General features: G+C 45.9%; 430 protein-coding genes, 1 tRNA gene, 1 other RNA gene, 7 pseudogenes, 2 riboswitches and 1 other annotated feature (1 of these 442 only partly in view). Of the genes and pseudogenes, 70 read left to right on the forward strand and 369 right to left on the reverse strand.

What is annotated here, in order from left to right:
* Positions 1–259, reverse strand: a pseudogene (locus TCA2_RS00005) (GTP pyrophosphokinase family protein); the annotation flags it as partial.
* 237 nt (positions 260–496) lie between these two features.
* Here TCA2_RS00005 and TCA2_RS00010 point away from each other — a divergent pair.
* The 3 genes from TCA2_RS00010 (at position 497) to TCA2_RS00015 (ending at position 9,844) form a co-directional block, all read left to right on the forward strand.
* The gene (locus TCA2_RS00010; RefSeq protein ID WP_052511614.1) at positions 497–7,207 is read left to right on the forward strand and encodes a DUF11 domain-containing protein; all 6,711 of its coding nucleotides are present in this window, start codon (positions 497–499) and stop codon (positions 7,205–7,207) included.
* On the forward strand, positions 7,204–8,898 hold the full coding sequence (locus TCA2_RS26010; protein WP_052511617.1) for a DUF11 domain-containing protein: 1,695 nt from the start codon (positions 7,204–7,206) through the stop codon (positions 8,896–8,898). The genes TCA2_RS00010 and TCA2_RS26010 overlap by 4 nt, the downstream gene beginning before the upstream one ends.
* A 340-nt stretch (positions 8,899–9,238) precedes the next feature.
* Positions 9,239–9,376, forward strand: a riboswitch (cyclic di-AMP (ydaO/yuaA leader).
* 6 nt (positions 9,377–9,382) lie between these two features.
* Positions 9,383–9,844, forward strand: coding sequence for a C40 family peptidase (locus tag TCA2_RS00015; protein WP_047909527.1), 462 nt, complete (start codon positions 9,383–9,385; stop codon positions 9,842–9,844).
* Positions 9,845–9,969: 125 nt separating this feature from the next.
* Here TCA2_RS00015 and glgD read toward each other — a convergent pair whose 3' ends face one another.
* Entirely contained in the window at positions 9,970–11,070 is a 1,101-nt protein-coding gene (gene glgD, locus TCA2_RS00020; RefSeq protein WP_047909528.1) for a glucose-1-phosphate adenylyltransferase subunit GlgD, read from the reverse strand.
* Positions 11,071–11,095: 25 nt separating this feature from the next.
* On the reverse strand, positions 11,096–12,244 hold the full coding sequence (locus tag TCA2_RS00025) for a glucose-1-phosphate adenylyltransferase (protein ID WP_047909529.1): 1,149 nt from the start codon (positions 12,242–12,244) through the stop codon (positions 11,096–11,098).
* Positions 12,245–12,727: 483 nt separating this feature from the next.
* On the opposite strand from TCA2_RS00025, the gene TCA2_RS00030 reads away from it, so the two are divergent.
* Complete coding sequence (locus TCA2_RS00030) at positions 12,728–12,946, forward strand: hypothetical protein (protein WP_047910171.1); 219 nt, start codon at positions 12,728–12,730, stop codon at positions 12,944–12,946.
* 110 nt (positions 12,947–13,056) lie between these two features.
* Here TCA2_RS00030 and TCA2_RS00035 read toward each other — a convergent pair whose 3' ends face one another.
* Entirely contained in the window at positions 13,057–13,791 is a 735-nt protein-coding gene (locus TCA2_RS00035) for a DUF1836 domain-containing protein (RefSeq protein WP_047909530.1), read from the reverse strand.
* Positions 13,792–14,036: 245 nt separating this feature from the next.
* Between TCA2_RS00035 and TCA2_RS00040 the strand changes: the two genes are divergently transcribed.
* Entirely contained in the window at positions 14,037–15,365 is a 1,329-nt protein-coding gene (locus TCA2_RS00040; RefSeq protein ID WP_047909531.1) for a hemolysin family protein, read from the forward strand.
* A gap of 62 nt (positions 15,366–15,427) precedes the next feature.
* Here TCA2_RS00040 and TCA2_RS00045 read toward each other — a convergent pair whose 3' ends face one another.
* On the reverse strand, positions 15,428–16,393 hold the full coding sequence (locus TCA2_RS00045) for a formylglycine-generating enzyme family protein (protein WP_047909532.1): 966 nt from the start codon (positions 16,391–16,393) through the stop codon (positions 15,428–15,430).
* 201 nt (positions 16,394–16,594) lie between these two features.
* Between TCA2_RS00045 and TCA2_RS00050 the strand changes: the two genes are divergently transcribed.
* Entirely contained in the window at positions 16,595–17,830 is a 1,236-nt protein-coding gene (locus tag TCA2_RS00050; protein ID WP_238546248.1) for an ROK family transcriptional regulator, read from the forward strand.
* A 92-nt stretch (positions 17,831–17,922) separates the two neighbouring features.
* On the opposite strand, the gene TCA2_RS00055 is transcribed toward TCA2_RS00050, so the two are convergent.
* The 18 genes from TCA2_RS00055 to TCA2_RS00140 all read right to left on the reverse strand — a co-directional run bounded on the left by TCA2_RS00055 (position 17,923) and on the right by TCA2_RS00140 (position 41,926).
* Positions 17,923–18,849 carry a manganese-dependent inorganic pyrophosphatase gene (locus TCA2_RS00055; RefSeq protein ID WP_047909533.1) on the reverse strand — a complete coding sequence of 309 codons (927 nt, stop codon included), beginning with the start codon at positions 18,847–18,849 and terminating at the stop codon, positions 17,923–17,925.
* Positions 18,850–18,981: 132 nt separating this feature from the next.
* Entirely contained in the window at positions 18,982–19,452 is a 471-nt protein-coding gene (gene infC, locus TCA2_RS00060) for a translation initiation factor IF-3 (RefSeq protein ID WP_047909534.1), read from the reverse strand.
* A 1-nt stretch (position 19,453) separates the two neighbouring features.
* Positions 19,454–20,464 (reverse strand): LLM class flavin-dependent oxidoreductase, encoded by a 1,011-nt coding sequence (locus TCA2_RS00065; protein WP_047910173.1) that lies wholly within the window; start codon positions 20,462–20,464, stop codon positions 19,454–19,456.
* 91 nt (positions 20,465–20,555) lie between these two features.
* Positions 20,556–22,445, reverse strand: a complete 1,890-nt coding sequence (locus TCA2_RS00070; protein ID WP_370510299.1) for an LTA synthase family protein — start codon at positions 22,443–22,445, stop codon at positions 20,556–20,558.
* 198 nt (positions 22,446–22,643) lie between these two features.
* Positions 22,644–23,408 (reverse strand): DUF3891 family protein, encoded by a 765-nt coding sequence (locus TCA2_RS00075; protein ID WP_047909536.1) that lies wholly within the window; start codon positions 23,406–23,408, stop codon positions 22,644–22,646.
* A 190-nt stretch (positions 23,409–23,598) separates the two neighbouring features.
* Positions 23,599–24,387 (reverse strand): pyruvate, water dikinase regulatory protein, encoded by a 789-nt coding sequence (locus TCA2_RS00080; protein ID WP_047909537.1) that lies wholly within the window; start codon positions 24,385–24,387, stop codon positions 23,599–23,601.
* A gap of 30 nt (positions 24,388–24,417) precedes the next feature.
* On the reverse strand, positions 24,418–25,053 hold the full coding sequence (locus TCA2_RS00085; protein WP_047909538.1) for a helix-turn-helix transcriptional regulator: 636 nt from the start codon (positions 25,051–25,053) through the stop codon (positions 24,418–24,420).
* A 70-nt stretch (positions 25,054–25,123) separates the two neighbouring features.
* Positions 25,124–27,817 (reverse strand): pyruvate, phosphate dikinase, encoded by a 2,694-nt coding sequence (gene ppdK, locus TCA2_RS00090; RefSeq protein ID WP_047909539.1) that lies wholly within the window; start codon positions 27,815–27,817, stop codon positions 25,124–25,126.
* Between the two features lie 229 nt (positions 27,818–28,046).
* Positions 28,047–28,496 carry a hypothetical protein gene (locus TCA2_RS00095; protein ID WP_047909540.1) on the reverse strand — a complete coding sequence of 150 codons (450 nt, stop codon included), beginning with the start codon at positions 28,494–28,496 and terminating at the stop codon, positions 28,047–28,049.
* A gap of 83 nt (positions 28,497–28,579) precedes the next feature.
* Complete coding sequence (locus tag TCA2_RS00100; RefSeq protein WP_047909541.1) at positions 28,580–29,557, reverse strand: aldo/keto reductase family oxidoreductase; 978 nt, start codon at positions 29,555–29,557, stop codon at positions 28,580–28,582.
* Between the two features lie 145 nt (positions 29,558–29,702).
* Positions 29,703–32,876, reverse strand: a complete 3,174-nt coding sequence (locus tag TCA2_RS00105; RefSeq protein WP_047909542.1) for a bifunctional cytochrome P450/NADPH--P450 reductase — start codon at positions 32,874–32,876, stop codon at positions 29,703–29,705.
* Between the two features lie 381 nt (positions 32,877–33,257).
* The gene (locus TCA2_RS00110; protein WP_047909543.1) at positions 33,258–33,980 is read right to left on the reverse strand and encodes an LUD domain-containing protein; all 723 of its coding nucleotides are present in this window, start codon (positions 33,978–33,980) and stop codon (positions 33,258–33,260) included.
* Entirely contained in the window at positions 33,977–35,497 is a 1,521-nt protein-coding gene (locus TCA2_RS00115; RefSeq protein WP_047909544.1) for a LutB/LldF family L-lactate oxidation iron-sulfur protein, read from the reverse strand. Before TCA2_RS00115 ends, TCA2_RS00110 begins: the two co-directional genes overlap by 4 nt.
* On the reverse strand, positions 35,494–36,222 hold the full coding sequence (locus tag TCA2_RS00120; RefSeq protein WP_047909545.1) for a (Fe-S)-binding protein: 729 nt from the start codon (positions 36,220–36,222) through the stop codon (positions 35,494–35,496). The genes TCA2_RS00115 and TCA2_RS00120 overlap by 4 nt, the downstream gene beginning before the upstream one ends.
* A gap of 28 nt (positions 36,223–36,250) precedes the next feature.
* Positions 36,251–37,015 (reverse strand): DeoR/GlpR family DNA-binding transcription regulator, encoded by a 765-nt coding sequence (locus tag TCA2_RS00125; protein WP_047909546.1) that lies wholly within the window; start codon positions 37,013–37,015, stop codon positions 36,251–36,253.
* A gap of 15 nt (positions 37,016–37,030) precedes the next feature.
* A complete protein-coding gene (locus tag TCA2_RS00130) occupies positions 37,031–38,509 on the reverse strand; it encodes a rhamnulokinase family protein (protein ID WP_047909547.1) in 1,479 nt (492 codons plus the stop codon).
* Positions 38,506–39,726 (reverse strand): L-rhamnose isomerase, encoded by a 1,221-nt coding sequence (gene rhaI, locus TCA2_RS00135; RefSeq protein ID WP_047909548.1) that lies wholly within the window; start codon positions 39,724–39,726, stop codon positions 38,506–38,508. The genes TCA2_RS00130 and rhaI overlap by 4 nt, the downstream gene beginning before the upstream one ends.
* A 130-nt stretch (positions 39,727–39,856) precedes the next feature.
* The gene (locus TCA2_RS00140) at positions 39,857–41,926 is read right to left on the reverse strand and encodes a bifunctional rhamnulose-1-phosphate aldolase/short-chain dehydrogenase (RefSeq protein WP_047909549.1); all 2,070 of its coding nucleotides are present in this window, start codon (positions 41,924–41,926) and stop codon (positions 39,857–39,859) included.
* 313 nt (positions 41,927–42,239) lie between these two features.
* On the opposite strand from TCA2_RS00140, the gene TCA2_RS00145 reads away from it, so the two are divergent.
* Entirely contained in the window at positions 42,240–43,064 is an 825-nt protein-coding gene (locus TCA2_RS00145) for an alpha/beta fold hydrolase (protein ID WP_047909550.1), read from the forward strand.
* Positions 43,065–43,153: 89 nt separating this feature from the next.
* A complete protein-coding gene (locus TCA2_RS00150) occupies positions 43,154–44,014 on the forward strand; it encodes a S9 family peptidase (protein ID WP_047909551.1) in 861 nt (286 codons plus the stop codon).
* Between the two features lie 104 nt (positions 44,015–44,118).
* Here the strand turns inward: TCA2_RS00150 and TCA2_RS00155 are convergent, their stop codons facing one another.
* The 5 genes from TCA2_RS00155 to hxlA all read right to left on the reverse strand — a co-directional run bounded on the left by TCA2_RS00155 (position 44,119) and on the right by hxlA (position 48,263).
* Positions 44,119–44,547, reverse strand: a complete 429-nt coding sequence (locus TCA2_RS00155; protein WP_081872126.1) for a DUF2500 domain-containing protein — start codon at positions 44,545–44,547, stop codon at positions 44,119–44,121.
* Positions 44,548–44,613: 66 nt separating this feature from the next.
* Positions 44,614–46,413, reverse strand: coding sequence for an oligoendopeptidase F (gene pepF / locus TCA2_RS00160; RefSeq protein WP_047909552.1), 1,800 nt, complete (start codon positions 46,411–46,413; stop codon positions 44,614–44,616).
* Between the two features lie 225 nt (positions 46,414–46,638).
* A complete protein-coding gene (locus TCA2_RS00165) occupies positions 46,639–47,007 on the reverse strand; it encodes a helix-turn-helix domain-containing protein (protein ID WP_047909553.1) in 369 nt (122 codons plus the stop codon).
* Between the two features lie 68 nt (positions 47,008–47,075).
* The gene (gene hxlB, locus TCA2_RS00170; protein ID WP_047909554.1) at positions 47,076–47,624 is read right to left on the reverse strand and encodes a 6-phospho-3-hexuloisomerase; all 549 of its coding nucleotides are present in this window, start codon (positions 47,622–47,624) and stop codon (positions 47,076–47,078) included.
* 6 nt (positions 47,625–47,630) lie between these two features.
* Entirely contained in the window at positions 47,631–48,263 is a 633-nt protein-coding gene (gene hxlA / locus TCA2_RS00175; RefSeq protein WP_047909555.1) for a 3-hexulose-6-phosphate synthase, read from the reverse strand.
* A gap of 438 nt (positions 48,264–48,701) precedes the next feature.
* On the opposite strand from hxlA, the gene TCA2_RS00180 reads away from it, so the two are divergent.
* Entirely contained in the window at positions 48,702–50,501 is a 1,800-nt protein-coding gene (locus tag TCA2_RS00180; protein WP_238546274.1) for an LTA synthase family protein, read from the forward strand.
* 123 nt (positions 50,502–50,624) lie between these two features.
* Here TCA2_RS00180 and TCA2_RS00185 read toward each other — a convergent pair whose 3' ends face one another.
* The 4 genes from TCA2_RS00185 to TCA2_RS00200 all read right to left on the reverse strand — a co-directional run bounded on the left by TCA2_RS00185 (position 50,625) and on the right by TCA2_RS00200 (position 54,414).
* A complete protein-coding gene (locus tag TCA2_RS00185) occupies positions 50,625–51,704 on the reverse strand; it encodes a lactonase family protein (RefSeq protein WP_047909556.1) in 1,080 nt (359 codons plus the stop codon).
* Positions 51,705–51,719: 15 nt separating this feature from the next.
* The gene (locus TCA2_RS00190; RefSeq protein ID WP_047909557.1) at positions 51,720–52,169 is read right to left on the reverse strand and encodes an OsmC family protein; all 450 of its coding nucleotides are present in this window, start codon (positions 52,167–52,169) and stop codon (positions 51,720–51,722) included.
* A 147-nt stretch (positions 52,170–52,316) separates the two neighbouring features.
* Positions 52,317–53,444: an NADH-dependent flavin oxidoreductase gene (locus TCA2_RS00195; RefSeq protein ID WP_047909558.1), complete on the reverse strand. Its 1,128-nt coding sequence runs from the start codon at positions 53,442–53,444 to the stop codon at positions 52,317–52,319.
* Between the two features lie 295 nt (positions 53,445–53,739).
* Positions 53,740–54,414: an SOS response-associated peptidase gene (locus TCA2_RS00200; protein ID WP_047909559.1), complete on the reverse strand. Its 675-nt coding sequence runs from the start codon at positions 54,412–54,414 to the stop codon at positions 53,740–53,742.
* A 212-nt stretch (positions 54,415–54,626) separates the two neighbouring features.
* Between TCA2_RS00200 and TCA2_RS00205 the strand changes: the two genes are divergently transcribed.
* Positions 54,627–55,292 carry a hypothetical protein gene (locus TCA2_RS00205; RefSeq protein ID WP_047909560.1) on the forward strand — a complete coding sequence of 222 codons (666 nt, stop codon included), beginning with the start codon at positions 54,627–54,629 and terminating at the stop codon, positions 55,290–55,292.
* Between the two features lie 125 nt (positions 55,293–55,417).
* On the opposite strand, the gene TCA2_RS00210 is transcribed toward TCA2_RS00205, so the two are convergent.
* From TCA2_RS00210 to TCA2_RS00240, 7 genes are all read right to left on the reverse strand, one after another.
* Positions 55,418–55,882 (reverse strand): hypothetical protein, encoded by a 465-nt coding sequence (locus tag TCA2_RS00210; RefSeq protein ID WP_047909561.1) that lies wholly within the window; start codon positions 55,880–55,882, stop codon positions 55,418–55,420.
* 60 nt (positions 55,883–55,942) lie between these two features.
* The gene (locus tag TCA2_RS00215; RefSeq protein WP_047909562.1) at positions 55,943–56,413 is read right to left on the reverse strand and encodes a hypothetical protein; all 471 of its coding nucleotides are present in this window, start codon (positions 56,411–56,413) and stop codon (positions 55,943–55,945) included.
* A 164-nt stretch (positions 56,414–56,577) separates the two neighbouring features.
* Positions 56,578–57,015 (reverse strand): GNAT family N-acetyltransferase, encoded by a 438-nt coding sequence (locus TCA2_RS00220; protein ID WP_047909563.1) that lies wholly within the window; start codon positions 57,013–57,015, stop codon positions 56,578–56,580.
* 30 nt (positions 57,016–57,045) lie between these two features.
* Positions 57,046–57,489 (reverse strand): N-acetyltransferase, encoded by a 444-nt coding sequence (locus TCA2_RS00225; RefSeq protein ID WP_238546249.1) that lies wholly within the window; start codon positions 57,487–57,489, stop codon positions 57,046–57,048.
* Between the two features lie 155 nt (positions 57,490–57,644).
* The gene (locus TCA2_RS00230; RefSeq protein WP_047909564.1) at positions 57,645–58,241 is read right to left on the reverse strand and encodes a GNAT family N-acetyltransferase; all 597 of its coding nucleotides are present in this window, start codon (positions 58,239–58,241) and stop codon (positions 57,645–57,647) included.
* A 162-nt stretch (positions 58,242–58,403) separates the two neighbouring features.
* Complete coding sequence (gene pruA, locus TCA2_RS00235; RefSeq protein WP_047909565.1) at positions 58,404–59,972, reverse strand: L-glutamate gamma-semialdehyde dehydrogenase; 1,569 nt, start codon at positions 59,970–59,972, stop codon at positions 58,404–58,406.
* A gap of 144 nt (positions 59,973–60,116) precedes the next feature.
* On the reverse strand, positions 60,117–61,436 hold the full coding sequence (locus tag TCA2_RS00240; protein WP_081872127.1) for an MFS transporter: 1,320 nt from the start codon (positions 61,434–61,436) through the stop codon (positions 60,117–60,119).
* 153 nt (positions 61,437–61,589) lie between these two features.
* Here TCA2_RS00240 and TCA2_RS00245 point away from each other — a divergent pair, with 153 nt between their 5' ends.
* Positions 61,590–63,332 carry a sigma-54-dependent Fis family transcriptional regulator gene (locus TCA2_RS00245; protein WP_047909566.1) on the forward strand — a complete coding sequence of 581 codons (1,743 nt, stop codon included), beginning with the start codon at positions 61,590–61,592 and terminating at the stop codon, positions 63,330–63,332.
* Between the two features lie 137 nt (positions 63,333–63,469).
* Here TCA2_RS00245 and TCA2_RS00250 read toward each other — a convergent pair whose 3' ends face one another.
* The 34 genes and pseudogenes from TCA2_RS00250 to TCA2_RS00405 all read right to left on the reverse strand — a co-directional run bounded on the left by TCA2_RS00250 (position 63,470) and on the right by TCA2_RS00405 (position 101,707).
* Positions 63,470–64,384: a proline dehydrogenase family protein gene (locus TCA2_RS00250; RefSeq protein WP_047909567.1), complete on the reverse strand. Its 915-nt coding sequence runs from the start codon at positions 64,382–64,384 to the stop codon at positions 63,470–63,472.
* A 212-nt stretch (positions 64,385–64,596) separates the two neighbouring features.
* Positions 64,597–66,522, reverse strand: a complete 1,926-nt coding sequence (locus TCA2_RS00255; protein WP_047909568.1) for a fructose-specific PTS transporter subunit EIIC — start codon at positions 66,520–66,522, stop codon at positions 64,597–64,599.
* A gap of 64 nt (positions 66,523–66,586) precedes the next feature.
* Positions 66,587–67,498, reverse strand: coding sequence for a 1-phosphofructokinase (pfkB, locus tag TCA2_RS00260; protein ID WP_047909569.1), 912 nt, complete (start codon positions 67,496–67,498; stop codon positions 66,587–66,589).
* Positions 67,495–68,247 carry a DeoR/GlpR family DNA-binding transcription regulator gene (locus tag TCA2_RS00265; RefSeq protein ID WP_047909570.1) on the reverse strand — a complete coding sequence of 251 codons (753 nt, stop codon included), beginning with the start codon at positions 68,245–68,247 and terminating at the stop codon, positions 67,495–67,497. The genes pfkB and TCA2_RS00265 overlap by 4 nt, the downstream gene beginning before the upstream one ends.
* A gap of 179 nt (positions 68,248–68,426) precedes the next feature.
* Positions 68,427–68,792 carry an MmcQ/YjbR family DNA-binding protein gene (locus TCA2_RS00270; protein ID WP_047909571.1) on the reverse strand — a complete coding sequence of 122 codons (366 nt, stop codon included), beginning with the start codon at positions 68,790–68,792 and terminating at the stop codon, positions 68,427–68,429.
* Between the two features lie 98 nt (positions 68,793–68,890).
* Positions 68,891–69,481 (reverse strand): histidine phosphatase family protein, encoded by a 591-nt coding sequence (locus TCA2_RS00275; RefSeq protein WP_238546250.1) that lies wholly within the window; start codon positions 69,479–69,481, stop codon positions 68,891–68,893.
* A gap of 46 nt (positions 69,482–69,527) precedes the next feature.
* Positions 69,528–69,683, reverse strand: coding sequence for a hypothetical protein (locus TCA2_RS27050; RefSeq protein WP_193745963.1), 156 nt, complete (start codon positions 69,681–69,683; stop codon positions 69,528–69,530).
* Between the two features lie 38 nt (positions 69,684–69,721).
* Positions 69,722–69,838 (reverse strand): annotated as a pseudogene (locus tag TCA2_RS27405) (GNAT family N-acetyltransferase); the annotation flags it as partial.
* A gap of 235 nt (positions 69,839–70,073) precedes the next feature.
* On the reverse strand, positions 70,074–70,613 hold the full coding sequence (locus tag TCA2_RS00280; protein WP_370510300.1) for a class I SAM-dependent methyltransferase: 540 nt from the start codon (positions 70,611–70,613) through the stop codon (positions 70,074–70,076).
* Positions 70,614–70,723: 110 nt separating this feature from the next.
* Positions 70,724–71,233, reverse strand: coding sequence for a GNAT family N-acetyltransferase (locus TCA2_RS00285; RefSeq protein WP_047909572.1), 510 nt, complete (start codon positions 71,231–71,233; stop codon positions 70,724–70,726).
* 15 nt (positions 71,234–71,248) lie between these two features.
* Positions 71,249–71,965, reverse strand: a complete 717-nt coding sequence (locus TCA2_RS00290) for an AAA family ATPase (RefSeq protein WP_047909573.1) — start codon at positions 71,963–71,965, stop codon at positions 71,249–71,251.
* 128 nt (positions 71,966–72,093) lie between these two features.
* Entirely contained in the window at positions 72,094–72,624 is a 531-nt protein-coding gene (locus tag TCA2_RS00295; protein WP_047909574.1) for a GNAT family N-acetyltransferase, read from the reverse strand.
* A gap of 130 nt (positions 72,625–72,754) precedes the next feature.
* Entirely contained in the window at positions 72,755–73,276 is a 522-nt protein-coding gene (locus TCA2_RS00300) for an AAA family ATPase (RefSeq protein WP_047909575.1), read from the reverse strand.
* A gap of 184 nt (positions 73,277–73,460) precedes the next feature.
* The gene (locus TCA2_RS00305; protein WP_052511623.1) at positions 73,461–74,888 is read right to left on the reverse strand and encodes a glycosyl hydrolase; all 1,428 of its coding nucleotides are present in this window, start codon (positions 74,886–74,888) and stop codon (positions 73,461–73,463) included.
* A 150-nt stretch (positions 74,889–75,038) separates the two neighbouring features.
* Positions 75,039–75,494, reverse strand: coding sequence for a hypothetical protein (locus TCA2_RS00310; protein ID WP_047909576.1), 456 nt, complete (start codon positions 75,492–75,494; stop codon positions 75,039–75,041).
* Between the two features lie 87 nt (positions 75,495–75,581).
* Entirely contained in the window at positions 75,582–77,207 is a 1,626-nt protein-coding gene (locus tag TCA2_RS00315; protein WP_047909577.1) for a glycoside hydrolase family 9 protein, read from the reverse strand.
* A 118-nt stretch (positions 77,208–77,325) separates the two neighbouring features.
* Positions 77,326–79,893, reverse strand: coding sequence for a glycoside hydrolase family 2 protein (locus tag TCA2_RS00320; protein ID WP_047909578.1), 2,568 nt, complete (start codon positions 79,891–79,893; stop codon positions 77,326–77,328).
* Between the two features lie 255 nt (positions 79,894–80,148).
* Positions 80,149–81,150 (reverse strand): carbohydrate ABC transporter permease, encoded by a 1,002-nt coding sequence (locus tag TCA2_RS00325; protein WP_047909579.1) that lies wholly within the window; start codon positions 81,148–81,150, stop codon positions 80,149–80,151.
* A 28-nt stretch (positions 81,151–81,178) separates the two neighbouring features.
* On the reverse strand, positions 81,179–82,078 hold the full coding sequence (locus TCA2_RS00330; RefSeq protein ID WP_047909580.1) for a carbohydrate ABC transporter permease: 900 nt from the start codon (positions 82,076–82,078) through the stop codon (positions 81,179–81,181).
* Positions 82,075–84,648, reverse strand: coding sequence for a DUF5696 domain-containing protein (locus TCA2_RS00335; RefSeq protein ID WP_152557572.1), 2,574 nt, complete (start codon positions 84,646–84,648; stop codon positions 82,075–82,077). Before TCA2_RS00335 ends, TCA2_RS00330 begins: the two co-directional genes overlap by 4 nt.
* Before the next feature lie 15 nt (positions 84,649–84,663).
* Positions 84,664–85,284: a Yip1 family protein gene (locus tag TCA2_RS00340; protein ID WP_047909581.1), complete on the reverse strand. Its 621-nt coding sequence runs from the start codon at positions 85,282–85,284 to the stop codon at positions 84,664–84,666.
* Positions 85,265–86,746, reverse strand: a complete 1,482-nt coding sequence (locus TCA2_RS00345; protein WP_152557574.1) for an NHL repeat-containing protein — start codon at positions 86,744–86,746, stop codon at positions 85,265–85,267. The genes TCA2_RS00340 and TCA2_RS00345 overlap by 20 nt, the downstream gene beginning before the upstream one ends.
* A 13-nt stretch (positions 86,747–86,759) precedes the next feature.
* The gene (locus TCA2_RS00350) at positions 86,760–87,638 is read right to left on the reverse strand and encodes a carbohydrate ABC transporter permease (RefSeq protein ID WP_047910182.1); all 879 of its coding nucleotides are present in this window, start codon (positions 87,636–87,638) and stop codon (positions 86,760–86,762) included.
* Positions 87,639–87,643: 5 nt separating this feature from the next.
* Positions 87,644–88,612: a carbohydrate ABC transporter permease gene (locus tag TCA2_RS00355; RefSeq protein ID WP_047909582.1), complete on the reverse strand. Its 969-nt coding sequence runs from the start codon at positions 88,610–88,612 to the stop codon at positions 87,644–87,646.
* Positions 88,613–88,629: 17 nt separating this feature from the next.
* Positions 88,630–91,572 carry an extracellular solute-binding protein gene (locus TCA2_RS00360; protein ID WP_238546251.1) on the reverse strand — a complete coding sequence of 981 codons (2,943 nt, stop codon included), beginning with the start codon at positions 91,570–91,572 and terminating at the stop codon, positions 88,630–88,632.
* Between the two features lie 137 nt (positions 91,573–91,709).
* Positions 91,710–93,134, reverse strand: coding sequence for an ABC transporter substrate-binding protein (locus TCA2_RS00365; protein ID WP_047909583.1), 1,425 nt, complete (start codon positions 93,132–93,134; stop codon positions 91,710–91,712).
* A 375-nt stretch (positions 93,135–93,509) separates the two neighbouring features.
* Complete coding sequence (locus TCA2_RS00370) at positions 93,510–94,580, reverse strand: LacI family DNA-binding transcriptional regulator (protein WP_047909584.1); 1,071 nt, start codon at positions 94,578–94,580, stop codon at positions 93,510–93,512.
* A gap of 196 nt (positions 94,581–94,776) precedes the next feature.
* A complete protein-coding gene (locus TCA2_RS00375; protein ID WP_047909585.1) occupies positions 94,777–95,817 on the reverse strand; it encodes a LacI family DNA-binding transcriptional regulator in 1,041 nt (346 codons plus the stop codon).
* 67 nt (positions 95,818–95,884) lie between these two features.
* On the reverse strand, positions 95,885–96,610 hold the full coding sequence (locus tag TCA2_RS00380; protein WP_370510301.1) for a GntR family transcriptional regulator: 726 nt from the start codon (positions 96,608–96,610) through the stop codon (positions 95,885–95,887).
* On the reverse strand, positions 96,610–97,632 hold the full coding sequence (locus TCA2_RS00385) for a sugar kinase (protein WP_047909587.1): 1,023 nt from the start codon (positions 97,630–97,632) through the stop codon (positions 96,610–96,612). Before TCA2_RS00385 ends, TCA2_RS00380 begins: the two co-directional genes overlap by 1 nt.
* Positions 97,619–98,380, reverse strand: coding sequence for a KDGP aldolase family protein (locus TCA2_RS00390; RefSeq protein WP_047909588.1), 762 nt, complete (start codon positions 98,378–98,380; stop codon positions 97,619–97,621). The genes TCA2_RS00385 and TCA2_RS00390 overlap by 14 nt, the downstream gene beginning before the upstream one ends.
* Before the next feature lie 6 nt (positions 98,381–98,386).
* Entirely contained in the window at positions 98,387–99,490 is a 1,104-nt protein-coding gene (locus tag TCA2_RS00395; protein WP_047909589.1) for a DgaE family pyridoxal phosphate-dependent ammonia lyase, read from the reverse strand.
* Positions 99,468–100,571, reverse strand: a complete 1,104-nt coding sequence (locus TCA2_RS00400) for an amidohydrolase/deacetylase family metallohydrolase (RefSeq protein WP_047909590.1) — start codon at positions 100,569–100,571, stop codon at positions 99,468–99,470. The genes TCA2_RS00395 and TCA2_RS00400 overlap by 23 nt, the downstream gene beginning before the upstream one ends.
* Before the next feature lie 236 nt (positions 100,572–100,807).
* Positions 100,808–101,707 (reverse strand): DMT family transporter, encoded by a 900-nt coding sequence (locus TCA2_RS00405; RefSeq protein ID WP_047909591.1) that lies wholly within the window; start codon positions 101,705–101,707, stop codon positions 100,808–100,810.
* 153 nt (positions 101,708–101,860) lie between these two features.
* Here TCA2_RS00405 and TCA2_RS00410 point away from each other — a divergent pair, with 153 nt between their 5' ends.
* Positions 101,861–102,772, forward strand: a complete 912-nt coding sequence (locus TCA2_RS00410; RefSeq protein WP_047909592.1) for a LysR family transcriptional regulator — start codon at positions 101,861–101,863, stop codon at positions 102,770–102,772.
* A 262-nt stretch (positions 102,773–103,034) separates the two neighbouring features.
* Here the strand turns inward: TCA2_RS00410 and TCA2_RS00415 are convergent, their stop codons facing one another.
* From TCA2_RS00415 to TCA2_RS00485, 15 genes are all read right to left on the reverse strand, one after another.
* Entirely contained in the window at positions 103,035–103,931 is an 897-nt protein-coding gene (locus TCA2_RS00415) for an NAD(P)/FAD-dependent oxidoreductase (protein ID WP_047909593.1), read from the reverse strand.
* Positions 103,932–104,035: 104 nt separating this feature from the next.
* On the reverse strand, positions 104,036–104,578 hold the full coding sequence (locus TCA2_RS00420) for a hypothetical protein (protein ID WP_052511626.1): 543 nt from the start codon (positions 104,576–104,578) through the stop codon (positions 104,036–104,038).
* 196 nt (positions 104,579–104,774) lie between these two features.
* A complete protein-coding gene (locus tag TCA2_RS00425) occupies positions 104,775–105,113 on the reverse strand; it encodes a DUF3243 domain-containing protein (RefSeq protein WP_047909594.1) in 339 nt (112 codons plus the stop codon).
* 101 nt (positions 105,114–105,214) lie between these two features.
* A complete protein-coding gene (locus TCA2_RS00430; protein WP_047909595.1) occupies positions 105,215–106,126 on the reverse strand; it encodes an NAD(P)/FAD-dependent oxidoreductase in 912 nt (303 codons plus the stop codon).
* 120 nt (positions 106,127–106,246) lie between these two features.
* On the reverse strand, positions 106,247–107,860 hold the full coding sequence (locus TCA2_RS00435; protein WP_052511629.1) for an S-layer homology domain-containing protein: 1,614 nt from the start codon (positions 107,858–107,860) through the stop codon (positions 106,247–106,249).
* Between the two features lie 205 nt (positions 107,861–108,065).
* Positions 108,066–108,668 carry a nitroreductase family protein gene (locus TCA2_RS00440; RefSeq protein WP_047909596.1) on the reverse strand — a complete coding sequence of 201 codons (603 nt, stop codon included), beginning with the start codon at positions 108,666–108,668 and terminating at the stop codon, positions 108,066–108,068.
* A gap of 175 nt (positions 108,669–108,843) precedes the next feature.
* The gene (locus TCA2_RS00445; protein WP_047909597.1) at positions 108,844–109,071 is read right to left on the reverse strand and encodes a hypothetical protein; all 228 of its coding nucleotides are present in this window, start codon (positions 109,069–109,071) and stop codon (positions 108,844–108,846) included.
* Positions 109,072–109,226: 155 nt separating this feature from the next.
* A complete protein-coding gene (locus TCA2_RS00450) occupies positions 109,227–109,973 on the reverse strand; it encodes an acyl-[acyl-carrier-protein] thioesterase (protein ID WP_052511632.1) in 747 nt (248 codons plus the stop codon).
* A gap of 94 nt (positions 109,974–110,067) precedes the next feature.
* A complete protein-coding gene (locus TCA2_RS26015; RefSeq protein ID WP_052511635.1) occupies positions 110,068–110,538 on the reverse strand; it encodes a DUF6376 family protein in 471 nt (156 codons plus the stop codon).
* Positions 110,539–110,607: 69 nt separating this feature from the next.
* Entirely contained in the window at positions 110,608–111,462 is an 855-nt protein-coding gene (locus TCA2_RS00460) for an AraC family transcriptional regulator (RefSeq protein WP_238546252.1), read from the reverse strand.
* Between the two features lie 104 nt (positions 111,463–111,566).
* Positions 111,567–112,658, reverse strand: a complete 1,092-nt coding sequence (locus TCA2_RS00465) for a Gfo/Idh/MocA family protein (RefSeq protein WP_047909598.1) — start codon at positions 112,656–112,658, stop codon at positions 111,567–111,569.
* Between the two features lie 40 nt (positions 112,659–112,698).
* Positions 112,699–113,871, reverse strand: coding sequence for a Gfo/Idh/MocA family protein (locus tag TCA2_RS00470; RefSeq protein WP_047909599.1), 1,173 nt, complete (start codon positions 113,869–113,871; stop codon positions 112,699–112,701).
* Positions 113,868–114,749 carry a sugar phosphate isomerase/epimerase gene (locus TCA2_RS00475; protein WP_047909600.1) on the reverse strand — a complete coding sequence of 294 codons (882 nt, stop codon included), beginning with the start codon at positions 114,747–114,749 and terminating at the stop codon, positions 113,868–113,870. The genes TCA2_RS00470 and TCA2_RS00475 overlap by 4 nt, the downstream gene beginning before the upstream one ends.
* Positions 114,750–115,004: 255 nt before the next feature.
* Positions 115,005–115,502 carry a metallophosphoesterase gene (locus TCA2_RS00480; protein ID WP_370510302.1) on the reverse strand — a complete coding sequence of 166 codons (498 nt, stop codon included), beginning with the start codon at positions 115,500–115,502 and terminating at the stop codon, positions 115,005–115,007.
* A gap of 32 nt (positions 115,503–115,534) precedes the next feature.
* Positions 115,535–115,912: a DivIVA domain-containing protein gene (locus tag TCA2_RS00485; protein WP_047909601.1), complete on the reverse strand. Its 378-nt coding sequence runs from the start codon at positions 115,910–115,912 to the stop codon at positions 115,535–115,537.
* A 226-nt stretch (positions 115,913–116,138) separates the two neighbouring features.
* Here TCA2_RS00485 and TCA2_RS00490 point away from each other — a divergent pair, with 226 nt between their 5' ends.
* A complete protein-coding gene (locus tag TCA2_RS00490) occupies positions 116,139–116,720 on the forward strand; it encodes a TraR/DksA C4-type zinc finger protein (RefSeq protein ID WP_047909602.1) in 582 nt (193 codons plus the stop codon).
* Between the two features lie 77 nt (positions 116,721–116,797).
* On the opposite strand, the gene TCA2_RS00495 is transcribed toward TCA2_RS00490, so the two are convergent.
* The 15 genes from TCA2_RS00495 to TCA2_RS00565 form a co-directional block, all read right to left on the reverse strand.
* Complete coding sequence (locus TCA2_RS00495; RefSeq protein ID WP_047909603.1) at positions 116,798–117,364, reverse strand: transcriptional regulator; 567 nt, start codon at positions 117,362–117,364, stop codon at positions 116,798–116,800.
* Positions 117,365–117,535: 171 nt separating this feature from the next.
* Complete coding sequence (locus TCA2_RS00500; RefSeq protein WP_047909604.1) at positions 117,536–118,540, reverse strand: Gfo/Idh/MocA family protein; 1,005 nt, start codon at positions 118,538–118,540, stop codon at positions 117,536–117,538.
* A 45-nt stretch (positions 118,541–118,585) separates the two neighbouring features.
* Positions 118,586–118,948: a helix-turn-helix transcriptional regulator gene (locus TCA2_RS00505; protein WP_047909605.1), complete on the reverse strand. Its 363-nt coding sequence runs from the start codon at positions 118,946–118,948 to the stop codon at positions 118,586–118,588.
* A gap of 471 nt (positions 118,949–119,419) precedes the next feature.
* Positions 119,420–120,025, reverse strand: coding sequence for a general stress protein (locus TCA2_RS00510; RefSeq protein WP_047909606.1), 606 nt, complete (start codon positions 120,023–120,025; stop codon positions 119,420–119,422).
* 86 nt (positions 120,026–120,111) lie between these two features.
* Positions 120,112–122,619, reverse strand: a complete 2,508-nt coding sequence (gene hrpB, locus TCA2_RS00515; RefSeq protein ID WP_047909607.1) for an ATP-dependent helicase HrpB — start codon at positions 122,617–122,619, stop codon at positions 120,112–120,114.
* Between the two features lie 50 nt (positions 122,620–122,669).
* Positions 122,670–123,047 carry a DnaJ family domain-containing protein gene (locus TCA2_RS00520; protein ID WP_047909608.1) on the reverse strand — a complete coding sequence of 126 codons (378 nt, stop codon included), beginning with the start codon at positions 123,045–123,047 and terminating at the stop codon, positions 122,670–122,672.
* A gap of 160 nt (positions 123,048–123,207) precedes the next feature.
* Positions 123,208–124,011, reverse strand: a complete 804-nt coding sequence (locus TCA2_RS00525; RefSeq protein ID WP_047909609.1) for an SDR family NAD(P)-dependent oxidoreductase — start codon at positions 124,009–124,011, stop codon at positions 123,208–123,210.
* A 145-nt stretch (positions 124,012–124,156) separates the two neighbouring features.
* Positions 124,157–124,996: a hypothetical protein gene (locus tag TCA2_RS00530; RefSeq protein WP_052511637.1), complete on the reverse strand. Its 840-nt coding sequence runs from the start codon at positions 124,994–124,996 to the stop codon at positions 124,157–124,159.
* 14 nt (positions 124,997–125,010) lie between these two features.
* Positions 125,011–125,763: a vWA domain-containing protein gene (locus TCA2_RS00535; RefSeq protein WP_047909610.1), complete on the reverse strand. Its 753-nt coding sequence runs from the start codon at positions 125,761–125,763 to the stop codon at positions 125,011–125,013.
* Positions 125,764–125,784: 21 nt separating this feature from the next.
* Positions 125,785–127,911 (reverse strand): membrane protein, encoded by a 2,127-nt coding sequence (locus TCA2_RS00540; RefSeq protein ID WP_047909611.1) that lies wholly within the window; start codon positions 127,909–127,911, stop codon positions 125,785–125,787.
* A gap of 96 nt (positions 127,912–128,007) precedes the next feature.
* Positions 128,008–128,283, reverse strand: coding sequence for a WXG100 family type VII secretion target (locus TCA2_RS00545; RefSeq protein WP_047909612.1), 276 nt, complete (start codon positions 128,281–128,283; stop codon positions 128,008–128,010).
* A 158-nt stretch (positions 128,284–128,441) separates the two neighbouring features.
* Entirely contained in the window at positions 128,442–128,960 is a 519-nt protein-coding gene (locus tag TCA2_RS00550; RefSeq protein ID WP_047910191.1) for a WXG100 family type VII secretion target, read from the reverse strand.
* Between the two features lie 5 nt (positions 128,961–128,965).
* On the reverse strand, positions 128,966–129,799 hold the full coding sequence (locus TCA2_RS00555; protein ID WP_047909613.1) for a hypothetical protein: 834 nt from the start codon (positions 129,797–129,799) through the stop codon (positions 128,966–128,968).
* Between the two features lie 16 nt (positions 129,800–129,815).
* Complete coding sequence (essC, locus tag TCA2_RS00560; protein ID WP_047909614.1) at positions 129,816–133,811, reverse strand: type VII secretion protein EssC; 3,996 nt, start codon at positions 133,809–133,811, stop codon at positions 129,816–129,818.
* Positions 133,812–133,867: 56 nt separating this feature from the next.
* Complete coding sequence (locus TCA2_RS00565; protein WP_047909615.1) at positions 133,868–134,188, reverse strand: hypothetical protein; 321 nt, start codon at positions 134,186–134,188, stop codon at positions 133,868–133,870.
* A gap of 434 nt (positions 134,189–134,622) precedes the next feature.
* Here TCA2_RS00565 and TCA2_RS00570 point away from each other — a divergent pair, with 434 nt between their 5' ends.
* Entirely contained in the window at positions 134,623–134,862 is a 240-nt protein-coding gene (locus tag TCA2_RS00570; protein WP_047909616.1) for a hypothetical protein, read from the forward strand.
* Between the two features lie 107 nt (positions 134,863–134,969).
* Here the strand turns inward: TCA2_RS00570 and TCA2_RS00575 are convergent, their stop codons facing one another.
* The 10 genes from TCA2_RS00575 to TCA2_RS00615 form a co-directional block, all read right to left on the reverse strand.
* Positions 134,970–136,616: an extracellular solute-binding protein gene (locus tag TCA2_RS00575; RefSeq protein WP_047909617.1), complete on the reverse strand. Its 1,647-nt coding sequence runs from the start codon at positions 136,614–136,616 to the stop codon at positions 134,970–134,972.
* A gap of 107 nt (positions 136,617–136,723) precedes the next feature.
* Positions 136,724–138,391: a response regulator gene (locus TCA2_RS00580; RefSeq protein WP_238546253.1), complete on the reverse strand. Its 1,668-nt coding sequence runs from the start codon at positions 138,389–138,391 to the stop codon at positions 136,724–136,726.
* Positions 138,388–140,124, reverse strand: coding sequence for a sensor histidine kinase (locus tag TCA2_RS00585; protein WP_047909619.1), 1,737 nt, complete (start codon positions 140,122–140,124; stop codon positions 138,388–138,390). The genes TCA2_RS00580 and TCA2_RS00585 overlap by 4 nt, the downstream gene beginning before the upstream one ends.
* Before the next feature lie 100 nt (positions 140,125–140,224).
* Positions 140,225–141,115: a carbohydrate ABC transporter permease gene (locus TCA2_RS00590; RefSeq protein WP_047909620.1), complete on the reverse strand. Its 891-nt coding sequence runs from the start codon at positions 141,113–141,115 to the stop codon at positions 140,225–140,227.
* A gap of 16 nt (positions 141,116–141,131) precedes the next feature.
* Positions 141,132–142,037 carry a sugar ABC transporter permease gene (locus TCA2_RS00595; RefSeq protein WP_047909621.1) on the reverse strand — a complete coding sequence of 302 codons (906 nt, stop codon included), beginning with the start codon at positions 142,035–142,037 and terminating at the stop codon, positions 141,132–141,134.
* 158 nt (positions 142,038–142,195) lie between these two features.
* Positions 142,196–142,354, reverse strand: coding sequence for a hypothetical protein (locus TCA2_RS27055; protein WP_193745964.1), 159 nt, complete (start codon positions 142,352–142,354; stop codon positions 142,196–142,198).
* A 190-nt stretch (positions 142,355–142,544) separates the two neighbouring features.
* Complete coding sequence (locus TCA2_RS00600; protein ID WP_047909622.1) at positions 142,545–143,072, reverse strand: GNAT family N-acetyltransferase; 528 nt, start codon at positions 143,070–143,072, stop codon at positions 142,545–142,547.
* Between the two features lie 72 nt (positions 143,073–143,144).
* Positions 143,145–143,483 carry a L,D-transpeptidase gene (locus TCA2_RS00605; protein ID WP_047909623.1) on the reverse strand — a complete coding sequence of 113 codons (339 nt, stop codon included), beginning with the start codon at positions 143,481–143,483 and terminating at the stop codon, positions 143,145–143,147.
* A gap of 51 nt (positions 143,484–143,534) precedes the next feature.
* Positions 143,535–144,569: a ribosome small subunit-dependent GTPase A gene (gene rsgA, locus TCA2_RS00610; protein ID WP_047910192.1), complete on the reverse strand. Its 1,035-nt coding sequence runs from the start codon at positions 144,567–144,569 to the stop codon at positions 143,535–143,537.
* Between the two features lie 452 nt (positions 144,570–145,021).
* The gene (locus tag TCA2_RS00615) at positions 145,022–145,615 is read right to left on the reverse strand and encodes a metalloregulator ArsR/SmtB family transcription factor (protein ID WP_047909624.1); all 594 of its coding nucleotides are present in this window, start codon (positions 145,613–145,615) and stop codon (positions 145,022–145,024) included.
* 220 nt (positions 145,616–145,835) lie between these two features.
* Between TCA2_RS00615 and TCA2_RS00620 the strand changes: the two genes are divergently transcribed.
* From TCA2_RS00620 to TCA2_RS00630, 3 genes are all read left to right on the forward strand, one after another.
* Complete coding sequence (locus TCA2_RS00620; RefSeq protein WP_047910193.1) at positions 145,836–146,819, forward strand: YpdA family putative bacillithiol disulfide reductase; 984 nt, start codon at positions 145,836–145,838, stop codon at positions 146,817–146,819.
* A 21-nt stretch (positions 146,820–146,840) separates the two neighbouring features.
* Positions 146,841–147,284 (forward strand): DUF441 domain-containing protein, encoded by a 444-nt coding sequence (locus tag TCA2_RS00625; RefSeq protein WP_047909625.1) that lies wholly within the window; start codon positions 146,841–146,843, stop codon positions 147,282–147,284.
* 150 nt (positions 147,285–147,434) lie between these two features.
* On the forward strand, positions 147,435–147,953 hold the full coding sequence (locus TCA2_RS00630; protein ID WP_047909626.1) for a hypothetical protein: 519 nt from the start codon (positions 147,435–147,437) through the stop codon (positions 147,951–147,953).
* Positions 147,954–148,066: 113 nt separating this feature from the next.
* Here TCA2_RS00630 and TCA2_RS00635 read toward each other — a convergent pair whose 3' ends face one another.
* Both TCA2_RS00635 and TCA2_RS00640 read right to left on the reverse strand, forming a co-directional pair.
* Entirely contained in the window at positions 148,067–148,528 is a 462-nt protein-coding gene (locus tag TCA2_RS00635) for an NUDIX domain-containing protein (RefSeq protein ID WP_047909627.1), read from the reverse strand.
* 62 nt (positions 148,529–148,590) lie between these two features.
* Positions 148,591–148,884 (reverse strand): HesB/YadR/YfhF family protein, encoded by a 294-nt coding sequence (locus tag TCA2_RS00640; protein ID WP_047909628.1) that lies wholly within the window; start codon positions 148,882–148,884, stop codon positions 148,591–148,593.
* A gap of 495 nt (positions 148,885–149,379) precedes the next feature.
* Here TCA2_RS00640 and TCA2_RS00645 point away from each other — a divergent pair, with 495 nt between their 5' ends.
* Complete coding sequence (locus TCA2_RS00645) at positions 149,380–151,125, forward strand: ABC transporter ATP-binding protein (protein ID WP_047909629.1); 1,746 nt, start codon at positions 149,380–149,382, stop codon at positions 151,123–151,125.
* A 17-nt stretch (positions 151,126–151,142) separates the two neighbouring features.
* Positions 151,143–153,207, forward strand: a pseudogene (locus TCA2_RS00650) (ABC transporter ATP-binding protein).
* A gap of 77 nt (positions 153,208–153,284) precedes the next feature.
* On the opposite strand, the gene TCA2_RS00655 reads toward TCA2_RS00650, so the two are convergent.
* From TCA2_RS00655 to TCA2_RS00710, 11 genes are all read right to left on the reverse strand, one after another.
* Positions 153,285–153,809 carry a YdcF family protein gene (locus tag TCA2_RS00655; RefSeq protein ID WP_052511644.1) on the reverse strand — a complete coding sequence of 175 codons (525 nt, stop codon included), beginning with the start codon at positions 153,807–153,809 and terminating at the stop codon, positions 153,285–153,287.
* A 70-nt stretch (positions 153,810–153,879) separates the two neighbouring features.
* Positions 153,880–154,380 (reverse strand): hypothetical protein, encoded by a 501-nt coding sequence (locus tag TCA2_RS00660; RefSeq protein ID WP_047909631.1) that lies wholly within the window; start codon positions 154,378–154,380, stop codon positions 153,880–153,882.
* An 82-nt stretch (positions 154,381–154,462) separates the two neighbouring features.
* Positions 154,463–156,220, reverse strand: a complete 1,758-nt coding sequence (locus TCA2_RS00665; RefSeq protein WP_047909632.1) for a sensor histidine kinase — start codon at positions 156,218–156,220, stop codon at positions 154,463–154,465.
* Between the two features lie 20 nt (positions 156,221–156,240).
* Positions 156,241–157,404, reverse strand: a complete 1,164-nt coding sequence (locus TCA2_RS27410; RefSeq protein ID WP_052511646.1) for a helix-turn-helix domain-containing protein — start codon at positions 157,402–157,404, stop codon at positions 156,241–156,243.
* A 119-nt stretch (positions 157,405–157,523) separates the two neighbouring features.
* Positions 157,524–159,197, reverse strand: coding sequence for an extracellular solute-binding protein (locus tag TCA2_RS00680; RefSeq protein WP_047909633.1), 1,674 nt, complete (start codon positions 159,195–159,197; stop codon positions 157,524–157,526).
* Between the two features lie 68 nt (positions 159,198–159,265).
* Entirely contained in the window at positions 159,266–160,162 is an 897-nt protein-coding gene (locus tag TCA2_RS00685) for a carbohydrate ABC transporter permease (protein WP_047909634.1), read from the reverse strand.
* Between the two features lie 37 nt (positions 160,163–160,199).
* Positions 160,200–161,063 carry an ABC transporter permease gene (locus tag TCA2_RS00690; RefSeq protein ID WP_370510309.1) on the reverse strand — a complete coding sequence of 288 codons (864 nt, stop codon included), beginning with the start codon at positions 161,061–161,063 and terminating at the stop codon, positions 160,200–160,202.
* A gap of 443 nt (positions 161,064–161,506) precedes the next feature.
* Positions 161,507–161,716, reverse strand: coding sequence for a hypothetical protein (locus TCA2_RS26850; RefSeq protein ID WP_152557578.1), 210 nt, complete (start codon positions 161,714–161,716; stop codon positions 161,507–161,509).
* Positions 161,717–161,730: 14 nt separating this feature from the next.
* Positions 161,731–163,431, reverse strand: a complete 1,701-nt coding sequence (gene argS, locus TCA2_RS00695; protein WP_047909636.1) for an arginine--tRNA ligase — start codon at positions 163,429–163,431, stop codon at positions 161,731–161,733.
* 52 nt (positions 163,432–163,483) lie between these two features.
* Positions 163,484–163,753, reverse strand: a binding site (T-box leader).
* A 75-nt stretch (positions 163,754–163,828) separates the two neighbouring features.
* Positions 163,829–164,176 (reverse strand): four-helix bundle copper-binding protein, encoded by a 348-nt coding sequence (locus TCA2_RS00705; RefSeq protein ID WP_370510303.1) that lies wholly within the window; start codon positions 164,174–164,176, stop codon positions 163,829–163,831.
* A gap of 95 nt (positions 164,177–164,271) precedes the next feature.
* A complete protein-coding gene (locus tag TCA2_RS00710; protein WP_047909638.1) occupies positions 164,272–165,270 on the reverse strand; it encodes a GTP-binding protein in 999 nt (332 codons plus the stop codon).
* 107 nt (positions 165,271–165,377) lie between these two features.
* Here TCA2_RS00710 and TCA2_RS00715 point away from each other — a divergent pair, with 107 nt between their 5' ends.
* Positions 165,378–165,893, forward strand: coding sequence for a molybdenum cofactor biosynthesis protein B (locus TCA2_RS00715; RefSeq protein ID WP_047909639.1), 516 nt, complete (start codon positions 165,378–165,380; stop codon positions 165,891–165,893).
* A gap of 102 nt (positions 165,894–165,995) precedes the next feature.
* Here the strand turns inward: TCA2_RS00715 and TCA2_RS00720 are convergent, their stop codons facing one another.
* The 103 genes and pseudogenes from TCA2_RS00720 to TCA2_RS01230 all read right to left on the reverse strand — a co-directional run bounded on the left by TCA2_RS00720 (position 165,996) and on the right by TCA2_RS01230 (position 271,682).
* Entirely contained in the window at positions 165,996–167,018 is a 1,023-nt protein-coding gene (locus tag TCA2_RS00720) for an acryloyl-CoA reductase (RefSeq protein WP_338000049.1), read from the reverse strand.
* Positions 167,019–167,163: 145 nt separating this feature from the next.
* The gene (locus TCA2_RS00725; RefSeq protein WP_047909640.1) at positions 167,164–168,609 is read right to left on the reverse strand and encodes a nicotinate phosphoribosyltransferase; all 1,446 of its coding nucleotides are present in this window, start codon (positions 168,607–168,609) and stop codon (positions 167,164–167,166) included.
* Positions 168,610–168,661: 52 nt separating this feature from the next.
* Positions 168,662–169,225: a cysteine hydrolase family protein gene (locus tag TCA2_RS00730; protein WP_047909641.1), complete on the reverse strand. Its 564-nt coding sequence runs from the start codon at positions 169,223–169,225 to the stop codon at positions 168,662–168,664.
* Between the two features lie 20 nt (positions 169,226–169,245).
* Entirely contained in the window at positions 169,246–170,046 is an 801-nt protein-coding gene (locus TCA2_RS00735; protein ID WP_047909642.1) for an NUDIX domain-containing protein, read from the reverse strand.
* Positions 170,047–170,155: 109 nt separating this feature from the next.
* Positions 170,156–170,560, reverse strand: a complete 405-nt coding sequence (locus TCA2_RS00740; RefSeq protein WP_047909643.1) for a PaaI family thioesterase — start codon at positions 170,558–170,560, stop codon at positions 170,156–170,158.
* Positions 170,561–170,700: 140 nt separating this feature from the next.
* The gene (locus TCA2_RS00745) at positions 170,701–171,150 is read right to left on the reverse strand and encodes a RicAFT regulatory complex protein RicA family protein (protein ID WP_047909644.1); all 450 of its coding nucleotides are present in this window, start codon (positions 171,148–171,150) and stop codon (positions 170,701–170,703) included.
* Positions 171,151–171,217: 67 nt separating this feature from the next.
* A complete protein-coding gene (miaB, locus tag TCA2_RS00750; RefSeq protein WP_047909645.1) occupies positions 171,218–172,771 on the reverse strand; it encodes a tRNA (N6-isopentenyl adenosine(37)-C2)-methylthiotransferase MiaB in 1,554 nt (517 codons plus the stop codon).
* A gap of 245 nt (positions 172,772–173,016) precedes the next feature.
* Positions 173,017–173,589, reverse strand: a complete 573-nt coding sequence (gene pduL / locus TCA2_RS00755) for a phosphate propanoyltransferase (RefSeq protein WP_047909646.1) — start codon at positions 173,587–173,589, stop codon at positions 173,017–173,019.
* Between the two features lie 109 nt (positions 173,590–173,698).
* Complete coding sequence (locus TCA2_RS00760) at positions 173,699–174,655, reverse strand: dipeptidase (RefSeq protein ID WP_047909647.1); 957 nt, start codon at positions 174,653–174,655, stop codon at positions 173,699–173,701.
* Between the two features lie 170 nt (positions 174,656–174,825).
* Positions 174,826–175,086, reverse strand: coding sequence for a stage V sporulation protein S (locus TCA2_RS00765; RefSeq protein WP_019005392.1), 261 nt, complete (start codon positions 175,084–175,086; stop codon positions 174,826–174,828).
* 271 nt (positions 175,087–175,357) lie between these two features.
* Positions 175,358–176,155 (reverse strand): TIGR00282 family metallophosphoesterase, encoded by a 798-nt coding sequence (locus tag TCA2_RS00770; RefSeq protein WP_047909648.1) that lies wholly within the window; start codon positions 176,153–176,155, stop codon positions 175,358–175,360.
* Positions 176,156–176,273: 118 nt separating this feature from the next.
* Positions 176,274–177,821: a ribonuclease Y gene (rny, locus tag TCA2_RS00775; protein WP_047909649.1), complete on the reverse strand. Its 1,548-nt coding sequence runs from the start codon at positions 177,819–177,821 to the stop codon at positions 176,274–176,276.
* A gap of 323 nt (positions 177,822–178,144) precedes the next feature.
* On the reverse strand, positions 178,145–178,882 hold the full coding sequence (locus tag TCA2_RS00780; RefSeq protein ID WP_047909650.1) for a regulatory protein RecX: 738 nt from the start codon (positions 178,880–178,882) through the stop codon (positions 178,145–178,147).
* A gap of 110 nt (positions 178,883–178,992) precedes the next feature.
* Positions 178,993–180,054 carry a recombinase RecA gene (gene recA / locus TCA2_RS00785; protein WP_047909651.1) on the reverse strand — a complete coding sequence of 354 codons (1,062 nt, stop codon included), beginning with the start codon at positions 180,052–180,054 and terminating at the stop codon, positions 178,993–178,995.
* 259 nt (positions 180,055–180,313) lie between these two features.
* Complete coding sequence (locus TCA2_RS00790; protein WP_047909652.1) at positions 180,314–181,579, reverse strand: competence/damage-inducible protein A; 1,266 nt, start codon at positions 181,577–181,579, stop codon at positions 180,314–180,316.
* A gap of 128 nt (positions 181,580–181,707) precedes the next feature.
* A pseudogene (gene pgsA / locus TCA2_RS00795) lies at positions 181,708–182,292 on the reverse strand (CDP-diacylglycerol--glycerol-3-phosphate 3-phosphatidyltransferase); the annotation flags it as partial.
* 237 nt (positions 182,293–182,529) lie between these two features.
* A complete protein-coding gene (locus tag TCA2_RS00800) occupies positions 182,530–183,021 on the reverse strand; it encodes a YajQ family cyclic di-GMP-binding protein (RefSeq protein WP_047909654.1) in 492 nt (163 codons plus the stop codon).
* 157 nt (positions 183,022–183,178) lie between these two features.
* Complete coding sequence (locus tag TCA2_RS00805; RefSeq protein WP_047909655.1) at positions 183,179–184,174, reverse strand: RodZ family helix-turn-helix domain-containing protein; 996 nt, start codon at positions 184,172–184,174, stop codon at positions 183,179–183,181.
* Between the two features lie 76 nt (positions 184,175–184,250).
* Positions 184,251–185,018 (reverse strand): DUF3388 domain-containing protein, encoded by a 768-nt coding sequence (locus tag TCA2_RS00810; protein WP_047909656.1) that lies wholly within the window; start codon positions 185,016–185,018, stop codon positions 184,251–184,253.
* A gap of 187 nt (positions 185,019–185,205) precedes the next feature.
* Positions 185,206–185,460, reverse strand: a complete 255-nt coding sequence (locus TCA2_RS00815) for a DUF3243 domain-containing protein (RefSeq protein WP_047909657.1) — start codon at positions 185,458–185,460, stop codon at positions 185,206–185,208.
* 101 nt (positions 185,461–185,561) lie between these two features.
* Entirely contained in the window at positions 185,562–186,332 is a 771-nt protein-coding gene (ymfI, locus tag TCA2_RS00820) for an elongation factor P 5-aminopentanone reductase (RefSeq protein ID WP_047909658.1), read from the reverse strand.
* Positions 186,332–187,612: an EF-P 5-aminopentanol modification-associated protein YfmH gene (gene yfmH / locus TCA2_RS00825; protein WP_047909659.1), complete on the reverse strand. Its 1,281-nt coding sequence runs from the start codon at positions 187,610–187,612 to the stop codon at positions 186,332–186,334. Before yfmH ends, ymfI begins: the two co-directional genes overlap by 1 nt.
* A gap of 3 nt (positions 187,613–187,615) precedes the next feature.
* On the reverse strand, positions 187,616–188,896 hold the full coding sequence (yfmF, locus tag TCA2_RS00830) for an EF-P 5-aminopentanol modification-associated protein YfmF (RefSeq protein WP_047909660.1): 1,281 nt from the start codon (positions 188,894–188,896) through the stop codon (positions 187,616–187,618).
* Between the two features lie 176 nt (positions 188,897–189,072).
* Complete coding sequence (gene sleB / locus TCA2_RS00835; RefSeq protein ID WP_047909661.1) at positions 189,073–189,930, reverse strand: spore cortex-lytic enzyme; 858 nt, start codon at positions 189,928–189,930, stop codon at positions 189,073–189,075.
* A gap of 270 nt (positions 189,931–190,200) precedes the next feature.
* Entirely contained in the window at positions 190,201–192,852 is a 2,652-nt protein-coding gene (locus TCA2_RS00840; RefSeq protein ID WP_047909662.1) for a DNA translocase FtsK, read from the reverse strand.
* 89 nt (positions 192,853–192,941) lie between these two features.
* Positions 192,942–193,166: a YlzJ-like family protein gene (locus TCA2_RS00845; RefSeq protein ID WP_047909663.1), complete on the reverse strand. Its 225-nt coding sequence runs from the start codon at positions 193,164–193,166 to the stop codon at positions 192,942–192,944.
* A complete protein-coding gene (locus tag TCA2_RS00850; RefSeq protein WP_047910198.1) occupies positions 193,163–193,882 on the reverse strand; it encodes a ClpP family protease in 720 nt (239 codons plus the stop codon). The genes TCA2_RS00845 and TCA2_RS00850 overlap by 4 nt, the downstream gene beginning before the upstream one ends.
* Positions 193,883–194,120: 238 nt before the next feature.
* On the reverse strand, positions 194,121–195,800 hold the full coding sequence (locus TCA2_RS00855; RefSeq protein ID WP_047909664.1) for a ribonuclease J: 1,680 nt from the start codon (positions 195,798–195,800) through the stop codon (positions 194,121–194,123).
* A 401-nt stretch (positions 195,801–196,201) separates the two neighbouring features.
* On the reverse strand, positions 196,202–197,089 hold the full coding sequence (dapA, locus tag TCA2_RS00860) for a 4-hydroxy-tetrahydrodipicolinate synthase (RefSeq protein ID WP_274520928.1): 888 nt from the start codon (positions 197,087–197,089) through the stop codon (positions 196,202–196,204).
* Positions 197,090–197,113: 24 nt separating this feature from the next.
* Positions 197,114–198,331, reverse strand: coding sequence for an aspartate kinase (gene dapG, locus TCA2_RS00865; protein ID WP_047909666.1), 1,218 nt, complete (start codon positions 198,329–198,331; stop codon positions 197,114–197,116).
* Positions 198,332–198,405: 74 nt separating this feature from the next.
* Positions 198,406–199,452 (reverse strand): aspartate-semialdehyde dehydrogenase, encoded by a 1,047-nt coding sequence (locus TCA2_RS00870; RefSeq protein WP_047909667.1) that lies wholly within the window; start codon positions 199,450–199,452, stop codon positions 198,406–198,408.
* A 153-nt stretch (positions 199,453–199,605) separates the two neighbouring features.
* On the reverse strand, positions 199,606–200,184 hold the full coding sequence (locus TCA2_RS00875) for a dipicolinate synthase subunit B (RefSeq protein ID WP_047909668.1): 579 nt from the start codon (positions 200,182–200,184) through the stop codon (positions 199,606–199,608).
* A gap of 19 nt (positions 200,185–200,203) precedes the next feature.
* On the reverse strand, positions 200,204–201,088 hold the full coding sequence (gene dpsA, locus TCA2_RS00880) for a dipicolinate synthase subunit DpsA (RefSeq protein WP_047909669.1): 885 nt from the start codon (positions 201,086–201,088) through the stop codon (positions 200,204–200,206).
* Between the two features lie 146 nt (positions 201,089–201,234).
* A complete protein-coding gene (gene dut / locus TCA2_RS00885) occupies positions 201,235–201,654 on the reverse strand; it encodes a dUTP diphosphatase (RefSeq protein WP_047909670.1) in 420 nt (139 codons plus the stop codon).
* 4 nt (positions 201,655–201,658) lie between these two features.
* Positions 201,659–202,924: a M16 family metallopeptidase gene (locus TCA2_RS00890; protein ID WP_370510310.1), complete on the reverse strand. Its 1,266-nt coding sequence runs from the start codon at positions 202,922–202,924 to the stop codon at positions 201,659–201,661.
* Positions 202,925–203,010: 86 nt separating this feature from the next.
* Entirely contained in the window at positions 203,011–204,000 is a 990-nt protein-coding gene (locus tag TCA2_RS00895; protein ID WP_047909672.1) for a polysaccharide deacetylase family protein, read from the reverse strand.
* A gap of 174 nt (positions 204,001–204,174) precedes the next feature.
* Positions 204,175–206,271 (reverse strand): polyribonucleotide nucleotidyltransferase, encoded by a 2,097-nt coding sequence (gene pnp / locus TCA2_RS00900; protein WP_047909673.1) that lies wholly within the window; start codon positions 206,269–206,271, stop codon positions 204,175–204,177.
* Positions 206,272–206,466: 195 nt separating this feature from the next.
* A complete protein-coding gene (rpsO, locus tag TCA2_RS00905) occupies positions 206,467–206,736 on the reverse strand; it encodes a 30S ribosomal protein S15 (protein ID WP_047909674.1) in 270 nt (89 codons plus the stop codon).
* A gap of 153 nt (positions 206,737–206,889) precedes the next feature.
* A complete protein-coding gene (locus TCA2_RS00910; RefSeq protein ID WP_047909675.1) occupies positions 206,890–207,843 on the reverse strand; it encodes a bifunctional riboflavin kinase/FAD synthetase in 954 nt (317 codons plus the stop codon).
* A gap of 56 nt (positions 207,844–207,899) precedes the next feature.
* Positions 207,900–208,823 carry a tRNA pseudouridine(55) synthase TruB gene (truB, locus tag TCA2_RS00915; protein ID WP_047909676.1) on the reverse strand — a complete coding sequence of 308 codons (924 nt, stop codon included), beginning with the start codon at positions 208,821–208,823 and terminating at the stop codon, positions 207,900–207,902.
* Positions 208,820–209,797, reverse strand: coding sequence for a bifunctional oligoribonuclease/PAP phosphatase NrnA (locus TCA2_RS00920; RefSeq protein ID WP_047909677.1), 978 nt, complete (start codon positions 209,795–209,797; stop codon positions 208,820–208,822). The genes truB and TCA2_RS00920 overlap by 4 nt, the downstream gene beginning before the upstream one ends.
* 21 nt (positions 209,798–209,818) lie before the next feature.
* On the reverse strand, positions 209,819–210,172 hold the full coding sequence (gene rbfA / locus TCA2_RS00925) for a 30S ribosome-binding factor RbfA (protein ID WP_047909678.1): 354 nt from the start codon (positions 210,170–210,172) through the stop codon (positions 209,819–209,821).
* A gap of 30 nt (positions 210,173–210,202) precedes the next feature.
* Positions 210,203–212,854: a translation initiation factor IF-2 gene (gene infB, locus TCA2_RS00930; protein ID WP_047909679.1), complete on the reverse strand. Its 2,652-nt coding sequence runs from the start codon at positions 212,852–212,854 to the stop codon at positions 210,203–210,205.
* Entirely contained in the window at positions 212,847–213,170 is a 324-nt protein-coding gene (locus tag TCA2_RS00935) for a ribosomal L7Ae/L30e/S12e/Gadd45 family protein (RefSeq protein WP_152557580.1), read from the reverse strand. Before TCA2_RS00935 ends, infB begins: the two co-directional genes overlap by 8 nt.
* Positions 213,163–213,471, reverse strand: a complete 309-nt coding sequence (gene rnpM, locus TCA2_RS00940; protein ID WP_047909681.1) for an RNase P modulator RnpM — start codon at positions 213,469–213,471, stop codon at positions 213,163–213,165. Before rnpM ends, TCA2_RS00935 begins: the two co-directional genes overlap by 8 nt.
* Positions 213,472–213,501: 30 nt before the next feature.
* Positions 213,502–214,599 carry a transcription termination factor NusA gene (gene nusA / locus TCA2_RS00945; RefSeq protein ID WP_047909682.1) on the reverse strand — a complete coding sequence of 366 codons (1,098 nt, stop codon included), beginning with the start codon at positions 214,597–214,599 and terminating at the stop codon, positions 213,502–213,504.
* Positions 214,600–214,732: 133 nt separating this feature from the next.
* A complete protein-coding gene (gene rimP / locus TCA2_RS00950) occupies positions 214,733–215,191 on the reverse strand; it encodes a ribosome maturation factor RimP (protein ID WP_047909683.1) in 459 nt (152 codons plus the stop codon).
* A gap of 202 nt (positions 215,192–215,393) precedes the next feature.
* A complete protein-coding gene (locus TCA2_RS00955) occupies positions 215,394–219,710 on the reverse strand; it encodes a PolC-type DNA polymerase III (RefSeq protein ID WP_152557582.1) in 4,317 nt (1,438 codons plus the stop codon).
* A 145-nt stretch (positions 219,711–219,855) separates the two neighbouring features.
* Positions 219,856–221,304, reverse strand: coding sequence for a proline--tRNA ligase (gene proS, locus TCA2_RS00960; protein WP_047909684.1), 1,449 nt, complete (start codon positions 221,302–221,304; stop codon positions 219,856–219,858).
* 78 nt (positions 221,305–221,382) lie between these two features.
* Entirely contained in the window at positions 221,383–222,654 is a 1,272-nt protein-coding gene (rseP, locus tag TCA2_RS00965; RefSeq protein ID WP_047909685.1) for an RIP metalloprotease RseP, read from the reverse strand.
* A gap of 141 nt (positions 222,655–222,795) precedes the next feature.
* A complete protein-coding gene (locus TCA2_RS00970; RefSeq protein WP_047909686.1) occupies positions 222,796–223,935 on the reverse strand; it encodes a 1-deoxy-D-xylulose-5-phosphate reductoisomerase in 1,140 nt (379 codons plus the stop codon).
* Positions 223,936–223,991: 56 nt separating this feature from the next.
* Positions 223,992–224,786 carry a phosphatidate cytidylyltransferase gene (locus TCA2_RS00975; protein ID WP_047909687.1) on the reverse strand — a complete coding sequence of 265 codons (795 nt, stop codon included), beginning with the start codon at positions 224,784–224,786 and terminating at the stop codon, positions 223,992–223,994.
* A 16-nt stretch (positions 224,787–224,802) separates the two neighbouring features.
* Positions 224,803–225,570 carry an isoprenyl transferase gene (locus TCA2_RS00980; protein ID WP_047909688.1) on the reverse strand — a complete coding sequence of 256 codons (768 nt, stop codon included), beginning with the start codon at positions 225,568–225,570 and terminating at the stop codon, positions 224,803–224,805.
* Between the two features lie 93 nt (positions 225,571–225,663).
* Positions 225,664–226,218, reverse strand: a complete 555-nt coding sequence (frr, locus tag TCA2_RS00985) for a ribosome recycling factor (RefSeq protein WP_047909689.1) — start codon at positions 226,216–226,218, stop codon at positions 225,664–225,666.
* On the reverse strand, positions 226,218–226,946 hold the full coding sequence (gene pyrH / locus TCA2_RS00990) for a UMP kinase (protein WP_047909690.1): 729 nt from the start codon (positions 226,944–226,946) through the stop codon (positions 226,218–226,220). Before pyrH ends, frr begins: the two co-directional genes overlap by 1 nt.
* A gap of 251 nt (positions 226,947–227,197) precedes the next feature.
* Complete coding sequence (gene tsf, locus TCA2_RS00995) at positions 227,198–227,848, reverse strand: translation elongation factor Ts (protein ID WP_047909691.1); 651 nt, start codon at positions 227,846–227,848, stop codon at positions 227,198–227,200.
* A 122-nt stretch (positions 227,849–227,970) separates the two neighbouring features.
* A complete protein-coding gene (gene rpsB, locus TCA2_RS01000) occupies positions 227,971–228,669 on the reverse strand; it encodes a 30S ribosomal protein S2 (RefSeq protein ID WP_047909692.1) in 699 nt (232 codons plus the stop codon).
* Positions 228,670–228,878: 209 nt separating this feature from the next.
* Positions 228,879–229,475, reverse strand: coding sequence for a hypothetical protein (locus tag TCA2_RS01005; RefSeq protein ID WP_047909693.1), 597 nt, complete (start codon positions 229,473–229,475; stop codon positions 228,879–228,881).
* The gene (locus tag TCA2_RS01010) at positions 229,472–230,005 is read right to left on the reverse strand and encodes a hypothetical protein (protein WP_047909694.1); all 534 of its coding nucleotides are present in this window, start codon (positions 230,003–230,005) and stop codon (positions 229,472–229,474) included. The genes TCA2_RS01005 and TCA2_RS01010 overlap by 4 nt, the downstream gene beginning before the upstream one ends.
* Before the next feature lie 89 nt (positions 230,006–230,094).
* The gene (locus TCA2_RS01015; protein ID WP_047909695.1) at positions 230,095–230,409 is read right to left on the reverse strand and encodes a hypothetical protein; all 315 of its coding nucleotides are present in this window, start codon (positions 230,407–230,409) and stop codon (positions 230,095–230,097) included.
* Positions 230,410–230,445: 36 nt separating this feature from the next.
* Positions 230,446–231,858: a DUF342 domain-containing protein gene (locus TCA2_RS01020; protein WP_152557584.1), complete on the reverse strand. Its 1,413-nt coding sequence runs from the start codon at positions 231,856–231,858 to the stop codon at positions 230,446–230,448.
* Between the two features lie 53 nt (positions 231,859–231,911).
* Complete coding sequence (locus tag TCA2_RS01025) at positions 231,912–232,700, reverse strand: FliA/WhiG family RNA polymerase sigma factor (protein WP_047909696.1); 789 nt, start codon at positions 232,698–232,700, stop codon at positions 231,912–231,914.
* A gap of 15 nt (positions 232,701–232,715) precedes the next feature.
* Complete coding sequence (locus TCA2_RS01030; RefSeq protein WP_047909697.1) at positions 232,716–233,159, reverse strand: hypothetical protein; 444 nt, start codon at positions 233,157–233,159, stop codon at positions 232,716–232,718.
* Positions 233,156–233,656 (reverse strand): chemotaxis protein CheD, encoded by a 501-nt coding sequence (locus tag TCA2_RS01035; protein WP_047909698.1) that lies wholly within the window; start codon positions 233,654–233,656, stop codon positions 233,156–233,158. Before TCA2_RS01035 ends, TCA2_RS01030 begins: the two co-directional genes overlap by 4 nt.
* Positions 233,656–234,276 carry a chemotaxis protein CheC gene (locus TCA2_RS01040; protein ID WP_047909699.1) on the reverse strand — a complete coding sequence of 207 codons (621 nt, stop codon included), beginning with the start codon at positions 234,274–234,276 and terminating at the stop codon, positions 233,656–233,658. The genes TCA2_RS01035 and TCA2_RS01040 overlap by 1 nt, the downstream gene beginning before the upstream one ends.
* Complete coding sequence (locus TCA2_RS01045; protein WP_047909700.1) at positions 234,276–234,737, reverse strand: chemotaxis protein CheW; 462 nt, start codon at positions 234,735–234,737, stop codon at positions 234,276–234,278. The genes TCA2_RS01040 and TCA2_RS01045 overlap by 1 nt, the downstream gene beginning before the upstream one ends.
* A 90-nt stretch (positions 234,738–234,827) precedes the next feature.
* Positions 234,828–236,897 (reverse strand): chemotaxis protein CheA, encoded by a 2,070-nt coding sequence (locus tag TCA2_RS01050; RefSeq protein WP_047909701.1) that lies wholly within the window; start codon positions 236,895–236,897, stop codon positions 234,828–234,830.
* Between the two features lie 23 nt (positions 236,898–236,920).
* A complete protein-coding gene (locus TCA2_RS01055) occupies positions 236,921–238,345 on the reverse strand; it encodes a chemotaxis response regulator protein-glutamate methylesterase (RefSeq protein WP_047909702.1) in 1,425 nt (474 codons plus the stop codon).
* Between the two features lie 31 nt (positions 238,346–238,376).
* Positions 238,377–239,285, reverse strand: coding sequence for a MinD/ParA family protein (locus TCA2_RS01060; protein ID WP_047909703.1), 909 nt, complete (start codon positions 239,283–239,285; stop codon positions 238,377–238,379).
* A complete protein-coding gene (gene flhF, locus TCA2_RS01065) occupies positions 239,278–240,579 on the reverse strand; it encodes a flagellar biosynthesis protein FlhF (protein ID WP_047909704.1) in 1,302 nt (433 codons plus the stop codon). Before flhF ends, TCA2_RS01060 begins: the two co-directional genes overlap by 8 nt.
* Positions 240,576–242,609 (reverse strand): flagellar biosynthesis protein FlhA, encoded by a 2,034-nt coding sequence (gene flhA / locus TCA2_RS01070; RefSeq protein WP_047909705.1) that lies wholly within the window; start codon positions 242,607–242,609, stop codon positions 240,576–240,578. Before flhA ends, flhF begins: the two co-directional genes overlap by 4 nt.
* Complete coding sequence (flhB, locus tag TCA2_RS01075) at positions 242,609–243,718, reverse strand: flagellar biosynthesis protein FlhB (RefSeq protein WP_047909706.1); 1,110 nt, start codon at positions 243,716–243,718, stop codon at positions 242,609–242,611. Before flhB ends, flhA begins: the two co-directional genes overlap by 1 nt.
* 34 nt (positions 243,719–243,752) lie before the next feature.
* Positions 243,753–244,540 (reverse strand): annotated as a pseudogene (fliR, locus tag TCA2_RS01080) (flagellar biosynthetic protein FliR).
* Positions 244,541–244,551: 11 nt separating this feature from the next.
* A complete protein-coding gene (fliQ, locus tag TCA2_RS01085) occupies positions 244,552–244,821 on the reverse strand; it encodes a flagellar biosynthesis protein FliQ (protein WP_047909707.1) in 270 nt (89 codons plus the stop codon).
* A 35-nt stretch (positions 244,822–244,856) separates the two neighbouring features.
* The gene (gene fliP, locus TCA2_RS01090) at positions 244,857–245,615 is read right to left on the reverse strand and encodes a flagellar type III secretion system pore protein FliP (protein WP_047909708.1); all 759 of its coding nucleotides are present in this window, start codon (positions 245,613–245,615) and stop codon (positions 244,857–244,859) included.
* The gene (locus TCA2_RS01095) at positions 245,612–246,103 is read right to left on the reverse strand and encodes a flagellar biosynthetic protein FliO (protein WP_047909709.1); all 492 of its coding nucleotides are present in this window, start codon (positions 246,101–246,103) and stop codon (positions 245,612–245,614) included. Before TCA2_RS01095 ends, fliP begins: the two co-directional genes overlap by 4 nt.
* A gap of 9 nt (positions 246,104–246,112) precedes the next feature.
* Positions 246,113–246,478 carry a response regulator gene (locus TCA2_RS01100; RefSeq protein WP_047909710.1) on the reverse strand — a complete coding sequence of 122 codons (366 nt, stop codon included), beginning with the start codon at positions 246,476–246,478 and terminating at the stop codon, positions 246,113–246,115.
* A 30-nt stretch (positions 246,479–246,508) separates the two neighbouring features.
* Positions 246,509–247,804 (reverse strand): flagellar motor switch phosphatase FliY, encoded by a 1,296-nt coding sequence (gene fliY / locus TCA2_RS01105; RefSeq protein WP_047909711.1) that lies wholly within the window; start codon positions 247,802–247,804, stop codon positions 246,509–246,511.
* Entirely contained in the window at positions 247,794–248,792 is a 999-nt protein-coding gene (gene fliM, locus TCA2_RS01110) for a flagellar motor switch protein FliM (RefSeq protein WP_047909712.1), read from the reverse strand. The genes fliY and fliM overlap by 11 nt, the downstream gene beginning before the upstream one ends.
* A gap of 47 nt (positions 248,793–248,839) precedes the next feature.
* Positions 248,840–249,304 carry a flagellar basal body-associated FliL family protein gene (locus TCA2_RS01115; protein WP_047909713.1) on the reverse strand — a complete coding sequence of 155 codons (465 nt, stop codon included), beginning with the start codon at positions 249,302–249,304 and terminating at the stop codon, positions 248,840–248,842.
* 1 nt (position 249,305) lies between these two features.
* On the reverse strand, positions 249,306–249,530 hold the full coding sequence (locus TCA2_RS01120; RefSeq protein ID WP_047909714.1) for a flagellar FlbD family protein: 225 nt from the start codon (positions 249,528–249,530) through the stop codon (positions 249,306–249,308).
* Between the two features lie 62 nt (positions 249,531–249,592).
* Positions 249,593–250,408: a flagellar basal body rod protein FlgG gene (flgG, locus tag TCA2_RS01125; RefSeq protein WP_047909715.1), complete on the reverse strand. Its 816-nt coding sequence runs from the start codon at positions 250,406–250,408 to the stop codon at positions 249,593–249,595.
* 84 nt (positions 250,409–250,492) lie between these two features.
* Entirely contained in the window at positions 250,493–250,879 is a 387-nt protein-coding gene (locus TCA2_RS01130) for a TIGR02530 family flagellar biosynthesis protein (protein ID WP_047909716.1), read from the reverse strand.
* Positions 250,876–251,397, reverse strand: a complete 522-nt coding sequence (locus TCA2_RS01135) for a flagellar hook capping FlgD N-terminal domain-containing protein (RefSeq protein WP_047909717.1) — start codon at positions 251,395–251,397, stop codon at positions 250,876–250,878. The genes TCA2_RS01130 and TCA2_RS01135 overlap by 4 nt, the downstream gene beginning before the upstream one ends.
* A gap of 21 nt (positions 251,398–251,418) precedes the next feature.
* On the reverse strand, positions 251,419–252,906 hold the full coding sequence (locus TCA2_RS01140) for a flagellar hook-length control protein FliK (protein WP_047909718.1): 1,488 nt from the start codon (positions 252,904–252,906) through the stop codon (positions 251,419–251,421).
* 37 nt (positions 252,907–252,943) lie between these two features.
* Complete coding sequence (locus TCA2_RS01145) at positions 252,944–253,885, reverse strand: MotE family protein (RefSeq protein WP_047909719.1); 942 nt, start codon at positions 253,883–253,885, stop codon at positions 252,944–252,946.
* A 41-nt stretch (positions 253,886–253,926) separates the two neighbouring features.
* Positions 253,927–254,370, reverse strand: coding sequence for a flagellar export protein FliJ (gene fliJ / locus TCA2_RS01150; protein ID WP_047909720.1), 444 nt, complete (start codon positions 254,368–254,370; stop codon positions 253,927–253,929).
* An 11-nt stretch (positions 254,371–254,381) separates the two neighbouring features.
* Positions 254,382–255,701: a flagellar protein export ATPase FliI gene (gene fliI / locus TCA2_RS01155; RefSeq protein WP_047909721.1), complete on the reverse strand. Its 1,320-nt coding sequence runs from the start codon at positions 255,699–255,701 to the stop codon at positions 254,382–254,384.
* Positions 255,688–256,542 carry a FliH/SctL family protein gene (locus TCA2_RS01160; RefSeq protein ID WP_047909722.1) on the reverse strand — a complete coding sequence of 285 codons (855 nt, stop codon included), beginning with the start codon at positions 256,540–256,542 and terminating at the stop codon, positions 255,688–255,690. Before TCA2_RS01160 ends, fliI begins: the two co-directional genes overlap by 14 nt.
* On the reverse strand, positions 256,535–257,548 hold the full coding sequence (fliG, locus tag TCA2_RS01165) for a flagellar motor switch protein FliG (protein ID WP_047909723.1): 1,014 nt from the start codon (positions 257,546–257,548) through the stop codon (positions 256,535–256,537). The genes TCA2_RS01160 and fliG overlap by 8 nt, the downstream gene beginning before the upstream one ends.
* 11 nt (positions 257,549–257,559) lie before the next feature.
* A pseudogene (gene fliF, locus TCA2_RS01170) lies at positions 257,560–259,145 on the reverse strand (flagellar basal-body MS-ring/collar protein FliF).
* Positions 259,146–259,182: 37 nt separating this feature from the next.
* On the reverse strand, positions 259,183–259,488 hold the full coding sequence (fliE, locus tag TCA2_RS01175) for a flagellar hook-basal body complex protein FliE (RefSeq protein ID WP_274520925.1): 306 nt from the start codon (positions 259,486–259,488) through the stop codon (positions 259,183–259,185).
* Positions 259,489–259,548: 60 nt separating this feature from the next.
* Positions 259,549–259,998: a flagellar basal body rod protein FlgC gene (flgC, locus tag TCA2_RS01180; RefSeq protein WP_047909725.1), complete on the reverse strand. Its 450-nt coding sequence runs from the start codon at positions 259,996–259,998 to the stop codon at positions 259,549–259,551.
* A 7-nt stretch (positions 259,999–260,005) separates the two neighbouring features.
* Positions 260,006–260,410, reverse strand: a complete 405-nt coding sequence (gene flgB, locus TCA2_RS01185) for a flagellar basal body rod protein FlgB (protein WP_047910201.1) — start codon at positions 260,408–260,410, stop codon at positions 260,006–260,008.
* A gap of 500 nt (positions 260,411–260,910) precedes the next feature.
* Entirely contained in the window at positions 260,911–262,305 is a 1,395-nt protein-coding gene (hslU, locus tag TCA2_RS01190; protein ID WP_047909726.1) for an ATP-dependent protease ATPase subunit HslU, read from the reverse strand.
* A gap of 40 nt (positions 262,306–262,345) precedes the next feature.
* Positions 262,346–262,888, reverse strand: a complete 543-nt coding sequence (hslV, locus tag TCA2_RS01195) for an ATP-dependent protease subunit HslV (protein ID WP_047909727.1) — start codon at positions 262,886–262,888, stop codon at positions 262,346–262,348.
* An 81-nt stretch (positions 262,889–262,969) separates the two neighbouring features.
* Positions 262,970–264,301 carry an FADH(2)-oxidizing methylenetetrahydrofolate--tRNA-(uracil(54)-C(5))-methyltransferase TrmFO gene (trmFO, locus tag TCA2_RS01200; protein WP_047909728.1) on the reverse strand — a complete coding sequence of 444 codons (1,332 nt, stop codon included), beginning with the start codon at positions 264,299–264,301 and terminating at the stop codon, positions 262,970–262,972.
* Between the two features lie 99 nt (positions 264,302–264,400).
* Positions 264,401–266,500, reverse strand: a complete 2,100-nt coding sequence (gene topA, locus TCA2_RS01205; protein WP_047909729.1) for a type I DNA topoisomerase — start codon at positions 266,498–266,500, stop codon at positions 264,401–264,403.
* Between the two features lie 73 nt (positions 266,501–266,573).
* A complete protein-coding gene (dprA, locus tag TCA2_RS01210) occupies positions 266,574–267,683 on the reverse strand; it encodes a DNA-processing protein DprA (RefSeq protein ID WP_047909730.1) in 1,110 nt (369 codons plus the stop codon).
* 165 nt (positions 267,684–267,848) lie between these two features.
* On the reverse strand, positions 267,849–268,778 hold the full coding sequence (gene sucD / locus TCA2_RS01215) for a succinate--CoA ligase subunit alpha (RefSeq protein WP_047909731.1): 930 nt from the start codon (positions 268,776–268,778) through the stop codon (positions 267,849–267,851).
* 61 nt (positions 268,779–268,839) lie between these two features.
* Positions 268,840–270,000: an ADP-forming succinate--CoA ligase subunit beta gene (sucC, locus tag TCA2_RS01220; protein WP_047909732.1), complete on the reverse strand. Its 1,161-nt coding sequence runs from the start codon at positions 269,998–270,000 to the stop codon at positions 268,840–268,842.
* A 267-nt stretch (positions 270,001–270,267) separates the two neighbouring features.
* Positions 270,268–270,726, reverse strand: coding sequence for a MarR family winged helix-turn-helix transcriptional regulator (locus TCA2_RS01225; RefSeq protein WP_047909733.1), 459 nt, complete (start codon positions 270,724–270,726; stop codon positions 270,268–270,270).
* Positions 270,727–271,283: 557 nt separating this feature from the next.
* Positions 271,284–271,682, reverse strand: coding sequence for a YobA family protein (locus TCA2_RS01230; protein WP_047909734.1), 399 nt, complete (start codon positions 271,680–271,682; stop codon positions 271,284–271,286).
* An 890-nt stretch (positions 271,683–272,572) separates the two neighbouring features.
* Between TCA2_RS01230 and TCA2_RS01240 the strand changes: the two genes are divergently transcribed.
* Positions 272,573–274,153 (forward strand): YifB family Mg chelatase-like AAA ATPase, encoded by a 1,581-nt coding sequence (locus TCA2_RS01240; RefSeq protein ID WP_047909736.1) that lies wholly within the window; start codon positions 272,573–272,575, stop codon positions 274,151–274,153.
* Between the two features lie 226 nt (positions 274,154–274,379).
* On the opposite strand, the gene TCA2_RS01245 is transcribed toward TCA2_RS01240, so the two are convergent.
* From TCA2_RS01245 to wecB, 18 genes are all read right to left on the reverse strand, one after another.
* A complete protein-coding gene (locus TCA2_RS01245) occupies positions 274,380–274,958 on the reverse strand; it encodes a hypothetical protein (protein WP_047909737.1) in 579 nt (192 codons plus the stop codon).
* Between the two features lie 50 nt (positions 274,959–275,008).
* Complete coding sequence (locus TCA2_RS01250; protein WP_047909738.1) at positions 275,009–275,260, reverse strand: hypothetical protein; 252 nt, start codon at positions 275,258–275,260, stop codon at positions 275,009–275,011.
* A gap of 141 nt (positions 275,261–275,401) precedes the next feature.
* Positions 275,402–275,956, reverse strand: a complete 555-nt coding sequence (locus tag TCA2_RS01255) for a nitroreductase (RefSeq protein WP_047909739.1) — start codon at positions 275,954–275,956, stop codon at positions 275,402–275,404.
* 319 nt (positions 275,957–276,275) lie between these two features.
* The gene (locus TCA2_RS01260) at positions 276,276–276,692 is read right to left on the reverse strand and encodes a YraN family protein (protein WP_047909740.1); all 417 of its coding nucleotides are present in this window, start codon (positions 276,690–276,692) and stop codon (positions 276,276–276,278) included.
* Positions 276,693–276,698: 6 nt separating this feature from the next.
* Positions 276,699–277,007: an EscU/YscU/HrcU family type III secretion system export apparatus switch protein gene (locus tag TCA2_RS01265; protein WP_047909741.1), complete on the reverse strand. Its 309-nt coding sequence runs from the start codon at positions 277,005–277,007 to the stop codon at positions 276,699–276,701.
* A complete protein-coding gene (locus TCA2_RS01270; protein ID WP_047909742.1) occupies positions 277,004–279,040 on the reverse strand; it encodes a flagellar hook-length control protein FliK in 2,037 nt (678 codons plus the stop codon). Before TCA2_RS01270 ends, TCA2_RS01265 begins: the two co-directional genes overlap by 4 nt.
* Positions 279,041–279,407: 367 nt before the next feature.
* Positions 279,408–280,085 (reverse strand): ribonuclease HII, encoded by a 678-nt coding sequence (locus TCA2_RS01275; RefSeq protein ID WP_081872140.1) that lies wholly within the window; start codon positions 280,083–280,085, stop codon positions 279,408–279,410.
* A gap of 167 nt (positions 280,086–280,252) precedes the next feature.
* Positions 280,253–281,116 (reverse strand): ribosome biogenesis GTPase YlqF, encoded by an 864-nt coding sequence (ylqF, locus tag TCA2_RS01280; RefSeq protein ID WP_047909743.1) that lies wholly within the window; start codon positions 281,114–281,116, stop codon positions 280,253–280,255.
* A gap of 116 nt (positions 281,117–281,232) precedes the next feature.
* The gene (gene lepB / locus TCA2_RS01285; RefSeq protein ID WP_047909744.1) at positions 281,233–281,853 is read right to left on the reverse strand and encodes a signal peptidase I; all 621 of its coding nucleotides are present in this window, start codon (positions 281,851–281,853) and stop codon (positions 281,233–281,235) included.
* Between the two features lie 335 nt (positions 281,854–282,188).
* On the reverse strand, positions 282,189–282,530 hold the full coding sequence (gene rplS, locus TCA2_RS01290) for a 50S ribosomal protein L19 (RefSeq protein ID WP_047909745.1): 342 nt from the start codon (positions 282,528–282,530) through the stop codon (positions 282,189–282,191).
* A 257-nt stretch (positions 282,531–282,787) separates the two neighbouring features.
* Positions 282,788–283,588 (reverse strand): tRNA (guanosine(37)-N1)-methyltransferase TrmD, encoded by an 801-nt coding sequence (gene trmD / locus TCA2_RS01295; protein WP_047909746.1) that lies wholly within the window; start codon positions 283,586–283,588, stop codon positions 282,788–282,790.
* A complete protein-coding gene (gene rimM, locus TCA2_RS01300) occupies positions 283,588–284,097 on the reverse strand; it encodes a ribosome maturation factor RimM (RefSeq protein WP_047909747.1) in 510 nt (169 codons plus the stop codon). Before rimM ends, trmD begins: the two co-directional genes overlap by 1 nt.
* Before the next feature lie 94 nt (positions 284,098–284,191).
* Positions 284,192–284,422, reverse strand: coding sequence for a KH domain-containing protein (locus TCA2_RS01305; RefSeq protein WP_047909748.1), 231 nt, complete (start codon positions 284,420–284,422; stop codon positions 284,192–284,194).
* A gap of 26 nt (positions 284,423–284,448) precedes the next feature.
* Positions 284,449–284,721: a 30S ribosomal protein S16 gene (gene rpsP, locus TCA2_RS01310; RefSeq protein ID WP_047909749.1), complete on the reverse strand. Its 273-nt coding sequence runs from the start codon at positions 284,719–284,721 to the stop codon at positions 284,449–284,451.
* 43 nt (positions 284,722–284,764) lie between these two features.
* Positions 284,765–286,138, reverse strand: a complete 1,374-nt coding sequence (gene ffh / locus TCA2_RS01315) for a signal recognition particle protein (protein WP_047909750.1) — start codon at positions 286,136–286,138, stop codon at positions 284,765–284,767.
* 39 nt (positions 286,139–286,177) lie between these two features.
* Positions 286,178–286,534, reverse strand: coding sequence for a putative DNA-binding protein (locus tag TCA2_RS01320; protein WP_047909751.1), 357 nt, complete (start codon positions 286,532–286,534; stop codon positions 286,178–286,180).
* A gap of 157 nt (positions 286,535–286,691) precedes the next feature.
* The gene (locus TCA2_RS01325) at positions 286,692–287,342 is read right to left on the reverse strand and encodes a hemolysin III family protein (RefSeq protein ID WP_047909752.1); all 651 of its coding nucleotides are present in this window, start codon (positions 287,340–287,342) and stop codon (positions 286,692–286,694) included.
* Between the two features lie 98 nt (positions 287,343–287,440).
* On the reverse strand, positions 287,441–288,556 hold the full coding sequence (wecB, locus tag TCA2_RS01330) for a non-hydrolyzing UDP-N-acetylglucosamine 2-epimerase (protein WP_047909753.1): 1,116 nt from the start codon (positions 288,554–288,556) through the stop codon (positions 287,441–287,443).
* Positions 288,557–288,771: 215 nt separating this feature from the next.
* Between wecB and TCA2_RS01335 the strand changes: the two genes are divergently transcribed.
* Genes TCA2_RS01335 through TCA2_RS01355 form a run of 5 tightly spaced genes read left to right on the forward strand, consistent with a single transcriptional unit; the run spans position 288,772 to position 292,629 of the window.
* Complete coding sequence (locus TCA2_RS01335; protein ID WP_047909754.1) at positions 288,772–289,797, forward strand: glycosyltransferase; 1,026 nt, start codon at positions 288,772–288,774, stop codon at positions 289,795–289,797.
* On the forward strand, positions 289,790–291,025 hold the full coding sequence (locus tag TCA2_RS26460; protein ID WP_081872142.1) for a glycosyltransferase family A protein: 1,236 nt from the start codon (positions 289,790–289,792) through the stop codon (positions 291,023–291,025). Before TCA2_RS01335 ends, TCA2_RS26460 begins: the two co-directional genes overlap by 8 nt.
* Position 291,026: 1 nt before the next feature.
* Positions 291,027–292,031: a polysaccharide pyruvyl transferase family protein gene (locus TCA2_RS01345; protein ID WP_047909755.1), complete on the forward strand. Its 1,005-nt coding sequence runs from the start codon at positions 291,027–291,029 to the stop codon at positions 292,029–292,031.
* A 25-nt stretch (positions 292,032–292,056) separates the two neighbouring features.
* The gene (locus tag TCA2_RS01350) at positions 292,057–292,374 is read left to right on the forward strand and encodes a hypothetical protein (protein WP_047909756.1); all 318 of its coding nucleotides are present in this window, start codon (positions 292,057–292,059) and stop codon (positions 292,372–292,374) included.
* Between the two features lie 51 nt (positions 292,375–292,425).
* Positions 292,426–292,629 (forward strand): hypothetical protein, encoded by a 204-nt coding sequence (locus TCA2_RS01355; protein ID WP_047909757.1) that lies wholly within the window; start codon positions 292,426–292,428, stop codon positions 292,627–292,629.
* Positions 292,630–292,736: 107 nt separating this feature from the next.
* Here the strand turns inward: TCA2_RS01355 and ftsY are convergent, their stop codons facing one another.
* The 12 genes from ftsY to TCA2_RS01410 form a co-directional block, all read right to left on the reverse strand.
* Complete coding sequence (gene ftsY / locus TCA2_RS01360; protein WP_047909758.1) at positions 292,737–293,744, reverse strand: signal recognition particle-docking protein FtsY; 1,008 nt, start codon at positions 293,742–293,744, stop codon at positions 292,737–292,739.
* A gap of 32 nt (positions 293,745–293,776) precedes the next feature.
* Complete coding sequence (gene smc, locus TCA2_RS01365) at positions 293,777–297,346, reverse strand: chromosome segregation protein SMC (RefSeq protein WP_047909759.1); 3,570 nt, start codon at positions 297,344–297,346, stop codon at positions 293,777–293,779.
* A gap of 361 nt (positions 297,347–297,707) precedes the next feature.
* The gene (gene rnc / locus TCA2_RS01370) at positions 297,708–298,400 is read right to left on the reverse strand and encodes a ribonuclease III (protein ID WP_047909760.1); all 693 of its coding nucleotides are present in this window, start codon (positions 298,398–298,400) and stop codon (positions 297,708–297,710) included.
* A gap of 14 nt (positions 298,401–298,414) precedes the next feature.
* Positions 298,415–299,653, reverse strand: a complete 1,239-nt coding sequence (gene fabF, locus TCA2_RS01375) for a beta-ketoacyl-ACP synthase II (protein ID WP_047910204.1) — start codon at positions 299,651–299,653, stop codon at positions 298,415–298,417.
* A gap of 207 nt (positions 299,654–299,860) precedes the next feature.
* Positions 299,861–300,094, reverse strand: a complete 234-nt coding sequence (acpP, locus tag TCA2_RS01380) for an acyl carrier protein (protein WP_025334828.1) — start codon at positions 300,092–300,094, stop codon at positions 299,861–299,863.
* A gap of 121 nt (positions 300,095–300,215) precedes the next feature.
* The gene (gene fabG, locus TCA2_RS01385) at positions 300,216–300,965 is read right to left on the reverse strand and encodes a 3-oxoacyl-[acyl-carrier-protein] reductase (RefSeq protein ID WP_047909761.1); all 750 of its coding nucleotides are present in this window, start codon (positions 300,963–300,965) and stop codon (positions 300,216–300,218) included.
* 53 nt (positions 300,966–301,018) lie between these two features.
* Positions 301,019–301,960, reverse strand: coding sequence for an ACP S-malonyltransferase (gene fabD, locus TCA2_RS01390; RefSeq protein WP_047909762.1), 942 nt, complete (start codon positions 301,958–301,960; stop codon positions 301,019–301,021).
* A gap of 76 nt (positions 301,961–302,036) precedes the next feature.
* The gene (locus tag TCA2_RS01395) at positions 302,037–303,032 is read right to left on the reverse strand and encodes a beta-ketoacyl-ACP synthase III (protein ID WP_370510304.1); all 996 of its coding nucleotides are present in this window, start codon (positions 303,030–303,032) and stop codon (positions 302,037–302,039) included.
* Position 303,033: 1 nt separating this feature from the next.
* Entirely contained in the window at positions 303,034–304,029 is a 996-nt protein-coding gene (gene plsX, locus TCA2_RS01400) for a phosphate acyltransferase PlsX (protein WP_047909763.1), read from the reverse strand.
* Complete coding sequence (gene fapR, locus TCA2_RS01405; RefSeq protein WP_170862471.1) at positions 304,013–304,609, reverse strand: transcription factor FapR; 597 nt, start codon at positions 304,607–304,609, stop codon at positions 304,013–304,015. The genes plsX and fapR overlap by 17 nt, the downstream gene beginning before the upstream one ends.
* 364 nt (positions 304,610–304,973) lie before the next feature.
* Positions 304,974–305,147, reverse strand: coding sequence for a 50S ribosomal protein L32 (rpmF, locus tag TCA2_RS26465; protein ID WP_036645943.1), 174 nt, complete (start codon positions 305,145–305,147; stop codon positions 304,974–304,976).
* A 54-nt stretch (positions 305,148–305,201) separates the two neighbouring features.
* Positions 305,202–305,702, reverse strand: a complete 501-nt coding sequence (locus TCA2_RS01410; protein ID WP_337999946.1) for a DUF177 domain-containing protein — start codon at positions 305,700–305,702, stop codon at positions 305,202–305,204.
* 300 nt (positions 305,703–306,002) lie between these two features.
* Between TCA2_RS01410 and TCA2_RS01415 the strand changes: the two genes are divergently transcribed.
* Entirely contained in the window at positions 306,003–307,235 is a 1,233-nt protein-coding gene (locus TCA2_RS01415) for a nucleotidyltransferase (RefSeq protein ID WP_047909766.1), read from the forward strand.
* A gap of 134 nt (positions 307,236–307,369) precedes the next feature.
* Here TCA2_RS01415 and TCA2_RS01420 read toward each other — a convergent pair whose 3' ends face one another.
* Positions 307,370–308,416 (reverse strand): SepM family pheromone-processing serine protease, encoded by a 1,047-nt coding sequence (locus TCA2_RS01420; RefSeq protein ID WP_047909767.1) that lies wholly within the window; start codon positions 308,414–308,416, stop codon positions 307,370–307,372.
* Between the two features lie 126 nt (positions 308,417–308,542).
* Here TCA2_RS01420 and TCA2_RS01425 point away from each other — a divergent pair, with 126 nt between their 5' ends.
* Positions 308,543–309,757 (forward strand): nucleoside recognition domain-containing protein, encoded by a 1,215-nt coding sequence (locus tag TCA2_RS01425; RefSeq protein ID WP_052511652.1) that lies wholly within the window; start codon positions 308,543–308,545, stop codon positions 309,755–309,757.
* Here the strand turns inward: TCA2_RS01425 and coaD are convergent.
* The 7 genes from coaD to TCA2_RS01460 all read right to left on the reverse strand — a co-directional run bounded on the left by coaD (position 309,732) and on the right by TCA2_RS01460 (position 314,864).
* Entirely contained in the window at positions 309,732–310,250 is a 519-nt protein-coding gene (coaD, locus tag TCA2_RS01430; protein ID WP_047909768.1) for a pantetheine-phosphate adenylyltransferase, read from the reverse strand. The genes TCA2_RS01425 and coaD overlap by 26 nt on opposite strands.
* Entirely contained in the window at positions 310,243–310,872 is a 630-nt protein-coding gene (gene rsmD, locus TCA2_RS01435; protein ID WP_047909769.1) for a 16S rRNA (guanine(966)-N(2))-methyltransferase RsmD, read from the reverse strand. Before rsmD ends, coaD begins: the two co-directional genes overlap by 8 nt.
* Before the next feature lie 376 nt (positions 310,873–311,248).
* Positions 311,249–311,443 carry a hypothetical protein gene (locus TCA2_RS01440; RefSeq protein ID WP_047909770.1) on the reverse strand — a complete coding sequence of 65 codons (195 nt, stop codon included), beginning with the start codon at positions 311,441–311,443 and terminating at the stop codon, positions 311,249–311,251.
* Positions 311,444–311,509: 66 nt separating this feature from the next.
* A complete protein-coding gene (locus TCA2_RS01445; protein ID WP_047909771.1) occupies positions 311,510–312,391 on the reverse strand; it encodes an SMP-30/gluconolactonase/LRE family protein in 882 nt (293 codons plus the stop codon).
* Between the two features lie 11 nt (positions 312,392–312,402).
* The gene (locus TCA2_RS01450; protein ID WP_047909772.1) at positions 312,403–313,053 is read right to left on the reverse strand and encodes an SGNH/GDSL hydrolase family protein; all 651 of its coding nucleotides are present in this window, start codon (positions 313,051–313,053) and stop codon (positions 312,403–312,405) included.
* 105 nt (positions 313,054–313,158) lie between these two features.
* Positions 313,159–313,947, reverse strand: coding sequence for an alpha/beta hydrolase (locus TCA2_RS01455; protein ID WP_337999933.1), 789 nt, complete (start codon positions 313,945–313,947; stop codon positions 313,159–313,161).
* Between the two features lie 83 nt (positions 313,948–314,030).
* Positions 314,031–314,864, reverse strand: coding sequence for an AraC family transcriptional regulator (locus TCA2_RS01460; protein ID WP_047909773.1), 834 nt, complete (start codon positions 314,862–314,864; stop codon positions 314,031–314,033).
* Positions 314,865–314,977: 113 nt separating this feature from the next.
* On the opposite strand from TCA2_RS01460, the gene TCA2_RS01465 reads away from it, so the two are divergent.
* Complete coding sequence (locus tag TCA2_RS01465) at positions 314,978–317,005, forward strand: beta-galactosidase (protein WP_047909774.1); 2,028 nt, start codon at positions 314,978–314,980, stop codon at positions 317,003–317,005.
* Positions 317,006–317,192: 187 nt separating this feature from the next.
* Positions 317,193–318,101 (forward strand): hypothetical protein, encoded by a 909-nt coding sequence (locus TCA2_RS01470; protein WP_047909775.1) that lies wholly within the window; start codon positions 317,193–317,195, stop codon positions 318,099–318,101.
* A gap of 69 nt (positions 318,102–318,170) precedes the next feature.
* On the opposite strand, the gene TCA2_RS01475 is transcribed toward TCA2_RS01470, so the two are convergent.
* Entirely contained in the window at positions 318,171–319,685 is a 1,515-nt protein-coding gene (locus TCA2_RS01475; RefSeq protein WP_047909776.1) for a UxaA family hydrolase, read from the reverse strand.
* A complete protein-coding gene (locus TCA2_RS01480; RefSeq protein ID WP_047909777.1) occupies positions 319,682–321,187 on the reverse strand; it encodes a tagaturonate reductase in 1,506 nt (501 codons plus the stop codon). Before TCA2_RS01480 ends, TCA2_RS01475 begins: the two co-directional genes overlap by 4 nt.
* Before the next feature lie 136 nt (positions 321,188–321,323).
* Between TCA2_RS01480 and TCA2_RS01485 the strand changes: the two genes are divergently transcribed.
* A complete protein-coding gene (locus TCA2_RS01485; RefSeq protein ID WP_052511654.1) occupies positions 321,324–322,196 on the forward strand; it encodes an AraC family transcriptional regulator in 873 nt (290 codons plus the stop codon).
* A gap of 167 nt (positions 322,197–322,363) precedes the next feature.
* Here the strand turns inward: TCA2_RS01485 and TCA2_RS01490 are convergent, their stop codons facing one another.
* On the reverse strand, positions 322,364–322,957 hold the full coding sequence (locus TCA2_RS01490; protein ID WP_047909778.1) for an HD domain-containing protein: 594 nt from the start codon (positions 322,955–322,957) through the stop codon (positions 322,364–322,366).
* A gap of 207 nt (positions 322,958–323,164) precedes the next feature.
* Between TCA2_RS01490 and TCA2_RS01495 the strand changes: the two genes are divergently transcribed.
* Together TCA2_RS01495 and TCA2_RS01500 are read left to right on the forward strand one after the other, a co-directional pair.
* On the forward strand, positions 323,165–325,141 hold the full coding sequence (locus TCA2_RS01495) for a translation factor GTPase family protein (RefSeq protein ID WP_238546255.1): 1,977 nt from the start codon (positions 323,165–323,167) through the stop codon (positions 325,139–325,141).
* Positions 325,142–325,176: 35 nt separating this feature from the next.
* Complete coding sequence (locus TCA2_RS01500; protein ID WP_047909780.1) at positions 325,177–325,851, forward strand: tetratricopeptide repeat protein; 675 nt, start codon at positions 325,177–325,179, stop codon at positions 325,849–325,851.
* Between the two features lie 83 nt (positions 325,852–325,934).
* Here TCA2_RS01500 and TCA2_RS01505 read toward each other — a convergent pair whose 3' ends face one another.
* From TCA2_RS01505 to TCA2_RS01585, 17 genes are all read right to left on the reverse strand, one after another.
* Entirely contained in the window at positions 325,935–326,975 is a 1,041-nt protein-coding gene (locus TCA2_RS01505; protein WP_047909781.1) for a phosphotransferase, read from the reverse strand.
* Positions 326,976–327,054: 79 nt separating this feature from the next.
* Positions 327,055–327,714: a GDSL-type esterase/lipase family protein gene (locus TCA2_RS01510; protein ID WP_047909782.1), complete on the reverse strand. Its 660-nt coding sequence runs from the start codon at positions 327,712–327,714 to the stop codon at positions 327,055–327,057.
* Between the two features lie 189 nt (positions 327,715–327,903).
* Complete coding sequence (locus TCA2_RS01515; protein ID WP_047909783.1) at positions 327,904–328,104, reverse strand: hypothetical protein; 201 nt, start codon at positions 328,102–328,104, stop codon at positions 327,904–327,906.
* Between the two features lie 65 nt (positions 328,105–328,169).
* On the reverse strand, positions 328,170–328,595 hold the full coding sequence (locus tag TCA2_RS01520) for a GNAT family N-acetyltransferase (RefSeq protein WP_047909784.1): 426 nt from the start codon (positions 328,593–328,595) through the stop codon (positions 328,170–328,172).
* Between the two features lie 57 nt (positions 328,596–328,652).
* A complete protein-coding gene (locus tag TCA2_RS01525) occupies positions 328,653–329,657 on the reverse strand; it encodes a BadF/BadG/BcrA/BcrD ATPase family protein (RefSeq protein ID WP_047909785.1) in 1,005 nt (334 codons plus the stop codon).
* Entirely contained in the window at positions 329,650–330,345 is a 696-nt protein-coding gene (locus TCA2_RS01530; RefSeq protein ID WP_047909786.1) for a hypothetical protein, read from the reverse strand. The genes TCA2_RS01525 and TCA2_RS01530 overlap by 8 nt, the downstream gene beginning before the upstream one ends.
* 91 nt (positions 330,346–330,436) lie before the next feature.
* Positions 330,437–330,991 (reverse strand): nucleotidyltransferase family protein, encoded by a 555-nt coding sequence (locus TCA2_RS01535; protein ID WP_047909787.1) that lies wholly within the window; start codon positions 330,989–330,991, stop codon positions 330,437–330,439.
* Between the two features lie 89 nt (positions 330,992–331,080).
* Entirely contained in the window at positions 331,081–331,797 is a 717-nt protein-coding gene (locus TCA2_RS01540) for a class I SAM-dependent methyltransferase (RefSeq protein WP_047909788.1), read from the reverse strand.
* A 93-nt stretch (positions 331,798–331,890) separates the two neighbouring features.
* Positions 331,891–332,220, reverse strand: coding sequence for a hypothetical protein (locus tag TCA2_RS01545; RefSeq protein ID WP_152557587.1), 330 nt, complete (start codon positions 332,218–332,220; stop codon positions 331,891–331,893).
* Between the two features lie 16 nt (positions 332,221–332,236).
* A complete protein-coding gene (locus tag TCA2_RS01550; RefSeq protein ID WP_047909790.1) occupies positions 332,237–333,184 on the reverse strand; it encodes an alpha/beta hydrolase in 948 nt (315 codons plus the stop codon).
* A gap of 189 nt (positions 333,185–333,373) precedes the next feature.
* Positions 333,374–335,086 carry an ATP-binding protein gene (locus tag TCA2_RS01555; protein WP_047909791.1) on the reverse strand — a complete coding sequence of 571 codons (1,713 nt, stop codon included), beginning with the start codon at positions 335,084–335,086 and terminating at the stop codon, positions 333,374–333,376.
* A 43-nt stretch (positions 335,087–335,129) separates the two neighbouring features.
* A complete protein-coding gene (locus TCA2_RS01560) occupies positions 335,130–336,182 on the reverse strand; it encodes a B12-binding domain-containing protein (RefSeq protein ID WP_047910209.1) in 1,053 nt (350 codons plus the stop codon).
* A 205-nt stretch (positions 336,183–336,387) separates the two neighbouring features.
* Positions 336,388–336,693: an antibiotic biosynthesis monooxygenase gene (locus tag TCA2_RS01565; protein WP_047909792.1), complete on the reverse strand. Its 306-nt coding sequence runs from the start codon at positions 336,691–336,693 to the stop codon at positions 336,388–336,390.
* Positions 336,694–336,824: 131 nt separating this feature from the next.
* Entirely contained in the window at positions 336,825–337,295 is a 471-nt protein-coding gene (locus TCA2_RS01570; RefSeq protein WP_047909793.1) for a MarR family winged helix-turn-helix transcriptional regulator, read from the reverse strand.
* A gap of 122 nt (positions 337,296–337,417) precedes the next feature.
* Complete coding sequence (gene rpiA / locus TCA2_RS01575; RefSeq protein WP_047909794.1) at positions 337,418–338,089, reverse strand: ribose-5-phosphate isomerase RpiA; 672 nt, start codon at positions 338,087–338,089, stop codon at positions 337,418–337,420.
* Positions 338,090–338,257: 168 nt separating this feature from the next.
* Complete coding sequence (locus TCA2_RS01580) at positions 338,258–338,875, reverse strand: TraX family protein (protein ID WP_047909795.1); 618 nt, start codon at positions 338,873–338,875, stop codon at positions 338,258–338,260.
* Positions 338,876–338,943: 68 nt separating this feature from the next.
* A complete protein-coding gene (locus TCA2_RS01585; RefSeq protein ID WP_052511662.1) occupies positions 338,944–339,582 on the reverse strand; it encodes a CBS domain-containing protein in 639 nt (212 codons plus the stop codon).
* Positions 339,583–339,774: 192 nt separating this feature from the next.
* Between TCA2_RS01585 and TCA2_RS01590 the strand changes: the two genes are divergently transcribed.
* Positions 339,775–340,233 (forward strand): MarR family winged helix-turn-helix transcriptional regulator, encoded by a 459-nt coding sequence (locus TCA2_RS01590; RefSeq protein ID WP_052511664.1) that lies wholly within the window; start codon positions 339,775–339,777, stop codon positions 340,231–340,233.
* Between the two features lie 52 nt (positions 340,234–340,285).
* The gene (locus TCA2_RS01595; protein WP_047909797.1) at positions 340,286–341,476 is read left to right on the forward strand and encodes an MFS transporter; all 1,191 of its coding nucleotides are present in this window, start codon (positions 340,286–340,288) and stop codon (positions 341,474–341,476) included.
* Between the two features lie 44 nt (positions 341,477–341,520).
* On the opposite strand, the gene TCA2_RS01600 is transcribed toward TCA2_RS01595, so the two are convergent.
* Positions 341,521–342,807, reverse strand: a complete 1,287-nt coding sequence (locus TCA2_RS01600; RefSeq protein WP_047909798.1) for an MFS transporter — start codon at positions 342,805–342,807, stop codon at positions 341,521–341,523.
* A gap of 226 nt (positions 342,808–343,033) precedes the next feature.
* Positions 343,034–345,352: an alpha-xylosidase gene (gene yicI / locus TCA2_RS01605; protein ID WP_047909799.1), complete on the reverse strand. Its 2,319-nt coding sequence runs from the start codon at positions 345,350–345,352 to the stop codon at positions 343,034–343,036.
* A gap of 213 nt (positions 345,353–345,565) precedes the next feature.
* On the opposite strand from yicI, the gene TCA2_RS01610 reads away from it, so the two are divergent.
* A complete protein-coding gene (locus TCA2_RS01610; RefSeq protein ID WP_370510305.1) occupies positions 345,566–346,420 on the forward strand; it encodes an AraC family transcriptional regulator in 855 nt (284 codons plus the stop codon).
* A 127-nt stretch (positions 346,421–346,547) separates the two neighbouring features.
* Here TCA2_RS01610 and TCA2_RS01615 read toward each other — a convergent pair whose 3' ends face one another.
* The 6 genes from TCA2_RS01615 to TCA2_RS01640 all read right to left on the reverse strand — a co-directional run bounded on the left by TCA2_RS01615 (position 346,548) and on the right by TCA2_RS01640 (position 355,340).
* Positions 346,548–347,441, reverse strand: a complete 894-nt coding sequence (locus TCA2_RS01615; RefSeq protein ID WP_047909800.1) for a hypothetical protein — start codon at positions 347,439–347,441, stop codon at positions 346,548–346,550.
* A gap of 65 nt (positions 347,442–347,506) precedes the next feature.
* Positions 347,507–347,598, reverse strand: a riboswitch (cyclic di-GMP riboswitch).
* A 238-nt stretch (positions 347,599–347,836) separates the two neighbouring features.
* Positions 347,837–349,657, reverse strand: a complete 1,821-nt coding sequence (gene ade / locus TCA2_RS01620) for an adenine deaminase (protein WP_047909801.1) — start codon at positions 349,655–349,657, stop codon at positions 347,837–347,839.
* A gap of 279 nt (positions 349,658–349,936) precedes the next feature.
* The gene (gene helD, locus TCA2_RS01625; protein WP_047909802.1) at positions 349,937–352,300 is read right to left on the reverse strand and encodes an RNA polymerase recycling motor HelD; all 2,364 of its coding nucleotides are present in this window, start codon (positions 352,298–352,300) and stop codon (positions 349,937–349,939) included.
* A gap of 47 nt (positions 352,301–352,347) precedes the next feature.
* The gene (locus TCA2_RS01630) at positions 352,348–352,815 is read right to left on the reverse strand and encodes a hypothetical protein (protein WP_047909803.1); all 468 of its coding nucleotides are present in this window, start codon (positions 352,813–352,815) and stop codon (positions 352,348–352,350) included.
* 201 nt (positions 352,816–353,016) lie between these two features.
* The gene (gene solA, locus TCA2_RS01635; protein ID WP_081872146.1) at positions 353,017–354,141 is read right to left on the reverse strand and encodes an N-methyl-L-tryptophan oxidase; all 1,125 of its coding nucleotides are present in this window, start codon (positions 354,139–354,141) and stop codon (positions 353,017–353,019) included.
* A 134-nt stretch (positions 354,142–354,275) separates the two neighbouring features.
* Positions 354,276–355,340 (reverse strand): aromatic acid exporter family protein, encoded by a 1,065-nt coding sequence (locus TCA2_RS01640; protein WP_047909804.1) that lies wholly within the window; start codon positions 355,338–355,340, stop codon positions 354,276–354,278.
* 348 nt (positions 355,341–355,688) lie between these two features.
* On the opposite strand from TCA2_RS01640, the gene TCA2_RS01645 reads away from it, so the two are divergent.
* The gene (locus TCA2_RS01645) at positions 355,689–356,921 is read left to right on the forward strand and encodes a copper amine oxidase N-terminal domain-containing protein (protein WP_047909805.1); all 1,233 of its coding nucleotides are present in this window, start codon (positions 355,689–355,691) and stop codon (positions 356,919–356,921) included.
* A 143-nt stretch (positions 356,922–357,064) separates the two neighbouring features.
* Here TCA2_RS01645 and TCA2_RS01650 read toward each other — a convergent pair whose 3' ends face one another.
* The 7 genes from TCA2_RS01650 to TCA2_RS01680 all read right to left on the reverse strand — a co-directional run bounded on the left by TCA2_RS01650 (position 357,065) and on the right by TCA2_RS01680 (position 367,978).
* Positions 357,065–358,498, reverse strand: a complete 1,434-nt coding sequence (locus TCA2_RS01650) for an NAD-dependent malic enzyme (protein WP_047909806.1) — start codon at positions 358,496–358,498, stop codon at positions 357,065–357,067.
* Positions 358,499–358,683: 185 nt separating this feature from the next.
* A complete protein-coding gene (locus TCA2_RS01655; protein ID WP_047909807.1) occupies positions 358,684–360,771 on the reverse strand; it encodes a beta-galactosidase in 2,088 nt (695 codons plus the stop codon).
* 135 nt (positions 360,772–360,906) lie between these two features.
* Positions 360,907–361,785: a carbohydrate ABC transporter permease gene (locus TCA2_RS01660; RefSeq protein WP_047909808.1), complete on the reverse strand. Its 879-nt coding sequence runs from the start codon at positions 361,783–361,785 to the stop codon at positions 360,907–360,909.
* A 31-nt stretch (positions 361,786–361,816) separates the two neighbouring features.
* On the reverse strand, positions 361,817–362,707 hold the full coding sequence (locus tag TCA2_RS01665; protein WP_047909809.1) for a sugar ABC transporter permease: 891 nt from the start codon (positions 362,705–362,707) through the stop codon (positions 361,817–361,819).
* Positions 362,708–362,807: 100 nt separating this feature from the next.
* Positions 362,808–364,496 (reverse strand): extracellular solute-binding protein, encoded by a 1,689-nt coding sequence (locus TCA2_RS01670; protein ID WP_047909810.1) that lies wholly within the window; start codon positions 364,494–364,496, stop codon positions 362,808–362,810.
* Between the two features lie 103 nt (positions 364,497–364,599).
* The gene (locus TCA2_RS01675; RefSeq protein WP_052511666.1) at positions 364,600–366,249 is read right to left on the reverse strand and encodes a response regulator; all 1,650 of its coding nucleotides are present in this window, start codon (positions 366,247–366,249) and stop codon (positions 364,600–364,602) included.
* Positions 366,209–367,978 (reverse strand): sensor histidine kinase, encoded by a 1,770-nt coding sequence (locus TCA2_RS01680; protein WP_047909811.1) that lies wholly within the window; start codon positions 367,976–367,978, stop codon positions 366,209–366,211. Before TCA2_RS01680 ends, TCA2_RS01675 begins: the two co-directional genes overlap by 41 nt.
* Positions 367,979–368,163: 185 nt before the next feature.
* Here TCA2_RS01680 and TCA2_RS01685 point away from each other — a divergent pair, with 185 nt between their 5' ends.
* Positions 368,164–369,357, forward strand: coding sequence for a glycosyltransferase family 1 protein (locus tag TCA2_RS01685; RefSeq protein ID WP_047909812.1), 1,194 nt, complete (start codon positions 368,164–368,166; stop codon positions 369,355–369,357).
* A 146-nt stretch (positions 369,358–369,503) separates the two neighbouring features.
* Here TCA2_RS01685 and TCA2_RS01690 read toward each other — a convergent pair whose 3' ends face one another.
* Complete coding sequence (locus tag TCA2_RS01690; RefSeq protein ID WP_047909813.1) at positions 369,504–370,697, reverse strand: ornithine--oxo-acid transaminase; 1,194 nt, start codon at positions 370,695–370,697, stop codon at positions 369,504–369,506.
* Positions 370,698–370,844: 147 nt separating this feature from the next.
* Between TCA2_RS01690 and TCA2_RS01695 the strand changes: the two genes are divergently transcribed.
* Positions 370,845–372,245 carry a hypothetical protein gene (locus TCA2_RS01695; protein WP_047909814.1) on the forward strand — a complete coding sequence of 467 codons (1,401 nt, stop codon included), beginning with the start codon at positions 370,845–370,847 and terminating at the stop codon, positions 372,243–372,245.
* 122 nt (positions 372,246–372,367) lie between these two features.
* On the opposite strand, the gene TCA2_RS01700 is transcribed toward TCA2_RS01695, so the two are convergent.
* The 4 genes from TCA2_RS01700 to TCA2_RS01715 form a co-directional block, all read right to left on the reverse strand.
* On the reverse strand, positions 372,368–373,021 hold the full coding sequence (locus TCA2_RS01700; protein ID WP_052511668.1) for a DUF1796 family putative cysteine peptidase: 654 nt from the start codon (positions 373,019–373,021) through the stop codon (positions 372,368–372,370).
* A 113-nt stretch (positions 373,022–373,134) separates the two neighbouring features.
* Positions 373,135–373,332: a YwbE family protein gene (locus TCA2_RS01705; protein ID WP_047909815.1), complete on the reverse strand. Its 198-nt coding sequence runs from the start codon at positions 373,330–373,332 to the stop codon at positions 373,135–373,137.
* A gap of 44 nt (positions 373,333–373,376) precedes the next feature.
* Positions 373,377–374,135 carry a polysaccharide deacetylase family protein gene (locus TCA2_RS01710; protein WP_052511670.1) on the reverse strand — a complete coding sequence of 253 codons (759 nt, stop codon included), beginning with the start codon at positions 374,133–374,135 and terminating at the stop codon, positions 373,377–373,379.
* Positions 374,136–374,216: 81 nt separating this feature from the next.
* Positions 374,217–376,220, reverse strand: a complete 2,004-nt coding sequence (locus tag TCA2_RS01715) for a Na+/H+ antiporter (RefSeq protein WP_047909816.1) — start codon at positions 376,218–376,220, stop codon at positions 374,217–374,219.
* A 128-nt stretch (positions 376,221–376,348) separates the two neighbouring features.
* Here TCA2_RS01715 and TCA2_RS01720 point away from each other — a divergent pair, with 128 nt between their 5' ends.
* Positions 376,349–376,648, forward strand: coding sequence for a hypothetical protein (locus TCA2_RS01720; protein WP_047909817.1), 300 nt, complete (start codon positions 376,349–376,351; stop codon positions 376,646–376,648).
* Between the two features lie 60 nt (positions 376,649–376,708).
* On the opposite strand, the gene TCA2_RS01725 is transcribed toward TCA2_RS01720, so the two are convergent.
* Positions 376,709–377,167, reverse strand: a complete 459-nt coding sequence (locus tag TCA2_RS01725; protein WP_047909818.1) for a MarR family winged helix-turn-helix transcriptional regulator — start codon at positions 377,165–377,167, stop codon at positions 376,709–376,711.
* A 211-nt stretch (positions 377,168–377,378) separates the two neighbouring features.
* Between TCA2_RS01725 and TCA2_RS01730 the strand changes: the two genes are divergently transcribed.
* On the forward strand, positions 377,379–378,473 hold the full coding sequence (locus tag TCA2_RS01730) for an FAD-dependent monooxygenase (RefSeq protein WP_047909819.1): 1,095 nt from the start codon (positions 377,379–377,381) through the stop codon (positions 378,471–378,473).
* A 92-nt stretch (positions 378,474–378,565) separates the two neighbouring features.
* Here TCA2_RS01730 and murB read toward each other — a convergent pair whose 3' ends face one another.
* Positions 378,566–379,597, reverse strand: a complete 1,032-nt coding sequence (murB, locus tag TCA2_RS01735; protein ID WP_238546256.1) for a UDP-N-acetylmuramate dehydrogenase — start codon at positions 379,595–379,597, stop codon at positions 378,566–378,568.
* A gap of 110 nt (positions 379,598–379,707) precedes the next feature.
* A complete protein-coding gene (locus tag TCA2_RS01740) occupies positions 379,708–380,157 on the reverse strand; it encodes a hypothetical protein (protein ID WP_047909821.1) in 450 nt (149 codons plus the stop codon).
* Positions 380,158–380,418: 261 nt separating this feature from the next.
* Between TCA2_RS01740 and TCA2_RS01745 the strand changes: the two genes are divergently transcribed.
* From TCA2_RS01745 to TCA2_RS01755, 3 genes are all read left to right on the forward strand, one after another.
* Positions 380,419–382,191: a DEAD/DEAH box helicase gene (locus tag TCA2_RS01745; RefSeq protein ID WP_047909822.1), complete on the forward strand. Its 1,773-nt coding sequence runs from the start codon at positions 380,419–380,421 to the stop codon at positions 382,189–382,191.
* Positions 382,188–383,150 carry a YqhG family protein gene (locus TCA2_RS01750; protein WP_047909823.1) on the forward strand — a complete coding sequence of 321 codons (963 nt, stop codon included), beginning with the start codon at positions 382,188–382,190 and terminating at the stop codon, positions 383,148–383,150. Before TCA2_RS01745 ends, TCA2_RS01750 begins: the two co-directional genes overlap by 4 nt.
* Before the next feature lie 227 nt (positions 383,151–383,377).
* Positions 383,378–384,280 carry a hypothetical protein gene (locus TCA2_RS01755; RefSeq protein WP_047909824.1) on the forward strand — a complete coding sequence of 301 codons (903 nt, stop codon included), beginning with the start codon at positions 383,378–383,380 and terminating at the stop codon, positions 384,278–384,280.
* Positions 384,281–384,383: 103 nt separating this feature from the next.
* Here the strand turns inward: TCA2_RS01755 and TCA2_RS01760 are convergent, their stop codons facing one another.
* Positions 384,384–384,596: a YqzE family protein gene (locus TCA2_RS01760; RefSeq protein WP_047909825.1), complete on the reverse strand. Its 213-nt coding sequence runs from the start codon at positions 384,594–384,596 to the stop codon at positions 384,384–384,386.
* A 134-nt stretch (positions 384,597–384,730) separates the two neighbouring features.
* On the opposite strand from TCA2_RS01760, the gene TCA2_RS01765 reads away from it, so the two are divergent.
* Positions 384,731–385,462, forward strand: a complete 732-nt coding sequence (locus TCA2_RS01765; protein ID WP_047909826.1) for an N-acetylmuramoyl-L-alanine amidase — start codon at positions 384,731–384,733, stop codon at positions 385,460–385,462.
* Here TCA2_RS01765 and TCA2_RS01770 read toward each other — a convergent pair.
* The gene (locus TCA2_RS01770; protein ID WP_047909827.1) at positions 385,437–386,231 is read right to left on the reverse strand and encodes a divergent polysaccharide deacetylase family protein; all 795 of its coding nucleotides are present in this window, start codon (positions 386,229–386,231) and stop codon (positions 385,437–385,439) included. The genes TCA2_RS01765 and TCA2_RS01770 overlap by 26 nt on opposite strands.
* 246 nt (positions 386,232–386,477) lie before the next feature.
* On the opposite strand from TCA2_RS01770, the gene TCA2_RS01775 reads away from it, so the two are divergent.
* Positions 386,478–386,849 (forward strand): hypothetical protein, encoded by a 372-nt coding sequence (locus tag TCA2_RS01775; protein WP_047909828.1) that lies wholly within the window; start codon positions 386,478–386,480, stop codon positions 386,847–386,849.
* Positions 386,850–386,897: 48 nt separating this feature from the next.
* Here TCA2_RS01775 and TCA2_RS01780 read toward each other — a convergent pair whose 3' ends face one another.
* From TCA2_RS01780 to TCA2_RS01795, 4 genes are all read right to left on the reverse strand, one after another.
* Positions 386,898–387,230, reverse strand: coding sequence for a carboxymuconolactone decarboxylase family protein (locus tag TCA2_RS01780; RefSeq protein ID WP_047910215.1), 333 nt, complete (start codon positions 387,228–387,230; stop codon positions 386,898–386,900).
* Between the two features lie 113 nt (positions 387,231–387,343).
* On the reverse strand, positions 387,344–387,562 hold the full coding sequence (locus TCA2_RS01785; protein WP_047909829.1) for a hypothetical protein: 219 nt from the start codon (positions 387,560–387,562) through the stop codon (positions 387,344–387,346).
* 101 nt (positions 387,563–387,663) lie between these two features.
* Positions 387,664–387,990 carry a hypothetical protein gene (locus tag TCA2_RS01790; protein WP_047909830.1) on the reverse strand — a complete coding sequence of 109 codons (327 nt, stop codon included), beginning with the start codon at positions 387,988–387,990 and terminating at the stop codon, positions 387,664–387,666.
* 112 nt (positions 387,991–388,102) lie between these two features.
* Positions 388,103–388,672 (reverse strand): xanthine phosphoribosyltransferase, encoded by a 570-nt coding sequence (locus tag TCA2_RS01795; protein ID WP_047909831.1) that lies wholly within the window; start codon positions 388,670–388,672, stop codon positions 388,103–388,105.
* A 185-nt stretch (positions 388,673–388,857) separates the two neighbouring features.
* On the opposite strand from TCA2_RS01795, the gene TCA2_RS01800 reads away from it, so the two are divergent.
* Positions 388,858–389,913: a membrane protein gene (locus tag TCA2_RS01800; RefSeq protein WP_047909832.1), complete on the forward strand. Its 1,056-nt coding sequence runs from the start codon at positions 388,858–388,860 to the stop codon at positions 389,911–389,913.
* 12 nt (positions 389,914–389,925) lie between these two features.
* On the opposite strand, the gene TCA2_RS01805 is transcribed toward TCA2_RS01800, so the two are convergent.
* Entirely contained in the window at positions 389,926–391,056 is a 1,131-nt protein-coding gene (locus TCA2_RS01805; protein ID WP_047909833.1) for a glycosyltransferase family 4 protein, read from the reverse strand.
* A 104-nt stretch (positions 391,057–391,160) separates the two neighbouring features.
* On the opposite strand from TCA2_RS01805, the gene TCA2_RS01810 reads away from it, so the two are divergent.
* The gene (locus TCA2_RS01810) at positions 391,161–392,537 is read left to right on the forward strand and encodes an RsmB/NOP family class I SAM-dependent RNA methyltransferase (protein ID WP_047909834.1); all 1,377 of its coding nucleotides are present in this window, start codon (positions 391,161–391,163) and stop codon (positions 392,535–392,537) included.
* Between the two features lie 159 nt (positions 392,538–392,696).
* Here TCA2_RS01810 and TCA2_RS01815 read toward each other — a convergent pair whose 3' ends face one another.
* From TCA2_RS01815 to TCA2_RS01830, 4 genes are all read right to left on the reverse strand, one after another.
* Positions 392,697–393,767, reverse strand: coding sequence for a hypothetical protein (locus TCA2_RS01815; RefSeq protein ID WP_047909835.1), 1,071 nt, complete (start codon positions 393,765–393,767; stop codon positions 392,697–392,699).
* Positions 393,768–393,864: 97 nt separating this feature from the next.
* Entirely contained in the window at positions 393,865–394,668 is an 804-nt protein-coding gene (locus TCA2_RS01820; RefSeq protein ID WP_047909836.1) for a Cof-type HAD-IIB family hydrolase, read from the reverse strand.
* Between the two features lie 44 nt (positions 394,669–394,712).
* Positions 394,713–395,471: a pseudouridine synthase gene (locus TCA2_RS01825; RefSeq protein ID WP_370510306.1), complete on the reverse strand. Its 759-nt coding sequence runs from the start codon at positions 395,469–395,471 to the stop codon at positions 394,713–394,715.
* The gene (locus tag TCA2_RS01830; protein WP_047909837.1) at positions 395,468–397,051 is read right to left on the reverse strand and encodes an RsmB/NOP family class I SAM-dependent RNA methyltransferase; all 1,584 of its coding nucleotides are present in this window, start codon (positions 397,049–397,051) and stop codon (positions 395,468–395,470) included. Before TCA2_RS01830 ends, TCA2_RS01825 begins: the two co-directional genes overlap by 4 nt.
* 160 nt (positions 397,052–397,211) lie before the next feature.
* Between TCA2_RS01830 and TCA2_RS01835 the strand changes: the two genes are divergently transcribed.
* Together TCA2_RS01835 and TCA2_RS01840 are read left to right on the forward strand one after the other, a co-directional pair.
* Complete coding sequence (locus TCA2_RS01835) at positions 397,212–397,787, forward strand: thioredoxin family protein (RefSeq protein WP_081872152.1); 576 nt, start codon at positions 397,212–397,214, stop codon at positions 397,785–397,787.
* Positions 397,784–398,275 carry a PCYCGC motif-containing (lipo)protein gene (locus tag TCA2_RS01840; protein ID WP_047909838.1) on the forward strand — a complete coding sequence of 164 codons (492 nt, stop codon included), beginning with the start codon at positions 397,784–397,786 and terminating at the stop codon, positions 398,273–398,275. The genes TCA2_RS01835 and TCA2_RS01840 overlap by 4 nt, the downstream gene beginning before the upstream one ends.
* Positions 398,276–398,368: 93 nt before the next feature.
* Here TCA2_RS01840 and TCA2_RS01845 read toward each other — a convergent pair whose 3' ends face one another.
* Genes TCA2_RS01845 through TCA2_RS01855 form a run of 3 tightly spaced genes read right to left on the reverse strand, consistent with a single transcriptional unit; the run spans position 398,369 to position 400,804 of the window.
* On the reverse strand, positions 398,369–398,848 hold the full coding sequence (locus TCA2_RS01845) for a DUF309 domain-containing protein (RefSeq protein WP_047909839.1): 480 nt from the start codon (positions 398,846–398,848) through the stop codon (positions 398,369–398,371).
* Positions 398,841–399,653, reverse strand: a complete 813-nt coding sequence (locus TCA2_RS01850; RefSeq protein ID WP_047909840.1) for a GTP pyrophosphokinase family protein — start codon at positions 399,651–399,653, stop codon at positions 398,841–398,843. The genes TCA2_RS01845 and TCA2_RS01850 overlap by 8 nt, the downstream gene beginning before the upstream one ends.
* Positions 399,654–399,709: 56 nt before the next feature.
* Entirely contained in the window at positions 399,710–400,804 is a 1,095-nt protein-coding gene (locus TCA2_RS01855; RefSeq protein WP_047909841.1) for a quinone-dependent dihydroorotate dehydrogenase, read from the reverse strand.
* 249 nt (positions 400,805–401,053) lie between these two features.
* On the opposite strand from TCA2_RS01855, the gene TCA2_RS27060 reads away from it, so the two are divergent.
* Positions 401,054–401,200, forward strand: a complete 147-nt coding sequence (locus tag TCA2_RS27060; protein WP_193745970.1) for a hypothetical protein — start codon at positions 401,054–401,056, stop codon at positions 401,198–401,200.
* On the opposite strand, the gene TCA2_RS01860 is transcribed toward TCA2_RS27060, so the two are convergent.
* The 3 genes from TCA2_RS01860 to TCA2_RS01870 all read right to left on the reverse strand — a co-directional run bounded on the left by TCA2_RS01860 (position 401,197) and on the right by TCA2_RS01870 (position 404,413).
* Positions 401,197–402,669, reverse strand: coding sequence for a L,D-transpeptidase (locus tag TCA2_RS01860; protein ID WP_047909842.1), 1,473 nt, complete (start codon positions 402,667–402,669; stop codon positions 401,197–401,199). The two genes, TCA2_RS27060 and TCA2_RS01860, sit on opposite strands and share 4 nt — an antisense overlap.
* A 98-nt stretch (positions 402,670–402,767) precedes the next feature.
* Positions 402,768–403,010 carry a ferredoxin gene (locus TCA2_RS01865; protein WP_047909843.1) on the reverse strand — a complete coding sequence of 81 codons (243 nt, stop codon included), beginning with the start codon at positions 403,008–403,010 and terminating at the stop codon, positions 402,768–402,770.
* Positions 403,011–403,132: 122 nt separating this feature from the next.
* Positions 403,133–404,413, reverse strand: coding sequence for a DNA polymerase IV (locus TCA2_RS01870; RefSeq protein WP_047909844.1), 1,281 nt, complete (start codon positions 404,411–404,413; stop codon positions 403,133–403,135).
* 209 nt (positions 404,414–404,622) lie between these two features.
* Here TCA2_RS01870 and cimA point away from each other — a divergent pair, with 209 nt between their 5' ends.
* Positions 404,623–406,239, forward strand: coding sequence for a citramalate synthase (gene cimA, locus TCA2_RS01875; protein WP_047909845.1), 1,617 nt, complete (start codon positions 404,623–404,625; stop codon positions 406,237–406,239).
* Between the two features lie 62 nt (positions 406,240–406,301).
* On the opposite strand, the gene TCA2_RS01880 is transcribed toward cimA, so the two are convergent.
* A complete protein-coding gene (locus tag TCA2_RS01880) occupies positions 406,302–406,862 on the reverse strand; it encodes a TlpA disulfide reductase family protein (protein WP_047909846.1) in 561 nt (186 codons plus the stop codon).
* 231 nt (positions 406,863–407,093) lie between these two features.
* Here TCA2_RS01880 and TCA2_RS01885 point away from each other — a divergent pair, with 231 nt between their 5' ends.
* Positions 407,094–407,519 (forward strand): Mov34/MPN/PAD-1 family protein, encoded by a 426-nt coding sequence (locus tag TCA2_RS01885; RefSeq protein ID WP_052511672.1) that lies wholly within the window; start codon positions 407,094–407,096, stop codon positions 407,517–407,519.
* On the opposite strand, the gene TCA2_RS01890 is transcribed toward TCA2_RS01885, so the two are convergent.
* Both TCA2_RS01890 and TCA2_RS01895 read right to left on the reverse strand, forming a co-directional pair.
* The gene (locus TCA2_RS01890; RefSeq protein WP_047909847.1) at positions 407,505–408,242 is read right to left on the reverse strand and encodes an exonuclease domain-containing protein; all 738 of its coding nucleotides are present in this window, start codon (positions 408,240–408,242) and stop codon (positions 407,505–407,507) included. The two genes, TCA2_RS01885 and TCA2_RS01890, sit on opposite strands and share 15 nt — an antisense overlap.
* On the reverse strand, positions 408,239–409,324 hold the full coding sequence (locus TCA2_RS01895) for a DUF294 nucleotidyltransferase-like domain-containing protein (RefSeq protein WP_047909848.1): 1,086 nt from the start codon (positions 409,322–409,324) through the stop codon (positions 408,239–408,241). Before TCA2_RS01895 ends, TCA2_RS01890 begins: the two co-directional genes overlap by 4 nt.
* A gap of 420 nt (positions 409,325–409,744) precedes the next feature.
* Between TCA2_RS01895 and TCA2_RS01900 the strand changes: the two genes are divergently transcribed.
* A complete protein-coding gene (locus tag TCA2_RS01900) occupies positions 409,745–410,173 on the forward strand; it encodes a MerR family transcriptional regulator (RefSeq protein ID WP_047909849.1) in 429 nt (142 codons plus the stop codon).
* A gap of 35 nt (positions 410,174–410,208) precedes the next feature.
* Complete coding sequence (locus TCA2_RS01905; RefSeq protein WP_370510307.1) at positions 410,209–410,877, forward strand: zinc metallopeptidase; 669 nt, start codon at positions 410,209–410,211, stop codon at positions 410,875–410,877.
* 24 nt (positions 410,878–410,901) lie between these two features.
* Here the strand turns inward: TCA2_RS01905 and TCA2_RS01910 are convergent, their stop codons facing one another.
* Both TCA2_RS01910 and TCA2_RS01915 read right to left on the reverse strand, forming a co-directional pair.
* Positions 410,902–411,813: a LysR family transcriptional regulator gene (locus tag TCA2_RS01910; RefSeq protein ID WP_047909851.1), complete on the reverse strand. Its 912-nt coding sequence runs from the start codon at positions 411,811–411,813 to the stop codon at positions 410,902–410,904.
* Between the two features lie 92 nt (positions 411,814–411,905).
* Positions 411,906–412,520, reverse strand: coding sequence for a rhomboid family intramembrane serine protease (locus TCA2_RS01915; protein ID WP_047910219.1), 615 nt, complete (start codon positions 412,518–412,520; stop codon positions 411,906–411,908).
* 99 nt (positions 412,521–412,619) lie between these two features.
* On the opposite strand from TCA2_RS01915, the gene tpx reads away from it, so the two are divergent.
* Positions 412,620–413,138, forward strand: a complete 519-nt coding sequence (tpx, locus tag TCA2_RS01920; protein WP_047909852.1) for a thiol peroxidase — start codon at positions 412,620–412,622, stop codon at positions 413,136–413,138.
* Positions 413,139–413,221: 83 nt separating this feature from the next.
* On the opposite strand, the gene TCA2_RS01925 is transcribed toward tpx, so the two are convergent.
* The 3 genes from TCA2_RS01925 to TCA2_RS01930 form a co-directional block, all read right to left on the reverse strand.
* Positions 413,222–413,617 carry a DUF1499 domain-containing protein gene (locus TCA2_RS01925; RefSeq protein ID WP_047909853.1) on the reverse strand — a complete coding sequence of 132 codons (396 nt, stop codon included), beginning with the start codon at positions 413,615–413,617 and terminating at the stop codon, positions 413,222–413,224.
* A gap of 191 nt (positions 413,618–413,808) precedes the next feature.
* Positions 413,809–413,998: non-coding RNA, 6S RNA (gene ssrS / locus TCA2_RS26470), on the reverse strand.
* Between the two features lie 126 nt (positions 413,999–414,124).
* A complete protein-coding gene (locus TCA2_RS01930; RefSeq protein ID WP_047909854.1) occupies positions 414,125–414,913 on the reverse strand; it encodes a YesL family protein in 789 nt (262 codons plus the stop codon).
* 300 nt (positions 414,914–415,213) lie between these two features.
* Between TCA2_RS01930 and TCA2_RS27065 the strand changes: the two genes are divergently transcribed.
* Positions 415,214–415,351, forward strand: a complete 138-nt coding sequence (locus tag TCA2_RS27065) for a hypothetical protein (RefSeq protein WP_177178626.1) — start codon at positions 415,214–415,216, stop codon at positions 415,349–415,351.
* Positions 415,352–415,409: 58 nt separating this feature from the next.
* Here the strand turns inward: TCA2_RS27065 and TCA2_RS01935 are convergent, their stop codons facing one another.
* The gene (locus TCA2_RS01935; RefSeq protein WP_047909855.1) at positions 415,410–416,999 is read right to left on the reverse strand and encodes a DEAD/DEAH box helicase; all 1,590 of its coding nucleotides are present in this window, start codon (positions 416,997–416,999) and stop codon (positions 415,410–415,412) included.
* A 319-nt stretch (positions 417,000–417,318) separates the two neighbouring features.
* On the opposite strand from TCA2_RS01935, the gene TCA2_RS01940 reads away from it, so the two are divergent.
* The 3 genes from TCA2_RS01940 (at position 417,319) to TCA2_RS01950 (ending at position 420,045) form a co-directional block, all read left to right on the forward strand.
* Positions 417,319–418,140 carry a YitT family protein gene (locus TCA2_RS01940; RefSeq protein WP_193745971.1) on the forward strand — a complete coding sequence of 274 codons (822 nt, stop codon included), beginning with the start codon at positions 417,319–417,321 and terminating at the stop codon, positions 418,138–418,140.
* A gap of 186 nt (positions 418,141–418,326) precedes the next feature.
* Positions 418,327–418,515: a hypothetical protein gene (locus tag TCA2_RS01945; RefSeq protein ID WP_170862358.1), complete on the forward strand. Its 189-nt coding sequence runs from the start codon at positions 418,327–418,329 to the stop codon at positions 418,513–418,515.
* Positions 418,516–418,686: 171 nt separating this feature from the next.
* A complete protein-coding gene (locus tag TCA2_RS01950) occupies positions 418,687–420,045 on the forward strand; it encodes an MATE family efflux transporter (protein ID WP_047909858.1) in 1,359 nt (452 codons plus the stop codon).
* A gap of 77 nt (positions 420,046–420,122) precedes the next feature.
* Here TCA2_RS01950 and pfkA read toward each other — a convergent pair whose 3' ends face one another.
* Together pfkA and TCA2_RS01960 are read right to left on the reverse strand one after the other, a co-directional pair.
* Positions 420,123–421,094, reverse strand: coding sequence for a 6-phosphofructokinase (gene pfkA, locus TCA2_RS01955; protein WP_047909859.1), 972 nt, complete (start codon positions 421,092–421,094; stop codon positions 420,123–420,125).
* A 23-nt stretch (positions 421,095–421,117) separates the two neighbouring features.
* Complete coding sequence (locus TCA2_RS01960; protein WP_047910220.1) at positions 421,118–422,146, reverse strand: tetraprenyl-beta-curcumene synthase family protein; 1,029 nt, start codon at positions 422,144–422,146, stop codon at positions 421,118–421,120.
* Positions 422,147–422,486: 340 nt separating this feature from the next.
* Here TCA2_RS01960 and TCA2_RS01965 point away from each other — a divergent pair, with 340 nt between their 5' ends.
* Complete coding sequence (locus TCA2_RS01965; RefSeq protein ID WP_047909860.1) at positions 422,487–423,824, forward strand: multi antimicrobial extrusion protein MatE; 1,338 nt, start codon at positions 422,487–422,489, stop codon at positions 423,822–423,824.
* A 137-nt stretch (positions 423,825–423,961) separates the two neighbouring features.
* On the opposite strand, the gene TCA2_RS01970 is transcribed toward TCA2_RS01965, so the two are convergent.
* The gene (locus TCA2_RS01970) at positions 423,962–424,159 is read right to left on the reverse strand and encodes a cold shock domain-containing protein (RefSeq protein ID WP_047909861.1); all 198 of its coding nucleotides are present in this window, start codon (positions 424,157–424,159) and stop codon (positions 423,962–423,964) included.
* Between the two features lie 163 nt (positions 424,160–424,322).
* On the opposite strand from TCA2_RS01970, the gene TCA2_RS01975 reads away from it, so the two are divergent.
* From TCA2_RS01975 to TCA2_RS01990, 4 genes are all read left to right on the forward strand, one after another.
* Positions 424,323–424,556, forward strand: coding sequence for a hypothetical protein (locus tag TCA2_RS01975; RefSeq protein WP_047909862.1), 234 nt, complete (start codon positions 424,323–424,325; stop codon positions 424,554–424,556).
* Between the two features lie 6 nt (positions 424,557–424,562).
* Positions 424,563–424,745, forward strand: coding sequence for a hypothetical protein (locus TCA2_RS01980; RefSeq protein WP_052511674.1), 183 nt, complete (start codon positions 424,563–424,565; stop codon positions 424,743–424,745).
* 247 nt (positions 424,746–424,992) lie between these two features.
* Positions 424,993–426,783: an oligoendopeptidase F gene (pepF, locus tag TCA2_RS01985; protein WP_047909863.1), complete on the forward strand. Its 1,791-nt coding sequence runs from the start codon at positions 424,993–424,995 to the stop codon at positions 426,781–426,783.
* A gap of 77 nt (positions 426,784–426,860) precedes the next feature.
* Entirely contained in the window at positions 426,861–427,898 is a 1,038-nt protein-coding gene (locus tag TCA2_RS01990) for a M42 family metallopeptidase (protein ID WP_047909864.1), read from the forward strand.
* A 127-nt stretch (positions 427,899–428,025) separates the two neighbouring features.
* On the opposite strand, the gene TCA2_RS01995 is transcribed toward TCA2_RS01990, so the two are convergent.
* From TCA2_RS01995 to hemE, 8 genes are all read right to left on the reverse strand, one after another.
* On the reverse strand, positions 428,026–428,964 hold the full coding sequence (locus TCA2_RS01995; RefSeq protein WP_047909865.1) for a hypothetical protein: 939 nt from the start codon (positions 428,962–428,964) through the stop codon (positions 428,026–428,028).
* Positions 428,965–428,991: 27 nt separating this feature from the next.
* Positions 428,992–430,920, reverse strand: a complete 1,929-nt coding sequence (locus tag TCA2_RS02000; RefSeq protein ID WP_047909866.1) for an ABC-F family ATP-binding cassette domain-containing protein — start codon at positions 430,918–430,920, stop codon at positions 428,992–428,994.
* Between the two features lie 95 nt (positions 430,921–431,015).
* Positions 431,016–431,831, reverse strand: a complete 816-nt coding sequence (locus TCA2_RS02005; protein WP_047909867.1) for a DUF92 domain-containing protein — start codon at positions 431,829–431,831, stop codon at positions 431,016–431,018.
* A gap of 162 nt (positions 431,832–431,993) precedes the next feature.
* Positions 431,994–432,620, reverse strand: a complete 627-nt coding sequence (locus tag TCA2_RS02010; RefSeq protein WP_047909868.1) for a fumarylacetoacetate hydrolase family protein — start codon at positions 432,618–432,620, stop codon at positions 431,994–431,996.
* 33 nt (positions 432,621–432,653) lie between these two features.
* Positions 432,654–433,406 (reverse strand): glycerophosphodiester phosphodiesterase family protein, encoded by a 753-nt coding sequence (locus TCA2_RS02015; RefSeq protein ID WP_047909869.1) that lies wholly within the window; start codon positions 433,404–433,406, stop codon positions 432,654–432,656.
* A 23-nt stretch (positions 433,407–433,429) separates the two neighbouring features.
* On the reverse strand, positions 433,430–434,809 hold the full coding sequence (locus TCA2_RS02020) for a CapA family protein (protein WP_047909870.1): 1,380 nt from the start codon (positions 434,807–434,809) through the stop codon (positions 433,430–433,432).
* Between the two features lie 216 nt (positions 434,810–435,025).
* On the reverse strand, positions 435,026–435,970 hold the full coding sequence (hemH, locus tag TCA2_RS02025; protein ID WP_047909871.1) for a ferrochelatase: 945 nt from the start codon (positions 435,968–435,970) through the stop codon (positions 435,026–435,028).
* A 27-nt stretch (positions 435,971–435,997) separates the two neighbouring features.
* Positions 435,998–437,056 carry a uroporphyrinogen decarboxylase gene (gene hemE, locus TCA2_RS02030; protein ID WP_047909872.1) on the reverse strand — a complete coding sequence of 353 codons (1,059 nt, stop codon included), beginning with the start codon at positions 437,054–437,056 and terminating at the stop codon, positions 435,998–436,000.
* A 258-nt stretch (positions 437,057–437,314) separates the two neighbouring features.
* On the opposite strand from hemE, the gene TCA2_RS02035 reads away from it, so the two are divergent.
* Positions 437,315–438,520: an MFS transporter gene (locus TCA2_RS02035; RefSeq protein WP_047909873.1), complete on the forward strand. Its 1,206-nt coding sequence runs from the start codon at positions 437,315–437,317 to the stop codon at positions 438,518–438,520.
* Between the two features lie 347 nt (positions 438,521–438,867).
* On the forward strand, positions 438,868–440,079 hold the full coding sequence (locus TCA2_RS02040) for an asparaginase (protein WP_047909874.1): 1,212 nt from the start codon (positions 438,868–438,870) through the stop codon (positions 440,077–440,079).
* Between the two features lie 76 nt (positions 440,080–440,155).
* On the opposite strand, the gene TCA2_RS02045 is transcribed toward TCA2_RS02040, so the two are convergent.
* Positions 440,156–440,788: an O-methyltransferase gene (locus TCA2_RS02045; RefSeq protein WP_047909875.1), complete on the reverse strand. Its 633-nt coding sequence runs from the start codon at positions 440,786–440,788 to the stop codon at positions 440,156–440,158.
* A gap of 208 nt (positions 440,789–440,996) precedes the next feature.
* On the opposite strand from TCA2_RS02045, the gene TCA2_RS02050 reads away from it, so the two are divergent.
* Together TCA2_RS02050 and TCA2_RS02055 are read left to right on the forward strand one after the other, a co-directional pair.
* Entirely contained in the window at positions 440,997–442,142 is a 1,146-nt protein-coding gene (locus tag TCA2_RS02050) for a class I SAM-dependent RNA methyltransferase (protein ID WP_047909876.1), read from the forward strand.
* Between the two features lie 212 nt (positions 442,143–442,354).
* Positions 442,355–444,253, forward strand: coding sequence for an LTA synthase family protein (locus tag TCA2_RS02055; RefSeq protein WP_238546258.1), 1,899 nt, complete (start codon positions 442,355–442,357; stop codon positions 444,251–444,253).
* A gap of 62 nt (positions 444,254–444,315) precedes the next feature.
* Here TCA2_RS02055 and TCA2_RS02060 read toward each other — a convergent pair whose 3' ends face one another.
* The 12 genes and pseudogenes from TCA2_RS02060 to TCA2_RS27415 form a co-directional block, all read right to left on the reverse strand.
* On the reverse strand, positions 444,316–444,603 hold the full coding sequence (locus TCA2_RS02060) for a hypothetical protein (protein ID WP_047909878.1): 288 nt from the start codon (positions 444,601–444,603) through the stop codon (positions 444,316–444,318).
* Positions 444,604–444,681: 78 nt separating this feature from the next.
* The gene (locus TCA2_RS02065; protein ID WP_047909879.1) at positions 444,682–444,906 is read right to left on the reverse strand and encodes a DUF1450 domain-containing protein; all 225 of its coding nucleotides are present in this window, start codon (positions 444,904–444,906) and stop codon (positions 444,682–444,684) included.
* A 45-nt stretch (positions 444,907–444,951) separates the two neighbouring features.
* Positions 444,952–445,254, reverse strand: a complete 303-nt coding sequence (locus tag TCA2_RS02070; RefSeq protein ID WP_047909880.1) for a heme biosynthesis protein HemY — start codon at positions 445,252–445,254, stop codon at positions 444,952–444,954.
* Positions 445,255–445,396: 142 nt separating this feature from the next.
* Complete coding sequence (locus tag TCA2_RS02075; RefSeq protein WP_047909881.1) at positions 445,397–445,648, reverse strand: hypothetical protein; 252 nt, start codon at positions 445,646–445,648, stop codon at positions 445,397–445,399.
* A 115-nt stretch (positions 445,649–445,763) separates the two neighbouring features.
* The gene (locus TCA2_RS02080; protein ID WP_047909882.1) at positions 445,764–446,648 is read right to left on the reverse strand and encodes a M14 family metallocarboxypeptidase; all 885 of its coding nucleotides are present in this window, start codon (positions 446,646–446,648) and stop codon (positions 445,764–445,766) included.
* A gap of 192 nt (positions 446,649–446,840) precedes the next feature.
* Positions 446,841–447,647, reverse strand: coding sequence for a glutamate racemase (racE, locus tag TCA2_RS02085; RefSeq protein WP_047910222.1), 807 nt, complete (start codon positions 447,645–447,647; stop codon positions 446,841–446,843).
* A 194-nt stretch (positions 447,648–447,841) separates the two neighbouring features.
* On the reverse strand, positions 447,842–448,180 hold the full coding sequence (locus TCA2_RS02090) for a YtxH domain-containing protein (protein ID WP_047909883.1): 339 nt from the start codon (positions 448,178–448,180) through the stop codon (positions 447,842–447,844).
* Positions 448,181–448,186: 6 nt separating this feature from the next.
* Entirely contained in the window at positions 448,187–448,648 is a 462-nt protein-coding gene (locus TCA2_RS02095; RefSeq protein ID WP_047909884.1) for a DUF948 domain-containing protein, read from the reverse strand.
* 111 nt (positions 448,649–448,759) lie between these two features.
* Complete coding sequence (locus tag TCA2_RS02100; protein WP_047909885.1) at positions 448,760–449,659, reverse strand: DUF4261 domain-containing protein; 900 nt, start codon at positions 449,657–449,659, stop codon at positions 448,760–448,762.
* Between the two features lie 80 nt (positions 449,660–449,739).
* On the reverse strand, positions 449,740–450,183 hold the full coding sequence (locus tag TCA2_RS02105) for a DUF86 domain-containing protein (protein WP_047909886.1): 444 nt from the start codon (positions 450,181–450,183) through the stop codon (positions 449,740–449,742).
* A 154-nt stretch (positions 450,184–450,337) separates the two neighbouring features.
* Positions 450,338–450,625 carry a Dabb family protein gene (locus tag TCA2_RS02110; protein ID WP_047909887.1) on the reverse strand — a complete coding sequence of 96 codons (288 nt, stop codon included), beginning with the start codon at positions 450,623–450,625 and terminating at the stop codon, positions 450,338–450,340.
* Positions 450,626–450,941: 316 nt separating this feature from the next.
* Positions 450,942–451,358 (reverse strand): annotated as a pseudogene (locus TCA2_RS27415) (holin family protein); the annotation flags it as partial.
* A 320-nt stretch (positions 451,359–451,678) separates the two neighbouring features.
* Here TCA2_RS27415 and TCA2_RS02120 point away from each other — a divergent pair.
* Positions 451,679–452,269, forward strand: a complete 591-nt coding sequence (locus TCA2_RS02120; RefSeq protein WP_047909888.1) for a helix-turn-helix transcriptional regulator — start codon at positions 451,679–451,681, stop codon at positions 452,267–452,269.
* An 85-nt stretch (positions 452,270–452,354) separates the two neighbouring features.
* Here the strand turns inward: TCA2_RS02120 and TCA2_RS02125 are convergent, their stop codons facing one another.
* From TCA2_RS02125 to TCA2_RS02165, 9 genes are all read right to left on the reverse strand, one after another.
* Positions 452,355–454,043 (reverse strand): ribulokinase, encoded by a 1,689-nt coding sequence (locus TCA2_RS02125; RefSeq protein ID WP_047909889.1) that lies wholly within the window; start codon positions 454,041–454,043, stop codon positions 452,355–452,357.
* A 104-nt stretch (positions 454,044–454,147) separates the two neighbouring features.
* Entirely contained in the window at positions 454,148–455,302 is a 1,155-nt protein-coding gene (locus TCA2_RS02130) for a sn-glycerol-1-phosphate dehydrogenase (RefSeq protein WP_081872199.1), read from the reverse strand.
* 169 nt (positions 455,303–455,471) lie between these two features.
* Positions 455,472–456,548 carry an ABC transporter permease gene (locus TCA2_RS02135; protein WP_238546260.1) on the reverse strand — a complete coding sequence of 359 codons (1,077 nt, stop codon included), beginning with the start codon at positions 456,546–456,548 and terminating at the stop codon, positions 455,472–455,474.
* A gap of 74 nt (positions 456,549–456,622) precedes the next feature.
* On the reverse strand, positions 456,623–457,747 hold the full coding sequence (locus TCA2_RS02140; RefSeq protein ID WP_047909890.1) for an ABC transporter permease: 1,125 nt from the start codon (positions 457,745–457,747) through the stop codon (positions 456,623–456,625).
* 10 nt (positions 457,748–457,757) lie between these two features.
* Positions 457,758–458,693, reverse strand: coding sequence for an ABC transporter ATP-binding protein (locus TCA2_RS02145; protein ID WP_047909891.1), 936 nt, complete (start codon positions 458,691–458,693; stop codon positions 457,758–457,760).
* 110 nt (positions 458,694–458,803) lie between these two features.
* Positions 458,804–459,955, reverse strand: a complete 1,152-nt coding sequence (locus tag TCA2_RS02150; protein WP_052511678.1) for a sensor histidine kinase — start codon at positions 459,953–459,955, stop codon at positions 458,804–458,806.
* Entirely contained in the window at positions 459,942–460,652 is a 711-nt protein-coding gene (locus tag TCA2_RS02155) for a response regulator transcription factor (RefSeq protein WP_047909893.1), read from the reverse strand. The genes TCA2_RS02150 and TCA2_RS02155 overlap by 14 nt, the downstream gene beginning before the upstream one ends.
* A gap of 166 nt (positions 460,653–460,818) precedes the next feature.
* Positions 460,819–460,902: transfer RNA gene (locus TCA2_RS02160), tRNA-Leu, on the reverse strand.
* 206 nt (positions 460,903–461,108) lie between these two features.
* Positions 461,109–461,373 carry the 3' end of a LysR family transcriptional regulator gene (locus TCA2_RS02165; RefSeq protein WP_047909894.1) on the reverse strand. Its footprint extends 638 nt past the window's final position, so only the last 265 of its 903 coding nucleotides appear in the window; the start codon falls outside the window, past its right edge — the gene reads right to left on this strand; its stop codon occupies positions 461,109–461,111.

Raw genomic sequence — 461,373 nt, forward strand, 5'->3', positions numbered from 1 at the left:
TATCCTTGATATGCTCTTTAATGTTGCCAAGTGAAATCGGATAACCCTTGCGGTACAATTTCTTCAGGATGCTCTCCGGAGACTTCAATCTGGACTTGGTATGTTCAATAGGACTGTAATCATGAAAGGCTTCGAACTCTTCTTTTAGAATCTCGATCTTGGTCTCAATTTCGTCCAGGGCAAATTTGTATACCATCACAAAACGGGTAATTTCATGCTTGATTCTCTTCATCTGATCTAGCTGACTCATTTGATTCATGTGTATTTCTTCCTTCCTCACTCTAGGTGATCCTACAGAAATAACTTGATTAATATTCTTTTCCTCACTTCATTGTACACGATCTGGACTCCCCATTTCAAAACAGGCAGAACACGTAAAAAAAAGTACAAATTTACATGAATTCTGGCATAAGCTGATATAAATGGTTAGACATGATGGTAAAATCGCGTTCATCAGGTTCATTGATATACAAATTCAATCTATATTTTCAAGGGGGTGACTCCAATTCCTCTTGTTTTACGTGCAACGTACAATGCAACAGGCGCAATCACCTTTACCGGTAATACACTTGGCTTAAGCCGCTCCAATACGGAGGGTGTGCCAGGTACCTTGGACAGCATCGGCGCCTTTATCACAACGAACTCGGCAGTCAGATTCGGTACATACCCGTTAGGCACAACCAGCTCATACCAGAGCAACAATTCATCAGCGGTGCTGGTACTTCCCTCAGGAAGTACGGTACTCTATGCCGAGCTTATATGGGGCGGCTCTTACATTAACGGCAGTGTCAATTTAAGTTCTGCAATCAACAACCCGGTAACCTTCACGACTCCTGCCGGCACCAGCAGTGTGACACCTGACCCCACTACTTATAATGCCTTTGATCTTGGTAACGGAGCACAGGCCTATGTAAGATCAGCCAATGTCACTTCCCTTGTTCAGCAAGGAGGAGCAGGGACTTACATTACCGGCGGAGTCGTGGGAACGATCGTTGTTAATAACGATACGACAGCTAATCACGCGGGATGGACGCTTGCCGTAATCTACAATAACCCGACACTGCCTTTTCGTAATATGACGCTTCGGGCAGGCGGTCTTCTGGTTAATGCGTCCAATCAATCGACGATTACCGGATTTGCCACCCCTACTTCAGGCGCACTTGGAGGAAGAGCCCTCTTTAGCGCGCAGGAAGGAGATGCGAACCGTACCGGAGACTCGGCACAATTCGGACCGACCGCTGCTACGCTAGTGTCTTTATCCGGGCCGAACAATTTCGCGAACAACTTCTTCGCCTCACAAATTAATAATGATGCGGGACAGTTGAATACAACAGGAAGCTTTGGCACTTCCAATCAGACGAACGGTGCACCAGGGACGAATATCATCGCCGGACGTCAGGGCTGGGATATTACGAACGTTGATATATCGGCCAGACTTGTCAATAATCAGACCTCAGCGGTGCTTAATCTTACAACCTCCGGCGATGTTTATATCGTGAATGCCAATGCACTGCAGATCAACATTAATTCACCGAATATAACGGTATCCAAAAGCGCAAACGTATCTGGCCTGGTTGTTGGCGACACCGTCATTTACTCCGTTGTTGTTGCGAATACAGGAACAGCAAATGCAGCCAATGTCGTCCTTACCGATGTGCTGCCTGCAGGTCTAACCTTTGTTACGGGAAGCGTTACGGTTGCAGGTACTCAACGACCAACGCTGGATATTCGTTCAGGCGTACCGATCGGCACATTGAATCTGTCAAGCAGCGTGACGATTACGTATCGTGCCACAGTAACGTCTATCCCGAGCCCTCAGCAGGTGGTGAACACGGCGAATGCCGCTTTTACGTTCCAAAGCGTTGCGGGTGGAAGCACCATTAGTGGTGTTATTCCGTCCAATGCTGTTACACTGCCGGTGTATGCTCCCATCTTTAATCTGGTCAAATCATCTAACATCGCTAACGCAACCGTTGGGGATACCCTTACTTATTCAGTTGCAGTTACTAATTCAGGCAATATTGGGGCAACCACCACATTTACTGACAATGTTCCGGCCGGCACCAGCTATGTGCCAGGAAGCTTTCAAGTGAATGGCAATACCATCGCAGGGGCAAATCCTGCGACAGGAGTTAATATCGGAGTCGTTGCGGCAGGCAGCACCTCACAGGTCACATTTCAGGTCGTTGTAAATTCCTTGCCTTCTCCGCCGACACTAAACAATCTAGCCTCCGTATCCTACACCTATCAACCACCGGATGGTCGTGTATTTAGTGGATCCGCAGCCTCCAATACCTTGTCAACGCCTGTATCACTACCAAATGTAGCTGTCAGCAAAACAGCAAATCTGACGGATGCCGCAGTAGGTGAGGTGCTTACGTATACAACGGTGATAGCGAATAACGGCACTACAGCCTTGGGAAGCATCGTATTTACGGATGTAATTCCTGCAGGAACCTCCCTTGTACCCGGAAGCGTCACGGTAAATGGAGTAACCCGCAATAATGCGAATCCCGGAAGCGGTATTTCGCTGCCAAGTATCACAGGAGGAAGCTCATCGACCGTAACCTTTCAGGTGCTCATCCAGTCTGTTCCTGCTAGCGGGCAAGTCGTCAATCAGGCCAGTGTCGCATACCGTTCAGGGACTTTTAACGGTCTTGGTACCTCGAACACGGTATCTACTCCTGTATATCAGCCGATTATCAGTGCTGTGAAAGCACTAAACGACAATTATGCTACAATCGGCGATACCATTACAGTAAACATCAGCCTGCAAAATACAGGTAACATCGGTGCACAAGTATCAGTCACAGATCCTATACCTGCTGGTACCCTTTTTGTCCCAGGGAGTGTTACGATTGGAGGCACCAGTGTGCCTGGCGCTGATCCGGTATCAGGCATATTTATAGGGACACTGACAGCGGGCAGCACCAATACGATTACTTTTCAGCTTCAGGTAGCATCACTACCTTCACCGCCTTCCATATCAAATACGGCTTCGGCTAATTACTCCTACGTGCTTCCGAGCGGCCGTACGCTGACAGGCACAAGATTATCCAATAACGTCACTATACCTGTATCGGCTCCCAACGTAACGGTTAATAAAATCGCCAATGCAACCGAAGCGGCAATCGGTGATGTCATCACTTATACCCTTACTGCTTCCAACAATGGTGTAGAGCCCGTCAGCAATGTCATTGTCTCGGATACCATCCCGCAGGGGACTGTCTTTGTACCGGGTTCAGTAAGAATTAACGGAGTAGTGTCTCAAGCTTCCAATCCTTCTGCCGGTGTTGCCATCGGCTCCGTACCTGGTCAGTCCTCCGTCGTAGTCAGCTTCCAGCTCCAGGTTACTGCACTTAACGAATCGGGGCTTGTAGCCAATCAAGCAAATGTCGCCTTTACCAGCGGTACATTTACGGGGGCATCTGTTTCCAATACGGTCATCTTACCGGTATATAATGCGGACATCTCAATAGCCAAGTCTGCCAGCCTATCGAATGTAACAGTGGGTCAGACCTTAACTTATACTTTTGTACTCTCGAATACAGGAAATACGCCGGCGTTTGCAACACTCTTCGATGAGCTTCCGCCAGAGGTCGTATTTGATGCTAACAGTGTTGTCATTGATGGTCAGCCAACTCCAGGTGCAGACCCAGAAACAGGAATCAACATTACCAGCATTCCTGCGGGCGGTACGACGACAGTCACCTTCATTGCGACCGTCAATGACCTGCCGGCATCCCAGCAGGTGATCAATCAGGCTGACGTGAACTACTTCTACCAGACAGGAAGCGGAAGAACATTAACCGGCACAGCCACCTCCAATTCGGTCACGGTTAACGTCTCGGCTCCAAATGTGACACTCAGCAAGACTCCCTCCAGAACAACGGCTATTGTGGGAGATTCTATTATTTATACGCTTGTCGTTACAAACAATGGAGGCGCAGCAATTAATAACATCGTGCTCAGCGATATGCTTCCATCCCAAGTTTCCTTCATTCCTGGGAGCGTGACTGTAAATGGAACTCCTCTTCCATCTGCATCTCCGCAATCAGGCATTCCAATCGGCAGTTTGGCTCCCGCAGCCACCAGGGCCGTAACTTTTGAGGTGAATGTGACCATGGCAGTGCCTTCAGAAATTAATAACCAATCAACCGTAAGCTTTACATCCGGCGTCTTCTCAGGTACTTCGAACTCCAATACATCTACCATTCCTGTCATACAGCCGCAAATTTCTCTGCAAAAAACAGCAAGTACAAGTAACGCAACAGTGGGTGATACCATTGTATATACCGTTGTTATTACCAACGCAGGCAATCTGGCAGCCAATTTGGTTCTGACCGATACCATTCCGGCAGGAACCACATTTTCGCCCAATAGTGTTATTGTTCAGGGCAGCCCGGTTCCGGGTGTTGTCATCAGTGATGGGGTCAGTATTGGTACCATTGCTGCAGGACAGAGCGTAACCGTCTCTTTTGCCGTCGTGGTTACTTCCCTGCCGTCGCCGCAGCTGATCACCAATCAGGCATCCTCTGTCTTTACTTTTACACCTCCGGATAATCGGACGTTGACGGGCACTGCGGTATCGAATACGGTCAGCTTCCCGGTGTCCGCTCCAGATGTAGAAGTGACGAAATCGAGCTCGCTGGCCGATGTTTCAGTGGGAGATATTATTACCTTTACGGTAACTACCCTGAATGAAGGGATTGCTCCGGTCACGAACGTCCTGTTCTCAGATCCTACACCAGGCACAACCTTCATACCGGGCAGTGTGACCATTAACGGGGTGCCTGATCCTTCTGCTTTTCCTTCAGGAGGAATTGATCTGGGTACCATTACTCCTGGAACCTCTACCACAGTAACCTACAACGTAAGTGTAGATACGGTACCAAGTCCTCCTCAAATAACAAATCAGGCAGCAGTTACCTATACTTCAGGAGCCTTTACTGGTACCACTTACTCCAACACGCCGGTTATCCCGGTGTATGAGCCTGTTCTTAATGCTGTCAAGTCAGGGAGCACCCTCAATGCGACTGTCGGTGATACGATCACCTATACCATTAGTGTAGCAAATTCAGGCAATTATGCTGCATCATTCACATTAACAGACCCGATCCCAGCTGGGACGTCCTTTGTTGCCAATAGTGTATTAATTAACGGACTTCCTGCTCCGGGAGCCGATCCGGCAGTAGGTATTCCCGCGGGAGTCGTGTCTCCAGGTACTTCTACAACCATCATGTTCTCGGTCGTTATTGATACCTTGCCGAGCCCGCAAATTCTATCAAATCAATCGTTTATTGCTTATGCTTACACACTTCCTTCCGGCAGAACCCTAAGCGACAACACCGCATCCAATGTCTCTGTCATAACGGTGTCCGCTCCAAACGTCGCGGTAGTAAAAATATCTGCCCTGACGGCGCTATCAGTAGGGGATGTAAATACTTACAGTGTTAACGTCACAAATAACGGCATTGCTGCCGTTAATAATGTAATTCTGAGCGATCCGCTGCCATCATTTACAACCTTTGTTTCCGGAAGTGTAACGGTGGATGCTGTATCTGTTCCCGCCGCCAATCCTTCTACCGGCATCAACATTGGAAGCATTCCGCCGGGTGCCAGTGTCAATGTAACTTTTCAGGTGCAGGTGAACGCTCTGCCTCCGACAACACCTGCAGAGCTTACTAACCGAACGACTGTTACCTTTACTTCCGGTACCTTCTCCGGCAGTGCCTTCTCCAACACCGTGACGACTCCTGTATACCAACCGATCCTAACAGCTGTAAAGTCCGCCAATACGGCTAATGCTACCGTCGGAGATACCGTCGTTTACAGCATCGTCTACTCCAATGCAGGTAACTATGGAGCCAATGTCATCCTAACGGATAACATTCCGGCGGGAACAACACTGGTTCCTAACAGTGTCATTGTGAATGGAGCTCCGATCGCAGGTGCTAATCCGGCAGCAGGCATTGACCTCGGGGTCATCTCGACAACAGCTACTGTTCTCTTCTCAGTAACGGTAGACAGCCTGCCTGTAAGCCAGCAGCTATCCAACCAGGCCAATTCAACCTTTACCTATACATTGCCAGACGGTCGTACGTTAAACGGATCCTTTGCTTCCAATCTGCTGCAGATTCCGGTCTCTTCACCGAACGTTACCTTAGTCAAGAGCGTCTCGGTTCCTACGGCAGTGGTAGGAGACACCATTACTTACAGCATAGTAATTACCAATAACGGGATTACGAACGTCACTAACGCGGTTCTATCTGATGTGCTTCCGTCCCAGAGCAGCTTCGTTCCAGGCAGTGTGACAATCAATGGCGCTACTCAGCCGAATGCGAATCCCGCGGGAGGAATCAGCATCGGTACACTTGCACCCGGGGCATCAGCAACCGTTACTTTTGCTGTCAGTATCAATGCGTTGCCCCCAGCGCCTTATACGATTGAGAACCAATCATCGATCAGCTTTACAACCGGAACCTTTACGGGAGCTTCCTATTCGAATACAGTTTCAACTGCGATCTATCAGCCAATCTTTAATCTTGTCAAAACGGCAAGCTCGTCTAACGCAACCGTTGGCGATACGATTGTATATTTCCTAAGCTTGACGAACAACGGCAACCTGCCGGGAGATATGGTCTTGTTTGATGACCTGCCAACAGGTACCGTGCTCGTTCCGAACAGCGTACTTATTAATGGAGTTCCTCAACCGGGAGCTAATCCGGGCACTGGCATCCCTGTCGGGCTGGTTCAGCCTGGAAGCAGCGTAGCCATTACCGTTACACTTCAAGTTGTCGTTGATACGCTGCCGAATCCTCAGCAGTTAGTCAATCAAGCGACCGGTAATTATACGTACTCACCGCCAGATGGACGTGTAATATACGGTACCGTCAGCTCCAATGTGCTGGTTATTCCCGTATCATCGCCAGATGTATCTGTAGTGAAGAGCTCCCCTGCAATTGATGCTGTCGTCGGAGATGTCATCACGTATACAGTCGTTATTACCAACAACGGAATCACTGAAGTGAACAATGTCATCATGGTTGACCCTGTACCGGTTGGCACGGTTTTTGTCACCGGCAGTGTTACCGTAGACGGAGTACCAAGACCTTCAGCCAATCCGAATTCGGGCATTAATGTTGGAACGATTGAAGAAGGTACCTCTGTCACGGTTACTTTCCAGGTGCAGGTTGTCATGATATGAGCCTTGATTCGAACCAGGGGCGCCGTCTTCAGAACCAAACGTCGGTTACCTTTATATCGGGAGCTTCAGATGGGGTAGCTTATTCCAATCTGGTGAGTATCCCCTTAACAGGCCCGGTAATTACGCTTCAGAAATCAGCTTCCGTTACGCAAGCAGCACTAGGCAGCATCATCACTTACGAGCTGAACATCGCTAACACGGGAAACGCCGATGCAGAGGTAACTGTGAGAGATGCAATTCCGGAAGGGATGCAATTTATTCCTAATAGTGTGATTCGTAATGGGCAGCCTCTTCCGGGTGTCGACGTAACTTCCCCTCTAAATATAGGTATCGTTGCCACTAGCTCAGGGGTAAATATCAGTTTTCAAACCATTGTCACCAGCATTCCTCCTTCTAACGAGCTCTACAACGTGGCAAGCGCAGCATATACTTTTCAAACTTTAGATGGTCGAACCATCACGAGGGAGGTTACTTCTAACGGTGTACGAATCGCACTTGCGAATGCGCAGCTCACCATATCTCAGCGTGCAAGCACATTGCAAACCTTTGTTGGAGATGTGATTACTTTTACAGTAACGATTCAAAATACAGGTTCTGTACCCGTGATCAATGCGAGATTGAGCGTAGTGCTCTCTGCAGGATTGAGCTTTGTACCGGGGAGTGTGATACTTAACGGTATTATCTCTCCGGGTCTTGATCCTGTTCAAGGCTTTATACTTCCCGTCATTAATCCTGGAGAGGTTGTGCAGCTGACATACCAAGTTCGTGTGCTCAGCGTTAGTCGTCCCTTATCCAGTGAAGTATTCGTCACTTACTCCTCTGACGGGGTGCCTGTTCAAACCGGTTCCAATGAGGTCATACTCTCCCCTGTTGAGCCCGTCGTGAACATGGTCGTAACGGTCATGCCGGAGCAAGTCACCTATGGAGGCGCTGTTCAGTTTACCGCTGAAATACGGAATGAGGGAGATCTCCCGATTGAGGCCGTTTACTATATGAATTTTCCACAAGGTTTGATCTTCGAGGATTATTCGGTTCAAATCAACGGGGTCGAGGTTCACAATGCAAATCCAGTGCTAGGCATAAGACTGGGTACTTTGTTTCCTCGATCCAGAACGGTTATTACGTACCGAGCCCTTGTATCCTTCACCCCCTATTCTCGAATTACGCAGATGAATCTGATCAATCAAGCAGCTCTCCAGTTTACGTATCGACTGACCGATAGCAGAACGGTCTCGCTTCGAGAGGAGGCAGAGGTCCAGGTATTATTTCTTGCACCTGTTATTCAGGCAGAGCTCACTTCACAGCCTGTCCGTGTTGAGCGGGGTGACGAGGTCACCCTACGAATCTTGGTTCGCAATACGGGGAATCTTGCCGCAGCTCTATCGCTGCAAGGTTTCATTCCTCCGGGTACAGCGCTTATGAGGGGAATCTTGCACTTACCTGATGGGACCACAAGGCCCTTCTCAATACATGATTTGTTAGACGGGATACTCTTCATAGGGGTTCTTGAGCCAGGACAATATGCAGAGATTGAATATATCGTGCGTGTGAATATCGATGGACTCCTGCCATCCGATTTGTTAAAAGGGTATGTTACTGTATTGTTTACTTATTTGTTTGCGAACGAAGAATATACGCTGGAAGTTCATTCGAACGAATATATCATTGTAATCGAGCAGCATGATGAATAGAAATATCATATTCAATATATAAAAATCCCTCACTTCATTCCTGGAAGTGAGGGATTTTCTATTCTTGGATGATACGCAACTCTTCATTCTACTAAATTCGACAAAAACTAATGACAAGTTTGTTAGAAATTTATGAACGAATGAACACCTTCTAAAGTTCCTATACCTTCGGTTTAACGAGCACTTCACGATTTATTTTACACAACAACGAAAAAACTATGCCAAACTTCGGAAAAGAGAGTTGATAAATATACCAGTGAATGATAAAATCCAAAAGTAGATAAAGTAACAATTTCGTAATCATTAATGTCACTTTCGTTGTCGAAATCATTAGGTGTATGACTGATAACTGCCGAATTCTCGCACCAAGAAGCGGGGGACCCGACCATTTATGGGTGAATTGATCAATATTAAAGTGATCATAGGGAACCTTCAACCGAATCCTTAGCTAACCTCGCAGGCATTGGAAGGAGTATTATTTACTTTGAAAAAGACACTAACAGCAGCGGCACTAGGGTTCGCTCTATTATTCTCCGCAGGAGTTACAGAAGCATCCGCTTCTATTCTATCTAAAACAGTTAACAATACCGTAGGCATACCGTACCAATTTGGCGGTTCTACTCTATCAGGGTTCGATTGCTCTGGGTTTACTCGATATGTATATAAGCAGCTTGGCGTGAATCTGCCACATAGCTCTAAACAGCAATTTCATAAAGGACAAGCTATCAAGAAATCCGAGCTTGTAAAGGGAGATCTTGTCTTCTTTAATACCAGCGGATCCGGTGTTTCTCATGTGGGAATTTACCTGGGCAACAATCAATTTGTGTCCGCTACCTCTTCCAAAGGGATTGCCATTACACCGATCAACAAAGGCTATTGGAGCTCCAAATATTACGGCGCCAAAAGAATGCTGAGCCCGGCCTCTGCTGAGAGAGCTGGATTATAATTACATTACCCGATTTATTATCGTTCAATCAAATAGTGTAATGCTATAGAATGAATAACAGAAGGTCCAGGAATAATTCCTGGACCTTCTATTATATTTGGCACAGCCGGCTTGAAGCATTATGTTTAGATTTGGCTGCTCTTCGCAATGACATAAGGCTTCTTGGCATCACCAATCAGCCGGCGATCTACAGATAAGTGCACATCCTTATCCAATATCACGTTCTCAAGCACTGCGTTCTCCTCAATTACACATTTCTGCATAATAATTGAGTTGCGGATCTGTGCCCCGTTATGTATCTTGACCCCTCTGAAAATGATACTGTTCTCCACCGTCCCCCCAATAACGCATCCATTCGCAATTAAGGAATTATGGACTTCGGCCTGTTCTAAATAACGCGTTGGCGGCTCATACTTAATCTTGGTATGCACCTCATGATATTTAAACAGCTGGTTGTACTGTTCCTGCTGAAGCAGCTCCAGGCTGTTGCGGTAATAGCTGTCTACGGAGTTAATCACGGCATGATATCCAGTATAGGCATAAGCTGCAATTTTGAGATTGGCCAGGTTGTTCTGTATTCCATCTCGGAAGAAATGATTATGGCCGTGAGCAATACAATGATCTATTAATTTCAGAAATAACTGCTTCTCTATAATAAATGCGCCCAAATAAATATTAGGATGTCCACCTTCCCCATGCATCCCGGTGACCCAGCCGTTATCCACATCCATCCGGATGCTTGATTCATATTCGGGGAGGATTTCATCTGCTCTTTTATACAGTAATGTGATGTCAGCTTGTGTTTCCAAATGGTAATTAAACATCTCTCTGTAATCAACTGTGTAGAGATGCTGGCTGCCGGTATGAATAATATGTGTTCCAGACCCTCTCAGGAAAAAATCACGATTGTTATGAAAATGCTGCAAATCCCCTTTGGATCTGTCGGTGGGGTCATTCCAATCCGGCGGCAATATGAACAGTCCTCCATGCTTGCGATCCAAATCCCAAGGCGCACCTTCCCCTAAATGATCCATCAGGGATCGATATTTACGACGGACGAATAAAGCGATGTTATGAACTCCGGAATGCATCATATTGGACAGGACAAAATCAATTAAACGATACCTGCCTGCAAATGGAACGGCTGCGCCGCAGCGAAAATATGTTAATTCGTTCATTAAATCGAGTTCATGATCCAAATTCACTACTCCCATGAGCTGTTGCATATATCGGCCACCGTCCCTGTTCATATTATTTCAAACCATAGGTATGAGGTCTGTAAGCTTCATCAACGAGCAATATTTCATCCTGATCCTCTCCACCTATTGTAGAGCCGTCTCTGATGATCATATTTTCGCTCACGATCGCTTTATGGATCTTGACGTTCTTCCCAATCTTCACCTTAGGCATGATCACCGAATCTGTAATTTCGCTTCCCTCTCCAACTTCAACGCCATAGAATAATACAGACCGGTTCACATTACCGTGCACTACACAGCCTTCATTCACGATACTGCTGCGCACTTTCGCATCCTTCGAGATGTAGCATGCAGGTTCATTAGGATTACGGGAAAATATCCGCCAGTTCGGATCATTCAAATTTAATGGTGGATCGTCAACCAAGAGGTCCATATTCGCCTCCCACAAACTTTGGACGGTACCGACATCCTTCCAATATCCGTCAAATGGGTATGCGAACAGCCTTTTCTCATTGCGGAGCAGAAGAGGAATAATATCTTTACCAAAATCATATGTAGAATTCGGATCCTGCTCGCTCTCGAGCAAATGCTGACGGAGTACCGTCCATTTGAACAAGTACACCCCCATCGAAGCAAGCGTGCTGCGCGGCATAGCCGGTTTTTCTTCAAATTCGAAGATTTCGTAATTATCGTTCGTATTTAGCAGTCCAAATCGACTTGCCTCAGATAATGGAACGTCAATGACGGATATCGTACAATCCGAGTCTCGCTCCTTATGGTACTGCAGCATGGCATCGTAGTTCATCTTGTAGATATGATCACCTGACAATATAAGCACATGCTCAGGATCAAACTGATCAACAAAATGGATATTGCGATAAATCGCATCGGCTGTTCCCCGATACCAGCTGTTACTCCCTTCACGTTCGTGCGGAGGAAGGACAAATACTCCACCTTTACACCGGTTAAGGTCCCAATCACTCCCAATACCGACATAGGAATGAAGGATCAGCGGCTCATACTGAGTCAGTACACCGACAGTATCAATTCCGGAATTTGCACAATTACTAAGCGGAAAATCAATAATACGATAGGTTCCTCCAAAATAAACCGCAGGCTTGGCTAAAGTTTTGGTCAGACCCTTCAAACGTTTACCTTGTCCTCCGGCCAGCAACATGGCCACCACTTCTTTTTTGTTCATGGAAGAGCCTCCTCAGGATGGTATGAGTCATTGTAGCTGCTTCTTATGAAGTGAATATGCAGGTATGAAGTTGTAATGTATGTATGTCTGTTTGTGAAGAAGGTAAGAAATGATGTAAATACTGAAGAAGTGGTACATGGCGGTAAACACTTGGTGCAGGTGCATGAGGTTTAAATTAACGAGAGTGAAGAAGCTTGCTTAAGAATATTTACACATTTGACTCTATTTCATAACACATGAACAGGCCTTACGAAATGAATTTATTTCTATTTTTATTATAAACAATTGCAATAGCTCTTGACAAACAGAGGTTTATGACGTTTTGCCCCTAATCTCCTCAGGATATGTCGACTTTAGACATATTTTTATTTTTACAAAAAATATAATGCGTTGGGCTTGCATTACATGTTCGCAGATAGTAAAATACGGCTTTGAGTGTATGAACTATATTAAGAATTAACGCTAAGAAAGGGGATTATTCCCATGGAACTTCTCAAATCTGAATTGCCCGGTGTAGGGATGAAGTATCAATTGGAGACGAAAGCAGGTTCCAATTTCATCATTGTCCATCATGAGGATGGACGCCGTGAAATCTACTGTTCCGATCCAGAGGATCACGAGAGCCTCATCTTTATTGCCGAGCTGGAGGATGAGGAGTGTATGCTGCTCTCGAGTATTATTGGCGGGTGGAATGAAAGGTAATTAACCCATAGTCAAACAACCAAAAAATCAGACAGTCGTGTACAGAGCTGCGTCTTTTGTACGAGGACTGTCTTTTTTTGTATCCTTCGGGATTAATGAGTAATCCTTTCTTATAAAAATAAGGTGGCATTCAAATAACGTCTGGACAGAGAATACAGATACGTCGTCTGGATCGATAATGTGGCAATGAACAAAATATTTCGAACGATCAAATGCTGTTTCTCAGACAAATGGGTAAATTGTCCCGCCATTCTGCTCGCTGCCGAACGTATTTCTTCCTCCACTGACTTACCCTTATGGAGCGTTTGTTCAAATTGACCATCTAGCTGTTCAAACAGTTCAGCATAGGTGCTGTACAGTTTCAGTGGACTAATCAGATCATCATCTTCGCGCTCCGGCTGGTTAAATACCCCTTCAAACAAATGACGTATAGAATCAAAATCAAGCACGGATTTAAGATCATCAATCATGAATAATAATGAAGCTTGATTGATGGAATACTTTTTACCGATTTTTGGAGATGAGAGATATTCTTTGAAGTCTCGTTTCACCCAGTTTTGCATCGATGTAATAGAGACGTTGGAATATTCAACAAGCTGACCGAGCGAAGCGATTTCCTGCAATGAGAACCCAGGGCCACGATTACCCTTAATAAGCTTCTCTAAGATCGGCGGTACAGAAGTGGATAGAAATGCGGGGAGTGTATTGCCCTTCTCCACATCTGACGGATGATGTTTATTCCATGCTTTTTGGAGCATGGCTAGGGGTGTTTCATGATGTTGTCCCTCGATGGACAGCAGCAATTGTGCCATTTCACAGCGAGTAAGAGAGAACAACTCTGTCATCTAACGGACCTCCCTTGTTTGTTAAATGTTTGTTAAAAATCACATGGATTTATATTACGCTGAACGTATGACCTTGTAAAGAGAGGTCTGATTAAGGAAATTTGGCGTCTAACTTCCTATTAGGGCCAAATTAAGCCTACACGGTCTATTATTAACCCTACAGACCATTGATAATCACAGGATAAGTTCGGTATATTAGTTCATATGAACCTAAAATTTATTATAAAGGATTGTGAAGAACTCTAATGGGTATAGGACCGAATTTATTAGTGTTTGCAATACTCATTGTACTAACCGCATTCTTCGTCGCTACGGAATTTGCGATTATTAAGCTCAGGCCGAGCCGTGTCGACCAGCTGGTGCTCGAAGGACGCAGAGGCGCCCTTGCCGTACAGAAGGTAACCACGAATCTGGATGGTTATTTATCCGCTTGTCAGCTTGGAATTACCATTACCGCATTAGGACTTGGATGGTTAGGTGAGCCAACCGTCGCAATTATGATTGAACCGTTGTTTGCACACCTGGGTGCTCCCGATGAACTGGTCCATCTCTTCTCTTTCATTATTGCGTTTATGATCGTTACATTCTTACATGTTGTTGTCGGTGAGCTTGCACCGAAGACAATGGCGATCCAAAAAGCCGAAGCGATCACGTTCATCGTTGCTGGACCGATTATGCTGTTTTATAAGATGATGTATCCTTTTATTTGGCTGCTTAACGGCTCTGCTAACAAGCTTGTTCAAATGTTTGGTCTAAAACCGGTGAAGGAACACGAGGATGCACACTCGGAGGAAGAAATACAAATTATATTATCCGAGAGCTACCAGAGCGGTAAAATTAACAATACGGAATATGGATATGTAAACCGTATATTTGCTTTTGACGAGAAGCTTGCCAAGGAGATCATGATTCCTCGTACCGATATGGTCTGCTTATATACGAACAATACACTTGAAGAGAACATGAGTATTATCCGCAGAGAACAATATACACGCTTTCCTGTTGCCCACCAAGGGAAGGATCAGATCGTAGGCATGATTAATACGAAGCAAATGTTCCTGAATTATAGAGAGAATGAAGCGTTTGATCTGAAGCAGTTCATGCACCCTGTACTATCTGTTTCAGAAGCAACACCTGTGAATGAGCTCTTAAAGAGAATGCAAAAAGAACAGGTTCACCTGGCCGTCATTGTTGATGAATTCGGCGGTACTGCTGGACTCATCACAATTGAGGATATTCTTGAAGAAATCGTCGGTGAAATTCGGGATGAATTTGACTCCGAGGAGCGTAAGGAGATCGAACAGATCGGAGAGTTGCATTATATTGTGGACGGCAAAATTCAGCTGGATCAAATTGCCGACCTCACAGGCCTGCACTTCGATCTAGAAACCGCCGATACGATTGGCGGCTGGCTGTTCACGATCCTGATGAATCCCAAGGTCGGCCATACCCATTATCACGAAGGAATGATCTTCACTGTCAAAGAAGTAGGCCGCAACCGCGTCAAGAAGGTTGAATTCAAAAAAGCTCCCGAGGAGCTTGAGCTGGAATTGACCCCACAAGCGGTAGGCTAGAGTATATTCCAGAGATTACTCAAATACGGCAGCCCTATGAATACTTAGGGCTGCCGTATTTATTAGAGTTGGACAACGCGAAAACCTAAGTTTCCTGTTGAGCTGTCTGGCGTATTGCTGCTCCGGGCCGCGACCCGGTAACGGTTACAATATGACCGGTGACACAGATAGGAACCGCCGCGCATTGACTTTCTGCCCGTTTCCCTATGGTATAGCGGGTTATCCGCTGATGTTTCCCGATGATATCCCTGGGTGAACCAATCTGCACACCATTCCCATACATTACCTGCAACATTATATAATCCATATCCATTTGGCTCATAGGAGTCCACAGGAGCGGTGCCAATATGGCCGTCACTTGCATTATTCTTGACGGGGAACTTTCCCTGCCAGATGTTACACATATGCCTTCCATCCTGCTTGAGTAAATCGCCCCAAGGATATGTCTTCCGCTTCAAACCGCCCCGTGCCGCATACTCCCATTCCGCTTCTGTTGGTAGTCTCGTTCCAGACCAGGCACAGTAAGCCACGGCATCATTCCAAGAGATATGTACAACCGGATGGTTAAGCCGGTCCACTATGCTTGAATCGGGTCCCTCTGGCCGTTTCCAATCTGCTCCTTCTACGACATACCACCATGGCACTTGTTGAGGTGTGCTTCGGACCTGCTGTCTGGTCTCCTCAGAGACAAAGAGATGGAATACGTAAGACCAGCCATATCTCTCGGACTCGGTTACATAACCCGTGGCTTCGATAAATTGTCGAAATTGTTCATTTGTTACAGTATAGGCTGACATACGAAAGGAATCCACGTATACCTCTCGAACAGGCCCTTCTCCATCACTCGGGAAACCTTCTGACGTATTCGTCCCCATATCAAAAGATCCTGCCGGAATATCCACCCAATTCATATGAATGCTGGCTGAAGAGGACGGATTCGTGTCCTGTTTGAACTGTGCTTGAATATCTGCTGCACTATGCAGCGGGTGTGAAGATCTACTGGCTGAACAGCAGCTGTTATTCTGCATCGTTTTACGTGTCACTTCTTTCTATTTAAAAATTCGTAATACTCTCCATACCGCCTCAATTTAATTATCATATCACTTTTTTCAATTTGGAGTTTAATCAAGCAGCTAAAGGTATTATGAAATTGATTCAATCCATATGAATAATAGGTTAGTCAATGGTCTTTGGCTCAAGGCTGAGTTATAATCGTTATCATATCTGTAGTGAAAAATAACCTTATTCATTGGAGCAGCGACGTTCATGAACAAAAAAGAACCTGTATTACAATCAAACAAAAATTAATTTATTCCTGGATTGCTGAGCATGGTCCTATTTCCAAGGCTGAACTATTAGATGCTTTTTCACTAACGAGTAGTACACTTACCCGCCTGCTTGAAGAGATGACAAGCGAAGGTCTTATTCAGGCGGCAAGCCTAGGCGTCTCCAGTGGAGGACGTCGCCCCATTCTCTATCAGATTGAACCTGATTACCAATACATATTTGGCCTTGAAATTTCCCGGTTCTCTTCCACACTCGGTCTGTTTGACATGGCAATGAATCCGAAATCTGTGATGCGCTGGCGGATGGATGAATCGATGACGCCTGAGCGGTTTGTAGAATTTGCTTCCGGTCACATGAGGAGCTTTCTCAAGGATCATCAGCTGGAGCCTTCACAAATATTAGGTATGGGTATTGGTGCAGTCGGACCTGTCGATCGAAACAGGGGGATCATTCTCGATCCATTATACTTTCCAGCACCAGGCTGGCGTAATATTCCCATATGTCAGCAGTTTGAGAATGCCACAGGCTGGAAGGCTTATCTCGAGAACGGAGTTAACGCTGCACTTATCGGAGAAGCCTGGGCGATGCGTGATCAAGGTATTCAGCATGCACTCTATGTTCATGCCGGAGTCAGCCTCAGATCTGCTATTATGTCTCAGGGCCAAATCGTGCATGGTACGGTGGATACAGAAGGCTCAATCGGTCAAATGATCGTGCAAATCGATGGTCAGCGGCTCGGTCCTATTGGCAATTATGGAGCACTAGAGGCATACGCCTCCATTCAAGCGCTTGAGAGGACGGCACGTTCACAGGCCAAGGCCGGTAGAGCCCTCGGTCCCGTACTCAGCTCATTGCCTCCCGATCGAATCCAGTTTGAGCATCTTCTCAAAGCGTTGGATACAGAAGATCCTTTTGCACGGGAAATATTTGAGCAGTCCGCCGTTTATTTTGGTATAGGGCTAGCCAATTTGATTAATATGTTTCATCCGGAGATCGTTATATTAGGTGGATCCTTAGTCAATTACAATGCACTATACTTTGATACAGCAACACATATCGCCAAGAAGAATACCTTCTATTATCCTAGATATGAGCCCTTATTCTCAAAAGGGAAGCTTAAGGAAGACGCAGTCATTACGGGATGCGCACTTAATGTGTGCCGAGCTTTCCAGCTGTAGAGATTACAGCAGAGCTCTTCATAAGATAAAAAGGGTTGTCCTAATGCAGTATAACTGCAATTAGAACAACCCTTTTGTATTGGAGCATACGATTATGACAATGCTTCTGTCAGTACAGGAACGATCTGAGATTTACGGGAAACAACGCCTTTCAGAAGAGCCTTGTTGTCCACGAGCTGAACATTGTATGCACGCTCAACTGCCTCAGCCTTGTGTCCAAGTGCAATCGCAGCAGAGTCATTGTTAAGAATATCTGTAATTACAAATACGAACAGGTCGAGATTCTTCTCAGCAATGGTTTGATAAATGACAGCCTCAAGCTCCGCTTGTTTGACAAGCAGATCGTTGACATCCACCGTGTTGACTTGTGCAATTTCAACCTTGAACTCACCCATTGAGAATTCCTTCGCATCAAGCGTAAGGAGCTGAGGAACGGATTTTTTGCTAAGATCAGCACCTGCTTTGAGCATATCAAGACCGTACACGCTGGCGTCGACACCTGCAATCTCAGCCAGTTCCTTGGCTGCAGCAATATCCTGCTCTGTGCATGTCGGTGATTTAAACAAGAGAGAATCTGAAATAATAGCAGACAGCATCAGACCCGCAATCGGTTTCGTAATCTCCACATTATTCTCTTTGTACAGCTTGTTAAGAATCGTTGCAGTGCAGCCCACTGGCTCTGCGCGATAGTACAGCGGCTGGCTTGTCTCGAAATTGGCAATTCTGTGGTGATCAATAACTTCTGTAATTTGAACCTGATCAATATCACTTACGCTTTGTTGACGCTCGTTATGGTCAACCAGAATAACGCTGTTTGTTTCATTTGCTACAGTCTCTACAAGACGCGGTGCATCCACGTTGAAGAAATCGAGAGCAAATTGTGTTTCACCATTTACTTCTCCAAGACGAACGGCTTCTGCTTCAAGACCCAGTTTAACCTTAAGATCAGCATAGGCAATTGCAGAACAGATCGTGTCCGTATCCGGATTTTTGTGTCCAAAAATCAATGTTTTCCCCATTTTATTGAGACCTCCGTTAATATGTTGTTGTCATCATGTGTGAGCATCCAGTTAGGATGTATTTCCCTATACGATTATATCGTTAAATGAATTGTATTCCAATGTTTATACCTTGTTTTAAAAAAATATTTTTTATGGCATTAATTCAACGACTGCCTGTTTGCCGCTAAGCTGAATTCCCGTCTTTGGCGTGCCGTATTCCTTCAAATCACGTATAAGGCCCTCAAGAAGTGATTTCGCCAGATCTCCGTCTTTCTTTTGAATCTTCACAACCAGCTTCACTATATCACCAGATTTAAGGATACGTTCCATTTGAGTCTTCTTCGTATCATAATCATGCTCCTCGATATGAGGACTCAGACGGATCTCTTTGATCTTCGGCTCACGGCTCTTACGCTTCTCGGCCGCCGCTTCCTGCTTGGCAGCTCCCGCTCCAACTAGCCTGCATGGCGGAGGACTGCTCATGAGTGATGTGCATACCAGATCTACCTTTAGCTTCTTGGCTAGTGCGAGCGCTTCGGCGGTCTTCATCACACCGAGATCTTCCCCATCTATGCCGGTAACCTCTACTTCAGCTGCTTTAATTTTTTCGTTCTTGATCAATTTATTCTTCCCCTTCCCTCATCACTTCCGCAATCAGCTGAAATGATCTCTTCCTTGCTTCAAAATCGTGGATAGCAGATGCAATCATAATTTCGTCCACATTATAAAACTCGCTGATGCGGAGTATTCCTCTCTTCACCTGCTCTGGATCACCCACAATGCTGAGATGCCTCCTGCTGTTAATCTGCTCCTTCTCTACTGCGGTATAAGGATATTGAAGCGATGTCTCCACCGATGGGAAGCCGGATAGCTGTGCACCTCGCATCAACGCAAGAAAATAGAGCTGATTGCTTGAAGCAAGGCTCTTCGCTTCCTCCTCCGTATCTGCGCAAATCACACTAATGGTAATCATCGTTCGGGGGGTATCCCTCACGATGGAAGGCTGGAACCCGGCTTTATAATGATGAATCGCTTCTTCTCCTCCAGGTACACCAAAGAATTGAGCAAACGAGTAGGAAACGCCATGTCTTGCCGCGATCTTTCCTCCTTCACTGCTTGATCCGAGCACCCACAGCTCCGGGACACTGTCGATCAGCGGAATGGCCTTCAGGTTAGCATATCGGTGATCCTCCGGGAGATCCTCATATAAGTAACCGATCAGATCATCGATTTGGACCGGAAATTGCTGTGAATTCATCCGTTTCCCTTCGTTTAAAGCTGCTGTCGCGAGCGGCATGGCGCCTGTAGCTCTCCCGATTCCCAGATCAATCCGGCCCGGATATAAAGCCTCTAACAGACGGAAATTCTCAGCCACTTTATAGGCACTGTAGTGGGGCAGCATAATACCTCCCGAACCAACACGGATGCGTGAGCTGTGAGAAGCCAAGTGCGAGATCATCACTTCCGGACTGGAAAAAGAGAGTGCTGGCATGCCATGATGCTCTGAAACCCAAAACCGGTGATATCCCAGACTTTCGGTGAATTGAATCAGCTCTGTCGCTTCACTCAAGGCATCGCGAACCGTGAACCCTTCTTTTATGTAGCCATGCTCTAATACACTTAATTTGATCAATTTCATTCACCCTTCCTTACCGTAAAATGCCATTCTATTGCAGCTCCAAAATTAAAGGACACCGTTATGTTAACGGTGTCCTTCTATCATATCAGAATCCTCGCTTCGGAAGCAGCTTCACATATTCATCCGAGAGCTTCATCAGCTTCATAATATAATCGTAATCGGCGCGATACTTCGAAATATCGGCGACGGGTTCCAGCGTTGTCAGCGAAATCGCCCGTCCATCCTCAAAGCCGCTGCCCGGAACGAACATGACTTCATTATTGAAGAACGTACCTGTCGGCATGTAATATCTCATCCCGATGACATTCTGGTCAATATTAAGCAGATCCTGTCCTAGTGCAGTAAAATTCGAATCCTTCAAAGAAATTCCGAGAAGGTTCGAGACCGTAGGCAATATATCCATTTGTCCGCCAACCGTGTCAATCTGACGTCCTTCCATTCCGGGTACATGAATGACGAGCGGTATATTGAAGCGGCTGATCTGTTCATGATAAGGAACGCCTAGAGCAGCCTCAACCTGCTCTGGGGAAGTGCTCTGATTCTGCAAGCCAAAGTGATCACCGTAGACGACGAGAATGGTGTCCTCCCACAGTCCTTCTTCCTTCAACCCTTCAATAAGTGTTCCCAGAGCATAATCAGCATAATTCAGTGATGTCAGGTAATCACCCAAGGCAGTGCCTGCCAGCTGCTGTGGAACTTCCATTTGCATACGATCCTGCGGTACTTTGAAAGGCGCATGACTTGAAGTTGCGATAAAATGTGCGTAGAACGGCTTGTTCTGCGCATCCAGATCCACCAGCTTCTCAAGTCCTACACGATACATTTCTTCATCGGAAGCACCAAAATCGTTAAATTGATCATTTGTAAAATATGGCTTATCAAAATATTGATCAAAATGAAGGGCTGGATACATTTTGTTCCGATCCCAAAAGCTCACATTGTTAACGTGGAAGGTCTGTGCTGTATATCCTTCATTCTGTACAAGGCGCGGCAGACTTGGCAGCACACGGTCGCCAAACCCGGTCGCCATCGCCATCGTCCCAATCGGATAGATTGATGTATTCGTAATAAATTCAGCATCCGAGGTATTGCCTTGTCCTATTTGCTGAAATACATGTGGAAAATACATGCTCTCCTCGATGAGATCATTGAGCACAGGAGTGACCTCTTGTCCCTCTACCTGCTGTCGAACCGGGAAGTTTTGAAATGATTCCAGCTGTACGATAATTAGATTCTTCCCTTTTGCTGCACCGAATCCTTCTGGCGTCGTTTCCTCACCATCTTGTTCGGGTTGCTGCTGATATGGGTAGGTGGCTTGGTGCTCGTTAATCTCCTTAACCGTCTCCTCAATATCACCGGCAGCAATTAATTTATTCTGCTGATTCGCAAGGATCGCCTGTGCCACCTGATAATTCAGGAACCCGAGCTCATCGGCACGAACGGTTTCATTTTCGATCGAACCATCCTTGGCAATCGTCAAACCAGACATGACCAGACCAATGACCGCGACCGATAAAATACCGATTCGGGACAGCTGTCGCGTATAAACGCTTCGTTTACCTTGTACTCTGTATATGAGCCATAAGATCGTCATCACCATGACGTCCGCAAAAAACCAAAAGTGCTTCGGCTCGATCAGTAAACCGATACTTGAGGCAACCTGCGGCACTTGATTCAGACTAAGCAGTGTCGTATATGTCGGTATGGAACCAAACTGAACGTTATAAATCGTTGCCGCAAACAGAATGATCGAGAACAGCGTGTTCAAGCTCCAATAAGCTGTTCCCTTCCATCTCCCTGAGAAGAGAAGCTCCCATAAGCATAGAACGACCAGAACAGCTATCGCATCTACAGCAATGCGGTCCCATGAGATGTCTCTGAATACAAAAAAGCGGAATAATGTCAGCTTTGCCATCATGAGCACAAACACAATAACAAATAAAGACCTACCCAGCCCTGTCTTTTTTTCTTTCAATTGAATTGACCCCATTCTAAATCTAAAATTTTATAATCTTTTTACGAAATATGTGATCCATTATAACATTTATATTGTTTTTGTTCTAATTTAATGAGCTGTGAGTTTGATTCATACAAAAAACAGGAGCTTCCTTTTAATGAAGGCACTCCTGTTCGGTGATATTTTTATTTTAATTGTTCATATCCTTACTTGCACTCATCGAAAAAGCAGTGTCTGCTTCATTTCCGGCGTTTGCTCGTAGGCATCACTCAATCCCTTTTCTTCAATCCATTGCTTGGATACTCTCTTATACGACAGCTCCGTCTGAAACGGCGCGGCAAAAGGGGATGGTGTCACCTGTATCGTCTGGCTGTCCAGCCATTTTGCCTGAAGTGAAGGCGCATCAGAATCTGCTGTGCTGACTTGAGTCAATCCGTTCTTGAACCAGGGATGTTCCTCCTGCTTAGTGACTCCAGGTTCATTCATGCACACATAGAGGGAGAGATCATCACAGAACTCAAGAAGGCGGGAATGCTGGTCAACAACCTCGGCTTCCTGCGGCGCCGCCGCTCTACGTAAACGCTGCTGTCTATGCTCCTCCTCTTCGCAAAAAGCGATGCTGAACTCATCTGTCCCGTTCTGTATATCGGGAAACTGGGTGAAATGATGACTGACCAGATAGGCCGCGTAGGGACTGTGCTCCTCTACTTCTTCAATTCCGGCCTGATACATTCTCAGCTTCACTGGATAAGGATAATTGACAAAATAATAAGGCTCCTTCTCCTTGTCATTCCATATCGGCACCTGATCTACCCGAATCCAAGCCCGGTCATGCTCATATATAGCATACAAAACGTCCTTCTTATATGTATCCCTGATAAACAATTCCGGTAAGAGTCTGGAGGCAATCTCTCCCGACAGTCTGGCATGCTCATGCTGTTCGATCATAATGAAGTGCTGTGCTTGTTCTCTTATAATCATGTTCGATTACATCTCCTTCTACATCCACTTGTGATTAAGTAACCCATCAAGGCACCGTTCTAAACTTTAAAAATGATATCGAACAAAGAACAAAGAAGCCCGGGCAGGCTCCTTTGGCTCCTATAACATCTGCATCTATTCCTCTATTACTAATCATTCGTACGGTCGCGCTATACCTTTTTCGTATCCACTAGAGATAACCCAATATTATGCCTGCTGTCTCTTCAATGGCTTTATCTGTTACGTCTATAACCGGACATCCCAGCCGATCAAACAGTTCATAAGCATATTCCAGCTCTGTAACGATCCTAGCGAGTGAAGCGTATTTTGACCCGTTGGGTAGTCCCATGACTTTAAGCCGTTCTGAGCGAATTTTCAGCAGATGCTCTGCATCCATAGTCAACCCGACAATTTGACCTTTGATTGGCTCGTTTAACGGTTCAGGAGGCTTGATCTCTGGTACGATGGGATAATTGACAACCTTATAGCCTTTATGCGCAAGAAATATACTCAGCGGTGTTTTTGAGGTCCGGGATACGCCAAGCAGAATAATATCTGCTTTGACAATGGCACTTGTGTCTTTGCCATCGTCACACTTTACTGCAAATTCGACTGCTTCCACGCGTCTAAAGTAGTCTTCATCCAATCGGTGCAGCACACCCGGACGCTGTGTTGGCGAATCATGGAACGTATCAATAAAGGCCTGCATCATTGGGCCCATGATGTCCACCGTTCGAATGCCTAGTCGAACCGATTCTTCTTTGATCGCTTCACGCAGCTCAGGCTGAACCAGTGTATAGGCGACAAAACCGGATTTACGGTGAACCTCTTCCATCAGCTCTCTAATCTCATCTTCACTGCGGATTTGGGGATAACGTCTCAGCTGAATGTTTAATGACTCAAATTGTCGCAGTGCGGCTCTTACAACAAGGTCAGCTGTTTCCCCTAGAGAATCTGAACAAACGGCGACGAAATGCATCCTCTTTTCCCCCTGCTGCTTTATTCATACTCACCCTTCGTGGTGTACCGAATCAAACGCCTCAAATAATACTCTTACGATCGTTGTCTTCGATATCCGGCCGACCAGCTCATTGTTCTCCCATTTAATAACAGGCAAGCTGTCGATCTCATGAAACACCATTTTTCCAACAGCATCTATAATTCGATCCTCCGGTGACACTGATATCATATTCGGCTCTCTTGTCATCATCAGGCTGACCGGAATCTCTCGAATGTCCTGATCTCCTAAGGTCACCTTAAGCAAATCCTTCCGAGAGACAATTCCAATCAGTGCGCCCTCTGAGTTAATCACCAGCAGTGTTCCAACATCCTCCAAGAACAAGGTCACTACGGCCTCATGGATGGTGGTATGTCCATATACCACTACGGGTACACTCTGTACATCCTTCACTTTCATTTCTCCTATTTCCGTCAAGTACCTGTCTGATGCAGACATAACACGACCGAGAAAATATCCAACCTTGGGCTTCGCAGACAAGTAACCTGTCATTACAAGTAAGGAAAGATCGGCTCTAATCGTCGGCTTGGATAGTGACAAGCGGTCAGCAATTTGATCCCCCGTAATGGGAGCACTTTCCTGAACAATATCTACAATGCGTTGTTGTCTTCCTGTTAGTTCAATCACAATATGCCCCCATTACCAGTTACCGTACAAATAGATGATGAGCTTACATTATTGCTAGTCGTGTTCATGATTATGCAGTGCTCGTTACCTCTGAGCCAACCTGAGGCACTGACACATTTCGCTCCCGTATTTGTGCTTGCGCAGCAGCAATGCGGGCAAAAGGCACGCGATACGGTGAGCAGCTGACATAATCCAGTCCAATCTGATGACAGAAACGAATAGATTCACGATCGCCACCATGTTCCCCGCACAATCCTGCCACAAGCTGAGGCTTCCAGGAACGTCCTCTAGTCAGAGCCAGCTTCATCAGCTCACCAACGCCTTCCTCATCCAATACTTCGAAAGGGTTGGCTTCAACAATCTTCTGCTCCATATATTGGCTGAGGAATCTGCGTTCTGCATCATCTCTGCTATAGCCGAGCGTCATTTGTGTCAGATCATTTGTGCCAAAAGAGAAAAAATCAGCATGCTTCGCGATCTCTGCGGCGGTCAAGGCTGCACGTGGAACTTCGATCATCGTGCCAACCCGATACGGACAATGTCTCAGATTCTCTCTCAGCACTTGCTCCGCCACTTCATCCACAAGCCTTCTCAGCGTGGACAGCTCATTGGCGTGGCCTACCAGAGGTATCATGATTTCAGGTACAACCGATATCCCCCGATCTATACAGTTCGCGGCTGCGCGGAAGATTGCCTCTATTTGCATATCATAAATTTCGGGGAATACTATTCCAAGCCTTGCACCTCTCCAGCCAAGCATGGGATTCGTCTCTCTTAACTCCTGTACCTTGGATATAACTCGCTCCACTTTGTCCAGCTCATCGGTATCTCCGTCCATCGTTATCATGCGAAGATGCTCTTTTCTGCCTTCAAGTACTTCAAGCTTCGGCAAAAATTCATGCAGCGGCGGGTCCAGCAAACGAATGGTGACTGGCAGCCCATCCATCTCCGTAAAGATCTGCTCAAAATCCGATTGCTGAATCGGCAATAAGCGATATAGTGCCTCTTGACGCTCCTGGGTATTTCCGGCGACAATGACCCGCTGAATCAGCGGCAGTCTGAAGGGTGACAGGAACATATGCTCTGTACGGCATAAGCCTATTCCTTCGGCTCCCCATTTGCGTGCATATTGTACATCACCAGGCTGATCAATATTTGCATATACCTTCATCTGCTTGATCTCATCCGCCCAGCTTAGAACAAGAGACAATTCCTCTGAAATTTCGGGATCCTTCAGCTTGATCTCACCTGCATACACCTGGCCCGTTGCCCCATCCAGCGAGATCAGATCTCCTTCACGGAAGGTATATTCCCCACAGATCAGCTCCTTCGCGTCCTCACGAAGCTCCATTTCTTCGCAGCCGCACACACAGGGCGTTCCCATTCCTCTTGCGACCACCGCTGCATGGCTCGTCATGCCTCCCCGGAGTGTAAGCAGGCCTTCGGCGGCAATAACACCATGAATATCCTGAGGTGTTGTTTCTCTGCGCACCAAAATAACTCTTTTGCCCACAGAAGTCCATGCTTCTGCCGTTTCGGAATCAAACACAAGCGCACCGCTCACGGCACCGGGAGAAGCTGGAAGGCCTGTTGCCACAACTTTGTCCGCATCCTGAGCTTCAATCGATTGATGCAGCAGCTGATTCAGATGCTCAGGCTCAATTCGAAGCAAAGCTTCTTCCTTGGTAATAATGCCTTCTTTCGCATAATCGACTGCTGCTTTCATGGCTGCTTGGGCAGTCCGCCTTGCTCCACGAGTCTGCAGTATGTACAGCTTGCCTTGCTCAATCGTAAATTCAATGTCCTGTATATCTCCATACCAAGCTTCCAGCCTGGATGCTGCTTCGTGAAGCTCTTCATAAACGGCTGGCATCGTTTGGGCGAGATATGATATTCCGAACGGAGTACGGATACCCATGACCACTTCTTCTCCTTGGGCCGAAGGCAGATACTCCCCCAGAATTTCATGAACACCCGTGGATGGGTTTCGAGTAAAAAGCACACCCGTCCCACTGTACTCATCCAGATTGCCGAATACCATTTCCTGAATACTGACAGCTGTTCCCTGATCCTCTGGAATTTTATGAACCTTGCGATATACTTTGGCCCTCGGATTCGACCAGGACCGGAAGACCGCGCGTACAGCATCAATTAACTGCTCTCTTACATTTTGCGGGATTGGCTTCTTGGCACGCTGATGAATGAGTGATTTGTACTTATCGATCAGCTCCGCAAGTTCTGCTTGTTCAAGCTGTCCGATATGTTCCATCCCTTGAGCTGTGTTGAGCTGACGCAGTAATTTCGAGAATGCATTATTCTCGATTCCCATCACCACATGTCCATACATTTGTATAAAACGGGCATAGCATTCCAGCGCATATTTGCGATTGCCGGAAATTTCTGCAAGCCCTTCTAATGTCTCATCATTCATGCCAAGGTTCAGGATGGTATCCATCATACCCGGCATGGAGGTTACTGCACCCGAACGTACGGCAACGAATAACGGATTCGCTGGATCGCCGAATATTTTGCCAGTCTTCTGTTCCAAATTTGCGAGTGCGGCTTCAATCTCTTCAATAAGGGAGAGCGGAATATGTCCAAGATGCGTGTAATAATCCCGGCATGAAGCCGTTGTAATTGTAAAACCATAAGGTACGGGCAAGCCCGCTCTTGTCATTTCCGCCAAGTCCGCCCCTTTTCCACCCAGAAGCTCACGCATCGATGCATTACCTTCACTAAACATGAATACACGTTGGTCCGTCATCCGATCTCTCCTCATCTCATTGTTTTTCAAATGCATATTTTCCATTTTTTTCAAATCTAACTTAGCCAATATATTACGTCACGAATGAGGAATGGTCAATATATAATACGTCATATAAGAATGTTTTATAGGTGTAGATTACATATGATTTCGGATGTAGTGACCATAAATTCAACACAAAGAAGCTGTCACTACGGACAGCTTCTTTGTCTATTTTACAGAAGAGATATCACCGTTGCTGCTCAGAAACACCGTTCATTTCCAGCACCGATTGGATCATACTGCTGCGGTATTCGATTTTGGGCTTGAGATCGATCCCTTTGGATTTACCTTCAATATATAATGTCACATCATTTGATCCGTCATAGGGTCTGTATCCTGTCACCTTATCATAAGGAATAAAATGGATGCCAAACTTAACACCGTTCTCCCCGACATAAAACTGACTAACCAAATAATAGACAACAAACGAGAGTAAGAAAATAACGTATTTTAGCCATCCTTCACTCGTTATCAAGTAAATACCGCCGAGTACATAGATCAGGACCAGCAGCAGTGTATTTTCTTTACCTAGTCCGCTAAATCTCACTTTTCCCGCTCTTCGCCGCTGCTGAATGCTAATAATCAAGGCAGCCAATGAGAGGATTAGAAATAGAACCAGACTTATATTGGATACCAAGTGCACTCCACTCTCCCTTACAGCAACAACATCTGCTTATGCCAATTTAATAGCAGCGTCGCTGACCTGATGAAGCTCATTCTTTACGGCAGTCTAGGTCCTCTCGCTGTAACATACAGCTTGTACCATTCATCCCGTGTCATGAGCTGGCCTTGGCGAACAGCGTCCCCCGTCGCTTTAATCCGCTCAGGATTGATCGTACCAATGACCGGCTGAATCATCGCCGGATGTCTCATCAGCCAGCCGAGTACGATCGCTTCACGAGTGGTGTCCTTCTCTTCTGCCATATCCTGAACGAGCTTCGCTGCCGCCTGAATATGCTCTGGCTGATCCGAAACGTCCTTCCCTGTGAAGATTCCTTGCGACAGTGGACTCCAGGCTTGAAGCTGAATGTCCTGCATCTGACTGAACTCCAGCAGTCCTGCCCCAAAGTTCACCTTCGTTCCAGCCGCTTGATTGACAAAGACCACCTCATCAACAAAATGAAGGTGAGACAAGCTCATCTGCAGTTGGTTTACGATAATCGGATACGGAAGCGAACGCTGCAAGAATTCAATTTGTCCCACATTCATATTGGAAACACCAAAATGACGAACCTTGCCAGCAGATTTGAGCAACGTTAAGGCTTCCGCAATTTCTTCCGGCTCCATAAGTGGATCTGGACGATGTAATAGCAAAATATCAATATATTCTGTACCCAAACGGCTCAATATGCCATCTACCGAATTTAAAATATGTTCTTTGGAGAAGTCATATCTTCCAGGAAGATCACCGTCTTGAAGTCTTATGCCGCATTTGGATTGTATAATGATGTCTTCCCTGAGAGAGGGCTGTGCCTGCAGGAGCTTGCCAAACGTTTCTTCCGCTTTGCCGAAAGTGTAAATGTCCGCATGATCAAACATATTAATCCCTGCTTCACGCGCAGCATCAACGGCTCTCTCTGCTTCAAGCACATGTTCCTGCGTGATCGGATTCGTGTTCCATCCACCGCCCATGGACATGGAACCGAGCACCAGCTGACTAGCATCAATTCCTTTGTGACGCAATGGCATCATTTTCATATATATAACTCCTCCTTCAATCGAATATGTACTTAACACTACCCAATTCTACCAACATCATCTCAAAAATAAAAGGCTTGCCTGCGGCAGCAAGCACTTCTGCTGCGTCACAGACAAGCCTATTAGAGCGGGCATCCTTAACCTTTTACCCTGCCCATACATCCTTTACATATCTGCCGCTGGATTCCAGCCCTCGCAGCCACGATACGGCTTGCTCTACACTGGACTGCGTATGACGCTGATAACTGGAGATAAGTGTCTTCTCCACATCAGGCGCCATCCGCACGCCATCTCCACAAATGAATATTTTGGTACCATTCTCTATCAACTTAAGCAAATGATCGGCATCTTGTTGAATCAGATGTTGAACATAGCATTTGTCCTGGCCTTCCACCCGGGAAAAAGCCGTATGGAGTGTAACAAGACCCTCCTCCTGTGCCGAAATGAATTCTTCCTGATAGAGAAAGTCGTGTTCGGGATTACGGCAGCCAAAATACAAATGGGCCTCTCCCAGCTTCATCCCTTGTTTGTTCCATACATCTCTTGCCTGAATAAAGCCGCGGAAAGGAGCAACCCCGGTTCCTGGTCCGATCATGATGATCGGAGTCTCTGGTGAGTCAGGCAGCTGGAATCCAGATTCAGGAGTTTGTACAAACACAGATATATTCGCGCCAGGCTCAAGCTCTGCCAAGTAATTTGACGCAACTCCCCTGTATTCGGTTCTGCCGTTCCATGCCGGTCCGCGGACCACACTTACAGTGATGCTTGCCGTGTGTGGTCGAAGCTTCGGAGAGCTGGATATGGAATAATATCGCGGCACAAGCGCAGGCAGCAGCTCAAGAAATCTCTCAAAGGGAAGCTCGCATGCCTCGTATTTCTCAAGCAGATCAAGCATGGTTATTCGCTTGGACCTTATTTCATTCTGATACATGTCATCCTCCAGAAGAGCATAGAGCTCCTTGGCATGAGGAGGGCACACCGTGTGCGAAGCAAGCTCTCTAAGCTGTGCTCTCGTGGCAGGTGCCTGAAGCTCGACACTATGTGTGAGCAGATCATCAAGCCTTACCGTTGATCCTACCGGAAGGTGAGCACTGCTGCGTCCTTCGGCATGAAGAACAAGATGACTTGAGCCCGCTAATCCAAAACGTCTAAGTACCCTGCTTACCAGATGCTCTGAGTTTTGAGCCAGCACGCCCAGATGATCACCTTCCTGATAGGTTATCCCTTCCGGCAGCTCGATCTCGATATGCTGGGTTAATCTCCCACTGTCTTGATGCTGCAAGTTCCTGCTTCCTGTGATCATTGCCGGATAAGCCTGATAGGTCTCCGCAAGCGGTACAGCAGCCACACCGTCTACATATGAAATAGATAGACTGCTCCTTCTCTTCTTCATGGATTCTTCGACCGTGATCTGCAGCTTCTGCATTAGATCGGGCCATAGCGATTCCGTAAAGTCATCTACTTCCCGTTCAAAATCACCGCTTGCATCGCTCTCACCCCGATCTAATAAGCGGATGGCCCCTTTTGCATGCAGCGTTTCATCAATGAACCTCGGTACGCGCTGATAAGTGCTAGCCCAGTTATGGTCGCCGCACCCGAACACAATATAGTTGACTCCCTGCAATTCGGAAGCCGGTGCCTGCTCCAGCCAGTCTACAAAATGCTTAGCGTTCGATGGAGGCTGACCATTGTACGATGCCGTCACAATAAACACAATTCCTTCCGTCGGAAGACGGGATGTGTAATCATCAAGAGCCGCTATATTTACATCAAACCCTTGATATTTAGCTGTATCCGCGACCTCTCTTGCAATCCCTTCGGCTGTACCGAGATTTGAACCGTATAGTACTAGCATCGGTGTGTTATGACTCGGTACGTGGCTCGCTTCTGCCGGCTTGTTCACTCTGTCTGCTTGATCTGCAGGAGAAGATCCAGATCCCATCCTGATATTGTTCATGCCACGGCTGCGAAGTTTGACCCTGAAATCCTCTGGTTTCAGCGTCAAGGTTTCTTTCACCTTCAATTGATAATCCCCGTAGTCAAACAGATCAAAGTGCTTCAGCACCATGCCGAGCACCAATGTAGCTTCCTGCATGGCAAACTGCTGTCCTATGCAGGCCCTTTGACCATTTCCAAAAGGCTTATAGGCATCATGAGGCACCTTGCTTGGATCCTCAAAGCGCTCTGGGATGAATGTATCGACATCCACTCCCCATACACGCTCGTCACGATGCAATTTGGGAATGAGCACCGTTACACTGTCCCCTTTTTTCATCGGATATTTTCCGCCAATTTCCGTATCTTCCTTGGCATATAATGAGAAGGCAGGGGCTGTCGGCCATAATCTCAGTGCTTCGTTAAGCACCATACGAATATATTTTAAATCGCGAACCTGATTGTAGGTTGGAAGGGAATCCTTGAATATGCGATCCACTTCTTCCCGTGCCTTCTCCAGCTTATCAGGATGCTTCAGTAAATAATAAACGGCGAAGGACAGCAGTCCGCTTGTTGTTTCATGTCCAGCGATCAAGAACGTGATCATTTGATACCTTATATTCTCCAGATCCAGCGATTCACCAGTCTCGGGGTCGATTCCCTCCAGCATATGAGACAATAGATCCCCTGCATTACCTCCGTGTGCCTTGCGTTCCCTGATCAGATCATCAACCAGCTCAAACATGCCCTGTATATCTTCATTAAATTGCTTCTTCTTCTGTACCATGAACAGATCCTGAATACCCAATCGGTGGAGCTGACTCATTCCTTCATCCAGGGCTCTTACCATACGATCAATGAAGGGATGATGATCCTCACGGTAGAAGCTGTTGAATCGATAGTCAAAACCACATAATCCAATCGTATCCAGAGTCAGCCTGGTCATGTCTGCGGGGATATCAACCGTTTCATCGGGATTGAGTCGTGCCCATTTTTGAATCAGCTGTACGGCAATATCCAGCATTTTGCTATGGTAGCCCTGCATGGCGCGCTGACTGAAGCTCGATAGCAAAATATTGTGAGCCTTCTTCCAGTTCGGCTCATCTGTAGCACTCGTAAATAAGCCATCGCCGGCAAATGGGCGCACATTTCGGAGCGGGGCCCAGATCCGCTTGTCAAACCGCTTCTCATCACAAGCGTCCTTGACATACTCATGACCCGAGATATAAATTTCTTTGCGGCCCGGATATTGTATTTGAAAAATCGGACCTTGCTCATAAGCAATTTTGACGAGAGACTGCACTGGAGCATGCACATCTAGCAGAGGCAGATTCCCCAGCGGACCGTAAGTTTTGGGCTGAGGTATTTTTACAGACACAGACATCCACATTCCCTCCAAGTATATACGTTTTCTTTTTAGCCTTGCTAAGTAGACACTAGTCACATTCGAGCTCCGAAACCGATTGACCATTTTGGTTAAACGGTCAATTCAGTGTAAAAAAAAGCGAAACCCATCCTCCCTTTTTTCAAAATATGTTTGCTCCTGATGATAAGTTTCATGCTTATAGCTACCCTATCACGCTCTTCAACAGGGTTACAACAGGTATAAGGTCATATTTGACTAAGTCTAATTATTCATCTTGTATATACATTAAGAAGCTTAGTTCGAAGATATATCTTGCGCCAGACAGAACTAAAAAACCTGTCAATGACTAGAGCATTGAACAGGCTTTGTCTTATGAGCTTACATGAGCTCCTTCGATTCTTAGCTCATCAGGATCGCATAAACGATTCCCGGTCCATGAACACCGATGGTCAGTTCATTCTCGATATCGGAGGATCGGCTTGGTCCAGAGATAAAATGTACACCTGCCGGCAGCTGCTCCCGTCCCAGCTCATCCAGCGGGGCGAGCAGCTCACCAAGTCTTGTCTTCAGCCGCTCCACAGGGATAATAATGAACAAGACCGTGGGCAGGAGACTCACGGATCGGCCTTTGTCAATGGCAGATTTCACGAGAATGGATCCGGTGTAAGCAGCCGCTCCATCGGCAATGACAACTCCGAAATCCGCTTCTGCCGCTGCGGCCTTCCAGTTCACGTTATCCTCTGAATTCCAGGTCGAGATATCTAAGGCAGGCAGCCGCTCCTCTAAACCCAAGCCGATCAGCTCCGCTTGTCCCTGTCTAATGACACGCTTGGCTCCAAGTTCCTCGGCTTTGTCAGCAACAAATTGTCCGGCTTCCATGTAGCTCGTCACCTGGATAACATGTCCGCCTACACTCTCGAAATGACTAGTGAATTTCTCCATGCGTTCCTGCTCATCCCACTCCATCTCATACCAGAAGTCCGGTGCGCCGCGAAATGGCTGAACAGGCGTCGTCGTTTGTCTCGGTCGCTTCAGACGGGAAGCGATATTGTTCATGAAGCGCTCTTGCTTCTTCATGGACTGCTCTGTAAGCTCTCGCAGCCAGGACTCATCCCTGCTCATCCTTTACGACCTCCCTTTTCCTGTCTGGCATCAAGAATCGCCTGCAGTCTTGCTACAAGAGTCGGCTCCATCTCAGCTGCTTCATGCTCGATCTCGGACTCGATCCGTTCCCAGGATTGCCTGAAACTGTTCTTAGCCAAGGACGGTGTCACACGATAGGAATTCCAGCCTTTTAGCGGTCCTGCTTTTAATGTAATTTCTCCATTCTTGACTACCAGCTTCTGCCCGATTTGTCCCGCCTTGATCGCCGCGCCGAACCGGCTCGATTTGGATACAACGGCTGCATATGCCTTCATCCCTGCGGTTTCGACCTTGTTGCCGTGTCCGCCCTCCACCTTGCGTCGTCGCAGCGATACCAGCATATCATGCAGAGGAATTTTGACCGGACAAGCCTCATAACAGGCACCACATAGACTTGATGCATTGGCGATGTCATCCCATTCAGCCACATTCTTGTTCAGTGCAGGGGTGAGCACCGCACCAATCGGTCCACTGTATGTACTTCCATAAGCATGCCCGCCGATGTGCCGGTATACAGGACATGCATTCAGACATGCACCGCAGCGGATACAGTTGAGGAGCTCCTGAAATTCGGGATCACCAAGCTGAAGCGAACGTCCATTATCCACAATAATGATATGCATTTGCTCTGGACCGTCTGCATCTGCATTCCGCTTCGGTCCTGTAATACCGGACATATACATTGTAATCCGCTGCCCCGTCGCTGATCTGGGAAGTAATGTGGCCATGACCTCCAGATCCGTCCATGACGGGATAATTCGCTCCATTCCCATCAGCGTAATCTGGGTCTTCGGCAGCGTGCTGACCATTCGGGCATTACCTTCATTCTCGAACAGCACCATGGAACCGGTCTCGGCGATTGCAAAATTGCAGCCTGTCATGCCGATATCTGCATCAAGGAAGCGCTCCCGCAATATTTTTCGAACAAAACCGGCAAGCACCGTCGTATCCGGAGGAAGTGTTTCTCCTGCAACTTCGGACAACAGCTCGGCAATCTGATATCTGTTCTTGTGAATCGCGGGGATTACGATGTGCGAAGGCATCTCACCGGCCAGCTGAATAATGTATTCACCGAGATCGGTCTCAATCGCTTCGATTCCTGCCTGTTCCAGGGCATGATTAAGATGCAGCTCCTCCGACACCATGGATTTGGACTTGACGACGGACTTGGCACCACGGTGCTCTGCAATTTGCAGCGCAATACGAACGGCTTCTTCTCCCGTGTCGGCAAAATGAACATGAACCCCGTTCGCACGGGCATTCTCCACAAATAGATTCAAGTAATAATCCAAATGGGCGATCGTATGCAGCCGGATCTGCCTCCCCTGCTCACGCCATTCTTCCCAGCGCCCATGCTCCTCGGAGGCCAGCTTCTTCCCGCCCCGGAGACGCTCTGTCGTAAATTTGACAGCTTTACGCAGGAACTCATCATTGAGCGCAAGACCGGCACGCTCCTTCACCTGAATCTTGGGACCTGCTGAACCCGGACTAATCATGACGATTTCACCCCCTCATACAACAGCTCAGCTAAATGCATGACTCGTACCGGTTTATTTCGATAACGAAGCTGACCCGCAATATTCATTAGACAAGCCATATCCAATCCAACAAGCACCTCAGCCTCTGTATCAACGACATGCTCCGCCTTCTCTGTGACCATTGCGCCGGAAATATCCGGCATCTTCACGGCGAAAGTGCCTCCGAAACCGCAGCAATCCTCTGCAAAAGGCAGGGGCACAAAATCAATGCCTCTCACTTCCTGAAGCAGATCCATTGGTTCACTCTTTACTCCAAGCAGCCGGCTGCCGTGGCAAGAGGGGTGATAGGTCACCTTGTGTGGGAAAACAGCTCCTATATCCTTGATCCCCATCACATGGACGAGAAACTGTGTGAACTCATAGGTCTTCGCTTCCAACCTTTTTGCTTTTTCCAGCATTAGCGGCTCGTCTTGGAACAAATTTGAATAATGATGAACCATATAAGTACAAGAACCGGATGGAGATACAACAAAGTCACTATCCTCAAAAGCATCCAGTATCGTTCTTGCTGCCGCTCTTGCCTCATCGAAATACCCGCTGTTATACGCAGGCTGGCCACAGCAGGTCTGGACTTTGGGAAAATCCAGCTTGATACCGTATCGGGCCAGTATGCGTACCATTGCTTCTCCTACCCTCGGATAGATCGCATCGCTGAGGCACGTAATAAATAAAGAGACCTTCATTTGGAATACACCTCTTATCTACTCAAGACTAAACTAGGGTGACATGTATTGAACGCTCTACAAGTGTTCTAGAAATCTCTTCTGGCAAATCATGACTTGTAATGATCTGCTGTACTCGATCAAGCCCGGAGACATGAGTAAGCGCCTGGACACCGAATTTGCTGGAATCTGCAAGTAAGAATACTTGATCTGACATTCCAATCATTCTCTGCTTCACTCTAGCCTGAAGTTCATTCATTTCACTGATGCCTCTCTCTAGATGAACACCTTGGCAGGATAAAAAAAGCTTATCCACGTGATAGGTTTCCAGAGAGCGCTCTGCCAGCGGTCCTACAAAGGACATCGATTCAGGCAGAAGCTGACCGCCAGCAGCAATAACTTCAATATGCTTTTTGCTGGACAATTCAGTCACCACCCGAATGGAATTCGTGAGGACCGTAAGCGGGATATTCGGTAAGCTCCGGGCTGTGTACCAGGCGGTCGTACTGGCATCAAGGAGAATCCGTTCATGAGGCTCTATAAATTTCAGCGCTTCAAGCGCAATGCGCCGTTTCTCCCCCATACGAGTGACTTCGCGTTCACTGTACGGTGTTTCGATATGTTCATCGATATGCTTTATACGTACAGCGCCGCCATGTGAACGTCTCAGCTTCCCCTCTTTTTCAAGCCGATCCAAATCCCGCCGAATCGTCTCCTCTGTTACTTGGCATAAGCTGCTCAGCTCAGATACTCGAATACTCCCTCGATCATTAACAAGCCGAGTGATCGCCGCATAACGCTCAGCAACTAACATAGGCTTCCTCCCAGATTAAGCATAGGCAGCGAGACCTGTATATTTGGCAAAACTGCTGTACGCCTCTCTCCAGGCTTCCGCATGCTCCGGCTCATAGGTAAGGACAGGAAAAGAATCGCGTATAACGGCCCGCGCCTCCGCCGCACTCTTGAATATGCCCTGGTTCATCCACTGCACAACCAGATTACCAATTGCACTTGCCTCTACAGGACCTGCATAGACGGGTTTACCAATCGCGCTTGCAGTCCAAGCACACAGCAGCTTATTATTGATGCCTCCGCCCACCATATGAAGACCATCAAATTGCTGTCCGGATACCTGCTCTGTCATATCAAGCACATGCCTATATTTCAAGGCGAGGCTCTCAAGAATACATCGAACGATCTCCCCGTCAGATTGCGGTAACCCTTGACCGGTTCTGATCAGGTAGTCTTCCAAGCGGTCCGTCATAGTGCCTGCTGGCAAGAATGACGGATCGTCCGGATCTATAAAATGTTGGAAAGGCTTAGCTTCTTGAGCAAGTGTTAAGATTTCATCATAGCTGTACGCTTTACCCGCACGTTTAAATTCTCGCAGCGTCTCCTGAAAGATCCAGAGTCCCATAATATTTTTGAGTAAACGATAAGTATGATTAGCTCCGCCCTCATTCGTGAAATTCAGCTGCTGAGAGGTTTCATTAATGACAGGGGCTTCCACCTCTGTTCCCATCAGTGACCAGGTTCCGCAGCTAAGATATGCGAATGATCGTGTTGTTGCCGGCACGGCAGCCACTGCAGAACCGGTATCATGCTCAGCTACTGCTACAAAGCGAACACTAGGGATACCCAGCTCCTGCATTATGGAAGGTCTCAGCTCACCTGCATCCGATCCCGGAGTCAGCACCTTACCGAACCATTCTTCCGGTACACCAATCCGGTATAGCAGCTCCGTATCCCAGTCCCCTGTTCGAGGGTTAAACAGCTGGGTTGTTGTGGCATTTGTAAATTCGTTGAATTTCTCTCCCGTCAGGAAAAACCGCAGCAGATCCGGAATCATCAGAAAGTGGGCGGCTTCCTTCAGCATATAGGAGTTCTGCCGCTTAAGAGCGGCAAGCTGATATATCGTATTAAAGGGCAAGAATTGAATTCCTGTCTTTCGAAAAATGTGCTCTGCAGGAATCTTGGCGGTCACTTCCTCCATTACACCATCCGTCCGTTTGTCGCGGTAATGATACGGATTTCCGAGCAGTTCCCCGTTCTGATTGAGGAGTCCGTAATCGACCGCCCAAGAATCAATGCCTATGCTGGTAATCTTCTCCCCCTGCAGCTTCACTTTGAGCATACCCTGCTTAAGCTCATGAAGAAGCCTAAGTATATCCCAGTGCAAGTGCTCTCCTGCCATAACCGGATCATTAGAGAAGCGGTGGATCTCCTTGATATGGATACGAGAGTCACTCAGCAGTCCAAGGACTGCTCGACCGCTTGAAGCTCCTAAATCATAGGCGAGAATGTTCACCAACTCGCCCCTCCCTTACCCCGTGCCTTAATTTCCTCCGGATAGCTGCTTGTCAAATAAGCCTCCATCGGATCAATCGGTAAGCCTTCTTCCTCTCTTACCGCATGCAGCAGCGGGGTCACATCAAATTCAGATGCCTTGCGAATCGCATGTTCAGCTGCCAGTACATCATTCTTCTCTTGTGCTGCCGCCACCTCTCTATGATCGATGAGAAGTGCTTTGGCATAGGCAGACTGAACATTCAGCACCGAACGAATCATCGCCGGTATTTTCTGCTCAATGTTATGGGATTGATCCAGCATGTATGCAATGGAGCCTACTCCTCGTCTGATGCCTTCTTCTGAATCCGCAGCCCCGTTCAGAATTTGATAGAAGATAAGGAACAGCTCATAAGGATTGACAGTTCCCACGATTAAGTCATCGTCCGCATATTTACGGCTGTTGAAATGGAATCCGCCTAATCGCTTCTCATCTATGAGATAGGCGACAATGTGTTCAATATTCGCTCCGGGCAGATGATGACCTGTGTCAACGAGCACCTGTGCCTGATCCCCCAGCTTCAAGGCCATATTGTATGCCATGCCCCAGTCCGCCAGATCCGTATGATAGAATCCAGGCTCGAAGCATTTATATTCGATCAGCATCCGCATATCCTTCGTAAGCGCTTTATACATTTCGGATAAAGCTTCCTGCATCCAGTTTTTTCGCTGCCGGATGTCACCCTGCCCCGGATAGTTGGTCCCATCTGCAAACCAAAGGCTAAGATCACGAGAGCCTGTTTCCTTCGCAATGTCAACGCATTCAAGAAGATGGTCCGTTGCCTTACGGCGCACAGCCGCATCACTGTTCGTTACACTTCCGAGCATATAGTCGTCTTCTTGAAAAAGATTCGGGTTCACTGCTCCGATCTGAAGTCCCAGGCTCTCCGCATGGGAACGAAGCTTGCCGTAATCCCCCACCTTATCCCAAGGAATATGAATGGCTACGGTTGGAGCAAGGCCAGTCAGGCGATGAACAATCGCCGCATCCTCCATTTTCTCGAATGGATCTCTCGGCACACCTTCCTTCTGAAATACTTTGAAGCGTGTTCCCGAATCACCATAACCCCAAGATGGTGTTTCAATCTTGAACTGCTTGATTTTGCGCTTGACTGCCTCTACATCAATTCCCCTTGCCGTTTGCTGCTCCTCAAACAATGCATAAGCTTTATCCGTCATCAGGACCTCTCCTTTGATCATATGTGATAAAAGAAAATGTATCGCGCACTCGGAAGAAGTATGAGTTAGTTCAAACCGTATATTTTGCCTCCTCCGAGGTGCGCGGTGTATCGAACATCAAACTGAAGATTTAACGTGTAAATGCAGCCGGGACTCCACCGTCAATGGTGAGCATGCAGCCTGTTGTTTTCTCGGCCTTCGATGAGGCAAAGAAAGCAACACCTTCGGCTATATCCCTAGGGTAAATGTTGACGAGCAGTGTGGTACGCTTGCGATAATGCTCCTCCAGCTGATCTGGCTCAATACCATAAGCCGCCGCTCGCTCATTGCGCCAGTTGGAATTCCAGATTGCAGACCCCTGCAGAATGGCATCCGGCAAAATCGTATTGACACGAATACCATATTCTCCGCCTTCGGCTGCGATGCAGCGGGCGAGATGAGCTTCAAGTGCTTTGGCTGAGCTGTAGGCCGTGACATTCTTACCGGCATAGATGGAATTTTTGGAGCCGATAAACACCATGCTTCCTCCAATGCCCTGTTCCTTCATTAGCTTAAAGGCTTCGCGTGCGACCAGAAAATATCCTGTTCCGAGCACATTGATATTGAGGTTCCATTCCTTAAGAGATGTTTCATCAAATGGACTGGACGTGGCCAGACCGGCATTATTCACAATAATATCAACTCCGCCGTAGGTCAGTGCAGTTTCAGCATATGCTCTCTGAATCTGCTCTTCACTGGTTACATCCATCTGAACTGGAATTGCCCGCTGTTCGCCGTACTGGCTGTTTAGTTCGTCAGCTACCTTCTGAGCACCTTCCAAATTCAGATCGGCAAGTACAACGTGGGCACCTTCAGATACAAGCAGTCTTGCGGTTTCACTGCCGATGCCTCCAGCTCCACCTGTAATAAGAGCTACTTTCCTAGAGAACTCGGTCTCTGCCGGCGCAAGCGACAATTTGTACAGCTCCAGCGGCCAGTATTCCACATTGTAGGATTCGTTCTCACTAAGCGACACGAACTGGCCTAGCGTAGTAGCTCCTCTCATAACAGCTATCGCACGATGATACAGGGCACCGCTTACTTTGGAATTAGTCCAGCTCTTTCCTGTGTTAATCATTCCGATACCAGGAATAAGAATGACCCGCGGCGCGGCTTCGAACATGATGTCCCCTTCATGCTTATTACGTTCGAAGTACTGTTCATAATACGCTTTATAATCCTTGATGGCTGAGCCTAACAGCTCCTTAAGTCCTTCAACATCCCCTTCATCTGGAGTCCAGTTCACGAAGAGGGGAACAACCTTGGTATGTACTAAATGATCCGGACAGGCGGCACCAATCTGAGACAGCTCGGCAGAATCTCTGCCATTTACGAACTGCAGCACATCTTCTGCATCGTCATAGGTCAAGATCATCTTCTTCTCGTCGCTGACAGCTCCGCGAATGAGCGGCATCATCTGTGCTGCAATATCCTTTCTGACCTGTTGAGGCAGTGCGTCATGTTGGGCTCCTCCGAACAGACTAGTCTCATCTATTTTGGACTCAATATAGCTCTCTGCTTCATTAATGACGCTGATGGTCTTCGCATAAGCTTCCTCTGAAGTGCTTCCCCATGTAACCAGTCCATGCTTCTCCATAAGAACAAGTTCAGCCTGCGGGTTATTAATGACGCCTTCCGCAATCATCTTGGATAACGTAAATCCTGGACGAACATAGGAAACCCATACAAACCGGTCTCCGAAGATTTCCTTCGCTATTTCACGGCCGTTATCCGCACAGCAGATGCTGATGATGGAATCCGGGTGTGTATGATCAACATGAGGATGTGGTATAAAGGCATGCAGCAGCGTTTCAATGGAGGCACGCGGATGCTTCGCATCAATCATACAGTTGGCCAGATAAGCAACCATATCCTCGTCCGTCATTTCCTCTCTCTCCATCAGCGGTCTAATATCGTCGAGCCGAAGACCGGTGAAATGACCCGCCTTCATCGTTGCCAGATCCGATCCGCTGCCCTTAACATACATAACCTCAACATCTCTGCCACGAAAATCTTGGATAACCGTCTTGCTGGAAGTGTTGCCGCCTCCCCAGTTGCACACCCTCCGATCCGAACCAATCAGATTCGAACGATAAACTAACCTTTCGAGCCCTTCCTTTAATTGTCCTGCATTGGATTCATCCCACAGATTCTGAACCATGATCGATCCTCCCAAAATGTTGTTTTTGTACTGTTGTAAACGCTTAATTGGAGTATATCACTTTTATTTTGGTTTGAATATGATTATTTTTAAGAAAATTTATTATACAAACAAATAAAAACAACATATTTTATGTTTGTTTCGAAGAATAAATCTATTTTTTTATCGGAGCACATGTATCGCACGAACATCCGACATACACGATAAAGAAGGTACCAGCTGCAACTCTCCCGCATTGTCCATTTACACTGCGCATAAATTAGGAATAGAGTAAGCTGAGTTTACTATTTTGATTAGAAGGAGTGAGTACAGCATGTTCATTGAAGTGGAATCCGGTGTAAATCTGTATGTTGAAGACCTGCGTCCACAGGATGGCGGAAATGGACATACCCTCATGTTCCTGCACGGGTGGCCGGGCAATCATCGTGTCTTTGACTATGCTTATCAGATCCTCCCTCATCACCGGTTCCGCTGTATCGGCCTCGATTTTAGAGGTTTTGGCAAATCCGATAAGCCTTGGCATGGTTATCATTATGATCGAATGGCAGAAGACCTGTCCGTCGTTATTGATATGCTGGATCTGAAGAATGTAACCCTCGTCGGATACTCACTGGGTGGTTCGATCGCGATTCGATATATGTCCAAATATCATCATGGCTCAAAAATTGATAAGCTTATACTGGTGTCCGCAGCGGCCCCTGCCTTTGCCAAAAGAGAAGAGTCATCAACCTACGGCATTCCGCTTCCAATGCTTGATCAGCTGATTGATCAGCTCCATCAAGATCTGCCGCAAGCGATCACTGATTTCTCAGGAACACTATTTCATCGTTATGTCAGTCCAGAGTATCGGAATTGGTTTTTGCACAATTGTATGGAGAGCGCGTCGTACGCACTTATTCAAACCGCAGTCGCACTCCGAGATGAAGATTTATTAGAGGATATGACATATATCGAGGTGCCTACAGGCATATTCCACGGTATTCATGATCAAATCGTTCCCTTCACAGCGGCCGTAGCCATCCAGCAGGAAATTCCGGGCTCACTGATCTACCGATTTGAGCAAAGCGGACATCATCTTATATATGACGAAAAGGAAAGATTTCTATCTACCCTGCTGTCTTTTTTGAAAAATCGCTGAAGAGATCATCGTTCTTTCGTTTAATCACCATGAGAACAAGGGTATAATATACAAGCTAAACAACTAGACCAAAGGTGATGAGACAAGCGATGATCTATCATGTTACATATCCGTCCCAGGGACTTCAGGTCAAAGGATATCTCAGCCTGCCCTTGGGATATCAGTTATCGGAATCAGCGGCAAGAGATTTGCTGCACGGCAGATTTAGTTCGAATGAGCAGCCTGCCATTCAATTGACGAGTACCTTGCATCAAGAAACCAATACAGAGCTTACATCAAAAAAGTGGCCGGTATTTATCTATTGCCGCGGCGGAATCGGCAACTTCGGCAAGGTGAGAACCCATTGGGTTGAGGAATTCTCGAAGCACGATCACATCGTATTTGCTCCTTCTTATCGTGGGACAGAAGGCGGTGAGGGCCGGGATTTATTTGGCGGAGAGGATAAACATGATGTATACGCTGCAGTGCGGCTATTGTCTGAGCTCCCCTTCGTTGATCCCGAACAGATCAGTATTATGGGCTTCTCTAGAGGGGCGATTAATGCAGCCTATACTGCTGTAGAGATGCCGAGTATACATAAGCTTGTCTTGTGGAGCGGAGTATCTGACATGACGCAGACCTATGAGGATCGAGTTGACCTCAGACGAACATTCAAACGGGTCATTGGAGGTCCTCCCTGGAAGAATCCCGATGCTTACCTGGAGCGCTCTCCTCTCGCAATCGCGGAACAGATCCCTTGTCCGATTCTGATCGTGCATGGAACAGATGACGTACAGGTCTCTTTTAGTCAGGGAGAAAAAATGTTCGAACGATTAAACCATTCACGAGATGATGTGGATTTTCATCGATATGAAGGACTTGGTCATCATTTTCCTCAGGAGCTGCATCAGGCTGCCATAGCACGCATGTTTGACTGGATCGGAGCAGAGCCACACGAGGCTGTACTTTGATCGTCAAATAAGTCTCGCACATGATTTTTGACAGCAATTTAGGCAAAAAAATATAGAAAAAAAGAGGAGCTTCCCTTAACGGGCTGCTTCCTCTTCGACTTCTATTAGATCTGCTCTGAGCTTGTGGGACGGAGTCTCTCAAATCCAAGAAATCTGGTTCCTTGGTAGCTCAATATGCCGCGGTCACCCTCGACAATCAATCCGTAATCCTCAGCCCTCAGCTGCAGCTCAGTACGCTGTCCATCTGCATGCTCAAAGGTTATATAATAACTCGTTCTTGCGCTTGAATCGCCTGATCCTCCGCTCACATACGTTCTTCTCGCCAGCACCCGTGCTTCTTCTGTCATTCGCTCTGCGGCGTTATTCTTACTCCACACACGGATTCCGTTAATGATCGCATATAGTATGGTCCCTCCAATGACTAATACAATCACTGTGAAGAAAATAGAGAACAATGGCGGCGCTCCACCCAGGAAACCACCGGAGAATCCATCACCATGTATATCTGGAAACTCATTAAATAATGTCCTCATATGGACTGGCTCTACATTTATAATCTGTCTAGAACTAAACACCTTCTCGACGACCTCTCTCTATGATTAATACAGGCTCTCTAATTCATCGATCAGTGAGCCGACGTACGCTGCCGCACTTCGAATCGGATCGGGACGCGTCATATCAACTCCTGCCAGCTTCATCAGCTCCAGCGGGCTCATGGAACCACCTGCTTTGAGAACCTCTAACCAGCGATCAACAGCCGGCTGTCCTTCTTCACGGATCAACTGGGCTACAGCCGTTGAAGCCGTTAAGCCTGCAGCATAGGTATAAGGGTACAAGCTCATGTAGTAATGCGGCTGGCGCATCCAAGTCAATTTTGCATGATCATCAATGACAACCCCTTCTCCCCAGAAGCTGGACAGAATATTTCCTTTGAGCTCGCACAGCTTAACAGCCGTCAGCGGTACATTACTCATCGCGAGGTCATAAACCTGGCGCTGGAGCTCTCCTTCGAGCAGATGCGTTACAAAGTTATGGAAATAAGTGCCTAGCAGCTGTGATATAACCCAGCGGCGCATTCTTGGATCTTGAGAACGCTGCAGCAAGTGATCTGCCAGGAGCAGCTCGTTCATAGTCGAAGGCGCTTCGATGAAATAAAGTGAAGGCCTGGAGTTGGTCGGACGCTGATACTTGTTCGCGAGCATCAGGTGTCCCGCATGCCCTACTTCATGAGCAAGCGTAAATGCACCTCGCATATTATCTGCCCAGCTGATCAAGATATAGGAATGCACACCGGGGATCGACATACAGAAGGCACCCGTTCGTTTTCCTGCATTGTCTGCATAATCCACCCATCGGTTTGCGAATGCATCCGCTACGATCTCTCCGTACTCAGGCCCTAGAATAGACAAGGCTTCCTTAATGAGATCCCCGGCTTCCTGAAAAGTAATACCTGGACTGAAATCAGGATCGAGCGGAGCTTTCAGATCAGCAAACGTCATCTCATCTAAATTCAGCACCTTTTTCTTAAGCGCGGCGTATCTTCGCATATGAGGGGCAAGCTCTTCCTGCAAGATATCAAGAATGTTGTGATACATCTCCGTTGTCACTTGCTGGGGCGTTAATAGCATCTCGGTAACTGAATCATACCCGCGCAGACGTGATTCAATTACCTGACGCTTCACTTCTGTACCATATGCCTCAGCGAAGGTGTTACGGTATTTGTGGAGCGTTTCACTGAATGCACGAAATGCATTACGGCGCAAATCCGTGTCTGCGGATTCTACATACTTATTCTCATACAGGGCAAATGATACCGGTACTTCCTCTCCTCGTCCGTCTTCTGCTGTACGGAAAGTCATATCCGCCAATTTGCTTCGTTCATATATGCGATAAGGCGCTCCCAATACTTCTCCAAATGAGGTAAGCACTTTTTCTGTTTCTGCACTGAGTCGATGCGGCTTGGTCTTCAGAAGCAGCCCCAGACTGCGTTCAAAATCTTTCAGTTCAGGTTGTTTCTCTATGTATTCCCCGATGATTCCATCTGGAAGAGACAGAATTTCGGACTTAACAAAGGATAGCGCTGAGCTCATTGACGAAGCAGCATCCCGGGCTCTAGCTGCGCTGATCTGATTATCGGGATTAATGCTGTCTCCTGCCAAATCCAGCTGGGCATAAGCACCAACTCTGCTCATTCTACCCTGGAGTTCCTCTTGTGCGATCAGGCAGGCAAGAAGCACATCCGGGCCTTCTTTCAATCTTCCTTCGTATTGTGTGACAGAGGCAATGTCTTGCTGGACATCGTTTAGTTCCTTCTCCCAAGCTTCCTTCGTCTCAAAGATATCTTTCAAATTCCATGTTGCTTCAAGTTCTACTTCTTGGCGAGTTAAAATTTTGGACATCAATTAAATACACCTCTCCTCAGCCTATTTATTGACCATTGTATGGCACCAATAAATGACATTGTATCATATAATAACCTGTATTTTCTTCAGTTTTTGCTATAAAAAATGGATTCTCTCAATAGCAAAATTGAGAGAATCCATCCTATTAATAAACTATCGTTCAATTAAGTTTACTTAAACAGCTAGATGCTTACCCGTTAGAATACAGTAATTTATAAACCATTATTCCGGTTTGCCGTCCTTCCAGATCACGGTTTCCCCATAATGCTTGCCCCAATCATACATCAATCGCAGGACAGGCATTAGACTCTGACCGTGATCTGTGAGCGTATATTCTACACGTGGGGGAACCTCTGCGTACACCTTACGGTGTATCAGCAGATCCTCTTCCAGCTCACGGAGCTGGTTGGTCAACATCTTCTGCGTGATATGCGGAATCAGCTTCTTCAGCTCACTGAATCGCTTCGTTCCTTCAAGCCCTAGATGCCAGAGGATAATAAGCTTCCACTTGCCCCCTATGACTGCGAGCGTCAGTTCCTTCTCACAATTAATTTCCTTTAGATTAATTCTCTCTTTTACTTCCGATGCCACGTGCATACCCCCTTCCTAAGCATTGTACTACAACCTTACATTACTCAGCAAAAGAGGTGCATAAGGCGCTATTCTAGATTCGCATGCCGATGAAACATTTGCTCGGCGCTCATGTCCAGCCGATTCATCAGTGTAAGAATCATCCCATCCAGACTGATCAGTAAGGATTGCTCAAAGAGTGAGCCCATCGGCTGTAATGATTCGGCATTTCCTTGTTCTTCCTTCGCCTTGGCTTGAATATGAATAACTCCATCTGCAAGCTCACCGCAGGTTGAATTCGGATTCGTTGTAAGCACAAGCAGTGATGAACCGAGCAGCTTCGCCTTCTCGCCCATAGCTGCAAGACTTCTCGTTTCCCCTGAGCCTGTGCATAATACGAGCAGGTCATTCTGATCTATACTTGGAGTCGTAGTTTCTCCAACCACATAAGCTGTAATCCCAAGATGAGCTAACCGCATGGCAAAGGCTCTGCCCATCAGGCCAGAACGTCCTGCTCCTGCAACGAAGACGCGTTTCGACTGCAGAATCAGAGCTACAGCTTGTTCCATTTCTGTAACATCCAGAAGAGAAATGACTTGCTTCAGCTCATTAAGGATTCGCTGTGTACTTGTTGTCATTTGCGCCTATCCTTGCTTGATCAACTGCTGCATTTCAGCTGCAACTGCTTTTTTATCTTCCTGACCTGTAATGCCGCCGCCCACGATTACAAGGTCGGGACCTGCTGCAATGACTTCTGGCAGGCTTTCCAGCTTGATTCCGCCGGCAACCGCTGTTTTAGCACGAGTCACTGCTTTTTTGATCGTTTGAAGATCCTCGAAGGAGTTCTTGCCTACAGCCTGGAGGTCATATCCTGTATGCACGCAGATATAATCTACACCGAGCTCATCGATTTCTTTGGCACGTGTTTCGATATCCTTAACGTTGATCATATCAACTAAGATTTGTTTTCCTTGCTTCTTCGCTTCCTCTACTGCACCTTTAATCGTCATATCATCTGTTGCACCCAAGACAGTTATAATGTCAGCGCCTGCTTCGGATGCCTTCATGATTTCATATCCGCCTGCATCCATAATTTTGAGATCTGCAAGTACATCCAGGTTAGGGTATGCCGCCTTCATTTCTTTAACGGCGCGAAGACCTTCATTGATGACAACAGGTGTGCCGATTTCTACAATATCAATATAAGGCTCCACTTCTCTAACGACTTCAATCGCCTGAGGAATATCTACCAAATCAAGTGCCAGCTGTAATTTCATATCGAACATCTCTCCTTATTATTGATTACAAACCCTATCTTATAATCGTTGATTACGATTTAGGAAGTACGCACTTTGAAGTGGTGTAGTTACCTGGAAGTAACTAATGTGTTATGTCAAGCATTTAATAGCATTCCATCTCTGGAAAAATGTCAGATTTGATAAAAAAGAATCAGCTGTACTATAATTGCATTACTGTCTTATCTTTGTCCGATTTTAATAGATTCATAGAATGTAATGGGGAGGGGAAACACTTGCCATCCGTTTTTGATGCGCCTTGGCAAGGTCATATTCATGAAACCACCTGTCGAAGAAGCACAGGCTCTTAAGGAGCCCTCTGCACATGATCCGCTTGAGGAGAAATCCTCAATTTATCAGCGAACAGCCGCCGTGATCCGATTGGTCTGTTCACGCTCACTTCTGTTCTTCTCTCTTATTATGCTGCTCAAGAGCTATATTGCTTGGTTCGGTGTATTTGAGAATGGGCCTTCCTGGACTACCATGCTGAAGGAGCTTCCCTTTGTACTTATCATCTTCTGTTTAATTGAATGGTTTGCCACCAAGCGAAAATTGATGGTATACACGATTTTCAACCTGCTGCTTACCGCGATCTTTTTTGCCGTCATTATTTATTACAAATACTATGGTGTGATCGCTACGTATAAAGCACTTGAACAGGTCAATCAGGTTACCGCTGTCAGCAATAGCGTATTCTCTCTTATTGATCCACAATACCTGCTGATCTTCACGGATATCATTGTGTTCGGTATTCTGCTCATTCGCAGCAAGGCCGCTGTGGATTGGAAGCAGGCGATCCTTAGACCTGTGAACAAGAAGCTGATTGCTTCGTTATTCTGTATTTCGCTCATCATTTCTTCCCTCAATATTTATGTCAATCGGGGAGGATTTAATGAGGTTGTCAAGGCAGAGAACATGGGCATATTCAATTACGAAGCCTACACTCTCCTTGATCAGGAAGAACCTGAACTGGAGCCTGTCTCCCGTATCACCCAAGAGAGAATTAATGAATTAAAAGGAATTGACGGGGCTGCTGCACCATCTAGTCTAGAAGGCATGGCCAAGGACAAGAACGTCATTATCATTCAGCTGGAATCGTTTCAGGATTTCCTCATTAATCTTCATATCGGCGGCACTGAAATTACACCTAACCTGAATGGATTGGTCAAAAGCAATACGTACTTCCCGAATTTCTATCAGCAAGTCGGTCAAGGCAACACATCGGATGCCGAATTTGTCGTCAATACTTCCTATTACATCCCTCCTGATGGAGCGGCTGTACAACGGTATGTCGATCAAGAATTACCGAGTCTTCCGAGACTGCTCAAAGAGCACGGATATACGACGACGACATTCCATACGAATGTGGTCGAGTTCTGGAACCGCGGTGAGCTGTACAGCTCTCTCGGATTTGACCGCTACTATGATAAATCCTTCTTCGGAGAAGAAGATACGGTATATTTCGGGGCATCCGACGATGTTCTATATCGCAAAACAGCGGAAGAGCTCGAGAAAATGGATCAGGCGGATAACCCGTTTTATGCGCACGTCATCTCGATGACGGCTCATCACCCATTTACTTTGCCTGAGGAGAAAGTCGGCATCACCCTGCCTGAACGTTATGACGATACGCTGGTTGGTGACTATATTCGTTCTCAGAACTATGCGGATCGTGAACTTGGTAAATTTATCGAGGATTTGAAGAATCGTGGAGTCTGGGATAATAGTATCGTCCTGTTATACGGAGATCATTTGGGACTCCCTACCACATCGCTTAAAGAGGAAGATTTGGTATTGCTGGAGGAGCTGCTCGGACATCCATACGACTATCCCGACATGATCAATATTCCGTTCATCATTACTTCTTCAGATGATATGCCAGCTGGAGAACAGAAGCAGGTTGGCGGCCAGGCAGACATTATGCCTACACTGGCTGGTCTTCTCGGCATCTCCTTAGATGAACATCTGCACTTTGGTCAGGATCTATTCGTGAATAAAGATTACAATCTGCTGCCGCAGCGTTATTACCTGCCAACGGGTTCCTTTGTCAACAATAGTGAAGTCTTCATCTCCGGAAGCGGGTTTGAGGACGGCTGGCATCACAAGCTGAAGGGAACGACCGGCAGTAAGTCACAAGCAACCGAGGAAGAATTCTATAATGCACTAGAGCTGATGAACTTATCCAACAGCTACATTCTGCAGCTTCCTTTAAAAGAATAGAATAGGACAAAAAGGCATCTGATCCCCTCCATCTGCAGGAGGAAGGATCAGATGCCTTTTTAATAGAAAGTCTTTCGTTACATCATGGTTTGCTTGTACCGTACGTATTGCCAGCAGAACAGATTATAGATAAACCGGCCATACACAAACCGGCTTCGGAGATGTGATCTGTTTGCCTGTGTAACTCAATTGCCCCTTCTCCGTGTCTACCTGGAAGAGTACAATATTGTTGCTGTCACGATTTGCTGCAAGCAGCTGATCACCCGCAGGTGTCAAGGCAAAGTGACGAGGATGCCCGCCCTCAGTTGAAATATGCTGCACCGTGCTCAGAGTACCGTCCTCAGAGATCGCATATACTACGATACTGTCATGTCCGCGATTGGAGCCGTACAGGAATCGTCCATCCTTGGAAACCGTAATTTCCGCGCAAGTGTTCTCCCCAGCGAAGCCTTCTTCAGGCAGTGTGGACAACGTCTGTTGTTCGGTCAATGCGCCTGCTTCTGCCTCATATGTAAAGAAAGTAACGGTAGAATCCACTTCATTAATTACATAAGCAAACTTTGCATTCGGATGGAAGACGAAATGTCTTGGACCCGCTCCCGCATGTGTGCTTACTTCACGATGCAGTACCAGCTTATGCTGATCACGGTCAATCGTGTAGACATATATTTTATCTAGTCCAAGGTCCTGAACCATAATATACTTACCATCCGGTGAGAAAAATGCGGAATGCACATGCGGCCGATCTTGACGCTCTGGATGAGCTCCCTTACCGGAGTGCTGTTTGGAATCTACCATCTGTCCTACACTGCCATCATCATTCAGCGATACAAGACTTACTGCTCCGCCGTGGTAACTAGATATGAGCAAATACTGATACTCAGGGTCTATTTGCACATGACAGGTTGGAGCAATAGCGGATGGAGTACGGTTAATAAGCGTAAGCTCGCCTTGCTCTGGGTGTATTGCATAGGCCAGCACTTCCCCGGCCTTCGTTCCTTCTGCCGTCGTTATTTCTCCAATCGCATACACACGCTGATGTTCGGTATCGACTTGAAGAAAAGTCGGATTCTTCACTCCGGATGTCTCAGATAACAGAGTAAGCTCGCCTGCTTGTTCATTGAATGCATAAACATGGATACCAGGGTCGCTTGCTTCCGAATAAGAACCCGTAAATACGAGAAGTCGAGATTGTGCTGTCATTTTGTAACTTCCTCCTTAATTGTCTGCTATTTGTACAATAGGCTCTGTCTGTATAAGTACGTTCCCAGCTACAGCTCTTGAGATCATACAGGAGCTTTCTGCCTTGTGTGCAATACGAATCGCTTTATCCATATCGTCCTGCGTCGCTGTTGACGTTAAAGTCACCACAGGAGCATGCTTAATCGCTTCGTAGGTAAAGATGTTATTGGTTACATCCACTGTCGCTTCAGATGTCAAAGTAAGACTCTCTGTTTCCAGGGACGAACGCTCCAGCATAGCTGCGAGTGTAATAAGATAGCAAGTTGCTGCAGCGCCAAGCAGCATTTCATCTGGATTGGTCCCAACTCCAGGTCCGCCCATTTCCTTCGGGATGGAGATCTGTGTCTTTAACTGACCCGCTTCAATGGTACCATCGCTGTTCCTTCCGCCATTCCAGACGGCATTAAGTATAAAGGGATGCTTCATAATCTGTAACCTCCAATCCTTCCTATCATACCATAGCCTGTCTATAGAAGATCAATAACGAGACTGAACACATGAACAGCCGGGAGGACTCGTGCAAGAGTCTTTCCCGGCAGTTCATAAGCAACTTCTTAAGTATTAACTATACGATTACTCTGAGTCCACGACAGGGAACCATCCAGGTACATTCATGATCATATTCCATAGTGGGTCAGGAATAACCAGTCTTTCCTGGTCCAATTTCGTTAAGTTAACCGCTATATGCTCTTCATTGCCTGATTCAATCTTCTCCACCCAATCAGGTTCAATGATCAGCTCACGTCCGAGTGCGAGCAGCGGAACTCCCGTCTCAAGAGCTGCCAAGGCTTCATCTGGAGTGTGAATTTGTCCAACCCCAATTACCGGAGCTTTGCCGCCAACACGTTCCAGAATCCATTCCATTCTAGATTTCGAATCATCTGCTCCTCTTCTCGGCTTCGACCAGAAGTCATTCAAGGATACATGGATATAATCCAAGTTCTTCTCTTTAATTGCATCTAGCAAAATAAAGGTCTCCTCCATCGTCAAACCCGGAGTTTCCGGCTCCTCAGGAGAGAAACGGTATCCAACCATAAACGGAGTTTTGGCATGCTCTCGAACGGCTGCCTGCACGCTGTCTATTACTTCTAGCGGAAAAGTAAGCCGTTGATGTGCATCTCCTCCGAAGCGATCTTCTCTTCGATTGGAATGAGGGGACACAAATTGTTGAATGAGGTATCCGTTAGCCCCGTGAATTTCCACACCGTCAAATCCGGCAGCAATCGCACGGCGTGTCGCTTCACCAAAATCTTGAATGATGCTCTCGATCTCGGATTCAGCAAGTTCTCTAGGCATCGGTGAGCCTGGTCTTTCACTTGCGACCGCACTTGGTGCTACAACATCTCCACCGACAGCATCTGGAGGGCATAAACGACCACCATGGAAAATTTGCAGTACTGCTTTGGCACCTTGTTCCTTAATGGAATTTGCCAGCTTGGTCAGACTCGGTATAAAGGAATCATCTGTTGATGAGAATTGGCCTACGAACCCTTTTCCATTCTCGGTCACGTAAGTAACTGCTGTGACCACCATTCCGGCTCCTCCAGAACGACGTGCATAGTATGCAAGCTCTGCATCGGATACGGTGCCATCTTCATTCGAGGACGAATGCGTCATTGGTGCCAGGACAATTTTATTTTTCAGAATAATGCCATTCGGTAAAGTCACTTTCTCAAAAATCGGACTATATTTGGGATTCATTCTATTCCACTCCTTTAATCTATATATATTTATATTCGTAAGATATAAAGAGCTAATAAACTACAAGTACCTTACTGAAACAATTATAGTAACTTGAATATATTCTTTCAAGCTGCTTCGGTCCTGCACTGAGGTAACTTGAAACCATCTAATGGACTATGCCTTCGACAATTTACTTAATATTTGTTGATCTATGCTTCTCTTACCCTCAATAAGGATATTTAAAAGACGAAAGTCCGACCCACATCACAAATGCAGACCGGACTCTTTAGGTTCAGTGTATCGGCGAAAAGTATTAATTCTTAACCAGCGCTCTCTGCATGTCCACTTCCTTGACACATTCCAGTGAATCATGATTATCATTGAAGGCAAGCGGAGTCACAGGATATACATCCATTAACGTTTCTTGAAATGATCTGATCATCGGCAGCATTCGATGCATTTCGGTCATCTTCGGATCGAGCCATGCATCGATCTGATCTGGCGTAAGTATGGCCGGCATGCGGTGATCAAATTCACGAATGGTCATGTTTGCATCCGACATCAGCATCGTACAAGTTCGGAGCGGCTGCTTCCTAGTATCCTTCCATACCTCGTACAATCCGGCAATGCCGAACATGGAGCGATCTGGCATAACCACCCGTACCGCATACCTGCGCTTGCCATCCTGACGCCAATAATAAAAACCATTGCAAGGTATGACACAGCGTCTTTGTTCCACCATCTTGCGGTAAGTCACATTCTCACTAACGGACATTAAGTCGGCATTAACAGCATCCTTGCCCCAAAAAGGAATAAATCCCCAGCGATACTCATCCATGATACGTTCTCCATCCTCATAGAGAATAATCGGAGCATGCTGTGTCGGACTGATGTTATAACGGTTCTTGTAATAGTACATAACTCGTTGTATCCCAAAGTGATCACGCACCTCATCTAGATCTGCGGCCAGTGAATAACGTTTACACATCTCTGTCTTCCCTCCCTGTATTTTCCTATATCATTTGTGGCGTTAGGGAAATTTATACATGAAATTTACAGATAATGATCATCATTTGAAGTATGCTGTAGAAATGGATATGCAGCCATGGTATTAAAGGGTTTCAGGATGAACAGATCATGGTAAATAGGAAATGTTAAGCAAACCTACCAATACATAATTTTAGTAAGGAGCGAAGCGGATTGGATTTTTGGATATACTCGATCATCAGCATGATTTATATCATCCTCTTCTTATGGATGGCGATCGATCTCTCACGAACGAGGAGGTGGTTTCGCTACCCATTGTTTCTTCTCCTCGTTACATTCAGCCTTGCTTACGATAACGGCATCATAGCTGCAGGAGAGGCAATAGGCGAAGGAGATCTGCTAATGACGCTGAGCAGTCTTCGTTTTTGGCTGCATGCTTTTGTTACGCCTACACTTGTCTTGATTGGGTATTATATTCTGCAGCGCTCAGGTGTAAGATGGGGACGAAGCATGGCTACACAGATCAGTGCCTGGCTGATTACAGCCGGCCTCATTATTTATCAGATCATAGTCTCAACGCTGGCCGAAGTGCAGCATCTTACTCTCACGGAAGAGTATGGTGTTATGAGATATAGCGCAGAGGGCCAGGCAGGTCCGCCTATAATGGTTATCATTGTGGGCATGATTCTGCTCGTCATAGGTATCCTTGTCCTCGTGAAGCAAAAATGGGCTTGGCTCCTTGTTGGGACGGCTCTGCTGTTTATCGGGCAGCTAATTCCTATTCCCATCGAAAGCTCGGCGGCAACCAACATATTTGAATTGATTCTAATTCTGTCCATTTGGCTCACCCTTCGGCATCAGGATCGAAATCCAGCATAGTTCATGTCATGAACTATTCAGCGAGTAAATTATGACATGTTATATTTAGAATTAAATGTGCACAAAAAAACTCTAAATCTGCATTCAGCCGATTTAGAGTTTTTTCGATTGGATATTCGAGAAGATCACAGTGTCCATATTCGCTTCGTAAGTACAGGGACGCTAAACTTATCTCCCCACTCATGAATCGTTTCGAACGCATCCTCTGCATCCGTGCCATCCGATATTCGGTAAACATTCATGACAGGTACAATCCGGCGTCCTTTTGGTTTAATTGCGATAGAAGGACCATAGAATTCTTCAATAATAATGGATTTAATATCCTCCGGTTGATATATACGATCACCGATCTGCAGCTTATGATTAACGAGCTTAAATAGTTTGGGCTTCTTGGACAGCTGTAGAAGAAGGATTATAATTTCAAATGCAAGAACGGCGCTATACAGAATAAACGGGATCGTAAGCAATTCTCCGTCCTCTGACAGATTAACTAGGCCCAATAAGAGCGTAGCGACTCCAAATATCACTAAAGTTCGGAATCTTTTTCGATGGCTGACCATGAACTCGGGTGTGGGTTTGAATAGCTGCATGAACTTTCCCCTCTCATTATCGGTAACCTTATAAGTAATCATAATCGATCTTAGATCAATCTAATATCTGAAATTCCCTCTCTTCACCGGGATTTGATGCCGCTCAGCCATCGCCTTGATCTCTTTCATAATCATATCTTCCTGCTTCTGATCCTGGAATTTAATTCGCATGTACATAGGCGTTCTCTTCTTGTTAAACAACTGTAATCCAACACATGGATTAAAGTAACCTCTAACAATAATGAACTGAATCTCAGTAGCAGTGAATTGATGCGGCCCGACTCGATAAGAGTCTGGAAGCACTTCGAATGCGACTGGCTTCCATGGCTTGTATTTAATGAAATACCAAGCCATCATGATAAGGTAGTATAAACATAACAATATGTAAAAAGAGAATATCCAAAAAATTTCCGATTCTCTACGTAAGCTAGAGACAAATACCTGAGTTTGGAGCGCTATTAAAATAAGAACGAATATAACTCCTGATGTATCCTTAGGACGATGAACCATGTGGACTTTGCCTGATTCCATGAGCTTCAGCCCTCCTTCAGTTAACTATTGATCCGCGGATAAATACAAACTGAACATTCCATAATATGACATTCCTGCTCTATATCGTAACTGAGATACTTTTGTACTGTCAATGCACACAAAAAAAAGAGCACCCTTATAAAGGTGCTCCGCCTTACCTGACTTCATTTCAGAAATTTTCTGAAGCCTTCCACATGCTCTTCACGATAGCCCATTGATTCATACATTCGGTGAGCCTCGACTCTTTGTCCGCCGGATACGAGAATGATATAGCTGCAGTTCTGCTGTCTCGCGATCATTTCAATCTCATTCATCAGCTTTCGGCCGATGCCTTGTCTTCGAATTTTGGAGGATACTACGACATTTTCGATCACCATGAACGGCTCACACTCGCCAATCAGATCTTTACACAGGATTCCCATCAACGACCCTGCAAGCTCATTCTCATAAAAAGCACCCAGCACATAATAGCTCTTATCTTCAAGCAGCGTTTGATAAGTCTCTTCCATCTTCGCCAGGTTTGTACTGACACCGATCAGTTCTTCGTACAGCTCTGCCAGCTGCGGCAGATGCTTCATTTCAATTTGCTCAATATAGACCATGCTACTCCCTCTCTCTTGTTCATGTGCCTTTTATAATTTTTTCTTCAAAAAATATTGCTTGATTTCCCCGGGAAATAAATCGTTAATGCCGTATACCTCATATCCATGCTTCTCATAGAACGAAGGCGCTTGATACGAGAAGGTCGACGTATGTGCAAACAAGCAGCCTAACTCTCTGCCTCTGCGCTCCGCTTCATGCAGCATCTGATGCCCGAATCCCTTGCTCCGATAGGCTTCAGCAATCCAAAATACATCAATGTATAGTCCATATAACCACGTCTCGCAAAATATTCCCCCGACCACTTCTGACGCTTCGTTTTTCAAATAGAGATGAATACTGTCACCAGGCTCTTTCAGCAATCCACCAGTTGCTCGCATATTATATCCATGCAGCTTACGGCAAATGTCTTCATAGTCCGTAACAACCTCTCTATCCGTAGATAAACACATATTGTCAAAATAAATGTCTGCCACAAGCGCTATCCTCTCTCAGCTAAGTTTTATTTCTCGGGTAATCGCAGAATCAGCATAAGTTTGACAAATACTTGTCTGTTTTTTGTCAAAAGCTATAGCTTACTGTAGATTGGTTGATCTATTCGTCTGTTTTCAAGTTTCCGTCTTCCAGCTTATTAATCTCGGCCTTCGAGATCACGTGCATAGGCGGTCGACTTCGTACGCTGTACTAATGTATCATATTCGCTCTTTAGAATACTCATGTGAATGATATCATTGTATTTCCCATTTCGATAAATCTTCTGCCTCGCTCTACCTTCTTCTACAAAGCCGCATTTCTTATAGCAATGAATTGCCGCATGATTGAAATCATACACTTGGAGCTCCAGCCGATTTAAATTCATCTCATTAAATACTAGATTTTGCAGCAATCGTATCGCTTCAGAGCCGAAACCTCTTCCTTGATCTTTCTTCGAACCAATAACAATCGCAAGCGAGGCCGTTCGGTTCTTCCAGGAGATATTTAGCACGTCAATCTGACCTATATAGTCGAGTGTATTCTGATGTGCAATGACAAAGCTCTTGTGTGTATCTGACCTGCCGTCCATCATCATATGTATGAAGTCTTCCGTCTTCTTTATACTTTGCGGATACCTAAATAAATCACTCAGAGTAGACGTAATATCCGGATCGTTAACCCAGCTTCGTATTGCAGATGAATCCTCCATTCGATATTCTCTTAGTACAATTCGTTCGCCAATAATGTGCCCCATCGCTAACACCCCTTTTCGTTTCTCTAACCTGCGTGTCCAGCCCTTCTAACACAGAAATCGTTCATGGGATTAAGGACCTGCACTACATCTATCCTTTATAACGGTCATTGTACTAAAAAAAAGATGACTTCGGAATATCCGAAGCCATCTTCATTCATTTAGCTACAGCTTCCTGGAGGTCAGCTTAGCTTGTGTGAACAAGAGCAGATAATCGTATCCTCCGGCCTTGGAATCCGTACCCGACATATTGAAGCCGCCGAACGGATGAGCTCCAACCAGAGCCCCGGTACACTTTCGGTTTATATACAGGTTTCCACAGTGCATCGTCTCCAGCGCCTCCTCAATGCGATCCTGGTCTGAGGAGAAATAGGAGCCTGTCAATCCAAACTCTGTATCATTATATATTTCAATTGCCTCCTTATAATCTGAAGCCTTGCATATAGCAAGAACGGGACCAAAAATTTCTTCCTTCATAATTCTCGCATCTGGTTTCACATCCGCGAATACAGTAGGCTGGATATAGTAGCCATTCCCTTCGGCCGGACTTCCTCCCGTTAGTAACGTTCCTTCGCCCTTGCCAATTTGGATGTAATTCAAGATTTTATCATAAGAAGCCTTATCAATGACCGGTCCTGCTGGATAATTCAGTTCTGGTAACCCGGCAGCAAGCTTCTCCGTCAGCTCCTTAACCTTCTCCACAACTTCATCATACACAGCTTCTACAATGATCGCTCTCGACCCGGCGGAACACTTCTGTCCCTGGAAACCAAAGGCAGAAGCAACAATGGCCTGCGCCGCTGCATCAAGATTCGCGGTCTCATCTACGACGATCCCATCCTTGCCGCCCATTTCGGCAATAAGCCGCTTGATCCAAATTTGGCCTTCTGACGTATCCGCTGCCTGCTTACTTATATGAAGTCCGACTTCCTTCGAGCCGGTGAAGCTGATAAATCGGGTCTTCGGATGAGAAGTTAAATAATCTCCTACTTCCGCTCCGCTGCCAGGTATAAAATTGATAACACCAGCTGGAAGACCCACCTCTTCCATAAGCGCAACAAATTTATGAGCTATTGCAGGCGTCGTCGAAGCAGGCTTGAGCAATACCGTATTTCCTGACACAACCGCTGCAGTTGTCATACCTACGCATATCGCCAGCGGGAAATTCCATGGAGGTATGATGACGCCAACCCCTAGAGGAATATATGTTAAGCGATTGTCTTCACCTTGCACCTTGGTTAGAGGCTGTATTTCATTAATTTGATCAATACGTAATATTTCACGTGCATAAAATTCAATAAAATCAATAGCTTCGGCTGTGTCTGCATCAGCCTCGGCATAGTTTTTACCAGATTCAAGAATCATAAGTGCCGAGAATTCATGCTTACGTTCCCGCATAAGAGTCGCTGCCTTGAATAGATATTCCGCTCGCTCTCTTGGAGGTACCCTCTTCCACGTTTCGAATGTGCTTACGGCAATCTGCATGGCTTCTTCTGCCAGTGGCTGATTCGCTTTACTCACATATCCGATGACTTCCCCTAAATTCCCCGGGTTGACCGAAGTAATTACCTCTTCAGTGAACACCTTCTTCTCACCGATATGGAGAGGGATATTTTGACCTAATTCAGACTTTACTTTGCTAATCGCTTTTTCCATCGCCTGCTTGTTCTCTTCCAAACTGAAGTTCACGAAAGGCTCATTGACAAAGGGACTGATATTCGCTGTCTTATTCACGTTACATATCTCCTCTCAATTTAAAACAATTATGTTATTTATTAACACTGTATCCATTTGGATTATACACTCAGCCTTACGATTTGTACACATCAAACAACTATATTGTTTAATGTGTACAAATTTAGACAACCCTTAAGCCTTCTAAATATCCAGCTCTGTATTCTTCTTCTCACGAGTTGCACTTACAGCAATTAGAGAAATTACACCTGTGAGAATGATATATAGCGCGACAGGCACCCAAGAATTGTTGAATTCACTTAACAGCCATGTAGCAATAAGTGGTGCGGTTCCTCCCGCAACAGCTGCACCGATCTGATATCCGAGGCTGACACCTGTATAACGCACCTTGGTACTGAATATTTCAGAAAACATTGTTCCCAGCACCGCTGTAACTGGAACCCAAACAATTCCTAGACCCAGAATTGTAGCCAAGATCATGAGAGCTATAGAGCCTTGAGACAACAGATAAAAGTATGGGAATGCATAGAGAATAATTGCAATTGTACCACCGACAAACAGCGGTTTTCTGCCTATTTTGTCAGACAACTTCCCTGCAAGCGGGATTAGGGCAGTTGCCACAAGAGCTGCAAGCAATACGGCATTGAGCACCGGTGAACGTTCATAGCCTAGATATGTTGTGCAATAGGCAACAACGAAGGTTCCAAATATATAGAATGGACCTGTCTCTACTACCTTGGCACCGACAGCAATTAGAACCGATTTCCAGTGGTAACGCAGCGTATCAAGAAGAGGTACACGGGAGGTTTCACCTGATTTTTGTGATTCTTTAAATGCAGGAGTTTCATCCAGACCGTTACGAATCCATAGACCGATGAAGACAAGGACAGCACTCATGATAAAAGGTACTCTCCAGCCCCAGGACATAAAGGCATCATCCGGAAGCAGGCTCATCAGGGACAACGCCAAAGTACCCATCACCATTCCAATCGTTACACCCATTTGAGGAATACTGCCGTAGAAGCCGCGATTGTTTTTACCAGAGTATTCAACAGCCAGCAAAAGGGCTCCGCCCCACTCTCCTCCGATGCCAAGTCCTTGGATACATCGCATCAGAATCAAGAGAATGGGTGCCCATACGCCAATCGCATTATAATCAGGCAAACAGCCAATCAGTACCGTAGATCCTCCCATTAAAGAAAGGGTCATAACTAATGTCTTCTTTCTCCCTACCTTGTCTCCGATATGACTGAATATGATGCCCCCAAGCGGCCGAATAAAGAACGGAAGCGCAAAGGTAAGATATGATAACAGCAGGCTGACTACTGCATCCTCGGCTGGAAAGAATAACTGGTTAAAAACAAGTGAAGCAGCCGTTCCATACAAAAAATAATCGAACCATTCGATAGAGCTGCCAATCAAGCTTGCAATTAATGCTCTGACAGATGTTTTTTTGCCCAATGCCGGATTCGTTCCTACAGGCTGTGTTTGTACATTCGCCATAGAGATATTCCCCCATTTTCATTTAATTGAACAGCAACATGTCTAACTCTAAACATCGTTTTATTTTGAACATACTATATTCTAATATCAAGTTGAAATATAAGTGATTCCCATGTAATATTTATACTAAATTACACAAAGTGAGAGGTTCTTATGTTCAATAATGAACAGATTGAATTAAATACCGATTATGTTGCAATGAATTTTGATCAAAACGTCAGCCAACTAATCCAGAATCTTGAGAATTCCAAAGCAGTTCATATTGAATGGAATGACCGTCATTATTTGTTTACAGCAAGTGATATAAGCCGTTTTTTAGTTAAGGAAGGACATCTCCAGGATTTACTATCTGAATGGTCCCCGTCACCGATCATCGACTTGGACAATCCACATTTCTCCAGAGGAGAATGGATATCTGATCTGCCTGATGATCTTGACCGTCCCATCCTATTTGTGAGTGAGTCAAATCAGATTACTGGATTCCTTTCCCTCTTTAACTTATTAAAGCAAATAGCTGCACAAAAGCACAAAGCAGAAGCTTATTTAAACTCTTTATTAGATACAGTAACCGATGCCGTTACAGCTGTTGATCGGAAAGGGACTGTAATTTGCTGGAATGAGACAGCTGTGAGTATTTATGATATTCCATACGAGCGAATAATGGGCAGAACGATCGGTGAACACTTTGATCCCGACTCTTTGATGCTGCTGCGGAGCATAGACGAAGGACGCATCATACGCAACATGTACCACAAATCTCGTGAAGGAACCCACGTCCTTATCAATGCTTCACCTGTTAAGGATTATAATGGTCAGATTATCGGCGGTCTCGCCTCTGAACAGGACATTACTCATCTAGTTAGGCTGAATGAAGAGCTCACTTCCGCTCAGGCGAGTATATTAGATACGCTTCCTCGCAAAGACGATCCCTTCAGTCATATCGATGGTCAGAGTCATAGCATTAGCAAAGTGGTCCGAATTGGCAAAAAGATGGCTGAATCCGATACACCTGTCATTCTGTATGGGGAGTCGGGTGTCGGGAAGGAACAGCTGGCAAAAGTCATTCATCTGGCAAGCCCGCGTGCTGAGCATCCATTCTTGTCCATTAATTGCGGTGCAGTACCTGTCGGCATGCTGGAGAGTGAACTATTTGGATTTGAAGGCGGTACGTTTTCCGGCAATAACCATTATGATCCTGGCAAGCTGGAGCTAGCTGATAAAGGAACGCTGCTCTTAAATGAGATTGACAAGCTTCCGATGGATGTCCAGGATAAACTGTATCATGCTTTGAAGAACCAGTCTTTCCGGCGTTATGGAGGACATACCGATATTCCGCTGAATACGCGTATTATCGGTGCATCGAAGCATAATCTGGAGGAGCTTGCTGCGAGCCAGAATTTCAGCTCCGAGCTATATTACACGCTCAGTATTGTGTCGATCCCTGTTCCACCTCTGCGTGACAGAATCGAGGACATTTCAATTTTGAGCACCATGTACTTACGCGAATTTTCAGCACAGTATCAAAAACCGATTCCTGTACTTACACCAGAGGTCATATTGGCTTTTTCTAACTATGCGTGGCCTGGAAATATCGCAGAACTTCGGGCTGTTCTTGAGCGGTGTGTTATTCTTGGAGAAGGTGATCAAATCAAGCTGGAGCATCTCCCCGATTCTTTTCTGGAACATTTCGGGGCCATAAGTGATGGGGAGCAAGTTCTGATAGAACATATACATTATGACAACCGGCTGAAAGCAAAAGTGTCTGAGACAGAAGAGAAGGCACTTATTGAAGAAGCTCTACATAAGGCCGCTGGTAACAAGAGTGTTGCTGCGAAATTGCTTGGCATATCACGAGGAACCTTATACAACAAAATGAAGAAACATTATTTAGAGTGAAAAATGATGGATTGGGGCAAACCGATGTTGTTATTCTCCGGGTTGCCCTGAATGATTTCACTTCATCGTATTAAACCTTTTCCGATCTACAACTCTTGATTGAAACATCCTAGGGCCAGGGTGTTATGAACATTAATTTACTTGAATAAATTTTTGAGTACAAACCACACATTTGCTGGCCGCTCTGCCAATCGTCTCATATTGTAGCCAAACCAGTCTCGTCCGTAAGGTACATATACACGAACCTTATACCCTTCCTTGACCAAACTCTTCTGTAAGTCCTCAGCAATCCCGTATAACATCTGAAATTCAAATCGATCAAGGGCATAGCCCTTCTGTGCCGCCTCTTCTTTCACATACTGAATGATGGCCTCATCATGAGTTGCAACAGCAGTATAATTTCCATTCGAAAGATGCTGGGAAATAAGCTTCTTATAGTTGTCGTCAACATCCTTCTTGTTAGGATAAGCCACCTTGGGCGACTCTTTATAGGCCCCCTTCACCAGTCTTAAATTGGCATCATATGGATTGAGGTCCTCCACATCTTGCTCCGTTCGATACAAATAAGCCTGGAGTACAATTCCTACATTATCAAATTTCTTCCGGAGATCTCGGTAGATGTCGATAGATACCTCGCAGTGAGCATAATCCTCCATGTCAATCCGTACAAAATTGTTATAACGCTGTGCGCATTCGAGAATTTGATTCATGTTATCCATGCATAGCTGCTTGTCAATATCAAGTCCAAGTGAGGTCATTTTTAAAGACAAGTTGGACTTAATACCACTGTCTGCAATGGCTTCCAAAGTCTCTATACACATCTTGGCTGATTCAAGCGCTTCTTCCCTCGTCGAGATAAATTCTCCTAAATGATCCAACGTAGCAACACGTCCATCACGATTCAAGCTTCTTACAGACTGAACGGCATCATGAATCGTAATTCCCGCAACAAACCGACTTGCTCCAAATCTTAAACCATACTTCTTCGCCATCTGATTAGCTGTTGGATTCTTGGCTAAGGCCTGAAAAAAATTTTTAAGCACGATTTCCATCCTACACCTCCGTTCTATCCATATAATGGTTATATCTTCTATCATTCTACATAAATGAATAAAATTTGTACATAGAAATGTGTATATTTAAACAAAAAATGTTTTAATTATCATTGAAATGATGATTTTGTTCAAAATTGAACACTCTACTGACATAAAAAACCGCCTCTGCACTTTCGTTCAGAGACGGCAATTCAAACTGATTTAATTTACTAAACTTTTAAAGGTTTCTTCCATAATCCCAAGATGATTCCGGAAATAACAGCACCAATCACAACTGCCAGCAAGAACATCAAGGCATTGCTCGCAAGTGCAGCGACGAAGATTCCTCCATGGGGAGCAGGCAGGTTAATCGCCCACAATTGAGTCAGTCCTCCGGCGACTGCCGATCCAACGATACACGAGGTCAATACCCGGAGCGGATCAGCCGCTGCAAATGGAATGGCCCCTTCTGTAATAAAGGATAAGCCTAGTACATAATTCGTAATCCCGGATTTGCGCTCCTCTTCCGTAAACTTATTCTTAAAGAAGGTTGTTGCTAATGCTATTGCTAATGGAGGAACCATACCTCCCGCCATAACAGCTGCCATCATCAGCCCGTTCTCATTTCCGCTTGACGTAAACACGCCAATTGCAAATGTGTATGCAGCTTTGTTAAACGGTCCGCCCATATCAATTGACATCATACCGCCGAGAATGATTCCGAGCAGAACCATATTCCCTGTACCCAGATTGTTAAGTACATCAATTAACCCCGTATTGATCCAGCTGAAAATGGGTGACAAAATATAGAACATCAGTGAGCCGGTAATCAGCAGTCCGAACACTGGATATAGCAGAATGGCTTTTAATCCGTCAATGGCTTTGGGCAAATGCTTAAACACCCGGCGAAGTCCAATGACAACGTAACCTGCCAGAAATCCGGCTGCAAGTCCGCCGAGAAATCCTGCATTGGCATTAACCGCCATTAAACCACCTACCATACCCGGCATAAGTGCCGGACGATCAGCAATACTCATTGCAATGAATCCCGCCAAAATAGGAATCAGAAAATGAAACGCACCTTCACCGCCGCCTATCGTTTGCAGCAGCTGGAAGATTGGGTTATCCTCACCAGCCACTTGTTCAATGAGGAACGAAATGGCGAGCAGAATCCCGCCGCCGACAACAAACGGAAGCATATGAGATATACCGTTCATTAAGTTCTTATACAAGGTACTGCCGACACTTTTCTTCTCATCCGCAGCTGGTGAAGCGGCTCCACCTTCTGCCTGGTAGATCGGGGCATCTCCTTTTACAGCTTTGGATATCAGCTCTTCCGATTTACGAATACCATCGCTGACAGGACGCTGCAATACCGGTTTACCTGCAAATCGTGCCATCTCGACATTTTTATCTGCCGCCACGATAATTCCCTTCGCCCGGCGGATTTCATCTTCGGTCAAGACATTACTCGCTCCTTCAGATCCGTTGGTTTCCACCCGGATTTGAACGCCCATCTCTTGAGCCTTCTTCTTGAGTGCATCTTCAGCCATAAAGGTGTGGGCAATTCCCGTAGGGCAAGCGGTTACTGCAACAACAAATGGAATTTCTTCAGCTTGGTCTGCTGGTTTCAGAGTCTCATTTGTCGATGAGTCCGCCGAGTTCGTCTTATGCTCCGACTTCTCCGAACCCTCCGCTTCCTCAGCCTGCTTCTCATTGAATAGAGCGGTTACCTCATTCGGTGTCTTTGTTTGCAGCAATCGTTCAATGAAAACGTTGTCAATCAATAGCCGGGAAAGGGCAGCGAGCGTACGAAGATGTGTACTTCCTGCTCCTTCCGGTGCCGCAATCATGAAGAACACATGTGCAGGCTCACCGTCTAATGATTCAAAATCGACACCGGCTTCGCTTTTTGCAAATACAACAGTTGGCTCATTCACAGCTGCAGTCTTCGCATGAGGCATTGCGATCCCGCCGCCGATTCCTGTGCTGGATTCTGCCTCACGTTTATATATCATTTCTTTGAATAGAACAGGATCATTGATACGCCCGCTGCTAGCGAGACTAGCTATCAATTCATCCATTGCGCCATCCTTCGAAGTGGATTTCAAATTCATGATCATCGTTTCTTCAATCATCAAATCCGTAATTCTCATGTCTAACAACTCCCCTGAATGATCAGGCGTGCATTTTCACGCCTATTAGGTCTTACTTTTGTATTTATAATTTGGTGATTTGGACTTCAGGAATCAATTTATCAATTTCTTTTCGCTGAGCAAGATCGTCTGAAAATGCCGTTGCACTGCCTGAAGCTACACCTGCACGAAATGCCTCTAACGGGTCTTTTGTTTGAGTAAGCGTTCCGACAAAGCCAGCAATCATCGAATCTCCGGCACCGACTGAATTTCTTACGGTTCCCGCAGGAACCGTGGCGTGATAAACGGCCTCACTTGTAATCAACAGTGCTCCTTCACCAGCCATAGAAATAATGACGTGCTGTGCGCCTTCATCCAGCAGCTTCCTGCCATAGGTAATGAGATCGTCCTGAGACTCGATCGTAACTCCAAACAACTCAGCTAATTCGTGATGATTCGGTTTCACCAGCAGCGGTTTATAGTACAAAGCTTCGAGCAAGGCCTCACCTGTCGTATCGATGACAAATTCAGCCCCTGCTTTCTGGCAGGCTTTGATTAATCGAAGATAGAAATCACCGCCAAGTGAAGGAGGAATACTGCCTGACAGCACCAGAATATCTCCTTCTGCAAGCTGATTAAGCTTCTGAAGCAGAGCCACCGCCTCTTCCTCTGTGACTACAGGACCAAGACCATTGATCTCGGTCTCCTGGTCATGCTTCAATTTGACGTTAATTCGTGTATCATCCTGAATGAAAACAAAATCCGATCTAATTCCTTCCTTGTTCAGATAGGCGTCTATAAAATTCCCCGTAAATCCGCCAATAAAACCAAGCGCTGCATGTTCTGCATTCAGCTGGTTAAGCACCCTGGATACATTGATTCCTTTTCCACCAGGGAGCTTTAAATCCCGCTTCATTCGGTTCAAGCTGCCAAGCTCCAGCTGTTCAACTTCCACGATGTAATCGATGGATGGATTGAGTGTTACCGTATATATCATTTTAATCCCTCAATTGCTTTAAATTTCGGTCCAAGCCATTTCCTATATTCGCCAGGAACCCTGTCTGTTATTAACGTCGCTTCTTCCAGATTAAACAGCTTGGCAAAAGCGATTTCCCCAAACTTACTGGAATCTGCCAGCACGTAGGTCTGTCCAGATAACTGATGGGCCCTGCGTTTAATTAATGCCTCTTCCGGATCCGGAGTCGTATAGCCCATCGCCATATCCAATCCATTGGTACCCAGGAAGCTCTTGTCGAAGCGGAAGTTATCCATATTTTGAAGTGCTATGCTGCCAATGACCGCCTTCGTATGCGGTTTCATCATGCCACCGAGCAAATAGCTGCGTATCTTTTTACTTACCAGCGCTTCTACGTGGGAGAGTCCGTTGGTAACAACGGTAATATCCTGTGCTTCAATATAAGGAATCATGGCAAGCGTGGTCGTGCCCGCATCCAGATAAATACATTCACCATCATGGAGCTGTTTGGCCGCTAAGATCGCTGCTGCTGTCTTTTCTTGAACGTTTTTGAACGTTTTCTCATCCATGCCAAGCTCGATGCTCTTATGACTTACAAGTGAAGCCCCTCCATGAACTCTTTTGAGCAGGTTCTTCGCCTCTAAATCCACCAAGTCTCTTCGAATCGTGGATTCAGAAGCCTGGAGTAATTCAACCAGCTCCTGAAGTTTAACCACTCCACGCTGCTGTAAGCGTTCTAAAATCATCCGATATCGTTCTTCTGTCAGCATCTTTTCTTCCTCCTGACTGATTCTATAGTACCACATATCTGAATAAAAACAATCATTTTCTATCAAAAACATTCAATTTTCGTCAAATTAAGGCTATTACATTAAAAAAGGCTCCAAGCAGGCTTGCCTTCATGCAAGAACTCCCGCCAGAGCCAGATCGCTTGTCTAATCTATGAAAATTAATTACCCAACCGACATTGGATTGATTCACGCTGCTTCTTCGTCAAGCCCTTGAATACCAAGTCGTAGGAATGATCGATCATCGGCCGAATATCCTCTACTCTAAGGTCTTGCCCCAGATATACCGTGTTCCAGTGCTTTTTGTTAAGATGATAACCCGGCACGACCGCCTGATGCTGTTCACGCAGATTCACGGCTATGAGCGGATCGCATTTGAGTGATATGCTGAGCGGTTCCTTATCCTTATTCAGGGAAATCAAGGCAAACATTTTCCCCTCAATTTTGGCCACAAGGGTATCCGCCCCGAACGGATAGTCCTCCTTGGCAGCCTTTTTGGCCAAACAATAGGAAACGATTGAATTCACTTCAGAACTCTCCTTCGTACGTATTCAGAAATGATATGTATTACATCAAAGGTATTGCAAACACCATAACGATTCTCACTCTGTCCACTTGTCTCGTATCATCCTGTTACTTTCTCCCATAAGCACTCTACCTGAACAAGCCGTTTGCTTTCAAATTCTAACCGATAGATGTCCGGCTTCGAGGTTCCTGCCCAGAAATCATAACCATACTGTGAATCATAATAATTCATGATTGCCACCATGATATTGCCATGTGTACCGAGAATAATACTCTTCTCTGAATATTCCTCTAGTATTCGTTCAATGATCGGGATTGCACGTTGCTGCATTTGCCGAGTAGATTCTCCACCGTCAAGTGCATAATCCAGATCTTCAAACGAAGCTTTTATCGCTCTCTCCAGCACTTCCCAGTCTGATCTATGATCTGGTCCTTCTATCCTTCTTTCCTTAAGCTCCTCATGGAGTACGACCTCTAAACCCTTGGATTTCGCAATAGGATTAACCGTCTCAACGGCACGAGTGTAAGGACTGGATATAACCAGGTGCACCGGTATGGAAGCAAATATATGAGCCAGCTCCTGTGCATGTGCAGCTCCTTTGTCAGACAAGCCTCTTGTACGCTCTTCTCCAAAGATAAACGGGGATTCCGCGTGCCTTACCATATATAACTCCGTTCTACCTGAACTCACTGATATTATTCCCCCTGATCTATAGAATATATCGTATAGCCATGTCTTATTTCTTACTCCATACGACAATAATCAGCGTCGCAAGCGGTCCTAGTAACAATGAGAGCAAGAACCAATTCAAACCACTTCGATTCTTGCCTTGTGCCAGGCCTGCATTAATGAGGGCGAGCGTTCCCCATCCGATGTAATAACCATTGTCCATAAGATTGCCCTCCACACGAAAAGGTGTTTCTACTCAAGTCATTTACTTGTGTATTCAATAAGCCAGCAGTCCCTGTAGGAACCTTCGTGCCATTCGTGATTTGGAAGAAGCTTCACTTGACGAAAGCCGCATTTCTCATAGACTCTCAATATCCGATATCTATATTTGCCCCCCTATACTTCTCCCCAGAAGATTTGTGTCGTATATTCAAAATACACTTGTCCTTCCTGTTGATAGGAATCAAACAGTTTCCGCAGCTCGTTCATCATAGGCTCATAATTAGGGTGGTCTGGCGGTGGGCTGTAGGAAGAAGATTGTAATCTGCCGCTTAACCCTTCATAGTCAAAGATTTGCCGATTAGGGAATTCCGCCTCATGCAGCTCTCCATTCTTAAAAAAAGGAACGCAGCATGTCCGAAGTAATATTAGTATGTTTTACTTCATTGTAATCCGTTCCATAGGTATGAAGCAGCTCATCATATTTGACCAGGAAAGGCGTACCTTCGGTAAGTCTTGAATTCCATATCAGAACTGCCTTCCCTTCCGGCTTCAGAATCCGCTTAAACTCCTCTTTGGCCAAGCGCTGATCAAACCAATGAAATGACTGGGCACAAACGATATAATCAACCGACTGATCTTGCAGGCCCGTCTCTTCCGCAGGGCTTGACTGCACTCTGAATTGAGCGTTGCCCGAGAGCCTCGCTTCAGCTGCCAGCCGCATTTCCATGTTTGGCTCGACCGCAATCACTGTACTCCCTCTAGCCAGCAGCAGCTCTGACATAATCCCTGTCCCTGCACCGATATCGGCAATCGTACTTGCCGGCTTCATTCCTATTGTTCCATACATGTAATCGATGGCTTCTACCGGATAGCTTGGACGATATTTCACATAAGAATCGACCCGATCTGAGAAACGTTCTTTATTATTCATTGGATCAGCCACTTCCCTTCCTATTTAATAAGTAGAACTGCCTCTTTCTTATACCGAGGCTGTACATTCTATTATAGCTTCCATATCTGGAAGATGATAGATTACCAGTATCAGACCATTTTGGCCATATACAATTCATCTACATACTGTCCATCCACGATCAATGAATGACGCTTCTTGCCCTCCATTTCAAATCCCATCTTGTGATACAAGGCGATCGCAGCTTCATTATGAGCCATCACCGTCAGCTCAATCCGGTGAATCCTGCGCAGCCTGCACCATTCCTCCATCGCCCGAAACAGCCTCGCACCGACACCTTGGCCGGTATAGTGCTGTAATATGCCAATGATCATGTACACAACGTGCTTCTTGCGCTGCAGCTCAGAGCCAATGATACCCAGCTGCCCGATCACATTACCTTCTGCATTCACAGCTAATAGCAATGTAGAGTGCCCTGATTCCAGCATCCCCTTAATTCGCTTCGTCTGGGATTCGATCGTTGCATTTCTTTCCCCCGGTTCATACAGCATAAACTTTGTCTCCCGGTCCAGCTCCTGATTCAGCCTGAGCAGCTGCTCGGCATCTTGTACCTGTACCTCTCTGATCTGTATATTCTCCATATGTAGTCCCCCCCTCTAATCATCACTGAACAACTCATTCAATATCTGTTTTTTATTCTCCAAAAATCTTCTTGTCACCTGATAATGCTCCGTATCTTCATATGCAATCGGACGAATCGGCGTTTGATCAAAGCTGAAAATATCAGCATCTGGATATCCCAGCAATATCGGTGAATGCGTTGCAATGATGAACTGAGCATGCTCTCTTAAGTCATAGATCAATCTAAGCAATGACAGCTGTCTAGTTGGAGACAAAGCAGCCTCGGGCTCATCCAGCAAATATACAGCCCTCTGGCTTCCGAATCGATGAACAAATAAGCTGAGGAAGGATTCCCCATGAGACTGATGATGCAGTGATTTACCTCCATAATATGGCAAGTGCTCAGGATCAGAATCGATGTGGGAGGCAAATTGATAGAAGGACTCTGCCCGCAGGAAGAATCCCTTCGTAATTTTGGGCATCCAGGACAGTCTAATGTAGTCACCTAAGGCAGATTCCGAGGCTTCAACATCATACAGATTGTTTCTCCCTCCTCCAGCTGTATGAAATCCGCATTGATAAGCAATGGCTTCAAGCAGCGTTGATTTACCAGAACCATTTTCACCCACAAAAAATGAGACTGGCTTACGAAATTGAATTTCCTCCATACTATGAATGGAAGGTATCGAAAAAGGATACGCTTCTCTGTTCTGGATTTTGTCCTGAAGCAGTAGAACGCTTTTTAAATACATCTTTATCCTCCTCAGAAAGCGAATTCGGTGATATATTTCGCAACGAGTCCTTCGGATTACTGATAAAATAAAAAAGACCGTAACCTAAACTGCTAATACGGTCCTGACAATTATGTAATTCAATTCTATCATTTAGGAGCAGCATTACCCAATTCTTTTACGAAATAGAGCAGTAGATCATCATTGACCTCTACCTGGTCACCTAGAGCCACTTCCCGATTATGATTCATCAGACCATTGCCATCTGGAATATAACCTCTCTTGCAATAGATGCGCTGAGCAGCACCAAAGTCCTTGTAAAGCCCCATACCAATTCCAATACTGTCATAGGAGTTATAGGCAGCAATACTTTCAAATTCTTCGATCAGCTGATTACCGATCCCTCTTCTCCGGAATTCAGGAAAAATGTTCACATCATTAATTTCCGGTATACCTTGTGCTCTAAAATACAAATAGTCTGATTCAAACTTCAAATGTGCACAGCCAGCAAGGATTTGCTCGTCCAGGTACACAAGAAGTGTGACCCTAAGGCCGATTTTGTTCTCATGCAGACATTGTTCATAGAATGAGTCAGCACGTACGATTTTGTGGCGCTCAAAAGCTTTTTTCCATTGCTCGAGTGTTTTCTCTGAATCAAGTCTCTCAAGAATCATTGACATAATCAACCTCACAATCAGAATTTAAAGCTGTACAGAAGCTGTCATTATTATAGATTATATGCCTTTTTTAATAGGGTTGCTATACTAAAAAAACAAACGATAGCGAATCGCTACCGTTTGCTTCTCTTTATTAAGTGTATGCGCGAATTTCTAACGGATAACGTGAGCTCCAGTAATTTCTTACCCACTTGCGAATCAGCTTGCCAGCTTCTTCGGGAGAGTAAGCGGTAATGTCTATTGTTGATATGGGAGGACTGAACGAGAAATTGTCACTGTCGAGCAGCCGATGTGCGAGTCTCGTGTTGCTCCATATTATCTCCGGCGTCGCTCCACGATCCCTAAGTCTATGGTCTCTCACTTCATCACTGCAATGCAGATTCATAAAATAAACCTGGCTGAACAGTTCTCTGTATCCACTCTCAATAACATCTTCCGGGGTCAGGGTGCCAACAAGCACCGTGCCACGATCACTCATTGAAATTTGATGAGCCATTTGCAGCACAGGTCCTAATGAGATAGAAGAATCCAAGCTCTCATCCGGATGCAGGTCAAGAACTACAAACTCAGGAAGTAAACCTCGAAGATAAGGAACAACCGATGATTTCCCCACACAGCTTGCGCCTGTCACGATAAATAAGGGTGTCTTAGGCATATATCGCATCTCCTCTACTTTGAAATGAAACCGTTTGCCAAAAATAATGAGAGGGCTTACAAAAATCCTATACCTAAGGTTACCATAATTACGGCCAGGATAGAAACGGTAAAGTTCATCATTTTGTAACGAAAATACACTTTTTATCCATGGTTTTGTGATTTTTCTCGCTGTTTGAGCCGAACTAGTAATCATTTTTCCAATCTGGCAGTTCATCCAGTGTGATTACATATGGACTGTTATACACCTTTGTCAAATGCTGTGTACTATTCTGAATACCATCTCGTATGAACTCTCCAGACCAAGTCACGAACCAGCTCCAATCCGCATGATAGGCCTGCAGCAGATCCGGATCGGGAATAGGCCCATTCTCAGTCAATGCAATGATCTTCTGATCGTTCACCAGTGTCTTCAGATTCTCATAACGGCTGCTTACCGGTCCATAATTTCCAGCACCTGGATAGCTGTCAACACTGATGATATCTACATATTGATCTCCTGGATACCAGGCCGCATTCTCCGAATTCCATACCCATATCAGATTATCGAGCCCATGGAAATTCGTGAATCGGTCATACATCAGCCGGTACAGCTCTTTGGCAGGCTCCGGACCCTTGGCGCCCCACCAGAACCATCCTCCTTCCGCCTCATGCAGCGGTCTCCACAGTACCGGTATATTTTCCTGCTGCAGTCTTTTGAGCTGTACAGCAATCGCATCCATATCACGAATGAGCAGCTGGTAATCCTGGGAATCTGGGTGTGACATGGCATATTCAATATCAAAAGTAGTTGCTTCCGTATAGAAGCCTCTCCACCACTCCTTTCCAGGTTGATCGATCAGATCTTTTGGCGCATTCCAATGCCACGCAAAGGTTACGATACCGCCACCGGCATCCCACTCGATCGCATGCTCAATATCCGAGGATACCGTTCCCCGCTCTGTTCTGGAAGGTGAATAATCCATCAGATCAAGACCTAGTACAGCCGGCTTCTTGCCAAGTGTGCTATGGATCCAATTCGCGTCGGCCAGCGTTTGCTGTCCTGACAGAATATGCTGTCCATACTCTGATTTCAAATAATTATAGAGCGATTCAGCCTCACTGCTGGCATCTGGATTAACAAGTGCTGCATTGATTTGATGCGGAGGAGGATCCGGAGCTCTCTCCAGCCGCACATAGTCGATATAATACCAGCCCCAATTACTAATGAAGCTGATCTCTGTTGTACCTGCCTGCAACATAATTTTACCTGCATCCACTTCACCGAAATTCGTTGTTTCATGAAGTGTGATCTCGCCTTGTGATATTCCTCCCAAGACAAGACTCGTATTCTTCGTTCCGTGTGGTGCCTGATAACCAATACCTAGATTGTAAAGACCTGTATACGGTACACTCACTTGTATACTCAGCTTATCGTTCTGCGCATCAAATCCCCCTACATACCCGGTACCGGAATAGCCTTGAAATTGCGTCATTACATCAACACCTGTTAATACTCCATTCTCCGCTTCAAATATAATGGGAGCCGCCTCCATTTTCTTCATATTAGAAGGTATCATACTGCTAATCAGCAAAATACAAAGAAATACTGCCCAGCTATTCTTACCACGCATTGCTTGATCCTCCTTCCAAATGGTGATGCTTTCTGTCACATAACAATCAATCCTATCCATTAAGCAACTTAAGCGTTTACATTTTCGTTACGCTGATCACCTCCTTATAGAGATGTGGCCGGTAAGGAGTCCGAGTAATGGACTCCTTGATTAAGTCATGATTTTCTTCAATAAGGCCTGTTCAAGTCGTGGATTAACGGACAGATTCATATAGGATTGAGGAGGATTAAACGCATAGCCGCCCTTAAGCAGCTCGAGCGATATGGGTGCAAATTCGGTGCATGACAGGATGGGAATGGCATATCCATAAGACACGCCGCTGAAATATGCACGAAGCTCCACCCCTGACCCTCGCTCATGTTCTTCTGCAATGGATACGAGTGTCTCGATATCCTCTTGAATCGGCATTCCAAATTCAATAAAAGCTTTGATTTGTTTTATAGGAGAGGACACATATACAAATGCCGCTGCTGGCTCTTTGATAAACCTCCGGCGAAATTCAATGGTTTTCTTACCTTCTTTGATTTGCTGATAAGGCTCAGGCTGTAAACTCAATATAATCTGACGCTTTGGCAGATCCAATAACAGCTGTAATTGTTCATTCATATCGTCAGCACGCTCCTTTGTCTGTTTCCAACTCCATATTTTCGCTGAAAACAGACTAAACCCTGCTTCAATCCATTAGAAATGAACTTAAGCGTAATTCCAATGTGAGAAGACAAATACAGCTGGTGAGTTCCAGTAAATCGTGATTTCGTTCCCCGCATAACTATCCTCATCGTCGATATAGCAAGCAGCAGCAGGCTTGCCTTGAAGATGAGCTCTCATGCATTCATCGTTTAAATGTTTGTTTGGTCCACCAGCCAGCATGCCTGGTACTGGTGCATCTACACCATCACCTACGGATGGCCGATGATGAGGATGCATAACGGAACGCTCTCCAAACCCTGTTACATAAGACAGATCAAGTACGTTAAGTCCTAATATATAATGAACATGACCAAGTGCAGCCTGTTCGTACTCCACATTTCCACATAATTTATGAGACAAGAGAAGTAGCATCGCTCTGTTCATGACAACCATATTACTCCCCCAGATATAATCGTCTTCCATAAGGGAGATACCATAGCCATCTTGCTTCGCGATCTCCAGCAAGCGATCTGCTTCATTCATGAGATGGCCCTTGAGGTCAGTGTATAGGGCAGTATCTTTCTCTTGCTCATCTGCCAGCAAATATCGAACGGTTCCATATCCGCCCATATCCGCCCAGCCCAATTCACATTTAGGGAAATCCCCCTGCACGTACCCTTTGACCGCATCATGGTATACCGATTCACCGGTGGAAAAATACAGCTCGGTCGCAGCCCAATACCGCTCATCGAGATCACACCCATCCCCATATTCACCCGTGTAAATATCCGGGGGGTTTTTAAATCCTGGCTCATCCGGATGTGCCTCAAGCCAAGTCCAGGAACGTTTGGCTGATGTGAGACATCTGCCAGCAAACTCTGGATCATAGGTATCGTATATTCTTGCAGCTGCAGCCATCACTGCACAGCTGGCCGCTGTTGCCGTCGCAGAAATGGGGGCAAATACAAGATCGTCCTCGTCCTCCTCCGGCATGACATCAAGCCCGGGAAATTGCTTGGTTGTGAGCTTGTGATAGGACCCGCCGGTGACCGTATCCTGCATCTTAAGCAAGAAGTCCAGCTCTACCCTGCATTCATGCAGCACATCAGGCAGTATGTCATTCGATTCGGGCAGAGGAATGGAATAATCAAAGGCTTCCGGATACAATTCCCAGCTAAGCATCAGATCGGCCAGCGCTTTTGCTCCTGCTACAACATATTTCCCGTAATCGCCTGCATCGTGCCAGCCTCCATTGCCGTCAAGCCGCTGATCTGGATTCGTATGAACATAGCCCGGAGAAGTATGACATGCCTTATGCTTCCACACTCCCGCATACTCTTCGTCCAAGTCTTCACCACAGCGCAAATAATAGAAGGCCTTCAATAGTCCGGCATGAACCTCATTATAAGGCTGTTCGGATATCATAAATGGAGCAGATTTATTCCCTTCCTCATCTTCAATCCTGTATTGTCCAGGCTCTTCAAATGATGAAAAATCACCTTGAAATAAATGATCACCCGAGCACAGATCCTCCACTCCATCCTGTGCATGAGCAGAGTAAACAATCTCTGAAGTCACTGTATCCCGAATGTGAAATACAGCGCTGCTTCCTCTCAGTATAACGAGCTTGTTCCCCCTCAAGGGGTAGCCGATCTGATTAACAAGAATTTTACGATTCGAATTACGCACTTTTCGCCCTCCTGATCTTTTATTCGATAGAAGAAGCCATCCCTATGCATGATACTTACATGTCTTTAGGAATGGCCTTCATTAATAACAAATGGACTGCAATTAAATTATCTGTACCTTATTTATTCAATAAATGAGTGGCTTTAATGAAATCTGACATGGAGCGAACGACCACTTTACCTGGTGATGCCGCTGCAAACGCTTGATCTCCATAAGTACGGGAAGCAAACGATATTTCTTTGACTTCACCTGGAAGCAAATCGAAGAAATTATCACTGAATACCCCTTCCGCTTCACTATCCACCCATACCTGCTTCGCCAGCATATTGGATTCCAAGACAAAGCGAGTTCCACTCGAGCCTTCGACTTCAGTTATCTTCACTTCGGCAGCGCCCAGCTTCAAATCCTTGAACGGAGCAAAATAGTGACGCTGTACATCAACGACTTGACCGTTAACCAACAGCTCAGCAACGGCCGTTGTACGTTCCGGATCATGACCTTGAAGCAGCTCCGCAAGTGAGAGAGACAGAACAAGATTCGTGGTATTCCCCGGATTACTAACCGCATGTGTCTCGGTATGATGAATCGTACCGTCAAAATCGACAACTCGAATTTGCAGTTCACCTTCTATTGGACGGAGCAGATCAGACAGCAAGTAGAAGTCAACTTGGTTATCCTTGGTTCCGTCAATGGAGATCATTTCGTCGGCAAAGCTGCGTTTAGCGTAATATTGCAGTGCTTTCCAGTTGCCGTAATAGTCCATTCCTGCCCAAGAAGCGACAGGCCATGTATCATTCATTTGCCAATATAAAGTTCCCATAACAAATGGTCTGTTTCTGCGGTGTGCCTCAATGGCCATCTTCATTGCATCCGCTTGGAGCACCTGGCTCATATAGAGGAAGGAAGGAAAATCCTTCGGCTCCGTCATATACATATCCATATATTCTTTAATGAGGCGGTTTCCATCCCCATTCTTCTGATGAGCGCGCATCACTTCGGAAGTCAGCTCAAGATCCGACTCTGTTGCATAACGAAGAACAGATTTGTGCTCAGGGAAGGATTGGAATCCGTATTCGCTCATGAAACGGCCCAATTTGATATTGTAATTCTCGAAAGGCTCCGTGTTATGCCATACTCCCCAATAATGGACATCCCCTTCGATTGAGCTCGTAGAAGCATGCTGGTTAATATCGTTGGTAACCGAAACAATCGGTGATGATGGCCAATAATCTGTACCTGGAACGAGTTCTGACAATACTTCTGGAAGCAGTTTATGGAAGACAGCTTCATAATCGGCCCAGATTTTCTCACGCTGCTCGTGCGTATAATCCTTTTTCCAGCCCCAGCCAGCATCTTCATTGTAGTGCGCCCAAGCCGAGTCAATCTCGTTATTACCGCACCAGAGTGCGATACTTGGATGATTGCGTAAACGTTTGACATTGTCGATCGCTTCATGACGAACACTCGTAAGGAATGCTTCATCACCCGGGTACATACTGCAGGCAAACATAAAGTCCTGCCATACCAGGATTCCATATTCATCACATAGCTCATAGAATACGTCCTGCTCATAAATACCGCCGCCCCATACACGAAGCATGTTCATATTGGAAGCTGCTGCAGATTCAATCTCATGTCTGTAGCGCTCACGGGTTACCTCGGTAACGAAGCTGTCGTTAGGAATATGGTTAGCCCCTTTAGCAAACACCGGAATCCCATTGAGCTCAAAATAGAAGGATCTGCCGTATTCATCCTTATCACGGACGAGACGAATGCTGCGCAGCCCCGTTTTGACAGAAGCTTCAGCTAGTGCTGTTCCTGCATCCTGATCCAGCACCTGAGCGGTAAACGTGTACAAGTGAGCTTCCCCAAGACCTCTGGACCACCATAATTTAGGATTGTTAATATTCAGTGCAATTTCCACTTTCTGAAGTCCAGGTACCAGCGATACCTTCTCACTCCACTCACCTTGCTCTGTAGCAATGCGAATGACTCTGTCTCCTGGCTGATCTGCCTTGATCTCCACAATGGCTGTCAGAGCAGCGGCTTCCTTCGTCACTTCGTGCTGGTGAATGTACAGGTCTGCTACCCGTACACCCGTCCAGGCTCTCAGCTCAACCTCGCGCCATATGCCGCTCGTTACAAATCTCGGGCCCCAGTCCCAGCCATAGTGATAAGGCGCTTTTCTAGCAAAAATACTAACCCTCTTATTGCCCAGCTCTCCTACCTCTGACTGATCATTAGAAGCTGGCAGTGGATATCCCAGTGCTTCAAGCTTCGGCAAATCCTCATTGATCGGAGATCGGAATACGATTCTCAGTTTATTACCTTCTGATTTGGCGTAAGGCTTAATATCTGCTTCCCAAGTGCGGAACATATTGTCTGCGGACAATACATGGTTATCATTAATAAACACTTCCGCATATGTATCAAGTCCGTTGAACACGAGCTCGATATGCTCCTTCTCTAGCAGTTCATTCGGTATATCAAACAGCGTTTTATATTCCCAATCTTTTTTATCAATCCATTGAACAAGCTTTTCATTTGTGCCATAGAACGGGTCAGGAATCTGGCCATTTCGCAGCAGATCCGTATGAACACATCCCGGAACGACGGCTGGCAGCCATTCTTCTCCTTCACACGATTTAAATGTCCAGTCATTTAACAGCAGCTTCGATTCATGCATGGTTTAGGAACCCTCCAAATGTGTTATATTCGAATCCATTTCATAGTACTCTTCGTCATGAGTTATAAAATAGATCCATTTCTGAAACCTATTGTCTCATGGAATCGACAACACTTCAATTGTTTTGTTATCCTAACAAGATATTTTTTAGATAACAAAAGAAAACATCAGATAAGCTGGGGCTGCCAACATACAGAGTTGCGACTGAAATATTACATGAGCGGCATAGGTGGGTTGTTCTGACGCTTAACGATCTTAACCAACTACACCCGTACGCTCCACACTTTCGACAAAGTAGCGCTGTACGAATAGATATAAAATGATCAGTGGGGCAATCGCCAGCAGAATACCGGTATCCACAATCATTGCTACATGGTTTGGATCCGCCTTAATGTCTGTCCCCGACAATCCCATCAGCTGTGGAATAATCAGATTGACCTGCGAAGGAAGCGAAGCCACCTTCAGCGACATCAGACTGCTGTCGCTCATGAACAAGGATGGATAGAAGGTATCATTGTACGTCCATACAAATGAGAACAGCATGACAGTGATCATCGGAGGAATGGCGTTTGGCAGCATGATTCGGATAAAGGTCTTGATTCCTCCTGCTCCATCAATCAAGGCCGCTTCTTCGATCTCCTTCGGCAGACCCTTAAAGAATTGACGAAAAATATAGATGAACAGCCCTGCCTTGAGTCCGGTCGCAGTTGCAGCCGTAATCATCGATGGCCAGTACGTATTGAGGAGATTAACCCCTTCCCTACCCGTTAACAAAGTAATGATTCCCATGATGTCGAAATTTCTGAAATGAAGATACATCGGCACCATTAGTGTGCTGGAAGGCACCAGAATGGTCAGAATCACCGCTCCAAACAAAATTTTACTCCCCGGGAACTCAAATCTGGCAAATCCGTAACCGGCAAGAGCCGTGGATAATGTCGTCAGCAGCATGATTACGACCACATAAACCAGCGTGCTCCCAAGCAGAGGGAAATAGTTCATTACCTCAGCTGCAAGCTTAATATTATCTAGTGTAAAGTTCACCGGTATCATATAGATCGTCGGATTATATATATCTACTTTATCTTTAAAAGCCGTAGATACCTTCATCATGATGGGATAGAGGATGACAAAGGAAATGCCGATAATGAGCAAATAACGAAAAATGTCCCAGAGCACGTTCATCACTTTGTTTTTTGTACGCTGCATTCGAAATACGACCGCTTCGCTGCGTCCGATTCTTTTGATTTCCTGCATTGAATACCTCACCACCTAACTAGAGGAATTAATTGTAATGAACGCGCTTCGATATGAAGAACCCAATCAAGAATAGCAATAGGCCAACGACGACCGTATAGATCCATGACATCGACGCGCTCAGTCCAAAATTCTGCGTCTGAAATGCCGTCGTGTAGATCGTTTGTGTAATTGGACTTGTTGTGAAGGAATCGATCACCGTATAAATGACATTCGTCAAAATCAAGGGACTGACCATCGGGAACGTAATTTTCCAGAAGGATTCATAGCCTGTTGCGCCTTCAATTTTGGCTACTTCATACATTGAGCTTGGCACAGATTGCAGGGCAGCAAGGAAGATAAGGATCTGTACCCCCGAGCTGCGAATAATTTCGTAGATTCTCATTACGGCATCCACAATATACTCGGTAATAACAAGAGGAACCCCCGCCTCATTCAACAAACGGACCATGGATAGTGTATTGAACTGAGAAGAGGCTCCCGCCGTTTCTTCCGCCACGGTTGCATTACCGATCAGGTTAATTAGCCCTGAAGCTTCCGCAGATGCGACTGCACCCGAGGCCAGAATAACAGGCAGGAAGAAGATCGCTCTCGCCAGTCCTCTTCCTCTAAACTTTTGATTGAGCAGCACTGCCGAAAACAGGCTGAAAAACAGAATAAGCGGAACATTAACGATCATTTGCAATACAGATTCCGTCAGAATACGGTTGTAATTTGCATCGATCAGCAGTGCTTCTTTGAAGTTGCTCCAGCCAACATACGCCAGCTCATAGCCTTGAGATACCACCGTCAGCTCACTAAGACTGAACCGAATCGACTGTATCATAGGTGTAAGAAATAGAAAGATAAAGCCGAGCAGCCATGGCGAAATGAAGAGTATGCCGAGAAGTGATCTCTTCTGAGACAAGGTTATACGGCGTGTTCTCATGATGGGTCACCGCCTATTACATAGTCCTGTGCTGGGATGCTGACTCCGCGAGCCACCACAGTCTCCGAATTATAATTAATCAATATGGAAGCTCCGTTACTGTATTTCACCTCAACGACACCAGGCTGATGAACAATCCGATCCTGCATTTTCTCGGTCCGGAGCGGACTCAGCACCTGATTCACTTCGTCGTACATGGATACGGCATCTTCTATCCAGTTGGAGTACTGGGCTGAGTACATATAATCATACCGGGTGTATTTCAGCTCTGAAGAAGTGTTCGCTGTCCATAGAAAATGTGGAGCTGAGCCTAGCTCCAGGCTGTGCAGAAGCTGTTGCCTCATATTGGCCGCGGTCGTCAGATTAACCGGTTCTCCTGCATAATCGATATATCCGTGAATGACCATCTGGTAGAAAGGCACCGATTCATCTGTCAGATTAAATCGGCTGGAGGATTCCGGAATGTTGACAAGATGCTGGGCATATTGCAATGCATAGGCGTTCCCTCCACTGATCATCAGATTCGGATATTCTTCTGCCAATAGGCCGATTTGCTCTTCGACTATCGCTCTCGCTGTATTTCGAAAGATTAAGCTGTTATTACGATAATCGGAGTGCAGTATACTTCCCAAATCACGGAGCGCAAGGGATGGCATATCCTTCTTGCGGTACTGCTCCATAAACTGAGCGGTGACATCCGGAAGCTTGGCAGGAGACAGCAGATAATATTCATCCTGCAGAAGAGACATCCGGTTGAGCGACCTGTCATAAGGTGAGAGCTCTGCGGCTTCTTTTGTTATAAAGCGGGCAGCATCGCTTGCTGAATTAAAGCCTTTGCCATTGTCATAGACCTGTTGAAAGGCTACGTCTGGATACAGCTCACCTCCCGTACGATTCAGCTGCTCCCGCAGAGCAGTCAGCTCCCGGTCTTTGCCTAACTCAGACGTGTTCAATTTGACAGGAAGCTCGTGCTCAAGCCCCGCTCCGAACCATCCCAAATACTGCATTTGAATATTTGAGATGCTCTGTGCCTGCAATTCTGCTGCAATGCCTTGTGCTTCCTTGAAAGTAGTCATCGGTACGGTTGCATCATAAGGTACACCCAGAAAGGATTGCTGTTTATCAATCGCACCCACAATATCCACATAGAATGGGATGTCCTCTTGAGCGGCTAGAGGCTGAAGAACACCTTGTTCTACCAGCTTCGTTTGATAAGCTTGAGCCATTCCAGAGTAGCTTGCACCGTCACCTGACAAAAAGCTGTATTTCACACGAATATCACCATTATATTTTTCGCTCGACAGCAGCTGGATTTCTTGAACCTTACTGCCTGTGTACAGCTCCAGCTCATCATCTCCACGCACAGCATGTCGGCTGAACACGTGGTTGAAGGAATTTTGTTTGCCGCTGATATCGGCAGCAATGCTGGCATTCCCTTCCCCTTCCTCAATGACGGCGAAGAATGCACGATCCCCTGATTTCAAGCCAAACACCGGTAATCGGGCGGGTTCAGCAATTTGAGCTCTTGTTCTGCTGTTATCATTCGGGTCCTGTCCATAGACCGGCTGGACATACTGCGGCTCTTTTACTTTACCGTTATCAAAATGGATGAGGCTCCCTGAACCATCAGGCACGAGCATATAGCCATCCTGCCCGGAGATCGCTGCCCCGAAGTAACCTAACAGGTCCAGCGTTTGAATCTGATGCCCTTCACTCTCCTCAAGCTGAGACAGCGGCACAGTTACCGAGAGGGCATTCCCTTCCAAACGGTATTCCACAGGAATAAGAAACTTTGGTTTATCCGCTGTCCCGCCAGGCCCGCCGATCCCGTTCTCTTCATTGTCATATGCCAAATCTTCAGGTGTATATCCTGCCTGCTCGAAGGCGGCCAGCATCTTGCGAAGCACGAGCGGCCGCTCAACCTGCGTATCCGCCCTTTCCACAACTTCAGGATTAGCATCCTGAACCAGGTAGCGGGTCTCGACATAGCTTGCTGTCACCTCATCCAGTTTGCTCAGTACTTTTTCCTGCAGCCTTTGTTTACTAATGAATTTAGGGAGTGCATCGATCCCAAGCTCTGCATCACCAAGGGTATATTCAATTCGGACACCGTCCTTAATGCCTTGTAATTCGAACTGCCCATTGGAGATGCTGTACTTGTAATTCGTATACGTATCTAGAACGCCCAGTGTATTGCGAAATGAGACTGTAACCTGTGAGGCGATGGATTCTTTTTCAAAGGCAGTCGCGATACCATCCTCTTCCATCTCCGGCGGATTACTGTACCAGATCTCTCCTGAACGATGATCCTTCACTGCAATCACGGTCGTATCTTCATTAATGTACAAGCTTAAGCTGTCATTCTTGGCTGCAAGAGCCATTCCAGCTATACCCTCCGTCGAATCCTGAAGCGGTGTGAAGGCTTCTGCTCCAGGATCAGGGGATGCTGACACATATGACCCAGGGTTAACCCCCGATAATCTTCCACTAAGCACGATGAAGCAGAGAATACTGACCAGCATGAGTGCGCAAGCCAGCACGGCTGTATATTTCCATTTACGAGATGACACCAGACTTACGCCTCCTTAAGATCGGAATATAAGCTCACGGTATATATTGATTACAAATTCAATGATCTGTTGGACCAGACTCATCACCAGCGTGCCCAGAAATACGATAATCGCCATAACAACGATGGTCAGCAGAATGGTTACAATCGTCTTCGTTGCTGTGTATTGATGCACCGTCATGATGCCCACAAACAGCAGGTAGATGAACCAGATCGCCGCAACGGTATTCAGCAAATAATAAAAAGCGGTCTCCTCCTGCGTCATAAATCGGCTGATCAAGGTCATGGGCAAATACACCAGGATCATCGGGATGAGCGCATAAGCGGTGGCGTTAACAATCTCGCTAAACTTCCCTTCCCCTTCCATGAGTGTCGTAATGGACCAGTTGGATACACACCACAGGATAAAAGGAAGCACCACATACTGGAGCTCAGCCAGGCTGTTCAACGTTCTAGGATCATTAAAATTGACCAGGAATCCGGCAAATTGACGCTGAATAACCATGGTTATAAATAGAAGAAATAGTATGGTGATTGCAACTCTAAGCTTTCCTTTCCCCTCATACTTTAGATCCCAATACCCATCAAAAGGATGGATGATAAGATGGAGAGGAAACTTAATAAAATCCTGCTTCATGCTGCTCTTTCCTCCTTTTACGCCAGGATTTCGACCATCTGTACCCGGCAAAAACGATGACGGCTGTTGTGCTGATCGTCAATAAGGTACCGAAATGCTCCTGCAGTACTTCCTTCCTGTACCTCTTGAAAGCGACCGAGTAATTTTTACGATCCATTCCCAGCTTGAAATGCTCCATCGCTTCTTTATTCTCCTTCGCATATAGAAGAGATTTCCCTATCCCGATGTAAGCGATATCATAATTGGCATTCAATCTCAGCACTTCTCTCCACATGGCTACTGAAGCCTCATCATCCCCGTTGTAATGCGCGGTGACCGCATCGCTAATGGCAATTCCGTAGCTGGTCGGAGAGAAGAGTGTGATGGTTTCTTTTCCTTGATCAAGGACAATATGCTGATTCCCCAGCTTCTCTATAGCGACTGGTGTACTAAAGGTTCCGACCTGTGTTCCTATTCCGCCGTAAATATATAGCAGATTGCCTTCATGGTCATAAGTGAAGATACGCCCTCTGAGAGAATCCAGCACACTATACATGCCGCTTCCCTGATATTTGATATCTACCAATTTGGAGGGTCCCCCATTGACACCCATAGACCGATATCGGATATCTCCTTTCACATCAAAATATCCATACCTTTTGAGCACATCCTCACCTGAAGGATTCAGACGCTTAATCGGGGTGCTGGAGCCGGGGTCAATATTCGTCGCATATACGAAACCTTTCTCCCCCATATCAATATTGGAGAATTCCGTCGGAATGTATAATGCCATCTGATTCTTCTGTGCATCCGTAGCCACGAGACGCCACAAATAGTCAACAAAATTGCGGCGTACCTGAATTGTTCCGACGTAACCAATGAATTCACCAGACTCATCAAACTGCAGAATCCCCTCGTAAGCTCCACGGGATGTAACAAATACCCGTCCGGCATCATCCACCGCCAGCTTTAACGGAACGAAGGAGAAGCTGGCTCCGAGCACCTCGGACTGCGGATTCTCAATTGTTCTGATCCATTCTCCTTCTGGGGACAGAATGACGATTCGCTTATTCTCCGTATCCGCAATGTATAAGTCCCCGGCTTCATTCACGGTGATGCCACTGGGCATGTTAAAGGTCTGCTCTGCTCCGTCCATACTATAGTTGGAAAAGATTCGGTCTACTGTCCAATCCTTATTCAGAACGACAATGCGATGATTTCCTGTATCGGCAATATAGATCTTGCCTGCACTGCTTACAAAGATGTCCTGCGGAGACACGAAGCCTCCAATGCCAAGATCAACCCCCGAAATGCTTCTGTCCGGCAGAAATGCATCGGGAGCCGGTACAGCTTCTTCATAATAATTATAGGTATAGCTTTCGTAAGGAGCCTTGGCAGCTAACGCTGAAGGAGCGGAACAGAGCAGCGCTGCTGATATTAAGGCAATGCAATATCGCTTCAACCTTTGTTTATAGGCATGCAAGTTCTTGTCCCTCCTATTCCTTCATTCCGGAAGTTGCCATGGTTTCAATAATACGACTCTGAGAAAAGACGAAGATGGTAATCGGGACACTCATCATAATGAGTGCAACAGCTGCACCAACACCGGCTCTCGCTATTCCCCCTTGAATAATATTCGTTGTCGCAGAGGTCAGCGTCTTCAGATTCTCACTATAGATAAATCCATTCCCATCGGTTCCCCATAGGATCTGGAACAGCAGAATGATCAGTGTGAGCCATGCGGGCTTCACATTCGGCATAACAACCGACCAGAAGATTCGATACTCACTTGCTCCATCTATCTTCGCAGCTTCGATCAGAGCGTCGGGAATCTGCTCCATGAACTGCTTCATCAAATACAATCCGAGCGGATAAGAAAAGGCCGGAATGATAACAGCCCAGTACGTATCCACCCACCCAAGCCAAGACATGATCATATAAGTTGGAATGGCTGTAACTGCAGGGGTGAACATCAACGACAGCACGATCATTTGGAACATGATTTTGTTGCCGGGAAATTGATGCTTGGCAAGCGGGTAGGCAGCGGCAGAAGCCAGCAGAACGTGACCCACGATCCCCATCCCGGTAATAAATACCGTGTTAAAAATATATCTTGTGAACGGCACCCATGAAGCACCCAGCAAGTTGATCAGATCTGCAAAGTTATCCATCGTTGGATTTTTGACAAACAACGTCGGCGGAAAAATAAAGATCTCATCCAATGGCTTGAAGGCGGCATTTATGGCATACACTAGCGGCAGCACCATAAAGGCACCTACAACTCCCAAGATAAGAAACAACGACAAGCTCCCCAGAAAGGAACGGTTCACTCTCTTGACTCTTTTTCTCCGGAATAGGCGATAGGGTATATTCATCATCTTTATTCACCTACTCTACGCAATAATTTTTGGACAATGATGTTGGAGCCGATCATGATAATGAATAGTACCGTTGCAATCGCTGATGCAAATCCCATCTCGAAACGAATCGTACCAAAATCCATCAAGTGCGTCACAATCGTCTCTGCTGCATAATTGACACTTGGGAATCCGGCTAGTTGAATGGACACATCCGATACGGCAAGGGAAGTTGTAATCTGAATAACGGCACCGAACATCAGCTGGGGCTTCATTGAAGGCAGGGTAATATACCACAGCTCCTGCCATCGATTCTTAATCCCATCAACAGCGCCTGCCTCATACAGTGTCTTGTCAACGGTTTGAAGACCCGCAATAAAAGCTAGGAATCCCGTCCCAAGACTAAGCCACAACTGAACCAGGATAATGATTGGCAGCACATAGGCTTCGGTTTTGAGCCATTGAATAGGCTCGAGCAGTATTCCAATCTCAATGAGCAGTCCGTTAATGATCCCGTATCGGTCCCCGGAGAAGATGAGCAGCCATATGAAGAACACATTCCCAGATATGGAAGGAGCATAGAAGATCAGGGTCATGAAGGCCCGCCATTTGGGACTCAGCTCATTGATGATCCAGGCGAAGATAAAGCAAGCAAAATAACTGACTGGACCTGTAATGGCAGCAAATAAAAGCGTGTTCTTCAAGGCAATCAAGAAAATATCATCTTCAAGGAACAGTCGAGTATAATTCTGCCATCCTACAAACTTTGGCATTTCGAGCATGTTGAAGTACGTGAAGCTGATAATAATGGAGAGAACAACCGGCAATACAGTGAACATCAGGAACAAAATCATATAAGGTGCCATCAGTATATATAGATGCTTTTTTACTTTTATCTCCTTGATTAATCTGCTGGCTTTGCTATCTCGAAGCGCCCGTTCGCCCTGTGGAGGGACTGTGCGAGTCTTGTTTTCAATCTGAATATTGGACATACACTCGTATCCCCCCTCTATTCCGTCAGGCCAAATTCACTGCGCTTGGCACGAATTTCATCCTGAATATATTGAACGTAATCCATCAGCGCCTCGCGCGGTTCAATCTGTCCATCAACCGTACGATAAAAAGCATTAATGAGATGTCGTCCTGTAAAGTAACCGCCTGGGACTTCCGGAATACCCTCTACCCATTCGAATCCGGCCTGCAGCTGATCAAAATCCTCAACTGGCCATGGCAGCTTCTCAAGTGCATTAATATTCGCTGTTGGATATCTGGCAGCCGCGCCCATTAATCCTTCCATCTCACGTCCGAATTTGACCTGTGTTTCCTCGCTGGTCCACCATTTCATATACTCCCAAGCCGCTTCTTTATCTTCAGCACCTTCCAGCATGAGTACACCGCTTCCTCCGCTGGCTACAGAACGATTGATGGAACCATTCTCCTGCTCCGTTCCCGGAATCACTGTAAATCCCCACATGCCGCGAATTTCTGGCGCAAAGACGGTCAATTGGTTATAGGTCGTGTAATCCGCAATGCCAATCGGCATTTCTCCCGTCCGAAAACGGTTCGCAAAGTCATATTCTCGTTCCAGCTTGTAATCTGTATAGAACTCCGTCCATTGCTTAAAGGCATCAATGCCGATCTGGGAATCGAGGTCCGACTCCTTGCCTCCATCCCGGTAGAACTCTCCTTCCGTCTGGAAGAGCAGCATCGAATATACAGAGTTCGGAGGTACGTTCTCTCCTGGATAGCTTGGCTGTACGACCAGCGGCAGACCAAAATCCATATGGTTCTTATCCAGCACAGAGAGAAGACTCCATACTTCATCCCACGTCTGAGGTACATCGAGTCCCAATTCATTCAAGACATCCTTGCGATAGAACAGCATGTTGAACGTCTGTGTTTCAGGAAGTGCATATACGCCATCCTCATAGGTGTATGGAACTAGAGCACTGTCACGAAATCTTGCGGCTACTTCATCGTAATCCGAAAATACAGATATATCAGCAGCTGCATTACGCATCGCATAATTGACCGGAATGTCATTTCCCATTTGCATAGCAACATCAGGACCCTGACCGGATAAGGTCGCAGGCAGCAAGGAACCCATCGGAACCAGCTTCAGATTAACCTGGATTCCTGTCTCTGGAGTGAAGGTCTCATCAATCATGGATTTAATCGTATTCGCCTGGTCTCGACCACTTCCGATCCATACAGTGACCGTTCTGCCCTCCTCTGATTCACTTGCCACACTCCCGATGGAATCGTAATCAATGAAGAAGGAATAGAAGAAGGTCACGATTTCATGCCACATTTCTGCAAACCAGCTGCTTCCCTTATTAGAAATCGTTTGATCTGATGAAGCTATGTAGATAGAATCGATCTCAAGCGGCTGTTCTCTTATTTGCTGGAGCCATGTACCGAGGCCTCCTGTATTGGTCTTGTAGGCCTGGAGTCGTCTAGGAATCGTATCCGGATCATCGACCATTTCATCGAGCTGCAATGACATCGTTTTCAAAAGTGCATCCTGGTCACCGCTGCCTTGAGACAATGCTCTTAGCTGTGCTCCGACTTGCTTCAATCGCTCGCTCTCATTGCTGAACACTTCGAGCAGATCAGGAATCCGTTCATCGACTCGGTAATCGCGTACTTCATCAGGGGCCGTACCTGTTATCATCAAAATTTTGCGATACATGGAGTTCAGTTCGATAAGGCTATCCTCTACCTCGCGTATAAGTGGTGCAAACTCGCCAAGTGTAACCTCCATACGAATGGTGTTCGTGCCGGCCTTCAAATGATACAAATAAGGCTCGCTCGATTCATTTTCCATGATTCGCATTTCGTAGCCATTCTCGTATCGAAAAGGAATTCTGCTCATTTCTTCGAATGGGATTTCACCATTAATTGTCAGCTTTCTCGTCGAATAGATTCCTCTTACAAAATTCTGCTTCGTGTTAAATGCAAGCTTATATAATCCTTCCTTCGGCACCTCGACCTCCCATTCAATCCACTGACCTGGGATCCGCCAGTTATAGCCGCCGATTGTGTTCACTTTTGACAGCTTCGGACTGTATGGATAGGTCGCCGGGCTGGATCGATCCATCAGCGGATAGAGGGTTGGGGATGATTTCGCTGCAGCGTCCTCTGCCTGAAGCTCAATGAGCACGCCGGCTGGTGAATCCACTCCTTCAGATGTCTTCAGGCTTGCATATTGTTCATAAGAGGCCGGCTCCTCATACTTGTGAAGCGTAAGCTCCTTGATGATCACCGGCTCACGTTGTGCAATGAATGATAAGGTGTGAGTGCCTTGGCTGAAATAAAAGGCAAACGGCTCCTCATAATAACCGTTAGAATCCTTAAGCATCGTCGTTTGCCAAGCCGGGGTCTCATGCTGCTGAGGACGAAGATCATTGCCTCGATTATCCTGTTGTACCTCAGGCTTCAGATTGTCCCATACCCGGTCCATCTGAATGAAGGCCGCCTCACGAAATGGAAGCTTCCCATCAATAAGCAGACTTCGTTCGATGGCTGAGCTCTTGCCCTCGATTGGGTAATAAGTGGATGAAATATAGTAAAGGCCAGCTGTTTCGACCTTAAAAGTCCATTCCAAAGTGCTGTCTTCCCCTGTTGTTATCGATTGTCCCGAGCTTCCCTCCGCATTTGAAACGATTTCTGAACCTTCCCCCTCAAGAGAGCTTACCTTCGCTGCATCCAGTATGATGGATTCGTCAGGGTAAGATGCCTGCTCATACTTCTCCATATATTCGCTGTATGATTCATCATTGGTCAGAATCAGATCTTGTGACTGGGGGGCTTGTTCCGTAGATTGAAGCATCGAAGCATTCTCATCGGCAGCGACAGTTCCTGTGCCTGAAGCAGAGAACATCACACTGGAGCCGACCGCAAATACCAGTATCATTTTTAACCATGTTTGCACACGCATCAGCGGATTCAAATCGCACGCCTCCCTACTACCATAGGCAGCATAGTTCATTTCCTTAACATTCGAAGCTTGATAAAGAGAGGGCCAGGGCATTGTGTATCCTATATCCCTGCCCCTCTCCATCTTCAAGCTGCTAATGGATAAACCAATTATTTATTTTGTGCTTCCAGCTTATCAATCGAAGCCTGAGCCTGCTGCTTATATTTCTCCGCAGCCGAAGCCACGGAAGCGTTCTCAACAAGAACATCAGCAACGAAGCTGTAATATGGATACTCTGGATAAGCCTCGTCAAGAGATACCAAGCCAGTTCCTGTAATGTTCTCTCTTATAATGCGGATGTCATCTTCGTAGGAGTAGAGGCTTTCTAAGTAGTTCTGGGAAGGATACTCCTCGAGCTGTGGAACATCGTACAATTCCTCGAAGATCTGATATACAAGTGCCGGATCCTTCACACCTTTCGGGATGAAGTAAGCATTCAGAGCCGTATCTCCATAGGTAACTTCAGGATTACCTTGTGGTCCGATTGGATAAGGAACGACACCGATTTCAAAATTAATATCACCGATTTGCCATTGTGCAGCGTGGAACATGGCAATATCGCCGTCCTTGAATGTGTCTGTTTCTTCCCACAGAGACTTGTCTCCTGATTTCACTTTGACCACGTTATTGTTGTATAGTGACGCCAAATATTCTATCGCCTCAATCGTACGAGGGTCGGTGAGACCTTCCGTTGCCTTCGTCTCGTCTCCTTCTGGATCGAGCACCGTATTGCCGCCATTTGCCACGATCAGATTACGTCCGACCTGAGCGGACCAGCCGGAGAAGCCCCAAGTGTCCATTTTTCCATCATTGTTTGTATCCTTTGTGGCCTGCTTCGCGATCTCAAGCATCTTATCCCAGGTCCATTCACCTTTGTCATATAATTCTTGAAGATCGGGCAGTCCCAGTTCTTCGAATAAATCTCTGTTGTAGTGGATTCCTACGCCGCCGTTACTTGGCATGCCGCCGTAGAACCCGTATTGCTCACCCAGTAATGCGGGGCCCGCATTCGCTAAGCGCTGATCTGTGTTAATGCTGGATTCTGGTGTTGTAAATTCCGAAATTTTGTGAAGCTGGCCTTTCTGAATGGCAGGAAGTGCTGCTTTGTATTCGAGGTAAGTGATATCAGCGAGAGGCTCTCCCGCCAATACAGAGGCTGTGAATTTTTCCATGTATTCTTCATAAGGTATGTTAACGAATTCAAACTTGACGTTGTACTTCTCTTCTGTCTTCTTCAGCTGTTCTACCAAAGCCTTGCCTTGTGCATCTGTATCTGTCGGAGTGAGATCCCACCAAGACGACAGCTTAATGACTCTTCCGCCTAAATCGGGAACGTCTTCGGCAACTGCCTCTTCCGTATTTTCGGTTTCCGTCTCGGCAGCTGGTTCCGTATCATTACCACCTGAAGCTTCGGTATTCGTTTCTGGAGTTGTCTCTGGAGCAGCTGCTGGTGTGTCAGCACCTCCAGAACACGCTGCCAAAAAGATGAACGTAAACACCATCAACAAACTTAAAAGCGCTTTCATTTTTCTCATTGAAAATTACCCTCCCCTTTGGATTCAACAAGTTTGCTGTCTGCATGCGCTGTCTGACGTGTCTGCTGTGTCATGCTATAAATGACCACCACCCGTTATGTTAATGCAATCAATTTACAAAACAACAATAACACTATCTGGTAATTTCAGTCAAACTTTTTTATTTTATTCAATTTTTGTTATTTTTAAGTTATTTTATTTTGGATGATTGTTTTTTATATTTTATGCTGAATATGATGGATATATGAGTTGCTTCTTTGCTGTTGCAAAACGAGGTGCACCCGCCTGAACAGAACCAAAAAAAGCCGTCCTAATGGAAGTTCCATCAGTACAGCTTATGTATTCATTCATTTCAAGTTTTAGCATCATTTGCTGCTAGTTATTGCTGACTGCTGCATCTTCGTTCCCTCTTGTTGGTACGCTTAGCTGATTCCGTATAACCAATTCTGCAGCCAGTTGCTTCTTCTCCATCGGCGCCTCTAGATTGGCAATTCGCCACAGCATTTGATCTACTGCTCTCATGCCGAGCATTTTCTTATTCACATGCACGGTTACAGAAATGCTATGAAGATCATTGATATGATCAAATCCCGTAACCAAGCACTCATCCGGAGTCTTGATCCCATGTCTGCTAAGCTGTTCAATCAGATCCAGCGCTGTTGCATCATTCATACATACGAACACTTCAGGCAGTGTACCTTGCATGTCTGTCAAAGCCTGCCCTATATCCTCGAAAGTTCCCTTGAGGAGCATCTCATTCTGATTACATGCAATACCATATTGTTCAAGAATGAGCCGAAATACGGTCCAGCGTTCAAAAAAGCTGTAAGCCTCTGTCTTGTTGCCTACAAACTGAAAGCTTCTAAATCCCTTAGTTACTAGAAGCTGCATCAATTCTCGCATACTTGTCTGATTATCCGTGAATATCATATCACAGCATAACGACGCATCCATGTGATCAATCATGACAACCGGAATACCCAGCTTGTGCAGATCAAATAAACTTGCGGATGAGACCGCTCCCACCGTTATAGTGCCTCTTATTGCCTCTGGATTAAGGAGCGAGAATAAATTATCATGGGACGGCTCGGTAACCGTCAGGATGTCGAGTCCGTATTCATTAAGCTGGGTTGTTACTCCCTCCAGAATGGGTCCCCAGTAGGCTGAATCATAATTTTGAAACCTAACATTCGGAAAAAGAACGAGAATCGTACCTCGGTTTCTCGTTTCTTTATTGATCTGGCCAGCATCTCCTGATCTAGCTGCGGAACTGTCGGAAACAGAGATTGGCATGTGATTGTAATAACCAAGCTGTTCTGCCACATGTACGATTAACTCACGTGTCCGCTCGCTGACACCTGGTTTGCCAGTCAAAGTACGTGAAACCGAAAATTTGGATACACCTGCCTGGTTGGCAATTTGCTGAATGGTAACCTTTTTACGCATGCTATCACCTATGCTTCCGTCTGCAGTATCTACTTCTGCTCTATATTAGCATAATATCGACCTAAACCAAACAAAAAAGTTATTCAATTTTCATAACAAACCATAACAAAACAAAATTCCAAATAAATATCTATGAAAAAAAGCATATCTCTCTCAACCAAAAAAGGTTAACGCAGGGATATGCCAAATATCATCTTTATCTTGTTACTGCATAATGGTCTCTATAGATAAGATCAGCCTGGATCAAGAGCCTCTCATATGGGGATTCGGGATGAGCCAGCCTCCATATCAACTGATCTACCGCTCTCTTGCCTAGAAGCGCTTTGTTTACATCGACGGTTGCCAGTATCGGCTGATCTGATTCCACATTATCGAAACCCGTCACCGAACAGCGATCCGGTACAGAACGCCCTGACTTATGTAACTCCTCAATGACAAAACGTGCAGTAATATCATTAACACATACAAATACTTCAGGTAATTCCTCCGATGGGATCTCATGGATCGATTGGATCATGTCCATATCCTCCTGATATCCGAGCAGTGACTCCTTCTGCGGACATTCAATCCCGTGCTCGTCCAGTGCCATACGATAGGCAGTCCACCGGTCCATGAAGCTCGGGGCTTCCTTGATATTACCAACAAATTGGAATTCTCGATAGCCTCTGCCGATCAGGCCATTCATCATTTCCCGCATCAGTGTAATATTATCGCTGAATATCGTATCACAGTGGAATACCGGTTCAATATGATCTACCATCACGACAGGAATTTGAAGTCTTTGAAATTCCAGCAGCAGAGAGACTGACACGGTTCCCACGGTAATAATCCCTTGAATTGCATCCGGATTCAGCAAGGAAAAAATCTTCTCTGAAGAAGGTTCTGTCAGTGTTAAGATATCATGCCCCATCTCATTTAGCCGCGCTGAGATCCCTTCAAATACAGGTCCCCAATAGAGTGAATCCATGTTCTGATATCGGATGTTCGGAAAAAGTACAACGATCGTTCCGGTTCCTTTACGGTTATCGGTTGTAAATTGTTCTTTGAGTGATTCACCATTTGCTGACTTGCTAAGTCCCGCAGCATTCTTGAAGTAACCAAGCTGTCCAGCTGTGCGTATAATCATTTCCCGTGTTGTCTCACTTACTCCGCTCTTACCAGTCAAAGCTCTGGAGACGGCAAACTTGGAGACGCCTGCTGCATCAGCAATTTGCTGCATCGTAACTTTGTTCCGCATTTTTTCACCTGTTTTCTAGTGTAAAGATATACGTCATCTTATCATAAACCGGATGAAAAATACCATGTTAGAGTTGATAATTCACGATGTAGGGACTTAGCATCGTGTTGTAATATCCGATACTCCACTCCACAGCACGACCATCTTCCGTGTACGCGAACCGTTGTCGTCTAAGCACAACGTCTCCTTCGGACATGCCCAATTCACTGGCGATGCGTGCAGATAACGGCGCTACCGTGAATTGATCACGGTACTGCTCGGCTACTAAATGATGATCCTCTAACCATTCGTATAAAGAAAATTCATCTCCAACATTCCAGTCCTCTGCCTCAGCAAGACCAAGCGGCAATCTATGCTCGTAATAGATAAAGGGCTGGTCATTTAACAGGTACAAGCGCTCGAGGCACAAGCAGTGATCCCCAAACAGCGCATGAGCATCACTGTCCGGACTATTCTGCTCCATCTTCTTGCCAACCAGCCGTTTATATATCGTTTCCCCTTGCTCAACCAAGATCTCCGTAAACTGCTTGCCCTTCGATAGTTGAGGCGCAACGCTGTTTCGTTGAACCGTTGTCCCTACACCGCTCTGCTTTAACACGTATCCTTCCTGCTGCAGCTCCTTAATTGCATTTCTCACGGTCATTTTGCTTACCGCAAATTCCTGCTCCAGCTGGGGCTCTGAAGGGATCAAGGTACCAACCGGGTATTGGCCATGCACAATCCGATCTCGGATGATCTTTTTCAGCTGCAAATAGAGCGGTCCTTTCTTTCTTGACAAGGACACAAATATCACTACCTTTCAATATCTGATGCAAGCTCATTCATTGCCTTTACGATATCCTGCTCGGATATAGCCGCTGTATCGCCCGGCACGGTATGAGCCAGAATAGACGCTGCTGTGGCGAACTGAACCGCGTACTCAGCATCATAGCCATTAATATCACCATGTATAATACCCGCTGTGTATGCATCACCTGCACCGACCCGGTCCAGAACAGCAGTATTCATCGTTCTTCCCAGCTTCATCATATCATCCTTATACATAAATCCCGTAATCGAATGATGATGGTCTGGACGAACCACCCGCTGCGTGCCTGCTATCATTTTTATTGCATATTTGGACGCGATCATAGGAATAAGCTCCTGAAGCTGCTCGGTGCGCCCCTCATTGCTGGGCTTATATCCCAGCAGATATATGGCATCCCGCTCATTCATCATGACAATATCTGCAAGATGCAGCATTTCCTCGTAATACGATTTGACATGCCTGCGTTCTTCTTCATCCCACAGTGTGCTCCTGTAATTACAGTCAAACACAACTTTCCCGCCTGCCGATTTGACCTGTTCTGCAAGTGACTTCATTTGATATCGTACATTCGCATTCATGGCCAGACCAATACCGCATAAATGCAAGTAATCCGTATTTTGAGCGATCGGCATTGTGTTATAAGCCTCTTTGGCTGTGCTGTTAAAGCTGCTGTTCTTCCGGCTCCCATAGGTTACTCTCGTTGGTCTGGCCCCATATCCGGATTCCAGAAAATAGCTTCCAAGGATGCTGCCCTCTGCACGTACAAAGCGTGTATTCAGTTCTAAGGCCCGAAGCGAAGCTGCAGCCGCATCTCCAAGGGAATTGTCCGGGACGGTGGTAGCTATGGAGGCTTCATGCCCTAAGCGAGCCATTGCTGCTGCGATGTTAACGCCTGTTCCTGTAAAGGCATAAGTCAGTGACCTGGATTGTGACAATGTCTCGTAATTCGGGACGGAGAGCCGCATCATCACTTCACCAAAAGCAGTAATTCGCTTATGAGCCTTCATGGGCATCCACCTCGTACTTCAGAATTTGAGTCAATTCAAGTACGTCTTGGATGTTAGTTAAGCCTGTTTCCTTATCAATAATAGAGGAGTACACATGGGGTATGACTTGCGGAACTCCTGCATCCAGAGCAAGCCGAAGGATATCTCTGAAATTGTCCTTGTCGATGCCTCCGGTTGGTTCGAGAGCAAAGTTCGCCTTGGCACAGGCCTTAGCGACTTCTAAGAATTCTTCTCTTGTCTCAAGGCCGTTCATCGGAAAATACTTCAGCGCGTTCCCTCCCATATCTGCCACAAGCGCGATTGCTGCTTCAACGGGCACGATGGCTTTTTCAGCCAGCATAGAACTGGATGGTCCGGTAGACATATTCACGAAGCCAGGCTTGCCGCATGGAGAAACGAGGCTGTTAATCCAGCTGTCCTTACCGCTTAGATTGGCACGAGTCGCTCCGACTCCAGTAAACACCTGATTAATGTGGGAACCTGCATAATGTTTTGCAATTTCACTAACGACCTCTGACTGTCTTGGATCTCCTGCTCCAAGTCCGATCGAGATGGCATCCGCACAACCCTCGCCATAGCTCTGCATTGCTTCTGCAGCTGACACGGCATCCGGATAATTCTTGGATAATACACCGATCAGCACATAACCTTCCGCCGCTTCATATATGTCCTTTGCATTGCTTACACTCCCAGCCAAGACGTTCAGTGCTGCACGGCCTTTATATAATCGCTCCGCCATTTTGCTCATTTCTATTCAGCCTCCCTTAATGATTTCCGTAATTCGATCAATAATAACCGTCATATCGTCTGCCTTAAGTGACCGTGGATCAATATCGAAATATCCCTGCTTCACACCGTAATCACGGGTATAGATGGCAATATCTCCTGTACGGAGCTTCTCTACCATTTGTACGGCATTGATTCCGGCTTCTTCCGCATTCACCTTGATTCGCCCCCGATAAATAAGCCTTCCAGCCTCATCCTGTACGATGCTCATTTCGATACCTGCGAGTTCAGATAATACGGCAAGCTCCATTAAGGATTGTTTCTCTTCTTCACTTCGATCCTGTTTGACCCCATATTCATCCAGCGCCTGCAGCAGCCCGAATGAGGATTCCTTGCCTACTTTCATGCTTCTGCCGATACCGTGCAGCTGTACTTTAAGCCATTCAATATATTTACTTTTGCCCGCCACGATACCGGAAGTAGGGCCTTCAATTGCTTTGGAGCCGCTATAAATTACGAGGTCAGAAATGGATATATAGCTCTTCAGATCCTCCTCCGCTGCCGCATCAATTATAAGAGGGACCTGGTGCTCTCTTGCTACTTCCCATGCTTCCGCAGCAGAGATCATATTCTTCTGAACACTATGGTGTGATTTCACATAGAGAATTGCCGCCGTTCGCTCTGTAATCGCATCCGCCAGATGCTCCTGCTTGCCTTCGTTTGCATATCCGGCCTCTACCAGCTTGCCTCCGCCCAAATAGATCATCGTCTCTACAGGTGCTCCATATTGAACGTTGTGGCCCTTCAGCATCACGATTTCATTTTTGCTGATCGTCTCTTGATGGAGCTTGAGACTTAACTTCCGATTCCCCTGCGTTACCATAGCTGCCACCGACAGCGCGATACCGCTTGAAGCCGAATTGACGATAGCGGCCGCCTCAGCACCGAGCAGGCTTGCAATATGCTCTCCTGCCTTGTTCGTTAGATCGCTGATTTCAACGTACTGCTGTCCACCTTGCTTCATCGCTTCCATAACGGAGTCCGTCGGTGCGGATACACCCAGAATGCTCATTCTGCCGCTTGCATTAATCACTCTTTTTAAACCGTACTTATGAAGAATAGAAGTATTCACCTATAATTGCTCCTCTCGATTGAATAATGGACTCGGCAAGACGTGTGTCTCCATTCGAATCGGTCATTGTTCTTGACTCAGGCACCACTTCAAACAAAGTGAGATTCGCTTCATCCCCAACCTGAATTCGTCCCAGCTCCGGCCGTCCAAGCCAGTCTGCTGCCCGCTTTGTCACCCGATCTATAACCTCAGCAAGAGAGTATCCAATGACCATAAATTTGGACAACACATCGGCCAGGCTGTACACCGGACCATGCACGCGATTACCTCTGTAAATGTCTGTACTGATCGTATCCGGATGAACCCCTCTATCTTTGGCAGTCTCAGCAACATGAAAGGAGAAGCTGGCCGTACCATGTCCGACATCCAGATGCACGCCGCGACGGATCGCCGCGTTCAGCTCGGGGATGAGCTCATTATGGTTATCCAGAATGTTATTGGCCTTCCCATGCAGATAATGAGTGACAATATCTCGTGCTCTCAGGCTGTTCAGCACTTCATGAATACCGGGAGGACCGGAACCAATATGGACCATAAGCGGCAGTTTGGCTTGTTCCGATATAAGAAGGGCTGCACTTAATGGGCTTATCCCTTCTTCCTTGACTACACTCCTGCTGATTCTCGCTTTGAGTCCGACGATAAAATCACGGTACCTGGTTATGGTCTCCGCAGCTAATTGCGGGTCTATCCACTCCGCTCTACTCAGCTCATCCTGCCTTAAGCCCAGCCCAATCCGGGATATATTTAAGAAGGCCAGCACTCTCGTCTTTGCTGTCCTGCTGCGTTGATACAGCTCCTCTAAATGATCTGCACCACAGCTCCCTGCATCAACAATGGTGGTAACGCCCTGACCTACACCGATCTTGTCAGCGTCATCACCATAAGGCTGGTAGCTGTCCATAGCATGGACATGCATATCAATCCAACCGCTCGATACGTATTGTCCTGAACAATCTATAACTTCATCACCTGTTGCGGATCCTGATTGCTCTATGGCAGTGATTTGTCCCTGCCTGATCACCAGATCAAACCTCTCCTCCGAATGAACGGTCCTCACTGCACGAAGTACTCGGGTATGCATTACAACCTCCTCCATCTCCATGTTCTTCCGCTTTTCACTTGTACCTTAACACAGAATTAGCATCAGGTAAATATAACGTTATAATGTTTAATGGATTTACTAACATACAAAAAAGACGTTTTCTCTGTTGAAAACGCCTTTTTTGTATGTTAGACACAGGGTTGATCCCTGGTCGAGCCCACTTGAAGTTTAGTTTTCTATAGCTAACTTTGTTCAAGAGAGCTGCGCAGCACCTACTATATCCCGAACCGTTGAGACGGGTTTCGTTTTTTGAAATGAAACAGCTTAGCCCATTTGACCTCGGTAAGAATAACGCCTCCCAAGATGAGTGCCGCTCCCATATAACCGTTCAAGCTCAGCTGTTCTCCATATAAAGCATAGGCAAAGCCGGCAGCAAATACAGGCTCCAGAGAAAAAATAAGTCCGGCACGTGTAGAGGAAATATGCTTCTGCGCCATGATTTGCAGCGTGTAGGCGACTGCACTGCATAATACAGCCAGACCCAGAATGGATATCCAGGCTCCTTCTGAAGCCGGAAGCTTCGGTTCCTCAAATAGGATACTGAACAGAAGAGCGAGTCCTCCTGCAAAGCCGAGCTGCAGTATACTGAGTGCCTTACCATCTCCTTGCTGAACCATACGACCTGATAGAAGAATATACAATGCATAACTTAAGGCTCCCATAATACATAACAGATCTCCTGTTTTGAGCTGCATGCTGTTCTCAAGCGTCAGAAGACCGATACCCGCTATAGCTAACACAATACTGCATACGATCTTTGCCTCGGGAAACCGTTTTTGAACAATGGATACGAGGATGGGTACAAATACGACAGATAGGCTGATCAGAAATCCGGCCTGCGAAGTGGTTGTTTGTTTGACTCCATAAGTAATGAATACAAAGGCAACAAACAGGACAGCTCCTAACACAAAACCCTGCCTTAGTGTCCGGAATGTCATTGTGGACCAGGTTCTGTAGAAAATGATGCCCATAAGAATAAAGGCCAAACCGAAGCGAAGAGCAATCATATTCAGCTCCTGAATCGATGTCAGACCTTCCTTCATAAATAAATAAGAGGAACCCCACAACAGGGTCACAAGCAGCATCTGTAGATCTGCCTTACGTTCTACTTTCACGATCGTTCTTCCCTTCAATTTCTCGCTTATATGTATAAGTTGAATACCGTAACTCCAACAGCAAGATTCAGTATATCTCAAGTCTTTTCATAAGAAAAATGAATGTTTATAATTGAATACATGAATTTATTTCATGCAAAAGGAAGATGATCGATGTCACTTGCAAAATACGAAATTATAACGACCGTGGTAGAGCTCCAAAGCTTGACGAAAGCAGCGGAAAGCTTGAATCTGACTCAATCCGCAGTTAGTCATGCGATTTCAAGTCTGGAAGCAAGCTGCGGTTTTTCATTACTTATTCGCTCCAAATCCGGTATTCAGCTTACTTCAAACGGAGAGCGCATACTGCCCTACATGAGAGAAATATTGAAGTGGAACGAAATGATGCATCAAGAAATCCAGTTACTGAGCGGCATTCAAACAGGTACAGTCCGAATCGGAACGTTCACGAGTGTGTCCTCACAGTGGCTTCCTGGTGTTATTAAGTCATTCCAGCATGAATATCCAGCTATTCACATTAAGCTTAAGGAAGGAGATTACGGTGAAATCAAGGGATGGATTGCCTCAGGCGCGGTTGATTTTGGATTTTTGTCACTGCAGGGCAGTTCGATTTTTGATACAATCCCGCTGAAGAAGGATCGCTTGGTATGTATTCTGCCTGAAGGACATGCTCTTGCATCGGCACCCGCCATTCATCTGGATCAGCTGCGAGAGGAGCCTTTCATTATGCCGAAATGGGGCGGAGATGATGAGATCGAATCCATGATTCGGACTCACAAGGTAAAGCTCAGCATTCGGTTTGAGGTTGCTGAAGAGCAAGCCATAATAGGAATGGTTCAGCACGGGCTCGGCATCAGCATTCTGCCAGAAATGGTCCTAGGCAATCTGCCGGATACGATACAGGTTGTCCCATTAGCAGAGGAGCCTTATCGCATGATCGGGATGGCTGCATTGTCCTTGTCCGAATTGTCGCCCGCAGCTCATACATTTATTAACTCGGTTCAGGATTGGTTAACCCTTCAGCATCTAATGGATGATCTTGGGCACCATCCTACTTCGCCATAAATGATGATATCGCCCAATCAGCATCAGCCTTCATCTCATATATTACTGTAGTTAAATGATGAGGAGGTAAATGTCATGGGAGAAGCAAAGCGTGGCTATGGTGAAGGTGGATACGGTGGTTACTCTTCTATAGGTGCAATTTTGGTACTATTCATTCTGCTCGTAATCATCGTTAGTACATTTCAATATTAATCGTTTCTAAAGATACCGGCACAAAGTATGGCGATCTCCATTGGAGATCGCCTCTTCTTGTCTATCGCGACTAGAAATCTTCATAAACTAGATCCATATTGATTCCTATAGCCGCTTTGCTGCCTTCCGCTGCTGCAATAACCAGCTGTGTAGGCGAAGTGACCGTACTATCCCCGGCTGCATAGATCCCTCGAATATTTGTCCTCCCATAGGGATCTGTTATCAAAGCCCCTCGGTCGTTCATATGACACCCCAGTCTAGGTCCAATATGGCTTGCTTGACTTAGCTGAGGTATTACAAACCCGCCTTCTCGCTCGATGGTTTGACCATTACTGAATCTAATAGCCTCAAGCTTTCCGTCACTTCCAGTTAATTGGGAAATAGGCAGCTCTGCAATTCTTATCCCTTTATTCACAAGTCTTCTTTGTTGTTCTACATTAAGGATCCTCTTCCCATCTGTACATATAACCAGATCCTTGCTCCAGTGATAAATCATCTGAGCCGTACTGAATACATTCGTTGTCTCCGCTAGAAGAACAATGCGCTTCCCTCTTAACTCGTAACCATCGCAATAGGGACAGCTAAAGAGACTTTGTCCGTAATATTCCTGGAGTCCTGGCAGCGTGGGAAGAATCTCACGCAGACCCGTGCTTAGCAGAACTTTTCTACCGGCTACTTCTTTACCACTGGACATACGGGCAATAAATCCGCCATATACAGGCTGAACATCAACGACCTCCTCTTGCATTATACTTATGAAAGGATACTCAGATAGCTCTTGATGAGCAATCTGTCTGAATTCAGCAGGACTAGCCCCATCCCTGGTCAAATAACCATGAGATTGTCTGGTTCGTGCATGCCGAGGTCTGCCGTGATCTAAGATGACCGTTCTGCGTAGAGAACGACCCAGCACCAATCCAGCACTCAGTCCTGCAGGACCGCCGCCTATAATGATGCAATCAAGCATGCCAATCCCCCTTCGATAGCTCAAAATTTCGGATATTCGATATTATGATGGCGGGCATAGAAATAGCCCCCTTGCTATCGCAAGAGGGCTGAATGTCATCCTTCTTAAGGAATATATTGTTGTACGATTTGTGTAACTTCACCGTTCTCAATCGTTAGATGATAAGGAAATACACTCATATCCATATTCGTTGTATCTCCGTAGAGTTCAGCAAATTTGTCCAAGCTGATCTCTTCATTCCACTCGATGTCGATATCCTTGACATCTCCCGTACGATCATAAATTTGAACCGTAACCGTTGCATCATCTGCGATTTTTAAAGTTTCAGATGCTTCCTGCTCATTCACAATATAATAGCCATCCGGAGCATAGTCAATTCCAGCGTCAGGCTCTTGCTCCACGAAGACGGTGTTTGCTTCCTCACCTTCATACCACTGAATCTCATCTGCCTTGATGTGGAGCTCTCCGTTAAGATCAGTAAGATCATTGATATATACCGTTTCGTTCTGTACCTGTCCTGTCTTATCTTGAACGTCCTCTGACTTCGCAAGTACCGTTGAACTATTTCCAATATTAAAGTTACCATATAATAAAGTTCCCGAAAGAATTACACCAAGCGCAACAAATGTAAATAACCGATTCTTCATTTTGCATCTCTCCTTCTGGTGCGGCTATAAAGCCTGCATGTGCTATGTATTAAATCTTCTAAGCTGTTCTTAGTACCTAGTATAAACGTTTATTATTAACGAAGAGTTTCAATCTTGTTAATAATAATATAAAATTTATTCATTTCATGGGATAAGGGCCCCGAGAAGGGACCCGAACCTGTCTTCATTTCCAGCACTAATTTTTAACGAATTTGACCAACACATGTGCTAATGCATGCTGTTGTTCGTTATTAGCTGCATTCCACAATTCCTGTAGCAGCTTCTCCTCTCTGTTTCTCGGCTCTTCATTCTTGGATAACATCTCTGCAACCTTTTCTGCAACCAGCGCCAGCTGTTCTTCATTTAATCCAAGTGATTCTCCCAAGGATACACGCTTCTTCAAGTATTGTTTGAATGTTTCGAATTGTTCCAAAATATCATCTTTTTGTTCCGGAGCCATTCGATCCATCACTTCATCCACCTGATTCAGCTCTACTTTTCTATCCTTATTAATCATATGTGTTTGTTCTGACATCGTATTCTCCTCCAGTTATACAGATATTTTGAACGCTTGCACACTTCCTATTAACCTTACCGTCTAGAATGAAACAATATAGAATCGATTTCGTTTTGACTTTAGCTGCTTCGCATCTGATGCAAGGCTTTATTAATCCAAATCGCTGAGAGGAGGCCATCTCCCATCGCCACAGCAGCTTGCTCGGAATGCAGTCCGATGTCACCCGCAATCCATAGGTTTGGAACAGATGACATTCGCGAACGCCCGTCCGCCTCAACATGCTTGTTATCCTCTATCTGAGCACCGAGCTGCCCCGCCAATGCCGAATGAACCTTGTTGCCTCCAAAAGCGATAAACCCTCGTTCAGCTTCGACAACCGCACCACTTGCCAGTTTAACAGCTGTTATCATGCCCTTATCATCACTCTCTACTTCAGTAATCGCTTCCTCAATATATTGAACACCCTTTCGGCTCAATTTATCTCTCAATTCTGAGGTGACTTCAGCTTGATCATGATTAATGTAGATCATCTCGGAGGCCCGTTTAGCCAAGATGTTCGCCATACCGGCGCCAGTAACACCAGAGCCCATAATAACAGTGCGCTTGTTCTCAATCTCGTATCCATCACAATCAGGACATATATACACTGACATTCCCAGCGCATCTCGGAGGCCTGGGATATTCGGGTACCGATCTGTAATACCTGTAGCGAGCAGAAGTGTTCTTGCTTGATACAACTGATCATGATCTCCGCTCAGTTTGAAGAGCTCATCTTCCTTTTTGGCAGAAGTAATGCGATCTGTACAAAATTCAATGCCCGTCGCTTCAGCATGCGCTCTCCCTCGTCTGCGGATCTCCTCTCCCGATATACCCTCTGGAAACCCCAGTATATTATGATAATTACGGCATATGGTCGAACGACCTTCCCCCGCATCAATAACAAGCACCTTGTGTATAGAATACCTTCCCAGCTGTATGGCTGCCTGCAGCCCGGCAATACCTCCGCCGACAATTATGCAATCATATATCATCCTATCCCTGCCTTCTTCTATATATCTTCTCTCTTTTATCCTTAAACAATATGTATCTTTTTAAACGAAGAGCCAGAAATGATGAAAAAAGGACCATGCTAAGCATGATCCTCTTAAGAGTTATAACCCAAATGAATATGAGGCATATTGTCTGGCATTATTCATCGCTGTCCATACATCGCTAGTTTCAGAGCCCATGTACCAAAATGCATAACCAGCAACATCATAGGCTTCAAATAGAGTCGTCTTGGCTGACAATGAACGGCTGTCTTCCGCCCATATCCCGCGAGATTTCCCTTGTGAAGTATAGGTTAAAGTGTATTGCGCAATCTCAGAATCCCATTTCATAGCAGTTGAATAATTGCGATAGATTTCTCCCTGCGTCTTCAGTGAAATATCATATGAACCAAGCTGAGGAGATGACAAGGACCAATTCCGAGTATAGGTTGGCAGAGCTGCGATAATCTTGTCCTTGGGCACATTCTGCTGTAATTTCTGTACCGCATTTTCCAGCCATGGGAGCGAAGCAACCGAGCCTGCCGCAGTTGAGCCGTTCCAATGCTCCTCATATCCCATTAACACGACATAGTCGGCCAGCTCGCCAAGTGCCTTGTAATCAAATGCAGCCGTCCAGCTTGTACCTAGATCAGGTGATACATCAATAGATAGGGTCACACCTATGCTGCTGAGCTTGGAATTCAGCGAAGCCATGAACAATATCAGATACTCGCGATCCTCTGGCGACACATTTTCAAAATCAATATTCAAGCCGGCTAACCCGTACTTCTGCGCATAATCCATCAATTTCGTGACGGCAGCTTCCCTCATAGCTGCATTCGATAATACACGGTGTGTCAGCTCTGCATTCGCCCGGTTACCTACCATCCCCCATATATTCAGCTTGTTTCTCTCGGCAAAGGTTAATAGTCTCTGATCCGTATGATCCTGCACAACTTCTGTCGCATCGAGAAAATACCAGCGCGGAGAGAGCGTATTGATACCCGCTTCCAGCACCTGCTTCTCGTATTCAGCAGTTGTAGAATCGTATTGCCAGCCAAGGAGAATCGGATCCGCTTCCCTGTTATTAAGCTCAGATCGAATTCTTGGTGATTGCAGTATACGGTCCAGCAGAACCGCTGCTTCTGCACGGGTTAACGAATCATTCGGTCTGAACACTCCGCTGTCTCCCTGCATGAATCCGAGCTGAGTTACTTGACTTATGTAGCCCCATGCCCACTTAGAAGTATGTTTATGATCTGTGTAAGGCAGCTCTGATGATGCTTCGATCGGATCAGGAGCGGTCTTCAGCATACGAACCATAAGTGCTGCAGCTTCCTGTCGAGTAACATTTGATTTGGGTGCAAAATAGCTCTCAGATCTTCCCTGAACAATCCCCAGGTTGACAAGTGCACTAATGTCACCGTAATACCAGTCTGTCTCTTTCAGGTCTTTGAAGGGAGACAGATCGTTCATCGTTGGATTAACCTTGAGAGCTGCGCTCATCATTTTAGCAAGCTCTGCTCTTGTAACCTTCTTTCCGGGCTCAAACGTCGTCAAGGTAGTTCCGCGAACAATGCCTTGATTGTACAACCTGCCGATTGCTTCTTTGGCATAACTGTTCGCAATGTCTCTAAAAGGGAGCTCCGAAGAAGATGCATCTGCATGATGCGGAACGATATAAACTGACAATAATGAAACAATAATGCCAAGGATCATGCTTTTTTTTACAATCATGCTCCATTTATTCCTTTGTAATCTCAAAACTAGCGCCTCACTTGCCTTACAGGATAAATCTATCCTATCAAAGTGCTGTGAGCGGTGTATGTACTTAAATATTGGATATGTTTCTATATTTATCACATCGTCTTTAACGGAACGACAAAAAAAGAGTATCACTTCATTAGAAGCAATACTCTGTCTGTATTCGTTATTTCAGCACTTATTTTAACACTTTAAGACGGGTATCCAGTGGTGCAAAATCTTTGTCTCCCGGATCTGCCGCAGGCGCTCCAAAAGGCATCTGTGCAATCAGCTTCCATGTTGCAGGAACATCGAATACTTCCTTCACTTCGTCGTCAATCAGCGGATTGTAGTGCTGGAGGGATGCTCCAAGTCCTTCTTGCTTCAGCGCTGTCCATACGACCAATTGCAGCATGCCGCTAGATTGGTTGGCCCAGACGGGGAAGTTGTCCGCATAAAGAGCAAACTGCTTCTGCAGGTTCTCAATCACTTCCTGATCCTCGAAGAACAGCACGGTTCCATATCCTGCACGGAAGCTCGCCATTTTGTCTGCAGTCGATTTAAATTTCTCCTCGTCATTTACCGTTTTGCGAAGTGTTTCTTCCGTAATATTCCAGAGCTTATCATGCTTCTCACCCAGTAATACGACAACGCGGGCCGATTGGGAGTTAAAAGAAGACGGAGTATACTTGACTGCTTCACCAATGATCTCCTCAATTCTTGCATCCGAAACATGGGATTCTTTAGAAATCGCGTAATATGATCTTCTTTCCTTGAGAGCTTCCATAAATTCTTTAGCCATTAGAAAAAAACCTCCTGGTATATTTTGTAGGTCGACAACACTAAAGATAGTATACTCGCTTACATTAGTCAAGTAGATCTATAAAAGTTTGAGTAAATGTCGTCCATATCTAACCGTCTTTTATTATTTATGATCCGCGTTGATTTCATTCACGAGCTTTGAAGTTATTCTTCAATTAATCCCGATAATCGGCACGGTATTTTTCTTCTGTTGAAGAATTTTGCTTGGTCGCCTCTTTATCCTTCTCTTCTTGCTTCTCCATATTCAGATCCTGAACCGGAATGGGGTCTACATGCAGTTCTTCTTCATATTGATCGAACAAGCTTTCCTTCTCTGTCGGGTATTGCTCGGGATGATCCATCTGAGTGCGATCTTTTTTATCATGATTCTTCATATCAGCCATTGTTCATTTACCTCCTTGTTCTGGAACGATATTTATCATTACCATGCTCAACCGATGACTAAACATGCACAAGAGAACCATCGATTGACACTAGACAGACATAAAAAAACACCGTCAACTTCGATTCATCGAAATTAACAGTGCTATTTCACCATCTATTGGGGCAGCTTATGCTCATAAACCATCTGAGCTTCAAAGATGCTGAAGCCTTCGGAGTTCATTCCACGAAACCAGATGCTTGATCCATCTCCATCCGAGCGTTGAAGAATGAATGTCTCGTTCAATCTTACCTCTCGATGATAAGTAATTCTAAATCTTCTCCATACGAGGTGTTCTAGTTCCTCAGCTGTCAGAGCATCATAACAGAGGTCTGCATATCTTGCATTGTTCAAATGTCCATTGCTATCTGTTGTACTATACCCGGCTTTGAACTCATAAGCGGTCTTAAGCTCAATTTCTTCGGGAATAGACACTTTATCCGGAATATCGCTGGAGGTCTGACTGGTTACCGTCGGAATGTCATAAGGCAATGCGGACGGACGCAATATCTTGCGCTTGTGAATATCAACCAAGGTCCAGGTTGACCTTGCATAACCCGTTGCTCCCTCAGAGCCCTCGAATCGATAATCTCTTAGCCACACAACACCTTTGTACCCTCTGGACCATGTCGATATCGTCCATTCTTCCTCAAGCACCGGAATCTGATCACAATCGATCTCGATCGTCATGAGCATCCAGCCGTAATGATTCTTCAGCATCTCGCTTATCGTAATTCCTAACTCCTGCAAATGTCGGTCAGCTGCATCCTGAAGCCGTTCAAGAATGGACGAGAGCTTAATGCGCGAATGCAGATCGGACTGGCTGGAGCTCACAATAAAGGTTTCTTTAGCTATCTCTGTCACGTTTACACTTCCTTTGCCTGCGATCTACTCCTCCTGCCCTTCATTTTAGTAGATAAGACCAGGCAAGGCAAACCGAGCAATTACAGCAAAGTTGTTAGCCGCCTAATTCATTCAGCTGCTGGCTCAAATTATTAATGTTCGTTATCAGATCCGGAATACCGGTCTGCTCCCAGTTCTCCAGTGTGAAGCCCTGCTCCTGTATTCGCTGACTGAACTGATCCACCATGCCGGTGAGCTGCTCATTATATTCTACAAGTCTGGCGTGGATGGATTCTCCGATAGCAGGAGGTGTAAGCTGAGCAAACTCGCTGGCTTCTGTCCGGATTTGTTCCAACTGTTCCTGAAACTGAGCTGCTGCATCAGGGTTGTTGACAGCCTCCTGAGCCAGGTTTTGAAGCTCCGAGCCCGCCGTTGATACTTGATTGATATATTCTGTAGCCTCATTTACATAGTTAAGAGATTGATTCACACTCTCTACGGCAGAACAAGCGGATAACATCACAGCCGAAGCAAGCATCGTCGCCATCATTACAGCCTGCTGTTTTCTCTTCCTCTGTCTTCTCATATAGCTGGTCTCCCTTCAAAAAAAAAGCGTTCACATAAACGTTTATACGAACTGCCTTTTGTTCAGGTTTCATATAAGATGATGGGTGCGAAAAACCTCCGGTGTGCAGCCCACCGTCTGTTTAAACATGCGGCTGAAATGCGAAACCCGCTTGAAGCCCGATTTCTTGCTTGCTTCCGTGACGGACATATCCGGATGGAAACGAAACAACAGCTTGGCTTGATTGATTCGTCGCATGTATAAATATTTGAATATCGTTGTACCTGTCATCTCTTTGAAGAGTGCTGCCATATAAGGCTTGGATAGATGCAGCTCTCTGGCGATCTCATCCAGGCCAATCTCGTTCATATAATTTGTCTCCAAATAAGTAATGATGCCCTGGATATGTTCTTCTTTATCCGTACGTGTTCTTTGCTCCAGCAGCTTATTGTCGGTGAACTGCTGTGCCATGATCAAGAAGTCACACAGCTTCAAAACGAAGCGATCACTCATCTGCTCCCGCCCCTTCATCTCATAGAGCTGGTTCAGCTGAGCTAGACTCGTCTCCGTTTCCTGCTGCTGCTCAGCTGTAAGATGAAATACATGATTCTTCAGTTTCTCGAATGGTGCGAGCAGGGCATGCGCGCGTTCAGCGACAAGATACTCCTCCAGCATTGTTGGATAGAAATGCAAGGTCGTTCTTACATAAGGAACGCTTGGATCGGGGTGTGGTCTGTGCAAGGTCATGCCATGCATTAAGATTAAATCACCAGGGACAAGAGTATAGATCTTGTCGCCAATAACATAAGTGCATTTGCCTTCGTGGAAATAGTACAGCTCATAAAAAGGATGGGAATGAAACCCGTCATCCTGACCGTGCTTCACCGAATGGTTATTCCGGTAATTAAAGGCGAGCGGATCAATCATGTTGAACGTATTTGCCACAATTGAAGTCACTCCTTCACTCCTTTGCATCGTTCGTTGCTCATGCAAAGAATCTCATCGTGACTTCATTGTATCATGCAATGGGCTGCTGACGACAACATGGATTACCGTGCGGTTTGAAACGTTCCCGCCGCGGCCAATTCCTGAGCAGTAAGACACAGCTCCGCTGCTTTAAAAGCATGCGCCTGGGACATGGCATCCTCTGTTCTATTCATACAGTCCTTAATCAATTGACTGAAAAAAGGATAGCCTACTTTACCTTTTACGTTAAACCGGTATTCTCCTTCATGATTGACCAAATATACTTGATCACCTATTGATTCCCGGGCAATGTCCGTATATTTACGCAGTTCAATGTAACCGTCCGTCCCCAGTATAATCGTACGCCCATCTCCCCATGTAGACAGGCCGTTCGGTGTAAACCAGTCCACCCGGAAATATCCTGATGCACCGTTATCACCCACGAGCGCAGCTTCTCCGAAATCTTCCAGCTCCGGATACTCTGGATGCGCCATATTAACTGCACGACTATACTTCACTTCCGCATTTTTGCAGGATGCAAAATATAGAAATTGTTCAATTTGATGGCTGCCAATATCGCAAATAATACCACCGTATTTAGCTTTCTCAAAGAACCATTCCGGCCGGCTGCCGGCATTTAATCGATGCGGCCCTGTACCCATGACTTGAAGTACCTTGCCAATCGCCCCTTGAGATATCAGCTGACCTGCATAAACAGCGCTCTCAACATGAAGGCGTTCACTGTAGTAGACCATATACTTTTGGCCTGTTTCCTTCACCTTCTGACGAGCAGCCTCTAGCTGCCCGAGGGAAGTAAAAGGAGCTTTATCCGTAAAATAATCCTTGCCTGCGTCCATGACGGCAAGACCCAGCGACCCTCGTTCCGAAGGAACAGCCGCTCCAGCCACGAGACGAACCTCAGCATCATTTAAGATTTCATCTAGTGATCTGGCTGCCTTGGCTTCAGGGAAACGTTCCTGAAAAGCCCTTACTTTATCGGGGTCAGGATCGTATACCCATTTTAGAGTAGCTCCTGCGCGTACGAGTTCACCACACATCCCATAGATATGCCCATGATCCAGAGCTGCTGCAGCGATGACAAATTCTCCGGGTCCTGCAACAACTTCATTCACTGCACTCTCAGGCGCATAGAACATTCCATCTCGATTACTCATTGTCAGCACCTCTTTCCAGCATATTCTTTACAACTACTATCTATTGAAAGGTACCACTTAGATCAGCGGGTGTTTGAGTATCTCTCACGGGTGTCGTATTCATCTTGGAATTCCGAATACGTTCCTGAAGATGCTCGTTAAACAGCTCCTCATCCATCGGCAGCTCGACCCAATGATCAGTCCAAGTGGATAAATACATCGCATTCGATAAAGTTAGTCCATGAATTCCTTCTTCCCCTGGAGCAATAAGCGGTGAGCCATGCAAAATGGCATCTACGAAGTTCTGCATAATACCAGGGTGTCCTGTCTCTCTGCCCTCAATGGGAATATCAATCTTCCAGCATTCTGGCTGTCCAAATCCGCCGGTATAGCGCTGATTAAACTCACTTTCGGGTTCACGCAGCCGCCAAAAGGTCATCTTCCCATCCTCAACAACGATTTTTCCGCGATCACCCGTTACTTCAAATCGATTCGTTCCCGGAGTTTCTCCTGTCGTTGTAATAAAGACACCCGTGGCTCCATTCTCATATTCCACGTATGCAGTCACATCATCCTCGACTTCAATGCTGCGATATTTGCCAAACGCACAGAAAGCACGTACCCGCTTCGGCATCAGCCCTACTGTCCACTGCCATAGATCCAGCTGATGCGGAGACTGATTCAGCAGTACGCCTCCGCCTTCACCCGCCCAAGTCGCACGCCAGCTGCCAGAATCATAATAGCTCTGAGAGCGGTACCAGCTTGTAATAATCCAGTTGGTCCGCCGAATCTCACCAAGTTCCCCGGAAGCAATCAAATCCTTTAATTTGATGTACAGTGGATTGGTTCGCTGATTGTACATGATCGAGAACACCTTTCCGCTCTGACTGGCGGCTTCGTTCATCTCTCTCACTTGACTTGTAAATACTCCAGCCGGTTTTTCAATAAGAACATGAAGTCCGTGATTAAATGCCAGTATGGCAAGCTCCGAATGCTGATAATGAGGTGTAGCAATAAGGACTGCATCAACTTCCCCTGAGAGCATCATCGCCTTCGGATCCTGGAAATAGGGAACAGCCCCTTGCAGGTTATCTGCTGCCCACGCTTTGGTGCTCTCTCTCATGTCACTGATTGCCGTAAGCACTGCTCCTTTAATCTTGCCTTGATCCAGCGTTTTGGCATGAGCAGAGCCCATATTACCAATGCCTATTATTCCTACTCTTACTACAGTCATCCTGCTGCACCTCCGATATGTAACTGATTGTTCAGCGAATGCATACTTTGCGTGAAGTTCTTGAGCATTTCTGCAGAGGAATAGCTCTGACTAAAGTCTTCAATTCCCAGATAACCCATATATCCAACGGCAGCAAGATCCTCTAGAACGGTGCTCCAACGTACGACTCCGTTAAGTAATGGTGACCATTTGGCTTGATAATAAGTTTCTAACTCGCTGTCTTGCTGCGCAAGCGGAACCCAGCTGGCGTTCTTTACATGAACATGGGCTAGATAAGGTCCAAGCAGCTCTAGGCCCATCCGGTAGTTTTCATAGCCTTCATGCACCATATTCCCTGGATCATACAATACACCGATATGTTGCGGGTCGAACGAGGAAACAAGCCGAAGGGCAAGTCCCGCACTCGGCGCAATGGTGCCATGATGGGTTTCGACCAACGCCTTTACCCCATATTGACGAGACATTTCCTGAACCTCACTTAAGTAAGCAATTGCCTCTTTGTAGAGCTCGTTATAATTCGCTGAGCGATGATATCCGGGAACACCGACCCGCATCATCGATGCGTCCAGCTTATGCGCGGATTGGAAGGCTTGCTCTGTAGCAGGCAAATCTCCAGAAGTAAGATAAGGAACAAGGGCGATCGATTTAAGCCCATATTGCTCAGTGAGTGCAGCTGCCTTCGCGATCTCCTCCTCCGCATTCTCAGGATCAATAGAAGCGAGATTTCTTCTCCAGAAAGAAGGCTCTTCCTGGCTTGCGTCCTTCGGGACCCCTTTATACCGCCACTCTATGCCTTGAATCCCGGCATCCGACGCAGCTTTAAGCATTTGTTCAGGCAATAGATCCGGGGTGGCCACCGTAAATAAAGATAGCAACATTCCTTATCACTCCTTTTTAAAATAAAGCGTATTCACAAGTTCATCCTATCATCGTATTTCAATGACAGATACGGCTATTCCACAAGAGATGAACCACAGATAACAAAACAGGCGAGGAAGACACTCAGAGGTAAATCATCTGCAAACGCAAAAAAAAACCTGCTGATTCGTTACTCGTACGATCAACAGGTGTTTATCACCATTCGGTATAAAATTAGACTTCATTATCGTAACCCACGATATGCTGAAACGGATTTATTTACTGTCATAATAAACATGCTGAATATCGATCTCCTGATCAACCTTGATCACACCATGCGAATACTGCGGCTGTCTTCTCTTATCCGTAGGTGATCCCGGATTAAATAAGATGATTCCATCCACTTCTTTAAGTACAGGGATGTGCGAGTGTCCAAAGATGATACAATCCACTTGCTCAGCCTTGAAGGCTTGAAGTGCATTGTCTTCTGTGCTTCCTCTTCCCATGTGTCCGTGTACGATACCAAAGCGCTTGCCCCCGGCTTCGACAACCGTTTGCTCTGGTAATATGCCTCGTATAATGGCAAGATCGGTATTTCCATATACTGCGTGCAGCTTCCCCATCGATTGAAGTTCCTCGTAAAGTGAAATATCCGTCCAGTCACCTGCATGAAATATGTAATCCGCATCCTGAAGATCCTGAAGCAGAGGTGCAGGCAGCTGCTTGGACATTCGAGGCATATGGGTATCAGACAATACGGTGATTTTGATCATAAGACGTAACCTCCTTGGTATTCCCTATTCGGTTATTCCATGTATGGGTCTTTATCCGGACGGGCCTTGGCTTTCAGCTGCCGAACACTGTACTCCAGCTGTTTAATTACATCTTCAATCTGTTTACGATCGATCAGGTTCGGATCCGCTTGAGGTTTAGGCACATTTTTCAGATTCCGAATCATGTACTGCTGTTCCTGCCATTTGTCCATCAAATCTGATATATGCGCATAAAAACGCTCATAATCTTTGATGATGACATCGAGAAATTCATCCACTTCATCCGGATCGTAACCCCGAAGCTTGTAGTTGAATTGTTTCTCATGAATGGATAGTGCATCCATCTGAATGCCGAGCTGTTTAAAGAGCTGCTTCTGCTTATCCAGCCGGCGTTTCATATGTTCATCCATATCTAACTAACCTCCATTAATCGATTTCCCTTATTTTTTTATATCATAAACTGACCCCTGATGAAAACGAATCAGCATAAACTTTCCCTTACATTAACCAATAACTAACTCATTATCCAGCGTCTTCCCTGTTATTTCCGAAATATATGCTTTTCCATCGAGAATGGTTGTGATGTTCTTCGATAGGGTAATAACATACAAGAATGAGACAAAGGAGCTGCTAGACATGAATACAATTGAACTTACAAATGAAGAACTAAAAACATTAAAAAACCGTTTGTTGGAAGAAAAAGAAAACATTCAGGCTCATTTTCAAATAAATCAAGACGGAATCAATTCAGAAGACAACTCTCTGCTTGACGCTACGGGAGAATTATCCTCCGCAGATAATCACCCTGCTGATATCGGGACCGAGACCTATGAACGAGCCAGAGACCAGGCAATTGATGAACAGCAGTCTGAGAAGCTGGAACAAATCGAACAAGCCCTTGGCAAGATGCAAGAGAAGAGCTATGGGCTGTGCGAGGAATGCGGCAAACCGATTCCATACGAGAGACTTGAAATTATCCCCTACACTTCATACTGTATTGAGCATGCTGAACAAGAGCAACAAGGCGATCTCAACGAATATCGTCCTGTAGAGGAGCAAGTGATGACTAAACCGCCAAGAGGGGCTGGTGAGATCAGCCAACGGAATGCTGGTAAATTTGATGATGCAGAAGCCTGGGAAGCTGTGAAAAAATATGGAACAGCAGATTCTCCTGCCACGTCCACGAAACGGGATGTAGAGGATTATGAGGAGCTATAAATCTATATATGGGGCCGCTCAGCGGCCCTTTTGTTATGAATGTATGATTATGAAAGCATAGCTATGAAAGGATGAGATCATGATTTCATAGTTTTCATTTGTTCTACCACCGTTGCAAACACTTCGTAAGTATTCATGCCTTTCTCTCTGCGCTTCATGAAATAGGGTTCGCACAGCTTCACAATCTGGGCATACAGCTCTTTGGCTTCTTCCTCGGTCGCATAGATGGAACGGTTCAACAAATGCGCGGAGGAAGGATCTCCTGCATCCAGGCGCTGAACAAAGCTCTGCTTGTTCTGTTCAAACAAAGCCGTTATATGGGATGCATTCTCGGAAGCGACAACTTGTCTCATCGGCTCATCTTCCTTCGTCCCCCGGCTGACAATGATCTCACCGGGAAACACCTCATAGTATTTTGCTATGATCCCATTGATTTCTCTTGTCTCCACGAGCGTGAGCAGACCTACCTTTTCCAGCTTCTTGACATGATAATAAACTTTTGCCGGCAGTTCACCCAGCTCGTCTGCTACTTCTTTTACCGTGGCTGGTTTACCCAATCTATGAAATACGTTTAATATTTGAAGTCGGTAAGGATCGGAGTACGTTTTGACTTCCTCCATCGTAGTTAGCACTTTATTATTCATTTAAGATCCCACCTTTAATAAGTGTTGCATTCTATTATATGGTGATGTTCCGAGCAGGTCAAAATTCCAAAAAAATAACGCCTCTATGGATCGTTTGATCGTTTGCTACCAAACAGAGACGTTATTTTTCTATGCTATTGTCATCTTCAGTCATTAGGATCATAGGATCATTCACAGCAGCGCAATACGTTCCCGTCTCTGTGCAGACTGAATGCAGGCTTCCACCACCCGAATATTCAGAAGTGCATCCTCTGGTGTGAAGGGGAGCGGTGTTCCATCCAAGATCGCATCAGCAAATGCATCCGCTTGAAGCACAAAGGAGTTAGATACTGAGATTCGCTCTTCTCTCGACACATCATCGGTATGTATGATGATTTGCGGAGGAATATCGCTGTTCTCCCATCCAAACACCTTTGGAAGCTCGATTCTGCCCTCTGTTCCCAGTATTTCAAGCTCTGCTCTGGAGCAAGCCCACATCCCGCAATCAAAAGTAAGCGCAACCTTCTCCGGAAATTCCACAAGTCCTGAAGCCATCATATCTACATTGTCATGATCTGAAGAGAATAAGGCATGAACGGTGACCGCTTCTGGTTCTTGTCCGAGATACATTCTTGCCGCTGAGATCGGATATACACCGACATCATACAAGGAGCCGCCGCCCATTTCCTTCTTGAAACGCACATTTTCAGTATCGTAGCAGTTGTTGTAAGTGAAATTGGCATGAATCGCTCTTACCTGTCCGATTTCGCCGCTCTCAATAATTTCTTTGACCCTTGCATGCTTGGGATGATATCTATACATAAATGCTTCTGCAAAGACGACCTGCTCCTGATTACAGATTTCGATCATCTGACTTACCTGCTCCTCATTCAGTGCCGCTGGTTTCTCACACAACACATGCTTGCCGGCTCTCGCAGCTTTGATCGTCCACTCCATATGCATATGGTTCGGGACAGAGATGTAGACAGCATCGATCTCCTCATCCGCAAGCAGAGCATCATAGCTTCCGTAGGCTTTGGAAATATCCAGTTCGGCAGCAACCTCTGCTGCTCTGCTCTCATTGCGGCTGGCAATGGCTACAACCTCACCCCGGTTGGAGTTCTGTATGGCAGGAATAACCGCTGTTCTGGCTATCTTTGCAGTACTCATAACTCCCCATCGGATTTTTTCGCTCATCAATGATCTCTCCTTCCCTGCTTACTGATGTGATTTATTCAAATGTTATTTATAATTATCCTGTTCTGCCTTCCTCAGCATACCTAAACAACGGTCCAGATCTGTCTTGACTTGCTTCTTATATAATCTCGCCTTCTCTTCTCCGTCGTCGGTAAAATGATATAGAACGATTTCCTGAAAATCGATTCTCGGATCATTTCCTTTCAGTCGCTTCGTACGATAAAAAACTCCTTCTTGCACAAGCTCATGCAGCGCACGGTATACTTCACTCTGAGGCGGGACATATCCAAATCCTTTAAATTCTTCCTTCATGGCCTCAAGCATTTCATAACCATATCCTCTATGCTGCTCTACCATCGTGATCAAGTAGAGTTTAATGAACGCCCGCTGGGATATCATAAAAGCCATGCAAGTGTCCTCCCCTCATTTATTTCAAATAACCAACTTTCTCTCATTATAAACGTCTTTTTTCATCTTGACATCCTTCTATTTTTTCATATATCCATTTTAAGACAGAATATATGACATAAGTACGTAATAAATCACCTAAGTTAAATCTAAAGAAACCAAGTTCAGTTGAAATGTTCCATTAATTCGAATTTTTCATATGTTGAATTATTTATCTCAATGAGATCTTATCATTGCTTTATTCGGTCTGAGATTTATCTCCGAATTTGAGTACATCTGGTTGATTCAATCAGCTCGAATTTTAATTTATGCTTAGTTATTATGAATTTTTCAGGTGTTGATTATAGGGTTACAGGGAGGTGCGAGATCTCGAAGACAATCCAAGCACAAAAAAACCGCTTTGATCCCAAAGCGGTTTCCAAGTAAATCAGATGATACATGCCATCCGTTTTTATGGGTGAAGCGGTAACTTTAGCGCGTTGTTCTATCAATTCTTGTTCCCATCGCTTCCTGCTCCACCCGATCCTCTGGCACTCTGTCTGGACCCGGCATATTGTCTGTACGCTCATTATATCGATCATCGTAACGATCCGCATTTAACGAACGGTTGTCTCTGAATACGCCATATACATCCGTATCCGCGTATTTTTGATCAACTAGCACAAGAATTTTACCTTCATCAATATTTTTCTCGTATTCTTTTGCTTCATCTTCAGGAATACCAAGTCCAACTAAACCACCGACCAGTCCGCCTGCTCCGGCACCGACGGCTGCTCCTGTTAACGTCGCAGCAATAGGGCCTGCCGCTAGAATCGGACCAATCCCTGGAATGGCAAGTGCACCGATTCCTGCAAACAGTCCAGCCAGTCCGCCGAGAACGCCGCCCGTAGCAGCACCGGCTGCAATTCCTTCAGGCGCTTTTGTTCCTGTCTCGCTCTCAATCGCTCTCTGATCTTCCTTACTTCTCGTAATTACCGAAATTTCTTCATTTGTGTAGCCTTTACTTATCAACTGTTCTATCGCACGAGATGCAGCCTCATCTGTCTCGAACACACCAACTACTTTTTGCTTCGCCATTGTTCATTCCTCCTTGAGTTAAGTACTTGTTTCTTACTTACCCTTCTCTCGGAGAGCTAAACAGACCTAATATTGACAGCATGCTCCTATTTGGGCCTGACTCTGCTGGTAGGCACTGCTTCCAGCGGATTATCCGGCCAGTAGTGCTTCGGATAGCGGCCCTTCAGATCCTTTTTCACTTCAAAATACCCTTCACGCCAAAAGCTTTCCAGATCTTTCGTCACTTGAACCGGACGCTGTGCCGGAGACAACAGATGAACCGTTAAGGGAATCCTTCCGTTACCAATAGCCGGTGTACGCTCGAGACCAAACATCTCCTGGAGTCTTATCGCAATGTAAGGGGCTCCCTGCCCACTATATTCAATCTTCACGCGTGACCCGCTGGGTGCAGTGAAATGAGTCGGCGCTTCTCGATCCAGCAGCTGCCGTTCCTCCCAGGTCAGACTGTCCGTGAGGACAGAAGCGATAGATACCTTCTGAAGCTGGCCCGCTGTCCTTATTCCGCTCAGATAAGGAGCCATCCGTTCAGCCATATAATCAACGAGCTCCGTTTCATTCGTAAGCTCCGGCCACTCCGGATATGCACGATGCATGAATTTGATCCTTTCAATAAGCTGAAGCTCCACTTTACTTAAGGTCAGCAGACGAAGTCCCTCTGCCTTTATTCCCTCAAGCAGAGCGGATATAACGCTCTCCTCAGGAGGGTCTGGATAAGCCATCTCCTTCAATATAAGGGCATCCAGACGCTGCAGCTTTTTGGCTCGTACACTTTGCGTTCTGTAATCCCATTTCACCTCGTGCTCAAGCTGGATCCATTCAGGCTTATATGTCATGAGTTCAGTAATAGACAGTGGAGCTGCAAGCCGAATCAATCCGTCTGCCCCTTGATCATCAGCTTCAGCTACGACGATGTAAGCTCCTTCGTTTCCCGTGAAGCCTCCTGCTCCGGGGAAACGTGTCCCGCGGCCGCTGGACAGCAAGTAGCGGCCGTCCTCTCGTCTTTGCCCAATCCGATCCGGATAGGCAAAGGCAAGCAGCAAGCCGCAGCTGTATTCGCCCAGCCCCCGCCCATCATCCGGCTTCTGCCGGTGATCTGGGAGGGAGGCCAGCAGCTGCCGGCTCTCCTGCAAGATGCGATGCTTCGCCGCATCTTGCGCCCCTGGTGCCCGCATTAGCGCCAGCTGCGGGCGAACGTCCCATCCCGCGGCACCTGCCATGCGGGATGAGCCCTCTGCAAGCAGCGCAGCGAGCAGGCTGGCCTCCTCGGCCAGCCCAAGCTCTGCCGCTTGCAGCAGCATGCTGCCGAGCCGCGGGTGGGTTCCCATACCCGCGATCTCACGACCTCGGCTCGTCATCGTGCCGAGGTCATTCAGACAGCCAAGCCTGCGCAGCAGCTGCTTGGCTTCATCGTAAGATGCTGGCGGCGGTGCATCCAGCCAGCTTAGCTCGCCTGGGTCAGTCACGCCCCAGGCCGAGAGCTCCAGCGTCAGCTGAGTCATATCCGCTGACAGTATTTCCGGCCGAGATGACTCCGGCCGGGCGTCCTGCTCCAGCTGGCTCCACAGACGATAGCATACTCCCGGCTTTACTCGTCCTGCACGTCCTTTACGCTGATCGCTCGATGCTTTGGATATGGGCCGTGTGACGAGTCTATTCATTCCTGTACGGGATGAATACAAGGACTCTTTGCGCAGTCCGCTGTCCACAACAACGGTAATCCCTTCAATGGTAAGACTGGATTCAGCTATTGTCGTAGCCAGGACCACTTTGCGTTTCCCCGGCGGAGCTGGCCGGATGGCAGCATCCTGTTCTCCGGCCGTCATTGAACCATACAGAGGACAGATATGTATAGAGCTCCCCAGGTTCATCTGCTGCAGCAAACGCTCCGTCTTGTGAATCTCTCGTGCCCCCGGCAAAAAGGCCAGGATATCCCCATCGTGCTTGGCCAGGCTCTGCTGAATGATCCGAGCCATATGAATCGCAAGCTCCGTGTTCATGGGCACAGGCACGTAGCTTGTCTCCACCGGGAAGGTTCGGCCTTCACAGGTAATCACTGGAGCACCGCCGAGTAGTCCTGATACAGGTTCAGCCTCCAGAGTTGCACTCATGACAAGAATCCGCAGATCATCTCGAAGGAGCAGTTTGCTCTCCAGCGCCAGCGCCAGCGACAGATCTCCATGTATATTACGTTCATGAAATTCATCGAAGATCAGCAGAGCTGTATCCTCCAGCCCTTGATCCTGCTGAAGCATCCGGGTCAGTACACCTTCTGTTACAACTTCAATCCGTGTATGGCGGCTTACCTTCGTATCATGGCGAACACGATACCCCACCGTTTGACCCACAGGTTCATCTAATGCCTTCGCCATTCTAATTGCTGCATTTCTGGCAGCAAGCCGCCGGGGCTCAAGCATAATCATTTTCTTATTGCTGAGCCAAGGTTCTTTATATAATTCCAGAGGGACGACCGTAGTTTTGCCTGCGCCTGGCTCAGCAATGAGTACAGCAGACGTATGATCAGTTAGTGTCCGCTTCAATTCAGGTATGATCTGAACGATAGGTAATGGATGTTCTTGACGATGCTCCTTATGCATTTACATTCAACTCTCCAATGATATTCATCTCTAAATAATGCAGATATCAATTATTCATCCACCAGCTTACTCCGAATTTTCTCTTCATAAGCTTGGAGGGAGGGGTTATGACTTATCCCCCTTTTTTCGAACATGATTCTGAGCTTGATTTGTTTCTCGGTCAGCTTCTCGATCATTTGCTCCTTATCCTCGGCAGCCTGACATGATTGAATCATCTGTTCAAGGCTGACACATTCCTGCTGCAGTTCAAGCTCTGGCGGAAGATATCCTGAATTCTTCAGTATCTTATAGGAAGCGCGAAGGTCTTCAGGAATATGAGACAGATCTTCGATTACAAGCGGCTTACCTGCTCCTGGCAAATGATCCAATTCTCCTCTTTCAATCGCCTCAGCAATCTTCTGCTCAGCGATCCGTGAAAATATACTCACCCGTTATACCTCCCTCAGATCAAAACCTATAATGAAGTGACGGCTCACTAATGCATACTAGCTATCTTGTTCGCGTACATTCGTGTCTAATAAAAATAACGAAAAAAACCGCTTCCTGCAAGGGAAACGGTCGTCTACTCCATACCTATCTTTATCATGATCAGCTTAACAGGGACTCAGCTCCATCAATGACAATCTGTGCTCCTGTAATATGCTTGGATTCATCCGATGCCAGAAATGCGACCAAGTCCGCAACCTCCTCCGGCTTACCTGGTCCATGAGCCAGCGGCTGACGTCCATCCGGAAACTCCATCTTAATAGACACTTCATTCAGTTCTTCTGACTTTTCTGTACTCTGATCAATGTTTGTCGAGATGGCTCCTGGGCAAATGACGTTCACTCTAATATTAAATTTGGCCAGCTCCAGTGCCGCCATTTTGGCGAAGGCTACCTGACCCGCTTTGGAAGTACTATATGCACTCATCCCTATATTCGAGAACGTGTAATTACCATTGATCGAGCTCGTAATAATAATGCTTCCTCCATCATCCTTCTTCATATGGGGAACAGCATACTTTACAGTAAAAAATGTACCGCCGAGATTCGTCGTTATGGTGTTCTGCCAATCCTCTACATCAATATCCTCAATGGGCGCAACCACACCGTTAATTCCTGCATTGGCAAATATAATATCGATGCCGCCAAGCTCACTTACCGTCTTCTCTATCGCATCGGCAACACGTGCTGCATCGGAAATATCAACATCATAGGCACGAACCTTTCCCATGCCCATTGCTTGAATCTCTTGTTCTGCTTCATGGGTACGTTTATCTATTAGATCCAATAAAGCGACATTCGCACCTTCCTGTGCCAGCTTGATGGCAACTGCCTTCCCGATTCCGGAACCGGCTCCTGTTACTAATGCGGTTTTCCCTTGAAAACGCAAACGTTGATTTGAAGACATTCTTCTTGGTCACTCCTTAGGCGATGGTATGTACAAGCACATGAGGCTCATACATAAGGATGCCCAGTACAAGAGAGTTTTAATATTTCAATTGAATGAATCAATTTCATAATACCTTTAGCTGCTTCAATCAAGATCTCATCCATTACGAGGTAAAGCTGATCTCAATAAATGCAGCATCATCCTCAAGACCACCCGTATGATGCGCATCAAGAAGCACTTGAATCTGCTCGTCCGGCAGATGCAATCCGATAGGGTCGAGCTCACCCATACCATCCGTATATAACCTCAGGACAATTTGCTCACTTGATTTGAAGCTTTTCTCATAGACATGCGGAGTTCCACCAATCGGTCCTTGTAGTGTTGACCAACGCTCCGATGTTGCCCTCGTTACTTCAAAGGATTGTTCAAGCTCTGTTCCGTTTTGAAACAAACGTATTCTCGAATCACCCTGCCAGGCAAGCTGAAGAGTGCTGCCTTTTTTTCCAGAGCCAAGCTGAATCCTACCGCAAATATACATAGACTGACTGCCATGCTTCTTCTTCGTCTCCAGCACTTCTCGCAGCATGATTGGAACCTTCTCGTGGTGAACAGCCTGGTATGTACTCAGCTCTCTGGAAGCAGGAATCGTAATATTCGTCAAATACTGCTGCAGACGGGAAACTGACCACTCCTTCGTCTCCAGCATCCATCCATGCAGTGCTTTCCCTAAATATCTTGCAGCAAAATCACCATAATAACTCATAGAGACTCCGTCGCAGAGAACAAATGTACAGACATCGCCTTCCACATGAATGGCAGCAAAGTCTTGACCATTATCCCCATAGGTTGCCGATTCTGCTGCCAGCCCGTAACCATAACGACATGTTAGCCGTCCTTTATAGGAGGTTAGGGGATGATCTGCTTGCTGTGAACTGACAAAGTGAAAATTCTCTTCCGGATGTGCTTTTTCATGACCAGGCATAGACATTCGCAAAGATTTCACTTTCTAACTCCCCCTTACCTGACAGGTGTTGCCGCTGACATTTGAAATCCGATGGACACAAGCTCTGCGCAAGTCCCAGGGAGCATCATTAATGAACCAGGGGCAAGCAGATAGTCCGCCTCGATAAGCATTTCCCTATAGCTCTCCGGAAGAGGCGATGACATCTTCTTCAATTTTTCTCCATGCTCATCTTTCAGTTCTGTATCCTGTGAAATACCGGTCCATCTTCTCGGTTCTGGTATCGGCGCACTCAGCAAATGATCCGAGATAAAAATATTCTCGATCAGCACATTCCCGTCAGGAACACTCATATTCATAATTCGTCTGGCAATCGGCTCCGGGTCCTCTCCCGTCGCTACTCCGTCCGTCATATGACATATCAATGGGGCAGGACAATCCTGCATAAAGGGAAGCTCCGCCTGCAGGATTTTCTCTGCCTGAAGAAATGCTTTGGCCGAATCCGAGAATCGCATCGGTGTTAAATCCGGAATTGAACCAATCGCTGCAATTTCGTCTATTCCCTTAACGCCACCGAGCAGATCATACACATCGTCACTGTACGCAAGAATTGCAATTCGATACCTTGGTGTCAATCTGCTCCCTTTGGTAGAACGGAACACCATTTGACGTATGGCAAGTGACAATGCTTCGTACACGATGTCCATCCTTCTGCGATTTTCCATCATCATATTCATGGATGCACTAATGTCAATCAAATAAATGATGAGGGCCGGCGTTCTCTGAGATGCTTGTATCGTATAGTTCATGACCGTTCATTCACCCCTAGTTTAAATATCAGGCAATTTATAGCTTCTATTTCTAATAAATTTATAGATATGTGACTTACGCTGTCCCACTTTCCCTACTCCAGCAAAATACTCAGCATCCTGGTTGTACAGATCCATAAAGTTATTTGCGTGTTCTCTCGCAGGTTCAATCTTGCGTCCTTGCTGTGCATTATAGGCAAGATTGTAATAGGCGATGAGCTGCTTGACGTTCTGAGCACGCTTCTGCTTGAGTGCCGCCTTCTCCTTCGCCGCTTTTTCTGCCGCTGCTTTTTGTGCTGCTTTTTCTGCAGCTGCTGCAGCTGCGGCCTTAGCTTGAGCCTGTTTGGTCGCTTCTGCCTTCGCGGCAGCCTCTTTCGCAGCTGCTGTATCCGCTTCAGCCTGGCGGGCTTTCTTCTCTTCAAGCTGGGCTAGATAAGCCTCATATTTGGCCTGCTTATCATACTTCGCCTGGAGCGCAGCCTTTTCCTTCGCCTTTTGCTTCGCTTCTACCTGAGCTAGATATGCCTCATACTTCGCCTGCTTCTCATATTTGGCCTGCAGTACAGCACGCTCTTTCTCTGCAGCTATACGGGCTTTCTCTTCCTCAGCTTGCTTCAAAGCGAGCTCAGCCTCTTGTTTTTTCTTATTTTCTTCAGCAAGCTTTGCCGCTTCCTCTGCTTTCTTGGCCTGCTCCTGCTTCTCAAGCTCTGCCTGACGCTGAGCCTCGAGCTGCTTCGTCTCCGCCTGTTCAGCCAGTGTATGCATTCCAGGAATTGCAATGATGCCGATTAAAAGTACTGCTGCACCAGCCATAACCGCTTTACGGCTTCGGAGTTTAGAGAAGCGTGAACTCTTCTTGGGCTCCTCCGTCCCTGTAGACAGAGCATCTTCAATCTGGTGAATCGCTGCTGCAATCTCAACATACAGAGCCGTTCCAGACTTCTCCAATCGCAGTGCTGTTTTATATAAGTCGAGAGCAGCATCCAGCTCTCCCTTGCTTTCTTTAACAGATGCATCCTGAAGCAATCGGTCCAGCTGCTCCTTGTCGGTCCTTGAATTTGCTGAATTAATGAGGGGTGGTTCGTCTGCAGGAGATAACTCGGCGCCGCTCCCATCCTCAGGCATTATGGTTGCGGCTGCAGCACCTATAGAGCTCGTATCTTCAATACCAGCGGATTGAACTTCATTACTGCTGTTTTGTACGGGTACTGCATTCAGGTCAATTGTAGATATGGCTACCAGCCATTCACCAAATGTAGGGCAGCTGCTTAAATCTTGGCTATGCCATGCTCTGCCGAACAGCTCTGCTACTTTGGGTCCAAATCTGGAGTCAAGTGATTGCTGGAGCCTGCGATACCGCTCACAGCTCGTTTGAAGCTCTCTTTGATCGAAGTAGCTCTCTCCATAAGTTCGGTTGACAATTTCCGGGTCACTGAAACCTAGCATTTCTGCTAAGATTACCGCTCCTGCAAACCTGTCAGCATAGCTGCTCCACAAGCCGCTATTCACGATCCGGTGAGCTGCATAGCCGGCTGAACCCGCGAGAAGTGCATCCGGCCGATCCATTTTTGGACTATACAACTGCTCTACGTCGACTAATTCAACTGCAGCAGCTCCTTCAGGCCGTTCTACTTCGGAAAAAAACGGAACCAAGACATTCGGTGCCGAGAGATCACAGTGTGCGATACCTCTCTGCTCCATCGCCGAACCTATACTTGCAAGCGACGAAGCTAGAATAACGCTCTCTTCTGTCGTCAGCTGCTTCTTATCACAGATGATATCAAACCAGCTGATGCCATCGACCCAAGGCATGAGCACTGAATAGAGCAGATCTCCATGCTCACTTATTAATCTTCCGTTTCTTTCAGGAGTGAGCACGTCTCGTTTACATACCTGCAGGCCTGATATTTCACTGTATTTCTCCATCTGCTCCGATTGGTATACCATAGCCGGAACACGGAATTTAGGAAAGAATACCTTCAGGGCTTTTGCCTCATATTCGTGTCCATTCTGCGGCACTAGTTTATACACCGTGCCCTGCCTTCCTGTTTGTGCGTATGCAATTCCTGGAGCTGCCGGATGTTGTCCTACCACATATTTCTCACCATGAATAAGGATCTCATCACCGGGTTTAGGTTGAAAAGACATGAACATCCCTCTCTTTTAACGTTGTGATGCAAGAAAACCGGAAGTTCGTGAAAACTCCCGGTTTCCTTAAGTAATATTAAGTACAGATAATTGCTATTAACGAGATTGGTCAACCTGACGGAATTTCGCAGCGATTGCTGTCAGTTCCTGGCTGATGCTATTCAAAGTTTGAACAAAGCTTTGCATTTGCTTGCTAGCCTCTTGGAATTCTTGGAAGAAACGTTGTTTCGTCATACCTTCCCATTGTCCTTCCATTCCATTGATGGATTGAGTCAAGCTGGAAACGATCTGTTGACTTTGTTCACCACTTTGTTTGAATTGGTTTGCTACTTGGTCTACCTGTTCTGGGGATATTAAAATACGTCCTGACATAGTAGGGCCTTCCTCCTTTTTCATCTGCAAATATTTAGGTAAAACACATGAAAATTGTACCAAACGACACAGGATGTGTCTAAAGTCATTGGTCCTATTTGTAATTCACCTAAAAATAAGCCTATGAAACTGCATTTAACATCAAGTTGACAAAAATTTTAACCAACCTTTGCTCCTAGAGAAGGGTCAGTAAACTTCCACCCTGCCGGGTTCAGCTCGGTAGCTAACCGCAGGGTCCCCATATCATTCAGCTGATCCTCCGGACTCCAGGATTGCTGAATGGCCATGACAGCAGACCTAGGATTAGACACCGAAAATACCAAAGGCTTGTCGCTCTTAACGGATTCCAGGTGCTGAGATTGCAGCATACGCATCGGTGAAACGTTGGTGTAATCAACATGAGCTAAAAACGAATGATAATCTTCGTCAGCTTGCTTGAAATGATTTGCCTTGCGAAGCAGTTCGGAGCTAAATCTCTCAAGTTCCAATTCAATATGTCCGGCGAGCTGCTTCGACCTCATCCATTCATACACAATTCCCTCATGAACGGCGGTATCGCCTTCTATTCTACCAAGGGCTTGTTCTAGACCAACAACAATTTGCTGAATTTGCTCCGCCGCATGCTGAAGCTGCCCGCTAAGCGTCCGAAGCACATCCGGTTCCACACGAATGCGCATATACATCACCTTTCTTCATGATCTGCTGGCTGTATCAGCCACTCTAGAAGCATATCTTTAAAGTCTCCTTGACCCATCGGCGTAGCGATAAGCCAATCGCCTTTACCTACTGTGCTCATACGAAAAAGCCAGTTCATAGAGCTGCTGGAGATAAAAGCAGCAGACTGTGAGTCCCACTTCTCTCCAGTCCATACAAGCAGCTGAAGCTCCCCTTCAGTCTCTTGATGGATAATTGCTCGAGCCAAAGCTGCTGCTCCCTGGGCATCGTAACATGCCTCGGACAAACGGCCGGTCAATGTTTCTTCATCAAGAAGAGAATCATTCACGATCTCAAAAAAACGCTTCTTCGAGAACATCAAAGCCGGAATATCGTTCTTTGTGTGCTCTGTGCCCCATTTAATCTTGCTCATAACCGATTTACAGGCCTGTTCAACATCGCCCAGGTCTGATAACTGGTAGGTATAAGGCTCCTCTTGTGTCGGGATCAATTCCACTACGCGTTCATTTGTACAGTGCAGATAACCCTTGTAATTCGCTCCTCGCTTCTTCTTTATTTCAAAACGACAAGCTCTGGAGGATAAGCCTGCAATAGCCACTCTTGAGAACACGGTTGGTGTCATGATGAGTTCACTGGAGTCTTGATCTCGGGTTAAATACCCTTTCGTTAATAACTCTTCTTTGGTATTCTCCCATTCCATTACGATATCCTCTGTCAGATATCCTATAAAGGGGTCCTCAATGCCAAGCAATCGATCAGAACCTATGATCCCTGCCAGAAAGAACAGTTCCTTCTGTTCCAGTGTTACTACTTTCTGTTTGGAATGATGAACCGTCAACATTATGAGCCACCTCCCTTCAAACTACAACATGCCATCGGTCGCGAATTTTTTCGATCCAATCGGCACGTTCCATATTGTTATTCCATGGCAGCGCTGCTTTAATCCTGGAAAATCTCCGTTTTATATAGTACCCCTGTCCTGCCGGCAGGACTTTCAGACCATTAGAACCTGTATTCGACTCTGAGAAAGGAATCCGGAAGAACGACAAATCGTTAGGGTCCAACGTCCCGAACAACAGTCCGCTTTGGGTCGCTTTAATATCCGTTACCCAGTCGGCTCCGAATGTCGGGAAATCAGCGGCAACTCCCGCGATAATTACATGCACGCCGCGATCTCTGCCTTGACGTACAATAGCAGCCAGTTGATCTTTCATCGTAAAATCATTCATCTGTTTCGCAAGTGTATCTGCATCATCTATAAACAATACAATCTCAGGACCACAGCGATCTGTTGTAAGCCTCATGACCATATCATATACTTCCTGTATTAACGGACCAAGCTCTTCATCCCTAGAAGCATTCTTACGTATATGAGGCAGATTGGACAGCCGGCTTAAGCCTTCTTCCCCATACCTCGTATCTATCGAATACATATGAAGTTCCTCAGGACTATAATGGTATGCTAAGGACAGCATCCATGTCAGCATAAAGCTGGTCTTCCCACTCTCAAGTGGACTTGCAACCATAAAATGCGGACCTTCACGAAGACTGATATTAAACACTTCCAGGTCATCTGTCATGAGTCCAACGGGCACATTATATATCTCTCTCTGTTCCTGACTCCGTGTATGCTGTGTATTCTCCAGCACTTCTGCAAGTGTAATGACTTCAGGAAGTGGATCTATCTTCTGAGGTATCGAGCCCGTGTACGTCTGATTAACGTTACCAATCATAGCTCTTAGCTGGTCCGCTCGCTCTGCCTCATCTGTACCTGTTACAGGCAGAACCGTTTGAAACTCAAGTGGAGGTACATGCCCTTTAACAAGACCACGACCCGGAGGATATCCGTTAGGGACACGTGCCGGTCTTCCAACCGCATAATAATAGTCGCTGGGATCTGCCATTTCAAAAGAAACCGCATTAGTTATGTTGCTTCTGATCTTCTCGAAAATGTCAGTTATACGATTGGCCGTGACTACAAAAGTAATGCCGAGGCTTACGCCTTCTCTCAAGAATAGCTCCAGCTGCTCATTCTCATCCGGGTATGAATTTCGGAAGGATAAGTATCCGTCAATCCATACGATAATTTGCGGTAAGGTTTGTCCTGTGCTTCGGCGATAGGAGGTAACCGTCTTGACCCCTGCTTCAGCAATTAATTCTCTTCTTTGCATGAAGACTTTGGCTAAATAACGAAACAGCCGCTTAATTCGATCATCATCCTCAGCAGACATCACACCTCCAATTTGCGGAAGCTGTCTAAAGTCACGCATCATTCTGCCCATATCAATAACATATCCATGCCAATTGCTGCAGCTTCTGGCAAGCGACATGATCATCGTCTGCACAAAGGTTGTTTTGCCAAGGCCAGGCATTCCGTATACAGCCAGATGACCTTGTCCTAAGTTAATGGACATGGGCACCTGCTTCTGGTTCGTCAGATCATCTACAATACCGACAACCGGTTCCAGCTCGTCGGTAAGAGCGGAGCCTGAGCTCTCTGAAACTGCCCCATCCATAACCAGCTCTTCCCATTGAATTAATTCTGGCAATGGAGGGAGCCACGGACCTTGTAATCTCTCAATACCCGCTTGCTCGGCTACCTCTGAGATGTGATCAATAAAGACTTGAAGCTGCTTAGAGGAGCCTTCCGACTGCATCATGGATACTCTCTCGCCCGTTAACAGAGGCTCTCGCTTACCATTTAATCTAACTTCCATAAGTGGAAGTGAAGAAGCACTGTCATCCGTATGTGAGGTATAAGGAGCTCCACTCCATGCAAATTGCATTTCTTCAAATACTTCGTCACTGCCGACCTGGAAATAACCACGGCCCGGCTTCGTGATCCAGGCAGCATTCGGAATCTTGATCATATCCCGGCTGTCTCCCTCGCTTTGAACACGTAAACATATTCTAAATCTGGAGTTACTCCAAATTTTATCGTCAACGACACCAGCAGGTTTTTGCGTGGCCAGAATCAAATGCACACCCAGCGTTCTGCCGATGGCAGCTATACTGATCAGTTCATCCATGAACTCCGGCTGCTCCCGTTTCAGCTGTGCGAACTCATCAATAATAATGACAAGATGCGGCAGCGGCTCGGCCTGGTGTGAACCCAGCCATTTATAATACTCATCAATATGCTGCAAATTTCCAGCATCATTCAGAATTTTCTGTCGACGTACCAGCTCAGCACGAAGTGATATTTTTGCTCTTTCCATTAGTGATTGGTCAAGGTTTGTAATCGTCCCGACGACATGAGGCAGCTTCTCAAATGTGTTGGACATCCCACCGCCCTTATAGTCGATCAACATAAATGCCAAGTCATGAGGGTGAAATTCGGAGGCTAGAGATGCAACGATCGATTGGATTACCTCACTCTTACCCGATCCTGTTGTTCCGGCAATCAGACCGTGCGGACCGTGCCCCTGACGCTCAATCTTGTCATGAAGATTAAGATACACTCTCTTGCCGCCAGCTCTGACTCCCATGGGTACCGGCAATGTGTTAGGAAATCTGTTCCGGGACCATCTGTCAGCTACATCAAGCTGTTCCACTCTGGATACTTCCATCATATCGAATAAAGGCAGCAGAGGAGGTATTTCGGAAGCAGAGGAGCGCTTCAATCGAAGCGGAGCCATATTTCGCGCACAAATTTCCGCCTCGGACCGTGTCATTCGATCGGGTACAAAAGTCTGATGAATGACATCCGCCTGTTCGGTCTTCTTGGAGTAGCTTCCTTCGTTCTTTCCAGCCTCCACAACGAGCTGACAATGCATCGGCAAATGCTCTTTGCGAGAAGCCAGTATAATCGTACAAGTTGTGATCGCTTCAGGATCTTCCAGGATTAGGGGCAGCAAAGGCTCTTCTTCAATAATGTCCCGCTCTGACATCAGAACAACATACACCGGAATGTCCGGCCCTTTCTTACCTCGCTCTTTCCTGGAATTTTTACGGCGGTTCAGTGTCGTGTATAGACTATCTGCCAGCTGATGCGCACCGCTGTGTCTGTCCGCCATAAACCGCTGTCCACGTTCATCATCCCAAATGTGAGGGATCCAGCGCATCCATTCAAATTCATCTGCTTCTTTTTCTTCATAGAAAGCAGCCAGCTTGACCTCATCCGGCGAATGTCTTGTCGTAATCTGTGTAATAATTACTCGCAGCATAGACAAGACGTCCTCACGATCGCCTACAACGCCTACAATTTTAGATTCGTAGATGGGCAGTGCAATGGATGCACCTTCAACATTAACAAAATCCTCAGCCAATTGATGTGCAGCCTCAATCAGAGGTTCCCGCTCATAACCATCGAATCTTGGAGGAGCAATTGTAATTCGAAAAGGTTCAGCACCGATACCGGCGCGTACAGCCAGAAAATCATCATCATCCGGTGAACGCTCCCACAAAGAGCTGTGTCTGTTCTTAACGATCTGACTGCACACTTCTGGATCGCCATGAATTTCATGGGTGATCTGCACCTGTCTTTCGGCTTCTTTCTCAAGCTCTTCACGATGCTTCGCAAGCTGAGACGTGTACATCTCTTCTCTCTCAGCGAGCCGCTTATGATATTCTTTCTTATTACTGAGGTATACAAAGAAAGGAATCGTATACGTTGCAAGCATTACCGTCATCATGACCATTTGAATGGTCATGTAACTACTGTTGCCCAATCGGCCGGTACGGCTCAAATAGAAATAAACTCCCACTGTAGCTAATGTCATGACGAGTGGTATGATTAATGAAATGATCGAGAAAGAAGGCTTACTTGGCTCCATCGGAGGACGCAGAATCTCTAATGTTTCCTTCTTGAGCACTTCCTTCATTCTTGGAGAACGCTGATATAACACGTTCAAGAAATTTCCTCCCTTCAAAAAGGCATAAACGCGCTTCACATTTGAATCTCGACTTATTACCCTAAATTTTTATTTTGAAACAGCAATCTTCTTCCATGTACGGGAGCTTCACTTTCCGTTGTCGAAAAAGCCTTTTGCAAACGAACGAAGTTCCCTTCCCTCAGTCCTGTTTCTGTTAATTGTTTTGCATCAGGCAGCGTAAACCAGTTGCCTTCCGGGAATTTAGCTTCCAATATATATTGAACGTTCTCTTGAGGAGGCTCGTTAAATATGCGCACAGAGAGTACAGATTTGAGATACTGGACAGTGCTCTCATCTGGAACTTCAATATCAATCCATTCTCCCTCTCGTCTTGACTGAACGACTGTTAGAATCATCCCATCACACCCTTTTTAGCTATGTCCATCGTCCTAAACCCTTTTATACACATTTTGGCGAATTGTTTTACTATTAATCTACCATATTTTCTTACAGAAGACCCTTTATTGCAATCTCAACAGTGCATTTTTAAAGCGAAATACCTATATAATCCAACAAACTCTATTACCATAGTCGCATCTAATCGTCACCTTATCATTTCAATAATATGAAAATTCGACAATTTTGCTGTCATCCCTCCATAATCTGATATATTACTGCTATCTATTTTGTTCAGGCTTTTGTATAAACGGATGTAATTGCAATTGTGAACAATTTTCAAACACTAATCATCTTTATGTTTCCATAAGCTAATTTTAAGGTAATTTTAAGCAACGATATTTAGAATTAGCAACATGAAACAACTCTAGTAATCTAGTTGAGGTGATTTCTAATGAAAACATTGATCTTTTTCCAAAACAAAAAAATTCCGGTTTATTTTAATGCTGAGAACAAGCAACCTGTACAAAAAACATTAAAGCTGCTAAGCAGCGCATTAGAAAATAAGATTAATAATGGTAAACGCGCTCTACAAAAATGTTTGCATACATTAATCAGTATTGAAATTATCGGAAGCGAGGCGATTCTCCACAGTATCAGAGAAGACGACACGCTGGCACTATCCCTTTACTAAAAGGGATAGTGTTTTTTTATATCCAGGTATGCCAAAGCCACAATACGCGAGAATCGTATTGTGGCTTGCTGGCACCCATATCATAAGTTAGGTCTGAATATTGCACATCATTTACTTGCGTTAATCAGCTCATTAACTTCCTTTGTAATTTCATCGCCGCCGAGCTTCTTCCAGTTGGCAACGAAATTATCAAATTCATCGATTGGCAGATTACCATATATAATTTTGAGGAAGGTTTCTGCTCTGAGCTTATCAAGTGTTGCTGATTTGGTGTTCATCGTTTTGGTTGGTGCATAGATGAACTCATTCATGACAATCAGATCGTTATCTCGATAGTACTTAATGACACCTTGCGAGCTCTCAGGTCCGAAGATCCGTTCCATATGCCATTTATCCAGGTTACCGGAACGATAATCCATAATATCATCATAGAACAGCTTCGCCTCAAGACCAAGTCCTGATGTATCCCCTGACTCCAGTGCCTTTTCAACCTCATCCTGAGCTTGCACGTTCTTGTTGGCAGGAAGATTTGATACGGTTGCATTCTGGAAGCCGAGTCCTGTCATACCATTTAGATAGTCCGCACGCTCTGTCTCCGCCGCTTCTCCAAACATTTTTTCGGCTTGGAAGTTCAGCAGCTTAATCAGTGCTTCTGGATGCTCATAGCCTTTACGTACAGCGAATATACCGCCGAGCGTCAGATGGTTCTGAGTCTTGGCCGGCTGATCATCAATGGATTGGACCGGATATGGAAGCCAATCCACATTAGGATCATTCTTAATCATCCCGCTGACTTGGAATGGCGCCCATTGCGGCAGGAAGAACATGCCTGACTTCCCTGCATTGACGTCCTCCATCATTTTCGCGAAATCCTTCACACCAAATTCGGGATCAATGACGCCATCCTTATACAACCTTTGGAGCTCTTGAAGACCTTCTTTGACTTCAGGCTGGATTGTACCATTCACAACTTGTCCGGATTCATCCTTAATCCATGTTTCAAGATATCCATGGTATCCAAGCAAGAATCCATTGATCGGCAGATCCTTGTTGAGTGCAATACCGAAAGTATCTTGTTTGCCGTTTCCATCAGGATCTTTAAAGGTGAAGGCCTCTGCAATTTCGATCACGTCCTGCATGGATTGTGGTGCATCAAGGCCTACATTCTTAAGCCAATCTTGACGAATCCAGATCATATCCGAGGAATCCAGGGAGCCTGGAAAGCTCACCATCGCATAGATCTTTCCATCCTTTGTTACAGGCTTCAGGCCTGCTCCGTCCTCCGCTGACAGAAACTCTTTAACGAGATCGGAAGCATATTTGTCATAGACCTCAGTTAAATCTTCCAGCATGCCCGCTTCATGCAATTGTTCAAATTGCACTGCGCTCACTTTCAGGACATCCGGCAAATCACCGCTGGCAAGCGTAACATTCATCTTGTCATTATAATTGGCATCCGCTACCACCCAGTCATAAGTAACCTCAATGCCGAGCTCATCCTTATATCCTCTAAGCCAAATATTATCCGTGTGACTGTCGCCTTCAGCTAATGTTTCTTTGCCTGTCTCGTTCATCGTGGATCTCAGCTTAATTGGCGGGTCATATTTAGTAAGCGGACCTCCTGCATCCTGCTGCGGTGTCGTTGGTGTTGATTCTGCTTCTGTACTTCCTGATCCGGATGAACAAGCAGCCAGCGCTGCTGAAAGTACGACAGACATTGATAACATCGTTATTCTCTTAAATGATATTCCCATGCTAATCCCCCTTTATTTCCTCCCCTGAGGTATATACACATCGTACTAAGAAAGCGCTGACATGAGCGAGTGGTACCTCTTTACATACGGTATCTTTTATTTACCATTTAGGGTTGGATCAGGTTTTTTTGATCTCGATATTCTTGTGGGGTGCAGCCGATCGCCTTCTTGAAGAATCGATAAAAATAATGCTGGTCGCTAAATCCCACCTTGGCTGATATCTCGTGCATTTTATATGTTGACCCTAGAAGCAGCTCCTTGCTGCGCTCGACTCTTTTTTCATAGATATAGTCTGATATGCCTTTCCCCGTAATTCGCTTATACCACCTCGATAAGTATGAAGGGTTTAACGACACTTCCTGGGCAATCCGAGTAAGCGAGAGATCATCCTCCAGATGATTTTTAATATAAGCGTGGACAGCAATCAATATTTGAGATTGGTCTGTAATACGACTGTCACTTCTCTTGGAAACGATCCACTCGAATGCGGACTGGTAAAATCTCACGATATCCGGCCAGCGGGTCTGTATATTAAAATGGAGCATTTGAGACAGATCAATCTCTGTCAGGGCCACTTCATACAAGCCGAGCTCCTGCAGAACTTCCAGCAAGCAGCTTCCTGCAGCAGTGTATATTCTCAATCGAACAAACGGATCTTCAAGTCCCTCAGATGCTGTCTCTGTCCATTTGCGAAAGGATTCACTCCAATCCTTATCTCTCGTCGTCACCCTCTGTTTAATCTGCTCTAAATGAAGGGAGGCGACAGCCAGCTTGTTCATCAGCAGCGGCGTGTGATTGACTTCATTATGAATGTCAACACGAAGCAGCTTCTCCATGCCTTGACCCGGTCCCTCCATAGCGGATAATCGAAGCCGGGCGATGACCTGACTAAGCTTTACCCAGTTCACAGGCTGCTCACTGACCATGACCGATACAGAAATGTTAAGACAATTCGCAATAGACTGCTGTACGGTTTCGAGCGTTCCATGCACAAATCGCAGCGTTCGCATCCACTTTTCGTCCGGCATCGGCTTTAGCACGCTATCTTTCATTTGTACAAAACAGGCGATGACCTGATGATCCAGGTCAATGGCTCTCACACGGGTCTTGTCCTGTAAATATTCCTCAGCAATATTCGCCGCTGCATATCGAATCAAACTTCGATCTGAGCTTGTTTCATAGTTGTTCCATTCCTCCACACGAATAATAATGGGCAGCACCCATTCTGTAGAATCAAAAGGAAGCTGAATCGCATCAAACTCATCCTGTAAACTGCTGGAATCCAGATTCTCATCTCGCTGTATAATGTCAATTAATAATTGCCTATGGAGCTGGGGCAAAGCCCGCGGAAGCTTGTTACGAAACCAGCTGGTCTGGTAACGAAAGTCGTTCTCCTCCTCAATTTGCTGAATAGCCCGGTCTACTGCCTTGCGAATCTGACTCATTCCTTCTGTCTTTAGCAGGTAATCGACAACGCAAGGGTTGCGAATCGCTTGGTGAGCATATTCAAACTCATTGTGACCTGTCAGCAATATGATCTTACAGCGCGGCCAGCGCTCCATAATCTCTTGGATGAGAGCCATTCCATCCATTTCAGGCATACAAATATCGCTGAGCACAATATCAATCTTGACCATGTTCAGCCAGTCCATTGCTTCAACAGCAGAATATGCCTTAATGATCTCTAATTCGCTGATTTCTGCCTTCTGAAAATAGGTATACAACCCGTCCAAAATAAGAGGTTCATCATCTACAATAAGCATTCGCTGCATCATCTATCTTCTCCCTTGAATGGTAAGTTGAACGTAACTCGCAGACCTCCCATAGGGCTGCGGCTCACGCTAAGTCCGTAATCATTGCCGAATTGAATGCGTAATCTTTCGTGGACATTGATGAGTCCCGTTATTTCTTCACCATCATGCCGATGTGCTGCATGGGATAATTTCCCAGATAATGTGCTCAAGGTCTCATCTGTCAGAGCCTCTCCATTATCCTCAACGCAAATTTGTAGCTGGTTCTCATCATTCATATATGATATTTTCAGCACCCCTCCCTGGATCCGTTTAGACAAGGCGTGCTCGTATGCATTCTCGATTACAGGCTGGATTATGACTCTCGGGACCGTCACACTTCTAAATTGATGTTCGATATCAGAGATAATGGCCGTAACTCTCGAACCGAATCGGATATTTTGAATGGCCAGGTATACAAGCGCATGATCAATCTCTTCCCCCAGCGATACCTCCGGCTTGGAATCTCGCGTCATATAGCGGAAATACTGTCCCAAATAATCTGTAAATTCCTGAATCAGCTCAACGTTCTCGACCTCTGCCATTTGCTTGATATTAAAGAAGCTGTTATACAAAAAATGCGGCTTAATCTGCGACTGGAGGTGCTTGAGTTCCGCTTCACTCGTCCGAATTCGGGCAACATAGTTTTCTTCAATCAGAATATGTAAGCGTTTTAGCATATCATTAAATCGAGAATACAAATATCCAAATTCATCTCGCCTGGAATGTGGAATGTGAATACCCGTCTGCCCCTGCTCTGCCGTCTTAAATCCGCCGATCAGTACCGACAACGGCTTATGAATGGATTTATACACGGAGAAGGAGAAGATAAATATGATGACAATGGACAGTATCGTTAGAACCCACAGCCACAGCGTATATTTTTCCATAGGTGCTCTAAGAACTTGATGTGGAATGCTAGCTGTTAGAGTAAAGTAATGTTCACGATCAAACAGGGAGTAATGAAATGATTCCTCTGTATCATATCGTGTAACGTTCTGGGCAGGCTGTGATGCATCCAGGGTGTGTAAGCTCTGTTTAAGAGCAACCGGCTGATTCGAGGATGAGATGATCACCTGATTGCGCTGTCCGAAGGACAGTGTGATCTCACTTCCTCCAGTTTCGGAAAACTCTTGAAGCCGGCGTTTCAGTTCAGGGCTGGAGAGCCGAATGCCGAGTAAGAAATTGGGAGCTTCCTCACGATTCATGTTATAAGGATTGCTGCGAAGGAGGTATAGCTCCTCCCCAACATGAGATAAAGCGCCATGTAGATTCCCCATAGAATCGATGAGGTTCTTCCACTCCGCGTCCTCCACATTTCGAATGCCGTCGACTGCGCTGACTCTCTTATGCAGAGCCGGCACATAATAGACAACATCGCTGATATAAGGACTTGTTTCTTTGATTTGACTCAGCTTGTTATGGATATTATTCAGATTCGAGGTAACTTCATAACTGTTCATGATCGGTATACGTGTACTCAGGGTGGACATCGAGTCGTCAAAGGTATATTCGTTCACCAGCCCGGTCATCCGCTGCAGCTCAAACTCAAGATGACTATGGTAGAAATGGAGCTTGGACTCGTGTGCCCGCTCCACTTCAGCTTGCATTTGTGCAGAACTGGACATGGTAATCATGATGCTGATGAAATATAACGGTAAAAAAACGAGTACAAACGCACCCATCAGCTTCACCACGATTGATTTTGATTTCCACATTGCGAAAAACCTTCTCAAGGTAACATCTACTCCTCTCCTAACGCAAAAAAGAGCCGGAAAACGGCCCCTTTACTGCTAACTGCTGCTCCCTGATGGAATCTTACCCTTTTACGCTTCCTACAACAAGACCATGTACAAAATAACGCTGCAGGAACGGATAAATAAGCAGTATCGGAATGACGGACAAGAAGATTTGAGATGCTTGTGTTGTGCGGTCTGATATCTGATTCAGTAGTGCTGCATCTTCAAAGGTCATACTGTCTGTGGAGATCGTCTGTACTTGCTGAAGCATGGACTGAAGATATGTTGCAAGCGGATAATGATCCGGACTCTTCATATAGATCATACCGTCAAACCACGCATTCCAGTGACCAACCAGTGCAAACAGTGTTACTGTGGCGATGCTTGGCAAGGAGATCGGCAGATATACACTCCAGAGTGTCCGCAGATGACCCGCACCGTCCCTCCATGATGCTTCTTCCAACTCTTTGGGCAGTCCCCGGAAGAAATTCAGCATCAGCAATACGTTAAAGATCGGCACTGCTCCCGGGAGAATTAGAGCCCATATGGAATCCAGCAGACCCGCTTCTTTGACAATAAGGTATCCAGGAATTAATCCGCCGCTAAACAGCATGGTAAAAACGAATATCCAGGCGTATACCGTTCTTGAACGAAATTTATCTGCTTCCTTGGACAAGGGATAAGCTACAAGAATCGTACAGACGAGATTCACCAGAACCCCCAGCACGACTCGCAGCAGGCTTGTGCCGAAGGAGTTAAGAAACTGCTTGTGCTCCAATATATATTGATAGGAGGACAGTGTGAAATCAACAGGCCAGAAGGTCACGCTCCCTGCTTTTACCGCTTCGCTTGAGCTGAAGGAGATCGCCAGGATGTTTACAATCGGAAATAAACAGAGAAGAGCAAGAATGGTTAAGATGACGTAATTAAATATGATGAAACATCGATAGGCTTTGGTCGTATGATGCATGTTGTAAGCCTCCTTCCTAAAAAATCCGATAATTCGCAAACCGATAAGCCAAATAATATCCGAGTCCGATAAAGACGAACGAAACGACTGATTTGATAAGACCCAGTGCAGTAGATACTGAATACTGTGCGTCCTGAAGACCGATCCGGTAGATCATCGTATCCAGAATGTCTCCTGATTCATATACAAGTGGATTATACAAGTTGAAGACCTGATCAAAACCTCCGTTAAGAACATTTCCGAGGCTCAGTGTCACCATCAGAATGACAATCGGGCGAATCCCCGGAAGTGTAATGTGCCAGGTCTGCTTCCATCGTCCGGCACCGTCAATAACAGAAGCCTCGTATAAGGAATGATCTATGCTTGTTAATGCGGCCAAATAGATGATCGTTCCAAACCCGAATTCCTTCCATTGATCCGTAATAACTAATATGTATGGAAACCACTCATTACTAGCAAGAAATTGAATCGGGTCAATGCCGACGGCTTTAAGAGCCATGTTGACGATTCCGCTGCTGGGTGACAATACATCGACGATAATACTGGCCAGTATTACCCATGAGAAGAAATGCGGCATGTAGATGATGGTTTGAATGGTTCGTTTGAATCCAGTTCTTCTCACCTCATTTAGAAGCAAAGCTACAAGGACAGGGACAACAAGTCCTGCAACTATTTTCATGACCGAGATAAACACCGTATTCCATACCACTTGACCGAAGCCTGGCAAATCAAACAAATACCTGAAATTATCGAGACCCACCCAGTTCATATTTTTGAAGCCTGCGATTGGAGAGAAATTTTGAAATGCAATAACAAGCCCTGCCATCGGGATATAGCTAAAAACAAAGACAAGAATAAGTCCCGGCAGGATCATAAGATGAAGCGGGATGTTTCGAATAAATTGCTTGATGTTCATACGCATATGCCGTCTCCTCCTTCAAGTTGATTATAGGAGTATGCACTAGCGCTTTTATAGTGGAGGGTGTTGACATCAGGTATCTTTTGTTGACTTCCTACTATCTGAAGCACAAAAAAAAAGAACCCTCACTGAAGAAGGGTCCTTCGGATGACCAATCTAATCTAACTGATAAAAACAGACTTCCTGCGCTTCATTACTTCCTCAGTTCTGGCCGCCATTTCGATGCGTATCATGAATAACTCAAGCAAATGCTCTCTTGTGTTCTCTTCCTTACAGCTGTTTAATTTATGAAGGATAAAACGATCAATGGACGTTGACATAGGTAACAGCCTCCTATTCTTTATTCCTCAGTCCGGCTTGACTGTATCTCCCGCTATTGATCCGGTACACCAGAATTAACCATAAATTGTCATTTCAAAACAGCTGTAATCCCCTTTTTCACAAAATATTTTACTCATCCCCGTGTAGTTTACGAATGAGAACAAAGGCTGACAAATCCCGCCATTTTATTCATTTAAAACGCAGTAACTCATCGAGGTTATCCCATCCATATGCAATTTCGGTATAGTCTTCTCCTCCAATTTGAACGAGTTTATCTCCAGAAGGAATCCCGTGCCATTTCTCATAAAATGCTCGATATCGATTATCCTCAAGTGCCCATAGAAACATAGAACTATGCCCTTGTTCCCGCAAAAATAACGCGATAGATTGCAATAATAGCAATCCAATTCCCTGGCTGCGATGGCTGTCTAATATGTATATCGCGTATAATTCACCTTCATAGGGGAAACTAAGGGTTCGGCTCGGTCCCCCACTCGCAAATCCAACGATGTCCCCTTCCTTCGTCTCAGCTACATACACTGCTGTTTGATCAAGTGCGGGACCCAGCTGTCTCTGCCAATTCATCGTCCTCTGTTCCACGGATAACCCGGCTAGGACCTCTTCCTTGATAATTCCCTTATATGCTGTTCGCCAGCTGTCCACATGTACCCTAGCAATGGCCGCTGCGTCTTCGAATACAGCTTGTCTAATGATCATTTTTCATTCCTCCTGAACGAATTTCATGCTCAGGGTAGTCGCCATAGAGCGAATACCCTCTGTCACATCACCCTACGGTCTTATGGTCACTCTTGTGCCAACAGGAACTTTGCTCTCCAGATCAAGCACATCCTGATTGTACATTCTAATACATCCATGGGACACATTCTGTCCAATTGAGGAAGGGTTATTGGTCCCATGAATTCCATAATGAGCTTTGGACAAACCCATCCAAAAAGCCCCGAATGGCCCTCCCGGATTGGGCTGCTTGTTGACAATTGTAAATTCTCCAACCGGTGTCTGTGTAACCATTGCACCAATCGCAACGGGATAAGCTCGAACGACAACATCATGATCAAGCAGATACAGCTGATGATCAGACAGATCAACAATAATTCGATAATTTGGCATGTGCATTCCTCCTATTTCATCCTATGCACTGCCGAATGGATAAGCGCAGCCTTAATCTTCTATTTCTTTACTCCAGCCGCCTTTTTTGTCACGAGTCGTACTATGCTTCGCATTTCTAGTGCTCTTTTTTGCAGCTACAGCCTCTTTTTTGACTTGAAATTGAATTTCTCGCAGCATCTTGTGATAATTTTCCAGCCGCTTCGTCTCCAGCTCTCCGGTTTGAATTGCAACCCTCACGGCACAGCCGACCTCCTTTAGATGCTGACAATCAGTGAATCGACATTGCTGTGCGAGCTGTTCAATATCCTCAAAGGTACGGGAGATGCCCTCGCCATCATCCCAGATCGACAAGGCCCTCATACCCGGAGTATCAATCAGAATACCTCCTTGCGGGAGTCTAAACATTTCCCTGTGCGTCGTTGTGTGTCTTCCTCTGCTATCTTCCTCCCGGACCTCTTGAGTCATCTGATGACTTTCACCTGTAAGCCAGTTAATCATGGTTGATTTTCCACTGCCTGAGGAGCCGACCAGCGCAACCGTCTTACCGGAGCCTGTGTAGACTTCCAAGGCTTCTTTCCCTAATTCATAATGAGCGGATACAGGAATGACGGGTACGCCGGGAGCAATGGCTTCCGTTTCTGTCAGATAGGAAGAGAGATCCTCGCATAGATCACTTTTGCTCAGTACAATGACAGGATTAACCCCACTATTCCAAGCCATAATCAGATACCGCTCCAGCCTTCTTGAATTGTAATCTCCGTTAAGAGCACACACGATAAATAAGGTATCGACGTTGGCAGCAATAATTTGTTCTTTGGTTTCAAAGCCCGCGGCCTGTCTGGAGATCACGCTGTTTCGTTCAAGCACACCATGAATCAGAGCATCGTCATCATCACCATATGTTTTTACGATGACCCAATCACCCACACCTGGCTTACTCCCCTCGCTAAATAGGGCTCTAGCCTTTCCTGACAAGCTTCCGAACTTATTCCCTTCCGCTGTTAAGATGCCGTACTTCTGTCCGTAGTCTGTTGTAATTCGAGCAGGCCGGAGTGTTTCTTTCTCAGCATGATTGAATGTGCTCATCACGTCTTCCCACTTCTGGTCCCATGATGCAGTCCAGCCAAATTCAATTAACTCTGTTCTCTGGATCTTATTCTTCAAATGTTCTACCTCCATTAATTGGGTGTTCTATACCTCATACAGGTCTCCCGAAGCAAACAAAAAAACCGCAGGATATATCCCTGCGGCATGATCCTCCAAATTCAAGCTGAACATCTCTCAACATAAGAATCAGGAGTAACACATAAAAAATCCGCACAGGATATACTCCCATACGGATCTTCATCATCTGATGAATTGACAGCTCTTCCATAGAAGACAGCTGAAACAATTAAATCTAAGATGATTGTTGTCCGATCGGGAGACGATAGTTACAAGCAACAACATTTACATTCATCAATAGGTTACTCATAGATATCGCCTCCTTCATCATTTTTCCATATATTACAGGATGGTACATTGTTATGTCAAACCTATTATTTGACGTTCTCCCATTTCGTCCACATCTCTGTCGGATTAACCTCGTATATTTCTTCCTCCCTATACATGAAATCATGCATAATAAATTCTCTGCGGATCGTGGCATAATCTTCATGATATTGTTTGATAAATTCATTAATTTCTTTCTCCTGATACTTTCTTCCCTTATCCAGCTGCTCTACAAGATGCTGAAGTACAATAAGCTTCTTTTTGTATTGAGCCGGAATGGATCTGAGCTTGCCTTCCTTCGTAAAGAAATTTTTCATAACTGAATCCTTCAATTTCTGCTTACTGTCTGTTTCCACCATCTGGCTCTCTCCCTTAAATATGAAATGTAGTGATGCTTCTGCGTGCTCCTTAATGAGATAAGGATACAGCGTAAAATAGATCGTATTCTTATCTCTTCGCTCCTTAATAAGTCCTGCTTCTCTCAGCTTTGCTGCATGATGCGTTACTGTAGGCTGGGATAGATTTAATTTATCTGCGAGCATTTGTCCATTCATTTCTCCTTGAGATAATAACAGCATCATTCGCATCCGATTGGGATCGGCGAGTGCCTTGTGGTAATTCACAATCTTATCGAGCTGCATAAATGTCCTCCATCTCACTTCTTAGTCCGAATCCATTTAACTTAATTTGATAATTATAACATTTGATATTCATCTAATTAGATAATATTCTTATAATTTTCGATTGTCAACCCGAACAAAGAACGGTTTCGAATTACTGGTATTCATCGGCAGAATACGATACGATAATAAATACTTGAAAAACATGATTGGGCAGAAAAGGGAGATGAAATGTAGCATGTTGAAAGACGTCATCATCATCGGAGGAGGACCTTGCGGTTTATCTGCAGCCATCGAATGCGGTAAACAGGGACTATCCTCTGTCATTATTGAAAAATACAATGTGGTGCAGTCGATCTACTTGTATCCAACGAATATGCAGTTTTTCAGTACGGCTGCATTGCTAGAAATCGGAGATATTCCGTTCAGTACACCAAATGATAAGCCATATCGATATGAAGCTCTAGCTTATTACCGCAAAGTAGCAGCACACTATAACCTGGAAATTTCACTGTATGAAGAAGCTTATGAGATCCGTCCTCTGGAAGAGGAAGGGTTCCGTGTAAGCTCCAAAAATAGAACTGGCGAGACGGTCTATTACGAAGGGAAAAATGTGGTTGTCGCCACAGGATATTTCGACCATCCTAATTATCTTGGCATACCTGGAGAACATTTAGACAAAGTCACCCATTACTTTCGTGAGGCCCATCCTTATACTAAGACCAAGGTCACCATTATTGGAGGAAGTAATTCTGCCGTAGATGCGGCGATGGAGCTGGCTCGTGTAGATGCAGAGATCGATATGGTATACCGTGGACATAGCATTTCCGAACACATCAAGCCATGGGTTCGTCCTTTATTTGAAGGCTTGGTCTCCAAAGGCAGAATTAAACTGCATCTCGGATCAAGGGTCACTGAGATTCTTGAAGATCGTGTCATTGTCACTCCTAATGAAGGGGTGGATTTTGAGCTGCCTAACGATTTCGTATTAGCGATGACAGGATTCAGACCGGATCGAAAGCTCCTCACCTCAGTAGGCGTATCCATGTCCGATGATCTGGATAAACCACTGTATAATTCGGAAACAATGGAAAGTAGTGTTCCTGGAATTTATGTAGCAGGCGTCATTGCTTCCGGCCGAAATGCGAATGAAGTGTTTATTGAATCAGGCAGATGGCATGGAAGATTAATCGCCGAGCATATTAAAGGGAAAATGGGATCTTAACGGTGTAGGGAGATGAACAAAATGGATATGACATCCCTATTATTACTTGGATTTGCCGCTCTTGGCATCATTAGTAACAACACGCCAATTACGATTGCCGTTGTCGTGCTGCTGCTGATTCGGATTACGGGAGCTCAGCAGGCTTTTCCATGGCTTGAGAAATACGGGTTAACTGTCGGGATTATTATACTGACAATCGGAGTCATGGCTCCACTGGCAAGTGGTAAGATTAGCATCGATACCCTTCTATCCTCATTCATGCATTGGAAATCACTTGCCGCCATTGCTGTTGGGATGCTCGTAGCTTATCTTGGAGGTCGAGGTGCCACCTTAATGAGTGGTCAGCCCACTGTCGTGGCCGGACTGCTGATTGGGACTGTTCTCGGTGTAGCCCTATTTAAAGGAGTTCCCGTTGGCCCCTTGATTGCAGCAGGCATCCTCTCTCTACTCATTGGTAAGTCATAACCAAGCAAGGGCCATCCTGCTTCTGTATGAAGTTGACCGCCCTTGCTTTTTTTCGTGTTATAATAGCTGTTTATGGACCCCGATAAACTGTGATATACTCTTATCAATTGTCAAAAAGCAAAATACATAGTTGCAGCAGGAGGATAAGCTATGCCAAGACAACTGGTTACTGAAGCCGTGATGGTCGCAATATATGGTCAGTTGCTGGCGCCTTCAGCGCCTGTAGAATACCTCATCCCTTATACCACGGTCTTGGAATTGTATGAATTGCAATCCAGTACAGAGCCTTTAATGGAGTCTCCCCAGGAAGATCAGCATGTGAAACAGAAAATCGGCGAACTTATTTCTTATTATGAGGAACCTTTTAATAGAAAAAAAATAAGCAAGGCACTTCAAGTACCCTGGGCAAAAAGCGCTTCAATCCCGTTAGATGATCATGTCTCGATCATCATTGTTGGAGCTATGGACACTGCTCAGTACGGAGAGTTTTTTGACCCGATTGAAACAGAGCTGCTACTCACCGCCCAGCGGTTTCAACAGCCACTCCTCACAGATCAGGTTGAATGGATTGGCCGTATCATTGAAGCTGGAGTACCTGTACAAGTGTATGATATCGAGGATTTTGAATTCGCCCTGGAAAATAATGATTTTACAACAGGCCCAGCGTAGTATGTGGAACGACGCAGATCAATTAGAGCCGCATGTAGCGGCTCTTTTCTATGTCAGCTTATCCTTATTAAATTTGCACAAAAAAACAGCCCCTCCCTGGGAGAAGCTGTTCTTTAGTTCAATTCAGTTAGATCTAAATAATCGGATAGTACACGGGCGGTCACAGGAGAAAGCTCAGGTATTTCATTTAATGCAAAAAATCGCATGGGTCCTTCTTGCATTGAACTATAGTTTAATTCCGAATACAGAATTCCTTGAGCTCTAAAGAGGCCGATCACATAATACTCCTCGTCCCCGGAAGGATATTCTCGCTTGAAATCAGGTCCAGAGAGAAGCCTTTCAAATATCATGACTTCGGCAGTCAGCCCCGTCTCCTCCCATAGCTCACGATATGCCGTATCCTCCAGCATTTCACCAGGCTTCATTACACCTAAGGGCATATACCATAGACCATCATCTGCGCGCTCTTGGAGCAAAATATGGCCTTGATCATTTACTACGGCTATTGCCGCCTTCACCGTAATCATCGATTTGTTCGCAACATATTGGGCCATATCTTTTTTGGCAGAAGTCACCTCATCGTCCCCTCCCTTAAAGGCATAAACGCTGTAAACCATCCAATTTACTTCATAATGCGTTATTCAGTTTCATAACGGTATATAATATCGTCTTCTGCTTCAATATATCCCACATCCAGACGATGTCCTTTCAGATACCAATGATCGTGCTCTTCCATAAAGAATAAAATACCGGACACCTCTGTACTCTCCACCGGATACTCTGGCTGTTCGACTGAAATACCGAGTGAGAAGCCCGGATGAAGCCCGCCGCCCGAACTATAACGGGCATAGAAGCGAATGGCTTCGCCATCTTTGACACCCAGCTCTTTTTTGTACCAGTTAGCGGCTGATTCCGTCACATGAATGCTCATTTAAAAGGTCAACTCCTCATCGTTTTGTGTCTATATTATCATATCGTCCTTGGGCTCAGATTACAAATGACAGATCTGTAGTTAGGAGCTGTCAGACTTTATCTGAAACACCCAAATTGTGAAAAAAGTTTGACAGATATTTAGTCCAGTGGTAATATCCTCTCATACGATTCCTAACGAATTCAATTCCAAATGAAAGGGTGACTCTAATGATTAATCTGAATGATTACGCACTACAGCTCAGACAACTTCATATAGAGCAGCCAGGTAGATGGAAGATAATTCACACGTTTTAAAATGTTTATTTGAATACACTTCTACATGAATTCACCCGCAGTTCTGCTCACGCACGTGACTTTGCTGCGTATGAACCTGATAAATAATGAGGCATACCGTTTGCGAAAGCGGTGTGCCTTTTTTGTCGCTTCAATCGGTATTTTCACTGCTAGAAGAAGAATCGTGTCACATTCTCAGATAGGAAAGGAAGGGATTTACTTGTTCGCTGTATTAAAAAATTTAGGCTGGTATTTCAAGCAAGAACGAAGGCGATATGCAGTCGGTATGCTTCTGCTTATTCTCGTTGGTGTCTTAGAACTCGTTCCTCCAAGAGTACTCGGCATTGCCGTCGACGACATCGTTACTGGCTCAATTACTTGGTCTTCTCTCCTCACTTATATTTTCTTTATTCTCGGCATGCTGTTGATCATCTACCTCATTACATATGTATGGATGCACAAGTTGTTTGGCGGGGCCAATCTTGTGGAGAAGCTCCTGCGTTCAAAATATATGGGGCACCTGCTTCGAATGACGCCGCCATTCTTCGAGCGGAATCGTACGGGTGACTTGATGGCGAAGGCGACGAATGATCTTCGTTCTGTCGCCATGACCGCAGGCTTCGGGATGCTGACACTGACAGACTCCACTGCATATCTCGCCACAGTACTATTAGCGATGGGATTCCTTGTGAGCTGGAAATTGACATTAGCTGCAGTTCTGCCTCTGCCTTTTATCGCCATTGCCATGATGATATACGGTAAGAAAGTGCATGAACGATATACGCTAGCACAGGATGCATTTGGAGATATGAATGACCAGGTTCTTGAATCCGTGGCTGGCGTTCGAGTTATTCGCGCTTATGTACAGGAACGTCACGATGAAGAACGTTTTAACGATATTACTGATGACGTTTACCGCAAGAATCTCGCGGTCGCCAAGCTCGATGCTTTCTTTGAGCCGACCATTCGCTTGTTTGTTGGACTCAGTTATATTATCGGTCTTGGATATGGTACTTATCTTGTATTTCAGAATGAGATTACGCTTGGGGATCTCGTATCCTTCAATATGTATTTAGGGATGATGATCTGGCCAATGTTTGCCATTGGTGAACTCATCAATATTATGCAGCGAGGCAACGCCTCTCTTGACCGGGTAAACGAGACACTGTATGTAAAACCTGACGTCGAGGATGCAGAACAGCCTGTTCAAGTGAATAAGCCTGATCGCATCGAAATGAAGCAGTTAACTTTCCGCTATCCTACTTCAACGGTAGACAATTTGACCAATATCAATATTAAGATCAAACAAGGACAGACCCTCGGGGTTGTCGGGCGTACAGGAAGCGGCAAATCGACCCTGCTAAAGCAAATTTTGCATGAGTATCCTTCTGGATCAGGGGAGCTGCTCATCGGCGGGGCTTCCATTGATGACATAACCAAAGATCAGCTGCACAGCTGGATCGGCTACGTTCCCCAAGAGCAAATTCTGTTCTCCAAAACGGTAAGAGAGAACATACAGTTCGGTAAACCGGGAGCAGCAGATAATGTCATTATGGAGGCCATTCGAACTGCTGCATTTGATGGTGACCTTGGCACATTATCAGATGGGCTGGATACATTAGTTGGTGAAAAAGGTATCGCTCTATCCGGCGGACAGAAGCAGCGTGTATCTCTCGCCAGAGCTTTTATATCTGACCCGGATATTCTAATTCTCGATGATGCCTTATCTGCGGTCGATGCCAGAACAGAAGCTCGAATTATTGAGAATATCCGCGATAAACGCGAGAGCAAAACAACATTAATCTCAACCCACCGCCTATCTGCGATAGAGCATGCGGACTATATCATTGTTCTAGATCAAGGCATCATTACTGAACAAGGTACACATGATGAATTGATTCAGCAGAACGGCTGGTACCGCGAGCAATATGAACGACAGCAAGTCGAATCCAATTTAGAAGGTTAAGGAGGTGTGCCAATCCAATGAAAAAAAGCACCGCTAAACGATTATATGAATATGCACTAAAATCAAAAGGGACATTTATCGCGGCTCTAATCATGCTCGCTATTGGTGTTGCAGCTGATCTGGCCGGCCCATTCATCGCCAAGAACATGATTGACAATCACGTTCTCGCCATTGAAAAGCCTTATTATGAAGCGGCTCCCGGCGACGAATCTGTCTTGTATAATGATCAATATTTTAAACGCGGTGATCGATTTGAAGCGGGTGAGGCCCGTGGGGACGAAATTCGTGTGCTCCAGAGCGGACGCACCTTCTACCTGATCGATGAACCTGTCACCATTGAAGGAGGAGAGCGTTCTTACTCCAACGGTGAGATGACTATAACAAGAGGCGATCAGACGGCAACATACCAGGCCACTCCGCTTCGTGCCAGTGAGCTGTTCGCTTTTTACAAACCCGAGCTGCCTGGAATCTACAAACTGATTGGACTGTACTTTGTATTCCTGATCGTTGCCATCGTCATGGAATTCGGGAAGACCTACTGGCTGCAATCCTCAGCGAACAAGGTCATACAAGCTCTGCGCAGGGATGTTTATGCACATATACAAAGGCTTCCGGTTCATTTTTTTGATAATCTGCCGGCAGGTAAAGTCGTTTCTCGAATAACGAACGATACAGAAGCCGTCAAAGATTTATTTGTCGCTGTTCTCTCCAACTTCTTCTCAGGGATTATCAACATGATTGGAGTTTACATTGCCCTGTTTATCCTGGATGTAAGGCTCGGTCTTATTTCTTTGTTTGTTGTTCCGCTCCTTATTGCCTGGATTGTGCTATACCGGAAATTTGCTACAAAATACAATACGGTGATCCGCTCCCGCTTGAGTGAGATCAATGCGATGATCAACGAATCCATCCAAGGCATGTCCATCATCCGTGTGTTCCGTCGCCAGAAGAAAACATATGAGGAATTTGAAGCATTAAACGAAGACTATATGAAGCATCAGAACAAAATGCTGAATCTGAACGCCTTCACTTCCCACAACCTGGTTAACGTTCTTCGTAATCTGGCCTTTGCCATCATTCTGCTCTATTTCGGTGCAGGCTCCATTGACGGCACAAGCATTATTTCACTGGGTGTTTTATATGCATTTGTCGATGTTCTCGGACGTCTCTTCCAGCCGATTACAGGTATGGTCAATCAACTCGCAAACCTCGATTCCTCCATGGTATCCGCAGGCCGTGTATTTGAGCTCATGGATGAAAAAGGCGAGGATGTCACCGACGGTTCAATGCCGAGATATCTTGGAAATGTAGAATTCAAGGACGTATCCTTTGCTTACAAGCGAGACTATGTGCTTAAAAATATTTCCTTCGAAGCAAAGCAAGGGCAAACCGTTGCCCTGGTCGGTCACACTGGCTCCGGCAAGAGCTCAATCATTAACCTGCTGTTCCGGTTCTATGATCCGCAGAAAGGCACAATCACCATAGACGGCAAGAATGTACAAGAGCTTCCCAAACAATGGCTGCGTGAGCACATGGGGATCGTACTTCAGGACCCTTATCTCTTTACAGGCACGATTGCCTCCAACGTCAGTCTTGGGGATAAAAAAACTAGCAAGGGAAACCGTCGTCAAAGCCCTCCGGGATGTAGGCGCAGAGCAGCTGCTCGCTCATTTGCCTCAAGGGTTTGATGAACCGGTTGTTGAGAAAGGAAGCACCCTGTCTGCGGGGCAGCGTCAGTTGATATCTTTTGCCAGGGCGCTTGCCTATGATCCGGCGATCCTAATTCTCGATGAAGCAACAGCGAATATTGATACTGAAACCGAAGCCATTATTCAAGAGGCACTTGAGGTATTGAAAAAAGGAAGAACAACCTTCATCATTGCGCACCGTCTATCAACGATCCGCAATGCAGATCAGATTCTGGTTCTGCATAAAGGAGAAATTGTGGAAAGCGGCTCACATGACGAGCTCATGGAGAAGGGCGGCCGGTACTATCAAATGTATCAGCTGCAGCATGGCACTGGAGCATCTGAAACGACTGCGAATACACACAGTATCGCAGGAGTATTGGGTAATGCTTAAGAAGCCGATGCTTTCGGTTCAGAAAAATCGTAAATAACACAACAAAAATAACTCTCTTGCGAAATATCGCAAGAGAGTTATTTTATCCACTGAATGACTCGATATCCCATCAGCAAAAACGTTTCTCTCATTAAGAAAGGAACCTTTGTACGAAGACTCTGATATCTTGAATTCGGCGTTGGAGAGGATATCACATCCATCCCAAGCTGTTCAGCAATGACCACGGCACGCTTCATATGCAGTGGATCACTTACCAGCGTGTAGGTACTGATGAGCTGAGCATCTCCCAGCTTTTTTGCTTGAATCAAATTTGTTTCTGTAATGCGTGAGACATCCTCTATGTAGATATCCTCAGGTGCTACTCCATGTTGAATTGCGTATCTTCGACCTACTTCAGATTCCGCAGGGGCGTCCTTCTCACTTCTACCACCTGTAAATATCATCGTATCCGCATCGCCGGTTTGATATAAATGAATGGCATGATCAATTCGGGATTGAAACACAGGTGAAGGTGAATGGCCATAAACCGCTGCACCGAGTACAACCGCTGTATCGCCGTGACGCCGATGGTCCTCATGACTGTAAGAGACAATCTCCCACATTGTCATGCACATCCAGACAAATAAGATTCCTGTTATTAGGACACAAGCGTATCGTATGGTTCTCCATTTGTTACTCCTGTGTGTTCGAATCTTCATCGCTCGGATCTTGATCGATCTCCTCTTCCTCCAGCTCAAGGGAATTTAGCAATTCCCTCGTGTAATATAACAGCTTCTGCTCCAGATTCTGAGCCTGATCCTTAAATTCTATCAGCTCTTCAATCATCTGGCTGCGGCCTTCACTGCTGAATGTCTCCAGAATGCGTTCCTTGAAATAATCATGCACAATGTAATTCCGTTTCTTCCAAATATTATTAAGAAGGGCGCTTTCCTCTTCTGTAAAAGCGAAATTGTGCTGTATTTCATTAACCAGCTGTCCGAGGGAGTTCCCTAATTTCTTATAGTATAAAGAAGTTAACTCTTCCTCGGGGCTGACCTTTCCTTGCGTGAGCTTCATAAGCACCAGCAAATTGACGAGTTGTTGTTCTAAAGCCTGTGAGTAATATACCGCCAAACCGTAATAAGAGAACAATTCTTTAGAATGCTCACTATCCAGCAGCCGATGCTCCTGCATACCTTGTCTCTCCTTTTTGCTTTCTTACATTTATGTTACTCGGAAAGCTGTGGAAAGATCAACCAAAATCTATCATACTTGGTCAAATAACGTTCTTTTCTTGGATTGGAATGGTAATTGAGATGTTCGTTCCTATGCCGGGACGGCTGTAGATGGATACGCCATACTCATCTCCGAAGGACAACTGAATTCGCCTGTGCACATTAAGAATGCCATAGCCCTTCTGTCGTTCATCCCGCGATTGCAGCAGCTGGGCAGCGTATGTCTCCTTCATGCCGACGCCATCATCGATAATCTGAAGCAGAATATGCTCATCCTTTAATTCGCCAATGACTCGAATATAGATTCGATCGCCAACCCACGCATGCTCCAGTGCATTTTCGATGAACGGCTGGATGATCAGCTTAATTGTATTAAACTTTAAAATTTCGGGATCAATACAATAGTCCACATCAAGTCGATCTCCATACTTCACTTTTTGAATATCCAGGTATGCCTTCACCTGATCAAGCTCATCATGAATCGTGATAATCGTTCTTCCATCATTTAAGGTCAATCTGTAGAATTTGGCCAGATTCATAATCATCTGATGCTGCTGCTCTACACGGCCAAACTTCGCTAAACGGCTAATCGACGACAATGTATTATACAAAAAATGAGGGTTAATCTGAGCCTGTAACGATTCCAATTCTGCTTGCTTTTTCTTAAGATTGGTCTCGTATACTTCTTCAATTAAACGTTCAGTTTGCTCCCCCATTCGATTCAGTGCATCTGCAATAATGGCAAATTCATCATTACCTTTGTATGCTATCCTCTTGTGAAAATCACCTTGCTGGAACATCGTAAGTACAGAGATGACTTTGGCAAACCTTCTGGAGAAAAAGCGGGAAATATATCCGGCTACCGCACTGATAAGAACAACGAATAACAGGCTGATAAACAAAGTCATTTGATTGACCTTTTGCACACCAATCTCAAGCAAATCCTGCGGAACATAAGCATTAATCGTCCATCCCAGCTCCGGCAGCTGTTCCGTAATAAGCAGGTGACCCGATCTGCTCTCAATGGGCTGTCTGCTGTGCTTCTCTGTTTGGATCTCCCCGGAGGAATACATCGTGCTGCCTCCTTGGTCAACCACTTGGAGCAGACTTCCCGGTCCAATTTTTTGGTAATCAAGACTTGCAAACAGCTCGGAGAGATAGACACTGCCGCGTACAAAACCGATCTCCTTCAGATCAAGAGGGTTCATCGTGTTCACAAGACGCCGAAGAAGTGAGATTCTTCCGAATTTACTATCATCGTCTACCTGTGTCCAAGTCTGCGTCTTACCGTATTGTTCTTTGGGAAAATCCTTATACCATTCTTCATTCTGTATGCGGCTGATATGATATACATCAAAATACTGCTGTTTAACCCGCAGCAAATCGATATCACCAGAGTCATAATAAATTTCTGGAAGATTATCATCTTTTAAATATATAGACAACCATAATTTCTGATTGGTGGATTCGACCGCTTGTCTGAATTTGGGCAGAAGAATCGTCGATGTCGTCTCATAGCTGATCCACCCTTCTTCATAACGCATTAAATTTAGGGCCAGTGTTTCGTCATAATAGAGCATATCTGCAATTCTTCCTGTATCTTCGAGCTTATACCTTACATTATCCCTCATCTGGGACAAGGTGCCTTGCAGGTTATTTCTCGTTTGAGTCAGCATGGATTCTACTAATATTGCATTCGCAGTGTAACCGAGGATTGCGACAGGAAGGATGATAAGTATTAAATATGAAATGAGCAGCTTCCAACCAAATGGAAGAAATTTCGGCTTATGATTGTACATATATAAAGCCCCGTTCTATATTATGCTTTTCTGCGATACTCTACTGGGGTCATTCCATAGGTTTCTTTAAACTGCTTGCTGAAATAAGGCATATACCTGTAGCCTACTCGATCTGCTACTTCATAGACCTTGATCTTTGGATCTTTGAGGAGATGACATGCCTTTTCCATCCTTAAATTCACGATGTACTCGTTATAGCTCTTTCCGGTCTCTTCCTTAAATATGGCTCCCAGGTAATTAGGCGAGAAGCTTAACTCATCTGCAACCTCACGCAGGGTAACATTTAAATGAAGATGTGCTTCTACATATTCAATAATCTGGCCGACAATCTTGGTATGTTTTTTTTGCTTCAGCCTCGGATGATTGCTGATGTCAAACAGATCCATGAGATGCTTCGACAGCCAGCTTACTAATTCAGCTAGTGAACCTTTGCTCTTAATTGTCTCCACGTCACGTTCTCCCAGCGGAATAAACCCCTCCGGATAACCAAGCCTCGTCCTTACGTAATGATCGATTTTAATTAATAAAGAAATCACTATAAAATGAAGCTGCGACAGCAGATTAAGTCTGTGTACCGGCTCCAGAAGGCTGCTAATTTGCGTTTGAACCATGTCTTTATCTTGAGCAAGCAGATAGGTAACCAGCAGGTCAAGGGGCTTATCAAAAAACAGCTCCTCACTGTCCACATTAATATGTGAAATGGCAGGATGCTGCTCTGTTACGTTAATACGTCCACCCATAATATGATATTCAATCGTTTGTATCGCGGCCTCACTGAACTTATGGTCGAGCTCGGACCGAAGATATTGCTCATCCAGTTCGCTCGTAATTTGCTTAAGCACGGATACAAGCTCCATATCGTCCATTGGCTTCAGGACGTAACTGTATGCATGAAGTGTCAGCGCTTCCTTCACATACCGAAAATCTTGATAGCCGCTGACAAAAATAAGCTTCAAATCTTTGTTCAACGTTAACGCCGTTCGTGCAAGCTCAATTCCTGACATGCCAGGCATATGTACGTCAGTGACCAGAATGTCGATTGCCTGATTTCTAATGACTTCCAGGGCATCGAAGCCATTGTTCACGGCATCGACAATTTGAATCCCTAAATTATCCCATGGGATAAACCTTAACATCCCCTCAAGATCTAAAATTTCATCGTCAGCTATAAGCACTTGATACATAAGATCACTCCCTGACTTAGAAAATAGAGAAAAAATGATAAACGTGAGCACCGCTCGAATTAGAAACGGTGCACGTTTATCATTATTATACTAGGATGAGCCAGCTTATCGTGAAGAAATTATTGACCACTGATTTGTGCTTTGTTTTCCTGCCACTTTGTCGTCTTGAAGGCCAGGAGCTTGTCATAACCGACAACCATTGCATCCTCCTGAGCCTTATCCAGAATACTCAGCACTTCCTCATCATTTTGTGCGTACAAGGCTTTGGCTCTGGCTTCATTAAATATTTCATTGACTTGCTGCTGGATGATCCCTTCTTCGGATTCTGGAAGCGGAGCTAAGTTAATAAATTCAGTTGCATTGAATTGTGTCTTCCAGGTAATCTCCGATTGATATCTAGTTTCCCAGTTCTGATCTTCGGGTGCAAGAGTTTGCTCAAACTTCATTTTGGAGTTATCGACGAAGACTGTATTTCCGTTCCACTGAAGGTTAACGGTTGCATCCATCATCTTCGATCGACCCTCGACATCCGTTACGAACGCATCCGTGAACAGTGGAGATCCTTCCTCATCAGTTCCATCCCAATAGATTCCTTCTGGTCCCCACATAATAACCCGTTGACCTTCAGGGCCTGTGTACCAATCCAGGAAGGCAAAGATTTTCTCAGGGTCTTTTGCGCCTTTGGTAATTACGCTAACGTTCCAGCCTAGACTGTTATACGTACCCGTCCAAATTTTGTTCTTATCAAGTCCTTCTTTGTGCACTGGCCAGATCATGAAGTAGCCATCATTCGGGTCCTTCTTCTTCAGCTCCGTGTCACCTACCGAACCGTATTCCGTAGGACTTGCCCCTGCGGCAACAGCTACACGTCCTGTATATACTTTTTCCTTCACCTGATCTTTGGTTTGAGTAAGCGCATCCTGTGCCATCAATTTCTCGCGGAAGAGCTTGCTCGCATATTGAGTCGCTTCTCTGAATACAGGGTCCGTGAAGATTGATGTCAATTGATCCCCATCTGGAACCGCTCTATTGCTTACAAATGCGGGTGGGTGATCCTCACCGAATGCACCGTAGAGGACATCCAGACCTTGACCATCGACTGCAAGATCCGGCTCAAAAGGAATAACATTCGGATATTTCTCTTTCACTTGTGCCAGATAATTGTAGAGATCATCCGTTGTCTCAAGCTTAGGCTCACCCAGTTCTGTGTAAATTTTCTGATTCACAATATAACCTGCATTTCCGTTAGGCTGGGAAGTATACCAGTTCGGGAACTGATACAGCTTGCCGTCACTGGAACGAAGCATATTGAGTGTTTCTTCGCCTGCCCATTCTTTCAAATTAGGGTATTTATCAAGATATTCATCAAAAGGAACGAGTGCACCAGCTGCCCGAAGACGCTCTACATCTGCGCCGCGATCAGTCCATATGACATCTGGAAGCTCAGAAGAAGCAATCATCGTATTCAGTTTTTGAGCCGCATTTCCGCCTGAGTTGATAGCCGTGATATCCACTTTTTTGTTTTCCTTAATCCACTTACTGGCCTCGTCACCGCCCCATTGAGGCATCGTATACCAGTCATAGTTACCATAGAAGGAGAAATTCAGCGGTTCTGCACCAAGCTCAAAATTGGTGGAGGTGGTCTCCTCATTCGTTGTTTCAGGCGCTGGCTCTGCTTCCGGCGTATCCGTCGTTCCCCCGTTTCCTCCACCTGAACAGCCCGCAATCCCAATGACAGAAGCAAGGAGTAAAGTCAGTGCACTACTCGTTCGATTCTTTTTGCTATTCCACATCTTCCATAACCCTCCCTTATTTATACGGAAAATTAATCTATGGTCCAAAGTCTGATGACTTTAAACACCTACTCTTTGAGTGAGCCGACCAATACACCCTTAACAAAATACTTTTGTACGAATGGATAAACCATAATGATTGGCAGTGTGGCAACCATCATGGTGGCCATCGATAAGGATTTGGAGGTTACTTCTCTCATTTGAGACATTCTGGATTGAGCTGCCGAGTCCAGCTGTGACATCTGTTCTGTCATAATGTTCGAATTTAATATTTGCTGAAGCATGGATTGAATGGGCAGTAAATTCTCATTATTGATGTAGATGCTCGGCAGGAACCATTCGTTCCAGTGTCCAATTGCGGTAAAGAGCGACAAAGTCGCAATAACAGGCCCCGATAAAGGAAGGACGATCTGAAAGAACGTTCTGAACTGACCGCAGCCATCAATCTGTGCCGATTCCATCAGACCATCCGGAAGTCCCTTGAAAAAAGTCCGGAAGATAATCATGTTCCATACACTGATTAACGATGGAATGATAAACACCCAGAAATTATCCATGAGTCCAAGTGAGCGTACAACCATGAAGGTTGGAATCAGGCCGCCGCTGAAATACATGGTGACTATGAAGAAGACCATATAAAATTTTCTGCCGATCAGCTCACTCTTCGACATCGCAAACGCCAGCAAGGCAGTTAGCAACACCGACAATATTGTCCCAATTACTGTTCTCATGATGGATATGTAGAAGCCATTAAGGATACGGCTGTCCTGAAATACAATGGCATAATTCTCAAGTGTCCATACCCGTGGCCAGAAAGTCACACCCCCTAGAGCTGTATCCAGTCCCTGATTAAAGGAAATGACAAGCGCATTCCAGAATGGATAGAAGGTGGTGAACCCCAGGAGGATCAGAAATGTGTATATAAAGAGCATTAACATTCGATCTCCAAAGCTCCTATATTTCATCTAAATACCTCCTTATTGCGGCAACCGTGCTTGATTTCTACCATAGACTATTCCCCGACTTTCTAGCTGCATAGTTAGCAAGTGTTAATAGCAAGACGCTGACAACTGCTTTGAACATACCTGCTGCTGTAGCGTAGGAGAACCGCTGATTCTCAATCCCTGTCCTGTATACATAGGTATCCAGCACATCGGATACATCACGCAGCACCGGATTACCACCGAGCAGTAATATGTCTTCGAATCCTGCATTCAGCAAATTGCCGATTGCTAGAATGAAGAAGATGATGACTACAGGCATTATGGATGGAATCGTAATATATCGGATTTGCTTCAATCTGCTTGCTCCGTCCATTTGTGCAGCCTCGTACAGATTGGGATTAATTCCGGCAATCGCTGCCAAATATACGATCGAGTTAAACCCGATCTCCTTCCACACATTGACGCTGACGAGAATTCCCCAGAAATATTCTGCGATTCCCAGGAAGCCAATCGGCTCATCAATCAAGTGAAGCTTCTCAAGCAGAATATTCAAGCTCCCGTTATCTGTGGACAGGATCGACATCGCAAAACCAGCAACGATAACCCAGGACAAGAAATGAGGCAGGTAACTAACCGTTTGGATGACTCGTTTAAAAGCCATCTGCCGCACTTCATTCAGCATCAGAGCTAGAATGATCGGTGCTGGAAAACCGATAAACAGCTTAAGCGCACTAATAATGAGCGTGTTTCTCATAATCGTCCAGAAATCAGGTGAAGAAAAAAACATTTCAAAATGCTTGAAGCCAACCCATGGACTCGCCCAGAACCCGTCAAAAATGCTATAGTCCTGAAAAGCCATTAGTACTCCGTACATCGGAATATAGCTGAATATGAATACGAGAATGAGCGCAGGGATGACCATAATCTGTAACTCCCATTGCTTCTTCAATCGAACAGCAAGACCTCTGGATCTTTTGTGCTGTGCCAGTTTTGTATTCGTAGAGATCTCTGACATTGCTCCCCCTCCTCTTGTACTCCATTGTAAAATCTGAGGGATACAGATTCTATATCTGTAATTAACGAAAAATTATAAAAATCAATGATAGTGTAAGAAATAATAACACATTTCTGTCTTAAAATAATAAAAAAGATCTATACTGCCGATATTCATCGACAAATATAGATCTACGTCATAATGTAAGCGTTACAACATAACATCCTTTCTTTTCACAGAAACATAAACATAACATGATAACAAAATGATAACGTATACAATAACATGTAATGTAGAAGCTGACACGGTAATAGCATCATCTAGCCTTAACATGGCTTTAATAAATGGTAGAGCTAGAGGCAATAAATAGGTTAAAAAGTACAAATAATCGGGGAGCCATCTCTCCAGGCGATTACTTCCCCGATCGATGGAAAAAGAAGCGCTGCTAATATTCTTAGCAGCGTTCTTTTACCCGATCCGTTATGACTTGTGAGGACAACACCTTCACCAGCACCTGATGCAGGCAGATGGTTGGCATAATCTCCTCCATCGAACAATGTAGTAAATACTAGTAAATACATACGAGCAATCTAGTTTACATCCGTTCCGGCGTTTGCACGCCAAGCAGACCAAGTATGCCTTTAATTCGATTAGAAGTGATCTCGGAGAGCTTCAGCTTGTAGGCCCGCTCACGCTCGCTGCTCCCCAGAATTTTTTCTTGGTGATAGAAGCGATTATACAGCTGTGCTAAATCAATGACGTATCTTGCCAGCACAGAAGGCTCCTTTAAACGAACCCCTCTTTCGAGCTGTTCAGGGTAACGGGATAAATGCTTCATGAGTGCCCAGGCCGCATCACTGATCTGTACCCCTTCCAAGTATTCGTCGGCTGCGGATATCGATGTCTCCTCCGTGCTAGCATTTGCTTTGGACAGCAGGCTTTGAATTCTGGCGTGAGTGTACTGAACATAAGGTCCCGTCTCTCCTTCAAAGCTGAGCGCTTCCTCTAGTGAGAAATCGACCTCGTTTAATCGGTGATTCTTCAAATCACCAAAAACGATTGCCCCAAGTCCGACCTGCTCAGCTACCTCAGCAGCGTTCTGGAGATTTGGATTTTTCTCGTTAATAATTTGTGCTGCCCGCTCTACGGCTTCATCCAGCACGTCCTCAAGAAATACAACCTTACCGCGTCTCGTAGACATTTTGCGCCCTTCAAACTTCATTAGACCAAAGGGCACATGGATGAAATGCTCAGACCACTTCTCTCCCATCTTGGCGAGTACAGCAAACACCTGCTGAAAATGTAGCCTTTGCTCGGCACCCACGACATAGAGCACTTCATCTGCCTTCATGACCTCATGACGATAATATGCGGTGGTTAGATCCCGAGTTGGATAGATGGTTGTTCCATCCTTCTTAATAATCAAACAAGGCGGCATCCCTTCCTCATCCAATCTGACGACCATGGCTTCGTCACTTTCCGTAAGCAGACCGGATTGTTTTAGCTTGGTCACTGTATTGTCCGTTTGATCAATATAATAGCTCTCTCCGAGCACATGATCGAATTTAACGCCAAGACGGTCATACATCCGGTTAAATTCCTGCATGCTGATATCGACAAAATACTTCCACAGGGATACAGCTTCCTCATCCCCTTGCTCAAGCTTCTTAAACCATTCTCTAGCTTCCGTTCCCAGGCTTGGGTCGTTCTCTTCTTCATCATGGAATTTTACATACAATCGCAGCGATTCCTTTATGGGCTCTTTCGCAAGTCGTTCATCTTCACCCCATCTTTTGTAAGCCGCGATCTGTTTACCAAACTGAGTCCCCCAGTCACCCAGGTGATTCACGCTTTCTGCTGTGTATCCTGCCTCTTCATACATTCGATACAGCGCTGCCCCGATGACTGTGGAACGCAGATGACCGATACCAAAGGGCTTCGCAATATTAGGAGATGACATATCAATCACCATTTTTTTGCCTGCACCGATCTGTAATTTTCCAAACTGCGGATCAGCAAGCCCTGTAAGCATGGTCGAAGCTATATTGGTGCGTTTAAAATAAAAATTGATATACGGACCTGCAGCCTCAGCCCGAAGTTCGGGACTTGTCAGGCTGGCAGCCAGTTCTGCTGAAATAACAGCCGGGGCCTTTCTCATTGTCTTGGCGAGCGTAAAGCAAGGAAAAGCCAAATCCCCCATCTCTGGACGCGGAGGCACCTCCACCATCGCTTCAATCTCCACTCTCGATAAATCCAACAACGGTTCTAACAAACTGACAACCTTATCCATCAACATATACATACACCCCTATTCCAATATATACAAAAAAGCTCCCGCCTCTGTAAATTACAGAGACGAGAGCTATGGATTAACATATTCCCGCGGTACCACTCTATGTGAATACGAACAACTTACCTGCAATGCTATCTGAAACCGGTAACCTGTTCGATTCCTCTCTAAGCGGATAACGCCCGCTGATGACGAGTACACCTACTGTTGTTTCAATGTACCTTCTCACGGGTGCGCTTCCTGTCAGATCCTTCATACCGGCTTGCACCATCCCGGCTCGCTGAAACATGAGGTGTTCTGTCATTACTCTCCCGATCACTGAATTTATAATTTTGTAACATTATATCTTGATCATCCACTTATTTGCAAGACTAATTCATTCGGGAGTATTGTAATTTTGTGATTATACCGTAAGGCCTGCTGGACTGCATACTTCTGCACATTTGCGACAGCTGTCCACGCAGGCTTTGCAGTGCAGATGCTCATGCTTCTCGCATTCCGCCACACATGCTCTGCAGGCCTTAACGACAAGAGCCAGAATGTCGTCCTTGTAATCTGTACCCCGGCTGAGCGCAGAAGCCGCAAAGCTGCAAATTTCGGCAGCTTCTCTGTTCAGCCTGATACTTTCTCTTAAAATGCCTAGATCATATTCCTTCAAACTTGAGACATAACATTTGTTACATGCATTCATTGCTTCCAAACAAGCTGCAATCTGTGTCTGTGTCTCCATCTCTATGTTTGTCATTGCCATTGTTATATCCCTCCGCGTAATCTCATTTTCATTCTATTACCCGTAAGATCGGTATGATAATCAATATGCAATAACTTTCCTCTGAATTCGACTTTTTATGATTTAATCTTCGAACTTTCTTCCTCAAGCTGCTGCAGCAGCTGGATCAGCTCCGTCTTCGAAAAGTGTTCACCTATAAATACACCTACATCCTTCAGCTCTTCTCCTGGGCCCAGCTTTGTAAAATCCGGCTCACGATAAGCATACTGAAATAAGAAGCGGCTTCCTGTATCAGAAAAATCCACAATCCCTTTGGCTCTGTAAATATCACGCGGCAGCTCCCTCAGCCATTGCTCAAACAATACGCTGTTAATCTGGCTGCTAAAATAATGCGTATACACCATTACATGATTATGGGAGTGATGAAGCTGATGCTTCTCCTGTGCTCGGGAGTCTGAAGCAGTATTATTTTCGGAATTCATCAAATAACTGGCCTCCTCCGTCAAGAGGGCCGGATCGATATTGCAATGCTCTGTAAAATGTATAGCTGCATGCTCATTCCAACCCTGAACCAGGCTGAGTAACTCAGGCCGGTCCTTTTCTTCAATCCGATCTGTTTTATTGAGAAGTAGGATGGAGGCAGCACGGATCTGCTCTTGCATAAGCCGGAATGTTTTGCCTTTCTGCAAGCGGTACGTTTCCAGCAAATGAATGCTGTCAACCACGGAGATGAGGCCTTTCACCTCCAGCGCTATGTAGAGGGAAGTATCAGCAATCCCGTCCAAAATTTCAATAGGATTCGCAGCGCCCGTTGCTTCAATCACAATGACATCAGGTGATGTATTCTGCACCAGCTGGACAAGCTCGATACCGAGATTATCTCGGACAGAGCAGCAGATACAACCGCCGAGCAGCTCAGCCATGGGTACATGTTGATCAATGAGCTTGCCGTCCAGATTGACCTCCCCCAGCTCGTTCATGACAACAGCGGGAGTGAGGTTTTGACTTTTCCAATATTCAAGCAGCTTCACAAGCAGTGTTGTCTTACCGCTTCCTAAAAATCCAGACAGGATATATACGGGAATCGGAGCTGAAGATGTCTGTTTTAGTTTCATAATATCATATCCTTTCTGGATGTATGTTGATCTTGAATCGATGATTGCTTACTTCTCTTATATCGTCTATTGTTATGAATAGAACATTCTGGAGGGCTGATAGAAAAATGAATTCTGTCCAAGAGCACCGCAATGAAGCACCTGAGACAGTCCAGTGCATGGTTATTACGGTATCGGATACCCGCACGAAGGATACGGATAAGGGCGGTCAGCTCATGCAGGAGCTGCTGCGTGATGCCGGCTACACTGTCGTCGATTATATCATTATCCCTGACGATACATCCACTATTCAATCCGTAATTCATCAATCGGTTATTCGAGATGATATCGAAGCCATTCTACTGACTGGGGGCACAGGGATCTCACCTAGAGACAATACATATGAAGCTGTACATTCTTTGCTAGACAAAGAGCTTCCTGGCTTTGGCGAAATCTTCAGATATCTCAGCTTTGCAGAGGATATTGGTACTGCAGCGATACTAAGCCGTGCTGTGGGAGGTGTCATTGGCTCCAAAGCAATATTCTCGATGCCGGGTTCCACTGGAGCCGTCAAGCTGGCCATAACTCGTATTATTGCACCTGAGCTTGGTCACGTCATGCGCGAAATTTACAAGACCAAGTAACAGCAGACAGACTCGTAATCTATGTAGATTCACAGCAAACAGGATCGCTGATCATATACAATGAGCGATCCTGTTTTTTTAACGTTATAGTTTTATTATCAGCTACTTAGCTTCATTCAGTCTCACAACAGATCTGCCTACAGCTCTGCCTTCGAGAATCCGTGACAAAGTTTGTGGCAGCTCTTCAAGGAAAATTTCGTTTACGCCTTGGACAAGTGCAGTCTCCGGCTTCCATTCCTTACCCAGCAGTCTCCACAGCTTCAGTCTTCTATCCCGGAGACAGTATACGGAATCAATTCCAACCAGTGATACACCTCTCAAGATAAACGGAAATACCGTTGATTCAAACGCGTTCCCTCCGGTCATGCCTGATATGGCCACAGCGCCTCCATATTTAACTGATGCGAGTACAGCATTCAGGGCAGATCCCCCAACCGGATCGATGACGCCGGCGAATCGCTCAGGGGACAATGCACCTTTACCTTTTTGATAAGCGTCCTCTCTTGTAATCACTTCCTGTGCACCAAGTTGTTGAAGAAGCTGTTCTTCGGCATCCTTCTTCCCTGTACTTGCAATAACATCAAATCCAAGCTGAGCCAAGATGGAGATTGCCATCGAACCTACACCACCGCTCGCACCCGCAACGAGAATAGGGCCCATTTCTGTTGTAACCCCCGCTTGCAGCAGTGCCTCCACAGACATGGCCGCCGTAAATCCTGCCGTACCTATAGACATGGCTTCCTTCGTTGTCAGTCCATCCGGAAGCGGAATTAACCAGTCTGCCGGCAGCTTCGCATAAGGACTATAACCACCGTCCTGCTGTACACCCAGCCCATATCCGGTCGCTAATACTTTATCTCCCTGCTTGAAGCGATCATCAGCAGATGATATAACAGTACCTGCAAGATCTATCCCAGGAATAATCGGATAAGATCTCACCACTTTTCCATTCTCTGTACTTGCCAAACCATCTTTATAGTTCACACTGGAATACTCCACCTGTATTGTTACTGCTTCATCCGGCAGCTCTGAAAGAGTCAGCTCCTCAATTCCTGCTCTGAAGCCTTTCTCATCATTGCGCACCATGTAAGCTTTAAACGGAGTGTGGTTATCTATATTGTTCATTGCCAGGTCCCCTTCCTAAATTGTCATCCATTAAAAATAGATCAATTTAATCTACTACCCTATATTAGCCGAACGAATCAAAACACCTTCCCATACCCTAATATAATCTAGGCTGAGAAGGCGTTCTATTAAAATAGATATAGCATTACGACTGTATATATTCCGCCAGCATTTTTTGCTTCAAATTCCATGCTGCAGGGCTGATATGAACCCGATAAATTTCTGGATTTAATTTTCTTAAATATTCCGGCCAGAACATTTCCTTCTGCTCCTGATGATAAGCTCTGATCTCCTCCAAGGTTGGGAGCTCGTACACTCGCCGTCCATTTATGAATATAGGTTCAAGCATATTAACCGCATTATACTTTTTCACCTTTTTCTTAATGTACGGGTGAACCGGATTAAACAGCTCCAGCGCTTGCTGGTCTTTCGGCTGATCATCATCAGGATAGGAAATATAATCTGCGATCGCTTTATTCGTCTCCGGATCAATTAAACGGTAAACCTCTTTCTTCCCTGGTGTTGTCACCTTTTCGGGATTGGCCGAGATTTTAATGGTTGGCTCCATCTTTCCGTTCATTTCGCGTTCGACAAGCTTATACACCCCACCTAGGGAAGGCTGATCAGCAGCAGTAATTAATTGAGTCCCCACACCCCACGTATCAATTCTGGCACCCTGTGCCTTCAAATTGAAGATCGTATGCTCATCCAGGTCATTGGAAGCGACGATTCTAACGTATGGCAGACCTGCATCGTCCAGCATCTTGCGTGCCTGAATGGACAGATAAGCCAAATCTCCGCTGTCGAGTCTGATCGCATTCATCTTCTTACCTTGGGCTTCCAGCATTTTGGCCGTAGCGATGGCATGCGGAACACCGCTTCCCAAGGTATCAAATGTATCAACCAGCAGAGTGACCTGATCAGGCATCACTTTGGCATAGGCGTCAAAAGCCTCCTGCTCTGTCTCAAAGCTCTGCACCCAGGAGTGTGCATGTGTGCCTGCCGTCGGAATACCGAACTGTTCCCCTGCCAGCATATTGGAGGTCGCATCAAATCCAGCAACATAAGCCGCACGTGCTCCCCATATCGCTGCGTCGGCCTCCTGAGCACGCCTCGTCCCAAATTCGAGCAGCGCATCATTTCCAGATACTTGCTTGATTCTCGATGCTTTGGTTGCAATCAGAGTCTGATAATTCATAAAATTCAAAATGGCAGTCTCTACCAGCTGTGTTTCCATAATGTTTCCTTCGACGCGAATCAGCGGCTCATCCGGAAATACCATGGCTCCTTCTTTCATGGAATAGATCGTACCCTGGAATGAAAATTGAAGCAGCTCCTCCAAGAAAGCAGGGTCATAATTCTCTTCCTGGCTGGACAAATATTTAATATCCTCCATCGTAAAGCGAAGATTGCTAATATAATGCACTATCCGCTCCAGGCCGGCAAACACGGCATACCCGTTCTTAAACGGAAGCTTGCGAAAATAGGCTTCGAATACCGCTTTGCGCTTGTGTGTCCCATTCACCCAATGAGCGTACATCATATTAATTTGATATTTGTCCGTATGTAAAGCCAGGCTAATCGTTTGCATCTAACTCATCCTCTCAAGGCCGATAAAAAAAAGCCAAAACAAATTCATATGGTTAGAGGTTTGTGTCCTCTTTATTGTTAAATGTGAATACATCAGCCCCGAGGCTGCCTTTGAAATGACCCAGCGCCCAAACATGTCCTGCCTCATTAAAGCTAGCTACTGCATCATCGTATATCGTAATCGAAAAGCCTTTGTTGTAGGCGTCTACTGCTGTATGAAGCACACAAATATCGGTGCACACCCCAATCAAGTGAACCTCTGTAATACCACGCTCGCGCAGCTTCAGTTCAAGATCGGTACCGACAAATGCACTGTATCTTGTCTTGTCCATCCAATAGATCGAGCTCTTGTTCGCTTCATAGACCGCCGCAAGCTCTCCATAGAGTTGTCTTCCTTCTGTATCCCGCAAGTTATGAGGGGGAAACAGCTTCGTCTCCGGATGGTAAGGATCATTCTCTTCATGCAGATCAACAGCCATTACAACCAGGTCTTGATTCTGTATAAATTGTTTCGTTATTTGCACAACAGCTTGTTCAATCGCAATCCCGGGTTCTCCAACAGGAAGCTTCCCATCCACAAAATCCTTCGTATAATCAATAACGATCAGAGCTCTCACATTCTTCACTCCTTAGATAATCAAGTATAAATAGATAATCTCGGCACAAGTTCTGTGAAGCGGTACAGCTGTGCTGGGCGCTGAGAATATTGATTAGAACTGACCGGGTTTCCTTCTTCATCCCTGACATCTTCAATTATCCCCTGACGGCTTCGAGTTGATGTAATTTTACGAATAAAATTAGGCTCTTCAAAATCGGGTACTACGCTTTGGATAACCTGATATAGTTCGCTTAATGTGAAGTGCTGGGGCAGAAACTGTCTGGCGATCGTCGTTTGCAGCATTTGCTGCTGAATTCTTTTGTAGGCATCTTCAATAATCGTTCTATGATCAAATCCGAGCTCCAATTCATTTAACGCTTCCCGAATCGTAAATAAGCCAACATCCTCTGCATCATCTGCCGCTTGTCTATGCTCCAGCATCCATTCCTCAACAAGCGCAAAAAAAGCATGGGAGATGATCCACCCACGCGGATCCCGGCCCGGCTGGCTGTATACACCCAAATACTCGAGGTGACCGCCATCGACCCCGGTTTCTTCCATCAGCTCTCGCTTGGCAGCATCATAAATTGATTCGTTCTCCTGGCAAAAACCACCCGGCAAAGCCCACTTACCTGCGAAAGGCCAAGATTTACGCTTAATCAGCATTACTTTCAATTCACGGATGGGTAATGTCTTGGTTACAGTCTTGCGTTCTCGCTTCGTAAGGGTAAACATCACAATATCTGCTGGTACACCATCCGGTGTGCGATATTTCTTCTTCTGACCAGCGGGTACGGATCGATCTTCGTCATGTTCTATCTGATATCGTTCTTCATTCATGGATTATCACCGCTATGATTTCATTTTGATATTTTCATTATGACATCATGATACTGTTTGTCAACCTTACCCAGAAGCTATTGCGATATAGATTTACATGCTGATCATTCTATTTCTTAGGGATAACTAAACGGAAAGAGGCGGTTGCCATACACCCGATCACTCCATCGGCATTTCTCACTTCTGCAGTAGTGGTCAGACTCCTACCTGCTTCATGAATAACTTTAGCTGTCACGATTAATTCCCCTTCTCGCATTGGAGCAAGATAGTGAACATTTAGGTTGGTTGTGACACAGTGATCCAGCTGCTTGGCATGAACGGCAGCCATTCCCATCGCTTGATCCATTAATGAGGATAATACTCCGCCGTGGATGATTCCCATTGAATTCGTATGCTTCTTTCCTGCCGTTACCGCTATTGTAATTTCATCCTCTGTTACACCGATGAGCCTGCACCCGAGTAGTCCCCAAAAGCGTTCATCAGCATCCTTGATCATTTCTTCTACCATATTCATAGATGTCCCCCCTAGATGTAAAATTATAATTCCCTGAATTCATTTCATAATACTACTATTTAATGATGGATTGGTTCCCTGTGGTACTTGTGATCACACTAAAAAGAGCGCGGAAATGTTTAAATTCCGCACTCTTGTCTTTAGTCACATCTTGACGGAGGAGCCTCCGCACCCGTCTCGACATTTACTTTCTCCGACACGGTATCATGTATTACTGAAATGACAAGCTGCAGCAAATAATTGATATCACTCTGACTTTGCTGAAATTCCGTTACCAGAGGAATATTGTCAATTTGGTCCTGAAGCTCCTCGATTTCTCGTTCAATTTTTTCAACCATTTCTTTATTTTGAAACGATTCGAACGCGACGATTTCCTTTTGCTTTTTCTTCATCTTCTGAATCAGACCTTGAACCCGTTCATGCTCACGAATCTTAAGTTCCGCCTGTTTAAAGTGCTGTACTTCTTCGCTAGTGCCGATCAAATCGGCCAGTTCTTTTGCCTTTACCATAATATCATCGCGTATAATGAGATCTCGCGCATTAAATGAAGGCATACCATATTGATTGACTTTTACACTATCCTCTGCCATGAATGATCGCTCCATTCTTGATTTGAATTTCTCACCCTGCAATGTCATGCTGTCTGTTGGTGTGTGGTTACTGGTTCGCTGCTTGAGGCAGAGACACGAGTTCACCTTTAATATACCATGATTTAGCGTCTGTAATTTCAACCTGTACGAAGGTACCGATCAAATCCTTGGATCCTTCGAAGTGAACCAGCTTGTTGCCTCGTGTACGCCCTGAGAGCACGGCTTCATTGTTCTTACTCTCACCCTCAACCAGAACCTCGACGACTTGTCCCTTCATCCGCTCGTGGGCCTCATAGCTGTACTCCTGAACCGCTTTGTTCAGACGCTGCAGCCGTTCCTTCTTAACCTCCATCGGAACATTGTCTTCCATGACTGCCGCAGGTGTTCCCTCACGTGGAGAATAAATGAAGGTATAGGCAAAATCATATCCAACTTCACGAACGAGTGACAGCGTTTCTTCGAATTGCTCATCCGTCTCGCCCGGGAAGCCCACAATAATATCCGTAGTAAGCACGGCGTTAGGAATCGTTTGTTTAATTTTGCTTGCGAGCTCCAAATAACGCTCTCTTGTATACTTGCGGCTCATTTTCTTCAGAACTGCCGTACTGCCGGACTGAACCGGCAAATGGATATGTTCTACCAAGTTACCGCCCTTAGCCAGTACCTCGATCAGATGATCGTCGAAATCACGTGGATGTGAAGTCGTGAATCTGACCCGTGGAATATCAATCTTGCGAATCTCATCCATGAGATCACCGAAGCCGTACTTGATATCCGTGAAGTCTTTACCGTAAGCGTTCACGTTTTGACCGAGCAGTGTTATCTCCTTGAAGCCTTGACGAGCAAGATCCCGAACTTCAGCTATAACATCCTCCGGACGGCGGCTCCGCTCCTTACCACGCGTAAATGGTACGATACAGTATGTACAGAATTTGTCACAGCCGTACATAATGTTGACCCATGCCCGCATCCCTTGACGTTTCTTCGGCATGTTCTCAATAATATCGCCTTCTTTGGACCAGACTTCTACCACCATCTCTTTACTGAAGAAGGCTTCATTAATAAGGTGAGGCAGTCTGTGAATATTATGAGTACCAAAGATCATGTCTACGAAACCATGCTTTTGGAGAATTCGATTGACTACAGTTTCCTCCTGAGACATACAGCCGCAAACGCCGAGCAGAAGGTCCGGTTTCTCCGTCTTCAAATGCTTCAAATGACCAAGCTCTCCGAACACTTTATCTTCTGCATTCTCACGAATGGCACAGGTATTGAGCAGAATAATATCCGCCTCTTTGCGATCCTCTGTTGGCTGGTAGCCCATTTCCTCCAGAATACCCTTGATCGTTTCTGAGTCGTGCTCATTCATTTGACAGCCATAGGTATATACAAGATAATGCTTCCCTTTGCCGATCGTTCTCATCTCTTCGGGAACTGCGCTCTCATAAATGACCTGAATGTCTTCCTTACCCCGTTGCTTCTCACGTCTATGGTCAGGCTCCGAAATGATATTGATCTCCCGTCCACGAATCCGGATTTTCTTGCCAAACTCATCTTCCGAAATGACTTTCGCATCCGAAAAATCAAAATATTTGGAGTAATCTTTCTTCTCTTTCGCCATGGTCACACGGTCACTCCTTACGCTGAATCTATTCACAATGATAAGCATCAATGATTGAAACACAAGTGCCTCCGCTAACAAAAAAGGCATTACACCAAATTATAACATGCTTTATTCTGCATATCCACAATCCTTCTCTTAAGGTGTTGTATAATCGGTTCAATCTTATAAGAAAATGAGGGTTGTCCCTTTGGTAAAAAGCTCCAAAGTGAACAACCCTCATAGGACCATCGTTTAATTAACTATTAGTCGATAATTTCAGCTACGTCGCCAGTTTTAGCTCCAGAGGCATTCGCCTCATCGGTATCAATGTGCATATCCAGTGCGAAGGAATCAGATACACGGGCGATGACATTTTCAAGTACCAAACCGCGTTCGCCACCGAGACGAACCTTCAGCATTTCTTTGTCTCTAATATTCCATTTCTCTGCATCGGAAGTATGGAAATGAATGTGTCTGGCCGCAACAATTACGCCCTCTTCAAGGGTAACCTCGCCTGCCGGTCCTTTCAATGTCACTCCAGGTGTTCCATCAATGGAGCCTGATTCACGAACAGGTGCTTTAATACCGATCGCAAAGGAATCTGTGCGGGAAATCTCAAGCTGGCTCGCAGGACGAGCCGGTCCAAGAATACGCACTTTATCGAATTGACCTTTTGTGCCGATTACGGCAACAGTCTCATTTGCAGCAAATTGTCCAGGTTGGGACAACGGTTTAAATTCAGTCAATTGGTATCCAGCGCCAAACAGCACCTCAACGTGCTCTTGCGTCAAATGGATGTGGCGTGCTGATACGCCTACAGGTACAGTTTTACTCATGTTTACTAACACTCCTTGTCTCTCTATCTGTAATACTCCATCCATTATTATACCCATATTAAGAACAAAATGAAAAGCCATCCCGACATTTCGGATGACTTTAATCGCTTCAACGCTCCTTGGACTTCAAGTTTTCCTCCATAAATGACAAAATATTGTCATACATGAAGCCTCGAACGACGGATTCGGGATAGTGCTTCAGAAGCGTGTTTACGAGTTCAGGATATGTTCCTGGATGCTCCAGTCCCTGTATCCACTCATGAATTCCATCAAAATCCGATCCAAACATCAAATGCTTCTCTCCTCCAAGCTCACAGACTCGTTCAATATGCTTCAATAGATCTGAGATCTTCACAGGTCCCTTCTCCTTGACGAACCATGGAACGAACGTCATTCCAATTCTTCCATTCAAAGCGACGACAGCCCGAATCTGATCGTTGGTCAAATTTCTCGGATGCGGGCAAACACTTCGTGCATTGGAATGTGACGCGATAAAAGGCTGGGCGGATGTATCAGCTAGCTCCCAAAATCCAGCTTCGGACAAATGGGATACATCCATCAGCATGCCAATCTCATTACATCTGTGAAGGAGGGATCTGCCTTTGTTCGTAAAACCTCCATTTCTCGCTTCGAGGATGCCGTCTGCTGCCCAATTGGCATGATTCCATGTAATACCGACAAACCGAACACCTAGCCGGTAGCACAGCTCCAAATAATAAAGATTGCCTTCCAGCCCATCGACACCTTCAAGCGATAGAAGCCCCCATTGTCCGCCTCTCATGTTGTTGAGATGTTTCCGAAGAAATGAAATGTCTTCTTTGGACTGCACCAGCTTCAAGCCGAGCTGATTGTAAATCTCGATCTGCTTCATAATATGCTCAAATCGAAGACTCCCCAGCTTCTCAGATAGATATATAGCAAAGGTTTGAAGCATGACATTGCCTTCTTCGAGTCGCTGCTGAGTTACATCAAGGCCGGGACCTTTTAAGAACTGAAGCTCTGCATTCATTTGGATTTTGCTGAGCACGTCGCAATGCATGTCAACCACAGGTATTGTATTCACCATGACCGTCTCTCCTTGATCGGGATTAAACACTTCCTATCTATATATGCAATTTAGAAGTGTAACCAACCTATATATTTCTTCTTGAGCTATCCATCGTGCTGCAAGCAATGCAAAAAAGCCTGTTTGCAACGATGGCAAACAGGCTTTAAGACGAGTAAGGAATCAGCATGCTATCTCGGCTCAACAATTAGTTTGATGGCTGTTCGATCCTCCCCATCAATGACGATGTCCGTGAAGGCAGGAATACAGATCAGATCAACTCCGCTCGGTGCCACGAATCCCCGGGCAATGGCAACTGCTTTTATCGCTTGATTAAGAGCTCCCGCTCCAATCGCCTGTAACTCAGCATTTCCTCTTTCTCTGAGAACACCGGCTAATGCACCTGCGACTGAATTCGGATTGGACTTGGCTGAAACTTTTAATACTTCCATGATAAGTACCTCCCCTGGGAATAGGATGATGGAATGTTTTCAAATGCATGGTCCAACAAACATGTGACAAATGCAGCAACTTGAACAGCTTGATCCACGTTCCTTTTTGTTAGCACGGAAGTCCGTTTCGATACATCGGTGAGATCTTTTTCTTGAACAGACTCTAATAAATGTTATTCGCGAGATACAAAAAAATTCCTTCTTTTTTACAGCCTCATCTGTGCTTGCAATGGATGGTGAATACGAAGGCCCACCTTGCTATGAGCAGCCTTTATTCCATGCGCCACTCATCTTCCATAAGTCTGATCTTCTCGATCTTCACTGCTCTGCCAGTGGACTCCTCCATCTCAACGACTACCGCGTGGAAATGCCACTTCCCTTCATCCACATTGAACCGAACCGGCAAGCCTGTCAGGAATTTCTGTAATACAGCATCCCGCTTCATGCCAAGTATGCCGTCTCTTGGGCCTACCATGCCAACGTCTGTAATAACCGCTGTTCCTTCTGGCAAGATTCGCTCATCATTGCTTTGGACGTGTGTATGCGTCCCCACGACCATCGATGCTCTTCCGTCGAGATACCAGCCCATGGCAATCTTCTCCGAAGTGGCTTCAGCATGGAAGTCGACTAGAATGCACTTGTGCTTCTTCTTAAGCTCATCCACCAACTCATCTGCTTTGCGGAAGGGACAATCCAGCGGCGGCAAAAAGGTACGGCCTTGAAGATTAACAATGGCTAGCTCTTTACCGTTAGCCTTGATGACGGCATGACCGTTGCCTGGAGTGGTGTTATCCGGAAAATTGGCAGGCCGAATCAAACGCGGCTCATCCTCGATGAACTCGAAAATATCCCGATTATCCCATGTGTGATTCCCCATGGTGATGCCGTGAATTCCCCAATCGAAAAATTGTCTGGCGATCGCTTGAGTGATACCGCGGCCAGACGCTGCATTCTCACCATTGGCAATAATGATGTGAGGATTGTATTTCGATTTGAGATAAGGTAAATTCTCTTTCACTGCTGTACGACCAACGCTGCCTACAATGTCACCTATGAATAAAACTTTAATGTGCGTTGCCTCCTTATTAACCCAATTAATAAATCAAGAATCATCTATGAATGAGAAAAGTGGCCGTTATCCGGCCACTTTCTGACGTTCATTCTTATTCAAGGATTATGCATAATCCTTATTTCGCATATTCCACTGCACGTGTCTCTCTAAGGACCGTAACCTTGATGTGTCCAGGGTAATCCAGCTCATTCTCGATCATTTTGGAAATATCTCGAGCTAAGCGGAATGACTCTGCATCATCAATCTTGTCCGGCTGAACCATAACACGAATCTCACGTCCAGCTTGAATCGCATATGATTTCTCAACACCTTCAAACGATTCTGAGATCGCTTCGAGCTTCTCCAGACGCTTGATGTAGGTTTCGAGCGTTTCACGACGTGCCCCTGGTCTTGCTGCTGACAGAGCGTCCGCTGCACCCACCAGCATCGCAATCACTGAAGTTGCTTCCGCATCTCCATGGTGAGAGGCAATACTGTTGATTACAACCGGATGTTCTTTGTATTTCTTCGCCAGCTCCACACCAATCTCCACGTGTGAGCCTTCCACTTCGTGATCCAGTGCTTTACCGATATCATGAAGGAGCCCGGCACGTTTAGCAAGCACGATATCCTCGCCAAGCTCTCCAGCCATAAGCCCTGTTAAATATGCGACTTCCATCGAATGCTTCAGTACGTTCTGTCCATAACTTGTACGGAATTTCAAACGGCCCAAAATTTTGATCAAATCCGGATGAAGACCATGTACTCCCACTTCGAAAGTAGCTTGTTCTCCATATTCACGAATACGTTCATCCACCTCTTTGCGAGACTTCTCAACCATCTCTTCAATTCGAGCTGGATGAATACGTCCATCAGCCACCAATTTCTCCAAGGCGGTGCGGGCAATCTCACGGCGAATCGGATCAAATCCGGACAATATAACCGCTTCCGGTGTATCATCGATAATGAGGTCAATCCCAGTAAGGGTTTCAAGAGCACGAATGTTACGGCCTTCACGACCGATAATACGGCCCTTCATTTCTTCGTTAGGCAGTGTTACAACAGATACGGTTGTTTCCGCAACATGGTCTGCTGCACAACGCTGAATCGCCAAGGTAATAATTTCACGAGATTTCTTGTCAGCTTCTTCCTTCGCCTGCTGTTCAATCTCTTTAATCATCTGAGCTGTTTCCAGTCGAACCTCTTGCTCTACGTTAGATAAGATGATGCTTCTCGCATCCTCCATCGTCAGATTAGAGATTCGCTCAAGCTCAGTGACCTGACTCTTGTAGATCATTTCAATTTGTTGCTGTGTTTCATCAATACGTTTCTCTTTGTTGGCCACTTGTTCTTCTTTGCGTTCCAAGGACTCCATTTTTTTATCCAGCGACTCTTCCTTTTGCAACAATCGTCTTTCTTGTCGTTGAACTTCATTTCGACGCTCACGAATGTCTTTTTCAGCTTCGGTACGTACACGATGGACTTCGTCCTTTGCTTCCAGTACCGTTTCTTTCTTCAGCGCCTCTGCATCCTTTCTCGCATTCTCTACGATTTGGACAGCAGCTTCTTCCGCGCTAGAAATTTTAGCCTCAGCTAAAGATTTGCGAATAAAATATCCGGCAAGGAACCCAATAACCCCAGTAGCTAAAGCGGCAACAACGAGAATCAGGATGTCTACACCCATTATGTTCACCTCCTCGTTGATTCCTCCAAGGGATTTCTCCTTGGGATATTTGCAATTGTTGTGTTCAAATCTTACACATTTTACAAAAATAAAAATGGAAACGGTCGCAATCACCGTCTTCTTGTTGTACACGCAGGGCATGTACATATTACCATCGACAAAAGCAATGGTCTTACATCATTAAACGAGTGGACCATACGAAGGTCGAACAAAGGATTTTTTTGGAAGGAAAAAATACTTATTCGCATATGGGACTCATGTACATTTTAGTATTCGTGTTAAGAAATTGTCAAGAGAATGCGCTTTTTATGCTATGGACCTTCTTAGTCCAATATATCCTCTTCATCGACTTCCCCTGTATACTCATCCGTATACTGTGATTGAAGCTGCCCTATTACCTTCCTTGTTACCTCTCCAGAATATCCACGGCGCATTAAGAAGGGGTAGGTTTTACGCTTCTTCTCGAGCACATCCCCTTTAATCTGATCCCACTTCTTCCGTCCAGCAGTCATCGCGCTGTCCCATTCTTCCTCAACACTGACTTCTCCAAGAGCAAGCTGAATATGTTCTTTGGCTATTCCTTTCTGCCGAAGCTCCTGCCCTACCCACAGTTTCCCCTTTCGGTGGTTGGAAATACGCTGTATGGCCCATTCTTTTGCGTAGAATGCGTCATCAATCAGCCTCTCTCGCTCCAACCTTGATAATACCTCTTCAATTATTGAGTCCACATATTCCTTTTGCTTCAGCTTCTGTGCCATCTCGTGCCTTGTCCGCGGCTTCCGTTCAAGGAATTTTAGACTTTGTACATAAGCTCGCTGCTTCTCATCAGCTATAACAATTTCTTCAAGCTCCGTCTTGTGAAATGAATTCCCCTTGATCATTCGGTATTTGATCATTACGTCTTCTAATACAGACAACTCATACGGACCAAACGATATCATATACCTCGCTTCACGCCCTCGCAGCTTCTCCACTCGAGTGATCTCTAGTGATTCATTAGGAAAATGGGAGACACCCTGCTCTATGTCCTGGTTCATATCCTGCTCGTAATTGTCATTCATCCTGTGTCTCTCACTTCCCTCATTACTAAATTTGTGGTGTATCTGTATAACTAGACAAAAAACCGCAGATCAAAGTGAGCTGCGGTTTACAGAAAATCAAAAGAATACTTTTATTCTATTTCGAACAATTCCTGTTCTTCTTCAGCTTCCTTCGCTTTCTCAGCATCAGACTGAGCTGGAACCGTCGTTGTTAAGTTGCTTGCTTCACGCACTTTCAGCTCAATAGTTTGTGTAAGCTCAGGATTCTCCTTCAAGAACTGCTTCGAATTCTCACGTCCTTGGCCTAAACGGTCACCGTTATAGGAATACCACGCACCACTCTTATCCACGATGTTGTATTCTGTGGCGATGTCGAGCAAACTTCCTTCTCTGGAAATTCCTTCACCATACATAATATCAACTTCTGCTTGCTTAAATGGAGGAGCAACCTTATTCTTCACGACCTTAATCCGAGTCCGGTTCCCGACAACATCGTTCCCCATCTTGATGCTCTCTACACGGCGTACGTCAAGACGTACAGTGGAGTAGAACTTAAGAGCACGACCACCAGGAGTCGTCTCTGGGTTACCAAACATGATGCCGACTTTCTCACGAAGCTGATTAATAAAGATCGCGATCGTCTTGGATTTGCTGATCGCACCAGACAGCTTACGAAGAGCTTGAGACATCAGACGTGCTTGAAGACCAACGTGGGAATCGCCCATATCGCCTTCAATCTCTGCCTTTGGCACGAGTGCAGCTACAGAGTCAATAATAACGATATCAACCGCGCCACTTCTTACGAGCGCCTCTGCAATCTCTAGACCTTGCTCACCTGTGTCAGGCTGGGACAACAGCAATTCATCAATGTTAACGCCAAGCTTTCTAGCGTATTGCGGATCAAGAGCATGCTCTGCATCGATAAATGCAGCTTGTCCACCTTGCTTCTGTACTTCAGCAATAGCATGAAGTGCAACGGTTGTTTTACCAGAAGATTCAGGTCCATATATTTCAATAATCCGGCCTCTAGGGAAACCGCCGGTTCCTAGTGCAATATCCAAAGCAATTGATCCACTGGGTACAATTTCGACTTGCATGTGAGTTGATTCACCCAGTTTCATAATTGAACCTTTACCAAATTGCTTCTCTATTTGACGGAGCGCCATATCCAGCGCAGCACGACGATCTGACAATAAACTCACATCCTTCTTTGTTTATAAGTATATGATACTCTCTTTATGGTCGTTTGCCAAGCATTTTTTGAGAACATACATTCGGTTTTTTTTGGAGGAGCGGGCGCCCACCTGTCTCTCTCTGACTTTCATATTTGAATAATGAAATAAAAAAGGAAGAACCACCGCAAAACGAGTTCGCTTCGGTTCTTCCGATATATACAGTATACTGCTTCCCTCGCTGATCGTCAAACGGTTAGAACACCAGTCTACCGTAGTGTCAATCCAGCTTCTCGTTCTCAACAAGCTTACGCCATAAACGGTACAGCAGCGTTTTGGCTGAACGAATACGAATGGTTTCCCGGTTGCCGCTCAAGTTAAGCTCGTGGATCTCAGTTTCTCCCCCACGCTCCGCTATGCCGATATATACAAGGCCAACTTTCTTGCGCTCTGAATAACCAGGGCCAGCTACTCCCGTAACCGCCAATCCATAATCAGCATCGGTTATCATCCGGACCTGCTCTGCAAGCACTTTAGCCACTTCGGGGCTAACCGCGCCAGGAGCATCCTCCCCTTCTAAATATGCATGGGGAACATTCAGCAGCTTCTCCTTCATTTCATTTGTATAGCACACGATCCCGCCACGAAGCATGGTCCCGCTCCCCGGTATGGATGTCAGCAGCTCCATGAGCAGGCCGCCTGTACAGCTCTCTGCAGCCCCCAGGGTCAGTTCACGGTCCGCCATCATCTCTACAATGACATGTTCAATAGGAATATCATGGCTTGCATACAAATGCTCTGGCAGACGCTGTTGAATCTGCACTTCAAGCTCATTCAACTTGACCATGGCTTCACTTTCGCTTCCGGCTTTGGTAGAGATACGAACCGTCACTTCACCTTCTCCAGCATAAGGAGCAATCGTCGGATCGGTCTGTGCCGAAATAAGATCCTTCAGCTTATCCTCCAGCATAGATTCACCGATCCCCGCAAACTTCAGCATTTTAGAGTAGATTGGCATCTCGCCGGTAAGCGCATGCTGCTGAAGCCATGGTACAGCATGATCTGAGAACATAGGTTTCAACTCTTTAGGAGGTCCCGGCAAAATAATATAATAATGATCATCTTGAAATATCGCATTTCCGAGAGCAAGCCCTGTCTCGTTCGTAAGGGGAGTGGCCCCTTCTATTAATGTCGCTTGACGCTTATTGTTCTCGGTCATCAGCGTTCCGCGGCTCGTAAACATTTGCTCAATCTTATCCAGAGACCGCTGTTCAATATGAAGCTCTCTGCCCAGAAGCTCAGCTACAACATCTTTTGTAATATCATCCTGTGTCGGACCAATTCCGCCCGAGAAAATAATGATATCGGCTCGGCTTTGTGCCGTCTCAATCGACTGCTTCATCCGCAGCGCATTATCACCAACCACTGTTTGAAAATAGACATCAATACCGATCGCGGCCAGCTCTTTAGATAAAAATTGCGCGTTCGTATTTACAATTTGCCCAAGCAACAGCTCCGTGCCTACTGCAATAATTTCTGCTTTCATAACGATGCCCCCATTTCCACTGTGTCGGATAGCTTCTATATTAGAAGCCGCTTCTTGGATTCATGATTACAACTTTGAATAAAATTTTCAAAAAAAGCAATAGGATCACCTATTGCTTTTGTCATTTATTACGCTCTGGACTGGGTTAGCAGATGCTTGTTCTTCACGAAATAATCAATACCTGAGTATATCGTAATCAAGGTTGCCAGCCATATTAATATGGTATCCATCGGTATTCCGATAAAGGCAAACGGGAAATTGTTCAGCAGCAGCAGCGAGATGGCCACGATTTGAACAATGGTTTTGATCTTTCCCCAAGCGCTCGCAGCAACGACAGAGCCGTCAAGCAGAGCGATCTGTCGAAGACCTGTAACGGCAAACTCTCTGCTCACAATAACAACGGCAATCCACGAAGGAATGCTCCCCATCTCCACCAGAGATACGAGCACCGCAGTAATAAGGAGCTTGTCTGCAAGTGGATCGAGAAGCTTGCCCAGGTTAGTAACAAGGTTATGCTTTCGGGCTATATATCCATCAATACCATCCGTGCTTGCCGCAATAATAAATATAATCGCTCCAATGAGCTGGTTGTACGGCAATGTATAATCCCCGATCTGAATCGGTGATGGATACATATCAAAATCAACAAGCAAGAACACCATCATGACCGGAATCATAAAAATTCTTGCCAGTGTAATCCGGTTAGGTAAATTCTAAAAAAAAGCGCCTCCCCTTTACATCGTACTATTAGGAACAAGCATCTTCCTGCTCCAAGTCTTTTTTGCCTGAGATATGTAATATTAATAACAAACATTCGTGTCTTTATAAGTCCCCACCGAGTATATTATACCCCAATTTACATGTCAAAAAAGACATACGTTAAGAGGAACGCAATTGAACAGCATCATTTGCATCATTTACATAGGCGATAGCGTAACAGGAACAGCCGTTTACTTCATATTCGTAAATTGCAGATCCAATGGAAGATCACTTGAACGCAGCAATTGAATAATCGCTTGAAGATCATTTTTACTCTTTCCGGTTACACGGATTTGATCTCCTTGAATCTGGCTCTTCACCTTCAGTTTGGAATCACGAATCAGAATATTAATCTTCTTCGCATTATCCTGGTCAATCCCCTGTTTGAAGCCAAGACGTTGTCTTACCGTTCCCATCGAAGCAGGCTCTATCTTGCCGTAATCCAAATTTTTGAGAGGCAGACCTCTCTTCACCATCTTGGATTGCAGTACATCAATTACTGCATTTAGCTTATATTCATCGTCCGAAACAATGATGAGTGCGTCCTTCTCAATCTTCAGGCTGCTCTTGCTTCCCTTAAAATCATAACGACTCCCTATTTCCTTCTCTGCTTGTGTAACTGCGTTCGTTAATTCTGCCAAGTCGAGTTTGGATACAATATCAAATGAACTTTCTGAACTCATGTTAAAAACACTTCCCTTCGATGTAATTTGACCTTGTGTACCATTATATTAAAACAATACATGTGAAGTCTAATCATGGCGTTTAAGGTATGTCCTACACGATATCTCGTAAAAACATGTACAGCGAATGCGCTGTACATGTTCGATGAGACCTATTTTATTGACCGTCTTCAGAGCCCGGTTCACTATCGCTGTTCGTACCATCTTGTGTTGAACCCGTATTTTCGCCTTCAGCTAGCTGAAGTAAAATACGATTCGTTGTCTTGCCGTCCGTCACCACTTGACCATTTACAGTGATTTCTGTCGCTGGGGCATAGCCTGACTTAATGTACATCCCTTCCGAGGTCAACTCGAAGCTATGATTGTCTCCAGCAGCCGTTAAGCCAGACACTAGCTGCTCACCACTTGAATTCTGACCATTGTACATCTCGAGCCAGCTCTCACCAGAAGCCTTAACTTCAACGGTAATTGGTTCTTCCGCACTTCCGCCGGTCACATCAAAAATGGTAATGTTGCCTGAAGTGCCGCTCTCTGTAACGGTCACGGGAACATCCTCTACAGGTTCTTCGTCCACAGGTTCTTCTTCCTGGCCTGTCCCTTCTTCAGGTGCTGTTGCGTCTGGATTCTCCTCACCGTTCGGATCGCCACCGCCTACTTCAGATCCAGGATCTTCCGCATCTTCACCAGCATCTGGCTCAGGTGTAGTCGTTGAAGGCTGGTTATCCGTTTGTTCTGTAGATGGCTCGTTTGAATCATCTGCCTGATTCAGGTTAGGCACCCAATAGATATAAATAAGAACCAAAATTAAGAATAAAAAAGTCCATGGCAGCACAATAGACAGCCATTTATTGTTCCGTTCTGCTTGCGGACGGCTGGAACGCTTCTGCATGACAGGTTCCATGGTGGCTTCCTGCTCCGCAGCAGGAACATCCTTCTTGTGACCCTCCAGCAGCTCCTCAGGATTCAAGCCCACCGTCTCTGCATAGGTTTTAATAAACGCCCGCACATAGAAGCTGCCTGGCAGCACTTTGTAGTCACCCGATTCAATCGCTTCGAGATACCTTTTTCTAATCTTAGTCATCTCTTGAACGTCATCAAGACTCAATCCTTTTTGCAGCCGGGCCTCCTTCAACTGCTGACCCAGTTCAGACATGCCAATTCCTCCTCATTCTTTCGTATTCGCTAAGATGCATGTATATAAACACATTTCTTTAAATTGTCATTTAATCTTATAGATCGTCTGTATAATTTGCAGTAAATGTATCATATAAAATCTCTTCATCCGGATTATTCCGAAGCTCAATAATAATATCAAAATCATTGTAGTCATATTCAGATTCCTGAACAAAAATGTCAGGATGCTCAATAACCTTGGTGCTCGGCATATTCATAATTTCCTGCAGGAGATTATAATGCTTTTCATTAGATCTTATTGTGCTCACAATACCATCAATGATAAATACATTGTTCGGATTCATCTCGTCCTCCGACATTTGACTTCTAATCGTTTGACGAAGGAGCGTAGAAGAAACAAACGTCCATCTCTTCATTGCACAGACACTGCCAGCAATAATGGATTCCGTCTTGCCCACTCGCGGCATTCCGCGAAGACCAATGACTTGATTACCCTCTCTCTTGAATACTTCACCCAAAAAGTCCACAAGCAGTCCCAGCTCATCACGGGTAAAACGGAACGTCTTACGATCATCCGAATCGCGATCGATATATCTGCCGTGACGCACGGCCAGAATGTCAACAAGTCGCGGAGCACGGAGCGCTGTCACCGTAATATTGTTAACCTTCTTGAGCATTTCTCCAAGAAGCTTTATTTTCTCATCGTCGTCGGATTCAAGAAGCATACCCCTTGTCTTGCCCTCGACTCCGTTTATTGTCAAAATGTTCACTTCGAGCATACCCAGCATGGAAGCAATGTCACCTAATAGACCGGGTCTGTTCTTATGTATTTTATATTCCATATACCACTGTTTGTACTCCATTTAAACACCTCTGAAGCCTTATTCCTCATCATTCGACATAATCAGCACATTTTTATATAAAAATGTTGCATCTGACATCCATCAAACACGGGTCTTACTTATGATATATAAAATAAAAATGAATTACAAGAACACGAATGTAACAATTAGAGAAAAGCCCCCTTACGGGAGCTCTCCTATGCATGAGTTATGCATTTTTCTTGGCCAATTTGACCATAAGTTTTGCGATGGTGCGACGTTCTTCATCATCGCCCACATCCCACAGTTCTTTTAATGCGCGGTTGGATTGGTTAGCAGGATCGACTTTCTCATCAAGGAAATCACCAATCTCATAAGCCAATTTGTTAATTACATCTTGGCTCATCCCCAATTTTTCGGCTTGCACGACACGCTCACCTAGAAACTTCTTCCATGCATCATAGTTACTCACTACTGTTGACATTATTAAATCCTCCTTTGCACAAAGCATGAGATTTAAAAGTGGGCAGTAGTTAATATGAGCAAATGAAGTTTCTTATATACTGGTTAGTTTATACAACCGCTTTATGTCAGCCAGCCGCCGTTCGGCGATATGATCTGACCATTAATGTAGCCGGATTCCGGCAGGGCCAGGAAGTAAACCAGCGAAGAGATTTCATCCGGCTTCGCCAGCCTGCCTGCCGGAATTTCCTCTTCGATGGATTTGATTTCATCCGCATCAAACGTCTGCATCATTTCAGTCTCTACAGCGCCTGGCGCAACCGCATTAACGGTAACGCCTGAAGGAGCAAGCTCCTTAGCTAGTGCTTTGGTGAAGGCATTGATGCCGCCCTTTGTTGTGGAATAAAGCACCTCACAGGAGGCACCTGATATTCCCCATATCGAAGAAACATTAATAATACGTCCATAACGCTGCGATATCATGTGCGGCATAAACATCTGGGTGCACAAAAACACACCCTTTAAATTGAGCGCCATAACCGCGTCCCATTCTTCCTCAGACACATCGCTCAGCAAGCCATAATGACTTACTCCCGCATTGTTCACGAGAATATCAGGCAGCATGTTATGAGCTTTAAGCTTCTCATACATTCGCTCAATCTGTTCCTTGCTCCGCAAATCAGCAGATACAGTCATAATTCTGCCGCCGTGATCCATACAGCGTCTCGCCACTTCATTCGCAGCCTCATGAGAGTTCATGTAATGAATGACTACATTCATTCCAATGCTTGCAAATCGTTCTGCGATGGATGCTCCAATTCCCCTGCTTGCTCCTGTAACCAGAACCGTAGTCTCCAGAATAGGCTTCATGAAGGATCCGGTTTCTCTCTCCATTAAGGACTCACCACCAATGACACGGCTAGCTGCTCCCAATTCACATGCTCTTTGAGACGTCTGTTGACATCCTCCAGTGTAATCGACTCATATATCGGCAGCACGTTGAATAAGTCCCCGCCTCTAAACTGATAACGGGTAAATTCATGTGCAATACTTTCGGGTGAATTCAGCATTCGAAGGTAACCACCCATTTTCTTTTTACGTGTGCGTTCAAAATGAGCTGCATCAAAGCCGCTCTTCTGGATCTCTTCGACTTCCGCACGCACTCGGGAGAGCAGCAGATCCGGATCCTTGGTGTCCCCGCCGATGGCAGAGAATCGATACTGCGGTGAGCTGTTATACTCGTGACCAAAGCCGTCAGATATTAAATCTTCATCGTACAGCTTCTGATACAGCTCTGTGCTTGAGCCAAACAACAAATCCATCATCAATCTCGTTGTTAGATCTTCACGCAGAAGCTCTTCTCCTTGCAGTCCCTTTGTAGCCTCCTTGAAGCCGAACAAGCACTTAGGAAGTGAAACCGCCAGTCTTGCTTCACGCCGCTTCTCTCCGACTTCCGTCGGTTCTTGTTCAAACAGGCGCTCGATTCTTCCTTGCTTGTCATAATCTTTGCCTGCTTGATTATTTCTTACAAGGTCCAATACTTCACCTGCATCCACACCCCCTACAACAAATAACAGCATGTTGCTAGGATGATAAAATGCATTATAGCAATCGTACAACGTTTCCTTCGTAATCGTGCTGATGGATTCAACGGTACCCGCGATGTCAATCCGAACCGGGTGCTTCTGGAACATGGCTTCAATTAATCCAAAATAAACTCGCCAGTCAGGATTATCCTGATACATATTAATTTCCTGACCAATGATCCCTTTTTCTTTATTCACATTTTGATCAGTGAAGTACGGATTTTGTACAAAATTAATCAAAGTCTCGATGTTTTTATTGACATTCTCCGTGGCTGAGAACAGATATACTGTTTGATCAAAGCTTGTAAAGGCATTAGCGGAAGCTCCGTTCGAAGCAAAGGTAGCAAAGATATCGCCTTCCGGCTCTTCAAACATCTTATGCTCCAAAAAATGGGCAATTCCATCTGGAACGCGCTGTTCCTCTTTACCTTCTACTTTAAAGTGATTGTCCACTGATCCAAACTTTGTCGCAAATGTAGCATAGGTCTTCTCGAAGCCCGGCTTCGGGAGTACATATACGGAGAGTCCGTTGTCCATCACTTCATAATACAAAGTTTCCTGCAGGTGTTCATACCGTATGCTCTCCACCGGTCATTCCCCCTTCTGATCTCTCAAGAAATAAATCGTATCCAGCTCAAACGTATCCGCTGCCTTCTGGATATCTGACTTGGATAATGCCTCGATCTGTTCCAGCAGCTCCTGCGTCGTGCGTTCCTTACCGGATAATACCCGATTGAAATCATACGAGATCATCTCAAACGCAGAATCTTGAATTTCTCTCAGCAAATTACGGATCATAGCCTTGGTCTGATTCAGCTCCAAGTCGCTGATGACTCCTGCTTTTAGATCGGCAAGCTGCTGATGAATGATCTCGACTGCTTTTTCATAATTCGGAATTTCAATCCCTGACTGGATGGTTGCAATACCCTTGTGACCGTCATATCTAGAGGAGGCATAATATGCCAAGCTGTGCTTCTCTCGAACATTAACGAAGAGCTTGGAATGGGGATAACCACCCAATATTCCGTTATAAGTCAATGCGGAGGCGTACTGATCATCCCCGTATGTAATCGAGGTCCTCAGGCCCATATTAAGCTTGCCTTGGCTTACATTCAATTTTTCCACCACAGTCTGAACATCACGGCGATCATGATGACCTGTTTCTGTCTTGTACTCAAAAGAATGATCCCGATTCAACTGGAAGTATTTCTGGACAAGGCCCTCTACCTCTTCAAGTGTCGTATCCCCGACAACATACAAGTCCATTCCAGCATTATTTATCCATTCTTCGTATGAAGTATATAGGGTTGCCGCATTAATCTGATCCAGCTCTGAGCGTTCACCCAATGGATGCAGCCGGTAAGGTTCATTCTTGCACATCTCTTCTATACAGCGTTCAGCTGCATATCTCATCTTGTCATTAACGATGGATTCCAGGCGCTTGCGTACGGTTTCACGTTCCGCTTGAACATAAGAGGAGCGAAACTTTCCATTTTCTGTAGCTGGATTTGTTACAACTTCACCCAAAAAGGAGAACGAACGATCCAGGAGGCTTTCACTGCTCTGCACAAAGGAGTCATTAATGGTATCCATTCGGAATTGGATAATTTGATGATCCCCTCGTTTATATACGTCAAAACCAAAGCCTGCACCATACAGCTCCTCAAGCTGCTCACGGAACTGAATGGTTTCCGGATAGGATTCGGTACCTCTGCGAAGCACAAAAGGAATAAGCGCTGTGCTGGTAACTGTATCTTCTTTAAGAGGAGTCCCTACGTAGAGGGATATGGCAAACGTCTTAAAACGCTTGGTAGGCAGCACGTGTATGCGAATATGCTGATTGCTGCCACGTTCAAATCCTGCTTTAGTCAAGTTCCAAAACCCCTTTTTCGTTTGTCATAATTTTCTTATATCTCATCATTCTAACCTATCCAAAAGCACAGAAGCAACCGGAGGACCTGCCGCCGATTGCCAGAGTGAGCATGTAAGTTAGTTGGCATGAAGGTAGGCTTATATGCTGTTCGCCCCAGTCATCCCCATTTTATAACTTACATACAGAATATATGCTGACCAATTGTTTTCACTTGCTCACGTGTCCAGATCCAAGGCGAGGTCGCTGTTCTTGGATTGAAGTAATACAAGCAGCCTCCGGTGGGATCCCAGCCGTCAATGGCTTGCAATACTGCTTTTCTAGCTTGTTCATTTGGTTCAAGCCAAATTTGTCCGTCAGCAACAGCGGTAAAAGCTCTCGGCTCGAAGATGACGCCGGATGGTGTATCTGGAAATTGCGGAGCCTTCACCCGGTTCAATATAACCGCAGCCACCGCGACTTGTCCTTCAAAAGGCTCACCGCGTGCCTCTCCGTATACGGCATTGGCCATCAGCTTGATCTCATTCTGAGTTAAGCCGAGTGAGTTGTTGCTGCCCATGCTGTCATCACTGTCACCTTTATTGTTTCCTTGACCTGTGTCTCCTCCCCCTTGACCTCCACCGCCGCCAGAGTAAGCTAGCCCTGGGCCTGGTTCAGTTGGACGCCAATCCTTTGTTGCGTTATAGAGCTTCAGCTTAGTGCTCGCTCCAACGATTCCATCGGCCTTCATTCCGAATTCGGATTGGAACCATTTCACCGAGCCCAATGTTTTTTCACCAAAATCGCTGTCTACTTTACCATAGTAATAACCTAAATATTTGAGGCGGCCCTGAAGTTCATATACATCCTTTCCGGACGAGCCATATCTGACTTCATTCTGACTAAACGTTGGAATAGCCTCGGCTTCCTGCTGTTGTTGCTCGATACTGGATTCAGCTTGCGACACTTCATAATGATCTGTCTTGAGCAGAACACGATATGAAGTCGCTGAGATCAAGATGATGCCGGCAAGAATCCATAGATTGATTTTTCGCATGAGTAGGATCTACCTTTCTTTAATGTTCTCTTGAGAATCAATTTGACATTGCCTTTACATGATTTATGCAATTGATTCGATGGCTACAATTATTATGTTTAGCAGTTATTGTTCCTATGCACTAACCATAGATATCGAGAACTTGTAAAAGGCTGGTAATGATGATCTCCTCATTTACGTTCTATATAAAAAGGCCCCTTATCCCTAATTAAAGAGTAAGAGGCCCTGTACTAATCCAATCAATGCTGAGAAGGCATCATCAGATTAATTTTATGAGCTGATTTTGTTAGCTTGGTATTGCTCTAGCGATACTAGGACTTCCCTCGGCTTGCTGCCTTCGTAAGGTCCGATAATCCCTCTGGCCTCCATCGAGTCGATTAGTCTGGCGGCACGCGTATAGCCTACCCGCATACGACGCTGCAGTAAGGAAACAGAGGCTTGCTTAGCTTCAAGAATAATTTGAACAGCCTGCTCGTATAATTCATCCTGTACTTCATCTGCCTGCTGAACTGAATCATCGATCTCTGGCACAAGCGATTCGTCGTATTCTGCATCAGCCTGATTGCTGACATAGCTTACGATGTTCTCCACCTCATGATCGCTCATAAATGCACCTTGGACTCGAACCGGCTTAGAAGAGCCCATCGGCATAAACAGCATATCTCCCCGGCCAAGCAGCTTCTCGGCTCCACCCATATCCAGTATGGTCCTGGAGTCAACCTGGGAGGATACACCGAAGGCAATCCGCGAAGGAATATTGGCCTTGATTACACCTGTAATAACATCTACAGATGGTCTTTGCGTGGCTATAATCAGGTGTATACCTGCCGCACGAGCCATCTGGGCAAGTCTTGCAATCGCATCCTCAACATCATTAGCGGCAACCATCATGAGATCTGCAAGCTCATCGACGATTACAACGATGTAAGGCAGCACGGCATCAGGGTTGTCCTTCATGAGATTGTTATACCCTTCGACATTACGAGTACCCGACTTCGAGAAGAGTTCATAACGCTTCTCCATCTCGACAACGATCTTCTTCAGTGCGAGAGAAGCACGTTTGGGATCAGTGACGACAGGTGCAAGCAAATGAGGTATGCCATTGTACACATTGAGCTCGACCATCTTCGGATCGACCATGAGAAACTTCACTTCCGTAGGCTTGGCCTTATACAAAATGCTCGTAATGATTCCGTTAATACATACCGATTTACCTGAACCAGTTGCACCAGCGACCAGCAAGTGGGGCATTCGCGCCAGGTTCCCAACAATCGTCTGACCTGAGATGTCCCGGCCAAAAGCAATCGACAATTTCGATTCGGCCTCCTGGAATGTTGATGTCTCCATGACTTCCCGCATCGTGACTACCGATACTTCACTGTTAGGTACTTCAATACCTATTGCTGATTTACCCGGGATCGGTGCCTCCATCCGAATGTCCTTGGCTGCGAGTGCGAGTGCGATATCGTCTGTCAAGCTGACGATCCGGCTGACTTTAACACCGATGTCCGGCTGAATCTCATATCTTGTAACAGCAGGACCTCGAACAACCTCAAGCACTTTAGCTCTGACACCAAAGCTTTCCAGTGTTGCTTCCAGCTTCCTCGCTGTCTGTTTGTAATCGTTCTGATCTCCGCCCTTACCACCGCCGTTCGGTTTAGCAAGCAGTCGAAAAGGAGGCAGCTTGTATGGCTTCGGCGGCTTAGCAGGAGGCTTCTGTTCGCCCGCTTGTCCTGCTGCTGACGGTGTAGCGTCCAACTGCCCATTCCCACTACCACTTATCGATTCGGCATTACCTTCAGCTGCATCCGTCATCAATTCCTCTGTAAAAGGAATCTCTCCGTGCCCAGATTCCTTCGCCTCATAAGCGTCATCCAGGTCTTCCTCCAATACGGAACCTTCACTGCGCACATTTTCGAAGAAATCTCGAATGATAGGCGATTGAGGGCTTGTACGATCTAACTGAGGAGTCAGCTCCTGATCATTGTCCGACGCATCCTCATGCCACACTTGCTGAGAGCGGCTGGCAGGAGCTGAAGATTCACCGTATATAATTGCCCCTTGTCCATCAAGCTCCTCCTCATCTTCGTGAACTGACAAGTCTGCATTGGAAGCATTATTCTTCGTGCCAGTTCCTTGTCCAAACAATTGGAATAACAAGGGAACCTTTTTCCGGGAAGGAGATATGAACTCCTCTTCCTCATCCTCCACTTCCTCATGAGCTGGAACAGCCTTCGTCTTCTGTTTCGTCTGCTTCAATTTGTGACGTACCGCTGTCTTCTTGGACGAGCTCCAGTTATGGATCAGGGACTTCCCTGCGCGGAGAACCCGCGTTCTGAATATACGAATCAGATCGACATAGGATAAGTTCGTTATGAGCATGAAGCTGATGATGAACATGACAATCATCATGAGATTCGCTCCCATGCTTCCGAACAGCCATAGCAGTGCTGCATATTCCACTGCACCTGTATATCCGCCGCTGATGTCTTTACCAAGCATCGAAGTGTTGCTCGCTTCAGCAGGCCTCAACAGCTCTGTCTGCAAATCGATATGTATTTGAGACATCACACCACCAGGATTCAATTCACCTATAGGACTCAGCTTCTGCTCCATGGCTGATATTGTGCTCATTAACGTCAATGCAAGAACTAACAATACAACTCCACTTTTACGATGATTCCACCCTGATGGCCATTTACGATGAATCATCACCATTAATCCGTAATAGATACCAATTAACGGGATGATGAAGTAAAACTTGCCGAGCAGAAGTCCAAACATTTTGGACAAGGATCGTCCTACAGTGGCTTCACCCGATAGAGCGATAACCGACAGGGTAATCAATATGATCCCATAGATCTCATATTTAAGAACCCCGCCAAGGGCTGCTCTCTTTTTCTTTTTCTTTCTTCTGGCCAAAAAGGTCACCTCCAGAAGAATATTATACCATAAGTCTACATCCGCACATATGTTCTTTTTCGTCGAATCTTGACCACAAGCCCATATGCCTAGCTTTGAACAGCGTTAAGCGAAATCTCGCGGCCTGGCGCATAAGCTGAATCCAAATAATCATACAAGCTGCCATTGATCAGCCTTACGATGATCCCCGACCTTTCGTTAACAGGCATAATCTGCAATAATCGTCCTTCGATCTGCATTTCTAATAAAGGAGGCTGTTCTTTCCACATCCCTTCAAAGATCTGCTCACCGGACATGATCGTATAAAGAGTCATTGTGTCATCCCTCCAGGAGTAGCGGCAGCCCGCATATCCTTTCGCGACAGGATCAGCTTATTGAGTTCAGCGATGGCCTCACCAATTCCGCCTACTGCATCCATCAGGCCATATTGAACCGCATCATTTCCACCTACTGCTGTACCGATATCCCGATTCAATTCGCCCTGCTTAAACATCAGTTCTTTGAAGTGCTGCTCCGTAATACGGGAGTGAGAGGTTACAAATCGTACAACCCGCTCCTGCATTTTCTCAATGTACTCAAAGGTCTGTGGGACCCCAATAAACAACCCGTTCATGCGCACCGGGTGAATAGTCATTGTGGCACTCTCCGCAATAATGGAATACGTACTGCTGACAGCGATTGGCACCCCAATGCTATGACCTCCCCCGATGACAACAGTAACCGTTGGCTTGGACATGGAAGCAATCATTTCCGCGATCGCAAGACCTGCTTCTACGTCGCCGCCGACCGTATTCAATATGATCAGAATACCTTCAATCCGAGGATTTTGCTCTGCAGCAACCAGCTGTGGGATGAGATGCTCGTATTTCGTTGTTTTATTTTGGGGAGGCAAAATAAGATGTCCTTCGATCTGACCAATAATCGTCATGCAGAAGATATTAGATTCCCCAGAAGGAACTGTAGTCTGTCCCAGCTCTTGAATCGTATTTACAACAGGATTCGATTTGGGCTGCTGCTCCGGCGGCAGCATAGGGGTCTCGTTCTTAGCGCCTTCGCCTTTATCCTTGCCGATTAGCGGATTTGTCACATCAACACTTCCTTTGAAAGTTTTGTCTTCAATATCTGGGTTAGTATGACAATTCCACAATGGATCTTATACACACGAAGGCACACGAAAAAGCCTCTCCCGCGCTAACAGGGAACCGTCCAATATTACCTGTTAGCTTAGAAGAGGCGACTGTGTGCCTTCGTTTGAAGTTATTGGTTTACTATACTTCCATAATGATTGGCAAAATCATAGGGCGACGGCGCGTTTGCTCATACAAGAAACGTCCGAGCGCATCTTTGACATTGGTTTTGAGTGATGCCCATTCATTGACATTCTCACTCATAAGCTTCTGAAGTGTACTTGTTACAATACGATTCGCTTCATCCAACAAGCCTTCAGATTCGCGAACATACACGAATCCTCTGGAAATGATGTCAGGACCGGAAACGATCTTACCATCCTGCTTGCTAAGCGTAACGACAACAACAAGAATTCCGTCTTGTGAGAGCAGCTTGCGATCACGCAGTACGATATTTCCTACGTCGCCTACTCCAAGACCATCAATTAATACATTTCCGGAAGATACCTTGCCCGCTCTGCGAGCAGCTCCGCCCTGAATCTCAACTACTTCACCAACATCGGTAATGAAGATGTTATCTGAATCAATGCCTACAGACTCTGCCAGCAGTGCATGACGACGCTGCATTCTAAACTCACCGTGAATCGGAATGAAATATTTCGGTTTCATCAGATTCAGCATGAGCTTCAATTCCTCTTGACTGCCGTGACCGGAAACGTGTACGCCAGAGTTAGCTCCGCTGTAGTGAACCTCAGCGCCAAGTCTGAACAACTCGTCTATTGTGCGCCCTACGTATTTCTCGTTCCCTGGAACTGGTGTTGCCGCAATGATAACAGTGTCTCCTGGCAGGATATCCACTTTGCGGTGAGTTGAGCGAGCCATGCGAGTAAGCGCAGACATCGGTTCTCCTTGGGAGCCTGTGCACAAGATTACAACGCGGTCTGCTGCCATCTTGCCTACTTCTTCCGGCTCAATAATCATGCCGTCAGGAATATCCAGATAACCAAGATCGGATGCAATACCTACTACATTTACCATGCTTCTGCCGATTACGGTTACTTTGCGTCCGGTAGTTTCAGCAGCGTTAATGACTTGCTGGATCCGATGCACGTTGGATGCGAAGGTCGCAACAACGACACGCTGGCTTACCTTACGGAAAATATCCTCCATAACGACACCCACATTTTTCTCAGAAGGGGTAAATCCTGGCTTCTCTGCGTTTGTACTGTCTGATAACAGTGCCAGTACACCTTTGGAACCGATTTCTGCCATACGCTGAAGATCTGCATACTGACCATTGACTGGAGTATGATCAAATTTGAAGTCTCCCGTATGTACGACGACACCTTCTGGAGTCTCGACGCACACACCTACAGAATCAGGAATACTGTGGTTTGTCTTGAAGAAATTAACCTTAAGGCTGTTGCCAAGCTGTATTTCAGAATCCTCGTTAATGAGAATCCGCTTCGTTTCGCCAAGCAAATTAGCTTCCTTCAGCTTATTTTCTACGAGTCCGAGTGTAAGCTTCGTTCCATATACTGGTACATTAAGATGTTTGAGTACATAAGGCAATCCGCCAATATGGTCTTCATGTCCGTGTGTCAGTACAATCCCTTTTACTTTATCTCGATTTTCAGTTAAGTAGGAAATATCTGGAATGACGATATCAATGCCAAGCATATCCTCTTCTGGGAATTTTAAACCCGCATCTACGACTACAATGTCATTACCGTACTGAACAACATACATGTTCTTACCGATTTCACCGACGCCGCCCAATGCGAAAATCATCAATTTATCGTTGTTATTTTTTTTTGACAAAAGAATCTGAACCTCCTATGGTAGTTGGACGTCGTACCTTAATGATATTATTACTATTTTATTAAAAGAAACCTATAGCTTCTCAGCCGAAGTTCCCACACACTCTGCTATTAAACAATCTATTTCAAAAATATACCGCACCCAGTCACTTGACATCATTATACATGATTAAAAACTGAAAAAACAAGTCAGTCACGTTTTGTAAGGTTTAGTTTCTCCATTTCATATAAAAACAAACGAGCTCTCCTTCCTTAAACAGCGCTTCTGAGGTATATTCTTCCCCCTCAATTACGGATCACAGAGCATGTCTGTTCCATACAAAAGACCCCCGCACTCAAACGTACTTGAGCACGAGGGTCTAACAACACCAAATTCCAAAATCAGTACCAAGTTATAAAAAACTAAGAAATGGTTCCGATTAAATGACGGATAAATTCTTTCTCCTGCTCCGTAGGAGGTACCAGAGGCAGTCTAACGGTGCCTACCGAATAACCTCTCAGTGTAAGCGCATATTTGACTGCAACCGGATTAGGGACCGGATGAGGCGCTTCAAACAAGCCCTTGAAGACAGGTAATAATCTATGATTGATCGAAGCTGCCTTCGAAACATCACCTTTAACATAGGCATGAATCATTTCTTTCATTGACGCACCTACAATATGACCGGCTACACTAACAATACCGTATCCACCGACAGCCAGTGCCGGAAGGACTGAAGAATCATCGCCTGAATAGACTTTGAATCCCTCAGGAGCAGCTCCAGAAATCAGCGCCACCTGCTCAATGGATGCACATTCCTTAGTAGCAACAATATTATCAATCGCTGCAAGGCGTAGTGTTGTCTCCACAGATAAGCAGGCTCCTGTTCGTCCAGGTACGTTATAGAGCATTACAGGAAGGGAGGTCGCCTTCGCAATTGCAGAAAAATGCTGGTACATCCCTTCTTGGTTTGGTTTGTTGTAATAAGGGACAACCAGGAGCACTCCATCTACACCGGCTTTCTCCGCCTCGCGGGTAAGCTGGATCGAATGATGCGTGCTGTTGCTGCCAGTACCGGCGATAATCTTGGCCCGCCCTGCCGCATGCTTAACGACAAATTCAAACAGCTGCACTTTCTCGGCGTCGGTTAATGTCGGTGATTCACCTGTTGTGCCTGCAATGACCAATGTATCGATTTGTTGAACATCAATTAAGTAATCGATTAGTCTGGAGGTTTCTTCCCAATGGATACCACCTTCATCGTTAAACGGCGTAACCATTGCTGTTATAAGTCTTCCGAATTCCACGATTGTATCCTCCTTGCACTCTCGTCTCTAGCGATGAAGTTCAAATTTGGAATGAAGTGCACGAAGCGCTCCCACCATATCTTCCTTCTTGACAAGTACCCAAATCGTTGTATTGGAGTCCGCTGACTGCAATATCTCGATATCTGCCTCTGCGAGTGATTCTACAATTCTAGCCATAATTCCAGGAACCCCATTAATTCCTCCACCAATGACAGAGACCTTAGCGCAGCCTGACAAGCTTCTAGGCTTAAGATCCATATCCTGAAGAATACGAATTGCCTTCTCCGAGTCATGATCAAACACAGTATAAACAGCTCCAGAAGGTGATACATTAATAAAATCAACACTGATTCCATTCTCAGCCATTGCTTTGAACACCTTCAGTTGAAGTTTACCAACTTCCTTATCTGCCTCTACCATAATTTGCGTGACATTATTCACATAGGCAATTCCAGTGACAAATCGGTCCACAATTCCGGTCTGAATGTCCTTAATTCCTTCAGGATGCGTAATCAACGTCCCTTCCCCATCACCGAATGTCGATCTAACACGCACAGGAATCTGTGCCTGCATCGCGATCTCCACTGCACGAGGATGGATGACCTTCGCACCTTGGTGAGCCATATTGCTGATCTCTGCATAGCCAACATAGAGAAGCGGCTTCGCGTCTTCAACAATTCTCGGGTCTGCGGTAAGAATCCCATCCACATCCGTATAGATATCAACCATATCAGCGCGCAGTGCGGCACCAAGTGCTGTAGCTGAAGTATCACTGCCTCCACGGCCAAGCGTTGTTATGTCACCTTTTTCGTCAGCGCCCTGGAATCCAGCCACAATGACTACTTGATGTGTCTTCAGTTCTTCCAGAATGCGTTCCGGCTTCACAGCAAGAATCCGCGCATTGCCAAACTGATCGTCAGTTAAAATGCCAGCCTGACCACCTGTCAGTACGGTTGCTGTTATTCCTTCATGCTCAACCAGGCTAGTGAGCGTAGCTGCTGAAATCAGCTCACCACAGGACAGCAGAATATCTTTTTCACGCGCCGGCAGCGCATTTCCATTCTGAACAACCCAGTCCAGAAGTGTATCCGTAGCATATGGCTCGCCTCTGCGACCCATCGCAGAGACGACCACTACAAGCGAATGTCCGGCAGCAATTTCACGTTTCATATGACCGATAACACGTTCACGTGCCGCCGGTGTTGACAGGGATGTTCCCCCGAATTTTTGCACTAAAATACCCATGCATGTATTCCTCCATTTGTATATCAAGAAGACTTAAGCTGAAAGAAAGTACGCAAAACAAATGGAATGTAAACTTAGGCGTTGCTTAAGCGTTCAGATGCGATAATTTCGGCGATTTGCACAGCGTTCCATGCAGCGCCTTTTTGAAGATTATCCGATACAATCCACATATTCAGTCCTTTTTCATTCCCCAAGTCGCGACGCAGACGGCCTACAAACACATCTGGTTTGCCAGCTGCATCTGTCGCAAGCGGATACTGCTGATTCGCCGGGTCATCTACTAGAGTGACTCCAGGAGCTTCGGCCAGCAGTGCTTTTACTTCTTCTAGATCATAATTTTCTTTAAGCTCTACATATACGGATTCGGAGTGACCATAAATAACGGGGATACGTACACATGTTGCTGTAACCCCAAGTGTATCATCCGACAAGATTTTTTTGGTTTCACGAACCATTTTCATTTCCTCTAATGTGTAGCCGTTATCTTGGAACTTATCAATTTGTGGAATCGCGTTAAAAGCAATTTGATGCTTCACTGGGAGCGATCCTACCGGAAGAATGTCCGGATTAACCTCTTCACCGGATAATACAGCCTTCGATTGACGAAGCATCTCATCAATGGCACGGCTGCCGGCACCCGATACAGCTTGGTAAGTGGATACAATAATTTTAGAAATACCATAGCGGTCATACAGCGGCTTAAGCGCGGCTACCATTTGAATTGTGGAGCAGTTCGGATTTGCAATAATGCCGTTATGCTCGCTGATCTTCTCTTGGTTAACTTCAGGTACAACCAGCGGTGTATTCTCATCCATACGGAAAGCATTGGTGTTATCGATACAAACTGCACCATGACGAACAGCATGAGGAGCAAGCTCTTTACTTACATCACCGCCCGCACTAAAGAGTGCAATTTCGATTCCTTCAAAACTTTCAGGGGTTGCTTCTTCTACTGTAATGTCTTGGCCTCTAAAGTTAATCGTGGAGCCAGCAGAGCGCTTGGAAGACAACAGCTTAAGCTTATTAATCGGAAAATCTCTCTTCTCGAGTAGTCCGATAATTTGTTCTCCTACTGCTCCCGTCGCTCCCACGACAGCCACATTAAACTTTTGATTGCTCATTATAGTGTATCTCCCCTTTGATTACTGACTAACGAAAGTGCTGTATTATGACTCTTTCTTCATCAGCCGGATTTCCCGGTATATTTACACCCCGAAAAAGGCATCTTGCGATACCTCTCGTTCGTGAAGTGAATTAACATAACGCAAGTCGCTTCACATAAGGATCGGCTGCATTTGTCTTCCTTCAAGTGCTGCATAAGCTGCTTCAGGAATCAAATGCATCTTAGCGACGAGCGAATTGGGTTTCGCTTGTGGATTATCCTGGCCAAACGGCACAAAATAAATATGTTTGGCAACAAGTAATTTAGCAATATTCGCTGCGTTCAAACCAAGTCCATCATTTGTTGAAATTGCAAGAACGACCGGGCGCTGATTGCGCATTTGAGATTTGGCAGCCATAAGCACTGGACTGTCCGTCATTGCGTTAGCAAGCTTGCTGGTGGTATTTCCTGTACAAGGAGCAATAACCAATACATCAAGCCGTTTGGACGGTCCCAAAGGCTCGGCTTCAACAATTGAAGAAATGATATCATTACCTGTTATATCTTTCAACTGTTTTTGCCAACTTTCGGATGTGCCGAACCGGGTATCGGTTGTCAGCACCGAATTTGATATGATAGGTACAACATCGGCACCTTCGTCTTTAAACCGTTTAACGACCGGCATGACCTCTTCAAAAGTACAATGTGAACCTGTAATCGCATAACCAACCGATTTTCCCTGCCAATTCATAACCTGATTCCTCCGTTCATTATTGATCACAAAGCAGCAAACTGACGATCGAATTTGCGATAATCTCACCAGCTGTTTTGGGAGCAACAATGCCAGGGAGCCCAGGAGCGAGCATCGCCTTGATTCCGCGCTTCTCTGCGTAACGGAAATCGGTCCCTCCAGGCGCTGAGGCCAGATCAATAATAAACGATTTAGGTTTCATTTTGGACAGGATTTGTGCTGTGATAATCATAGACGGTATCGTATTAAAAATCAAGTCGGCCTCCCCGGCATAATTCGCTAAATCCCTTGTCAGGAAAGGCTTTAGGCCCATCACCGACGCTTTGGCTGCATCTTCCTCACGTCTTACACTTACCCTTACATCGGCACCGAGTCCCTGCAATGTCTTAGCCATTGTAAATCCCGTGCGTCCCAAACCAAGCACCAGAGCTACCGAATTGTGAATTGTAAAATCTGTATTCTGAATCGCAATCATGATTGCGCCTTCTGCTGTTGGAATTGAATTGTGAATGGCGACATCATCCCGTTCAAGCAGTTCCACCAGACGCAGATTATGATTACTGCACAGATCCTTCAAATACGGCTTCGCTATTCCTGTATAGACCGAACTATGTACAGGAAGTGCTCCTGCCAGTTCAGGTGTTAATTGAAGAACGGTTCCCTCTGTTGCATATTTTGCTTGGATATATCCTTCATCATCACATCCGACAACGGGTAATATGACTACATCTGCTGAAGTGAGGAGATGCTCACTCAATTCTTCCTTCACAGCTCCATCAGGGATCTGCTGGAGGGTATCAAAACCAACAATACTAACCGACGCATCAAGTTCAGCGCAGCGACGAATGACCTCTAGCTGACGTGCATCTCCGCCTAGAACGACGATCCGTAATCCGGTCAACATCAGGATGTCACTCCTTTCCACGACTTTACGCTGTCATCTTATGCCGTGAAGTTTGCCCTGGTGATTCAAATGCCCTTATTTTGTAAAAACCATTAAGTACAAAAAAGCCGCTCTCATAAAGAGCGGCTTCCACAATTCACTTTTTTCTATTTACCTGTATGACCAAATCCGCCTGCACCGCGCACCGTTTCCGACAGCTCAGATACCTCTGCAATGATAACTTGAGGTACAGCCTGTATGACCATTTGAGCTATTCTTTCTCCACGTGCAATCGTGAATGGCTCATTACCAAGGTTGATTAGTAGAACCTTCACTTCTCCCCGATAATCAGCATCAATTGTTCCAGGTGTGTTAAGACAAGTTATCCCGTGCTTGAAAGCCAGACCGCTTCTAGGCCGAATCTGTGCTTCGTAGCCTGCAGGAATCGCCATCGCAAATCCCGTAGGAATTAATACTCTTTCTCCCGGTTTCAGCACCGTCTCCGCATCAACAGCGGCATATAAATCAAACCCGGCAGCCAGCTCAGACATTTGCATCGGAAGCGGAATATCTTCGGTTCCAGGCATTTTTTTAATTTGTACGTGTATTGACAAAATCGTCCCTCCTAAGTGTTGCAATCGCACGATCCGAGGCTCCAACCATGGCAAGAGCATATGGCTGCGCGAACATTCGATCAAGTACAGCATTCACATCATCCATCGTAACCCGCTCGATTTTGGCAATGATTTCATCAAGCGTTTGATGCTTGCCTACCATCAGTTCATTCTTACCGTTTCGATTCATACGGCTTCCGGTACCTTCTAGACTTAAAATAAGACTGCCCTTCAGCTGTTCCTTCCCTTTGCGCAGCTCATCCTCACTAAGTCCATTCTCAGCCAGATCCTGCAAAATCCCTCTTGTCAGGTCCATGACTTCCTTCGTTTGCTTAGGTGCTGTCCCCGCATAGATGGTGAACAGTCCACTATCCGCATGAGCGCTATGATACGAATAAACAGAATAAGCGAGGCCGCGCTTCTCCCGGATCTCTTGAAACAGCCGTGAACTCATTCCGCCGCCGATGGCATTGTTAATGAGCACCATGGCATACTGCTTGTCATCATGGATTGAACATCCGGGGAAGGCGAGACAAATATGATTCTGCTCTGTTTTCTTTTTGTGAAACAGCAGATTACCTTTGAAATCGGGAGCCTCAATACCAGACTGATTCGCCGGGCTATGTACATTAAATGAGCCGAAATACTTCTCAAGCAGCTCGACCGTGCTCTCCTCGTCAATGTTTCCAGCTAAACTAATGACGGTGTTCTCGATCGTGTACTGCTCGTTCATATAGGAGCGCAGGCTGAACTCGTTCATCGTGCTCAGCTTCTCTTCCGTACCTAATATCGGATAAGCTAAAGGATGCTCTCCATAAGCAGCCAGGGAGATCAGATCATGCACCATATCATCTGGTGTATCCTCATACATTGAAATCTCTTCGAGGATAACGTTCTTCTCCTTAACAAGCTCTTCACTGTCAAATTTGGAGTGGAAGAACATATCTGACAATACATCCACAGCGATAGGCAAATGCTCATCCAATACTTTAGCATAATAGCAAGTGTACTCCTTGGATGTGAACGCATTGACATTGCCGCCGATGGCATCAAACTGCTCTGCTATGTCCTTCGCATCAAAGCGATCTGTTCCTTTAAACAGCATATGCTCGATAAAGTGTGACACTCCATTTATTGAATCATCCTCATTGCGAGAACCTGTCTTCACCCAAATACCGAAGGATACCGATCGGCTGGTCGGAATCTGCTCCATGACCACTCTTAGGCCATTACTAAGTATCATTTTTTTCACGATTGGCCCTCCATTGCTTTGTCTTGAATATGATTAACGATCGACAGCATTAATCCTACCAAAAAAACCGGCTGCACTCAACTTTCAGGCACATCGAGTCTCTCAGAGGACAAGGTATCGCTAACCGTACCCAGCTTGATTCCTTTCTGTGTTATCCCTTCGATCATCCCTCGCATCGCCCCGGCTGAGGATGCGGTCGGATGCATCAGTATGAGAGAGCCTGGCTCTACTCCTTTGGTAATCTTGGCCACCACACTATCTGGACTCGGCTTCTTCCAGTCGACAGTATCTATCGTCCACAAGACAGTCTTCAAGCCCTGCTGTCTTGCGAGCTCCACCGTCTCCTGATCATAATCTCCGGACGGAGGAGCAAACCATTTGTTCTCCACACCAAGCATTTCCTTTAATAGTGACTTCGTCTTCGAAATTTCAAGCGTAGCCCTCTCTGTCGTAAGCTGACTCATGTTCGGGTGAGAATAGGCATGATTCTCCAGTTCATGACCTCTCTTCTGTATCTCCTTGGCCATTTGCTCGTTCTTCTTCAGCCAGCTTCCATCGAGAAAAAAAGTCGCCTTTACTTTATACTCATCAAGGATATCCAGTATTGGAACGATATACTCGTTCCCCCATGCGACGTTTATCATGAAGGAAGCCATTTTCTTCTCGGGATTTCCACGATAAATCGGCTGAGCTCCAAGGTCATCCAGTGTCACTTTCGGTGGTATTTGCTTATAGACTAGTGGGATAGACGCTGCGTTGGGATTTGAACGTGCCTGAAGGTAAGTCGCCTGAACATCCACTTCGATTCCGTTATATCCAGGAATGGCCTTCCAAACCCGATCAACCTTGGCGTCAATCGGCAGTACCTTAAGCTCTGCCGCCTTTTCCTCGATTTGCTGCTTCAGCTCATCCTCAGGGACCGCATTGACGTACATATCAAAAGCATCCTCTGTATTTACATTCCGCTCCAGTGGAAAATGATTTGTAATGCCCGTGGCTTGTCCAATCGTAACTACAGCCAGCGTACTAGCGATGATGACAGCCCATTTTTTATGTTGCGTCTTCACACGTCTAACCTCCCGCCCCTCGTTTGTCCCATTTTATGACGGCGGCGGTTCCAATATGTACAAAAAAACGCCGGAAAGGCGTTCGATTAAAAATCTATTTTCATATGTGGAGTCCCATGCATCAAAAAAAGAGCCAGAATTCGAGTTCTGTCTCTCTTTAAGAGCAATAATATGTTAGGCTTTCGTTTCAGCTGTAAGTACTGCTTTGCGCGAAAGATTAATACGTCCTTGCTGATCGATCTCCGTTACTTTGACAGTGATAGAATCACCCACTGCAACGACGTCTTCCACCTTAGCAACACGCTCAGTAGATAGCTGGGAAATGTGAACGAGTCCCTCTTTGTTAGGGAGTACTTCAACAAATGCACCAAACTTCTCTACACGTTTGACTTTACCAACATAGATCTCGCCTACGACGACTTCACGAACAATTCCCTCAATAATGGCGCGGGCTTTATCGTTCATCTCTTGATCGGCAGAAGAAATAAAGACACGACCGTCTTGCTCGATGTCAATCTTAACACCGGTCTCTTCAATAATCTTGTTGATTACTTTACCGCCTGCACCGATCACATCACGGATCTTGTCCGGATTAATGTACATCGTCAGAATTTTAGGTGCATATTGAGACAGTGTCTCTCTAGGTGCTTGGATGGCCTCCATCATTTTACCCAGAATATGCATCCGTCCTTCTCTAGCTTGCGTAAGCGCGTCAGACAAAATGCTGCGGTCGATACCATCAATCTTAATATCCATCTGAATCGCAGTTACACCTTCAGCTGTACCTGCAACCTTAAAGTCCATATCACCCAGGTGATCTTCCATGCCTTGAATATCGGTAAGAATGGATACATGCTCCCCATCCTTGATCAGACCCATAGCTACACCAGCAACTGGTGCTTTGATCGGCACACCTGCATCCATCATAGCCAGCGTAGATGCACAAATACTTGCTTGGGAAGTCGAACCGTTAGATTCAATAACTTCGGATACAAGACGGATCGTGTATGGGAATTCCGATTCTGGCGGAATCACTTTGGAGAGAGCTCGCTCACCAAGTGCACCATGACCAATCTCACGACGACCTGGAGGACGAAGCGGTCTTGCTTCTCCTACGCTGAACGGAGGGAAGTTGTAATGGTGCATAAAGCGTTTAGTCTCTTCCGGATCAATACCATCCAGAATTTGAACATCTCCAAGCGCTCCAAGCGTACACACACTAAGTGCTTGAGTCTGCCCACGAGTAAACAGTCCAGATCCATGTGTACGAGGCAAGAGACTTGTATCGCAGTCGATCGGACGGATCTCAGCCAGTGCTCGTCCATCTGGGCGAACCTTGTCATGCGTAATCAGACGACGAACTTCTTCCTTAACGATGTCGTGAAGAATTTCTTTCACGTCTTTCAGCAGCTCCGGAGTTTCTATGTACTTCTCTTCAAAGAAAGCAACCGTTTCATCGTTAATGGCATCAATCGCATCCTGTCTTGCATGCTTCTCTTCGATACGAACTGCTTCAACCAGACGGCTTGCAGCGTAGTCGCGTACTTCTTTATTTACCGTTTCATCAACAGAATGCAGTTTAACCTGCATTTTTTCTTTGCCCGCCATCGCAGCAAGCTGCTCAATGACAGCAACAATATTTTTGATCTCTTCATGACCGAACATGATCGCTTCGAGCATAACCTCTTCAGGCACTTCGTTCGCTTCAGCTTCAACCATCATAATAGCATCCTTCGTACCGGATACGACTACATAGATGTCACTGGCTTCCTGCTGCTGAATGTCAGGGTTGATGACGAACTCGCCGTTCACACGACCTACAGCAACGCCTCCAATTGGACCGTTAAACGGAACATCGGAAATACTAAGCGCGGCAGAAGTACCGATCATCGCTGTAATTTCAGGTTCACAATCCTGATCCACACTCATGACGAGATTCAGAACTTGAACATCATTACGGAACCCTTCCGGAAATAGCGGACGAATTGGACGGTCCGTCAGACGGCTTGCAAGAATTGCTTTCTCGCTAGGTCTGCCTTCTCTCTTAATAAATCCACCCGGAATTTTACCTACAGCATACAATCTCTCTTCATAGTTGACTGTCAGTGGGAAAAAATCCAAATCCTTCGGTTCACTAGAAGCAGTCACAGTACATAAAATGACAGTGTCACCATAGCGTGCAGTCACAGCAGCGTTTGCCTGCTTAGCAAGTCTTCCAGTTTCTAAGACGAGCTTGCGGCCGCCAAGCATCATTTCAACACGTTGTTCCATGAAATCCCTCCTTATCTTCTCCATTAATATCGTTATATCCAGTATTACCTGCTTAAAGCTAATTCATAAACAACGCATCAGACTATCTAATATGAATAAAAAAGAAGCCCAATCTACAAAACAACCCGGCTGCGAGCCCGTACTCTTCATAGAGGACGGGGACAACCAGGCTGTCGTTGTTAGGATATACGATGATTAACGGCGCAATCCAAGCTTCTCGATCAAAGCGCTGTAACGTTTAACGTCTTTTTTCTTCACGTAAGCAAGAAGCTTACGGCGTTGACCTACCATTTTCAAAAGCCCGCGACGGGAATGGTGGTCTTTCTTGTGCGTACGCAAGTGATCAGTCAAGTTCTTGATGTTTTCCGAAAGGATAGCAACTTGCACCTCTGGAGATCCAGTATCGGACTCGTGAGTTTTGTGCTCTTCGATCAATTGTTGTTTACGTTCTTGAGTTAATGCCATCCTGTTCACCTCCTTCAGTATAATCGCCTTTAGCCTCGTTGCGGCCGGTGAGAGCCCTTCAACCAAAGCTAAGGTTATGTTGTTTAATTAACAACGTCTTTCAGTATAACATACTTGCCTATTTCATGTAAATCTAAACTTCCTAATCTGTTACTAGTTTTGAGAATCACCGGTCAGAAGCTGACTTGCCGTCACTGAATCCTGCTTGATCTGGGCGATGAGCGCATCGATTGAAGAAAATTTCTGCTCTGTTCTAAGGAAATGGATAAGCTCCACCTTCAGCTCTTCCCCGTACAAGTCGCCGCTGAAATCGAGCAAATGTACTTCAAAGGATGGCTTGGTACGGTTGTCATGAAACGTGGGCTTAACCCCAATATTCATCACTCCGGGATGTCTCCTGTTGTCATGTGTCACCCACACGGCGTATACCCCTTTTAGAGGGACCACATAATTCTCGGAAGGCTCGACATTGGCTGTCGGGAAGCCAATCGTACGACCGCGCTTCTCTCCATCCATGACAATTCCCGTAAAAGAGTAAGGTCTGCCCAGCATTCGAGTAACTTCGTTGATGTCGCCTTCATGAAGAGCTTTTCGAATAAACGAGCTGCTGATCTTCTCACCATCCAGCCTGAGCGGCGGAACCGTAATCACATTCATAGATGGCGCACCTAGTTCTCTTAGTGAATTCTCATCACCTGCGCCCTTGTGGCCAAATCGAAAATCAAAGCCGACAACGGCGGTTTGGACACCAAGCTTGATTAGAAATTGATTCACGAATTGTTCAGGAGACAGATTCGACAACGACTCGTTGAACTCCAGAACGTACATGACATCGACGTCCATCTCTTCTAGAATAGCCTCTTTCTCTTTCAGCGGGGTTAGATATCCTTGGTAGTCCCCTTTCCGCATGACTTCTTTCGGATGAGGATGGAATGTCAGCACAGCAGACTGTATTCCCTGCTCCCGGGACAGATTCACTGCGGTTTGTATGACACTGGCATGACCGTGATGGAGTCCGTCAAATTGTCCAATCGCAAGCACCTGCGGCTTCGACAGTTCATCCAGTATACCTTCTGCCAGCGGGAAAGATAGCATCTTTCTTATCACAATTATTCACCTGCAATTCCCACGATTTTACGATAAGCCTATATTAAGATTAAGTATTAAGAAGGCTCTGGCAAAAACACTTTGACAGGTGTAATTATACCCGATTCTGCTGTCCAATCAAAAATCCCTAAAAATTGTTCATTGGCAGAATATAGCCTTAACAATCCTTCTTCATTAATTTTCTGATTCAAGAGTGTATCAGAAAGCTTTTTTCCCTGAAACACGGATTTTTCATAACCTTCTTCCAAGCGGTAAGCAGGCATGTTCCATATGGATTGGTCGGTTGGAATGAGATAACTGGACAGAGTCCCCTCATTAACACATTGCTCTATCTCCTCAATCTTAAGACAACGACCCACAGGAATTCCCGCCGACATCGTTCTTGTAAGCTCCACCATCGTGGAAGGATAACCCAATGTCTTGCCAATATCCACACATAGCGTACGTATATAAGTACCTTTGGAGCACAGCACACGAAATGATATTTCGGGGTAGCCGTCTTTAATCGTAAGTCCTGTCAGCTCCAGCTCATGGATGGTTACCTCACGGCTCTTGCGCTCAACCGTCTTTCCTTGACGAGCCAGCTCATACAGCCTCTTTCCATCCACCTTAACCGCTGAATACATGGGAGGAACCTGAGAAATCTTCCCTCTAAATTGCTCCAGGACTTGTTTAACTTCTTCTGGAGTAACCTCGACCAGATCCACTTGTTCAATGATCTCCCCGGTAATATCTTCGGTATCTGTTGCAATGCCCAATCGAAGCGTGGCCTCATATTCCTTCGGAAGCTCCTGTAAATATTCAACCACTCTTGTCGCTCTACCGAGACACAATGGAAGCACCCCTGTGACCTGAGGGTCAAGTGTACCTGTATGTCCGATCCTCTTCATCTTCAGAATGCCCCGCATCTTCGCTACGACATCATGGGATGTAAAGCCTGCTGGCTTGTATACCGGAAGCACACCTTCATATCCGTTCATAATTGTGATTTCACCCGTTCTACAACTTCATTCACTGTGTCCTGCCATGGACCTTCCACTCTAGCTCCTGCTGCTCGAACATGTCCGCCGCCCCCAAAGCCTTGGGCGAGAGCCGCTACGTCCACCTTACCCGCTGATCTGAAGCTGACTTTAGCGACCTCATCACTAATAACTTTAAAAAGAATACCAACCTCGACCCCTTGAATATTCCGCGGGTAGTTAACGATTCCTTCGAGATCATCATTTTGAGCACCGCATTCTGTCATGTCTTCCGGAGTAACAACGACCCAGGCAATTTGCCCATCTTCAGAAATAGATAATGTATTAAGAGCTCTTGTCAGTACTTTTAGCTGTGGCAATGTAATCTCTTCAAGAAGTCGTTCAGCCAGCTCAGGACCATTGACACCAAGCGCAAGCAGATCAGAGGCGATCTTCATCACCTTCGGACTTGTGCTTGAATATCGAAACCCTCCGGTGTCAGTCAATAGACCCGTGTATGCAGCTGTAGCTGCTTCCTTATCCCAAGCCACACCACAAGCTTCAACAAGATCATATAAAATTTCTGCAGTTGCTGCTGCATCGTCCTTAATGATGTTCACTTTGCCATAACCGTTGTTCGTCGGATGATGATCAATATTCAAAATATTGGCCTCATCTGCAAACCAGTGCGTTACTTTGCCTACACGCTCATAATCCGCACAATCCACGCAGATAACCTGTTGAAACTGCTTCGGAGGGGATTGCAATGACGCATTAAGTATTTGGTCCGCATTCCACAGATACTGCATGCGCTGTGGTATTGGTCCTTCGTTGATCATCGTGAATTTCTTCCCCAGACATGAGAGAAGCCAGCCCACCATTACGGTGGAGCTGACTGCATCTCCGTCCGGCTGTACATGCGACACGATCAGGTAATCATCATGCAAGAGAAGAAATTCTTTTCCTTGCTCAAGCGCCTGTTCATAAGTCTGCATTGCCGTCTCCTCTATTCATTTTCATTTAGAATCCGGTTTATCGATCTCGGTAAGCAGCTTCTCAATGCGGCTTCCGTAAGCAATGGATTCATCAATCTTGAATATTAACTCGGGAACATGACGAAGTCTAACCCGTTTGCCCAATTCACTGCGAAGAAAACCACTCGCTTTGTCCAGAGCCTTCAGGGAATTTTGCTTCTGTTCCTCTTCACCGAGAACACTCAAATATACTTTGGCTTGGGACAGGTCATTCGTCACTTCGACACCCGTAATGGTCACAAAACCGATACGTGGATCTTTCAGCTCGGATTGAATCAGCAAGCTAAGTTCCTTCTTTACCTGCTCATTAACACGTCCTGTTCTAATTTTAGCCATAGGTGTTCACCTCTCTAGCAAAGGACATTATTATTTACGTTCTACCGTTTCCATTACGAACGCTTCAATAATGTCGCCCTCTTTAATATCGTTGAAATTCTCAATGGTAATACCGCACTCATAACCTTGCGCCACTTCTTTAGCATCATCCTTGAAACGTTTCAGTGTATCTAGTTTGCCCTCAAAGACAACAATTCCATCCCGAATGACGCGAGTTTGAGCTGAACGGGAGATTTTACCGGAAGTAACCATACATCCTGCAATAGTTCCCACTTTACTAATCTTAAAGATGTTACGTACTTCGGCATGACCGATGACGCTCTCTTTAAATTCAGGATCCAGCATACCCTTCATAGCCTGCTCGATCTCTTCAATAATGTTATAAATAACGTTGTACAAACGCACATCGACTTTTTCAGCGTCGGCTGTGGATTTTGCTTGAACGTCAGGACGAACATTAAATCCGATAACAATGGCATTGGATGCAGCTGCCAGAATGATATCCGACTCGGTGATTGCACCAGCGCCACTGTGAATAATCTTCACGCGTACACCTTCAACTTCAATCTTCGCCAGAGACCCCTTAAGCGCCTCAACCGAACCTTGAACGTCTCCCTTGATAATCACGTTAAGATCTTTGATCTCTCCGTCCTTAATATGCTTGAACAAGTCGTCCAGTGTTACACGTGTTTGTGTTCCTAGATCGGATTCACGCTGTGTAATTGCACGCTTGTCAGCAATGGAGCGAGCCTTGCGCTCATCTTCAAATACCATAAACGGATCACCCGCAAGAGGTACTTCCTGCAGACCTGTAATTTCAACCGGAGTTGACGGGCCTGCTTCTTTGAGCTTACGGCCTTTATCGTTGACCATCGCACGAACACGTCCGAAGCAGTTACCTGCTACAAACGCATCTCCGACTTTGAGCGTACCGTGTTGAACTAGAAGGCGCATAACAGGTCCGCGACCTTTATCAAGCTCAGCCTCGATTACCGTACCACGTGCACGTTTGTTCGGGTTCGCTTTGTACTCATTCACTTCTGCTACGAGCAGAATCATTTCGAGTAAGTCTTCAATACCCATCTTTTGCTTCGCCGAAACGTTAACAAAGATCGTATCTCCGCCCCACTCTTCTGGAACGAGCTCATAGTTAGTAAGTTCTTGCTTAACACGATCCGGATCTGCACCCGGCTTATCGATCTTGTTGACCGCAACGATAATCGGCAGATTTGCTGCCTTCGCATGGTTGATTGCTTCTACGGTCTGAGGCATAACACCGTCATCCGCTGCAACTACAATGATCGTCATATCCGTAACTTCTGCACCACGAGCACGCATTGCTGTAAACGCTTCGTGACCCGGAGTATCGAGGAAGGTAATCTTCTTATTGTTAATTTCAACTTGGTATGCACCGATGTGCTGTGTGATACCGCCTGCCTCACCAGCAGTGACACTTGTGGAACGGATCGTATCCAGAAGTGTTGTTTTACCATGGTCAACGTGACCCATAATTGTAACAACTGGAGGACGAGCTTTCAGATCAGCCGGATCATCGTTTTCTTCAACTGTTTCGAAGCGATCATCTTCAACCGGGATCTTCACTTCAACTTCAACACCGAACTCGCCGGCAAGAAGCAGAATCGTGTCGATATCCAGTTCTTGGTTGATTGTTGCCATAACACCCATCGAGATGAGTTTCTTGATGACTTCAGATGCATCCTTATGAAGCAGTTTTGCCGATTCACCTACTGTCATGTTACCGCGTACGATAATTTTCTTCGGTGTGTTATCAATCTTCTCACGTGGAGGCTGATTGGATTGGTTTCTTCCACGGTTGTTCTTTCCGCCGCGGTTGTTGCCACGGTAGTTGCCTCTTCCGTTACCATCTTCAAATCGACGTCCGCCGCCACCGCCACCGCGGTTACTATTATTGTTGCTGTTGTTACGGTTCTGTCCACCGCGGTTGTTGCCGCCCGCTGAGCTGTTATTGCTTCTGCCTTGGCTGCTGCCTTGGCCACTGCCTTGCTGGGAAGAAGGACGGTTTGCATTTCCGCCTTGAGAAGGACGGCCTGCGTTTCCACCTTGTGAAGGACGGCTTGTGTTTCCGCCTTGTGAAGGACGGTTTGCGTTTCCGCCTTGTGAAGGACGGTTTGCGTTTCCACCTTGTGAAGGACGGGTTCCTTGACCTCCAGCTTGGCCTACACTGCCGTTTGATCTGCGGTTATCTTGACCGCTTTGCCGTTGGGATCCACTGTTACTGTTTTGATTTGGTCTATTATTCATACCTACCTGCTTTTCCTGTTGTTTTTTTGGTCTTGAGTTACTGCTCTCAGAAGCATTCCGTGTATTGTTAGACTCGTTGTTTTTCACATCGTTTTGCAAATTCTGTGTGGCACCTCCTTGGAAAGACGGATTAGGACGCTCGGTCGCTCCTTGATCTTCACGAACCGCCGATGTCGCCACCGTCTGAGCGGATGAGCTCTGCTCACGTTTCACTGCAGCTCCCGCTTTTATATTGTTAAAAAATTGTTCTACCTTCGCAACGGAGCCATTCTCCATTACACTCATATGATTGTTAACGGGAATATCCAGCTTCTTAAGAATGGTAATGATTTCTTTGCTGCTCATGTTGAGTGATTTTGCATATTCATAAACTCGCAGTTTGCTATCTTGTTTACTCAATATACTCCACCTCCGACATTGTCAAGGCCTGCTTCGCGATCATTTTGACAAATCCCGGATCCGTTACAGCGAGTACAACACGTTCTGGTTTACCCATGGCGCTGCCAAGTGTTTCTCGATCGAAGCCGATAAGAAGAGGAACGTTGTACGATTTGCACTTGTCACGGAATTTTTTGAGTGTATTAGCTGATGCATCGGCCGCAACAATAACCATTTTCGCTTCGGAAGACCGGATAGCCTTTAGCACAATTTCATCGCCAGAAACTAATTTGCCTGCTCGTGTCGCAAGACCTACATAGGACAGCGCCTTATTCATATTCAGCCCTATCCCTTGCGGCCAAAAATTCATCTTCGGCCTTAATAAAGTCTTGTGCAAGCTGCTCATAGATCTCAGACTTCACTTGCGACTTGAGCGCCCGATCGAGTGATCTGTTCTTCTGAGCAAGACGGAAGCAAGCTTCCTTACCGCAAAGATAAGCACCACGGCCAGATTTCTTGCCCGTAAGGTCAATCAGCACTTCATCTTCCGGTGTTTTAACAACCCTGATTAACTGTTTCTTCGGCATCATTTCTTGACAAGCCACGCATTTGCGAAGCGGTACTTTGCGTTGTTTCATTCTCTAGACCCCCAATCACTTCAGTACAGCTTAATCGACGGTGATGGAATCCTGATGCATTTCACCAGAAGAGTCTTTTTCTCTGCCAAATTCCTGCTCTGCCTGGCTCTCGCTCTTAATATCAATCTTCCAGCCCGTAAGCTTGGCAGCAAGACGCGCATTCTGACCTTTGATACCAATGGCTAGAGACAGCTGATAGTCCGGAACAATCACTCGAGCCATCTTCTCATTCTCGAACACCTGAACTTCCAGAACCTTAGATGGGCTCAGTGCGTTAGCAACATATTCCTCAACCGATTCCGAGAATTTCACGATATCAATCTTCTCTCCGCGCAGCTCGTTAACGATGGTCTGAACACGAGTTCCTCTCGGACCTACGCAGGAGCCCACCGGATCGACCTCTTCATTACGAGAATGAACGGCGATCTTCGAACGGAAGCCTGCTTCGCGTGCAACGGAACGGATCTCAACTACACCATCGAAGATTTCAGGCACTTCAAGTTCAAACAGACGCTTAAGAAGACCAGGGTGTGTGCGTGAGAGCACAATTTGCGGGCCTTTTGTCGTGTTCTCAACCTTAGTAATATAGGCCTTAATCCGATCCCCGTGAACAAATTTCTCGTTCGGCATCAGCTCAGTAAGAGGAAGAACCGCCTCTACCTTGCCGAGGTCGATATAAATGCTGCGCAAATCCTGGCGCTGCACGACACCTGTAACAATGTCCTCTTCTTTGTCAACAAAAGCATTATAGATAAGCCCGCGTTCCGCTTCACGAATACGTTGTGTTACCACCTGCTTAGCCGTTTGAGCTGCAATACGACCGAAATCTCTTGGAGTCACTTCGATCTCTGCTACATCCTCAAGCTGAAAATGCGGGTTAATCTCTCTAGCGGCAGGCAAAGAAATTTCAGTCCGCGGATCGAGCACCTCTTCTACAACCATCTTACGAGCATATACACGGATAACACCGGAATTCCGGTTCATGTCAACACGAACATTTTGCGCAGTATTAAAATTACGCTTGTAGCTCGAAATTAGCGCAGCTTCAATCGCTTCGAACAAAATGTCCTTGCTAATCCCCTTATCCCTTTCCAGTTCATTCATCGCTTCAATAAAATCCATACTCATGAATGTAAATCCCCCTTTCAAACATGTCATCCATAGCGTAAAACGGCGAAGTTCTCTTTATACAGAAACATAAAAGAGAACCTTGCCGTTGCACGCGGGACGAATCTGATCATATCGTGTGTAAACTTAACACTTATAAAACAATGGCCAAACGTGCACTCGCCACTTTTGAATAAGGAACGGCATGCTCTTTTTTACCGGAGGCAATAACCAATTCTTCGTTCTCAAAAGATAACAATTCGCCTTCAAATTCCTTCAGACCGCCTATCGGCTCATATGTAGTGACGTACACATTCTTTCCTACCGCCTTGGCCACGTCGGCAGACTTCTTCAGGGGGCGTTCAGCACCGGGAGAAGAGACTTCTAGAAAATATGCATCAGGGATCGGATCCTTCTTATCCAGCTCAGCGCTTAAAAATTCACTGATCAATCCGCAATCATCCAGATCGATACCACCCTCTTTATCCACGTAAACACGCAGGAAGTAGTTGCTTCCTTCTTTCACGTATTCTACATCTACGAGCTCAAATTCATGCTCATCCAGAAAAGGCTTAATCATTTCTTCCACGGTAGTTTTAATCTTTGTGCTCAAATAAGGTAACCTCCAAGTCAGGTTCGTTCCGGTAAACCGGCAAATTAAAGTGTATACCAAAGAGTAAAGAGTGGGTTTCCCCACTCTTTAAGCAACGGTTTTATCCTCATGATTACCATAAAAATTATAACATAGTCAGACATTAGTGACAAGTATAGTCACTTGACTCGCTGTCTCGCCTGCGAGCAGTCCATTCTACTCACTAAAAGAGTGACAACTGATTGCTCTCAGGCAAACCGCGGAAACACCCCATCTGTGTGAGCAGCTCCACCGCCGTCTTACTCGCCTTCGATTTCTGCTGGAAATCTTCAATAGACAGGAACTCTCCGTATTCACGTGCTGCTGCAATATTGCGTGCCGCATTGTCACCAATCCCTGCAAGCGCAGAGAAAGGAGGAATCAAGGAATCCCCATCAATCGTAAAGCGTGTCGCATCGGATCGATACAGATCAATCATTTTGAAGCTGAATCCCCGTGCTGTCATCTCCAGCGCCATCTCCAGCACGGACAGCATCGATTTCTCCTTGGTCGAAGCCTGGAACCCAAGCTGCTCGATCTCAACAATCTTCCGAGATATGGCTTCATAGCCCTGACATGCGAGCTCAATATCAAAATCCTCAGCACGTACTGAGAAATAGGTTGCGTAATATTCGATCGGATAATACAGCTTATAGTATGCTGTACGAACTGCCGATATAACGTAAGCTGAAGCATGGGCTTTCGGGAACATGTACTGAATTTTCAGACAGGAATCAATGTACCACTGCGGAACCTTACAGTTCTTCATTTCATCAATCCATTCCTGGCTGAGGCCTTTACCTTTACGTACACTCTCGGTAATTTTGAAGGCTAGTGCAGCATCCATGCCATGCTTATATATTAAGAACAGCATAATATCATCCCGGCAGCCAATTACGGTCTTAATGTTGCAGGTCCCGTTCTTGATCAGCTCCTGTGCATTCCCCAGCCATACGCCTGTTCCGTGGGACAACCCTGAAATTTGCAGAAGGTCAGCAAAGGTGCTCGGCTGGGATTCCTGCAGCATCTGTCTAACAAATTTGGTCCCCATCTCCGGCACGCCGTAGGTGGCGACTGGAGTACGAATCTGTTCCGGAGTCACACCAAGCGCATCCGTAGAGTTGAACATGCTCATGACCTTAGGATCGTTCATTGGGATAGTGGTTGGATCAACCCCCGTCAGATCCTGAAGCATCCGCATCATCGTCGGGTCATCATGACCCAGTATATCCAGCTTGAGCAAGTTATCCTCGAAGGCGTGATAGTCGAAGTGCGTTGTTTTCCATTCTGCACTCGTGTCATCTGCCGGATACTGCACAGGTGTCACATCTTCCACTTCGATATAGTCTGGGACAACGACAATTCCGCCTGGATGCTGTCCGGTGCTCCGCTTCACACCCGTACAGCCGGATGCAAGCCGGTTCAGCTCCGCGCCTCTCCAGGATTTATGATGGGCTTCCTCATATTTCTTCGCAAATCCGAACGCCGTCTTCTCGGCTACTGTACCGATGGTGCCTGCACGGTATACACTCTTCTCACCGAACATGACCTTTGTAAAATGGTGAGCCTTCGGCTGATATTCCCCGGAGAAGTTAAGGTCAATATCGGGAACCTTGTCTCCCTTAAAGCCCAGGAACGTTTCAAATGGAATATCCTGACCTTCGCCTTTATATGGGGTACCGCATTCAGGACAATCCTTCGACGGCAAATCAAATCCACTCTTCACACTACCGTCAAGGAACCATTCGCTATGCCTGCATTCCGGGTTAACACAAATATAATGCGGCGGCAGCGGATTAACCTCGGATATACCAAGGAAGGTGGCTACGACGGAAGAACCTACGGACCCCCGTGAGCCTACGAGATATCCATCCTCGTTCGATTTCTTAACCAGCTTCTCTGAAATGAGATAGTTGGCAGAGAATCCAAATTTGATAATAGGCTCCAGCTCTTTTTCCAGTCGTTTGACGACAACGTCTGGAACTTCCTCACCATAAATGGATTTGGCGGTTTCGTAGCATTTGCTGCGAATCTCTTCTTCAGCCCCCTCAATGATTGGAGTGAAGAGCTCTTTGGGGAAGAGCTGTATCTCTTCAAAGCGGTCCGCGAGCTCACTCGTATTTGTGACGACCACTTCATAAGCTTTGTCTTTACCAAGAAATTCGAATTCCTCCAGCATTTCGTCCGTTGTACGGAAGTGAGCATCGGGCTTGCGCATATCCTTGAGCGGACTAAACCCGGTTATGCCGTGAATCGTAATATCTCTATAAATTTTGTCTCTCGGATCAAGGTAGTGCACATTTCCTGTAGCGACGACCGGTTTACCCAGCTTTTCCCCAATCTCCACGACTTTACGAATCGCAATTTTGATCTCATCCGGTGTTGCTACTAGCCCCTTGTCTACAAGATGCATATACATCGTAACCGGCTGAATCTCTAAAATGTCATAGAACTGGGCTACTTCCTCCGCTTCTTCAACGGATTTATTCAGTACTGCTTCAAAAAACTCACCCTTCTCACAGCCGGACATGATCAGCAGTCCATCTCGATGGGCCACCAGCTTCGACTTCGGAATCGTCGCAACCCGCTTAAAATGCTCCGTATGGGACAGACTAACCAGCTTGTACAGATTCTTCTTGCCTGTACCATTGAGTGCATATATTCCACTGTGGAACGGCCTAGCATTCGACAAGTCCATTCCAACATAATCATTCAGCCGATCCAGCATGGTGATCCCCTTCAGCTGGGCAGCATCATTTAGCAGCCCTGTCAGAATGCCGGCAAGTGCAATTGTATCGTCAATCGCCCGGTGATGATTCTCAAGCGAAACCTTATATTTATCCGCGAGTGTATTCAAGCGGTGATTTTTCATCGTTGGGTGCAGCAATCTTGCGAGCTCCAGTGTATCCAGTACAGGATTCTCCAGCGGCTCCATTCCGATTGTTTTGAGATTGGCTTGAATAAAGCCGATGTCAAATCTCGCGTTGTGCGCCACTAATATACTATCTCCCACAAACTTGACGAAGTCATGCAATACGGGCTCAAGCTCTGGCGCATCCTTGACCATCTCATCATTAATGTTGGTAAGCTGCTGAATGTTATATGGAATTCGCTCATGAGGATTCACAAAGGTCGCAAATCGGTCGACTTCCTTGTCATCCTGCATTTTTACCGCTGCAATTTCTATGATCTTGTTCTGTGTTACCGATAAGCCTGTTGTCTCTATATCAAATACAATATATTCGGCTGTCTTCAGCTCCAAAGGCTGTGGCTTCATAACGACCTCGACTGCATCGTTAACGATATTGGCTTCGAGTCCGTATATCATTTTGACGCCGTGCTTCTTGGCTGCCTTAGCTGCCTCCGGATATACCTGAACGCCTCCGTGATCGGTCACAGCAATCGCTTTGTGTCCCCATTTGGCTGCTGTTTTGACATACGTATCGATTGAAGTCACCGCATCCATCGTACTCATCTTCGTATGAAGGTGAAATTCGACTCGCTTCTCTGCTGCATTATCCTTACGTGTCGGTGGTGCCTGCACCTCAACTAGATCTGACGGAATCATGGCGAGCTCAGGAACTTGCATAAACCGGTCGTATTCAACTCGACCGCGCACCTTCACCCATTTGCCATTCGCCAGCAGATTCATAATTTTGACATCTTCTTTGGACTTCGCAAACACTTTCATCTGCATCGAATCCGTAAAGTCGGTCAGATAGAACATGTAGAGTGTATTACCGTTGCGGAGTTCCTTTTTGTCCAGACCGAATACGGTTCCTTGAAGCGTAATCTTCTTCTCTTCATCCTGCACTTCCTGGATAGGGACAGCAGGCTCCTTGATCTCATAGCCCATTTGCAGCCTAACGTCGCCCTCTTCTTCCTCTATAGGGGCCATCTCGGCTTCAATCATGCTCATCATGTTCTCAATGACAACACGTTCTTCTTCCCGTTTCTTCTGTTCAAACTTCTCCAGCTCTTCCCGGTTACTCTCGCCGACCACCATCTTCACCTTAAGCGGGAGCTTGAAGTAACGATCATAATACGTGGTTATTGCCTGATCAATCTGCTTCTTCCGAGCCAGCTCCAGCGCCATGCCATCACTCATCGTCAGCGTAAGCAGACCCGACTCGACATCTTGAGTCGCCCGATTCATCCAGCCATTAACAGATGGAATCTGCTGGTGGACCCATTCCAGGAACAGATTCCAATACTCTGCCACAATATCTGCTTCGGATACAGCAGAATTGTAGTTGAAAGTAAATGAAATCTTGGCAATATGACTCATTTTATCTCGAATATGCAGACAGAATGCTTTAAAGACAGGAGCGGGAACCAGTGTATCCTTTGTAATGGTAATATGCCATTCACGATTCATGCGGCTGATTTCCACCTGGTCGATAAACCCGTCAATAAAATGAGGCTCCACGATGCCCGCCGGCAAATCAACCTGTTTCATCAACAGCTCAAACCGTTTTCTTTTCTCATCCGTTCCGTTCAATCTTTCTCCCCCCGTTTCAAACCATAGAACATGAAAAGCTCCTGCACGCAAAAATGGGAACCGATCCGCTAAAAGGCACCGTCTCATTTCGGACAGAAGCTTGTCATTCTCTTACACATGTATCCTCAAAATATACTCAAATAAATTAATATGCTCTAGCAAATACTACCGTATGTTCGGCCTTCTGTCCACATACCAGACAGGTATGTTTTTCCTCAGCAGGTTCAAACGGAATATTACGGCTCGTCGCCCCTGTCACTTCTTTGACCTTGTCTTCACAAGCGTCAGAACCACACCAGCCGGCAAGTGAGAAGCCGCGTTTTTCTTCCATCAGTTCCTTCATCTCGTCAATCGTGTTAACGGAGTAGAAGTTGTCCTTCATGAAGTTCTGGGCACGCTCGAACATTTCGTTCTGCACTTGCTCCAGCATAGCCTTGATCTCTTCTACCAAATCTGCCTGCTGGACAACCTTCTTCTCACCGGAGATTCTGGATACAAGCACACATACTCCATTCTCCATGTCACGAGGACCGATCTCCAGGCGTACAGGTACACCGCGCATTTCGTATTCATTAAATTTCCAGCCAGGACGTACATCACTGCGATCGTCCATTTTCACACGAATACCGGCCTTCTTCAATTCAGCATACAGCTCATCAGCCCGGCCAACGACTTGATCTCGAGTCTTCGGAGGTCCAATTGGAATCATAATCACTTGTGTAGGCGCAACCTTAGGTGGCAGTGCCAGTCCACGATCATCACCATGCACCATAATCATCGCTCCGATGAGACGCGTGCTTGTCCCCCATGAAGTCGTATGTGCATACTCCAGCGTATTTTCACGATTCAAATACTGTATTTCAAAAGCCTTGGCGAAATTTGTGCCCATGTAGTGAGAGGTTCCCGCTTGAACCGCACGTCCGTCCTTCATCATGGCCTCAATGGAGAAGGTGTCCACTGCACCGGCAAATTTCTCGGATTTGGTCTTTTGCCCCTTGATGACCGGAATTGCGAGTACGTTCTCCACAACCTCACGGTACACCTCTAGCATTTGCATCGTTTCCTGACGAGCTTCCTCTTCCGTTTCATGAGCAGTATGGCCTTCTTGCCATAAGAACTCGCTTGTGCGCAAGAAAGGCATCGTACGTTTCTCCCAGCGTACCACGTTGGCCCACTGATTGATCATCACTGGCAGATCACGATAGGATTGAATCCATTTGGAATACATATGTCCAAAGATCGTCTCCGAGGTAGGACGAATAGCAAGTCTCTCTTCGAGCTTCTCTCCACCCGCTTCTGTAACCCATGGCAGCTCAGGATTGAAGCCCTCAACGTGCTCCTTCTCCTTCTGGAAGAAGCTCTCCGGGATAAACATTGGGAAGTATGCATTACGATGGCCTGTTTCTTTGAAACGTCTATCCATCTCTTCCTGAATATGTTCCCAGATTTCATAGCCATCCGGTTTGAAAACGATACATCCCCGAACGGGAGAGTAATCCATCAGATCTGCTTTCTTAATGGTGTCTATATACCAGCGAGAGAAATCCTCTGACTGGGGTGTAATTTCCGTAACAAACTGTTTATCGTTCGACATAAGACTCGTTTCCGTCCTCCCATAGTTCACACATCATCCATTGATCCATACAGCTCATGGATGATATGCGAGTAACAATTATCCATTAATCAATCTTAAAATATCGTTATAGGTTACCGCGATCATGAGCAAGAACAGCATCGCGAACCCAATGAAGTGCACCATGCCTTCTCGATTCGGATCAATCGGTTTGCCGCGAAGCCCTTCAATCCCCAAGAAGATAAGTCGGCTTCCATCCAAGGCTGGAATCGGCAACAGATTAAATATCCCTAAATACAGGCTAAGGATTGCAGTCCATTGTGTCAACTGTAAAATGCCCTGCTTCGCAATTTGACCCGTCACTTCAAAGGTACGAACCGGTCCGCCCAGATCATCAATGTTGAACTGAGCAATCAGCATCCGGAAGCCTTCAAATATACTCTTTGTTGTTGTGACCATATTATTTCCTGCCACCGCAAAGGATTCGAAGAATCCGACATCCTCAGTAGGTATTTCAGAGGTGATTCCGACCTTTCCACCTTCCTGACCTTCCATTGCTCTCGGGGTAATGCTCAGATCGAATACTTCGTCTCCCCTCCGCACTGTCCAATCCATAGGTTTGTCCATCGATTCAGCAATCATCGTCACCATTTTGTTGTAATCTCCACCAATAGCCTCACCATTAATGGTTTCAATGATATCCCCTTTACGAAGGTCGGCTTCTGCAGCAGGCATCCCCTCAGTAACATTACCAATCTTCACATAAGTTGGATTCTCAACCGGAGTGCCGGCGATCATGGCATGGATCGCAAACAGGACAAAGGCCAGCAAGAAGTTCATAAACGGTCCGGCAAAAATGGCCAACGCTCTTTGACCGACCGTCTTGCTGTTAAACTGGCGATCCTTAGGAGCAATCTGTGTCTCCTGTCCTCTTGCAATGAGCATCGCCTGTGGATGGACAGGGAATTGCTGCTTCTCTCCATCAACATCCATCTCAATCATAAGTCTGCGCTCCAGATCGATGGAGAGGATCTCTCCGCGCACCACATTTTTACGGTTATCCAGCTGATCCAGATAGATCGATTTCACCAGCCCGTCCGCTGACTTAATCGCAATCGTCTGACCAGGCTGAATCTCAATGAGCTCCGGATCTTCCCCTGCCATCCGTGCATATCCTCCAAACGGAAGCAAACGCAGGGTGAACACCGTCTCCTGATGCTTATAAGAAAACAGCTTTGGACCAAAACCGATGGCAAATTCTCTGACAAGAATTCCCGCACGCTTGGCAAAATAGTAATGGCCCCATTCATGCACCGTCACAATGACGAAAAACATGAGTACTGTTAGTACTACAATCTGCAAGGTTTCCAAGTTACTTCCATCCTCCTTTTACTTAAGAAGAGCTAGTCATGTCCTACTTACATTATCATTATTCAGATAGAGGATACAAGAGAATCAAATCTTTTATGCAGCATCTCCTTATAGAATCAAGTAAGCAGGATGAAACCTTATTTACATTTGTCCCGCCAGCTTCCTGACATATCGATCCACTCTGTCAATTTCAGAAAGGTCAGGATTCAGCACATTGCTGTGAGTTTCAATGACTCGCTCAATAATCTCCTCAATTTTGAGGAAGGAAATTTCACCTGTTAGGAACCGCGCGACAGCGACTTCATTAGCCGCATTAAATGCCGTTGTTGCTGTACCACCCATTTTGCCGCATTCAAAAGCTAGCCGGAGACAAGGGAACCGTTCCATATCCATCTCTTTAAAATGCAGGGATCCAATCTCTGCGAGCGACAAGGATGTTGCAGGTGAAGGCAGCCTGTTCGGATAAGTTAATGCATATTGAATCGGCACCCGCATATCAGGATTCCCCATCTGCGCAATCATGCTCGTATCCTGAAACTCGATAAAGGAATGAATAATACTCTCTGGATGCAGCAAGACATTGATCTGCTCATAAGGCAGACCGAACAGCCATCTGGCCTCAATGACTTCAAGTCCTTTGTTCACCATTGTAGCCGAATCAATCGTAATCTTGGATCCCATCGACCAGTTTGGATGCTTGAGTGCATCCTCTACCGTCACATGCTGCAGCTGATCCCGGGTTAAATGTCTGAAAGATCCGCCGGAGGCCGTCAGTGTTATATTCTTCACTTCACGAATCTCTTCGCCGTTCAGACATTGGAATATGGCTGAATGTTCACTGTCCACGGGTATAATCTGCACATCGTTGTCCTTGGCTAGTGATGTAACCAGATGACCTGCAGTTACAAGAGTTTCCTTGTTCGCAAGTCCAATTTGCTTCCGTTCCTTAATCGCCGCAAGAGTAGATTTGAGGCCTACACTACCCATGACCGCTGTAATTACGATCTCGGCGTCCGTACCGGCAGCCACTTCTATTAATCCTTCTTCACCGAAGTATACTTCGGTGCCCGCAGGAACATTAGATTTGACCCTATCCACATCTTCCTTACGGCTTACAGAGACTTTCTTAGGGTGATACATGTTCGCCTGCTCGATCAGCAGCTCCACATTTGATCCGGCAGACAAGCCTTCTACTTGAAATTTATCCGGATGCATTGAAATGACATCCAATGTCTGAGTTCCAATAGAGCCTGTGGAACCAAGAACTGATATTTTCTTCATATGGTACACCTCATGTCATTACTTTGATCGCACAATTGTGTCTATACATTCACCTGCTAGTAAGGTATCAGTGCGAGCATATGTACAAACGGAAACACAAATATCCAGCTGTCACAGCGATCAAGTATACCGCCATGTCCAGGCAGCAGACTGCCCGAATCCTTAATTCCATACACACGTTTGTATGCAGACTGTACCAAATCACCCATTTGTCCAATGATTGCAGAGGACAGTCCGATCAGCACTGCATTTCCAACACCGACAATTCCATCGGATAACAGCGCAAAGCCTATTGAAATGATAACTGCAATGACAATGCCGCCGACAGCCCCTTCGATCGTTTTGTTCGGACTGATCACAGGCCAGAGCTTATGCTTACCGATCGTTTTACCGACAAAATAGGCCCCGGCATCACTGCCCCATATACTGACTAGAATCATAAAGGTCCAGAACAAACCATCCTGTAACTGACGAGTTGTTGCAATATAATAAAAACCGATCCCAACATATACGACACCAATAAACATCAGTGCCGCTGTTTGAACGGTCAGTTTGTTCTTGGTTGTTACTGTAGCAGTGAGGAACAGCAGCATTAAGAGCCATATGATCTGAATATGCGACAATGATATATCTAAGCTTGCGAGTACTGATGGAAATACGAGTATCAGAACACTTATATAGCCTATAAATGCAGTTCCCCCAAATGGTGAGACCCCGATCATACGAATAAATTCATATAAACCGATCAGAGACATCAAGAGGATTAGAAGGTTATACCAAGTTCCTCCCAATATGGCAAATCCCAGAAAAAAAACTCCGGCAACAATTCCCGTTATGACTCGCTGTTTCAACTTGGTCCATCCTCCATTACTTCAAACCGCCATATCTTCTCGTTCTTTGCTGATATTCAGCTACAGCCTCGTACAAATGCTGCTTCTCGAATTCAGGCCAATAAATATCAGTAAACCACATCTCACTATAAGCAAGCTGCCACAACATGAAGTTACTTAAACGAAGCTCACCGCTCGTACGTATAAGCAGATCAGGATCAGGCAAGCTGCTTGTTAACAAATGTTCCCCGATGAGCTCAGACGTAATCTCACTTGCTTGAAGTTCCCCGGCTTCAATTTTAAGACCAAGTAATCTTACTGCCTCCGTGATCTCCTTACGGCTGCCATAATTCAGAGCAAAATTCAATACCATCCCGGTATTGTGTTTTGTCTTTTCAATCGCCTCTTTGACCGCCTTAATGGTATGTTCCGGAAGCTGCTCTTCATGCCCCATCATTTTAACGCGCACATTTTTTTCAATGAGCTCATCCAATTCCTGTGACAAGAAATCAACAGGCAGTCTCATCAAAAAATCAACTTCGTCTCTTGGCCTGGTCCAATTTTCGGTGGAAAAGGCATACATGGTCAAATATTCCACACCTAAATCATTTGCAGCTATCGTAGCACGTTTAACAGCCTTCATGCCACTCTGATGACCCATAATACGGGGCAAGCCCTGCCGTTTAGCCCATCTTCCGTTACCATCCATAATAATCGCAACATGCTTCGGGATGTTATCCTTGGACAGCTGTGGCAGCTCTTTCTTGTCATCACCGTTCAACCATGACCGAAAGCGTTTCATCATTCGACTTCCTCCAAAATTCCCATGAAGTTTCTTTTCACTCTTGTGAAAAGAGCAAACCCCACCGAAGGCGGAGGGGCCGTATGCTATGCTTAATTAAACTTCCATAATTTCTTTTTCTTTTGCAGCAAGAACTTTATCTACTTCGGCAACAAACTTGTCTGTTGCTTTTTGAATATCTTCTTGATGTCTGCGGGACTCATCTTCCGAAATTTCGGATTTTTCGAGCTTCTTAATATCATCGTTCGCATCGCGGCGAATATTACGGATTGCAACCTTGGCTTCTTCGCCGAATTTCTTCGTGAATTTCACCAATTCTGTTCTGCGCTCTTCCGTAAGCGGAGGAATCGACAAACGAATCATTGCTCCGTCATTCGCAGGAGTCAGTCCCAGATCAGACTTCATAATCGCACGCTCGATATCAGCGAGAGAGGATTTGTCCCAAGGCTGAATCATCAGCGTACGGGAATCCGGTGTGTTAATATTTGCAAGCTGGTTCAGAGGCGTAGGTGCACCATAATATTCAACTTGAATACGATCAAGCAGAGCAGGTGTTGCACGACCTGCACGAAGTGTTGAAAGATCACGTTTCAGTGCTAGAATCGCTTTGTCCATACGCTCTTCAGCATTCTTTTTAATTGATTGTGGCATTAGTCTACACTCCCTTTAACGATGGTTCCAATTTTTTCGCCAAGCAGAACACGTTTGATATTACCTTGTTCCGTAATCGCGAATACAATGAGTGGAATGTTGTTATCCATACACAGTGAGGAAGCAGTGGAGTCCATAACTCCCAGGTTCTTGTTCAATACATCGAGATATGTTAATTGCTCATATTTCACAGCTGTGCTGTCTTTAAATGGATCAGCAGAATAAACTCCATCCACTTTATTTTTGGCCATCAGGATTACTTCAGCTTCAATCTCTGCTGCACGAAGTGCTGCTGTCGTATCTGTGGAGAAAAATGGGTTACCTGTTCCTGCCGCAAAAATGACGACGCGTCCTTTTTCGAGATGACGAATCGCTCTGCGGCGAATATAAGGCTCTGCAATTTGCTGCATTGCAATTGAAGTTTGCACACGAGTCGGCACTTCAATCTGTTCAAGCGCATCCTGCAGCGCCAAGGAGTTCATCACTGTCGCGAGCATACCCATGTAATCTGCAGTAGCTCGGTCGATGCCGTTCTCACTGCCCGCGATGCCGCGCCAGATGTTACCTCCACCGCATACAATGGCAACTTCTACACCCAATTCCACAACTTCTTTGACCTGCTTAGCAATAGATGAGATCGTTTCTGCATCGATGCCGTATCCATTTTGTCCTGCCAGCGATTCACCGCTGACCTTAAGTACTACCCTTTTAAATACAGGCTGTTTCAAATGTTCACCCTCCACTTCAAAATGACGCTTCCCCACGTCAAATAAGCACTTGTAAACCTCATATTAGTTAAAAAGAAAGGAACACGGATTGTGTTCCACTCTTAGTTAAAGAAAACTTTCTGAGCCGAATCTCGGACTATCCAGTTCTTCTTCCAATATAAAGGTGTCTTGTAAAATCTCATGAAGCTAATCTAATTATATCTTCAGAAGACATGGGCAAGTCCGATTTCTGTTCATACATGTTTCAATAATTAGTTTTTCACTTGTGCCATAACTTCTTCTACGAAGTTATCTTGTTTTTTCTCAAGACCTTCACCCAGTTCGTAACGAACAAAGCGACGGATGGAAATATTCTCACCAATTGTGCTGATTTTTTCGTTCAGCAATTGTTGGATAGTTACATCAGGGTTCTTAACGAAAGATTGCTCAAGCAAGCAGTATTCTTCGTAGTATTTACCGATGCGGCCTTCAACCATTTTTTCAACGATTTTTTCTGGTTTTCCTTCATTAAGAGCTTGAGCTTTCAAAATTTCTTTTTCTTTCTCAATCTCTTCTTGAGGAACTTCCTCGCGAGTTACATAAAGCGGGTTCGAAGCAGCAATGTGCATAGCAATGTCGCGTGCAAACTCTTTGAATTGGTCAGTCATTGCTACGAAGTCAGTTTCGCAGTTAACTTCAACCAATACGCCGATCCGTCCGCCAGCGTGGATGTAAGATTGAACCACACCTTCAGTTGCTACACGGCCAGCTTTGTTTGCTGCTGCAGCCAGACCTTTTTCACGAAGAATTTCAGTTGCTTTTGTTACATCATTGTTCGCTTCTTCCAGTGCTTTTTTGCAATCCAGCATACCAGCGCCAGTTTTTTCGCGAAGCTCTTTAACCAATTTCGCATCTACTGCCATTTGATTTCCCTCCAGAGGATAATTTTGCGTATGACCCTAAAAAAAGGGCAGTGAAAGGTTATCCACCTACCAACCACCCTTTTCATTTAATTCATATACATGAGACCCTTACAAAGCCATGCTTAAGCGGATGTTTCTTCGCCTTGATGAGCTTCGATAACAGCATCAGCCATTTTACCAGTAAGCAATTTAACCGCGCGAATCGCGTCATCGTTACCAGGAATGACATAATCGATTTCGTCCGGATCGCAGTTTGTATCAACGATACCTACGATTGGGATACCCAATTTGCGAGCTTCCGCAACTGCGATACGCTCTTTACGTGGGTCGATTACGAACAGGGCGCTTGGAAGACCCTTCATGTTCTTGATACCGCCGAGGAATTTCTCGAGACGGTCTTTCTCTTTACGGAGAATGATAACTTCTTTTTTAGGCAGCACTTGGAAAGTGCCGTCCTCTTCCCAAGCTTCCAACTGCTTCAAACGATCGATACGTTTTTGAATAGTTTGGAAGTTAGTCAGAGTACCGCCGAGCCAACGTTGGTTAATAAAGAACTGACCAGCGCGCTCTGCTTCTTCTTTTACGGAATCTTGAGCTTGTTTCTTAGTACCTACGAACAGAATTGTTCCATTCTCTCCTGCGATACTCTTAACAAAGTTGTAAGCTTCCTCAACCTTTTTCACTGTCTTTTGCAAGTCAATGATGTAAATACCGTTTCTTTCAGTGAAGATATAACGATCCATCTTTGGATTCCAACGGCGAGTTTGGTGACCGAAGTGAACCCCAGCTTCGAGAAGCTGTTTCATGGAGATAACTGCCATCTCCACACACCTCCTAATTATTGGTTTTTGTGTCCTCCGCCGGCATCATTTCCCGTCAAGACTTACCATAAGGCAAGCACCCTCGACAGAATTAGCACAGCGTGTGTTTTAACACCGTCAATTAATATATCACAACTGCATCCCCGATGCAACAAAGTTGGCATCAATCTCTATTAATTTCACAATACCTTCAAAAAACTTGTCTCTGATCAGGGTCCTGATATAAGCTTTGATATTACAGAATCTATGGATTCTCCCTCTGTGAACTCGTAGGTGCCTATCTGAATCTTCTTGTTGATCTTTTGTTTTTTGGCCTCTTCAATGAAAGCATTACGATTCTCTAATACACGAAGAGACGACAAATGATCTGCAACATCATTGAGGGTAGCCCCGTTGATTACTCGATAAGAAATTGTACCTGATGCTGGCTTGTCTGCCGGCTTCGGAGCCTGGGAATTCTCCGGTGCTGCCGGCTGCTCCGGCTGTTCAGGGGTACTCGCCTCAGGATCTTCACTGCTGGCCGTATTGCCAGAGTTAGTGCTGGAAGATGTGCTGTTGCCCTGCGCCTGCTCCTCTGCCTTTGCCTCGGTCCATTCCTCTTCTGTCATGACCTCGGCAGATGCATCGTATACCTTCAGCTCCAATTCTTCCGCTGCCTCTTGAAGCTCTTCTCTCGTCAGTGCACTGAGATCCTGCGTCTCATGTCCTCCAGCTTGTCCTTGCCCAATCAAGGCCAGCTGCAGTATCAAAGCACCTGCTGCAATTCCGGTTCCAAGCCCGAGAAGAAAGGAACGATTTTTGATCATCGTCTCTCCTCCTTATTCCCAAGCTGTAATATAACCTGGACCTCTCCTTTGGGCATGTTCAGCTTGCTCGAAATATAATCTACTGACTTTCCTTCCCCATCGAGCTTGAACAGCTCTGGAAACCGTGACTGAATCGAATTCATTTCGGAAGGAACTTCCTTGCTTTCTAAGATCGGATTGGCTTCTACTGCAGCAGCAAGCTCTCTCTCCTGGGTAGATATTGGTACGGACACTGTTTCCTTGTAAGCTGATTGTTCCGCTACTTGAGAGTGTAATGAGCTGAGCTGCTGGCGCAAGTCTCGAATTTCCTGTTCTCTGCGCTTGTCTGTCTCTGACCATTCCTGCTGATACTGCTTGAGCTTGTGAATAACCTTCTCATTCTCAAGCTCAATTTCCGCCAGGTAACGATCCAGTGTAGACTCTACGTCCTTTACTACCTTCTGTCCTGAGTCTGTCCTTGATTTGGGCATAAACCAAGCGAATACAATGACACATAGGCCAAGTACGACGATAGTACTCCATGGTTGCATGAGCCTGTTCTCCTTTATTTACGTGCACTTGCATTTAGAATTCATTAAGTATTTATTGCAATACAAAACTTCGACTTTATTCTATGTGATTACAAGCTCACATCAAAGTTTTTCCCCTTAAACGGGTGCTCAGCGGGGACAGCAGATATTTCGTCTGCAAGCTCATTACTCTGATTCAACGGTTCTCCCTGTGTATGTGAAGTATTACGCTGATCCCTAATGCTTGCCTGCTCCGATTCGTTTGTCTTTGGACTCTGCTTCGACTTCTTCTTGATCTGCTTCAATTGATTGTCCGCGAGCAGCGACTGCTCTGATGATCTTCTGTGGTCGTATTCGCTTTGATAACGTCCCGCCTCACTCGTGCGCGGTATAGCAATTTGAAGTTCAACCGCTTTTAGACTCATCTGATAAAGTCACTCCTTTGGGTGGTGTAATATAATTTACATTCCTTTTAAGGGTACCATGGAAATATCGCCATTATGATAAAAAAACGATATTCTTGTCGCTGAATCTTTAACAAATCTAGTGTATCTGCCGATAACTATTTTAGAGCCGCCGTAGATGGTCTTCATGACATCGACACTTGCATTGGATGTATCCTCGAGCATTTTCTCAATATCAAGGATCCGTTCCTTAATCTCAGCAAGTTCTCGCATACTTGACTGATGGGTGACCTGAAGCTTCATTCTCATGCTTAGCTTATCAGGGGCTAGCTGCCCGGATGCAGCCATTTGATCAAGCAAATGTAATGCCTTTGCCGTCTTGTCGATGCTTTCAGTTTGAGCTTTAAGCTCTGTCCTTAGCTGTGCAAGCTCATTGCGCAGCTCTGGAACGACACCCACTTCAATCGTTGTCACGGTTGACATGGTATTCCCGATGGTCCGTGCTGCCACTTTTTCACCAGCCTGAATGACACCGCCGACGATAAGGCCCTTGGTACCTTCACATATGCATTGCTTGCCTGCCCTGATATTAGAATGCATGATGCTCTGAGTGACGTAAACACTCCCTCCAGCCTGAACGCTGGCATCCTGAATGAAGGAGCTCTTTACATCGACGCCTGCTTGGATGAGTCCTTTATTATAGCCGATGATTCCGCCTGTAACTTGAATAGATCCCCCTGCATAGAGTTCAGCACCCTCGACGCCGCCAACCACACGGATATCTCCTGCGGCTTTGACTTTAAAGCCTGTCAGCACGTTTCCTCTTATAACGACCGTACCTACAAAATCAATATTACCCGTATTGTAATCAATGTCCCCGTTCACTTCGTATACAGGGAATACATTGATTCGATCCTTGTCCGTAGGAGTGACAAGTCCATCTAGTGCAGCATACATGGCATCGCCTTCGGCATTAACGACCACATTCTTGCCTGGCTTAAATCTGGCTTCCTTGCCAGGACGGTAGGGTATCGCTTCACCTTTGACACTCTTTCCAGGTATGCCTGGCTCGGGCGGCTTCCGCCTAGCAATAACCTGCCCTTTTTTTACATTGCTGAGCTGGGTAATTTCTTTGTAATCGACTCTCCCGCCCTCTGTTTCGAGCGGCTTGCGCTCTCCGGTTTCGACTAGATTCGTTATTAATTCAATGAATCCATCGGTCCCCGGGACCGGATCATCACCAGAAGCCACGGTTGGCTTTAATCCATAATATGCTGATGGACGTTTAGCGATATCCTGTAGAATCTCCTCGTGAACTCCATAGACGATTCCTTGCTGAGCAAGATAGGCCTTTAATTCCCCAGCTGTAATTTCAAATTCTTCTTGTCTAATCATATCAAGTACTGCGCTGCTGTGATCAGCTGAAAACAGCACCTTCATGTACTGCGCTGGGTCTAATTTCTGCGTCATCTGCAACCTTCCTTCTTTCTCCATAGACAGCTTATTTTAAAATTACTCTTATTCTAATCCCTGTTCATTAAGAGTTCACGCTGTTTCTCAAGAGTACCTCTCAGCCTCAGAATTGCCTTGGAGTGAAGCTGGGAAATACGCGATGGTGACAATGACATCACTTCTGCAATTTCACTCAATGATAAATCCTCATAATATAGTAAGGAAACCACAATTCTTTCTTTTTCCGTCAGCTTATCAATGCCCTGCATCAAAGCCTGCTTCAAATGAATATCTCTTACCGTCTGCTCAGGGGCATAAGCCTTCTCATCGATCAATAGTGACATCCGTGTCTCCGCATCCTCCTCGCGCAGTGGATCCTCAAGTGAATACAGCGACATTACCGCGACTTCCTGCAGCATGTTCCTGAAATCTCCAGCAGAAACGTCGAGATATTGGCCCATCTCTTCATCAGTGACACTTCTTGAATACCTCTGTTCCAAATGCTGATAAGCCTCTTCAATCTTCTTCGCCTTCTCTCTGACAGATCTCGGCACCCAGTCACCCTGGCGCAAGCCATCGAGAATCGCACCTCTCACTCTCCATGAAGCATAAGTCTCAAATTGAAGTCCGCGCTTATAATCAAATTTGTCCAGAGCATCCATCAGTCCCAGAGCACCATTGCTCTCCAAATCATCCTTTGATACATTCTTGGGCAATCCGACGGCGAGTCGACTTGAGACATACTGAACGATATGAAGATGTTTTTCAATCAGCTGGTTCCTTGCATCCAGGTCCCCTTGTTCCTTCCATCTTTCCCACAGGTCCATATCTGCCAAATGGGACGAATTTCGGTCTGTCATATCGCGTCACCCCCTTTAATTGTCTGACAAGTGTCGAACGGCTTTTGCCAATTCTTCAGCATCCTTTGTCCGAACAAGCTTCGGAGGATTAAGTGGTTCAAATCCAGCTTCAGCTGCTGATTTTTTCGGTTCACTCTTACTCTCTTCCTGCGGTGAATAATTTAATAGATTCCTTAGCTCCTCATCATCATCTGGAGCGGTTATATCCAGCTGTGTTCCCTTATGCTCTGTACCTTCCTCCTGCTGACTTTGATCTTCAGCGCTTTGCGACGGTGCCAGGACGTATCCCAGCACCCATCTGCAAATAAAAGCAATGACAAACCAGATCACAAAGGCTGTGCCCGCACGGTACAAACTAGTAGATAATAAGTTACTGCTGTAGGAAACAAAAAATGTATAGACCAAACCGATAAGTCCAAACACAAAATTTATGCGAATCGTACCAAACAACGTAGTCATAACTCTTTCACACCCATCTGTACGCTTCGAATTGTCAGCACCCCTGTATCCCGATCCAGATCAATGGTTCTGCCATGATGTCCACCACAATCCTCTGCGATCAGCGGAATATCTGCTAGATTCAAAGCTTCTTTGCACGCTTCCGTATTTCGAGGGCCAATACGTAACGTATCCCCAGATCCGGCAAATTGAAACATCTGAGATCCACCTGCCATTTTGGCAACAATATGCGGCTGAGATGCTCCCTGCGCCTTCATTCTATCTAACAGTAGTACGATTGCGGTATCCGCATACTTTGCCCGATTTAAATCCACACTTTCTCTAGCAATCGAAGAAGATGGAAGCATCACATGCGCCATACCGCAAATCCTGCTCACAGGATCGTACAATGTGACACCGACACAGGATCCAAGCCCGGTCGTTCTAATGACTCCCGGCTCAGCCAGAATATTTAAATCAGCCATTCCTACCTTGATCAGCTTCTTCTGCTCAATCATCAGCCATGTACTCCAAGCGCCTCAAATATTGCGCCAAAAGAATCAGGATCAGGTATTAGGAAAAATTGTCCCTGCACCCGATTTGATCCCTCCAGAAAATTAGTATCAATGAGCAGAGCTTCATTTCCCATATGACTCATATGAAGCAGCCCGTAGCTGAGGATGGCTCCAGCCATATCAACAGCAAAGCCCGGCACGGTAGGCATCATGGCTAATCGAGTAAAATCTGCCAGCGAAGACAGATAGGACCCGGCAAGTATATTCCCGATCTCAGACAGGATGGATCGTTCCATATCGGAGAATTCAAGCACCTCATTAGTCACCGATCCACTGAAGTGATGCAGCAGCTGTTTGGCGGCCTCCGGCGTCATCATAAAAAACAAATTCCCCGGCGCATCCCCTTCTACTCTAAAGTAGACGGCAGTAACAATACTCTCGTCACCACCAACGCTCTCTGCAATCAATTCAAAGGGTACGCGCTGAACCGTGGGGACCCCCATATCAATCGGCCTGTTCAGCAGTGTCGATAGCGCAGTAGCCGCATGACCGGCTCCTATATTGCCTATTTCTTTCAGAACATCCATTTCTATATCATGAAATTGATCAAAAGAGCGTGTCATTATCCTTCCATACCTTCGAGCATAACAATTTCGCTCTTATTCAACACTTCCACCAGATTAAGCATAATAAGCAAGCGATCTTCACCCAGCTTGGCAACGCCTCTCAAGTACTTGGCTTTTACGCCGCCAATAACCTCTGGCGGATTCTCGATATCTCCTGAATGGATGTCCAGCACATCGTTGGCCGAATCGACAATGAATCCAACCTGCATCTCTTGTACAGTTACCATAATGATTCGGGTATGATCGGTGTATTCCGTCTCTGGAAGAGAAAAGCGTCCTCGCAAATCGATGATGGGAATAACTACACCGCGAAGATTGACGACGCCTTTTACAAAGGAATACGTTTTGGGAACTCTCGTAATCGGCATCATTCTCTCAATCGTTTGAACCTGATCGACCTCAATGCCATACTCTTCTTCACCCAGTTTAAATACAATTACTTTAATATCTTCTGCCATGTCCTAATACCTCCTTAAGTAATGAACAACCTCAGATGCGGGAACCCAGCACCGATAAATCTCTCATTTATGAATAATGAAATACCTAATCTATTTAATGAAGCCATTCGGATCAATAATGAGCGCGACCTGACCGTCACCAAGAATCGTGGCTCCTGAGATGCCTTGTATGGAAGGCAGGTATTTACCTAAGCTCTTAATTACAATTTCGTTCTGTCCGATAAAATCGTCTACCGCAAGCGCAGCAAGCTGTTCTCCCTTGCGAATGACTACAATTTCAACTTCATCCTCTTCTTCATCGGTATATCCGCTGACATCGAACACTTTCGACAGCGACACATAAGGAATCATAGAGTCTCTGAAGCTGATCATTTTTGAACCATGGACATAGCGGATCTTTTCTTTCTTGATAATGGCGGTTTCCACGATGGAAGACAACGGAATAGCATACTTCTCTTCGCCAAGCCTAATCAGCATCGCTGCGATAATGGATAGCGTAAGCGGCAGCTGTACAGAGAAATTCGTTCCTTGTCCCGGTGTAGAATGGATGGTTACATTTCCGCCGAGAGCAGTAATTTTTGCCTTCACGACATCCAGCCCTACGCCTCTTCCGGAAATATCCGATATCGTCTCGGCTGTACTGAATCCAGGAGCGAACAATAGCTGATACACTTGCTCGTCTGTCATCAATTCCCCTTCAGCTTCTGTAACAACGCCACGGGAAATGGCGGTCTTCAGCAGCTTGTCGCGGTATATTCCTGCTCCATCATCTTCGATTTCGATGAATACATGATTGCCGCTGTGGAAGGCTCTTAGTTGAATCGTTCCCGTCTCAGGTTTGCCTGCCTCAATCCTCTTGGAGATCGACTCAACCCCATGGTCTACGGCGTTTCGAAGCAAGTGGACAAGCGGGTCGCCAATTTCGTCAATTACCGTACGGTCAAGCTCCGTTTCAGCACCGGTGATGACCAAATCCACTTTTTTATCCAGCGATTTTGCCAGATCCCTTACCATTCTTGGAAAACGGTTGAATACAGTATCGACCGGTACCATTCTCAGCTTGAGAACAATATTTTGCAGATCAGAGCTCACTCTGCTCATATGAGAGACTGTTTCTATTAGATCGGAATGATCCAGCTCACTTGCCAGCTGTTCCAGTCTGGACCTGTCAATCAGCAGCTCACTGAACAAATTCATCAGCACATCAAGCCGTTCAATATCCACTCTGATCGTTCGGTTTCCAACGGCAGCGCCTGCAGGCTTCGCATTGCTCTTCCCTGCTGCGGGCTTGGTCGGTTTAGCTGTTCCTTTATCCTTGCTAATAACTTCTGCTTTCTTCTCTTCGATTAGGGGCATCTCTACAGAAGCTGCTGCTTCCTTGCTTGAGATCTGTCCCAGCATTTCTATTGTTAATGGTACGACTTCTACCTTCTCAATCTCGGAAATGTTCATAATCGCCTGCTGCAGCTCTTCCGGTTGCATTTGAGTTATGTAGTATAGTGAAAAATCGTAATCGAATTGGTCCTGCTCAATTTCTTGTACTGAAGGCTCTGTCTTAATAACCTCTCCGGAGCGCTCCAACAAATCAAATACCATGTAAGCTCTAACGGATTTAAGCTGACTTGACTTACTGATGGTGACATGCACAAACACCGCACCCTGCCCATCTGCAATGGACTGCGTTAATACAGACGCTTGAAATTCATCAAGTGATAACGCTGCTCCACTCGAAGATGCATCTGCACTGCTGATCTCTGATGCAGCATCAGACATACTTGCTTCTCCGCTTTCAATCGCCTGCAGCTTATCTACAATCGCGGACACGTCAGCCTTGCCTTCTCCACCTGCCATAATATCCTGAACCATGGACTCGAGTGCATCTAAGCTCTGGAACAGAACATCAAATATTGGCTCCTGCATCGTCAGCTTCTCGTTGCGGACCAGATCCAGTACATTTTCCATCTTATGAGTTAATGAGGCGAGATCCTCGAATCCCATTGTCGCAGCCATTCCTTTAAGTGTGTGGGCCGATCGAAAAATCACCTGAACGATGCTGATGTCCTCCGGATTATTTTCCAATTCGAGCATCTTTTCGTTCAATGATTGGAGATGATCATTAGACTCATCAATGAACATGGATAAATATTGATTCATATCCACTTTGTATTCCCTCCTTTTATGAATTAACCGTTTCTAGTCACCGCTTTAACCAGTCTATCGGCCAGCTCCTCAAGCGGGAGCAGCTGATTAACACAACCCAGCTCTGCTGCAGCACGCGGCATCCCGTATACGACGCAGGTCTCCTCATTCTCCGCAAAAGTAGAAGTAACGCCTGCTTCGTAGAGTCGTTTCATCATTCTTGCTCCATCACTGCCCATTCCCGTCAAGATGGCTATATGCCTTTCGAGAGCAACATAGGGGAGTAAAGATTCAAATAACGTATCGACTGAAGGCCTGTGTCCATTCACGGGGTCCTCGCTGCCAAGTACGATCTCATATTCCGCATTATGATTCTCCCTAACTCTCATATGATAGCCGCCTGGAGCGATATAAGCGGTTCCCGCCTTCAAACGCATTCCATGAGCCGCTTCAACCACATGAATCTCACTGAAGGAATCAAGCCGGGCTGCCAGCGATCTGGTGAAATCCGGCGGCATGTGCTGAACGATGACAATCGGAGCCTCAAAATCCCCGGGAAAATGAGACAGCAGCGTCTTTAGTGCACGTGGTCCCCCGGTCGAGCAGCCGACAGCTACCAATTTGCTGAACGTACCAGAAGATTGCAATGCTCCGGCTTTCTTAGATTTCTTCGTCTCGGCTGCTATAACAGGAGATAAGGCTTCCTGTTCTGTTTTAATTACATGGGATGGCCGTTTGGCAGATTCCCTCTCTGTCTTGCTTACTTTTGGACTTGCTTTCTTCTCTGTTTCTTTTTTGGCTGTCTCTAATTCTTGTGCCAGTCTCTGGGTAATGGACTTGATGTCATCCAGCTTGGTCTTCGCCGATCTCGGAGCAGGGATATTCTTGCTCGTTGTCTCTGGAGGCGCAGATTTAGGCTCTTGATCGATCGTCTTCTCAGGCAGTTTATGGTGGACAGCGGCATTTTCTCTATTCTTTTTCCTGGCAGATGAATCCGAAGCCTCAGAGGGTGGAGCCATCGCTGCTGCAGCCTCATCCTTCTCTGCAGCTCTTCGTGCTCTACGCTCCATCATCTGTACGGCTTCCTTCATCTGGTTACGAAGCTCAGCCCCCACCTCATAAATGTCCTGACGAAATTGAATGGAAGGCTTACGTATAAAATCAAACGCACCGGCTTCCAGCGCCTTGATGGTTTCTTTGAGACCGGTCTCATTAATGCCTGACAGCATGATAATCGGAATCGGCTGCTCGGCCATAATGATCTTCAAGGCATCCAGCCCGTTTAATTCCGGCATTTCAACATCCATCGTAATTAAATCAGGCCGGATTCTTCTGGCTTTCTCAACAGCTTCCACACCTGTCGCAGCCGTATCTGCTACTCGAAAAGAGGGATCCTGCTGAATTAAATCGGTTATAATCTTTCTCATAAATGCTGAATCATCAACCACTAGTACCTGATAGACTGACATGTAAGACACCTCTAAAGTAATTTCATCTTGTTTATTGGGCCGTTTTCCTCAGCCACTTGGCAACAAATCCTCTTAAGCCCTGCCCACCGTTCGATATCGTTCTGCCCATCTCCGTGTAGTTCAGCGAGATTCGTTCCATATCCTTAGCAGCTGTGCAGTTCGGATACAGGGTAGTAAATGGAGTTTGCTTCTTAACCGCACGCATCACATGACTATCCTCAGTGATATACCCGAGCAACGGAATATCAGCCCCCAAAAATCGTTTAGCAACCAGCTGTATCTTTGAGCTGACCTGGTCGGCCTCGCGCTTGTTCTCAGCCCGATTGACGATGATGCCGAATGGGCTGTGACCGTTAATTTTGTGCATCATTTTGATGAGTGCATAAGCATCCGTGATCGCCGTGGGCTCCGGGGTCGTCACAACAATACATTCATCTGCAGCCGCGATAAAGCTTCTGTTCTCCAGTGACAATCCCGCACCGGTATCAAAGAAAATATAGTCCATTTCCGAAGCCAGGCTCTCCAAATCAGTGGTGAATGCATCAATATCCTGTTCCGTTAGAGACAGAAGTTCTACGAATCCGGATCCTCCTGCGATATACGGAAGCCCCATCGGTCCGAGCTGTATAATCTCTGAGATCCTTTTCTCCCTAGTCAGCACATGATATAGACTGAATTTGGAGGAGACCCCCATGAGCACATCTATATTGGCCATTCCCATATCAGCGTCGAATACGAGTACCTTTTTACCGGCAGCATGAATTTTTAATGCAAGGTTTAAAGTGAAATTGGATTTCCCTACTCCACCCTTGCCGCTTGCTACCGCAATCAATTTAGCCTGTTTCTTAGCTGCTGGCTTCTTAACGCGGTTCTCTTCCGTAATCTTCGGAATGGGCCTTGCTGCCATCAGTTCTCTGAGAGATGCTGCCTGATCACTCATTCTCATCACTTCCCATTATGCAATCTGAAAGCGTCTTGGCATCCGGCACCATAAGATCGTCTGGCACATTCTGGCCATCCGCTATGTAAGACAGCGTCACAGGGTAACGATATAGAACATTGATGATGGAACCTAGACTGTCCGTTTCATCCATCTTGGTAAAAATGACTTTGGACAGGCCATATTTGGTGAAATGGTCCAAAATGACGAGCATGTCCTCTGTCTTCGAGGTGAGGCTCAGTACTAGCATCATCTCGCTGTTGGGTTCATCGAGAAGCAGGCTGTTCAGTTCGGATACCAGCATTTCATTACGGTAGTTACGTCCTGCGGTATCCATAAAAATAAGATCGCAATCTGCAAGGCGTTCTAGGGCACGCTTGGTATCAGCCGGTGACTGAACCACTTCAAGCGGAACTCCCAGAATTGCGGCATAGGTTCTCAGCTGTTCAACAGCAGAGATCCGGTACGTATCCGCAGTAACAAACCCGACCTTGCGCTTGTACTTAAACATTTGCTCAGCAGCCAGCTTGGCAATGGTCGTCGTCTTACCCACACCCGTAGGTCCCGCAACATAAACAATACGTGTGTCCTGCGCAATGCCAGCATCTATTCGCTCCACAAGGAACTCTCTTATCTCTTCCTTTACCAATGCGAAGCCGCTCTGCTCAGTCTGTTCTGACCACTGCTCCTGTGCTGCATCAATCCATTTGATCCATAATTCATCGATGACTCCCTGCTGAACCAGTCTCGTACGAGCCTCATTCAGATTACCCGGCAGCATGGCTTCATAGGCATCTCGCTTAGCAAAGGAAGTCATCATCTGCTTCAACTGCTGTATTTCAGTTAGCAGAGCTTGATCGGTAGAAGCGGAAAAATCCGCCCCTTCCGGGTGCGGCTCCTGAACAGGGATTGATGAAAGGACTGATGAACGTGGTCCTCTGTAGGACGGATTCTCTTGCTTCACATCCTCCTGTTTTTCCTTGGCCGCTGCTTGTTCTCCGTTATTCATACCATCTGCCACTTTGCGGTAAGCATCTGGGGCCATTGCTCTTGGTATGGGTCTTGGCTGAGCCTGAGCGGCCGGGGGACTTGCTTGCAGATTTACTGCTGACACTGAAGCTGCCGGCTCCTCAACCGCCGCTACAACCTCTATCTTTTGCTTGCGGAACAGTCCGGCAAAGCCGCCTGTCTTGATCGATTTGGTCGATAAGATGACTGCATCCGATCCCAGCTCACTGCGAATCAGGCTCATGGCCTCGGGCATGGTATCCACTATATATTTTTTCACTCTCATAGATTAACCACCCCGATACTTTGAATTTCAACATTAGGCTCCAGTTCGCTGTAGGATAACACCGGTATATCCTGCATCGTTCTTTCGATCAATTGCCGCAAATACATCCGGATTGTCGGTGAAGTAAGCACAATCGGTTGTTGACCCGTCTGAATCAATCGATTCACTTGCTCCATCAGCTTCTGATACAGCGTCTGACTGGATACCGGATCAAGCGCCAGATAGCTCCCTTGCTCCGTCTGCTGGACACTCTCGGCGATCTTTTTCTCCAGATTCGGTCCAACCGTAATAACCCGCATCGTCTCCCCTTTTTGGGTATACTGCTGTGTAATCTGTCTGGATAGAGCTTGTCTGACATACTCCGTAAGTACATCCGGATCCTTCGTATAGGTACCGTAATCTGCGAGCGTTTCAAAGATCGTCACCATATCTCGAATCGAGATTTTCTCACGCAGAAGTTTAGCCAATACTTTTTGAACATCTCCAATGGATAGAACAGATGGAATCAGCTCATCAACCAGTGCAGGATAATTCTCTTTCAAGTTATCCACAAGAGCCTTTGTTTCCTGACGACCCAGGAGCTCATGTGCATGCTTCTTAATCATTTCGGTCAAATGCGTTGCCACAACCGAAGGTGGATCTACAACGGTATAGCCGGACAATTCCGCCCGATCCTTGGTTGCTTCATCGATCCATAACGCGGGAAGGCCAAAAGCAGGCTCGGTTGTTTCAATCCCGGTTATAGAATCGTCATCATATCCGGGACTCATCGCCAGATAGTGATTGAGCAGAAGCTCGCCGCTCCCGACGATATTTCCTTTAATCTTGATCACATATTCACTTGGTCTTAATTGAATATTGTCTCTTATCCGAATCACTGGAACGACGAGTCCCAGCTCAAGAGCACATTGTCTTCGAATCATGATGATACGATCGAGCAAATCTCCACCCTGTCCTGTATCTGCTAAAGGAATGAGTCCATATCCAAATTCGAATTCGATCGGATCCACTTGCAGCAGGTTAATTACACTTTCCGGACTACGCACCTCTTCAATCTGCTGCTCTTCTTCCATCTGTTCATCACTAATCTGCTGTTTGTTCAAATTCTGCTGCATCTTCCAGCCTGCGAAGAAGAGAATTAACGCAAGCGGCAGTGTCGTAATCAACTCAATGGGTGTGAAGAACCCTAGAAATGCTACTGTCGCTCCTACAATATAGAGAAGCTTCGGATAGGAGAATAGCTGGGATGTAATATCGTCCGCCATTGTACCGTCAGAAGCTGCACGCGTAACGATAATCCCGGATGCGGTAGAGATGAGCAGTGCAGGGATCTGGCTGACCAATCCATCTCCAATCGTTAACAGTGAGTAAGTCGACAACGCATCAGCAAAGCTCATACCCATCATTACCATACCGATAATAAATCCGCCGACAAGGTTGATCAGCAGGATAACAATACTGGCAATCGCGTCTCCCTTAACAAACTTACTCGCACCATCCATCGCACCGTAAAAGTCCGCTTCGCGTTCAATTTTACTTCGGCGATCTTTTGCTTGATGCTCATTAATAAGTCCTGCGTTGAGATCCGCATCTATACTCATTTGCTTCCCGGGCATTGCGTCGAGCGTAAACCGAGCTCCGACCTCTGCTACGCGTTCCGAACCTTTCGTAATGACAATAAATTGAACGACGACCAGGATCAGAAACACGATAAAACCAATAACCGGCTGACCACCAGAGATCCAGCTTCCGAAAGTGGCCACAACCTGACCCGCATAAGCATCCTGTAAAATGTGCTTTGTCGTTGCAAGGTTAAGTGCTACACGAAATAGAGTCGTCACAAGCAGCAAGGAAGGGAATATGGAGAATTCCAGAGCTTCCTTCGTATTCATCGCTACCAGCAAAATAACCAAGGCTATAGCGATGTTGATAACCAATAATGCATCAAGTAGTCCAACAGGAATAGGGAGAATCATCATTAGCACGATGCCGATGATCCCGATCAGGATTGATAGGTCTTTAATTTTCACTAGTTTCCATGCCTCCGATTCCCCTTATGATTCGATCTTCCTTTTAATTTGTAAACATAGGCTAGAATTTCAGCGACAGCCTGGAAGAGATCTGCCGGAATGGAATCCCCGATCTCAGTCCTTTGGAACAAAGCTCTGGCAAGAGGCTTGCTCTCCATAAGCGCCACTCCATGCTCTTTGGCAATCTCCCGAATACGCAGCGCCATATGATCTGCGCCTTTCGCTATAACAGTAGGAGCCTCCATTTCATTGCCATCATATTTCAAAGCGACTGCAAAGTGAGTAGGATTCGTAATGATGACGTCCGCATTGGGAACTTCCTGCATCATCCGCTGCATCGCCATGCGTCTTTGCCGTTCGCGAATTTTCGCTTTAATGAGAGGGTCTCCCTCCATCTTCTTATACTCATCCTTGATGTCCTGTTTGGACATTCTAATGTTCTTCTCATGCTCATATCTCTGATACATGTAATCGAGAATAGATAGTACAAATAAGGCTGCGCCAATATTGATTCCAAGGTCCAGCGTCATTTCCGCGGCGAATTTCAAGATCCCATCGAGTGATAACAGGCTGAGGCCGGCGAATTCATCACGTGCACCCCACAGGATGTCGTAAACCAGATAGCCAATAATGACGAGCTTAAGAACGGATTTCAAAAGTTCCACGAGGGCTCGCATGGAAAAGATGTTCTTGAAGCCTTTGATCGGATCCAGCTTGCTGAATTTGGGTGTTACCCCTTCGCCTGTCAGCAAAAATCCAACCTGAATATAATTGGCCGCAAAACCGATGATCACCGCGATGGCAAAGATCGGAGCAAGGAGGATAAGAATCTCCATTCCAAACTGCCCGAACATAACCATTACGTTCTCGCTTGTTACTTCCATATTCAGCCTGTTAACAAAGATATCCCTAAAGGCGTCTGCGATGCGTTCTTTGTAAAATTCACCAAAGATGAGCAGACACATGAAACAGGAGAGTAAAATGGCCGCTCCGGATATTTCCATACTTTTGGCCACTTGGCCCTTTTTACGAGATTCCTGACGTTTTTTCGGGGTAGCCTTCTCCGTCTTCTCCCCTGAGAACATCTGCAGGTCCAGTTTAAATCTCATTGCTGCTACTACCCCCGCCCCGCAGATTCAAGCCTTAAGCTCCCTGTTTAATCACTTCCAGTACTCCCTGCATAGCTTCAAACATGACTGCGAACAAATTTTCAAATAAATATAACAGGCCTGGTATGGTGACCAGCATCATCGCAAGTCCTACCAGAATTTTTAACGGAACACCAATGACAAACACATTGAACTGCGGCGCAGTTCTTGCCAAGAAGCCGAGACCCACATCTGTCATAAACAGAGCGACAACAAGAGGTGCTGCCAGCTGAAATGCGAGCATAAACGCCTGAGCGAAAGCGGTTATGATTAATTCCGCGATATTCCCGCTTGCCATTGCAGCAAACAGATCATTACCTACCAGCGGTACCCACTCGTAGCTGTACACAATTGCATCCAGCATTCGATGATGACCGTTCATGGTCAGAAATAACAGAACAGCAAAGGCATACTTCACATTCCCTGTCAAAGGAGCGGCTGCGCCTGTCATCGGGTCGTAGACATTCGCCATCCCAAACCCGATCTGAATATCGATAAATGCACCTGCTGTTTGTATCGCTGTAATCATGAGTAGTGCGATGTAGCCGAGCAGCAGCCCCATCAGTATTTCTTTCACAATGAGCAGAATATATTGACCATCCATCGGAATCGACTGATCTAAGCCAAATGTGAGGTACACAATAACGGTAATAAAAAAGATATTCCGATCTTAAATACCCCTGGAACCCCTGGCGTAGAAAATATAGGTGCTGCTACAAAAAATGCTGTAATTCGACAAAAAATAAGCAGAGCGACAGAAAAACCTTGAAGCATCATCTCCATGTTGTATATGCCTACCCGATATAAGTATGAAGATTATCCAAAATGTTAAATGTGAAATCGACCATTGTTGCAAGTATCCATGGCCCAAATAACAACAGCGCCACAAGCACCGCAATAATCTTGGGAACAAAAGCCAGTGTCTGCTCTTGGATCTGTGTCGTCGCTTGAAAAATACTGATAATAAGACCTACTACAAGCCCTAATACAAGCATTGGCGCACTGATTTCCAGTGCGATAAAAATCGCTTGCCCTGCCAGTTCAATGATAAAATCGGATGTCATGGCCGCTTGCCTCCAATGTCTAGATGCGCCCTAGTTTAAGGACTGAAACTTAATAACAGAGATTTTACGACCAAATACCAGCCATCCACCAGAACAAAGAGAAGAATCTTGAAGGGCAGTGATATCATGACCGGCGGGAGCATCATCATCCCCATCGCCATAAGTACACTCGACACGACAATATCAATGACTAGAAATGGAATAAATATCATAAAGCCCATCTGAAATGCAGTTTTTAATTCACTTATGGCATAGGCCGGAACAAGTACATGTAAGGGAATATCCTCATAGGACTCGGGCTGCTCCGCTCCGGTATATTCCATAAACAGCAGCAGATCCTTCTCTCTCGTATGAGAGAACATGAATTCCTTCATCGGCTCGGCTGCCTCCTCCAGTGCTTCCGTCTGAGTAAGCTCTCCTCTCAGATAAGGCTGGAGTGCGACTTCATTCATTTGTGATATGGTTGGAGACATAATAAACAAGGTCAGAAAAAGGGCCAGTCCGACGAGCACTTGGTTCGGCGGCATTTGGTTCGTACCGAGCGACGTTCTGACAAAGCTCAGGACGATAACGATCCTAGTAAAGCTTGTCATTAATACGAGAATTGCAGGTGCAATGCTTAATACCGTAATGAGTAAAATAATAGATAATGCGCTTGTGCTCGGTTCTTCGCCTTCCGTATTCCCGAACTCGATAGAGATATCAGGGATCGGCTGTGCCGCAAAGGCCTCTGTACCATTGAATACCGTCAGGCACACCCACAACAGACATGCAACTACAATCTTCTTATTCATGAATCCCTCGACCGATCTCTAGTATCTTCTTGAAGCCAGTCTTCCATCTGTTCCTTGCGATCTGGCATTTCTTGAAGTTTCTGTTCAAACAATTGCTTAAAGTCAGCTTCATCAACTTCTTGAGACTTGGCCCGATCTCGGTTAAGCCGGGTCTTCAGATTCTCAATTGTTGAGAGGATTGATGTTGTTTCCCTTCCTTCAAGCTCAAATTGCTTCATTAGCTGACTGATCTCCTCGGGATCAGCTAAGGTATCAATAACATTGATATCCTCACCAACCCCAAGGATATATAGTTTACTGCCTATCTCAACGATTTGAATGGATTTGCTCGGTCCAAGCCCGACTCCGCCAACAATTCTCATCGCTTTCTTCTGGAAAAAGTGTTGATTCTTACGACCCAGCCAGCGTACGAGCAGCACGATGGCTGCAATGATCGCAATAAGGACTACAATTACCCATAGCAGCTGGCCATAATAACTGGTTTCCATCGGTTTCGATTAAATACCTAACGTCTTGTTAATCGCTTCGATGACACGATCGGATTGGAACGGCTTCACGATGAAGTCCTTCGCACCAGCCTGAATGGCGTCAATAACCATTGCCTGCTGTCCCATTGCAGAACACATGATAACTTTAGCATTAGGCTCGATTTTTTTAATTTCCTTCAATGCAGCAATACCGTCCATTTCTGGCATGGTAATATCCATGGTGATCAAGTCAGGACGAAGCTCCTTATACTTTTCAATAGCTTGTGCTCCATCTTGTGCTTCTCCAACAACCTCAAACCCGTTTTTTGTCAGAATGTCTCGAATCATCATTCTCATAAATGCTGCGTCGTCCACGATTAGAATTCGATTTGCCATGTTAGTTAAAATCCTCCCCAAAAATTGTGCTTATTGTATTTTCTGTAGTCGGTCCCATTCACTGATGATATCTGTTACACGTACACCAAAGTTCTCGTCAATAACAACGACCTCGCCCTTAGCGATCAGCTTCTGGTTTACAAGAATATCTACAGGTTCACCGGCAAGCTTGTCCAGTTCAATAATCGATCCCTGAGATAGTTCCAAAATATCCTTAATTTGCTTCTGGGTCCTTCCTAATTCTACGGTGACTTTAAGCGGTATGTCCATCAATAAATTCAAATTATTGTCGCTTTGCTGCCCAAAATTTCCATTGTGGAAGTTTGCGAACTGTACAGGTTGCACATTTACACCGCGAGCGTGCATATTTCCGTAATGTTGTGGTTCGTTATATTGCATATTCGGCATTTGCTGCGGCATCTGCTGCTGCATTGGCGGCATCGGCGCTTGTCCCTGCCAAGGGTCCTGGTATGGCATGCCTGGCATCTGCATCGGTTGAGATGGTGGAGAAGGCATACTATTCGGATGCTCCTGCACCGGAGTCTGCACCGGGGGCTGCGCTGCCTGAGCCGGTGGTGCCGGTTCAGTGATCTCCTCGACCGCTGCAGCAACTTCAGTGGCTGCTTCTTCCACAGGATCAGATGAACCATGGATCAGCATATGAACCATATTTTTCGCAAAATCCACTCTTAACAGCTGCATAATGTTCGAATCGATCAAATCTCCAATGAGCAGCCTGAAGGATACTTTAATCAGCGTTTCGTCCATTGGAAAATTGTTAAGTCCTTCGCCGCTGGACATATTCAAAATGTCGATGCTTGGAGGCGAAATATTTACAAAACGATTAAACAAAGTGGACATGGAGGTAGCTGAAGATCCCATCATCTGGTTCATTGCTTCCTGAACCGCACTGATATGAATTTCATTCAGTTCCTCATCCTGCGGATTCCCTTCACCGCCAAGCATCAAGTCCGCGATCACCTGCGCGTCGCGCTTTTTGATCACCAGGGAATTAATTCCTTCAAATCCATCTACGTACGTAACATGTACGGTGACATGCGGCTTGGGGAACTCCTCTTCAAACTGCGACTTGTTAATTATCGAAATTTTAGGTGTTGTTATATCTACTTTATTCCCGAGCAAGGTGGACAGTGCTGTTGCCGCACTCCCGAAAGTGATGTTACCAATTTCGCCCAGCGCATCCTGCTCCAGCGGTGTGAGATAATCGTCAACCGTCTTGATTACAGGCTCTCCGCTGGAAATGGATTCAGATTGCTTCAATAGAGCATCTATTTCTTCCTGGGACAAATAATCTTTACTCGTCAAGCTCTTCAACTCCTTCAATCAGAATCTCATCGATCTGCACGGCCACTCGATCTCTTAGTGTACCGGGACTTCCCATAAATTTAGCCCGTTCCCCCACCTTGATCGTCAGCCCTTCCTCAACCGGCTTATTTAATGTAATGACATCTCCGACATTCAAGGATAGAAACTCTGCTATGGAAATATTTGATTCACCCAGTTCTGCGATGATCGGTAATTTCGCTTTTTTAACTCTTTCTTTAATCGCTACTACTTCCTCAGGTGCTCTCGATTTTTTCTCAGAAATGAACCACTGATGCGTCGACAGCTTGGACATGATCGGTTCAACTACCACATGCGGAATACATAAGTTAATCATTCCCGTGGTGTCACCGATCTTGGTACTGAGCGAAATAAGAGCAATGGTCTCATTCGGAGAAACAATCTGCATAAACTGCGGATTCGTCTCCAGTGCTTCCATTCTTGGTGTGATATCAAGTACCGTCTTCCACGCTTCTTGCAGGCTGTCAAATGCCTTGCTGAATATTCGTTCCATAATGGTAGTTTCAATCTCAGTCATCGAGCTTGTCTTGGCTGAAGAAGTTCCAGGCCCGCCTAATAAACGATCCAGCATCGCGTATGCAACGTTGGGGTGTACTTCAAGCACCATTCTGCCTTGGAGCGGCTCCGCTTCAAAAATGTTCAAGATCGTCATCTTCGGTATGGACCTGATAAACTCGTCATAAGGAAGCTGCTCAACCTGAACAACATTAATTTGAACAAAAGTTCGTAATTGTGCTGAAAAATAAGTGGTCAGATATCTCGCAAAGTTCTCATGTATACGTGTCAAGCTTCGAATATGATCCTTCGAAAAGCGTACAGCACGTTTGAAATCGTAGGATCTAATCTTTCGCGCGGTTTCTTCCTTCTTGAGCTCTTCAGCATCCATCTCCCCAGAGGAAAGAGCAGCGAGGAGGGCATCTATCTCATTCTGTGAAAGTACATCAACCATTTATCTCACCCCCTTGCAGAAATAAAAATGAACTTACCTAAGCTGCATTACAAGCCTGCTACCACGATAGAAGTGATTTTACTTTCCGTAACTCTGCCGCTTGGCAGTTCCTTATTAATCAGCTCCGTGAGCTCACTCAGGAACAAATCACGGTTCTTGCCGGACTCAAGCTGCTCAGGCTGAGTATCAGCCAGCTTCTGCAGGATGGCTGGCTTGATCTGAATTTCCTTAATTTTCTCAAAATCTTCTTTAGCTTCCTTGGAGTTCACCTGGAATGCGAGGTTCAATTGAACAATATTCGTATATCCTGCAAGGTTCGTCTTGATGTCTGTAATTTCTGAAGTCAGCTCTACGATTTCATCTGCGGACAAATGCTTCGTCGCTGTACTTTCAGCCACTTCCTGATTTGAGCTCTCATCTGCATTTGTCCGATCTACTAACAGAACCACAGCAAGCACGATCAGGGTAATGCCAAGCATGATCGTAGAAAGCCAGGGTAACATCTTTTTCATATTAGGAATCCTCCGTTTGCTGCTGCACTTTTATCGTTGCTGCATGTATGCCTATTTCACCGTTATACTCTTTGATCTTGTTAATGATTTCGTCTGCCTTTTCTAATACAATCAAACGTTTACCTGTAACGAGAGTGACGTATGTATCCGGTGTTTCTTCTACAGTTTCTACGAGCAGCGCATTTAACCACATGGATGAACCATTTAATCTCGTCACTAATATCATGGATTTTCCTCCCGCTTAAGTGCCTAAGGGAAGCTGTCAGCCTCCCCTAAGCTATCAAATTATTAACGCTTGAGGTTTACTACTTCAGTAAGCACTTCATCAGAGGTTGTAATAATACGGGAATTCGCTTGGAATCCGCGCTGTGCCACGATCATTTCTGTAAATTCACCCGTAAGATCGACGTTAGACATTTCCAGCTGTCCTGTAACAATCGCTCCAGTACCTGCTTCAGCATCATTGGCAGTAACGATTTCAAGTTCTCCTTCGGGATTGGCATTCAAGGTCATACGGTACAGGTTGCCTCCCATTTTCTCAAGACCGCCAGGATTGGCGACAAGTCCGATCCCCAGCTGAACATCGGCAGCTATCGTTCCATCCGCAAGCTGTGTATTAATCATGCCATCCTGACCGATTGAAAAGGCCACCACTTCAGGGTCGATCACGATTGCCGCTCCATCGGAATCAAAAACAAACAATCCGTCAGATGTCAAAAGATTTCCATTTGCATCCACATGAAAATCACCAGCACGTGTAAGATAAGGCGGTTCTTGGCCATCCGTAAGACCTACTAGAAAGAATCCATTGCCTTCGAGACGCAAATCCGTAGGATTGTTTGTCGTTTGAGCTGATCCTGCAAGGTGCATTGTGTCAATAGAGCCTACGCTCACCCCTAGACCTACCTGCTTCGCATTCACTCCTCCACTCTCATCCGTTGGAGCAGTTGTTCCGGAAATCGTTTGGCTCATAATATCCTTGAACATAACTCGGCTGGATTTAAATCCGGTCGTATTCACATTCGCAATATTGTTACCGATCACATCAAGCTTGGTTTGGAATCCTCTCATTCCGGACACTCCGGAATACATAGACTTCAGCATCTCGCACTACCTTTCTTTTGTTCAGTTATTTTTGCCGCTTCAGTCGGTCCACGGCATGAAGGCTCTCCGTTTAGGGCCAGCCGGTTAAGATATAATCACTGCACTGTCAATCTGAGTAAAAACGTTGTCACTCATGGAATCTCCGTTCACCGCGGTTACCACTGTGCGGTTCGGCACATTTACAATAAAGGCCGTATCCTGCATCAGCACCAGCGTTTCCTTTGCTCCTTTTGCTGCTGCCTTGTCAATTGCATCACCAAGCTTCATCAGCTGCTCATTCCCGAGCTCAATTCCACGCTGTGCAAGCCTTTTGGAAGCATGATGACTGAGCTTGACCCATTCCTGATTTAACAGCTCTTGAAAAGAAGTTCCTGCCGCTGAGGAGCTCGTGCTCTTCTTGTTGACATCTCGAAGGCTACCGGGTGATACCGGTCCTGTATACAGCTGGCCTACTCTTAAAATGTCACTCATACCTGTGTACCGGATTGATCTTCAGATGATTCTTCATCGGCGAGCTCTGCATCTGGCTGCTGCACTTCTTCTCCCTCTGCTGGTGCTGGGTCACTGATTTGTATGATGTCTGTAAGGGCTACTTCTTCATCACCGATAATCGCATACTGAATTTGATCACGAATCATGATGGACTCAACCTGTCCAGTAAGCACACCTGATTCTCCTGTTTCCGCATTTTCTCCGATCCAGCTTACATTTTTACCAATCAATCCGGATGCTGCACCAAGAGATTGTGCCAAGCTCTCCAGCTGGCCTGAAATATTGGTTAGCTGTTCAACTGAAGTAAACTGTGCCATTTGAGCGATAAATTCTTTATCCTCCATCGGCTGCATCGGGTTCTGATTCTGCAGCTGGGTGATCAGAATTTTGAGGAATTGATCCTTGCCCATCTCCTGCGTTGATTTTCTGCTGGCTGCGGCCACATTGCCCGCCGAATAGTTCGGCCATATATTCGATGTTGAGATTATGTCTGCCACTCGTTACCACCTCACTTCCTATCAAGCTTTGGCTGTAAAGCCTTGGGTACGTTCTGCTGAAGGGAAGACCTCCAGTCCTTGCTGTTCCCTCATCCATGTTCGAAGCTCATCCTGCTTCTCTACCGCCTGAATGGCATCTTCATCTCTTTGCTCACGTTCCCTGGATCTCCGTTCTCCACCGGACTGTCCGTTAGAACCCCCGCCATCCTGATACATATGAGAGGATAGTGATGTGTTCTGTGTGACTTCCAGTCTTTCGACTTGGATCCCCTGAGCCTGGAGTGTAGCTCTCAGCTGAGTGATCTGCTGCTCGAGCAAATCCTTGGCCATCACCTGTTCTGTCATAAACCGCGCAACGAGTTGTCCATTCTGCATGGACAGCTGAACATCAACCTGGCCTAGATGCTCCGGCCGCAGTGAGATTACCGCTTCCGCTACGCCGTTCTGTTTAACAAACTCAAACTTCTGAATGACAAACTCAGACATATCCTTCATAAACTGCCCTGCAGGAATTGCCAGCTCAGATTTTGCAACGGGTGTTTGCACGTTACCGCTGCGCAGTACGAGCTGACCCGCTGTCGTAGGCTCGTTATCCTTCCCTTGTTCACCATCTGAAGTTGGTGCAGAAGAGTCCGCCTCTTCAACGATGCCGGTCTTCGAAGCTTCGGTTGGAACAACCTTAACCGCTTCCTTGTCGGTCACCTGATTGGAGTCCTCTGCGTTGCTAACGGTACTCGAGCTGTCCTCACCTGCGGCTTTGAGCAGCTGCTCCATTAATGTAGAACTGGCATTCTGAACCACAGCATCCTTATTGGAAGACATATTCACGACATTTGATATTTGCTCTGTTACGACCTGTAATTTCTCTAGAGGCTCTGTATTTATATCTGCTTTTTGTAATAGATTCTTGAGAGATGTAATCAGCTCTGTATGTAGTTTCGACTGCTCCAGGGCTTGTCCATCTGAACTCATTTTCCCGCTTGCTTCAACCACTTGCTGCAATGCCTCTTGCACCGCATATTGAATCGTGTTCGGATCATTAGCCAGGATATTGACTATTTGCTGTGAAGTAGAATCCGATGATTCACTACCTTCCTGAGCCGCTGGGTAATATGCATTCATGAATTGCGAGAGCCAAGCATTTAAATCGGCTAATAACTCTGAATCCTCTAGCAGAAGCTCCTCTTTGGATTCTTCCAGTGCTTTGATCAGGTTCTCAATCAGCTGTTCTGCTGCTGCGAAGAGCTCTGACTCATCCAGCATTGCCAGATTCATTTCCTCCTCGGAAGCCGTAATTCCGGCTGCGGCCATGAAAGCAAACAGTCCCGATTGATTGACGTCAGATGTGCTGTTGCCAGAAGATGAAGTGGTCCCCATCAATCCCTGAAGCTGTTCCAAAAAGGACGGCTGCGTACTCGTTCCCGTTCCGCTGCTGCTTCCTGCAAGTGTACTGCTTGTTGTTAATTCGGTAGTCTGTGTCATCGCCATTTGCGGCAAGAAAGATATCATTTCTTTTTTCACCTCCTTTCAAGTCGCAAACTAGACTCTATTTCCCACCCATAAGCCTATTCAGAATTTTGGCAGATGCTTCTTTATCGATACCGGACATGCTGTCTAGGAGCTCTGCTCTCTTGGCATCATCAACCGTCTTAAGGATCGTAATGGCCCGATCTGAGCTGATCTTGTTCATTTCCAGAATGAGCTCTGCACCGCTTGCAGCCGACATGGACGAGAACGTTTGAGTAAGTTCAGTCTGGTCCAGATTTCGACTATTATTGGTCTGTGTCGTCTCCGCTGCAGGCTGACTTGCTGCGAGCTGTGATTGCAATGCCGCGATCGCCTTCACCTCTGAGGTTGTTACTTCCTTGAGAGCTGAAGTCAATTCAGCAGCAGACTGTGGATTCATTTTCTCTAGAATGCCTATCTGCTCATCCGATTTCATCTCTGACATAAGCTGAACCTGCTCTTCTTTTGTCATACTTTGAATAATTGGTGCTGCTTTACTAGGCTTCATCTCTCCGTACATCTTGGCTAGGTCCCTGATCTCCTGCACATAAGGATCGACCTGTTCCTCGCCATCTTCCGTACTGCTATCCTTCGCTTCCTCCAACTGCTTAATTTCTTCCTCTAACTGCTTTACTTTGTCATCTTGCTGTGTCTTTTGCACTTCCGCCTCGGCCAGACCCTGCTCAGCAGCCTCAAGATCTGCCTTCAAAGTTGCGATTGTAGCCTGGTCGCTCTCCATTTGCTGCTCCAGCTTTCTCTCTTTGACCAATTCCGGATCGAGCGCATCTTCAGGAATCCATTCTTTCACAATCGGAACTTGGCTTAAGAAAGCAAATGCCTTATTCTTGAAGTCACCGTTCAGCACGATGAGAAGCACTGTAACGAGGACAGCTGTAAATACGATCGGGATTGCGATTACAAGGAATTTTTCCCATCCACTGCTGGACTCTCGCTCCAGCTCTTCCTTATCCTTGCCTACCAAAACTCATACCTCCTCCGGCGCATTTCCTCACGTCACTGTCATTAACGTGCTTTGACTGCAAAGCGCACCGTTGCCATTTCATCCAGTTCATTTTGTTCCCGAAGGAGCATTTCCTGTTGAAAATGCATTTTCGCTTTTTCTCTTGCTTCCATCCAAACCTTCTCGTCCAGCATCTTGTCATTCAGAAAATCCTGATTCTTCTTCACGTTCACTTGTGCATAAGCCACATCGTTGTTCTTACGGCTGATACATTCATCCAGATAATGAATATATCGGTTCATTTCCTGAAGATTCGCAGCGGATAATGACTGCTGAGATGACGATGAGATGCCCTGGAGCATATTTTCTTTATCTTGAACCAGCTCCATAAGATGCTGCTCCTCTGATTTCAGCTTGCCAATTGCGGAGGACAGCAGCCATTCAGCTTGTGTTTTTTCAGTGGATTTAAGATCGACAACCTTCTGAAAATGATACGTGAATCTCATAACTTACTTGTTCATCTCCTCGAAAATTCTGTAATCAATCTCTGCATAACCTCGTCCAAATTCGTCTTCTCATCTACTTTTTGCCGAGTGAAATCCCAAATATCTCCGATTCGGTCGATAGACTCGTCAATTTCCACATTAGAGCCTTTTTGATAAGCTCCTATGTTGATTAGATCCTCCGAGTTCTTGAACACGGACATCAGTCTTTTTATATTCTCGGCAGCCTCAATCTGATCGCGTGGGGCAATGTCCTTCATCACCCGGCTTATACTTGCCAGCACATCAATGGCTGGAAAATGACCCTTGTTTGCAATGCCCCGATTGAGCACGATGTGTCCATCGAGTATTCCCCTGACGGCATCGGCAATCGGTTCGTTCATATCGTCACCATCTACCAGCACGGTATAAAAAGCAGTGATCGAGCCCGTTGGTCCTGTACCCGCTCTTTCCAGCAATTTAGGGAGACTCGCGAATACAGACGGAGTATAACCTCTCATAGCGGGCGGTTCCCCAACGGCTAGACCAACCTCCCGCTGGGCCATCGCATATCTCGTGACAGAGTCCATCATCAACATCACGTTCATGCCTCGATCTCGAAAGTACTCTGCAATGGTTGTCGCTATGAGCGCACCCTTAATTCTCACCAGTGCAGGCTGATCCGAGGTCGCAACGATGACGACAGAGCGTTCTAAGCCTTCCGGTCCCAAGTCCCGTTCAATGAAGTCGAGCACCTCACGGCCGCGTTCTCCAATCAGTGCGATGACATTCACATCGGCTGATGTATTCCTTGCGATCATCCCCATGAGCGTGCTTTTCCCTACCCCGGATCCGGCAAAAATACCTACACGCTGGCCTTTGCCAATCGTAAGCAGGCCGTCGATGGCCCGAACACCAATGCTTATCGGCTCCTGCACTCTGGGCCTGTTGAGCGGATTAATAGGCGTACTAGAGGTGGAGTAATGCTGCATTCTCGCAAGTATTAACGATCCATCCAGCGGCTGACCTAATCCATCCAGTACTTTTCCTAACAGCTCAGAACCCACCTGTACATTCAGCGGCTTCCCCGTCCCTACGACATCACATCCAGGACCGATAGATTGCAAATCTCCAAGCGGCATCAGCAGCACTTTGTTGTCTCTAAACCCGACAACCTCAGCCTTCAAAGGTGCCGATGACTGGCTGGGATAGATGAGGCATACATCCCCTATGCTGGCGTCTGGACCTTCCGACTCCACCATCAGCCCGATCACCTGCGTTACTTTTCCATTAATACGAATCGGGTCCAAATGTTTGAGCTGATCTATATATCTGTGTGAGCTAAGCACCTTCATACTGTCCTCGCTCCTCCTGATCAAGTGCGACTCGGATCAATTCCTTCTTGATCTCTGTCAATTGGGTATCTATTCTTGCATCGACACTCCCGTATGCCGAACGGATAACACAGCCTCGATCCTTGACAGAAGCGTCAGGCAATATTTTCAGCTCGGCTTGAGAATCAATCGCGAAGGACAATTCCTCTCTCGCTGCTTGAACAAAGGAGAACTGGGATGGAGCGACACATAGAGTAATGACCCCTTGCTCTCGTTTCCGAGATAGATTCTTCTTGATCAGATCGAGCATGAGATCCGTATCCTCAGTCAGCTGTCTGTCAATGATTTTCTCCGCGATTGCACTGCTGAGCTCAACGAGGAAGGGCTCTGCTTCCTGTATGATCTGCTCCTTCGCTTGGTATGCTTCATTCAGCACTGCCTGAGCTTCAAGCATCTTAATCTCCACTTGCTCCTGAAGCTCCTTCTGTGCTTTGTCACACCCTTCGTCATATCCCTGTTTAAAACCCTCAGAGCGCAGCGCCTCAACCAAATGCTCATCCTGTAATCTTTTTTCTTCCCACCAGGCCTCGATCTGAGCTCTGCTCTCCTGCAGTATCCGTTCCGCTTCTTCTGCCGCTTCACGAATCTGTCTTTCTGCAAATTCTTTCGCATTATGAAGCATTTCTTCTTTTAGTTTCAGAGTCTCCTCATCAACACTCGGCTGTTGACCGATATTAGAAGTAACATCCAAATTGTCCGTAATTTGTTCCTCCTGCTGCTTATCGCCATACTCATGAACAGATCTCAGCTGTTTGTGAGTATCCACCGGGACGTATTGGAAGGACTTGATCAAATTAGACAACGATATCATCTCCTCCGCCGCGAGCTATAATAATCTCACCGGCTTCTTCCAGTCTTCTGATCGTTGCTACAATTCGAGTCTGTGCTTCTTCCACATCACGAAGCCTTACAGGACCCATGTACTCCATCTCTTCCTTGAACGTTTCGGACATGCGTTTCGACATGTTCGTGAATATCGCCTGACGCACTTCTTCACTCGCCACTTTAAGTGCAAGCTGCAGATCAGCATTGTCGATATCACGGATAATGCGCTGAATTGAACGGTTATCCACATTCACAATGTCTTCAAATACAAACATCCGTTTCTTAATTTCTTCTGCAAGCTCTGGATCTTGAATTTCGAGAGAATCGAGAATCGTACGCTCTGTTCCCCGATCGACACCATTTAGAATCTGAACAATGGATTCAATACCGCCGGCATTCGTGTAATCCTGTGTCACGGTTGCAGACAGCTTCTGTTCCAGAACCCGTTCAACCTGTGAAATGACTTCAGGTGAAGTGCTGTCCATAACGGCAACACGTCTTGCAACATCTGCCTGCTTGTCCTGCGGAAGCGAGGACAGGATAGCTGCTGCCTGCTCAAATTGCAGATAGGACAGTACTAGCGCAATGGTTTGCGGACTCTCGTTCTGAATGAAGTTAAGAATTTGATTCGGATCCGCTTTACGAGCAAAATCAAACGGTCTGACCTGAAGTGTAGCGGTTAGACGATTGATAACCTCGAGCGCTTTTTGCGATCCAAGCGCTTTTTCCAGTATCTCTTTGGCATAATTGATCCCGCCCTGAGAGATATATTCCTGTGCCAGGCAAATTTGATGAAACTCGGACATAATCAATTCCTTTTCTCCCGAATCCACCTTACGAACATTGGCAATTTCCAGCGTCAATTGTTCGATCTCTTCATCTCTCAAATGCTTGAAGATTTGCGCAGACACTTCCGGTCCTAATGTTATAAGCAATATGGCCGCTTTCTGCCGGCCTGTTAATCCGTTCCCCTGCTTAACCAACTCGTTCACCTCTATTCATCAGCTAGCCATGTACGAAGCAGGTTAACAAATTCATCTGGTTTCTTCTTGGCGAGTGTTTCCAGCTGTTTGCGCACTTGGCTTTCATTCGTGACTGTTTCCAGATTAATGGACGGGAACTCTGTAGGAACCTGGAGCGGAATATCTTCTTCGAACTCTTCTTCCTTGTTGCGCCGTCTTCTGTATATTAAATATCCACCGCCAGCGAGCAGTAATGCAGCGGCTGCAGCCAGACCCCAGATCATGCCTGATGTGAGCTGAATTCCGGTTTGTTCCGCTTCTTGCACTTGTGCTGGTTTCTCAGTGACAGATACTCTCTGAGTCACTTGGTCTTCAGTGTATTCAACCCCTGAGTTCGACAATGAGGATCTGACAATATTTTTAAGCACCTCTCTGATCTGTTCCGTGGTGTCTGATGTTCCATCGTCTTGATCATCATTTGGACTACCAGGTGATTCAACTGCTACATTAATGGTTAAATCTTTAACAACGTATGGACTTTGCACGATCTCTTTGGCAATACGGTTTACTTCGTAATTGATGACAGAAGAACTGTCTTCACCGCTTGAAGTGGAAGCATCAGCTGCCGGGTAATTAACAACATCTTCTTCTCCGGTGCCTGCAACTCCGCCATCAGCAGCACTGCCGCCAGTATAACTGCTTTGAATATCCTGAACGCTGATTTCGATTCCCCTCATATTTTCTTCATCCACAGGAGTAACGAGATTTTGCGTTTCATTGACTTTGTCAAAGTTCAGGTTAGAAGTTACAAGCACGTCAACATTGCTGCTGCCTGTAATACCCGTCAAAAATTCTCTGACTGTTTTCTCAATGTCTTCTTCATATTGCTTCTGCAGCTGCATGTTCTCCTGTACTTCACCGAGAACACTACCACCACCGCGCTCCGTAGGAACGAGCTCCTCGCCTTGATCTGTTGAAATCGTAATATTCTCAATGGGCAGATGTGGCACAGCTGTTTTCAGCAAATTGAAATATCCGTCAACGGCCGCCTGCGAAGGCTGATACCCTGGTTGAAATTTAAGCACCGCTGACGCGGATGCACTGTCCTGAGCTGATGATGCAAACAGGCTTTCTTTGGGAAGGTTAACTAGGACTTTAGCCTCAGATATCCCCTGCATACCTAATAGCATCTGCTCGATTTCACCATTAAAAGCATTGGCATACTTCACTTGGAATTCTTTGTCCGTCATACCCATTGCTGACGAGCCCTGCTCAAAGATGTCATATCCGATCGATCCATTCTGAATCAAGCCTTGAGAGCCGACATCGACCTTTACACGAGCCGCTTGGGTACTTGGGATCGAAATTTCAGAGCCATCTGCGTTCAATTGAAAAGGAATATTGCCTGATTCTAAATAGCTGATTACTCCAGCAGAATCTACGGCATCCAGCCCCGTAAACGCAACCTCATATTCCGTCTTGGAGAACTGCATCGTCAGAACCACAATGGCAATGATCAGGAATAAGACGGTAGAAATTAACATTATTTTTGTTTTTTCGTAAATTTATTCCAATACGCGGATACCTTGTCCTTATATTGGGCAATTCTTTCGTTCACTGTGTCACCTCATCCGAAACTTTGCTATAAACATTAACTACATTTGGATCCGCATGATTTCCTGGTAGGCCTCGATTACCTTGTTTCGAACTTGGGTTGTCAGTTGCAGACTAAGGAGAGCCTGCTGTGATGCGACCATAACCTGATCAACATTTACGTTGCCAAGTACAAACTCAGTTGACATTTCGCTTGCATGTTTTTCTTGATCTGCCACTTGAGTGATTGCATCTTCAAGGTAGGAAGAGAATTGATTGATGGTTTCTGTTGGGGTTGACTTGCCCTGTGTCATGGTAACATTAGGGGTTTGTATAGCTGATGCTTTAAACATCGTATTTTCGATCACGATTTTCCCTCCCATTATCTTCACGATTATGTATCTACATCATTTTGCTCTAGCTTATTTCTAACGTCCGATCTCCAGTGCTTTCATCACCATTGCTTTAGAAGCATTTAGTGCAGTAACGTTTGCTTCGTAGGATCTGGATGCACCTATTAAATCTACCATTTCTTTGGTTGTATCCACGTTAGGCATGTACACGTACCCTTCTGCATTTGCATCCGGATGTGTCGGATTGTATACCGGCTTCAGTGGTGCCGTGTCCTCTTCTATCGCCGCTACTTTGACTCCCTGCGCCACATTTCCACCTTGCATTTCATTATCTATCATCTGTTTGAAGCTGGGCTGATTTGATTCCAGGACGACCATTTTCCGCTTATATGGAACGGCTTCCCCATTCTCGATCCTTGCTCTCGTCGTCTCACTGTTCGCAATGTTGGAGGAAATAACATCCATGCGAAGCCGCTGAGCCGTTAGTGCAGATGCACTGATATCAAAGCTCTTACTGATGTTCACTTATGATCTATCTCCCTTCGGTTGCAGTGCGCATAATCTTGATATGTTCATTTACCAGTTGAATATAAGAGTTATACCGCAGCTGATTCTCCGCCAAAAGGCTCATTTCCTTATCCACGTCAACATTGTTGTCATTATTACTCATTGCTGTACTGTTATCGGTTGTTGTGACAGCTGCTGGAATGGAAGAACTAGGACCAATGGGTATGTGTCTCTCATTCGTACGTCTTCCAGTTAAAGTAGGTGTTCCCTGCATTTCCTGTTCAAGCAGTTGCTCAAAGTGAACCTCTGAACGTTTGAAATACGGCGTGTCACTATTCGCTATATTATTAGTAATCGCAAGTTGTCTGACGTTAGCAGCATCAACCCCTGCCTGCAATGTTCGAAAGCTTACATCATTCAGAAGATTAATCCTCATTCTCTCCCTTCCAGAATCTTTAAACTATTACCATCTGAAAAATGAGACCTAGTTCAAATTATTTCGACAAATAAATCTGAACTTCTCTCTTTTCCTAGGTCTTTAGTAGAAATAATAAGTTATTTGTCGTATATTCTAAGTTTCTTAGAGTTGGGCATTTATTACAATAAGAAAAAAGCCCTATCTTTTGCCAAAAACAAGGACTTAATATGTATAATTTTCAAAATATGTACATTCTCATGAAAATATAGTCCCATTCATAGCTCTATATTTTCATAAAATATTCTTAATTTCAGATAGGTCGATCTTAAGACTTCACTAATATCGACATGATACTTTAGGAGGAAAAAGCGCGACAAACCGCATTTATTGTCATATTTGACTTGGGGACTGGCCGGTTTTTTACCATAAAGCAAGTATAGAATTGCACTAAGATGAAAATGCGCACAAAAAAAGACTCTTCACAGAGAAAATCTCTATAAAGAGTCTTATTTCTACAAAATATACTGGCTTAGATCACGGTCTTTCGCAATTCCACCTAGCTTCTCTCTTACATATTCCGGTGTGATCGTCATTTTATCTAAGGTCAGCTCCGGCGCTTCAAAGGACAGATCCTCCAGCAGCTTCTCCAAAATTGTATGTAGACGACGAGCACCAATATTCTCCGTATTCAGGTTGACGGATTCTGCGATGTTCGCGATCTCCCGAATGGCTTCTGGAGAGAATTCAATCTCGATGTCCTCGGTCTTTAGCAGATCAACATATTGTTTGGTCAGCGCATTTTTCGGTTCCGTCAAGATAGATACAAAATCATCCAAGGATAGACTGCTGAGTTCAACCCGAATAGGGAATCGCCCTTGAAGCTCTGGAATGAGATCTGACGGCTTCGACACATGGAAAGCACCTGCAGCTATAAACAGGATATAGTCCGTCTTTACAGGCCCGTATTTGGTCATTACGGTCGATCCTTCGACGATAGGAAGAATATCCCTCTGAACACCCTCACGGGACACATCCGGCCCTGATCCTTGTCCACGGCTTGCTACCTTATCGATCTCGTCTATAAAAATAATGCCGGACTGCTCTGCACGCCGAATCGACTCCTGTGTTACATCATCCATATCGATCAGCTTGCCTGCTTCTTCCTGAATAAGTACTTTACGTGCTTCCTTGATGGGAAGCTTGCGTTTCTTAGTACGTTTCGGGAGGAAGTTGCCAAACATCTCCTGCATATTCATGCCCATTTGATCATTGCCTTGGCCTGCAAACATATCAAACATGTTAGGTGCATTATCCTCAATATCAATTTCGATCGTATCATTCTCAAGCTGACCGGCCAGCAGTTCAAATTTCACTTTACGTCTGCGTTCATTGACAGAGGCATCTTGTGCCGGATCTTCCTCTTGCTGTGGCTGCTGATGATTGCCAAACAGCATTTCGAAAGGATTTTTTTGATTCTTCGATTTGTTAGCCGACGGGACAAGGATTTGCACAATACGCTCATTCGCATTTTCCTCAGCCTTGTCTTTGACCTTTTCCGTCTTCTCCAATTTGACAATCCGGATCGAAGTTTCAATTAAGTCACGAACCATCGATTCGACGTCACGTCCGACATAACCAACCTCGGTGAATTTAGTTGCTTCCACTTTTACAAATGGAGCACCGACCAGCTTGGCAAGCCGTCTAGCGATCTCCGTCTTACCTACCCCTGTCGGTCCAATCATCAGTATATTCTTAGGTACAATTTCATCCTGGGCATCTTCCGGCAGCCTGCTTCGACGATATCTGTTACGGAGGGCAACAGCGACGGACTTCTTGGCCTGCTTCTGACCAACGATGTACTTATCCAGCTCAGCGACAATTTGTCTGGGAGTAAAAGCTTCGTTCATGATTTACATACCTCCTTTTATTCCTGTTCCTATTCAGAGTTTACAGTTCTTCAACGATAATATTACTGTTCGTAAACACACAAATCTCGGAAGCTACAACCAAAGCCTCACGAGCCATATCCTTTGCTTCAAGCTCACCCGGATGCCGCTTCAGAGCTCTTGCAGCTGCAAGAGCATAGTTGCCGCCTGAACCGATGGCCAAAATATCATCATCAGGCTCAATAATCTCCCCGCCTCCAGATATCAGCAGCATGCCTGTTTTGTCCATCACGATCATTAATGCCTCCAGCTTACGCAGCACACGATCCTGACGCCAATCCTTGGCGAGTTCTACCGCAGCTCTTTGCAGATTGCCATGATGTTCCTCAAGCTTGCCTTCAAATTTCTCAAACAGAGTGATGGCATCCGCTACAGAACCAGCAAAGCCTGCAACAACCTGTCCGCGGTACAATCTCCGAACCTTCTTCGCCGTATTTTTCATTACCACGCTTTGCCCCATTGTAACCTGTCCATCACCTGCGATGGCCGCCTTGCCATGATGACGCACAGCACAGATCGTCGTCGCATGAAATGTAGTTTCCATAAATGCTACCTCCCTTGATTCGTATATGGTAAAAACCCGGCACGTCGCTGAGAGACTTACCGGGCTTTCCTCAAGATGTCGCTATTGCACTGTGGAGAGACCTTGCTCTTGCTTGAAACGTCTTATGCTGTCTAACGCACGATTCGCCAGCGCCTCATTTTTTTCCTTCTTATTCCGAATTTTTTGCTCCAGCTTCGGCAATAGGCCAAAGTTGGCGTTCATTGGCTGGAAGTGTTTGAAATCAGCCGTCGTAATATAGTTCGCCATACTTCCTAGCGTACTGTCTACAGGCAGCGTCGTCAGATCTTTGCCCAGTGCCAGATTCGCAGCATTCATACCCGCGATCAGTCCGGAGGCAGCAGACTCTACATAGCCCTCTACACCTGTCATTTGACCAGCAAAGAACAGGTTACTCCGATTCTTAAACTGATACGTAGGCTCAAGTAATTTGGGAGAGTTAATAAAGGTATTACGATGCATAACCCCATAACGCACAAATTCTGCATTCTCAAGACCTGGGATCATACCGAATACACGCTTCTGCTCTCCCCATTTCAGATGAGTTTGGAAGCCTACCAGATTATACAGCGTTCCTGCCGCGTTATCCTGACGCAGCTGGACAACGGCATAAGGCAGCTCTCCAGTATGCGGGTTAACTAGACCGACTGGCTTCATCGGCCCGAATAGCGCCGTCTGTTTGCCGCGCTTCATCATAACCTCAATCGGCATGCAGCCCTCAAAGTAGATTTCCTTCTCAAACTCTTTAAGCTCAGCAACCTCAGCTGCGATCAGAGCATCGTAGAAACGATCAAACTCTTCTTCATTCATGGGGCAATTGAGATAAGCCGCTTCTCCCTTATCATAACGTGATGCCAGATAGACTTTGTTCATATCAATGGATTCTTTCTCTACAATCGGTGCTGCCGCATCGTAGAAATAGAAGTATTCTTCACCCATCAGATCTTTAATCTGTGAGGACAATGCAGGCGAAGTCAGAGGACCTGTTGCAATAACGACAATGCCATCCGTCGGAATCTCCTGAATCTCCTCATTCACTACCGTAATAAGCGGATGCTCATGCAGTGTATTCGTGATCTCACCGGAAAATCCATCCCGATCAACCGCCAGTGCTCCACCAGCAGGAACTGCGTTACGATCGGCGGAGCCGATCACCAGTGAATCCAACATACGCATCTCTTCTTTTAATACACCTACAGCATTCGTCAGGCCATTTGCTCGAAGTGAGTTACTGCACACCAGCTCAGCAAATTTATTCGTATGATGAGCTGGCGTTTTTACGACCGGTCTCATTTCATACAGCTTTACCGGTACCCCTCTTTGTGCAATCTGCCAAGCAGCTTCACTTCCTGCCAGTCCTGCACCAATTACTGTTACTTGTTGTTTCTCGTTCATATTTACCCCCTCGCTGCATGTATCCAGTACTCTATAGCAAGAATCCTGGATACAGAAAGCTGCAGCCCGTACTACCGGTTAATCCATTATTTTTATGATTTAAATTTCGACCGCTTCGTCCGCTTCCTCGACCGGTTCTGTATGATCGCAAGAAGTACACTGCAGTCTTGTTCCTTGCTTGTTTCGCTTCTCTACCATCAATGAATCACATTTAGGACAAGGCTTAGGTGACGGCTTATCCCAGGAGACAAAATCACATTCAGGATATCGGTCACAGCCGTAGAAAATCCGTCCTTTTTTACTGCGGCGCTCGACGACCTGTCCTTCCTTACACGTCGGGCAGGTTACCCCGATATTTTTAATAATCGGCTTGGTATTGCGGCAATCCGGGAATCCAGAGCATGCCAAAAACTTACCGAATCGGCCAAATTTATATACCATCGGTTTACCGCATTTCTCACAGATCTCATCGGAGACCTCATCCTGGATTTCGATCTCACTCATTTCTTCTTCTGCGACATGCAGGCGCTTCTCAAAGGATTTATAGAACTCAGCCAATATTTTAACCCAGTCCTCAGATCCTTCTTCAACATGGTCCAAATCCTCTTCCATATGCGCGGTAAACTCAACATCGACAATTTCAGGGAAAAATTGCTCCATCTGCTCGTTAATAAGCTCACCAAGCTCTGTCGGAATAAATTTCTTCTCTTCTATTGCGACATAACCACGTTTCTGAATCGTCTCCAGCGTTGGAGCATACGTACTCGGTCTTCCGATGCCCAGCTCTTCCATTGTCTTGACGAGTCTTGCTTCAGTATATCGTGGCGGCGGCTGTGTAAAGTGCTGCTTCGGCTCAATTTCTTTATGAATAAGCTTATCCCCGCTCTTCAGTGGAGGCAGCAGCTTCTCTTCATCCGTTGTACCATCATCGTTACCTTCGACATACACCTTCATGAAGCCATGAAAGCGGACCTTGGAGCCTGTAGCACGAAAAGAAGCGTCTCCTGCTGCGATATCAACAGACAGGGTATCAAGAATAGCTGAGGCCATCTGACTCGCCACATATCGTTCCCATATCAGCTTGTATAGACGGAATTGATCACGACTTGTAAATGCTTTCACTGAATCCGGATCTCTCAATACGGAGGTTGGCCGAATCGCCTCATGCGCTTCCTGCGCATTCGCATTTTTCTTAGTATATTGTCGGAATGATTCCGGAACGAAGGATTCGCCGTACTTACCCGTAATATATTCTTTGGCTTCTTCCTGAGCAGACTGTGCAATACGCGTAGAGTCCGTTCTCATATAAGTGATCAAACCAACTGTGCCTTCCTTGCCGAGCTCGACTCCTTCATATAGCTGCTGAGCTACAGACATCGTCTTCGCTGCACGGAAATTCAATTTACGAGCCGCTTCCTGCTGTAAAGAACTTGTTGTAAAAGGAGCCGAAGGATTGCGCGTCCGCTCTTTCTCTTTGACCTCTGTTACGACATAATCCTTATCTTCAATTTCTTTAAGTATTTCTTTCACTTGCTCTTCATTACTGAGCTCCGTCTTCTCTCCGCGAAGCTGATGGAATTTTGCCTCAAACGGACTTCCGTCAGCTTCTAGTCTCGCCGTAATGCTCCAATATTCTTCCGGAACAAATTCGTTAATTTCGTCCTCACGATCCAGAATAATTTTGACAGCTACAGACTGAACTCGACCGGCAGATAGACCCTTCTTCACCTTTTTCCATAAAAGTGGACTGATCTTGTAGCCTACAAGCCGGTCCAAAATACGTCTAGCCTGCTGTGCGTTCACAAGATCCATGTTGATCTTGCGAGGCGTCTTGAAGGCATCCTTGACTGCTTGCTTCGTTATCTCATTAAATACGACCCGGCAGCTCTCGGTTTGGTCAAGCTCCAGAGCATGAGCCAAATGCCAAGCAATGGCTTCTCCCTCACGATCGGGGTCAGCTGCCAGATATACTTTTTTCACTTTTTTAGATGCGTCCTTAAGTTCTTTTAGCACAGAACCTTTTCCGCGGATTGTAATATATTTAGGATTAAAATCGTTCTCCACTTCTACGCCGGTCTGACTCTTCGGCAAATCGCGGACATGACCCATCGACGCTTTGACAATATACTTGCTGCCCAAATATTTACCAATTGTCTTTGCTTTCGATGGGGACTCCACGATGACAAGTGAATCCGCCATAGGTTCATCCTCCTCTCACAATATAGCCCTACATGTCACCTATGGCGGATGTAATTTAAAACGCCACAGGAATCTATATTAACTTATATATAGCACCAGGTAATTGCATGATTTGCTTTTTTATGATTAAAGATAACAGAACTGAATGCAAATGTCCAAAATCGAATGGGAGTTTGCCCACCAGTTCATCCAAAGTCAGTGGACCTGCCTCCAGCAAATCATATATCATTTGTTCCTCGGAACTCAAGCCTGGCATCATCTTCATAGCTGATTCGCTTCCCGTAGCAGCGATCCTCTCCTCGGTTCTCGGCTTAATTAGATGTGCGTATTCTTCATTAATATCCTCTGCGCAAGTAACCAGCTTGGCGCCTTGTTTGATCAGATTCAGTGTTCCCTGGCTCTTGGGTGAAGTAATCATACCCGGCACAGCAAACACATCTCTTCCCGCCTCAAGTGCAGCATCTGCCGTAATTAAGGAACCGCTCCGAATATCCGCTTCTACAACCAGCGTTCCATAGGTAAGTCCGGCAATAATTCGATTTCGTTGTGGAAAGAGCCCGGGACGAGGCTGCATATGGAGCGGATACTCGCTGACAAGCAAGCCTTGATTCTCTATTTGATTCGCGAGTGTATGATTCTCTGTCGGATAGATATGGGAGAAGCCTCCCCCTAATACAGCAATGGTCGTTCCTCCTGCCTTCAGGGCTGCTTCATGGCAGATACTGTCTATTCCTCGGGCAAGACCACTAACAATCGTGTAACCTGCATTGGAGAGCTCTGAAGCTAGAATCTCCCCTACCTTTTTGCCATAGCCTGAAGGCACCCGGGTTCCTACCATGGCAATCGAAGGATGATGCAGTAAGCTCACATTACCTTTTAGATATAGCACCAGAGGAGGGTCTGGCGTTTCCTTCATGAAAACAGGATAATCCTCATCCAGATAAGTTACAAATTGGGTACGTCCCTTCGATAAGGCATGAATTCTCTCCTCAATCCATACTTCAGAGAAGCGCTCGGTTATTTTGAGGGCCTGGTCTTTCGTCATTCCAGTCTGAATCCAGTCCTGAGTTTCGTATTTTAGCATGTCCTTATGTAAATTTCCACTTGAGAGCAGCTTATTTATCGTCTTTCTTCCAATCCCATCGATTTCATGCAGCCCAAGTAATAAATATCTAGATTCCAATAGACTAAACCTCCCGATTCATTAAACGAATGAGTAATTTTGTTATAAAAAGACAAAAAGCAACCCTTCTGTCGTCATTCGACAAAAAGGTTGCTTACCTTGATTCTGCAATATGCACCTTCCACTATTACAGCTATTATAATAGAAGGAAAATTATTTTAACAATTAGTGAGTCGTGCAGAGATTGAGAATACCGCGCTCTTCCAATACACTAACCAGCGTAGAGCCCATCTCCGAAGGTGTAGGAGCGACGCGGATTCCGCAGGCTTCGAGAGTCTCGATTTTTTCCTTCGCTGTTCCTTTGCCACCCGAAATAATCGCTCCTGCATGTCCCATCCGTTTACCTGGAGGTGCAGTCACACCGCCGATGAAGCCCACTACAGGTTTTGTCATATTATCGCGAATCCACTCTGCCGCTTCTTCCTCAGCCGTACCGCCAATCTCACCAATCATGATAACGGCATGTGTATCTGGATCCTCATTGAAACGAGAGAGAATGTCAATAAATTCAGAGCCCTTGACAGGGTCTCCACCGATACCAACCGCGGAGGATTGTCCGATACCGCGTGTAGTCAGCTGATGAACCGCCTCATAGGTTAACGTACCACTACGAGATACAACGCCAACATGACCCGGCATATGGATGTATCCTGGCATGATACCAATCTTGCACTCTCCCGGTGTAATGACACCTGGACAGTTAGGCCCGATCAGGACGGTCTTCTTGCCCTCCATATAACGGGAGACCTTAACCATATCAAGTACCGGAATACCCTCTGTAATACAAATAACGAGATCTAATTCCGCATCAACAGCTTCCATGATGGAATCTGCTGCAAAAGCCGGGGGAACATAAATAACACTTGCTGTAGCTCCGGTCGCTTCCTTAGCTTCTACCACGGTATTATAAACAGGCAGGCTAACGACATTGCCGTTCTCCAGTGTAATGTCAACGTTCGTACCACCCTTACCAGGAGTTACGCCGCCTACCATCTGAGTGCCGTAATCCAGCGCACCCTTAGCATGGAATTTGGCCGTGGCACCTGTGATTCCTTGTGTAATCACTTTTGTATCTTTATTTACCAAAATACTCACGATCGTTCACATCCCCTACGGTTATTTTTCAAATATTCGGGCAGCCCCGAAAAGGAATGAATTATTTAACGAGGGCAACGATTTTTTGTGCACCGTCTGCCATCGAATCCGCCGCTACGATGTTAAGACCGGATTCGGATAATATTTTTTTGCCGAGCTCGACGTTGGTTCCTTCAAGTCTAACGACAAGAGGTTTAGTGAGGCCAAGCTGCTTAGCTGCTTCAACAACGCCATCCGCAATAACATCACAGCGCATGATACCGCCAAAGATGTTAACGAAGATGCCTTCAACCTTAGCATCAGACAGAATGATCTTGAATGCTTCAGTTACTTTCTCGGTTGTAGCACCGCCCCCAACGTCAAGGAAGTTGGCCGGGTCGCCGCCGTAATACTTGATGATATCCATCGTTGCCATCGCAAGACCTGCACCGTTAACCATACAGCCGATGTTACCATCAAGCGCTATGTAGCTCAGGTCGAACTTCGATGCTTCGATCTCTTTCTCATCTTCTTCGTCTAGATCACGCAAAGCTTGAATGTCCTTGTGACGATATAAAGCATTGGAATCAAAATTGAGCTTCGCATCCAGCGCCATCACGTTGCCATCACCTGTAACAACGAGCGGATTGATCTCGGCAATAGAGCAGTCTTTATCAACGAATGCTTCATACAGCGCGAGCATGAACTTCACCGCTTTATTGACCAATTCACCTGGAATGTTAATTGCATAAGCTAGTCTCCGCGCCTGGAATACCTGGAAGCCAACCGCAGGATCAATAACTTCTTTGAAAATCTTCTCTGGTGTTGCTGCCGCTACCTCTTCGATCTCGGTACCGCCTTCTTCAGAAGCCATCATGACAACTCGTCCGGTTCCGCGGTCTACGACAACACCTACGTAATACTCCTTGCGAATATCGCATCCTTCTTCGATAAGAAGACGTTTTACTTCTTTACCTTCAGGACCCGTTTGATGAGTGACCAGCACTTTACCGAGAATTTCGGAAGCATATGCGCGTACTTCATCTGAATTTTTGGCTACTTTTACGCCGCCTGCTTTACCGCGTCCACCTGCGTGGATTTGCGCTTTTACTACAGTCACCTGGCTTCCCAGCGACTCTGCGGCCTCTACCGCTTCCTCTACCGTGTAAGCTACTTTCCCGTTCGGAACGGTAACTCCGTACTGTTTCAGCACTTCTTTTCCTTGATATTCATGGATATTCATTCTCGAATCCTCCTATCAACATGACTGCAACAAGGCGGGTTAAATGACATGTTTCCTTATAAACCCACATCATTGTAACATGTTTTTAAAACGCTTACCTTAAAAATTCATCTCCGAACGAGTGTATTTTGATATCGGTATCATTCCAAATATCGAATACTTGGCAATAATTGTAAACAAAAAACCTTCGTGATTAAAAGATTCTTTTAACCAGAAGGCTATTATTCAAAACCACTATATTCAGTTCGCCTGCTTATTCATATTCAGCTACTGCTGTTTGCTCTCCACGTTTGCATCGTGAACTTTGGCCAACAGACCTTTAAATTGATTAAGCATTACGGTAAACTGCTCATCATCATCGCTCGTTCCTGAGCGCATCGCCAGTGGAATATGGAGCGCTTCATCATGAAGCTTCGCACCTTCCTCTGTCAACGTAATCATAACCTTTCGCTCGTCGTTAGCAGAACGCTCCCTATTGATAAGACCCGCAGACTGCATTCGCTTCAGCAGCGGAGTCAGCGTGCCTGAGTCCAGGTACAGCTTCTCTCCGATATCCTTAACCGTGCATTCCTTATGCTCCCATAGCACCATGAGCACCAGATACTGCGAGTAAGTCACGCCAAGCTTGTCGAGAAAGGGCTGATACAGCTTCGTAATCTCTCTAGAGCATGCATATATAGCAAAGCAAAGCTGGTTCTCCAGCTTCAATTCTTCATGAATCGACATAGTACCTCCACCCGCCAATCAGATTATGTTCTAAACAAGTTGTCTTCAATGCTACTTTAGCAGGATCATTCACATTTTCTTCTTATTTTAGCACAGCAATCATAAAAATCTACATTTAATTTATAAAAATTATTTACAAATTTATTTTATAATGATAAATTTAATTGTACACAATATATATTTACGGCATTCATACATTATCGTCACTGTGTTCTTATGACTCGTTATTCATCCGTATATACAATTCTCTTGCAGACTACAGGTTATTCATTAGTAATATCAAGCTTGGTACATTTGTAGTGATGTTTCCATTACCCTATAAATTGTTGTATGCTGCTGAGAATTTTTATATAGATTATATAGATGTAGTTTCTTGGACATCCAGAATGACTTGAAAATGAGGAAGCACCTCTTCGCGCCCATACTCTCAAGAACTACGAGAGCAGCGTAGAATAGGTGCTTTCTTTTTTTGTATGGATAGATACGCCGTATTTGCAGAGAGGCAAAATTACAAATATATTCAGATCATTGATCTGGACTCTTTGTGTATGCTTACTTTATTCAACTAACTCTATTTGCTTAGCAGCTGCTTGTGCGGGAAAAGAAGTGTTTACTCCTCCATCTATTATAACTCTCACTTTTTCACCGATACTAAAGTCATTCACTCTATCATCGTCAATGGTAATCCAAATCGCATTGGGGTCAGCAATTTTTAAAATTTCTTCAACGGACTGCTGATTTATATCAAATTCTAATTCATCTAAACCCTCAACAACAAGCAGACGCTCTTTTTCTTTGTCAATGATGTATCCTGTGATAAAGTTTTCATTGGGATGATTACCGGCCTGCTCTTTGGTTGACCCAGCATCATTTCCTGCATTGCTCGGTCCCTCATTAAGCGAACACCCGCTTAATATTTGAGCTAATAGTATTAAAATAACAGTTAGCTTCTTCAAGTTTCAATCCTCCCGCCTTCTTTGTCTATCTAATCTGACGAACTTAAAGTGTTCCAGACAATCTGGTCAGAATGTTCTGCGATCAAATCATCAGAACGGGATGCATGCCAGAAATAAATAAAAGTCACCAAAAATGGCAACTTGTCAAGCAGCTAAATAAGCTAATTCAAATTATTATAAGAATAGGGAATGTGACAAAATATCAATTTTAAAAATTCTTATTATAAGTTCATATGCCATGTATATGAATAAAATCCCATGTAATAAGTATAACTGTATTCCCGTCCGTTCAACAAAATGTTTTAAATATTTGCCAAGGGTATCATCAAATCTTATGCAAAATAGATATACCAAATATACCAAGAACTGAGTAATAAATGTACGACCATTAAAAATAAGTTCCAGAAATTCTTTTATTGCATTGGTCTCAGCTAGTGCAAAATAAGTAGTAAATAAAAGAAAAAAGAAATTGGTGTAATGATCAGAGAAAATCTGTTTCAATTCATCTAATTTCTGGTTGATTAATGACATTTAAGTTAACCTCTCCAGCTCAATGATGATCTGCTCCGTCAGTTTAACAATCCTACTCTTGTATTTTTTCACAATTATACTACGAAATTTTACTTTCATGTAAATTTGTAGTCAATTCTAATCATTTGTATTTATATAACATGGCAAGCTTGACATTGTTAAGCACTCTTATATACAATTCTTTTAAATTACAGATTCAAATATTTAGAGGCCAATTAAATTAAAGCTCTGTAATCTTTCATCTTATGGATCGATTGATGCAAATCCATATATACTATGAAAATAAGGAAGCACCTTTTTTCACGTTCATTACGTCCATGATTTGTTCTGAGACGAATACGTAAAAGGGGTGCTTTTTGGTGTACGGAAAATTATACGGTGCGTGCTTATACGGCATAGATGGAGTATTAATTGAGGTGGAAACCGATCTGTCGAACGGACTGCCTCAGACATCGATCATCGGTCTTCCGGATTCGGCTATCCGAGAAGCGGTGGAGCGTGTTCGCGCAGCGATTAAGAACTGTGGCTTTCAGTATCCAATGCAGCGGGTCACGATCAATCTGGCGCCAGCTGATCTGAAGAAGGAGGGGTCCTCTTTCGACTTGGCCATTGCCCTCGCCATTCTGTCGACTAGTGAGCAGCTGCTCCTTCCTCCTGACAAAAAAACGCTCTTCCTCGGCGAGCTTGCGCTGGACGGGAGTCTGAGGCCGGTACCTGGTGTACTTAGTATGGTGGATCTAGCCCGCAGGCAGGGTTTTGATTCCGTCATTCTGCCTCATGAGAACGCTACGGAAGGGGCGATTATTGGTGGAATTGAAGTATTTGGCCTCTCTCATTTGAAAGAGATCATTCCGGACAAACCCACTTCACCAGACGGAAGAGTTGTGATAGAAAACTACAACCATCTGATTAGTCATCGTCCGGCTATCGTGACTGCTCATCAAGTCAATCCCCTTCTTCCTGAAGATTATCTGGATGTTCTCGGGCAGCAGCATGTCAAGCGGGCGCTAACCATTGCCGCAGCCGGTATGCATAACATTCTGCTCGTAGGACCACCTGGTACGGGGAAAACGATGCTGATCAAACGACTTCCGACCATTCTCCCCCCGCTGTCTGAATCGGAGGCACTGGAAGTCACCAAAATATTAAGTGCTTCAGGAAAGCTTAAAGAAGGAGTTAGCGGGCTTGCAACGAGACGGCCCTTCCGTTCCCCTCATCATACGATCTCTGCCGGTGGACTGATTGGGGGTGGAACTGTTCCGAAGCCCGGAGAAGTTAGCCTTGCTCATAGAGGAATCTTATTTCTTGACGAGCTGCCGGAATTCAGCAGACAAGTCCTGGAGGTGCTGAGACAACCTTTGGAGGATCGCCAGGTTACGGTTAGTCGTGCACGAGCCGCCTTTACCTTCCCTGCTCATTTTATGCTCTCTGCATCGATGAATCCGTGTCCATGTGGATTTGCTGGAGGTGATCCTCAGCTGCAGCGCTGTACCTGCAGTCCTGCCAAGGTTGCTAGTTACCGTGCGAAAATATCCGGTCCCTTAATTGACCGTATTGATCTACAGGTTGAGGTTCCGAGGCCTAAGGAAGGATTAGAGGCTACGCTGACTTCCTCTTCGGAAACGATGCTTCAAATGGTTCTCTCCGCTCATAAAATTCAAGCTTCACGCTACAGGCATCACCCTATTTCCTGGAACAGTGAACTGTCCGGGAGGCTCCTGAGGCGTTATGTTAACCTGGAGCCAGATGCATCTGAAATGCTGGTTCAAACAATTGATGCCCTCGGACTCAGTATGAGATCCTATGATCGGATCCTGAAGATGGCAAGAACTATCGCTGATTTGGAAGGACAGGATTTAATTCAGATCGAACATGTTGCTGAAGCGATACAATATCGTAACCTGGATTTAAAATCTGTGGCGATGCCCGAGTATGATTAAGACTCTTAAGTGATTAGTCTTGCCTTTGAAATGGGACTGAAAACTTCAATTTTATAATAGAAGCAGGAGTGAGGATAAGTTCGTGTTCAATTGTTACCTGAACGGAATTGGAGTGAAGATTCAATAGAAAGTCTCTGAGTTACATAATTGGCATATTGATTTCGAACTGACGAACTGAATGCTAGATACATCATGATACGAACAACCTACGTTCAACCATAATCAATCAGTAACCATATCTTCTCGCCTTAGATAACATTCTTGCTGCATGGTCTAGATCATAATTATTCTCAAGCCAATCGACATCGACGTATTCCATACTTCCGAATCGCGCTTTATAGAAGGCCAGCCTCCGAATGGGATACGGCTCTCCTTCAATCTTGTTTAAAAGATAATATCCAAGCAGCTCTGCAGCTTCCTTCCAGGCATAGCCGGCCTTTTTACTCGTCTTCATCTCATATAAGGTACCGTCGACAATGACATCAGCTTGAGCACCGCCTACCAGACGGCGTCTGTGATCAAAGGCCGGATAGTATACTGTCTGGCCTTGTATCGTGGTGAAATGCTTCTTAAAAATCTCAATTAAACGAAGCAAATCCTCCATCACATCTGACGTAGGGAGACTTGTAAATTGTTTGACGAATTGTTCTGTACTGGTATAGGTAGACCTGACGCCTACTCGATATATCGTATCTAGCTTGCTGCACATAAATGCTCCTGCGATCAGCTCAGCTGGATCCATCTGTTCCCCGTGAATGAAGCTCGTCCATTTTGATTTAAAATCGGCATACAGCTCATTCAGCACGACTATCTCAGGAACATCCTCGAAAAATTCATTTATGACTTCATGTCCTTTTACAATATAGGGATTAAACGCTGCATCAGAGAATCTCCATTCTCTCTCGCAATCATGGCGCAGGCCAGATATTGAAATGAATTTCGAATAAGGCCCGAGACGTAACTAGTGAACTGGGCTTCAGCCAATATGTTTTTATTTTTGAATGGGGCTGCCGCTGTGTTGGAATAAAATTCACCTGCCAGAGGTGTCACTTCTCGAATCGCTTTTTGCAAAGTAGAATTGGTATTCAATAACGAAGCCAAGCTCATAGATAAATCACCCTATCATGAAATGAATGGACTAGTACCATCCATTATAAATTTCATAAGACGAATTTACAAAAACCAAAAAAGCTCTTTCTGATCCGATCAGAAGAGCTTCGTCTTATCATGGCTTTATCTTACTATAGCTTACTCAAAAACCGTTAATTTGTCTGCTGCAGCCGTGCGTTCTTGCGGCTTCGGCACCACATCGGGGTACCCCACATAGATCATGCCAAGAATTTTTTCGCCGGGAACAATATTCAGAGTTTCTCTGAATTTAGGTCCGTACAGAAACGGCTTGGTTACCCAGAAGGTCCCGATCTCTTCACCCCATGCTGCGAGCATGAAATTTTGTATAAGTGCGCTGGTTGCGGCAAAATCCTCATCCCAAATTGCTTGGCGTGGATCTTCCTTCATGACGACCAGCAGCGTTGTTGGATTCGTAAGCACGGCATTGACAAATTTATTATCCTCGCCCATTTCATTCGATACCGCCTCAGCCAACTTCTGGCGACCTTCGCCCGTAAATAATAGAAATCTCCAAGGCTCACGAAGCTTATGATTCGGTGCCCACACCGCTGTATCCAGCAGCTCGGTAATTTTCTCAACCGGCACTGCCTCCTGCTTAAATTTCTTGATCGTCCGTCGTTCGCGAATGACATCCTTCACATGGACAGATGAAGCTATTTGTGATTCATTCATGTTATATAATCCTCCTTAACAGGTATGAAGTTGTTTTCTTCTCACAGATAATGATAATCTTTATCATTTAGATACTGGTGTTAGCATACCTCGGTTCTTCATCTAAAGTCAAATGATTACCCTAATGAGCTACCCTAGGAGTTCTACAACAAGCCTGCTCTTGCTCTAATAAAACAGAATATGATCGGTCATATCCCAACATTCGTGCGGCATCCCTTAAAGCACTTGTCATCATGTTAAATGATTGTAACAAACATCATCCAACCGTTCGAGCTGCACTTAAGAATTTCTGAATAAGTTGTTAGCTCCAACGATTGGATTAGAATGCATTCATAATGTGATCGATATGTAACGGTTCCTCTGTCCAGTCTGCTGGATTCAGCAGAACGCCTATGACATCAAAGCGAATTAGACTATTGTATAATTTGCGTTCTTGAATATATACAGCTGCGGTACGGCGTACCTGAGCTATTTTTCGTGGATTGACCGATTCCAGATGAGTTCCGAAGCGATCCAGGCTAGTCCTGCTTCTAACTTCTGCAAAAATGGTGGTTTCGCCCTTCTGAGCTATAATATCGAGCTCACCGCTCTTACATCTCCAGTTCGTATTCATAATGTTGTATCCCTGCTGCTTAAGATACTGAACTGCCGCCTGTTCCCCGGCTCCACCTTTCTCTTTGCGAGAATCTTTTCTCTTCCTCGGTGCAGCCGGTTTGGAATTATTATCGTCCTTCATGGATGCCTACACCTCTTTTCTCTGGCCGGCGGATACAATCGCCTTCTGCTCGGCCTGATATACAAAGGTAAGCACCTCGGCTACAAGCTGATACAATTCAGGAGGAATTTGTTGATCCAGATCCAGCTTGGACAGCACCTCAACAAGCGCGGGGTCTTCTTGAATTGGGACGCCATTCTCCAGTGCCTTCTCCAGAATGGATTCGGCCAGCCTTCCGTCCCCTTTGGCGACTACAACGGGGGCTTCTGCTTCGCCCGGTACGTATTTGAGCGCAACTGCCTTCTTGCGTACAACACTTTCTTCTTCCTGCTTCATACTCGCATATCCACTCCTTTATATGATTCCGGGACATACGAAGCCATCTTACTTACAGCTGAGGATGAGGAACCTTGTACCTGCTCTGTTTGCTCAGGACGGTTCTCTACCACTTCCGACTTATATACGGATAACTGATAGCCGGTATTCCGCAGCGCACTGTCCACTTGTTCACGACCCAGCTCAAAAATTTGTGCAGCCATCTCATTATCTGTACGAATATGCAGACTGATCACCTTGCCTGATACCTGCATGTCGATCAGCGTGGGACCGAGCTGCTTCATGTTCAGGTCAAACCAGATCCGGCAATGGGAGGCATCCATTTCGCCGCGCGGTCCGCGGCGGGACTGGATCTGGACATTTGCCGTCGTCTGACCGTCCGCTCCGCTCAGAGGGATGAACCAGTTCATCTGGGCAAAAGGAGCGGTCCGGTCGGTGTTCATGAGCAGCTGATGCCCTGTGAGCAAGTGCACGAGCTGACCTGCGGTCTCTTTGAGACCGGCAGGAAGCTCTGGACTTGCTTCCATCTGCATCAGCACGCTCTTGAGCGTGTCCGCCTGCTCTGCCGCGGACACCTCTGCCTGCGCGGGTGCCAGCATCCCGCGCACCACCTGCTGCTCGTGCTCCGCACCGAGCAGCTTCAGCACACGCGCCACCCACGAGTCATCCCTCGTGGTGGCAGGCGTGTGCACTGCCGGTGCTGGCGCTGCATCAGCACCGTCCTGCTGCGGCTCGCCCTGCGCTGCCGCAGTCACACCGCTGCCGGCCGGCTCTGCTCCGGCCGGCCCCTGCGGCGCTGCTCGTAGCTGGGCAAGCAGTGCTGCGGCACGCAGCACAAGCTCGCCCCCGCCTGCTGCTGCGCCTCTCGCCTGGACAGGAGCTTCGCCACTGTCCCCCAAACTGCGATTGGCTGAAGTCGCCGTCCTCGGCTCTTCAGCCTCCCCCACAGGCAGGCTCGTTCCCCCGCCTGCCGCACCCCGGTCCGCTGCAGCCACCTGCACCTGGCTGCCCGTACGTACCCGGTGATCCTGGGCTGCCGGATCACTACCACCCAATTCTGCCTGCGGCATCCCGGCTACAGTAGAACCCGTAACCCCTGAACCCGCAGTGCGAATCGTATTGGACCCAGCGGCTGCAGGACCGGGTGCTGCCGTTGTCTTTCCATCTACTCCGTTTCCTTGAGTAGCCCTGGAATCTGCAGCCCCTGTCTTCATAGTCTCCATGAGCTCCGGTCCATCAGCTCCATCATTTGTACCTGTTAATCCGGCAGTACCCGCTGCTTTGTGAACATCTGCTGCCTGCTGGGCCATTCCGGTACTGGTTAGCCTGCTCCCCTCGCTTCCAGCATGTGTCCGGGCTTGTCTAAGCTCTTGTGAGCCCTCCATTTCTGCAGCCGTATCTGAAATGCTCCCTGGTACCTTACCACTCAATCCATCGCTTTTAGCTGCTTCAGTTAGTCTTGTATCCAGCTGACCGAGCATCTCATCTAATGCGGGCCCAAACATCGCATAATATAGTCCCGAGAGGGTAGAGCCTGACACGGGCAGTCCCCTCTGTATGGCAAGACTTGCCGAGGTGATCCACTCGATATCCCCTGCTGCAGCCGGCTTCATATTCATAAGGGATTGAACAAGCTTCACATTATCCTTCGTCAGCGGAATTCCACTCTGCTGCATTGCACTCAGGAGTGTTCTGTTTTCCTTCGTATCCAGCAGCTGAAGATTTGTCAGCAGATCTGCAAGTGTTGTAGTCGATACAGATCCAAGTGTACCTTGAAAAGGCTTCATCACCATCATTCCGTCCTTATTCTGTCCACCCACCTGAAGCAGCGCATTCTGCCCAGCTACAAGTGGAGTATCTAATGCCGCCCTCACCTGCACCCCTTTGATCTGAAGCACAGCTTCCTTCTGATCCGGTGATACCTGTATGACCTCAGCACGCACCACCATGCCTTCCTTCAGCTCGAGCGTCTTAGCACCGCTTTGAGGCTTGGGATCCCCAAGCATGCCCCTGATTGCTTGACCTATATTCAAATACCATCCACTCCTTTCCACAAACAATGAGATGCTATCTATATCAACACATATTTAATGAAATTGATTCACCTTATAATCTATTCATTTTATCGGTATAACGGGTGGGACACTGAAGAAGTCGTTGCTATTAAAAAAGCAGCACTGCTATTAAACACAGTACTGCACGAAAATAACTTAATTTACAATGCATATTCATCCCTCATATTGAACGAATAACATAAATCAAGACAGGTACATCAACAACGATTTTCTGCGATCTAGCATCCTATCAAGTTTATCTGCTAGAGTAAGCCACTACGATTAGATATAAACATTACTCAGACTCTGTACGTCTGCTGCCTCTTGCTGCACTGGACCCTGTCTGTTAGAACAAAGTAGGCTGCTCCTGCTCTCCTAATATTTTTCCGAGAAAGCTTCTGCGATGCAGCGGTGTAGGCCCCAGTGCGAGCAACTGCTCTCTGTGCAGCTTTGTTGCATATCCTTTATGTATAGCAATACCGTACTCAGGATACAGAGCATCCCACTCGCCTTTACACATCCGGTCTCTTGTTACCTTGGCAATGATAGATGCTGCACCAATCGATTGGCTGTTCGCGTCCCCTTTAATAATTGATAGTTGCGGCAGAGGTATATCTACGGTTTCTGCGTCCACGAGCAGATGATCCGGAGATGGAGTAAGTGCATGAACCGCCTGTTTCATCGCAAGCCGAGAAGCCTGCCTAATGTTAATCCGGTCAATAGTCTCCACATCGACGATCCCGATACCTACTGCGACAGCTTCCTTCATAATGATGTCAAATAACAATTCACGCTTCTTGTCGCTTAGCTTCTTGGAATCATTGACCCCTTCGAGCACTAACCCTTTTGGCAAAATGACGGCTGCGGCAACGACATCACCGAACAAGCAGCCTCTTCCTACTTCATCAATGCCTGCAATATATTCAGCTCCGCTGTCCCATGCTTCTCTTTCATATTTAAGCATATCCATCTCAGGCTCTTCGAACGTATCCGTCTCCTGTATGTTCAGATCCAATTCTTTCATTTGTTTTTTCCCCCTAACGGCACATCCCATAACCAATATCATAACATATGTATCAATAGGGTAGAAACATATAGAAGCTGGATAACACAGCAATCCCCTGCAGTACGCTGCAGGGGATTGGATTGCTTGCGATATTCTTATCTTGATGAGTTATAACATACCTTCATTTAAAAAGGAGATTCCAGACTGAATCGACCAAGCTTGCCGCCTCTCAGCTCTCTAAGCATCAAGGAGGATGCCTTCTCCAGATCAATTCGTCCCCCGCTCATGACAGCGCCGCGCTTGCGCCCGATCTCTTCCATAACGGCAACGATTTGATCTGGATCTTCCGAATCCTTTGGAGCTTCAGACAAGCCGTAACGCTCCTGCATTGCCGGCCAGTAATACTGAGCAAGATACTTGATCGCGAAGAAGGCGATGTCCTCCACGTTCAGTATCTCTTCCTTGATCGCACCGGTCACGGCCAGACGATAGCCCACATTCTGATCTTCGAACTTAGGCCACAGAATACCTGGGGTATCCAGGAGTTCAATTTCCTTACCTACTCTGATCCATTGCTGACCTTTGGTTACGCCTGGTCGATCACCGGTAGCCGCGATATTTCTGCCAGCCAAACGGTTGATCAATGTCGATTTGCCGACATTCGGAATGCCAACGATCAGTGCGCGAATCGCTCTCGGATTCATGCCTTTGGCAATTTGCCGATCGATCTTTTCCTTCAACAAGATCTTAGCAGTTGAGGGGATATCCTTAACCCCGGTACCTGTATTGGCATCGACTGCAAGTGCAGTATGCCCCTCTTCTTTAAAATATTTAATCCATTCTTCCGTTACCTTCGGATCAGCCAAATCTGACTTGTTCAGCAGAATCATTCTTGGCTTGTCCTGCAATATTTCATCAATCATCGGGTTACGGCTGGATAATGGAAGCCGTGCATCCACCAGTTCAATGACGACATCAATCAATTTCAGCTTCTCCTGAATTTGTCGACGGGCTCTCGTCATATGTCCTGGAAACCATTGTATGGTCATCGCAATTCACCTTCTTTTTCACAAACAGTTGGATCCATTTATATAATACCCTGAGGTGCTTCTATCATGAGTATCTACAGATCAAACCGGTATAGTTTGTCCTCAAAATTTCAAAATCAGTGATTAATCCATTCGATATCCTTCAGCGGCCAGAAAATAACGTCGGCACGTCCTACAATATCCTCAAGCGGCACATATCCAATCATGCGGCTGTCTGTACTGTTCCCACGGTTATCACCAAGGGCAAAAATATGACCTTCCGGCACTGTGCCGTCTGGGAAATACTCATTCGGGAAGTTATAAGTGTTATACTGTCCGCCATTCGCCTGTGCCTCTGCAATCGCTTCTTGCAGATAAGGCTCCTCTACAACTTCGCCGTTTACTCGCAAGGTATCTCCAGTGACTTCAACGGTGTCCCCTTCTACAGCAATGACCCGCTTAATGAAATCCCGGTTCTCAGAAGGGACATGGAAGACAACGACCTCTCCGCGTTCAGGCTGCCTGATATCATACAGAATCTGGTTCACAATGACTCTTTCCCCTGTATGAAAATTCGGCTGCATCGATGGTCCGTCAACAATAAAAGGCTTGAACAAGAAGAATCGGATAATAAACACAAGCACTAATGCAATTGCAATGGCTTTGATCCATTCCCAAATCTCGTTCTTTACTTTCTTTGACTTAGAATTCCCATTCTCCGGTGTATTCAATCGTTCATTCTGTACATCCTGCTCCATCGCTTGTCCTCACTTCCTCATCCATGTCATCGAAACGATGCATCTAGACATATTCTATGTATGAAATCTGGTTAGAGACATACCATCTGTTGTCAAGATCGTTTCCTCTGAAAATATTGTAAGAGAAATCTTAGCAGGATACAACTTCATCTCTCCGATCGGAGGGCGAGCGCTCCTCTATATCACATCAATAGATTATATTCTATATTGTTCATATTCACATGAGCTATGTTATTCCTGAATATAAGAACGTAAACCATCTTGAACGAACAATCATTTTTACATAAAAAAAGCGAAAAGGGCTTGTTTCCAAGCCCTTTCCGTTATTCGTTATATTAACGAATTTCTTTAATTCTCGCTGCTTTACCGCGAAGTTCACGAAGATAATAAAGCTTCGCACGACGCACTTTACCACGGCGAGCCACTTCGAGTTTATCGATTTTTGGGGAATGAAGCGGGAAAGTTCTTTCCACACCTACACCGTAAGAAATTTTACGAACTGTAAAAGTCTCACTGATTCCACCACCACGGCGTTTGATTACTACACCTTCGAACAACTGGATACGTTCGCGAGTTCCCTCGATAACCTTAACGTGCACTTTTACAGTGTCACCAGGACGAAAGTTCGGCAAATCTTTACGCAATTGTTCTTGTGTAATCGCTTGGACGATATTCATCTATGACTCCCTCCTTCCGTACAGGTGTTCATGTCTCTTCCGGATAACCTTCTGTTATCCATCATCATCCACAGCGGACCACCGTATTCCACACAACAGAAAAATTATAACATGTTATTACGAAGTAATGCAAGCATTAAGAACTTTTTTTCTCATAAAACCACTAGCGCATGGAGAATCATGTTGTTTGGTATCTGATTCAGCACCCTTGTTGTATTCAAAATGTAACAATCTAGCATATCCCCGGGCTTCTTCATCTACTCATCCCGTTTATGCTGATCCAGCCATGCTTTCTCCTTCTTCGTCAGCTCCACCTGCTCCAGCAGATCTGGGCGTCTGGTGAGTGTCCGAAGTAAGGACTGCTCTCTGCGCCAAGCATCAATGTTTTTGTGATGACCTGAGAGCAGGATATCCGGTACCTTGTGGCCTCTAAACTCCGCAGGTCTGGTATAGTGAGGGTACTCTAGCAAACCGGTGCTGAATGAATCTGTAACTGCACTTGTCTCGTTGCCCAGCACCCCTGGAAGCAGTCTTACCACACTGTCTATAACGACCATTGCAGGCAGCTCTCCACCTGTCAGCACATAATCTCCGGTCGAGATCTCGTCCGTGACGAGATGCTCTCGAATTCGCTCATCATAGCCTTCATAGTGACCACATATAAAGATGAGATGCTCTTCTTTGGACAGCTCCTCTGCCTTCTTCTGCGTAAAGGTCTCTCCTTGCGGACACATCAGAATGATGCGCGGCTGTTTGGCAGAAGAAGTCTCTGGCTGTGTCTCTTCAGCTGATTTTGCAGCAGCACTCGATTGGGCATCCTGATCCGCTTCGTTCAGCAAATCTTCTACTGCTGCAAAAATCGGCTCTGGCTTCAGCACCATTCCGCCGCCGCCGCCGTATGGCATGTCATCTACTTGCCCATGCTTGTTCCCCGCATATTCACGAAAATTCAGCGCATTCAAAGAAACAATTCCTTTGGCTTGGGCTTTCCCTAATATGCTGGTACCAAATACACCATGAAACATTTCCGGAAACAGGGTTAATACATCAACCTTCATTACACTAATCCTTCCATCAGGTGCACGGTTACCTTTTGATTCACAACATCAACATGCAATATGACATCGTCAATATAAGGAAGCAGAATCTCTTTGCCGTTATTTGCTTTGACCACCCAAACGTCATTCGCTCCTGGAGTCAGGATCTCTTTGATCGTGCCAAGTGCCTCGCCTTCATCAGTTACCACTTCGCAGCCGACAATTTGATGGAAGTAGAACTCGTCTTCGCTCAGCTCAGTTTGATACTCAGCAGACACTTTCAGCATCATGCCTTTATATTTTTCTACTTCATTGATGTTGGTGAAGTCGTTCAAACGCACGACAAACATATTTTTGTGAAGCCTTGCTGACTCTACCGTTACAGGTTGTTGTCCCTCCCCCGTATCAATAACCAGCTTGCTCCCTTTAGCAAAGCGCTCCTCCGGGAAATCGGTCAGCGGGAGTACCTTCAGCTCACCACGAATTCCGTGGGTATTTACGATCTTTCCTACATTAAAAAATTGTGACATAGGTCCTCCTGTATTTCAATTAGACAAGGCTAAGTTATATAAGCATGTACGAAAAAGGGCTAGGACATGCATCCTAACCCCCTTTCGTATATCTTTAAGATATGATATCGACGGTAACCCGTTTATCCATCTTAACTGCTGCAGATGTGACGACCGTTCGGAGTGCTTTCGCGATCCTCCCCTGCTTGCCGATCACTTTCCCCACATCCTCAGGATGCACGGTCAATTCATAGACAACAAGGCGATCCTTCTCCAGTGTCCGGACCGACACATCTTCCGGATGATCTACCAAAGCCTTCGCAATAACGCCGACTAATTGTTCCATAGATACCCTCCGTTATCAGCACCTAATTATTTCTGTTGTTTAAGCTCATGGAACTTCTTCATTACACCCGCTTTGCTAAGCAAGTTGCGAACTGTATCAGATGCTTGCGCACCATTTTGAAGCCATTTGAGTGCTTTATCTTCATCGATCTTAACCACTGCTGGTTGTTCAACCGGATTGTAGTAACCGATTTCCTCGATAAAACGGCCATCACGCGGGGAACGGGAATCCGATACAACCACACGATAGAAAGGCGCTTTATGAGCTCCCATACGTTTCAGACGAATACGAACTGCCACGAAAATTCACCTCCTTCAATAAAATATATATAATAAGCTCGGCTTAACGGAAAGGAAATTTCATTCCCTTACCGAGTCCTTTAAGCTGCTTCATTGCTTTCTTGTTGCCCTTCGGCCCCATCATACCGCTGAATTGCTTCATTACTTTACGCATTTCATCGAACTGCTTAATCAGACGATTAACTTCCGCAACGGTAGTACCGCTGCCTGCTGCAATCCGTTTACGGCGAGATGGATTGATGATCTCTGGATTCTGCTTCTCTTCTCTAGTCATGGAGAATACGATAGCTTCGATCCGGTTCATCTGCTTGTCATCGACTTTAAGATCCTTGGTCTGCTTCATATTGCTCATCCCAGGAATCATGTCCATGAGCTGATCAAGTGGTCCAAGCTTCTTGATCTGGTCCATTTGCTCGAGGAAATCTTCGAACGTGAACGATGCGGTCCGCATCTTCTGTTCCATTTCCTTCGCTTTGGCCGTATCAATGTTCGACTGGGCCTTCTCGATCAAGGACAGCATATCACCCATGCCCAAAATTCGGGAGGACATGCGTTCTGGATGGAAAGGTTCAAGTGCATCGAGCTTCTCACCCAGGGTGATAAATTTGATCGGGCACCCGGTCACTGCTTTAACGGAGAGGGCAGCACCACCGCGCGTATCTCCATCCAGCTTCGTAAGCACGACGCCGGTAAGCGATAGCTGCGTGTTAAAATGCTCTGCTACATTCACTGCATCCTGACCTGTCATTGCATCGACGACGAGAAGCACTTCATCCGGATTCACATTGCTGTGAATTAACCGAAGCTCCTCCATCAGCTCTTCATCCACATGGAGACGACCAGCCGTATCGATAATAACATAATCGTGACCGTTGTCCTTGGCATGCTGTAAGCCTTGCTTCGCAATCTCTACCGGGCTTGTCTTGTCACCTAAAGTGAATACCGGTGCCTTGAGCTGCTCTCCAAGCACCTGCAGCTGCTTGATCGCTGCCGGGCGGTAAATGTCGCCTGCCACAAGCAGCGGCTTTGCATTTTGCTTCTGTAACAGCTTCGCAAGCTTACCCGTGGTTGTCGTCTTACCAGCACCCTGCAACCCGACCATCATAATGACTGTCGGCGGTTTGTTTGCCTTAGCCAGCTTAGACTGGCTTCCGCCCATCAGCTCGGTCAGCTCTTTATTTACGATGTCAATGATGACCATGCCAGGCGTGAAGCTCTCCATCACTTCTTTACCGACGGCCTTCTCTTTGACTTTCGAAATAAATTGCTTGACGACCTTGAAGTTAACATCGGCTTCAAGCAAGGCAAGACGCACCTCTCGCATCGCTTCGTTAACGTCTTCCTCACTTACTTTCCCTTTACCGCGAAGCTTGCTGAATACATTGGTAAGTCGAGCTGTTAATCCTTCAAATGGCATAAACACACCTCCTAAAGTTCATATTGCGAAGGGTAATCCCTATTCCAGAACCTCCAGGTGGTTCATCATTTCATTCATTCTATGTTTGTCTTCACTCGTCATCCCGCTTGATTCAATCATGTCCTTAAGCTTCTCAAGATTCATAAGCCGTCGTTCATGCTTCGCAAGCAAGCCGAGTTTATCCTCATACATTTCAAGTACCTGCTCTGCACGCTTAATGTGCTCGTAAACCGCTTGTCGACTAATCTCAAATTCGGAGGCAATCTCTCCCAAGGAGAAATCATCATGAAAATAATACTTCAGAAAAGTCTGCTGCTTCTCAGTTAACAGGTTTTCATAAAAATCAAACAGTAAGTTGATTCGATTCGTCTTCTCAAGCCGATTCTCCTGACTCATCTTGAGGGACACTCCCTTCGTCAAGGAAAAACACTTTACACTCATTAACGTTCTCTATCTTACAAAAAACAAAAGAAGATGTCAAGCATAAATCCTTGTCATCTTCTCAATGATTTTATTTTTGAGATCTACAGCCACATATTAGATTACTTAGCATCTATAATCTGATTGGTGTCAGATAAATAATGACGGCAAAGAAATGCAGCACACTGCCTGCCAGAACGAATAAATGCCAAATGGCATGATGAAACGGAAAGCCGCGCCATACATAGAAGATCGTACCCAGCGTATAGCAAAGTCCTCCGGCAACAAGAAGAGCTATTCCTCCAGAAGGAATTGCGGCGGTTAATGGAGCCCACGCAATGACGATCAGCCAGCCCATCGCGATGTAGAACAAGGTAGACATGAACAGAAACCGCTTAGTGAAGAACGCCTTGAACGCTACACCGAACAAGGCAATTCCCCATATGATTCCAAACAGGGTCCAGCCGAGTGTACCGCGAATCGCGACCAGCAAGAATGGAGTATATGTTCCTGCTATAAATAAGTAGATGGAGGAGTGATCAAAAATTTCAAATAGATCTTTCGCTCTGCCATCCTTCAGAGCATGTACGAAGGTAGAGCTGATGTACAAGAGCAGCATGGACACTCCATAAACCGTAAAGCTGACAACATGCCAAGCTGTTCCATTCACACTTGCGGCAACAATAAGAAGTACGAGCGCTGCAACACTGAGGAGAGCCCCTATTCCATGGGTGATGGCATTTGCGACTTCCTCTCTCCGAGTATAGGTATAGGTGTTAGCCATAGAATCCATCCTTTCAACATCCGCTGCCTGCTATTTTTGCAGAACCGAAATCTTTCTACATATTATACTACGTTCACGGCTAATGTTCATCTTTAGCGTCAATCTGCAAAATACTTCAATATAATGGATGCAATTCGATCTGAAGCATGACCATCACCATAAGGATTGGCAGCCCTTGTCATGCGCTGATATCTTTTTCCTCCTGACAACAACAGCTCGATCTCCTTCTTGACCTTTTCATACTCTGTCCCTACACAGCGAAGCGTACCTGCCTTGACACCTTCCGGCCGCTCCGTCTTGTCACGAAGGACGAGTACGGGCTTGCCGAGCGAAGGTGCCTCCTCCTGGATCCCCCCTGAATCGGTCAGAATAACATAAGCATGATTCATCATATTATGCATGTCGCTCACATCAAGCGGCTCAATCAAATGAATGCGTTCCGTTCCGTCGAGCATCTCGAGTGCCAGGTCCTTTACTGCTGGATTGGGGTGTACCGGATAAATTAACTCAAGTGTCCGATCCTGCTCAATGATCTCTCTAACCGCCTGAAACACCTGTTTCATCGGACTGCCCCAGTTCTCTCTCCGATGCATGGTCATGAATATCTTTCTAGTTCCAGGATGCAGCTTCGATAACAGTGGATGGTCGAACTCTTTCTTGATCGTCCAGCGCAGAGCATCAATGGATGTGTTGCCTGTCACGTAAACATGCTCTTTCCGGTGCTCGCTTGCGAGCCTTTTGGCAGCTGTAGTGGTAGGTGCAAAGTGCAGATCTGCAACACGGCCTATGAATTCCCTGTTCATTTCTTCCGGAAAGGGCGCATATTTGTCATACGTCCGCAGTCCAGCTTCGACATGACCAATCGGGATTTGAGCATAGTATGCACAGAGTGCAGCTGAAAAAGCCGTAGACGTATCACCATGGACGAGCACAAGGTCGTATTTCTCGGCCTTCATTACAGGCTCAAGCGATTCTATTAAACGGGCGGTCAAGCCGTACAATGTCTGCGCCTCCCGCATCACTTTCAATTCAATATGCGGTACGATATCAAATGCTTTCAATACTTGAGCCAACATCTCCTCATGCTGCCCGGTAACACACACAATAGGCTCGATGTCAGGTGCCGCCTCTAGTGTTTTTACTATGGGCGCCATTTTGATAGCTTCAGGTCTCGTTCCGAACACAACAAGTACCCTGATTCGATGTTCCTCCATGTGATCAGGACTCCCCCTCTATTTAGCTTAATAGATAAGCTGAACAATTACTTCAACCCTTATCTATATATGAGAGAATCTCTCCATCTCGTAACGGCACTCTATGAAAAAGGTCCTTAAACTATTTATTTCTGTAAGGGACAACTGCCGGTTTCTATTAATCTATCAATGCATAACCTGTAATTAGAGTGACGACTAAGGAGGTTATCCATCACATGGCAGTTATCATCTATCCTAAGACGATGAACTGGAAGTTTATGCGGCAGCGACCGCAGCAGCTGATGACGGAGCTTGGAGCTAGAGGACACCATGTGTTCTTCGAGAACCTTGCACCTATGAACAGTCAGCTGGATGAAGTAGAGCCTGGCGTACATTTATTTACGGACCACCATTCGTTTGTTAAGAGACATCTGGACAAATTAAGAAAAGAGCATCCCGTTGTTGTCTGGACGACCTGGGCTAAGCAGAGAACAAGACTTGCATCGATCTATCGGCCGGATGCCGTTATCTATGATTGCTGTGACGAGTTTCCGCATTGGGCAAAATACGAGCATCGGATGGTTGAATCTGCCGATCATCTGGTCGCAACCGCTGAAACGATCCGAACACGTCTGTCACTAGCCTACCCCGACAAACCCATTACCCTCATCCCTAATGCGGCTGATGCCAGCATGTTTGATACGCCTGCCGTTCAGAGACCTCATGATCTTCCTGCAGGTCCAACGGTCGCCTATATTGGCGCTTGGGCTTATTGGGTCGATCATGCATTGTTTGCGAAGGCAGCAGAGCAATATCCGAATGTACAATTTGTCTCTATTGGTGCGCCCTACGGAGACATCCCGGGCTATGGTACCCTGCCGAACGTACACATTCTGGGAGAGAAGCCGCATAGTGAGCTGAAAAAGTATTTGCAGCATATCGATGTTGCGGTCATTCCTTTCCTATATCACCCGATCACCCTTGCCACTAATCCCGTGAAGGCGTACGAATACATGGCTACTGGAGTCAAGGTCCTCTCTACCGCACTACCGGAATGTATTCGGATGGAGCCGTATGTTACTACGGCAACGACTCACGAGGATTTTATTGGCAAGCTGGGTCAAATGCTATTTGAACAGGAGGATCCTGCAGCAAAATTAGCTCGAATTGCCTATGCAAGAGAGAATACTTGGGTTCAGCGCGGAGAAGCAGCAGATGAAGTGATACGCAAAACCCTTCAGCGCAAAGGATTACATGAATAGCGAATATACCGTCTACCTTACGGGCGCAGCCTTCTGCAAACGAACAGCCGCATATAACAACAACCCTCTCTATTTATATCAATCAATTCGTGACCAGCTATTAAATTGCTCTGCACATTGGCTCGTATGGTCTCCCACTGCTCTTCATTTATCCGATTATGCCAAGCAGCGGCTTGAAGCCGAGCTGCATGCTCTATCTCCCGATACCCATTGTGTCGTTTGCCCAGGGGACCGCTTTATTTTCCGGAAGGAATGCTTCAATTTTTCAAATATAGGTCATGTACGATCTTTGCCCTCCGCCTTCTGGCTGGGCTGGGAACTGCACGCCCGCTGCTCGTCGTTGAATCGTATAACCTGCCTATCTGAAGCACTTCAGCCTCTGTTCCTGCCTTCCAAGCAGCAGCATAGGAATTATGTTCTCGCCACTCCTCCTGAGGTTAGCAACTGCAGCGATAAAAGTTCCCGTCATCCCATCCTTTCGGTATTACGACGCTCCACCGTTCCCGCTTCTCATTCAATGACCTCGCTCGATCAATCACCTCTCATAACCGTCATGCTTAGTGTATTCAACATGGGCAAAACCGTAGAGTGGGCAATCCGTTCCGTGCTTGCACAGACCTACCTGAACTGGGAGCTCCTCATCGGTAACGACGCTTCAACGGACAATACTGCCGAGCTTATTGAACATTTCACGATGGATTCACGTGTTCGCGTCATCCACTCTTATACAAATAAAGGCAAGGCAGTGATGATGAATCTTCTGCTGGAGCAAGCAAACGGAAAATATGTGCTGGAGCTGGATGGTGACGACTGGCTTGCGACAAACGCTCTTGAAGCACTGCTAACCGTCAGTTCACTCCATCCAGACTCAGGACTCGCAACAGGTGGATGCGGGGTATGGCGGCGCAGTAAACATGGTGATTTGTATTACCGGAGTACGGACTATTTTGACGGAAATTTGGAATCTGCCAATCATGCTCACCCTCCTGTTCCCCGCATGTATAACATGCAGGCACTTCAGCGAGTTGGCGGATGGACTGTGCTGCCCGGGCTTTATGGAAGAATATTCGAGGATATTGTTCTCTGCCAAAAAATACTCAAGCAGTATTCGTTTGTACTGACAGACGAGATCGTATATCACCGGGTCATTCATCCGAGAAGCATCAGTCAGCAGCATTTGCCGCTCTATCCTGAGTGGAAGGAACATTTGGAGAAGGAGGTGAAATGATATGAAAATTGCAGCTAGCGGATATTACGGCATGGGCAATTTTGGAGACGATCTGTTTCTCAAAACGTTGCAGCAGGCTTTTAGCAAGCATACCCTTTTTCCTTGGAGTGGTTACATGGATCCTGCAAAGGTGGATGCCGTTATCATCGGCGGCGGAGATCTGATTACTCCCTACAAATTTAGCAGCTACTATTTCCCAGCTGCCTTAGCCGAGCATCCCATGTGGCTGTATGGGGTCGGGATCGTGGATTCGTATCCTCCTGAAACGTGGCCGGCGGATCAAGTTGAGCTCCACAAGCAGTACATTCAGAAGGCAAGACGCGCCATTTTCAGAGATCAAAAATCACAAGAGCTGGCCACGATCGCGAGGCTTCATTCGAAGCCTGAAACGGCACAGGACATGGTCTTCGCCTACCAACAGCACCCTTTTCCCGTGAAACGATTCTCTGTTCGCAAAACGATCGGAGTGTGTCTGTTCTCCTACCCTTCTTTTCCAATGGAATCCATGGTTCAACTGCTGCTTAAGCTAAGCACAGAGGGCTTCCATATCGTACTCATCCCTGTCATTAACCATCCTTCGAACAGCTTCTCGGATTACAGCACTTGCAAGCTGCTTGAACAAAAAATGAAGGAGATTGACAGTGCCGCATCGGTTCAGACGCTATCTCTCTTACTGGAAACAGACATCACCTATAACGTGATTCAGTCCATGGATTACCTGATCAGCTACAAGCTACATCCCACTCTCGTGGCACTACGGGCAGGTGTACCTGTACTTGCCTTCAGTAAGATGGGAAAGGTGAAGCATCTGCTGTCACGCTTCCATCTGAATCATTACTATTGCGATTACGCACAGCCCTTTGAAGTCTATGAGGATATCATTAACCGATTTATTAAGAACGGTCCTGAGGAAGTTAGAGCTGCACTGCCGCTTATTCGTCAGGCCGAGCATGAGAGCTATTCCGAGCTGACCCAGCTCGTGTCGGAAATAGAGTCACTAGAATAGATAACATCAAGGAGGTCATGCAGCGATGTGTTTCTTTTTTCACTCCCGTCTATGGGCAAGAATCAAGCAGTTGGAAGTCCAGCAGGCATTATTGATGGAAAGAGTTGATATGTTAAATGCCCGCATCGAACAATTGGAAACCGAGGTCCGGTCTGGAATTGTCGTGAATCCACAGCTCCAGCAATTTCTGGAGAGTAAAATCGGGCAAAACATCAGCATCAGCACCAGCAGCGTTACTGTTCTTGGTACAGTGCTTGCGGTTGGTGAGGACGCGGTTGAGATTCGCGAAACGAGCGGTGACATCGTCATCATTCCATTTTCCCAAATATCGGTTGCTCAATAAAATAGCGGCTCTAAGCTTCAATATGTCACTAAGTCTAAGGAGGTACTTGATATGAATTTTAGAGATATGATTCGCGGCTTCTTGGGAAGCGAGGTAGAGGTACTGACGGCTAACGATTATCTGGACGGAACACTGATCTCAATTGATGAGACCACGCTTGTCCTGCAAATACCACCTATTATTTATGGGCCGCCTGGAGATGTGGCTGTCGTCCCATTGTCTTCAGTTGAGCTTGTGCGGGTTCTCGCCGTATAGGATATGTGCTAAGAACGATATAGAAGCTATATAGCAGCACTATGAAAAAGAAGACCGAATCCTTTAATGGAAACGGTCTTCTTCTTATGATTACAGCTCACGCCGCATTATTTCACTTCACTGTCTGCTTGTTCAGTCTCGGCTTCCTGAATCAATCCTGCAAACAAGGCGTGTACAAACTGCTCCGAATCAAACGGCTGCAGATCGTCTGCCTTCTCTCCGAGTCCGACAAGCTTAACAGGAATATCCATCTCTTGGCGAATCGCGATAACGATACCACCCTTAGCAGTGCCGTCCAGCTTAGTCAATACAAGACCTGTAACTCCGCTCTTCTCTCCAAACAGCTTGGCCTGACTAAGTGCATTCTGTCCTGTAGTTGCATCAAGCACCATAAGCACTTCATGCGGAGCACCTGGAATTTCACGCTGAATGACACGAAAGATTTTGTTGAGCTCTTCCATCAGATTGGTTTTATTCTGGAGTCTTCCTGCCGTATCGCAGAGAAGAACGTCAGCGCCGCGCTGTTTCGCAGCCTGAACCGCATCAAACATAACGGCCGCCGGATCAGATCCAGCTTGCTGTTTGATCACATCAACGCCTGCACGCTGTCCCCATACTTCCAGCTGCTCAATGGCGCCTGCTCTAAATGTATCTCCTGCAGCAAGAAGAACCTTCTTGCCTTCATTCTTAAAGCGATGGGCCAGCTTGCCAATCGTCGTTGTTTTGCCTACACCGTTCACACCGACAAAGAGGATTACGGTGATACCGTCCTTGTTCATGTTAAGACTGTTATTTTGCTCAGAACGGAGAAGCCCCGTTAATTTCTCAGACAACACCGGCTGCAGCTCAGCCGCATCCTGAATCTTCCGTTTCTTCACTTCGGCACGCAGATCATCAATCAGATCCATAACCGTGTTGACACCTACGTCAGCACCGATCAGGATCTCCTCAAGCTCCTCGTAGAATTCCTCATCTATCTTTTTACGGCGGATAACGAGATCAGACACCTTTTCAACGAAGCCTTTACGTGTTTTCTCGAGACCATCTTTAAAAATATTCGTTACTGATTCTGTTTTTGTTGATATACTTTCTTTCAGCTTTTTAAAGAAACTCATAGGTTCCCTCCAACTTAGTATTACAATACTTATTAAGCGATTTCTGCTTCCTCATTCTCCAGCTTCACCGAGACCAGCTTCGATACGCCGCCCTCTTCCATGGTAACACCATACAGCACATCCGCTTCCTCCATCGTTCCTTTGCGATGCGTTACAACGATAAACTGGGTCTGCTCCGAGAATTCACGCAAGTACTGAGCGAAACGAACGACGTTAGCTTCATCCAGCGCTGCTTCGACTTCATCCAGAACACAGAATGGCACCGGGCGAACATGGAGAATCGCAAACAGCAATGCCATGGCGGTCAAGGCTCGTTCGCCACCAGAGAGAAGCTGCAGGTTCTGGAGCTTCTTGCCCGGCGGCTGTGCGACAATCTCAATTCCTGTCGTAAGCAGCTTGTCCGGTTCATTCAGAATCAGATCTGCTCTACCTCCGCCAAACAGCTTCGAGAACACCGTGCCAAATTCACGCTTAATTGCATCAAATGTCGTCTTGAAGCGTTTAGACATTTCATCTTCCATTTCCTTAATGACCTGATAAAGTGTCGTCTTGGCTTCAACCAGATCATCCTTTTGCTCACTGAGGAAGAGATAACGTTCATTAACACGTTCATATTCCTCAATCGCACCAAGATTCACTTCTCCCAGCGCAGAAATGCTTCGTTTCAGCTTCTGCACTTCCGCCTTGCTGCCTTCAATATCTTCCGGAATGGAGTAGTGCTGCTTCGCAAGCTCATAAGACAGCTCGTATTCGTCATTCAGCTTTTTCAAAATATTTTCAAGCTCCACATCCAGACGATTGACACTGATCTCCGTCTGACGAAGCTCGTCTTCACAGGCCTTCAGACTGATCCGCTGCTCTTTGGTTTCATTCTCTTCAAGCTCAAGCTTCTTCGTAAGCTGTGCTCTAGCTGCACGCTTGAAATCCAGCTCTTTGGAAGCTTCCTCCTTCTTGAGGCGATAGCGGTTCAGGTCCTCCGTCTGCTTCACGCTCTCCTCTGCATTCGTCTTGAGGTCTGCTTCCACAGAGGCCAGCATCGTACGATTCCGGTATCTTTCCTTGTCCGAATTCTCGTATTCGCGTTCCATTCTGCGAACCTGCTCTTCTACAGAGAAGCGCTCCTGATCCAGCTTGCCCTCACGAACCTTCAATATCGTCAACGAGTTCTGGAGCTCCTCCTTGGCAGATTCATTGGCTTTGCGCGCAAATTCGGCAGCGTGAATCGCTTGATGTGTCGCCTTCTCCTCTTCCTCCAGCTTCACCAGCGACTGCTCAGCAGCTGCACGGGTATCTTCAAGTGCTTTAATTTCATCCTTGAAGCCTGATTTCTCCGCACCTGCAGCTTCAACCTGGGTAAGCACATGCGCCAGCTCATGTTCAAGCTGTTTGAGCGACAGTGAGGCCTGCTGCTCTTCTGCCCGTTTCTCATCGCCATCCTGACGAAGCGTGTCCAGACTGATCTGACACTGCTCCATCTGAGCCTTCACTTCTTCCAGACTTCGATGCAGCTTCGTGATCTGATTCTCGGTCTCCATAATATCGTGATCCAGCTGATCGAGCTGGCGTTTACGGGACAAGAGACTTGAATTCTTACGGTACTGGCTGCCCCCGGTCATGGAGCCGCCTGCATTGACCACATCACCCTCAAGTGTAACAACACGATAACGATACTGACAGCGTGCCGCAATTCGGTTCGCATCTTCCAGATTCTCCGAAATAATTACGTTACCAAGCAAGCTTCCCACAATTGCTTCATATTTGGAATCAAACTGCACAAGCTCGGCACCTATGCCGACAAACCCCTGCAATTCAGAGATCATGCTTCGATCTGAAGCACCAATTGCACGTGGCCTGATTACGTCCAGCGGCAGGAAAGTCGCTCTGCCAAGCTGACGCTGCTTCAGGAAGGAGATCGCCTGGCGGGAGACAGCTTCATTCTCCATGACCACATGCTGGAGCGATGCTCCAAGCGCGGTTTCAACAGCCATCTCTACTCGCTCAGGTACTTTGATCAGTTCTGCAACCGCACCATGGACACCATGAAGCACATTCTTTCTGGATGCCTTGAGAACTTCCTTGACACCCGTGTTAAACCCGTCAAAGTCATCCTGCATTTCCTTCATTGTATCGCGTCTTGAAACTTGTGCCTCACGCTTCTGCTCCCACTTCCGTACCGTGCTCTGACTCTCGGATAAGAGCTTCTGCAGCGATTGAAGCCGTTCACTTTCCGTAATATATCCATTGCGCAATGAGCTGATCTCCGCACCCATCTTCTCAATCTGCTGAGTCAGCTCTCCCTTGCGTTTAAGAAGATCTGTCTTCTGAAGCTCCCACTTGTCGGACTCTTCACCAGCACGGTTCAGTCTCCGCTCGATCGCTTCCTTCTGCTGATCGGCATATCGAATCTCATTCCGTGCCTGAGCCATTTGGTTCATCAGCTCCAAGAGATTACCTTTGAGGCTCTCCTCCTGCTCCTGACTGATTCCTCCAGTTACGCCAACCAGCTTCGCCTCTTCGGCAGACAGCTGTTCACGCAGCTCATCAAGCTCCTGCTGTAGTCCAGCCAGCTTGCTCTTAAGGCCGTCCAGCTCAGCCTCACGCTCCGCATAACGCTCCTCACTTCCGTTCAAGGAATTGAGCAGCTGCTCCCGGTTCGCTTCGAGATTCTTCAGCCGTTCCTTGAGCAGCTCACGGTACCCTTCACTCTTCTCGGTAGCTTCACTGTAGTGCAGCAGCTCACCTTGAAGGCGCTCCACGGCCTCTTCTACCTGACGAAGCTCTGTCCGATCCTGTTCTAGTATGGCATCATGTCTAGATACGATCGTAGATAATTCCAGCTGCTGTTCCTTAAGCTCTTGCAGCTTCTCCGTCGCCTCGCTCCAGGCCGTATGAATCTGCTCAATCTGGTACACGTATAAAGACAGCTCCTGCTGCTTCAATTCTGCTCTGAGCTCTTTATAATGCTTCGCCTTCTCAGACTGCTCCTTGAGCGGTCCAATCTGATCCTCCAGTTCCGTAACCAGATCATGTATCCGCAGCAAATTTTGCTCCGTATCATCCAGCTTCCGCACCGCATCTTTCTTACGTGATTTATATTTAACAATACCGGAAGCCTCTTCAAAGATACCTCTGCGATCCTCGGAGCGCGTACTTAAAATCTCCTCAATCCGCCCTTGTCCGATAATTGAATAAGCCTCTTTACCAATTCCGGTATCCATAAACAGCTCCGTTATATCCTTGAGCCGGCAGGACTGTTTGTTAATAAAATATTCACTATCTCCGCTGCGATGAACACGGCGTGTTACCGTGACTTCACCAAAATCCAGAGATAAGGCATGATCTTCATTATCCAAGGTCAGTGACACCTCGGCAAAATTTACTGGCTTACGAGTATCACTGCCGGCAAAAATAATGTCCTCCATCTTGCCGCCGCGCAGTGACTTTGCACTCTGTTCTCCAAGAACCCAACGGATGCCGTCGGAAATATTACTCTTCCCACTCCCGTTGGGGCCTACAACAGAGGTTATGCCGCGAACGAATTCCATTTCTGTTCGATCGGCAAACGATTTAAAGCCTGACAGCTCTATACGTTTTAAATACATCTTGTCTTCGACACCTCCAAGCTTCTTGCCACGGTCCTACACGGGTATGTACATCCGTTATTATTGTAGGGGAAACGTCTCTTGAAGTCCATTTCTTCTACATCTTACGAGCATAACATATCTTCATTCGGAATGAATCCACCATCCTCAAGCAACAAAAAGAAGAGCAAAAAGCAGTCCTTCCCATTCATCATTAGCCTGACAACTAAAGCGGGCTGCTCTTTGCTCTTCGTTTGTAAGAAAAGACAGGCCGCCAAATTAAACGGCTGATTTCTTGTTCTTAAGATATAAGAAGATCTCACTGCTCCGTTAGATTTTCTTATACCTTAAGAATCCGCTAAAACGGTCTGCCGATCAATTCCTAAGGCAGCTTCAGTGTACTTAATGCAATTTGTGCCGCCTTCTGCTCAGCTTCCTTTTTCGAGCGTCCGTTACCACGGCCTAATCTCTGACTGCCCATATAAACTTCGGAGACAAACTCCCTCTCGTGAGCAGGGCCTTTTTCCTCAACAATTCGATATTCGAGCACACCCATATTATGATGCTGAGTCAATTCCTGTAATTCAGTCTTGAAATCGGTAAGCACGAGTTCACCTTCCACAATAAGGCCGGCAAAAATGTGCTTGTCCAAAAATTTCTTCACTGCAGCAAGGCCTTGGTCCAAATAAAGAGCACCGATAAATGATTCGAAGACATCTGCCAGGAGAGCAGGACGATTCCTGCCCCCTGTCAGTTCTTCCCCTTTGCCCAGAAGTACATATTTGCCGAATTCCAGAGCCTCAGCAAATTTCACGAGCGAGGGCTCGCGTACAAGTGCTGCCCTCATCTTCGTGAGTTCTCCTTCCGGACGATTAGGATGTTCATTGTATAGATACTCTGATACCGTCAGCTCAAGTACAGCGTCCCCGAGGAACTCGAGTCGTTCATTATCCTGGCTTTGACTGAATCTGTGCTCATTCACATATGAAGCATGAGTAAAGGCCTGCTTTAACAATTTGCGATTGTTAAACTCGATTTGAAGTTTGCGCTCTAATTGTTTCAGATCTGCATTCAATCGAATCGGACCCCTTATGATTCATATTTTTTGAGAATTACAGTTGCATTGTGTCCGCCGAATCCGAAGGAATTGGAAAGCGTGTATTCCAGTTCAGCTTCACGCGGAACATTCGGTACATAATCCAAATCACAAGCCGGATCAGGATTCTCCAAATTAATGGTTGGAGGAATCTTCTGCTTCTGAAGTGCCAGTGCACAAATGATCGCTTCAACACCACCCGCTGCTCCGAGCATATGACCTGTCATCGATTTGGTAGAGCTCACTGCCACCTTATAGGCGTGTTCACCGAGAGCAAGCTTAATGCCTTCTGTTTCGGATTTGTCGCCAACCGGCGTTGATGTTCCATGAGCGTTGATATAATCAACATCCTCAGGGCTGATGCCAGCGTCCTTGATCGCCATCTTCATGCTGCGTGCGCCGCCTTCCGGATCTGGATCCGTCATATGCTTCGCATCCGCAGACAGACCATAACCGACTACCTCACCGTAAATACGAGCACCTCGTGCAAGCGCATGCTCTAGGGATTCAAGAATCAGAATTCCAGCGCCTTCTCCCATGACAAAGCCATCGCGATCCGAGTCAAATGGACGGCTTGCTTTTTCCGGCTCATCATTACGGGTTGACATCGCACGCATGGAATTAAATCCTGCCATACCTGTTGGACGAATGGTAGCTTCTGCTCCGCCGCAGATCATGGCGTCGGCATCTCCACGCTGGATCATTCGCATGGAATCTCCAATGGAATGGCTGCCAGTAGCACAAGCTGTGACTTGTGTTGTATTAGGACCCTTTGCACCAAAGCTGATAGACAGCTGACCTGATGCCATATTCGCAATCATCATCGGAATGAAGAACGGGCTTACCCGCTTCGGACCTTTTTCCAAAAGGATATTGTGCTGGTCCTCCCAAGTACCGAGACCCCCGATCCCCGAGCCTACAGATACACCAATTCGTTCAGCATCTATATTCTCGCCGATTTGTAGTCCACTGTCTTGAATTGCCTGACCTCCGGCTGCAACAGCAAACTGAACAAAACGGTCCATCTTGCGTGCATCCTTACGCTCCATATAATCTTCTGGATTAAAATCCTTAATTGAAGCTGCAATCTTGGAGTTGTAGTCGCTCACATCAAAGGCTTCGACAAGCGATACTCCAGATTTACCTTCCATCAGACTGTTCCATAGTGTATCCAGGTCCTTACCAATCGGGGTCATGACACCCATGCCTGTAATAACAACTCTTTGTTTCAAATCCATTTCACCTCTATATCGACTGCATATTGCTATGCAATTAACAGATTTTAATGTAATGAAACCCATTCTATACATGTCGTTAAGATAACAAACACCTATAAAATGGGCCTTCATAAGGGCTCTATGCCTTTGGCTTGCAAAATTGGAGGGGAAGCTCCATATGAGATAAGAACTGCTTAACTCACGGAGCTTCCTCTATATGACTTAGGTATGAGATTGTATGTAGTTTACAACTTCACCTACGGTCGTGATTTTCTCTGCATCTTCATCAGAGATCTCCATATCAAACTCGTCTTCGAGTTCCATAACCAATTCAACAACATCTAGAGAGTCAGCACCCAAATCATCTTTGAATGATGCTTCCAATGTTACTTCAGCTTCGTCAGCGCCTAAACGATCTACTACGATACGTTTTACGCGTTCCAATACGTCGGACATCCGGTTCACCTCCCTTTCCGTATTATACGAGAATCAATCGTAAAATGCCATAGAGCCTACATCACCTCCAAATGGAAGGCGAACGAACACTCTAACTATGCATCAATTACGGTCGAAAAAATCACATGTACATACCGCCATCCACATGCAGAGTTTGACCTGTCATATAGGATGCAGACTCGGAAGCAAGGAATAGAGCAACTCCTGCCACTTCTTCAGGGCGTCCAAGCCTTGAGAGCGGAATTCCTGACAACATACCTTCTACGAGCTCAGAAGACAAGCCCTGTGTCATCTCGGTTTCAATAAATCCAGGAGCGATGCAGTTCACCGTAATTCCACGGGAAGCCAGCTCCCGGCTTGAGGATTTAGTAAGACCAATGACTCCTGCCTTGGCAGCTACATAGTTGGCTTGACCTGGATTACCCAGCACACCCACTACAGATGAAATATTGATAATTCGACCATAGCGCTGTTTCATCATGGGACGAGTCACTGCTTTGAGGCAATTAAAGACGCCCTTCAAATTGGTTTCGATCACTTGATCGAATTCCTCTTCCTTCATACGCATGATTAAATTATCTCTAGTAATACCTGCATTATTCACCAGAATATCAATTCTGCCCAGCTGGTCCATGGTTTCTTTCACCAATTGATCTGCTTCAGCGGTAATGCCTACATTCGCTTTAATCGCGATGGCTCTAACCCCTTTGGCTTCTATGAGCTGTACAACCTCGGCCGCAGCGGCTTCGTTGCCCGCATAGTTCACCGCAACGTCAGCACCTGCATCTGCCAGCGCAAGAGCGATACTGCGCCCTATTCCGCGGGATGCACCTGTTACAAGAGCAACCTGACCTTGTAGTGTAGTCGTCATCTTGTTGTTCCTCCTTTCCCCAAATATACCTGCTTAGAATGATGTAGTCGTAACTATTTCAGCTCATCAGCAAGAGCGTTCAAACTATCCAAGCTGTTTACGTTGTATACTGTAACGGTTCTGCTTACCTTCTTGATCAGTCCACTAAGTACGCTGCCAGGGCCAATTTCCACGAAAGTGTCTACACCCTGATCAATCAGCCATACCACGGTATCTTCCCATTTGACAGAAGAATATACCTGCTGAACTAGAAGATCACGAATGACTACACCCTCCGTTACGGGCTCAGCCGTCACATTCGCCACCACAGGTATGCCAGCATCACGAAGCTCTACTGAGGAGAGCTGATCGCCAAGTCTAGCAGCTGCCTCCTTCATCAGCGAGGTATGAAAAGGACCGCTGACTTCAAGAGGAATGGCCCGTTTCGCTCCAGCTTCCTTCACACGATCTATCAGCTGTGCCACGCCGTCTTTAAGACCGGATACCACAATCTGTCCCGGTGAATTAAGGTTCGCCAACTCTACGAGATAGTCCTTCCCTTGAGCGGAAATTTTCTCACATAGCTGCGCCAGTTGATCACGATCAGCTCCGAGCACAGCAGCCATAGCTCCACGTCCGCCCGGAACAGCTTCTTCCATGAAAGTCCCTCTCGCCCTAACAACAGCAACCGCATCCTCGAAGGACATTACACCTGCTGCGACCAGGGCACTGTATTCACCCAAGCTGTGACCTGCTGCATAGTCAGCGGTAATTCCTTTCTCACGCAGAGCCTCATACAGAGCAATACTTGCTGTCAATAACGCAGGCTGTGTGTTTTTTGTTTGTTTAAGTTCGGTATCCGGGCCATCAAAGATCAGCGAGCTCAGCGAAAAACCAAGCTTCTCGTCCGCGGTCTCAAAGACATGGCGGGAGGACGATACATTCTCATATACGTCTTTCGCCATCCCAACGGTCTGTGAGCCCTGACCCGGAAATACAAAAGCGATCTTCCCCATCTATACATTGCTCCTTTATCGATCTAGAGTAAAAAAACTTGCAGTGAGCACCATCAAATGCACCGATAGTATGCTATTACCACACTAGCACGGATGCTCCCCAAGTCAGACCGCCGCCGAATCCAACCATTAGTATGGTGTCTCCTGCCTTCATCCGGCCCTCTTCAGCCGCTTCAACCAGCGCTAATGGAATGGAAGCAGCGGAAGTATTCGCATATTTGTCAACGTTAATGACAACTTTATCTTCAGGAAGCTCAAGGCGCTGCATCGCAGACTGAATAATACGGATATTGGCTTGATGCGGAATGAACAAGTCGACGTCTTCTTTTGTTAGACCTGCCTTGTCCAGCACATCAATCGTTGCTGTTCCCATTACGCGTACGGCAAATTTGAATACTTCTCTACCGTTCATATAAATGTAGTGCTGCTTGTTAGCCAGCGTAGTCTCAGATGCAGGCAGTCTGGAGCCACCTGCTTGGATATTAAGCAGTGGTCCGCCGGCACCTTCAGCACCTAGATCGAAAGATTTGAAGCCACGGCCTTCAGGCACCTCTCCTAAGATGACGGCACCTGCTCCGTCTCCAAACAGAACAGCCGTATTACGATCTGAATAATCTGTAATGCGAGACAGGCAGTCTACACCAATAACAAGTGCATTGTTATACATCCCTGATTGTATAAAGCTCGTTGCCGTAGCCAGGCCATATACAAAGCCGGAGCAGGCTGCAGACAAATCGAACGCAGCAGCACCCTTCGCTCCCAGCTTATCCTGCAAAATGCAAGCCGTTGAAGGAAATGCACTATCCGGAGTTATAGTTGCAACAATGATCAGCTCAATATCACTCGGCGAAATGCCTGCAGAGGCAGCTGCTGCTTTGGCCGCTTCATATGCAAGATCCGAAGTCGCTTCATCAGGGGCCGCTATATGACGCTCGCGAATTCCCGTACGGGAGACAATCCACTCGTCATTGGTATCCATCATTTTTTCCATATCATGATTCGTCAGAATCTTTTCCGGTACGTATTTGCCTGTACCAATGACACCGACTGGACGCAATTGTGTATTCATCATGTCACTCAACTCTCCCGCTTATTTCCTTAGATATACTTTCGACCAACTGGTTGGAAATGGCCAGTCTTGCCTGACGCACCGCATTCTTAATTGCATTCGCATCGGCAGAGCCGTGGCTCTTCACGACTAGACGACTAAGACCAAGCAGAGGCGCACCTCCATGCTCCTTGTAATCAAGCTTGCCCTTGAGCGCCCGCAGCTCTGGCATCAGCATTGCAGCTGCCAGCTTGCTCTTAAGCGATGAGGAGAACTGCTCCTTAAGCAAAGAAAAAATGCCCGCAGCCGTGCCTTCAAGCGTCTTCAGCATGATATTGCCGGCAAAGCCGTCACATACCAGTACATCACATCCGCCCATCAGCACCTCTCTTGATTCTACATTACCAACAAAATGTATAGGCAGCTCCTTCAGCAGCGGAAACGTATGCTTGGTGAGCTCATTTCCTTTGCCTTCTTCGGTACCTACATTGAGGAGTCCTACTCTAGGCTGATCAATTCCATGCACCTTCTGCCGATACAAGCTGCCCATAAGTGCATACTGGGCCAAATGCTCAGGCTTGGCATCCATGTTCGCGCCAAGATCCAGAGCGAGCATTCCGCGATCGTCGATCGTAGGAATCATCGGGGCCAGTGCCGGGCGCTCGATGCCCTCCATTCTGCCGACGACAAGAAGCCCTGTCGTCATCAGCGCGCCCGTATTGCCTGCAGAGATCATTGCATCTGCCTGTCCTTCTCGAAGCATACGCCCGGCAACAACCATAGATGCGTCCTTCTTCCGCCGAACCGCCTTCACGGGCTCATCATCTGAGCCGATAACCTCTGAAGCATGTATTACAGTAATACCTGATGGGCGATCTGCGCCCAGCAACGGGTTGATCTTCGCTTCATCGCCGACCAGTACGATCTCCGTATCGTTCCATTCCTTTGCAGCAAGCACTGCACCTTGGACGGTTGCCTCCGGTGCATGATCGCCTCCCATCGCATCAATGACGATCTTCATGATGAACTCCCCCCTCGTCACTATCTTGCCCGGCGGATCGGTAAATGACGAAGTTTCCTTGAAACACCATTTCCTCTCCGACATAAGCAAACACTTCTACCTTGGCCTTGCCCTTCTGCTCAGGAGTGGAGCGCACATATGCCTTCGCAATACATTTTTCCCCCAGATGCACCGGTCTTACAAACCGGATGTCCGCAGAAGCGGTCAGCGCAATCTCATCGTTAATAACAGCAACAGCAAGTGAGTTCGCTTGTGCAAAAACATAATGGCCACGAGCTATTCCTGTTCTTGAAAATACATGCTCTTCTCTAATTTCAAAAATAGAAATCCCGCTCTTATCCAGCTGAAGGTCTACTATATCCCCGATAATTTCATGCAAAGGCAATGAGCGCACTTGATCATACGATCTCTCAGCCATCAGCTTCATCCGCTCACGAAGTTCAGGTATGCCAAGCTCCATCCGATCCAGTCGAATCGTCTGAATGCTCACCTTAAGTAATCTTGTCAGCTCTTGATCTGTGATAAAAGGGTTATCCTCAATCATCTGAGTTAGCTGCTGCTGTCTTTGTCGCTTAGGTATTCGTTCTATGATCAAGCACCCCCTGCTTATGTGACTTCAAAAAGACCCGTTAACTCTATATTAGTCATCTATATGACACCAGCGTACAGCTCTTTATCCTCTGGCAGTGAACAATGCTTAATATAACGTCCTTAGGTCGTAATTAAGCAACCGAATTGTTCATCAACCATCACTGTTCGTATGTACGCAAACTTTTACTGATTAAAAATCAATTTGAAAATAATTAAAAAGGCACACTGGTTAGAACCAGGTACTAATGCTTAGTATAAAACATGTAGCACCAAAAAGAAAGGGGCGGTCACTTTTTCGCAAAAAAATAGCACTTCATCCGCTATAGATGAAGCGCTACTTTTGAACAAAAATATTATTGAGAGATGATCTCTCTAGATTTGTACGTTCCGCACACTTTGCATACGTGATGAGCAAGCTTCAATTCTCCGCATTGTTCACATTTCACCATGCCTGGCACAGCCAATTTAAAGTGAGTACGACGTTTGTCACGACGAGTTTTGGATGTTCTCCGTTGAGGTACTGCCACAATTCCCACCTCCTTATCAAAGTCAAACCTTAAGAAAAAGAAATAATCTTGTTCTTATTTAAAGAAATCCTTAAGCCCTGCAAGCCGCGGATCGATTGGCGTATTGTCACAATCGCAGCTGCTCGTGTTCAAGTCGGTTCCACAGCTCGGGCACAGCCCTTTGCAATCCGACTTGCACAGCGGGGCAAACGGAAGATGAAGCAGGAAATATTCTTCCAGGAAAGGAACCAAATTCACTGTATCCTCTTCCACGTACAAGGTATCATCCTCTTCTTCAACTTCCTCCGGCTCGGTTCCTTGCTTGAACTGCTCGGCGAATTTCATATTTAAATGCTCATGGACATTTCCTAGACAACGAGAGCAGAGCATATCTGCTTCGGCTGATAACGTTCCTTGAACATCTACCACGCCTTCCGGCAATGCAGTAAATGTGAGTTCCACCTGCATCGGGGATACGGCTGTGATTTCCTTGTTGTTTCGAATTAGATGGCTGATATCCAGCGACTCTGTAAACTTCATCGGTCCAGCAGCCGAGGCCATCTTGCGAAATGACATTTCCACGTTGATCACTCCAGACGATAAACCATTTTAACAACATTTGTAGTATGCTTCAAATACAGCGCTAGTTATGTTGAAAAACAGTCTAACAAACAAAAATCATTATACCGATTTTGAAAGAGGTTTGTCAACACTTTAAACTTTACACCTGTATATCCATTTATCCAGGCTAAATGCACCGCACCCGTCACCCATTATGCAATTCATTCATCATACCTGCTGCAACTTGGATATAATAGACTCTATAAACCTATCAGATAAGCCTTACCGAATGCAACAGGGAGTGTGAAATATATTATGAGTAGAACCGTGGGCCTGATCGTAGAATATAATCCGATGCATAACGGACATGTATACCATCTGGAAGCTTCCAAAAAAATAACCGAAGCCGATACAAGCGTCGCCGTCATGAGCGGCCACTTTCTGCAGCGGGGCGAGCCTGCAATGCTGAGCAAATGGGCCCGGGCCGAGATGGCGCTCGCCATGGGCGTCGATCTTGTGCTTGAGCTGCCGGTCTCCTATGCGGTAGGACCGGCAGAGTGGTTTGCCCATGGTGCCGTGGCAACCCTGCACCATACAGGAGTTGTCGATTCGCTGTGCTTCGGCAGCGAATCTGGAGAGCTTGCGCCGCTTGCTGCCATGGCAGACCTCCTCGCCAGCGAGCCGAAGGCGCTGTCGGAGGCTATCCAGCGGCAGCTGCAGCAAGGCGCAAGCTACCCCGCAGCCTACGCAGCGGCTGCGGCGGAGCTGGCCCCCGGCGGTGACGCTGCGGGGGCCCTGGCACTGCTCAAGCAGCCCAACAATACACTTGGGCTGCATTATATGATCGCGCTGAAGCGGCTCAGCAGCGCGATCCGGCCCTTCACGGCGCAGCGTACCGGCGCCGGTTATCACGATGCGATGCCGGGACCCGGCAGCATCGCCAGTGCCACGGCCGTGCGCCGGCTGCTCCTCGGCGCAGGACCCGAAGCAGCGGCCCCTTACGTGCCGGCTGCAACGCTTGCCATTCTGCAGCGCGAATGGCAGGAAGGACGCGCTCCGGTTCACCTGGAGCGCTTCAAGGATGCCTTGCTTGCCCAGCTGGTGACCTCTAGCGCAGCAGAGCTGGCCCAATATGCCGAGGTAACCGAAGGACTCGAGCACCGCATACTAAACCAGCTCCCCAAGCTCACGGAGCTGTCCGTCGACTCACTCCTTGAAGCGTTAAAAACAAAACGATATACACGCACCAAGCTCCAGCGCATGCTGATTCATATTTTGCTGCACCATAAAAAGGATGAATTATCGCCCTCTGTGCTGGCCGAGGGACCTCATTATATCCGGGTTCTTGGCTTTAACAACAGAGGACAGGAGTTGCTAAAAGAAATGAAGAAAAAAGCAACCTTACCGGTTGTCATCAAGCCTTCAGCCTTCAGCCACCCTCAGCTGACCCGAGACATTCAGGCGACCGCTCTATATGGTCTTGGCATGGGAGCGGCTGACAGCCAATTCATATACAGAGATTATTATCAGTCCCCTGTGCGAGTCTAATGTACTTAGAGCCAAGACTCTATTTCAGAATTGAACACTGCTGCATATAAGCATAGGAGCCTGTGCATGATCATTCTCATTCACAGGCTCCTATGCTATACATTGCTTCCATTTATTAAATGCCAATAATACAACTACACCTCGGTTTTAACATTAAGCTTCTCAATGTAATCCAGTGCATCCTCGGCCGTTTCCACAGGGACGAGCAGCATGTCCGTCTTGATGGATTCCGCCTTCTTCTTCGCTTCCTCATAATTCGCCTCTGGTACGAAGAAGATCTCGGCATCCTCGCGATCTGCGGCAACGATCTTGTGTACGACCCCGCCGATCGGTCCGACGGTTCCTTCTTTATTGATGGTCCCTGTACCTGCAATAATATGGCCTTTGGTCAAATCTCCAGGTGTCAGCTGATTGTATATTTCCAGCGTAAACATTAGGCCTGCTGACGGTCCGCCGATTTCTGTATTGGTAAAAGTAATTTGATGTGCAGAATCCTTGGGCTGAACGGTTTGAAGAGTACCAATCATTACACCGAGTCCAGGCCTTGTCTTACCTGTTTCACTGTCCTTGATAGGGACGAGCTTCAATTCACTTGTAATGGTCTCTCCTTTGCGATCCAGCTGAAGCTCAACCATATCCCCTACCTGCTTGTTCTCCAGCTGCTGCGCCAGTACCGTATTGTCGGGAGTAGGCACTCCATTAATCGACAGAATTTTATCCTGAGGCTTAATATCTCCTTCTGGCAGTGAATCCTTTGATAGACCGAGCACAAAGATATATTCTGGAACAATATCATACGCAATGTCTGCCTGCTCATAAGCAGCCTCCATCGCAGCTGACTGTGAATCACTCATAAACCATACTTGCTCTGCCGAATATTCCTCCTGGGTCCTGCCCGCGAGACGCTCTTCCTTCTTGCCGATCTGGGCATGTTCATTAAATGCGGATATAAACAAGAGCGAGAGATTCGCATAGCTGGCTGATACGGTTGTCATTAGAAACTTGCCGTCTTCCTCCTCATCACCGTTCTTCACGGATACCATGGGTTTAACCGATTCTGCTGTTCCCGGCTGAGTGACAATATAAGGTGTCGGCATATATACGAGCACATATACAACAATAGCCAAACTTAAGATATATACGGCGGTACGAAATCCACTCTTTTGGGTGATATTACTCAATCTCTGGCCTCCTCCCTGCTTGACTGCTTGTTCTTCTTTCCCTTCTCATCACATATAAATGCATATGTACAGGCTGTTTCTGATGTCTTTCCAGCCATCTAAGCTATTGATCGGGGTGATGATCCAATGAATTCAGAAATAACGAGGAAAAATAACGTTCCATCTTATATAAAAACGATGCTTCTCGGTATCAGCGCCCTACTGGTCGTGGCTGCTGTTGTCACTTCCCCAAGTGAAGCATTTGACGCCTCGATGCAAGGCCTTCAAATATGGTGGAAGATGGTCTTTCCTGCTCTCCTGCCCTTCATTATGCTGTCGCAAATGCTGACTGCCTTCGGGTTCACCCATGGTCTCGGCGTGCTCTTAGAGCCTTTAATGCGTATAGGCTTTCGTCTGCCGGGAATAACGGGGCTTGGTCTCGCTGTTGGGATGACAGGCGGTTTTCCGTCCGGTGCAGATACTGCAGCCAGACTGTACCAGCAGAAGCTTATCACGGGGAAGGAAGCGGCCATTCTAGCCTCTATCACCCATTTTGCAAGTCCCATGACGTTATTCGTTGTCATTGGGGCAGCATTCTATGAAGCGCCAGCTGTCGGATATATTTTAGCATGCATTCACGGTATAAGCGGGATCATGGCAGGTATTTTGCTCGGACGCGTCAACCTCTACTCGAAAAAGACCACAAAAACGACCGAGCTGCATGAACAGCCCGAATCTGTTTCTGCACTCGAAGCGATGATGAAGGCCAAGGAAAAGGATGGCAGAAGCTTTGGCAGACTGCTGGGAGATACAGTAAGTCATGCCGTTCAAGTATTGATGATGACCGGAGGCTACATGATCATGTTCTCCGTGTTCATCCGGCTGCTGGGTAAATATGTAACGCCTTTTCTCCCTGAATGGATCTGGGCCTCTTTTTTCGAGCTTCACCTTGGAGCTTATTCGATGCGTTCCCTTGATATTACCGCACATGCAGTCGGATTTGCACTTCTTGCCGCCGCCATTGGCTGGGGTGGACTCAGCTCCCATTTACAGGCAACTGCGCTTCTTGCTCCATACGGAATAAACATGCGTATTTTTACAATAGGTCGTATACTGCATGCTGGTATTTCCTATGGGCTTGTCCTGCTGCTATGGCCGCCAATCCAGAGCTGGCTGAATCATTCCAAAGCCGTCTTTCTTCATATTGGACAAAACCCTTCAACGCAAGCGCAATACTCTCCCGGAGGTCTTCAAGCAGCGGTTACCCTAGGCCTCTTCCATGTAGTACTGTTAACATCACTAATCGTCATCTCCGTGTGTATCGGCAAATGGCATTCTAGACGCCATTCTTCTTCTCGATAACTTTACGTCTGAGCGCATCCTCTACCTCGGCAGGCACCAGCTCGGAGACATCCCCTTCGAAGCTTGCAATCTCCTTCACTACACTGGAGCTCAGATACGAATATTTGGGATCCGTCATCATAAAGATGGTTTCTGCATCCTTGTTAAGCTTCTTGTTAAGGGATGCCAGCTGCAGCTCATATTCAAAGTCAGTTACCGAACGAATTCCGCGCATAATGACCTGTGCACCCTTGATCCTCACATAATTGGCCGTTAAATCACGGAAGCTGTCCACTTCAACATTTGGCAGGTCCGCCGTAACCAACTGCAGCAGCTCTACACGTTCCTCCACCGTGAACAGCGGATTCTTGCTCTTATTATTAAGTACCGCCACCACGAGCCGATCAAATTGTTTGGAGGCTCGCGTAATAATATCCAGGTGTCCCAATGTCACAGGGTCGAAGCTCCCGGGGTATACGGCTACTCTCTCCGTCTTATGTGCTGATTCACTCATTGCCTTGATCCTCCCGAATGTTGTCATCCATGTTTAAATTCGTGTTCGTATCATCCTGCACATCTATATTAGAAGAATACTCGTATATCGTAATTGCCGTATCCCCATATGTAGATTTGCGTATTTGCTCAAAGGAGCCTATTCTCTCTCCGTATTCATGATCGGCATCATGTTCTACAACAACGATGGCGTCATCATTGACCATATTGTGTTCTTCAAGCCAGGATAGATACTCTTCCACATTCTTCATCCGATATGGGGGATCCAGAAAGACGAGATCGAATGTATATTTTCGTTTGGAGAGCAGCTTCAGGGCTCGGCCTGCTTCATTTCGGAACACTTCAGCCTTGCTATCCAGACCCGTTGCCTTCAGATTCGCGCGAATCATTTCGATGCTCTTCGGTTCCAGGTCGATAAATACAGCCTTGTCCGAACCTCTGCTGAGTGATTCTATGCCGAGACCGCCGCTTCCCGCAAACAGATCCAGCACGACGCCCCCATCAAAATAAGGACCAATCATACTAAAGACCGCTTCCTTAACCTTGTCGGTTGTTGGACGGGTTCCGGTTCCGGGAACAGCCTTAAGCGGTCTACCTTTTGCAGTGCCTGATATTACTCTCACTTTTGATTTCACCCTGTTTCATTCATTGTAAGTATGCTATACATCGATATCGTACCACAATCCATGTAAGATGTGAAAATATCGAAAGCGTAATTAGTCCGAAGGAAAAAATATTAACCAAGCGATGTATAAACTGGAGGGCAGGCGGTCATGATGTAATTATCGGCATCAAAAGTGCCGTAGACAACCGCGGAGAAGACTTACGTTTCCCCATAAGCTCTTCGTCCGGTTTCTCCTCTCCCATGATAGGACGTCTCGAAAGAGGCGTCCGAATAAAAGCCTGCCAGGACTCCTGGCAGGCTTTTATTTTTCACTTGGTTGATATTAGCTCAAAAATTACTGCATCTTCGCCGTTCCAATCTTACTTTAAAGGAGATCAAAGAATACGGCTTAATAATACAATGACACCAATGACGGCCAAGAGAATCAGAAGATTAGACACTTCTCTCCATAGTAACGGATAACCTTTTTCGTGCAGTTCCTGTTGTTTAATCTCAAAATTGGCCTTATCACTATAGGGATCAGCCGGCTCCGTATAGGGCCTGTTCTGTTCCTGAAGCGGATCATTCATAGGTCTCCACCTCCATTAGGTTTTGAACCACATATCAATCAATACGCACCTATATGGAAACCGTTTCTATTTTATACCCTTATAACGGTAAGTGGGCTGTCCTTTTACGCCAGGCTTCACTCGAAATACACCGCCAGCATGCGGAGTCTCAAGCAGCTGCTCCTCACTAAGACCATTACGAGCCGTCGTGATGTACAGCTCATCCAGTTCTTCTCCTCCAAAACAGCAGGAGGTCACATTTGAAGCCGGCACTTCAATATGCTGAATCAGGCTGCCTGTGTCCGGATTCCAGCGAGATACCTGGGAACCGCCATAGTGTGCCACCCATATCATCCCTTCTGCATCTACCGTCAACCCATCAGGGAAGCCGGTTCCTTCCGGCAGAGAGAACAAGGTTATACGATTCGAAATTTCACCGCTATCGAGATCAAAATCAAACTGATCAATCCGGCCTGTCGGCGTATCAATATAGTACATCTTCTTATGATCCGGGTGAAACCCCAGACCATTAGACAGAGAAACGTCCGTAAGCACGGTTTTGACTTGACCATCATTCATTAGACAGTACAATGCGCCTTGATTCTTCTTGTCAGTCAGACTCATCGTTCCCGCCCAAAACCGGCCCTTCGGATCACATTTTCCATCATTAAACCGGTTATCATCCCTATGACTTTCCGGATTATGAAGCAGGGTAAGTTTGCCCGAAGCCAGATCATACCTATGGAACCCACTTTTTAAGGCAACCATGACACGATCTTGATCATAGGGGACAACCGCTCCAATATGCTGTCCCACCTCATGCACCGTGTCCCTTCCTGAACTTGGATCATAAATATGAAGCTTGAAGCCTTCGATATCAACCCAGTACAGGCGTTTCTCATCTGCATCCCAGCTTGGCCCCTCTGCCAGTCTTGCCTTTGCGTCAATGACCAGTTCTAGTTCTGTCATCCAATCCCTCCTTATTTATTCCAATCAAAGCCGATGCTGTTCAAGAAGGCGCGTGCCAGAACCATATGTCCCGTGTGGTTGGGATGTACGCGGTCCCATGCAATAGCTCCTGGGTACAGCTGCTTCCAGAGGGGTTCATATGCAGCCTGTGTATCTACAAATACGGCATCATATTCCTCAGCAACACGTTTGACAGCAGCACCGTACAGATCCATCGTCGAGCGCATGGGATCTTCTATACTTGGCTCCAGGTAATAAGGTGTCATTAGGACAAGACCCTTCACCTGAGGACGCACCGAAGCAACCAGCTCACGCAGAGTAGCCTCATACTCATCCAGAAACACATGAAGCTCTCTTCGCTGCGGACTGTCAAACTGACGCCATACGTCATTGATCCCAATCATTACAGACAGCCAGTCCGGCTGAAGATCAAGTACATCCTCCTGCCAGCGATTTTTCAGATCCCTAACATTGTTTCCGCCTATCCCTACATTAATTACACGAGTATTCAATTCTGGATATACGCTTTGGAGCAAAGCATCCACATGATATACATACCCATTGCCAAGCCCCATGCTTCCTTCACCTACGGGACGTGTTCTTCCGCAATCGGTTACCGAATCCCCAATAAAAACCAATTTATCATTCTGAGCCAGCTTCATACCTTCCCTCTCCCTATCCAATATTAAATCGCAGCTTATGTAAATCACTTATAGTAAGGCAAGTAGACTAAGGCAGCGTTTACAGTAATGCGTTTCAGATGAAGATTACCAGCCCTGCTGCTTAAGCCAGGATATACATAAGCCCTTCCAGCGGCCTGTCGTTCCTTCCAGCTCCTCTGCCAGCCCAAGGCCATGACGTCCTGCTTCAAATACATGCAGCTCATGAGGCACTCCCGCCTTGGTCAAGGACAATGACATCTCCAGACTATTCTGCAGCGGTACCGCCGCATCCTCGTGGGTATGCCATATGAAGGCAGGCGGCGTCTGGCTCGTTACCTGACGTTCAGCACTGTATTGTCTGACCAATTCCTCATCCGGCTTCTCGCCAAGCAGTGCATCCTTTGAACCTTGATGACCATAATCCTCCATCGTAATGACAGGATAACACAGCACAATGCGATCCGGCCTTGAACTAACCCGCTCAAGCGGATCAACGCTCTCTGGATCTCCTTCCACCCACATCGTTCCTGCACTTGCCGTCAAATGACCTCCAGCGGAAAAACCGAGCATCGCAATCTTGTTCGGATTAATCCCATACTTATCGCTGCTCGCTCTCACATATTGAACGGCTCTCCTTGCATCAGACAATGCAGCGGGCTGACGATGAGGAGTGATTCGATATTTAAGGACAAAAGCCGAAATGCCTGCTTGATTCAGCCACTCCGCAACCGGTCCGCCTTCATGATCAGCTAAGTGACAATATCCGCCTCCGGGACACACGATAACGCAGCTGTCAGCTCCCTCGACCAGATAAGGAGTCAAGGTGGGAGAATCATCTTCCAATCCAGCGGCCGCATACGGCGGCACTCCAGACCATAATTTTATTGACTGCACAACCAGCCCTCCTAAGCTATAAATAGAATAATTTTAATCCATCATCCTACATTAAATCGTTTTCATCAATCATTATTTTAGGCCTAGTAGAGCGTTCGGAAATGCTCGGGGGTAATTCCCTCTATTCTCCGAAATGTAGCGACAAAATGACTCGCATCACGGAAGCCTACTCTGCCAGCCGTCTCCTTCACTGTAAGATGAGGCTCTGATGTCATGATCTCCTTGGATTTACGTATTCTTTTCAGAATAAAATAGCTGTACGCCGTAATGCCAAATGTCTGCTTGAACATCATATTCAGATATCTGGGGGAGACCGAGAGCACCTCCGCCATTTCCATGAGCCCCACACCAGGATCGCTTATCTTCTCTTCCATAAATGACAGCAAGGGTGCTAATCGATCCATAGCATGTGAGAGGGAGAGCGTATTGCCGGTTGTCCCATGCTTTTTGAGCAGCAGTAAGAACCGATAAATATCTCCTGACGCGTCCAGCCCCGTTAGATCAAAATCGCTGCCGATGGAATCAAGAACCTTTTTGCTATAAATCTGAAGCTCCGAGCTCACTTTCCACTGATAATAAGCAGATTCCTGCAAGTCCAGTGAGGATAGGATCGCTGCTGCCTGCGGACCGCTGAATGTAATATATATCGTTGACCAGCCTTCACCTCTCCCGCTGTAATGATGCGGCACATTAGGAGCAAGCAGGATGCCCGTCCCTTTAGGAAGTGGATAGGTTCTGCCCTCAAATGAAAATGTCCCCTCACCATCTACCGTTTGCAGCCAGTGATAACAGGGATAGCCAGCGGACCGCTCAATCGGCTCCTGATTGTTGTTCTCTCCTATGCTCTCTATAAACAGGGGCAGAGGATGCTCCTTCCCTGTCATAAAAAAACGCTGATGGTCTTTGCTCAGCCACATATCCTTCGTTCCTCTACTTCCATATTATTATATAGTCCATAACAATTCTTATATTTTAAAAATATAATTCATATTATATGATTGAATTATTCTTATACAAGAGGTGAGTTCACTTGATTAGTACGAAGCTTCCTAAAATGTTCTACGGCGGAGACTACAATCCTGAGCAATGGGATCAGGCTACACATCAAGAAGATCTGCGCATGTTCAAGCTCGCAGGGATTGATATTGCGACAATTAACGTTTTTTCCTGGGCCAAGAATCAGCCTGATGAGATCACATATAATTTTGGATGGCTCGATGAGCTGATCGACAGTCTTTATGAAAGCGGTGTCTATGTATGCCTTGCAACGAGCACCGGCGCTCATCCCGCATGGATGGCAACGAAATATCCTGACGTACTGCGGGTAGATAAGGACGGACGTAAACGCAAATTTGGAGGCCGTCATAACTCCTGCCCGAACAGTCCGACTTACCGGCTCTACTCCGAGCGTATTGCGGACAAGCTGGCAGAACGCTACAAGGATCATCCTGCGGTTCTCGTTTGGCATGTGTCGAACGAATATGGGGGCGACTGCTACTGTGACAACTGTGAACGTGCATTCCGTGTCTGGCTGAAGGAGAAATATCAGACACTTGATCAGCTGAACAGAGCCTGGAATACGGCATTCTGGGGACATACGTTCTATGATTGGGATGAAATTGTGCTGCCAAGCAACCTGAGCGAGGAATGGGGAGATCGTTCCACGAACTTCCAAGGAATCTCTCTGGATTACTCCAGATTTAATTCTGACAGCATGCTGAACTGCTACAAGCTGGAGTACGACGCAATTAAGAGGCATGTGCCTGAATCTGTTGTGACTACCAATCTGATGGGCTTCTTCAAGCAGCTGGATTACTTTAAATGGGCCAAATACATGGACATTATTTCATGGGACAGCTATCCAAGCCTAACGACTCCGCCAAGCGAAACTGCCATGGCGAATGATCTCATGCGCGGACTCAAGGACGGAATGCCGTTCATGCTGATGGAGCAAACGCCAAGCCAGCAGAACTGGCAGCCGTACAACTCACTTAAGCGTCCGGGTGTCATGCGCCTGCAGAGCTATCAGACTGTAGCCCATGGCGCAGATACGGTCATGTTCTTCCAGCTCCGAAGATCCATCGGTGCCTGTGAGAAGTACCACGGCGCTGTTATTGAGCACGTCGGGCATGAGAATACACGCGTATTCCGTGAAGTAGCTCAGCTTGGTAAGGAGCTGCAGCGCATCGGAGATCGCCTCTTAGATTCGCGCGCTGATGCCAAAGCCGCCATTGTATTCGATTGGGACAACTGGTGGGCGATTGAGAAATCGAGCGGTCCAACGATCGCTCTGAATTACGTGCAACAGATTCACAAATATTACGCGTCCTTCTACAACCGAAATGTTCAGGTCGACATGGTAAGTGTGGATACCGATCTAAGCGCATATGATCTTGTTGTTGCTCCGGTTCTGTACATGGTTAAGCCTGGATTCGCTGAGAAATTGGAAGCCTTCGTAGAGAATGGCGGAACGTTCCTGACGACATTCTTCAGCGGTATTGTAAATGAAAATGATCTGGTCACGGTCGGCGGATATCCTGGAGAGCTGCGGAAAATGCTGGGCATTTGGGTTGAGGAGATTGATGCTCTGTTCCCGGATCAGAAGAATAAGATTGTTCTGAAAGATAAGTTCGGCAAGCTTCAAGGCAGCTACGAATGCGGCATGCTATGTGATCTACTGCATACGGAAGGTGCTGAGGTTATTGCGGAATACGGCGAAGATTTCTACAAGGGAATGCCTGCGGTGACTCGCAATACGTTTGGCAAAGGCGAAGCATATTACGTAGCAACCGATCCAGAACAAGGCTTCCTCGATGAACTGATTGAGAAGATTACAACGGACAAAGGAATTCACCCTAACCTCTCAGCTCCATCCGGTGTTGAGGTCAGCCGCCGTGTCAAGGATGGCATCTCCTATCTGTTCGTGCTTAATCACAATACGGAGGCCGTATCCTATGATCTAGGCCAATTAGAGGCTGAAGATCTAATCAGTGGCAGTCAGCTCAGCGGCATGGTATCCATTGAAGGCCGTGACGTTCAAATTTTGGAAGTCAAATAATCTGGCAAGAAACAAGCGTTATCCCGTATCCATTATGGATACGGGATATTTCTACTTCCTATGAATCTGGGAGGAAAATCAGAATGCAGTAAGGAATACATCTGGAAGCTAAAATATTTCTAGTTCTATAGCCTGCTATATGCAACCCGTTTCCTTAATTCAAATATACTAAGGAGTTGATTCTGTGATGAAAAAGTATCCTCTGCTGGATATCTCTCACCCTATCGTACAGCAAGCAAGTGACTTTATTTATAAGAACGCCCGTCTCTTGGATCGTCTCCGATTCGCACATCTCAGTGGACAGGGATCACCTGAAGCGGTCTTGCAAGCATTAGCTGCATATCAGAACAAGGACGGTGGATTCGGTCATGCTCTTGAACCTGACATCCGTAGTCCGTACAGCCAGCCGCAGGGAGCAGAATTTGCACTGCATTTGATGGACGAAACAGGGGTTTTCCCTGAGAGCTTAATGACAGGACTAGGACAATTCCTTGAACAACATTCGAATCCTCATACAGGGGGATGGCCCTACGCCTTCCGCAGTGTAAACGAGCATCCTCATGCTCCTTGGTGGACCACGGAATCGGATGATACGGCTTCCATTAATCCTACCGGCTCGATTGTAGCCCTCCTGCTGAAATCAAGAGACTGGCATCCATTCCTCAAAGAGAAATGGTTGAACCGAGCTATTCAATATACATGGGATACGGTAGAGAGTGCCGATCTAACAGGATTCCACAACTGCATCCACGCTGTTCACTTTCTCGAACAGCAGACAGGGGATCCCCGTGCTGCAGCGGTGAAGAGCAGAGTAGATCAGCACTTATCCGAGCCGGGTGTCATTGAACTTGATCCTAGGGCTGAAGGGTATGTGCAAAAAGTGCTCGACTGGGCACCAAATTCAACCAGTTATGCTGCCCAGTTCGTCCCTGAGGAGATTCTCTCACTCCATCTCGATCATCTAGTCTCGGAACAACAGGCTGATGGCGGGTGGCCCATCTCATGGGAACCACTGAGCTCAGCAGCCGAGAATGAATGGCGGGGACATCTCACGATCGAGCGGCTGAAGACACTTTCGAGCTACGGCCGATTATAACCAAAAGAAATAAGCTTCCGGCAGCTCAGAAACAGCCGGAAGCTTATTTTTGATGAATCCACCGATGTGCTACAGGATTACGCCGTCCTTAAATATGGCAATTTCACGGAAACCGTGCTGCTCACTGTTTGTCTCTGCACGACCGGATGCAATATCCACGAGCTGGCTTAACAGCTGAACAGCTGCATCATCCATGCTGATCCCTTCGAGCAGCTGCCCTGCATTATAATCAATCCAGTGCTTCTTCCTGCGAGCCAGGTCGGAATTGGTTGCGATCTTCACCGTAGGTACAGGTCCGCCAAACGGCGTCCCTCTGCCTGTCGTGAATAAAACGATGTGCGCACCCGCTGCGGATAGTGCCGTAACGGAGACCAGGTCGTTGCCGGGAGCTTCAACAATGTTAAGCCCTGGCTTAGTCGTCCTGTTTCCATAAGACAGAATATCTACCACTTCTGAGCGCCCGCCTTTTTGAGTACAACCAAGTGATTTCTCCTCCAGAGTAGTAATACCCCCTGCTTTATTACCTGGAGAGGGATTCTCATAAATGTTCTGACCGTGGTTTACAAAATACTGCTTGAACCCATTGATCAGCTTAACGAGCTCATCATATACCCCTTGGTTTGCAGCACGGTTCATCAGGATGGTCTCCGCTCCGAACATTTCAGGAACCTCTGTTAGAATAGCCGTGCCTCCTGCTGCTACAAGCAGATCAGATACGACACCAACGAGGGGATTGGCCGTAATACCGGAGAAGCCATCCGAGCCACCGCATTTGAGACCGATCTTCAACTTGGATAACGGCAGCGGCTCACGACGTGTATGCTCGGCCTGCTCGACCAGCTCTTCAATTAATCTCATGCCTTCGCTCAGCTCATCATCCGTTTCCTGTGCTTTGAGAAAACGCACTTTATGATGATACTCCGCAGGAATAAACGACTTGAAATCATCGACCTGATTGTTCTCACAGCCTAGACCAATAACGAGCACCCCTCCAGCATTCGGGTGTACAACGAGTGAAGCAAGGAGCTGCTGTGTATACTTCAAGTCATCGCCAAGCTGTGAGCAGCCAAAGGGGTGAGGAAAATGATATACTCCGTCAACACGTCCCTTGAATTCGCCTTCTCCCATCCGGGCCAATGCTTCACATACCTTGTTAATGCAGCCGACCGTATTAATAATCCAGATCTCATTTCGAATTCCGGCTTCGCCGTTCGGACGCAGATAACCGTCGAACGTCAGGAGATGAGCAGGCGGTGCGGGAAGCGCTTCTGGCTCGGTTTTTTCGTATTCATATTCGAGGAGTCCAGATAGACCGGTTGCGAGATTATGAGTATGAATCCAGCTGCCTGGCAAGATTTGTTCTTTGGCCACGCCGATAGAGTAGCCGTATTTGAGTACATTCTCCCCTGCCAGGATCTGCCGGGCAGCAATTTTGTGACCCTTCGGAATGTCTTCAGTCAAAGTTATGGTTGAGGAAGAATTCCGTTCAATCACTTCTCCCTTTTTATAATCACGAAGAGCAATAATTACATCATCTTTCTCCCGAATGATGGTGAAGTCCTGTGTTCGATGAATGGTGCTCATACCTGTTCCCCTTCCCATTCTCTTATCGATTCACATATACTCTCGGTAAGTCCAGGCAGCAAGGATAAATCCTGTCCCCAGATCGTTTCCTCTGCCAGGATCTGAGTGATCACACGATCAAGAGTTTTACCCTGCCCTAGCTCTGCCCAATGTCTCTCCAGTACCTCAAGATGCGCTTCATTGTCTTTAAGCAGTACAGACTCACCGCTATAGGTTACCGTCTTGAATCCTTCCTCTGTCTTCACTGTCTGGTACAATCGAAGCAAAGCGGCAAAGCCTGTCACAATCCGTTTTGGAAGCACGCCGTTCTTGCGGTAGTAATCCAGCATCGTTGGCATCAAGCGAACTTTAAACTTGCTCAAGCTGCCCAGCATAATGTCCTGCAGTCGATGATCAATGTATGGATTCATAAATCGTTCAAACACTTCACCCGCATAAACATGCAGCTCCTCTAGCGGAAGATCCAGCGCTTGCGTGACCTCCTCATACACGGCTGTCCGCACCCATTCACCAAGCTGAGTATCCTCCATCGTTTCCCGAACGAAGCGCTTGCCCTGCAAAATACCGAGCGGTGTCATGAGCGTATGAGCACCATTCAGGATACGGACTTTTCTAAGCTGATACGGCTTCAAATCATCGGTAAAGTGCACATTAAGTCCTGCCTGTGCCAGCGGAAGCTTGTCGGCAAGCGAGCGGTCTCCTTGGATTGCCCACAAGTGATAAGGCTCCGCACTGTTAATCAGCGAATCCTTATACCCTAACCGCTCTTCGATATCATCAATTTCAGACTTTGAGGGTGCACCTGTAACGATACGATCAACGAGATTGTTCAGAAAATGATTGCTGCTCTTGACCCAATCGCGAAACTCCTCCGAATATCCGAAATCTTCACTATGCATCAGTACGTAGGATTTCAACAAATCACCGTTGCCTTCAACCAGCTCGCACGGGAGATGAATTAATCCTTTGGCGGGATCCCCTTGAAAATGTTGAAAGCGATGATGCAGGAATACGGTTAGTTTCCCGGGAAATGAATTCACTGGCGTACCTTCATAGTACTCTGACTTCTCATACACAAGACCCGCTTCCGTCGTGTTGGACACAACGATATCCAGTTCTGGTCCTTCAGCCACAGCCAGGAATTCATTCCATTCCTCGTAAGGATCGATCATATGTGACAGCACAGGAATGATAACTTCCCGCTCTACCGCTGCTCCGTTCTCTATACCTCGGGTCAGCAGCGTATATAAACCATCCTGCTCTCTGATGTTCAGCAGCTTGTGACGACCCGATCTTCTCGGCTGTGTTACGGCAACACTGCCTTCAAACCACCCTTGTGCAGCGCTTTCATAAATCATCCAATCAAAAAATCCCCGCAAAAAATTTCCTTCCCCGATCTGAAGCACCTTTACCGGCATCTCTTGAAATTTAGCCAGCTTCGCGCTGTCGGTTATTCCTTCCAGCTTCCGTCCCAGTCTAGGGAGATCATTGCTTACCGCCATGCTTCATTTCTCCTCTAATCAATGACATATTGTTTCCTGATACTGTTCATTGTATCATCAATATAAAGAAGTGAAATTGCCGATTTTGATAAAAAAGTACTCTCATTTGATATTTACGAAAAAGAGGCGATCCCCTATGCGTAACTCACTGAACGCACCTGTTGATACTCGCATTCCCTCGGATATCGAGCTGCCCTTCCGAATGCTCTATTATGAGACCAAGCCCTATGAGCACGAGCTTCCCGACCATCTCCATGATTGGCATGAAATGATCTGTGTTCATCAAGGACGGGGCAAAATATTTATCGATCATATGAGCCTAGATATGGAGCCAGGTGACCTGATTATGATTCCAGGAAATACCATTCATCGAATTTTTCCTGATCCGGATAATCTTCTAACTTCCACCGCCTTCTATATCAGCCCTGCATTGTTTCAAGGCATGGGAAATGAAGCTATCTCAACTCTGCTGCTATTTGAGAGGCACCGCCAATCCAAAATTTATAAGCGGCAATTCAGCAGGCAGGAGCTGGACGATGTAGGTCAAATCATCGATCACATCTATACCGAAATGAACAGTCGTAAGCCAATGCGTTCTTACTCCACGCTCCTTCATTTGCAGCTTCTGCTCATCTACTTAACCCGGCTCAGCTTCGTAACGGATCAATCACCAGCGATCATGTCGGGCCCTGAATGGCTTACCCAATCTTTATCCATTATAGAGCACAAGCTGCGTGACAAGGTCTCGCTTGCCCATTTGGCTAAGGAGGCTTCGGTGTCGCCCGCTCATTTCAGCCGCGTATTTAAGCAATTTACGGGAATGACGCCGACAGACTACATCTGTGCAAGACGGATTATCCTGTCCAAGGAACAGCTGATGCATAGCGATCATACGATGGCCGTTATTGCCGAGAGCTGCGGGTTTGACAGTCTTCCTCACTTTTACCGCATGTTCAAAAAGCATACAGGAATGACGCCTGCGAACTATCGTAAAAGTGTACGGATGTAGATACTCGTGACGTTGTTGTCACAACGATTTAACCAACTCGTACCTTTTCGAGAGGAGGCAGTTTATAAAGAAAAAGTCCGGAGGAAGCAAAACTCTACTTCTCCCGGACTTTTTATCAGAACGACTTTCATCACATGCAATCAGTTTTTTGTGAATATGCAGCCTATTCAGGGCAATAAGTATCCTTTTTCTACTGCCTGCTCAAGCAGGCTCGCTGCATATTCAGCAAGTACAGGAGAGGCTTCTGCTATGACTGCAACACGTGCTTTAACTGCGCTGACGGATACCTGATGTGCTCTCCATGCTTTGCCCTCCGTATAGAAGTTATGCAGCACCGGATGAAGACGATCCATAGCCGCAGCATATTTGGCTTCATTCGTCAGCCCTTCTTCAAATTCAAGCCACAGATTCATCCACTCGCTTGCTTGTTCGGCCGGAAGTAAACCAAAGATCCGCTTGGCGGCCGCTACCTCTCTGTCCCATTTATCCTCATAGCCTTTGACATCATAAGCGAAGGTATCTCCTGCATCAATCTCTACCAGATCATGAATCAGCAGCATATGAACTACTTTCTTCAGATCCAGTTGATCATCGATTGCGTGCTCTTTCAAGAGAAGAGCCATGACAGCGATATGCCAGGTATGCTCTGCATCATTCTCACGTCTTGACCCGTTCATCAGATAGGACTGGCGAAGCACATGCTTAAGCTCATCAATCTCGCGAATAAATTCAATCTGTTTGGCAACTCGTTCTATACTCACTGTTCCATTCTCCTTATCCAGCTCATCATTCGTATTTCATCGATATCCTGCCCTTAAGCATACCACTTCGGATTTATTGAAGCCAAGTCCTGAGCACATGAAAGGTTGTCTGCAAGATTAGAGCCTCTCATTGTCAAACTGCTGTGGTATAATTACGTTTATAAAAATGGCTGATGCATTAGGGCTGAAATACTGAGGGGTTTAATCGTGGCTAAACATCATCGTAATGTTGGTATTTTCGCGCACGTCGACGCAGGTAAAACGACGACAACCGAGCAAATATTGTATCAAAGCGGAGTTATCCGTGCGCTGGGCAGTGTAAATGAAGGAACAGCATTCACCGATTCGCTGGACATCGAAAAGCAAAGAGGAATATCTGTCAAGGCTGCGGCTACCTCTTTTGTATGGAAGAATTGTACAGTAAATTTAGTAGATACGCCTGGTCATATAGACTTTATATCTGAGGTGGAACGCAGTCTCCGGGTTATGGATGGTGCCATCCTGATCATATCCGCTGCAGACGGGGTACAAGCACAGACGGAAACCATATGGAAAGCACTTCGCAAGCTACATATACCTACTATCATTTATGTAAACAAAATGGATCGGCCGGATATTTCTGTAACGGATATCATGAACAATATAACTTCACTCTTATCTCCCGCGGCCTTGCCTGTTCAGCAGATTCAGTTCGATCAAGAGGTGCTGAGTGATGCGGTATCCATCTTCACTGCAGATGGAATTGACGCTCGTGAGGAGCATAACATCATTGCTGAATGGCTGGCTGATCAGGATGAGGAATTTCTGGAACGATTCATTGAAGGTGAAGATATTTCCCGGAATGAGCTCCACGACCGGATCGCAGCGGAAGCAAGACATGGGAATGCTTTTCCTGTCTGTTTTGGCTCGTCTCAAAAAGGAATCGGAATTCAAGAATTAATGGAAGCCATCATCGATTATCTGCCTGGACCAGCCTGCAATGCGGATGGCCCTCTCTCGGGTGTTGTCTTCAAAGTAGAACGGGATAAATCAATGGGAAGAGCCGTCTATATTCGACTCTATAATGGGAAATTACATACCCGGGATACCGTCACCATTAAGAATCGGGGTCTGGAGGAGAAAGTAACCCAAATCCGCAAACTCGAAGGACGAAAAGCGATCGACCTCGGCCAATTTGAAGCAGGGGATATAGCAGCGGTCTACGGTCTTCATGAAGCGCAGATTGGAGACATCATTGGGAGTGAGACATACGTTCCTCCACTGCCAGGAATGGCGGTCCCATTGCTCACAGTTCAAGTGCACTGCAAGGATGCTGCACAGTATCCCTCCCTCATCGCAGCCCTCCAGGAATTAACGGATGAGGACCCGCTGCTCGGCCTGACATGGCTCAAGGATGAACGGGAGCTGCATCTGAAAGTAATGGGATCGATACAGCTCGAGATCCTGGAGAGCATTTTGCTGAGCAGATTCGGGCTTGCTGTCACATTTGATCCACCATCTGTTATCTATAAAGAAACACCCACAGCTGAAGGCGAAGGCTACATCGCCTATACCATGCCTAAGCCTTGCTGGGCTGTACTTCGGTTTGCCATTCGGCCTCTTCCCCGAGGCAGTGGTCTAGTCTATCGCTCAGAGGTTCGTTATGACCATCTATTGGAGCGCTATCAGAATGAAGTGGCACGCCGTGTGCCAGAAGCGCTTGAGCAAGGATTGTATGGCTGGGAAGTAACAGATCTTGAGGTCGTATTGACCTATGGAGAGCATCATGTGTGGCACACGCATCCGCTCGATTTTGTAGTCGCAACTCCCATGGGCATTATGGATGGATTAGATCAAGTGAGAACGACGCTGCTTGAGCCGATGCAGCACTTTCGAATTATCGTGCCGGAAGAGAACGGCGGTAAGGTCCTTAGTGAACTGGTTCATATGCGGGCCGTGTTTGAAGCTCCTTATATTGCACACGGACGATGCACCGTAGAAGGTATTATCCCTGTAGCTACATCCCTGAATTATCCGGTGCAGCTTCGATCAGAGACGAAGGGCAGCGGAATCATGACGACGAGCTATGCAGGTTATCAGGCATGCCCCGAAGGTATCTCGGCCACTCGGAAAAGACGGGGGGTTGATCCACGAGATCAGTCACGTTACATCCTTGCGGTTCGCAATGCCATCAGTTCATCATAACAGTAAATTAGATAGAACATATACGGAGGAGATTTATGAGCAAAATTTTAGGTTTTGGACTTCTGCTTTACCTTTTTGGCAACCCATTCGTTGCTATTATCGTATTGCTGCTCATCATTTATTTTCTTGACCGCAGATTTGTCGGTGTGTTCCCAAGCCTGACCAAGCCGTATAAACGAATGCGGAATATATCCAAAAACCGCCAGCAAATTGCGATGAACCCAAATGATGTAACGGCAAAGCTTGATCTGGCAAGACTGCTCATTGAACGCAAAAAGTTTAAAGAGGCGAATGAACTGCTGCGATCCATCGAAGGCGCCTATGAGCATTCGGCTGAATATTGGGATGCATTAGGAACGACCGAGCTTCATCTCGGGCAGCTTGAATCTGGAGAACAGAATATTCTTAGAGCTCTTGAGATCAACCCAAGAGTAAAGTATGGGCAGCCATATCTGCGGCTTGCATCTGCTTATAGAGACAGAGACCACAGCAAGGCTCTTCGCTATGTAGAACAATTCCAGGAAATCTCCTCTTCTTCCAGCGAATCGTATTACTATCTTGGCCTGGTCTATCGTTCGCTAGGACAGCCAGCTGAAGCCAAGGAGGCCTTCAATCAGTCCATTCTGGTCTATCGATCCCTGCCGAAGTACAAGAAGCGCCAAGAACGCCGCTGGGCGGTACGCAGCATATTCCGCAAAATGATGAACTAATTCATTGCACTTTATAGGTAAATGTTCTATACCCTACACAAACAGCTGTACTCCATAATCGTGGAATACAGCTGTTTTATTATCTATTTCGATGGATTCAAAATGCTTGCCAGTTGATCTCTGTGCTTGTCCATCCATTTCATACGTACAAACAGCTCCTCCAATTGCCGTTCAACTACAGAAGGTGGGTCTATGCCCTTTCGCCACCTGGATATGAAGTGCATTACAACATCGAGCCGGCGAAGCAGAATCAGCAGCGGTATAACCGCCCTCTCGTCCTTCTCTAACTCAATCACTGAAGTGAAGCCAGATATGAGTGCAATACATTTCTCCCACATCTTCTCCTCTTCATGGCTCAACATATCCGATAGTGGAACAGCCAGCTCCATCACTCTCACATCACGCGTCGCAAATTCAAAATCCAGAATCGCATAAATTTGACCTTGAGCATTCTCCAGTACGTTAGAAGCATTCATATCACCATGAACGATTTGATGCGGCAGCTGATCGATGGAACGAAGGGCTTCAAATAGCTGTGCAACAGGCTCTGCCATCTCCTTCATTTGTCGAGCTTGATGCTGAAAGACCGGATCAGGCTGATTGAGAAAAGAGAGCAGATATGCTGGCGGGCATTCCGGATAGGAAATATCAAGCCTATAGTAAGGCGGGTATATGGGGGCTTGGGGCAATTCTACTCTTGATAAGGCAGCAGAGAGCTGCCCCACCTGTTTACCGAGCTGTTCATACTGCTGAGGTTCGTTAAGCTCTGGATTCCGGCCCTCTTTATATCGAAATAGAGCGGCGATTCTACCATTACAATAAGTCATCGTATTCCCTTGCAGGGTATGTACTAATTCAGGAATCTCAAATCCTCTCTCCGTTCGTAATAGTGAATCCAGCACCGCATGCTCATACAGCACCTTATCCTGATCCTGATGTGATTCATACAGCCTGAGCACATACCCTTGGTTCCGGATTCGTAACTGATAGGATGAATTGTTCATTCCACCACGAAGTCGGCTTATGCTTAGCTCTGCTGCTTCATAGGGTCCTGGAAAATAGCTGTTCCTGATGTCCTGAAGGATATGCACCTCATCATCCTGTGTATACTCGTCAACACTCATGCATCCATCTCTCCTTATGTTCAGACGCTTCTAAAGGGAGGAACACAAGCTGTAATACCTGTATTCCCCTTTTCTCTTATTATTTTCTTCGAACACTTGCATTTCCTATTGATGCTAAAGGTTCATAGCCCAGTCTAGCAAGCTGGTCATCGATTACACGGTAGCCCTTGCTGCTCGGATGCACCTGATCAATAAACAGCAGCTCGCGCTCTCTTCCCTGAAAAGCATGTAATAACGGAGCTGCGGCGATATTCTTGCTCGTAAATCCTAGTAAAAATTCATTATACTGCTTCACAAATTGATAAGCTGCTTCACTTCGCGGCATTGGATTATACAGTCCGATCAGACGAATAAAGTAGGGATGCGATTTCTTTTTGAGCTGTCGAATCTCAGAAATAATTTCAGAGACATACTTCTCACAAGACTCAAGCGTTTCAATCAGCACAGGAGAGAGCAAATTCCCCTTAGCATAACGCGTTGCCCGAATCAGATCGTTGCCGCCTATTGAAATCGTAATCACATCTGCCTCTTTAATCAGATAGCGCACGTGCTCATTATATTTTACCATGGACAACAGTCCCTGTGAGGTTAATCCGTTTACGCCTCTATTGCTGACAAGCACCATGCCGCCTAAATGATATTCTAGTCTTTTTCGGTAGAGAGGTACAAATCCGCTGCCAAACAATGCACCGATTCCAACAGTGAGTGAATCTCCTAGGGCTAAATATCGGTACACCATATGATTTCCCTCCTTTTATTTTGCTGCCGATCTATTTTAGTTTATGGAGGAATTCAGGCATTTGGCACGGCAAGTTGTCCTTGAGAAGGCTCCCTTCTCACAAAAAAACACATACGACGAATCGAATGAAGGCTCCGAAACGTTCAGTATGTGTTCTCTTATTATGAAACGGATTGATGAATATAGAACTTAAATAAAATAAGCAGCAATACTTCCGATCAGCATGCCCCCGATAAAATAAACACCGCTCTGAGGAAATTTTACTTTGCGCAATTCAGCATACACAATGGCAAGAAAGAGTACGAACATAATAAGCTTCAGCCACAATACTAAAAATGGAACAGCTAGACCTAGCAACAAACCTATGATTCTGTACACTGTTGTTGACAATATACTCTGCTCCTCGCTTGTGAGTTATCCTTCAGCACTGCTCACGCTTCTGCCAGCAAGCAGTCTTATTCCTCTTCCTCTGTTTCAAAGACACAGCGGAAGCGTTCAACCCCAGGATACTGCTCTCCCAGACTGTACACAACAAAGCCCACATTGCGATAAAAATCTACCGCTTCTTCGTCTGTTTCCGCAATAACCGTCTCAGGCTGATATCTGCTGATCATTTCTGAGATGATCCCGCGGCCGTACCCTTTTTCCCGGTTCTCGGGTAGTACAGCCAAATGCTTGATCATCACTTTGCTCCCATCCTGCTCAATTCCGATGAGTGCAACGAGCTGACCTTCATCTTCAAATCCGAGCAGCTCCGTGGAATCATTATTTTTATACATCGCAAGTGCTGCTTGAATATGAGCTTCTTCTGGGAGTGTCGAATACCCGATTAACTCCTCTACGATGACATCATTTATACGATCTTTAATAGAAACTAGCAAAATGAAAATCCTCCTGTCCTAATATCCTTAACTATACGTACTTTAGGACTTTTGGCGTCAGATTTCAAGTTCATAGAAATTATATTGCTGTCCAAGCCTCTTCATCATGGACTCTGTTGTTATTTTGCCGGCTGCTTCATAGGCCATCATGACAGCACCGATATCACTCGGGAGTCTCTGTTCAACGTATACAAAAACAGGCTCAGTCTCGTTCTTTGTACTGCTATTTAATTGTGACAATACGGCCTTCTTTAGATAAGATGAAGTAATGCAGCTCCCGCTGAAGGACACGAGAATTTCAGAAGCACGGAAGGTAGCAGCGATCAGGCGAATGCCGACGGCTGTTTGTCTAGCTGCCTCACTGCATATGTTGACAGCCAGCGGGCTCCCGGTGTCAGCGGCTTCTGTAATGAAATGTGCCATATCCCCAAGCATTCGGTTCTGGCTGCGTTTGTCCACTCCATATCCGCGGAGAGCCAGCTCAGCCAGCTCATGTGTTGATGAGCATCCTAAATGTTGCAGAACTAGATCGACCAATGGCAGGTCAGCTTCTTCATAATAGCCGGAGATGATTGCATAGACCGTTTCATAGGTTATGAATCGGGCTGCGACACGGGCGTAGTGGGCAAAGTCATCATTTCGCACCATTCTGCCTTCTTCATTAATACCGAAAATAAGGGAGCCTGTTCCACCGATGGCTACAATTCCCGGACGACCTAAAAAAATGGAACGATGAGCAGCCAGCGTATCATTAACTACCTGACCATGAGTGGAGATACCTAGCTCCTGAAGAACCTCCATTGCCCACTTCTCGTCTCCAGGCTGATCTATCCCAGCGAGTGCGGCCGTAATTGAAGCGACATGATCCAGCTGTCTTCCTGCTGCTTCTAAGGCATCTAGAATACCGGTGCGAAGATTCTCTTCCGCCTGTATATTATGCAAGCGATTCGTGCCGCCTAAGCGCACCTGTGCCAGAATCTGTCCTGTAAAATCAGCAACCGTCACTCTTGTATAGCTTCCTCCTCCATCGATCCCGATCACGATGTCAGCTCTATTATTCATGTATTACCTCCTGATAAGCATGTTGATCATATTCAGTCTGCGCTTGCCAGGAGGGGAGCAGCCAGCTCAGTTCCTCAGCCGTATCCTGAATAAACTGCTCCACACGCTCCACATCCATGAACCGAAGGGAACGGGGCTTAACAGGTTCCTCCAGCTTCCTTAATATCTCAAACCTGTAATCATCGACTTCATCCATGCTAACGAGAGCGCCCATAGACAACGCCGGAGCGATCTCCAGCGCCTCCAGTAAATCCTTAGTTTCTGGATGTATATCCATTAGTATGTATTCCAGCTGCAGTACATCACGCTGGTATAAGCTCTGAAAAGATCTAATTTGACTGTACCAGCGGTAAACTATAAATCGCTGTACGTAATTCTCTATCCCTTTGTATACCGTTTCTGCCCACCTTACATCTGCATACAAGTGCGCGGCATATCCCAATAAATATTCGTTGTATTCTTCTCCTAAGCTTCGGTCTGCATGAGCCGAATGGAACAGCTGAATATCTCTAACTCTGGGCAGCACACCTTCAGATGGACAGGAATGACTTGCCCATTTCATCTGTTCATTCGCGCCTTGTCGTACTCGAAAAGCGTTAGGTGCGATACTGCCAAGTACAAAAGACGGTGAGGGCCGCCCTTGCTTTACCAGATGGGCAATCGTTAAATGAACCATTGGCCAAGGCATAATAATTCCCCACTTTTCCCCTTTTTTAATATTGCTATTTTCTCTCTAGTCTTTCTTATAGGTGGGTTTGCTTTTGCTATATTGCATCTACTCAGCCGTGCAAAATTAATAAAGGCCAGTGATCCAGCCACTCCTTCTCAAACACTCGCTGCTTAAACAGCCCGGAATGGAGGAAATAGGGACTTTGCCTGACGTTCATTTCAAACAGATCTTGAAGACCAAATGGGCTGACTATCTCCATCTCATCCTGATCATTTAGTCTGATCGCCACGGCAGTTGCGGTTTCAGGCCAATACCTCATTGCATCCTCTACTGATTGGTATGGAGTCGTCCGATTGTTATATTCATGCATGTGGGCTTGATTCTTGACCTGCCAGTTGCGCCTGATCTGGCCGGATTCAAGCTGCTTCTCATACTGCTTGTCTATCCAATCATCTGTCTGATCAGGGTCGTAGTAGATGACGTCAATATCATGAAGAGGTGTATATTGTTTGTATTCATGCAGTACATCCCAAACACGATTACGGATATATCCTGCAGCGATACATCCCTCGGGAAGCCTTAATTCACGAACACGCTTTAGATCATCCATTACCTGGACATCCTTCATGATCTGATATAGCTGCTCTTCATAGCTTATATTCATAATTCCCTCCTTGCTCTATAAATTATAGTCTATATGTTCATAGGCATTCAATGAATAGTTTGCACTTTTTTTACAATTCAGAATAGGATTTATTCTAACCGCTTCTGGGCTGCAAAACGGATCAGTTGACAGCGGAATTCAGTGGGCTCATCATATTTCTGTTCAGGAATGGCTTGTGTTACACGTTCAGTGAACAATATCTCCCAATCCTTATATTGATCTGCAAGCAATTCTTCTGCATGCAAAGTAGGCAGGTTTAGTTCAATCAAAGGTTCTCTCGGCTTATGATCCTGCAATGACACTTCCTCTACATTCGTACTCATCGTAATGAGATTAATCCCGCCGAGCTTCGTGCCTTCTTTCATTCTTTGAATCACGGTGCGCAGCGCCTCCTCGGAAGACACATGCTCAAGACAGGAACACGCCGCAATATAATCGTACCGATTGTACGCAATATCATAATGCTCAATATCTGCTTGCTCTGCCGATATCATATGGTCTACCTTATATTCCTTGGCATGATCAACGAGACTATGAATAGCCTCTTCCAGTAAATCAACAGCGATCAGCTCACTATTCGTTCCCTTGAGCTGTTCCGCCATCGCAATCGTATTTCTTCCCGCACCAGCTCCAAGGTCAAGTATGGTCACATCCTGCTTCACACGCATTAAGCGCGCAAGACTTTCCATTACAATTGGCATCGGACCGGCCATCCAAGTTCCCTCTTCATAAATATCATGCTCTTGATAAAATTGTTTATGGTAATTCTCTTCCATTTTACGAGCTTCTTCAAATTGTCTATTCATCGAGTAGATACCTCCGTTAATCATTCATTGTAGGATGTATTTACTCTTTAACCCATTCAAAGACTTCTCATTCAGCATGGAAAAATATCCACCCTACGAAAGCCAGCCAAAATAAACGATAGCCCAAACCACAGTAGCGATCAGTCCTCCGGTTACCATCATCTGGCCTACGTCCCGGCGATATTCATCGTCATGGAACAAGAGAAACGTGCCGATTAGGATGGCAATTGGTGACAAGAAAAACGTTATTATAACGAGCAGAACAGCCGAATATTTGTCCACATAGAATAAATCTTCTCCGGGCAGCTCATTCATATCCAGTGACCGTTGTTTCTTGACGGCCAGTTCACCGCAATTCCTGCACTTAAAGACATGGTCGCCAAGTGGCTCCCCGCATCCCGGACAACTCCGATTTTGATTCATCGTAATCCCTCTCTGTTTATCCAGCCTGTTCATTTATCTCCAAATACTTTGTCAAGAACTCACGTACGGCCTGCTTGTAACCATCCGGGTCTATAACAAATGCGGTTCCATGCGCGGCATGGGGAACGGTGAACAAATACTTGTCTCCACCGCTATGTTCATATAGCTCATACACCATGGAGGTAGGTACGAAATCATCCTCTTCCCCATGAATATATAGTACAGGCAGTTGAGTTTTTTTCACTTGCTCCAGAGCAGACGCCTCTTTAAAGCCGTAGCCTGATTTCAGCTTAGTGTATAAGCTTGTCAGCGGAATAAATGGAAATGGAGGCAGCTTAAACATTTGCTTCAATTGATAAGTTAATTCCGCATGAACAGAGGTATATCCACAATCCGCTATAATCGCCTTTATTTGCGGAGGCAGCTTCTCCCCACTTGCCATCAGTACGGTTGCTGCACCCATGGATATGCCATGCAGGATGACCTCGCTGTCTACACCTGTCCGCATAATAACTACCTGCATCCAGTCGATATAGTCCAGTCGGTCATGCCATCCAAAGCTGATATAGTTCCCCTCACTCGCCCCATGTCCACGATCATCCGGCATCAGCACATTATAGCCGAGTTCTTCCACATAGAATTTGGCAAAGGCAGACATGTCATAGCCTCTCCCTGTATAGCCATGAGCCAAGATGACCGTTGTATTCGTCTTAATTTCCGGTTCAATCCATGTGGCCCTAAGCTTCAATCCGTCGAAGGAGGTCAGCTCAAGCTCCTCCCTTTTCTGTGAACGGATCCAGGCATAATCGGGTCCAGAGGATACCACTTGATCACCGGCTGCCTGATCTGCATTTCCCGCCAAGAAAGCTTTTGGGGCACGTGATACAGCCATTTTATAAAAGTGTGACACAATTACCGCCATGATCGCAATGACAACTAGAGCAACAATAACAATCCACCACATTCTAGACTCTCCCCTTCCTATCCATACCATCTTTCTTTCTGTATGATTACTCTATAACGACTTTTCTTTTTATACAACCTATGTCTGTTGATATAGTAAGCGCATTCTGCTGTGCATACTGTGGCGTATCAAAAAAGAGGCATTCTGCTAAAGAATACCTCCTTCATTGATTCAGCTATGAAATTTCCATCACAAGTGCTTCTCCATAGCAGTGCACGCTTCCAGATAAGCAGGCATCAGTGCCTCTAGCAAGCAATCTATTGAATCCAAACGGCCTGATTTAGCTGCCTCCTCTATGGCTGCAAACAAGGTAGATAAATAATGGATACCCAGACTTAAACTGCTGGATTTCAAATCATGCGATACCTCGATTGTACTGCTATAATTTCTGTCCTTCACATATTGGATCAGCCGATTAATTTTGTCAGGTGTATCATTTTGATACATTTCGAGAAGTGTCGATAACAGCTCACTATCCTGATCATCCCCGAGGTCCATCAGCTCAGCCATCGTTTCTTGATTTAAGATTTGATCATCTCTGCCTGTAACCCAGCGCTGTATAATCTCCTTCAGCGCATCCAGAGAGATCGGTTTAGCGATGTAATCGTCCATACCTGCCTGTATGCACTTGTCTCTCTCGCCCGGAAACACATTGCCAGTAAGAGCGATAATCGGCGTATGACGCTTCATCTCATCACGCTCGATTTGGCGTATTTTCTCCGTTGCCTCAATCCCGCCGAGCTTCGGCATGAGGTTATCCATCAAAATAAGCGAGTACGGCTTACTTAAATATGCTGATACGGCTGCTTCTCCGTTCTCTACCGTCTCCACATTGGTAATGCCCAGCTTTTTTAGCTGCACGAGCACGACTTTGCGGTTGATTCCATTATCCTCTGCCAGAAGAATCGGATGTTGTATTTTAGATTGTTCTGCTCTATGCAGCGAATTCGTACGCCGCATACTATATGTCGCAGCATCGCTTGCCTCTCCTGTTACCTTCGCTGATGGGAAGCTGACTTCAATCCAAAATGTTGAGCCTGCATCCTGTTCACTTATTACACCAATCTTACCGCCCATAAGCTCAACAAAGGATTTGCAAATGGACAGCCCAAGTCCTGTTCCACCATGCTCTGACTTCTGCCCTTCTCTTGTTTGCGAGTAAGGCTTAAACAGCATGTCCTGCTCCGCTTGGGATATTCCTATACCATTATCCGTGACCTCGATACGTAATTTCTGCTCATATTCCGTTTGAGACAAGACGATGATACGGATACGAATCAAACCATTATTGGTAAATTTGTTTGCATTGCCCGCTAGGTTCGTAAGTATTTGAGTCATCCGTGCTGAATCACCAGCAAACCGTTCGAATAAAGAGCTGTCCATATCGGCAACAATCCGATTACCTTTGTCAGATACTTTTTGGGATAGTAGAAGTGTTACATGCTTAACGATGGCTCTTAGATCCATTGAAGAAGGGTTAAGCTTCATTTCGCCAGCCTCTAATTTAGATAGATCCAGCAAGTCATTAATAAGATGGAGTAGTATATGGGAAGATTCCTGAATAACCGACACAGACTGTCTCTGCTCCTCCGATAGCTCCGATAGAGAAAGCACTTCAGCCATGCCTAAAATTCCATTAAGCGGGGTTCTGAACTCATGACTCAGAAGAGCAAGAAATTCCGTCTTTGCTTCATTGGCATGCACAGCATCCTCTCTTGCCTCCGTTAATTTCATATTGTTCTTTGTCAGCTCACGCTGGAGTGTAACCAGCTCGTTGTTCATGCTCGAAAATTGTTCGAGCAACCGCTGTTCCTGTTCCTTGCTGCGGATGATTTCTTTATTCAGGTCCTCAATAAGGTGCCGCAGTTTAGTCAACTCTAAATCGTGATAAGAATTCATCATATCCCTCCTTTATCCGTTCATCGTGACACGAAGGGTTCTTGTATTACTTGGCAGATATAAGCTTGTTAGCTAGAGCGATGGCTCCTTTCGCATCTTCTGCATATCCGTCTGCTCCTACTTCCTTCCACAGCATTGAAGCTGTATTAAAAGGCATACCTCCGACCAACACTTTTACTGCTGCCGTCTTCGGATGATTTCGAACCTGTATGATCAGCTCTCTAACAAGATGCACATGATATGTCATGGTTGCAGATAAAGCCAAAACATCGGCTTTATATTTGAGAAGCGAATCGATGAGACTATTATTGGGTACATTTGCTCCCAAATAATATGTATCCCACCCCTCCATTTCAAATTGATCCGTTAGCAGTCGAAGACCAATCTCATGCTGCTCGTTCCCAACACAAGCCGAAACAATACGATGTCCTTTTGCAGATTTCGTGAGCCAATACGGATACAGCCTCGAAATATTTGCCTGTGTAGCTGCTGTGCAAAAATGTTCTTGCGCGACCGTGATTTCACCTGTTTGCCATAGCCTGCCGATTTCATGCTGTGTCATTTGAAAAATATATGTGTATATATCTTTAATAGGTATATGATCCTTAGCCATTTCTTCAACAATCGCAGCAGCGGCGAGTCGATTACCGGACAACAGCTGATCCAGGTAGAGCTTGGCTTCCATGTAATAAGGAAGCTCCTCCCTTACAAACCGCGGAGCAGGCTCTGCTAATCCCACCTCTACCATCCCCAGCTCCAAGTATTCCAGAACAAGCTCCTTGTCTGAGTATTCAAAATATTCTTCAATCATTTCCTTAATTAGCAAAAGATTAATTCTGATGTCTTCATCCGTAACTCGGTAACCTTTAAGCAATGTCTTAAGCCAGGACACGTAATTCGTAAACAGAACAGGGCTTCTCATCATCACACTCTCAGCCAAGAAATTCAAGCTGTATAATGAATCCTGCTTCGTTCTGATCCGTCCAGATTGTCCAAACTTTTGGTCTAGCTCAGGCTGCAGCTCATACTGTCTATCGGTTATTCGCTCAGCCAGCTTATCAGCATCCTTTAATAACGCCTCACCAGCTGCATATTGCATTGAATTCACAACCCATGCAGCTCCTTCCGTGCTTCTACATAAAATAGATTATTCTATCTGAATTATTCTATGATATATGAATCAATTTCAAAATACTTTTAGCTGCTTCAATCAAGGGTATATATAGATCAAAATGATTTTGTTTGTCTATATATAGTTTCAATTACACCATTTTAATGATTTATGAAATTGATTCAAATGATTACTATTCTGCTCGTACCGTATATCTTTTTACGGTCGGCTTAATGTTAGCCAATTCTTGATCCGGATACTTCCGCTCCAAGTCGTGAATGCGCTTGAAGTCGGAGCTTGTCACCCATGCAAGATAATCCTTCTTATCCTGCCAAGTCATATGAACGGTAAGCTCTCCTGGCTTAAATTCGTTCTGCAGCAGCTGAAATGAGATAAATCCAGATGCCTTGTCCACGGAGCGGCTTCGGTTTTGATAGAGACCGACGACCTCCTCTACTTTATCAACTGGAACCTCGACAATCGATTGAACAATGTACAAATGAATGCACTCCTTTTACTCCAAAAATTCATGCACTTCATGATTACTCGATTGTCCCATAAGATGATTACACATGCAAGCATCACCATATATAACAAAAAGGACAGACCCTATGAACAGGGTCCATCCTACTATAGGCTATCGTTTACTTCTGACAGCTTACCGCTTGCTGATAAACCAAGCTTCTTGAGAAGACGAATAGCTTCTCTTTTCTCATCCTCCGAGAGTCCTTGCTCCGCTCTGATAATGACTTCGTGATGTTGAGGGAAGATCTGCTCGAAGAACGCAGTCCCCTCCTCCGTTAGCTCCGCATAAATCACTCTTCGATCCTCCAGAGAGGCTCTGCGTATAAGCAGCTTCTTATTCTGAAGCTTGTCCACCACATAAGTAATGTTGCCGCTGGACATTAAGACCTTTTCCCCAATTTTTTGAAGCGGCTGGGGACCTTTATGATACAAAAGATCAAGAACACCAAATTCAGTCGTATTTAAGCCATGGCTTTGAATATCACGATTGGATCTTGCAGTGACTGAGTTGTATGCTCTTGCAAGCACCACAAATAGTTGAAGCGACAAATCCTTGTCATCGCTAATATTAGACATAACCTTGCCTCCAGTAACTATAATCCACATGAAGTTTGATAAACTCCATTGCTACAATGAAGTTATCACCCCCTGTCTATGGATTTCCTTCCTGTCTTGAATCTATTTCATTTGAAATGGATTCACTTGCGTTTAATTTCTATCGTTCCATCTGCATGTGCAACAACGATCGTATCTGCCATATCTACAAATAAACCGTTATCAACGACACCGGGAATCATGTTGAGCTTCTGGTTCAATGCCTCAGCATCAGAGATGCGGCCCAGCTTGCAATCTGCAATGTAATTTCCGTTGTCTGTCATGTATTTCTCCGAACCGTTCATCCGCCATGCAGGATGGCAGCCCATTTGATCCAGTGCATGGTAGGTCCATTCACAAGCAAACGGAACGATCTCTACAGGCAGTGGGAATTTCCCGAGTGTATGTATTACTTTACTTTCGTCAACGACAATAACGAGACGCCGGCTGTTCATTGCAACAATCTTCTCGCGCAATAGCGCACCGCCGCCGCCTTTGATCAGATTCAGACGTCCATCAACTTCATCTGCTCCATCAATGGTAATATCCAGCCTTCCGATTTCGGAGAACGGGACGAGCGGAATGCCTAGCTCTCTAGCCTGATCCTCCGATGCTTGTGAAGTAGCTACTGTTTCAATTTGCAGTCCTTCGTTCTTTACCCGCTCGCCAAGGCGTTGAATTGCCCAATAAGCCGTTGAGCCTGTGCCTAGTCCAACCTTCATTCCGTCTTTAACATACTCTACTGCTCTCTCTGCAGCTAAACGTTTCAAATCCACCCTGAGCTCAACTCCCAATCTTGTTCGCATTTATATACTATTGTAACCGATTCATGTCACGTATGGAATATATGTTCTTACGTTTATATAAGTCTTGAGATTTGACATTTTGCATTATTATACAGGAATAACTCGGTTTGTTCCATCTGCTTACCAGCATGATCGTCCTTATCTTAGATAAATTCGGACAATTCCTATGATCGCAAGATGCAGAGGATAGAAGATCGTCCATAACCAGCGTGGAACGGAAGATCTGAATGATGCCCCCCTGTACACGGCGAAGGCAATAAATATAGTAGATATCGTGCTCCATATCTGAATTTGTGACTGCAGCATATCTATAATATTCAAGAACAGATGTGCAAACACCATCACGAAGCCTTCAGTGTACCTATAGATCAGCACGAGCAACAAACCATAGATCCCATAATCCATTGTCGATATTTCCATCATGAATCCTGCTGAAATAACAATAAAAATCGCTGCAATTTCATTCTTCACTTTATCCAGCGCCTGTAGTACAAGGAGTGAAGCCAGCAAGGTCCACACGACATTTAATGTGGATTGGTTGAATGCAGCCATAAACGGAATCTGGGATACAACTGCAATAATAAACAAACGGAAGGTATAACGCTTCACATTACGTGTATGTTTATAACCAAGAAATATAGAAAATGCATATACCGGAAAAGCAATCCTTCCTATAATACGCAGAATGCTGTGTTCTGGAAAAAACACAGCTCCTATATGATCAATCAGCATTGTGATCATGGCTATCCAGTGCACTTATCTGCCCCCTTTATGTACACAAAAAGATCAAAATAGATAGATAGAAATGTGTTAACTCCCCCAGGCTAGACTCCTGCCAGCTCAATGAACAACTGGAGCAAAGTCGTCTTGGATACCCTCCCAATGACTTCATGCTCACCTAATTCTCTTACTTCTCCTTCACCACGTATGACGGGTAGACAATTGACCTGATAGCGAATCAGCATCTGGGCAGCGAGAATAGCCGGATCATTAGGCGTGAGTGCAACGGTTTGCGCCCGCCTGGTCATCGTCAGGCTGACAGGAATGCTCTTTAAATCTGCATGACCGAGTGTTACTTTGAGCAAATCCTTACGAGATACAATCCCTACAAAATCATGGCTTTCATTCTCTACAAACAGTGTTCCTGTATTCTCCTGAAATAACATGGCAACTGCATCATATGCCGAACGATGCTCCTGAATCAGAAGCGGCGGTGTCAACACATCGTTAATCGTTAGTCTGGATATCTGTTCATTCATCTGACTGAGCTCATTTACTGCCGTTCCCAGAGTATATCCAACCTTAGGCTTAGCATCCAACAATCCAAGCATCACGAGTATAGACAAATCGGACCTGATGGTAGGACGGCTTAAACCGAGCTGCTCTGCAATATGATCACCTGCGATTGGGGCGTAACGTGCGACCAGATCGATAATTTCCTGTTGTCTGCTCGATAATTCCATAACCGCACCTCCTGTAATTCCCTCGTGTTCACTATTTTAAATATATCATTTCTTCGTCACGCTGACATATAAAGGATCTCTTTTCGTTAAAAGATTGGAATAGCAATTGACAGAAATTATTACATTCAATAATATTAGTATGACAAGCAAATTGACTAAAACGGTTTTTACATTGAAAGGAGTACTATTCGATTGAACACATCCCTGTCTGATCGCTCCATCGGCTTCATGCTCGGTGTTATTCATAGACGTGCAGTTAGTGTAATGACACAGCGTCTCAAAGCCTATGACATCACAACAGAGCAGTGGTCTGTGCTGCTGCAAATTTACATGAACGAGGGCCTGAATCAGCGCGAAATCGCTGTAAAAGCCTATAAAGATCAACCCACCACCACAAGAATACTGGATATGCTGGAAAAGAAGAAGCTGATCATACGCAAGCCTAGCCAAAAGGACCGCCGAGCCTTCGAGCTGTTTCTGACGGATCTCGGCAGAGATCTCTCCGGCACCTTAGTGCCACTAGAGAACCAATTTAATGAAGACATTGCTCAGATTATACCAAAGGAAGACATGGATGTTTTCTGGAAGGTGCTATCCGAGATGGGATCTTATCTTGATACGGTTCTAGAGAAGGAATCGCAAACAAAGTAATGATAGCTACCGCATTTTATTATTGAACACAGAAGGAGTATTAAAAAAACACATGCAGCATGAACAAACGAAATTATGGACGAAGGAATTCGTTATTTTAACACTGTGTAATTTTCTGCTGTTTCTACAGCTACATATGATCATTTCTACCCTGCCGGCTTATGTGCAGGGCGAATTCAACGCAAATTCCTTTCAAGTCAGCCTGTTTACCACCCTGTTTGCCCTCAGCGCGATTATCGCGAGAATCTTCGCTGCCAAGCAGTTAGAAAAAGGAAAGCGCAACTCGATGATCTACTTTGGGATTCTCGTAGCTTTGCTCGCTACTCTTGGCTATCATTTTGCAGCCATCATGGGAACTCTGCTCGTATTGCGCATGGTGTTCGGCGTTGGCTTCGGTATGAGCAGCACCGCCTTCCCTACGATGGCCTCGGATATTATTCCTGTAAAACGGATGGGAGAGGGAATGGGTTACTTCGGTCTGTCTACGAGTCTCGCGATGTCCATCGGGCCCATTGTCGGCTTGTCACTGCTTAACTCTTACGGATTTGGACTGCTGACCTGGTCCACTGCAATTATTATTGTTGTCATTGTCCCGCTTAGTTATATGCTCACCTCCAAAAAAGTGAAAAAGCCGCAGCCGGTAAGCAATCCATTCGCTGTGCCTGAGAAGAAAGGCTTCAACTCCGCACTTGTCATTCCGTCTATACTTAACGGACTCATGGCCGTATCCTATGGAGGCTTGGTCGGCTTCATTGCGATCTTCGGGGCAGAGCAAGGGATTGCTAACCCGGCGCTGTTCTTTTTATTTAACGCCATAGCAATCTTGTTGATTCGACCGATTGCAGGCCGAATATATGATTCAAAAGGACATGGTGCTCTCATTATTCCCGGTTCTATACTCATTATTGTCGGACTCGTTATTCTATCATTTACAAGCTCTACGCTCAGTCTATTCTTTGCCGCTTTCTTGTTTGGATTAGGCTATGGCTCACTTCAGCCAACCTTCCAGACCTGGATGATTCAAGTCGTACATCCTTCGCAGCGCGGCTTGGCCAATGGCATGTTTTTGAACACGCTGGATTTCGGGATTGCCATCGGAGCTCTCTTGCTTGGCATTATCGCCTCTGTTACCAGCTATGCGGATATGTATCGGTACTCCTCACTATTTATAGTGTTGATGCTGGTCATCTACGTCATTTACTCGCGTCTCGCCAAACAGCGTGCAGCTGTACAAGAAGGATAAAACGACAAAACAGCCTGCATTTGATGCAGGCTGTTTTATGCTATTTAAACTTTTCTTTTCACTCTGACCATGCTTTTTCCGCCTAAACGGTAATGCACATTTTTGGACTTTTTGCTATTGCCATTCGTATCGCCCTTATCCTCTGAGGGCCTGATGGCAAACAAGGTAAGCAGAATACCTGCTGCGCCCACAGCGGCAAGCGTCATAAATAGGATAAAATGCGATGTATTCAGCAGAATCGAGATAACGGGCGGACCTAAGGACACCCCGATAAACCGCATACTGCTGAACAATGCCGTGATCGTCCCTCGCTGCTCCTCTTCGATCCCTTCGGTAATCAGCGCATCCAAGCAGGGAAGCGCAGCCCCTATGCCGATTCCACCGGCAGTAAATACACCGATGACATAATATATCTGGCTTGAGAAGCCCATGACAACAAGAGATGCCGTCATTAGGATCAATCCGAAGCAGCCGATCCATTTCATGCGCTTTTTATGCTTACCGATCATCTTCCCACTCCAATAAGAAGACAGGCACAGAGCGGCTAACGGAATTGCCAGGATAAAGCCTTTGGTTACTCCATGGATATCGTATCGGGATTCAAGCACCTCGGACAGATAAAACAGCACCCCAAATATAACAAACATACAAATGCAGCCTACAGCAAAAATGGCATAAAGCCAGCGCCCCTTCTCAGCGAGAATGTCTTTTAAAGATCCGATAAACTCCCGGAAAGAAGGCGCTTCCTTTTTGGTGCCCGGACTTTTTACCAAGAAGATGACAAGGAGCACTGAGATTAGGCACAGAACGGGAATCATCAAAAATGGTGCATACCAGAGCCATACCCCAAGAGCTGCACCAATGATAGGACTAAGCACTTTCCCTAACGTATTAGAAGTTTCAATAATACCCAGGCTCTTGCTTACCTGTTCTTCATCCTCGAACATGTCTCCGACCAGCGGTATCACAATGGGAAAAGCTCCGGCAGCTCCGACGCCCTGTAATAGCCTGCCGCCAAGGATGACCCAATACGCTGCACCATTCGTCAGCCACCAGGCAGCACCAGCTGATACAGCCCCTCCGAGAGCAGCGATGATAAGGCTCGGAATAATGACCGCCTTACGGCCAAACCGATCCGACAAATACCCTGCAATGGGAATTAATATAATGGCCACGACTGCATAGACAGTGATGAGCATGCTAACCATAAAGGTCGACACTTTAAGCTCTCTGGATATTTGCGGCAGGATCGGGATTAATGCTGAATTACCCAAAGTCATAATCAGAGGAATGGATGAAAGTGCTGCCAGATCAAGCTTCTTGTTTTCCATCGGATGTTTACCCACCTTTATTAAGTTTGAAAATGCAATAAGTGCCTGCCAAGAAGCACAGCATCATGTGAGGTTTATCTAATTGCGACTATGTTAATGTGGCTGTTTCATAATAAAATTATACGTGCTCTAAAACCAGGAACCAGTAAACATGAAGTGTATTGAAGGAGTATCTGAAGTACAAAAAAAAGACGGTGCCAGTGGCACCGCCGTATTCTTGAAATGATTATAGTGTAATTGTCAGTTTGCCAGTAAATGCGTCAGGAGTCACGATAACACCATGCTCTCCGTTTGCAGCCGTTCCGCCTTGTACGGCAGATACTTCATGGATACCGCGAAGAACGAGTGTCCAGGCTTTGCCTGTTCCTTCTGTCGTTATTTCAATACTGTCTCCAGAACGAACGGCCTTCACATTCAGCTCTTGTTCAGAACGCGTGCTTACTACATTCGCCTCTGCCTGATTTCCTTCGCCAAGCTCAAACAAATGCAAGGAAACATTCTCAGCATAGTCATACTCGATTACATCATTTACCGCGCCCACTGCGATCAGGCTGTTCGGCTTGATCATCATTGGCAATGTGCGGAAGCTATGATTCTCGCGTACGAAACGTCCACCTTGAATCTTCTCTCCTGTAAGGAAGTTAGTCCAGGTTCCTTCAGGGAGATAGTAAGTGACATCGCCTTCTTTGTTAAAGATCGGTGCAACCAGTACGGAGTCGCCAAACATATATTGAGTGTCCAGGCTGTAGGTTGTAGGATCCTCTGGGAACTCAAGCATCATGGCACGCATCATCGGAATGCCTCGTGCAGTCGATTCTTGGGCAGAATTGTACAGATAAGGCATCAGGCTGATCTTAAGCTTCGTGAAGTCGCGTACAACATCCACAGATTCTTCGTCAAAGAGCCAAGGTACACGATAGGATGTGCTGCCGTGCAGGCGGCTGTGGGAGGACAGAAGTCCAAATTGAACCCAGCGCTTGTACACATCTGGAGTTGCTGTGTTCTCGAAGCCGCTGATGTCATGGCTCCAGAAACCGAACCCGGACAATCCAAGCGACAATCCTCCACGAAGTGATTCGGCCATGGATTCATAAGTCGAGGAGCAATCACCGCCCCAGTGAACAGGGAACTGTTGACCGCCTGCTGTTGCAGAACGAGCGAATAATGCAGCTTCATTCTTGCCAAGCTTCTCTTCCAGCAGCTCGAATACTGCTTTGTTATACAGCTGAGTATAGTAGTTATGCATTTTGACCGGATCCGAACCATCAAAGTAAACGACATCTGTCGGAATTCTTTCACCGAAATCTGTCTTGAAGGAGTCTACACCTTGGTCAAGCAGCACTTCCAGCTTGCTCTTATACCATTTAACGGCATCTGGATTTGTGAAGTCAACAAGAGCCATACCAGCTTGCCACATATCCCATTGCCATACGCTTCCGTCCGCTGTTTTGACCAAATATCCGTTTTCCATACCTTCATCAAACAAATAGGATTTTTCTGCGATATATGGATTAATCCAAGCACAGATTTTAAGTCCTTTATCTTTGAGACGCTTAATCATGCCTTCCGGATCCGGGAACATCTCCTCATCCCATACGAAATCAGACCATTGATATTCCTTCATCCAGAAGCAGTCAAAGTGGAATACGGAGAGAGGTAGATCACGCTCAGCCATACCGTCCACAAAGTGATTTACCGTTCCTTCATCATAATCTGTTGTAAAGGAAGTCGTCAGCCACAGACCAAATGTCCATGCTGGTGGAAGTGCAGGCTTACCTGTCAATTTCGTATAGTTGTCAAGCACATCCTTCGGATTGTCACCGCCGATGATGAAGTATTCCAAAGTCTCTCCCTCAACACTGAATTGAACCTTGGATACGTTCTCTGACGCAATCTCATAAGATACACGTTCAGGATGGTTTACAAACACACCATAGCCTTTGTTGGATAGATAGAATGGAATGTTCTTGTAGGATTGCTCACTGCTTGTACCGCCATCTTCATTCCATGTCTCAACGATTTGTCCATTCTTAACGAATGGAGTAAAGCGCTCTCCAAGACCATAAATGTATTCACCAACGCCCAGATCCAGCTGCTCACGGAAGTATGCTTCCTTGTTCGGCCCTGTAATATAACCAGCTTGTCTATGACCGCTGCCTGTAATCCGCTTGCCGCCATATAGGAAGCTGATGTCCCAGCCGTTTGTTTTGTCAATCTGAACTTCCAGATTACCGCTCTTCAGTACAGCGCCTTGCTCGTTCTTAGAGATTTCAACATTTGTATCCTGATTCAAAAGCTCGAATTCAGGACCTTTTTTCACTCTGCCCTTATGGTGGTTCAATGTTACACGGATTACGTTAGGCATAGGAGAACTGTAAGTTGCTTTCAGCAATGTACCGTTCAAAGTGTTACCCTTGGTGCGAATATATTTAGTAGCCGCATGAACGGTTAGAGAATTATCTTTTTGTACAATATCACGAATATCAGTTGGGTTTTGAATATGATACCCTTCACGAGTCATCCAGAATCCATCAGTAAATTTCATGTTTTCTTTCCCCCTTCGGTTATACTATAATAATATTGATATTTTATTTGATTTTCTTACGTTATTTTGATGAATAGTATCAATATTTTGATATACTCTCATCTTAGTTGTCACTTTATATTAACATAACGCACATATTATGGAAGCGATTTCAATCAGAGAAGCTTTTTTCTCCTATTATATAGAAGAAGAATGCACAAGGAGCTTGGTGAAATGAATAAAGAATTATTGAGAGAGAATCGCGTACATGGCAACCCTATGTTCCCTGTTAGTGTCTATCCGTCAGTAGACCAGCTCAATGGAGACAGCATTCTTGATTGTCATTGGCATGATGAAATGGAGCTGATTCTTATTGAAAGCGGTTCTGCTGTCTTCCATATTGATATGAATATTTACGAAGCACAAGCAGGAGATGCGATCTTCGTAGGCAGCGGCGAAATTCATGCGGGATATTTGCAGGGGGAGGAGCGCTGTGTCTTCTCAGCCATCGTATTTGACCCAGCCTGGCTGTCGAGCGCCTCGTTTGATTCCCTGCAGGAGAAAATGATGGACCCTATATTGAAGCGGAAATTGCTCCCTCCCCGCCATATTTCACGTCATACGGATTGGGGCAAATCGGTCCTTACACATATCGATCTGATTCTGCAAGAGCATGAGCAAATGAAGCCGACGATGGAAATATCGACCAAGGCACATCTGTATCTGATTCTTGCAGAAATGTTCGCTTATATGCAGCAGGCAGCAGATTTAGGGAATAACATTGCCGCCGGCAGTCCAGATAAGATCGAACGTCTGAAGACAGCTCTCGGCTATATCCATGATCACTATAGTGAGCCCATTAAGCTGAAGGACTTGTCCGAACACATTAATATGAGCGAGGGACATTTCTGCCGCTTCTTTAAACAAATGGTCCAGAAGAGCCCAATCGATTATATTAATCATTACCGCATCCAAAGAGCATGCAAGCTGCTGGAAAATACAAATTATAAAGTTGTTGATATTGCGATGGAAGTTGGTTATGACAATCTAAGCTACTTTATTACCCTGTTCAAAAAACAAAAAAGATGACGCCTTCCCAATACCGCAAGCAATTTTTTGAACAAATTTCACTGGAGCCGGTTTCTGTATAATTGCAGCAAAAAAAGGGTGACTTGGTGAGAACTCTTAGCTCTTACCAGATCACCCTTGTTTACAATTAACGACTCGCTAGTTTAGACCAGTTTCCATAATCGTGAACCGAAATCCCGATATAAGAATCATGCTCATTTGCCATCTGCTCAAGCTCTTGCAGTTCTGCTCGCATGTATTCACAGCCTTCTTCGTAGAAGGTAATAAAATTCCCCTCGCTGCTTCGATTCGTCTCAACGGCGATGGATACTTTCTTACCCAGCTCAGACGCTTCCTTCAGTTCACTGGCTGCGGCATTGTATATAGCACTTGCTGTATCCCGATATGCCATAACAGCGACAGCATCGAACTGGCGAATCATCCAGCTGCTAATCTTCATGTCCCCGCCAGGCACGGTATAGTTATCAAGCCAAAAAGGGATATCTGCTGTGATCTTCATCTCCATACGTTTTGCTTCATTCGTTAGATACGTTACATTAGACTGCCACTGAGTAACAACGCTGTCACGATCTGACTTCCATTCTGCAAGCACATGGGGCTCAATATCCACATGTATTCCCGAGAACCGCTCATTCTCTTCGGCTCCATTCTGATAGGCTTCGATCCACTCCACGAAGCTCATTAATCCTTCACGACCTGATAATAGCCCCCAGGCAGGTCTGCCGTCCAAGATTTGGACCTCAATTCCTTCCGCGTAAGCCTTGCTGATAAAATCTTTATAATACGGTACAGCCACATCTCTGTTTATTTGCAAATAGATGGCATTGATCCCCTGCGCTTCTGCAAAATCCAGTATCTTGTCGGGCTCACTTTTGATTTGAGTTGTATCCCATAGCCATGTTCCTGTTTGTTTACTTGAGTAGGCTGTAGCTTCTACATCCACTGCTCCCCCTGTAATTGATCCCGCCATAATTGCTGCAGCCAGCAGTACCGCCGCTGCTCTCCCTGTTTTCTTCCACATCTCTTATGTACACTCCTTCGATTTTAGGAACGGTGCCTTATATCCTGCCCGTTCTCCATTAATAAATCGGCAACCGGCTGTCATCATAAGTCATTAGACTTACCTTAGACCCATGGCTTTGCGTCTTTGCTTTTCAACAAATTTGCCTCCAATTCGTATACAACCCCGTCCATTTGTCTCATTGTTCGATTACCTTAGTCTTACTTTTCGACAATTTTTGAAGGACGAAAGTATTACTTTATTATTTTCGGAGAAATATGAAAGGAATTTATAGGACTTTATGCTCATTTAATGATTTTGGACCATTTTTGTTTCACTCAAACGAAAAAATAGGCAAGTAGACAGATGTCCACTTACCTATTTCAGATATTCTCAATGTAGTTAGGGTATATCCATTATTGTTCGAACAATGGAACGAGCTCAATTCCGTTTGCAGAGATACGAACAAGTCCCTTGTCGGACAGCCGAAGCTCAGGTATAACGACCAGTGCCAATAATGACAAAGTCATGAACGCATTGTTCAAGCAGCACCCAGCGGCCTTTAGTGCCTGGCTGATGGATTCAGACTGCGAGGCTACGATCTCAAAAGGCTCCGGAGACATTAGACCTGCAATCGGCAGCGGAAATTCTGTCGTTCCCTCATGTGTTACCACCGCGACCCCGCCTTGCATATTCACGACTCGGTTAGCCGCATCAGCCATTAGATGATCATCTGTTCCGATCACCATCAGATTATGGCTGTCATGTGCGACCGTCATGGCAATCGCAGCAGGCCGGTTAAAGCCTACTCCACTAACAAGCGCTACTGCCTTGTTGCCTGTTCTATGATGCCTTTCAATCACAGCGATTTTGCATACATCCTGATCCTGACTTAATATCACTTGGCCTGATTCTGCTTGGACGGTCTTGAACACTTCCTTCGTCTCTACATGATTTTCTGTCACTTGTATAATGCGAGCTTTAAGCTCACCCTCATTAACAGGTGTATTAATTACAAAATGATCTGCCTGAATATCAGCCTCTAAATGAACGGTCCCCAGTGCATCTTGAGGATACTGATACTTATCCCAGGCAGCCGCCATTTTCCCTTCCCTCGCAACGACTTGACCTGCCGCAATGGTTGTATGCACATTCACATCAGCGAGTCTTCCATCCAATAGAATGATATCTGCGATCGAGCCCGGTGTGATTGAACCCACATCTCTCTGGACGCCGAACCGCTCTGCCGTATTAATCGTCGCCATTTGAAAAGCCGTCACCGGCTTGACGCCCTGGGAAATAGCAAGACGCACAACGTAATTCATATGCCCTTCATTCAGCAGGGATTCTGAGCTCCGATCATCCGTCACGAGCATCATCCGTCTTGTATCAAGCCCGAGCTCGGTTGAGGCCTTAATCGTTTCTGCTACATCATGCCAGGCTGAGCCTTGCCGCATTTTGGCGTACATGCCCAGGCGGATTCTTTCCTGTACATCCTCTTTGGTTACACATTCATGATCTCCGGTTACACCTGCCGCAGCATATACAGGCAGTCTCCAATCATCCGCTGCCCAGGTAAAATGACCGTCCACCGCTTTACCCGCGCGCAGTGTAGCTTCTATTTCTCCAAGCATCTTTTCCTCGCCGTATACGACACCCGGAAAATTCATTACTTCCCCTAAGCCAATCATGTCATTGCCCCAGCTTAACGCTTCTGCCACCTCGTCAGGTCCGATATAGGCTCCCGTCGTTTCGAGTTCAGGGCTCGTGGATGGCACACAGGAGGGTGCCTGCATATAAGCAGCGAGCGGAGTCGTTCTCGCCTCTTCGAGCATATATTTAAGACCGTTCAGGCCAAGCACATTGGATATTTCATGCGCATCAAAGAATCCACCCGTCGTTCCTAATGGAAGGACGGCTCTAGCAAATTCTGCCACAGTTAATTGCGTACTCTCAATATGGCAATGACCATCAAGCAGTCCTGGTGCAATATACTGCCCGCTGGCGTCAATAACTTCTGTGTCCGGTCCAATGGTATGGGAAGCATCCTTGCCTACGTATGCAATGCGAGAGCCCTGTACAGCAACAGACATGCCCTGCAATATTTCGCCTGAAACAACGTTGACCAAAGACCCGTTTTGAATCACAAGAGAAGCCTTTAGATCCCCTCGAGCTGTCTCCACCAGTTCTTTCACGCAATCAGCCAATGCTGGTCTTGCAAATTGTTTTATTATCATTCGAACTTCCCCCATTCACCGTAAAAAAAGTAGATTGTTTATGATTATAGTAGCCTGAACGTCACATGTAAACATAATTGACTTAAGAGTTCAAGATTCAACAGGAAATGATCTGGAAAACCACCGTTTCCTTACATCGCCCTCCCTATAATCTTTCATTATATGTAATCCTATTCAATTTGATCCTTGTTCTAAAAAAAACAACAGCACCTCTCACTTATGAGAATGTGCTGCCGGATTAGTACATTGACCATGCTAATTTGATATCTTATTAAAAGGTTACTTTGAATACTCCAATTCATGCTGATACAGCTGAGAATCTACCTTTGATACAAACGGACTGACTGCACCTTTGGAGTAAATGTACAGTAAGTGCATCGCACGCGTGCACGCTGTATAGAATAGCTTGCGTTCACTTTCTCTTGAATAAGCTTTGGCCGAACCGTCATAAATGATGACTGCATCAAATTCAACGCCCTTTGCCAGGTATGCCGGAATGACCTGTACTCCTTTTTCGAAACCAAGCGTCGTTTTCTTAATCAGTTTTGGCACTGTGCTGAGCTTGCCGTGAAGACGCTCATATACCTTAAGGCTTTGACCTGCAGACTTACAAATAACGGCGATGGACTCGTATCCTTGCGACTGAAGCTCCTCAAGCTTCAATACCATGGCTTCCTCCATCTCATCTCGCTTTCCGAATTCATATACGTAAGGCTTCTCTCCCTCACGATTGAATGGAACGATGGCCTCTCCGTCAGGAAGCAATGACTTTGTAAATTCTACGATTTCCTTCGTTGAACGATAGCTGCGCGTGAGCCTTATCACTTCCGCCTTGTCCGTGCTATAGATATCTCTCAGCTCACTTGTCCCACTAAGTACGGATGAATGAGCATAGATCGCCTGATTAAAATCTCCTAGCGCGGTCATCTTCGCACGTGGGAACATTTGTTTGAAGAAGGCAAGCTGGAATGGGGAATAATCCTGAGCTTCATCCACAATGACATGGCGTATATTCGTAAACACACGAAATCCTAATAATGAATCTTTTAGATATAAGAACGGAGTCGTATCCTCATATGCAAGCTCCTGGGCGTTTATTTTATCAATCGTAAATTTGCAAATATCATCCCATGCGGCCGGAAGACGTGAACGGTCAACTCCACAAGACACCCCTGCTTCCTTAAATATGGCTTGGTACAGTCCCTTCATATCAACAAACCGCGTTGCTTTGACCCATTTGCGAAGGGGCTTAAGACGATCGGAGACCACCATTTTGGCCAATATATCTCTTTCCACGTCAAAATCATTAAATGTATCCTGCTTGCCTCGCTGCTTCCGCCGTAATCTTTGATAGGCCCGGTGATAGTCCTCTGTGCCAAGCAGCTGAATCTGTTCGTCTACCCACGCCGCGGTAAGTTCGCCTTTACCAAAGGCAGCAAGCTCCTTCAGCATCCATTCTTTGAGAAGCTCTAGCCGGCTCGCAATTCGAATCCCCTTGTCAAATTCATAAAATTTCTGCGTGATCTGCTGTGTCGAAATGACCTCTTTCCCAAGAAAACGAAGGGGCTTGAACATCATTCCTGTCTGTGCCAGCCGATTCTTATAGCTTAGAATCAAATCGAGAAACTCAGGTGAGGACTTGAACTGAATGCCTTGAATTCGAGCTTCATAACCAGGATCGTCAGGTTGGGATAAGACATACTCCAGCTGCACAAAGGGATCCTCAAGCTGGTATTCTTTGCCGATTCTTCGTTCCAAATACTCCTGAAATGTCGTCTGCAGCATATTCTCTTCGCCAAGCTCAGGCAATACGGTGGATACATAGCTGTTAAACATCGGATTCGGAGAGAACAGAATCATTTGATCCGCCTTCAGAAATTCCCGATCTTTATAGAGCAGATAGGCGACACGCTGCAGAGCTGCCGATGTTTTTCCGCTGCCCGCTGCACCTTGAACGATTAACAAACGGCTTGTATCATTTCGAATAATCTGGTTCTGCTCTCTCTGAATGGTGGCCACAATACTTTTCATCGAAGCATCAGAGCTTTGACTGAGTACAGCCTGCAATAACTCATCGCCTATGGTAACCCCAGTATCAAACATGAACTTGATATCTCCATCACGAATGGTAAACTGCCGTTTTAACGTGATCTCTCCTTCGATAACCCCCGATGGTGTTCGATAGGAAGATGGCCCCGGTGCCCCGTCGTAATACAGATTCGATATCGAAGCACGCCAGTCATAGACAAGAAATTCATTCTCCTGCTCTGATAAAAAGGATGCAATTCCTAAATATATAGGCTCTGCTGTATCCGTTCCCTTCTCCACAAAATCAATACGACCGAAATAGGGATTCCCTTCCAGCTTATTGAGCTTTTTCAGTGCATTAAATGCATTTTTGTGGCTCCGTTCCCGCTCTGACAGCACCTCGGATTGCTGTCTTAAGTTCGTAGAAGTCTCACCGACATCATCTGCTTCACTAAAGTTAATGGTGACTTCATCCCAAAATTCTTTTCGCATCTCAACCACTTCTCCGCGAACAGAACCTACTTCACCCTCAAGCTTGTTAATTGATTGTCGAATTTGTTCTGTAACTTCGTCCACTCTAGCCTGTTCGAGTTGCCATTCCTTGTCCGTACTCAAGTGATCCGCTCCTTCTTCATATTATTGAATTCATTTTAACCAATATATTAGTCCATCCTCAGCTCTTCCACCGTTTCCATCCATCGTGTAACTACGGAATCTGGGTCTATCAGCTGAACCCGAATACCTGCTTCAATATGAGCATATTTGGCTTGATCTATCTTTAACGCATGAATATGCGCAGTGAACCTGTCTCTTTCATGTTTGGCAGATCTTAATGGAGCAAGCGGCTTAACGGCCATTTTGAGATAATAGACTCGTTCTGCATACACAATAACGAGTTCGGCTTTGCCGCTGCGAAGCATATTGTGAGAAGTCGTCGTACCACACCATAATGCCAGCCTTAGTGTATAGGCATCTATTGCTACAATCTCACCGACACTGATCATTGCTGTATGCGGCCAGCCATCCTCCGTTACCGTCTGCAGCATGAATGCTTCATTCTGTTTAGACGAAAGGTGTTCTCCATCCAGCAGCTTCAGTAAGGGTGCAGGAATTGTTATATATTTATTCATATTTTTCCCCCATATTGCATTCTCAATCTTCCGGTGTTAAGCAAAGTATCACATACTCTTTATCAGAAAAACCAAACAACAAGAACAAACCCGGGCAACTTTCTTAGTAGCCCGGGCTGTTCTATTATTGTAGCCAATCAATGGATATCATGCAAATGAACATGTATAAGTTCAGGCTCTTGCTTCAGAATCTTGCAAGGATTAGAAACGGTCTAATCGAAAAGCGGACAAATTATAACGAATGGAATCGCCGTTCACAAGATGGGAAATGAGCTCCCCTACAGCACTGGCAAACTTAAATCCATGTCCAGAGAAACCACAGGCCAGCACCACTCCCTTATGCTCAGGGTGATAATCGATAATAAAATCCTCATCTGGTGTATTCTCATATTTGCATGCTGCTCCTCGAAGGAGTCTACCGCTCGCTTCCGGAATATATTTCTGAAGCGCCTGTCGAAGAATTTCCTCATCTTCTCCGCCTGCCTGAAACGGAAGCAGAGGAGCATTCGGATCTACAGCCGTTCCCCAATCATGGCGGCCGATCTTTAATCCAGAGCCATCCTTGCTGGGGAACCCATAATATAGTCCGTTCTCTGTATCGAGCGTAAATCCAGGGAAGTGCGATACATCGAACAGCTTAGGAGCCTCAAACCATCCGATGACCTGTCTGACCGCTGCAACAGGCGGCTGAATCGATCCTCCCGTTTCAGAAGCCCAGGCGCCTGTCGTAATTACAAGCTGTTCTGCTTCGTACTTCTCTGTCGCCGTATGTACGATAAATCCTGAGCCTGAGGGTTCCCAGTGCCGGACCTTGGCACCTGTAACAAGTCTTGCACCATGCTGACCGGCTAATCCCTTATAAGCCTGAAGTACAGGCTCCGTCAACAGATAGCCTGCCCTGCGTTCGAGAATTCCAGAATATCCTTTTGGCAAATGAAAGCCCGGCCATCTGTGCTTAATTTCCATCGTGCTGAGTCGTTCTACCGAAAGATTAAAGGCAAGTGCATTATTCCACTTCTCTTCGGCTAACGGGTCATGATCAGGAGATATATTTAGCACACCTGAAGGAATTAACAAGGTACTGCTGCTTTCTCGTTCCAGCTGATTCCACAGTTCGTGGGCTCTTACTGCCATTGCATTGTATACGAGATCTCCAGTGTATGCATAGCGGAACAATCGTGTATCCCCATGATGGCTACCTTGCGTATGCGGCGGTTCATAAGCATCGAGCATCAATACGGATTTGCCTGACTTCGCAAGATAGTAGCCGCTGCTAAGACCCATGGTTCCTGCACCAATAATAATGACATCCACCTTTTTCTCCACGGAACACACCTTCTTTATAAGTATTCAGGATGATGATCCAGCACAAAGTCTACTAAATTACCCCGAATTAGATTTTGTAAAGATCATAAACGAATTTACTTCGTCCGTGCAAGTGTACATTTTACAAAACATCTTTATTTTTTCAGCCACGCTGACAGCCCCTCCGAGCTATCCTTCGTTTCTTCGGAGTCTAGAATATGGTCAGCCAAGCGATTTAAACGTTCAAGCTGATAACCATAATCGTACATTGCTGCTGCAACGATCGACAGCCGGAGCATTCCCTCCCGCTCAAAATCAATGCCTTCGATCGCAGATTCCATGAACTCCACATTGGTGCGCACCAGCTCTTCGCCTTCCCGTTCATTGGGCTTAAGCTTATCTTCAAATTTGAGCAGGACATGCTCATGGAATTTAATCAATTTCTCCAGATGCTCATCGAAATACTGATCCGTTCGGTCTGATCGTTCCGCCTGAAAATAGTGTCGATCCACCGCATCCAGCACTGCAAAGCCTTTTTGAAGACTAGATAACATCAGCTTATAGACGACCATCTGCCTCGTTGAGCTGAACTTCGCCCGTCTCAGCTTCTGCTGTTCTTCTTCAAACAGATGATATTTGTCAACAAGGGATTTGATTTGACCTTCAAGATCATTCTTCTCATCACGAAACACCGATTCTTTAATCTCATCCGATATAGAGGTTCTGAGCAGCAAGGACATGCGGTCAAACACACTTCTGATCTGCATCACAAATTGCAGCTTCGGCTTCGGCGGAGAGACAGTGACGTTGATTACCGATGCAGACACGATACCGATCAGCGTCAGAATGAATCTGTCCACTGCATAATGCCAGTCCCCAGAGGCCTCCATAATAGAAACAACCGTGACGAGCGTAAGACCGATCGTGTCGCCCATTTTTAACTTAAGACAGATACTGATGACCAGTATACAAGCCAATCCGACAGCAATGGGTTCATTGGAGAACACCATCCCTCCGATCAGCGCAACGATGGCGCCAAGCGTCGTTGACTGCACTTGATCAAGAAAGTATCGCCAGGATCGGTATATAGAGGGCTGCATTGCAAAAATGGCCGCAATTGCCGCACCCACAGGTGACTGGGAAATGTTCAGCAGCATGCTTATATATAAAGCTAGAGTTACTGCAATCCCGGTCTTTAACACCCGAGCGCCGAAAGACATCCCTATAAGCCCTCCTTCTAGGAATCATGATTAGATATTTTTGTATTATTACCCCAAAACCACAAATTACGTAAACCTGCTTTCTCAAATGAACGATTTATTGTACCATGACTTTCCTGAACTTTCGAGCACATTTGTAACAAATCATTGACAGCCGCGTTCACTTCGCTTAATAGAGCTATTCGACTATTGTATATAATTACCTTGGTAAATCTCTTCCACCTGTATTGCTTAACTTTTCCAAGCCGAGTAATATGGTTTCGCATGGGAACATTTCCAATATTTTTTGGGGCAGGAAGTCTGCTGTTCCTATAGCAAAATAATGTACAACTTAGAGGGGTTGACAACATGTTCAAAAAGAAGCTAGGCCTGCTAACACTCGCTTTCCTAATGGTATTCTCCATGATGGGTGGAGTCGTATCCGCAGCCGCAACAACACCAAAAATCAAGGTATACCTGGACGATGAATTAATGACGTTCCCTGTGACACCTGCCATCAAGAAAGGGGTAACGTTTGTTCCCTTCCGAGCACTATTCGAGGCGTTTGATTACTCGGTGAAATGGAACAATGCAGAGAAACGCATCAACGCAGACAACGGCGAAGTGAAGCTTCAGCTCTACGCCGGTAAGACTACGGCCCACATTGATGGTCAAAGAACCAGCCTTCCTGCCGCACCTTACATAGAGAAAGGCACCACGCTGATTCCACTCCGTTTCGTTGCTGAAGCTACAGGCTACAATGTGTCCTGGGATCAAAACAGCAAAACAATTCATATTTCTACCTCAGCTGGAGAAGAAGAGACCCAGCAAAAGGTAGATGCCTTCCTTACGGATTTCGGCAACGCGGAAAACGAACGTAACCTGAATAAGATTAAATCTATGCTCGATTCTGAATCATACAGCTATGATTACTTCGTGGAATATTATACGGAGTTATTCAAGTCACAAGGAACGACGACTTATTCCAATCTCGAGATTGTTGGTGCAGAGGATGGCGAAATTATTGCCTCAGTCACCCGTACCGAAATTTGGACCGGAGGTCCATTCTTCTTCGACCTCACTCAAGATGAATTGTGGCTGTTCCTGACCGAATCATCAGATGGAAGCTTGAAGCTGAATGATGAAATTCCAGGTTACAATTATTATCATGCACTGGACCTGATCGGTCAGACACCGGCCGTTCCTGCAGAGGATCAAACAAGTATCGAAGAAACACTGCAAGCTCAGTATGATGGATACAATAACAAGGATGCAGACCTCGTATTGTCAACACATGATCAGTCCACATGGATTTATCGCAGTCTTCAACAATTGTTTGATACCGGCTATCTGAACGAGGTAGACTATGATCTCTCCGCTTCTTCTATTAATGTCGTTCAGTATGATGGGAATACCGCTATTGTTCATGCCGAAGAGTCAGATATTGAAGGCGATCTGACAGGGATGTACTATATGGTCAAATCAGAGGATGGAAGCTGGCTCATCGCCGATGCATTCTCCCTTTACCCAGAAGAAGATTACAGTGTAATGTCTCTGATGGACAGCCCGCAGGCTCATAAATCAGATAAAAATCACCGTTAATTAATAGCCTGCCAGACGGTGCGGCTGACCTAAGAATACAAAAAGAGCCCTGATTCCTCTGCAAGCACTTGCAGGTTAACCAGGGCTCTTCTTATATATTTAGCATATTCCTAACGCTAAGCATTTTCGAAGAAAATGCACGATTAACCAGAAATATCACTGCTCTTCCTTGGCACTCTTCTCGCTACTCCCGTCTGAAGAGCCGCCTCAATGACCCGCTCACGAATGGATTTGACAACTCGATCATTAAAAACACTAGGAATAATATAATACTTCGTCCGTTCCTCATCCGATATAGAGGAAGCAATGGCCGTTGCAGCTGCCAGCTTCATCGCTTCATTAATTTCGCTCGCTCTGCAGTCCAGTGCGGCACGGAACATTCCAGGGAAGCATAGCACATTATTAATCTGGTTCGGATAATCGGATCTCCCTGTGGCCATAACCGCTACGATATCCTCTACTTCATTCGGCATAATTTCGGGTACCGGATTGGCCATCGCAAATACAATCGGGTCCTCCGCCATCGTCATGATGTGCTCTCTTGTAAGCAAATTCCCTCTAGAGAGACCAATGAAGATATCCGCATCCTTAATAACCTCATGAAGTGAGCCGGTCTGAAGATTAGGGTTTGTCCGCTTGGCATAATCCTGCCAGATCGGATTATCATAGGCTTCTGTTCTTACAAGAGCTCCCTCGCGGTCAACCCCAATCAAATTTTTGGCTCCGGCAGATAACAAGATGTTACTGCAGGCTACTCCAGCTGCTCCAATACCGCATACGACAATCTTCGTATTCTCGATGGATTTGCCGACCAGCTTCAGTGCATTAATCAGTCCTGCATATAATACGACCGCTGTACCGTGCTGATCATCGTGAAAGACAGGAATATCCAGCTCCTCATTAAGTCTCCGTTCAATCTCAAAGCAGCGAGGAGAAGAAATATCTTCGAGATTAATACCGCCAAAAGCCGGTGATATCGCTTTGATCGTCCGAATAATCTCTTCTGTATCCTGCGTTTCCAGGCAGATCGGAAAAGCATCTACTCCCGCAAGCTGCTTGAACAGCATCGCTTTACCTTCCATTACGGGCATTGCAGCTCTTGGACCAATATTACCAAGACCGAGTACTGCACTTCCATCGGATACAACAGCTACCGTATTTCTTTTGATCGTTAAAGAATATGCCTTCTGCGGCTCCTCCGCAATTGCATTACATACTCTGGCCACGTCCGGCGTATATACTCTCGACAAATCCTCTCGGTTGTTAATTGGTGATTTGGGAGCGATTTCAATTTTGCCGCCCAAATGCAGCAGAAAGGTACGGTCGGATACGTTGATAATAGAGACTCCATTAAGATTTCGGACTGTCTCTACAATCTTTTTGTTATCATCTGCATGAGAAACCGCAACAGTCAAATCTCGAACGGTAATATCCTGGTTAGTGGAAATTACGTCAATGGCAACGATATCTCCTCCGGCCTGCGAGATTGCAGATGCCACTTCACCAAAATTAATGGTCTTGGTCTTCATTTCGAGCCGAATAATAATGCTGTTTCCGTCAAGATTGCGCTGTATCATGTAGGTCCCTCCCGTGAGATGTAGTCAAAGCATTCATGAACTGTGATTTCGAGATACAACCCTCATATTCCTTCTAAACCTTACATAAAAAAGCTCTCCTCGACAGCAGTTTACGGGATAAAGTAAATGCCAATCGTTAGAGAGCTGTATTTCCTATTTTCTAATAAAAAATCAATTTAATCCATTTACCTAGAAGGACGTTTCAAAATGCGAATTCCGTAAGGGGCTATTTTTACCCTCTCTGCAAATGTGTCCTCCCCATCTGCTCCGGTCAATGAAGTACCGATCTCCGTATAGGACCGCTCATCCAAAGGCATAAATTGGATCTCATCTGTGTAGTTCTGCAGGAAGACATAGTCCGTCTGACCATCTGTTCGCACATGGGCTGTTACACCTTGAGGGTATTCCCCGCTAATCGCCTGGGTGATGCTAAGCTCTGTAATTACTAGATTATAAAAGTCTTGATGGAATGGAGCTGTATTGCGTGAAGCAATGTAATACGCCTTGCCAGATCCCAGTGCATTGACAGTAAGTGCCGGACGGCCTTGATAGAAGTCACTGTCATATGCCGCGATTGCCGTCGCTGTCTCCAGATGTATGAGATCACACAGCTCTATCGCCTCATAAGCTCCAGTGAGTCCAAGAACATTGTCTTCTAGAGCTATGACCTTATTAACCTGTCCATCATGCAGTCCGTCAATTTCCTCAGACCAGATGCCGAGTGTCTTGCGCAGCGGTCCGGGGAAGCCGCCAAGGAAACAGAGATCATTCTCGTTTACGATACCTGACCAGTAGGTAGCGACGAAGGTGCCGCCATTCTGAACAAACGCCTCAATGCGTTCACCAACACCAGGTCTTACCATATAGAGCATAGGCGCAATGAGCAGCTTGTATTGGGTAAAGTCGGCATCCATGTTAATTATATCTACCGAAATTCCTTTTTCCCAAAATGTTTTATAGTGGGATTGTATCGTCTCATCGTATTTGATCCCTACATTACGAGGTCCTTGTGAATCTTGGATCGCCCATCGATTCTCCCAGTCGAAGATGATTGCCACTTCCGCAGGTACACTCGTACCTGTAACCTCTTCAAGACCGGATAATACTTCCCCGACCTCAGTTACTTCCTTGAATACACGGGTGTGTTCATTGCCTATATGATCGACGACAGCTCCATGCAGCTTCTCACTGGAGCCCCGGCTCTTACGCCACTGAAAATATTGAACCGTATCTGAACCGTGCGCCACAGCCTGAAGAGAAGACAACAGATGCATCCCCGGCTTCTTCAGCTTGCTGACCTCCTGCCAGTTCGTCATACTCGGCGTGCTCTCCATCAGCATAAATGGTTTGCCGCCTTTAATGGAGCGAACGATATCATGCATGAGTGCAACAGTCATTGCCTGATGGCTGTCATCCTGAGCATCATGCCACGTCGGATAACTGTCCCATGACAATACATCCAGCACATCTGCAAATTGCCAGTAGTCAAGACCATCAAAGTAGCTCATGAAATTGGTTGTTGCCGGCAGCTCGGGATTCGCTTCTTTGAGCGGTGCCAGCTCGTGCTGCAGGAAATCAAGGGTCCGATCGGTAACATACCGCTTCCAATCGAGATTCATCGCATGGACCTGAGTCTCTCCATGAGGAGCAGGGGACTCAATCTGATCCCAGCTCGTATACGTATGGCTCCAGAAGGTTGTCCACCAGGCATGGTTCAGCTCCTCTAGAGTTCCATACTTCTCCTTCACCCATTCCCGGAACCCTGTCTGACAATATTCACAATGGCAGTCTCCGCCAAGCTCGTTGGAAATATGCCAGCCAATGACTGCAGGATGATGAGCATATCGCTCAGCAAGCCTGCTGTTCATCGTGTGTACCTTCTCTCTATATACTGGAGAGGAGTAGCAGTGATTATGACGGAAGCCATGGAGATTACGCACTCGATTCCTGCCAACTCTCAGCACTTCCGGATATTGCTGAGACATCCAGGCAGGTCTTGCACCACTTGGTGTAGCCAGCAGAGCATATATACCGTTCTCGGCAAAGGTGTCCAATATCTGGTCAAGCCACTCAAAGGTAAATACGCCTTCTTCGGGCTCCAGGGATACCCAGGAGAAGATACCGACAGACATCACATTACAATTAGCAAGCTTCATTAGCCGGATATCCTCTTGCAATACTTCTGGATACCGAAGCCACTGCTCCGGGTTGTAGTCTGCCCCATGCAGCATTACAGGCGCTTTCGCAAATAACGGTGAATATTTCTTATTCATATAAGCCCACTCCTTTACGATCGTATCGATTGTCCTATCCATTGGAAACGATTACATTCCTGTTCTATATCTTACACTTTGATGCATATCCGAACAACTTTCGTCCAGAAACACGATTCACTCTATTGTTTAAAATCACCCTTTTACAGAACCAACGGTCATCCCTTTAACAAAGTATTTTTGCAGGAAAGGATACACAAGCAGAATGGGAGCAGCACCTATAAAGATCTGTGCAGATTTAACTGTGGTTTGGCTGATCAGTTCCATCTCCTGCGGATTCATAGCCATTGTGCTCATATCCCGCTGAATAATGACCGTCTGGAGAAATGTTGCGAGCGGAAAGTCCCCGGAATCATTCAAATACAGCAAGCCGTCAAACCAAGAATTCCAATGAAATACCATACTGAACAAGCTGATCGTCGCAATAGATGGCAGAGATATCGGCAGATAAATCGAGAATAATGTTCTAAAATGTCCTGCTCCGTCAATTAGTGAAGCCTCTTCCAGCTCCTTCGGGATCCCTCTGAAGAAATTCAGCATCAAGATGACTAGAAAAGTGTTCACTGCCGACGGAAGCACGAGTACCCAGAACGTATCGATGAGACGAAGGGTTTGAATGACTTCATAGAAAGGAACAAGTCCTCCGTTAAAGATCATGCTGAATACAAAGATCCAGGAGTACAGCGTTCTTCCTTTAAAAGCCGAGTTCTCTTTGGACAGCGGATAAGCAGCGAGAAAAGTCACGATTAAGGTGATGGCTGTACCAATGACGGTCCTCAGCACAGAGACCCAGATGGAATGCAGAAAGGCTGGATTGTTAATCGTCTTTTTGTAAGCCTCTAGCGAGAAATCGATTGGAATCAGCGAGACCAGATTGGCATCTGCCGCTGCTTTGCTGCTAAATGATACGGCAAGCACATGAATCAGCGGTATGATGCAAAGAATGGCAAGCAATATCAGAAACAGGTTATTGAACGCACTGAATATGCGGTATGATCTTGTTTTATGATACATGGTTTCTCCCTCCCTCTCAGGTACATATAATCTAGAAAATACGATAACCGGCCCACTTGTAGGCTAGCCTGTAAGATATGAGAATCAGCACCATACTGATGACCGATTTAAACAGTCCAATCGCAGTACCAAAGCCCATCTCTCCATTAAGTATCGCGGTTCTGTACACAAAGGTATCGATAATATCGCCCGTTTCATATACGAGGGGATTGTATAGGTTGAAGATTTGGTCGAAGCCCGCATTCAGGACGTTCCCAAGTGCAAGGGTACCGACAACAACGGTGATTGGTATTAGTGAAGGTACAGTAATATGGATCGTCTGCTTCCAACGGCTTGCGCCGTCCATCTCAGCCGCTTCATAGAGTGCAGGGTTAATTCCCGCCAGCGCTGCCAGGAAAATAATCGTGTTGTATCCGAACTCCTTCCATACATCAGAGATGATAACCGTCAATCGAAACCAGTTGTTATCTCCGAGAAACAGGATCGGATCAACGCCGAAGCTGCCCAGAACTCGATTGAAGAGTCCTGCGGGAGCGAGCAGATCCACCAGGATGCCGCCAAGAATGACCCATGACAGGAAGTGTGGCAAGTAGACTAATGTCTGGATTGAGCGCTGAAGTCCTACTTTCCGGACTTCGTTAAGCAGTATGGCAAATACGAACGGTACAAGCAGATTGAAGATCATCTTGGCTACAGCAATAATTACCGTGTTCCAAATGACCTGCATACTGTCTTCCCGTTCAAACAGGTATCGGAAATTATCCAGCCCAACCCATTCGGAGCCAGCAATTCCGAGCCACGGTTTATAATCCTGGAATGCCATGACAATTCCGGACATGGGCAGATAACTGAACAGGAATAGAAATACCATGGCGGGCAGCAGCATGATATGAAATGGCCATGTTTTTTTGAATGTTCTCATCCAAGTCCCTCCTATTTACATTTAAAAATGACTCTTTCTCTAGAAATAAGGTATAGAAAAGCAGCATACATGATTGCATGCTGCTTCCATTTCACACGCTTTATTTTACGCTGTCATACCATTCATTCACTTCCTGGGTAATCTGATCTCCTCCGCCGGATTTCCAAGTTTCAACGAAAGTATCAAATGCATCGACAGGCTTGTTGCCATATATGATTTCGTTAAACGTTTGATTTTCAATTTTGTTGAGGTAGTCGAGCTTGGATTTCATCGTTTCTGTCGGAGGACCCGTGAACATATCCTTATAGGAAATATCCTCTTGAGACATCAGCACCTTGGCTGCTTCCGGTGTTTCCAGTCCATAGTTCGCTTTTACCTCGCGCTCAAGTCTTGTTTCGGCTTCTTTACCATCCGCCAAATTAAGAAGTGCCTTCATCTGTGCGTCCGGTATTCTCGCTCCGTCTCTGACGAGCAGGTAACGAAGTACATTGACATATCCGCCTTCAATCTCATCGTACCTCACCTGATTACCGTCTGCGTCCAGTTGATAGTCATACCCTTCAAACAAGCCAAAATCATGCTCACTGCCGGCAGCTGGATCTGCAAAATTGTCAAACAAATAATTCTGATACGTGAAGAAAGCCTCTGGATGCTCCATATCTTTCTTAATCAGCGTTACTCCGTTTGAGAAATGAGTTCCATGACGCATTGCAGTTCCGTCTTCACCCGCAGGAATCGGATAAGGCTTCCATACGGCTTCTGGGTCGTTCTTGACTGTATCCACCAGCGGCCACCCGCTCATCCAGTAAGGACCTGGAATGATTCCTGCTGTACCGGCTACGGCAGGCTCCGCCGTCTTGTTCTCATCCCATAGCGCAACCTCTTGAGGTATATAGCCTTTATCAAACCACTCGCTCAGCTTCTGAAGACCCTGCTTCATTCCTGGATGCACAGAGCCGTATTCCAGCTTGCCGTCTTCACCTATATTCCATTGCTGCGGAAGAGTACCGTAGGCACCAAAGATCCAGGATGGATCAGCCATCCATGTATTCATCGAATTTTTGATTCCGATACTAAGCGGTGTTACCTTATCCGGAGACAGTCCGCTTGGGTTATTGTTCTTGAAGGCTTCCATCACCGCTTCCAGCTCATCAATCGTTGTCGGAGCCTTCAAGTTCAGCTTGTCGAGCCAATCCTGTCTGATCCACAGGAGATAGTCATTGTTATAAGCGTAATCAAGAACCGGAATTCCCATCTTCTTGCCGTCACGCGTATATGCATTCCAAACGGTAGGATCGATATTCATTGCTTCCTTCCATGTATCGGAAGCATACTTGTCGAACAGCTCGCCGACCTCGCCATAGATTCCAGACTCAATCAAGTCTTGAACGAGCTGTGTCTGATCTGCACCAATCGTTAATATATCTGGCATGTCCTGTCTTGAAGACATAGACAATCTCACTTTCGTAGCAAAGGCACCGTTCGTATCGGTTACAGACCAGAGTGAATTAATATTGATTCCGAACTGCTCCTTTGCCCATTTGGTTGCTACGCTGTTCTCAATGGTTTCCCCGTTCTTGAACGTCACCGCGGGATCAATCCCCCACACGGTGGATATCGTTACTTCCGGATCATACTTTTCTTTGTATACGTTTTCAGTACTGACCGGCGCTGTTGCGCTGTCGCTTGTGCTCTCCGCTCCCCGCCCGGAACAGCCCATGAGACCGACACTCGCTGCCATGGTCACTGCCAGAACTGAAAGCGTTGATCTTTTCCATCTAAACCCCATTTGAGTTCCCCCTTAAAGAACTTGTTCCTTACCCTTTTTATTATGAGTGGTGTCGGTCTTTTTTCCTATGATACTAAATTAAGGTTTCTGCACCTTTTTCAACTTATTGCTCCCGAAATTCGTTTGGTGACATGCCAAAATGCTTTTTAAACAATTTGCTGAAGTACTGCGGATTCTGGTATCCGAGTTCAGAAGTGATCTCGTAAATTTTCTTGTTCGTGTGCTTCAGCAGGTACAGCGCCTTCTCCAGTCGAATTCGAATCAAGTATTCACTTAAGCCTTCGCCCGTCTCTGCCTTAAATACTTTGGACAAATACACCGGATGCAGAAAGACCCGGTCTGCTATAATCTTTACGGTCAGCTCATAGCCATATTCGGATGCGACCAGATCCTTGACTTGCTTGACAATATGTCCCTTGGACGGTGGCTTTTCCTGCTGCTGCTCTTCCAGCTTATCAAGAATTCGATACGTATAATTTCGAAGCTCTGCCGGATACTGAATCAGCCTCTCCACATGATGGGGCTCCATGCCATGTACATCCAGCTCGCTGATCCGAAATTCAGTCCGGTGTGTGATATACAAGCAGGCGTTTATGATCGCCAGATAAATTTCATACATATGCTCTCTGGAAACGGGATAGCGATCGATAACATCAAATACTTCGGACAGCTTCTCCCGTACAGACTCCCATTGCCCAAGCTCAATCAGCTGCTGAAGGACAGGCGGCTTGTACAGCAGGCTAAACACTTCTTTGGAAGCGCCTGAAAGAGATCTAGACTCATCCTGAGGAGAATACAGAACCGCTGCTCCTTCATCCGTGCTGGCCAGGTACATCGAATTTAGCATGTGGTGATAGACCGTGCTGGTATCATTCGGAAACTGGAAGCTGGAGCTTATAATAACGGATACATCTCCGTGTAAGTACTGCCTGACATTCTCTTGAAAAGTCCTTAGAAGCGAATGAAGCTGTCTTCGGTCTTTATCTTCCATCTCCATCTCTAAGCCGGAGGTATTATCTGTCTGAATGAGTACAGCCAAGCAGTGATGAGGTGTTCTTCCCTGCCATACTTTATAATTCATGCCGAGTATCTCTTCTGATATGTTACCGATCGCATATTCAATAAGCACCCGGGATTTGGGATCCAGATCCATAAATCCTTGATTCAGCTGAACCAGGATCATGATGGACTCAACATCTGTCTGCAGAGGTATTTCATAATCCTGCAGCTGCTGCTTGACCCGCGACAAGGTATGTGGTGTCCCGAGCAGCAGGCCCTGCAGCATATTTTCCCGAAGCAGGACATAATCCGATTTGCGCTGATACATGAGCTGATGGTATTTATCCGTTTCCTTTTCTCTTTCTTTGATAGCCTCAACTGTCTGATTCACACTTTTTATAAATTCCTCATCATCTACTGGCTTAAGTATGTAATCTTGAGCCTGTAATTGAATCGCTTTTTTGGCATATTGAAAGTCACTGTATCCTGTAAGAAGAATAGATCGTATTTCCGGCCATCTCTCACTCGCCTTCTCAATCAGCTCAAGACCATCCATTCCAGGCATTCGAATGTCTGTCACCAATATATCTACGGGATGGCTTTGCAGCAACTGAAGTGCTCCTGCCGCCGAATCTGTTCTATACACATGCCTGATGCCCATCTCCTCCCATGGAATGGTTGCCTCCAGACTCTCCGTAACATAGCTTTCATCATCAACCAACAAGATGTCCATCATTATGATCGTTCCTTTCATATCTACTCGTATTCTCCCATTGAATGCTTGCCCTGAACCCGCCCATCGCGGATGTATCAACGGACAAATAACTGCTGTCTCCGTACCTTAACTGCATTCGTTGATTTACATTCCACAATCCGCAGCCCGAGTTCTCATCCATCGGCTTCGTCAGGCGTTCCCTCAAATCCTGAAGTCTGCTCTCAGAAATACCGAGCCCGTCATCCTCAACTACAATTCGCATCATTCCGTTCGGATCCTGACAAGCCCCGATGCGTATAAACCCGGCATCCGGGGACCGTTCAATGCCGTGAATGACAGCATTCTCTACAAGCGGCTGAATCACTAATGGTGGAATGGTCTGATCCAGCAGCTCGTCTGGAATCTCGATCACATAGTCAATGCGATTCATGCGCATCTTCTGTATCTTGAGATATGCGACTACAAAATCCATCTCTTCCTTTAGAGTGACCAGCTCCTTCTCCTGCCGGGTGGTATACCGATAATAACGGGATAGATTATGAGACATGGCTACAACTGCGTCCATCTTACCGAGCTTGGCCATACTTGTAATGAAGGAGAAGCAGTTATAAAAGAAATGGGGATTAATCTGAGACTGCAGCTGCTTCAGCCTAGCTTCTTTTACTTGAATTTGCTCCAGATATACATTCTCAAACAGCTCCTGGATCTGCTCCACCATGGAATTGAAGCGTTCTGACAGGAAGCTGAATTCATTCCTTCCCTTGGGTACCACTCGCACCGAATAGTCCCCCATCTTCAGCCGCTGAAACCCGCGAATCAGTCCTTTAACGGGAATTTGGACCTGTACGTACAGCAAGTAAGCAGCCAAGAAGCTCATAAGCAATAGACTCCCTACGGCCCCGTAGAATAACTGATTGGACTTCTCGATCGGTGCAAGCACATCCGTTAGAGGGATATAATCCACCAGGTACCATCCTGTAGCTTGGGATAATACCGTGTGCACACTATAGATGTGACCATCCACCTCTACCGTCCGGTAATCGACATCATTCATCTCGGGAAATTTCAGCTGAGTGAGAAGCTTGGCACTCTGTGCAATATCCTGCGTTCGGTTATAGATAACACCGGTGCCCGGTTTGTAATAGAAGGGATCTCTTCTTCCATTACTCTTAAACTTGTCCAGCATATCCTGTATATTCGTGCTGTCAAATTCGATCTTAACGATACTGTTTGCCTTCGCAGGATCCTGAACCGAATAGGGAGAAACCGTGTACCAGGAAAAAAGATACTGCTCACTGTTGAGCCGCTGCACCTTCTCTACCTGCCACCCTGGCTTAATCTCTTCTCTCAGCTCGTCCGAATCGTACCGCCTGGCATTGCCTTCCGTAATCATCCTCTCCATAGAGGGGGAATAAAAAGTAAGACTGCTTCGCCAATTGGACGAGCTCTCCTGAATACTCAGCTTGTTCTGTACCCGTTTGACCTGATTAATGAGGTCTAAATTCAAATAATCGCTGTCCATATAAATATCTTTGAAGCTCTCAATGTCGGGATCATGGATTAGCAGATTCGTCCAGGAAGATAACTCTTCAATACTCGTATTAACCTGACTTTGAAAAAAGGCAAGCTGATTACTGCTGGATTTGTTCAGCTCACTGACGACGGTATCGGTTGCCATTTTGTTGGAATAGCTGTACAGAAACACGACAGGAATAAGCATGATAATAATCAGCAATACAATCTTCGTAAACAAGGAATATCTGATCATAGTAGAATATACACCTCATAGAATGATGTCGATGTGACTATTGTAAGCGTTTTATGTGGAAAATTAAATCAAAATTAACTTGACTCTGCTTTATCGCGATTTGTGTTAAAACGCCCGAGAACAGACATATCCCGCTGGATCCCACTGTACGATATATAGGAATAATGATTGGGAGGCGGATCGAGATGCGGATTGCTATATTTACGGACACATTTTTACCCGAGGTCAACGGAGTGGCAAATACACTTGGCAGATGGGTTGAATATTTACGAGCACGCTCGATCCCTGTTCTTGTGTTCGCTCCACAGCATGGCAGCCTCGTGAAGACAGATGGCGGTCATGTCGAGCGATTCTTCAGTCTTCCGCTGATTTTTTATCCAGAATGTAAGCTGGCTCTGCCCGGTCGTATGCGAACAGAGCGAATTCTCCACAATTTTCAGCCCACACTGATTCATGTCGCTACTCCTGCCGCTATAGGTCTGCTCGGAGCAGGATATGCTGCCAAGCACGGTATACCTCTAGTGGCATCCTACCATACCCACTTTGATCAATATTTGAAGCACTACAAGTTAGCTTGGATGGAGCAAGCGCTGTGGAAGTATATGCAGTGGTTTCATCGGAACTGTGAACGAATCTATGCCCCTTCGGAGTCCACGAAGCTCAAGCTTGAGGAAAAAGGAATGAAGCATGTAGAAATTTGGAGCAGAGGAATTGATGCGCAGCAGTTTCGTCCAGCGGTGTCTGCTGAGGAACGAGCAAGTCTTCTTCGTAACCGTGGATTGGATCCGGAGCTGACCTATATGCTGTATGTCGGACGACTGGCTCCCGAGAAAAATATCGAACACTTAATCAACAGCTTCGCTTCTCTGCCCTCCCGTATCCTGGATAAGTCCCGCCTCCTCATTGCAGGAGATGGTCCCCTGTATGGACTCTCCCCCTCAATACCCCACAACCTTTCAGAGGAGCACATCCAGTGGCTGGGATATTTGCGAGGAAATGAGCTTCAAGATATCTACACCATGTCTGATTTATTCGTTTTTCCTTCATCTACGGAGACGTTTGGCAACGTCATTCTTGAAGCAATGGCTAGCGGTCTCCCTGTTATTGCAGCCGGTGCAGGCGGAGTTCTAGACATCATTCAGCATGAAAAGACGGGCATACTGTGCCCGCCGGAAGAGCCTGCTTCGATGGTAAACGCAATCATCCATCTCTATGATCATCCTGATATAAGCAAGAGATTAGGGGAAGCAGGGAGAGAGTACAGTCTGAATCGTTCCTGGATTCCAATATTGGATCATCTGCTCAGCAGCTACGATCAGGTCATTGCTGAATTCTCGAAGGAGAATATGAGCAGATCACCGCAGAAAAAGGTTAAATGAGTCGAAGAATATATAAACTTCCCGGAATACCCGAAACACGTTTGTCGAACCGTAATACTAGATATAAACAGCGAGCCGTCATTATTCTGTATGATTCTCCATGCTGTCATTATGGGTCATATCATGTCAGTTAACCATCACAAATATTACGTAAACACTTGCTCTATTCGCTGGATCGCCCATTCCAGTTCTTGATCCGTAATGATCAGCGGTGGGGCAAACCGAATGACGGTATCATGTGTTTCCTTGCAGAGCAGTCCTTGCTGCATTAACCTCTCACAATAGGGCCGCGCAGGTGTTCTTAGTTCAATTCCAATGAACAGCCCTCTTCCCCTTACCTCTTTAATATCTTTGGACGTGATCTGCTTCAACCTGTGCAGCATTCGATTTCCAAGTACAAAAGAACGGTCCGCGAGCTTCTCGTCTTCTGTTACCTTAAGTGCTTCTATAGCAACCCTGCTCGCAAGCGGATTTCCTCCGAAGGTTGAACCATGCGAACCAGGTTCAAATAATCCAAGAATCGATTCATCCGCCGCTACAGCCGATACAGGCAGCACACCTCCGCCAAGCGCCTTTCCCATAATGTAAATATCCGGGACGACCTGCTCCCAATCGCAGGCAAATCTTCGCCCGGTTCTTCCGAATCCGGTCTGTATTTCATCTGCCATGAGAAGCACGTTCTGCTCACTGCACAGCCTGCGAACCTCTGTCAGATAGCCTTCTGGAGGGATCTGGATTCCAGCTTCCCCTTGAATAGGTTCAACCAAGAACGCAGCCGTGTTCTGATTGATGGCAGACGTTAAAGCAGTCATGTCACCATAAGGTATGATCCGGAATCCCGGTGTAAATGGTCCAAAGTCTTTTTGATAATAAGGATCGGAGGAAAAGGAGGTGATCGTCGTCGTTCTGCCATGAAAATTCCCTTCGCAGACAATAATCTCTGCCTGATTATAAGAGATCCCCTTCACTTCATATCCCCAGCGTCTTGCTGCCTTGACAGCCGTTTCGACCGCCTCTGCTCCTGTATTCATCGGTAAGACCATTTGCTTCCCCGTAAATCCGCTTAATAGCTCCATAAGCTCTGCCAAAGGCGCATTATAGAACGCCCGTGATGTAAGAGTGACTTCATCGGCTTGCTGTTTCAGAGCAGCTATGATGCGCGGGTGACGATGTCCCTGGTTCAATGCCGAATATCCACTCAGCATATCCATATAGCGATGCCCATCGGGATCTGTGACCCATACCCCCTCTGCTTGTTGAATAACTATGGGCAGTGGATGATAGTTATGGGCTCCAAACCGTTCCGTCTTGTTCATGATTTCTTGTGAAGAAAACTTCATTAGACTAACCCCTCGTTTCCCTGTGTGCACTCGTTATTTGTGACCTTACATTCTATGCCGTTAGAAAAAGTAGGAGAACACCCACCTTGGCTGCAGCATACGATACAGCACAAGCATACTTGGTATAGCACGAGAGGGTGAAGCATTATGGACATTCATCTATTACCGCTCCATTACGTCTATTTATCGTTCATTATCTTTATTATGATCCTATTAATACGCAGACGGGATACGAGTGTCATCTGTATTTTGGGTATTATAGCCTTGGGTTTCCTTGCATCGGACAGCATCGTGACCTCCGTCTCCGGGATCTTCGGAAGCTTCATCTATGCTGCGAAGGAACTGATCAGCACCATATTCATCATTTCGATCGTTGTAGCCATGAGCCGAGTGCTCATCCGCACCGGAATCAATGAAATTATGGTTGCTCCTTTAACCAAGCTGCTGAGGACACCCGCTCACGCCTTTTGGGGAATCGGCATTATTATGATGATTGTTTCCTTCTTCTTCTGGCCGTCTCCCGGCGTCGCCCTTATCGGAGCTGTCATGCTTCCCGTAGCGGGAAGAGTCGGCCTTCCAGCGATTGGCACAGCCATGGCGATGAATTTGTTTGGACACGGTATTGCTTTGTCAGGTGACTATGTAATCCAGGGCGCACCCAAATTAACGGCAGACGCTGCAGGAATTCCGGTCTCTGATGTTGTAACCGCCAGTATCCCTCTAGTTATCACGACAGGCCTCGTTGCTACCCTCACAGCCTACATCATGCTCCGCAGAGATATGCGCCGCGGTACCATCAACAAGGAATCAGCCGTTTCTCAACCAGCCTCACCTTCTGATCTGTCCCCCTCCAATGACATCCAAATTCCACTACGGACCAAACGGATTATTGCTTATACCATTCCATTACTCTTTGTGCTTGATCTAGCGGCCATGTACCTGCTGAACCTGCAAGGTGGAGATGCAACAGCCCTCATCGGTGGTACAGCTATTGTAATCCTGATCCTGGTAACGATGGTTGCCCACCGAAATAAAGGGCTCGAGGAAACGACAGATTATTTGATCAAAGGATTTCAGTTTGGCTTCAAGGTGTTTGGTCCTGTAATACCTATTGCTGCCTTCTTCTATCTGGGGGACGCGGCTCTCACCGCATTATTCTCTAACCCCCTGCCTGAAGGTTCGCATGGGATCGTGAATGACCTGGGCCTCGCACTCGCACATACGGTCCCGCTGAATGAAGTGGTCGGGGCGATCAGCATGACTGTTGTCGGGGCAATAACGGGGATGGATGGATCTGGATTCTCCGGTATATCCCTTGTTGGCTCGATTGCTCAGATGTTCTCTGCATCCATTGGCTCGACTCCTATGCTCACGGCACTTGGTCAGATTGCTGCCATATGGATTGGCGGAGGTACGCTGATTCCATGGGCACTGATTCCTGCTGCTGCGATCTGCAACGTCAGCCCATTTGAGCTTGCAAGACGTAATTTAATTCCTGTTATTAGCGGACTGACCGCTGCAACCATTGTTGCGATTCTACTCATGTAGAAGATTATAGCTGAATTAACCTCATATGAAGACAAAAAGAGCCGCTTTTGTGCAATGAAGTAATTCTGTCTAATTGACAGCAAGTACTTCGTCCTCGCGCACAATACGGCTCTTTTTTAAATTTAATCGCTAAGACAATGTCTTAGCCTGATGGACTCGAGAAGCTTGTTCCATGCCTTATCAGATCCGCGCCAGTCGTTACCCTTTGGGATGGAATACCTGATGCATCCAGAAGGTTCGACCCATCTGGTCACAGGTGCATTCTCATCGGCCAGCGTATCAATAACAATCAAATCAAAGGAATGCTTGACTTGTTTCTTTAGACTATAATACAGTCGATCACCATCATCTTGTCCACCATTGACACGAACAAACAGGAGCCTCTCCCCTGCCTCCCATGCCTGCAGCATTCGTTCCGTCCTCCGAATAAGCTTAGACTTGAATTCAGGATATGCCAGTGCCCAATCCGCTTCCTTCGCGGTAATCGGGAAATCATGATAGGACAAAATTCCATATCTTGTGTCACGCACACAGTAGCAAGTCCTAAATGCACTTATCTTCTCCAGATTGCCTAAGTCCATAAATTCTGCAAACCTGGCGTCTATCAATCTGATGAGCTGATCTATGTTTTTGGATACAAACCAGTCGAGTGGACCTGCTTCCCGGCGAAGCGATAATCTTCTCAGCTGATAAGCAGTCTGGCAATTGGATCCAAGACTAAACACGGCATCATATTCCTGTATGTCCACGTCATTGGATTGACCATCTGTGCACAAGAGCCGCATTCCCCCTTATATGTCTCCCACCTCATCTTAAGACATATAGCAGTTTATGCTTAGAGACTCCTTCAGGTTTGGACGCTCCGGTGATGCATTCCAGATCAAACGTATTAAGGCTGAATGATATGTTTAACTCTGCCTACTTCTCCACTTTGCAGGCGAACTTTAATGCCATGCGGATGATTTGGTGAATTCGTCAAAATATCCTTTACCCTTCCCCTGGTGAGCTTGCCTGTTCTCTGATCCTGCTTCAACACAATATCGACTTCAAGACCTGGCTTGATGTCTGCACGATGATTACCATTCATTTGAGATTCCCCTTCCCTCTCCCTTGTGTCACTCATTAAGCGCTTTAAGGAAGCTCCATCACTTCTCTTTGCTTAGCCTCCAGCAGCTCGGATACGGTAACACATCTGTATCCCTGCTTCGTAAGCTCAGGCAAAATATGCTCTAATGCCTCAATGGTCTGACTCTTGCCGTGCACATTATCATGAAAGAGCACAATGTCTCCATTTCGAGCATTTCGCAGTACCTTGTTAATAATACGCTGTTTTCCTGGACGGTTCCAATCCCCCGTATCCTGATGCCAAGACCATAGAACGATCGAGTAGCCTCTCGCCTGAGCGCTTCTTACCACGACATCATTGTACACTCCTCCTGGAGGACGAAACAGCGTAGGTCTTACACCGCTCGCATCCTCAATGGCTTGATCCGCATCAGCAAGCTCCTTAAGATACGTATCCTCATCCTTAATCTGGTCTCCAAATGTGTGATGGAAGGTGTGGTTTCCCACCTCATGTCCTTCGGCAACTTCTCTGGCAATCAGCTCCGGTCTTTCTTTTGCCCATTTGCCCAGCACAAAAAAAGTGGCTTTCGCTTTATGCTTCTTCAGAATATCAAGAATTTGAGCCGTTTCATTTCGATCCGGCCCATCATCAAAGGTCAAAGCAATCAGCTTCTCCTTGATCGGGGCTTCCCAGACGATCTCTCCTCTTGCTTCATAATAGGCACGGTCTTTGACAACAGGAGCTGAGCTATGATCCGTCATGGGATGAACGAGCTGCATGAAGACAGCTGCTGCCATGGCTATTTTAAATCCGATAAGATTCATCCCATACCTCTTCTCATTCTGTAATCAATGTTGACTTAGTATCTCTTATGCGCAAGAAATATATAACCAGGTATGAAGCAGCTACTCTTCCCGAAGCAGGTGTGATTCCAGCTGATTCACATATTGTCTTAAGATCGCTGCCATGCTGCGGCTTATGACTCCATTTTCAAACATTTCCTGTACTGTATTTCGCTGCTCCTGGACCGCCTTCATATGAAGCTCCATTTTCTTCTCATTAAAAGCATTGTCATCCAGTTCACTGCTTCCTTGCTTTAACTTAACCAGAAGCTGTTCATATTGAGAGATCACCTTAATCGAAGCTGCTCGGTTTGTCTCGTTCATATGTGCACGCAGCGCTTCAATTGCACTTACGCTGGTATGGATTCTCAGATTTCGAGCAGCCTCAGCCCGGTCCCGCATAGGAGCAGCCGCTTCAGGTCTTTCGATAGCGAAGAAGCGAGCCACTGCTCTGCCGATACTGCGCAGGGAGGACCACAGCTGTGCTTTAATTCGGCTGGACATTCGGATCTCCCGTCGATCAAGCACTTTTAAGAAGAACATGCCTGCTTCATCAGACACCATTCCTTTATTCATTAAGTGAATGATTTCTTTCCTCTCGGCCTGGAGTGCTCTCAATCGAACCTCAAGCTCCTGTTTCTGAAGCTCGGTAGCGGTCATTCCATAACTTCCTGCAGAGTACCGGGACAAACAATGATTCAGCTCCGCTATAACAGATAATGCAGCCGGCTTGGTATCCTCATCCGCTTCCAATTTGACCGCTTGAATGGATGCATGAAACATCTTGGCTAGAGCACGTACTTTTAGAACTTCTTTGTCTTCTCCTTCTTCTTTTTTGGCGATGATCGGCAGTAAGAGGCTCGCCAGAACTAAGGTGAGGAGGATAACACCTGCTGATAAAAAGATAATCAGATCACGTTGAGGAAAAGGGGATCCATCTGCCAGCATATAAGGGATTGAAAATGCCCCTGCAAGGGTTACCGCGCCTCTAACTCCTGAGACCGTAATCAGCGCCATGTTCCTGAATACCGGTTTGTCTTGCCTGTCCTTTTTCCACTCGAACAGTTCTAAGGCATACACCCACAAGAAACGCAGGACCAAGAGAAGCAGCGTTATTACAAAGACATAGAATAATACATCCATATGATCGAATACCGGATTGTCCCATATTGCACCCAGCACGAGAGGCAGCTGCAGCCCCAAAATAACAAATACTAATCCGTTTAATATGTAGACAATCACAGACCACGTACTCTCGGCCACCACCTGCATCTTGGGCTGAAGTGTTTCAGCTCTATCACGGTCAATCGCATGAATGATCCCTCCAGCCACAACCGCCAGAATTCCGGAAAATTCCAGATGCTCCGCCGTCAAATAAATGATAAACGGAGTTATGATCTGAATCAGCATATGGACCGTTACATCTTCCATTCCCCATCTACGCAGCAGCATACCGAGTTTACGGAACAAAAAGGACATCACAGCCCCAATGAAGAGTCCGCCTATCGCAATCACAAAAAAGCTGAGCGTCGCTTCCGTCAGGGAGAATACACCCGTTACTGTAGCTGCAATCGCAAATTTAAATGCAACGAGTCCTGATGCATCATTCATCAGTGCTTCGCCTTCAAGAGTTCGAAGTATTTTTTTGGGTAAATGCACGCGCTCTGCCATGGCCCCCACTGCAACTGCATCCGTCGGTGACAGAATAGCCGCAAGAGCAAAGGCTGCAGGTAACGGAATACTAGGAATCAGCATATGTATGCCGTATCCGGCAACAAGTACGGTTAAAAAGACCAGCCCAAGTGCCAATAAGAGAATCGGCTTTCGAAGCTTCCATAAATCTGCTCTTGGCGTTTTGCGGCCATCATTATATAAGAGAGGTGCGATAAAGAGGACAAAAAACAGTTCTGGATTCAAATCCAAATGGACGCCTATGGGGACAAACTCAAATACGACCCCAAGTGCAATCTGGATCAGCGGAACCGGAATAAATGGAACAAATCGATTCAAGATATTAGATAAGCCAATAATAATTAATAAGATCAAAATCGTAAAAAAGACTTCCAAAATGTCATCATTCCCTTCTCGTCACTCAAAGCCTATTGTTCGTATTATGGGGATTGGACATTCACGTCTTTCCTTTTTTAGAGTAAAATACAGTTCGTAATCACTCACAGATAAGGATGAAGCTAATAATGGCATTTGGCATATCACGGCAGGAGCTGGAAAATTGGAAGCATGAGGTGAAATCTGGGAAGCTGGCCTATTTAACCCACTATTGGATCGACCCGCGCTTTCCAGGAGTTACAAGTGTCACCAAGGTGGGCTGTGCAGATCTTGAACAATTACGAAGCTGGTGTATTAAGCATGACCTGAATCCAAAATACATCCATCATCGCAATCCTTTTCCTCATTTCGATCTCTTAGGTCCGAAGCAGAAAGAAATTCTTCAAAAAGAACAGCTCGATGAGCATATTGAAAGATTCCGGCTATAGGTACCGGTAATGACAAAGAACCCTTGAGGCTTAGGATGCCTCAAGAGTTCAGCCGCTTTGTTATTTCAAGACATCCATCATTCTGACATCAATCTTCTTCACAATATCCAGGAATTGATTGCGCTCCTCTTGCGTTAACAAGCCAAGCAGCTCCTCATTGAAATGTCTGCGGTTGGCACGCAGCGTATCCGCTGTTGATGCTCCCTCTTCCGTCAATGACAACCACACGATTCTTCTGTCCTCAGCGCTCCGTTCTCGCATAACGTACCCATCCGCCTCCAACTGATTAAGCACGATGGTCGTCGCTCCAGACGACAGTTGAAGTCTCTTGGCGATATCAACAGCCATTAACCGCTCACGAGACAACATATAAATGATTTGTATCTTCGTTGCATTAAGCTTATGATTCAGGTCTTTTTGATGCTGGGCATATACTTTATTCTTATAACGCACAAATGTCGTCAGAAAATGATCAAAGGCTTCCAGTTCTTGTGCTTGAAGTTCTTGTTCAAGTGACATGATAACGACTCACTTCCTTTTCCCCAATAGTTCTATGCTTATCATATCCTATCTGAATAGAAATAGAAATTAATCCCCAGTAAAACAATATACTTTTTTGAATATATCTTTAAAATGATTGCCGACTAGACCATTTTAATTTATAGTATTATAACATAAGTTACTATTAATAAGTCAGTAACTATAATATATTGACATCAGGTGAAAGTTTATGAATCTATACACAGAGATTTGCATTGTCGGTGCAGGGCCGGCTGGAAGCTTCCTTGCTTATTTACTGGCGAAACAAGGAATATCCGTCATTCTGTTAGAAAGACAATCTACCCTCCATAAACGGTTTCGCGGTGAATTAATTAATGCAGACGGTGAATCCCTTCTCAAAGACGCGAACGTATATCAAGATATCGAGTCACTGGGACTTCTTCCCCTTCAATCTGTAGAATATTGGCACAGCGGCAGTATCATTCATCGGATTGCAGCAACTAGTGAAGAAGCACACAAGGGAATTCATGTGCCACAAGATCATATGTTGCAAGCAATTCTCCATAAGGCGGGCGCCTATCCGCATTTGAAGTTGTACACTGGTGCGGCCTTCAAAGATTATATCGTAGATTCAGACGATCAAATCATCGGAATTAAGGCACAAATTCAAGGTCAAATAGCTTCCATCCATTGCCGAATTATTGTGGGCGCAGACGGCAGAGCTTCCCATGTTCGGAATAAGGCAGGGATTGAGCCCAGAATCAAGCTAAGACCATTTGATGTATTATGGGCCCGAATTCCTGAGCCTTCAGATTGGAGTCCCGCGACACGAATGGCTCTCATTGATGAGCAGCAGCTTGCTTTGTTCTCACAAACGGACGGTTACGTACAGATCGGCTGGAATATCGCCCAAGGGAGCTACCCTGAAATACGTAAAGGCAGCTTTGCTCCTTATATCGCTCGACTTACCGCTGCTTTCCCTGCGCTTGCACAGAGTGTATCGGCGAATATACATTCCTGGAGAGATTTCGTATTACTTCCGGTGTTCAGCAGTTTAAGTGAAACCTGGACCAAGCATAACATTGTACTGATTGGTGATGCTGCTCACACGATGACTCCAACCGGTGCCTTCGGAGTTAATGCAGCGCTTGAAGATGCGTATCAATTGTCTGTGCTGCTGCAACAGCTGTCCTTATCGCAATACTCCTCTATAGAGAAACTAAAGGACTTCGAGACAAAGCGCGTGGGTAAAGTAGTAAGGCAGCTTGAATTACAGAATCAGATGGAAATGGAGTTCCCGGCAAAGATCAAATCGTTTATGTGAGGTCATATGAGAAATATATGAAACGATGTAACCCTAATAAAAAAGCTTGCATGTCCTCAAAAAATGAGTATCCATGCAAGCTTCATATTTACTTATGATTTACTGTCCACAATAATAAGCTCTTCCTCTGGTACAAACCCAAAGGCTTCGTTAACGGACTGTTTAACTTGTTCAACGAGGTAGACGATATCCTTTGCCTTAGCCTCACCTTGGTTTACAATCATATTTCCATGCCAAGCGGATATGGATGCTCCGCCGTAAACAGTCCCTCTCATGTTCAGGCGATCTACAACCTTGCCCATGGGCTCCCCAAAATCATAGTTGTTCTTGAATACCGAACCGCAGGAAGGATAGTCAAAGTGGAATTTGCTTCCCCGGTCCTTGACGACATTATCAAATGATTCTGGCACTACTCCGTTATTCTCATCTGCCCATGTCTTCGCAAGCGTTGTATAATACTTGAAGAAGTTCGGCAGCTGTGACGGATTCTTATATTCAACGATCTTCTCAAGTCGGGTTATTTCCTTCATTCCTGTGGCAAGTGCCTCATGATCAGGATGCTTTAAGTAACCCCCGACGATGATCCAGTCATTTTTCATAAAGATTGAATTCTTATAGCTGTAATCACAAGTATCCACATCTATGGATTGAACCTTGAACTCCGGATCATTCATATCAATGTATAATGCGGTCTCCAGAATATCGCAAATTTGCCGGTTATAATATTTGGCATTCATATATATCCCCGCGCCCAGCGTACCCGGCAGCAAGAAACAGAAATCATAATCTGAAGTGCCTGAAGATAATCCAATCAAGGCAAGATGGGACATCGGCATACCTGCAGATACAAACCAGCCTTTATCGTCAATCTTCATTTCTCTCAGCTCTTTCAGGCTGATAAATAACATTTGATCCTTCGGATTGTCTGGGAATAAAATGTTGGAGCCCATTCCGAATAAGAATGGAGTCAGCTTCTCTTGTCTTGCGTATTCCAGAACCGTCTTTAAATCTTCAATGGTTTCAGGGGCGGCCAAGTACTTTGCCTTGCCACCAATCTCATAAGTCGAATAAGATGATAAATCCACATCGTGTTGAATTAATGATTCCTGTTTGTGTGTATTCACGTGTTTCCCTCCTACTTGCTGCACGAACAAATCCTTCATGATGCCTAATTATTATATACAATTATATAGTATGAAGCCATTATGTATACGCGCCTGCCCGAAGTCAAAATTTAAGCACTCTCATATTGAACATCCTGACGATAGGCAGCAAGCGATTGCTCTAATATGATGCTGATAAACTCAGGTTCCATATCGTCAATCCATTTCAGTCCGTTCTCCCAAGCATTCTCTTCAATTCGAAGTGCAATTTGTCTGCCTCGTACTTCGTCAGCATGATCTAATTCTCTGCTCAGCGAAGCTAAATAAACATCTGCGGCATGACCTAGTTCATGAGCCAGCACGACCTTGAAATAATCGTATACTTGTTCATTCGAGCCAAACAATTGCTGGCACTGCTGTTTAATCACTTCGGTATACATTGTGATGCAATGAGCATTCAAGCTATATTTTCCACCGATCAGGCGTCCACCGGGGAAGTAAGTCTCTATAGTAACGGCAGCACTGCTGCCCGAGCGTAACAATAGTTCAGAAACGATCTGATTTATAGCTACTTTTTCCAAGTTAAGCATAGCCCCTTTTACACTTTTTCGTTCGATGGGAAATACGATTTCATAACATTATAAGATGACATAATGAAAATATGCAATGAAAATTCCACTTTCTTTCATCAGAGATCGCAAATAAAGCTTCTTCTCAGAGCCAAGCCACAGCATGAATTCCATCGTCAAGATTATCTCAGTTATGAATATCCTCTCTTTCGTCCATACTATGAAAAATACAAATCAGCTCAACAGAAAACGAGGGAGGCTAGCTTCGTTTAAATGAATAGAAAACAAACTGCAAACCCATCCGAACAAGCAGCGCATTCACTACCGGTTCCTGTTCACTTTAATCAGAATTGGCTATCAGAACTCGATACACGACTTAACAAAGGAGGACCTTGGGGAGATTACCGTCTGTTTGAGCTTGCTGTAAAAGCCGAAGAGGCATCGCTGGTCCCCAGCTTTGATGATATCCAATGTCTGAAGCATCTGCACGATCTGACCCCTCTGCCCCACCAAATAGATACCGCGCGCAGAGTACTCTTTGAAATGTCGGGAAGAGCGATTTTGGCAGATGAAGTAGGACTCGGAAAAACGATCGAAGCAGGTCTCATCTTAAAAGAATATATAATTCGGGGACTCGTCTCCAAAGTTCTAATCTTAGTTCCAGCGTCACTCGTACTGCAATGGGTCAGAGAACTGAATTCCAAGTTCGGTATACCTGCCGTTGCCCAAAAGAAAGCGTACTCGTGGCAAAACGACGTTGTCGTTGCGTCGATAGATACGGCCAAGCGAGATCCTCATCAAGAGATTCTGTTAAGCAATGATTACGACATGATTATTATTGATGAAGCACATAAGCTAAAAAATAAAAAAACGTACAATTATCAGTTCATGCTCAAATTGCGTAAAAAATACTGTCTGCTCCTGACTGCTACCCCGGTACAAAATGACCTAAGTGAGCTGTTCAATTTGATTACACTGCTGAAGCCGGGTCAGCTCGGAAGACAAGGTGACTTCGCAGCTAACTTTGTAGTGGATAAGCGGCTTGCCAAGAACGAGGATCAACTAAAGGATGAACTCGCTAAGGTCATGATTCGAAACCGCCGGGGCGAAGGCCCTGTACAGTTTACGAAGCGCAAGGTAACAAATATTAATCTGACACTTTCACCCGAGGAGCAGGCACTATATGAAGGTGTAACATCCTTCGTGAAAGACCAGTTCCATTCCGCGGGCGGAAATTTGAGCAGTATGTTCTCTATGGTCACCCTCCAAAGAGAGGTTTGCAGCAGCCGGGATGCTGTATTCGTCACCCTTGTCAATCTATCTAAAAAATTGCCTGAGGACTCTCCCTGGAGAGATCGAATATGGGATCTGGTAGCCAATATCAAAGCGATCAAGTCTAACACAAAAGCAGAAAAAACGATGGAACTCATCAAAGAAATGAATGAGAAAGTCATTGTTTTTACTGAGTACCGGGCTACGCAGGAATATCTGCTCAATTACTTCCGTGAGCGCGGACTTACGGCCGTACCTTACCGGGGCGGAATGAATCGCGGCAAAAAAGACTGGATGATGGATCTGTTCCGCGGACGTGTGCAGGTGATGATTGCGACAGAGGCTGGCGGTGAAGGCATCAATCTGCAGTTCTGTCACAATATGATCAACTTCGATTTACCATGGAACCCTATGCGTGTAGAGCAAAGAATCGGCCGGGTACACCGCTTAGGACAGCAGAATGATGTCAAAATTTATAATCTGGCAACGTTAGGAACCATTGAAGAGCATATTCTGAATCTCCTTCACGAAAAGATCAACATGTTTGAAATGGTCATCGGCGGTCTCGACGTCATTCTCGAACGATTTGAGAAACAGGAATCCTTCGAGAAGAGTCTGACCAAGATCATGCTGGAATCCAGCAGTGATGAAGAGATTCATCGTAAAATGCAGTCACTCTCTCAAAATTTGAATTCGATCAAACAGGAAGTTGAGCACCTGGAGGATGCTGCACCCGTCAAAAAAGCAGTCGGGAAAGGAGGGTTACTCAAGTGACCATGTCCAAAGAGGAGGTTCACTCCTACGTTGTAACTTATCTGGAAGCAATGGAGTGCCAAATCTTAGAGAAGTCCCCTGCTCATGTTACCGTTAAGCTGTCCGTTGATGCAGACAAAGCACTGACGAATCGTCCATATTATTGGGGATTTGTCGACCGAACCGGTGCCCCTGCTGAGACCATGTCCTTTACATTTATATTTGATGCGGAAGCTCACCTTCAGGCAGAGGAATCAGCGAAAATGAAGGAGCAGGCCGAGTCGGCCAAAGCATCTGGGAATGTAGCAAGCGAAGGCAAAGACAGCATCTTGGGTCGTTATTTTGGTCATGCCCCTTCCCTCCCTCAGATTGGTCCAGGAAGAGTGCTGCGTGAGAATGTCGTCTATGGAAGCTCGAGGCTGAAGCAGATTTTTACGGCTTCTCGTGAAGGCGGTGCTTACGTTAACTTGTTTGAGCAATCCTCCAAGCGTCAAATGAGTGCCTCCACTCCCAAATCCTATGAGCCTTGGCTTGGGGTTTGCTTTAAGATTGAATTTTCCTGTGACATGCGTAAGGAAGAGCTTCATTTTCTTGGTGTATCTCTATTGACTGGAAGAATTGTTGAGAATTTTGGTCAAGTGCTTAGTAAGAAGGACCTCAGTCCTCGTCTTCCCGAGAATATACATGCGCAGGCATCCAAAATTCCACTGGCAGCAGCAGGTGAAATGCTGGAGCAGCACATCTATGCGAGATTAAAGCTTGTCGATTACAGCTGGGCAGAAGCTGCGAAGCAAAGACTTGAGGAAGAGCTGGCTGTCGTTGATATGTATTATGAGGATCTGCTGAAAGAGGAGCAGGAAGAAGAGAAGAAACAGGCTGTGCAGGATCAGTACAATACCAGACGCAGTGAAATGATATGGCAATATGAACCTAAGATTCATGTGAATACGATCAGCTGCGGTATTTTTCATCTAAAGTGAATCAATTTCATAATACCTTTGGCTGCTTCAATCATATAAAATTGATTCAAGTGATGGATTAATTGAATAAATAGGTTCTTTCGTCAAAAAAAGTGCTTGTCCGCCCAAAATTCATAACACCATACAGCATCCTTTTCATTTCCTTATTATTACAATTGGGTTATGAGCAACGGGTGCTGTATTTATCTTCTAACAGTGTCCCGAAGAAATGAGGGTATATAACGTCAATGAAACGTGTTCTGAAACGTATAGCTCTGGTCGTATCCAGCTTATTCATCTCATGCTCTCTGCCAAATATTCCGTCCGTCTACGCTTCAGCCCAGCTCACAGCTCAGCAGAATCTCAACATTCCAGCTGCAGTCGAACAACTTGCACAGGACACCTTGTCCAAGCTCTCAATGGAAGATGAGTTTAGCCCATTTGCTAATGCGGAACTGCTCATCATGCCCTTGGGTCCAGGAACCCACGGCTATATCGTACATATTCTTCAATCAGCTGAGCCGGTAGGTTATCTTATTATCACGGCCACCGAATCCAGCGGTTATACTGTTACGGAATATGGTACAGGCAGCACTCCATTGTTTAGCTCTCTCCTCCATCCCGAAAATATCACATCTTCAATAGACATATATGATTCCCGGTTCATGGAGTACAAAGGTGCGCTCGCCTATTGGCAATTAAGAGATCATGATGGTCATCCTATCTATATTGATGCATCTAATGGAGATCAGCTTCCAGACTTCGTTTCCCATGAATCCTCCCCGAGTACTCTCAGCAAGAATCTCAAAGGCATTCAGCTTGAAGATGAGCCTGGCAGGCTGGAGCTTGCTTCCGTTCCCTTCAGCCCGTCCTCTAATTTGCTGTGGCTGGTATCTGATCCAGTTAAGGTACTGAATGATGCAGGGCTTGTGAAACAGCTTCATCGACATGAGCGGCTTATATTTTCTGCTCATAAGCATAATGTGTGGTATAGCGGCCCACTCGCGATTACCGGCTATCACTCCTGGAAGAGCAAGCAAGTAGAAGAAGCTGTCATCTTCGCTCGAACGGGAACTTCCTCAGCGCAAATACGTTATATTCCGATAGATAAGCTGCTCGGGAGTGGTTCATTTTATGTGCCCACACTCTAATCAATAAATGAAAAACAGCGCTGATCATTGAACTGCCCACCGTTGTTAGATAGCTTCTAACAATATCGAGGAGCAGTTCAATTCTATGCGCTGTTTTTCATTATCATTTGGAGTTCATGTCCATCTTTTTCCGCTTGACCGGTTTTTTAATATCCTTCACCCACATCGATACGCCCATAGGCATCATACCAAACCATTTCATATGCCATGGTTCCTTCACTTTATTCCTTTTATATTTCCGCTCTTCCTTTGGCGTTCCTATATATCCTACAACCTGCTCTGTAATATATCTTACAAGTTCATCTCCCTTGGCCATTGACCTGCTCCACCCTTCCGCATGAATGTATATTTGAAGCTTCTCTCGTTAGTGTGTACGGGAATAAGCCGGATTAAACATATGCAAATCATTCATACCTGAATGAAACCCATAAATCTGCACAGTCTATTCATATGCCAGGAAGGGGGGAAAGCCGCGTGATTACATTTAGCAAATCGTCCATTCTGCTTGCGATCTTATGTATTTTGCTGCTCCAGGAATCATCATTTGCGGCTGCGGAACCGACACATAGCAAGGAGCCCGAAATATCAAATCACTTGTTTCGCCATCCTGTTATTATCATCGACGCTGGTCACGGCGGCATTGATGGAGGAACCTCTGCAGATGATCTACTGGAGAAGGATATTAACCTTGCCATTTCACAAAAAATATTCATGATTCTTAAAAGTAAAGGCTATCCTGTTGTGCTTAATCGTGACGATGATTATGCGCTGAGTGATGATAATCATTGGCTGCGGAGTCATTCCCGCCATATGAGAGATCTGGCACAGCGCAAGGGCCTCAGTGATCATGTGCCTTCCGATCCGATTGTGAGCATCCATGTCAATTGGAGCAAGAAATCTCGCACCCATGGACCCATTGTGCTGCATCAGCAGGAAGCAAGAAGCTATATGCTTGCAGATTCTATCCAGCAATCACTGAACGAGATGTATGACACCAATCGGCAAGTTGAATGGGGCAAGCCCTTTTACCTGCTTAATCATGTGAATAAGCCCTCTGTTATTGTGGAAGCCGGATTCATCAGCAATCCTGAAGACCGCGCTGTCCTAAGCAGCAAAGCGGGACAAAAGAGAATTGCCCAAGCGATTAGCTCAGGCATCATTTATTACTTGTCGGTAATGTAGATTCTGGAGTCCAATGCCAGACCTGCCTTACCATCTCACTAATACTCATCGTTTCAATCTTACCCGACCAGCGATTAATGGAGTCTCGGATCACACCTGCTGTCAAATGACCTTGCGTACCTACGTGACCGATCATTACACAGGTGTCCTGAGTCTCCAGCTTTTGTTCGGCGAGCTTCATCTGCCCAGTAATATGAGAAATCGAGTGATGATCATCCAGAAAGATCTGATTCTCTACAGGCGGAAGTCCCTTCTGTACAGCGAGCTCTGCCACGACGGACTTATGATCGGTTTTGCTGTCGACGAAGAACAGACCTCTTTCTTTACATACATCAAGCACGATGGACATAATACGCCGATCTGTCGTAATTTTCGAGCCCATATGATTGTTCATTCCAATGGCATGGGGCACATTATCGATAGCAGCCTCCACTCTTTTCCGTACCTCTTCATCAGATAGATCTGAAGTAATCGCCCCTGGTCCAAGCCAGTCCCTTCTGCCCTTATGCGGCTCCATCGGCATATGAACGAGCACATCAATCCCTTTTTGATGCGCAAGCTCAGCATCTTTTTTCGTCGTAGGCAGAAACGGCATGATAGCAACATTTACCTTCGCCGGTAAATTCATGATTTCTTGTGTCCCCTTCATCCCGTTACCCAAATCATCAATGATAATCGCAACCCTCTTCAGAGGTTCAGCATGTGCCGCAGATCCGTATCCGTCCGCATTTATACATACCATGCTTAAAGTGAGCATCATCACGATCATTCGCAAACTTCCCCATTTAAAGGAAGAGAGCACTTTCTTTTTCAGTTTTCTTCTTCTTTGCTTGCGTATCGTCATCGTTATAACAGTCCTTCGCGTAAATTCTTGAAGATATATACATTATTTGAATAAACGAGACGAATTATGTGAGCTTTCCAATAAAAAATACAGTCAATAAGTTGATAAAACCAAGCTCATTAGCATAAAATAAGAACATAAGTTCGCTTATGCAAACAAGGAGGGACCCTGATGACAGCGAAAATGCTACCGGAAGAACATACACTGATTAAGAGCTATCTTCAGCTCTTGATGGTCATCAAAATTTTTAAGCGCGATCTTCAAGTGATGAGTAACCATGCCGGGCTTAAGACCCCTGAGCTGTATATGGAGATGATCCGGGCGGGAATCGCTCGCGTAGCTGTATTGCTTGACGAAGTAGAGGAAGAATTCAGACGAATGGACATCCATTTGAACAGAGTAGATATATACGATGGTGCGATTCGGGCATTGGCTTCTATACGGGGACATCGCGTTCACATCTACATCCCAGGAACCATTTATAAAGATGAGCTGTACAAACGGATGCAAGTTTATTTAGGAGTCATACCCTTAACTTTGTAAATAAAAAACCACCGCAATCCATGCTGGGCATCGATTCGGTGGTGTTTGTTAGTTGTTCAATGCAGCTTGGACACGCATAACACCTTGAGACAAGGCATGTCCACCGCCAATTGCAGCAGCTACAGCAACCGTCTCCATAATTTCTTGCTTGCTGGCCCCTTTGGAAAGCGCTTCTTGCACATGATACAGGGTGCACACTTCGTTATTTGCGAACAAGCCGATTCCGAGAGCTATGAGCTGTTTCGTCTTGAGATCGAGCTCGCCTTCCTTGAAGCATTCTCCCGTAAACTCATGATAGGACTTCAGAACATCCGGCAGCGTCTCTGACAAGTGCCCGATTTGATCCTTATACGCATGAACCTTATTATTGATTAATGTCACATCAGCACATCCTTCGTCGAAAGAGTTATATAGACGTATCATTGGTACTTTCTCCACTTGATCTATATCTATGCCGCTCTTTGACGAGGTAATTTTTGGACTTAATCTGCAGCTTACAGGTCGGTCGGTTTTTGTCTGGGCTCTGAATAGAGCTGAATGCTGTAATTTCGATCCAGCTTAACGACTCTGCGGTTGCGCCGGCGGACAAGAATCTGGTCGCTGCTCCAAGCAACAATAATGCCGATGACATCATTGCTCTCCAGATCGTCTCTCACCACACGAATTCGCTCACCTGATTCACGCAATTGGTTTAATTCCTCATCACTAATCATATAATCCCCTCCAATGCAACCCTATTATTTGTGCAAAAAAAGACCTAAATGCGCGCATTTAGGTCTTACGTTGTTATTTACGTGATAAAACCTTATATTGCTTAACGTGAAGCGTGCTCTTTACTGTCGTTTTTCTCAAACCAGAAATCAAGCACCTTCGCCGACATTACCCGTTGCTCAACATACTCTACCTGATGAGGTGTAAACTGCTCTCTCCATGAGAAGGATAATTCTTCACACAGGTTCACTACTGTTAGAAGCTCCGACCATGCGACGTAACGTTTATACCAGAAGAACTGAGGATGTTCAAGCATATAGGGATAAAGGTCATCAAACTCCGTGTGCTTACAATCAAGGGCCCGTTCAAAATGAACTTTGGATTTGACTAACTTGTCAAGGAAAAACTGTTCGTTTGCTTCTTTCCCCATTGTTGTTGCCTCCTCTCCCTAATCTTATTTCATTATAAGCCATTATCCTGCCCCGTGCAAAGATAATGAGCAAAATTAGGCCATTTTAATACAGAATTACCCATCTATGGACTTAAGCAAACCTTACGACTCCGTCTTTGAGTGATTCGATTCTCACAAGTGATTCAACCCGAATCCCTTGTTCACGAATGGCACTCGCTCCGGACTGGAAGCATTTCTCGACAACAACACCAAATCCCGCGAGCGATGCACCGGAACGCTCAACGATCTTAATAATCCCCTTTGCCGCATCCCCGTTTGCAATAATATCATCTATAAATAATATTCGATCCTTCGGATCTATAAATTCCCGCGATACCATAATATCGGTCACAATGCCTTTCGTAAAAGACGGCACCCGTTCACAATAGGCGTCAGGATCGGCCAGCAGCGTCTTCTTTCTTCGTGCAAACACAAGGGGTACTCCCATATGAAACGCAGCTGCGAACGCCACCGGAATTCCCGAGGATTCGACAGTGACAATTCGAGTAATGCCCTCCGCTTCAAAGCGCCGAGCGAACTCTCTTCCCATCTCCATCGTCAATTCAGGATCAATCTGATGATTAAGTATGGCATCCAGCTTCAGCACCTGATCTGATATGACTACACCCTGCTCTACAATTTTTTGTTTTAATATTTCCATGCATATGACCTCCCAGCCTATCCTATGACGTAAAAGTATCACACCTCAGCAGCTTCTTTCAAGAAGTTTATCTTCATCTAAGAGCCAGGTCATGTCCAGGTGGACAAGTGCATACCTTGTAAGAGGGCTTATTTACACCTGTGAAGGTGCTGCTCTGGCATATGTAGATAACAAGGAGGAGAAGCATGAGACAGAGTACCAAGGTGCTGCAAGTCGCATTCACCTATGTTGGAACTATTGTTGGTGCGGGATTTGCCACCGGACAAGAAATACTGCAGTTTTTTACCGAATATGGAAAATGGGCAACTCTTACGATATTGCTGTCCTGCCTGCTCTTTGTTTGGCTGGGGACCAAGATGATGCTGGTGGCACATGATACCGGAGCTAAATCATACGAAGATCTGAACAGCCACTTGTTCGGCAAAAATGCAGGAAAATGGATCAGCTTCTTCACCTTGTTCGTGCTGATCGGCGTCAATAGTGTCATTCTCGCAGGAGCAGGCTCGGTGTTCATGGAGCATTTGCATCTGTCTTATCAAACCGGACTAATAATTACGCTGGTCGGGACCTATCTTCTGCTTGGTCGAGGAATCCATGCCATCCTGCAAATGAACAGCATCGTCGTTCCGCTAATGATGACCCTGTCTTTATTCATACTTTTCCATACCACAGGTCATCCGGGCGCAGCCAATTTTATAAGACTGGAAACCGATCGCAGCATGTTTGCAACTTGGCTGTCACCCATATTGTACAGCTCATTTAATCTAGCTATGGCACAGGCCATCCTTGTGCCGCTTGGCAGTCAGATTACCGATAGACGCGTCATTAAATATGGCGGAATTCTCGGGGGAATTGGGATTGGGTTCATGCTCATGACAGCCCATTTTGCCATGTCGGCTTATATGCCTGGCATTGTGCAGTTTGAAGTTCCCATGGGAAGCATTGCATTCGCTCTCGGCGCAGCCATACAGCTCATGTATATATGTCTGATTTTTATGGAAATCTTCAGTACCTTTGTTGCCGATATTTACGGGATAACCTTACAGGTACGGGAGCATCTCAAAGTATCGCCCAAGCTCATCACCCTATTTATTATGCTGTCCTGCTTCTTGCTCAGCCAGTTCGGCTTCAGCTCACTTCTGTCGATCTTATACCCGATCTATGGAATGCTGGCCGTCGTATGGGTAGCTCACTTGATCAAGAGCCCGCTTGGCTCCTTCAAGAATAAGGACAATAAATAATAACAGCCAGGTTCAATTTGCAGGCTCAAACTTCAAGTACAGCTTCTTCAGCATATGAACAGACCGTCGTAGAGAATATTCCGTTTTTGCCTTTTCACTCGCTGATCGGGCAAGCTCATAGCGGTATGAAGGATCCTGGATGACCTTCTCCAATGCATCAGCAAGTGCCGCAGCATTGTCTTTGGGAACGAGCAGGCCATTAACACCATCCTCAATCTGTTCGCTTATTCCTCCAACATCAGTCCCTACTAACGCCAGTGAACTCAGTGCTGCCTCGGCAAATACGGAACCAAACGCTTCAGCTCTTGATGGGAGAACGAAGATATCAAAGAAAGGGACGAACTCTTCAGGATGAAGCGTGTAGCCATAAAATATCGTTTCATTGTAGATGCCGAGCTGCTGGGCCAATTCCTCCAGTTCAGAACGGATCGGACCATCTCCAATAATGTGAAGTACATAATCATGACCCCGTTTTTTCAATTCGCAGCAAGCTTCAAACAACACATCAATCCCTTTTGCCGGAACGAGACGGCACACCGTTACCAGCTGAGGCACCTCATTCTCATGAGGAATCGGCTTGAATCTTTTCTCATCGAAGCCATTCGGCACGATCTCAATTTTTTCAGGGGATTCCACATAAGGCGACATATAAGTGCGGAACGATTGAGATACAGTTAACATGCAATCGGCCGCATGCTCCAGCTCACCATAGAGAGAGGTTAGAAAGCGATGCTCTAAGCCGTTCTCTTCAATCTTGCCATTCAGGATCAGCTCCCGCTCATAGCTGGAGTGAATGGTTTGGATCAGAGGCGTTGCTGGAAAAGCCTTCTTCATCGCCAGTCCTGCAATCGGATGATGTGCATGGATCAAATCATAAGGCTTATGTATACGAAGCTTGATCCACCATAAATAATCACGGAAGGTTTGGATATATTTCTGAACGATCGGGCTCTCCCCGTACTGCGTCCAGTCAAATGTGTCAAAGCGGATCTCTTCGCTTCCCTTGTTGCGGATTCGTTTCGGAAGCGAGAACAGCTCCATCTCCCATCTTGGGCTGTTGAAGCGTTCCTGGAGGTATGGAATCATAGATGATACTCCCCCTGGCTGCTCAGGAGGGAAAAATAAAGCTTGGAGCAATCGCATCATATAGTGCCCCTTTCGTGGTTTCTTTTGAAAGCAAGTCTGTAATCATGATATATTAGCTCATATGTTCCAGTAAAGAAGATACGAAGGAGTTTTGAAAAAACATGAGTAAGGAAACACTGCCCCAGGACTTTATCGATCAGATGAAATCCATGCTCGGGCAGGAGACGACTGCATTTCTGGATAGCTACAACAAGCCGCGTACACAGGCTCTCCGGCTCAACACCCTGAAGCTCAAGGAAGAAGATATACAGCCCATTGCCCAGCAGTTCCAGCTTAGCAAGGTTCCTTGGTGCAGCACAGGATACTATTACAATAGTCAAGATAGACCTGGCAAGCACCCTTATCATACTGCCGGGTTATATTATATTCAGGAGCCTTCGGCAATGTCCGCGATCGAGCTGCTTAATCCACAGCCATACGAAACTGTCTTGGACCTTGCAGCAGCACCTGGCGGCAAGACGACGCATATGGCTGTCAAAATGAAGGATACGGGTCTCCTCGTCTCTAACGAAATTCATAACGGCCGGGCACGAATCCTTGCGGAAAACGTAGAAAGAACCGGACTAGCCCGGACGGTGGTCGTGAATGCCACTCCTGATGAGCTGTCCGCCCGGTTCCCGGAAGCATTTGATCGAATTATGCTTGATGCGCCCTGCTCTGGTGAAGGCATGTTTCGTAAAGATGTTGAAGCCATTAACGAATGGTCTCTATCCTCTGTTCACATGTGTGCTGCCCGCCAGTGGGACATTCTGCAGGAGGCCTATAAGATGCTGAAGCCCGGAGGACATCTCGCCTATTCCACCTGTACATTTAACCGACAGGAAAATGAGGATACGGTAGAGCGTTTCATAAACGAATATAAGGATATGGAGTGGGTCCGGACCGAACGAATCTGGCCGCATCGGAGTGAAGGAGAGGGACATTTTGTTGCTCTGCTCAAGAAAAAGGCCGCCAGTGAAGGAACCGAACGAGCCCATGGACAGCTGCCTGCAGCCAAGCCGCGAAAAAGAGGGAAAAAGAACGCTGCAGCCGGAGTTACAGAAGCCTGGGCCGGATATCAAGAATGGGCGGACACGAATCTCCCTGGTTTCTCACTACAGCCCGGTAGGCCACTCCTCTATGGGGAAGCATTATACTATTTGCCCGAAACGAGTGGGCTTAGCATCTCAGAGGAACAACTGAAGGGATTAAAAACCCCTCGCCCTGGACTTCATCTTGGAGATTGGAAGAAGGGAAGGTTCGAACCAGCACATGCGCTGGCGATGTCAGCTGCTCCAGAGCAGGCACTGCTGTCCTATGATCTTCCACCCGACTCCACGGAGCTGCAGGCTTATCTTCGCGGCGAGACCCTTACTCTGGATGCCCCGCTTCAAGGCTGGGTAATGGTGACAACAAGGGGTTACCCTGTGGGGTGGGCAAAAGCAAGCAGCGGTCAGCTTAAGAATAAACGACCAAAGGGTCTGCGTATTCACGGATAAGCTCTGCTAACCAGCTCAGAGTCAAGATATATCTCTATCCAAAACAAAAACAGCACTCGAACGGGACTTCGCACTCCTATTAGGAGAAGTCTCGATCGAATGCTGTTTTCTCTTCTACTGGCTATACTGCGTATAGGCTGCTCATGCTTCAAATCATGGTCAATCTAACTCAGCTAGCTCAATCTCATCAATTACGGCATTTCGGTAGAGCATCGTCAGGTGAAGCTCATTCACATCCGTTTCTTTGTCAAGCTCCCGAGCCATGAGCAGAAACAGCTGCTCACGCTGCTCTTCACTTGGATGAATATAAAAGTCGATGTAGCCTGAAATTTCAACATCACTAATATCGACCGTCGCTGTTGCTGCCGGATATCCTCCATTTTCCTTAAAAAACAGCTCATATGTCAGGATATCGCGGTCATGACGAATCAGAGTGGCGTAGCAGTTCTCATTAACAGATTCGTGAACCGTCATTTTCAGCTCCATGCCGTCTTCATCCCAATCCGGTCCCTCATCGGTCTCCTCATCATCCAGCTCGACAAAATCTCGATGCTCCAGCTCTAACAGTGCAACACGCTGACCTTCAAATTGCATATCTATCGTTATTGTATCAATTTCTTCATCGTTAACCTCGGATACCAGCAGCTCTTCCGCAGTTTCAAGGTCCTCTTCGTCAGGGTCAATGAGCCAGTCCACAATTCCCTTGATATCTGTCCCATACTGCTTAAGCACAGCTTCAGCAATCCTATAGCCATTTCCTGTTTGCAGCTCATATGAGGACACGTTCCGGCCACTACTTATCAGTTCAATCTGCATTTCACCAGTCTCAGCTTCATACCGAAAAACCGATGGCTCCTCCGTATGAAAAGCCCCATGCTCAATCAAGCCTTCTTCAGAGCTCTCATCCATAACATCATCAAGCGTGTACTCTTCGTATACCTCTTCATCACCCAGAACGCACTCAACCCTGCCCCACGATAACATAATATCAAAGTGCTCAGCGGCTACTGCATCACGGAATTGAAGCACATATTCTTGCACGTAGGCAATAATCTCATCCTTAGCATCTCCGGGAATACTTTCTGCATCCAACTGGACACTTCCTGCCAGTCTTTGTCCTTCCCGGAATACAAGGATTAGTGAGCCTGCATATTGATGTTCCACCATGATGTCATGGACTTCACCATTCGATGTTCTTAGATCAGGTCTTAGCCGAATATGATAGCTCACGATATAACTACCTCCTAATTATGCCGGAAATTATAACTGTAACCATGTGTTAGCTGGCTATGCATCTAGAATGCCCTAATGAGAGGAAGAATATTACTTACACATTGACCACATGCTTAACTAACGCATGATGAACCCCGCTGTCATTGTTCGACAAGGTAACCTCATCGGCTGCCGCCTTCACTTCGACAGGTGAATTATCCATTGCAATCCCTTTACCCGCAAAGATGAGCATTGTAATGTCATTGTAATAATTCCCTATTGCGAGTACTTCCTCTGGGCGATATCCTCTTTTCTCAGCCAATCGCTGCAGCGCCGCTCCTTTGGAAGCATCCTTGTGCATCAGATCGAGGAAAAAGTCCCCGCTGCGAACCATATAAAATGGACTATTCCACGTTCTCCACTCCTTCTCCAATGCATCCATGGCTTCTAAGCTTCCAAAGGCCGAGAACTTCACTACAGGCTCTCTTAGATCCGCCCATACAGGAAGATCCAACGGTGTAAGGAATACAGCCTCATACATGCTCCGAACCTCTAGCGTCATTTCGTCTGCACGGTCAACATACAGCCCAAACGCCGTATTTACGTCAAAATGAATGCCGTGATCACGGCAGTAATCGATATATGGCATCAGCTCTTCAGCCTGTATCGGAAACTGATCAACCACCTCACGAGACTTGATATCTACCGTTGCTGCACCATTGTGAGTGATGACGTATCCGCCAAGTCCCATACCCTCCATAATGGGAATCGTATTAACAGGACCTCTGCCCGTACATAGAACAAATTCAGCGCCATTCTTGGCAGCCTGCTGTATACTCTTCTTATTTGCCTCTGACAATTCATGATGGTCATTTAACAGCGTTCCGTCCACATCAAGTGCGATTAATCGATATGTCATATCCTATCCATCCTTACTCTCTATTTTGTACAATACATCAAAAATCAATTGATAAGGCTGTTTAGTTCTTCTTCTGTCAACTCCCGATAGGTTCCTATCGGAAGCTCCGGGTCGAGCCTGAGACTTCCCATCGAAATCCGTTTTAAATAGAGCACCTTAGAGTCTACGGATTCAAACATCCGCTTGACTTGATGGAATTTGCCCTCATGAATCGTCACCTGAATATTCGAGATCATTCCCGTATCTGTTTGTTCTCTCGAGGTAACGATCAGCTCTGCCGGCTTCGTAACATAACCATCATCCAGAGTAACCCCCTGCTGAAAGGCTTTAATTTCCTTATCTCCAATACTTCCGACGACCTTCGCCTCATACGTCTTCGGGACATGCTTCCGTGGAGACAGCAGATTATGAGCAAGCTGTCCGTCATTGGTGAGCAGGAGCAAACCTTCCGTATCCTTATCCAACCTTCCCACCGGGAACGGCTGAAAAATGATATATTCTTCATCCAGCAAATCAATAACCGTTTCTTCTCTTACATCTTCTGTAGCCGAGATGACTCCAGGAGGCTTATGCAGCATTAAGTAGATAAACTCTCTATATTTCACCACTTCTCCATCGATATCAACAATATCAAGGTCAGGATCAACCTGCATACCGCTGTCTTTAATCGTTTTACCATTCACGGTAACATAGCCGTTCTTGACGGCTTTTTTTATTTCAGATCGGGTCCCGTACCCCATGTGGCTCAGTATTTTATCAATCCGCAGCTTTTTGACTGTTTTTTTCATCGTGTTCTCACTCATACCGAGGTCCACCTCCATCCTGCCGGATATTCATTTTTGAGTCTGCCATCCTGCCATTTCGCCCAGCCAACGGAATAGCCGTCAACGGTCACGAGCGTGTATCCTTTTGAGGAAGCAGTGCCTGACTTAACCAGTCGATCCTCACTTATTTCCAGTGTTTCACCTTTTAAATATTTGACTGCCTCACTGCTATCTGAGGTAAGCTGTACACTCCGCTTCACTTCCTCTGCGTTCAGTGCGGAAGCTAATGCCTGGGAAGGTATGAATCGCCCATTCTTAACCGATCCCATAAACCATCCTGCACGTATGACTCGAAGTCCTGCAAGCCGTTCCGGCCGAGTGGGCGTCTGGTATACTTTCTCTCCATACAATACCGTTTGTCCTGGCAGCTCCGCATTCAGCTGCTCAGCAGCAAATGCTCGAAAGACCGACTCCGCATCCACTGGCATTTGCTCAGACCGGTTTCTGTGCTTCGCTCCCCCATGCTTGACGTTGTGCTTCTGCTTCTTCATCAGGGCGGCGTTTCTACCGTGAGCGGATCCCTTCTCCACTGTACTATGCACGTATAATGGCTGATCAGCAGGTTCGTCAAGAGGGGTACCGTCATGCTGAAGCACGGCGACAAAATGTCCTTCTCCTTCCACTAAATGCGGCCATAATCTTCCTGTGCCTTGAAGCTGGGCATACAGATCAGGATGCTCATCCTGCGATACAGGCTCGATCTGGAGTCCCTCAAATTGCTCTTCGGCCGCAGCCTGCTCTATCCACTCAGGATGACCACCGGATATCCCGCTCACATGACGGACAGGAACAACTCGGAACGATGGGTTCTTCCGAAGAAACTCTCCAATCATGCCTTCGTTCTCCTCTGGAGCAAACGTACAGGTTGAGTAGACGATTCTTCCCCCAGGAGCAAGCAGCCTCGCCGCGGTATCTAATATATCACGCTGCATCAGGACACAGCGCTCAATGGAGTGGTGCTCCCATTGCCGCACCATGTCCTCATCCTTACGAAACATTCCTTCCCCGGAGCAAGGAGCATCTATTAGTATTTTATCAAAATAATGCGGGAACGCATCGGCTATGCGATCTGGGCTTTCATTAAGCACCACTGCATTTCGAACGCCATACATTTCTATATTTTTGGCAAGCGCTTTGGTCCGGTCCGTACTGATATCATTTGTCACCAGTATGCCGCTTCCCTGAAGCTGTGCGGCGATCTGGGTCGATTTCCCGCCCGGAGCAGCACACAGATCAAGTACATGATCACCAGGCTTGGCTTCCAGCAGCTCCACCGGTGCCATTGCGCTTGGTTCTTGAACGTAATATAGACCTGCATGGTAAAATGGAGTGAGGCCTGGCTTGCTGCCGGCAGGGATATAATATCCTGTCTCACACCATGGGATGGGTTTCAATGGAAACGGAGTGATCTCAGCAAATGACACAGGATCTATTTTTAACGTATTAACACGGATGCCAGCACGAGGCGCACTCTCATATGACTTCACAAATTGTTCATACTCATCGCCAAGCATCTTCTTCATTCGTTCAGCAAATTGTATAGGCAGGCGTATCGCCATTTTTTCATCATCCTGTTCTGACTTAGTTCATCATTTTTATAATTCATCAATTTAGTTCACAAATATAACTTGCTTCCCCTGTTTCACTACACAGTGTAATGTTGTATAATGAATGGCATCTAAGGCTTGTCCTTAGTATTAATTATGACGGGGGATGGATATGAGTTCAAAAACGAAAAACACCACAAAATCCACAGCAAAATCGAATACCAAGGCAAGCAAAAAGTCAAGCAAGGCCATTATCGCCTTTATTGCCGTATTTGTCATCCTGATTGGTGCACTGATTACCATGAATGAGCTGAATAAAAATAACATTAATGAAGTGTATGGTCTTCCAGAATCAGATCTTGCTCCTGCAACACGTGAAATTTTAGAGGATCCAAATTATCAGAATATCATATTACCTGAGGAGCTTGATACTAAAATTTCGAACAAAGAAAGCTTCTTTACTTACTTTTTCGCTTCTGATTGTCCTCACTGCCGGGCAACCACACCGCAGCTGATGCCGATTGCTGATGAAGCAGGCGTTGATCTCCCTCAATTTAACCTCAAAGAATTTGAGGACGGCTGGAGAGGTTACAATATCGAGTTTACACCAACCCTCGTCTATTTTGAAAATGGCGTGGAGAAGGATCGCCTGGAAGGCGGAATGCAGGCTGAAGGCGCAACCGCAGGATATACCGCTGAACAAATTGAAGAGTTCTTTACCAAATATAAAGGGACTGCTGCGGAATGAAGCCAAAAACTTATGGAATTCTGTTTACAGGTCTGATGGTAGGCAGTTTGGTGCTTGCTGCATGCGGTGAGAAGGGAGCTTCCCACGATCACAGTATGCACGGCAAGGATAATGAGCAATATGAGGCAAGTGCATCGATATCTGAAATGCCGGCCTTCCTTGCCAAGTACACGGATAATACCCAAGCAACCTATGCGCTTGTATCCGAAGTGCAGGAAGAGCTCAAAATGCTGAACTGCTACTGTGGCTGTATGGACTATGAAGCAGCGCATGATTCACTCTATCGCTGCTTCATAGCGTCCACATCATCGAGTGAAGTAACGTGGACCGATCATGGTGCACAATGCGGCATTTGCATGGAAGAGGCTAAGGATGCCGCCCGCCTGAAGGCCGAAGGCAAGTCCATCGAAGAAATCCAGAAGTTTATTGATGATAAGTATGCCCCGGATGGGGCTCCAACATCTAGTGAAGTGCATCCCATCATATAAGAAAATAATCCCCCGGTGATTATCTGGACAAAATGTCCTCTCGCCGGGGGATTCCTTTTATTTTATAGGTAAGCAATATAATTTGGATAAGTGTTATAAGTTCTGACCTAATGCCTTTATTCGTTCTTCATATATTCTTCCACGGGTTGGGCTTCGTCTTTGTGGAATAATGGGCATAATCGACTGAGCCCTCACGCGCACAGCTTCATCCAGCTCATCATCACAGATCACAATCGTGAAATCTTGATAAGAAATCGGCTGGCTGTCATAGCTCCGAAGCTTCTTCGCAAGGCTGCGGCTCGTATCGACCAGCAGCTCCAGCTCAATGCCAAGGGTCTGTGCCGGATACTTCTCCAGAATATCCACCGCACTCTCAAGCATCATGTAGCCGCCGCGTATATTTTGATTACGGAAATGATACATGCCGACGGCGACTTGCAGCAAGCCTTTATAGACCGGCTCCTTGTTCTGTTCAAGCCATAGCTCCTCAAGCACTTCATGACATTCGAAATAATCCCGGTCCCGATTAAAATACACCAGATAATCCAAATAGAGAGCCTCGTATTTAGACATCGCTGTTGTCGCTGCCTTTCCTAGCCTTATTCAGCAGTTCCTTCACTTCTACTGACAATTGCTTGATGGCTTCCATATCATGCTGCTGCCAATATTCGTTGAATTTCGCCTGAGCCTCAATGGCTTCATCAACAAGATGATAGAAATAAAGCTGGTGTATGATGGCAAGTGTTTTGGTAATGATGTTGGACTCATCTTCGAATGTTTTCTGTGCATCAAGAATTTCAAGCCGGATGGCTGACATCTCATTATCCAGAATAAAGGCTGCTTCCGCTGTTTTCTTCAATCTGCCTCTTACATCCTCGGGCAAGGAGTCTCTAAATTTGTAATTTAAGGAGTGTTCAATTGTCGCCCAAAAATTCATCGCCAGTGTCCGAATCTGAATTTCGGCCAGTACATGCTTCTGACCTAACGCTGTCTGGACTGGATACTCCACAATCATATGGAAGCTGCGATAGCCGCTCTCTTTGAAATTCGTAATATAATCCTTCTCATACAGCACCTTCAGATCTTTGCGCTCCCGTATATATTCGGCAACCCGCCGAATATCTTCAACGAATTGGCACATGATCCGAATACCTGCAATATCCTCAATGCCGGTTTCGATCTGGTTCATAGGCACATCGAGACGTTTGGCTTTATCCAGAATACTCGATATTTTCTTGACTCTTCCCGTTACAAATTCTATAGGGGCATATTCTTCACGTTTTTTGAGTTCTGCCCGCATCGTCTTAAATTTAACTTTAAGTTCCTCTACGGCCTGTTCGTAAGGAAGCAAAAATGTCCCCCAATCTCTACCGTCCATAAGTATGCCTCCTGTCTTTTGCTTCTTGCTTCAAACCTTAATCGATACCTGCATCTTTATCGGTGCAGAGCGCCGACGGCTTCCGATATATGACGATATCCGTCTCTCTGCAGCAGTTCACGTAATCCGGCATGAAGCTTTTGATTAATTTCGGGACCTTCATAAATTAATGCAGTATAAATTTCAACCAGACTGGCTCCCGCCTTGATCTTCTCATAAGCATCCTCGCTCGTGAAGATTCCTCCGGACCCAATGATGGGCAGTCTTCCGCCCGTCTGACGATATACTCGGCTAATAATCTCAGTAGACCGCTCGCGCAATGGCTTGCCGCTGAGTCCGCCCGTTTCCTTGGCATTCGCATGGGTTAAGCCGTCGCGGCTAATGGTCGTATTGGTAGCTATGATGCCCGAAACACCACTGTTTGAAATCGTATCGACCATGTATTCGAGCTCAGCTTCTGTCACATCTGGAGCAATCTTGACCAATACCGATTTGGAACGCCCATAGGAACGCGATTGCTGTTCCATTTCGTCCATTACCGCGGATAACAATTCCGTCAGCTCACTTCCATGCTGCAGGCTTCTTAAATCCGGTGTATTCGGAGAACTAATGTTTACGACAAAAAAATCTGCGTATGGATACAAAATTTGGATGCATTTGCGATAGTCTCCTGGAGCATCCTCATTAGAGGTAGCTTTATTTTTACCAATATTGATGGCAACCGGAATGGAAATATCTTTAAGCTTGGATAAGATTCCCGCCATCGCTTCCGCACCATGATTGTTGAAGCCCATGCGATTCACAAGTGCTTCGTCTGGTGGGAGTCTAAACAGCCTTGGCTGGTCATTCCCCGGCTGTGCCTTTGGTGTTACCGTTCCCACTTCCATGAAGCCAAATCCGATGGAAGAAAACCCAGGCACGGCTTCCCCATTTTTGTCCAGTCCGGCTGCAAGGCCTACTGGTGATGGGAAATGTAATCCGAATAAATCGGTCGCCAGATCCGGTGTTTCCTTAACACCGTACATGGTCTTGAGAAGGCTGGTGCCTCCGGGAAATGAGCCTGCTTGGTTCATTCCACCAATTACAAGATGGTGTGCTTTTTCCGGATCCATTTTGAAGAATAGAGGTTTACCAATATTACGATACAGCAAATGACCCACTCCGTTTACATATTCTTATGGATAAACTGCACTCTCGAAAAGGCAGAAATCCTTCTAAATTTTAGTTTAGCTGTTTTCGTTCTAAAAGAAAAGGGAGAGGGACCCAAGGGAATAACGGAGCTTTGAAAATACTCAGTAAATTGACTACAATGAAGTATACCATCCATTTTAAGCATAGAAACTTATGCATTTAAACGTCTGCTTATATTTTTCCATTACGAGAAAGGAGATTCACTTTACATGGCAACCAAACGTCAGAAGCCCTCACTACAGCAAAAAAAAGAAGAAGTGAACCGCAAGGCCGTTTTTTGGACCGCATTAAGTGTATTGCTGCTCATCATCCTCATTGTTGTACTCGTGATTATTGGAGAAATGACAACCGCTTAATTAAGCCAGTGATATACTTTGTCCGGATTCGTCTGTCCGGGGACAAGCTCCGGCTGAAATCGGTCCCCGGCCTGTTCCGGAGCAATGATTTGCGTTGGGGTATCGGCGCTGTCTTTAATCGTAACCCGTGTACCCGGCGGTACAAACGCAAACAATTCTTCTACATCCTCTTGGTGCATGCGTATGCAGCCCAGGGATTCATCAAGCCCAATACTTCCCGGTTCGTTCGTGCCATGAATCGCGTAATCCGTATCTGACAACTGCATGCCTCTTGTTCCGAATTCGCCGTCTGCACGTCCATTCGGATTCACTACCTTATCTGATATAACGAAATCGCCCTCAGGTGTCTTCTCGCCTCCTAGACCCACTTCATAATTTCGCAATACGATGTTTCCGCTCAGCAAAGTCAATCGATGGGTCTCCTTGTTTACTATGATCGAAAGGGATTCCTTCATATAAGGTTCACCGCCATATGTATCTTCAAAGCTGGGAAGTGATGGCCCGTCTTCGCTGGACTGCTCTCCCATGATCGGGTCAGGCTCTGAATCTCTATAGTCTGCTGTGACCGATTGCATATAATCAAGCATCTCAGGATACAGCTCCCGCATAGAAGAACTTACACCGCCAATGTGATTATTCGGAAAAGGCTTCATTAATTGCTCAATACGCGCTGGATACACACCATTTAACTGTTTGTATGCTGTTATTGCACTCCGTAGAGCGATCGCCTGCTCTTCTTTTTGTCCCCAGCTTATAGCACTTGCAGACAGATTCTTAAGATCCTCAGGCGTGCATTTACACCACTCGGGCAGCAAGGATTGGCTCGTCACTGTGCCTTCACCATTACTATGAAATTGATACACTGGCGGCCTTGCAGTTGAAGCCCCCCATATGAGAAATTCATTCTCCTGCTCCAAGCCAAGCGTTATAATTGATGCATCAGTACGTCGCAGCTGATTCATCAATTTGCCTGCAGCTTCATCCGTAACCTCCCCATTGATCTGAGGAATTCCCGTAAACCTAGGCGGTTCTAGACCTGCCTCATATGCTTCTGATTCATGTGCAGCACCCTGCTCTTCGGAGTAATCTATAATTTCAAGTCCTTGTTCAGGCAATGATTCTCCTGCAAGCTCTGTAACAACGTCAATATTCATTGCATCAGGTGCCATCGCTGAAGGAACCAGGCCAAGCAACAATAGCCATAAGAGGATGGCGGCAGTTTTGCGCTTGATCTGTTGTTTTTTCCGCTGCTGTTCCAATTGCATGAGCTTATGCTGATATTCCATCCACACCTGGGCAGGAGCTTTACTGTGCTCAAATGCTTCATATATTCCTCCTGAACGTTCAAAGCAATAGTTCGCTTTCGCTGTCTGACCGGATCGTTCGTAATCCTTCCCTAGCAGATACCAGGCCATTTGATTATCCGGATGCTTCTGAACGTAGGATTTCAGATCGTGCGGCATGCGCATGACTTATCTCCCCTTGATATAGGTTATGAATGATATATCGGATAAAACAAAAAAACCTGATACCGTATTGGTATCAGGTCTCAAATGAAGGAGGTACATTAGCCTTCCTTGTTAAAAGGATCATCTGCAATTTTGATGGAGTCTGTCGGGCAACCATCACAAGCATCTTGCATATCATCATGAAGATCTTCAGGAATTTCTATAACTCCACGGTTGGAATCACCATCAAAGATGACCTCTGCCAGACCCTCGTCATCGTAGTCGTAGATATCAGGTGCCGTCGCTCCACAAGCTCCGCAGGCGATGCATGTATCTTTCTCTACCCAAGTATATTTAGCCATTTCTTCTCTGCCTCCTATTAATTAACACCAAACAGTAGGTTCAACTATGCTAACAATCATATTAATACAAAGTGAAAACAAATACAAATCATTTTGGGTTATTATCCCTCTTATAATCCGCCCTATTCCGGTCTCGGTAGATTGTCTTTTTGCAAGGAAGTACCCCGTTCCTTATAGTTTCTGATCAGCACCGAAGGGTCATTACCTAACATACCCGCAGTTAATACTGCATTCTCTCCGAACTTATTCCGAAGCTCGTCCATGACATGGGTTAAGGACTCTCGCTTGAATTGCTGCTCATAGTCGAACAGGTCCAATTGGACGGCAGATTCACTTTTTGGAATCAAGCTGTGAAGCGTAATCCCGAGCAGTCGAAGCGGCTTACCCGCTCCAAACTGTCGATAGAATAGTGAAGTTGCTTCCTTATATATATCCTGATCATGATCAGTCGGCGTTTGCAGCATCTGCGAACGAGTTATTGTCTTCATATCAGGCGTGCGAATCGTAATTTGAATCCCCTCTGTCACCATCCCATGCCTGCGAAGTCTCCGGGCCACCTGGTCACTTATATTGAGCAGCACACGATTAATATCCGCCTCACTCGAGATATCCTCGGGAAGCGTTGTCGTGTGACTAATGGACTTGTTCGGCTCCCGCACCGGGCTTACCTGGGAATCACTAATTCCATGAGCTGCTTGTTTCATCCACGTTCCGAGCACTCCAAAGTAATCCCGCAATAAGCTCTCTTCAGCCTTTGCGAGTTCTCCAATCGTATGGATGTTGATCTTGCGCAGCTTCTCTGCTGTTTTGCGGCCAATTCCGAATAGCTCTCCGCATGGTCTATGCCACAGCTTCTTCTGGACATCCCGCAGCCGCAGAACCGTGATTCCGTTCGGTTTTTTCATATCCGAAGCCATTTTGGCCAGCAATTTATTGGGGGCAATTCCGATGGAACATGGGATTCCCAGCTCCTCGTTAATCCTGTTTTGAATCGTCTCTGCAATCTCCATCGGGGTTCCAAATTGCTTGGAGCCGGTAATATCAAGATAACATTCATCTATTGAAGTGGCCTCCAGCTGCGGAGTATATTCGTAAGCAATGCTCATGAAGGCTTTAGAGTATTTTCGATACAGATTAAAATCGGGTTTAATAACAATGAGCTCAGGGCATTGGCGCAGTCCTTGATTGACCACCATACCCGTGCTGATTCCACGACCCCGTGCCTCGTATGAACACGTGACAATTACACCCTTGCGCTGTTCACTGCTTCCTGCGACTGCCGTTGGTTTGCCTGCATATAAATGTGGTTCTTCTGCGGCATGAACCGAGCAATAAAAAGCATTCATATCCACATGTAAAATGACGCGTCCATTGGCAGGATAGTAATCTTTAACGTTGTTCACATCACATACCCTCTGTCTATTTATTCTAATTTCCTGTTTACTATATAGAATAATAAAAGACTACCTCTCATTCTATATAATAACACAGCAATTTTTCATTCTATTATTTATAATCATAAATTATCAAATTTCCATCTTACATTCCAGGTGAGAACTGCTATAATAAATTATTAAAAACGGTTTTAGTGGACTTCCAAAGGGGGATCAACATGTCTAAGAACATCTCAATCTTCGATACGACACTTCGTGACGGTACGCAAGGGGAGGGAATTAGTCTATCGGTTGATGATAAGCTGAACATTGCCAAGAAGCTCGATTATCTGGGCGTTGAGTACATTGAAGGCGGAATTCCAGGAAGCAATTCGAAGGATATTGAATTTTTTAAGCGTGTTCAACAATTGGGGTTAACCTCGAAGATTGTCGCTTTTGGCAGCACTCGCCGGAAGGGCGGAAACGCCGAGACGGATGCTAACCTGAACCGAATTATTGAATCTGGTGCCGATGCAGCTACACTGGTCGGCAAGTCATGGGATTTTCATGTTCATACGGCGCTGCAGACGACTTTGGAAGAGAATCTAGATATGATTTATGATTCGATCCATTATCTGAAACGAAACGGTTTGGAAGTCATTTTTGACGCCGAGCATTTTTTTGACGGTTACAAGAACAACCCCGAGTATACGCTCTCCGTAATGACAAGAGCCTATGAAGCGGGTGCGGATTGGCTTGTAATGTGCGATACAAACGGAGGAACGATGCCTCATGAAATTCAGGAAATCGTAAGAGCGGTGGTATCTCACCTTCCTGAAGCGAACTTTGGCATTCACACGCATAATGATTGCGAATTAGCGGTTGCCAACACACTAGCCGCCATCTCTGCCGGGGCCAGACATGTTCAGGGAACGATGAATGGTTATGGCGAACGCTGTGGAAATGCCAATTTGTGCTCGGTGATCCCGAATCTGCAGCTTAAATTAGGTTATCATTGTATTGAGGAAGACAAGCTTGCACAGCTAACGAATGTCTCGCGTTATGTCAGTGAAATCGCCAATGTCAATATGCCGGTGAATCAGCCTTATGTCGGCAGTGCAGCTTTTGCTCACAAAGGAGGCATACACGTATCCGCCATTTTACGTGATTCTCGTACTTATGAGCACATTGCCCCAGAGCAGGTCGGAAACAAGCAGCGAATTCTTGTATCTGAACTGGCCGGTCAGAGCAATATTATATCCAAAGCCCAGGAGCTCGGCATTGAATTAGATCCTACCAGCTCCCACTCCCGTCAAGTGATTGACAGAATCAAAGATATGGAGCATCAAGGCTATCAATTTGAAGGGGCAGACGGATCGCTCGAGCTTCTGATCAGGGAGGCCAATGGAGAAGTCAAGGAACTGTTCACCTTCGAATCCTTCAAAATGCTAGTTGAGAAGACAGCAGGAAAGCCAGTTGTATCTGAAGCTTTTGTTAAATTAAGTGTCGGCGGTCGAAGTCATTATACAGCAGCTGAAGGCAACGGGCCGGTCAATGCACTGGATAACGCGCTTCGCAAAGCCCTAGTGACATACTATCCTTCTCTGCAGGAAATGCATTTGTCGGACTACAAGGTTCGGGTGCTTGATGATAAGGATACGACGGCAGCCAAAGTAAGAGTACTTATTGAATCTAAGAACTTCAGCGATGGCTGGAATACAATAGGGGTATCGGAGAATGTCATCGAAGCCAGCTGGGAAGCACTCGTCGACAGCTTTAGATATGCGCTCCTGGACGAAGTACCCTCGGAAATTGTAGAACCAGATACATTGGCTCAAGGAATGGTCAATCATTAAGATGATTGAAAAAAAGGCTGCTGAGATGGTCAGCAGCCTCTTTTTGTTCATGTTCTATAGGATTACTTCAGTAAATCCTTGATTTTATTCTCAAGCTCTTCTTCGGACAGGATGCCGAGAATAACCTCTCGAATGACGCCATTCTCATCAATCAATACATTGGTAGGAAACGCCATTCCCTTGTACAAATCATAGATCGCGCCATCTGAATCCATCAGGATGGGGAATTTGACATGAAAGGTATCAACAAATTCAGCTGCATCCTTTTCCGTGTCATATTTAGTAACATTAACCCCGTAAATATCAAGCTGATCCTTGTAAGTTTCAGATATATGATTCAGCGTAGGCGCCTCCATCTTGCAGGGCTCACACCATGAGGCCCAGAAGTTCAGCATCACTGGTTTGTCACGCTTCCCGCCTACTTCATATGTACCTTCTTCCATTCCATTTAATTGAAAAGAAGGTGCGAGCATTCCAGCCTTCGCTCCTACTTCTGTTGGCACTGGCTCCTCTGCCTGAAATACAGATTGAAGCTGACTCAGTCCTCTCCCTCCGCCGGCTTGCCATATCGCAATGCCAACGAGCAGCAATACTCCAATGATAATGTATAGATTACGTTTCATTTGTCCGTCCCTTTTCATTTATTATAAAGTAATGAATCATACCCTGAGCTGCTTCATCTAAGGGTATATTTAAACATTTTGGTTGTTCATTTTTATCATTCTACCCTTTTTTTGAAGATTGTATCAATCCAAGGGACAAAAGAAGGATGGATGTAAAATAAAAAAAGCTCCTGCTCAGGAGCCTTATCAGAAAAAGTATATATATGATGTCGAATCATTAGGAGAATAGAGATGATTATTACACAAGAAGTATTTACGGCACTGGAAAGGCATCTGGTTGAAAAATATCCTTATGAAGCTTGCGGCATACTTCTCGGCCATATGGATCAGCATCATGTCATCCGCCTGCTTCAATATATCCCGGTCCCGAATACCGCACCTGACCCATTACACCATTTCGAGCTGGATCCAGGCATCTGGGTTAAACACGTGCTTGGCACACCCGATTTGATAGGCTTATTTCACAGCCATCCTAATTCGTCACCTTATCCTTCGCCTGACGATCTGGAATCACTCCAGCAATATGGCGCCTTGCTCAAGACTTATCTCATTGGTTCATTAACTTATGATAAGAAACAAATGGAGCTCAAGGGATACACGATCCAAAAAAGTGGAGAGAGGCTGACTCTTATTGAATCTTCACTAAGCATGACTTAAGTGGTCATACAAATCGGATAGGGTATGAACCTCCATCTCAGCGATATCATCCAAATAACAACCCCATAAGCGTGCCGTCATCATGGCATCCTTAAGCGCATGGTGTCTTCCGTGAATGGGAATTCCCCGAGATTCCAGACATTCATCTAGCCCGTATCCATTCCGCTGAGGCTCCAGCCATCTGGCCAGCATCATCGTATCAATAACCCGATGACTAAGTCTCACTCTGGAGGTCTTCCATAATGCCGCATTCAAAAAGGATTTATCATGAGCGCTTGCATGAGCTACCAAGACACGTCCACCTACAAAGGACATAAAGTCATGAAGTCCCTCCAATATTGGCGGAGCATCACGAGTCATATCAGGTGTAATACCCGTCAATTCGGTGATATGTTCTGGTATAGGGACTTTGGGTTTGACCAGCGTATAGAACTGCTCATCTTCAATAATCTCACCGCCTACTACCCGAACTGCACCAAAGGATAGGATTTCGTCTCCATGCTGCGGCGCAAAGCCTGTCGTCTCCAGATCGAATACAACCGCATCCAGCTCGGATAAAGGTGTTCTGAGCGCTTCTGGTTTCCGATTCTCCCGCATCAATGAACGTAAAAAGGCCATCTGCTGTGCGGTAGGGGCGCCGAGCATAGAAGCGATTGCCGAGGGCACCCCTCCCTGCCTAAACGAGTTCCAAAAACCGTTATTGCCCCTTACCGGGTCTTTCATGGGCGTCTCCTCTCCACAAATCGAAGCTGTCGCTGTAGGTTACGGTGCACTTTTTTCACTGTACTTAAACCTTCCCTAAGCTCATACAGAATCGTTCTTTGTTTTAATTGTTCTTCTCCAATGTAGCCGCTGCTTGAAATAATACCATTCTCATCTTCAACCTCAGTAACTCTCCTCAGCTTCAGAGCAATTTTAAAGGCATCTTCACATGCATCCACTGAATGAAGAGGAACCGCTTCAAGCCTGGCAAGCTTGTTAAGACGTTTAATCGTGTTCGTATCCCTTAGTCCGTTCAGCAAGGCCATATAACGAGCACTGTTAACAAGCGGAATATACATGCCGTATTTGATATCGAATCCGCCAGCATGCTCACCAAACCTCTCGGTTACCACGCGCCCCAGGATGTTCAGGGTTGCCTTGTGCTTTACCGTATTTCTCAATACGGCCGAGGCAAGATCTGGCGTAGATTGGAACAATTGGCTAAAGTGACTGCGAAAATCCTCTGATAAGGTACGCTCTCCACCTACATGCCTTAGATCTGCAGCGATGATCAAGTATCGAACAGGCTCCCATTTCAGATCATCTGTCCAATCCGCAAGCTGCTGCTTCCATGAGGCAAGCGTTCGTCTCCATAAAGGCTCCGAGCACATGACCTTACCTTCACACTTGGCATAACCAACGGCTTCCAGTGAATTAGATACCCTCTTGCCCAGCTCCTGAAAGTAAGTCTCCTTGCCTGGATGAGGCAAGTCGCTAATAATCATGCCATTGTCCTGATCACTCCACAGTGTAGCCTCACCTCTGCCAGAGCTCCCAAATACAACAAATGCATAAGGCACAGGCCGCAGCCCATATCCTTCAGCTTCCATCTCACTCTCACATATTTCAATGACTTGTCTAGCAATACAATCATGCAAATCATTTACCATCTGATACCATTCAATCAAAGATACTGTTGCTGCTAGGTCTTGCAATTCCTCTTGCTTCTGCATTCGAGCTTGTTTCAGTGCAGGTATAGAATGCACTTTCTTCAAATCATCCAATGAGAATGAAGCTTTGCCCGTAGATTTCAGAGGTTCCATAGATCTGTCCCCCTAGACGTGTTCCTCTTCATCATACCATGATAGGCCGAAAAGGTGTCGTTCGAATTAGTATTTGAGATAACAATATAACTGAGTTGAGCTTAAATATTTGCTAATGATACTAGGAACTCTTGACATACAATTCAAGAAAACACGTGTTTATGTATAGATCAATGTTAATTTTAATAACATGTAATGAAAAATTTATTCCCATTGCAATTATAAAAGAACACCCATACATTGACAAGAGTATTTTTAAAAGACGATAACCACCGGAATCCCGTGTTGCTCTCGTTGTTCACTGGAAAAGCGTCACGTTTGACTGTATGGTTCTAGATCATGTATCATGTTTATGTAGAGTTATCATGTATCATGTTTATGTAGAGTTATATGGAAAGGTGAGTGTTTTGGGATGGGGATATGAAGCTGTATCGAATCGGTGAATTGTCAAAGGCTGCCGGTGTCAGCGAACGTACAATTGACTACTATACGAAGCTTGGATTAATTACTCCAGAGCAGCGTACTCAGAAAAATTATAGATTATATAATAGTGAAACCTTAAACCGAATTGAACGTATTATCCAGATGAAACTAGAGAAGTATAGTCTCGAAGAGATCAAGACTTCTTTAGATAAGTGGAGTAACGTTTCGGCTAATGAACAAGTAACCAGCAAGCTTACCAGCTTGGAGATTCATGTAGAGCAGCTTGAACGTGAGATGAACGAGCTCAAGCCTCTTCTCGAGGAAATGAAGCCCGCTCAGCAGCGTAAAGTCGTCACTGCTCTTCTTACCAAGAGTGCTGCTTGCATGGAAGCACTAAAAATTATGCTTGAGAGCTCCATGATGTAATTTCATCTTAATAGAAGTATGGGGGTATGGTGTGTATGATGTTTGTATTGCTGATCTTAGCCATCATACTGTCGGTTTGGGCGCAATTCCGCGTTCAAGGGACATTTAAGAAATGGGCTAAAGTAGATAATTCAACCGGTTTGACAGGTTATGATGTAGCCAGACACATGCTGGATACGAACGGTTTGCATGATGTTCCGATTGAACCCGTAAGAGGAGCCTTATCAGATCACTATGATCCAATTCATCGTGTAGTCCGGTTATCTGAGCCAGTATATTATGAGAGAAGCATATCGGCTGTAGCTGTTGCATCTCACGAGGTAGGACACGCAATTCAGCACAAAGAACATTATCCGATGCTGGTCCTTCGTCACCGGATATTCCCGATCGTTAATTTTGCATCCGGTATTGCTCCTTTCCTTCTATTGGCAGGCTTTATCTTCAACGCATTCAACTTGATTGGTCTAGGTATTATATTCTTCTCCGTAACTGTAGCCTTCCAGCTCGTTACTCTGCCAGTCGAATTTAATGCTAGTAACCGGGCTCGGCGCATTATTGTCGAAGAAGGTTATGTACGAAGCGAAGAAGAACGCGGTGTAGGTAAAGTGCTTAACTCCGCAGCTCTCACTTATGTAGCAGCTGCACTGATTTCGTTACTCGAACTCATTCGCTACATCGGTATTTTTACGAGCAATCGCGAATAGAAACGCACAAAGAACCCCGGTCAATTATTTGACCGGGGTTTTGCTGTTGTCTAGACCAAAATAGTCGAGCAAGAACGTTCGAAATGACTGCGCTACTAGCGGAAGCTTCTCATCGCTACGATGAATGAGCCCAATCGTTCGAGTCACTGTTGGACTCTTGATACGAACTCTGGCAGGCTGAAGCGGGTTTGTCTGAAACAAAGCCATCTCCGGCAGCACGCTTACGCCCATTCCCGCCGCGACAAGCCCCCGAATGGTATCGGTCTCTTCACCTTCAAACGCGATTCGAGGTGTAAATCCTGCCTCCAGACACGCATGCCATACGATAGGCCTTAATGAGTAGCCTTTACTGAACAATATAAACTTATCATCTCTCAGTTGATCTAATGTAATTGATTCTTCTGTAGCGAGAGGATGATTCTGAGGTAAAATGGCAAATAATTCTTCAGTCAGTACGATATCCCCTGCAATTTGATCATGCTTCTCTGGAAACGGGGATACAAAAGCCAGATCAACCTCAGCAGATAATACATCTCTAATTAAAGTCGGGAACATCCCTTGCTTGAATTTAAACTTAACGTTAGGATAGCGTTTACGGAACTCTGAAACGATCGTCGGAATCAGATGAATACCCAGGCTGTGCGGGAACCCGATTCGAATCTCGCCTTTTTCCGGATCAAGAAACTCATGAACCTCTCCAACAGCTCGATCCAGGTCTTTCAGAATACCCTCAACTCTTTTGCAAAACAATTGCCCCACAGGGGTTAGCTGTAGATTACGCCCCTTCTGCATGAACAAGTCGATTCCGAGTTCTTCCTCTAGATGATGAATTTGTCTGCTCACTGCGGATTGTGCCACATGCAATTCCTCCGCAGCCTGCGTTACATGCTCTTTCTGCGCAACTTTTAAAAAGTATTGCAACTGTCTAAGTTCCACTCGTTCAATCGCTCCAATCTGCTTAAAACAATCCCAAGTCATTCCATGGAAAGCAGTTCATGTCTTTAATGTATCATGACATCCAGAATGAATCAACGGCGCTTTAACAGTCTGATGATCAGACCATATAGGAAGAAACCGCCGATCAGTCCGCCCAAATGAGCAGCCATATTGATGTTGGCAACACCAAGTGAAAAGATAATACCAAAGCCGAGAATGGTATAAATCGTTTTTCTCGATGCATCATCCATTAGGTTACGTTGAAACAGAACGATATAGAGAAATGCACCGTATACTCCGTAGATGGCTCCTGATGCCCCAATGGACAGGGTGGGATTCGTTAAATTATTATAATAAGCCTGTGAAATGATATTTCCTACCAAACCACTTCCGATATATAGTATTGCATACCGCCAAAAGCCAAGAAGCCGTTCAAGCGGCGGAGCAAATACGAGAAGAGCAAAGCAATTAAACAACAAATGGGAAAAGCCTGAATGAAGGAACATCGAAGCAAATAACCGCCATATCTCTTCATTCCATGGTGGAATATTAGTCAGCGCACCATATTTCATAAGAGTAAGCGCATCATTCGGCCCACCGTCAATTAACAGCACAACATACATAATAATATTCGCTGCAAGTAGTATTGAAGTTATTGGGTAATATCGCAAATACCCTTTCCAGTTCTCATATCGTAAAAAAATCATGGCCTCATCCTTCCATTGTCCTGTGTTGGACATGAGCTTCCTATAAAGATTATAATAGATAGTGTCCAAGATCACCAATCTCAAGGAGGTACATAATAGATGACTCAAGAACGTACAGGTGTAGCAGCTTTTAAAGGCAATCCGATTACACTGATCGGCCCGGAACTTAAGGCTGGTGACCCAGCGCCGGATTTCACTTTAAATCTAAATCTGCTTGAAGAAGCACATTTGTCAGACTATGCAGGCAAGATCAAACTAATCAGCGTAGTCCCTTCTCTTGACACAGGGGTCTGCGATACACAGACTCGTCGTTTTAACGAAGCGGCGGCTGATCTAGGCGACAATGTTGTCGTTCTAACGATTAGTGCTGATCTTCCATTTGCTCAAGCGCGCTGGTGTGGTGCAGCAGGCGTCGATAAGGTCATTACCTTATCTGACTATAAGTCTAAGTCTTTCGGCCAGGCTTATGGCGTACTGATCAAAGAATTCCAGCTCGACATGCGCTCCATATTTGTCATTGATGCAAACGACAAAATAACTTATGTGGAATATTTGTCCGAAATGTCAGAGCACCCTAATTACGAAGCAGCCATTGCAGCGGTTAAAGAACTGCTCTAATTAACGCAGCGGAACTGGATAGCTCAACACAATACATGCAAAAAGCGAGAAAAAGGCGTGCCTTTGTCTCGCTTTTTTGGGTCTTATTCGCCTACAACCTTGTGTTTGCCGATCTTCTTATCTATGATATCGAACAACTGAAGAATAATGCGGTAATTGGACCCCAGATCACCCATCGAACCTCTTGAAGCTGAATAAATATCAATGGCGCTTCGAACAGGTGTGACCTGAATAATGGACACGGTAATATCTAGCGTACGTCCAAACGATGTTCGCTTCTCCATAGTAATCTCCCCAACTGAGGGCACTTCATGAAGAACTTTAAATCCAGGAACCTTCTTCATCAGCGATGATATTTCTTCCCATGCCTTATCCTTAGACAAATTATAATAGCGTGTCTTCATTTTTGGATCCTTGGCGCGGTCACTTGTTCCTTCCATACTGCGAACAATGCCGACTAGTGTTCTTTTGAGTGACAAGACCCTTCCTCCTTTGTATGTAGCCGTACCTATAATCTCTCTTTAGTGTATCATTGTTAACTCCTTAGCAAAAGACATAATCTACCTCTCCCGCTCGGAGACACGTCACTACTTATAACAACAAAAAAGACATCCCCAAATGTACCCTTATGTAGAGTACGTGTGAGATGTCTCTAAAATTCATCCAAAAAGGATACCCGCTAATGCCGTCCGATTATATTGTCTTCTGAACCTGCTGTAGCAGGTGGGTGACCGCAGAAATGGTTATGAAGTCCCCATGTCATATAGACAGGGCAGGTCAGCTGCATTTCGTATTGATCTCCCGAGACATAGTCATTGGTTCAAAACAACGAATAACCGAAACGAACATCGCAGGATGTAGAAACATTATATCGCTATTCTACAAAAAAGTAAATGTATGATCAGCAATTGCTAAAATTCTTGCTAAGGATAAAATCATTTATCCTTCTAAGCAGCTCAGCTATAAACAAGTCTTTGCAATGCTGTTTATTTTGTATTGTCCTGTGGCCTGGAGTCCGTCTCTAACGAATCACTCTCCTGTGACTCGCCTTCTTCCTCACGGCTGGCCTGCAGCTTCTCAGCCTGCTCCTGCATCTTAGTGAACGTAGCATAGAAGTTAAAGAAGGCAAACCATGCGATCAGGCTTCCAATAAAGAAAAAGAACAATGCAGGGTACTGCATGCCGATGTAGCATAATAGTCCGGCACCGAGCAGTGATGAAAACACACGGAACGGCCGAATCAATGTAATCAGTACGGCATTTTTAATGATCATTCCAATGGACATATGATAATGTACTACCATCGAGAAAAAGTTGAACATCGACACACATAGCAGAAGCAGCAGAATCAGCATAATTATTCCGATTAACTGGAGGTTCTGGAATTGGGTCATATAAACCGTATAATCCAAATACATAATGACCACCAGCAGTGTATAGAAAACACCGCCGATCATGCTTTGCTTGTAGTTTTCCTTATATCCTGTAAAAAATGTTCTCATAATTGGTACATCTGTATCACCCATGACCCATTTACGAACTACATTAAACAGCGCAGATGTTGCAGGGAAAAATGTAAACGGTGCCACAATACCCAATGCCCAGTTCATTTGAATGGATTCATTCGTCATTCCTTGACCCATAACAAGAACCTTAATCACCAAAAAGAAGAAAAATGGCGAGGCACACAGTACCCACAATAGGTTCGATGCTGCGAATCTTGTTATCCACTCCGTCAGGCGATATATACCACCCATAGCTCCTTTAAATTCCAAAACACGTCTCCTCCTTAACACATACGCGAGGCTCATTCTCTCGCCTGCATGCATCATCTTAGGTGATAATCTCTCGCTAATTCACATTAACTTAACCTACCTATAACTATACAGCATAACCGTACGCAAAAGCTAGACCAACGCGGAAATCTCGGCTTAAATACACTTCTATTAACAGAAGATCAAGATAACAGCCTATTTTGATAATTCATGGGCAGTCGTCTAATCAATCGGTACAGTTCTACCATAGGATATTGCGTAGTCGATGAGCCACTTCACTTTATAAAGGAGGTGACTGCAATGTCCTATGGATACGGATGCGGAGGTCAGGTTGGTGGTGTTTCTACTGGCTGTGGATACGATGGCTGGTTCTCTCTTGGAACAATTCTCGTATTGTTCATTCTGCTTGTCATCATTTCCAAAACTTTCTTCTGCTAATAATCACAAATAGAAAAAAAGACGAAGCATAAGATGCTTCGTCTTGTCTCTCTATTAATTATTGAAACGAGCTGTCGTCACGACGGGTTGAGGGTCTGCGATTCTCGTTATTGTTGTTGTACGGACGGGATTTGCGATCGCGATCGCGGTCACGGTTGTATCCACCGCTTCCGCCGTCTCTTCCGCCATCTCTACGATTACCGTATCCGCCTTTATTGCCGCTTCCGCTTCCGCTTCCACCTCTGTTGTATCCACCGCCGCTACGGTTACCATAGCCGCCAGAAGGCTTACGTCCACTGGAACGAACATCTGGCTTACGGCGTTTAGCACGAATTGGATCCTCAGGAGTCAACTCAATGGCTGCATCCTTCTTGTCGCCTGTCAGCAGTTTCAGCGCTGCGGACAAGAGCTGTACGGAATCATATTGCTCCAATAGCTGAATAGCGATACCTTTGTATTCGTTAAGCTCTCCGTCTTGTACAATTTCCAGAAGGCGTTCAGCAGTTACACGTTGCTTCCCTTCAATCGCTTCAGCAAGTGTAGGAAGCGGTTTGCGTGGAATACGATGACGTGTTACACGCTCGATGAAATGCAGGTGGTCAATCTCACGTGGTGTTACAAAGGACCACGCCGCACCTTCTTTACCTGCACGACCTGTACGGCCGATACGGTGTACATAGCTTTCCGGATCCTGCGGAAGGTCAAAGTTAACAACATGAGTCACACCAGATACGTCTAGACCACGTGCTGCAACATCCGTTGCAACGAGTACATCAATACTTCCATCACGGAATTTACGCATTACGGTATCACGCTGATTCTGAGACAGGTCACCATGAAGTCCATCCGCAGAGTAACCACGTTTTTGCAGTGCTTCGGACAATTCATCAACACGGCGTTTCGTACGACCGAATACGATCGCAAGCTCAGGAGATTCCATATCCAGCAAACGGCTGAGTGCATCAAATTTCTGACGTTCAGGTACTTCGATATAAGCTTGATCAATAAGCGGTGCACTTACTTGCTTCGGAATAACAGATACGTGTTCTGGATTGTGCAAAAATTGTTGAGCTAGCTTCTGAATGTTAGGAGGCATCGTTGCAGAGAACAGCATCGTTTGACGATCATCTGGAACTTGCTTCAAGATCGACTGAATGTCTTCCATGAAGCCCATATCCAGCATTTCATCTGCTTCATCAAGCACGACAGTTTGTACATCTTCAAGTTTGATGGTTTTGCGGTTGATATGGTCAAGAAGTCGACCAGGTGTACCGATAATAATTTGAGGCTTCTTCTTCAATGCACGAATCTGACGAACGATATCTTGACCGCCGTATATAGGAAGTGTACGGATACCTTTGAAGCGGGATAGCTTCTCAATCTCTTCTGCCACTTGGATGGCAAGCTCACGAGTTGGCGCCATGATCAGCGCGCGGATCTTCTCATCCGTTTTGGAAATTTTGCTGATAAGCGGGATACCAAAGGCTGCAGTTTTACCTGTACCTGTTTGGGCTTGACCAATCAAGTCGCTGCCAGTGAGTGCAACGGGAATGGATTTGGCTTGAATTGGCGTTGCTTCTTCAAATCCGAGCTCGGTAATTGCCTGCAGAACCTTAGATTCTAGATTAAATTCTGAGAAAGTTGTCAAATTTATTCAAACTCCTTCTATTATGGTGGACATTATCCACTTCATTTCTCTGTATTCTTAAGTAGCGTTAATATATAGGCTGTCCCATCATGCACGATAAAAATGGGATGGCATGATCTCACAATTTCACTATAGAGAGAATAGATTCTCTCCCGAATCGTCTAAACTACATATGATGTTTATTGAAACTTACTGAAAACAAAACATGCTTTTTTCGAAAAAAGGCGATCTACTCAAGAACATCCACAAAATATTATATCACAAAACAATTTACAATTACCAGTAATCAATATAGTATGATACTTCTGAGGTGAAATTGGTGCTAAAATTAACTACAAAATCGCTAATCGTATTTCTAGGCGGCGCTATTATTGCAGCAGGATTCAACCTGTTTCTGCTGCCACATGAGCTGCTTAGCGGAGGAATATCAGGTATATCCATGCTCATCGGATATTTTACTCCGCTTAACTTTAATGTCATGTATTTCGTATTCAACATTCCACTGCTCATTGCAGGGTGGTTCTTGCTGGGCCGCAGATTTATCAGCTTCAGCATTATAAACGTTATTGCTACGACCTGGATGCTGAATGTTCTGCCCGTGACTGCAATTGCTCATGACCAGCTGACTTCTGCTGTGTTCGGAGGTGTACTTATCGGCGCTGGAACAGGACTTGCATTTCGTGCCGGCGGCTCTTCCGGCGGTCTTGATATCGTCGCGTCCATAATTACGAGGTTTCGTGATTTTCCGGTGGGAGCCGTCATTGCCGTCATGAACGGAATGATTATTCTGCTCGCCGGTTATTTGAACAACGACTGGAATATCGCGCTGATCTCGGTGCTCTCCATCTACATTACCGGTAAGGTGCTTGATTTGATTCATATTGGACATGTGAAGGTTACCCTATTTATCGTTACCAATGAGACAAATAAAATGCTTGAACAATTGTTACCAAGACAAAGAGGTGTCACCAAGATTAAGACCCAGGGTGCATTTACGGATCATGAAAAAGACATGCTCATGACGGTTACTACCAAATACGAGCTCGATGAGGTGAAGCAGATCATAAGAGCTACTGATCCCAAGGCTTTTGTCAACATCGTGGAAACGGTAGGAATAATGGGCTCGTTCAGAAGAAATTAGATCATTTGTCAAGTATAATTCTAATTATTTTTGTGATATAATAATGGTGCGTCGTTCCTATTAAGTGCAAGCCTTCTCATGAGGACCTTTTTTATCCGGGTATTTCACAGGCAACTGGCTTTTCCGAGGCAATGAATGATTCTTCTCGAATGATTCTTAGTTAGGGAAAGGGTGATTAATGTGGAAATGGAAAGGGTAAAACTGTCAGAAATCGTCATGAAATGGTATCCGGAAATGCTTCCGACCCTGCGGCAGAACGAACTGAATTCATTCATTGTGCTAAGGGACGGTTTCGGATTACTCGAAGCAGAGGATGCAATGGAAATTATTCAATACAGCATCTGCGAGCATCAAGACGACTCCTATCTTCAATAATCTTTTTAAGTAAAACCACCGCTTCTTCGGCTGCCATCGCTGCCGGGGGAGCGGTTTTTTAATGCTCACCCTCTACCCTTCATAAATAAATCTGTTCAAATCAATCGTTATGTTTTAAAATATTTTTTTGTGCCATCAGTAAAATATAATTCATCGCTTGGAGATCAGCATATGAATCAGACACTTAACAACGCTCAAAAGTGGAAACAATTCTTCGTCATATTGCTTCCGATACTTATCACCCAAATTTCTTTATCAGCCATGACGTTCTTTGACACGAACATGTCCGGACATTTTAGCCCTGTGGATCTGGCCGGCGTAGCCATTGGAAGCAGTCTGTGGATCCCTATTCAAACAGGCCTCAGCGGTATATTAATGGGTATCACCCCGATTGTCTCCCAGCTTGTTGGGAGTGGGGAGAAAAATAAAGTCCGGTACAATGTCATACAAGCGCTGTATCTTGCCGGAGTCCTCGGAATCGTGGTCATTGCCGCTGGCATGATTCTACTGAATCCCATTCTTCAGTTCATGAACTTGGAGCAAAGGGTCGAGGAGGTGGCCTTCTACTATCTGTCTGCCATGGCCTTCGGTATCGTTCCCTTATTCGGGTACTCGGTACTCCGTAATTACATGGATGCTTTGGGACAAACTCGAATTACAATGATGATTACCCTAATCTCCTTACCCGTTAACATTTTGCTAAACTATTTGCTCATCTTTGGAAATTTAGGTCTTCCTCAGTTGGGAGGGATTGGTGCGGGTATTGCCTCGGCAGTCACGTATTGGTTTATTTTTATCATTGCTATCTTTTTTGTCCATCGGGTTGAGCCGTTTGCTCAATATGGCATCTTTCGTGAACGACACAAGATTTCAATTCAAAAGTGGAAAGAATTAACGCAGATTGGAGTACCCATTGGGTTTGCCATCTTTTTTGAAACTTCAATCTTCTCTGCTGTTACACTGCTTATGAGCAGATTTGATACGAATACGATCGCGGCGCATCAGGCTGCCTTGAATTTCGCCTCAACCTTATATATGCTCCCCCTGAGCATCAGCATGGCTTTAACGATACTTGTCGGATATGAAGTCGGGGCACAGCGGGCAAAGGATGCGAGAACATACAGCAATATCGGAATCGGATCAGCTGTATTACTCTCACTCATTACAGCGGTCATTCTAATCGTATTTGGCGAACAAGTGGCTGGGATTTATTCTACCGATCGAACTGTCATTGAACTAATACAGCATTTTCTCGTTTATGCCATCTTCTTTCAAATATCGGATGCCGTGGCGACGCCGGTGCAAGGCGCTTTACGTGGATATAAGGATGTTAATCCTGCATTTTTTATAACACTAGTCGCTTACTGGCTGATCGGACTGCCTGTCGGATATTTGACCGCTACCTATACAGAATTAGGCCCTTACGGTTACTGGATCGGATTAATCACAGGTCTCGCGGTAGGTGCTGCAGCTCTCATGTGGAGACTGATCGCTGTTCAGCGTAAGTTCAGCACACCGTCGAATCATTAAATTTGAATTTTATATCAAAAAAAGCTGACTCGTTGATACCTGTGGAGGTAGTTCGAATCAGCTTTTTTATTGATGTGTTATTGAGAAAGACGAATCGCTAGCTCATACATATCCATATCAATAGAGCTCTTCGTATTGACAACAAGGTCAATATCCGTAAGCGTCAATTGATTATTAATAATACCACAAGCTTTGTCCGATTCTCCCTCAATCAGCTTGCGTACAGCAAAGTCACCTAATTTGCTTGCAAGGTTGCGGTCAAACGGCGTCGGCGTACCACCGCGCTGAATGTGTCCAAGCACCGTAACACGCGGCTCGTAAGATGGGCAGCGAGCCATAATCTCTTTGGCCACATCCTCACCCTTACCCACACCCTCAGCAACGATAATGATACTGTGGCGCTTGCCGTGCTCAAAATTCGATTGCATACGCTGAGCAACCTCATCCATATCGAATGGAACTTCAGGTACTAGGATGGTTTCCGCACCCGAAGCAAGTCCTGCATGCAGCGCAATATCACCGCAATGACGTCCCATAACCTCAACAATGGAGGAGCGTTCATGAGAAGTCATCGTATCACGCAGCTTGTTCACTGCATCTACTACAACGCTGACGGCTGTATCGAAACCAATCGTGTAGTCAGTAAACGAGATATCATTGTCGATCGTACCTGGCAGCCCCATTGTTTTGATACCCAGCTTACTCAGCTTGTTAGCACCTTGATAAGAGCCGTCACCACCGATTACTACGAGACCGTCAATACCGCGCGAGCGCAAAACATCCGCACCCTTCTGCTGCCCTTCAAGCGTCATAAACTCCTTGCAGCGAGCGGATTGAAGAACGGTTCCCCCACGCTGGATGATATCCCCTACACTGCGCAGATCCATCGGGAAAATGTCATTGTTCAGCAGGCCCTGATAACCACGCTGGACACCAAAAACCTCCAAACCGAAATACAGACCGCTGCGAACAACAGCACGAACGGCCGCGTTCATCCCTTGCGAGTCTCCTCCACTTGTCAATACTGCGATTCTTTTGACTGCTGTCATTGATGACTTCCTCCTCTTAATTCTCAATACATATGTTTACGAATCCATTTGGAATTGGCTAGAAAAAAGCGCCTTGTGACAGGGCTGTTCTTCAGCAATCTTTTGGATACGGAACGAACTTCCTGCTGCTCACTGACTTTAGGATCAGATAAGTACAGGGCCAGCAGCCCTTCTATGATCATTCGATGAAAAGAACTTGCAGGGATAACTGAAACATCCTCCTGCGCCTTATCCACGATATAGGCAAAACGCTCCATCATCTCATTCTCACTTTCGTAATAATTACAAAAGTTCAAATCACCGCCCTGCCTGTCTTCTTCCTGATCAATCAAATAATCCAGCATGATGTGCAGTCCCGTCACATGCGGAAAATAAGAAGCATGTATGGAGGAAGCTCCATCATCATCAAGATGCGGGTCTGAAGCAGCAAGGAATAGCATGAATACTCCCAGTGTGGAACCCGTAGCTGCTGCGAATTCATTCCAGTTCAGCTCAGGTGTGCGGTGCTTGTGAAGCTCCCACCATTCAAGCAGCGCTTTCTCGCGAAGCTCGGGATGAATGTGCTTGTACACCTGCAGATCGACATACAGACCGGCTAGGTCCGTTACATACGATTGTGCCTGATCGTAGCCTGGCAGCTTCTTTATGCAGGATTGGCAGGTAAGTACCAGGCTATGCAAATATCCTTCATCTTCCTGTTCCTCACGCAGAGCGTAATAGTTCGACAGCTCTGCTTGAGGATTCACTGCATCAAGCATTGATTTATGTAACAGCCTGAAGTCTCCTTCATCCATGGAAGTGCTCCGATCACATAAGTTGTCCAGGTAGTCACTAATCGTCTGATAAGAAACAATAAGAGGAATGAGCACATTCCGCATCGGCAAGTTAACAGCTGCATAAATGGAGCCGCCCTCACAGTGGAACTGTTTGCTTGCTATGCTGGCAAGCGCCTGGGTTCTAAGCTCCTGGTCAGGAATTTGTTCTGCTCTCGTCTTTATTAGTTTAAGCTCTTTTCTTGCTTCAGGCAGTATATATTTATACACCCGATTCATCAATCCGATGGGCCCCCGTGGAACATTGCGATTATGTTGTTTTTGTTTAATCAAATAACGGTGCCTCCACTATGTTATCTACATATTCATACCTGTTCAAACCACTATTATTATAATATGACATGTGAATTTGTACAAATAAACGATAGGAAAAAGTCCATATTACCATATAAAGCGAATACATTTTTTAGAAACAATAGGTCTCAAAATCCATACCACTCCCTAAGCTATATATGAAAGCGTATAACTTATTCATCAGGAACTCGGCAAAATAAGGTTGTTGCGGTGACTATTTATGATATAATTTCCATATTTCAATGTAAAAAGGAGTTTACACCTCATGTCATCTGATGAACCTCTGTCGTGGAGAAGACTGCTCACTTTCTTCATCCCTCTAGGCATATCTGCCTCTCTTGTGACCATCTCTCATGTCATTATTAACAGCACACTAGCGAGATCCGACCAAGCCGAGGTCGTCATCGCAAGTTATGCACTGGCAGGAAGCCTGCTCGCAGTTACCGAACGGCCCTCTACCCTATTGCGCCAAACATGCTCTGCTCTGGTCAGGGACCGGCTTTCTTTTCAAGCCCTCATTTATGTGACCAAAATCTTTCTTGCAGCTGTGCTGCTGCTCGGCGGAGCCATCGTATACACCCCTATTGGGACATCGATCTTTAAGTACTTGTTCGGTGTGGATGAAACTTTGCTTAAACCGGTTATCCAGGTCTATCAAATTCTTATGTTTGTCAGCATCTTCTCTGTCATACGCAATATCTATCAGGGCGTTATTATTACAAACAACAAGACCAAATGGCTGACGATCGGAATGATAATTCGGCTGGCTGGCATGTATTCATTATCTCTGTACTTTATATGGAGTGATTCCGTAACCAGCGGTACGGTGGGTGCGATTATTTTTGCAGCAGGTATGCTTATCGAAGCCGCAGTCAGCTATCTGGAAGGACGTAAAATAGTACAGCACATGCCGGAACAAATAGAAGAGCATCACATCAAGACGAAGGGGCAGGTATTCTACTTCTATAAGCCGCTGCTCTTATCCAGTCTTGTCGCTATGTTTATAGGCCCTATCATCAATATCATGCTTGGAAAAACCGAAGGCATTGCTCTAGCTATCTCCTCATTCGCTATTGCGGGGAGCATCATGCAGCTCATGCTGAGCTTCTTCACCTATATTCATCAGATCGTACTGAATTTCTACACTGAATATCCTAAGAAAGTAAATCAGTTTGCCCTTACCATGGGATTCATTCCGTTTCTCTTAACATTGACGGTAGCTTACACCCCTCTGGGTCCTTGGTTTCTTGAACATGCAATGAATGTTCACGGAGAACTGCTTGAGGAGAGCTTGCGTACTTTGCAGGCCTTTATTTTGTTCACTCTCATTACACCATTCCTCGATTACAGTAATGGACTCATCCTCCTGCGGGGACAAACCAAGACCATGTTCCGCTCCCAGACAGCCAATGCCATCTGCACAACCATTGTGCTCGTTATCCTCGTCCTTGCTTCTCCAGGATTAAACGGAGTTATAGGCGCTGTCGCTCAATCTACCGGCCTGCTTGCAGAGCTGCTGATCGTATGGATGGTTATACGCAAAACGAATCGCGAGCCCAGCTTACAATCAAAGTCATCATCGAACAAATCCATAGATGCTTAATCACATAGATGTGAAGATTGTGTGAATAAAATCACAGAAATCACCAAAAAAGCACAGTCCCCCAAGTGGGGAACTGTGCTCTCAATTTTCGCTTTCATACAAACTTGTATAAGAAATCCGGTAACCGGAACAATTTCTTACAGTTTGATTACGTTAGCTGCTTGAGGACCACGGTTGCCTTCAGTGATTTCGAATTCTACCGCTTGACCTTCTTCCAAAGTTTTGAAACCGTCACCTTGGATTGCTGAGAAGTGAACGAATACATCGTCTCCGCCTTCTACTTGAATGAAGCCATAACCTTTTTCTGCGTTAAACCATTTAACTGTACCTTTCAAATGAACAACCTCCTAAAAATGCCGCCATCTATGGCGAATATCTACATTATACTTTATTGATTTTTACTTTGCAATTAAACTTTTTCGGTTTCCGTAAAATAATTTGCTTTGGCATCAAGGGTAAGGTATCATTTTACCAAAACCGCAAATTGGAGAAATGCACATGATTAAAAAACATCAAATATACAAAAAAGACAAGTGGAATATGATGACTGTAGAGGTTCAGGGACGTTATCTCGTTCTTCGTGAAATCTCAGATCAATGGGGCGAGGAGACTCATACCTTTATGAGCAGACCCGCACTTATGCAATGGGCTGAGAACCGTTTTCCGAAGGAGAACTATAAAGATAATGAAGAAGAATGGACCGAGATTATGAAAGCCTTCAAAGAGGTGTAACTATAAATGAATGTTGGCATGAGCTATGTCATTTTTATTGTTGCCGCCTTCTTGCTGGGCTTTGTCATTATCACGAAGAGAGACAGCATACCCGATAAGCTGCGACGACCGCTTGCCATCGCGGCCCTGATCATGGTCGTGCTCGCTTTTATCCTGATTCTATACAGCATGGTATCACTCGGGAGCTAAAGATCTGAACCTTAGAATTTCAGTATTAGCCATATACTAATGCTCCCTTTCAAATATTTCAGTATAATGTCGGTCATACTAAGCGTTAGTGCCTTAATTATAAGGAGGATACGCTCTAGTGAATGCGAGAAGAACCATCTCCATTGCTGTCATTGCTGCATGCATCCTGTCTCAGACCGCTTCAGCATATGCACAGACTGACCGACCTGAACTGTCGTTATCGTATAATCATCAAAGGAGGATGAATATGAGTAAAGTGTTAAAACGCAGTGAAGTACCTGTAGAGAACCAGTGGAAACTAAGTGATATTTTCGAGAGTCAAGCTGCCTGGGACAAGGAATATGAAGAAGTCAAAACGCTGGCTCAGCAGGCTGGTGAATATCAAGGTAAGCTGGACAACGAGAACAGCATAAAGTCCTGCTTTGAGCTGGAGGATGACATTTCACTTAAGACTGAGCGCTTGTACGTTTACGCTCATATGCATCATGATGAAGATACAGCCGATCCTACATACCAATCCCTTCTGCAAAAAGCAAAAAAATTAAGCGTTGGGGTCAGTGAGTCCCTATCGTTTGTCGTGCCGGAAATTCTGGCATTGCCTGAGGATAAGCTAGACGCGCTCATTGCCAGTCCAACGCTCAAGCCATTTAAATTCACACTCGTGGAAATGAAACGTGAGAAGGCGCATGTTCTCTCCAAGACAGAGGAAGCACTGCTTGCCCAAGTCGGCAATCTGTCTCAGGCACCGCAAACGATCTTTGGTATGCTGAACAATGCAGATATGAAATTTCCGAAGATCAAGGATGAGAACGGCAACGAAGTGGATCTCACTCACGGCAGCTACATTCAGTTTCTAGAGAGCCCGAATCGGGAAGTCCGGGAGCGTGCATTCAAGGCTGTGTACAACACCTACGCCAAGAACAAGAATACGATTGCCGCTACACTGAATGCGAATGTAAACAAAAACATTTTCTATTCCACAGTACGCAAATACCCTTCCGTCATGGAAATGTCTCTCTATGGGGACAACATTCCGAAGGAAGTGTATACGAACCTGATCGATACCATTCATGAAAGTCTGCCTTTGCTGCATCGTTATATGAATTTGCGCAAAAAGCTGCTGGGTACCGACGATCTCCATATGTATGATCTGTTCGCACCACTGGTAGAGGAATACAAGATGGACATCACATATGATGAAGCCAAGAAGACAGTTAAAGAAAGTCTAAAGCCGCTTGGTGAAGAGTACTTGACTGCGCTTCAGGAAGGCTATGACAATGGCTGGATCGACGTGTACGAGAATGAGAACAAGCGTACAGGTGCATATAGCTGGGGCGCTTACGGCACTCACCCTTACGTGCTGCTGAACCATAAGGATAATCTGAACAGCATGTTCACACTGACACATGAGATGGGTCATGCGCTCCACTCGTATTTCTCAGACAAAGCTCTGAAATACAGAGATGCACAATACACGATCTTCCTTGCAGAGGTCGCTTCTACAACAAACGAGGCCTTGCTCATGGATTATCTGCTTAACAAATCAACAGACCCCAAAGAGAAGCTGTATCTGCTGACCTATTATGCGGATCAATTCCGCACTACGGTGTTCCGCCAAACGATGTTTGCGGAATTTGAGAAGATCATTCATGAGCGGGCAGAACAAGGGGAATCTCTGACTCCTCAGCTGCTGTCTGAAATATACTATGATCTGAACAAAAAGTACCATGGTGAAGGAATGGTTGTGGATCAGGATATTGAGATGGAATGGGCTCGTATTCCTCACTTCTATACCAGCTTCTATGTTTATAAATACGCAACCGGCTTCTCGGCAGCGACCAGCTTTGCGAAGCAGATCCTCGAAGAAGGCGAGCCGGCTGTTGATCGCTATCTTGGCTTCCTGAAGAGCGGCGGCAGTGACTATTCGATCAATATTCTGGAGAAGGCCGGGGTGGATATGTCCTCTCCAGAGCCGATCCGTGAAGCTATGGCTGTGTTCGAAGATGTTATATCGCAAATGGAGCAGCTTACTAAATAAAGCTTCAATTTCAATGATCCCTTGCCAATATCGGCAAGGGATTTGATTATGTAAACATGAAGGAGAGATCTCGGACGATGACGATTCAAATAAATGAGCAATACTCAATGGACTTGTTAAAAAAGCTGCTGGAGACACCTAGTCCAAGCGGCTATACTCACCACATCATGGAGCTAATTGAAGCCGAAGCCAAAAGTCTTGATGCCGCTTATGAACGGAATGCCAAGGGAGGACTCATCATCTCCATGCCAGGCGAAGATAACAGTCGTACCATTGCGCTAAGTGCACATGTAGACACGCTAGGCGCCATGGTCCGCTCGGTCACAAATCACGGCACATTGAAGCTGACTTCAATTGGAGGCTTCATGATGCAATCCATCGAGAATGAATACTGCCAGATCCATACTCGCAGTGGCAAGGTATACACCGGTACGATTATGTCTACACAGCCCTCCGTACACGTGTACAGTGGAGCAAGAGATTTCAAACGTGAAGAGAGCGTAATGGAAGTTCGGATCGATGAGCGGGTCGAGAACAAACAGGATGTTCTTGGGCTCGGTATTGCAGTAGGTGATTTCATCTCGTTTAATCCTCGTGCAGAATTCACTACCAGCGGTTATATCAAATCCCGGCATCTCGATGATAAAGCCAGCATCGCAGCCTTGTTCGCCCTTCTGGAATCGGCACAGCGTGACGGCTGGAAGCCAAGGCATCAGGTCAAGCTGCTGATCAGTAACTACGAAGAAGTCGGACATGGAACGGCTTATATCCCTTCGGATATCGATGAGATGATCGCGGTTGACATGGGTGCCATGGGTGACGATCTAAGCTGTAAGGAGACCGATGTATCCATCTGTGCGAAGGACTCCTCCGGTCCTTATGATTATGAAATGACAACTCGTCTGATCGAGCTGGCTAAGAGTGCCGACATCCCATATGCAGTGGATATTTATCCTCACTATGGTTCCGATGCGTCTGCTGCACTGCGCGGAGGCAACAATATTCGAGCAGCTCTCGTTGGTCCAGGAGTACATGCTTCCCATGCGATGGAGAGAACACACAAACAGGCTGTTCTCAATACGGCCCGATTGCTTGGAGCCTACATTACCAGCTAATTTCGTTAGACCAGCACCTATAGATTGATTTGTAAAAATAAAAGGACTCGCCGATAGACCTGTCTTGGGTCTATAACGGCGAGTCCTTCTTCATATAACTAAACGGCTCATCACCAGCAGCTGCCTTCTATTCAGCCTCTTCTACAAAGCTTCTTCGCTCCTGCTGTAACTTATCAAGCTCAAGCTTAAGACTGTCTCTTGTGGACGATAGAGACGACAGGACACGTTCAACCTCCGCCACACCACGGCCAACCTGCTCTTTACCTTCATTAATTTTATTTTGTACCAGCCAATCCGTGAAGAAGCCATCCAGAAAATAATCAGCAAAGCTCAGCATACCGTCAATCTTTAACTGACCTTGAATGGATAGATCTACATCTCTCAGCTCTTCCTGAAACTCACGCAAATGATATTGTGCAGAATGCACATGAGATTCAGCATCATCCACACGACTATGCTTAATATAAGTCGAGATTGCTCCCCCGCCGAGCATATCATAGGTTCCCCAATTTCCTGCGGAACGCAGTGCTTCCTCAGCCTCATGAAGACTATGCAGCACTCTATGTCCTGCCCTCTCTGCTTCATCAACCTCTTTGATCTGGCCCTTCAGCTTAGCTTCGTGCTCTAGCGAGGTTAGAATGAATGGAGAGGAATCCAGCAGGGTATCCTGCTTCTCTCTCATTAGCTGCTCATATTCCCGCTCCCAGTTCTGCCATTCTGACAATGCGGCCAGCTCTTCGTCTACGCCTTTCATTTGCTGACGAATGTCGTTCAAGGCATGAACCGCTTCGTCATACAGACCTTTGCTCTCAAGAAGCTCAGCCTCTTCCTTTTCCAGCCTTTGCTCTTTTTTACCAACGATGCTGTAGAATACAGAAGCAATGGAAGTGCGTGTCAGCGCATCCACATCCTTTTGTTCTTCAGCCAGATGCGTTTTGCGTTCTGCCACCAGCTCTTCTTTTTGCTGCTCAAGTTCTCTCAAATGGTCAAGCCTGGAGTTCCATTTAGACAAGAGCCTTCCCTTTTCCTTCAGAAATGCCAGTCGCTCATTCACTTCCTGATACATAGACTCCTCCTGTTCAATATCCGTCGTTTACTTCTTGCTAAGCTCAATTTGCTCCGCAAGCTCATTAAGATAAGTCCAGCGTTCCATCAAGTATTCAAGATGCTCCTCTGTTTCGGCCTGCTCTTTCATAAGCTCCTGAAGCCTGGAAGCATCACTGAATGCTTCCTCCATCTGTGTAGTAATCCTCTCAAGCTTACTTTCAGTCTCCTCAATTTGGCTGTCAATGAGTTCATATTCACGCTGTTCCTTGAAGCTGAATTTCAGCTTCACTTTAGGAGGCTCTGGTGCAGCTGACGAAGAAGAATCGGGCTTCACTATCTCTTCCTTTTTGCCAATCGGCTTTTGCTGAATTTGTACGTTTTTAGACAGCCACTCGGCATATTCTGAATAGTTCCCTACATGCACGCGCACCTGACCTTCTCCTTCGAAAGCAAGCACTTTGTCTACTGTCCTGTCTAGGAAATAGCGGTCATGGGATACCACAAATACGACGCCTGGAAAATCATCCAGATATCCCTCAAGAACACTTAGTGTTTGGATATCCAGATCATTCGTCGGCTCATCCAAGAGCAGAACGTTAGGCGCAGACATTAACACACGGAGCAGATACAGCCGGCGCTTCTCCCCTCCGGATAATCTTGAAATGTAAGTCCACTGAGCTGCAGGAGGGAATAGAAACCGTTCCAGCATCTGTGCAGCAGTAATCGTCTCCCCTTCCCCGGTTCGGATCACTTCTGCTTCCTCTTTGATGTATTCGATGACCCTCAGATTCTCATCCATCTCCTGATGTTCTTGTGTGAAATAGCCCAGCTTGACGGTAGGCCCAACGATGATCTCACCTGCATCCGGCTGAATTCCACCTGCAATCATATTCAAGAGCGTAGATTTACCGGTTCCGTTCGGTCCCACAATGCCAACACGGTCCCCCGGCACCGCAATATAGCTAAGGTTATCTACGAGTTTTTTGTGCTCTGTACGCTTGGTCAAGCCTTCAATTTCTAGAATTTTCTTGCCGAGCCGGGTTGATGCTACAGACATCTCCAGATGACCTGAACGCTGTACACCCTCTTGATCTTTTAACTGTTCAAACCGGTCGATTCTTGCCTTCTGCTTCGTCGTTCTTGCCTTCGCTCCTCTGCGGATCCATGCCAGCTCATTCCGCAGTAAATTCTGGCGCTTCTGCTCGGAAGCCGCTTCTCTGTCTTCACGCTCTGCTTTGAGCTCAAGAAATCGGGTATAATTTGCTTCATAACGAAACAAACGGCCATAATCCAGCTCCAGCATGACATTGGCCACACGATCCAGGAAGTAACGGTCATGCGTAATCATGAGCAGTGCACCGCGGCGCTTCTGCAAGTACTGCTCGAGCCATACCACTGAATCATTATCAATATGGTTCGTAGGCTCATCCAGAATAAGCAGATCTGAAGGATGGATAAGTGCCGCTGCCAGAGCTACTCTTTTGCGCTGTCCACCAGATAATGAGTCCATTCTCGCATCATACTGCGTAATCCCCAGCTTGGACAGAATGGTCTTCGCCTCACTCTCAAGCTGCCAAGCATCATAGGCTTCCATTTGCTCACTCTGCTTCGTAAGCCGCTGAAGAAGAGCTTCATCGCTTGGCTTGAGCGCGAGCAGCTCCATCGTTTCCATATAATCACGAACGGCCTGCATTTGAGGTGTATCCCCTTGAAACACCTGCTGCAGCACCGTCATGTCTGGATCAAACTCAGGGTTTTGCGCAAGCATTTGAACCCTTACTTGATTACCGATCGCAATATTTCCTTCATCCGGCTGTTCAAGACCCGCAATAACGCGAAGAAAGGTTGATTTACCTGTGCCATTAACGCCTACAATTCCGATCTTGTCCTGATCACTCATTCCGAAGGATGCATCCTTGAAGAGAATTTTCTCTCCATAGCTTTTAGATATATTCTCAACTGTCATTATATTCATATGTTTATGTCCCTACTCTTTTCTATGGATTGAATCAGTCTCATACTACCTATTGATTCGATTATATACAAATTACAACTTGAGCCTGAGGGAACTTATAGTAATAACAATCCCAGCAGGATGGCGATGCCGCCACCGATGAGTGAGCTGAACAGATTAACCAGATCATTACTCATCCAATGAAGTCCCTTGCCCCGTACTGTATTCTGTCCGCAATGATGATGAACTTCCACATCCTTGCCACAGACAGTACAGTGATACATGCGCTGAATGGTCGCTCCCATCAGAGAATCGGCATACGCTCCAATGAAGCCGGATATCGCTCCAATGATTGCAAATGCGATAAATGCAGTCAATGCACCCTCAGCTTCAGAGCTTAATTCCAGAAACAGATAAGCAAATCCGCCAATCATTAAGGCTCCAGCAGCTGCAGCTGCATTCCCCGTTACGGTGACACCACCCGATGACCCCGGAGGAATGACCTTCCATGTTCTTACTGAACGAGGGGGCTTGGAGCTTAAGCTGCCAATCTCCGTTGCCCAGGTATCTGCAGTAACGGTCGCCATAATGCCGATGAAGGCATATATCCAAACCGGATGGGGAAATATGGCGTGCAGCAGAACCAGCACCATACCAAGCCCGCCGTTCGCAAGCACTTGACCTGCATCCCGATTTCCTGTCTTAGCATACGATTGCTCGAGCTCCTGCTTCTCCCGCTTCTTGTACTTGGATAGTACCGTGGACGTTATGAAGAAGAGAAGCAGCGTTCCAAACCACATGAGATCGCCTGCCCCATAATACACGGCACCCATTATAACCGCAGCTATGCTGCCTGATAAAGTGAGCGACTTCTTGTAATATGCAGCACCGGCGATAAGGAATGCACACAGCGTTCCAATAATCCAATCCATCTGCCGTCTCCTGATTCTATAGTTATTTTAAATATAGTATAACATGTGCAGCCAGACAAAAAAGACACGTCATATACAATCCCTTAGTAGGAATAGATAAGCGTGTCCATAACTTTTCACAAGGATAACACAATTAATTGTTAAATCGTTCGATAACGTGCATTAATAACGGACGATTACAGCTCCCTTAGCTTCATTTGCCCAGGTCAATTCCAGTCGATCTCCTGGCTCAACAGGACCGACACCAGCCGGAGTTCCTGTAAATATAATATCTCCCGGCCCTAATCCATAATGCTCGGATACATAATCCACTATGTTTTGAATGGTAAATATCATGTCGCGAATGTTTCCGCGCTGCACTTCTTTCCCATTCTTATTCAGTGTAAATTCGGAATCGGATAAAGACTGAAGAGATTGAAGAGATTCAAATTCGGATATGGGAGCTGAATTTTTAAATCCCTTTGCTGCTGTCCATGGATGACCTTTTTGTTTGATCACAGACTGTACATCACGCAGTGTAAAGTCAATTCCAAAAGCATACGCATCGATGACTTCATCAACATTCATACCAGGAGTATGGTCTGCCCCGATTCTCACGACCAGCTCTGCCTCATAATGGATCTCTCCGCGGCCCTCCGGAAGTGTAAGCTCTTGACCTTCCATCAGAACTACCGCATGAGAGGGCTTCATAAATATCATAGGTTCATCAGGTACTGCATTCCCTAGTTCTTCAGCGTGCAGGCGATAGTTGCGGCCAACACAATAGACATTTCTGATCTGTGAGTTCATCTTCATCGTAATCCTTTCGCACTAATGTCTAATTTAAGCTTTAAACCATTTCATTGCTTTTTTTGCAAAAGCCTTTTGCCATAAATCCGGATTGTTCGTACACATCATAATGTCCTGATCTATTGCTGCCAAGTTACGCATAATTCTGGATGAATCTACGGTCCATGCCATGACATCAATTCCTTTTTTTCTCATGTCATTCATGAGCTGCTTATTCACATGTGGATATCCTATAGAGAGCAGATCGCATCTAAGCTCACTAAGCTGACGTACTAGATCCGGCGGATATGCGTTAATGATGAGTCCTGTTCGAGCAAACCGATGAATTAACTTTACTTTAACAAGGGATCTGCGGTCAAATGAAGTTATCACGTAATCCTCTTCATTCCATCTGCCAAACAGTTCTCTGAGCACGGCTGCAGGCAAGTGAGGATACATATCCCCTGTCGTCTTGAGCTCAATGTTCAGCTTGACCTTCCCCCTTGTCTGCTCCAGCACTTCAGCCAGGGTTGGAATTCGTTCACCCGCGTATTTCTTTGACTTCCAGCTGCCTGCATCTAGCTGTTTAAGCTCGTGCAAGGTCATGTCCTTCACAAACCCTTTGCCATTTGTCGTTCGCTCTAGCCGATAATCATGGATGACAACAGGATAGCCGTCCCGGGATAGCTGAACATCCAGCTCAATCCATTGGACCTGCGGCTGCTCCATTGCAAGCCCAAAGGCAGCCATCGTATTCTCCGGAGCAAGTGAGGAATAACCACGGTGTGCTACACAAGGATTGTTCATCTCCATCTCCTTACACCAATAATTTAATCTGCTGCCGATATGGAGCCATCTGCTCCTACCTTCACGTCAAACGATCTGAGCTCCAGCTCTTTCATAAGAGCAGCCCCTTCCTTATTCTCCATAGGGACCGGCTGCCCCAGCTCGGCATGATAAGGAATAGCCTTCATCGTGCAGTCTCCATTCTTCTGGCAGCTCGCCTGGAATACGGCAGTTCTCCACGTTTCCTCATTTGTGGATCTTGAGAAAATGAAATTGCCTGTACTGTAAGCAATCCATTTCCCCTTATAGGATTCCAGTCCCTGCAATACGTGAGGGTGTCCGCCAATGACCAGGTCTGCACCTGCATCAACAAATTCACGTCCCAGCTGTGTTTGGAGATCGTTTGCCATCGTCTGACGTTCCTCGCCCCAATGAGACATGACAACGACGAGGTCAGCCTCTTTTCTCGCTTGCCCAATCGCCTTAACAGCATCTGTACTATCATATGCATCTGCAACGCCCGGTTTTCCTGATTCAGCTCGCCAGCTTGCTTCAGGAATAACTCTAGTGAAGCCGAGCAATGCAATCCGCATTCCCTTGATCTCATAATAGACCGGGGCATAAGCATTCTTGCGATCCAAGCCAGCACCAACATATTTTATTTGATAATCCCTTAAATACTGGAGCGTATCCTCAAGTCCTGCCTGCCCTTGATCCAATATATGATTGTTCGCGAGATTAACGATGTCCACTCCCGCTTCCGTCATCGCTTCAAGCGCTTTTGGCGAGGATTTGTACACATAGGATTTGCCAAGTGCGGCCTCTCCCCCTGTCGTCACCGGTGTTTCCAGATTGATAAACGTAAGATCGTCGTTCTGAAAAAGAGTGCCTAGATGACGGTATGGATAATCAAAGCCTTCTCTCTCAAGCAATTCCTCGACCTTGCCCGAGAACTGCACATCACCCGCAAAGCTCATAACGACCCGCTCTCCATCCGCAGGTTCAGCGGACTTATCGGCAGAATTACCTTCGCCATTCTTCGGGTCTGGTTGCTCTTCAGCTTCCTCGGAGGCGGAAGAAGTCGTATCCTCTGAAGCTTGGTTCGGATTCTGATCTTCATCTTCCGTTGATGAAGGGTTCGAGTTATCCTCTTCGGATTCAGATGAGTCCCTCTCTCTGTTGTAAACCTCTGCTGTATTCCCTGTCTCATTCGACTCCTGCTCATCCTGGTTCTCTTCACTACTGGATAAGGATACGTCCGGAGCTTCTGCAGGACCTGTCAGACCCCCTACTGAATTAAAATATATGATAATACCTGCGATACATAAAATAAGGACAACGTTCAATGTAACCCACATTTTGCTTCTTCTGCGCTGTTTCTCTTTTTTCGCAGCCGAATGCTTCTCTGATCTTGACGGCAGCATACTCTCTCCTTCTACTTATTCCTGTTCTTAATGACTCAAATAATTCTAATAAAATCCAAATCTATTATACCAGCAAAAGGATATTTCTTGAATCCGGCTTTATACTCAGGCTGACAATAGATCAGCAATAAAAAAAGAGCCTGCATCCGGAGTGGATGCAAGCTCTCAAATCTAGCAGACCTTTTATATAAGCTCCCTACAGCATTATCTAAGAACTCAGTTTATGCCTTGCCAGGACTTAATGACACAGTCGCTCAGTGTCTCCATATACAATGGATCATTGTTAAGTGAATCGATCCGCATTAGACGCATATCGAGCTCCTTGGCGATCGCTTTCGCTTCAATATCCAGGTCGTATAGTACTTCAAGATGATCGGATACAAAACCGACCGGTGCCACCAGAACATCCTCAACCTGTTCCTTGCTCAGCACCTGCAGGGTATCGAGAATATCTGGTCCCAGCCATGGGGTAGCCGTCTGACCAGCACTCTGCCATGTAAACTGCCAGTTCTCTATGCCTGCCTGGTTCGCAACTGCCTTGGAGGTTTCCAGCAGCTGATCCGGGTAAGGATCTCCCATCTCTATGATCTTCTCCGGCAAGCTGTGTGCACTGAACAGAACACGAACTGAATCGCGCTTCGCACCCGCTTCTTCAAATTGATCGAGCTTAGCACTAACGCGTACAGACAATGCTTCAATCAGCTTCGGATGCAGATGATAGGATTCAACAAAGCTCATCTCAATCCCATGCTCTTCTGCCTTCGCTTGGGCTCTTTTGATATAGGATCCGATGCTCATCATGGAGTAGTGAGGGGCAAGAACGATACCAACCGCTCTTTTAATGCCGTCCTTAGCCATTGCATCCACTCCATCTTCAATGAACGGACTTGCATGCTTTAGACCTTGATAACAACGGAATTCTACCCCAGAGGCTCGCTCATCCTGTGCTAACGTCTTCTCAAGGGATTCCACCTGACTGTTCGTATGCTCGCGGAGAGGGAAGACCCCGCCGACGATAGCTTCATATCGTTCCGTAAGTTCACGAAGCTGCTCCTCAGATGGCTTATTTCCTCTTCTAATATGTGTATAATACGCCTCTATATCTTCCATGCTTTGTGGTGTGCCATACGACATGACAAGCACGCCTACTTGGTTGCTCATAGTAATTCCCACCTTGTCTCTGTATGTTTATAAGTGTGCATTCTGAACCTTCAGCGCTTCAGCTGAATATTCATGCACATAATCTGTCAGCTCCTTGAGCTTGTCAATAGAAGCCTCGGGAAATAGACCATGCCCTAGATTAAATATGTATCCAGGCTGCTGAATTCCTTCGTCAATAATACTTTTTGCATACTTCTTAATGACTTCAATAGGTGCTGTAAGTACGTATGGATCGAGATTCCCTTGAACAGCGAACTTATTCCCCAGTCTTCTTCGACCTTCATTAATGGACACTCTCCAATCCAAGCCCACTACATTCGCCTTGATGTCTGAAAGTGTAGGAAGCAGCTCGCCCGAGCTGACGCCTGGAAAATAAATTTTCGGAACGTCCAGATCAGATAATTCGTCGAAGATACGCGTAATGATTGGCAGCACGTAAATTTGGAAATCAGCTGGAGATAAGGCCCCCACCCAGCTGTCAAATACCTGAAATGCTTTACCGCCATTCTGAATCTGATGCCTTACATAAGTAATAACCATATCACCGAGCTTATCCATCAATTGAAACCAGACTGCTGGTTCGCTGTACATCATTTCTTTGGTTCGAATGTACCCCTTTGAAGGGCGGCCTTCGATCAGATAGCTGGCAATGGTAAATGGCGCGCCGGCAAAGGTGATGAGAGGAACCTTAAGCTCTTTATCCAGAATACGTATCGTCTCCATAATGTGCGACAAATCCTGCTCAACATGAATTGGACGAAGCTTCTCTACATCTGCTGAAGAACGGATCGGGTTGTGAATAACAGGACCTACATCCTTCACAATATCAAAATCAATCCCGATGGAAGCGACCGGATTCATAATATCTGAATATAGAATCGCCGCGTCTACACCCAATTTACGTACAGGCATGAGGGTGACTTCGGCAGCAAGCTCCGGCTGCTTGCAAATCTCAAGTAAAGTGTACTTCTCTTTGACCTTGCGGTATTCGGGATCGTAACGCCCTGCTTGTCTCATATACCATACGGGGAGCTGATCTACAGGCTGCTTATACCCTGCTCTAATAAACCTATCGTTATATGCCATTTCTTGGCCTCCAATAATGTCGTTTCTATAATTTCCATTATGCCCTTTTTAAAACCAGCTAACAAGTAAGCGAAATCGAACATCCATTGACAATTAGATGAAGGTTCCCTTAAGCAAATGAATGCAATCTGAAGAACCGATAAAGCAATGATTCATCAAGTTCCGCACAGAAATGACTCTTCCTGTAGTGTGTTATACTAAAATAATGGCAACAATTGAACCGTACGTTAGCGGCAGAAAGGAAGTGACCCTCATCAATTGAAATCATGGAAAATTAACCTTATCGTGCTATGGTTCGGACAATTTCTAGTCAATGCCGGCATGACAATGGTTACTCCCTTTCTATCATTATACCTTGCCCAGGATTTGGGAGTAACCGGTGAGCGTGAGATCGGACTGTGGGCGGGATTTATCTTTGCAGCCAATTTTGTTACCTCCTTTATATTTCAGCCCCTATGGGGTAAGCTTGCTGACAAATACGGCCGTAAAATCATGCTGCTGCGCTCAGGCTTTGGCATGGCCATTGTTATTACCCTCATGGGATTTGCACAAAACCCATGGCATTTGCTGTTTCTTAGATTACTGAACGGAACAATCTCAGGCTTTAATCCGGCAGCCGTCGCACTGATTTCGGGAACGACACCGAAAGACCGAATGGGATTTGCCATGGGAACTGTTCAATCAGGTCAGGTTGCTGGAACCATTCTGGGACCTTTAATCGGAGGCATATTAGCTGACCTCGTGGGCTTTAGACCTATTTTCTATATCACAGGCATTCTGATCTTCTCTGCTTCACTTCTGGCACTGTTTCTTGTCAGAGAGAACTTTGACCGTGAAGAGGCTGCACAATTGCCAGCACAGACGGTAATGGGAGGACTGCACGAGCTGACCAAAACACCTCAGCTGCCAGCGCTGTTCGCCGTCACCTTCTTGCTGCAGTTCGCTATGATCAGTCCCATGTCTTTGCTTCCGCTATATGTACTTCACCTGCATGGGACGGTAGAGAATCTCGCCTTCTTTGCCGGGATGGTGAGCGCTGTTGCAGGCATATCCAATATGATTGCCTCACCCCTCCTCGGGAAGCTGAGTGACAAGATCGGTTCGCATCGTATACTCACCTTTGCCCTGATCGGAGCAGCCTTGACCCTGATACCTCAAGCTTTTGTACAAAATGTCGGTCAGCTGATCGTGATTCGTTTCTTAATGGGCATATTTATGGGCGGCCTTCTGCCAAGTGTGAATTCCTTGATTCGTTCCTATACACCGGACGGGATGGAGAGCCGTGCCTTTGGGTTCAACAGCAGCACTCTGGCGTTAGGAAATATGATTGGTGCTGTAGCGGGCGGCTTCTTATCCGGCTTTATAGGCATTGAAGGCTTGTTTATAATTTCAGGCGCGCTTCTGTTGATCAATGTGATATGGGTGCATATGAAGCTGTATTCACGGAAAAAGTCAGCTGCATAGCAAGTGGAGCACCTCAACAAAGCTTCCGTTTCATCAAAGAAAAGACATTCTACCTGCAAGTTATCAGGTTGGAATGTCTTTCTTTATGTTTATAATCGCATTCCGGTACTAATAGATGTGAATATAAATGACATAAATATCGCAGATATCAATGGATCGCAACTTAAAATCATTCGATATGGAATTCATATTCATTCAATTTTCTTATGTTTTAGCATAATAACTCCATTATACGATAAATAACTTTTGTTTTCTTCGATTTTCAACATTTGTCATTTTATCTAACGTAAATATAGAATACTCCTCAAGACTACATACCAAAATTTACATTGGAGGAGTGTAACGGAATGAAATCTAACAACAGAATCAGCAAACATTTTGCCCTTTGGAGTACAGCCGCATTGACCGCCTTAACCTTGTCTCTATCCCCCATCGCATCTACTGCCAGCGCGGCTACCGTTGTCGTGCAAGGAACAACCTCTCCTGTACAGTCCACAGCACCGATCCGTAATACGACAATTCCGCCTCTTACTGAGACTGCCAAAACCTCCGAATTACCCAATGTTCTTGTGATTGGCACAGGCGGTACGATTGCAGGACAATCCACAGATGAGACCAGCTTTACCAGCTACAGAGCAGGCTCTCTGGCGATTGGTGACATGGTGGGCTCCCTTCCTAACCTGGACAAGCTTGCTGAAGTGAACACGCTGCAATTCGGCAATTCAGGCTCCTCTGCCTATACCATACCCGACCTATACGACCTGTCGATGTCGGTAGATAAAGCGCTTGAAACTTATGACAGTGTCGTTGTTACTACAGGCACAGATACTATGGAGGAGATTGCTTACTTCCTGGATCTAACGGTCCGAAGCGATAAACCCGTTATTATTACAGGTTCTATGCGTCCTTGGACAGTCATCGGCTCTGATGCGCAAGCCAATCTGTTCAATGCGATTAAGCTCGCTGCAAGTGGACGCACAACTTCCTTCGGGACGGTATTGATGCTCAATGATACGCTGCATTCTGCAAGAGGTGTAACCAAAACGAACGCTTATCGTACCGACACTTTTGAGACCCCGGTGCTGGGCGCTCTCGGATACATAGATGGAGATAACATCCGTATCTATCGTGCTCCTGCCCGGGCAATGAAGCCGGAAGGTACAGCGAAGCCTGTCTTCGACCTTTCCAAAATCTCGAAAGAAAAGCTGGCCGATACTAAAGTTGAGATCGCGATCTCTTATCAACAAGCAGGAGCTGGTGCGATCAGCGGGTTCGTAGCGAACGGAGCAAAGGGTATTGTCACCTCCGGAACAGGTGCAGGCGGAATTTCCAGTGCGATGAGTGCTGAGAGAAGAACAGCCATTGAGGAAGGCGTTGTATTCGTAACCACGACTCGTACCGGTTCAGGAAGTGTCTATAGCGGCGGCGAGGGTATCATATCGGGAGATAATCTGAGCCCGCAGCATGCTCGCATTCTGCTGCTTCTCTCCTTGGCATTCACAGATGACTTCGATACAATTAAAGGCTGGTTTGAAACCTACGGAAAATCCGAAGTATAATCGGCATCAGCCTGACTCTTATCTGTTATACATGAACGAACACCCTCGACAATAAGCATTCGAGGGTGTTCGTTGTTTATTTAACATATGCAATAGCAAGTCCGTCATAAGCCGGGATCAATGTACTGATTAATCGATCGTCAGAAGCCATCAGCTCATTAAATCTTCTGACCGCCTGGACCGAAGGACCATTCTTCTCATGATTTAAAGTTCTTCCGCGCAGGAAGCAATTATCTCCAATAATAAGCGCACCTGGATTCGACAATTCGATTGCATATTCCAGGTATACAGCATAATTCAGCTTATCAGCGTCGATAAAAAAGAAGTCAAATTTCTTCCCTTCCTCCTTCATACGCGCCAAGCTGTCTGCTGCCGGTCCTATTCGATATTCCACTCGATCGCCGAAGCCCGCTTTGCTCAAATGCTCATAAGCCAGAGCGGCATATTCTTCTTTAATTTCAAGTGAGGTTAATTGCCCTGTCTCCCCTAATCCTCTGCTTAAACAAATCCCGCTGTAACCTCCCAATGCACCGATCTCCAAAATCTGTTCTGCTCGCGAGGTCCGCACAAGCATTGTGAGCAGCCGTCCATATGCCGCTGCGACCGATACTTCAGGCATACCACGCTCTTTAATGGCTTCAAGCACTTCCTTCAGCATTTCATCTTCTTCATATAATTTAGAGACATAATCATCTGGTGTAATCATCATCGGATATGGAATCCCCCTTAAATAACTTTCCTTCTTCATTTAATTAATTTATAATAAATGTTTGTTTAATTAAGCTGAGAACGGCGCGTACCTTATTGTACTGGTACAAGCCTTGGCAAGCAAGGCTTGCTTAAAATATATTGGGGCATCCTATTCGTAATTGATCTCAAAAAAAGAATGTCACCAAGGATGGAGCTGAAGCATTTCAATGCAACCTTTGCAATTAATCGCAACGACACCGATGGGACTAGAAGCTGTCGTATCTAGAGAATTAAAACTGCTCGGTTATGAGGATATAACTGTAGAGAACGGAAGAGTTACCTTTGCGGCCGATTTCAAAGATATTGCCCGGTGTAACCTATGGCTTAGAAGTGCCGACCGCATACTTGTGAAGATGGGTGAGTTCAAGGCTACCACCTTCGACGAATTGTTCGAAGGAACCAAAGCCCTTCCATGGCAGGAGTGGATCCCTCAAAACGGCGAGTTCCCCGTTGAGGGCAGATCTCATAAATCTCAGCTAAGCAGCGTACCTGCATCTCAAGGTATTGTCAAAAAAGCAATCGTTGAGAAGCTGAAGCAAACCTATCATACCGAATGGTTTCCAGAGAACGGCGCCCGCTTCGTCATTGAAGTTAATCTTCATAACGATATCGCGCTTCTGACCCTGGATACAAGCGGAGCAGGTCTTCACAAGCGGGGCTACCGCAAGCTGGTTACAGAAGCCCCGCTCAAAGAAACCTTGGCTGCTGCTCTCATTCAGCTCAGCCGCTGGGGCCCGCACCGTCCCTTCTACGATCCATTCTGCGGGTCAGGAACATTGCTTGTTGAAGCGGCGATGATAGGCTGGAATATCGCTCCTGGACTTCGCCGTTCGTTTAATAGCGAGCATTGGCCGCTCGTATCCAAGGAATTGTGGGATGAAGCCCGCGAAGAAGCTTTTGATTCAGTTAAAGATGACATCCCTCTGCAGATTGCCGGCAGCGATATAGATCCGAGTGCAATTGAGGTAGCACAAGCTGCGGTCAAGAGTGCAGGATTTGCCAAAGAAATTAAGCTTGATGTTCTGCCTGTAGCCAAAGTGCGCTTACCCGGAGATTACGGATGTCTTATTACCAACCCTCCATACGGCGAACGGCTAGGAGAACAAGCTGAGGTAGAAAAGCTCATTCGCCAGCTTGGACGAGTGGCCGCCGAGGTACCGACTTGGTCCTTCTTTGCGATTACATCCACCAAATCGTTTGAACGATACTTCAATCAGAAGGCGGATAAACGCAGAAAGCTGTTCAATGGACGTATCGAGACCCAGTACTATCAATTTCTAGGTCCCCTGCCTCCTAAACCAGCTCGAAACTAAAGCATGCTTGAACACAAAAGAGTAAACCTTAAGCCGTTTACTCTTTTTTAGTTCATTAGTTTGCATCTTCCGAATTTCATAAACAACGGAATGGAGAGATATAATGTATCTTGTATCCTGTACGTTCAAAGGAGGAATCATACTTGTCCAAGCTACTTAACACACCTTCGTATCCCTCCTCCCGATCCATAAAGTGGAGGAGTTCACGATATTTGTACTACCTCATATTTGTGATCCTGATGATTCTGAAGCTGGGATACTTCCACAGCCAGCTCAATGCCAGAAATATTGATATGAATTTTCTCGATTATGTAATTACTTTCGGATCTTTGCTGCTCGTCTCGTTCTGGGTGCTGTGGCTCCCGCAGCGCGCAGCAATTATCACTCTAATTGTACTGAATGTGCTCCTCAGCGCACTCATCTATGCCGACCTCGTCTATTATCGGTATTTTCAAGATTTCATCACCATCCCTGTACTGCTGCAGGCTGGTCAATTAAGCTCGCTGGATGACAGTATTTTCTCACTTCTGAGATTTGCAGATCTGTGGTTTTTTGCAGATCTACTGCTGCTTGCCGTATTCTCTGTATGCGTTCTCTTTCTCAATAAACGAACAGTTAGAGCGCGAAGCGCGGATAAAGAATATGCACCTAAGTGGCAGCGATTCCTCAGCGGCACTCTTGCTCTTGTGATCGGTGCAGTACTTACCTTTGGTCCTATTGAATTTTACAATCGCACATGGGCGGTCGGTTTATTTACCGGCAACTGGTGGAACCTCAGCTTATATAATGTAACGGGCTTGCTCGGATTCCATGGCTACGATCTATACCGGTATAATAAGGAGCGGCAGAATAGCCAAGCAGGCTTGACGGATGAGGAAATGAGCGAGGTTAGGCAATTCTTTGATTATAAGCAGCAGGAAGCGCTAAAAGCAGCCTCATCGGACACTTTTGGCCAATATAAAGGTAAGAATGTCATGCTCGTGCAGGTTGAAGCTCTAATGAATTTTGTAATTAACAAAAGCATAAACGGGCGGGAGATCACCCCGCATCTCAATGCATTAATGAAGGACAGCTTATATTTCAAAAATTTCTATCATCAGACCGGTCAGGGACGAACCTCCGATGCTGACCTATCTGCCAACATATCGCTGCATCCCCTGCCGACAGGATCTGTATTCACCCGCTACCCGGATCATACTTATGATTCGCTCCCGTCTGTTCTAGGAGAGCAAGGGTATTACACAGGCGCTTATCATGCTTACGAGAGCAGCTTCTGGAACCGGTATACGATGTACAACCACATGGGATATGACGAATTCATGAGCAAAAATGATTACACGATAGACGAGCCGATCGGCTGGTCGCTGGGAGACAAATCTTTTTTCCGGCAATCGCTTGATCAACTGACTAGCACCAATGAGGAGCCTTTCTATTCCTTTATGATCACACTAACGAACCACCATCCTTATACTCTTCCGGAATCTATACAAGAGCTGGATGTAGGCGAATTTAACGGAACTCTGTTTGGCGACTATCTCCAAGCCGTGCATTATTCCGATGCGGCGATCGGAGAGCTTATTGAACGGCTGAAGAAGGAGGGACTGTGGGAAGATACCCTATTTATGCTCTATGGCGATCATGATAATTCTCTAAAGGAGCGGTCCAGCTATGAGGCCTTCCTCGGCAAAAAAATTAGCGATCTCCAGATGCATCAAATCATGAACCAAGTACCACTACTCCTCCATTTACCTGATGGAAAACGATCTGGAGTATATCTAGAGCCAGCGGGACAAATGGATATCGCCCCAACCCTTCTTCATCTGCTCGGTATCGAGACAGATTCGAAGTATTTTATGGGGAATGATCTGCTGAACAGCCGAAATCGAATGGTTGTACTTCGTACAGGCGCTTTCGCTACAAGAGAGCTGTATTACATCCCTTCAGACGATTACCGCTTTGAACATGGAAGCTGTTATGATGCGGACTCAGAAGAGCGGACAAACGTAAATGCTTGCGAAGCTTCATTTGACGATGCAAAGAAGCAGCTGTCGATATCGGATCGAGTCATTACTTACGACCTGATCGCGAGGCTTCGTGATTCGTCGAAATAAAAGTAGCCGTCATCAACAAAACCCCCGTCTCCTATGAGAACGGGGGTTCATTGGTATGCAGGTCAGTTGTCTTCAGGCTTCTTCGATGCCAGGCTGGCATGGAGTGATGCGAGACGTTCCTTTTCTTCTGAGAGAATTTCCTCTGCAAACTCAGTACCGCTGTAGTTTAGCTGCTGCCGGGCTACCGCCACTGCATTCTCTGCACGCAGCAATCGCTTATTCGCTTGCTCGAGCATATCTGGTGTAGGATGCGACATCGCCTGGGAAACTGCATGATGCAGTTTTTTTACTGAGTTGGAGGCTTGCGCCACCGTCGTATAGGATTGCAGACTGGAATGATCGTGTTTCATATCGAAGCACACTCCTCTCTCAAAGTCCCTGCTACATCTGTTAGCATGGATATTAAGAAAGGTCGTTATGCACAGAACTTAATTTTTAATAAATGGAGCTGCCTTGGTAAGCACTTCTTCCTCTGTCGGTGCACTGATGTAACGTCCATTAACGAATACAAAAGCTCTTTTGCCGCAGGGTCCGCAATAGGATTTGCAGCCTACCTTGATCTCAGCATCTGGGGCCATCTTCTGAAGCTTAGGCACCAAAGACTTTAATTTGACATGCTTACATTTATCACATACTCGAATATCGTTAGCCATGTACTCCCCTTCTCACAAGAAAAACATCATTCGGCTTCTTAACAATTAGTCGTGGAAATGATTCCCTTGCGCAGGATTTGTAATAACAAAACCTTCTTTAGGGAAGTACAGATAATCCACTTTGATGCCGTCCAGCATCGGCTTGCCTGTTTCAAGCACCAGGTCGATTTCTTTGTCTGTAGATACAACCTCATCATTCTCTTTCGGTGTATCAAAATCAATCCCATAGTGTACATGATCACCATGATCGAGTGTGATCAGGACGCGTACATATTTACCTTCGTTCTCAGGGAGTGCAAGCTCACGCTTAAGCACTTTAGCGGCATTACGAGTAATTTTTGCTTTCATTATAATTTCATCTCCTAGTGTCATCTATATAGAAACTGTCAGCAATTTATAAATTGGCTCAATTTCAATACCCTATATTTTAATCAAGAAGCGTGTATTTAGCAATATCTGCTGATTGAATCCATTTCATAATACATCATTTCTATTTGCGGCCTACTACATTCGGATATTTGCGTTCTGCCCTCTGAACGAACCAGTTCATGAGGAACATCGTGACCCCGATATCATCAATCGGGAGGAGAGGCAGCACATCAGGCATAATCCAATATACCGCGGCAGGAACCAAGAAGAGAAGCTTGTCCTGCAATTGAACCTCTGAAGACATGAGAAGAGCAGGCATCCTTTTAAACACATGAGACCAAGACTTTAGCGATAACAGCTTCTTCCATTTCATGATGATCATACTCCTTCCGGGTTATTACTATCATAACATACGTGTAAATTCAGGGGAGGTTTCCATACCTCCCTTATGCAAATTGCTCCAGATTGTGTGCCATATAACTCAGATCTCAGCGAAGAAGCAGGCGGATGGCAGACACCATAAGCCGCTCGACCTCAGCAGCAATTGGAATATATTGATGAACTGGCAGCGGATTAGTCCCGAGTCCGGTTTCAACGGTAAAGCCTGGTCTGCCATACTCCTGAATAAACCAATCTTTATATCCTGCATCACTTTCCGTCAATTTAACCGGAGCATACCCTGTTGCCGCTGCTAGCTGCTGAGCCCATGCCTCACTGAATGCCGGCTCGTAATCACGATAGTTCCAGTATATTTCTTCCCCTTGACTATGCAGTGCGATGATCATGTCGAATTTCTTATCCATCGTCCATTCTGCCAAGGCTCTGGACTCGGGTTCAGTCAGGGGATGTTCTCCTCCATAATCTCTTGGTCCAGGGCAAGTCACAGAACGGCGTTTCGCTTCTTCGTAAAAATGAGCAGGAAATTGGTCGTTAAGATCAATGCCTCGAATGTTCGCCTTCCAGCCCGAGAAGTCAGGATTGCCGCCATTCATTTCGAGGAGTTCTGTAGAGAAGGGATGAGCATTCGCTCCGTTTAGAACCAATTCTATGCCATCAGGATTGAGCATTGGCACCACCCATAAGGTCACTTGTTCAGCCCATCCATCGGATAAGCAGCCCTGCCAATCCTGTTGTTCTTCCAGAGCGGCCATGTAGCTTTTGACAAAATACATCAGACAAGGAACGTTCAGCCACTCATTCGCATGCATACCTGCATTGACGTGCAGCTGAATTGGCCCCTTTCCAATTCTAATGTATGGAATCTTTCTTCCAAGCACACTGCATCCCATCGTCCCCAGCTCACTCATCGGCGTTCTTAGGCTTTTTATGTGATCAAGATCTTGTTCAAGCTCACGATACCCGTATAGATTCATCCCTTATCTCCTCCTATAAACTAAGTGAAGGTCAAGAACCATATTTACGTGCATTATATGCTGCTTATCATCACATTCGTGATAAATCCCTAAGGCGGAATCGAGATGTTGCTGTTAAGTATGTATATAAAAAGACAGCCCTGTCCTTTGAACTCTGCCGTTCAATGTCAAGGCTGTCTTAATCTTCAATCGTTACAATTTGGATACTTGCCATACGACCGGGGTATTACGAATCTGCTCTCCAAGCCAGGATCTCGCAATGCTTTGAAACATAACCGGATCACCCGAGCAAAAAAACTGATGAACAGGCGTTTCATCACCTATGGCGAGCTTCCCCTTGTCATATAAGATCGTGCTCGTTTCTCTGGCAGTCTCATCGGCAGAACTAATTAATTTGACATGAGGACCCATCGCCTGACCAATCGGCTCCATCAAGAACGGATAATGAGTACAGCCTAGAATAAGGGTATCGATTGGTTTGTCTTTCATGCCGTTCAAGGACTCACTAACAGTGGATCTCGTATGCTCGGACCTGAAATCCCCTTGCTCGACCAGCGGGACAAGGGCCGGACAAGCCTGACTCATAACATTGATATATGGAGACAGCTGCTTAAGTGCTGTTGTATACGCTCCGCTGTTGATCGTACCCATCGTACCGATGACTCCAATATTACCTGTTTTGGTAGCTGTTATCGCGGCTCTGGCACCGGGATGAATGACACCGATCACCGGAATATCCACTTTCTGCGATATATGGTCCAGCGCAGCTGCTGTTGCCGTATTACAGGCAATAACGATAACTTTTGGATCAAATTGAATAAGAAAATCTACGATTTGTTCTGTAAATTGTTTTACTTCCTCGGACGAACGGGGTCCGTATGGTGTGCGGGCCGTATCTCCAAAATAAATGACTTTTTCCCGCGGAAGCTGACGCATCACTTCTTTGGCTACAGTCAGCCCCCCAACACCAGAATCTAATATTGCGATAGCTTGTTGCACGAACACACCGCTTCCTTCTTTACATATTTCCATCCCTTTTCCATCCTACCCTATGTTTCGGACGGCAAAAAGGTACCTACATATTACCCGATTTAGTATGGGCGTGTAAACCAAGCTCAGCGCAAAAAGGCCTTTTGCCTCATCCCTATACCTACAGGGAGCGGCAGTCAGGCCTTTGCTACGAATCTTTACGCCTATAATGTATCGTCCTCTGCTGCTTCTTCAGCAGTCTGCTCAGTCTTTGCAGGTTCACTGATCCCAGACACCTTAGCGACCTCGTTCCCTGAACTGATGCCCCGGATATCTTGCAAGAAGCCTTCTGTCGATTCCTTCACTTTGGAAGCGATCCTCACACTCTGCTCGCTGACTTTCTCAGCCAGGTTCTGCCCCTTCTCTGTAACAAGCTTGGCATTCTCCGCAATATCCTCGCGGAGCTCAGCTCCTGATTTGGGGGCAAACAGCAGCGCCGTAATCGATCCAGCAACCGTCCCAATTAAAGTACCCCATAACAAGCTCTTGTTCGTATCTTTCATGCCTGCTCACTCCTTCTCACGCGGGCTGGAAGCACCCGGAGCAGGAGCGTTACGCTGCCATGTGTGCCATACCGTCATGGCTGCATCAACGTATCGGAACATTTGACCCAGGCGCTGTTCATTGTCCTGGTGTGCGCCATCCACATGCTTGTGTGCTGAACGAGACAGCTTGACGCTGATCTCATCCATCGTGCGGCTGATCTGCTGCAGTACCGTACCTAGCGAAGCGATTGACTCAAAGAGAGGGGCTGACTTCTCTAGATATCCCTGCATATCCGATATCGCTTTATTCGTACCTTGAATCATGGCTGAGGTATCTGCAGCGAGTATATCGGTTTTCTCTTCGAGCTGACTGACACTCTGTTTAACCTGCTTCATCAAGCTTCTTGCTTCAATAAGCACCACAACGCCTGCAGCTGCAAGGATAATAAAAGCCCCTGCCATCAGCGCTACACTCCATGCGATCATGTTCCAACCCTCCTGCTAACCGGGCGAAAGCCCATTTTTTAGTTAATGCATTATAAGCAGGAGGAGCCTGACTTGACACAACAAAATTCAATAGTACATAAATCGATCAGATTAGGACGAAATGTTCCCAGCGTAATAGGGTGCACCTGGATCCAGATCTATTACATATCTTAGAGGTGAAACCAGCGATTCCTGATGCTCGCAGCGCCAGCGCTGTTCCCCGGATGAACCCAGCAGCTGACCATCCTGTATCACATCACCCTGATCAAATATATAATAGGCGGCACCGTATAAGGTACGAGCTACGACATCCGGATCCATCCCAGCAAAGTGACATTGAAAATCCGGCACCCCTAATGAGGATAACCCCACCGTATCCATCACCAGCTCACGTCTAGCTTCACTGCCTCCCGCTTGATACAGCCTTACATTCATCGCTCCGTACAGATGATCTCCATTTTCGATCGCTTTGGCATAAGCAGAAGGATTCACCAGTTTGTCACTGCCGTAAAAGTAAACCGCTTCACAAGGTGCCACTTCTAGAATAGCGAGCAACGCCTGCTGGAACAGCTTCAATCGCTCTTTATGCGGCAGGGCCGCCGTAAACATATCATGTATGCGAATCTGATACTGGCACAGGTCTGTAACCTCATTTGCTTCGCTCCAATGCCAGGACTGCTCCACAGCACCCTTGAAGCGGTTCTTGTCCTGAATCTTGGTGACAGGCAGAATGCAGGTCTGTGCAGGAACGGTCCCGTCTTCAAAATTAACCATATGCTCCATATGCATAATGACTAGAAGCTCCTGCTCTTTATCTGCTGCCTCGGCTTGATTCTGAACCTTATTCACTGCGTCCTTGTTGACAGGCCGTTTCATCACTCTTGCTTTTCCGGTCAAACGCTTCATGACCTCCATCAGCTTCTCTTCTTTCAGCTGAGGCATATCCTTGAATAGAAGCTCGGCCATATATACCGGATGAAATCCGGAGTTGTCTTTCTTACGATCTGACATGATCTTTCCTCCAAACCAACTAGGTGAATCCATTACAATTACAAAATTTAATTCAACTAGAATTTTTTAATCTATTAAACCTAGTTCCGTGACGGTTGGAACGGTCCCAGTTCTTTTTCGAGATACAAACGAATTTGATCTGCGAACCGATCCAGCACATCAGGAAGCGTCCGGGTTACCTTATGCAGGCTTGTCCGATCCCATGCATAATAATCCTGTACGAGCGGCTTCCGCAGCGGCACAAGCTCCATAAACAGCTTATAGCTCTCCTCATCAAATGCCCCTGCTTCATGAACAATTTCAATGATGTCTTCGTAGCTGCTCGCATCCCTGAGAATAAATCCATCAATGAGATAACTTCCTACGTCAGTTACAATCTCTAGGGCCAAATGAAGGGAACGCTCCTGAACGAAGCCGAGGATAATTCCCCCATCCCAGTTGTCCTGTGCGTGACGGAGCCCAGCTGTAATCTCGGGAATAGCTGACAAGCGCAATTCGATTTGATCTGTATTTACATAGTACAATACGTTCACATCCGTTTCGTCGGTAATCAGTTACGTCTATTTTTTCGTTTCAGCCAAAAGAACATTACCGGGCATGCAATTAAAATGACGATCAGCAAAAACATCGTTTCCATAACATCTTTTAAATCGCCCACCTGCTACTCCCCTTTGTAAGTTAGATTTCGTAATCAACTGCAACAGAAGAATCCTTCACAACACTCATATGCTTAATAATCTCTTGATGAACAGGATGAACCTGGTAGGCCTCCAATGCCTCCAAGGAATCAACGACTGCGGTCAGAGAAATATCGAAGGAACGCTCCGATTTCAAGACATCCACTCCGATCTCCAGTGATTTCAGCAGCTCAATTCTGCCATCCATACTGCGTAATATACGAGCCGTCTCCTCAATGCTCGCCTCTGAACGGTCCTTTAATTTGAAAAAAACGATATGTTTAATCATTATAATAGCTCCTTATCCTATGTCATGAGTTAATAGAGTTGATTCCGTTTACAAAAAATATAACATAAACACGAATAAAGTGGTAAATGAATCAATTATCGTTTCTCATGTTTTACCTTGTCCAATATCTTATTCCAGCAAAAAAAGGCCTCTATTGCTCAGGCCCTTGTGATTCTGCATCTTGATTCTCTCTACGTTCCTTCCGCGGTCCAAATTGACTTAATATATCTTCGTCCACCGCGTATTTGACTGCTTCAAGCTCTGCATCTTCAGTATCTGATCCGGTGGTATCTGTCGCTTCATCATCCTCTGCGCGTCTGCGTAATGCCGCTTCCTCATCATCCTCTGCCTGCTTCTTAACCAGCTCTATGATCTCTCTTAATTTTGCGGGAAGAGGAAGCCCGATGCGGCTGTAATTCTCGGTAATGGAGATCAATTCGTTCGCCAGATAAAAGTACATCGCCCCGCCTTTAATGACATCTGTTCCAATCAACTGATCGATCTGGTGTGCAAGTATAATAACAAGCAGCATCAGACCCTTGCGAGTCAATCCCCAAAATCCAATCTTGCTGTTCAGCCTGCTGCCGGTACGGATTACAGCCGCAACCCCGGTAATATAATCAATAGCCATCGCAATACATAACAGGATAAGCAGCTGTGTCCAACCACCAAACGCAAATGTGAAGAATGCCCCTACAAATCCGAGGAGCATATTGATTAATGCCGGATTCATTCATGCTTCCTCCTCTTCCTTTTCTCTCTATTAATCTATGAAGATTATGGAAGAATGACACGAATATATTTGATTTTTATGAAATCAAATGTTTGCCCAATTTTGAGTCTTAAGGCCTACTTTTAGCCGGTTTTACCCTGTTTTCGTTGGTCTATACTAACTCCACAACCATTTAATAGGAGAAAAACAAGCAGATTCATAGTCCGATTTTCCCTTAACAAGGCTCCTCGTATATGAATATGCTTTCAAAGGTGGTCATGTCGACACTTGAAACGACTGCTTATTTTGTTGTAGTATTTGTTTAAAAAATCGGAGGAAATATGCCTAAACAACAAGAACAACATTCGATCCAGGCGTGGTCTCTGATCAACCGCAAATATCTGGGAAAAGGCGTACGCGTAAAGCGATTCCGCAGGCCGACACGCTGTCAGGTTCGCAACCGTATATTGCTTGCCGTTCTCATGGCAAACGACATCAAATTATCACAGTTAGCTGAAGATTTGTCGATCTCATCAAGAAGTGTCAGCGCATGGGTGTATGAAGGTCGAATTCCTGGAAGCACTAATCTGGATAAAGTATGTCAATTACTCGGTTATCCGCGCCATATTTTGTTTAATGAAGATGTCATTAGAAACAGTCCTGTCATTTGTCAGCCGGAGCCATCCCGATTCATGAAGCGAACGGTTACCCGCTCGCCAGTGAGTAATCGGATCTTGACCGGATTATGCATGGTTCACGACTTGTCCGTCACGGATGTGAGTCACTGGATCGGGGTACACCCGGGAACATTCCGTAAATGGCTTCATCAAGGAACGATGCCTTCTTCGGCTTTCCAGGATCAAGCAGAGCAATTTTTCAAAGTTCCAAAATCGATTCTTTTTGCAGATATCATTTTAAAACAGAATTCATAATATCTCCCTTATGGGTAAGAGAGCACTCCCTGCATGAGCTGACTGCTTCTGCAAGGAATGCTCTTTTTTTGCCTTCTTAGCTTGTTTATACACGTACAGTTTGACCGGCAGCTGCTTCCTTAAGAGACTTCAGCTTCTTCATCACAGAATGCGGGTCATGACCGAAATAATCGTGCAGTCGATTATATTCTGCATAAATTTTTTCATAGACCATAGAATGCTCTGGTATCGGTTTGAAGGTCTCATCTCGAACTCTCGCCATCCTTGCCGCCGCGTCTTCAATACAATCATATCCGCCTGCGTCCGCTCCGGCAGCGACAGCTGCAAACATGGCTGCTCCTAGAGCGGCGGTTTGGGTTGAAGCAGCCACCTTGATCTCACGGCCAATAATATCCGCATAGATTTGCATGAGAAGTTTATTTTTCTGAGGCAGCCCGCCGCAAGCATATACGATATCTACATTCAAACCACCACGCTGAAATGCATCGATGATCTTGCGAGTACCAAAGGCCGTTGCTTCAAGTAATGTTCTGTACAGCTCTTCCGGCTTCGTCTGCAGCGTATAGCCTATGATTAGTCCAGTCAGATTGGCATCAACCAAGGTGGATCGGTTGCCGTTCCACCAATCGAGAGCTAGCAGACCGGTCTCTCCAGGCTTGTATAAGGAGGCTTTATTCTCCAGCCATTCATGTATGGTCAGTCCTTCCTCTTCAGCCTGTTCCTTCACTTCAGAAGGCACGCCATTCTCTACAAACCAAGCAAAGATATCACCTACAGCCGTCTGACCTGCCTCATAACCGAAGTATCCAGGTATAATACCATTCTGGACGACACCACATATGCCCTCTACTTCCAGCTCCTCTTCTCCGAGCAGCAAATGGCAGATCGAAGTGCCCATTGTCATCACCAGTTTACCCGGAGATACAACACCTACAGCAGGAACTGCCGCATGAGCATCTACATTCCCGACTGCTACAGCAATCCCTTGAGCAAGTCCCATGGCACTCGCCATCTCCCGGGATAATCCGCCGGCGCAGCTCCCCTGGTCAAGAATATCGCCTCGCAGCTTCGTTTCTATCACATGTTCAAGTCTCGGATCGAGAGATTTGAAGAAATCATTGTCCGGATAGCCTTCAGCGTGATGATAGAACGCCTTGTAGCCTGCTGCACACTGGCTGCGCTTCAGCTCACCGCACAGCTGCATGATTACCCAGTCTCCCGCTTCAACAAAACGATCTGTAAGCTCATAAATATCCGGTGCTTCATTTAGGATCTGCCAGACTTTTGCGATCATCCATTCCGACGAAGACTTACCGCCATACCGTTTAAGAAAGACTTCCCCGCGCGCTGCTGCAGTCTCATTAATCCGTTCAGCCTCATTCTGAGCCGCATGGTGCTTCCAGAGCTTGACCCAGCTGTGCGGATGGTTTGCGAGTTCGGGTCTAAGGCAGAGGGGCTGACCTATTGGATCGATCGGCAGCATCGTGCATGCGGTAAAATCAATACCGATTCCGATGACGTCTTCCTTGCCTATACCCGCTGCCTGCACAACGGCTGGCACCGAGGTCATTAGGACCTCCATGTAGTCGGCAGGATGGTGAAGTGCCCAATCCAGCTCCAGTTTGTGACCGCTTACAGGAAGCCTCTCATCAATAACACCGTGACGATATGGAGTAACATGAGCAGCTGCTTCGGATCCGTCAGACAGCTTCACAAGCACCGCCCGTCCAGATTCGGTTCCAAAATCAATACCGATCGTATATTTTTCGCTCATTTGCTCTTCAACTCCTATTTCATTACTCTCCATTATAAATTTGTACGTACAATTTAACTATTTTTAACGTGTCGTTTCTGATATTACAGCCTGTAGCTTCCCGACTATGCCTCATGCCCTGTCTTTATCTCATTTAAATATTTAAGTCCTGTGTATCTCGCTCTTAAAGTATGCGCAGTCCTCATCGCACGCTCCAGCTGTTCATCGGTGACCCCAAGCTCTTGGATCGTAGATGGACCTCCGGTGCGGCTGAGCCAATCCTGCATTTGCTCTTTCACAGGCAAATCCTTGTATGCATCAAATGCCTCTTCCTGCCCGCTCTCATAGAGCGCACGGTATACATCTGAGAGAAGGGCTGATGCAACGCCCACCTTCGCTCCATGAAGAATCGCTTTCTTACCCTGCTGCAGGAACTCCATCTCCAGACGATGGGATATATGATGCTCCCCGCCGGAAGCGGGCCGGGAATGATCAATGATCAGCATCGAGATGCCAGAAGCAATCAGTGCTTCCATCAAGATTTTAACACCCTGTTTACTGCCCTCAGCGATCTCATCCACGTGATGAACGCAATCCATCAGCGCTTCCTCCGTCATCCGGTAGGCTAGCGGACAATAAGGCTCGCCTCCAAGATCACGTGATATTTTCCAGTCGGCAAGGGATGTAAATTTACCAAGCATATCACCAAAGCCAGCAGCCGTCATCACTTGTGGAGCCTTCGCCAATACGCTTAAATCTGCAAAGATCGCCTCCGGCGGAATAGCTTGAAACGTCTGTTTCGTACCATGCACAATAAGAGGGGCACCTGCGGAAGTGAATCCATCTACAGACGCTGCTGTAGGAACAGATATAAAAGGCTTGTTCATCTTGAAGCATACAAATCGGACAAGGTCATGAATCGTGCCTGAACCAGCTGCGATGACTGCATCTGTATCCTTCGAGACACCTAACAGTACTTTAACGATAAATGCTTCGTCTGCGACAACCTCACCTCCGGTGTTTCCAAGCAGAAAGAGCTCGTCAGTAATGACTTCCGCTGCTTTTAGATAAGTGATGACTTCATCTCCTGCTGCTTGTTTGGTATGCTCATCAAAAACAACTGTCACTTTTTTATAATTCTGCTTGCTTAGATAAGGAGCCAATTGCGTAAGTGCCCTATCCTCCAAACAAATATGCATGTCTACCATACGGTGCGGATTACCGCATGGACATTGACTTGCTTCCTTATTCCACTCTGCAATACGATCATTCATGCTTATATTCATCATCCAAACCTCCTGTATGCTCGTTTCTACTCCTAGTTTCCAATATGTACGTACAAATTGTCAAACAAAAATAAAAGACAGCAAGGATGCTGCCTCTTATTCAGGAACCCCGTTTAACTCAGGATTATGGAGGTTCTTCTCGGAATTAGGCGAAAGCCTGAATTTAAATAAAGGTTCTTGTATCTTTGTTTCGACTGAAATTATAGATTGCGACCATTGTAAGTGCAGCAGCAAAACCGATCAAAGTAAGCAAGTTCAAATATAATCCGGACAGTGAATCTCCGTTTTGCAGCTTATCGACAGTCTCCAGAAGCCAGTATTGCGGCATGAAGCCTGAGAGCTGCCTGAAACGATCTGGCATGATCTCGAGAGGAAAATAACAGCCTGCAATCAGGCAGCTAGGTGTAATAATCAGATTTTGGAGTGCGCCTGCCATTCTGGACCCTCTTGCAAAAGAAACGATCAGGAGTGCTAAAGCGATGGCAGTCAGGCCGAACAACAGCAGAATGGCAACAAATTGTATCGCTGGTATTCCCGAATCCATGTGCAGCACTTGTTTCATAAAGAACACGGTTATGATGATCTGCACAAACAACATGATAAAATTAACGATCACATTGGACAAAACGTAGGTTTTGGATGATATAGGTGAGGCCATGATCCGGAAAAATGTTCTGTTTTCTTTCTCTTTTAAGATAACAGAAGTCAGGTTCACCGAGGAGAACATCATTAGAGCGACGAGGAAGCCCATCGTTTGGTATGTCGCATTCTTAACGGCTGCGGTATCCTCTACCTTCACTGAAGAGAGTTTGAAGCTCTGACTACTGTATTCCTCGTAGAGGGACTCAAATATTTCCTGATCTCCTGCAGCATATTTTGCAATCGCTGCCGCATTGCTGATATAGCTGTGAAGCATGGATTTAACATAGGCGGTTACCTCGGCTCCTTTTACAGATATCATTTCGATATGATCCGGGGCGCCGTTCTGCACACTTGCAGCAAAGCCTTGCTTAAAGATCACCGAAGTATCTGAATTTCCAGCTGCAATATCCTTTTTCATGGACTCTTCATCCGTAACAGTAATCTGAACCTTGTTGAGCTGTTCTATGAAAGAGATCGTGTCTTGTGTGATCTTCTGCTCTCCATCCAGATTAACGATGGACACCCGCAGAGGAGCACCGCTGCCTCCGCCATAAATCGCCATACTGATTAATGCCGCTGCTATAGGAAGAATCAACAATATAAAAATGTTCGCGTTTTTTTCGAAGCACGCTAATTATGGTTTTTCTCGTCAGCCATAGTAGATCCCTCATTCTATTCTCCTCCTGACTTATGCATAAATGCTGCGGAAAACATAAGCAGGAGAGCACTGATTCCCACATTTAGAGCGATAACTGGAATGACGGCTGGTGCATTACCTGCAAATATCGCTTGCATGAGTGCATGGTTAGCCCAATAAATAGGGGAGAGCTGAACCACATAGCTAAACATCCCATTATCTGTATGGATCGGGGCATAAGATCCGCCAACAAAAGAGGCAATTTGGATGATAATGATTAGAATGGCATGACTTGCTCCGTCTTTAAACAGATAGCTGCAAGCAAGACCCAGGCTGACCGCGAGAAGAACTTCAGTGAATAACAATGCCAATACGGCAACATAGCTTGAGCCCCAATCTGCCTGGAAGACAAATTTGCTAAACAACACAACCACAGCAACACATAAAAAGTTTATCAACGTGGATGACAATATTTTGCCAGTGAATATTGCTTTTCTGGAAACGGGCGAAGCATACAAACGAATATGAGTTCGCCGAGACACTTCGCCTCGAATTAAATAACTTGCGGATAATGCACTGTAGAGGGCAATCATCGTAGACATGGTAATTGCATAGTAATCTACGGAGCTGGGCTGCTTATCCGGGATTAATCCGACCTCCTGAATGAAGCTGCCATAGGCGTATTTCGCCTCCATAATTTGGTTCAGCGCCGCTGGATCAGACTTCCCTACTGCTGTGATGAGATTATACTGATCCACAAAAGCGGTAAGCATGCCCTGGACGATATTATTTTCAATGGAATCAGCCGGATTACCAAAATACTGTATCCCTTCATTAGTCAGCTCTGCATATGCGGTATACTGATCTACCTGAACCGCGGTCTGTCCATTGATCTCTTCTGTTGCTTCTGTGATCGTCACACCTTCCAGCTCAAGCGCATCCATAAAGCCTAACCAGGAAGCGTCTAGCAGTTCTTCACTAGTATGATCTGTATACATCAAGCTCAAAGAGTCCATTTCGTAATTGCTGGAGAAGGCATTCGTTAATGCACTCCCAAGAATAAGCATGAGAACAATGGGGAAGGCAATCATGAATATAAACGTCTTATAGTCTCTTAACTCTGTCAGCAATTCTTTACGAATGATATGAATAACGCTCATCTTATCCCCCCTAATCCCGCAGTTTACGACCTGTTAAGGTTAAGAATACGGTTTCCAGGTTAGGAGCCTGCTCTTCTACTGAGCGAATCTCAACTTCATGGGCCATTAATTGATAAATCAGCTGATTCAGATTGTTCACTTCGGATTTAGACCGGATTTGAATCATTTGTTCGTCTGCCGTCACCTCGATCACTCCGTGAGTCTGCTGCAATGACTCGATATCGAGTGGAAGATCCGACTTATATCCGATCCAAATATCCTTTGTGTCTGTAATAGTTGATGTGAGCTGCTCCTTCGTTCCTTCCGCGATGATCTTACCATGATCTACGATCGCGATGCGGGTACAGATCTCTTCGACCTCCTCCATATAGTGACTCGTGTATATGATTGTACAGCCCATCTGGTTCAGCTTCCGAACAGAATCCAGAATATAGCTTCTGGACTGGGGATCAATGCCCACCGTTGGCTCATCCATAATGATCAGCTTCGGCTGATGAGCGATGGCACAGGCAATATTTAATCTGCGTTTCATTCCGCCCGAGAAATTTTTAGGATAGTGTTTGGCCTTATCCGTGAGTCCGACAAAATTCAGTGCTTCCAAAGACCTCTCTTGCAGATCTTTTCCCCTTAAACCATACAAGCCTCCAAAAAAATGAACATTCTCATATGCGGTCAGATTCTCATAAATGGCTATATCCTGCGGTACGATACCAATATTCATCTTGGCAAACCTGCTGTTTTTGGCAATATTTTTACCGAGCAGACGAATTTCACCTTTGGATGCACGGAGCAGAGAAGAGATCAGATGAATTGTTGTACTCTTTCCCGCACCGTTGGCCCCGAGAAAACCAAATATTTCTCCTTCACGAAGCTTTAAATTCATATGATCTACGGCTACGAAATCCCCAAATTTTTTGGTAAGTCCCTCAATTTCCAGAACGTTCATTGTTCACCACTCCCACTCCCCTGAATCTTGCATGCATTTTCTTTCTATATCATAAAGAAAAGGGATGAACCTATAACAGTGCATAAGTTCATCCTTTGATATGAGAAGTTTCATGAAGAACGAAGATGAGAATTCTCCGACGCTTGTCCATGTGGCAGCAGAGTAATCACACGGAAACCATCTGTGCCATCCACGACAACCGTCCCTCCCAGTGCTGCAGCCCGCTCCTCCATTCCGGAGATGCCGAGCCCTTTAACAATCCGGCAAGCGCCGATTCCATTATCTGAAACGACAGCCCGGATCAGCTGATTAAGCACCTGGATTTCAACATGAATCTGATCCGCACTCGCATATTTAATCGTGTTCGTTATGGCCTCCATCATATTTTGCTGTATGATTCGAAAATGCAGAGGCGTGATATGCTCAAGATCACCGCTATGTACAAACGACATATGAATGGCATGCTTCGCACTTACCTCATCGATAAACAGCCGCAGCCGATTTATCCCCATTTCTTCAGGCCTTGGCTTCATATCTTTCAGCGTCACTCTGATTTGTTCAAGCCCTTCTTTTGAAATCCCGATCGCATTGTCCAATAGCTCTGCCGCTTTGACAGGATGACTGACAAGCATGGTTTTGGCTGCCTCCATCTGAATGAGTGCCCCAGCCATCGAATGACCAACCTCATCATGAATGCGCTGTGACAATCTGTTCCTTTCTTCCAGCTTGAACGTATATTCCGATTGCTTAAGAAATTCTTGACTCTCCTGCAAGGAGCGCCTCAGTCTGCCCATATCAGCCTGGATTGACTCGTATTTCTCGAATTGACTGTCCACCACCGTTTTATAGTGCCTGACGGCAGAATAAGCTAGAAATATGAGTGCAGAGGTGACGAAATAGGGAGACAGAATAGAGCTTGGCACTAAACCCATGGTTACTAGAAAGAACAGAACCGGATACACCGAACGCTTTTGCAGAAAAATGGATATCTCATATAAGCTGATCGCCAGGAGCAGCAGAAAAGAAGCATGAATATATACTGCACATCCGACAATCCACCCTATGGATAATACATGAAGGAGGAGTGTAAATTGGTTATTCCTTAGAATAAGCATCATACAGTTAAGAGATATGTATATCAGCACAGAAAAAATGAACCATCCCTGATCTTGATCAGCGCTGAGTACCGTGCCTGAAATATAGACAAGCAGAATCAGCCTGCAGCCGACCATCCAACATTCATAATAATTAAAGCTCTTCATCAGAAACCCGCACTTCGCCGGTTAAATAATATATGGCAATTTGTGTTCGATGGGCAAGTCCCGTCTTGTTCAATATAGAAGTAATATGGTTAGCCACCGTTCCCTCCGATAAGAAAAGCTTCTTGGCGATCCCTTTATTGGACAGCCCTTTTGCAATACAGCCCATGATATCCAATTCGCGGTCTGTGAACAAACTGCGGTCTATATGATCGGTATGGCCCGGGATGGATACAGCTTCAGGGATCGTTTGCTGCTCGGCAGAAGTTGGGTGGCTAGAGCTTAGTAAGCTTGACTTGATCTTATCAAGTACCACTCCTTGCAGCACATGATGATTCCGGTTCACACTCTTAATCGCATCTCGGATTTGCTCTGGATCATTATTCTTGAGGAGATATCCTCTAGCTCCAGCTTGTATCGCCTCAAAGACAAACTCATCATCGTCAAACGTCGTTAATATGAGCGGTCTTGTCTGTGTCAGCTGTACGATCTTTCTTGTGGCTTCGACTCCATTCAGATTCGGCATCCGAATATCAAGCAGGGCGACATCCACTTCATGCTGCTGACAATACTGTACAGCTAGTGCGCCATCCTCGACCGCTGCCACAACATCAAAATCCTCAAAGCTGGACAAAATAATTTTCATTCCTTCGCGAATAAAGGAATTATCATCTGCTATCAATACTTTGATCTTCTTCATACTAAGCCCCTTGTATAACCGTATTTAATCTCACATTCATTATATGCGAATCCTTATTCATAATTAAGAACAACATTTCTATAAAATGGAAGAGTATAGGCCTATCAACTCGACAATGTACAACAAAAACAGGCTTCCGGTATTCCGGAAGCCTGTTTGGATAGGATGCGGTCGAGAGGACTCGAACCTCCACGGGGGTTAGCCCACACGGACCTGAACCGTGCGCGTCTGCCAATTCCGCCACGACCGCATATTTAATGACTACTCTCATATTATAGCGATTAAAAGCATAATATGCAAGTTATTTAGCATAATTTAATAGATACTTGTGACCGCCGGAATATCTAACATTATGGAAGGAGCAGCGCAGCTATGGTCTGCTCCTTCCTTTCCTATTTTGTACGTATCAGCGATATATCTATTACTTACAGTTCTCGTCTGTCCGTATCGAGCATTCTATAAAATCGCTTCATGCAGCGCATCTACGTAGGCAGCCGCCAGCTTGGACATCATTGCATTCTTATGAGCGATCCAACCCACGTTAATCGTTTCCTTGCAATCCAGCGGAACGGGAATAATATCATTTCCATTTAAGTCTGCACTTAGTACACCCGTTGAGATCGTATACCCATTCAGGCCAATCAGCAGATTAAACAGTGTTGCTCTGTCATTGACACGTATACTCTTCTTGTGTGACAGCGTGCTTAAGATCTCCTCGGAG

The sequence above is a fragment of the Paenibacillus sp. TCA20 genome (assembly GCF_000732325.1).
Taxonomy (GTDB): Bacteria; Bacillota; Bacilli; order Paenibacillales; family Paenibacillaceae; genus Paenibacillus; species Paenibacillus urinalis.

Coding starts and splice junctions, on each gene's coding strand:
- TCA2_RS26010 (WP_052511617.1), top strand. CDS start 7,204: ATGAGCCTTGATTCGAACCAGGGGCGCCGTCTTCAGAACCAAACGTCG.
- glgD (WP_047909528.1), bottom strand. CDS start 11,070: ATGCAACAGCTCATGGGAGTAGTGAATTTGGATCATGAACTCGATTTA.
- TCA2_RS00025 (WP_047909529.1), bottom strand. CDS start 12,244: ATGAACAAAAAAGAAGTGGTGGCCATGTTGCTGGCCGGAGGACAAGGT.
- TCA2_RS00030 (WP_047910171.1), top strand. CDS start 12,728: ATGGAACTTCTCAAATCTGAATTGCCCGGTGTAGGGATGAAGTATCAA.
- TCA2_RS00035 (WP_047909530.1), bottom strand. CDS start 13,791: ATGACAGAGTTGTTCTCTCTTACTCGCTGTGAAATGGCACAATTGCTG.
- TCA2_RS00040 (WP_047909531.1), top strand. CDS start 14,037: ATGGGTATAGGACCGAATTTATTAGTGTTTGCAATACTCATTGTACTA.
- TCA2_RS00045 (WP_047909532.1), bottom strand. CDS start 16,393: ATGCAGAATAACAGCTGCTGTTCAGCCAGTAGATCTTCACACCCGCTG.
- TCA2_RS00055 (WP_047909533.1), bottom strand. CDS start 18,849: ATGGGGAAAACATTGATTTTTGGACACAAAAATCCGGATACGGACACG.
- TCA2_RS00075 (WP_047909536.1), bottom strand. CDS start 23,408: ATGATTATAAGAGAACAAGCACAGCACTTCATTATGATCGAACAGCAT.
- TCA2_RS00080 (WP_047909537.1), bottom strand. CDS start 24,387: ATGCATTTCGTCGCCGTTTGTTCAGATTCTCTAGGGGAAACAGCTGAC.
- ppdK (WP_047909539.1), bottom strand. CDS start 27,817: ATGACGGACCAACGTGTATTCATGTTTAGTGAAGGTAATGCATCGATG.
- TCA2_RS00100 (WP_047909541.1), bottom strand. CDS start 29,557: ATGAAAATGATGCCATTGCGTCACAAAGGAATTGATGCTAGTCAGCTG.
- TCA2_RS00105 (WP_047909542.1), bottom strand. CDS start 32,876: ATGTCTGTGTCTGTAAAAATACCTCAGCCCAAAACTTACGGTCCGCTG.
- TCA2_RS00110 (WP_047909543.1), bottom strand. CDS start 33,980: ATGAGCAGGGATGAGTCCTGGCTGCGAGAGCTTACAGAGCAGTCCATG.
- TCA2_RS00115 (WP_047909544.1), bottom strand. CDS start 35,497: ATGATTAGTCCGGGTTCAGCAGGTCCCAAGATTCAGGTGAAGGAGCGT.
- TCA2_RS00120 (WP_047909545.1), bottom strand. CDS start 36,222: ATGAAGGTCTCTTTATTTATTACGTGCCTCAGCGATGCGATCTATCCG.
- TCA2_RS00125 (WP_047909546.1), bottom strand. CDS start 37,015: ATGTTAGTTGCTGAGCGTTATGCGGCGATCACTCGGCTTGTTAATGAT.
- rhaI (WP_047909548.1), bottom strand. CDS start 39,726: ATGACGGATAAAGCTTATGCATTGTTTGAGGAGCAGCAAACGGCAAGG.
- TCA2_RS00140 (WP_047909549.1), bottom strand. CDS start 41,926: ATGGTTCAGAATCTGTGGGATGAATCCAATGCAGGACAATTAAAGGAA.
- TCA2_RS00145 (WP_047909550.1), top strand. CDS start 42,240: ATGTTCATTGAAGTGGAATCCGGTGTAAATCTGTATGTTGAAGACCTG.
- TCA2_RS00150 (WP_047909551.1), top strand. CDS start 43,154: ATGATCTATCATGTTACATATCCGTCCCAGGGACTTCAGGTCAAAGGA.
- TCA2_RS00155 (WP_081872126.1), bottom strand. CDS start 44,547: ATGAGGACATTATTTAATGAGTTTCCAGATATACATGGTGATGGATTC.
- pepF (WP_047909552.1), bottom strand. CDS start 46,413: ATGTCCAAAATTTTAACTCGCCAAGAAGTAGAACTTGAAGCAACATGG.
- hxlB (WP_047909554.1), bottom strand. CDS start 47,624: ATGACAACAAGTACACAGCGAATCCTTAATGAGCTGAAGCAAGTCATT.
- hxlA (WP_047909555.1), bottom strand. CDS start 48,263: ATGAAATTACAGCTGGCACTTGATTTGGTAGATATTCCTCAGGCGATT.
- TCA2_RS00180 (WP_238546274.1), top strand. CDS start 48,702: ATGCTGCTCAAGAGCTATATTGCTTGGTTCGGTGTATTTGAGAATGGG.
- TCA2_RS00185 (WP_047909556.1), bottom strand. CDS start 51,704: ATGACAGCACAATCTCGACTTCTCGTATTTACGGGTTCTTATTCGGAA.
- TCA2_RS00190 (WP_047909557.1), bottom strand. CDS start 52,169: ATGAAGCATCCCTTTATACTTAATGCCGTCTGGAATGGCGGAAGGAAC.
- TCA2_RS00195 (WP_047909558.1), bottom strand. CDS start 53,444: ATGAATCCCAAATATAGTCCGATTTTTGAGAAAGTGACTTTACCGAAT.
- TCA2_RS00200 (WP_047909559.1), bottom strand. CDS start 54,414: ATGTGTAAACGTTATTCACTGGCCGCAGATCTAGATGAGGTGCGTGAT.
- TCA2_RS00210 (WP_047909561.1), bottom strand. CDS start 55,882: ATGCAGCTATTCAAACCCACACCCGAGTTCATGGTCAGCCATCGAAAA.
- TCA2_RS00215 (WP_047909562.1), bottom strand. CDS start 56,413: ATGGAATCAGGCAAAGTCCACATGGTTCATCGTCCTAAGGATACATCA.
- TCA2_RS00220 (WP_047909563.1), bottom strand. CDS start 57,015: ATGGTCTATATTGAGCAAATTGAAATGAAGCATCTGCCGCAGCTGGCA.
- TCA2_RS00230 (WP_047909564.1), bottom strand. CDS start 58,241: ATGGGGCACATTATTGGCGAACGAATTGTACTAAGAGAATATCGAATG.
- TCA2_RS00240 (WP_081872127.1), bottom strand. CDS start 61,436: ATGGCGAATGTACAAACACAGCCTGTAGGAACGAATCCGGCATTGGGC.
- TCA2_RS00245 (WP_047909566.1), top strand. CDS start 61,590: ATGTTCAATAATGAACAGATTGAATTAAATACCGATTATGTTGCAATG.
- TCA2_RS00250 (WP_047909567.1), bottom strand. CDS start 64,384: ATGGAAATCGTGCTTAAAAATTTTTTTCAGGCCTTAGCCAAGAATCCA.
- TCA2_RS00255 (WP_047909568.1), bottom strand. CDS start 66,522: ATGAGAATTACGGATTTGATGATTGAAGAAACGATGATCATGAATTTG.
- pfkB (WP_047909569.1), bottom strand. CDS start 67,498: ATGATATATACGGTAACACTCAATCCATCCATCGATTACATCGTGGAA.
- TCA2_RS00265 (WP_047909570.1), bottom strand. CDS start 68,247: ATGCTGACAGAAGAACGATATCGGATGATTTTAGAACGCTTACAGCAG.
- TCA2_RS27050 (WP_193745963.1), bottom strand. CDS start 69,683: ATGGACAATGGTTATTACATCGGATGGGGAACGCTCGCCCTCATTAAT.
- TCA2_RS00280 (WP_370510300.1), bottom strand. CDS start 70,613: ATGAATAATAAAGAACGTTTCTCAGATCGGGTCGATTCTTATGTGAAA.
- TCA2_RS00285 (WP_047909572.1), bottom strand. CDS start 71,233: ATGGAGAATATACAGATCAGAGAGGTACAGGTACAAGATGCCGAGCAG.
- TCA2_RS00290 (WP_047909573.1), bottom strand. CDS start 71,965: ATGTATTTAAAAAGCGTTCTACTGCTTCAGGACAAAATCCAGAACAGA.
- TCA2_RS00295 (WP_047909574.1), bottom strand. CDS start 72,624: ATGTCAATGATTCTTGAGAGACTTGATTCAGAGAAAACACTCGAGCAA.
- TCA2_RS00300 (WP_047909575.1), bottom strand. CDS start 73,276: ATGCCTAAGACACCCTTATTTATCGTGACAGGCGCAAGCTGTGTGGGG.
- TCA2_RS00305 (WP_052511623.1), bottom strand. CDS start 74,888: ATGCGTGGTAAGAATAGCTGGGCAGTATTTCTTTGTATTTTGCTGATT.
- TCA2_RS00310 (WP_047909576.1), bottom strand. CDS start 75,494: ATGAATGAACAATTACAGCTGTTATTGGATCTGCCAAAGCGTCAGATT.
- TCA2_RS00320 (WP_047909578.1), bottom strand. CDS start 79,893: ATGCATGAATCGAAGCTGCTGTTAAATGACTGGACATTTAAATCGTGT.
- TCA2_RS00325 (WP_047909579.1), bottom strand. CDS start 81,150: ATGCAGGAAATCAAAAGAATCGGACGCAGCGAAGCGGTCGTATTTCGA.
- TCA2_RS00330 (WP_047909580.1), bottom strand. CDS start 82,078: ATGAGAACACGCCGTATAACCTTGTCTCAGAAGAGATCACTTCTCGGC.
- TCA2_RS00340 (WP_047909581.1), bottom strand. CDS start 85,284: ATGAAGCAGGATTTTATTAAGTTTCCTCTCCATCTTATCATCCATCCT.
- TCA2_RS00350 (WP_047910182.1), bottom strand. CDS start 87,638: ATGAATATACCCTATCGCCTATTCCGGAGAAAAAGAGTCAAGAGAGTG.
- TCA2_RS00355 (WP_047909582.1), bottom strand. CDS start 88,612: ATGTCCAATATTCAGATTGAAAACAAGACTCGCACAGTCCCTCCACAG.
- TCA2_RS00365 (WP_047909583.1), bottom strand. CDS start 93,134: ATGAGAAAAATGAAAGCGCTTTTAAGTTTGTTGATGGTGTTTACGTTC.
- TCA2_RS00370 (WP_047909584.1), bottom strand. CDS start 94,580: ATGCGTAAAAAGGTTACCATTCAGCAAATTGCCAACCAGGCAGGTGTA.
- TCA2_RS00375 (WP_047909585.1), bottom strand. CDS start 95,817: ATGCGGAACAAAGTTACGATGCAGCAAATTGCTGATGCAGCAGGCGTC.
- TCA2_RS00385 (WP_047909587.1), bottom strand. CDS start 97,632: ATGAAGGCTCATAAGCGAATTACTGCTTTTGGTGAAGTGATGATGCGG.
- TCA2_RS00390 (WP_047909588.1), bottom strand. CDS start 98,380: ATGAGCAAAATGGCGGAGCGATTATATAAAGGCCGTGCAGCACTGAAC.
- TCA2_RS00400 (WP_047909590.1), bottom strand. CDS start 100,571: ATGCATACCCGAGTACTTCGTGCAGTGAGGACCGTTCATTCGGAGGAG.
- TCA2_RS00410 (WP_047909592.1), top strand. CDS start 101,861: ATGTCACTTGCAAAATACGAAATTATAACGACCGTGGTAGAGCTCCAA.
- TCA2_RS00415 (WP_047909593.1), bottom strand. CDS start 103,931: ATGCTTGATTGCATCATTATAGGCGGCGGTCCTGCAGGACTGAGTGCT.
- TCA2_RS00420 (WP_052511626.1), bottom strand. CDS start 104,578: ATGAAGAATCGGTTATTTACATTTGTTGCGCTTGGTGTAATTCTTTCG.
- TCA2_RS00425 (WP_047909594.1), bottom strand. CDS start 105,113: ATGTCAGAACAAACACATATGATTAATAAGGATAGAAAAGTAGAGCTG.
- TCA2_RS00430 (WP_047909595.1), bottom strand. CDS start 106,126: ATGATATATGATTGCATAATTGTCGGCGGAGGTATTGCCGGGCTGCAG.
- TCA2_RS00435 (WP_052511629.1), bottom strand. CDS start 107,860: ATGATTGTAAAAAAAAGCATGATCCTTGGCATTATTGTTTCATTATTG.
- TCA2_RS00440 (WP_047909596.1), bottom strand. CDS start 108,668: ATGGCTAAAGAATTTATGGAAGCTCTCAAGGAAAGAAGATCATATTAC.
- TCA2_RS00445 (WP_047909597.1), bottom strand. CDS start 109,071: ATGGCTGATATGAAGAATCATGATAAAAAAGATCGCACTCAGATGGAT.
- TCA2_RS26015 (WP_052511635.1), bottom strand. CDS start 110,538: ATGAGAAGACAGAGGAAGAGAAAACAGCAGGCTGTAATGATGGCGACG.
- TCA2_RS00465 (WP_047909598.1), bottom strand. CDS start 112,658: ATGAGTAATCGAGATGGAATGTTCTATGCGCCTGAGAGTGCAGTGAAT.
- TCA2_RS00470 (WP_047909599.1), bottom strand. CDS start 113,871: ATGACTGTAGTAAGAGTAGGAATAATAGGCATTGGTAATATGGGCTCT.
- TCA2_RS00475 (WP_047909600.1), bottom strand. CDS start 114,749: ATGTTGCTATCTTTATTTACGGTGGCCACCCCGGATCTATTGCCTGAA.
- TCA2_RS00480 (WP_370510302.1), bottom strand. CDS start 115,502: ATGATCAAAATCACCGTATTGTCTGATACCCATATGCCTCGAATGTCC.
- TCA2_RS00485 (WP_047909601.1), bottom strand. CDS start 115,912: ATGGATGAACATATGAAACGCCGGCTGGATAAGCAGAAGCAGCTCTTT.
- TCA2_RS00490 (WP_047909602.1), top strand. CDS start 116,139: ATGAATACAATTGAACTTACAAATGAAGAACTAAAAACATTAAAAAAC.
- TCA2_RS00495 (WP_047909603.1), bottom strand. CDS start 117,364: ATGAATAATAAAGTGCTAACTACGATGGAGGAAGTCAAAACGTACTCC.
- TCA2_RS00500 (WP_047909604.1), bottom strand. CDS start 118,540: ATGAGCGAAAAAATCCGATGGGGAGTTATGAGTACTGCAAAGATAGCC.
- TCA2_RS00505 (WP_047909605.1), bottom strand. CDS start 118,948: ATGGCTTTTATGATATCCCAGCGGGCGTTCATTAAACTCTACTTGATC.
- TCA2_RS00510 (WP_047909606.1), bottom strand. CDS start 120,025: ATGGCGAAGCAAAAAGTAGTTGGTGTGTTCGAGACAGATGAGGCTGCA.
- hrpB (WP_047909607.1), bottom strand. CDS start 122,619: ATGCATAAGGAGCATCGTCAAGAACATCCATTACCTATCGTTCAGATC.
- TCA2_RS00525 (WP_047909609.1), bottom strand. CDS start 124,011: ATGTCTTCAAATCAACGTTTGCGTTTTCAAGGGAAAACCGCATTAGTA.
- TCA2_RS00535 (WP_047909610.1), bottom strand. CDS start 125,763: ATGAACTATACGATACAAGCATCTCAGAGAACGCCGGCCCTCATCATT.
- TCA2_RS00540 (WP_047909611.1), bottom strand. CDS start 127,911: ATGTCTTTTCAACCTAAACCCGGTGATGAGATCCTTATTCATGGTGAG.
- TCA2_RS00545 (WP_047909612.1), bottom strand. CDS start 128,283: ATGTCAGGACGTATTTTAATATCCCCAGAACAGGTAGACCAAGTAGCA.
- TCA2_RS00550 (WP_047910191.1), bottom strand. CDS start 128,960: ATGCGCATTCGTGTGGAACCGGATGTGCTTCGGACGCTTAGCGGGCAG.
- TCA2_RS00555 (WP_047909613.1), bottom strand. CDS start 129,799: ATGTTGACGGTTCATCATTCCAAACAGAAAGTAGTAACACTGGAACAG.
- TCA2_RS00565 (WP_047909615.1), bottom strand. CDS start 134,188: ATGATTCTAACAGTCGTTCAGTCAAGACGAGAGGGAGAATGGATTGAT.
- TCA2_RS00570 (WP_047909616.1), top strand. CDS start 134,623: ATGAAAACATTGATCTTTTTCCAAAACAAAAAAATTCCGGTTTATTTT.
- TCA2_RS00575 (WP_047909617.1), bottom strand. CDS start 136,616: ATGGGAATATCATTTAAGAGAATAACGATGTTATCAATGTCTGTCGTA.
- TCA2_RS00580 (WP_238546253.1), bottom strand. CDS start 138,391: ATGATGCAGCGAATGCTTATTGTAGATGATGAACCTCTTATTTTGGAC.
- TCA2_RS00585 (WP_047909619.1), bottom strand. CDS start 140,124: ATGTGGAAATCAAAATCAATCGTGGTGAAGCTGATGGGTGCGTTTGTA.
- TCA2_RS00590 (WP_047909620.1), bottom strand. CDS start 141,115: ATGCATCATACGACCAAAGCCTATCGATGTTTCATCATATTTAATTAC.
- TCA2_RS00595 (WP_047909621.1), bottom strand. CDS start 142,037: ATGCGTATGAACATCAAGCAATTTATTCGAAACATCCCGCTTCATCTT.
- TCA2_RS27055 (WP_193745964.1), bottom strand. CDS start 142,354: ATGTCAACGTCCATTGATCGTTTTATCCTTCATAAATTAAACAGCTGT.
- TCA2_RS00600 (WP_047909622.1), bottom strand. CDS start 143,072: ATGATCATTAGACAAGCTGTATTCGAAGACGCAGCGGCCATTGCTAGG.
- TCA2_RS00605 (WP_047909623.1), bottom strand. CDS start 143,483: ATGCCAAATTATCGAATTATTGTTGATCTGTCTGATCATCAGCTGTAT.
- rsgA (WP_047910192.1), bottom strand. CDS start 144,569: ATGAGCACATTCAATCATGCTGAGAAAGAAACACTCCGGCCTGCTCGA.
- TCA2_RS00615 (WP_047909624.1), bottom strand. CDS start 145,615: ATGCAGCTCGATAAGATTGTGAATTACCACAAGGCACTCGCCGATCCC.
- TCA2_RS00625 (WP_047909625.1), top strand. CDS start 146,841: ATGGATATGACATCCCTATTATTACTTGGATTTGCCGCTCTTGGCATC.
- TCA2_RS00630 (WP_047909626.1), top strand. CDS start 147,435: ATGCCAAGACAACTGGTTACTGAAGCCGTGATGGTCGCAATATATGGT.
- TCA2_RS00640 (WP_047909628.1), bottom strand. CDS start 148,884: ATGAGCATTCATGTGACGGAATCAGCCGCTAACTGGTACAAAAAAGAG.
- TCA2_RS00655 (WP_052511644.1), bottom strand. CDS start 153,809: ATGTGGGAGATTGTCTCTTACAGTCATGAGGACCATCGGCGTCACGGC.
- TCA2_RS00660 (WP_047909631.1), bottom strand. CDS start 154,380: ATGCAGGAGCATCGGCTGCTGGATAGTGAGCATTCTAAAGAATTGTTC.
- TCA2_RS00665 (WP_047909632.1), bottom strand. CDS start 156,220: ATGTACAATCATAAGCCGAAATTTCTTCCATTTGGTTGGAAGCTGCTC.
- TCA2_RS27410 (WP_052511646.1), bottom strand. CDS start 157,404: ATGTATCAAGTGCTTATAGCTGACGATGAAATTTTAGATCTTGAGGGG.
- TCA2_RS00680 (WP_047909633.1), bottom strand. CDS start 159,197: ATGTGGAATAGCAAAAAGAATCGAACGAGTAGTGCACTGACTTTACTC.
- TCA2_RS00685 (WP_047909634.1), bottom strand. CDS start 160,162: ATGAAATATAGGAGCTTTGGAGATCGAATGTTAATGCTCTTTATATAC.
- TCA2_RS00690 (WP_370510309.1), bottom strand. CDS start 161,063: ATGGTCATCCCTGCGCTCATTCTCGTATTCATATTCAGCTATATTCCG.
- TCA2_RS26850 (WP_152557578.1), bottom strand. CDS start 161,716: ATGTATTTACTAGTATTTACTACATTGTTCGATGGAGGAGATTATGCC.
- argS (WP_047909636.1), bottom strand. CDS start 163,431: ATGTTGATGGATAAGGTTGTCAGTTTGTTAGAACCGTTGTTGGATTTA.
- TCA2_RS00705 (WP_370510303.1), bottom strand. CDS start 164,176: ATGGCAATGACAAACATAGAGATGGAGACACAGACACAGATTGCAGCT.
- TCA2_RS00710 (WP_047909638.1), bottom strand. CDS start 165,270: ATGAAACTAAAACAGACATCTTCAGCTCCGATTCCCGTATATATCCTG.
- TCA2_RS00715 (WP_047909639.1), top strand. CDS start 165,378: ATGAATTCTGTCCAAGAGCACCGCAATGAAGCACCTGAGACAGTCCAG.
- TCA2_RS00720 (WP_338000049.1), bottom strand. CDS start 167,018: ATGAACAATATAGATAACCACACTCCGTTTAAAGCTTACATGGTGCGC.
- TCA2_RS00725 (WP_047909640.1), bottom strand. CDS start 168,609: ATGCAAACGATTAGCCTGGCTTTACATACGGACAAATATCAAATTAAT.
- TCA2_RS00735 (WP_047909642.1), bottom strand. CDS start 170,046: ATGAATGAAGAACGATATCAGATAGAACATGACGAAGATCGATCCGTA.
- TCA2_RS00740 (WP_047909643.1), bottom strand. CDS start 170,560: ATGAATATGGTAGAAGAAATGATCAAGGATGCTGATGAACGCTTTTGG.
- TCA2_RS00745 (WP_047909644.1), bottom strand. CDS start 171,150: ATGGCAGAGGATAGTGTAAAAGTCAATCAATATGGTATGCCTTCATTT.
- miaB (WP_047909645.1), bottom strand. CDS start 172,771: ATGGCGAAAGAGAAGAAAGATTACTCCAAATATTTTGATTTTTCGGAT.
- pduL (WP_047909646.1), bottom strand. CDS start 173,589: ATGAGTAAAACTGTACCTGTAGGCGTATCAGCACGCCACATCCATTTG.
- TCA2_RS00760 (WP_047909647.1), bottom strand. CDS start 174,655: ATGGTGAATACAATACCTGTGGTTGACATGCATTGCGACGTGCTCAGC.
- TCA2_RS00765 (WP_019005392.1), bottom strand. CDS start 175,086: ATGGAAGTATTAAAAGTTTCAGCCAAGTCCAATCCGAATTCAGTCGCA.
- rny (WP_047909649.1), bottom strand. CDS start 177,821: ATGGGTGTAGACATCCTGATTCTCGTTGTTGCCGCTTTAGCTACTGGG.
- TCA2_RS00780 (WP_047909650.1), bottom strand. CDS start 178,882: ATGAATGACAATTACGAGCAGGATATGAACCAGGACATAGAGCAGGGT.
- TCA2_RS00790 (WP_047909652.1), bottom strand. CDS start 181,579: ATGAAAGCAGAAATTATTGCAGTAGGCACGGAGCTGTTGCTTGGGCAA.
- TCA2_RS00800 (WP_047909654.1), bottom strand. CDS start 183,021: ATGAGTTCAGAAAGTTCATTTGATATTGTATCCAAACTCGACTTGGCA.
- TCA2_RS00805 (WP_047909655.1), bottom strand. CDS start 184,174: ATGTCTGAACTGGGTCAGCAGTTGAAGGAGGCCCGGCTGCAAAAAGGA.
- TCA2_RS00810 (WP_047909656.1), bottom strand. CDS start 185,018: ATGGAGTACAAACAGTGGTATATGGAATATAAAATACATAAGAACAGA.
- TCA2_RS00815 (WP_047909657.1), bottom strand. CDS start 185,460: ATGTCAACAGTAGTGAGTAACTATGATGCATGGAAGAAGTTTCTAGGT.
- ymfI (WP_047909658.1), bottom strand. CDS start 186,332: ATGGAGAGAGAAACCGGATCCTTCATGAAGCCTATTCTGGAGACTACG.
- sleB (WP_047909661.1), bottom strand. CDS start 189,930: ATGCGAAAAATCAATCTATGGATTCTTGCCGGCATCATCTTGATCTCA.
- TCA2_RS00845 (WP_047909663.1), bottom strand. CDS start 193,166: ATGACTCTTTATACGATCATGTCCGGTGAGCAGATCTTTGAAGGGATG.
- TCA2_RS00850 (WP_047910198.1), bottom strand. CDS start 193,882: ATGCTGCCGCCGGAGCAGCAGCCCAAATCGAATCCTGTTGTAAATACG.
- dapG (WP_047909666.1), bottom strand. CDS start 198,331: ATGGGTATTTTAGTGCAAAAATTCGGGGGAACATCCCTGTCAACACCG.
- TCA2_RS00870 (WP_047909667.1), bottom strand. CDS start 199,452: ATGAGCAATCAAAAGTTTAATGTGGCTGTCGTGGGAGCGACGGGAGCA.
- TCA2_RS00875 (WP_047909668.1), bottom strand. CDS start 200,184: ATGAATTGGCAGGGAAAATCGGTTGGTTATGCGATTACAGGTTCACAT.
- dpsA (WP_047909669.1), bottom strand. CDS start 201,088: ATGTTGACCGGATTACGGATCGTCGTTCTAGGCGGAGATGCACGTCAG.
- dut (WP_047909670.1), bottom strand. CDS start 201,654: ATGCCTGGAACCGAAGATATTCCGCTTCCGATGCAAATGTCTGAGCTG.
- TCA2_RS00890 (WP_370510310.1), bottom strand. CDS start 202,924: ATGATACTTAGTAATGGCCTAAGAGTGGTCATGGAGCAGATTCCGACC.
- pnp (WP_047909673.1), bottom strand. CDS start 206,271: ATGGAACAACGTGTTGAAATGATGCTTGGCGGCCGCAAGCTCGTCTTA.
- rpsO (WP_047909674.1), bottom strand. CDS start 206,736: ATGGCATTAACTCAAGAACGTAAACAACAATTGATCGAAGAGCACAAA.
- truB (WP_047909676.1), bottom strand. CDS start 208,823: ATGAACGGATATGAAGGTGTGCTTCCGGTATACAAGCCAGCAGGCTTT.
- TCA2_RS00920 (WP_047909677.1), bottom strand. CDS start 209,797: ATGCAGACTTATGAACAGGCGCTTGAGCAAGGAAAAGAATTTCTTCTC.
- rbfA (WP_047909678.1), bottom strand. CDS start 210,172: ATGGCTAAAATTAGAACAGGACGTGTTAATGAGCAGGTAAAGAAGGAA.
- TCA2_RS00935 (WP_152557580.1), bottom strand. CDS start 213,170: ATGAATAAGGCGCTGTCCTATGTAGGTCTTGCGACACGAGCAGGCAAA.
- rnpM (WP_047909681.1), bottom strand. CDS start 213,471: ATGAAACAACGCAAAGTACCGCTTCGCAAATGCGTGGCTTGTCAAGAA.
- nusA (WP_047909682.1), bottom strand. CDS start 214,599: ATGAGTATGGATTTTATTGAAGCGATGAATGAACTGGAAAGGGATAAG.
- proS (WP_047909684.1), bottom strand. CDS start 221,304: ATGTCGAACGATAAACAGTTTGTTACGGAAATTACACCCCAGTCAGAG.
- TCA2_RS00970 (WP_047909686.1), bottom strand. CDS start 223,935: ATGAAGAAAATATCAGTTCTTGGTTCCACAGGCTCTATTGGAACTCAG.
- TCA2_RS00980 (WP_047909688.1), bottom strand. CDS start 225,570: ATGATGAAACGCTTTCGGTCATGGTTGAACGGTGATGACAAGAAAGAG.
- frr (WP_047909689.1), bottom strand. CDS start 226,218: ATGCCACAATCAATTAAAAAGAATGCTGAAGAGCGTATGGACAAAGCG.
- tsf (WP_047909691.1), bottom strand. CDS start 227,848: ATGGCAGTAGATGCGAAATTGGTTAAAGAGCTTCGCGAAAAAACTGGC.
- rpsB (WP_047909692.1), bottom strand. CDS start 228,669: ATGGCAGTTATCTCCATGAAACAGCTTCTCGAAGCTGGGGTTCACTTC.
- TCA2_RS01005 (WP_047909693.1), bottom strand. CDS start 229,475: ATGATCAAAAATCGTTCCTTTCTTCTCGGGCTTGGAACCGGAATTGCA.
- TCA2_RS01010 (WP_047909694.1), bottom strand. CDS start 230,005: ATGCAACCATGGAGTACTATCGTCGTACTTGGCCTATGTGTCATTGTA.
- TCA2_RS01015 (WP_047909695.1), bottom strand. CDS start 230,409: ATGAGTCTAAAAGCGGTTGAACTTCAAATTGCTATACCGCGCACGAGT.
- TCA2_RS01020 (WP_152557584.1), bottom strand. CDS start 231,858: ATGACGCAGAAATTAGACCCAGCGCAGTACATGAAGGTGCTGTTTTCA.
- TCA2_RS01025 (WP_047909696.1), bottom strand. CDS start 232,700: ATGACAGACCGAAATTCGTCCCATTTGGCAGATATGGACCTGTGGGAA.
- TCA2_RS01030 (WP_047909697.1), bottom strand. CDS start 233,159: ATGACTACGTTGTTTGGTACGATTCGCATAAATTTTGTGTTTGGACTT.
- TCA2_RS01035 (WP_047909698.1), bottom strand. CDS start 233,656: ATGATTGAGCAGAAGAAGCTGATCAAGGTAGGAATGGCTGATTTAAAT.
- TCA2_RS01040 (WP_047909699.1), bottom strand. CDS start 234,276: ATGACACGCTCTTTTGATCAATTTCATGATATAGAAATGGATGTTCTG.
- TCA2_RS01045 (WP_047909700.1), bottom strand. CDS start 234,737: ATGGCAGAAGATATTAAAGTAATTGTATTTAAACTGGGTGAAGAAGAG.
- TCA2_RS01055 (WP_047909702.1), bottom strand. CDS start 238,345: ATGTCAGTCTATCAGGTACTAGTGGTTGATGATTCAGCATTTATGAGA.
- TCA2_RS01060 (WP_047909703.1), bottom strand. CDS start 239,285: ATGAGTGATCAGGCAGCATCTCTCAGAGAACTGATGGCAGCAAGGCCC.
- flhF (WP_047909704.1), bottom strand. CDS start 240,579: ATGAGAGTGAAAAAATATATAGTGGATACCATGCCCGAGGCCATGAGC.
- flhB (WP_047909706.1), bottom strand. CDS start 243,718: ATGAGATTTAAACTGGACCTGCAGATGTTCTCAGGGGAGAAGACGGAG.
- fliQ (WP_047909707.1), bottom strand. CDS start 244,821: ATGACATCCGATTTTATCATTGAACTGGCAGGGCAAGCGATTTTTATC.
- fliP (WP_047909708.1), bottom strand. CDS start 245,615: ATGAATAAGAAGATTGTAGTTGCATGTCTGTTGTGGGTGTGCCTGACG.
- TCA2_RS01095 (WP_047909709.1), bottom strand. CDS start 246,103: ATGGAAACCAGTTATTATGGCCAGCTGCTATGGGTAATTGTAGTCCTT.
- TCA2_RS01100 (WP_047909710.1), bottom strand. CDS start 246,478: ATGGCAAATCGAATTCTAATCGTGGACGACGCAGCATTTATGAGAATG.
- fliM (WP_047909712.1), bottom strand. CDS start 248,792: ATGGTTGATGTACTTTCACAGAATGAGATAGATGCCCTCCTCGCTGCT.
- TCA2_RS01115 (WP_047909713.1), bottom strand. CDS start 249,304: ATGAAAAAGATGTTACCCTGGCTTTCTACGATCATGCTTGGCATTACC.
- TCA2_RS01120 (WP_047909714.1), bottom strand. CDS start 249,530: ATGATATTAGTGACGAGATTAAATGGTTCATCCATGTGGTTAAATGCG.
- flgG (WP_047909715.1), bottom strand. CDS start 250,408: ATGCTGAAGTCTATGTATTCCGGAGTGTCCGGAATGAGAGGATTCCAA.
- TCA2_RS01130 (WP_047909716.1), bottom strand. CDS start 250,879: ATGAGTGACATTTTAAGAGTAGGCCAGCTGTATACAGGACCGGTATCA.
- TCA2_RS01140 (WP_047909718.1), bottom strand. CDS start 252,906: ATGATATCTTTCTTGCCGCAAATGGCGATGACACAGACTACCGAATTA.
- fliJ (WP_047909720.1), bottom strand. CDS start 254,370: ATGAGATTCACGTATCATTTTCAGAAGGTTGTCGATCTTAAATCCACT.
- fliI (WP_047909721.1), bottom strand. CDS start 255,701: ATGAAGGTGCTTAGCTCACACAGATATATAGATCAGCTCAAACATTTG.
- hslU (WP_047909726.1), bottom strand. CDS start 262,305: ATGAACGAAGCTTTTACTCCCAGACAAATTGTCGCTGAGCTGGATAAG.
- hslV (WP_047909727.1), bottom strand. CDS start 262,888: ATGGAAACTACATTTCATGCGACGACGATCTGTGCTGTGCGTCATCAT.
- trmFO (WP_047909728.1), bottom strand. CDS start 264,301: ATGAACGAGAAACAACAAGTAACAGTAATTGGTGCAGGACTGGCAGGA.
- topA (WP_047909729.1), bottom strand. CDS start 266,500: ATGGCGGATTCACTTGTCATCGTGGAGTCCCCATCGAAAGCAAAGACA.
- sucC (WP_047909732.1), bottom strand. CDS start 270,000: ATGAATATCCATGAATATCAAGGAAAAGAAGTGCTGAAACAGTACGGA.
- TCA2_RS01225 (WP_047909733.1), bottom strand. CDS start 270,726: ATGTCGATTCATGAAGAATTGAAGCTGGAGAACCAGCTTTGCTTTGCT.
- TCA2_RS01250 (WP_047909738.1), bottom strand. CDS start 275,260: ATGAGCTTGGCTTCGTTATTGAATACCAATTCTACTTTGCAAAAAGCG.
- TCA2_RS01255 (WP_047909739.1), bottom strand. CDS start 275,956: ATGAATGAATCACAAATAGCTTCATCTGTCCATGTGAAGGATGTCATT.
- TCA2_RS01260 (WP_047909740.1), bottom strand. CDS start 276,692: ATGAAGGACGATAATAATTCCAAACCGGCTGCACCGAGGAAGAGAAAA.
- TCA2_RS01265 (WP_047909741.1), bottom strand. CDS start 277,007: ATGAAGCAGGAAGAAGAAAGTGTTGTACGCAAGAAGGCAGTTGCGCTC.
- TCA2_RS01275 (WP_081872140.1), bottom strand. CDS start 280,085: ATGAAAGAATTGGATCTGAACATACAGGAGACGGATACGTTCGAAGAG.
- ylqF (WP_047909743.1), bottom strand. CDS start 281,116: ATGACCATACAATGGTTTCCAGGACATATGACGAGAGCCCGTCGACAA.
- lepB (WP_047909744.1), bottom strand. CDS start 281,853: ATGGAGCAGGATGTACAGAATGAACGATTGAATACACCGGAGAATGGG.
- rplS (WP_047909745.1), bottom strand. CDS start 282,530: ATGAATATCGTCCAAGCGATTACACAAGAACAATTGCGTAAAGATTTG.
- trmD (WP_047909746.1), bottom strand. CDS start 283,588: ATGAAGGTTGATGTATTAACCCTGTTTCCGGAAATGTTTCATGGTGTA.
- rimM (WP_047909747.1), bottom strand. CDS start 284,097: ATGTCACAATTTTTTAATGTAGGAAAGATCGTAAATACCCACGGAATT.
- TCA2_RS01305 (WP_047909748.1), bottom strand. CDS start 284,422: ATGGAACAATTAGTCGGCGTTATTGCGAAGGCTTTGGTAGATCATCCG.
- ffh (WP_047909750.1), bottom strand. CDS start 286,138: ATGCCATTTGAAGGATTAACAGCTCGACTTACCAATGTATTCAGCAAG.
- TCA2_RS01320 (WP_047909751.1), bottom strand. CDS start 286,534: ATGAGTCAGGAGAATCGGCTTGAGAAGACGAATCGAATCAACTTACTG.
- TCA2_RS01325 (WP_047909752.1), bottom strand. CDS start 287,342: ATGGCTAACACCTATACCTATACTCGGAGAGAGGAAGTCGCAAATGCC.
- wecB (WP_047909753.1), bottom strand. CDS start 288,556: ATGGAGGAACATCGAATCAGGGTACTTGTTGTGTTCGGAACGAGACCT.
- TCA2_RS01335 (WP_047909754.1), top strand. CDS start 288,772: ATGGCAGTTATCATCTATCCTAAGACGATGAACTGGAAGTTTATGCGG.
- TCA2_RS26460 (WP_081872142.1), top strand. CDS start 289,790: ATGAATAGCGAATATACCGTCTACCTTACGGGCGCAGCCTTCTGCAAA.
- TCA2_RS01345 (WP_047909755.1), top strand. CDS start 291,027: ATGAAAATTGCAGCTAGCGGATATTACGGCATGGGCAATTTTGGAGAC.
- TCA2_RS01350 (WP_047909756.1), top strand. CDS start 292,057: ATGTGTTTCTTTTTTCACTCCCGTCTATGGGCAAGAATCAAGCAGTTG.
- TCA2_RS01355 (WP_047909757.1), top strand. CDS start 292,426: ATGAATTTTAGAGATATGATTCGCGGCTTCTTGGGAAGCGAGGTAGAG.
- ftsY (WP_047909758.1), bottom strand. CDS start 293,744: ATGAGTTTCTTTAAAAAGCTGAAAGAAAGTATATCAACAAAAACAGAA.
- smc (WP_047909759.1), bottom strand. CDS start 297,346: ATGTATTTAAAACGTATAGAGCTGTCAGGCTTTAAATCGTTTGCCGAT.
- acpP (WP_025334828.1), bottom strand. CDS start 300,094: ATGTCCGACGTATTGGAACGCGTAAAACGTATCGTAGTAGATCGTTTA.
- fabG (WP_047909761.1), bottom strand. CDS start 300,965: ATGACGACTACACTACAAGGTCAGGTTGCTCTTGTAACAGGTGCATCC.
- fabD (WP_047909762.1), bottom strand. CDS start 301,960: ATGGGGAAGATCGCTTTTGTATTTCCGGGTCAGGGCTCACAGACCGTT.
- TCA2_RS01395 (WP_370510304.1), bottom strand. CDS start 303,032: ATGATGAATACACAATTGCGTCCAGTCGGTGTCATTGGTACAGGCAAA.
- plsX (WP_047909763.1), bottom strand. CDS start 304,029: ATGAAGATCGTCATTGATGCGATGGGAGGCGATCATGCACCGGAGGCA.
- TCA2_RS01410 (WP_337999946.1), bottom strand. CDS start 305,702: ATGTCATTTCGCAAGATGGCCTCGGCTGCTGGACCGATGAAGTTTACA.
- TCA2_RS01415 (WP_047909766.1), top strand. CDS start 306,003: ATGAGTAGAACCGTGGGCCTGATCGTAGAATATAATCCGATGCATAAC.
- TCA2_RS01425 (WP_052511652.1), top strand. CDS start 308,543: ATGAATTCAGAAATAACGAGGAAAAATAACGTTCCATCTTATATAAAA.
- coaD (WP_047909768.1), bottom strand. CDS start 310,250: ATGAGTGAATCAGCACATAAGACGGAGAGAGTAGCCGTATACCCCGGG.
- TCA2_RS01440 (WP_047909770.1), bottom strand. CDS start 311,443: ATGAATGATCCGCTTCAGGAACAGAACAGGCCCTATACGGAGCCGGCT.
- TCA2_RS01445 (WP_047909771.1), bottom strand. CDS start 312,391: ATGACAGAACTAGAACTGGTCATTGACGCAAAGGCAAGACTGGCAGAG.
- TCA2_RS01450 (WP_047909772.1), bottom strand. CDS start 313,053: ATGAAGCTGGCTCAGAATGATAAATTGGTTTTTATTGGGGATTCGGTA.
- TCA2_RS01460 (WP_047909773.1), bottom strand. CDS start 314,864: ATGTGGCTGAGCAAAGACCATCAGCGTTTTTTTATGACAGGGAAGGAG.
- TCA2_RS01470 (WP_047909775.1), top strand. CDS start 317,193: ATGAAAAAGTATCCTCTGCTGGATATCTCTCACCCTATCGTACAGCAA.
- TCA2_RS01475 (WP_047909776.1), bottom strand. CDS start 319,685: ATGAGCACCATTCATCGAACACAGGACTTCACCATCATTCGGGAGAAA.
- TCA2_RS01480 (WP_047909777.1), bottom strand. CDS start 321,187: ATGGCGGTAAGCAATGATCTCCCTAGACTGGGACGGAAGCTGGAAGGA.
- TCA2_RS01485 (WP_052511654.1), top strand. CDS start 321,324: ATGCGTAACTCACTGAACGCACCTGTTGATACTCGCATTCCCTCGGAT.
- TCA2_RS01500 (WP_047909780.1), top strand. CDS start 325,177: ATGAGCAAAATTTTAGGTTTTGGACTTCTGCTTTACCTTTTTGGCAAC.
- TCA2_RS01505 (WP_047909781.1), bottom strand. CDS start 326,975: ATGAGTGTTGACGAGTATACACAGGATGATGAGGTGCATATCCTTCAG.
- TCA2_RS01510 (WP_047909782.1), bottom strand. CDS start 327,714: ATGGTGTACCGATATTTAGCCCTAGGAGATTCACTCACTGTTGGAATC.
- TCA2_RS01525 (WP_047909785.1), bottom strand. CDS start 329,657: ATGAATAATAGAGCTGACATCGTGATCGGGATCGATGGAGGAGGAAGC.
- TCA2_RS01530 (WP_047909786.1), bottom strand. CDS start 330,345: ATGCCTTGGCCAATGGTTCATTTAACGATTGCCCATCTGGTAAAGCAA.
- TCA2_RS01535 (WP_047909787.1), bottom strand. CDS start 330,991: ATGAATATAAGCTATGAAGAGCAGCTATATCAGATCATGAAGGATGTC.
- TCA2_RS01540 (WP_047909788.1), bottom strand. CDS start 331,797: ATGAATAGACAATTTGAAGAAGCTCGTAAAATGGAAGAGAATTACCAT.
- TCA2_RS01545 (WP_152557587.1), bottom strand. CDS start 332,220: ATGAATCAAAATCGGAGTTGTCCGGGATGCGGGGAGCCACTTGGCGAC.
- TCA2_RS01550 (WP_047909790.1), bottom strand. CDS start 333,184: ATGTGGTGGATTGTTATTGTTGCTCTAGTTGTCATTGCGATCATGGCG.
- TCA2_RS01555 (WP_047909791.1), bottom strand. CDS start 335,086: ATGATGAATTCTTATCACGATTTAGAGTTGACTAAACTGCGGCACCTT.
- TCA2_RS01560 (WP_047910209.1), bottom strand. CDS start 336,182: ATGCAATATGCAGCTGGTGAGGCGTTATTAAAGGATGCTGATAAGCTG.
- TCA2_RS01570 (WP_047909793.1), bottom strand. CDS start 337,295: ATGTCTAATATTAGCGATGACAAGGATTTGTCGCTTCAACTATTTGTG.
- TCA2_RS01585 (WP_052511662.1), bottom strand. CDS start 339,582: ATGGAATTATCGAGCAGACAACAGGAAATTATCGATCTGGTCGCACGT.
- TCA2_RS01595 (WP_047909797.1), top strand. CDS start 340,286: ATGCAGCATGAACAAACGAAATTATGGACGAAGGAATTCGTTATTTTA.
- TCA2_RS01600 (WP_047909798.1), bottom strand. CDS start 342,807: ATGGAAAACAAGAAGCTTGATCTGGCAGCACTTTCATCCATTCCTCTG.
- yicI (WP_047909799.1), bottom strand. CDS start 345,352: ATGAAATTTACTGATGGATTCTGGATGACTCGTGAAGGGTATCATATT.
- TCA2_RS01610 (WP_370510305.1), top strand. CDS start 345,566: ATGAATAAAGAATTATTGAGAGAGAATCGCGTACATGGCAACCCTATG.
- TCA2_RS01615 (WP_047909800.1), bottom strand. CDS start 347,441: ATGTGGAAGAAAACAGGGAGAGCAGCGGCGGTACTGCTGGCTGCAGCA.
- ade (WP_047909801.1), bottom strand. CDS start 349,657: ATGATAATAAAACAATTTGCAAGACCAGCATTGGCTGATTGCGTGAAA.
- TCA2_RS01630 (WP_047909803.1), bottom strand. CDS start 352,815: ATGAATAAATATATAACAATTCCTGCACCCTTACTGAAGCTGCTGGAT.
- TCA2_RS01640 (WP_047909804.1), bottom strand. CDS start 355,340: ATGTCTTTCGGCGCTCGGGTGTTAAAGACCGGGATTGCAGTAACTCTA.
- TCA2_RS01645 (WP_047909805.1), top strand. CDS start 355,689: ATGTTCAAAAAGAAGCTAGGCCTGCTAACACTCGCTTTCCTAATGGTA.
- TCA2_RS01650 (WP_047909806.1), bottom strand. CDS start 358,498: ATGATACAGCGCAATCTTGACGGAAACAGCATTATTATTCGGCTCGAA.
- TCA2_RS01655 (WP_047909807.1), bottom strand. CDS start 360,771: ATGAATAAGAAATATTCACCGTTATTTGCGAAAGCGCCTGTAATGCTG.
- TCA2_RS01660 (WP_047909808.1), bottom strand. CDS start 361,785: ATGTATCATAAAACAAGATCATACCGCATATTCAGTGCGTTCAATAAC.
- TCA2_RS01665 (WP_047909809.1), bottom strand. CDS start 362,707: ATGAGAACATTCAAAAAAACATGGCCATTTCATATCATGCTGCTGCCC.
- TCA2_RS01670 (WP_047909810.1), bottom strand. CDS start 364,496: ATGGGGTTTAGATGGAAAAGATCAACGCTTTCAGTTCTGGCAGTGACC.
- TCA2_RS01675 (WP_052511666.1), bottom strand. CDS start 366,249: ATGAAAGGAACGATCATAATGATGGACATCTTGTTGGTTGATGATGAA.
- TCA2_RS01680 (WP_047909811.1), bottom strand. CDS start 367,978: ATGATCAGATATTCCTTGTTTACGAAGATTGTATTGCTGATTATTATC.
- TCA2_RS01685 (WP_047909812.1), top strand. CDS start 368,164: ATGCGGATTGCTATATTTACGGACACATTTTTACCCGAGGTCAACGGA.
- TCA2_RS01690 (WP_047909813.1), bottom strand. CDS start 370,697: ATGAAGTTTTCTTCACAAGAAATCATGAACAAGACGGAACGGTTTGGA.
- TCA2_RS01695 (WP_047909814.1), top strand. CDS start 370,845: ATGGACATTCATCTATTACCGCTCCATTACGTCTATTTATCGTTCATT.
- TCA2_RS01705 (WP_047909815.1), bottom strand. CDS start 373,332: ATGAATGGTAATCATCGTGCAGACATCAAGCCAGGTCTTGAAGTCGAT.
- TCA2_RS01710 (WP_052511670.1), bottom strand. CDS start 374,135: ATGAATCTTATCGGATTTAAAATAGCCATGGCAGCAGCTGTCTTCATG.
- TCA2_RS01720 (WP_047909817.1), top strand. CDS start 376,349: ATGGCATTTGGCATATCACGGCAGGAGCTGGAAAATTGGAAGCATGAG.
- TCA2_RS01725 (WP_047909818.1), bottom strand. CDS start 377,167: ATGTCACTTGAACAAGAACTTCAAGCACAAGAACTGGAAGCCTTTGAT.
- TCA2_RS01730 (WP_047909819.1), top strand. CDS start 377,379: ATGAATCTATACACAGAGATTTGCATTGTCGGTGCAGGGCCGGCTGGA.
- TCA2_RS01745 (WP_047909822.1), top strand. CDS start 380,419: ATGAATAGAAAACAAACTGCAAACCCATCCGAACAAGCAGCGCATTCA.
- TCA2_RS01755 (WP_047909824.1), top strand. CDS start 383,378: ATGAAACGTGTTCTGAAACGTATAGCTCTGGTCGTATCCAGCTTATTC.
- TCA2_RS01760 (WP_047909825.1), bottom strand. CDS start 384,596: ATGGCCAAGGGAGATGAACTTGTAAGATATATTACAGAGCAGGTTGTA.
- TCA2_RS01765 (WP_047909826.1), top strand. CDS start 384,731: ATGCCAGGAAGGGGGGAAAGCCGCGTGATTACATTTAGCAAATCGTCC.
- TCA2_RS01770 (WP_047909827.1), bottom strand. CDS start 386,231: ATGATCGTGATGATGCTCACTTTAAGCATGGTATGTATAAATGCGGAC.
- TCA2_RS01775 (WP_047909828.1), top strand. CDS start 386,478: ATGACAGCGAAAATGCTACCGGAAGAACATACACTGATTAAGAGCTAT.
- TCA2_RS01785 (WP_047909829.1), bottom strand. CDS start 387,562: ATGATTAGTGATGAGGAATTAAACCAATTGCGTGAATCAGGTGAGCGA.
- TCA2_RS01790 (WP_047909830.1), bottom strand. CDS start 387,990: ATGGGGAAAGAAGCAAACGAACAGTTTTTCCTTGACAAGTTAGTCAAA.
- TCA2_RS01795 (WP_047909831.1), bottom strand. CDS start 388,672: ATGGAAATATTAAAACAAAAAATTGTAGAGCAGGGTGTAGTCATATCA.
- TCA2_RS01800 (WP_047909832.1), top strand. CDS start 388,858: ATGAGACAGAGTACCAAGGTGCTGCAAGTCGCATTCACCTATGTTGGA.
- TCA2_RS01805 (WP_047909833.1), bottom strand. CDS start 391,056: ATGCGATTGCTCCAAGCTTTATTTTTCCCTCCTGAGCAGCCAGGGGGA.
- TCA2_RS01810 (WP_047909834.1), top strand. CDS start 391,161: ATGAGTAAGGAAACACTGCCCCAGGACTTTATCGATCAGATGAAATCC.
- TCA2_RS01820 (WP_047909836.1), bottom strand. CDS start 394,668: ATGACATATCGATTAATCGCACTTGATGTGGACGGAACGCTGTTAAAT.
- TCA2_RS01825 (WP_370510306.1), bottom strand. CDS start 395,471: ATGAGTGAGAACACGATGAAAAAAACAGTCAAAAAGCTGCGGATTGAT.
- TCA2_RS01830 (WP_047909837.1), bottom strand. CDS start 397,051: ATGGCGATACGCCTGCCTATACAATTTGCTGAACGAATGAAGAAGATG.
- TCA2_RS01835 (WP_081872152.1), top strand. CDS start 397,212: ATGAGTTCAAAAACGAAAAACACCACAAAATCCACAGCAAAATCGAAT.
- TCA2_RS01840 (WP_047909838.1), top strand. CDS start 397,784: ATGAAGCCAAAAACTTATGGAATTCTGTTTACAGGTCTGATGGTAGGC.
- TCA2_RS01845 (WP_047909839.1), bottom strand. CDS start 398,848: ATGTCTAAATACGAGGCTCTCTATTTGGATTATCTGGTGTATTTTAAT.
- TCA2_RS01850 (WP_047909840.1), bottom strand. CDS start 399,653: ATGGACGGTAGAGATTGGGGGACATTTTTGCTTCCTTACGAACAGGCC.
- TCA2_RS27060 (WP_193745970.1), top strand. CDS start 401,054: ATGGCAACCAAACGTCAGAAGCCCTCACTACAGCAAAAAAAAGAAGAA.
- TCA2_RS01860 (WP_047909842.1), bottom strand. CDS start 402,669: ATGCGCATGCCGCACGATCTGAAATCCTACGTTCAGAAGCATCCGGAT.
- TCA2_RS01865 (WP_047909843.1), bottom strand. CDS start 403,010: ATGGCTAAATATACTTGGGTAGAGAAAGATACATGCATCGCCTGCGGA.
- cimA (WP_047909845.1), top strand. CDS start 404,623: ATGTCTAAGAACATCTCAATCTTCGATACGACACTTCGTGACGGTACG.
- TCA2_RS01880 (WP_047909846.1), bottom strand. CDS start 406,862: ATGAAACGTAATCTATACATTATCATTGGAGTATTGCTGCTCGTTGGC.
- TCA2_RS01885 (WP_052511672.1), top strand. CDS start 407,094: ATGATTATTACACAAGAAGTATTTACGGCACTGGAAAGGCATCTGGTT.
- TCA2_RS01890 (WP_047909847.1), bottom strand. CDS start 408,242: ATGAAAGACCCGGTAAGGGGCAATAACGGTTTTTGGAACTCGTTTAGG.
- TCA2_RS01895 (WP_047909848.1), bottom strand. CDS start 409,324: ATGGAACCTCTGAAATCTACGGGCAAAGCTTCATTCTCATTGGATGAT.
- TCA2_RS01900 (WP_047909849.1), top strand. CDS start 409,745: ATGAAGCTGTATCGAATCGGTGAATTGTCAAAGGCTGCCGGTGTCAGC.
- TCA2_RS01905 (WP_370510307.1), top strand. CDS start 410,209: ATGATGTTTGTATTGCTGATCTTAGCCATCATACTGTCGGTTTGGGCG.
- TCA2_RS01915 (WP_047910219.1), bottom strand. CDS start 412,520: ATGATTTTTTTACGATATGAGAACTGGAAAGGGTATTTGCGATATTAC.
- tpx (WP_047909852.1), top strand. CDS start 412,620: ATGACTCAAGAACGTACAGGTGTAGCAGCTTTTAAAGGCAATCCGATT.
- TCA2_RS27065 (WP_177178626.1), top strand. CDS start 415,214: ATGTCCTATGGATACGGATGCGGAGGTCAGGTTGGTGGTGTTTCTACT.
- TCA2_RS01945 (WP_170862358.1), top strand. CDS start 418,327: ATGGAAAGGGTAAAACTGTCAGAAATCGTCATGAAATGGTATCCGGAA.
- TCA2_RS01950 (WP_047909858.1), top strand. CDS start 418,687: ATGAATCAGACACTTAACAACGCTCAAAAGTGGAAACAATTCTTCGTC.
- pfkA (WP_047909859.1), bottom strand. CDS start 421,094: ATGACAGCAGTCAAAAGAATCGCAGTATTGACAAGTGGAGGAGACTCG.
- TCA2_RS01960 (WP_047910220.1), bottom strand. CDS start 422,146: ATGAATCGGGTGTATAAATATATACTGCCTGAAGCAAGAAAAGAGCTT.
- TCA2_RS01965 (WP_047909860.1), top strand. CDS start 422,487: ATGTCATCTGATGAACCTCTGTCGTGGAGAAGACTGCTCACTTTCTTC.
- TCA2_RS01975 (WP_047909862.1), top strand. CDS start 424,323: ATGATTAAAAAACATCAAATATACAAAAAAGACAAGTGGAATATGATG.
- TCA2_RS01980 (WP_052511674.1), top strand. CDS start 424,563: ATGAATGTTGGCATGAGCTATGTCATTTTTATTGTTGCCGCCTTCTTG.
- pepF (WP_047909863.1), top strand. CDS start 424,993: ATGAGTAAAGTGTTAAAACGCAGTGAAGTACCTGTAGAGAACCAGTGG.
- TCA2_RS01990 (WP_047909864.1), top strand. CDS start 426,861: ATGACGATTCAAATAAATGAGCAATACTCAATGGACTTGTTAAAAAAG.
- TCA2_RS01995 (WP_047909865.1), bottom strand. CDS start 428,964: ATGTATCAGGAAGTGAATGAGCGACTGGCATTTCTGAAGGAAAAGGGA.
- TCA2_RS02000 (WP_047909866.1), bottom strand. CDS start 430,920: ATGAATATAATGACAGTTGAGAATATATCTAAAAGCTATGGAGAGAAA.
- TCA2_RS02005 (WP_047909867.1), bottom strand. CDS start 431,831: ATGGATTGGATTATTGGAACGCTGTGTGCATTCCTTATCGCCGGTGCT.
- TCA2_RS02010 (WP_047909868.1), bottom strand. CDS start 432,620: ATGAACTCACAGATCAGAAATGTCTATTGTGTTGGCCGCAACTATCGC.
- TCA2_RS02015 (WP_047909869.1), bottom strand. CDS start 433,406: ATGAACAATCCTTGTGTAGCACACCGTGGTTATTCCTCACTTGCTCCG.
- TCA2_RS02020 (WP_047909870.1), bottom strand. CDS start 434,809: ATGCTGCCGTCAAGATCAGAGAAGCATTCGGCTGCGAAAAAAGAGAAA.
- hemH (WP_047909871.1), bottom strand. CDS start 435,970: ATGAGCAACCAAGTAGGCGTGCTTGTCATGTCGTATGGCACACCACAA.
- hemE (WP_047909872.1), bottom strand. CDS start 437,056: ATGGCATATAACGATAGGTTTATTAGAGCAGGGTATAAGCAGCCTGTA.
- TCA2_RS02040 (WP_047909874.1), top strand. CDS start 438,868: ATGAAATCTAACAACAGAATCAGCAAACATTTTGCCCTTTGGAGTACA.
- TCA2_RS02045 (WP_047909875.1), bottom strand. CDS start 440,788: ATGATGATTACACCAGATGATTATGTCTCTAAATTATATGAAGAAGAT.
- TCA2_RS02050 (WP_047909876.1), top strand. CDS start 440,997: ATGCAACCTTTGCAATTAATCGCAACGACACCGATGGGACTAGAAGCT.
- TCA2_RS02060 (WP_047909878.1), bottom strand. CDS start 444,603: ATGAAACACGATCATTCCAGTCTGCAATCCTATACGACGGTGGCGCAA.
- TCA2_RS02065 (WP_047909879.1), bottom strand. CDS start 444,906: ATGGCTAACGATATTCGAGTATGTGATAAATGTAAGCATGTCAAATTA.
- TCA2_RS02070 (WP_047909880.1), bottom strand. CDS start 445,254: ATGAAAGCAAAAATTACTCGTAATGCCGCTAAAGTGCTTAAGCGTGAG.
- TCA2_RS02075 (WP_047909881.1), bottom strand. CDS start 445,648: ATGAAATGGAAGAAGCTGTTATCGCTAAAGTCTTGGTCTCATGTGTTT.
- TCA2_RS02080 (WP_047909882.1), bottom strand. CDS start 446,648: ATGAATCTATACGGGTATCGTGAGCTTGAACAAGATCTTGATCACATA.
- TCA2_RS02090 (WP_047909883.1), bottom strand. CDS start 448,180: ATGAAAGATACGAACAAGAGCTTGTTATGGGGTACTTTAATTGGGACG.
- TCA2_RS02095 (WP_047909884.1), bottom strand. CDS start 448,648: ATGATCGCATGGAGTGTAGCGCTGATGGCAGGGGCTTTTATTATCCTT.
- TCA2_RS02100 (WP_047909885.1), bottom strand. CDS start 449,659: ATGTCAGATCGTAAGAAAGACAACTCCGGATTTCATCCGGTATATATG.
- TCA2_RS02110 (WP_047909887.1), bottom strand. CDS start 450,625: ATGATTAAACATATCGTTTTTTTCAAATTAAAGGACCGTTCAGAGGCG.
- TCA2_RS02120 (WP_047909888.1), top strand. CDS start 451,679: ATGCCTAAACAACAAGAACAACATTCGATCCAGGCGTGGTCTCTGATC.
- TCA2_RS02125 (WP_047909889.1), bottom strand. CDS start 454,043: ATGAGCGAAAAATATACGATCGGTATTGATTTTGGAACCGAATCTGGA.
- TCA2_RS02140 (WP_047909890.1), bottom strand. CDS start 457,747: ATGAGCGTTATTCATATCATTCGTAAAGAATTGCTGACAGAGTTAAGA.
- TCA2_RS02145 (WP_047909891.1), bottom strand. CDS start 458,693: ATGAACGTTCTGGAAATTGAGGGACTTACCAAAAAATTTGGGGATTTC.
- TCA2_RS02150 (WP_052511678.1), bottom strand. CDS start 459,955: ATGAAGAGCTTTAATTATTATGAATGTTGGATGGTCGGCTGCAGGCTG.
- TCA2_RS02155 (WP_047909893.1), bottom strand. CDS start 460,652: ATGAAGAAGATCAAAGTATTGATAGCAGATGATAATTCCTTTATTCGC.